Raw genomic sequence first — 461,373 nt, 5'->3', positions numbered from 1 at the left:
GCCGATGGCTTCGGGATTTTCCCTAGGCCCGTTCGTTTTTCGGCGCGCGTTGTTTAGTACTCGAGTTAACGGTGACCTTGCAGGAAACTTTAATCAGGGTCAGCCCGGTCAATACCGGCGCGGCTCACGGCGTGGGATGGGGTCAGAATGACGAAACGCCAGTTGTGGAATGACGGGGCTGACGGACCCGATTGGCGCGGTCCGGAGCGCCTCCCGGCGTTCCGGAGTTCGCTAAACGTTGACGACGATCTTGCCGAACTGGCCGTTCTGCTCGAGGTATCGATGAACCTCGACCATGTCATCAAATTGAAACTCCCGGTCGATGATCGGCTTGAGCTTGCCCTGTTCGAGCCCCTTGAGCACGTACTCGACCGCCGCCTTGCGACGGGCCGGATCGCCGCTGGTCAGCCAGATATTGTGGGCTTTGACGGTCTGCATCTTGGCGATCATCTTCAGCACCGGGATCTCGGTCGGCCCCTGAGCCAGTGCGCCGTAAATAAATGCGATGCCCTGGAACGACATCACCGAGATCAGTTTGGCGAAGTTCGGGCCACCGACCGGATCGAAAACTACGCGCGCACCCTGGCCGCCCGTTATCCGCTCGATTTCGCCGACGAAGTCCGTTTCGTCCGTCACGATCACGTGCGTTGCGCCGGTGCCCAGCAGCGTCTGGCGCTTGTCCGCGGTTCGCGTCAGCGCGATGGTCGTCGCACCCGCGAAGTTCGCAAGCTGGATTGCAGCCAAACCAACGCTGCTCGACGCGGCCGGAATCACCACAAAGTCACCTGCCCCGACTTTGGCGTCTTCGATCAGGGCGCCGTAAGCGGTCACAAACATCATCCAGATCGACGCCGCCTGCGCATACGACAGCGATTTCGGATGCGGAACGATTGCGTGCTCGGGCACGACGATGATTTCGCCGTAGGTGCCGTAGTCGTTCATTGAAAACGACGGCATCACATTGACGTCGTCGCCGACGGCAATGCCTTCGACATCGGAACCAACAGCGTCGACCACACCCGCCGCTTCGTAGCCAAGGCCAGCCGGAAATTTCACAGGTTCAATATAGTCATCGAGCCGCCACATCGACTCTGCCCGATTGATGCCGATCGCCTTGACGCGCACGCGGACCTCGGTGGGACCGGGTGCACGCACTGCGGTGTCGATGAAACTAAGAACTTCCGGCCCGCCGGCCTTGGAGAACTGAACAATGCGCGACATTTGAACCTCGTAAGTGGGTGAAGCAATGGCCGGTCGCGAATCGCGACGCCGCCATCGTCGTCAATCGGGGAATCGGGTCATGGCATGTGTCGTCGCTGAAGCCATGGTCCGTGCTCTCTGATCGCTGTTCGATCGAGACATGGAACGCGTGATCCGCGTCCTTATGTTGGTTCAAACTCTATTGATGTCCAGATCGCCAGAGAAGGGGCGCAATGGGATATCGCTTATTCCGGTTTGGGATAAGTCACCCCGCGCGCTCGCCCAGTGTCGTCCAAAGCGGATTCATGCGCTCATAGACCACCGTGTCGGAGGGGTGACTATTCGACGGCGGCAGAACCGACGCAGGAATAGCGCGCTCTCCGTGCTCGATCAACAATGTGCAGTGATTGCTTCATTCGCTATCCCATGGCATTCGCACCAAGTCGCCTTGCTCTACAAAGTCGCGATGAGGCATTGAGGAAGACAGTCCTACAGTCTCCTCTGCCCTTGAGGTCGCCTTGCTCATGACCTTGTAGCCTGCGATCACCGCGCCGATCAGCGCGATCGTCAAAATATTGACGACGAGATTCCCGCCTATGTCCGCAATCCACCCTTTCAACGTGCGCTTCCTGGCTAGCGTGTCCTCAATTCGCACCACGCCACTTCGGACGGATTCGATTTGCTCCGATAGAACGGAGGCGTTAACGCGTGCTTCGATTTCAGGGATGCAAGCGGCCAGCCCGTCGGTAAGAAACTGGTCGGCCAGTAGAACCCCCCTCTCCCTGAGACCGTCGACCTGCTGGGGTAAAGAGTTCTGCGCCCGAAACGACTCCAACTCCTGCCGTGTCGGCGGGCGTTTCATTTGCGCGCGGATGTGCTTCACGTATTCGACCTTCTGCTCTTTGTAGAGCACGTAGGCAAAGGCCCCCACAGCATCGGTGGGGCCGTCTACCAGTAACTCGAATACCTGATTGTAGGAAGGCTGCTGGCGCGCGTTCATATGCCCGTCTTCCTGCGAGCCTCAGCCCATATCCGATTGATCTCTTCCTCCGAAAAACGAACCCCACGCAGGATCTCCTGACAGACCGGAGACAGAGTCTTGAATTCGCTCGAGACAGGAACGGGTCGAACTTCAGACGTGCTCTGCTCATTGCGGTGATAAACGGACATGGACCCTCCCATTGGTCACTGGCGCACCGGCGCATTAGTGCCCGGGCTGACTTGATCCGCACGATAGCAGTGTGGTTGTATTGAATTACGGCCTGCGGCGCTATGTCGCAGCCTTAATTGGGCATGCAGGGATTTGTGATACTCGCTGTCACAGATCGCTTGTTATCGCTGATTCGCTTTGACGAAGAACGACCCGACTCATCCTCACATTCGACCCGTCAACGGGCATGGAACGCGCGCGCGGCAAGGCATCGCACCGACGCCCTTCTGAGGCCCATTCAACCGAATGGCGGCATAGAACGAAAGGACGGCGAGCGACCCCGCCGGATGTCGGACTAAAATACCGCCATCGATGTCGCGCCGGCGGGCCTGCACGTCCCAGCCGGCGGCCAGATCAAGTCATTTCACGCAAACGGAGGATACGACTGTGGCCCATGAAGAAATGCTCGCCCGAATGGCCAAAGACCCGGGATTCATCGCAGCACTTGATCAGAGCGGGGGATCGACACCGGGCGCACTGCGTCAATACGGCATCCCCGACGATGCCTACAGCAACGAAGCCGAGATGTTCCGGCTGATGCATGAAATGCGCGTGCGCATCATCACGTCCAACGCATTCGCCCAGCACAAAGTGATCGGCGCGATCCTCTTCGAAGCCACGATGGACGGGCAGGCAAACGGGAAGTCGGTGCCCGCCTTCCTCTGGCAAGACCGGAAAATCGTTCCGTTCCTGAAGGTCGACAAGGGTCTGGTCGACGAGAAAGACGGCGTTCGCCTCATGAAGCCGATTCCGGGCCTCGAAGCCTTGCTCGAACGCGCGAAAAGCCTTGGCGTATTCGGCACCAAGATGCGATCGGTGATCGGGCACAATTCGCCGACCGGGATCGCCGCCATCGTCGAACAACAGTTCGAGTACGGTGCGACGATCGACGCGAGCGGGCTGATGCCGATTCTCGAGCCGGAAGTGCTGATCACGACGCAGGACAAGGCAGGCGCCGAAGCTACGCTGCGCACCGAGATCGCCAAGCGGCTCGATGCACTGCCCGCCGGTCGGCAAGTCATGCTGAAGCTGACGATCCCCGAAGTGCCCGACTTCTACCGCCCCTTGATCGAGCACCCGCGAGTCGTTCGGGTGGTGGCACTGTCGGGTGGCTACTCGCGCACCGAAGCCTGCCAGAAACTGACTGAGAATCACGGCATGATCGCGAGCTTCTCGCGCGCGCTCATCAATGATCTCAAGCAGCAAATGAGCGACGCCGAGTTCGATGCGACGCTCGGAGCGGCCATCGACGAAATCTACGCGGCTTCGACTCAGAAGAAGTAAAGCTTGTCCGATCAGTCCGCCGCACTCACCGATGCGGCGGCCGTTCGGGCAGACGTCCCTTCAGGTGCCGTCCGTTCAAGCGGACGGCTCTTCAGTCAAATGCTGTGCGTCCTGGTGACCGTGCGGGTCCTGGTCACCGTGGGCGTCCCGGTGACCGGTAGCGCCCGCTGCCATTCTGCTAGACGGCGTCGATCGCATCGACGACATCCCCCGCGTTCACCTCTTCCTGCTCGAGCGCCAACCTTCCCCTCGGCGTCGCGACAGCGTGGGAACCGCGGCTTGCCGGAGCCCGGTCAAACAGCACCGACCTTCGCCCAGCCAGCGCCGGCCAACCCTCAAACAGCTCGGCAACCCACTCCACAAACAGGCGAACCTGCGGCGACAAATGACGGTTGTGCGGATACACCGCCGAAATGGGCATCGCAGTCGGCCGCCACTGAGGCAAGAGTTCAACCAGTTCGCCGGACTGAAGATACGGCTCGGCGAGCATGCGCATCGGTTGCGTGATCCCGGCGCCCTTAAGCGCGCCTGCAAGGTACGCGTCGGCATCGTTGACGGCGACCTTGCCGTTCATCTTGACCTGCACCACTTCATCGCCGACATCGAACGACAGATCCATCGTTCGCCCCGACTTGGTCCAGAAATAGTGAATCGCCGTGTGCGACTGAAGCTCTTCGATCGATCGCGGCATGCCGTGACGCGCGATGTAGTCGGGACTCGCGACCGTCACGCTCTCGTAGAGCCCCACGCGACGCGCGACCAGCGACGAGTCCTGCAACTCGCCGACGCGGATCACGCAGTCAACGCCCTCCTGAATAAGATCGACCGGCCGGTCGCTGAACCCGATCATCAGTTCGATGTCGGGATACCGCTCGTGAAACTCAAAAAGCTTCGGCAACAGAATCGATCGCCCGAGACCGCTGGGCACATCGACACGAAGCTTCCCGCGGGGTCCGCGAAGCGCATCGGTCAGCGCACTCTCCGTGGCCTCGACGTCGGCGAGGATGCGCACACAGCTCTCGTAGTAGGCCGCGCCATCCGCGGTCAGATTCAGGCGCCGCGTGGTGCGTTGAAGCAAACGCACCTTCAACAGCGCCTCGAGCTGCTGGATCACGACGCTGACCGAGGGCCGGGGCATATCGAGCACACTCGCCGCGCGCGAGAAGCTTCCGGTCTCCACCACGCGTGTGAAGACCTTCATGGCGTGAAAGCGATCCATTGCCGGTTCCTCGTCAGACAGTCGTGGCCCGGCGGCTCATCGCGCACCGTGCACGATGGAACCGAACAGGTCCGCGTGACCGTGCGGAGGCGCACGCCAGTACTGCGGAGCCGCTTCGACCCTGGCGCCCAGCTTCGCTGCAGCGTGCCAGCCCCAACGCGGGTCGTACAGCATGCCCCGCGCGATGGCCACCGCGTCCGCCTGCCCGCTCGAGACGATGTCTTCCGCTTGCTGAGCATCCGTGATCAGACCGACCGAGAAAATCGTCACGCCCGTCGCTTCCTTGATGTCCTTCGCGAATGGCACCTGATAGCCCGGACCGACGGTGATTTTCTGAAGCGGCGAGATACCGCCCGACGACACATCGACCCAGTCGACGCCACGCGCCTTGAGCGCTTTCGCGAATTCGATGGTCTGCGCGACATCCCAGCCACCGTCCACCCAATCGGTCGCCGATACCTTGATGCCGAGTGGCTTGTGCTTCGGCCACACTGCGCGCACGGCGTCGTAGACCTCCAGCGGGAAGCGCATGCGATTCTCGAGCGAGCCACCATATTCGTCGGTGCGCTGATTCGAAATCGGCGACAGGAACTGGTGGAGCAAATAGCCGTGGGCGCCATGCAGTTCGATGGCATCGATGCCAAGCCGATCAGCACGGCGCGCAGCGGAAACGAACGCATCGCGGATACGGATCAAGCCCGCGCGATCCAGTGCATGCGGTACTTCTTCACCGTCCTTCTGCGGCACGGCCGACGGTGCATCCGTCACCCAGCCACCGTCAGCGAGCGCGATCTGGTGGCCGCCCTTCCAGGGCACTTCGCTCGATGCCTTGCGCCCTGCGTGTCCAAGCTGAATACCCAGGCGGACGTTCGAATGCGCGCGCACTGCATCGACGACGGGCTTGAGTGCGGCTTCCGTGACGTCATCCCACAGCCCGAGATCGCCGGGGGTAATGCGGCCGACGGCCTCGACGGCGGTGGCCTCGATCACCAGCAGGCCTGCACCCGATGACGCCAGACCGCCCAGATGAATCAGATGCCAGGACGTGGCCTTACCGTCCTCAGCGACGTACTGACACATCGGCGCCACCACCACACGGTTCGGCACCTGCAATTCACCCAGCTTGATCGGAGAAAACAGATTGCTCATTTTGATCACACCTCATTGAATTCGATACATCGACGAATCGTCGTCGGCCATGACTCGAAAATACGGCGATTTCGCTCAAACAAAAATCCACCAAGGCAACATCACTTGTAGTGAATCGAATATCAATCCGCCGCATCGGTCGGTGTTTCGTACGGCGCTTCGTACGGATCGCCGCCGATGTCGACCGGATCGGCGATCAGTTGCTCGCGACCGCCGGTGCACCCGATCGCGTTGCGCCCGCATCGCCCACATCGCTCGTGTCGCCCCATCCGCCACCCAGGGCCCGGATCAGATGAACCGTCGATACAGCCTGCGTCCCCGTCAACTGGGCTGCAGCGAGTTGCGACTGAAGCACGGTGCGCTCGGCATCGATCACGTCCAGATAATTGACCGCACCCTCGGTGTACTGCGTCCGCGAGATCTGCGCGGCGCGTGCCGAAGCGACCACCGCTTCGTCCTGCACACGCGTCTGGTCCTTGAGAATCCGGAGATCCGACAGACCGTCTTCGACTTCCTGGAAGGCCACGAGCACCTGCTCGCGGTATTTCGCGGCGTCTTCTTCATAGACGGCCCGCGCATCGGCAAGATTGCCCTTGCGGCGGCCACCATCGAAGATCGGCACTGTCAACGCCGTACCCGCGAGCGGACCCATCAGGAAAGCGCGGCTCGACCACTTGAACAGATCGCCCAACGTGGCCGATTCGAAACCGCCGGTGCCCGTCAGCGACAGCGACGGAAAATACGCGGCCTTCGCCACACCAATCCGCGAATTCGCGGCAGCCATCGCGCGCTCCGCCGCAGCAATGTCCGGGCGCCGCTCAAGCAACGCCGAGGGCAAGCCCGGCGGGATATCGACGCCGACTGGCTTGATCGGATTGGCGGCGAGTGAGAACTGCGCAGGGGCCTTGCCGAGCAGAACCGCGAGCGAATGCTCCGACGCCGCACGCAGACGTTCGACGCCCATCTGGTCCGACTGTGCCGTCGCAAGCTCTGCCTTGGCACGCGCCAGATCGAGTTCGCTCGTGTCACCCTCGTCGAACTTGTGCTGCACGATCTTCACGGCCTCCTGGCGCAGATCGACGCCGCGCTTGTAGACATCGATCTGCGCGTCGTACTCACGCAGATTGAAGTAGTTCTGTGCGACATCGGCCTGCAGGGCGAGCTGCACCGAGCGGAACAGCGCCTCGCTTTGCTGTGCGTCGGCCTGAGATGCCTTGACGGTATCCGAGACGCGTCCGAACAGATCGACCTCATACGATGCGCTGGCCTGTGCCCGCCACATCGTCTGCTGCGGAATATTCGTGCCATCGGGCTGCAGCTGCGATGCCGCGGAGACCTTTTCACGCGTCGGACCGAACCCGGCATCGACGGTCGGGAACAGGGCCGAGCGCGCGGTTTCGTTGATGGCGCGTGCTTCCTTCACGCGTGCCGCGGCTGCCTTGAGGTTCTGGTTGGCCTGCGAAGCCTGCCGCTCGAGGTCGTTGAGCGTCGCGTCGTCGAACACCGTCCACCATTCACCGCGGGGGATCTGATCCGACGGCTGTGCCGTCTTCCACGTTCCTGCGTCGGCGGCGCTTGATACAGCATTCGTTTCTGCATTCGTCGACGATGCCGCCGTCGCAGCCGTAGCTTCCTTATAAGCCGCAGGCGCATCGACATCGGGCTTTACGTACGTCGGAGCCAGCGAGCATCCTGCGACGATCAGCAGCGAGGCCAGCAGGGACGAAAAGCCCAACCACTTTCCGAGTTTCAGCGTATTCGTATTCATTTGCGTACCCTCACGCTTCAAGCGAAGCATTGACACCGCGCATCTGCGGATGCGTGCCGTGCGTGTCGACAATATGTTCGGCACCCGACAGCTTGCGCAGCAGCACATAGAACACCGGGATCAGCATCAGGCCGAAGAAGGTCACGCCGAGCATGCCGAAGAACACGGCGACACCCATCGCATGACGCATTTCGGAACCCGCGCCGGACGACAGCACCAGCGGTACGACACCCATGATGAAAGCGATGGACGTCATCAGAATCGGGCGCAACCGCATACGGCTCGCTTCAATTGCTGCCTGCACGATCGAGCGCCCTTGCATTTCCAGTTCACGCGCAAATTCGACGATCAGGATCGCGTTCTTTGCCGACAGGCCCACCAGCACCATCAACCCGATCTGCGTGAAGATGTTGTTGTCACCGCCTGTGAGCCAGACACCGAGCAGTGCGGACAGAATGCTCATCGGCACGATCAGGATCACGGCAAGCGGCAAGGTCAGGCTTTCGTACTGCGCTGCAAGCTACAGGAACACGAGCAGCACGCTGATCGGGAACACCCAGACTGCGGCGTGTCCGGCGAGCTTTTGCTGATACGTCAGGTCAGTCCATTCGAACTTGATGCCACGCGGCAGGACTTCAGCCGCAACGCGCTCGGCAGCCGCCTGCGCTTCATCCGTCGAGTAGCCGGGCGCCGGGCCGCTGTTGATATCGGCGGCCGTGTAGCCGTTGTAGCGAACCACCATTTCCGGACCATATGAAGGCGTGACCTTCACGAGCGAGGACAGCGGCACCATGTCGCCATTCGCGCTGCGTGTTTTGAGCAGGCCGATGTCTTCAGGATGCGAGCGGAACGGTGCATCGGCCTGAACACGAACCTGGAATACGCGGCCGAACTTGTTGAAGTCGTTCACGTACAGCGAACCCAGGTAGACCTGCATCGTGTTGAACACTTCGTCCACGGGCACGCCCAGCTGCTTCGCCTTGACGCGGTCGAGATCGACATTGATCTGCGGCACGTTGATCTGGTAGCTCGAAAACGTGGGTCCCAGCTCAGGCGTCTGAGCCGCCTTCTTGATAAACGCCTGCGTCGCGTCGTTCAGTGCCTCGTATCCCAATGCCCCGCGATCCTCGAGCTGCATCTTGAAGCCGCCGAGCGTGCCCAGACCCAGCACCGGAGGCGGCGGAAACACCCCGATGTACGAGCCCTTGATCGTCGAGTACTTCTTGGCGATATTGGCCGCAATGACTTGTGCCGTCAGACCCTGGCGCTTGCGTTCTTCGAAGCTCTTGAACGTGATGAAGACGATGCCGGCACTCGACGAGTTCGTGAACCCGTTCACCGAGAGACCGGGGAACTGCACGGCCGCCTCGACACCGGGTTCCTTGTCGGCGATGTCGGCCATCTGACGCAGCACCTGCTCCGTACGGTCGAGCGACGCGCCGTTCGGCAGCTGTGCAAACGTGATCAGATACTCCTTATCCTGCAACGGCACGAATCCGCCCGGCACCACCTTGCCCATGAACACCGCGCCGGCAGCGAGGAAGGCGAACAGCACCATCATCACGGCCTTGTGGCTGACCGCCTTCTTCACACCGCTGCCATAGCGTTCGGAACCCCGATGGAACACCGAGTTGAACGCTGCGAAGAAGCGACCAAAGACAGCATCCATCCCGCGCGTGAGCCAGTCTTTCGGCTCATCGTGGCCCTTGAGCAGCAGGGCCGACAGCGCAGGAGACAAGGTCAGCGAGTTGAAGGCCGAGATCACCGTGGAGATCGCAATGGTCATCGCGAACTGCTTGTAGAACTGGCCCGTCAGACCCGACATGAACGCGAGCGGCACGAACACAGCGACCAGCGTCAGCGCGATCGCGACAATCGGACCACTCACTTCGCGCATCGCCTGATACGTCGCCTCTCTTGCGCTCAGGCCCGAGGCAATATTGCGCTCCACGTTCTCGACCACCACGATCGCATCGTCAACGACGATCCCGATCGCAAGCACCATCCCGAACAGCGACAGCGCGTTCACCGAAAAACCAAAGGCAAGCAGCAGCGAGAACGTCCCAATGATCGACACGGGCACAGCGAGCAACGGGATGATCGACGCACGCCACGTCTGCAGAAACACGATTACCACGATCACCACGAGCGCAATCGCCTCGAGCAGCGTGTGCAGCACGGCGTGGATACTTGAGCGGACGAACTGCGTCGGGTCGTAGACGATCCGGTACTCGACGCCGTTCGGCATGTCGGGCTTCATATCGGCCATTTCCTTGCGCACGGCATCGGAGATCTGCAGGGAATTGGCACCGGGCTGCTGGAAGATCCAGAGCGCGACCGCCTGGTGGTTGTCGATCAGCGAACGCAGACCATACTCCGACGCGGCAAGCTCGACGCGCGCCACATCGCCGAGGTGCGTCACGGCACCGTCGGCGCCTGTCTTGAGCACGATGTCGCGGAACTGGTCTTCCGACTGGAGCCGGCCCTGTGCATTCACGCTGAGTTGCAGCGCCGTGCCCGGGCTCGGCGAACCGCCGATCACACCCGCGGCCACCTGGATGTTCTGCTCCTTGATCGCGTTCACGACATCCGTCGCGGTCAGATCGTGCTGAGCGACCTTCTGCGGATCGAGCCAGACACGCATCGCATAGTCGCCCGAGCCGACGAGCTGAACTTCGCCCACGCCAGGAATCCGCTCGAGACGATCACGAACATTGATCAACGCATAGTTGCGAAGATAGTTCATGTTGTAGCGGCCGCTCGGCGAGTTCAGGTGAACGACCATCGTCAACGTCGGCGACGACTTGATGGTCGTTACGCCCAGGCGCTGCACGTCTTCGGGGAGGCGGGGCAGTGCCTGGTTCACGCGGTTCTCGACGAGTTGCTGCGCAAGATCGGGGTTCGTGCCGAGCTTGAACGTGACAGTCGTCGTCAGATTGCCGTCGCTGTTCGCCTGGGACTGCATGTAAAGCATGTTTTCGACGCCGTTGATCTGCTCTTCGAGCGGCGAGGCGACGGTTTCAGCGATGACCTTCGGATTGGCGCCCGGGTATTGCGCACGCACGATCACCGAAGGAGGAATCACTTCCGGATATTCGGAAATCGGCAGCTTGAAAATCGACAGCACACCGCCGAGTACGATCAGCACCGACAACACACCGGCGAAAATCGGGCGGTCGATAAAAAACTTTGAGATGTTCATGGCATGGACCTGTGCGAGAGGCGCGCGGTTAGGAAGCGCGCTTGGCAGCAGGCGTGCCCGACTGAGCCCGGGCCTGCGATGAAGGCGTCTTGTGGTCGGGATCGCCGGCCATCGACACGGAGTTGACCGACACCACGTCGTCGGGCCGTACGCGTTGCAGGCCGTTGACGACAATGCGTTCGCCGGGCTGCAGGCCGCGCGTGATCACACGCAGGCTGTCGTGCATCGTGCCGAGCTCGACTTCGCGGTACTGGACGCGATTGTCTTTATCGACGACGAACACATACTTCTTGTCCTGATCGGTTCCGACGGCAGCGTCGTCGATCATCAGCGCTGGATGGGGTGTGCCGCCGCCGACCTTCACGCGCGCATACATGCCGGGAACCAGCGAGGCATCGGCGTTGGCGAAACGTGCTCGCACGCGGATCGTGCCGGAGCTCGTGTCGAGCCGGTTGTCGACAGAGTCGACGACACCCTTGCGCGAGAAGCCCGACTCGTTGGCCAGACCCAGGTCGACCGGCACGCTGGCGTCGCTGTCGTGACTCAGATACTTGAGGTAGGTCTGTTCGTCGACATCAAACTCAGCGTAGATCGGCGACACCGAGACCAGCGTCGTCAGCAGCGGTGCGCTCGAACCGATCGACACGATATTGCCGACGGTCAGTTCGGCGCGCGACACGCGTCCGCTGACCGGTGCCGTGATGGTCGTGTACCCGAGATTGATCCGTGCTGCTTCAAGTGCGGCTTGCGCCGCCTTGACGCCCGCAGCGGCTTCATGTGCCGCGTTCTGCGCCTGGTCGTAGTCGCGCTTCGCAATCGCGTTGTCAGCAAGCAGCCGGTCGGCGCGCGCCGCATCGCTCGCCGCATAGCCGTTGCGCGCCTGCGCCGATGCGAGCTGAGCTTCGGTCCGATCGACTTCCGCCTGGTAGGGGCGCGGGTCGATCGTGAACAGCGGGTCGCCCTTCTTGACGAGTGCGCCGTCCTTGAAGTGCACAGCGACGATCGTGCCCGATACGAGCGGGCGAATGTCGACGTGGTCGATTGCCGCGAGGCGGCCCGAATAGTCCTGGTAGTCGGTGATCGTCGCGGAGATCACGGTTGCGACGTCGACTTCGGGAGCGTTAGGCGTCGGCTTGGCAGCGGCTTGCGCGGCACTCAGCGGAAAGCCGTGCACGATCTCGTGATGAGCCACACCGGTGCCGATTCCCGCTACGACCAGCGTCGCGGCGATGGCAATTGAAATGCGCTTGCGAGTGGAAGACATGGAAAACTCCTGGTTTCAAGAAGAATTGGGCTTGTTCACATGGCGAGCAGCGAGGGCACCTTGCTCAGCCGTCGCTGAAGAAAATTGACGACATCCGCAATGGCTTTCGGATGGGTCGCGATGTCGTCGTGCGTCGTGTCGGGGTGGCGGGTGACTTCGGTCGGCACACCCGCAGCGATCAGCGATGCCGCATAGGTCTCGGCCTCGACGTGCAGGATGTCGGGATGCGCCGTGGCGATCAGGGCCGGGGGCAAACCCCTCAGGCGCGACGACTCGAGCGGCGCAGCGTACGGATGCAGGCGATGCAGGGCACCCGGCAGATACGCGCGATAACAGCGCGAGCACGCTTTGAACTGTTGATCCTGCGACCGGAGCGTCGAATCGGTCGGGATCCTCGTCATGCTCGGGTCGAGCAACGGCGCCAGCATGATTTGAGCGACGAGATGGACGTTGCCCCGATCGCGCGCCATGGCCGCGACGACCGTCGCGAGATTTCCACCGGCATCGTGACCGGCGACGGCGATGCGCTTGGCATCGCCGCGGTTATCGCGTGCATTGGCAAATGCCCACGTGAGTGCCAGGTATGCATCTTCCGGCGCAGCCGGAAACGGAAAGGCAGGCGCCAGCGAATAGTCGACCGAGACGACCCACGCCGGCGTATGCAGCGCCAGTGCGCGTGCCGTGGCATCGGCGTCTTCAACGGAACCTTGTGTGAAGCTCCCCCCGTGGAAGTACACAACGATGGGCAGCGAAGTGCGCGCCCGTGACAGCCTGTAGGTCCGCAGCAGAATGTTCTGCGCATACCCTTCGATGCTGACGTCGCGCACCGTGATGTCTGTATCTGACGTGCGTTCCATTTTCGATCGCGCTGCTTGCGCGCTCCAATGCCTGTTTCGATGGAGCGGATTCTGGCGATGCGATCGCAATCGAAAAATGCGCGAACGACTCCAAGAGTAGTCAGCTAAAACAAACAATCGGGTTCGACATGCGCGGCGGGAACGACGATTTCGAGTGGATCCGTCAGCAGGGCGAAGCGACCAAACCCATATGCAGCAAGGCATTGGGCGGATTCAGGGGTGTCGTGGGGACGCGTACGGTACCGCCTCGCGCGGCGCGGGAAGGCGCCTGTCCCGTCAGCCAAATTGACTAGTAGCGATTTGTGACTAATCGCCGGACGGGGCGCGCATCGAATCGGGAAATCTCCCAGAAAGCCTTGCCAGGCGGACGCCACGCCGTTTTTCGTTCCTCTTCAAACAGCAGCAAGAGGCATGTCCGCAGCACCCAACCCGTCGATTGTTCTCCCAAACCAACAAGTCCTGGAGCGCGGCGACGCTTTATCCACCTCGTGGTGATTCACATAATTCGATCCAACCCGTGACGCCGTGCAGCACCTTCCCGGCAACAACGCAGCAGATGCAGCCGGCGCGGACACCAGACAGCACCACTCTCTTTTCGAGGATCATCATGAGCACACTCTTCTCGCCCGTTAAAGTCGGTCCCTTCGAGTTCGCACACCGCGTCGTTCTCGCGCCGCTGACCCGTATGCGCGCCGAAGCTGGCGCACGTCCGGGCCCGCTGATGGCCGAGTACTATTCGCAACGCACGTCGGAAGGCGGCTTCCTGATCGGTGAAGCGACCATCGCCGCCGAAAACGGCAACGGCTATCTTGGCGCCCCCGGACTGTATGAAGACAGCCAGATCGCCGGCTGGAAGCAAGTGACGGACGCCGTGCACGCCAAGGGCGGCACAATCTTCCTGCAGCTCTATCACGCAGGCCGTCAGTCCAATGCACAGCTTCAGCCCGGCGGTGACCGCCCGGTCGGCCCGTCGGAAATTCCGCACGGCGGTGTGGCCTATACCGAGGCAGGATGGGTGCCGAACACGCCGAATCGCGAGATCACCGTTGAAGAAATCCAGGGTCTCGTCGAGAGCTTCCGTACCGCAGCTCAACGCGGCATCGCAGCCGGTTTCGACGGCGTCGAACTGCATGCAGCCAACGGCTACATCTTCGATCAGTTCCTTCAGGACGGCAGCAACAAACGCACGGATAGCTACGGTGGATCGATCGAGAACCGCGCGCGCTTCCTGCTCGAAGCAACGAAGGCCGTGATTTCTGTCTGGGGCAATCGCAAGGTCGCGGTCCGCATCGGACCGAGCGGCGAGTTCGGCGACATGCACGACAGCAACCCGGAAGCACTGTTCACGTATGTGGCCGCCGAGTTGAACAAGCTGGATATCGCCTACGTGCACGTCATCGAACCGCGCGTCGTCGGCAACGTCGATGATGAAACGAAGGATCAGAGCCCGGTCGCCGCACAGACGATTCGCAAGTTCTTCCACGGTACGCTGATTGCAGCAGGCGGCTTCAAGCGCGATACGGCTCAGGCGATCATCGCTGCCGGAACTGCCGACCTGGTGGCCTTCGGCCGCGACTTTATCGCCAATCCGGACCTGCCGGAGCGTCTGCGCCGTGACCTGCCGCTGAACGCCTATGACCGCCCGACGTTCTTCGGCGGCACGGAAGTCGGCTACACGGACTACCCGTTCTACTCGGACTCGAGCGCTCAAGTCGAGGAAACGGTTGAGTAAGTAGCGGGGCGACGAGGCAAGATGCGGCGAGGTACGCCGCACTCATGCGAAACGCGGCCACGATGTGCTGAACATCGTGGCCGCATTGCGTTTCGCGACGCATCGCGACGTGTCACACAACATTGCATCGTCGACACCAACATGGCCAAGTCGTCGTCGCAAACGATCACGCCTCCCGCACGTTGTCCTGCACATCGTTCCGGTTGGCGCCCTTACGACGCGAGCCCGATCACACTTGGACGACCCCGTTGTCGTTGCGACTACGAGGTCACGACGTCAGCCTCGCCATCGGCAATCTCGCCGTCGCCACTGCCAAACTCTCCGACGCTGACTGGCAGGCATCGCGCGTCGGCCTCGCCATTCGTCGAAAGAAGCGGACTGGTCTGAAACAAGTCCGCGATCCAGTCAACGAACGCGCGCACGGTCGATGACAGGTGGCGATTATGCGGATACACGATGGATATCGGCATCGGCAGCGGTTTCCACTGCGAGAGAATCTCGACCAGGGCGCCCGACTCGAGGTGAGGAATGGCCAGGAATTTTGAGCCCTGAACAATGCCGAGTCCTGCCAGAGCGCTGTTGAAGTAAGCCTCAGCGTCGTTGACCATCATCGTTCCACGCATCTTGACCTCGACCATCTTTCCGTCGACATCGAACGTCAAAGGCATCACGCGGCCGGTGCGTCCCCAGCAGTAGTTGATGGTGGTGTGGTCCTGCAGATCATCGATGGTTTGCGGTGTGCCCGCCCTCCGCAAATACTCGGGACTGGCAATCGTCACGCCCTGGTAAATACCGATGCGCCTCGCAACCAGCGACGAATCCTGAAGTGTGCCAATCCGGATTACACAGTCGATCCCTTCCTGAACCAGATCGACCGTCTTGTCTCCGAGCCCGAGCATGAGGTCGATCTCGGGGAATTTCTGGTTGAAATCATTGAGCGCGGGCACCACGATGTTTCGACCCAACGCACCCGGCATATCTACGCGCAGCTTGCCACGCGCGGTCCGTACCTGATGCGAGAACGAACTTTCGATTTCGTCGATGTCGGCCAGCACCCGCACGCACTGTTCGTAATACGCTGCACCGTCGGGTGTGAGATTCAGGCTTCGGGTCGTACGCTGCAACAAGCGGACTTTGAGGTGCGCTTCAAGCCCCTGAACGATCACCGTTACCCGGGGCCGCGGGATATCGAGCGTTTCAGCCGTCCGCGTAAAGCTTTTGGTCTCGACCACGCGCGCAAACACCTTCATTGCATGGAGCACATCCATCACAGCCCTCGCCCGAATCGTAGTGAAAGTCACACCGCAAGCGCAGAGGCAACGGTTCGTTTTGCTCGGACTCCTGCGTCCCTGGCCGATGACTTGCGTGACAAGCGCCGTCAAGCCGCCCTGCCAGCCCGCCCTTAGCGCGATGTCGCGAGTGTAATAGTTGTGCCCGGGATCGGCTCACCGAACCCGGGGGCAACGACATACGATGGCGTACTGAAGACGGCGTAGGGAAGCTACGAACGCAGGCGGGCTTCGCGCCCGGCGAATGCCCGCATGGAGATGAACGGCTGGAGGTGAACGACCGGAAGTTACAAATCGCCAGTCAGAAACTGGGCGCGGCCGTGACCGAAACTCCAGTCGGCGTCCGAGTTGATCGTGAAGGAGACGATCACGTCGGACGGCGCAATGCCGCAGTTCGACGAAAGCTCTTCGACAAGGTCCTGATAAAACCTGATTTTTGCTTCTTCGGAGCGCGGCCTGCTCACGACGTTCACCACCACGACGTCATCCGTGCGTTGAATGCCAAGACCCGTGTCTTCAAGGCGCACATGCGACTTTTCGTGCTCCTGCACGATCTGATAGCGATCGCGTTCGGGGACATCAAATGAACGAACAATCGCCCGATGCGCCGCATCGAGCATGGACGCGATTTGCGATTCCGACTTTCCCTTCAATACATCAAAGCGAACCAGTGGCATGACGTTCTCCTTAAGGCCGATGTTGTTCCGTGTTCCTTCTGGGTCAACTGTATGGCCCGTCGGTACGCGCGTCGATGCGCAGGCCCAACGTGTCTTGTCTTCTATACCGAATAATCGGTGCGTCGCCACCTCGGTATGCGAACGAAAACGAGATGCCGTACGCTACTGCGGCACGACTGACCACACGAACCCGTGCGCCGCGACGCGCAACATCGGAGACCTCGCATGAAACTGATTGGCCCCTGGCTGTCCGGTTATACGCGACGCGTTGGCGTCACCTTGAATCTGCTCGATATCAAATACGAGCATCTGAACTATCACGCCTACAAGCAGCGCGATCTCGTGAGGCAGTTCAGTCCGATGGTCCGCGTGCCGGCGCTCCAGCTGAATGACGGCGAAGTCCTCATCGACAGCAATTCGATCGTCGACTATCTCGACAGCCTCGTCGAACCCGAGCAACGCCTGATTCCCGCAGGCGGCCATGACCGTCGGCGCGTGATGCAATGGGTTGGATACGCCACCGCGTGCTACGACAAGCTGGCGCGATACTGCGACGAATCGATGTTGCGCCCGAAGGAACATCAGCTTGCGCCGCTTCAAGCCGAATATGAACGTCAGCTCGTGGCCGGACTCGACGTGTTGAACAAGGAACGGCCTTCTCCGTGGTTGCTCGGCTCACGGATCACACAGGGCGACGTGATGGCCGTGATCGCGTATCAGGGTGCCTCGCTCGTGATTCCCGCCAGCGCCAACGCGGAGCGTTTTCCGAATCTGGCCGCGTTGAGCGACAGGGCCATGCAGATGCCCGCCTTCAACACTACGTTGCCGTCGCTCGCCGAGCTTGCCGAGTCCGGACTGGCGCCGGCGGCGGAGAACGCCTGATTCATCGATCTACCTATCGGGCGTGATCAGGCGGCACAAATCGTACTGCCGCGCTCACACCCAGTAGGTGATTCAACGATTGTCGCTTCACGACGAGATCGGCGATCGTCAAACGACTCAACGTGTCCAGGTACGACTTGAGCGCCGCACTCAGCGCAGCGCGCAAGCCACACGCAGCCGTTATCACGCATTCGTTGTGCTCCGTATCGAAGCACTCGACCATATGGAAGTCAGGCTCCATCGTACGCACGACGTCACCGACATTGATCCTGGACGCGGGCCGGCTCAGGCGAATACCCCCCATCCGGCCCCGGATGGTCGTCAGGTATCCCGCCTTACCCAACGAATGAACAATCTTGACCAAGTGGTTGCGCGGGATCCCGAACGCGGACGAAATCTCTTGAATTGTCACGAGACGTTCCTCGGCCAACGCAGCGAACATCAGCGTGCGCAAACTGTAGTCCGTATAGTCAGTCAGTTTCATCCGTTGCTCTCCGACGCCCCAAAAGCGCCGCTATGTGTCGAAAGCGCGTTCGTATGGCAACGCGCACGTTTGCCACTATGCCGGGCGCGACCGCGAAGAAAACGGGATCGTAGCACCTGACTTTCAACGGGGCTTAGCCACAACCCCATGAATGGCCGATCATTGCGTCGCCCCCCGCCGTATCAACGTCCGTGCAGAAGTCCGCGCAGAAGTCCGTGCAGAAGTCCGCTCGACGACGGCCGCTCCTCCTGGCGAAAGTTCAATCCCGCTTCTTCACGTCGTACTTGCCAAGTCACCCGCGCGAATTTAAGCTGTATACGCAATACATCTTATTACGCCAATGCGGCCGATCTTGCAATGGACAATGACATTTATGAAGACCCACGCCCCGCGTCAGACATACGTTGATCTTCCCGGGCCGTATGGCCCTCGCCGTTCATTCGCCTTGTTCGATTTGGGCTTTCGACCCCTGTATCTGGCCGGTGCCGCGTTCGGCGTCGTGGCAATCGCTCTCTGGCTCGCAGTGCTTCGAGGCGCGCTGAGCCCGGGAGACTATCTTCCGGCGATCGCACCTGTCGCATGGCATGCGCACGAGATGATCTTCGGCTTTGCCGCAGCCGTCGTCGTCGGATTCCTTTTGACTGCCGTACGCGCATGGACCGGACTCCAGACGATAAAGGGCGGTAAGCTGGCCGCACTCGTTGCGCTCTGGGTCGTTGCTCGAGTTCTTGTGTGGACCGGCCCTGTTGTGCCGGCGGTGATCGCAGACCTGGCCTTTCTACCCTGCGCCGCGTTCGCGGTGCTTCACACATTGCGCAAGGCCGGCAACAAGCGAAACGAATTCCTCGCGTTCCTGTTGCTCGCCTTTGGTTCTCTCAATGCGTTGTTCCACTTCTACATCTGGGAGAGCAGCGTTGATCACGCACTACGCTGTATCTACGCGGCGATCGGCATCGTGACGCTGTTCGTCTCGGTGATCGGAGGCCGAGTGATCCCGATGTTCACGGCCAATGCCATTCCCGGGTTTGTGGCACGCCGGTGGCGTCCCGTCGAATTCGCGGTACCCGTCTTTACCCTTCTTGCTTCGTTCTCCGATGCGCTGCACCTTCACCCTCTGCTGGTGTTTGCCTTGGCGCTCGCCGCGTTCCTGGTGCATCTCGTACGGATGATCGGCTGGCGGTCCTGGCGCGCGCAACGACCGCCAATTCTGGGTGTGCTGCATCAGGCCTATGCGTGGATTCCCATTGCCTATCTGCTTCTGGCGCTCTGTCAGCTGGGCATCGTCAGCCATACTCTCGCCATCCATGCGTTCACGTTTGGAGCCATCGGCGGCGCAATCATTGCCATGATCACGCGCACAGCGCGCGGGCACACCGGCCTCCCCCTGATTGCGAGCCGCAAGGACATGGGCTCGTACCAATTGGTGATGATGGGTGCGGTCGCCCGAGTTTTTGGGCCGATTCTTGTGCCGAGTCTCTACCTTGCGTGGATCGACATAGCGGGAGCGTGCTGGATCCTGGCGTTCGCGATCTATGTCTTCGGCTATGCGCGCGCGCTCTGCCGCCCACGTGCCGACGGAAAGCCCGGCTAACTGGCCGATGCCACCGATCCCGCTGCTTTTTCAGCGGCGAGCGAACGCCGACAACACTGCGTTTGTCGCGCTCCGTACGCAGAGATATCCGATGAGTACGTTCGCGCCGACAAACAAGGGAAATGCCAGGGTCTTCGACACCGGCTCCCCATTGATCGCGAGCTTGATGCTGACGAGCGTGGCCGAGGTCGTACCGAAAGCGTAAGCCCACCACGAAAGCGCAAAGGCTTGTTTTCCGAGCCAGCGGCGAAGACGCAACGCCACCGCCATCTGGAACAGTGCGTAGCCCAGCAACATCACGGGCCACGGTGCAACGCAGTGGGGCTGAATCACCATCAACGCCGATGCACAGACCGCGGGCGGCGCAAACTGGATACCGATCATCGGTCGTTGCGCAACCGGGACAGGCTCGCTATGCCATAGCCGCTTGATCACGAGTGGCTCCAGAGCGAGCCAAGAAAACACACCCGCACCAAAGAGCAACCACGCCCATTGCTCGCAACCGAGCGCGGCCAGCGCCGCGGCCCCGGTGAAATTCCCCGCAACCGTGGGGAGATATACGGTGGGCGCAGTGTCCGTAGTCTGGCGTCCGCCTTGCCATAGCGCACCCGTGTGCCAGATTGAGAATGCGAGGTGCATGACCAGTCCGCCAACCGTCAAGACAATGGCGAAGGTGCGCGAAAGCGGGAGAACTGCTTGCGCCACCAAAAAGGTCGAAATTCCCAGCAGTGCGGGCGTGCCTCCTGCAATGGGGTGACGGCACTCCTGTGCCGCCCTCGAGGGGAATCGGGTGGCGTGCGCCAGATACGCGAGCACGAGTGCGACCCATAACAGCACGGTGCAAGCCAGTACGACCGTGCCGACGGAGGGCGGAATCTGCCAAAGGCGACTCCCGAAGCGCCATGCCTGACCGACATTGGCAAGGCCAAGCACCATACTCAGCAACGCGGCCGGCACGCCGGCGTCGGTGACGCTCCGGGTTGCCCGGGTTCTGCTGGAATGATCTCGAGTGATCGGCGAAGGGGAAACGAGAGACTTTGACTGACCGCGATCGTTGGCGTGAGCTTCCATAAGCTAAGACGGTGTCGCGCGATGCGTCGTCTCGGTTCCTGTCATCGCTCCGCGCGTTGGAGCTTGGCGTTGAGGGATCGCGCGCGTCGGTATGCGACGTCGCTCGCGCGCCATTTAAGGTGTATACGTTATACACCTTTAAAGCGTATCGATATAGCCAATCCACGCGAAAACGAGGAAGCCGGCGGCATGAGCCGCACACAGCCCCCTCCCCGCAATCCCCCCACCCCGAATGCGGTCAAACTTCCATATCGTCTTTTTCCGATATAAGATTCGAACTTAGACGATATACGTTGGCGCTCGCGTCGGCGGATCGGGTGAAGTAAGGTGTCGGTCACCGCAGTTCAGTCCAGACGGCTGGCCCTGCGGTTGGGCCTCCTTACCTACCCCGATCTACCTCAGCTTGCGCTTTGGCCCCACGACCGATGGACATCGACGCGATTCACAAGGCACTGGCGAACCCGGTGCGCCGCGAAATCCTGCAATGGCTCAAAGAGCCCGAGCGGTATTTCCCGGAACAGGCGCAACAGCCCCATTCGTTCACGCACGGCGTCTGCGCCGGGCAGTTCGATTGCCGCTGCAGCCTGTCGCAATCGACGGTGTCGGCACACCTCGCGACGCTGCAGCGCGCGGGCCTTGTGACGACACAACGCATCGGACAGTGGGTGTACTTCAAGCGAAACGAAGAAACGATTCAGGCCTTTCTTGCCACGTTGGGCAACGAACTCTGACTCGGCTCTTCGAGCCCTCCGCGCCCCAGCTGCTTACATAGGTAGATCTCATGCCCAATCTTTTCGATCCGATCCAGATCGGCGACCTCACGCTCAAGAACCGCATCTTCATGGCGCCGCTGACGCGCACCCGCGCTGTCGACGCACGCGTTCCCAACGCGCTGATGGCGCAGTACTACCGCGAACGTGCATCGGCCGGCCTGATCCTGTCGGAAGCCACGTCGGTCACTCCGCAAGGCGTCGGCTACCCCGATACGCCGGGAATCTGGAACGACGAACAAGTCGAAGGGTGGAAGCTCACGACGCAAGCCGTGCATGAAGCCGGCGGCAAGATCTTCCTGCAACTGTGGCACGTGGGCCGCATCTCGGACCCCGTCTACCTCGACGGCGAACTGCCGGTTGCGCCGAGCGCGATCGCTGCTCAGGGCCATGTCAGCCTCGTGCGTCCGGAAAAGGCGTTCGTGACGCCGCGCGCCCTCGACCTCACCGAGATCCCGGGCATCGTCGCGGCCTATCGCAAGGGCGCGGAAAACGCCAAGAAGGCCGGCTTTGACGGCGTCGAAATCCACGGCGCAAACGGCTATCTGCTCGACCAGTTCCTGCAGGACAGCACGAACCAGCGCACCGACGCGTACGGCGGCTCGATCGAGAACCGTGCACGTCTGCTGCTCGAAGTCACGGACGCGGCCATCGAAGTCTGGGGCGCCGATCGTGTCGGTATGCACCTTGCACCGCGCCGCGATGCTCACTCGATGGGTGATTCGGACCCGATCGGCACGTTCGGCTACGTCGCAAAGGAACTCGGCAAGCGCAAGATCGCCTTTATCTGCGCTCGTGAAGCGATCGGCGAAGACAGCCTCGGACCGCAGCTCAAGAAGCTGTTCGGCGGCGTGTATGTCGCGAACGAATCGCTGACGAAGGCCACTGCGCAGCAACTGCTCGATAGCGGCGACGCGGATGCCGTGGCATTCGGCAAGCTGTTCATTTCGAATCCGGATCTGCCGGTACGCCTCGAGCGCGACGCCCCCCTGAACAAGTGGGTTGCCGAAACGTTCTACGCCAAGGGCACGCTGGGCTATACGGACTACCCGGCGCTCGAAACGGCTTAAGAGATCGGACGGGCACAACGACCCGGCTGCGATGTTGCGCCGCCGCGGTCGGCCTTCGTAGGTCCTCTCCGTCTTGACGGAGACCTGTAACAAGTACGTGGTGAGTCCGTGGTGCGCAAACGTTGAAGAACGTCTTGCACAGCACGTTAAAACAGCTGTTGCGCGCGCGGAGCGGCCCTCGAGGTCGCCGCGCGCGTTTTTCATTTTGTGGGTTAGCATGACCGGGATCGGACTGTAGACGGCCCGGGAGGCGGCCCGCCCATGAACGAAGGTGACGAAGCCATCGCTCGCGATGTCGCGGCAGTGAATCGCATCAGCGTGGTGCCGGCGATGCTTCGAGTCATCTGCAAGCACACGGGACTGGGTTTTGCCGCCGTGGCGCGCGTCACCGATAGCTCATGGACGGCCTGCGCCGTTCAGGACAACATCAACTTCGGCCTCCGGCCAGGCGGCAAGCTCGATATTTCGACCACGCTGTGCCTGGAGTCTCGCGCCGCCCGGCGCCCCGTGGTCATCGACCACGCGACCAACGATCCGATCTACCGCGACCACCCCACGCCGCGCATTTATCACATCGAAAGCTATATCTCGGTGCCGATCATCCTGCCGAGCGGCGAATACTTCGGCAATCTCTGCGCGGTCGACCCGCGCCCCGCGGTCGTCTCCGACACCCGGACCGTTGCCATGTTCACGCTGTTCGCAGAACTGATCGCCCTGCAGCTCGACAGCGAAGCACGCGAACCGGCGGCCGAAACCGGGCGACCGGTTCAGCGTGCCAATTCGGCGCTCCGCGACGAGTACCTCGCGCTGCTCGGGCAGGATCTGCGCGGACAGGCCGAGTCGGTCGACAGCATCGCGCGCAGCCTCGCCGCGCACACTTCGGACCCCGAAGTCCAATCGATCAACGATCGGCTCACCGCGGGTACACAGCGCATGCGGCGGCGCATCGACGAAGTGATCGATTTCACCTGGGCGCGGCTCGGCTCAGGTATCGAAGTCGTCAAGCTGCCGGTCGAGGGCATGGAACAGGCGCTCGATGCCGTCGTGGCGGACCATCGGCTGCGCCACCCTCAGCGCGTCATCGACAGCTCGATTGCCGTTGACGGGCGAGTGGTCTGCGACCGCACGCGCGTCCAGCAGCTGGTCTCCAACCTGGTCGAAAACGCGCTTGTCTATAGTGCGGCCGATTCGCGAGTCACGGTCGAAGCCCATCTCGAGCGCGGCATGCTCGTGATCCGCGTCGCCAATCGCGGTGCGCCGATCTCGCAAGATGAACTCGTGCGCATTTTCGAGCCCCGCGCTCGCGAGAAAACGGACTCAGGCGAGGCCGGTTTAGGACTCGGCCTGTATCTCTGCGCGCAGATCGTCAACGCTCATGCAGGGTCTTTGCAGGTCAGTTCGTCGGCCCGCGACGGCACTTGCTTCGTTGCCATGCTGCCAACGGGCAAATAAAGCCCAAAAAAATTCTTTTTACTCCCCCGTAGAAACACTGAATCCTGCCCGCCGCCCCTTACGAAGGGCACGTTTCGGCGTCCAATTGGGGACGGCGTGTAAGCAAAACGTCGCGCGAAGCCTTACAGCACGGCATTCGCGACAAACGCCAATCTATCGCCCCTTTCCGCCAATCGCAAACTGCTTCTCTGCGTTTAGTTAATTGTATAACTATTCAAGAATCGTTCCTCCTGCTTTTTTAAAGTAAATCAGACCATTTACACCCGGCAAATAGAAAAACAATTTCGTTTCAGACGTCCGTTCAAATCTCCGCTTTAGGGTTCGAGCAGATACTCCTGTGGCGAACCGCACAGACCGTGTTTCCCATCGTGCCATTGTTAGGACGCTCTCAAATTCATTAGCAGAGCAAAGGAATGGGGCGTCATTTACTTACGCGCTTCACGCCTAAGTATTGATTACTTAATGCGGGGTGGACGATGCGAGTCACTGGTAAAACTTTCGTGAATATTAGTTTCCGAATTGCGGGCGTGTTTCTTATTGCCACGATTCCGGTTTTCTCTTACGCACAAGCCGATTCGGAAGCCGATGTTTCCGATACGGTAACCACGCCGACAGGCAGCCAGTCGAATGGCATCAATTGCTATCACTCGACCAACAAGTATTGCAATAACGGGCGCGACGGCGACCCGGCGATCGGCGGGCTGGCTCAGAACGCCGGGCCCGGCGGAGCGGCTGGCTCGGGCACAGGATCCGGCGCGGGATCGGCCGGCACCGACGGGCCCGCTGTAGGCGGCGCAGGCGGCGGCGGTGCCGGGAAGGGCACTAGCACGGGTGGCTCAGCCGGTTCCGGATCCGGTACAGGTGGCGGCGCAGGCGGCGGTTCGGGCGGCAGCGGCGGCGGGACAGGTGGATCTGGCGGCAGCGGTGGCGGCTCTGGCGGCGGTACGGGCGGCGGCGGTTCGGGTGGTTCGGGCGGCACAGGCGGTGGTTCCGGTGGAGGAACCGGCGGAAGCAGCTCAGGTGGCTCGGGCGGACATGGTGGTGGCTCGGGTGGCGGATCGGGAGGCAGCGGCTCGGGTGGCGCCGGTGGCAGCGGCGGTGGATCCGGCGGCGGAACGGGAGGCAGTGGTTCCGGCGGCTCGGGTGGACACGGCGGCGGCTCCGGAGGCGGGTCGGGAGGAAGCGGTTCAGGTGGCTCCGGCGGCAGCGGCGGTGGTTCGGGTGGCGGCTCCGGCGGCGGCGGCTCAGGAGGTGCCGGCGGTAGCGGTAGCGGTGGCGGCGCCGGTGGCGGTGCCGGCGGCGGCGCAGGTGGTGGTGCAGGCGGCGGCGCCGGTGGAAATGGCGGCAGTTCCGGTGGATCGTCCGGCGGCACGGGCGGCAGTGGCGCCGGCGGTTCGGGCGGCCACGGCGGTAGCTCCGGCGGCGGAAGTGGCGGCCCTGGAGGCAGCGGCTCGGGTGGCGGTTCGGGCAGCGGCTCCGGCGGTAACGGCGGCAACGGTGGATCGAGCGGCGGCGGAAGCGGTCACGGCAGCGGCGGCGGCAGCTCGGGCGGCGGAACTGGCGGTAACGGTGGCGCGGGCGGATCGAGCGGTGGCCACGGATCGGGTGGCCACGGCGCCGGTTGCGGCGGTGGCGGTCACGGCCACTAAGGCTAGTGCGGGTGCGGGTGCTGGTGCTGGTGCTGGTGCTGGTGCTGGTGCTGGTGCTGGTGCTGGTGCTGAAGCCAAGGCTAAGGTCGAAGCCTAAGCCGACTCAGACTGAGGCTCCGACGGCGAATAACGCACCACAGCGTCGCGACAACAAGCGCGACACTGTGCGTCAGACGTATTCCGCTCAGCGGCGTGGAGTGGTAGAAACAAAGCCACCTCCATCGCCGAACGGGCCATGTCCTCTGCTACTTCGCTGTCTGCCGACACGCAGCCTCGCTGGCTCAAAGCCGCGCCCGCCCTGTTCCTGCTTCTTTGGTCGAGCGGCTTTGTCTTTCTCAAGCTCGGACTTCAATACGCGGACCCGCTGACATTTCTGGCGCTGCGGTACGCGTGTGTCGTCGGCATCCTGATCGTGCCGGCGGTGTGGCTGCGGCCCGCACTCCCCGCTTCGCCTCGCGCATGGCTTCACCTCGCGACGGTCGGGCTGCTGATTCAGGCAGCCTATTTTTCGTTTATCTATCTGAGCCTGAAACTGGGCGTGTCCGCCGGCGCCGCTGCCTTGATCACCTCTCAGCAGCCGATTCTGGTCGGCCTGCTCGCACCGGCGATCGCAAAGGAACGTGTCGACCTCGCACGCTGGACCGGTCTTGCACTCGGCGTCACGGGCGCTGCGTGGGTGATCGTAGCGCGCTCATCGATTGAAGTCACATCAGCGCTCGGGCTGACGTTTGCCGTCCTTGCACTCGCAGCCATGACGGCCGGCACGCTCTGGGAAAAGCGCTTTGGCACGCAGACCCATCCCGTCACGAGCAATCTCGTTCAGTACTCGGTTGGCCTTGCAGTGGCTGCACCGCTCGCATGGGTGCTCGAGCCGATGCATATCGACTGGACCGCAGGCCTGATCGGATCACTCTCTTATCTCGTGCTCTTCAATTCGATCATCGCGATCACGCTGCTGCTCACGATGCTTCGATATGGCGAAGCGTCACGCGTGTCCGCATTGTTCTTTCTCGTGCCGCCCGTGACTGCGCTGATTGCGCGTGTCGTGCTCGGCGAGCCCATCCCTTTAATGGTGTGGCCCGGCATGGCGCTCGCCGCGGCAGGTCTCTATCTTGTGATGCGGGACGCGCGCCCCGCATCCTGCCGCCGCTGACCCCTACGTCAGGACGGCTGTGACATCTTGCGCATCGCGTCCTGCATTTCTTCGGCAGTCACATCGCGCTGGTGCGTCGCGACCGACCACTTGTGGCCAAACGGATCCTGCACCTGACCATAGCGATCGCCCCAGAACATATCGGCGGCCGGCATGGTGACCGTCGCGCCGGCCGCTTCAGCCGTGGCGATCGTGGCGTCCGCATCGGGCACGTAGAGATGGATGGTCACGGGCGAGCCCTTGAGCGCGATCGGCCCGAGCGCTTTCCATTCAGGCATTTCGTCGACGAGCATCACGACCGAATCGCCAATGCGAAGGGCGGCGTGCATCAGCTTGCCTGCCTGCCCGGGCAGACGCGTAATCTCGGTCGCGCCAAAGGCCTGCTTGTAAAAGTCGATGGCTTTGGCTGCACCCGCCACAACGAGATGCGGTGTGACCGAGTGCATGCCTTCGGGCATCCATTTGACTGCGTTCGTCATGATCAAAGCTCCGGAGTAGATTGCCGCGATAGTGTCTGCAGACGACGCAGCGCCTGCGCGGGAACAGACCGTCATTGTTTTCGTTCGCCCCCGCTGCAATGACGATCGGCGAAGGGCCGTTTCGACGCAAGCGCAAACGTTATTTCGACGGCCACAAAAAAAGCCCCTGCCGATGCTACTCGGTCAGGGGCTCGATGTCGTCGTGTCGAACGATCGATTCGATTCAACGCGATTCAATCGTCACGCAACGGTCACGTGGTCACGCAACGGCACGACTCAGGTCACGAATCAGTTGTGATGGTCGTGATCGTCGTGATGATCGTCGTGGCGGTACGGGTCGTGGTCATGCGGGTGATGACGCATCCAGTCGTCGTGGGCCCAATAACGGTGGCCGTCCCAATAGCGGTCGCCGTGCCAGCCGATATTGATCGAGACGTCAACCGGCATCATGTGCGGTTGCACGTAAGCGGGCGCTGCGTCGTCACGCACGATCACGCGATCCGACTGGGCGAATGCGCTACCGGTTGCGACGAGTGCCGCGCTCGCGGCGAGCGTTGCAATAAGCACGCGCGGGATCTTGTTCAAGGTCTTCATGGCCGATCTCCTTAAGAGGTTTCGCTGCAGATGACGGGGCGTGGTGCAAGTCGTCCGGTATTGCCCGCTGTCGCCGCGAAGACTTCGCGATGTAGCGGGCTGCGCGATCAAAAGCGATGACGCGGGTCGAATCGACCGGCACCTGACGCGTTCAAGAGTCATTCGCGTCATTGCCCTGCTGCTGGTACCCAATGTATCGATCGCCCCGTGTCATAGAAGTGAGGCCTTGTAAGAGATCTTTTCCGAGCCACGGGTTAACCACGAAGCCCGTCATATCGAAAAAAACCTTGCGTGGGCAACGTATTACGCTGCCCTGACGGCGTCTTTCGAATCGGAACGTTGAAAAGCGTTGTAATAAAAAGCGGCCGAATTTCGCGGGTCTGCGGGCCGATCGCCGGCCCGGAAGACCTGCTCACTGCATCCATCAGTCATTTCGACCGGGTAACGGACAAATCGGACAGAGCTACCGGCACCGACGCAGAGCGCGCCCGCCGCCTGCTTCGCCAAGCGCGCGCTCTTCGGCCCTCGCTCGTGGCAAGCGGAACCCTTAAACGTTGCCCTTGGGCTGCAGGCCATCGCCGTCACCTTCTGCCGGGCCGTCCCAGCCACGTTTCCCCGCCCGCCGCCCTTCGGGCGCTTTACGCCCCGGCGTGCGCCTTTTCGAGCGTCGGCAGATCGAGCTTGACCATCTGGAACATCGCCTCCATCACGCGCTTGCTCTTCACCGGGTCGGGATCGTTGATCAGGTCGAATATCTTGCGCGGCGTGACTTGCCATGCCACCCCGTATTTGTCCTTGAGCCAGCCGCACTGCATGGTCTGCCCGCCGCCCGATAGCAATTTGTCCCAGAGATCATCGAGCTCGGCCTGAGATTCGCAATTGATCATGAATGAGATCGCGGGCGTGAAACTGAATGCCGAGCCGCCGTTCAGTGCGACGAAGCGCTGGCCGAAGGCTTCGAACTCAACCGTCATGACCGCGCCCTTCGGGCCAGGGCCCGCGTCGCCGTATCGCATGACGCTTTTGATCTGCGAGCCGGGAAAGACGCTCGTATAGAAATTCGCGGCCTCTTCAGCCTGGCCCTGAAACCAGAGGAAAGTCGACAACTTATGCATACATGCTCCCGTTGGTTGAACAATGCCGGTCCGGGTCCACGCGGCGCATGGCCACTCGATTAAACCGTCCCGCTTCTACGACGAATGCACCCCGCCGAACAAGACAGGGCGAAACGCATTCCACTCAAAGACTTTGTTCCAGCACGCGAACGCTTTGCGTCGGCGACACGCACGCGCCGCTACCCTTCGTCCCGCCCCTGGCGTCGATACCGCTCCGGCGAGAACCCGGTCTGCTTGCGAAACATCGCGATAAAGGCCGACGGCGTCGAATAGTTCAGGCGCGCCGCGATCTCATGCACCGCCACCTCTTCGCGCAGCCACGCGAGCGCGCGCAACAAGCGCACGCGATTTCGCCATTGCACGAAACTCACGCCAAGCTCGGCCTGAAACCGGCGCGCCAGCGTACGTTCAGTGCTGTGCACACGCGATGCCCACTCGGCGAGCGACGTCGAATCAGCCGGATCGAGCCGGATGGCACGCAGGATGGGTTCGAGCTGGCGGTCGGCGCTGTCGGGCAGATAACTGTCTTCCCGGCCCGCCCTCGCGAGGTGTTCGACCAACAGCTCGGCCTGACGCGCATCCCACGGATCGCTCATCGCCGACACACGACGCGTGCAAAAGTCATCGAACAGCGCGCGCACGAGCGGTGTTTGCGCGATCAGACACCCATCCTCCGGTAAACGTTTCGCGAGCGCGTCGCTCACGTAGACCGAAATATAGTCGGCTGCCTGTCTGATAAAAGCCGCGTGAGGGACTCGTCCCGGGACCCAGATCACGTATTCCGACGGCGCAGTGAGCTTGCGATCCTCGAACTCGATTTCCATCAGTCCGAGGTTGATCCGGCTCAATTGTCCCCACGGATGAATGTGAAATTCGAAATCGGTGTCGGGCTCAAAGTGGTCGTAACGAATGTGCACCGGCTGAGGTTCCGGCACCTGCAAATCGCTCTCGAAGTAGTGGAACTTCACGTTGTCGCCTTCGACTCATCGGGTTGTCCGGTTTGCATTATATAAATCAGATCGGACAGCACTACACTACGTCCAACTTTTCATGCAGGACGCATCAACATGGCTGTGCTCTTTCCTTTGCTCGCAGTGCTGATCTGGGCCGCGAACACCATCGTCTCGAAGGCGGCTGCCGGCGTGCTCGACCCGGCGGCGATTTCGTTCTATCGCTGGGCGCTCGCTGCCCTGGTGCTGACACCGATGTGCGCGCGCCCGTTGTGGCGCCGGCGCAGCGAAGTGCGCCCGTGGCTCGGCCGCTTTGCCGCCCTGTCGCTGATGGGCATGGTCATGTATCAGTGCCTCGCGTATTACGCGGCTCACAGCACGAGCGCGACCAATATGGGCGTAATCTGCGCGCTGATTCCGATGCTGGTGCTCGTGATCAATGGCGTGGTGTTCCGGCAGCGCGTCAGCGGTGCGGCCATGATCGGCGTGGCGATTTCGTTTGCGGGCGTCATCTGGCTGCTGAGCCGCGGCAACCCCGCCAGCCTGCTGGCTTCAGGGGTCAATCGCGGCGACGCGCTGATGCTCGTCGGCGCGGCGGCATATGCGCTCTACGGCGTGCTGTATCGCCGTTGGGCGCCGCCTTTCGGGCTCTGGATCAACCTCTATGTGCAGGTGCTGATCGCCGTCGTGATGCTGATCCCGCTCGCGCTGAGCGCACATAGCCTTGCTGTTCCGCTGGCAGGCGTCGGACTCATCGTGTTTGCCGGGATCGCGTCGTCCGTCATCGCTTCGTATTTCTGGATGCTCGGCATCGAGCGCATTGGCAGCGAGCGTACGGCGGTTCTGATGAACATGCTGCCGCTGTTCACGGCCATGTTCGCGAGCGTGCTGCTCGGCGAAACGATCCAGCGTCACCACTGGATCGGCGGTGGCCTGATCCTGATCGGCGTGAGCCTCACACAGGGGACGTTCGGCCTGCTGTTCGGACGCAGGACACTGGCCGCAGCGCGTTAAGCTAAATCCGCGCGACGATCCAGGCGATCAGCGCATCAATGACTCGGTCGCGCTCGATGTCGTTCATCGTCTCGTGATAACCACCTTCATACATCGTCACGGTACGGTCGGGTGACCCGACCTGCGCGCCAAATTCCCGGCTGCCTTCTGGCTCGGTCAGCTTGTCCGCGGTGCCGTGGAAAACCAGGACCGGCAAACGTAGCGCCGCCCGTCCTCGTGCGATGCGCGCCATGCCGTCGAGAATCTCGGCGCCGGTGCGTGCCGGCACTGCGCCGTGGTGAACGAGTGGGTCGTTGCGACTTTCTTCGACGATGACCGGATCGCGCGACAACGGCGAGGCATCGATCTTCATCGCCGGGAAATTCGGCATCCAGCGACTGATGAGGCGACTCAGCGGGATCATCCACTTGGGAACATCGCGTCCCGGCGCGAGCGCAGCGCTCGACAGAATGAGTCCGACGCACGGCGCCCCGCTCGGATCGAGGCGCTCGACGGCATAGAGCGCCGCAATCGCCCCGCCCATGCTGTGCCCCATCAGGAACAATGGCGTTCCGCGGCGGGACGCGACGCTGAGCAGTGCCTGCGTATCGTCGAGATACTGATCGAACCGGTCGACCCACACGCGCTTGCCGGGCGAATGCCCATGTCCGCGCAGATCGACACTCAGCAATTCGATGCCGGCCGCATTGAGCCGCTCGGCCAGCGCCGCGTAACGCCCCGCGTGTTCGGCCAGACCGTGCACGAGAGCAACGGTAGCCCGCGCCACGCCGGCCACGGGCCAGTGGTAAATCGCGAGTTCGATGCCGTCGCGTGTCCGGACCGTGGAGACCCGGGCCGCCGTAGGGGCGCTGCGCATATCCTGCGTCATGTCCATCGTGGCGATCCTGACGTGAAGTGAACCGTCGGATCATAAAACACACGCATCGATGCGCGGATAGGGAGACGCCCGAAGTCGCTTGGCGCTGCCTCTTACCGCGTGTGCGTCGGATCCTTGTCCCGAAGCGCTGCCGGCATGGCGAACGCGACGATCAACGCGCAGACAACTGTCATCGCGCCGATCACATAAAGCGCAGGCGTCGTGCTGCCCGTCAGGTCATGAATGCGTCCAACCATAATCGGGCTTACGATCCCGCCAAGCTGGCCGAGCGTATTGATCAGCGCGATACCGCCTGCCGCCCCTGCACCGCTCAGCAACTTCGGTGGCAGCGCCCAGAATGCGGGAATCGAAGCTACAACGCCGGCGCCCATGACGCCCAGCGCCACGATCAGCCACGTGGTCTGTGTATCGAAGACCCCCGCCGCGACAAAACCTGCTGCCGCCAGAACCAGCAATGCGCACACATACTTGCGGCGTTCGCCGCTTGCATCCGACATCCGGCCGACCACCACCATGCAGATCGCACCGCAGATATACGGCACGGCCGTCAGGAACCCGATCATTGCCGGGTTGTGCGTGCCGGCCGCCCGAATCAAATGAGGCGCCCAGAAGTTCAGTCCGTACGAAGCGACCTGAATCAGGAAATAGACCAGCCCCAGCGTGAGGAAACCCGGCGTGCGAATCGCGCCGATCAGGGAATGTGCGCGCGTCGAATGCTTTTGCGGCGCAGTCACGTGTTGTGACAGCTGCGCTTTCTCGCCCGTGCTCAGCCATGTCGCATCCTCGATGCGATCGTCGAGAAAGCGCAACACGAGCAGGCCAAGCGCCACGCAAGGCACACCACCCAGCAAAAACAGCCAGTGCCAGCCCGGTACGCCGAGCACGCCGTCGAGATGACCCAGCACAAGACCCGAGACGGGCGCACCCAGCAAACCCGAAAACGCGGATGCAAGGAACAGCAGCGAGGTATTGCGTCCACGATGGCTCGCCGGGAACCAGAGCGTCAGGTAATAGAGCACGCCCGGCGCAAAGCCGGCTTCCATCGCGCCGATCGTGAATCGCAGCGCGTAGAACTGCCACTCGTTCGACACGAACATCATGAGCGCTGTGGCAATGCCCCATGAAATCATGATGCGGGCAATCCACCGCCGCGCACCGACCTTGTAGAGAAAGAGGTTGCTCGGTACCTCGAACAGCACGTAGCCGATCACGAACAGGCTCGCTCCGAGGCCGTACGCCGTGTCGCTCAGGCCGAGCTGACTTTGCAACTGGAACTTCGCGAAGCTGATATTGATGCGATCGAAGAACGCGAAGAGGTAGCACGTCATGATCACGGGCATGAGGCGCCACGTGACTTTGCGCACGATCGCCGAGAGCGTGAGGTTCTCTGACGTGGCGTTCAGACCCGTGTGCGAGCGTTCTTTACCTGTGCCCTCGGGGTGCGCAGTGTCGGCGCCATCACGCGCCCCGGCACCCTGTGGTTCGAGCGACGGTTCGAGCGCGTCGTCGACCGTCGATACGGAAGAAGCGCGGCGTGCTGCCGCGAAATCGATTTGGCTCATGGCCTGTCTCCTTGTCGGGATCGCGCTGCGATCCCGTTTTTTTCGAGTGCTTGCGTCTTTTTTTAAGTGCTGGATAAAACGTGTGCTGCTAGTGGGCCGAGTTCGCTGGCCCGTGATTCAAACGGTCCCCATGTGGCCTGCTGCAATCTCAGGCAGCGACCGCATACTCGGGCGCCGGATGCAGATCGCGATTGCGTCCTGCCTTCGCGACCTGCCCGGGCACGTCATGCCCGAGCAACGCGGGCAATCCGCGTGACAGCGCGATCAGCCCATCGAGATCGATCCCGTGCGGGATGCCCATCTCTTCGCACATGTTTGCGAGGTCTTCGGTGCAGATATTTCCCGACGCGCCTGGTGCGAACGGACAACCGCCAAGCCCGCCGAGCGAAGCGTCAAAGCGCCGCGCGCCTGCTTCATACGCTGCGAGCACATTGGCGAGCCCCAGTCCGCGCGTGTTGTGAAAGTGAAGCGTCAGCGCCTCCGGTCCGACACGCCCGAGCGCGCGCTTGACGATGCGCGACACCTGGCGCGGGTTGGCCATGCCGGTCGTATCGGCGAGCGTGATGCCGGTCATGCCGAGCGCGAGGTAGGCATCGATGATCGAGACCACGCGATCCTCATCGATGTGACCTTCGAACGGGCAACCGAACGCCGTGGCAACGGTGCCGTTGAGCAAGACTCGCGTGTGACGCGTCAGCTCGACGATGCCGCCGAACCCGGCAAGCGATGCGTCGCAGCTCATGCGCATGTTCGCGCGATTGTGGGTTTCGCTCGCCGACATCACGAGGTTGAGCTCATCGGCGAATGCTTCGAGCGCGCGCTCGGCACCGCGTGCGTTCGGCACCAGCCCGACGTAGATCACGCCGGGCTTGCGTGTGATCCGCAGGAACACTTCTTCGCCATCGCGCAGGGCCGGAATCGCCTTGGGCGACACGAATGACCCTGCTTCGATACGCGTGAACCCTATGTTCGACAGCGAATCGATCAGCGCGACCTTGTCGTCGGTTTCAACCCACGTTGGCTCGATCTGCAGACCATCGCGTGGCGCCACTTCCTGAATGATCATGCGGTCCGCGGCATGCGCGCGATGTGTGGCTTCGTTCAACGTGTCGATCTCCGTTCGCGCGATGGTGTCCCTGCGTTTGACCCGGGGGCGCACAACGGGCGATGGTGTGCTCCGTTTGAAGGGCGCGGTCATTGGATGGCTCCAGCCTGACGCAGCGCATCGATCTGATCGGCGGCAAAACCCAGGTCCGCGAGCACAGACGAAGTGTGCTCGCCCAGCGACGGGCCGCTCCAGTTGACGCTGCCGGGGGTCTCGGACAGTGCCGGCACGATGCCGGGCATCTTGACGCGCGCGCCGTCGGGCAATGTGGTGTCGAGCAACATGCCACGCGCCTGATAGTGCGGATCGGCAACGATATCGGCCACCGAATAGATCCGGCCGGCCGGTACGCCGGCCTGTTCGAGGGCGGCAAGAACGTCGGCCGCGTCGTGCTGCGACGTCCATGCGGCGATGGCCGCATCGAGCATCTCGCACTGAGCGGCGCGACCGTCGTTGCGCTCGAGCGCAGGGTCGTCGCGCAGGTCCGGGCGCCCGATCACCTCCATCAGGCGCCGGAAGATCGGATCGCTGTTGCCCGCAATGACGATATAGCTGTCGTCGCGAGTCGGGTAGGTATTCGAAGGTGCAATGCCGGGCAGCGCACCACCGCTGCGTTCGCGGACATGGCCCAGCATGTCGTATTCGGGTACGAGGCTTTCCATCAGGTTGAACACGCTTTCGACGAGCGACACGTCGACCACCTGACCGTCGCCCTTGCCCGTCTTCACGCGGAGCAACGACATCAACGCGCCCATCACGCCATGCATCGAGGCAAGCGAGTCGCCGAGGCTGATGCCCACGCGGGCCGGTGCACCGTCGACTTCGCCCGTGGTGTAACGGATTCCGCCCATGGCCTCGCCTATCGCACCGAAGCCGGGACGATCGCGATACGGGCCGGTCTGGCCGTAGCCCGAAATCCGTACCATCGTCAGTTTCGGATTCAGTGCATGCAGCGTGTCCCAGCCGAGACCGAGCCGCTCAAGTGCACCGGGGCGCATGTTCTCGATCAGGACGTCGGCTTGCCCGGCAAGCTGACGCACGATCGCAATGCCCTCTTCCGACTTGAGGTTCACGCAAATCGACTTCTTGTTGCGTGATTGCAGATACCACCAGAGCGATGTGCCGTCGTGGAGCTTTCGCCATTTGCGAAGCGGGTCGCCTGACTCGGGTGCTTCGATCTTGATGACCTCGGCGCCAAATTCGGCCATCAGACGAGCGGCGAAGGGGGCGGCGATCAGCGTCCCGATTTCAATGACGCGAATGCCTTCAAGCGGTCCAGCCATGATGCGTGTCTCCGGATTTCTATTTGATGGAGACAGGCTACGACCGCGGGATGGCGCGGGTCCAACCGTAATTCGGCAATGACCGTTCGCGAACGGCGAACGCTCGGGCCGATCAATCGCTCAGGCGTTCTGCCGAAACAATTCAATGATATAAATCCCCGGGCCAGCCGCAGAGCGGGTGGCGCCCGGTCCGCTGTCCCCCTTCGAACGGTGAAACAGGAGTCACAGATGAACGCCTTGGCCCGTCTTGTAGTCGTGCTGCTCGTGCTGTGCTCGTCGAACGTGGTCGAAGCGCGTTCGCACCACCATCACGGGTCACAGTCCGACTCGCAGTCACAGGGCAATACGCCCGGACAGTTCGACTACTACCTGCTGTCTCTGAGCTGGTCGCCCGACTATTGCAGCGGCCATCCCAACGACACCCAGCAATGCGGCGCACAGCGCTACGGCTTTGTCCTGCACGGGTTGTGGCCGCAGTTCAACAGCGGGTATCCGCAGAACTGCTCCAATGACGCCATGCCGGCGGCAGTCAGGCAGCAGTACGCGGGCCTCTATCCGAGCGACAAGCTCATGGATCACGAATGGCCCAAACACGGCACGTGCTCCGGCCTCTCGGCCGCCGACTATCTGGCGCTGTCGAAGAAGCTCAAGGACAGCGTCAACATCCCGCAGCGCTATCAGTCGCCGGCCCAACCGTTCAGAACGACGATCAGTACCCTTCAGGGCGACTTCTCGCAGGCCAATCCCGGCATGTCGCCCGACTCGGTCACGATGATCTGTTCGGGCTCGGGCCGCTTCCTCGAGGAAATCCACATCTGCTATGAAAAGGACGGCCACCCGCGCAGCTGCGGTGACGACGTGCAGAAGCAGATGCAGAAGTCATGTGGCCAGCCGGACTTTCTTGTGAAGAGCCTTCGATAGCGACACGGATTTACCGTTACGCCGCCCGGCCGGCTTCGACCGATGCGAGATGATCGAATAGCAGACGGCTCACCGGGGAAAGCGATTCGACTTCGCGCGTCACGATGATCAGTTGCCGGCGCGCCCATTCATCTTCGAGCTTGACGGCGCGGAGATCGAGCGCGCGACCGATAAAGTTGAACACGTCGAGCGGCAACACACCGAGCCCCATGCCCGCCTGAACCATCCGGCACACCGCATCGAAACCCGGCACATGGATGCGCAGGCGCATGGGTCGTCCCGCCTGTTGCGCGGCGAGGTGCGTGCGCATATTGATCGAGCTCGCCGAGTGCAGCCCGACATGATCGCTGTCAAGCGTATCGGCGAACAGCACGGACTTGCGTCGCGCAAGACGATGATCGGGCCGCATGACGACCACGAGTTGGTCATGCCGGTAGTGCGTTGCGGTCAGCCCCCGTGTATCGGACTCTCCGGAGCAGATGCCGAGATCGGCAAGGCTGTCCGCTACGGCTTCAACGACCCCGCCGCTTGGGCGCTCTTCGAGATCGACCTTGACGCGCGCATGCGCATCGAGGAAAGCGCGCAGATCCTCGGGCAGGAACTCGACGATCGCCGACAGGTTCGCCATCATCCGGACGTAGCCCCGTACACCGCTCGCATGTTCCGCGAGTTCGACGCCGATATTTTCAACGTCGCGCAGCACGCGCCGGGCGTGATAAAGCAACGTCTCGCCGGCCGCGGTCAGCGTCATCCCGCGCGCCTGGCGCACGAATAGCGACGCTCCGACGGCCTGCTCGAGTTCGAGCAGGCGCTTGCTTGCCGCCGATACCGCGATCGTTTCACGCTCCGCCGCACGCGTGAGGGTGCCTTCCTCGTGCACGGCCAGGAACAGCTGAAGCGTCGTGAGATCGAGGCGGCGTGCGAGGTTATGAATGGTCACGTCAGACCGCAGCGCCAAGCACGGTGGTGTCGTTGTCCACAAAGGCCTTGAGCAGATGATGGGCGATCGCGAACGGCTTGGGTGCGGAAAGCCCCGTAGCGTGGGTGCCTTCCAGCATGTCGCGCACCTCGTCGCGCGAGAACCAGCGTGCATCCTCGAGTTCGGTCGTGTCGACGACAATCTCGGTGCTGCTCGCGCGCGCAAAGCAGCCGATCATCAGCGACGACGGGAACGGCCAGGGTTGTGAGGCGAAATACGTGACGTGCGCGCAGTCAATGCCCGCCTCTTCATGCACTTCCCGCCGCACGGCGTCTTCGATGGTTTCACCGGGTTCGAGAAACCCCGCCAGCGCCGAATACATGCCTGGGGCGAACCGTGCCTGCCGTCCGAGCAGACAACGGTCGCCATCGATCGCGAGCATGATCACGACCGGGTCGACCCGCGGGAAATGCTGCGCTCCGCAGTTGTCACATTCACGACGCCAGCCCGCCGCAGACACCCGGCTGGGCGCACCGCAATTCGCGCAGAATCGATGCCGCGCATGCCAGTCGAGCATGGCCTTGGCCCCGCCGAGCTCACCGAGCACGTCCGCCGACACGAGTCCTCGCATCGCGATCGCGCGCAGGTCGACGAGTTCGATATTCGGCTGCTGTGCGACACGCTCGGCCATGTCCTTATCGAGCGACACCGCAAAAAAGGCCACGCCTTCCGCGTCGACGCCCAGAAAGATATCGCGCACCGGGGTGCCGAGCGACGCGAGCGCCGTCCGCGAAAACAGGACGCTGTACTGCTCACCGTGCCGTGCGAGTACCGGGACATCACCGACCAGCACCATATAGCGCGTCGAGGCGTGCTGCCGTTTTTCGTCGACAAACGCATCGTCGTCGCGAAACGGCGACAGGCGATCGAGCGGATTCAGGCTGAATCCGACGGCCGCCGAGCGGTCGAACACGCTCGGAACGGCGGCTAGAGTGGTCTCGGTGGGGTCCAAGGTCAGGGCTCGTTCGTGAAAAACCCGGCGCAGGGCCGCCGGGCAGCGCCATACCTTAGCACCGTTGCGAAACGCTTGCCGAGAGCGCCGCGCAACAATGACCGGCCCGACCGGGGGTCGATACGGATGACCGGCATTTCATACGGTATATACTGTTTCGGTATTTAACATCCGGAGAACCGCATTGACTACCGCGAAGACCAAGGCCCCGACCAACAAAGTGTTCCATTTTCCCAAGGGCGACACCATGCAAGCTGACGAAACCCAGCAAGACGCCGCCAAGCCGGCGACGCGCAGCAAAGCCAAGTCCGCTGCCCCGAAAGCTGCGGCCGCCGCGAAGAAGCCCGCCGCGACCAAGAAGACTGCCGCTGTGAAACCCGCGGCCAAGGCCGAGGCCAAGACCGCGAAACCCGCCAAGGCGGCCAAGCCTGCCAAGCCCGCCAAACCTGTGAAGGCGACGGCCAAGGCGGAAAAGCCGGCCGCCGACAAGAAGGCAGCGGCACCCAAGGCGCCCAAGACGACCAGCAGCAAGAAGGCTGCAGCCGCGCCCGCTGCGGACAAGGCCGTTCAGGACAAGAAGCCGAAGGCACCGAAGGTTGAAAAGGTCGTACGCGACAGCTTCACGATGCCGAAGTCCGATTACGCCAAGATCGCTGCACTCAAGCAAAAGTGCCTCGACGAAGGCGTGCACGTGAAGAAGAGCGAACTCCTGCGTGCCGGCCTCCTGCTGCTCGAAGCCGCGCCGATCAAACGCCTGGTTGCCGCCATCGGCGAACTCGAGACGGTCAAGACGGGTCGCCCCGCCAATTCGTGATCACACCGTGATCAAAAAAAGCCCTCGCAACCTTGAACGGGTTGCGAGGGCTTTTTGCTTTCTACCCTTTGCCGACAGACACTCACATCGGCTTGTGCGCTTCGTTCCCGGCTCCCGGGAAAAACGCGTTCCAGACCGCACGCACGCCCTCTGCCGCCGCGACATCGGCGCCGAACGTCTCCGCATCGCGCACCTTCGACGGATCTTTGGAAAGGCCGCGCCAGTGTGTAAAAACGAGCGGCGGCTTCTCGGTCCACTTGCCGTCGCTGTACTTTGCAAACGCCGTTTCACCGCTCACGAGCTGAACTTCGTACCAGCCCTCGCGCACCGGTGAGTACTGTTCGAGCGGATACCAGCCGGTCGGGTCGATGTGCATGCTGTCGCCTCCAGGATCGGAATGTTGTGAGCGACAGCGCCGCAGGCTTCGTGCCAATTGCGGGCAAAGGGTGAACAAAGCGGCCAGAACCGGGGCGCAATCGGCCGATCCGCCGCGATCACGGCAGCCCGGCCATCGGCACGTTACAGCGCAAAGGTGTAAAAAATCGGGCCGCGCCGGGAAAAAACTACGCGACCAGGCAGACACCCCACGCCGGAATCACGCACTCCGGCGCACGACTTTGTCAGAGACAGGCAGAGGCAGACTATTCCGTGGCGGCCGCCGTTTGTGGCAACAACGCGAAGCGCCGGTCGACGAGCCGGACCGGCGGAGCGCCGCACTCGACGAGCAAGGCGCGCAGATCGTTGATCACCGGAAAGACTTCGTGATTCCAGTCCGCGCCCTGACGATCGTGAGCGAGCTGCTCGCGCTCGACGATCTCGCGATCCTCCTTGAAGATCCGTTCCGTGAACCAGACCAGCGCGGGCCATGCAAGATCGAGCAGCACCGGCCAGCCGGGCTTGCGGATCGACAGCAGGCCGAAGGTCCGGTTGGTCCGTTGTTCCTTGTCGAGCGGGATATAGCAGATCCACAGTTCCATCACGAGCGTGCCGCTGCCGCTGACGATCTTCAGGTTCTGATACGGATACTGCGTCCGGATCGTCATGACGTCCTTGGCCTGCTCGGTAGACGCCGTACGACGTTGCTTGAACACCAGCGCCTCGCCGATCGGCTGGCGCCCCGCCTCGCGGGCAAAGGTGTAGTCGACTTCGACCCAGTCGTCGCCCTTGCGGCGTCCGAGCGAGCGCGCGCGCATCTGCCCCATTTGACGGCGATGCAGGAACTGATGGTTCATATCCATCAGGTTTTCGTGCATGAAGCTGTAGTGGCACGCGACTTCGCGCCCGAAACGTCGTGTCTTGTACTTCGGATCGGCCACCGAGCCGAGTCGCGGGAACGGCACGTCGGCGGCCTTGGCGGCGTCACCCGGGAAAATAAAGATCAGGCCCTGCTCTTCGCGGCACGGGTAGGAACGCACGCCGTTGGGCAAACGCTCCTTGCCGAGGTACGGCACATCGGTGCATTTGCCCGAGCAATCGTATGTCCAGCCATGGTATCCGCAGCGAATCCCATCCCCTTCCACGACCCCCATATGCAGCGGCACCTGGCGATGCGCGCAACGGTCTTCAAGCGCGTGCACGACGCCGGCTTCGGTGCGAAACAGCACGATGGGGTCGCCACCAAAGGTGGTGCCGTGCGTCTTGCCTCGCTTGACCTCGGGCGACCACGCGATCGGGTACCAGAAATCGGGGTGAATATCGACGCGTCGCAAATCACGCTTGCGCGGGGTCGGCGTGGTACTGCCCGACGATGCGTCTTCGGATTCCAACGGGGGGGCTGCGTGCATGCTCGACGACTCCGCTAACGCTCTGTGCGTTGTTCTGTTGCGTTTCAGATGCCCGGATGGCGGCCCAATCCTTGCCGCAGCGGATCGCGCCACGGCCCGCCAGCAGCGAACGAACGGCGACAAGTCTAACCCGAATAAACAGCGAGGGGAGTCAGGCGTGCCCCGGACGCGCGTCAGGCGCAAACCGTGTGCCTGACCTGTGCAGAGCCGGGCGCAACGCCGGCGGAGGGTCGCCGCCGGACGATTGCACCCGGGCGGACGACACTCCGGACGACGCATCGCCGGCAAGCAGGCCGCCCGAAAACGCAAACGGCACGCTCGCTGGCGTGCCGTTTGTGTCCACTCACATCCGTTCAGGTCAAGCCATCAGAAAGGCTAAGTCAGCCCCTCGAAAACCGTATTGACCGATATCAATCGTGAACGATCGGTGACCGATCAGCGGCGATTCGACCCCGACACCACGTCGATCCAGACCGCGAGCACGAGAATCGTGCCTTTGACGATCATCTGCCAGTACGCATCGACGTCGAGCATCGACATGCCGTTATCGAGGCTCGCCATCACGAGCGCGCCGATCAACGCACCGTAGACCGTGCCCGAGCCGCCACGCATCGACGTGCCGCCGATAAAGCACGCGGCGATCGCGTCGAGTTCGCCCATATTCCCGGCCGAAGGCGACCCCGCTGCGAGACGTGCGGTGTTGACCAGCCCCGCGAACGCCGCCATCAGGCCCATCAGCGAGAAGATCGTGAGCTTGACGCGGTTCACATTGACGCCTGACAGACGCGTGGCTTCCATATTCGAACCTACCGCATAGATACGGCGTCCGAACACGGTCTGCGTCGCGATATACGTGAACACGCCCAGCACGACCAGCAGCAACAGCACCGGCACCGGAATGCCGCCGTAGTTGTCGAGCGTGGCGATAAACGCGAACAGGATCAGACCCGCGGCGATGACCTTCACGACGTCCTGCCAGAACGGCACGACGGCGAGCTGGTACTTCATGCGGCTTTGACGCTGCCGGAACGTCAGGAAAGCGAGCAGCAGGAAGAGCACGACGCACAGTGCATCGCCGACGATGCGCGGCAGATAGCCCTGGCCGATGACCACGAACGAATCGGACACCGGCGCAATCGTCGAGCCGCCGGTCAGCCCGAGCAGCACGCCCCGGTAGGCCAGCATGCCGCCCAAGCCGACGATAAACGACGGAATCCGGCGATACGTCGACAGGTAACCGTTGAACGCGCCAAGCGCCAGGCCCGCGACGAGCACGACAGCGACGGTCGGCGCGATCGGCCAGTTGTGCGTGACGTTCAGGATCGCGCCGATGCCGCCGAGCAAGCCGAGCAACGAGCCGACCGACAGATCGATTTCACCTGAAATGATGATGAACACCATGCCGCTCGCGAGCATGCCCGTGATCGACATTTGGCGCAGCAGGTTCGAGACATTGCGCGGCGTCAGAAACGCGCCCTGCGTCAGCGATGCGAAGAACGCCCAGATGATGGCGATCGCGATCAGCAGCGCAAGGATCTTGTAGCGCGAGAAGAACTGTTGGAATTTTTGTGAATGCATGGATCCGGTCCTTCGAAATAAGTGCTAGCCGGGTATGGGAGGATCAGGCCGCCTGGGCGCCGATCGCCGCGGCCATGATGCGTTCCTGGGTCAGGCCCTCGTTGACGAAATCGCCGCGCAATTTGCCCTCGCCGATCACCAACACGCGATCGCTGACGCCGAGCACCTCAGGCAACTCCGACGAGACCATCACGATGGCCATGCCGCGGCGCGCGAGTTCGAACATAAGCTTGTAGATCTCGTACTTCGCGCCGACGTCGACACCGCGCGTGGGCTCGTCAAAAATCACGACCTTCGGATGCGGCAGCAGCATCTTGGTCAGCACGGCCTTTTGCTGGTTGCCGCCGGACAGGTCGGCAATCGACAGCATCGGGCTAGCAGCCTTGATCGCGAGCCGCTTCATCTCGGTGCGAATCGTGTCGAGTTCCGCCGCCGAATCGATGCGTCCGAACTTCGAGAACTTGTCGAGCACGGCGAGCGTGATGTTGTGGCCGACCGAGAGCGCCGGCACGATGCCGTGACGCTTGCGGTCTTCCGGCACCATCGCGATACCCGCAGCCAGCGCGTCGAGCGGAGACGTGATCTTGACGGGCTTGCCTTCGATCAGGACCTCGGCTTCATAGAGGCCCGGATAGGCGCCGAACACGGCTTGCATCAGCTCGGTACGGCCGGCTCCGACCAGCCCCGCGACGCCGAGAATCTCGCCGGCGCGCACGGAGAACGACACGTCGTCGACGCGCTTGCGCAGCGGATTCGTCGTGTCCTGGCAGGTCACATGGCGGACCTCCATCAGCACGTCGCCGATATCGTGCGGCTCTTTCGGGAACAGCTGCGTGATCTCGCGTCCGACCATCAGTGAAATGATCTTGCCACGATCGAGCTCAGCCATCGGCACGGTCGCGACATGGCGTCCGTCGCGGATCACGGCGACCGTGTCGCAGACTGCTTCGACTTCGTCGAGCTTGTGCGAGATATAGACGCACGCGACACCTTTTTTCTTGAGGTCGCGCACGATGCGCAGCAGCGTTTCCGTTTCGCTCGACGTCAGTGACGACGACGGCTCATCGAGAATCAGCAGGCGCGTCTTCTTGTTGAGCGCCTTGGCGATTTCGATCAACTGCTGATGACCGCCGCCATAGTTCATGACGGGCTGCGCGACGTTGATGTCCTTCAGATTCAGTTCGGCGAGCAGCTTCTCGGCGCCCTGATACATCGCGCCGTAGTTCATGCGTCCGCCGGGCAACGTGATCTCGTTACCCAGATAAATGTTTTCGGCAACCGACAGCTGCGGCACGAGCATCAGTTCCTGATGGATGATGACGATGCCGGCATGTTCGGTGTCGCGCACGTTCTGCGCCTTGAGTTCCTGGCCGTCCCAGAAAATCTGGCCGTCCCAGGTCCCGTGCGGATACACCGCCGAGAGCACTTTCATCAGCGTCGATTTGCCCGCGCCATTTTCGCCGCACAGGCCGACGCATTCGCCGGCCGACACTTTGAGGTCGATACCGTCGAGTGCCTTCGCGCCACCAAACGACTTCTTGATGTCGCGCATTTCCAGCAGAGGCGTTCCCATCTGTTCTCCTTCGCGTAACGGACTTGCTACCCGTCGATGCGAGAACGCGGCGCGCCGATCGCTCGGGCACGCCGCGCCTTGTATAGGTCGTGCATGGGCCGCCCGTGGGCGGCCGCAGACCGGTCTTGCGCCGATCAGTTACCCGACAGCTGGGCTTGCGTGTAGAAGCCGTCCTTGACGACCGTGTCGACGTTCTGCTTCGTCAGCAGGATCGGGTTCAGCAGGATCGTGTCGACTTGCTTCTTGCCGTTGTCGAGCTTGGTCGTGTACGACGGCGTTTCGCCCTTCGCGAGTTCGACCGACAGCTTCGCTGCTTCGCTGGCGATCAGCTTCAGCGGCTTGTAGACCGTCATCGTCTGCGTGCCGGCGACCACACGCTTCACAGCCGCGAGGTCGGCATCCTGACCCGAGACCGGCACCTTGCCTGCGAGCTTCTGCGCAGCCAGCGCCTGGATCGCGCCGCCTGCCGTGCCGTCGTTCGAAGCGACGACTGCGTCGATCTTGTTGTTGTTCGCCGTCAGCGCGTCTTCCATGATGCGCAGGGCCGTTGCAGCACTCCACTCCGGCACCCATTGCTGGCCGACAACCTTGATGTCACCCTTGTCGATGGCCGGCTTCAGGATCTTCATCTGGCCTTCGCGCAGGATCTTCGCGTTGTTGTCCGTCGGCGCGCCGCCGAGCAGGAAGTAGTTGCCCTTCGGTTGTGCGTTGTAGACGCCTTGCGCCTGCATCTCGCCAACCTTCTCGTTGTCGAACGTGATGTACGCATCGACGTCCGAATCGAGGATCAGGCGGTCATACGACACGACCTTGATGCCAGCCTGGTGCGCTTCGTTGATCACGTTGCCGAGTGCCTTCGAGTTGAACGGCACGATCACGATCACGTCGACCTTGCGCGAGATCAGGTTTTCGATTTGCGAGATCTGGCGTTCTTCGCTTGCGTCAGCCGACTGCACCGACACCTTCGCGCCGAGCTTTTCAGCTGCAGCGATGAAGTAGTCGCGGTCGCGCGACCAGCGTTCGACGCGCAGGTCGTCGATCGAGAAGCCGATTTCCGGGTGATCCTTGCTTGCGTGAGCCAGCGGGGCGGCGAGCGTGAGGCCGGCCACGACGGCGCCGTAAACCAGGCTTTGCAGTTTGTTCAGTTTCATTGTCTCCACTCCAGACGGAAAGGGTGATTGCTGCTCTTATGCTTGTTATCGCACGGGCTCTTCATTTTTCTGTTGCCAACTACACCTGCGTACAGCTTGATGCCGCTTGGTATCGCGGCTTGGTTGCGGCTTGGTACTGCATGTTGCTTCCCCTGCTTGTTGCATTCCTTGCTTGTTACTGCCGGTAGCGCGCATGGCGGCGCGCGCTACGTGACACCGCCTTGCGGCGGTGTCGTTCCTTCGCGTGAAACCCGGGCTCAGAACACCGGCTTGAGCGCCTCGTAGAGCTTTGCGAACGTCGGGCGACGTTCGTCGCGGTAGTACGCGTGACGCTTCATGTCCGGTTCGCGAACCGCGACCACCGGCGGCTGCGGGCACACGGCGTCGAGCGTCGCGCTCGGATCGACCGCGAGATGCGCCAGACGTGCGGCGCCCAGTGCCGGACCGACTTCGCCACCGGCGCGCAGCGTGAGCGGCATGCCCGAAATATCGGCCAGCATCTGCGTCCAGTACTGGCTGCGCGAGCCGCCGCCAATGACGGCGATCTCGTTCGGCTGCAGCACTTCATGAAGCACATCGATCCCGTCCTGCAGCGCGAAGCTCACGCCTTCGAGCGTCGCGATCGCGAGATCCGTGCGTTGCGTATCGGGCGTCAGACCGAAGAACACGCCCTTGGCGCGCGTATTGTTGTGCGGCGTACGTTCACCACTCAGATACGGCAGGAACCAGACCGGCGGCGCGCCGCTGCCTGCGCCATTGGCCTCGACATCCGCGAATAACGCACCGACATCGGGATATCCCGCAACGCGCGCCGTGAAGTCGGCACAGCCTGCTGCGTTGAGCATCACCGACATCAGATGCCACGTCTTCGGCAGCGCATGGCAGAAACTGTGCACGGCCTTGAGCGGATTCGAAACAAACCCATCCGACACCGCGAAATACACACCCGACGTGCCGAGCGAGAGCATCGCCTGGCCTGCCTTCGCAATACCGACGCCGATCGCGCCGGCCGCGTTGTCGCCGCCACCGGCCGCGACAGGAATCTCATTGAGGCCGAAGCGCTTCGCGACTTCCGGCGTCAGCACGCCTGCCGCCTGATTGCCTTCGTACAGCGCGGGCATATGGTCGACCGTCAGTCCACACGCGGCCAGCAGCTTCGGGCTCCACTCGCGCTTGGCAACATCGAGCCACAACGTGCCGGCCGAGTCAGACATATCGCTCGCGAAGATGCCGGTCATGCGGTAGCGCAGATAATCCTTGGGCAGCAGCACCTTGGCAATCCGGGCGAACACCTCCGGCTCGTGCTTGCGGACCCAGGCGAGCTTCGGCGCCGTGAAGCCCGGCAGCGCGAGGTTGCCCGTAACAGCGCGCAGGCTCGGTTCGGCGGCTTCGAGTTCGGTGCACTCGAGGTCGCAACGGCCGTCGTTCCAGAGAATTGCCGGACGCAGCACATCGCCCTTCGCATCGAGCAAGGTCGCACCGTGCATCTGGCCAGCAAGGCCGATGGCTTCGATCGATTTCGGATCGATCCCTGCGTTGCGTCCCGCTGCGAGCGTCGCATCGAGCGCGATCGCGAACGCGTCCCACCAGGCCTGCGGCGACTGTTCCGACCACCGGTCGTGCGGACGCTGTACAGTCAGGGGTGCAGTGCCGGTCGCGCGAACCTGACCGTCGCGGTCGAGCAGGACGGCTTTGATACCGGAAGTGCCCAGATCGATACCGATAAACATATGACGCAATATCCCTTGATAAATGGCGGTTCATGCTGCCAAAACGAGCCGATTCGGGCAATTACGAAATCGGCCATCCCGGGTGGCGTTTTATCATTTCGCAACGCGCCATTGGGCATGACCTTTTACAATGGGTTTCATTAAAAAGGCAGACAGGCAAAACCTTCGGGCAAACCCTGATTTACTGCACTGAATGGAGACAACGGCGAGCCCCGTCCCGCGAGGCTTCCCGTGATAATCGATGAAGAAAGCGCAAACGACACACCGTATCGCATTGCTCTTCAACGCGAACAAGATTTATGACCGCGAGATCATCACAGGTATTGGTAATTACCTGTTGTCGACACGCGTAGCCTGGGACCTCTTCCTCGAGGAAGATTTCCGGGCGCGCCTCAATGGCATCGAACACTGGGACGGCGACGGCATCATTGCCGATTTTGACGATCCCGCCGTGGCGGAAACGTTATCGAATTGCGATTTACCCGTGGTGGCGGTCGGTTCGTCCTATGAGGACACCACCTTCTATCCCGAGAAAGTACCGTATATCGCGACGGACAATGCCAAGGTCGTCCAGCTCGCCTACGACCATCTGATCGGTGCGGGCCTGCCGCGCTTCGCGATGTACAGCCTGCCGGAGAACCCGAACAATCGCTGGGCGCAGGAGCGTGAACACGCGTTCCGCAAGCTGCTCGCCGCCGACGGACTCGAAGGCGAAATCTATCGCGGCCTGTCGACATCGGCCTTGGGCTGGCACGAAGCGATCGAGCGCCTGCAGGCGTGGCTTGCGAGCCTGCCCAAGCCCGTCGGCGTGATTGCCGTGACCGATGCGCGCGCGCGTCAATTGCTCCAGGCCTGCATGCAGGCCAATATCCCTGTGCCCGAGCAGGTGGCGATTGTCGGCGTCGACAACGATCCGCTGACGCGCACGCTCACGCGCATTCCGATTACGTCGGTGATCCAGGGCGCCGAAGAAATGGGTCGCACCGCGGCCCACTTGCTGCATCGCATGCTGCTGGGTGCGCGCTTCCCCGGCACCGTCATTCGCGTGCCGCCGGTCGGCATCAACGTGCTCGAATCGACCGACCACCAGCCGCTCGCGAGCCCGTACGTCATGCGTGCGCGACATTTTATTCGGCAGTACGCTTGTCAGGGCATCAAGACCGAGCAGGTCGCCGACTACGTGGGCGTCTCGCGGTCATCGCTCGAAGAGCACTTCCGGCGCGAGCTTGGGCGCACGGTGCACCAGGAGATCCTGCGTCACAAGCTCGAGCACGCACAGGCATTGCTTGCGAAGAACGAAGTCTCGAATGCTGAAGTCGCGATCCGTTGCGGTTTCACTTCGGTGCAGTACATGTATGCGGTGTTCCGGCGCGAGCTTGACTGCACGCCGAAGGAATTCCAGGAGCGCCTGCGCGCCCAGGCGGACAGCGGCGAAGTGCCGGAAGACAACACACAAGGCAACACACACGGTGCGACGGTGCACCGTTCATCGCAAGCTGCGTCTACACTTGCGGACTTGGTCAAGACAGCCCAATCCCGGGCGTGATTTATCCACTATTTGAGCATGCGCACGAACACCATTGCTTCCGAAGTCTGGGGCGCCCTGCCGTCCGGCGATACGGTACGCCGCTTCACCCTGCGTAACGCGCAGGACATGAAGATCACCGTGTCCGATTTCGGCGGCGCGTTGCTGAGCTGGCACACGCCGGATCGATCGGGACGGCTTGACGACATCCTGCTCGGCCACGACACGCCTTCGGACTACTGGAACATCCGTGCGTTCATGGGCGCGCTGATCGGCCGCTGGGCAAACCGCATCGGCGGTGCCCGCTTCAAGCTCGACGGCATCGAATACACGCTCGATCGCAATGAAGGCAATAACCTGCTTCACGGCGGCACGACCGGTTTTGATCGTGGCCTCTGGGAAGTCGAGCCCGACAACGGCGGATTGCGGCTGCGATATGAGTCGCCCGAAGGCGATGCAGGCTTTCCGGGTGCGGTCGAAGTTGAAGTGCTGTACCAGCTTGACGACGACGGCACGCTCACGATCGATTACACCGGTGTGGCCGATGCGCCGACACCGCTGAATCTGACCAACCATGCGTACTTCAACCTAAGCGGCCGCGACCTCGATATTCGCGGACACATGTTGTCGATCGCAGCGGATCACTTCCTCGAAGTCGATGACGAACTGATACCGACGGGTGTCGCCGAAGTGACGGGCAGCGCATTCGACTTCCGGACATCGGCACCGATCGGCGCGCGGCTTGACTGGCCCCATACGCAATTGGCGCGGGCCGGCGGCTTCGATCATTGCTACATGCTGTCCGGAGACGTCGGTACGTTGCGTCACGTCGCAAACGTTTATGACCCGGCAAGCGGCCGCGAGATGGACGTAGTAACGACCGAACGCGGCATGCAGTTCTACTCCGGTAATCACCTTGAAGGTGTGCGCGGCAAGGACGGCGTGACGTATCGCAAGCATGCGGCGTTCTGCCTCGAAACGGGCGGGTATCCGAACGAGGTCAATAGCGCGAATCCGGCGCCTGCGATTATTCGTCCGGGCCAGACATATCGGCAAACGACGCAATATCGCGTGGGGTTGCGTAGCGAGGGTTAAGTTACGACGCGCGCGTCGCGTCGCGGGTCTCGCATTATCAGGTGGTCACGAAGGGCTGAGTTCTGTGTTGCACGGAACTCAGCCCTTTTGCATTGGTGATGGGTGATGTTCAGTGATGGGTAGTTAGTGTTGCTGGTGCTGGTGCTGGTGCTGGTGCTGGTGCTGGTGCTGGCGGAGCCGGTGGTCGCGGTTTTTGCCGGTTCATACGTCGGGTTGGGCCAACCGCCAAACATGCCCGTCGATGACGTTTTTGTCATAGTCATGTCAGCAGACAGTTGGAGCCCGGGTCGCATCATGCATCCCATGGTCAGACACAACGGTGAACGAAGCAAAACCCACGTGACGGACCTTCATCCAACTTTGCTCAGGAGTGCCACATCATGAAGAAGATCGCTATCGCCGCTTTCGCCGCCGTCGCTCTTTCCGCTGTCGCCGGCTCCGCTTTCGCTCAATCGACCTCGGGCCTGACCCGCGAACAAGTCCGCGCTGAACTCGTGAGCGCTCAACGCGCCGGCGTGATCCCGACCTCGGATACGCAATACCCGCCTACCGCCGACGAAGTCGCGCAGAACAAGGCGATGTATCAAGTGCAATTCGGCAAGTCGAGCGAACCGCAACGTTGGGTCGCAGGCACGTCGAGCCACGGCAATCAAGGCTGATTGAAGAGCGCGACTTCGACTTCGTCACGCAATGTCGTCGGGCGCTCGCTAAAAGCCAAGCGCCTGCGCAAAAGCCCGGCCCATCCTTGCGATGGCCGGGCTTTTGCGCAATTGGCGCCAGGCTACTGGCCCGAATGCTGACTCACCGTCGATTCACTCGCTGCTGCTCAATCGGTGACTCAATCGCTGGCAAGTTCGGTACGTGGACCTACCCGGCGATTGCCGGGCTTTTGCACACGAGGGCGGCAACGTCACGAACGTCGTCTATCGCGCAAGATGACTGGGCAGCGATCCGTTCTCGGATCGCGTGCCCGATCGCTTACGCAACAAATGCCGAGCGGTTGGCTTCAATGAACGCTTCTACGGTCTGTGGCGCCTTGCCGGTGATTTCGGCGATGACATTGTTCTCGCCTGAGAAGATGCCGTTCTGATAGTCCACGGCCACCTCCTCAAAGTGTTGAATCATGAATTCAGGCAGACGATACGACTCGAGCCGTTCGCGATACTCCTTCAGCGATGAAGGGCTGTAGACGATCTTGCGGCCGAGCAGCGTGCTCATCTTTTCTGCGATTTCGTCGTGATTCAGTTGAACCGGCCCGAACAACGGATAGGTCTTGCCGATATGCTTTGCCGGGTCAGTGAGCAGCGCCGCGATCACGCGTGCCTGGTCTTCTGCGGAGATGGGTGCATGACGTCCTTGACCGTAAGGCAGCGTGATCTTCCCTTCCTTGACGATCGAGTCCCGAACCCAAGGGAACACGAACCATTCGGAAAAGAAAGTGGGACGGATGTGAACAGTCGGGACACCCGACCAGTCCAGCACGCGCTCGGCGATCCAATGGTCGCGCGCGGCGTGACTCTTCGCGTCCTCGCGTGCCGAGATTTGCGACATATTGACGACGACCGAGAGATTCGCGCGGCGCGCCGCATCCGCGAAATACGCGGTTGCCTGGATGAATCCCGGGCGAACCGGATAGCACAGGTATGCGCCGTCGACACCTTGCGTGGCGCGGATGGCGTCGTCATGTTCGAGAAGATCGCCCACGATCACCTCGGCACCCAGCTTGCGCAACGATTCCGCGCGTTCGTCTTCGCTGTGAACGAGGGCGCGAACCGCGTGACCCGAGTCAAGAAGATATTGGACCGTATAGACGCCCGTCTTGCCGGTGGCTGCCGTGACCAGATACTTGCGTTGTTTCATTTCAAACTCCGTTTAAGGTTAGGTGCACTCGTCCTGAGTGCGGGGATTGCTGATACCGACGATGGCGAGTCACAGCCACAGCGTGTGATGCCATACTCAAATCGTGCATATGCACATGTAGATCTAAAAAAAAGCCACGGCATGCCCAACCCGCGGCCCTGACTCAATCAGCACCGAGATGCTGCTTCACCGTTTGCAAGACCGACGCAGACGCTTCCGGGTCGGCGATGATGCGTGACAGCGTCACTGCACCGATCATCGCCGCCATGGCGAACACGGCGTCGCTGTGTGATGCATCAGCGTTTCTCCGCCGGATCCGCTTGGCAAGTACGTCCACCATGTCGTTGAATCCTTTGGCCGCCGCTGCGCGCGTTGCCTCATCGCCGTGTGCCAGTTCGCTACCCATGCCCGCAATCGGACATCCGCCCGTCGTGCTGTCGCGGTGCGAAGTCGAGACGTAGCTCCCCACAATCGACTTGAATGCCTCCCCCTCGGCGGCCTTGCTTGCCGCGTCTTCGAAGGCCTCGATAACCGACTCGAATCCGACCCCGCATGCTTCTGCGACAAGCTGATCCTTTGATTCGAAGTGGCGGTAAAACCCGCCGTGTGTGAGCCCCGCCTCTGACATCAGATCGGACAACCCTGTTGCATGGATGCCCTGACTCCGAAACCGGCGAGCGGCAACCTCGACGATGCGGCGGCGTGTCTCTGCCGTTTCGAGTTTCGACTTCCTCATCACCTGTGCTCCTGAGCGACATCATGATTTAGATGATATGTATCATCTAAATGTGAGTCAACCCATTTTCTGGCGTAGCTTGCGCAGCGGTGTGAAAAACACTGTTCACGCCATCGAGGGGAATGCCTGCGATGTTCAACGGGTGCTCGCGTGTCCTGCCTGAGCGAGTGCCGCCGCGCTTAACGCCTAGCCCGTGCTTCGGCTTCAGCTTCGGCTTCGGGGTGTGCGTGTGCGTGTGCGTGTGCGTGTGCGTGACGAGAGGATTGCCCGGCAGGCGATCCCCATGACGTTTTTGTCATAGTCATGTCAGCAGACAGTCGGAGCCCGGGTCGCATCATGCATCCCATGGTCAGACACAACGGTGAACGAAGCAAACCAGCGTGACGGACCTTCATCCAACTTTGCTCAGGAGTGCCACATCATGAAGAAGCTCGCTATCGCCGCTTTCGCCGCCGTCGCTCTTTCCGCTGTCGTCGGCTCCGCTTTCGCCCAATCGACCTCGGGCCTGACCCGCGAACAAGTGCGTGCTCAGCTCGTCGATGCAGAACGTGCTGGCGTGATCCCGACCACAGATACGCAGTACCCGCCCACGGCTGATGAAGTCGCGCAGAACAAGGCGATGTATCAAGTGCAATTCGGCAAGTCGAGCGAACCGCAACGCTGGGTTGCAGGTGCTTCGAGCCGCGGCAATCAAGGCTGATTGACGAGACCGACTTCGACATCGATCCCGTCTCGCCAACGCATCGGGTGCCCGCTAAAAGCAAGCGCCAGTACAAAAGCCCGGCTCATCCCTGTGATGGCCGGGCTTTTGCGCAGTTGGCGACAGGTTACTGACCCGAACGCTGACTCAATCGCTGACAAAGTCAGCATGACGTCCCTTATGCTGGCGTGCTCGATAGCGAAGTGCATGCCTTGCCGCCTCGATGAGCAAGGTACCGCCGCGACAGAATCAGCATCCCTAGTCCTGCAAATGACAGCGCCGCAGAAACGAGCGCCAGCCACGCCACCCCGAAGTGATCGGCGACATGTCCGCCGAGACTCGAGCCCAACGCCACGCCGGCGAAGATCCCCGACGAATTCAGCGCGAGCACCATCCCTCGATACGGTGGTTCGAGTGATACCGCGCGCCGCATTTGCGACGGATAGAACAGATCCTGCGCAAGCGCCCACACGATCAACAGCGCGACCGCGGAATATTGAAAGACCGCGCCGTGTCCCCCGACAATCGACAGAGCGCCAAGCACGACAAACATCGAGGCCATCGCGCCGATCGAGACGAGCAACAATCGGTCCGCTGACCAGTGCTGCGAGGCCCGCTGTGCGATCAAGTTACCGACAATCCCCGTCACACCGAACACAAACAGCGCCGCCGCTCCCTGAGTCAGACTCGCACCGAAACACGCATGCAGCAGCGGCAGGATCAGCGTGTAGGTCGCGAAGAACGCGCCCGTCTGCAACAGCACCACGCTGAGCCCCGATGCCGTCGCCGGACGCGTCAGCAATTGAATCAGGCCCTTGGGCTCCATGCGAATCCCGTAGGTGGCATCGTCGACGACGGACACGATCCACCCTGCGCTTGCGATCGCAAGCGTCGCCAGCAACGCAAAGACGGCCCGCCAGCCCAATACGTGGGCGACCCATGCCGATACAGGCGCGCTGATCACGCTCGACAAAGTCACGCCCACAAATACGATGGCAAGCGCGCGTCCCTGCCGCTCGCCCGGCACCAGCCCCGCGCCGATCGCCGAGGCAAGCGGACTCACAGCACCGGCACCGATGCCCGCGAGCACGCGAAACACTAGCAACCACGCAAAATTCGGTGCCAACGCACACCCGATCGAGCCGATCGCCATGCCGGCCAGGCCCGCCAGCAGCAACGTACGCCGCCGCATATGCCCAAATAGCATCTGAAGCACTGGCGCGCCGACCGCAAACGTGATCGAAAATGCCGCGACAAGCAGCGCCACGTGTCCGGGCGTGACAGCCCAGTCGTGAGCCAATGCCGGCAAGGCACCGACCACGCCATACGACATGCTCCCTAGCGCGAAATTGGCGCTGGCCAGCGCCTGTAGCGGACGCCGCTCATGATGTGGAATCGACATGACCTATCCCTTTACAAAGCTGCCGCGCTTGCCGGGGTTCCAAATCAGGGGCTCGACCGACATCCCGATTGCCGGCCGCGAACCAGCCCGTTCGCCCCCGTTCCGCGCGCGAAAGCCACAGTGTCGGCTCAGGCTTGCTATATTTGAAATCGATCATCTGTATAGGAGCTATCCAAATGACGGATATGCCCAAGGGATTGCGCGGCGCCGACCTCGCACTGCTGGCCGCGCTCGATATGCTGCTCGAGGAATGCAACGTCACGCGCGCGGCCGCGCGGTTGCATATCAGCCAGCCCGCGCTCTCGGCCCAACTCGCGCGCTTGCGCCAACTCGTCGGGGATCCGTTGCTGATTCCTGCGGAAAGCGGCCGGGGCATGACGGCCACGGCGCGAGGACTCGCGATTCGCGCGCCCTTGAGATCGGCGCTACGGGAACTCAATGCCGTGCTGCAGAATGGCGCGCACTTCGACCCGGCGACGGATCGACGAACGTTCCAGATCGTCGCCAGTGACAACGGCTTCGTGATGGTCGGGCTCGACCTGATGCGACGCGTGACCGATCAGGCGCCCGGCATACGCCTCGGTTTTCGGAGTGCACCGATCGAGGTCGCGGCGCCGCTGCTGGAGCGTGGAGAAATCGACCTGATCGTCGCGGCCGCTTTTACGGTGCCGCGCGCGATGAAGCAGCGTCCACTGCTCAAGGACGGATACGTGATGGCACAGCGCAAGGGGCACCCTCGCGGACTCACGCCGCCGGATCTGGACAGCTACTGCGCACTCAGGCACGTGATCGTGTCAGGCGATGGTGGACATTTTCACGGCTTTATGGACGATCATTTGCGCGAGCGCGGACTCACGCGTGAGGTATCGATTTCGGTTCAGCAGTATCACCTCGTGCCACTCGTGCTCGAAGCGACGGATCTCGTCTGCACGTTACCCGAGCGCTTTTTGCGGCGCTTCGCGGACAAACTCGATTTGCTGCCGTTGCCGATCGAAGTTCAGGGATTCGAGCTCGCCGCAGCGTGGCACCCCCGGATGCAGGCTGACCCGGCTCATCAATGGCTGAGGGAGCAATTGACGGCGATTGCCGGAGCCGCGATGCAAACGAAAAATCCGGAGTACGTGGACTGAGCGTGTGAGGCGCTACGCCTTGTCGGGTGACTGAACAGGTTCGGTCGCAGCCGGTGCGGCCCACGCGTTTTCAAACACGCAAACATCGAGCTTGCGCCGCGTGTCCCAGCCTTCCGCCTCGAGCATCGGTTTGTCGTAAAACGCTTCGACGTGCCCCAGGCACAGGATCGCCAACGGCCTGGCACCCGCAGGCATGCCCAGCAATTGGCGCACGGCGTCTTCATCGAACAACGAAACCCATCCCATGCCCAGACCTTCCGCACGCGCCGCCAGCCACATGTTCTGAATGGCGCAGGCCACGGATGCGATATCCATCTCGGGCAATGTGCGCCGGCCAAACACGTATTTCTCGCGCCCGTCCATCAGCGCGACGACCAGCACCTCGCCGCACTCGCGAATCCCCTCGACCTTGAGCTTCATAAACGCATCTTCACGCTCACCGAGCGCCTGAGCAGTCGCCTGACGCTCCGCTTCAACGATTGCGTGCAACGCAGTCCGAATCTCGGGGCGCGTGATGCGGATGATCCGCCAGGGCTGCATATACCCGACGCTCGGCGCATGGTGCGCCGCACGAATCAGGCGATCGAGGGTCTGCGCATCCACCGGCCCGGGCACAAAGTGACGCATGTCGCGTCGCTCGTAGATCGCGCGATAGACGGCATCAATTTCGGGCTCGGTGAAGCGATTCATCTTTCAGGCTCTCGGTTGGGCGCGAGACCTGTGACTCAGCGCCGGATCGTTCGACATGGTACAGCGTCGGCAGCGATGTTCGATCGTCGGCCACATGAGGCAAAGCACTTCGACAATCAAATTCGGAAAACGCTGACAGCGAATGCGCCTTTCTCCGCTCTGCGTCGATAGTAAATTAATACCGGTCACTGCGAAGTCCATGCAATGCAGACAAGCGCGCATGCACGCGGACTTTACCTACTTCCACCCGCGTTTTTTCGTACGGGTACGAGGCGTCGCACGACTGCACTCGCCGCGGACCAGAGGAGAATCCATGCCCGAATCAACCGATCACGATGCGACCGATATGTACGGGGCGACGAGCGCGCACCGCCCTCACGCCGGCGCTCCCGCGCACTTGACCGGCTCTCCGCCTGCAGATGACGTGTCCGACTGGACTAGCCTGATCGACCGTTGGAAAGCAGCAGGAATCTATCCGTTCGACGGGGAGCCGAGTACTGCTGCCGAAACCGTCGAGCGAGAGATCTTTTCGAAAGTGGCGAGCGTCATCGCCACCCATCTCCCTGGGTTTGGTGCGGCTCCCGCAATGGACCGTGCCTTTCAGCTACGAATGCTGCGGCATGCAATCGAAACGCAGCCCAAGGCGCTCGCGCGCATTCTCGACGAGGTCCTGCATCTGCCTCGTGAGCAACAGGAATCGATCTCGGCGGTGCTGGCCGATACGTCTCTTCCAGCCGTTTGCAGCACCGCGAGCCTCGTTACGGAGCGATTGCGCTTTCTCTCGGGCCTCGAAGCCATTCTGTTCGACGACACGCCGCGAAAGCGAATCAAAGAGCGTTCTCAACTGCACCGGATTATTGCCGAGAACTGCTGGCTCTTCGGTGAGGACTTCACCCTGTCAGTCGATGATCGATCGTTGACTGAAGTGTTGCGCGCGCACAAGAGATTGCTCGGCGAGCATGTGGCGATCGATGAGCCGGTGCGCCACCCCACGCTGGGTGGCGGCATCGTCGATCTCATGTTGTCGAAGGCCACGCGGCTTCATCGACCGAGAACGTTGACGCACCTTGTCGTCGAGCTTAAGGCGCCGGGTGTCAAGATCGATGTTGCGGAAGTCGGTCAGATCGAGAAGTACGCCCGTACCGTGATGGACGATCCGCGGTTCAGGGAAGCGGGCGTGACATGGCAATTCTGCGTGATCAGCGATGAACTCGGCGAATACGTACCGTTTCGCTCATCGCTTGATGCGCCGGGCCTGATTTACCAACGACACGACGTCACCATTTACGCAAAGACATGGGCGCAGGTGATTGACGAAAACCGGTCGAGACTCAAGTTTCTCGAAGAAAAACTTGAGCTTCAGATCGACAAAGCGTCTGCACTCAAGCTAATGCACACGCGTTATGCCCGTTTCCTGAAAGAGGCGATTCCTGCGAACGCCTGGGGTGATCCAGCGACATCGCTCACGGCGTAATGACGATTGCCCCGGTTGTTGCACGGGACTCCGCGGCCCGATGCGCATCGGCGATATTCGCGAGCTCGAAGCGCGCGCCGATATGGGCGCGGATGATCCCCTGGGCGTATGCGTCGAACACGTCCGCTGCGTTCGCACGCAATGCCTGCACGTCGGCGTTATGGGGAAAGACCGACGGCCGTGTGAGGTAGAGGCACCCTTTGCGATTCAGCAGCTCGGTCTCGAACGGCGGGATCGGGCCCGACGCCGCCCCATACACGACGACATAGCCAAACGGCGCGGCAATATCGAGCGAACCCATAAACGTGTGTTGGCCCACCGAGTCATAGACGACACGCGCCTTCTTGCCCTGCGTCGCTTCGATGATCCGCTCCACCCAGTCACTCGCGGAATAGTCGATCGCGACATCGCAGCCAGCGTTGCGAGCCACTTCGCATTTCGCCGCAGAGCCCGCGGTACCGATCACCGTCGCGCCCAGCCCCTTGGCCCACGCACTCAGGATCTGGCCGACCCCACCCGCGGCCGCATGCACGACCACGATGTCGCCTTTCTGGATCGGATAGGTCTTCCTGACCAGATACTGCGCGGTCATCGCCTTGAAGAACAGGGCCGCCGCAACGTCATCGTCGACACCCGCCGGCACCTTGACGACCTTGTTCGCAGCGACGTTGCGCCGATCCGCATACGCACCGATGCCGGCATTCATATAGACGACGTGATCGCCCACGCGCACACCGTCGACGCCCGGACCCACCACCTCGACCACACCGGCCGCCTCGTGTCCGAGCCCCGTCGGCGTCGGCAGCGGATACTTGCCGGTCCGCTGATACACGTCGAGATAGTTGAACCCCAGTGCCGTCTGCCTGAGCTGAACCTCACCCGCAGCGGGCGCGGGCAGATCGAGCGTCACCAGCTTCATGACTTCCGGCCCGCCAAACGCCGTCAGTTGTACCGCACGTGCCTGCGTCATACCCCTCTCCTTTCGAGTTCCCGTTTCGATCGATGCTGCAAACGATCATAAGGGGATACGCATAACCGCTACGCCTCAGGGGTCATTGGTTTCGGGTCATTGACTCATTGCCCGCTGACTCGGTGGTCGTTGATTCATTGAGCGTTGATTCATTGGCCGTTGACTCATTAGCCGTTTATTCAGGCGTCATTGATCCGACAGCGCACGCAACAGATCCTCGATGTTGTACGGCTTGCGCAGATAGATGGCGTCGGCCACAGTGGCCCGCGCGCCCCCAATCGCCTCCTGCTCGTGTCCTGATGCGAAGATCACCCGAAGCCCCGGCTTATGCCGCCGTGCATTGATCGCGAGATCGATCCCCGAGATATCGGGCAAACCCACATCGACGATCAGCACGTCGACGGGCCGGTTCATCAATGCCTCCATCGCCGAAGCGCCATCCTGCGCCTCGGTGATATCGGCCTCGACGAGCCGAAGCATTTCGGCTGTCCCGGCACGCACCAGTTCATCGTCTTCGACGAGCAGGATCCTCAGGTTCTGGAACCGTCGATAGGGCTCGCCCGAACCGGGACCGGTGCTTGTGAGTACGGCATCTGCAACGTCTCGCTGCTGCTGGTTGCGCAACACATGCCGGATCTTGCGCGCCATCGCTTCGCGCGAATAAGGCTTGCTCAGAAGTTCGATCCCTTCATCGAGCCGTCCTGCGTGCACGATGGCGTTGTCGGTATAGCCCGAGGTAAACAGCACGGCAATATTGGGCAGACGCTCACGTGCCTTGCGTGCGAGCTCGGTACTTCGCATGGGCCCTGGCATCACAACGTCAGTGAACAGCACATCGATCGGCACGCCGCTTTCGATGATCGCAAGCGCACTTTGCGCGTCCTTCGACTTCAGCACGCGATAGCCGAGCTCCGACAGCAGATCGACAACCGTCGCGCGCACGTCCTCATCATCCTCGGCAACCAGCACGGTCTCCGTGCCGCCGCTGACGGGGCCGGTGTCGATGTCGGTGACCAAATCCTCTTCCTGTCGCACACGCGGCAGATAGAGCCGCACGGTGGTGCCGTGGCCGACTTCGCTATACAGCTTGACGTGACCACCTGACTGCCTGACAAAGCCATAGACCATGCTCAGGCCCAGGCCCGTGCCTTGCCCTTCGGGTTTGGTCGTAAAGAAGGGTTCGAACACACGCTCGACCAGATCCGCGGCAATACCGCTGCCCGTATCTGTGACAGCCATCATCACATATTGGCCCGGCGCGGCTTCGGGATTGATGCTCGCATAAGCATCGTCGAGCACGGCATTGCCGGCCTCGATGGTCAGGCGCCCATGCCCCTGCATCGCGTCGCGCGCGTTGATGGCGAGGTTAAGTAGCGCGTTTTCCACCTGGAACGGGTCCACGAGCGTGTTCCAGAGACCGCCCGAGACGATCGTTTCGATTTCAACGCCATCCCCCAGTGCGCGCCGGAGCATATCGTCGAGCCCCCGGATAAAGCGGCCGAGATTGACCACCTTCGGTGCGAGCGGCTGCCGACGCCCGAATGCGAGCAGTTGCGAGGCGAGCTTCGCGCCTCTGGACACGCCTGCAAGCGCATTGCGTACACGCTGCTCGGGCTTGTCCATGCCCGCGACGTCCTTGATCAACAATTGCAGATTGCCGCCGATCACCTGAAGCAGATTGTTGAAGTCGTGGGCGACACCGCCCGTGAGCTTGCCGATCGCCTCCATCTTCTGCGCGACGCGCAAGGCTTCCTCCGCGTGCCGCAGCGCGTCGCGCGCTTCGCGGTCGGCGGTGACATCACGCCCGACGCCGTGCAGGCGGGTGCGGTCCTGATCGACGGACAACGTCCATGCGATCCATCGCCAGGTCCCGTCCGTGACCTGCATGCGCCCTTCGAATCGCACAGGCTGGCCACGCTCACGCAGCTCCTCGAGCTTCGACGTCACCAGCGCGACATCCTCGGGATGCGAGAACACAAGGTAGTGGGTGTTGAGCAAGACCTTGTCTTCGTGCCCAAGCGTGCGTATCCACGACGGGCTCACACGAATCAGGTGGCCGTCAAAGTCGGCAATTGCAAGCAAGTCCTCGCTCGTTTCCCACAAGCGATCGCGTTCGGCGAGCGCTTCGGCAATACGCTGCTCAAGCGTCTCGTTGAGCGTGCGAAGCGCGACCTCTGCCTTGGCGCGTTTGCCGATTTCGTTCTGGGCGTTGCCAAACAGGCGCGCGTTATCGATCGCCGCGGCCGCTTGGGCGGCAATGCCGACGACAAGGCGCTCGGCGCGCGCATCGAATACGCCAACGTTCGGATGACCGAAAAAGAGCCCTCCGACAACTTCACCCGTACGCGAGATCACCGGCGCCGCGAGGTAACTTCTCACCGGAAGGTGGCCTGCGGGCATGCCCTTGTGAGGATGGTTCTTGCCGTAGCGCTCGTCACGTGTGATGTCGTCGGAACGTACGATCGACTCGCCCGTGAAAGTCGGCGCAAACACCGCTGTGTTGCGTGGCATCGGGAATCGCTCGAAGGCCTCCCTTGGCACACCGGAAAGCGTATAGAGCGTATAACTTTCGCCGTTCTGATCGAGCACGTTATAGAAGAACGCGCCGAACGCCGCGCCGGTCAGCTCGGTCGCCGCATCCGTCACGACCTGAACGGCGCGACCGAGATCGAGCTCCGCGGCGACGGCCGTGCCGACGCGATTCAACATCTCGAGCGTATGCGCGTCTTCTCGCAAGTTGCGTTCGGTCTCCCGCCGCAATCTTGCAAGTTGCAAGTTACTGGCGACACGCGCGAGCATTTCGCGCGCCGAAAAAGGCTTCACGAGATAGTCGTCCGCGCCTGCCTCAAGTCCACCGACTTTCGCTTCCTCGCCCGCACGCGCGGAAAGCAGCAACACAGGCGTATCGGCGAGCTGAGGATGCGCACGGAGCGCGCGCAACAGGCCAAAACCGTCGAGCCTGGGCATCATCACGTCGGAGAGCACGATATCGGGTTCGAACTGCGTCATGAGTTCGAGCGCCGCCTGGCCATCGGACGCAATGGCCACCGTGTAGCCCGCCGCAGTCAGAATACGGCGCATGTAGTCGCGAAGATCCGCGTTGTCGTCGGCGACCAGAATCCTGGCGCGCGCTTGATCGCGATCGGTCGCAGAGACGGCGGCATGCATGCGGTCGCTGCGGGCCGCCACGATGTCGCTGGCAGTCTCACCGACGCTATGCGCGTCGAGGCTCCCGAAAACGTCCTCGCCGGCAGGCGCGTTTGCAGCCAGCCATCGCTGGGCTGCCACCACGAACTCGTGGGCGTCGACGCTGGCGCCTGCGAGCGTCGCTGGCGTCAGCCCTTCGTGTTCAGTCGACGCGGCCACCGGCATCGACACCACGAATGTCGTACCGGCACCGGGCTCGCTCGTCGCGCGAATGGTGCCCCCGTGCAGCCGGATCAGCTCGTGAACGAGCGCAAGGCCGATCCCGCTTCCCTCGATCGAGCGACCCGCGGCGCCGGCGACGCGATGGAATCGTTCGAAGACACGCGGCAACTCGTCCGCCGGGATGCCGATTCCGGTGTCGGACACGCTGACGTCGACGGTGTCCGCCGCGTCACCTGGCGCGACGCGCACCTCGATGCGGCCCGAGAGCGTGAATTTGAACGCGTTGGAAATCAGGTTCAGAACGACCTGTTCCCACATTTCCGTGTCGACCATCACGACACGGGTGCCGGGAGGGCAGTCGACGACAAGCTCAAGCCCGGCTCGTTCGATCGTCGACCGAAACAGCGAAGCGAGTTCGGCCGTGAAGAGTCCGATGTCGGTCGGGACCCGATGCATATCGATGCGGCCCGACTCGATGCGCGAGAAATCGAGCAGCGCGTTGACGAGCTTCAACAGCCGCAGACCGTTGCGATGCGTGACTTCGACGAGTGCCCGCGTTTGTGCAGGATCGGACCCTTGCGTCTCGGGCTCGTTCAGCAGTTCTTCGAGCGGCCCGAGCATCAGGGTCAGTGGTGTGCGGAATTCGTGGCTGATGTTCGAGAAAAACGTCGTCTTCGCGCGATCGAGTTCGGCGAGCGCTTCGGCGCGCTGACGCTCCTGATCGTAGGCTTCGGCGTAGCCGATTGCACTCGCGACCTGTCCCGCGACAAGCGAGAGAAAGCGCTGATACCCATCGTCGACGAGGCGCCACGGATTGAGCGCGAGGACCAACACGATCTGTCTAGCCGTCTCTCCGGGCGGCGAAATCGACAGCAGCACGGCCTGCGTCGGCGGCCGCGACCACGGCCCACTCGGCAGCGCCATCTTGAATCGCTGCGAGAGATCGGTCACGAGCACCATGTCGCGGCCTCCGCCCAACAACGCTTCATAAGGCCAGACGCGGTTATGAGGCCCTTCAAGCCGTGCGGGCGCGGCCGGATGATCGCGCTCGATCCCGCACGTCGCCACGAGTTCGAGCTCTTGACCCGTGTCGCCTGCGTAGAGCAGCGCAAATGGAATATCGCTCGGATTGGTGCGCAACGCACTGACGCTCGTCTCGCAGGCCTGCAGCCAGGTCCGTGCGTCGGCTGCACCGGTCGCGAGCTCGCGCAGCAGCGTCAACTGGCGCTCGCCAAGTACGCGCTGCGTATCGTCCGTGTTCGCGCAGATCATGCCGCCGGTCGAACCATCGTCGTCCGGCACCGGGCTATAGGAAAACGTGTAATACGTTTCTTCCGGATAGCCGTTGCGCTCCATGATCAGGAGCTTCGCTTCCGCATAGGTGCCCTCGATCCCTTCGAGCGCCGTCGCCAGCATCGGCCCGATGTCGTCCCAGATCTCGCTCCAGACCTGACGCGTCGGACGGCCCAGCGCCCACGGATGCTTGCCGCCGATGATCGATTTGTACGGATCGTTGTAAAAGAAGGTCAGTTCCGGACCCCAACCGATCCAGATCGGCTGGCGCGACGTCAACATGATACGTAACGCCGTCTTCAGGCTCTGAGGCCACGTCTCGGGCAGCCCGAGCGGTGAAGTCGACCAATCATGCTCGCGCAGCAGACGCCCCATCTCGCCGCCGCCCGCGAGAAAAGCTCGCAAGTCTCCGCTTTCCGCAGTCTCGGAATGGTCCAGCATGCTTCTTGGATCCTTATCGTCTAACGTTGTGCAGCGCTCAGTCGCAGCATGCCCCCGGCACGCCGCGACGCCAGACACCTGATTGTTCTAATACTTGGCTGTGCGCGTCGAATAAACCCGATACTTCAGAGGCGTCGCATCCGCTCGCAATGCGCAGATACCGTGCCGGAGGTCGGCAGGCTGCATCGCGCGCGATGACGAAAAGGCGATTTATTGTGGAGGTCGTTATGGTCGATCATGATACCCGACGACCGTTGGCGCAGTACGCGCGGCAGCACGCATGGCTTCGGTCCACAACGGGCATATTTACCGCGTGCACAAGCGCCGCGCCATCGATCGGCACAGTTGACAGGACGAAGCGCAACGCCGCTTCGATCGCCCTATATCGATGGCCAGTCGCCGATCGTCAACCGTCATTCATCCATCGATTCCGAGCGTGCGGAAGCACAGGCGCTCGACCCGCTCGATCAGGCGTGTGCGATTCAAGCGCTTCTCCGTCGAGTACGCGAGGTCGACGACACTGTGAATGCCCGTAAAGAGAAAGACCGCGGTCAGGTGCGCATCGTCGACAGTCCAGGCGTGCACGGCAACGCCCGCTTCGATCAATGCGGTCAGGTGATCGATCACGACGTTTTCCACGAAACCTTCGCGCGCGGGAGGCCGTGACTCGTAAAAGACGACGTCGTGAAGGCGAATCGAATCGAGATATCCAGCGACGAAGGTGCCCCCCCAGCAAGCCAGGCGAGCCCGCACGTCAGCTTCGGATACAGCGGACAACGCATCGGTCAAACGCGCGACCAACTGCTGTCCGAACCGCTCGCCGAGTGCGGCCAGCAAATCGTCCTTCGACGAAAAGTGCAGATAGAACGTCCCTTTGGCGACATCAGCGCCTGAAGTGATCTGCTCGATCGTGGTGGCCGCAACACCCTGCTCCAGGAAAATGCGCTGCGCGGCGTTCATCAGGTCATCGCGGCGGGCTTCCGGCGATTTGGTGCGGGGGCGCTGCGGATTCGTGGCTCGCATCAGGATGAGAAGGATCGACGTCGCGGTAGGACATGGTGCGTAGCATACGCCGACTCCCTCATCCGCCTTCGTCAAGGCGATCGGCGTTTCGAAGTTCGGGATAGCGCCATGCCCATACGCCGGTCACCGCGAGAGAACCCAGGCCGCCCAGAACCGCGGCTCCGACCGGGCCGAGAATTCTGGCCGTCACACCCGTCTCGAACTCACCGAGTTCGGCCGACGCCCCGATAAACAAGCCGGCAACGGCGGACACCCGTCCGCGCATGGCGTCCGGCGTCATGACCTGCACCAGCGATTGCCTCACGTACACGGACACCATATCCGCAGCGCCGAGCACAACGAGCGAACCCAGGGAGATCCAGATCGATCGCGAAGCGGCAAAGACAAGTGTCGCGGCGCCGAAGACGGCGACACCCGCGAACATCCAGCGACCGGCGTGTCGATGCACCGGTGCGCGCACAAGAATCACTGCCATCACCGCCGCGCCGATCGCGGGTCCCGAACGCAACACGCCAAACCCATGCGCGCCGATGCGAAGAATATCGCTCGCAAATACGGGAAGCAGCGCTGTCGCACCACCAAGCAGCACCGCAAACAGGTCGAGCGAGAGCGCGCCGGCAATCACGCGATGCGTGCGGATGTAGACGAGCCCCTCGCGGATGAGCTCAAGGTGAGAGCGCGAGGAGGCAGGCGGCCGCGTCGAGGTCCGCACGGCGACGATCGACAGCGTGGCGAACGCGTACAGGAGTGCGGCACCCGCATACGCATAGCTGACCGCGATCGCACACAGCGCACCGCCGATCCATGGGCCGACAATCGAACTCATCTGGTCGCCGAGCGAGCTCCACGAGACCGCCTGGGGTATCCGGTGACGAGGTACCAGCATCGGCGCCATGGCACCCATCGCCGGAGACAAGAACGCGCGCGAGGCGCCAAACACCGCGGCCACGCCATACAGGGCCGCCCATTCGACAACGGGCCGCATCGCGAGCCACATCAACAGACACGCACAGACGACTTCGACCGACAGCGTCACGACGACGATGCGTCGACGCTCGGCGCGATCCGCGAGCGCGCCCGCGAACAAAGCAAGCACGAACAACGGTACAAACTGCACGAGTCCGATCATGCCGACCAGAAATGTGCTTTGTTCGACACCGTGCGAACGGCGCGCGACCGTATAGACCTGCCAGCCGATCGCAACGCTTTCTGCCTTGACGGCCAGCTCCGAAGCGACGCGCGCAACCCAGAACAGCGAAAAGTCACGTCCGAGCCACGCGGTCGGCACGGGTGGCACGGGTGGCGCAGTCTGAGCGACCGTGTCGGCCCGCGAAGCGGCCGGTGCGGGTGAGTTCGACGGGTCCATCGGCCACCTCCATCCTCGTTGCCGTGCGCGACGCGAGCGGCATGTCCGTCTGATGGTAGGTCACTGACTGGCGGTCAGTCAACTACGAGTTTGTGCGTCCGCCCTCACGCGCGTTCAGCTCGGCCCTGCGATCTAGGCAGGCACGCGCGACGCTGTCGCGGGCTGGTGAGGCGCCTCACCAAGCCGGCGGCGCACGAAGTTCACATGTTCACGAAGGACATAGAACGCATCGGCGTGCGCGAGCGGCATTTTCATGCGGTTGATCGAGCCTTCGATATGGTCGAGCTGATGCAGAAGCTTCGCTCTTTGCTCTTCCGTCGCGTTGTCGTACGCGCTGCGTTCGATGGAAATCAGCGCGCCGTACCAGCGATAAATGCGCGAACGCACACGCCACGTATAAACCGCTGGCACAAGCCGCAACGCGGGGAACAACAAGACGAGCACCGGCACGAGAAACACCAGTGTCCGGTCGACGACGCTGGCCAGCCAGAACGGCAGTTCCCGATACAGAAAGCCCTTGCCTGACTTGTAGTAGCGAACAGCGTCATCGCTGATCCGGAACTCACGGACCGTCGGGTTCGGAAACTCACCGGCATGCTGCAGCAGGTCGGACTTGCCGTGCACCTCCTGCGCCGCTTCGATCAGCAGGTCGGACAGCGCCGGATGCAGGCTTTCACGTGCAACAAGTTCGACGGTCGGACTGATCAGGCGCACCGTATGGTCAGGCTCGTTGCGCCCCAGGTCCAGCACCCCGGGCGTGATGTCAATTTCGTTCAGATAGGGAAACCGTCGCGTGTAGGCGTCGGCCTGAACGAAATCCAGGACCGAAATACCCGGCTGCTCAAAAACCCTCAGCATCATGCCTCGCGTGGCTGAATCGCCATTGAGCATGGCGACATCGACGGTTCCGTCGGTCAACGCCTTGGCCGCCGCATCGCCGTCCAGCGGCAACAGTGCGGTCGCGCCGCCCGGTTCGATGCCATTGGCCTTGAGCAGGCTCAACGACATCACCCGTGTGCCGCTGCCCTCACGTCCCACCGCGATACGCCGGCCGGCAAGTTCCGAAAGACGCGTAACACCTTGCCCCCGATACAGCACGATGATCGGCGCATAGAACATGTTGCCGAGCGACATCAGCGACGTCGTGTCGAGCCCGGCGCCCACGCCACCTTGCACGAGGGCGAGATCGACCTTCTGCTTCTTGTCGAGCAGCTTGTGCAGGTTGTCGAGCGAGCCCTCCGAAGGCAGCACGACGAGATTGATGTGATTGCGCGCCAGGATCTGGCGATAGCGCTTGGCCACCACCATGAACGAGCTGTCGCGCGGCCCGGCGCTGATCGTCAGCGTCGACGGGGGCGCAGGGTCGACGAACCAGACAAACAAGCCGACCGCGAGAATGACCAGCGCGATCAATGGTCCCAGCGAAAACGCATAGTCTCGCCAGTGGTGCGAGGAGGACTCGTGTGCGTCGTTCCGTTTCATGATCGGTCTCGTTGTCAGTGGGCGCCATTGCAGTGCAGCACAACGATGCGAGAGATGCGTCGAAGCGTGAGCGAGCAAGGCTCCGTCCGGGTGAGGGATGCAGAACGCACACTAGCAGATCGAGGTCGCGGCGGGCAGAACGGCAGCCGTCGCGATGCCGCCGATGCCTCGGCGGCGCAATCTCACTCGGGCATGTTGCCTTCGGCCTGACGATGCGCGGGCATCGGACGCTCGGCCGACGCTTCGTGAATCGCATGCCCCTGACCGGGCACAGGACCGTGATGCGGATCAGCATGCGGCTGCCCGCCATTTCCGGCAACGTGCGCATTCGGCACGCTGCCGGGATGCGCGCCATGTGCACGTGCATCCGCATGCGCACGCTCGACGGCGCGATTCGCCGCGTCGTTCTGTGCACGATTTGCGGCCTGGGCGCGCGCGATGTGCGCCTGCTGCTCACGGCGCAACTGGTCGTGCCGGATCGCTTCGAGACGCGCCGTTTGCTCGCGCGCGCTGTAGTGCGCGGGCGGCGGACCACCGCGGTGCGCCATGACCGAATGCAGATTGTCGCGGCGATGGAAGATCTCCTGACGGCGATCTCCGTGTGCATAAAAGTGCCGATGACGGTGTCCGTCCGACCCCGTCACCCAGATATAGGTGCTCCCGCCCACGAACACGATATCGCTATCGAGCGCGGCTGAGATATAGACGTCGTTCGGCTCGGCGACGACCTGCTCCTGTATCGCGGGCCTCACGACCACCGGCGGCGGCGGTGCCGGCTGCGCGGCGACGACGACCGTCGGTCGCGCGGCAGGCGGCGCAGGTTGACTGACGACGCGTGGCGGTGTGCTCACGCAACCTGCGAGCACGACTGCGCCCGCGACACCTGTGACTAGAGACGCCCATCCCGTAGATTTCAAACGATGCCCCCGCAGGCGAATTGAATGATTTTCGGGATTAACGGCGCAGGAAGTTGATTCTTGAGAACCCGGAGGAAAAGTTTTCCGGTGGTGTGCACGAATGCAATACGCCCCGCATGTTTCGTTGAATAAAACTAAACACCCAATCGTCACGCGTGGTCGATGCCACCCGACGCCAGGCCCGGCGCCCCTTCGAGCGCGGGTCGCGTTCACCTGCGGTTCGCTTCGCGTTTGCTATCCGATTGCCCTTCGTCGGCCTTCCCCTGCCCGCCTGGCACAACACATGCTCGATTGGCCGCATGTTGATCACTCGGATAACACCATGACGCTGCTCGTCTATCTCGTAGGCTGGCTGATCTTTACCGCGGGCGTATGTTGGGCGTTGGTCTCAATGCACGTCGCACATCATGCTGTGGCCGTCACAGCAGTCATCATGGTCGGCCTCGGCGTGTTGACCGGTGCGACACGCGCCCGTACGCGTGATCGGTAGCGGGTCGCGAAGGTTTCGGAGAGGCGGCCCGAGCGCCAGCGGCCGCCGTTTACAGCTTCGCGCTCGTCGCCGAGGCGCGGCGGCCCGTGCTGGCCAACGGCCTCCCCGAGACGCTGCCTGATCACGCCGCCATTGTTTCCCGCTTTACCCGCGTTTTTCGATCATCCCGGCTTTTCACTGACTCCCCGTCGTCTCGCCTATCGGGGGCTTCACCGCACCCCATGCGTGCGTTACGGTGCTTCCCGACCGAACCTGCCGCTCAGGGTATCGCTCGCCGCGTCTTCTATCCGTCGCTCGGGCGCGACAGGCCGATACACCCCTATTACGTCACATCGTGATACATATCAAACTGTGGCCTCGACGCACACAGATCCGTGCTTGCCTCCGCCGATCCCTGCATGCGGCCGACCGATGAAGACGATACGGCGCAAGCCGGCCACTGTTTACTAAACAAGCTTAATGCCTCAAGAAAACAGCTGACCCGCCGTAATTATCGTAAGCCCTTTAACGGAGACTCCTTACTGCCATGAGCAGCACTACACAGACAAACACTGTCTCAACGCCGTTTTTCTCCAAGGCCGCTACCGTCGCTCAGCCGGGTTTTTCGCGCTGGATGGTGCCGCCTGCCGCGCTGGCGGTCCATTTGTGTATCGGCCAGGCCTACGCGTTTTCGGTGTTTAACGGTCCTTTGACCAAGCTGATCGGCGTCACGCAGTCGGCGCCCGATGACTGGTCGCTGACCACACTCGGCTGGATCTTCTCGCTCGCGATCGTATTTCTCGGCCTGTCGGCAGCTTTTGCCGGCAAGTGGCTCGAAAAGGTCGGACCGCGCCGTACGATGTTCACGGCGGCCTGCTGCTTTGGCGGCGGCTTCCTGATTTCGGCGCTTGGCGTCCACCTGCACCAGATCGTCCTGCTCTATCTGGGCTATGGCGTGGTCGGCGGCATTGGCCTGGGTCTCGGCTATGTGTCACCGGTATCGACACTGATTCGCTGGTTCCCCGATCGCCGCGGCATGGCAACAGGTATGGCGATCATGGGCTTCGGCGGCGGCGCGATGATCGCGGCCCCGTTGTCGGTGATCCTGATGAACCACTTCAAGACCGACACGAGCGTCGGCGTCGCCGAGACGTTCGTCGTGCTGGGTGTTGCGTACTTCATTTCGATGTCGATCGGCGCGTTCGCCATTCGCGTGCCGCCGGCGGACTGGAAGCCTGAAGGCTGGACGCCGCCGGAAACGTCGAACAAGATGATCACGCGCAATCACGTGCATATCGATCAGGCACTCAAGACGCCTCAGTTCTACCTGATCTGGCTCGTGCTGTTCCTCAACGTGACGGCCGGCATCGGCATTCTGGGCCAGGCATCGGTCATGATCCAGGAAAGCTTCAAGAGCACGGTCACCCCCGCTGCCGCAGCAGGCTTTGTCGGCCTGCTGTCGCTGTTCAACATGGGCGGCCGCTTCGTGTGGGCATCGGCTTCGGACTATATCGGCCGCAAGAACACGTATTACGCGTTCTTCGCGATCGGCGCCGTGCTGTACTACCTGGTGCCGACGTTCGCGACGACCGGCAATATCGTGCTGTTCGTGCTTGCCTACTGCCTGATCCTGTCGATGTATGGCGGCGGCTTCTCGACGGTGCCGGCCTACCTTGCCGACATGTTCGGCACCGCATTCGTCGGTGGCATTCACGGCCGTCTGTTGACGGCATGGGCAGCAGCCGGCGTCGCAGGTCCGATGCTTGTGAACTACATCCGCGCGTATGAAGTGGCCAATGGCGTGGCGAAAGCGGATGCGTACACGATGACGGTACACATCATGGCCGTGCTGCTGGTGATCGGCTTCTTCTGCAACCTGCTCGTCAAGCGCGTCGACGCGAAGCATCACGCGACGCAAGCGCAACTGTCGGGCAACTGATCACGGGACACGAACATGACAACGCAAACCGCCGTTTCGAAGACAAACCCCGCCAAGCTCGCGATCTTCTGGATCTACGTGCTCGTGCCGCTTGCATGGGGCGTCGTGAACACGCTGATGCAGGCGATGAAGCTGTTCAAGTAAGCCGGATGGGCCCGAAGCGGCGATGAGGCCGCTTCGAGTGATTCAGTACCGAGGGGCTGAGTTCTGTCACGAACAGGACTCAGCCCTTTTCTGTTTACGACGGCGCGCCGAGCCGGGCGCTCGCCGAACGTCCGAATGCCGAGAGCGCGGTTGCGATCGGACCTTCCGGACTCACGTCGAAGACGGCTTCCGGCCCCATCGTCGTAACGACTCCGGCGACTTCCATGCGTGCGTCGAAGATTGGCACGGCCATCGCGCCAACACCCGGAACCATCAGGCCTTGAATCGCCGAACGCCGCTCGCGCCGGATCTGCTCGAGCCGTGCCGACAAGGGTGAGTTCGGGTCATGCAGCGCATCCTGCAGCGCCTGCGGCTCGGTTTTGGCAATGGGATCGCGCTCACTCGGCGGCATAAAGGCCGCGAAGAGCAGACCCGTTGCCGATGTCAGCAACGGCATGACGGCACCGACGCGCGTAAGAATGGTGACCTGGCCGACGTTTTCGACCACCCGCACGACGGTCGGGCCGTGATTGCCCCAGACCGCCAGAAAGCACGTGTGATGAATCTCGTCGCGCAGCGCGGGCAGCATGTCGGAGATATTGCCGACTACATCGATATTCGCAAGCGCCGCGAGGCCGATCGTGACCGCTTCCGGGCCGAGCTGATAGCGCCCTGTCTGTTTGTCCTGCGCGGCGAGTCCGCTCGCGATCATCGCCTGCAGGTAGCGGTGGACCTTGGCCGCAGCCATGTCCGTGAATTCGCTGATGCTCGACAGCGAGGCAGACGGCCCGAGCCGAGCGAGGGCCTTGAGGACCTCCGCGCCAGTCTCGGCAGACTGCACGCGCTGTCGCGTATTGGTTCGTGTGCTGCTTGTCATGGTTGCGCCGTGCGCCTTGCCTTCTTTGGCCAGACCAGAAGGTACGCGATGCACGGGCGGTTCGGCAAGATCGGCCATCTTCTGCGCCTCGCAAATAGCAGATGCAGTCAGCGACGCACCGAAGCAGGGTCGGCCCGGGGCCGGGCCCTTGCCGGGCTCGATGACGGGGACGCGGCCAGACCGGAGTCCCCGGCTGGCGCGGTGAGATAGGGCGCGTGCCGCTGGACTAAGCCGTGACGGGATGTTCGGTCCGGACCATCGAGTCGCGCTCGCTGAAGCGCTCATAGAACGCGGCCAGGCCCGGACGGCTGCGCCAGGGCTCCTCGGGAAACCGCAGATCCAGATAGCCGAGCGCACACGCGATCGAAATCGTGCCGATATCGACGCGATCGCCGAACGACGGCGACCACGCTTCAAGGCGATCGAGCACATCGACGACTTTCTCGTGCTGACCCCGCTGCCACGGCTCGAAACGCAGGCCATCGGGACGAATCACCTGCTCGTAGCGCATCAGAAGCGCAGCATTGAGCAAGCCGTCGGCGAGAGACTGCTCCATCAGCCGTTGCCAGCGTGCTTCGCCGCTCGCCGGAATCAGCTTGTTGCCGCCCGCGAGTGCGTCGAGATATTCGCAAATCACGCGGCTGTCGTAGAGCTCCGCGCCGTCATCGGTGAACAGCGTCGGCACTTGTCCGAGCGGATTGCTTTCGATGATGTTCTTGTCTCGCGCGACGGGATGCGCCGCGCAGTCGAGCTTTTCGATGTCCAGACCCAGTTCGGCAGCGCTGACCAGCACCTTGCGCACAAACGGGGAAAAGGGCGAAAAGAATACTTTCATGTCGAATCCTTGGTTTTCAATGCGTATTCGTTGTGACGCTGTGTCGATGGGCTTTGGGTCCCTGCGGGGTTGCACCCTTGTACCGACCCGAACGGTTACGGCGTCTATCCGCTCCCGTTTCGTCGTCGAAGCGTATCAGGAGCGACCATGCAACGCGTAGTCCGTGCCGTGACGGTGCGTGAGAAACCCGCTTGTCAGCCCGCCGTCGACTTCGAGAATGCTGCCGGTCACATACGACGCCGCGTCGGACAGCAAAAAGCCGATGGTCTGCGCAATTTCTTCGGGCCGTGCGAAACGGCCGAGGGGCGTGCGGTCGAGCATCACATCGTCGCGGAAGTGCTCGGGCACGCCCACGTTGAGCATCGGTGTGTCGACGCCATTCGGCGCAACCGCATTGACTCGGATGCCGCGATTGCCCCATTCGCTCGCAAGGCTCTTGACCAGACCGACGAGCCCCCACTTCGAGGCCGCGTAGTTCGCGCGTCCGGGTTGCCCGCCCTTAGCGGTAATCGAAGCGATGCACACGATGCTGCCGCGACGGCGCGGCAGCATCACATTCGCCGCCGCCTTGCACGTCAGGAATGTGCCGCGCAAATTGATATCGAGCACGAGGTCCCATTGCTCGGCGGTCATGTCCTCGGCCGGCGCGCTTCGGGCGAGACCGGCGCACGGCACGACGTCCGTGATTGCACCGAGCGATTTCTCGACGCGTGCAACGAACTCCTGCTGGGCGGCTTCATCGCGCACATCGATAACGGCGCCCAGAAATTGCACGTCCGGATTCAATTGCGCGCGCAGCGCTTCAAGCCCTTCCGCGTTCTGATCGGCTGCGGCGATATGCACGCCGATCGACGCGAGGTAACGGCACACCGACGCGCCGATCCCGCTCGCCGCGCCTGTGACAAGCGCGACACGACGTTCCTGCAGTGCATTGGAAGACGCATTCATATTCATGCCTGTGCCTCCAGCTCGACGGACTTCGCACGCACGATGGTCGGATCGGCGATCGTACGGCCTGCGATGTAACCAAAGGTGAGCGCCGGTCCGAGCGTGATCCCCGCGGCCGGATAGGTGCCGCCCATGACGGAGTTCATATCGTTGCCGCACGCAAAGAGTCCTTCGATCGGACAATCCTGCGCATCGAGCACACGTGCATGCGAGTCAACACGCAGGCCAGTCGCGCTGCCGATATCGCCGGGCCACACTTGCACGGCGTAGAACGGTCCCGTCTCGATCGCGCCGATACACGGATTCGGCGTATGCGATGCGTCGCCCAGATATCGGTCGTACGCCGACTCGCCACGCCTGAATTCAGCATCGTGACCGTCGGCCGCCGCACGATTGATCTTGATCACCGACTGCTTGAGCGCGGCCGCGGGCACGCCGATCGCACCGGCCAGCGCCTCGATCGAGTCGCCGCGATACAAATACTTGCTGTCGATAAAGCGCTGAACGTTACCGGTGCGCGGCCTGACGAGACCCAGGCCGTAGCGCTTCAGGAACGTGCTGTCGCAGATCAGCCAGGCCGGGATGCACGGCGTCTTCTCATGCTCACGATGCATCGAATCGACAAAGTCGTGATACGACGATGCCTCGTTCGCGAAGCGCTGCCCTGCCGAGTTGACCGCAATCAGGCCGGGCTTCTGACGATCGGTAATCAGATGCGGGAACACGGTCTCTTTGCCATCGGCGCCACGCAGGATCGACACCGGCGCCCAGAACGCCGCACCCGCGTTGCCCTGTTCAAGACGGCCGCCGATCTGGCGGGCGAGCGTCATACCGTCGCCCGTATTGCCGGACGGCGACATCGACCGGTGCACTGCCGCATGCGGAATCAACGCCGCGCGCAGTGCGCTGTTCTGAGGGAAACCACCCGTCGCGAGCACCACGGCACGACGTGCCTTGATCACACGATCTTGCGCACCTTGCCGGATGCGCACACCCGACACGCGCCCGGCATTGAGCCCGGCTTCCGTGATCAGTTCGGCAATCTCGATGTTGCGATGCATGTCGATGCGCTTGTCGAGCGCGGACTTGAGCAGTCGAGCAGCGAGCGCATTGCCGAGCAACAGGCGCGTGCCACGCCGCCATTTCAGGCGGTCGCGCAGATAGCGGGCAACGAGCGACGTCGCGTGTGAGAAGTTCGACCAGCTGCGGTGCAGGTTCAACAGCGCGTCGATGTCCTTGCGGTTGACCATCATGCCGCCGAGCGCGAGGAAACTGGGTAACGGTGGCCGTAACAGATTGAAGGCCTCGCCGAGTTCGCGTCCGTCGAACGGCGCCGGATCGATCGTGCGACCGCCCGTCGATGCACCTTCGAGCTCGGGCTTGTAGTCGGGCGATACCGCGCGCGGAATGAATTTCAGGCTCGTATGGGCGTCGAAGAATCGGACCATTGCCGGGCCGTACGACAGATAGGCGTCCATCATCTCGGGACGCAGTGCACTGCCCACGGTCTGGCGCAGATACGTGATCGCCCGTTCGCGTGAGTCCGTATGCCCGACCGACGCCATCAAGGGATTCTCGGGGATCCAGACCGCGCCACCCGACACCGCAGTCGATCCGCCGAAGTATTCGGTCTTTTCCAGCACGACCACTGAAAGTCCCGCGATCTTGCACGTCAGCGCGGCGCTCAACCCTGCGGCGCCCGAGCCGACGACGATGACGTCGTATTCGTTTTCCATCTGTGTTGCCACCCTATCTATTGAAACTGATTGCGCGGGTTCTGCGACTGACGGCGTGCCGTGCCCGCAGGTCACCGTCGTCGATATGGAACCCTTCGCCTTATTGCATGCGATAGCCGCCGTTGACGTCGATCGTCGTACCCGTTTGATACCCCGCGCCGCGCGATACCAGATACGCCACAGCGTCGGCCACGTCTTCAGGCAGGCCAATACGGCCCAATGGAATCGCACTGGCGGCTTGTGCGTCCTTCTCGGGCGAGAGCGACTGGCGCAGCATCGGCGCATCGATCAGCCCCGGCGCGACCGCATTGACGGTGACGCCGCGCGGCGCGAGCTCACGCGCGAGTGCCTTGGTGAAACCCAGAATGGCCGCTTTGCTGGCGATATAAGCCGCGTTCGAGCGATAGCCTCCAATTTGCGCCGTCACCGACGAGATGGTCACGATGCGGCCGAACGTGGGTTCGTCGGGCAGGCGACGCGCGAACTCGCGGCAAGTCAAAAAGCAGCCGGTCTGATTGATCGTGACCGTGCGTTGCCAATCCGACAGCTCCGTCTCGATCACAAGCGGCCGGTCGCCATTGGGCTTGAAATGCAGAATGCCCGCTGCGGCGACCAGCACGCTCGGACGACCCAGTCGTTGTGTGACCGCATCGAAAGCGCTGGCTACGGAGACTTCATCGGCCACATTGAGGCCGACACCGATATGACCTTCTCCGGGCAGCGAAGCCGCGACACGCTCCGCGGCCGCGCCGTCGAGGTCCGTGACGGCGACGATGTGCCCCGCGTCCGCCAGGTAACGGCAGATGGCCGCGCCAATACCGCCGGCTCCACCCGTGACGATCGCGATTTCGCTGTGCTGCTTCATGCTCGTAATCCTTTGCTAGACGAAATGAAACTGAATGCCCGACGTATCTGAATCACGCGAGTACCGATGCCCGCGCCGCGGCGGCCTTGCGATGTGCATACGCCGGCGACAGCGCAAGCAATGCGACCAGACCGATAAACACGAACACACCGAGCGTCGCGACGGCGATCTTGAAACTGCCGGTGCTTTGCGTGAGGAAGCCAATGATTGCCGGGCCGAAGAACCCACCGAGGTTCGATACAGCGTTGACGAAGGCAAGCGCGGCAGCCGCGGCCGTCCCGCTGAAGAACATCGTCGGCAACGTCCAGTACGGAGGCATCGATGCATAGAGACCGATCATCGCGACGCAGAACGCCGTCATGGCCACGACCGGCTGGCTCAGCGTGAATCCGGCCACGACGAACGCGATGGCGGCGACGAGCTGCGGAATGATCACGTCGCTCAGACGCATCGTGCGGCGACGGCAACGACGGGCCCAGACGAGCATCGCGATCGCACCCAGTGCGTTAGGCAGTGCGCTCAGCAGACCGACTTGCAGCGTCGACACATGGAACGTCTTGATGATCTGGGGCAACCAGAAGCCTGCACCGTAGAAACCGATGACGAAGCAGATGCCTGTGAACGTGATCACCAGCGTGCGCCAGTCAAACAGCGTGGCAAACACACCCGACGCGCTGTGCGCCTGGTCTTCGCCGAGTTCCTTGTCGATCTTTTCCTGAAGCCAGGTGCGCTCTTCGGGCTTGAGCCACTTCGCCTGCACCGGACGATCGAGCAGCACGCGGTACGTGAAGATGCCGAACAGCACCGCCGGAATGCCCTCGACGATAAAGATCCAGCGCCAGCCCGGCAGGCCCATCACACCGTCGAATGCCTGCAGGATGAATGACGAGATCGGTCCACCGATCGCCGCTGCGATCGGCAGCGAGATCATGAAGCGCGCGACGATCCGCGTGCGCTGTTCACGCGGGAACCAGAAGGTCAGATAGAACAGCACGCCGGGGAAGAAGCCCGCTTCGCTGATGCCGAGCAGAAAGCGCATCGCGTAGAAGCTGTACGGACCGGAGATCATCGAGGTCGCGAGCGTCACGAGCCCCCAGACGATCATGATCCGCGTGAGCCATACCCGAGCGCCGAAGCGCACCATCATCAGGTTGCTGGGCACTTCGAACGGGCACATGCCGATAAAGAAAATGCCGGCGCCCAGGCCATACATCGCGGGTGTCAGGCCGATGGCCTTGTTCATCGTGAGCGCCGCAAAACCGACATTGGTGCGGTCGATAAAACTCACGATATACAACACGAACATCAGCGGAATGATCCGCCACGCGGTCTTGCGCAATACGGCCGCTTCGTCAAACGCCTGCATGATGGTGTCTCCTTGGGTAATCGGCCTGCGTGTTCGCTGTGTACGCCTCTGGTGGGCGGGCCGTGTCAAATTTGATTGCGTCGCTGTGCCGTGCCCGGGCTAGATGCCCGTCGCGCCGCCAAGCGACTTGCCGCCGTCGACCATCATGATCTGGCCGGTGACGAAGTCCATTTGGGGTGAAGCAAAAAACGCAACCGCGTTGGCAATGTCCTCCGGGCGCGCGGCGCGGCCCGTGGGTTGCAGTGCCAGTTGTGCCGCGCGACGCTCGGGCGTCAGCGCCTTGAGCATCGGGGTGTCGACGAGACCCGGCGCGATGGCGTTGACGAGAATGCCCTGCGGCATCAATTCGAGCGCCATCGCTCGCGTCAGGCCGACGACAGCGGCTTTGGCGGCGACGTAATGCGCGTGGTTCTTCGCGCCGAGGTACGCGCGCGACGCGATGTTCACGATCTTTCCGCCCTTGGGCAGACGCGTCGACGCGTGGCGCGACAGCCGGAAGACGGCGATCAGGTTCAGTTCGTAGTGCCGGCGGAAATCCTCGGCCGTGAGATCGATAAACGAGCGTTCGTCAAAGATTCCGGCGTTGTTGACGACCGCGTCGAGGCGCGGCAATTCAGCCACCAGCCGCGCCACGGCGTCTTCGTCGCGCAAGTCGACGACCGCGCTTTGCGCCGACCCGCCGCTTGCGCGAATCCCTTCAGCCACCGCCTCGGCGGCCTCGTGCGCGATGTCGATCACGCAGACGTGAAACCCGTCAGCCGCCAGTTTCCGCGCGATCGCCGCCCCGATTCCACCGCCTGCACCCGTCACCGCCGCCACCGGCTTCGACCCGTTTTGTGCTGTCTCCTGCACGCCCTGCTCCTGCGGATTGCTCATTTCGACGTCACCGACTCATTTAACGTAATTCATTACGCATAGCGTAAATCAGTGCCAAAGTGAGTCAATGCTCCGAAACCCTAGGGTGGGGTTTGCGGATATCTCGAATCCAGCTATATCCTCCCGCGCTAGCAAGCGGTTGTGATTGCCGGATGACCGCGCAGTCGCAGATGTTTCGCCAGCAACTGATTTAACTTCGGTCGGAGAATCTCAATGTGTTTTGGGCAGTACACCGTGATAGGTCGGCAGCTTCGCAAGTACGGAGCGGTGTGGGTCGCCCTCTTCACCTTAGCGGCATCCAGCGCAATCGCCTCGGCACAAACCACCACCATCACGGTGTGGGATTTCAAATCGGGAGACCCCACGCTCGCGGCGTACTTCCAGCAGACAGTCAAAGATTTTGAAGCTGCGCATCCGGGTGTCGTCGTCAAGCATGTCGCGCAACCCCACGACCAGTATTACTCGTTGCTGGGTGCTGCAATCGGTGCGAATCAAGGACCGGACATCGTTATGCTGCACGGAGGCTCCCCGACCCGCGAGCGGGCCGGAGCGCTGGTAGCGCTGAATCCGGAACTCGGCGGGCTTCGAGATCGCCTCGTCGGATGGGAGGCGTTTTCGGGTGTGAACGAGACCATCTACGCAGTCCCACTCACGTTGCAAGGCCAGGTCGTTTACTACAACAAGGATATATATCGCAGAGCCGGACTCGATCCTGACAAGCCTCCGGTCACGTGGGCGGAACTCGACGCCGACTGCACTCGGATCATCGCAAGATTGCATATCGCATGCTTCGCGATGGGCAACAAGGATGGCTATGGCTCGATGTTCTTCTTCAATTCAATCGCGGCGAATTCATGGAGCAACGCTCAGCGAGCCGCTTGGGCGGACAGAAAGCTCGCGTGGAGCGACCCTGCTGTGAGCAACATCCTGCGTGTGTGGGTTGAGAAGTCGAAAGCAGGCTGGTACACGAAAGGGGTCAACTCGACTGCGACATTCCCCGACGAGTACGATCGATTCATGCGCGGAGAAGCCGCGAATGTTATCGGCCTCGTCTCGGACACCGCGCACTGGAAGCAATTCGAAGCGGTCCTCGGTCCCGACAAGGTCGGAAGCTATTTGCCCGTCGCGCTGCCGGGCTCAGCCGGTGCCAATGCAACGGGTGCGAAACTCTCGCTGCCCATTGCCGGAGGCATCGGGTGGGCGATCACGCGATGGTCTCCCCATAAAGACCTTGCACTCGAATACGTGAAATCGATGGTCTCGAGCGCGCACCTCAGGACGCTGTTCGAGGCAGGCGGAGCGATGGTGTCCGATGGTCAATTCTCGCGCGATGGAATCGACAGCCCGAATGGAAAGAAAATCCTTGAATGGATTGCTTGCTGTCGCGCTCCGATGCCACAGAATTCTATCGGGTTGTCCGAAGTTGAAGTCTTGCGTCGAGATACGCAGCGTATGTTTGACGGATCGATGTCTGTGGACGCCGCGATGTCTGAACTCGATCAGACTCGCACATCATCCAAGTAGCTTGCTGACACTGCACGAAGCTCCTCGAGATACCAAAGGTTGCCCGACAGTTCGCACTCGCCAATGACTTCGGACAGGAAATCAATTGCGCCGGAGGATCGGCCAGCCGTGTGCAACGCGCGCGCGTACTCAATGGCAACCAGCGGATAGACCGCCAGATAGTGTGTCTGCCTGAGTCGTGCGATGGCCGTCTCGAAGCTACGGAGCTCGCTCGAATCGAGGTGCGAGTTCATCGCGCGCGCGACCCACATAAACGCATCACAGCACTGAAGCCAGATATGGAGTGCGGCTTTTTTGCACTCACGAGCCAGCTCCTCGACCGCATCCACCAGCGCGACGGAATCTCGCGTAAAGATGGCGATGGATACACTCGCTTCAAGCAGGATATAGGCTAAGGTCAATTCGTGACCGAATGTCCTGCCGTCGTCCTCGGCCTCGCGCGCCATGGCAAGGGCGCCCTCGCGATCGCCCTGAAACCACAACACTCTGGCAAGCGTCGCCTTAGTGACCGCAGCCTGACCGGTGCGTATCCCGGTGATCACCCACTTCTTCGTGTCAAGCTCGTCAGAACTGAGCGCCGTTTCAAGCTCGACCGCAGCCTCCTGGTGACGTCCGAGGTAGTGCAACGCAATGCCATACAGTCGGTGACTCAGGGTTGCCTGGAAAGTGCTTCCGCGCGTTGAAGCGAGTTTGTCAAACTCCTTGACGCGGTTGAGCGCCGTATAGGCGAATCCGCCGTACTGGCTCGCGTTCCAAAGACCCCACATCGCACGTAGCTGGTGACTAAACGCGTCGTGCGCCAAGGCGACAGCCAGTGTTTGTTCCCACAGCGTGTACACAAGCGGGCTTGGACCTTCAATGTAAACAAGCGCAGCGGCATACGCGCACAGCAGATTCAAGTGAACCGTCGGCAATTGCTCTTCAAGCGAGGCATCGCGCAGCGCCTGCAGCGCCTTTGAAGACCAATAGGTGCACTCGTCCAGGGCAGACAGCTCGAAGAAGTGCGATGCAGACTGCGATGCGAGTTCAATGCCGAATCGCACGTCACCGAGCGGGCTGAACGCCCACGTCATCGCGGAACGCAAATTACCGCGTTCAGCCTCAAACTCGGGCCACGTTTGAATTCCCGCCGCTTCGCGGACCGCGATGCGCACATCGGCCACAAGGCTCTTGAAAAACTCTGCGTGCGCTCGATCGGCGGCGGCCTTTTCGCCGTTGGCCTCCATACAATCGATGGCATAGGCTCGCGCGCTGTCGAGGAGCTGGTATCGCGTTGCGCGCGTGCGATCCATCGAGATCAGCGATTTAGACGCCAAGCTTGCGAGTGCCTCCGTCGTGTCTTGCGACGTCAGGCCAAAGCCCGTTGCGAGCGACCACGCCCCTTCCAGAGAAAAACCGTCGACAAACACGCCGACGAGCCGGAACACTAACTGCTCCTTCGCAGAGAGCAATCGGTAGCTCCAGTCAAAGACAGCCCTGAGCGTCTGATGCCTCGGCAACGCGTCGCGCGAACCGCCGGTCAGAATGGCAAACCTTCGGTCGAGATTGGCCCTTATCGCTTCCAGTCCAAGACTGGCGGTACGAGACGCGGCGAGTTCGATCGCGAGGGGAATTCCGTCCAGCCGTCGACAAATATCGGCGACCATCGACAGCGTGGCCTCGTCGTTGACCAAAGGCATCGAGAATCGCTGCGAGCGGTAAGTAAACAGGCGCACCGAGTCAGCGGTCTCGAGTTGCTCGAGCGTGGCGCCCTCCGGCGGACACGCCAACGTCGGCACCCAGTAGAGGGCCTCGCCGCTAATGGCAAGTGGCTCACGACTTGTCGCAACGACGCGGATATCGGAATGGGCGGCGGTCAAGTCAACGGCGATCGCGGCCGCTACGTCGATGAGATGCTCACAGTTGTCCAGCACGAGCAGGCAGCGCGTCCCCTTCAGCGCGCCGACCAGTTGATCGACCGAAACCGCGGTACCACGGGCTGTGTCGGAAAACGCGGAAAGCAGCGCTTCCCTCGCCTGTCTCTCGGTCGAAATCGACGACAGCGAGATGAAGCGGACGACCTCGAAGCGATCGCCAAGGCTTCGACAAAGTTCGACAGCGAGACTGGTCTTTCCGATTCCGCCTGCCCCTACCAGCGTCACAACTTGCCGAGAGGTCATCAGATCGACAACGTCCGCAATCGCCGTCTCGCGCCCAAACAACGTGTCGACGTATGGCAATTCCTGATGCGTGGCGCGTCGGGTTCTTCCAGGAGCGTGGATGGGTTGAGCGAGCAGGATATAGCCGCGTCCGGGAATCGTCTGTATCAGCGACCGCTCCGTGCCGAGCGCGCGACGCAACGACATCACGTGCACCTGCAGCGTGTTCTCTTCCACATCGCGATCTCGCCAGACCAGCTTGGCAAGATCCTGCTTGGTCACCAACGACCCTCGGTGCTCGATCAGTACAGCGAGAATCGCATACGCGCGACTGCTCAGCGACACGCGCCCGTTATCGCGTGTGACCGTCCTTTGTTCGAGATCGACTTCCAATGGACCGACTTGCTCGACGGCCGGTCGTCGTGCCGGCGGGCGATGCGACGCGTCAATATCACTACCTGGAACTACGTTCAATCGTCAATGCTCCCACGTCCTCGATAACGTCGAGGTGAGGGACTCTTGCGGTAAGTCCCCAACGTGCCGGACGATATCCTCGACGCGAGGAATTATATCGTCATCAGTATGGCTTAACGGTCTAACCGAGGAGCGCGCGCCAGGAACATGTCAACGGCCGTAGTCCAGTGAAGGGATGAAACGCCTTACCGTGTACAACATTCGCTAAACCGTTTCATTGCCTTCAAATGACCTCACTCGTTCGGATGCTTGGGGTCCCACAGCTTGACGCTCTTCGACTTCTCATACGCTTTACCCTTCGGGTAACCGACGAGTTCCATTTCCGAGCCCCAAGGCGAGCGGAAATGCACCCATGTCTCGCCGGCAGTGTCGCCGCTCTCCATTTTCATGGGTTCGCCAAAGACCGTAATGCCTTGAGACTTGAGGTAGGCGGCACCGGCTTGCACATCGTCGGTGTAGAACGCGATGTGAGACGCACCCAGATCTTCGTTGTTCGGGATCACTGTGCTTCCTGTCGAGTTCTTGTATTCGAACAACTCAATGTTTGAACCCGTCCCGCAACGCAACATGGCGATCGAAACGCTATCGGCGCGCGCGGCGACCTGGTGCGTGCGATCCTCGGACAGCGAACTGGTCAGCTTGAAGGGACCGATAAACGTGACAGGCTTGCATCCGAATGTCGTCGAGAGGAAGGCCTCTGCAGCTGCGAGATTGGGAACATTGATGCCGACGTGGTCAACGCCAGCGGTATGGATCGCAGGGGTTTGAGCCGAGGCGGTTGCACTCAATACGAGTGCCGAGAGCAATGCAGCGATGAATTTCATGATGATTCGGGCAGGTGTGGAAAGTTAGTTTTTGTTAAGGAATACGCGCAGGCTGGCGAGCTTGCCGTCCTGAATGGAGAAAATGTCTTCGCCGCGAACGAGATTCGGATTGTCTTTAGGGCCGTAGCCCCACGTGACGCGGCCGAGCCCGTGATTCCACGAGACGGGGTCCGGCGTGAACGCGAAATCCGCGTGTTCGGTTTGAACACGCTCGATGAGTCGGTTGACGTTCGCATAGCCCGAAGCGATCTCGGCGTAGTCGGCCACAAAGATGTCGGGCGTGTAGACCGTCGGGAATTTGTCCGCACGCATCGCCTTGTCGCGCTCGTTCCAGATCTCGAAGTGGCGGTCGATCAGATGTTGAGAGACAACGATGTCTTGAGCGTCGTTGTTCATGGTGCGTACGTCCTGTGAATGAACCGTGGGCGCAGTGAGCAATGCGATCAGCCATGCGCCCGCAAAGGCTAGTTTTTTCATGGAGCTGCGGTCGAAAGAGGTCGACAACGGCCTCGATATCGAATCGGAGGCCGTCGTGCGTGTTGATCAGACTTGTGCCATGCCGCCGTCGACGAACAGCTCGATGCCGTTGATGAAACTCGACGCGTCGGATGCGAGGAAGGCGACGGCCTTGCCGATTTCTTCGGGCTCCCCGATGCGGCCTGCGGGCACTTGCGAGGCAAGTGCGTCGAACAGTCCTTGGCGAGCCTCTTCAGGCACCAGGCCACCCAGACCCGGCGTGCGGATCGGGCCGGGGCTGACGACGTTGACGCGAATGCCGCGATCCTTGAGGTCCAGTGTCCACGACCGTGCAAAGTTGCGAACCGCCGCCTTGCTCGCGCTGTACACGCTGAAGTTCGCCGTGCCCTTTACCGACGTCGTCGACGAGGTCAGGATGATCGATGCGCCGTCGACAAGCAGCGGGAGCGCCTTCTGAACAGTGAACAGGACGCCGCGCACGTTGGTGCCGAAGATGCGATCGAAATGTTCCTCTGTGATTGCACCCAGCGGAAGCATGTCGCCGCCACCGGCGTTGGCGAACAAGATGTCGAGCTTGCCGGCTTCCTTGGCGATCTGCGCATAGACCGCATCGAGGTCGGCCATCACCGATGCGTCGGCGCGGATACCCGTGGCCGCGGTCCCGATCGCAGCCACGGCTGCATCCAGTTCACCTTGGCGACGACCCGTGATGAAGACGCGTGCGCCCTGCGCGGCGAGTTCCTGCGCGGCGCCAAGGCCGATGCCTGTCGTACCGCCGGTGACGAGGGCAATCTTTCCGTTCAGTGGCTTGTTCATGAGCTGCTCCGTTTCGTAAATTGAGGGTTGGTTTTCTGCCCGACATCGCTTCGTCGTTGCGGGTGTCGTCCATCGCGACACTCCGTTCGCCGCCGCGTTTCGCTTCAGGCATGGCGTCAATGTACCGGGCGGACATTCTTCGATAAATGGAAGATAATGAAAATACTATGCACAATGGTGCACAATCAGAGGCGTCACTACGGAGTCACTTCGAATGGATCAGTTATTGGCGATGCGTGCCTTTGCGCGTGTCGTCGAGGCGGGTAGCTTCACGCGTGCAGCAGACTCGCTCGATCTGCCCAATGCGACCATGAGCAAGCTGGTCCGCGAGCTCGAGGCACATCTGGGCGTGCGGCTGCTACAGAGGACGACGCGACGCGTGACCGTAACGCCCGAGGGGCAGGACTATTACGCGAAGGCGACGCGCGTCCTTCGTGACCTCGAAGACATGGATTCGTCGTTCAGCTCGGCGAAATCACACCCGCGCGGCCACTTGCGCATCGACGTCGGCGGATCGACTGCGCGAGACGTGCTGATTCCACTGCTTCCCGACTTCATCGCGCGCTATCCCGACATCCGCATCGATCTCGGTGTATCGGATCGGTCGGTCGACCTCATCGAAGACAATGTCGACTGTGTGATTCGTGGCGGCCCGCTCGATAACTCATCGTTGATTGCGCGGCATATCGGCGACGCCGCGATGGTCACGTGCGCGACCCCCGAATACCTGAAGCTCTATGGCGTGCCTGCCTATCCCGACGAATTAAAGAACGGACACCGCTTGATTGCTTACGTCTCGGCGCAGAACGGCCGGGCGCTTCCGTTCCGCTTCGCGCGAAGCGGCGAAAAGAGCGAGATCAAGGTTGACCATCGGATTGGCATCAACGAGAGCAACGCTCACCTTGCTGCGGCTGTTGCAGGCATGGGCATCATTCAGACTTTTGCTTATTCAGCCAGGGCCGCGCTCGACGAAGGCACACTCGTGGAAATCCTGCGCAAGTGGCGCCCCCCGCCGTACCCGTTTCATATCGTGTATCCGCAGAATCGACACGTGACGCATCGACTCCGCGTGTTCATCGATTGGTTGCTGGAATGCTTTCCCGCGCGTGTGAAGGGCAATTAGCGACGTCCGCTGCAACTGGACAGGAGAACCCGGCCTTTCCGTCGATGACAGGCGCGATGACCCAATAGCGACTGACGAGGACGCAAGCAGGCGCGCCGCAGACATCAGGACGCGTTCACATTCGAGGCCGACACGAACCCCGCTTCGGACTTTCGTGAACTGGGTCTTCGCCGTGAGAGACCGCGCCTGTCAGCGCGCTCGCCAGAATCATTGCCCGAGCGTTGAGCGGAGGGGGCGTAATCGGAATGGGCCGATAGATGGCCTCTCCGACGCCAACTGACTCGCCCGTCAGCGCGCATTCCCCTTGGCGTCGAGCGACGCCAAGGCGCCAGATCTGATCGTTGTAGTGGCACATCGTCGCGTCGCGCCACGAAATCGTCACGGTACGATCGCTCAGGCGATCGAGCACATTGACGATTCGCGCGGCGCGCCTCTCGTCTTGAATCCGGGTCTCATACACGCCCCCCCGTGCGCGGAAATCAATACGAATGCCGCGCTCGGCGCAGGTCGCCGGAAGGATGGTCGCCGCGGCAGTCACTGATTTTGTCGGCAACAAATTGCGGACAATGCCCAGCCAGGGATCCGTTCCTCTGGTATCGCGCATCACGCGGGTTCCTCGTCGTGTCTTGCAGGTCAGGTTGAATTGCGCTCGGAGCCGCGTTCGGGACGTCGCAATGAGCGAACGCGAGTCGGCTTCGAAAATGTCATGCGCATCGACAACGAGACGATCAGCGCCTCGTCGATCACTACGGTCTCCAGATGCTCGATTCCCGTGCCCATATATTGGGTCGTTGTCGTCGGCGGAACCTGACGAAGGGGACTTCGGCGAAGCGCATTGTTCTCCGGATCCGGCCCATCAGTCCTTGATTAACTATTAAAGAATCTGAAATCTGTCTTTGAATTGGCTGCGGCGGCAACGAATCGTTTTTTGGGCCGGTACGATTCGCCGGGAAGAAACAGTGACAAGCAACGGTTCAGCCACGCGTACACATGACCGGGTCAATTCCTCGCGGTTGGGATCGGGGCGGGTGCACAGCGCGTTGCGTGTCGCGGTCCTGGGGCATGGCGGATGCGCTTTCCTGCAAAGGAAGGGGTCCAGCGAGGGTGAGATGAAATTCGGCGATATTGAGGTGCTGCGTGAGTCCCGCGAGGTCTTACGCTCGGGCGCACCCGTGAAAATCAGCAGTCGTGCCTTTGACTTGCTCGAGATGCTGATCGACGCCGACGGCGCGCTCGTTTCGACCGACGCAATCATGGCGAAGGTCTGGCCAACGACGATCGTCGAAGAAAGCAACATTCAGGTTCAGATCTGCTCGCTCCGAAAGCTGTTCGGTAGCCGCAAGGGCCTCATTAAGAATGTCTTTGGCCGTGGCTATCGCCTGGAGCGGTCGGGCGACGCCTCGCCAATGATTGCGCCCGTGCCCCCTTTAGTGATCACCGCGTCGATTGATTTGGCGATGTACAAGCCACCGCTATATCGCGATGCATTCTTTGGACGCGAAGCTCTCCTGAATCAATTGACGACTCGGGTGCAGGAGCGCCGGCCGTTACTCACTGTTGTCGGTCCGGCCGGATGCGGCAAGTCGCGGCTAGCCCTGGAAGCCGCAAGACGACTCGAGCAACATGGCGCGGTTCGCACCCTCTACCTTTCGATGGCAAGCGATGCCGTCGCCACCGATGCTTTCGATCACTTTGAACAACTGTTGATTCAGACGGCCGGATCGACGGCCGGCCCATCCCCCGTGCAGCACACGCTCGTTCTTGTCGACAATTGCGACCTCGTCGCAGAGCGCGTCGCGGAGTTTGTCCGTGCAATGTACGCCGCCCGGCACGCGCTTACTGTGATCGCAACCTCCCGAGCGCCATTGAGACTGTCCATGGAGGACGTTGTCTTCGTAGAACCGTTTCGAGTCGACTGTGACGAGCGTGACCTCAGTACCGCCATCGACATGTTTGTGGCGCGAGCGTCTGATGTGCGTGCCTCAACCTATACCGACGATGGATTCACTCCATATCTCAGAGAGATTGTGCAAGAGGTCGACGGTCTCCCGCTAGGCATTGAGTTCGTCGCCCATCAAACTGCGTTGCTGGGTGTCGATTCTGTACGGGCTTTGTTCGAGCGCGATATAGAGTTGCCCAAACGAGTCGTCAGGCACACGGGGGATACCCGACACGAGTCGCTTACCTCAGCGCTATCGTGGACTTGGAACCATCTGCCGAGTGACCAACAGAAGATTCTTACGCATTTCGCCAGCAGTCGACAGCATGCATCGCTAAAGGACCTGAGCACAATGGCTCGCAGGGTTGGACTCTCTGACGAGGCCTCCTTCGAGGCACTGAGCGGCGTGATTGATAGTGCGTTCGTTCTTCGAAACTTCGAAGGCTCGCGCGCCGCCTACCGAATGCCCAACACGGTTCGCCGCTTTCTGCGAGCACTCGATTCAAGCGACAAAACGCAGGCCGCGCCTCGTCGCCGATGCGCAGGGTTCGGTCAGAGAGGCTGAAGGAATCCAGACCTTGCCGGACTTTGGAGCGGAGCGGAGCCACCTGCGTTAGGCAAGCTTCAATGCTGCGACGCATTCGAATGGATCGCGTCCAGAGTCTTAAATTCTATGAAATCCGTGCGTGCGACGGTCTTCATCGGATCGCTCATGCACGAGGTCCTTTAAGACTTAGCCTGGCGACAGCAGAAGATTTAATAAGTCGAATATATATTCGCGCCGAAGAAATGATTACCGTCTCGCCTGTCGATTTTTTCTAAGGGAGCGAAGCATGAGCAATCGATTGGCGGGAAAAGTGGCACTCGTGACAGGCGGAACCAGCGGCATCGGTTTGGCCACAGCAAAAGAACTCGCCCTCGAGGGAGCAAAGGTTTACATCACAGGGCGCCGCCAAGCAGAGTTGGACGCTGCCTGCGCCCAAATCGGACACGGCGTTCGCGGGATACAGGGTGACGTCACATCAAACAGCGACCTCGACGCGTTGATCGAAACCCTTCGATCGGCCGAAGGCCGGATCGACGTCCTCTTCGCCAACGCGGGCGGTGGAACGATGGCTCCGCTCGGACAGATCACGGAGCAGCACTTCGACGACACGTTCAATCGCAACGTGCGCGCGTTGGTGTTCACCGTTCAGAAGTCATTGCCGCTGATGAGCGCAGGGGCCTCCATCATCTTGGCAGGCTCGACGGCAGGCTCCTCCGGCACGCAGGCGTTCAGCATTTATAGCGCATCGAAAGCCGCGGTACGCAACCTCGCGCGCAGTTGGGTGCTTGATCTGAAGGAACGTGGAATTCGCGTGAACGTGGTAAGCCCCGGCGCGACGAAGACCATCGGACTCGCCGAGCTGGCTGGCGACTCAAAGGAAGCCCAGGAAGGCTTGCTGACTTACCTCGCCTCGCTGATTCCGATGGGTCGCCTTGCGGATCCGTCGGAGATCGCCAGGGTCGTTGTTTTTCTCGCATCCGATGATTCGAGCTTCGTCAACGGTGCTGAGATTTTTGCTGACGGTGGTCAAGCGCAGGTGTGATCTGAGCGTCGGCAATGGCATACGGCGCGAGTCGCTGTATCTCAAGCCGCTGAATGACCTTGTCGGCATCCAGATCACTCACCGCCTCACAAAAACACAACTATCACCGGGAAAAGTAGATGAACGATCAGTTCGACCAGCCATCGTTGTCGCGCCGCAAGGCGTTGCTGGCAGGCGCGGGCGCAGCCGTCGCAGCGGTTGGCGTGCCGTCGCTCGCTTCGGCGGAAGTGCATCAAGCCAGCGCACACATTGCGGCACCTCATCAACACGGAATCGCTGACATGAACTACGTCACAACAAAGGACGGCACTCAGATCTTCTACAAGGACTGGGGCCCGAAGGATGCGCAACCCATCGTGTTCCATCACGGCTGGCCGCTGTCGTCCGACGATTGGGATACGCAGATGCTGTTCTTCGTGCAGCACGGCTATCGCGTCGTCGCGCATGATCGTCGTGGTCACGGCCGTTCGTCACAAGTATCCGAAGGCCACGACATGGACCACTATGCCGCGGACGCCTTTGCAGTTGTCGAAGCGCTCAATCTTCGCAACGCGGTGCATATCGGACATTCGACCGGCGGCGGCGAAGTCGCACGTTACGTCGCAAAGCACGGACAGCCTTCGGGACGCGTGGCCAAGGCAGTGCTGGTCAGCGCCGTGACGCCGCTGATGGTCAAGACCGACTCGAACCCCGAAGGCCTGCCGCTGAGCGTGTTCGACGGCTTTCGCCAGGCGCTTGCGTCCAACCGCGCGCAATTTTTCCTCGATGTGCCGACAGGGCCTTTCTACGGCTTTAACCGTCCGGGCGCGACCGTACATCCGGGCGTGATTCAGAACTGGTGGCGTCAAGGCATGACGGGCAGCGCCAAGGCTCACTATGAGGGCATCAAGGCCTTCTCTGAAACCGACCAGACCGACGACCTCCGGGCGATCACGGTGCCGACCTTGGTCCTGCACGGTGAAGACGACCAAATCGTTCCGATCGCAGACTCCGCACGCAAGTCGATCAAGCTGCTCAAGAACGGGACGCTCAAGACCTATCCGGGCTTTTCGCACGGCATGTTGACTGTCAATGCGGAAACGCTCAATGCGGATCTGCTGGCGTTTGTACGTGCCTGATTTGGCCGCGACCCGCTGATCGATCTCTGATCAAACATTGCCGGCGGTGTTGGCGAACACCGCCGGCCGACAGCGACGAAGAACACACGATTCAGTTCCGGCTCGGCGCGCTGCGGTTTGCGCTTGCCGCCGTGCCGGCGGTCTTCTTCGTCAAGCGCCCGCGTGTGCCGCTGCGCTGGCTCTTTGCCTACGCGTTGACGATTTCATTCGGACAATTCGCCTTCCTGTTCTCGGCGATGTACGTCGGCATGCCTGCGAGCCTCGATAGATCGTCGCGTTGCTGTCGGTAATCACATCACCCGAAGCGGCAAGCGTCGTTGCCACAACGAGCGGCGAATCGCCACTCGTCTCAGTTATCCCGTTAACCGTCGTCGTCGCTTGGAACATGCCGGAGCCAATGGATATAACTTGGCCGTTCGATGATGTGTCTGCGGCGCTGTCATTGGTTACCTGGAAGCTCCCTCCCTCCGCAGTGAGGGCATTAATCATCCCGCGAGATAAGGTGACGTTTACGCAGCGGACAAGAGGCCACTCAAATAGGTCGGATATTTCCCGAAGGCCGGCGTGAGCTGATTGATAGACTGGGTCGTAAGCGGTACCGAAGTCGTCATGTGTTATTTCTCTTTTGAACGTTGCAGTTTAAAAGATGCACTGGAAAGACGGCCAGCTCGATCGAATTTAAACAGCCCGTGAACGATCTCTGATCCGTCTTGATAGGCATACAACCACCCTTCATTTCCGTGAGCTGCCGTCGCGGGCGGTGGCGGCTCGTGCATACGACTCCTGTCCATGCTTAAACTATCCGCGAACAGGTGTTGAATTTCGTCGAATGAGGGTCCACCATCGCCTAAGGTCAGAGTCAAAAAGGCATTTTCGCTATCTGTTGCCTCTGGCGTTACTCCCACGGACAATTCAGACGTCGATTCAAGCCCAGCGCCCAGATTTTCGCTGTCGACCGTGAAATCAACAGTGAAATCCGTTATCACCGCCCAAATTTCACCTTGTTGGCTTGACGATGCAGCCCCTTGCTCTAATTTTATGGTATTAGCCGGAAACAGCTTTTGCAGATTCTGCGTCACATAAAAATCACGATTGAAAAGCAATCCCGCTTCAATCACATGCCGAATATTTTTAAAAAAGTCACGACCTGTTTTGGGCGGCAAGACCATGCCACCAAGCTGCACAGAATGCATTGTGATTCCTGCTTGGTTAGTCGATTGTGCGGTTAATGGCGCTTCGGCGACCAGCACAACGTCAGAACCATTGGCGGCAAGCGCACCGGACGCGCCAGTGCTCACGATGAATGCGACGGCAACAACTGAACACATCGAATACGGCGCGAGCTTCGTCATTTTTGAAATTTGCAATGAAAAACACGAAGCACTTGTCAAGACCAAGCGACAACGAAGGTACCGTCGATGCCAATATCTCAGCAATTCTTTAATTTTCATAAAAATATTGCTTCGCATAAAATCTAGTGAAAGAAGTTAGTGCGGCTGTCACAACGTCATTTTTTCTCGTCTTTAACGTGAATGTCAAAAGCACACTAGTGCCTAGTCCCTGCACAGAAGTGGCGAAGAAAAATGCAATGCCAAAAGATACAACGCGACCACCACCAACAGATACCTCCCCGTGTTACCGGGTACCTGTCGAACTCGGCCACGCGGATACTCTCCGAACGCCCGGACATACTCAAAAATCATCCATAAAAGAGCAAACGCAAGAATAAATACATAGGCAACAACGATCAACCCACCAAATGGAGGTCGCACACGCTGAATGCTCCAGGCATTGCTTCGACAACCAAGCAACTGCGTACCGGCAAGTAATATCGCAGTCAATCCCGCTGACATCGAGAATTTTGCTTTTTTCATGTTTCAGATCGACATTAATCGACTGCGATACCAATACTGTAATTCAACATCGATTTCACATCGATAAGATAGTAATCATGAGTTCGAATAGCATTTAGTTCGAACCACAAAAGCGACACATCGCCACGCCCCGACGTCCCCATTCAATCGAACAAGACGCTAAATTTCGAATTTAGCCATCTTTACGGCTACGAGCAAAATAACCTAGACGCGGTTCAGGCGCGACATCGCAGGACCTGCCGTTCGCATCTTTCGCGTCGCGCCCGACCTATAGCCCAAACACTGTTTTAATTCTGCGAAATATTATCTGAGTAATAACGCCAACCCAGCCTTCGAACCATCAAGGTATTGGACTATCAATTACCGAGTATTACTTACATATATACTGCACACTCTTTCATATGAATTACCATTTGCCATTGTATGCATGGATTTGAAAGTCTTCGCAAACTACAATTCGCTATACTTCGCATTTATACGAACAGAGCTTAAGTGTGATTCGAATCACTCCGTGTTGCCGTGAGCATTTCAGGCCGGAACAAATAAACCTCGATTTAGCGCGTAGCGTTAATTTCGACGTCGTAGGCCCTTCTCTCCAAACCACGAGCGCGTGGTCACCGACGATCCATCGCCAGAGAATGAGGTCCCAACGAGCACCAAAGCAATACGTGCTTTGAAAAACCACGGTCACCCGCCCTCAAGGCCAGTCGACAGCAAGGACGCTCGCTATCGTAATCAGAAACCGGTGATCGTCTACGCTCAGGTGTGCAACTCAAACAAGCGGAATTCGTAGACACCCGTCAATCGCGCAGGCCGAAAAACCTGAATCTAGACTAGTCAGCGTCAAACGACACCGAATCCCAGGAAGGCGCGGCTATGTACCTCGCAAAGAAAAGCGAGTGACACCGCTCTCGCATCGTTTATTCTGGTTCTCTATATCAATGTTCGATGCCGTGTCCACGGCATGAATTGAGTGATCGGAGAATCGATGTCGCCGAAGGACTATTTGCTCGCGTTGGTGGTCGTTGTCGCGTGGGGTGTGAATTTCGTCGTCATCAAGGTGGGGCTGCACGGTGTGCCGCCGATGTTGCTCGGCGCGCTGCGGTTTGCGCTTGCCGCCGTGCCGGCGGTCTTCTTCGTGAAGCGGCCGCGTGTGCCGCTCCGCTGGCTCTTTGCCTACGCGCTGACGATTTCGTTCGGACAGTTCGCCTTCCTGTTCTCGGCGATGTACGTAGGCATGCCCGCAGGCCTCGCCTCTCTGGTGCTGCAGGCACAGGCATTCTTCACCCTCGCATTTGCGTGGCTGTTCCTGCGTGAACCCTTGCGCCCGCGCACGATCCTCGGGCTGGTGGTCGCGGCGGCCGGACTTGCGCTGATCGGCGCGCAAGGCGGGCATTCGATGACGCTCGCAGGCTTCGTCATGACACTATGCGCGGCCGCATCGTGGGCCTTGGGCAATATCGTTACGAAGAAGATCGGCAGAGTGGATCTTGTGGGTCTTGTCGTCTGGGCGAGCCTGATTCCGCCGCTGCCTTTTCTCGCACTGTCGTATGCGCTCGAAGGTCCGCAACGAATTGCGACGGCGTTGGCAGGCATCGGCCTGACGTCGATCGGCGCGATCCTGTACCTCGCATTCATTGCGACACTGATCGGATACAGCCTGTGGAGCCGACTCCTGTCGCGCTACTCCGCGGGCCAGGTCGCGCCGTTCTCGCTGCTCGTACCCGTCGTAGGTCTCGCATCAGCATTGCTGCTGCTGGGCGAGCAGCTCAGCGCCATTCAATACGGCGGCGCTGCGCTCGTTATGCTGGGCCTGATCATCAATGTATCGGGGGCGTGGTTTGCGCAGCGCGTCAGCCGGCTGCGTAGCTAGAATCCAGAGTCAGTCGTACGGCCGCATTCTGGACAGCTGATGCGAATTCGAAAGATAAGACAGCGCGCTGACGGCGACTGCCGCGAGCGCGAGCGACGCGCCGACCGCCGCAAGGCCGATCCAGCCTGCCGCATGTGCGCCATAGCCACCCAGTGCGGCGCCGGCTGATCCGCCAGCGAAGTACGACACCATATACACCGTGCTCAAGCGGCTGCGCGCTTCCGGGCGCAATGCCTGGATGCGCGCCATGTTGGCCACGAATCCCGCACGGTTGCCGAGGTCGAGGATCACCATGCCGACGATGAGCACAGGCAGATGCCTCGCGCCTGTCGCGACGATCGCAAACGCGAGGGCAACCATCGCTGCGCCTGCGGAAGCGACGTCACGCGCGCCGATCCTGTCGACGAGCGAGCCGATATGCGGCGAGGCGAGCAACCCCACCAGCGAGATTAGCCCGAACGCGCCGACGGATGCCGGTCCGAAACCATACGGTGGCTGCGCGAGCAGCGCTGCGAGCGTCGCCCAAAACGCGCTGAAGGCGCCAAACGTCAGCAGCCGCATTGCCGCGCAGATCCGCAACACCGGCTCCTGCCTGACCAGCGTGATGAGCGAACGCATGAGTTCGGCGTAGTGGATCGGCTTGAGTGAGTTCGATGGGGGCAACTTGCTGATGACAACAAGCAGTACAAGATCGACGATCGACGCTAGGGCGAACATCGAGCGCCACCCGAAATAGGCACCGACAAGGCCGCTCAGGGTTCGCGCGATCAGAATGCCCGACGACAGCCCTCCGAGCATCGTGCCGACGATGCGCCCCTGATTCGCGGGCGCCGCGCCGCGCGACGCGGCGGGAATGATGATCTGCGCCGTGATCGCTGTAACACCGACTACAACACTCAATGCTGCCAATGCATGGAACGTCGGCGCAGCGGCGCAGGCGAGCAAGCCCACGGCGTTGACCACGACCACGTACGACGCAAGTTTGCGAGGCTGCACGCCGTCAGCAAGGGGCACAAAAAGCAGCAAACCAAGCGCATAGCCGAGTTGCGTGAGCGTCGCGATCAGGTTGCCTTGTGTCGGCGTGACGCCAAATGTCGACGCGATCTGCGGCAACAGCGGCTGATGATAATAAATGGCCGAAACAGCGAGCGCACACCCCACGGCCATCAGGAACACGTCGCGCCGGGTCAGTTCGCGAGTTGTCTCCACGGACGATTGACTGAGCGTCATGATGTGTTGTGCCAGACCCGGGAGCCGATCGTTATGCGATGCCTGCCAGCTTCAACGCATCGGCGACCATATGCACGCCAAGCGCGGTCAGTACGATACCCATCGCCCAGCGTTGCGCGAGCAGCAGTGTCGGGCGCGTCGACAGGAACCGGGCAAGGCTTCCCGAACAGATCGCCACGAACGCATTGACCGATGCGAAGGCCACGATCAGGCTCGCACCGAGCACCAGCGACTGTTCGAGCACGCTGCCGTTCTGGTGATCGATGAACTGGGGCAGCAGCGACAGGAAGATCATCGCAAGTTTGGGGTTCAGCAAGCTCGTCGTGGCGCCCATCACAAAGAGGCGCCGCGGCTGCTCACGAGGCAAATTGCGTACTTCGAGCGGGGAGCGTCCGCCAGGCTTCACGGCTTGCCACGACAGATAAAACAGATATGCCGCACCGACGAATCCCAGCGCGCTGCCCGCATACGGCACGCTCAGGAACAGCGCGGTGATGCCGAACGCTGCACCGAACATGTAGAACAGGTAACCGAGCATCACACCCGCGAGTGAAATGAGCCCGGCCTGGCGACCTTGGGTGATGGAGCGCGACATCACGTAGACCATGTTCGGTCCAGGTGTCACGGCAAGCATGCCGCCAACGACCAGAAAGCCGTATATCGAGGTTGTACCGTGCATGCTTTCCGTGCTCCGCCTTGCTTGCCACTGTCCTGGTTTGTCGGTCCTGGTCCGTCCATGCCGCGGTGGCAGTCCCGATTGTTCAGCGCCAGTATCCGTTCACGACCGTCAGAAGTAAAACGCAATAAACTGAGGTCATTGCTCAGCGTTTCTGACGAATATGAAAAAGCTCGATCTGGACGTACTCGAAATGGTCGTCGCCGTTGCCGATACGGGATCCTTCGTTCGCGGCGCCGAGCTTGTGCATCGCTCGCCATCCGCCGTGAGCATGCAGGTCAAGACACTGGAAGACGCGCTCGGGAAACCACTCTTTGTGCGCAGCACCCGGAATGTCGCGATCACTGCCGAGGGCAAGACGCTCGCGGACTACGGACGCCGGATGCTGGCGATGCGCGAGGAAGCATGGGCGTCCATCGTTCGCCCTGAAATGAAGGGCCGCGTCACGATCGGTGTCCCCGACGACTATGCATCGTCGCTGCTGCCGCAAGTCCTCGGCAAATTCGCGCTTGCCCATCCGCGCGTTGAGTTGCGCGTGATCGGACTCCCCAGCAGCGCGCTCGCGCCGCTACTCAAGGACAACACGCTCGATCTCGCCTGCATGACCAAAACCCGAGGCATTTCGGGCGAATTCATTCGCTTCGAACCGATGGTGTGGGTCGGCTCCCCGGTTCGCCGAATCTGGACCGAACGACCGCTGCCCCTCGCCGTGTTTGCGGACGGAAGTACGGCCCGCGCGCATGCGCTGCGCGCGCTACAACGCGAAGGCATCAAGTTTCGGATGTCCTATGAAAGCCCGAGCCTGCTGGGCTTGATCAGCATGGTCCAGGCCGGGCTGGCAGTTGCGCCGCTGGCCCGCTGCAGCGTTCCCGAGCATCTGGTGCAGCTCACCCAAAGCGACGGATTGCCGGAGCTCGATGATCTGGAAGTCGTACTCGCGCGGAGCGCCCGGTCATCACGCCCGCCGTGCGAGTTTCTCGCGGATCAGATTCTTAATGAGTTAAGAACCTGATCGAATCTCCGCCCGGGCGCTGCCCTTGTCGACGTGACAACCCGCAGACCCCGCCCAGGTAAGCGACGGTAAGGCGGCGCGGCAAACCCGTTCCGCCACCGGCGTAATCCGGCTGCACACCCTTCTCTCCCGTCCGCACACCCTTGCTGCGCAAGGGCTTCTGCCATCCGTCGGCTCTCGAACGTGACCTGCGGCAGGCTTCTTCAGGCGTGCAACGTCGAACCGCGATACGCCCCCTCCGCCGTTCGAGTGGGATTTTTCCCACACAAACACAAGGACCTTTCAAATTTCTTATTGAGAAAGATTCTTATTTCAAATATAAATGCAAACCATTCTCATTGGCATACCAACCGCCCAGTTCACTGACTAGCAGCGACCCACAGCGAGCAGGGGCGACCGGGGATGCGCGCTTCGAGAAGACCGTATTTAAAAACCACACGCCAACGCACACACAGGAGAACCTATGTCCGACCGCCGCCACCGCAACCTGACGGCTCCTTCGAACGGCAAGCTGGCCGATCGATTCAAATCGCTGCGTCCGACGGCCATTACGCTTGCGCTACGCAGCGTGCCCGTCGGGCTTGCGTTGACGGGCTTCGCGGTCGCCCCGGCATCGCACGCCGAAGACACGTTGCCGACCGTCAACGTGACCGCGCAAAGCGAGACCACGTCGGGTTACGTCGCGAAGAACAACAGATCGGCGACCAAGACGGACACATCGGTTCTTGAAACGCCTCAATCGGTCTCGACTGTCACGCGCGATCAGATGACCCAGCAGGACGCGCAGACCTTGAACGCAGCCGTGCGCTATGTGGCAGGGGTCACGCCGGAAACCCGCGGTGGCATCGCAACACGCTACGACCTGCTCATGGTGCGCGGCTTCAATGCGGATACCTACCTCAACGGCCTCAAGCTGCTGACGAACAATCAATACGCCGTGCCGCAGTTCGACCCGTACCTGATGGAGAACATCGACGTGCTCAAGGGGCCGGTGTCGGTGCTCTATGGGTCGGCGCAAGCGGGCGGCCTGCTCGATATGCAAAGCAAGCTGCCGACCGTGCAGCCGTTGCACGAGATCGGCATCGAGTTCGGCAACTACGCACACAAGCAAGCGACGATTGATCTGTCGGGGCCGATCGCGGGCGATGACCACTACCTGTATCGCTTCACCGGCCTCGTGCGCAAAGAGGATGGCCAGATCGAATCCACCGAAAACGAACGCATCGCAATCGCGCCTGCGTTCACGTGGAAGCCCGACGATCGCACGACACTGACGCTGCTCGCGCAATATCAGCACGATCCGCGCAGCACGTCGTACGGCAGCGTGCCGCCGCAAGGCACGACGTTGGCCAATCCCCTGGGCAAGATCCCGTACGACTTCTACGACGGCGATCCGAACTTCGAAAGCTTTAATCGCTCCGAAGAATCGATCGGCTATCAGTTCCAGCGCCTGCTCAATGACACATGGACCGTTCGCATGAACGGCCGCTACCTGCATTTGAGCCAGGACTACAAGAGCGTCTATGCGAGCGCGCTCGAAGACGATAACCGTACGCTCGATCGCGGCACGGCCGCCTCGTCCGACACGCTCAATACGGTGTCGCTCGACAATCAGCTCGAAGGCAACTTCGCGACCGGTCCGCTGACTCATACGGTGCTCGCCGGATTCGACTACCAGCATCTGGCGTCGGGCTACCTCTGGGGCTTCGGCAGTGCGCCGTCGCTCGACCTCTTCGCGCCGGTCTACGGTCAAACCATCGATCCGCCGGCGTTGTCGATGAACCGGGTATCGTCGACTCAATACGGCGTCTACCTGCAAGACCAGGCGCGCTGGAACAACTGGTTGCTGACGTTGAGCGGCCGCGAAGACTGGTCGCATACCGATACGCGGAACGACACCTTCGGCACGCAGCAGAACCAGTCCGATCGCGCGTTCACCAAACGTGCGGGCCTCACGTACTTATTCGCTAACGGCATTGCGCCCTACGCAAGCTACACCGAGTCGTTCACGCCACAGGCAGGTACCGACAGATCGGGCAAGGCGTTTGATCCGGAACGTGCGCACCAATACGAAATCGGTATCAAGTTCGAGCCGCCGAAGTACAACATGCTGTTCACTGCAGCCTTGTTCGATCTGACGCGCAACAACTTGCTGACGACCGACCTCGTGAACCCGAACTTCCAGACTCAGTCGGGTCAGGCACGTTCGCGCGGCGTCGAGCTCGAAGCGAAGATGAGCCTCACGAATGCGCTCAACGTGACGGCGAGCTACACGTACCTCGATACGAAATACACGAAGGACAACGGCGGGCTTCAGGGCAAGTACGTTGCGGCCGTGCCGCAAAACCAGGCGTCAGCCTGGGCGTTCTACACGCTCAACAAAGGCCCGCTCTCGGGATTGTCGTTCGGTGCCGGCGGCCGGTACACAGGCACGACCTACAGCTCGGACAACACGTTCAAGGTGCAGAGCTTCTTCCTCGTCGACGCGACGCTGCGCTATGACCTGGGCCGTGCCTCGTCGCGCCTCAAGGGATCGGAGCTCTATGTCAACGCGCAGAACCTGTTCAATAAGCAATACGTCGCGTCGTGCTACTACGGTGAGTGGTGTGCGTATGGCTATGGACGGCAGGTGTTTGCCGGCATGAACTACAAGTGGTAAGCGACGGGGAAAATCTTCAAGGGTTGGGGTATCTCAGCCCGCGCTCAACTTAACGGCGATTTGCCGCGACCTTTTTGTGTTGCCACGTTCCTCGGCCGTCGAGTTGCTAAGCTGCGGTGTTGCCAGCTCGCCAAGCCGCCTGATTGATCAGGCGCTTGGCGCGCTGGCCATCGCAGCCTGAGTTGACGCATTGTCCCCCTCCACTTCCTGCTGCCCTGGCGCATCGCAATCGAGCCGAGCCAAGCTGAGCCGCCGGGCTAGTGAGTAAAGCGTTCCGCGTGATACCGCTCGGTCGCTTCGTCGGCGGGGAACATGCTTTCGACACGCAGCTCCTGCGCCGACACGGTTTGAGGCGTGCCGACCGTCGTGATCATCGAGAAGTAGTTCAGGCGCTTTCCGTCTTTGATAAAGCCCAATGGCACGATCGGAATCGCAGGGTTGACCGACAGCGCGCTCATCGCGACGGGCGAGGTCCATTCGCTTTGTGTGTCCGGATACGCAAGCAGCGACGCCAGTAACGCCTGCGTCTTGTCGTCGATCACGCGCCCGATCGACTCGCGATGGACTCGCTGAATCAGGCTCTTCGCGACCTCCTCCCAGTTGGCGACGAACGGTCGCATGCCGTCGGGATCGAACATCAGCTCGAGCAGGTTGCGAGGCTGTCCGCGAGCATCGAGGTCGACGAAGCTCCCGAAAAACCGTGGCGCGGAGTCATTGGTCATCAGCACGTTCCAATAGCGGTCCATCAGCACCGCCGGATACGGGTCATGCTGGCGCAGCATGCGTGCAATCGCATCGGTTACAGTTTTCATTTCCACCGCATTCCACGCGTCTTCGGAATAGACGGGCGCGTAGCCCGCAGCGAGCAGCAAGGAATTCCGATCGCGAAACGGGATATCGAGGGCTTGCGCGATATTGAGCAACATCTGCCGGCTCGGCGCGCTGCGGCCGACTTCGATAAAGCTGATATGGCGTTGCGATACGCCGGAATCGAGCGCAAGGTCCATCTGACTCTTGTGGCGCAAGCCACGCCAATGACGCAGTAGCGCACCCAGGTCCGCGCCAGGCTGAGCGGTGCTGCTTTGCAAAGTATTCAAGAGCGCTCTCCCACGTGATTGGCAACCCATACGACCGCTGATCTTACGCTGCGCTTTGGCAAGCGCGACAGCCAGACTGTAGTGATCGCAGGTCATCGCGGCAACTACGTCCGAGGTAGCTGGAATGAGGTCAAGAACGCCGCGATAGTCCTTACCGATGTGCGACTGAGCAACGACAAACGGGCGACGTACGAGCGACTTCCGAGCGACCTCTGAGTGCCTTCCGAACGACTGTCGAGCAAGGCTTCACACAGTCAAGCCCTGTCGGAAACGCGACACAGACGACGTGGTGCGCATCTGCAACACCACGCGTATATTTTTGACTTCATATGATGGCCGTGCCCGGCGGTGACCGTACAATCCGCCGCCTCTTTTGTTCACGGAGCCGACAACATGAAGAAATATTTAAGTGCCGCAGCGATGCTGGGTGTCGTATCGCTTACAGCGCATGCACAGAGCAGCGTCACGCTCTACGGCCTGATCGACACGGGCATCGTGTACACGAACAACCAGCAAGGCCATTCGAACTGGCAAATGCTGAGCAGCGAAACGCAGAACACCATCTTTGGTTTCAAAGGCGATGAAGACCTTGGCGGCGGACTGCACGCGATCTTCAAGCTCGAAGACGGCTTCCTGCTGCAAAACGGTACCGAAGCGTTCACCAACGGCATCTTCGGGTCGCAGGCATGGGTCGGACTCCAGAGCGAACAGTACGGCACGGTCACGCTCGGCCGCCAGTTCGACGTGATGAACGACCTCGTGGGACCGATCTCGGCAGAGCTCAATACGTGGGGCGGAAGCATCGCCGCGCATCCGTTCGAGAACGACAACCTCGCGGCGGACTCGGTGATCATCAACAACACCGTCAAATACGCGAGCCCGACCATTGCGGGCTTCACGTTCGAGACGATGTATTCGTTCAGCAATCAGACCCAGTTTGCAAACAACCGCGTATACGGCTTTGCCGCGTCGTACACGACGGGACCGATCAACGTGGCTGCGGGCTACTTGCAGTTCAATAACGCGGGCACCGGATCGGGCGCGATCACCTCGAGCGACTTCAGCGCGAATTTCGTCGCCCAGCGCCAGCGCATCTGGTCGCTCGGTGGCAACTACACGATCGGGCCGGCTCAGGTCGGCTTGCTCTGGAGCCATACACAGATCGATGACGCAGCGGGCGTGTTCTCATTCGGCACGGGTACGTATCTCGGCGCGAATGACCCCTCGGCCGGATCGCTTGCCGGATCGCTCCGATTCGACAACTTCGAAGTCAACGGGAAATATGCGTTGACGCCTGCGCTGACACTCTCGGGCTCCTATACGTATACGCGTGGCGCGTACAACGGCTCGTCGCCAGGCTGGAACTCGGCGATGCTGATGAGCGACTACACGGTCAGCAAGCGCACGGATTTCTACCTCGAGGCTGTGTATCAGAACGTGCACGGCGCGCCGGCGGATTCCGTGCTGTCGCACGCGATGATCAATACGCTGTCGCCGTCCTCGACAGACACGCAGGTCGCCGTGACAGCAGGCATCCGTCACTCGTTCTGATACCGTCTATCGCATCACAGCGATTCATCGAACGGATTGATTGACGTTCGGCGGGGCAAAGTGCTGACACGCTTACGCCCCGCTTTCATTGACTGCTTCTTCGCGCCCAAAAAACGCTCCGCCTGCCCTGAGGCATTTCGGACCTCATTCGTTTCCGTCCCGCGGCTCGCGCCTCGCCCGCTTCATTCGCTTCATTCGCTTCATTCGCTTCGTTCGCTCTTCGCAAAAGCGAGCACCTATTCCAATCCCGGCAAACACCTGCACTGCGGGCTTCGACGCCACGTCCTACCATGGCTCATCCGGAAAACGACTGGCAATGCCGCCCATACGGCATACAGTGTCTGGTAGGGCTCAGGCTTCGGCAAACGCCGTTCCACCCAGGCCCGTCAGCGCGACAACGCCCGCTTGCCCAAGCCGGGTCAGTCCAGCGTGGTGTTTTGGTCGCCCATTTCAAGCGCGTGTAGCACAACACTAAGAGGACACGACATGCGTCGCTTTTTGCTCGCTGTAGCGGCCGGTACGGCCTGCCTGGCTGCGTCGGGATGTGCGGTACTGGACCAGACCAGTGACAACGTCGAGAAAGACTTCAGCGGGACCTACGCGGTCACCGGCGCATCGCGCGCCGACTCGCATCAGATGACGTCGGCCGACATTTCGTTCGATCGCAACGGCACGCAGCTCTCGTCAGCGACGGTCAAGCTGACCGGCTCCGGCGTGCCGGCGGGCTGGAAGCTGACGAAATGCGGCGATCCCGGTCCCTTTGCGACGCAAAACTTCGCGATTTCCGATGATCCGACGAAGCTCGAGATGATCGTGTGCAGCAATCAGCAGCCCGTCGAGGACTTTCCGGTCGTCTATATGATCCGCAGCAAGGATGGCAGCCCGATCGACGTGGCATTTCCGACGCTCGACTTCGCGAACCACCGCATTCATGCCGACAGCGGGCGCGTGATGGTCATCAAGTGGAACCCGGTGAGCCGCTCCGGCTACGCTTTGCAACCGGGTTGAAATAACGGCGCACGCCGCGTGCGGCGCCGGGCGCCCTCCGAATGTTCCGGGCGCCCGGGTTGCCGCACGGCCCGTTCGCCCTCTTTTGGGCCCGCAGTGCCTGGGTTTCATCGAGGCACGCGGCTTGCGCGCCTCGAGCGCTACACAACCATAACGGAGCTGAACATGCCGATCGAATTCTCCGGCCGCCGCGAAGTCATCGCTGCGGCGCGCGTCGCTTTCGAAGCCAACGTCAATGGCCGCGATGTCTGGTGCAGTGTGTCGCTGGACGCGCTCAACGAACGCTTCGGGAACGCAGGCACGGCGGCGCACGATCTCGTGGGCACCTTCGAAGCCAATCGGACCCAGATCGAACGCGCCGCAGCGCGCGTGCTCGAGCGCAACGGCGGCGCGTCGTTCGAGCTCGAGCCCGGAGATTTCAATTAGCCGTATCGGCGTTTGTGCCAGCGTGAGTGTCCGGACCCGACTCGGGGTTGAACTCCGGGCGGGTTCCCGAGCGGCCCGGCGTCGGACAGCCAATACGGTCCACGCCCGGCGCACACGCATCGCGAGGCATCACCGGCGCGTCGTCGTTGTCGACATCCTCGCGCGCAGCGTCCTGACGCGGTGTCATCCCGGGTATCAGTCGCTGAATCGTGCCTTCTTGCGAAGGACCGGTCAGCGCGCGGTCGCGCGCGCCGCCGAACTGTGGCGTGTTGCTGCCGTCAATGCTGTGACCCGCGCGCAGCGCTTCCAGCGCACTTTCCGTCCGGTTTCCTGTACCGCTTTCCGTGCGTGAAGAACTGACCATCGCTCGCAGGCCCGGCCCACGGCCCGACGGTACATAACGCCATAACAGAATCAGCACCATCGCCGCCACGATGACCCAGCCGAAGCGCGCAGCGCTTGTCGCGTTGGACGTAGATGCCTGGCGCGGCGTGCCGAAGGGCATCCCGAGGGCGGCGCGCGGTCCCTGGCTGCTGCCCGAACTGCTACGTTGCTGACCGCTTTGACGTTGGCCGGCTGAACCGGACGTGCGTGATGCAGTAGATGCACCTGATGCGCCTGATGCAGCGGAGGCCCCCGATGCACCGCGCGAAGCGTTACGCGCCGACTCTCGCGCACCTTGACCGGAATTCGCGTGGGCGCGAGACGCAGTATCCGAGTACGGACCGTGACCGGTCGCGGATTGCCCCTGCCCTGCGGTTCTCGCATAGGCATGCGCGCCGGTATGGCCATCCGTGCTTGTGTTCGCGGTTCTTTCGCTACCGGCCTGAAATTGCGCCGTCGCGTTTTTAAGCTGCTCGTATTCGCGCGCCACATCGCGCGCCAGCGGGGACGCCAGGCTTGGCAGACATCCCTCGGATCGAAGCGCGCGTGCCAACGCATCGACGCCCGGGGCACGCTGCACCAGATCCCATGCGCGCGCATGCCAGTCGGTAGGCTGCGGCTTCGACTGCGGATCATTCGCGCCGCCCGACGCCGCACGCTGCGCGCGCGGATCCGGATAAAGACCGCTGGCGTCCGTATGGGAAGCACCACGTTGCGCATTCGCGTAGGCATTGCGCCGGCGGGCAAGCTCCGCCTGGAACGTCGCATGACGTGCGAGTTCGTCATCGTGCTGGCGCCGAAGCGCCGGCGACATCAACGTGTCGTACGCCTGACGCACACGCGTGAACATCTCCGCGCTACGAGCGGGATCGTCGCGATTCTTGTCGGGGTGATGCTTTTGCGCAAGGCGCCGATAGGCCGCCTTGATGTCATCGGCCGAAGCCGATGCCGCGAGGCCGAGTGTGTCGTAGTGCGATTCCATTGCCGGAGAGTCCGGCACGCAGCCCGAGTGTCGTGCCAGGCACACACCGACCGCATTGGACCGCTCGAGTCGTCAAGTCTGCTTTTAACGGCAAACAGATCGAAAACTTGAGGGTTTACGCGATCTCACCACGGCCTGGGCGCCTCATCGTTCGAAGGCACGCATCGGGCAGCGCGAGTGATGACCGGCCCCCGATGCGCCGGGCGGCCGGGCCAGATTCGGGTCACGTGATCCGATCGGGTCCCGTCTGGCCCGGCCGAGCCCGGCTTTGCCCAAACCTCAGAACGTTTCGCCGACCATCGCTTCGCTCTTCTTCCAGAGCGCCTCGGCGTTGGCCGGATCGAGCGCATAGGCGCGCACACCTTCACTGACCGGCGTGATCACGACGTCGTCGCCCACCGTCTCGCTCACGTGGCAGTTTTCGCAGTAGCGCGCGCCGACGTGATCGGCGGGTGCGACGACGGCGGTCCACACCGAGGTGGCCGCGCCTTGCGGGACGGTCTTGAACTCGAACGGTGGCTTCCCTTCCGCGGCGAGCTGGCCGTTGATGCGGTCGAGCAGCCCCTGCATCTGGCCCTCATCCATGTGCCGGCCGAGTTCCGTGTAGATCCCGCCCGGGTGCACGGCTGCGGCGCGCACGCCACGGGCACGATGACGCTGGTCGAACGCCACCGCGAACAGAATATTGGCCGTCTTCGAACGCCCATACGCGACGAACGGTTCGTACGGCGTGCTTTCGAAGCCCGGATCGTCGAGGTCCACGTTCGAGAAACGATGTCCCGACGACGCGAGCATGACCACTCGTCCGCCTGAACGCAGCAGCGATGCAATCCGGTTCACAAACACGAAATGTCCGAGATGGTTCGTGCCGAATTGCGTTTCGAAGCCATCCGCAGTTTTCCCGAACGGCGTCGCCATGACACCGGCGTTGGCGATCACGACGTCGAGCGGTTCACCCTGCGCGACAAGCTTGTCGGCGCACGCGCGCACGCTGGCCAGGCTTGCGAGGTCGAGTTCGATCAGTTCGATACGCCCGCCTGCGGCCTCCGCTTCACGCACGGCTTCAGCCGTCGCGGATTTCGCCTTGCTTAGGTCACGCGCGGCCCCGATCACGTGAGCCCCTTTCACGGCAAGCGCACGCGCCGTTTCCACACCCAGCCCGGCCGACACGCCGGTGACCAGAATCCGCTTGCCGCGCAGGTCCGCACCCGCCAGGACTTCATCGGTCGTTGTTTTCGCACCCAAAATATCTGCCATTTCCGCCTCGCCCTCTGCGATAGGGTTGACGATTCACCCCTACCTCGATAAAACGGAGCCAACCTCCGTTTTCATAGAATAAACGGAGGAAGCCTCCGTTTGCAAGCAGCAGGAATCATGAATCCTTCAACCCCCAACGAACGAAAGCCGCGAGCCGATGCGCTGCGCAACCGCGAACGCATCCTCGAAGTGGCGAAAGACGCCTTCACGCACGCCGAAGGCGAAATCAGCCTCGAAGATGTGGCCCGCAAGGCCGGCGTCGGCGCCGGCACGCTATACCGGCACTTCCCGACGCGCGACGCCCTGCTCGAAAGCGTCTACCGCGCCGAGGTCGAAAAACTCGCCGAGGAAGAAAAGCGGCTGTCGGAGTCGATGCCCGCCCTCGATGCCCTGCGTGCCTGGATGATGCTCTTCGTCGACTACATCGCGACGAAGAAAATCATCGCGCCCGCGTTGAATTCCATGGTCGGAGGGCCTTCGAAGCTGTTCGAAGCGTCGGGCGCCATGATCATGGGCGCGATTCAGTCGCTCGTGCAGCGCGCGGTGGAAAGCGGCGATATCCGAGCGGACATCGATCCGCTCGACCTGCTTCGCGCGCTCGTCGGTGTGTCGAATGTGGCATCGGCGCCGGACTGGCAAGTCAGTGCAAAGCGGCTCGTCGATATATTGTTGCTGGGATCGCGGCCTACGACGCCGTGACGCGATGTCGTCATGCGACTTCGTCGTTCGGCGATCGTGGTTCACGCGAACGCGCAGCAAGCGAATGCCGTGCATCGATGCAAACGCGCACGCGAATGCCCCTCCGACGAATCAAAACCGCGTACGCAGTCCGACCGTGCCCACAACCTGATTTCCCGTCGACGAAGCACCCCCGGCCGTGTTCACAAAAGCGACGAAGTGATTGCCGCTGACGTGCTGATACATCGCTTCGGCATACACATCGGTGCGCTTCGAGAAGTGATACACGGTCTGCAGATTGATCTGGTTCCACTTGGGATCGGACCCATACACCGTCGCGCCATCAAGATGCCCGTCGGTAAATGTATCGGCGGCACCGACCGTCACAGCCGGCGTCACTTCATATTTGGCGCTGAGTTCGTAGTTGTCGAAGTGCATCGAACCGTTCGACATGCCAAATGAATTCGTGCCTTCATATTGGCTGTGCGTGTAGGCGAAACCCAGCAACGCCGGGCCCAACGCATAATTGACCGCGGCGCCGATGATGCGCTCTACGTCCGCGCCCAACTGAAATCCACCCGTCCCGTTCGACGACGATTCATTGATATCAATTGCACCCGCGCTGCTTGAGCTCGTGCCTGCGGATCCGTTGATCTGCAAATAGGCCAGACCTGCGCCCAATGGGCCCTGGTGGTAACTCACACCCGCGCTATACGCGCGATTAATAGCGAAGTCGGTGCTATTGGAAAACCCATACGACGCGCCGAACTTGAAGCCTGAATAGGCCACGCTCGTGTACTTGACCGCATTGTTCATCCGCACCGAGTGATCAAGATTGTCGTTGTCGAACGGGTGAATAAACCCGGTATCGCCGAACGTACCCGCAATACTGGTCAATGGCTCGATAAAGTCAGTCAGGAAGTCGTATTGGCGACCTAGCGTAATTGCACCGAATTCGGTGCTCGAAATCCCGACCCACGATTGCCGGCCGAATAACCGTCCATCCTGAGCCTGCTTGCCGTTCTGGATATTGAAGCCGTTTTCCAGCACGAAAATCGCGCTTAAGCCACCGCCCAGATCTTCAGTGCCACGCAGGCCAAAGCGCGTGCCATTGATATTGCCGCTCGTCGCTTGCCATAGATGGCCAGACGATCCGTTCTTCGACACGTTATTCGTGTACATGATGCCGGCATCGAGAATGCCGTATAGCGTGACCGAGCTTTGCGCTTGCGCGACCGATGCAACCAACGCCGCAGATCCTGCGGCAGCGAGACGAATAGTCTTCACGGCATGTCTCCATGCGAGTCCCGAAGAGGGACGTCGGCGGCGCGCGCATCCGCATGCAATCGTGCACGTGCTTCATTGCACACTGCACGCACATGGCAACTGCGCCGCATTGAACCCGGTGGTGCCGAGCGTCGTTGATTCGCTCGATCGACGTTTTGGAGGATTCTGCCACTCAGCTTTCAAAGCGACAGTGCGGCGCTTGCAGATACCCGTTCAGATCACGCCATTGGCCGCGCGGATGCCCCAGTACGAGGCCTCTTCGAACAGCGACATACCCGACAGGTCCGAGTGCGCAAAACGCAACGGACCGTCCGCATCACGCAGCGCCTGAATGCCGGGCCGGTTGAGAAAACCCACGTCGGGCGTTGCCATCGCATGGCCACGTACGGTGATCTCCAATGCGCTCGCGTGGCGCCATAAATCACGCCCGTACGCGGGAAACAAGTCGATCGCAGCCTGTTCGCGAAGCGCGTCGGGCTGCGCGGCCACGAGCCATCTGCGCGTCTCCTCGGGCGAGCGTGTACTCAGCGCCTGATACGCGGAAAACACCGAACGCTGCGGCGGCGCAACGCGGATCACTTGATGCGTCGAGACGACGTAGCCGAGTCCCGGGCCCCGATACACGACGTTGTCCCATGCAAGCGCAACGCCCTGAGCTTCGCGCGGCATGCCATCCATCAGAAAGTTCGAGACGAGCCACGGCGCGCGCGGCGCCAGATCGCGCGCGGGATCAAAGCCCGCGGCTGTCAGCCCCGTGACGACACGAGAAGCCACGAATAACGGCATTGCGCAGACCATGCGCCGCGCTTTAAGCACAAACGTCGTCATCTGCCCCGTGGCATCCATCCGCGCACACAGCGCCTCGACGCCGCCGGCGCGCTCGTCGACACGTACCGCAAAGCCAGGCACCGACCAGCCTTGTGTTGCGCGTCGCGCATCGATCGACTTACAGAGCTTGTCGACCATGCGATGCAGGCCATCGGGCCAGGTCAGTGTGGCGCCGTCTTCTGCATTGGCCGCGTGTCCGTTTCGTGCCGCGAAATAGTGAAGTCCGGCCCAGGCCGACACACGGTCATAGCCCGCGCCGAAATCGTCACGGCAGCAATAGTCGAGATACCAATGGAGCGTCGGCGCCGTGTAGCGCTCCGATACGAGCCACTGTTTGAACGACAGCCGGTCAAGCGAAGTCCAGCGCGGATCACGTGAGGATTCGGCGACTGGAATGCAGAACACCTTGCGATTGTCGCTGCCGTGTAGCGTGCGCAAGGAATCGGTGTAGGCAAAAAAGCGCGCCTGCTCGGCGAGCTCGTCATGCCCGACGCCGATCGTCGGCAACAGGCCGTCTTGCCACTGGCCGCCGATCATCAGGCGCTCGTCCAGCGCGTGCACCACGACACGCTCGTCAAAGAGAGGTCTTTCCGCGAATGCCCCCGACTCGATTACGCCGAGGTCGGCCAGCATGTCGCGCAAGTGCGTCGACTCCATCGAAGGCAGCGGCAGATAGTGCGCACCCTTCGGGTAGCCAAGATCGCCGAACTGTCCTCCCGCAGCATTGCCACCGAACTCGGGACCGCTGAGCACGATGAAATCCCGATGCCCCGCACGCGCAAGTTGCCACGCACACGACAGCCCGGCCGCACCGGCGCCGAGAATGGCAACGTCCGTGGACATCGTTCCCGAAGGCGGTGGCAATGCACGTGCATCACGCAAGGCGTGACCCTCGCGCATGCCGGGGCTGTCGATCACAGGCGTCGTCTCGACCCAGCCGCTGCGTCCGCAACTCGCCACCGATGCAGCCACGCCCGCCATCAGGAACGTGCGGCGGTTCATCAGCGCAGCACGTGCTTCCAGTCGTCGTCGAACAATCGGACGAGCGGCTGATCGTTGAGATGGTTGGGCGGCATGGGCAACGCCGGCATATCCGCCGGGAAATGGAACATGTCGACTGTTGTTTCCGGGTCGAGCCAGCGCGTGGGCACCGAGTAGTGCGTCGGCGGCGTGTAGTCGGCGCGCTTGCCGGCGATCACGAAACCCCAGTCTCCGAACGACGGCACGTAACAGTGATACGGCCAGGTATGCAGGCCTGCATCACGCAGCGTATCGACGATCGTCCAGAACGCATGAGGCGCGAAGTAAGGCGACGTCGACTGAATGACCGCATAGCCGTTTTCAGATAAATGACGCGCGAGCATGCGATAGACGGGCACTGAATAGAGGCGCCCAAGGCCGAAATTCGTCGGGTCCGGAAAGTCGACGACAATCGCGTCAAACACATCCGTATTCGATTCGAGCCAGCGCACGGCATCATCGTTGATCACGTGCACGCGCGCATCCTTGAGCGAGCCTCCATTGAGCGCGACGAGCGGCGCCGACGTCGAAAACAGATGCGTCATGGCCGGATCGAGATCGACGAGCGTGACCTGCTCGATGTTGCGATGCTTGAGAATCTCGCGCACGGCCAGCCCGTCACCGCCGCCGAGCACGAGAACCCGACGCGCCCAGGGCAGCGTTTCAAGCACCGGATGGATCAACGCTTCGTGGTACCGGTGTTCGTCGCGGGAAGAGAACTGCAAGTTGCCGTTCAGATACAGGCGCATGTCGTCACGCCATTGCGTCAGCACAATGCGTTGATAGGGCGTGGTCTGCGCGTAGATGGTTTCGTCACCATAAACGCCGTGCTCGGCCCAGTGCGTCAATCGCTCGGACAACACAAAGCCCGCGGCCAGCACACCGATCACGAGCGCCGCACGCGCCACCTTCGCCGGCACCGCCGTGACTTCCCGGCGAAATGCATGCGTGGTCCACAGCGCGACAAGCGCATTGGCGATACCGAAGAGAAAGCTCGTGCGCAGCAAGCCCAGGCGCGGCGCCAGCACGATCGGGAACAGCAACGAGACAGCGAGCGAACCCAGATAGTCGAAGGTCAGGACATCGCTGACCATATGCCGGAACGCATGACGCCGCTGCTGGAAGGCCCGCATCACGAGCGGAATTTCCATGCCGACCAACACGCCAAGGACGAGCACCATCGCATAGAGCGCCGCCCTGAACGGCGCCGACAACCACGCGAACACGCCAAAGAGAACCGCGGCAGACACGCCGCCAAGCAGGCCGATCAACAACTCGATATCGACAAAGCGATCGAGCACGTCGTCATCGTCGATAAAGCGCGCGAGCCATGAGCCGACGCCCATCGCAAACAGATAGCAGCCGATCACCGATGAAAACTGAAGCACCGAATCGCCGAGCAAATAGCTCGACAGCGTGCTGCTGATCAGCTCATAGCCCAGCCCGCATGATGCGACGATCAACACCGAGAGAATCAGCGTGCGACTTTGTGCGCGCATGTCACTGTCCCCTCAAATCGGATATGGATATACTGGCGGCAATATTCGGGCACATGCCGCTCATGCATGTCATTGCGTCAAACACGCTGCTCAAGCTGTTCAAGCCGTTTAAGCCGTTCACTAAAGCGATTCGCTAAAGCCATCGATGCATTCATTAGCTTGAATTTATCGTCGAACAACAAATGCGGGGCGACACATGGGTGATGTCTATTCTTATGGCGTGCATTTGCTGTCGGCATTTGTGCTGATCTGCGTCTTTGCGGCAGTGTACCTGAAGGTCACACCATTCGATGAGCTCGTATTGATTCGCGCCGGCAACGTCGCAGCCGTGCTGTCGTTTGCGGGCGCGCTGATCGGATTTACGATGACGCTGGCCTCGAGCATCGCCCACAACTCGACGCTGCCTGCCGTCGTCGTCTGGGCGATCGGTGCGATGGCCGTTCAACTCGTGACCTATGCCGCGCTCACACGCCTGATGCCCGGTATGAATCACGCGATCGAGACCGATAACCGGGCCATGGGCGGACTCATGGGCAGTGCCTCACTGGTCGTCGGCTTGATCAATGCAGCGTGTCTGACCTAGGTTTTTCCTTACCTTTCACGGCGGCGGGAGATCACGATGAGTCTCGGTTCTTTCATTCGCAAGCAGTTTGTCGACGTCCTTCAATGGACGGAAGACACGGATGGCGTGCTTGCCTGGCGATATCCGATGCAGGATCAGGAGATCCAGTACGGCGCCCAGTTGACCGTGCGCGAGTCGCAGGCGGCGCTCTTCGTCAACGAAGGCCGCATTGCCGATGCGTTCGGGCCGGGGTTACATACCCTCACGACGCGTACTCTGCCCGTGCTGACGAGCCTGAGCAACTGGGACAAACTGTTCGAGTCCCCCTTCAAATCCGATGTGTACTTCTTCAGCACACGCTTGCAGCTCGGGCGTCGCTGGGGCACACCACAGCCGGTGACGATCCGCGATCGTGAATTTGGCTTCGTGCAGATCCGCGCGTTCGGCATCTACTCGTACCGGATCGCCGACATCGTCAAATTCCACCGCGAAATCAGTGGCACCCGCGCGACCTATACGGTCGATGACGTCGAACAACAATTGCGCAACGTGGTCGTCACGTCGATGAGCACGGCCTTCGGCGCCTCGGACATCCCGTTTGTCGATATGGCGGCCAGTCAGGAATTGCTGTCGCAGCGTGTCGGCGAAACGCTTGCACCGGCCTTCGCGCGCTACGGCATTACGCTCGACGCGTTCGTCGTTCAAAGTGTGTCGCTTCCTGATGCGCTTCAAAAGGCACTCGACACCCGGATCGGCGTCGGCATGAGCGGCGATCTGGCGAAGCTCGCCCAGTTTCAGACGGCTCAGGCGATTCCGCTCGCTGCGCAAAATACGGGCGGCGGTACGGCGGGACTTGGGGCTGGCCTCGCTGTAGGCAATGCGATCGGGCAAACCATGGCGGCGGGCCTGGGAGGTGGGACTCAAGGACAGTCGCAACCGGAAGCCACCACCGGCAAGGGCGACGACTATGTCGAGCGGCTGCAGCAACTCAAGACCTTGCTCGACAAAGGTTTGATCACCGACGACGACTATGCGAAAGCCAAGGCTGAAGTCCTCGCGAAACTCACTCGATAAATAACGACAACCCGACCGATCGATGTTCAGTACTTCGTGCCCGCAATGTGGCGCACCTGTCGAATTCCGATCCGCGGCTTCCGTCACGGCGGTCTGCGCTTCGTGCCGCAGCATGCTGCTCAAGCAAGGCGAGACTGTCGAGCGCACGGGCACGATGGCGACGGTGTTCGAAGACTATTCTCGCCTGCAGATCGGCGCCACGGGGCACGACCGCCAGCGTACGTTCACCGTGCTCGGGCGCATCCAGCTGACCTATGACGCCGGGTATTGGTCGGAGTGGTACATCGCGTTTGACGACGGGAACTTTGGCTGGCTCTCCGATGCGTCCGGGCAATTCGCCATCACGACGCGCGTCGACAGCACGGCGCCTTTGCCCGCTTTCGGCAGCGTCTACCCGGGCTACACACTCGACTTCGACGGCCAGCGCTACGTCTTGTCCGACACGCGAACCGCTCATTGTTCGGGCGGCGAAGGCGAACTGCCGTTTCGGATCGGCGACGGATGGACGGCGCGCGTCGCGGATTTTCGGCGCCTCGATCGCTTCATCACGCTCGACTGGTCGGAAGTGCAGGACGACGATCCGGCGTCAAGGCCCGTCGTCTATCTCGGGCAGTCCGTCGAACTCGATGCACTCGGCTGCGTAGGGCTGCGCGAGACGGAAGCCATTCGCGAAACAGCCGGTCAATATCGCGGCGAGCTCAAGGCCTTCAGTTGCCCATCGTGCGGCGCACCGCTCGCTGCGCCGGCGGGTGTCGCGGAATATGTGGTCTGCGGCTCGTGTCATGCGGGCGTCGACTGCACACGCGAACAAGCCGTCGTATTCGCGGTCGAGCAAAAGATGGCCACCGTATCGACCGCCCTGGCGCCGGGAGCGTCGGCCACGTTCGATGGACGCCCCTACACCGTGCTCGGCGTCATGCGCTGCCGCACGAGCACGCACAGCGCGACCTGGGACGAATACCTGCTGCACAACATCGAGCGCGGTCTGATGTGGCTCGTGCAAAGCGAAGGGAGCTGGGAGCGCGTCGACGTGCTCAATGCATGGCCGGACATCACCAGCGAGCAGCGCGTGGTCTTCGAAGGCAAGCCCTTCCTCGAGAAGGGGCGCTACGACGCTGTCGTCACGTATGTCGCCGGGGCATTCAACTGGCGCGTGAGCGTGGGCGACACCACGTCGATCACCGACTTTATGTACCGAACGCACAAACTCACACGCGAAACGACCCAGCACGAAATCGTGTGGTCACGTGCGCGCCCGGTCCCGAACATCAGGATGGCCGAACGCTTCGGCGACCCCAAGCTCGCGGGCTCGAACGAGGCGTCGTCGGCGACTAGCCGGCGCGGCTTTTTCCCGCTTCCGTGGATCGCCAGCGCCATCCTGGTGGTCGTCAATTTCGGTGACCTCGCGGGTTCGCTACCGAGCGTCCTCTTATTGCTGCTCGGCATCGCCGCACTCTGGATTCCGGAGTGGATCTGGCTCGCCACGGTCCATCACGAACCGGAGGACGACGACGCATGAAGCTGCGCCACTGGTGTTACCTGCTCTACGCGATCGTCGTGATCATCATGTTCACGGGCCTCAGCTCACAGGGCGTCCGGAGCTACGGCGGCACATCCGCGCGCAGCGGTTACTCGTCGTATGGGACGCACAAATGACCTGGCGTGACTCGAACACGACGGCATCGCCGCGCGGAAGCGATCGAGCGAGCGATACGGTTGACGAAGCTGCGGGAGGCAAGCAGGAGGAAACGTCGATGAAGCATTTCGTCGACCCCATCCAGGCGTGTGGCCTGCATGTGATCGCGGATCTCGACGAGATTGACGCTGAGGTGCTACGCGATGCGTCGTGGCTCGAAAGCGTGCTGCTCGACGCTGCGCGTGCCGCGGGTGCGCACGTGCTGTCGTCGCATTTTCATCACTTCGGCGGTGAACATGGTGTGACCGGCGTCGTGATGCTCGCCGAATCGCATATCAGCCTGCACACATGGCCCGAGCGTCGCTTCGCGGCCCTCGATGTCTTTATGTGCGGCCGCGCCGACGCGCGCGAGGCTGCAGCCTATGTGAGCCGCAAACTCGGTGTTGCCGAACCGCGTTGGCGCGTCTGCGAACGGGGCGCGAAGCCCCGCTGAGACAATCCTTCTAGCTGCCAACGCCCGCCGATAGCCGGGATGCGCTACCGCTACGGGCGTCAGCCGCTACCGGACCCTGTCGAATTCACGACCATCGACAGGAGTCCGGTCGTCGTCACGCTAGCCTGACGACTTAGTCGTTGTGCCAGCCATGCTCGTCGATTTGCGAACCCGTCGTCGGGTCCAGGAACACGCGGCGAAGATCCGGGCCGTTGCGGAAGTCGAACATGCTCATGATGCTGCCCGCGTCGGCATCGAATGCACCGCCACCAAGGCGCTCGCCGTCGAGCCAGTTGTCTTCGATGAAGCGTGCCACCGACGACTGGTCGATCAGGTTGTGGTCGACATAGTTATGCTTCGACCACGGCGAGATCACGAGGAACGGAATACGCGTGCCCGGACCGCAACGGCCGTTGGCCGGTGCACCCTTCACGCCATCCGGCGCCGTACCCGTGCCGCACTTGCCCGAACCGTTGAGCTGATCGGCTTGCGAGTCGAACGACGCATGCTTCGGCTTTTCGTACTGATGGTCGTACCAGCCGTCCGAGTCGTCCCACGCGATGATGACGGCCGTGCTTTCCCACTCAGGCTGCTGCTGCAGGAAGTTGATGACCGTCGCTGCGAACGCTTGCTCATCGAGCGGATCCGAATAGCCTGCATGACCGTCCTGGTAGGCCGGTGCCTTCAGGAAGCTCACAGCCGGGAAGTTATGAGCCTTGACCGCCGCATAGAAATCGTCGGTGTCGTACTCATGATTCGCAGGCTCAGCCGTCTTGCCGTTCGCTTCGAAGCTGTGACCGATCGCTTCGATCGAGCTCGGACGGGCGTGCGTCGGATTCGACGTCGACTGGAAATACTGGAACCAGTTGTGGTGCGGGATGTAGTCAGCCGTCGCTGCGCCGACCACGTTCGAGAACGTGCTGCGCTTGCAACCCGTCGTCTGGTTCGCGTTCGTCTTCGTCAGATTGAAGCCGCCCATGAAGCCGCCCCACGTGATGCCCTTGGCGTTCAGCAGATCGCCGATGTTCTTGCCCGACATCTGACCCTGATCCGTCTGCGACGAGCACACGTCGTTGGCCGGGTCCACGTCGTTGATCATCGTGAAGCCGCCGACGCCGTCAGCGATGTAGTACGACGACTTCGCGAGCGTCGACGGCTGTGCCGTCGTCTTCACGAGGACCAGGCCGTTCGTGTTGCCCGAGATAACGTTGAGCGCACCCGGCGTCGAAGGACCGTAGTCCGTCGTATAGGCGTTGTCGCTCAGCGCAAAGTGCTGTGCGTAGTTCCACAGCGCCGTGACTGTGTTGCCGTCGTAGTAACCCATGACCTGGCCGGTCGTGCCGAACGCGCCTGCGCCGCCCGTCGTGCCGTCACCCGTGTACTTCGGGAACAGGTCCATCTTGCCGTTGTCGTAGGCCTGCTCTTCGGCCGTGTAGGCGTGGTTCTGGTCGGCCGTCGCGGCTTGCGAACGGTCGAGACGGAACGGGTTGGCCGCGCCGGCACCGTTGGCCGTGTTCAGGTTCGGGTTTTTGTTCAGCAGCGTGCGGTCGAGACCGTTCACGTTCGGCGTATCGCGCTTCGCTTCGAAGCGCGGCTCGCCGCGCGGATTCGTCGCCGTCGGGTACGTGCCGAAGTAGTGGTCGAACGACACGTTTTCGTTATAAATGACGACAACGTGCTTGATCGGCGTGGCGGTGTGTACACCGCCACGATCGTGGTCGCGGCCGTCAGAGTGGCCGTCGAAATCGTTTGCCTGGGCATACAGCGCTGCGGCAAGTCCTGTGCACGACAATGCAACGAGTGTGGCTAATGCTCGACTACGCATGAGGGGGCTCCATGTTGTTCTCAACGGGAAGCAAGACCCGAGGCAGTCGACGCCTTCTATAGTTCTGGTACTGCAGGGCGTCAGAGAGTCGGGGGCCTCGAATAAAACGCTCGCAGAAGCCAAACGAGTAGACCACCCGAACATGACAGCTCATCCTCTCGAATCTTTCGCTGCCCTTACGAATGAAACTGAGTGTGACTGAGGAGGTTTTCTTTGCCGCACGCGCACCGATGTGAAGCGACTTCTGTGCGGTCGAGCACAGACCGCGCGACCCTATCCTTTGCGCGCAAATTAAATGGAGTGGACACGAGTTCAACCGACTCACGCTCTGGCTGACGTCGTGGGCAGGCGCATGAAGAACACTGAAGAGAAGCGCAGATATGTACGCCGTATGCGGACAGATGGGGCGCCCTGGATCAAGGTTCGGCGAGTCGATTAGGGTGAATCCCTAGCGCCTCCGCCATGCGAACCAGATCGGGCAGCGAGCGCGAGGCCATTTTCTTCATGACCTGGCCGCGGTAAATCTTGACGGTGATTTCGCTGAGACTCAATTCGAACGCGATCTGCTTGTTCAGCAGTCCTGCAACCACGAATTTGAGCACTTCGCGCTCGCGTGGCGTCAGCGTTTCGTAGGACGCCCGAATGGTGGAAAGCGCCTTTTCGGAGGCAAGGCGCTCGGCGTCGCGTCGCAACGCGTCGGAGATGGCGTCGAGCATGTCCTGGTCACGAAACGGTTTGGGAAAGAAGTCGAGCGCGCCCGCCTTCATCGCCTTGACCGTCATTTCGATGTCGCCGTGCGCTGTCATAAACAGAATCGGCATGCGTACACCGCTGCGTAACGCTTCCTCCTGAAACGCCAGGCCGCTTTCACCTCGCAGACGAACGTCAAGAATCAGACAGCTTGGCGCATCGTATTTGGGAAAAGCCAGAAACTCTCTTGGCGATTCGAACGTTTCGACATGTAGACCCACTGAACGCACCAGTCCGTCGAACACGTGACGAATCGATTCATCGTCGTCGATGACATACACCACAGGGTCCTTGCTCTCGCTGGCGGACGCCGTCGAAGCCGAACGCGGTCCTGAGACCATTTCGCCCCCTTACCGGTGAACAGCACATCATGATTATGTTCCGACCCTGCGACAGCGAACCGATCGATACGCCTTGCGCGAACACGTCGCGATACGCGTGTCAGGGCCGATTTATTGCTTCGAATCCATGCCGGCGAATACTCAGACCTATGCGTGGTCTGATGCGGACAGACATTGTTGTACGAATCACGGAAACGCGCAAAGCGAGGTCTGAAGTTCGGCCTCAGCGCTACATCGACGGCGGGACTTCCGGACCAGGCTCTTCGGGGACCACCACCGGCAGCGTGAAATAAAACCGAGCGCCGCCGTTCACCGACGCGTTGTCCCCCGCGATATGACCTCCGTGCGCATCAATGATGGAGCGGCAGATGGGCAGGCCCATTCCCATGCCCTCTTCCTTCGTCGTATAGAAGCTCTGAAAGAGCCGATGCGCATCTGCTGGCGCCAGACCAGGCCCGCTGTCCTCGATCGAACAGAACACCGTATCCACACTCGATGCATCGGTACGGATCGAGATCTTGCGATCGGGGCTTCTTGCGTGCTCGATCGCCTGCATCGCATTGACGACAAGATTCACAACGACTTGCTGGAGCTGGACACGATCGGCGAGCACCCAGTGCCCGAGTGCCGAACGCCGGCGCACGATCACCACGCCACGCGACTGGATCTCCTGTCGCAGAAAGGTCAGGCCTTCGTCGATCAAGGCGTCGAATGGCGTGGGCGAGCGTTTGGGCACCCGACGCACAGCCATGGCGCGGATACGCTCGACGATACCGACGGCCCGCCTGGCATCGTCGGCAATTCGCTGATTGATCTGACGCACCTCCGCAATGTCGGGAATCGGGCGATCGAGCCAACGATTACCCACGGCCGTATTCATTGCAATCGCGGCAAGCGGCTGCTTGAGCTCGTGTGCAATCGATGCGCTGAGCTCGCCCAGCATGGAAATCCGTGCAGCATGGGCGAAATCCGCCTGCAGCCGCTGAAGCATATCCTGCGCGCGGATTCGCTCCGTCAGGTCGACAAGGCTGATCAGCGCGATGCCGAGGTCTTCAGCCCTGCCGGGCCGCGCCACCGTGAGCAGGACATCAATGACGCGCCCATCGAGCGTCGGAAGGCGTGTCGTCTCCTGAAACAACGCCTCACCGCTGTAACGGCTTTCGAGCGCGCGTCGAAACGTACCCGGACTTTCGTGCCAGACCCATTGCATGGGTCCGACCAGGGCCGCGCGATCTTTTGCACCGAACATGTGCGCCGCATGCTGGTTGACCTCTTCGATCGCAAGCATATCCATCGCGCGATTGAGCCACCCCGGATGCGCGTCGATATAGGACGAGAGATCTCGCACACCCTGCGCACGCAATTGCGTGAGCAGCACGATCAGCGGCTGCGCCTCGAGTTGCCAGAGACCGACCGGCATGTCGAAAAACAGGCTCCGGTATCGATGCTCGCTTCGCTCGAGTTGCGCGTGCGACTGCTTGCGCACCGTGATGTCCTTGACCGCCCCGACGACTCTCAACGGGCTTTTCGCTTCGCCTACGACACGGGCGACCACCTGCAAGAACCGTATCGATCCGTCTGGCATCAGGAGCCGATGTTCGATGTCAAATGCTTGCCAGTCTCGCGTTGCGCGATCGAGCGTGAGTCGCACGAACACGACATCGTCGGGGTGAACGCGCGCGAGCATCCGGTCCATGGTCGGCGTGCACCCTGCGTCATAGCCATAAATTCGAAAGCTCTCGTTCGACCAGAACAGCTCGCCGCTGATCACGTGCCAGTCGAAGCTACCCGTCTGACTCAATATCTGGGCATCGGTGAGCAACGATTCCGACTGCCGCAGGTCCGAGAATCGCCGCGCTATCTCGAGCGCCATCGCCGCCTGTGACGCAAGTAGCCTGAGTAACGCAACGCGGAAGGGCGTGAATACGCCGGAGGTCAGATTGTTTTCGAGGTACAGCACCCCGATGAGCGTCACATCCCTGATGAGCGGCAGGCACAGGATCGATCGGCAGCCATGGCGACGCACATAGGGATCCGGCGAGAACGCTGGCTGCGCCGACGCGTCGACAAGCAGCAACATATCGCGCGAACCCACGACATACCGCAGTACGGATTCCGGCAGATCGGCGTCTTCCGCACGCTCGCCGGGCAAGCGGACCTCGACACCACTGTGAGTCGTCATCGCCTCAGCCTCGACGCGCAGCACATTGGCACGTTCGAGAACAAGCACGCCCCGTTGGGCGCCTGCGTGTTCGAGCGCCAGCACGATCACCGTCCGAATCAGCTCGACGAGATCGACGCTGCTGAATATTGCGTGCGAAAGCTGAGCCGCCGTCGCCAAGTCGAGCTGCTCGTTCGTCGCCGGCGGCAGGTCATCGGGATTCGAACCGTCGTGACACGAGCTCATTGTGCGAAGGATTCAGAGGCGATCTGCGGTATCACGTTCCGATGTCACCATCCGTGCTCATCGGGGCCCCACCCGTTCGGATGCCAAATCAATTGAAGCGCCTTAAAACGACGCTCCTCAAAAGCGGATCAAGCCTACCATGCCAGACGATAAAGGGTCCGTCCGGCTTAACGCCGAAGGGACCCTTTAATCACGCGAAAAACCCGTTGCTCCGTCTGAAATGTGACGGGCAAAGTCAGAACCGGAGTTAGTGCGACAGCGTGCCCGTGTAGTAACCCAGCCGCGCTTCCACATCGTGGTTCTTCTGCAGCCCCATTTGCATGAGCTGAGCGATCTTCTCCTGCGCCTGGGGCCGACCGACCGAAGCAATGAAGGCGTCCCATTCCGGCGCGACGTCCGCATCGCGCGGCAGTGTCGCCGCATTGACCTGATGCTTGATCGCCGCCAGTGCCTCCTTGTCGAAGGTAGAGATTCTCAACGCGAGTGTGTCGACGAAGGCATCCAGCTCGGCGTCAGGGAACGCGCGATTCACGTAGCCGTAACGCTCGGCAAGCTCGCCACCGATGTCGTTTCCGCTCGTGAGCACTTCCAGCGCGCGCCCGCGACCGATCAGGCGTGACAGGCGATACATCGGGCCGCCGCCTGGGACCAGCGCCGCCCCCACCTCCCATTGCGAGAGCAAGGCCTTTTCGCGGCTTGCGAACCGCATATCGCTTGCCAGCGCGAGCTCGCTGCCGACTCCCGTCGCGCGCCCCTGGATCATGGCGATCGACACGACCGGCGCACGCCCGATACGCGCGAGCATGTCGGGTAGCGGAGGCATGCCCGTCGGCCCCGGCGGCATGCTCGTCGTCGCTTCGAGCGGCGGAACGAAGTCGTAGTGCGTCAGGAAGAAATCGGGCACTGCGCTCTCGAAGACGACGACCTTCAGTTTCGAGTCGGTTTCGAGCGCATTGACGACCAGGTTCAGCTGCGGCATCGACTCCGGCCCGAAGATATTGAAGGGCGGGTTGTCAAAGATGACGCGCCAGTAGGCAGGGTTACGTTGCTCGATCCGGATCAGCTGCTTCGGGGTTCCACTATTCATACAATGCTCCGTCAAGAGAAGACGTGAATCAGGCCGGCACCTTCAGTTCCTTCAGAACCTTGAGCAAGTCCACGGCAACGGCATGGGACGACGCGGGATTCTGTCCAGTGATCAGACGCCCGTCGATGATCGAAAACGGCTGCCAGTCGTCGACTTTTTCGAATCGGCCACCCAGACGCTTGAGCTCGTCTTCGACAAGAAACGGCACGACCTGGGTTAACTGCACCGCTTCTTCCTCGGTATTCGTAAAGCCCGAGACGCGCTTTCCTTTGACAAGCGGCTCACCGTTGACCTTGACGTGGCGCAGCACGCCGGGTGCGTGACAGACGAATGACACGGGCTTACCCGTGTTATAGAAACTTTCGATCAGCGCGATCGAAACGGGATCTTCCGCGAGGTCCCACATCGGGCCGTGTCCGCCGGGATAGAACACCGCGTCGTAGTCGCCCGATTTGACGCTGGCGAGCTTGATGGTGTTCGCCAGAACCTTCTGCGCCGCGGGGTCGCCCTTGAAACGCTCCGTCAGCGCTGTCTTCCCCTCCGGCGTATCGCTTTTCGGATCAAGCGGGGGTTGGCCCCCTTTAGGAGAAGCCACCGTGATATCCACGCCCGCATCGAGGAACGTGTAATACGGAGCACAAAACTCTTCCAACCAGAAGCCGGTTTTCTTTCCTGTATTACCGAGCTGGTCGTGAGACGTCATCACCATCAGGATCTTCATCGTCGCACTCTCGTCATCGAAGGATTCGCCAGATGCCAAGTGGCGCTGGCGGCCCACAGCAACGTGGCCAATGCACTATAGACACTGGAAATGGCGGTGACAGAGGGAGAAAAACGGTCGCGGCGCGATATTCAGCGAACGAATGATCGACGCATCGTCGGCCGCGGATCAAGACGCGCGGCCGGAAACGTTGACGGGCGGGGTTCGGCGCACCCGGGCGCCGACCGGTTCAAATGGCTGATGGCTTCGAAGCCGCTCACAGCGCCACAAACCAAAGTATGGTCGCGGCTACGATTGTGCTAGGCCATGACGTGACTTCTTACGGACATCGTGGGCCGCTGGCGCGTATGCGACAATGAGCCGCCTGTTCGCAGCGAAGTGAATCCAGCGACGTGGAGCATGGGGTACCGAACCGCGCCGCGCGCCGGTTTCGCCCCAAAGCCATTGCGGTTGCCAGCGTTCGGCCAGGCGTTTCCTTGCTCGTCACCTTTTTGAGCCGATGCTGATCCGAAGCCTGCCGCGACTGGCCCGCCGCGCTGTTCGTCGCCTTGTTCGCCGTCTTGCCGCTGTCGCGATGCTCGCCGTCGGCGCCGCCGTAAGCTCCGGCGCCCATGCCCATCCCCATGTCTGGATCGCGTATTCGGCGCAATTACAGATGGACGGCCATGCGGTCGTCGCCGTCTCGCAGACGTGGCGATTTACCAAAGGCTTCCCCGCGCAACTCACGGGTATCGACGCCTTGCCTCAAAACGGCGATCTCGACGCCAAACAGACGGCCATCTTCCGGCAACAGGCTTTTGCGTCGCTCGCGTCCGTCAGTTATTTCAATCACCTGTTTGTCGACGGCAAGACTCAGCGCTTTAGCGATCCTGACGATTTCCACGTCTCGATCGACCATGGGCGCATTGTTTATTCGTTCACGCTAAAACTCGCCTCGCCTGTCAACGTCGATGGGCACGATGTCGCGCTGGGCATCTGGGATGACTCCTTTTTTGTCGCCTATTCGCCCGACAAGCAGGGCGCGGTCAGTCTCGGCCCCCAGGCGGCATCGACATGCGCGGCCAAGTCGTTTATGGACCACGCGCATCCCATCTTCAATGGAATCGTCGTGCCGCTCGCGTTCGGGATCACATGTTGAACATACCGATGTCCGCCACTGCGATTCGTCGCCTTCGTTCCCGCTCTGTCATGCGTAGCCTTACGATCCTGCTCATGCTCGTAAGCGGAGTACTGATGGCAAGCGCCGCGACATCGAGCTTCGCCGCTCCGGCGATCGATGTGTTCGGCCGTCCGGTTGTTGCGGCTTCATCGGCTTCATCGGCGTCATCGGCGTCTTCTGACTCGCAGGCTGAGGCAACAACAACACCAGCCGCCACGACACAGCCTGACTCAACGACCCAGCCGAACGCTAAAGCGACCGCCGGTGCGACGACGAACCCGACCGCCGGTGTGGCGGACACATCGTCTGCCGCCCCGCATGCGTTTCATTGGCCCGAACCCGTGCGCGTCGTGCTTGCCACAGGCCTGATCTGGCAAGGCGAGCTGAACGCGGAGATCGAAGATGCCGCGAGTGAACTCCAGCACGCCTCGTCACCGCGTATCTGGCTGACGCTGCTGTTGATGTCATTCGTATACGGCGTGCTGCACGCAGTCGGCCCCGGACACGGGAAGTTCGTCGTCGGCACATGGCTCGGGTCCCGCCGCGCTCGCGTCACTCAAGCCTTGCTATTGAGCGGATGGACCGCATGCGTGCAAGCCCTGAGCGCTATCGTGCTGGTGATCGGTGCGGCATGGCTGTCCGCGGAGGGACTGTCGAACGTCTTGTCGCAAGCCGAGTCGCTTGAAATCATCAGTTACGCGCTGTTGTGCGTCGCCGGTCTCTGGGCACTCTGGGGTGCCGTGACGAATGCCGACTGCTGCTTCGATCCCGCTGCTGTGCGCTTCGCGACGACCCGGCAGCGCGGCCGCGACGAAGACAATGCCGATGCGGGCGCCGACGCAATCGGCGAGGAAGGCAGCGCCTACCTGGGTGCCAAGCTCGCCTTTATGCGGCGCGACACGAGCCCGCGTACATCACTGCGCAGCTCGGCAGGAACGTGGAGAGACATGCCCACGGGCATTTCGCAGCGCGCCGGATCCAACCTGTGGACGCGGGTCCGGTCATCGACGCTGGGTCAGATTCTCGCCACCGGCATCGCAGCCGGCGTACGGCCGTGTGTCGGTGCGATTTTTGTTCTCGTCGCATCTGTCTCGGCGCATGTGCCCTGGGTCGGCATCGCCTCGACCTTCGCGATGGCCGCCGGCGTTGCGATTACGGTCACGCTCGTCGGGCTGTTCGGCGTCAGTGCCAACCGCCTGATCGCCAGAGCGCAGCGTCGACGCACCCTGCAACGCGTGCAACGGGTGCTCTCGATCACGGGCGCGGTCGTCATCATCACGTTCGCGGGCGTGCAGATCGCCCTCCTGCTCTCGGGCACGATGGCCGCGTCGCTGACCTAGCGCGCGCATGAAAGGTCACCGCCTCGCCAGGCGCGAGGTCGGTGTGCAAGCCCCACCAACGTCCCCCATACTCGCTGCGCAATACACGGAGACCAACACGGTGCCGACGCGCAGCGATACGCGTCGCCGCCAGATCTCTTAACGTTCATTCCAAGTTAGCGCGTCAGGAGCCGAAGGTGATTTCGAACCCGTTACCGCGACGCATGCCTGCGATGCGCCTTACGTGCGCCGGCATCGTGTTGATCGCCATGGCCGCTCCGGCATGGGCCGATTCGTCCGCGCCCGATCCACAGGAAAAAGCCTTTCTCGCTGATAACGACCACGCCATGGCCACCATGATGAGCGGCATGGCGGCCAAACCCACCGGCGATATCGACAAAGATTTCGTGGCCATGATGCAACCGCACCATCAAGGCGCGATCGACATGGCCATCGCCGAGTTGCGGTACGGACATAACGAGCAGCTGCGCAGAATCGCGCAGGAGATCATCGTCGATCAGCAGCAGGAAATCACCGCCATGCGTGTCGCGCTCAATTTGCCATTGCCCTCGCCGGGTCCGGCACCGACGCTGCCGGGCGTGACGACGCCTTCGGCATCAGACTCACAAACCACAACGCCGCACAGCGGCCAATAGACATCCGCGTGTCTCAATCGGAGAGTTCGTATGCACGGCATCTTGCGTTCAAATTGGCGTTCCATCGGTATTGCAGCAGCGCTCGCGAGTAGCGTGTCATTCGCACATGCCGGGCAAGCCCCTGGGAAAATCACCGATGCGGATATTCCGCTTTCGCATCACGATCGCGTCTATGCGTCCGAGCAATTCTCCAACACGGTGTCGGTCATCGATCCCGTCGACAACACACTACTCGGAGAGATCCATCTCGGCGATCCGACACCGGGCAACTTCAGTCCTTTATACAAGGGGCAATTGCTCGTGCACGGCATGGGTTTTTCACCCGATCACAAGACGCTCGCAATCGTTGCGATCGGCTCAAACTCGGTGACATTTATCGACACGACCACCAACGCGGTGCTGCACACGACCTACGTCGGCCGTTCTCCGCATGAGGCGTTTTACACGCCTGACGGGCGCGAAGTCTGGGTCACGGTGCGCGGCGAAAACTACGTGTCCGTGCTCGATGCGAAAACGTACGATGAAAAGACACGCATCGTCACGCCGCCGGGTCCGGGCATGACGATCTTCTCGCCCGACGGCAAGTACGGGTACGTCTGCTCGTCGTTCAATCCCGAGCTCGACGTGATCACCGTGGCAGATCACCAGATTGTCGGACGTGTCACACAGGGCAGCCCGTTCTGCCCGAATCTCGCGGCCACACCGGATGGACAGCAAGTGTGGTTCACGCTCAAGGACACGGGCAAGACCCAGGTGTTCGACGCGCATCCGCCGTTCAATCTGATCAAGACGATCGATACCGGTCCGATCACGAACCACGTCAATTTCGCGGTCACACGTAAGGGCACGTTTGCATACGTGACCGTCGGCGGAGAAAACGCGATCAAGGTTTTCCGCACCGACAACTTTACGCAGGTGGCCACCGTTCCGGTCGGCGATATGCCGCATGGTGTATGGCCCTCGGGCGATGGCTCGCGCATTTATGTCGGTCTCGAGAACTCGGATACGATGAGCGTCATCGACACAGCGAAGAACAAGGTCATCGCGAATGTCCCGATCGGGCAGGCGCCGCAAGCGATCGCCTATGTCCCCAATGCCGTGCCCGAAGGCGATGGCACGCAGAATCTTCAGCCGCTCGGACTCTCGGGTCAGGCCGCCCATCTGAAGCTCAAGCCGGTCGGCGACGCCAAAGACGGCGCGACGCCCACCAGCGTCGTGCTGTTCGATCAGGGTGTCGTTCAGGTGCTGCAAGCGGCTGTGACGGGCCTTGAGCCCAAGCACCCCTACATCCTGGGCCTGAGCAACCAGCCTGATGGCAGCGGTCCGATCGAGCCGCTTGCGCGCTTTATGACCAATCCGGCCGGCTCCGCCATTGTCGATACCATCGGCCAGATCCGGCAGGTCGTCGCGCCCGCGGCGAGTGATGCCACGGCGTCTGCGCCCGACACGCGCCGCTATCTCGTGATTGCGCCCGTCGTCGACGGCGCGCCCAAGGCGGTGGTTCAGGTTCAGGCGATGTAGAACGCGAGCACCAGAAGCAAGCGTATGAGCGCAGGCGACGTGCAACGGGCATCGTGCATCAGGTGTCTTACAACAGGCGTCATGCAACGCGCGTCATGTCGCAACGCCTGCACCCGCCATCAACACAGCCGTCCGCCTGCGAATGATCGCCGGCGGACGGCCCATGCTCAAAGCTTGACGACTTGCAGCACCGCATCCGCGAAGGCTTTGGGCGCCTCTTGCGGCAGGTTGTGACCAATGCCGCCGCCGATGTTCCGGTGTTCGTATTTGCCCGTGAATTTCTTCGCATAAGCCGAAGGATCCGGGTGCGGCGCGCCATTGGAGTCGCCTTCCATGGTGATGGTCGGCACTTCGATCGACGGGAACGTCGCAAGCTGTGCTTCGAGCTTGTCGTATTGCGGCTCGCCGCGCGACAGCCCCATCCGCCAGCGATAGTTGTCGATCACGATCGCCACATGGTCGGGGTTATGGAACGACGCGGCCGTGCGAGCGAACGTCGCATCGTCGAAGTTCCATTTCGGCGACGCCAGTTGCCAGATCAGCTTGTTGAACGCATCGGTGTTCGCGGCATAGCCTTGTGCGCCACGCTCCGTTGCGAAATAGAACTGATACCACCACGCGAGCTCAGCCTTCGGCGGCAACGGCTTGGCGCCCGCTGCCTGGCTCCCGATCAGGTAGCCGCTGACCGACACGAGCGCCTTGCAGCGTTCCGGCCACAGCGCCGCGATAATGCAGCACGTACGTGCACCCCAATCGAAGCCGCCAAAGATCGCCTGCTTGATCTTCAGTGCATCCATCAACGCAATGATGTCCGACGCCACCACCGACTGCTGACCATTGCGCGGCGTATCGGCCGACAGAATGCGCGTCGTACCGTAACCGCGCAGATACGGGACGATCACGCGATAGCCAGCAGCCGTCAGCATCGGCACGACGTCGTAGAACGCATAAATGTCGTACGGCCAGCCGTGCAGCAGAAAGATGGCCTGCCCGTTCCTGGGGCCGGCGTCGACATAGCCGACGTTCAGGGTGCCCGCGTTGATCTGCTTGATCGACTCAAATGTTGCTGCGCCCGTTGCACTTGAGCCTTGCGACTTCTGCGCATCGGTCTCGGTGTCGGCATGCGCGAGTCCGATCAATCCAAAGTCCACCAGACTCAGTCCGGCCAGCGTGCCTCCCAGCAGGCGACGACGTTTTGTGTTCACGGGGCTCGACATGATCAACGCTCCAGGTTTGTCGCACAGACGCATCGCTTGAACGGGTACGCCTGCAATTAGAAATAATGCTCGCCCATCCGATCCGAAAGCATGCGAATCGGTGCACAAGCAAGGGACAGCCGATTTATAGCCCAAGGGGTGTCGGACTTTGTGTCCCAATGTATCCGCGGGCGCGATCGATACAAATCGATTCAAACTGCCCACAGACAGATACGGGGGAGGGGGTTATGCGGACTTCTTGTCAGGCGCGTCGGCCATGTGAACGACATCGTGTGCGACGTCGTAGTCCACCCCGTTTGCGGCTTCGTATACCGCGTCGTGCGTCGCCTCATGGGCCGATGCATATGCAGCATCATGCCCTGCATCCGGCCCTGATTGCAGACCGGCTTTTGTTGTGGTTTCCATCGGGGGCGCATCGTTGGCAAGCAAGGCCGTCGAGAAGAAGCAACCCATCACGGCCGAAAGAATAATGAAAATCGAGGCCGCGTCGACCAGCAAGCCGAAGTACCTGAACAGCAGGATGCAGCTATAGAGCGTCAGAAGATTAAGCGAGATCCCCATGATCGCCGAGGCCTTCGGGACCGCTCGCGCAAACCTTGCAAGCCGCGAGTCCGTGCGCGGCAGATACCAGATGATGAGCAAGCCGAACGCCATGATGAATGCACACTCGGCCGATTTGAGCCAGGCCGGACGCCTGAGATATCGGCCTTCGAAAATCGATTCGATCACCTGCGCCTGGATCTCGATGCCGGGCACCAGTTCGCCGAGCACCGTCGTACGCATGTCCGTGAGTCCGGAACCTGTGAGGCCAACGAGTACGAGCTTGTTGTGAAGACGATCCGCGTCGACTCTGCCCAGTAACACATCGCGCGCCGAGACATAACGGTTCGCGGTCAGTCCGATCGACGCGAAGTGCAGCCAGTAATCGCCATTGGCCTGCGTCGGAACCCGCACATCCGCCACGCCGACTGCCGTGACGCCCGACTTGTTCGCATAGACATCGAGCGCAGGTGATCCCGTCGCGATGCGCAACATCTCGAGCGGCAGGCTCGGCACGAGTTTGTCGCCGAGGCCCATGACCAGCGGGATCTTGCGCACGGTGCCCTGCTCGAGTGCCACGTTGAGCATCGCCTGACCATGCGCGGCGGCCTGTAGCTCGGGCAGGCTCGCAATCACGAAATTGAATCGCTGCACCTTGTCGAGCGGATCGACCCCGTGCACGAGCACCGGCGCGCTGCGCATATCGGTGCTCGTGCCGAACGCTGCATGATCGAACGCCGCCGCACCGAGGATCGAGGGCGACGCACGTAGTGACTGCGCGAGCACGGCTTCGTGACTCGGCAACGCGCGGAGTCGATCGGCAAGGTCAGACGCCGACGCGGGCAGATTGTCGGCGACCTTGTCGGGCGATGTCTGATCGGGCTCGGGCATATAAATGTCGAGCCCGATCGCGACCGGCTTCATTGCCGCGATCGCATCGATGAGTGTGGCGAGGCGATTGCGTGGCCACGGCCATTGCCCGAGTTCGGCAAGTGTTCTGTCATCGATCTCGACGATCGTGACAGGCTGCGAAGCCGGTATGCGCGGGAAGCGTCGCTGATAGTGGTCGAACAGTAACTGGCGAGGCGCACCGAAGGAATCGATCAGCAGATTGTCGAGCGTGCCGAGAAACGCCAGGTGCGACGTGCTACGCGACACGTCCACACGCGGCAGCTCGCTGCATACGTTAAGAAGACTCAAGCCGAACAAAATGACAAGTGCAACCGGACGCCCGCGCCCCGCCCGAAGCATGTACTTGAGCATGGCGAGACACGATGCGCAGTAGCGTTTCATGTTGTCGACGACCACCGAGGGCCAGTCACCCGCCCGGGAGCGATCCGCGCCGCTCATTGAATCGTGATGACGACACGGCGATTGGCCTGATTAGGCACACCGTCAGCGGTGTGCACGACCGGTTCACGCTTGCCGCGCGCAGCGGTCTCGATCTGCTGGGCGGGAATGCCCGCTTTGACGAGGAACGAGGCGACTGTCTTCGCGCGGCGCAGCGCAAGCTGGTCATTGAAATCGTTGGAGCCGGCAAGATCGGTATGGCCAACGACCGTCAAATGCGGTGCCGGCCACGTCGCAAGCACCTCCTTGAGCTGGCGCACCGTCGCAGCCGACTCCGGCGCCAGCTCCGTCGCCGAGTCGAACACGAAGTTGATCGTAAAGGTCGTCGGGCGCGGCGGTTGTGCGGCAAGCAGCGGCGCATAGTGTGCCTGTACGTCGGCCTGCGTACCGGCCGTCGCTTCGATATCACCGCCCTTGTCGACGCTTGCCACCGTGTACGCCTTGTCGAGCACTTGCGTCTTGTTGGCGCTCTTGACGACCACGCTACCGACCGAGCCATCCGGGTTCGGCAGCAGCGTAACTTTGTCAGGGACAGATTTACATCCGGCGAAGATAGTTAGCGCGACAACCAACGTGATGGTGCCGGCGCGATTCAGAACGTCATTTGGCGGAGGATTGAAGCTCAACGCGCCCCCTCCCCATCGCCACCGACCTCGATGATGAATTCGGTTCCGCGCACGCCCAGCGTGGTGGTCGGCGTGCTGTAGTGCACCGAGTCCGGATTGGCTTTGGCAAGCTTGCCGTCGACGACCGCAAGCGATCCATGCCGGATGGTTGCGTCGAGCGTGCCGTCGTACGTCGTCGTATTGAACGCGAAACGATTGAGTTCGAGAACGGAATTGGCACCCTCGGTGAGCAGCGTATCGTCACGTAGCGTGATCCCAACCGATGATTCAGGTCCGGTGACGACGCGATCGCTGCTGAAGACCTCGCTGCCGACGTTCACATCGACATTCTGTCCCGCTCGTTCGATGTGCACCGCGCCCTTGCTCGTCTTGACGACACCGATATGGTCGGAGGCGATTGCGCTGGCAGCCGTGAGAAGGCCGCTCGCCACCATCAATGCGGATCGGAACAACGCAGTCCTGAAGGCTTCGCTACGCATAGGTGACAACCCTGAAAGCGCGCCGGAATGGACCGCACGATCACTTCGCCAGGTGCAATGCAGGGCTTCTGTGCGCGCCCTTACGACCGGTTGCGAACTGATGCGACCTCGACACGCGGTTGCGGGCGATCAAGCGCCGCCCCTGACGCGACAGAGTCTTGCCAAACGAACTTCGAAACCGATCCGTCGGAAAACCGAACGGCCGTATCGGTGATCGACGTGAGAATAGGGTGTCAAACCTTATCACTCCGTGCGCTTCCGCGCATACCGGTTCGCGCTCTCCTCATGGGCGAGTGCGATCAATGCGCTCGCAGCCGCGCTGCGGTAAGCCCCTTTTCTAAGCAGCAGCGACGCGGTCCGCGAAGGCAGGGCCGGTCGGATGTCGATGAGCTGAAGGTCGGGATGCTCACGCGTGACGGCGGAGGGCAGCAACGTCGCAAGCTTGCTCCGTCGAACGATTTCGATGACGGCGCTAATCGAATTGACCTGCATGGCAATGCGCGGCGCGATGTTGTGCTGCCTGCAATAGCGGTCGACGTAGTGACGCGTGGCGAATTCCTCGTTGAGCAGGACCAGAGTCTCGCTCTCGAGATCGCGAATGGTCAGCGCGCCAGCTTTTTTAGCGCGCGGATGCGATTTGCCGACAACCAGTCCCAATGACTCGACAAAGAGCTTCTGAACTTCGATATCGGGCGAACGCACATCGTCGAACGCAATGCCGAGATCAAGCGCATCTTCTGCGAGCAACACTTCCATGCGCTCCTGCGGCATTTCGACGATATCGACGACGATGTTCGGGTAGCGCGAGTGGTAGTGCTCGAGCAACGGCCCGATCAGATAGGCCGTGAACGTCGGCGTCATCGCAAAGCGCAGCGTGCCGCGGCTCAGATCGTGGACATCGTGAATTGCACGCTGGCCTTCGTCGAGATCCCTCAGCGCTTTGCTCGCATAGCGTGCGTAGGCCTCGCCGGCATCGGTCAGATGAATGGTGCGGCCGGAACGGTCCAATAGGTGGACACCCAAAGTGTCCTCGAGCTGCCTGATCTGTTGCGACAACGTAGGCTGCGACACATGCAGCGCCTCGGCGGCACGCGTGAAATTACGGTGTTCCGCGACGGCAAGGAAGTAGCGGATGTGACGGAGCAGCATGCGACGCCTCGTTTGAACTATTGGTCCGACCTATAACAAGCATAGCAAACCGGTCTTTGACACTATAGTTCACGCAGCGCATTCTTCGCTCAACGGTTCCCGACCTACACACCGATGGAGCAAGCGATGCGAGACATCATCGACGGTTTTCTGAAGTTCCAGCGCGAAGCCTTTCCGCAGCGCACGGAGCTCTTCAAGCAACTGGCTACGAGCCAGCATCCCCGAACGCTGTTTATCTCGTGCTCGGACAGCCGGCTCGTGCCGGAACTTGTCACGCAGCGCGAACCCGGCGATCTGTTCGTGATCCGCAATGCCGGCAACATCGTGCCGTCCTACGGCCCCGAGCCGGGCGGTGTGTCCGCGACGGTCGAATACGCGATCGCAGCGCTCGAAGTGACCGATGTCGTGATCTGCGGCCATTCGGATTGCGGTGCCATGACAGCCATTGCGACGTGCAAGTGCCTGGATCACATGCCCGCCGTGCGCAACTGGCTGCGCTATGCCGACTCGGCAAAGGTCGTCAACGAAGCGCGCGAGCATCAAAACGAACGCGCTCGCGTCGATTCGATGGTCCGCGAAAACGTGATCGCACAGCTCGCCAACATCAAGACACATCCGTCGGTACGGCTCGCACTCGAACAAGGCCGCCTCGCCTTGCATGGTTGGGTCTACGACATCGAGACCGGTTCGATCGACGCCTTCGACGGCGCGCACAACCGATACGTCTCGCTCGCCGAGCATCCGGACACGTGCGCTGTTCCGGCTCGCCTCGGTCTCGCTGCCTGAACGTTTGTTTTTGAGCCCTTCTTTTTTGAACGCTTATCTTCGAAGGCCTGCCTTCGAACCCTCGCCCAACGGAGCTTTACCATGACGCAAACGCAAGTTACCCAAGCCCCTCGTCAGTCGCTGACCGACGTCATCATGGACGCCAAGATTCGCAAGAACCTGACGTTCGAAGAAATCAACGAAGGAACGGGACTGAGCCTCGCGTTCGTGACGGCGGCATTGCTGGGACAGCATCCACTGCCGGAAAGCGCCGCCAAAAAGGTCGCTGAAAAACTGGGGCTCGACGACGACGCCGTGCGTCTGCTGCAAACGATCCCGCTGCGCGGCAGCATCCCCGGAGGCGTGCCGACGGATCCGACGATCTACCGCTTCTATGAAATCGTGCAGATTTACGGCACGACCCTCAAGGCACTCGTGCATGAGAAGCTCGGCGACGGCATCATCAGCGCGATCAATTTCAAGCTCGATTTCCAGACCGTCGACGATCCCGAAGGCGGCAAGCGCGCGATCATCACACTCAATGGCAAGTATTTGCCGACCAAGCCCTTCTAAGGCGCATACGCCAGCGAGTCGCTCCTCGCCGCTGCGATACGCAGAGGATGCGGCTGGCCGATCCAGAGGCGCCGAATGCACGATGTATCCGGCGCCTTCGGCTTATTCCTCGATCGCTTCCCACGACCGCGCGCCGAGAATCTTCTCGCCAAGCGGTGTCAGCACCGAGTGCGGATAGCGCGTCTTTTCCCAATTCCGCGGATCGCCGGGGAATGCAATCCCCGAAGGCGGCTCGATCTTGCGCCACGACTCGACGCGCCAGTCGCGCATCTGCGGCAACGATTCGTTGGCCGGCCCGAACGAAATGTACTGGGCGAGACGAACCTTGTCGGTCGACGTGTTCGGACGAATGCCGTGCGCCAGTAAGCTATTGAAAATCAGCAGATCGCCGGCCTTCATCGGCACGAAGCGCACCGGATAGGGAACGGTGTTGAGATCGGGCTGCCACGGGTTGCGATCTTTCGGCGCGGAGGCACGCCAGGCGTTCATGTTCTCGAACAACTCCGGGATGCACTGAAACCCGCCGCTCTCTTCGCTCGTATCCGACAAAGCAAGCACACCCTGACAATTGACCGGTAACGGATCGAGCGTCGTATCCGAATCCCAGTGGATAAATCCGCCGAATTTGCGTTTACCCGCGTTAGGCGGATTGAGGTTCGCACGATCGATCGTCACCCAGAGCCGTTCGTCGTCCCAGACGTCGACGAACGCGTCGTAGACACGCGGATACATGCGGTTATCCCAGAGCGTCTGGTGATGGTAGACCTCGACCATGCCGGCGCCGCCAATCTCTTTCATTTCGTGCGGGCGCAGCTCGGTCTTGTCCCAGGTCGAGCGATCGTCGGGATCCATTTCCTGGAATTCCCAGAGAAATCGCACGGTCCGCTCGACGTTTTCGCGCGGGACTGCGTTGTGCACGATCACATAGCCATAGCGCTGCCAGTGCGCAAAGTCCTCCGCGGACAGCACACGCAATGGCAGCTTCTTGCGAATGTCGCGAAGCTGTTCCCATCCGTCCGAGAACACCGAGTAGTTGCCGGGCTGGCGATCCTTTTTCCAATCCGTGACGGTCGACGCGTCGCTCATGGCTGTCTCCTATGTCGTTATCGTGCTAAATGACAATAGGCCTACAACGCCTCACCGCGATAATTTGTTTTATTTATTTCGGATCCCGGCATAAATACCGTGTCTATGCTGCATGTGCGTCAGTTACTTCCGCATCGCCAGGGCTCGACTCGCCACGCCGTGTAACGCCGAACACAACACGAGGTAGATCGCCCCGACGAAAAGGAATATCTGTGCGGGATACACGAGCAGCCGGTTGTTAACCTGATTCGCAAGGAAAGTGAATTCAGGCACTCCGACGATATAGGCCAGCGACGTGTCCTTGATCAGCGTCACCCATTGATTGACGAACGATGGCGCCATGATGCGAAGGGCCTGCGGCATCAGCACGTGGCGCATCGCCTGCCAGCGCGTCATGCCAAGCGACAGTGCCGCCTGCCGCTGCCCTTCGCCGACAGCCTCGATACCCGCGAGCACCGCGTGCGAAAGATACGCGCCGCCGATCAGCGCGAGTGCAATGACGACCGTCGCCAGTCCGGGCACATCGACATGCAGCAGGATCGGCATCAGGAAGAAGGTCCAGAAAATCAGCATGAGCACCGGGATCGCCCTGAAAAATCCGATCACGGCCACCAGCAGTGCATGAACCACGCCACGCGTCATCGCCAGTGCGATGCCGCCCGCGAGCCCGAGTGCAGCTGACAGCGCGGCGGACAGGCCCGACATGACGATCGTCAATGCGACGCCGCCCAGCGGTCCGTGCGGGAACGTGCCGAGCAGGAGGTAACGGAGTGTCGGAAACCATTCGGCGGTGCTCATGCCCGGCCCCCTTGCGCCGACGTCGCGCCGTAGCGTTGCCACAGCACGAGCATGACCTCGATGACCGCAATGGTGGCAATATAGAGCACCGTCGCCACGCCGAACGCCTGAAAGGTCTTGAACGTCTCGGTGTCGACCTGACGCGACATATACGACAGTTCGGCAAGCCCGACCGCCATCGTCAGCGACGAATTCTTGATCGCATTCATATACTGCCCGGCCAGCGAAGGCGTCGCGATGCGAATCGCCTGCGGAAGGATCACGTACCGGAACGCCGCGAGCGGCGTCAAACCGAGTGCCGCCGCCGCGTGATATTGCCCTGCGCGGACACCACGAATGCCTGCGCGGAATTCTTCGCTGATGAAGGCCGTTGTATAGCACGTGAGCCCGATCCATCCCGCAACGAATTCGAACGGCGGCCAGACGAGATCGAGCAGGCCCAGATGCAGGATGTGGCGTGTATTGAGCCACGTCATCCAGTCTTGCGGCAGGAGGGCAGCCGCGCCGAAGTACCAGAACAGCAGTTGGACGAGTAACGGCGAATTACGGAACACAAGGACGTAGGCTGCTGCGAGTCGTGCCACCGCAGTCCGCCGGGCATTGCGCATCATGGCGAGCCCGAATCCAGACAACGTCGCCGCGACACAGGCGGTGAACGACAACACGAGCGTCATCAGAAACCCGTGCCACAACCACGCCATGTACTTCGGCTCAAGCCACGCTTCCATACTGTCCTTCACTGCTTTGGATATTCAATAGCAAAAGCAGCCTGCCATCGATAGACGGCAGGCTGCATCGACAACGATATACGTTTAACTCTTTTGCGGATCGCCGATCTTGAACAGACGCGGCAGCGGGGCCTTACTCGTGGGCCCGAACCACTGGTCGTAGATCTTTGCGGCCGACCCGTTCGATTCGAGACCCGTCAGCGTCTCGTTGACGGTGTTCAGCAGACGCGTTTCGCCCTTGGGTACTCCAACGCCTTCATAGTCGTTCGAGATCGTGAACGGCGAGATCTCATAGTTCCCCTTGTCGGGTGCATTGGCGAGCAGTGCGACGAGCTTTGGACCGTCTTGCGTGATCGCCTGTACATTGCCCGTGCGAAGTGCCGCGAACGCGAACGGTGTGTCGTCATAGGCCACGATCGTCGCGCCCGGGAATTGCGCTCGGACTTGCTGCTCGTTGGTCGTGCCTTTGTCGGCACCGATGCGCAGGCTATTGAGCTGATCCGCCGTCTTGAGCACGCCCTTCTTTGAAATGAATTGCGTGCCCGATGCGAAGTAGGGGGTACTGAAATCGACTTCCTTCTTGCGTTCGTCCGTGATCGTGAAGTTCGCAAACACGAGATCGACCTTGCCCGATTTCAGGAACGCGATCCGGTTAGCCGGATTCGTCGGCTGGATTTCGAGCTTGACGCCCAGCTTGCTCGCTACCGCGCGTGCATAGTCGACATCGAGCCCGACGATCTCATTGCTCTTCGGATCGACGAAGCCAAACGGCGGATTACTGTCGAACGTGGCAACGCGCAACACGCCAGCCTTCTTGATGTCGTCGATGCGATCAGCATGAGCAAGGCTTGAGGCAGCGAGCAGCAGTGTGGCGGCGATGGCGCCGAGTTTTGTGATTTTCATTTTGGAAGCCCGTAGTGCGTGTGTTGGTGCGAACATCGACTCTAGCAACGGGGCATTCCTCGTCGAACCATTTAATTGTCAATTGTTAATACGGCGGTTTCATATAGGCAACGCTATTTCGCCGCCTAAAACGGCGTGTCGCCTTCCACCGTGGTCCGGTAGAGCTTGCGCCGCAAGTGGTCGGGGCAACCCGCCGCGAGGTGCTGCACGGAACGGTTATCCCAGAAGACAAGATCATGGTCCCGCCATTGATGGCGATAGACGTATTCGGATCGAGGGATGTAGGTGAACAATTCGCGCAACAGGTCGGCGCTCTCGTCCTCGGGCAGATCCACAATGCGAGTGGTGAAATGCTCGCTCACAAAGAGCGCCTTGCGCCCCGTCTCCGGATGCGTGCGTACAACAGGCTGCACGACCGGCTTGACCTCGGCGACCTGCTCGGCGGTCAGGTTCGGCCGCCACGGATTGCGCTGCTGCAGCTCAGCGTAACGCGCCAGATACGTATGTTCGGCACGAAGACCTTCGATGCGCTTGCGCAGGGTTGCCGGCAATTCTTCCCAAACCCGATGGACGTTGGAAAACAACGTGTCGCCGCCTTCCGCAGGCAATTCCTGGGCATGGAGCAACGAGCCAAGGCTCGGCTGTTCCTTATAGGACAGGTCCGAGTGCCAGAAATGGCCGGCATCTCCGAGCCCGATCGGCTGGCCGTTTTCCTTGATGTTCGAGACGATCAGCATCTCCGGATAGCCCGCCAGCTGAAACTGCCGAAGCACGTGAATCTGTAGCGGGCCAAAGCGCCGGCTGAACGCGATGTGTTGTTCGGGGGTAATACGCTGATCGCGAAACACGAGCACATGGTGGTCGAGGTGCGCGCGGTGAATACGCGCAAACGCCTCGTCGCTGAGCGGAACGCCCAGATCCAGACCAATGACCTCGGCGCCCAAGGGGGCGTCGAACGCGCGAATCTCGATGTCAGTGCTGACAGCCATGTCCATTCTTTTGTCAGGGGGATAAGGCAGGGCTAAAAGCCCAACGCAACGTATCAATGTAGTCGTGCGGTCCGCTCATCTCAACCAAGGAAATGGAATATCCATATGTAAGAAAGCGCGACACCATGTTGCCCCCTATGACACGCAATACCCTGGCACGTGGGCAAGATCATTACATCGGCAGCCGGACGCCGGCCTCACGCCTGGCGCCGGAATTCAACCGCAAGCACCGGAGTTTGCCCAATCCCGCTCGTCAATAGACTGTCATCACGGTTCTTCTTTCGGGTGACACATCATGACAACGCGTGCATTCCAGGCGGCTCAATCCGCCGCTCGTCCGGCAACTCCACCGGCGGCCCAATCCACAGCCCGACCCGTGCCCTGTCCTGCGGCCCGGGTCGAATCTGCTACTGTGATCGAACACTTCGGGATCTCCACCATGGCTTCGACCCTTCGGCCTGATTCGCCTTACGCAAGCGACGACGCGCGCTGGGAGGCTATCGCCGCACGCGATGCGCGGGCCGACGGGCATTTCGTCTATGCGGTACGCACGACGGGTGTGTATTGCCGTCCGAGTTCGTCCGCGCGCTTGCCCAAGCGCGAGAATGTCGAATTCTTTCCTTCAGCCGAGGCCGCCGAAGCGGCAGGCTATCGCGCGAGCCGGCGCGCCCATGGCGACCAGACCAGTGCCGCGGCGGAACGCGTGGAGCTTGTCGCTCAGGCATGTCGCATCATCGAATCATCGGAAACACCGCCGAATCTTGATGCGCTCGCGCATCACGCAGGCATGAGCCCGTTTCATTTCCATCGGGTATTCAAGGCGGAAACAGGTCTCACGCCCAAGGCCTACGCGTCGGCGTATCGCGCACGCAAGGTCCGTGAGGAACTCAGTGCGCCCGATGCGTCCGTCACGGATGCCATCTATGGCGCGGGGTTCAATTCGAACAGCCGGTTCTACGAGACGTCCGACCAAATGCTCGGCATGCGGCCGCGCGACTACCGGGCAGGCGGTACCGGCGCGACGATTCACTTTGCGGCTGCCCAATGCTCACTCGGTGCCATCGTCGTCGCACAGAGCCAACGCGGGATTTGCTCGATTCTGCTTGGCGACGATCCGGATGCACTCGTGCGCGAGTTGCAGGATCAGTTTCCAAAGGCCAACCTGATTGGCGGCGACACGGGCTTCGAACAGCTCGTCGCTCAAGTCATCGGCTTTATCGAGGCGCCGCAAATCGGCCTGAATTTGCCGCTCGATGTGCGAGGCACGGCGTTTCAGGAACGCGTGTGGCAAGCGTTGAGAGAGATCCCGCCAGGCACGACGGTCAGTTACACCGATATCGCCGAGCGCATCGGCTCGCCCAAGGCCGTGCGCGCCGTTGCACAGGCCTGCGGTGCCAACCCTATTGCCGTGGCGATCCCATGCCATCGCGTCGTGCGACAAGACGGCGACCTCGCAGGCTATCGCTGGGGTGTGGACCGCAAACGCGAGTTGTTACGGCGCGAAGGCAAGGATTGAGTCGCATATCGCGTGCATCGATGCCCGCAGGGTGTCGATGCACGGACATACGCGCACATACGCGCGTCAATTCACGTGGCTTGCACTGGGTACTTATTCATCCTGTCCCGCTGAGTGCCGGTCAGTCGTATCAACGAGATCAATATTTCCCGATTCATCCGAAGCGAAGACTGAATTTCTGCGTTAGGCCCGCGCGACTCTCGTCAATCTCCGCCCTTTTCTCCTCAGTGCCATCGTTCGTTGCCTTGGAACGGCCCTTGCGCGCAAGAAAGGTACGACCACTTGGAGATCATCATGACTACCTCTTCTAACGTGACATCGCGGACCCCGCAGACCCCGGATTCGAAGCCGGCACAACGCACTGACAACGGCCCAGCGAAATCGCGAAGCGAGCGCACTTATCATCCCGATCCCACTGCGCGCCCGATCCCGTCAGGCGCCGATCCAATGGACTACAAGCGCCCTCATCCGGCAAATAAGCCGGTTCGCGACGATCAGAGCGCCGACCCGCCACATGGCGATCAGATCCGGCACGTCAGCGACGATGCCTTTGACTAACAACCCGCTCGACGATCCTCGATCGAAGTCTGGCAACGCCTTGCAGCGCGAACCCAAACCTGACTCGAACTCATTCCTGATACGCTGTGCGCTTCGCACAACCCTATCGCAATGAGTTCGACGTGATCACCCTTCGGCCCATGACTCTCGGCGACTATGACGCCGTCATCGCTCTCATGCAGCAAACTCCGGGTGTCTCGATCCGGGACGCCGATTCGCGCGAGGCCGTGGGCCGATACCTGTTACGCAATCCCGATCTGAGCTTTGTCGCCCTGTCCGGTGATGATTTCATCGGTTGCATCATGTCCGGACATGACGGGAAACGAGGCTATCTACAGCATCTCGTCGTGCTTCCCGCCTATCGTCGACAGGGCATTGCGAGTTCGCTCGTTCAGCGCTGCACTGAGGCGCTTCGCGCTCACGGCATTGAGAAGTTTCATGTCGACGTGCTCAAGACCAACGGCCCGGCAGCGGACTATTGGGTCGCGCAGGGGTGGAAACTGCGCACGGACATCGACCGCTATTCGTTCATCCCAAGCGGCAACGCTAACGCGTAACGAACGCCGGCTCAATCGGTCAGGCGCGAAGCGAAGCGTGGGTATCGCTTCGCGGAGCCGAGTATCGAATGTGAACCGTATGCGACGACTCGCGTTCGGCACTGACATCGCGCCTACATCATTACTTGAGATTCATCTCCGCGCACGCCGCTGTTTTCTGCGTTTCGTACTCTTTCGGATCACGATTCTTCATCTCGACGTAGCCGGTCACGGTCTTTTGCGCTTTCTGCCAGCCGAGCTGCCAGTCAGCTTCGAAATTCGTGTCCTGCGCAAACTTCTTCTTCGACGAGTCCTTGTACTTCGATACGGTGCCCGCATCCACGCCGCACACATCCGTCGCGACACGCGCATTCGAGCCCGCGAACTGAACGCCGGTCGCGGCGAGCTTCTGCATTGCGTCCTGATTCTGTGCGAACGCCGGTTGCACACTGAGCATCAGCGAAGCACCAGCTATCGCCGCAGCACATGCCGTCGAAAATACGGTTCGTTGTGTCGACATCGAGATCGTCCCGGTGAAGTTGAAATTAGTGCAGTGTGCTGACCACCAACGCAGTCGGCCGACCATTGAGCGTCATGTCTTCCCGCAGCACCAATCCGGCCGCCGGGCAGAAATGATCGACAACATGTGTGACCGTCGTGAGATTGGTCGTGCGGCTCATCATTTGCACGTTGTTCGCTTCGATCTTGCGATCGTACGAAACGGGCCAGCAAGCAAACTTACCCATGGCGGTGTCGAGCTGCTCCTGCTTGCCGACCTGCTTGTCGGTCGTGGTTGTCACGATCCTGGCCGCCGACATCGTGCCGATTTGCGCACCGGATTCCGTCAAGTTACCTGACATCGATCCCTCGCTGTGCATGCCGGGAAGACGTTGCCCCTCCCCCGTGATTTCGCCGACGTAACTCAGCATACTGGCCGTTGTCTGGCCCGTGACCGAAGCGGTGAGTGCACCCATACCCGCCTGTCCTTTCATGCCGCCCGCTGTGTTCTCCACCTCGGTGTGCGCCTTGCTGCTCGCGATCTCGAACTTGACGTCGCTTTCGCTCTGCATCGACTGACCACCCACCGACATCTGCGTCTTCGCGTGCATGACCCCACTGCAATTATCCGCATCACGTTTGGTGAATTGCGTGACGGAGAAGTCCGTTGAACGATGCCCGGGCGATGTCGTCAATGTGAAACCTCCGCCCGTGTGCATCCATGGCGCGTCGCAGGTCGCCGCCGCATGCGCGTGAGACACCGCGAGCGCGCAGGCCGCTGCGACGAGCATGGCCCATGTCGGGTTCGCACGTCGTGCAACCCGGTGCCCGGTACGTGACGCCGTCGTGCGAGCCGCGTGGTTGCGAAATGTCTTAGCGCTGATGTCCATGAGATGTTCTCTTTCGATGCGGGTATTCATTGCGCGCGCTCGTCACGGGCACTCCGGAACCGCGCGTATTGCGACAACACTTGCGGCACGTAGGCACGCGTCTCGGCAAAGGGTGGTATGCCACCGTATGCGCGCACATTCGCTTCGCCTGCGTTATACGCTGCCAAAGCATACGACACATTACCGGCGAAGCGGTGTATCAGTGCCCCGAGATAAAACGTGCCTGCGGCAATGTTCTGCACCGGATCCGCGACATTCGACACGCCCAGGCGGCTCGCCGTGGCCGGCATCAGTTGCATCAATCCGCGCGCACCGCGCGGCGACGTCGCATCCCGATTGAAGCCCGATTCGACCTTGATGACCGCCGCCACCAGCGACGGGTCGACATTCGCCATCGATGATGCGGCGTCAATGATCGGCGCCACGGATGCGTACCCGCATTGCGCACAGATGGAATCGCGATGGAGCGGGACCGAAAGCGTCGCACGCGCGGCGTCCGGCGCATGCCCGGCAATGACCGTCACGCCCGTGTTCAAACGCGTCGGATTCGACCCGCCAACGATATAGCTGATCCCGCCCGCGTACGCCGGCATGCCGCTTAACGAAAGCGCCGATATCAGCGCAAACGGAGCGACATGCCGGCAATTCACGTCGGCCTCACTGCTTGACGAGTTCGACGCGGCGGTTCTGCGCGCGCAACGCGTCGGTCGTGTTCGGCACCAGCGGCTGAGTCGAACCATATCCCTTGGCCGTCAACGTACTGCTCACGCCGGCTTGCTTCAGGTAAGCGACAACAGCCTCGGCCCGTGCCTGCGACAACGCCACATTGTGCGCATCGCTTCCGGTCGTATCCGTGTGTCCCGCGACCTCGATCTTCCAGTCGCCGTGCGATTTGAGCAGCGCGGCCATCCGGTCGAGCACAGGCTTCGCATCGGCGCGCAGCGTGCTCTGATCGAGATCGAAGTTGACGCCGTAGAGCTGCACATGCCCGGTCTGCTCAAGCTGCGATGCGACCGGATCTTCCGCCTTGCCTGATGCATTGCAACTCAGCTTGGTCGGCCCCACCGACGTGCCCGCGCCTTCATCGACATTCGAGAACGCATGAGCATCGCCATGGAACAGCGCCGAAAACACCTTTTTCCCGTCGGGACTGAACACCATGATGCCCGGTGTGCTGGCATTCGCTTGCTGGTCGTTGCGCATAAAGCGCAGATAGCCGCCCTGCTCGATGCCACCGACGATCGTACCGAGCACCTGTCCGACGTGCACGGCGTTGCCACCGTCCTGCGCGGACTCGAAATAGCAGCCTTCGACGCCGGCCCCGTTCTGCTCCAGCAACACATAGCCGCTCGAGCCGAAATTCAACGGGAAGTGATAGAGACCCGCCACGTGACGAACATCGGGTGCTGCACCCGGTGTGCCCAAGGCGGAGAAACGACTGAGCCCGACGCCGTACGGCGCATCTTGCGGTGATGAAGACAGCGTCAGCCGCAGGAAGCCCGCCGTCACCGGCTCCTTGAGCGTTGCGCGCACGGTCACACCCTGCCGGACAGTCGCCGCATCGGGGAAGTCCGCGTCGTAGGCCACGCTCCACGGTCCACTCGCCGCCTGCGTCGAATATTCGACCTTGATGTGGTGCGGCGTGACTTGAATCTGAGGGCTGCTCGTAAAAGCAAACGACGTGATGCGGGCCTGCCCCGGCAATGCGAGCACCAATGCGTAGGGGTTCTGGTTCACCTGAATACCGGGCGAGTCCGGCACGCCGTCCACGAGGCGGAACCAGTCGTCGCTAGTCTGACCCACGGCGAATGCACCCGCCGTCAGGCTCGCAACGTCGACCTCGGGCGTTTTCCCGGTGGTGTCCGCATCGGCCGCGGACGAACCCGAGGCCGTCGCGCCATTGGGTGCTTCATTTGATGCGCCATTCGCCGGGTCAGCCGCTGAGCCGGGCGTTGCGCCGGCTGCGCCGGTACTCGCCATCGGCGTGGGTGCCGCTGCGGATGCTGCCGCACCCGCCGTCGCGCCCGATGCATCGCTTGCTTGGGTGGGCGCGCTCGCGGAACTGGACGCCGCGTCATCGTGCTTGTGATGGCAACCGGATAACAGCAACGCCGTCATCGCCGCCGCGACCGTGAACCGGGTCGCACACCCTCTTTGTTGTTGGAATCGGACCGTGAAACTCAATTCATTGGGCTCCTGATTGCTGGCTGCGCGTAAGCATATCTATTTCATCGAGGTCTGTGCGTATCCGAGCCTGCAACTGATTCAATTGGTTACGATTTGCTCCGTTTCGCTTGCCGTCGTCGAACGACTTGAGCGCGTCCTTGAGATCGGCCTGAATATGAGCCCGGCGCGCGTTGATCATCCGATGCGCGCTGTTATCCGCCTCTTCGTTGGGTGTGCCATCGGCGTTCAGCAGATTGGCACGCAGACGATGGTCTCCCCGCAGATCATCATCCAGGGGCCCTGCGTAAGGCGTTGGCAAGCTTGCGTTCATGGTCGACGCGGCCTTTGCTGCGAGGCCCTGGGTCGGCGCGACGACCTTCATTCCTGAAGGATCCATCTGGGTACGGCTCGCCTCTCCTGCTTCGGCCGCGGCTGCAACGTCGGAAGTCGTGGGCGGAGCGACGGCGGCCACTGTCGCGGTCGCTGGGTTGGCGACCGGCGTCGGCTTGACTGTCCTGGCCGTGATGATTTCCACACCCTCCTCATGCAGCACAGTCACCGACGTGAGGCCACTTGGCGGGATCGACGGCGTAGCACCATGCACCGAAGGCGAAGGTACGTTGGCATTTGCAGCCGAGGCCGCGGGCTCCCTGCGCACCGAAGTACGAGGAGACGGTTGCGCTGGCGTCTGGGCTGGCGCCTGGCCCGCTGATTGAGCCGCTGATTGAGCAGCAGCTTGAGCCACTGACGGGCGCGCTGATTGGACCGCAGATGGGCCCACCGTTTGAACAGACGCCTGAGCGAACGCACAGGGCAACCCGACCATGAAGCAAGCCGCGGCTATCAGGCAGCGACCGAGCCAACGGGTTCGGACAACCCTCGCATACCGTACCGACGCGCTCAATTGTCACCCTCCCTGATACGGTGACTGCATGCGCACGATGGCCTCCGATTCGAGCGGAATTCGAAAGTCACCCGAAGCCGTCGAATACGCATAACACCCATTGGCCTTGACCGGTAAATTCAATCCGTTCGTTTGCCCGGTCGAGTAGATATTACTGATGCCATTCACCAGCGAGAAAATGACCCGATTGATAAACGGCACGTACAGGTCATAACAGTAGGTGACGCTGATCTTGAGCAGATTGGCATCCTGGATCGACATCCCCGAACTCGAACCTGCCGAGGTGTTGCGATACATCAGCGTGTCGTTCGGGATTTCGCGAACGGTCTTGCCAGCGTAGTACTGCGTGCGGCCGAAGTCGGACATCGCGGCCGGCGTCGGGTTGATGACCGTAAGCTGCGTGACGCCCGGATTGCGCGCCTCGACGATGGCTTTGAGCACGGCGGCCTGCTGGGTCGTCAGTCCGGTCGAATGCGCGAACAGCGGAGCGATGCCTCGCCCGAAGCCGTTAAGCATGGTCGACTTCTGGCCGTTGCCCACGGCACCCGCGCGAGCGGCCATCAACGTGGCGTAGTTGACCGTGCTGCGCGCCTGGTACAGCAAACCAAACTGAATCAGCCCGAGACACAGAAGCAAGAGCACCGGCATCGCGATGAGAAACTCCACGGCCGACTGTCCGCGTTGTCGCGAGGCGGGCTTGCGTCGGAGAACCCGTGCAAAGACATCAGGCATGAACGCGCTCCTCGCTATCGATGCTGAGCTGATCTCCACGGCGCAGCCCGAGCGACGCGCTACGCCCGGCGCGCAATTCCAGGGCGGCACTTGCACGCCAGTGCCCTCGCAGGCGTCCCGGCCGCACGCCCGCATGAATGGCGAGCACGCGATCCGAACGATCGAGAAAAACCACGTCAATGGGCTCACGCATAAAGTACGTGTGGACGGAGTTGCACGGCCGGATCAGCAACGCATCGCGCTCCGCGATCGGCGTTCTGCCCATCCAGCCCTTGAGACGATCGAGCATCGAGGCGGTGACCTCGAGGTCGAGCGCAAGCGGTTCACCTTGCGCACGAACGCGGCCCGCAATCACAGCAACCCCTGCTGAACGAATTTCATGACGATCGGAAAGCCGAGCACGATAAAGGTCACAGGAAAGATGAACACCACGAGCGGAAAGATCAGCTTCACAGGCGCTTCCATGGCTTGTTTTTCGGCGCGCTGAAAGCGTTCGGTACGGCGTTGCTCCGACTGGAAACGCAAGGTCATCGCGAGCCCCCCGCCCATGCGCTCCGCTTGCACCACCGAACTCACGAAGTTCGTGACTTCCTTAACCTGGAGCCGCTCGTCCATGCGTCGCAGTGCATCGGCCCGCGGCAGACCCGATTTGAGATCGCGCAGCACGTGCTCGAACTCGCGCTTGAGCGGCCCTGCGGGGCCCTTGGCCACCGCCTGCATCAGTGCGCCATTGATATTGAGCCCCGCCTCCATGCTCAGCGTCAGGAAGTCGAGATACACCGGCAAGTGTTTTGTGACCTGCCTGACCATGCGCGCCCGGATATCGCGCAGCCACAGCCGCGGCAGGAAAAAGCCCAGCGCACCTGCAACCAGCGGGAACAGCAGGCTGTCCATCTGAAGCCAGTGTGTGACAAGCACCGCCATCGCGACGGCGATGCTCATCGCCACCAGCGACAAAGAAATGAATTGATTCGCCGACAGCAGATAGCTACGCCCCGTAAGCTGAAGCTGAATTTCCACGCGACGCACGATCGCGGGCGGGTATATCCGCCCGAAATGGAAATCGACAAAGCGCACCAGCGGCCAGAGAATGCGCAGCGGCGTTGACAAAGGATCGAGAAACTCACGGTTCTCGCCGGGTACGCGCGAACCCAGCGTCGACAGCGAGCGCAGGATCACCACCACAAAAAGGATGATCCCGAGCGAGAGCGCAAAAGCGATGGCGAGGAACATGGCGTTCATACGTCGATATGCGTGATCTTGCGGATCGCCTTGTAGCCGAGAAACTCCATGACGAAGATCACGGAGAGCGTGGCCCAGCCAACGGGCTGATTGAAGAGCGGCTCCATGGCCACCGGCTCCATATGACTCAATACAACCATCAGGAACACGGGGAGCAGCGTCATGACCCAGCCTTGTGCCTTGCCCTGCGCAGTCAGCGATCGGATCTTGCCTTCCATTTGCTGCTTCTCGCGCAAGGTGCGTGCGACCGTCTCGAGCGTTTCAGCCAGATTGCCGCCGACCTCGCGCGAGATCGAAATTGCGGCCGTCGCCATCAGGAAGTCCTGCATCGGAATACGCTTTTCCATATGGGAAAGCGCATCGCCCATGTCGACACCGAGGCGGACTTCGCGGATCAGCAGCGCGAGTTCCTGCGAGATGGGCGGGCGTGTTTCCTGTGCCGCGCTTTCGAGTGCAACCGGAAAGCTCGCGCCGGCGCGCAGCGCACTCGCGACCATCAACAGCGCATCGGGCAACTGCTTCTCGATCTGTAGCAGACGGCGCGTCTGAATGCGTTTGACGAGAAAACGTGGCGCAAGCAGGCTCAACGGCACTGCCGCGGCCGTGAACACAACGTTCTGGCTCACGACATAGACCACGAGCGGAATCGCGACAACCGCGAGCGCGCTCATCGCGGCAACCTGCTGCGTGTTGATAAAGATAAACAGGTCGGCGAGGTTCGAGCCGACTTCATTGCCGACGCGCGCGGACCGCCGCACGAACCATGTCTTGCCCTGGGACACCACCGCCCACGACACGAGCGTCAACACCAGAAAGGTCATGCCCATCATCAGTGCGGTATTCATCGTGTCGCCCTCGTTAGCCCGCGAAGATCGATGTATCGACGGTAATGCCACGCCGAATCAGGTCTTGATAGAAGTCCGGCACATAGCCGGTCGAGTGGAATGTGCCTTGCACGCGTCCGTCGTCGCCGTATCCGGTTTGCTTGAAGACAAACACGTCCTGCAATTGCACCGTGCCCGACTCGATGCCGCTGACTTCGGTGATATGCGTAACGCGCCGCGTTCCGCACGAGAAGCGGGTCTGCTGGACGATCAGGTCGACCGCCGACACCACCTGTTCGCGAATCGCGTTGACCGGCAAATCGAGCCCGGCCATCAGCGTCATCACTTCGAGACGTGACAGACAGTCACGCGGCGAATTCGCGTGAGCCGTTGTCAGCGAGCCGTCGTGACCCGTGTTCATTGCCTGCAACATGTCAAGTGCCTCACCGCCACGGCACTCGCCGACGACGATGCGGTCCGGGCGCATCCGCAATGTGTTCTTGACGAGGTCACGGATCGACACGGCACCCTTGCCCTCCATGTTTGGCGGGCGCGCCTCGAGCGACACGAGATTGCTTTGCGTCAGCTGCAATTCGGCCGCGTCTTCGACCGTGACGATCCGTTCAGAATCGGGGATGAAGTTCGACAACACATTGAGCAGGGTGGTCTTGCCTGAGCCCGTGCCACCCGAGATCACGATATTCGCGCGGCGCTCGACGGCGACGCGCAGGAACGCCACCATCTGCGGAGACAGCGATCCGAAGCGAACCAGGTCTTCACCCTGAAGCTTGCGCTTGGAGAACTTCCGGATCGTGATGTTCGGGCCCTTGAGCGCCAGCGGCGGAATCACGGCATTCACACGCGATCCGTCCTTGAGCCGCGCGTCGACCATGGGCGAGCTTTCGTCGATACGACGCCCAAGTGGCGCGACGATGCGCTCGATGGCGCCGAGCACGGCCTGATCGTCGGTGAAGATCGTGGCCGACGCGCTCAACTGCCCTGCGCGTTCGATAAAGATCTCGTTGTACCGGTTGACCATGATTTCCGTGATCGTCTCGTCCGCGAGCAATGATTCGAGCGGGCCGAGTCCGATCACTTCGTCGAAGATGCTCTTGAAGAGCACCTCAGTCGGAATATCGGGCGATTCGAAGACCGGGTCCGATGCAAGCACGGAACGCAGCAGCGATCCGATCGTGCTCGACAGTTCGTGCTCGCTCATGCGCGCGACGTTGAGTCGTCGAAGATCGATCGCGGAGATCAGGCGTGAATGACCCGTCTTGCGCAGTTCGATGCCCTCGGGTGTGTTGAGCCATACGACGTCGGGTTGAACGTCGGATGGGGCGGCGGCCTGTGGCCGCGGCGCGGCCGAAGGCGGCGAGGCAGTCACGGGTGGTGCAGGCGGACTGGTCGATGCAGTTGATCCGGGTTGCGCACGCTGTGAGTATTCCGATGACGATGCAGGCCGTGCAGGTGACGACGCAGCACGTTGCGACGGCGGAGCCGATGGCGCCGCGCGCGCTGTCACCGGGGCGCTCGACGTACCGTCACCCGCAACGGCCCGATGCTCGACACCGAGTTCGACCACCGAGCCTCGCGCACCCGCGACAACCGACATGTCATCCGTGCCGGTACGCAACGTTGCACTCGCAACACTCGGGGCCTCTCGCGTCGCAACCGGACGCCATTCCTGAGAGCGATCGCGCAGCGCATCGTGCGGCGCCGATCGTTGTGTCGCTGCTTGCGGATGGGCTCCGGTCACCGGCTTCGTCAGCGAGGCCGCCTGAGCACTCACGGGCATTTCACCGGGCTGCGTGCCGACGAGATGCAGACGATGTGCGTCATGTGCCGAGCGATCCTGCGATGGATGCGCGGGGGCGGCCGCCGAGGTCGAGGTTGCTGCCGAACCCGACGCCGTCGTTGAGCTTGCGTGTGCGGCAACGCCCGAAACGGCGGCGCTTGCAGGCGCGTTGCGCACGACCATCTTGAAGGCTGCGATCTCGATCTGGTCCGTCTCGGTGAGCGGTCCATACGAGGTGATCGGGTTCCCGTTAACGAGCGTCGACGCGATGCCGCCGCGATCTTCGATATACCAATGTCCGTGACGCGATTCGATACTTGCCTGCACCTTGCCGATCAGCAAGCCCTTGAGCACGATATCGCACGACGGGTCCTTACCCAGCGTCGCTCGCGTGCCGAGCGCATAGGCTTGAGTTTTTCCGTCGCGCCCCGTGACTTCGATCTGCACCTGCTGATTCGTTTCCATCGCCTGCCCCACCTTTACGAATTACCGGCTCACAACAAGCCGTGTCAATGCGCCGCACCCCGATCGTCCGAGCCTGGCGTGGCCGCCGGGTTCGAGCGACTGCGCTCGTTCTCTTCCTCTCGGATCGCGTCGCTGCGTCGCTGATTGGCATCGGGCAGCGGGCTCGGATCGCCATATTCCTGCCGGTAATCCGCTCCGATATCCGAGCCGCGCGTCAGCAGGTTCTGATTCGTTTCACTGTCCGTATCGACGACGTAAGGCGTGACGAGCACGACAAGGTCGCTCTTGTTGTTGCGGAAGTCCGTGGACTTGAACAGATGACCCAGCACCGGGATGTCGCCGAGCGCGGGCAGCTTGTCGATCGCCGTGGACGCGTCTGCGCTGATCAGTCCCGCCAACGCAAGCGTTTCGCCCGGCTTGATCGAGAGTTGCGACGTCGTGCGTCGCGTCAGAAACGCCGGGTAGCCCTGAACCTGAACGGTCGGATCGATCTGGCTGATCTCGGTCAGCAGGTCCGTCGAAATCACGTTGTGCGCATCGACCGTCGGTGCGATCTCCAGCTTAATCCCGTATTCCTTGTAGATCACGTCCTGAGCACCAAACCCCGCGGACACCGGAATCGGCACTTCGCCGCCCGACAGGAAGGTCGCCTTGCCGCCGCTGCGTGAATTGAGTTCAGGCGAGGCAAGGATGTAGGCATCACCGTCGTCGACGAGCAGATTGATCTTCGAGAAGATCGACGTCGCGATGCCGAGAAACACGCCACCCGCTGCGCCTGCAGCCTGGCTCGGCGCATTGTCGAACGAGGCCGTACCCGTATCGGGAAACGGCTTGTAGCGACCGGTGCGAATCGCATTGCCTGCGACCGATGCCTGCGGGCCATTGATCTGCTGATCCCACGCGATCCCGAGATTGCGCTCTGCCGTCTTCGAGATTTCGAGGATGTCCATCTTGAAGTGCACGGTCTTCTTGAGCGACGCACCGTCGTCGTCTTCAATCAGGTTCACGACATCAGGCAGCCCTTCGAGCGCATTCTTGACGAGGTCTTTCTGCTCGGGATGCACCTTCCCGCGCACAACGAAACGATTGCCGTCCGCGTCGATATGCAAGTCTTCAACAAAGCCGAGCGAATGCTGAAGTCGCGCAAGCGTCGTCATGCGGTCCTGCGCCGACACGGAAATCTTGGTGCGATAGGCGATACCCGACTCGTTCCAGACGACGAGCGATGTATCACCGGGCGCCTGCGCGAGCAGCAGCAATTGATGGTCGACGACCGACGCATTGATCAGATCGCCATTGCCGACAGCAACGCGCTTGACCTTGCCTTCGACGGGAATCACCCTGACCTCACCCTTGTACAGATAGAGCGTCGAAGGCAGCGCTGTCTGCTGCGACTCGACGACTGGCTCGTCGCCGTCACGTGCGACAGCGGGGCGGTAGACATGTCGTCGCGGAGCCGGTGCGCTGACGATCGGGGCAGACGCTGCGGCAGAGGACGAAGAAGCCAACGCGGTCGAAGCCGTTGCCGCAGCTGATGCGGGCACTGCCGCTTGTGTGGGCGGCGTCGACGACGTTGGGGCTTGCGCAAGCAACATCGGCGAAGCCGAAGACTGCGCCGGCGTCGCATGCGGCGCAGTTGCGCTATCCGCGGTCACCGCGGCCTTCTGCGACTTCGCTACCGGAGTGGCCGCTGCGGGCGCCGATGCCTGAATCGCCCCGCTCACCGCCGGCTCGGATTCCGCATGACCGTGAATGGATGGAATGACGAGACTCATCGCAAATGCGAGTCGGACTCCCCGGATAAGCTGCCCCGCTTTGAAGGGTGGTTCGTTTTTCATTGTTCGACGATGTGTTTTTAATTCTGGTTCGACGCAATCGGCGCAAACGGCTTCGGCTCCCGCGTCATGGCTAGTGCATGTGACCGTTGACCGCGTTCTGGATCTGTTGCATTGCACGCTGCTGCGCATCCGTGAGTGCCGCCATGCGTTGTGCCGTCGTTGGGGCCGGCGCCGCGCTGGCCGTTACGGGCTTGTTCAAGTGCAAATCCAGCTCAGGGCGTGTCGACACGCTGCTATTGCCCGAGCCGCCGACGATGTACTGAATGCCCCCTGCATCCGTATCGCCGAACAACGATGCCTGGACCACGTCGACCGGTGGCGTCGCCGCCTTGTCGGCGCGATTGCGCAGCACCGCACGCAGGGTGCCGACCTTCTGTGCAAGCGCAATGCGGCCAGCCTGATCAGGCGTGACTTCGAGCGTCACACTGTCGTAGCCGCGGCGTTGCTGACCGTCGTCCTGCTGCGCGACGTTTTCGCCGTAGTCACGCGGCCGGATGTCCTGCCCGGTCGCAAGCACGTTGAGGTCCGAAAGCAGCAAATGCGCAGACTGCCCCTCGTTCTGGCTTGACTTGTTGTCGCCATCGGCGGGCTCGGCAATCAGGAACAGATCGATGTGATTGCCCGGCTTGAGCATGTTGTCGGCCGAATTCGTCGTATCGATATCGATGGTCAGCGCACGTGTGCCCGTCTTGAGCATGTCGCTGAAATCGCGCGCCTGGAACGCGGAGATATCGGCGCGCCGAATGGGAGCGCCGCGCTTGACTGGCCTCACAAGCGTCAGGTTCGACAGCGAGTCGAATTCCTCGGCGCGCACCGTGTCTTCGTAGACAAAGTCGGCGGGGACTTCACGCGCCGCGAAGTTTTCGGAGCTGATCGGCACGCCCGGCTTCAGGTCGTTGACGGGCACGAGCACGGACACCTGGTTATGCGCATTCATCGACTCGAGCAGCGACTCGCGCATCGCGGCCTCGCGACCCGACATATAGCGAAACATCCACCAGGTCAGAATGGTCGCAGCGATCACGGCCATGCCCAGCAGCACCCAGGGGTTGTTGATCAGCGTCTGCGTCTTGATTCTCTTTAACATCATGATGAATCACGTTCGGTAAGGGTCAGGGCATGGATAACGAATACGAATACGCGGCGTAAAACGATTTGAATGCGTTGAGCAACTGCGTCATCACCGATCCGTTACCGGCGATCAGCACGATGACCACGAGCAAGACGATGACGACGTACTCGGCATAGGCCTGGCCTCGCTGCGCACGCAGGTCTCGGGCACGGCGGCGCGGCGTCAGCGACATAAGAGTCACCAGAGGCTTATTCTTCGAACGCGACATTGATCACCACCGTTGTTGAGCCTGAGGCCGGAGTGAAAGCGGCATCGAGCCGGTATCCGTTTTTCTGCATGGCCAGCGCATAACCGAATGGCGCGGTGCGCGGACTCGACAGCGCGGGTCCGCCGGATACGGCGTGCCAGCCGTCTCGCGCCAGACGCTCGGCGTATGTCGAAGACGCGTCCGCAGCCGACGCTTCGGGCAGCGTCATCTGCACCGTGCGTGCGACGGTGCCGTTGTCCTGGCTCGTCATGTCGAGCGTCACCTTGCCGAGCGGCAACGGATAGTTTGCGGGCCGCAAGGTACGCGGCAAGGCATTGACCTGACCGAGTGTCATCGCACTGAACAGGCCCTTGACCGGTGAACCCTGATTCGCCGGGATTTGCAGCGTGTAGCTGCATGTGCTCGAAATCGCACTGAGCAGCAGCGTGTGGCCATCGCTCATCACATGCGTCGGCACATGGTGCGCAACCCAATAGTCGCGATACGCGTTCTGTATCTGCTTCGACGACGCATCGATCGTCAACATGGCAGCCTGCGCGGGCACACCGTTAATCGACAGGTCGTGACCCAGCCATTCGACCTTTGCAGCGGTGACCGGCATGGCATCGCATGCACCATCCGCGAAGGCGGGCGTGGACGTGACAGCCGCGCAGACCACGCATGCGAGCATCCCACGCATCGCGAGTCGCACGGCGCCCTGTGCGCCAAGCCCTTTTTCGCACCATGCCTTGAACCGCAACCCATCATGCTGCACGCGTTGCCGGATCACGGTCGTCGGGAGGATCGATTGCGATCGGGTCATCATTTGTTCCCCAGCCGGTCCTGCGGCACGACGTCCGGCTGGATCCGCCCGAGATCGAGCGACGTGATATCGGTGCCGACCGCGGCGAGCGCGTCCAATCCATACTCGATCAACGATCCCTTGGCCGTGGGCACGGCATCGGCAATCATGGCCTTCGCCTTATCGCTGCCATCGGGGGTCCACGAATTCGTGAGCACCACGCTGTGATCGCTGAACGTCACGCCCTTCCACGAAGGCCAGAGCGTCGACAGCGTCGGGTTGTCGTAGGCCATGCGAAGAGACACATTGGCCGACTGCTGATTCTTCACGGGCAGATCAAAACCCGCGCCGATGCCGCTCAGCGTGTCGAGCAAGGCGACGGACTTGTCGGCAACCGTGCCCGTGGTCGATGTCGTGTGACTGACCTGCAGATCGTTGTAGTTGCGCAGCATGTCCTGACCCGCCACATCGCGCCACATGGGCTCGGGCGTCGCGCTCAGTGCATTGCTTGCGCTGTCGTTCGACGAGACTTTCGTATCGTGGCCGAGCACGCGCTGCGCGATCTCGCTGCGAATTTGCGAATCACTCTTCGTATTGGCGCTGCCATAAGTGGGCGACCAGCTCGTGTCGTCGAAGTAAACAGTGCGCTCCCATGCGGCGTAGCGTGACGCCATCAGCGAACGATCGCGCGCATCGCTGAGGTGGCCGATCATGTTCAGTGCGAGGTACGCGACAACGAGCGCGCCACCAGCGATGACGAGGACCTCGACCAGCGCCTGGCCCGACGCATGACGCCCGGAAGCCCGGCCTGGCGATGCGGCGCGAACTTGACTCGGTCGTACCCGCAGTCGGTGGACGAGATCTGCGTGCCGCTCGAAGCGCGCTTGCGTAGGCATGGAAGCCACGGTCCTTGAGGTCTTCATGGCGCCCCCGCCGACTGGGCGAGATCTGCGGCCTCGACCGCGGCCGTGTCGGTCGTGACAAGCGACGACTGCCAGTAGGGATTGAACAGGCTCGGGTACTCCCACTTACCGTCACTGCGCGCCCAGTGCGACGCGTTGTTCAGCGCGCCGGCCAGTCCGCTCGAAGGCTCGTTGGGACGAATGAAATACGCGCTCGCACTCGCGACCGACCGCATTTGATGACCCGCGGTCGCGTCGGACACCGCGAGGTCCCCCGTTGCGACATGGATCTGATCGGTCGTGTTGACCGTCGACGACACGCGCTGGACTTCGACCGTGATCGACGGAGCGCGATTGAAGGTCGCACCCTGCGAAGGTGTGGGTTGCGACGCAAGGTCAAGATACGGCTGCAATCCACCATTGGTCGACGAGAGCGACGAGCCAGGCCCCTCCGAGTACTGCTCGCGCGCAGCGATCTCAGTCAGCCCGCTGGTCAACGCGCCGCCGTAATTGCGGTAGCCACCGTAACCATTCTTGCCCGAGTAGCTGCCGCCGGGACCGTTGGCCGCACCGCCCGATCCGGCCGCACTGATGATCGGCCCGCCGACCGCACCGATTTCGAAGTAACAGATCCACGCACCGTTGACGTCGGTGGCGTCGAGGCCTTCCCATCCGCGCTTGTCAGGCCGCAGCTGGGTGCCCCCGAGGTGGTTGTTGTCCGCCGCGATCAGGCTGAAGCCCGGGCATTCCTCGATATTGCTCAACACAAGGGGATCGCGAATATTGGCGCCGCGCTGCTGGACAAATCCGTCAAGCGTGGTCTTGTTGGTCACGACATCGGCAAATCGATCGGTGCCGGTGTTGCCCGCTGGCGTGTTCTTCTTCGTGAAGTTCAGCGTCGACATGATCGACAGTGCGCCGCGCGTCGCGAAGTACGTCTTGGTGACGTGAGAGTTCGGTTCGTTGGCCTGCGCGACTTCTTCCGCGACGACGGGGATCTGCAAGGCCATCGATGCGTGATACGCGGCCTGTTCAGTGCTCAGGACCTTGTCGAGCCCGTCGAGCCCCGCCGTCGCGATGCGCGTGGCGGCATCGAGGGCGCTTTTGGCGCCTTCGGTGACCGGGCCACCGAGTTCCTTGGGGCCTATCCAGGGCTCGGAAACCATTGCGGTGTCTTCGATAAACGAGTCGAACCAGTGATCGTTCTTGTAGGTGCCTGCAAGCTCGTCGATCCACGACTTGATGCTGATCATCTGCGCAGTGGCGACCTGGTTGGCGACCATCGCACGGTTCGTATAGGCCGCGAAATTCAGGTCACGCGCCTGGAGCACGCCGACGCTATAAGCGGCCGCGTCGGCTGTGTCCTGCTCCTTGGTCTTCGCATGAGCGAGCTGGGCCGCGTTGAAAGCCAGATACAACGCGGCCGCACCGACCACGAGAAAGATCAGGGCGAACGGCATCGCCTGCCCGCTTTGGGCGTGGAGGCCGTGACGCCGTTCGATGTGAGCTTTCATCGTGAGTGTCCGATTACGCTCAGTTGCCCGTGTTGCCGTCGTTATAGTTATTAAGCGTCTTGGCGGTGTTCGCCTTCGAGCTTGCAGTGCCGGCCGCCTTGTCGGCGTTCTGAATTGCGTTGTTCGATTTCGAATCACCGGCCATTTCAAGCGCGAGGCCTGCTGTCTGATTCCGGATCGTCTGGCCGAATGCGGCATACACACCAATCGCAGCCACCGAGATCAGCGCGACGATGATGATGTATTCGGTCATTCCCTGACCACGCTGGCGTTGGCGCTTATTGAGCAGCGGGAGGGTGGGCTTGCGATAAAACATGGTGCGCTCCTTTTCGAAAACGGCATTTGCATCAAAAGAGACGGAGCGCACCCAGAAGGCGGACTCCGAACACGACGAACGACAATCCAATTCGAGAACGGCAATTTCGAACAACGCGAATCACAGGCACAAATCACAGGCACAGCACGACCCGGTTCGAACGCATCGAACGCAATGGCCAAACGCAGGGCGAAACGTCCCCGGCCGTTCCGGGGCGGGCCTCGGACAGCACTGAAACAGCAGAACGGGTCTTCGAGAACTTCGAAAAGCGATCAAACAGAGAGACGACCAATCCGCCCGAAAGCACGGATTTGAAGAGGCTGGCGATGTCGGTGATATTTACCGCCGGATGCCGATTAACCTCTTATATGCTGCAAATCTTTCTTGCATTTACTGCAATTGATTTGCAGTTGGCGAGATTATCGACGGATATTTTGGCGTGTCAATTGACGTAGTTGTAACAAAGTTTGCACGCCATGCAACGCGCGTTTTAATCGATTTGGCGGATCCTCACGTCTGGTGCAACTTGTTGCATCCTGTGGCGGATGCTAGGCTCGCGCATCGACTTATTTCCCCCATCCCATTCCCACGGAAATACAACGCATGCACAGCTCGCAGGAGAATCTGCTGGTTGCGAATCGGGTCGCGGAAATGATGGAACGCCATAGCGTGCCGCGGCAAAAACACACGGCCACGCTTGCCAAGACCCTGTCACTCAGCTTCGCCCAGGCGCATCGCAAGATGCGAGGCCAGAGCAACTGGACCTTCGTCGAGATCAAGGACATTGCCGACGCGTTCAGCGAGCCCGTCTCCATGCTGGTTGAAACGGCGCGCAACACCGGGCAGCCGAACACGCCCGCGCTACTCGACGTCGGCTCGAAACTGTTGCCCTGCAAGGTCGCGATCGGCGGCGAGGTCGCGCCCGGACGCAACCCCGAATACGTTGCGCTGCATGTATCGGGCGTCTGGCGCATCTATTCGCCCGAGAGCGCGCCGCAAGGCACGCGCTTTACAGTCGAGATCATCGAGATCCGTCCGCGTCAGCACGATGCAAGCAAGCCCACGGTGGCGGTCGTCGACGACGATGGCGGCATGGGCAACGACGGTCTGCGTACCGCCGATACGATCTGCCTCTATCTGAATGACAAAGGGTTCGCGGCAACGCCCTATTACGCCGCGACGTCGTTTCGCGAAGCGATCCGTCACACGGGCTTCGATGCGTTCGTCGTGGACTGGCTGCTCGGCGCCGAAACCGCCGAAGCCGCGATCGGCGAGATCCGTCAGCGCGGCAATTCGAGTGCGCCGATCTTTATCCTGACCGGGCAGATTGAAGCGGGCAATGTCGACGAGTCGGATCTCGCACGTGTGATCACGGACTTCGACGTCAACGTGCTCGAGAAGCCTGCGCGCCTGCCTTTGCTGTTTGCGGAAATCAGCAAGAAGCTCGGGTCGCGTCAGAGTTAAGCGCGCCCACAGCTAAATCCAGGCACGCTCACAGGGGTACGTCGCTCTCGGACCACGCCGCATCGAGCGCGACCTTCAGGATATCGGCGCGGATCGGCTTCATCAGATAGTGCTTGAAGCGCTTGCGATCCTCGGCATTCACCAGCTCGGGCGCAAGCGCGCTACACGCAATGATCGGCGTGCGGCTCGCCACGCCACCCGAGGCCTGGATCTGCTTCGCGAGCGTGACCCCGTCGACATCAGGCATATTGATGTCGAGCAGGATCGCATCGAACTGTTGCGTCGCAAGCGCGGCAAGCGCCTGCTTGGCGCCACCGGCCAGCACCGACTCCACGTCGCGCGACGCGAGCATCGCCTTGAGCGACTGCAGCACCGACTCCTGATCGTCGACGACCAGCACCGTGCGCTGCTGAGCGGGAGGCCGTACACGTGGCGAGCGTGCGCTTTTTTTCGCGGCGCCCTGTGCCGAAGCATCCACCTTCTCGAGCGGAAAGATCACGACGAACGTCGAACCCCGGCCCGGCGTGCTCTCGACGTGGATCGTCCCGCCGAGCAGATCGACGAGACCCTTGACGATCGTCAGGCCCATGCCGATGCCTTCGTAGCGACGCGCGGGCGTGTTGTGCAGCTGCGTGAACGGCATGAAGATCTGTTGCGTGTTGCCGCTTTCAATGCCCGGACCGGTGTCTTCGACCGTGACACTGAGCTCGTCGACGCTTGTGCCGTGCAGCGTCGTCACATGCAGCGCGACGCTGCCGCGTTCGGTGTACTTGATCGCGTTGCTGAGCAGGTTGGTCACGATCTGCTGGATCCGGTACGGGTCCGACAGATAGAGCGTGCCTTCGTCGACCGTCGACACCTCGAAGTGCAGCTGCTTTCGGCGTGCGCGTTCCTCGACCGATTCGACGGCTGCGGAAATCACGTCATACGGATTGCACACGCGCTTGCGCAGCACGAGCTGGCCGGCTTCCATGCGCGAGAAGTCGGTCAGGTCCTTCATTTGCGCATCGAGCACGTCGGCCGCGCGCGAAAGCTGATCGACGAGCAACTTGTCGGTGCCTTCGAGCTCACGCTCGATCAGCACATCGATGGCCGCCGTGATGCTCTGCAAGGGCGTACGCAGTTCGTGGCCAATCATGCCGAGGAAGGTATTGCGCGCGTTGACCGCGTTTGCAGCGGCCAGTGCCGCCTCGGTCTCACGCTGAAGCGCCGCGCGTTGCTGCTCGCCAAGCAGGCGCACACGCCGTGCGTTGGTCACGAACACCCACGCGAGCACGAGCAACACGAACGTCGCGCCGACGCTCGACTGCATCAACATTTCGCGTCGCCGCGCGTAGTCCGAGTTGAGTTCGTCGCGTCGCCGCCCCTCGGCATCGCCGACGATCATCTGGAGATCGTTGAGCGGCGCGCGCATCGCCTCGAACTGATTGGCAATCTCGGCGAGTTTCGACGTGTCGCGTGTCGGGTCGGCGAGTTTGGGTGCAATCCCGTCGACGATGTCGTGGATCTGCTCCACGTTCTCGCGGTAGCGCGGCATGATCTCGAGCATCAGCGTCGCATCGGTCGGCGTCGACAGCAGCGCAAGCTTCGACTGCAGGACTTCGAAACGCTGATTGACCTCGCCTGCGTCCTTGAGCCCTGCGCCGTACTGAAGCAGCGCGATCTCGGCCTTCGACACAGAGTCGCTGAACTGCGCGATGAAATAGTAGTAGTTCTGCGACGACAGGCGCGCCGATGCGCTGTTATCCGCGCGCGAGAGGATAAACAGATAGCCCGAATACGCCCACAAAATCGTAAGCAGCGCCAGCAGGATCAAATAGATCGAGCGCCGGAAGGTGTTGGTCGTCGAGTTGAGCCACTTCATTTGACTTCGATGCTGCGCACCTGGAAAACAAACCGTCGCGTATTGCGGATCGTGCCTAGTATGTCGGGATAACGATCGCGCGGAAAGATGATAAACAGCGGGCCGAAATCATCCAGCCGGAGTTCGCGGCCGTTCTCGCGATACGCGAGAATGGGCTGATATTGCCGGATAAACGACACCGGTATTTCCTGACTGAAATCGTCGTACGCCACCACGCGGATCGTCGCGCCCCGCATGCCTGCTTTTTCGAGCACATCCATCAGGCGCGGACCTTCCCACAATTCGGTACTCGTCCAGTTCGTCGACGTTTGAATCGAATACACAGGCAAGCCAAGCAGATCCGCGCGCGAAAAATGGTAAATCTTATCCGGGCCGGCTATATCGGGGGAAATATTGCCGCTGATATCCAGCTTGAGCAGATCGCCGGCATGGGCCGAAGCCGCCGCGCAAACGATTGACGCAACGAGCAGCTTTCGCAAGGCAGTGCTCACCCACTCTCTCCTCGTGCTGGCGTCGATACGACTGGATGGGTCCGTCGCCGTGCAGATGGGTCACGGGCCACGGCCGGCTTGGATGGATAGCACGCGGTGCGTGCAGTTCTGCGGGCTCCTCGGGGCCACGCCTCAGGACGGATTGTTCCGACGCGCAGATCATAGCTGCGATCAAACGACGCGGGCAATCAGCCGAAGTGTAAGTGCGTGCTAAACAGTTGCTTGATACGCGGGTGCTGTCTTCGTCAGCTTACGAAAATCATGCAGTCGAGTGCGTTCCCGCGTCAATCAACATGGCAAAGGTGGCGGCAAGTATGGCGGAAAAAGCCAGAGGGTTGTGTTTAAAACCCCAAACCGTGCTTTAAAGTCACCACACAGGCCGCAACTTGCCTCAAGCATTGCGGAGGATTTTGAAAAATCGATGACGCCTTGCAAATCGGACGCACGCGATTCAACATGCGTCCGGGATTGAGCGCTGAAATCGTCGCCTTATATGTTCACTTCAGAGCGCGAGCGATTTCAGGCCTGCAGGCTGGAGAGGGTTTCTGCGAAACGATGTCGACCGGGGATCGTTGTTTCGCAGTGCATCAGATCGACACAAACGTCATTGCGTATAGACGTCATCCGGTCGCAAGCATCAGGCAGCCGTTGATGCCTCAATGGCGACACTACCCAACATATCCGCCGTAATCGTGACCGTTTCGCCACTTCGTGCGGAACGCGTCGCCGCCTCCGCGCAAGCGAGTGCCGCTACGCCATCCGACAACGTGACCGGCATCGGCGTGTTCGACTTCACCGCTTCGATAAACGCAGCCCATTCGGCTTCATACGCGCGCATATAGCGCTCAAGAAAGAAGTACACCGGCGTGGCACTCACTGCGCCCTCGCTCGTGATCTTCTCGACCGTATGCTCGAGCAGGTTCTTCGCCGACAACAGACCTTGGGACCCGAGTAGTTCGACGCGTTGGTCGTAGCCGTATCCTGCACGCCGCGAGTTCTTGATCACCGCAATGCGGCCATCGGCCCAGCTTAGCGTCACCACTGCGGTATCGATATCGCCGGCCGCGCCGATCTCCGCTGAAACCAGCGAAGCACCGGTCGCGGTGACTTTGGCGGGCGCACCGCCCATGATCCAGCAGGCCATGTCGAAGTCGTGAATCATCATGTCGCGAAACAAGCCGCCCGACACCTTGATATACGAAGTCGGCGGAGGCGCCGGATCGAACGATGTGATCGCGAGCAATTCCGCCTTGCCGATCTCACCTGCGTCGTATGCACGCTTGAGCGTTGCGAATTGCGGATCGAAGCGCCGGTTAAAGCCGATCATGACCGGCTTGCCGCTCGCCATGACCGTCGCCTCACATTCGAGCGCGCGCTCGAGCGACAGATCCACGGGCTTTTCGCAGAGCACCGCTTTACCCGCAGCCGTGGCGCGTTCGATCAGATCCGAATGCGTATCCGTCGACGTCGCAATGAGCACGGCGTCGATGGTGGCATCCGAAAGGATGTCGTTCACCGGCCGAGCCTTGGCGCCATATCTGGCCGCGAGCTTTTGCGCAGCAGCTTCGACGACATCGGCGATCGCGACAAGCCGGCATTCGGCATGTGAGGTAATCGATTTCGCGTGGACCTCGCCAATACGACCGGCGCCCAGCAGAGCAATATTCAACATGGTTGCGTCGTTCCAGAGTCAGGTTGAGTCGGGTTGAGTCGGGTTGAGTCGGGTTGAGTCGGGTTGAGTCAGTTTGAGTCGGCTGGTCATGCGGACTGAGAGGCATCGGCAATCCGGCGGTCTTGCTCGAGTCCGTGTCCTCGCTCCTTCGATTCGAGCGATTCCAGAGGCTGCGCGGCGTGCACCGTAAAGGCCTCACGGAAGCGTCTCAGCGCCGCTTCGTCATCACCACTTGCCCAGGCCTCCATGGCGACCACGCCGCGATACCCGAGCTGATTGAGCGCGCTCGCGACAGCCGGGTAATAAATCTCTCCGGTACCCGGCTCACATCGACCGGGCACGTCGGCAACCTGGATCTCGCCGATATAGGGCAACGCCTTTCGGACCAGTTCGATGAGGTTCCCTTCACCGATCTGTGCGTGATACAGGTCCAGATTCAGGCGCAGATGCGGGCTGTCGACCGCCTTGATCAGCGCGAGCGTATCGGCCGCTTTCGCGAACGGCACGCCGGGATGGTCCACTTCGGTATTGAGGTTCTCAAGACAGAACACCACGTCGAAGCGGCGACCGAGTTCGGCGATGCGAGTCAAGGTGCGCTGCGCGCTGAGCCACATCTCGCCCGTCACGACCGTCGTCGGATTGACCGGCAGTCCGCCCGGGCCAAGACCCGTGCCATGCAGATTCAGACGTGGACAGCTCAACTGCTTTGCAGCCTTGATCGACTGCTCCGCTGTCTTGAGCAAAGCCTGTGCACCGGCCTCGGTAATCAGATCGCCTTCGATATAACCCGTCATCGACGAGAACGATGCGCCAGTGGCGACAAGCGCTGCGATGTCGTGCTTCGTCCAGTCCCAGATCTCCACCTGAAATCCAAGCTCGGAAATTCTCCGCACGCGCTCGGTAAAAGGGAGATCACGAAACGTCATTTCGGCGCACACGGCAAGTTCAAGCATGAGTAACCTCCTGATTTATCGTTGAAGACATGCGTGATGTCTTTGACCACATCGCACCGCCATCCGTCGCTCAGCGGTACTGACCCGCGTACTTCTCGACAAGGCCGACGTTGTCACGCGTCACAAATCCCGGCCCCGTGTCCACACCGGTCGCTTCGAAACGCGGTTCAAGCCCGTAGGTTTTGACGCGCTGCTGGAACTGCGGATTGGCCTGCAGCGTCGCGATTGCCTTATGGATATCGTGGGACTTGTCGCGACTCATGATCGCGAGCAAGGCGACGGGGATATATCCCTGCAGATACGGTTGCTGATCGATCTCGAACGCGACGGTGCCTGCCGCGATCTGCTTGTTGACCTCGGGAGTCAGATCGAACGTCGCGAAGTAGATCTTCCCGAGCAGGCCAAGCTTTTCGACCGCGCGCAGCGCCGGTACCGCGGATGTCGGCCCAAGGGCAAGGACAGCCTGGGTGTCGGGATGCTCATGCAGTGCGCCGAAAACCTTGTTCTCGACGACCGTCGGATCGTTGCCCACGTCGAGTGTCGACTTTTTGAAGTCGGCGCCAATCGCATCAGCGAAACCGCGGCAGCGGTCGAACGACGTCGGATTGGTGGCGTTGTTGTTCACGCACAGGAATCGTTTGATGCCTGCGGCTTTGGCCCGCTCGCCCGCTTCCTTGCCTGCGACGTATTCGGGCTGTCCGACATGAAGCAGGCCGCCCAGCGTGTCGTTCTCCTTCGTCGTGCCGGAGTTGAATGTGATCACCGGAATGCCCTTGGCCACGATGGTCTTGACCGGACCGTTCACCACATCGAAGTCCGCGATGGTCGTTGCGATGCCGTCGTAGTTGCGCGCCGAGGCTTGCTGAAGCAGATGGACCATGTCGGCGAGGTCGCCGTTCGGCGGGTTCCGGTAGTCGACGGACACACCAAAGTCTTTTTCCGCATCACCAATGCCGTTCTTGACCACGTTCCAGAACGGATCGCCGTCGGGCGCATGCGATATGACCGCAAACCGCGCGCCGGCGGCACCCGCGCTGAGACTCAGCGCCGCTGTCGCCACAGCGACGATAAGGCGAGCTACTCGTTTCATGGTTGTCTCCTGATCCGTTTTGTCTTTGCCCGGTTGAGCACCGGTGCTGGAATGCATCCTAAGACCCGCCTTCCGGCACGCTCGACAAAATGATGTCCATTATGGTTATTTAACTTAAAATCAGTCACTTACCGATCATCCATCTTGACCCGGAGAGTGCAGGACATGCATGCACGCGACCGCCTCGCCACCATCGCCGTCGTCGACCGCATCGCGGACATCCTGCGTATGGAATTCGGCAGCGACGCGCAGACGATCTGGCCTGTGCTGGCGGCCCTGCTCAAGGATCACCTGCGGGATCGGCCGGTCACGATCACGGCGCTTGCGGATTTGTCCGGCTTGCCGCGTACGACTGCACGACGCGTGGTATTCGCGTTGAAGGCACAAGGCTGGCTCGAGTTTCGTGCGGTGTCGGGATCGGGCAGCCGCGCCGTGATCGTTCCGTCGGCTTCACTGCTTGATCGTCTGGATGCGATCACCGAGCAGACTGTCCGCATGATCGTGGGCGCGAGCGGCGCGGATTCGTTCGACCGCTTCGACGCGGCAAGCCTCGCGCGCGATACGGGCGTGCCATGGCCGCACCCTGCTACGGCGGGATTCGATGACTCGGTCGAGTTGACGCTCGTCGCGTACGAAGATCCTGTGTTCGACATTCTCAAGCGCAACCGCACGGATATCGAACGCTTCGTCGGGCACCGGGTCCACATCCTGACCTTCCCGCAGGACGCGTTCCGATCTGCACTCGATCGGGCATTGACCGATGCGGCCGCACTGGGCGGAGACGCTCCGTTGCTGGTTGCCGTTCCCTTTCCCTGGCTCGCAGCGTTGTGTGAGGACGGACATGTGCTCGAGTTACAGGCGTTGCAGGCTGCGGGCAACTTTTCGGGCGCGGACTTCTATGACGCGGTGTGGGACGCCGGATGGTTCGACAAGCAACTGTATGCGATCCCGATACAGCCCACCGTCGAGTTCCTCTGGTACCGCCAGGATCTGTTCGAACAAGAAGGGCTCAACCCGCCGCAGACATTCGACGACGTGCTCCGGTGTGCGGCGCTACTGCAGCGCCTGACGAAGGATCGGGCCGGAATCACATGGAGCGCGGCGCCGGGGCTGCCTATCGCCGAAACCTTTCTGCAGATCCTCGGTGCGCAAGGCGGTGTCGCGTTCGACGATGGCGTGTTGCAGGTCGACACGGATGCAGGCCGATGTGTGATCGACTATCTCCGCGCGATGATCCCGTGGTCGCCGCCGCATGTGCGCGGATTCGATTGGCAACGCAACGCGCAGACCTTCGGGTCGGGCAAAGCGGCGATGTGCTATCACTGGTCCAATCGCTACGGCATGCTCGATAGTCACGCGCTGCTTCAAAAGGGCGGTCGCATCGGCATTCAACTGCATCCCACCTTCGCTCCAGAGATTGCCCCTTTGTCCCCGCTCGGGGGCGCACTACTCGCGATTCCCTCGAGAAACGATCCACGTGCGGCACGTCGCGCATGGCACGCGATCGAAACGCTGACTTCGCCGGAACTGATGAAGTACTTCGTGCTCCATGGTGCAGCCGGAAGCGCGCGCCACTCGGTGGCCGAGGACTCGTATGTGGTGCAACGCAATCGCGTGATCGCCGAGATCGACCGGCTCGCCAAAGGCGGTCGGATCCGAGCGTTCCCCTCGCCTGCCGTGCCGGACTATCACGGTCTCGTTCAGACGCTGAGCGATCATCTCCATCCGTTGTTGTTCGACGAAAGCGGCGACGCACGAAGCGCGCTCGGAAAGCTTCAGGCTGCGCTGGCACGCGAACGTCGCAAGCATTGAGGGCTGCGACACGCGGCGGCCGTAAGCCGCCGCTTGACGTCTCTACTGCTTGCCGCACGAATCCGCCATGGCCGGCGTGCATTTGACGAAACCCGTGACGATCGACGGCGGCACCTGTTGCCCCTTACTCAAGGCATCGAGCGACTTGATCGCCTGATAACCCATCTGATACGGGTTCTGCCCCACCTGGTAGTCGCTCAGGCCATCCTTGAGCAAAGGCATCTGCGGCGGAAACGCGTCGCCCATCGAGATCACGAGGTCCTTTGAGTCGACCCGGCTCTTCACTCGCATCACGGCCGCACGATAGGCCGCCGGTGCGTATTGCGCCCAACCACCCACGGCCACGAACGCATCGAGCTTCGGATTGGCCGTCAGCACGTCGTTGAGCTGTTGCGCGGCCGTGCTGATGTTGTCGTTGTTGTACACGGGGCAACCGGCCGGCTCGGTCCAGCCGTTCTGCCCGCTCAGACGCGAAATCGGCTTGGATTGGCTACCGCCGCCCAGCGTGTCGCGAATGCCCTGCACGCGCGCATCGAGATTCAGCGAGCCCGCCGTGCCGCTCTGAATGCAGACAGTGCCGCCATGCGGCTTCATCTCGACGACCTTCTTCGCAAGCTCCACACCAAACTGATAGTTGTCGGTGCCGATAAAGGTCGAGCGCAGCTTTTGGTCTTCCGTCAGCAGGTCGCTATCAAACGTCACGACCGGAATGCCGCGGTCCTTGAGCCGCTCGAGCGTTCTCGCCATCGACTTCGGATTGGTCGCCGATACTGCAATGCCGTCAACGCCTCGACTGATCACGTCGTTAAGCACCTGGATCTGTTGCCCTTCGTCGACCACCGACGGGCCAACGTAATAGCAGGTGTCGCCGAGTTGCTTCGCGGCGGCTTCACAGCCTTCCTTGATCGGCGCGCTGAACACGTCGTTCACGGTCTTGACGACCACCGCGAATGTTTTGGCCGAGGCGTCGACGCTATGCATCATCGCGATCGAGCCGCAGAGTGCAGCAACCGCGATGCCCAAGGCAGATCGTTGGATAGAGCGATGCGTGCTTCGACGAGTGGACCGACGCGTGGTCCCGTGAGTAAGGTTGTTCATACACTGTCTCCAGCCATGTGAGTTATATAAGCGGGCGGCCTGCCGTGGCGCCGCCCGAGATTGGCAACGCTCAGGAGCGCAACGCGCGGAAGCGCTCGAGCAGCACGGCAAAAAGAATGAAGGCGCCGACAAACAAGCCCTGCCAGAACGGGTTCACGCCGGCAAGCAGCAAGGCATTGCGGATGACTTCGAGCAACAGCGAACCGATGACCGCACCGATGGCCGAGCCATAGCCGCCCAACAGATTCGCGCCACCGATCACGGTGCCGGCGATAACCTGAAGCTCGGTGCCTTGCCCCAGTGCATTGGTTGCCGCACCGAGCCAGCCCACGAGAAAGACGGCCGTCATGCCTGTGATCGCGCCGACGAGCACATAGACAGAGACCTTGATCGCGTCGACGGGAATACCGGTCATGCGCGCGGCCTTCTCATTGCCGCCGATCGCGCGCACATACCGCCCCCAGCGCGTCATATGCAACGCAAACTGCATGAAGGCCGCAAGCGCGATGACGGCCCACAACACGTTCGGCAGCCCGGCGAATCGGCCACTTCCCAATCCGAGCAGCAGATGGCTCGCCTGACCGAATTCGTAGACGACCTGGTTGTTCGTCACCACGAGCGTGAGCGCGCGCGCCATGCTCATCATCGCCAGCGTGACGATAAAGGGCGGTAGCTTCAGGTACGCGATAAACAGTCCGTTGACGAGTCCGACCAGCGCGCCGACGCCCACGGCTGTCGCTACACCGACCGCGAAGGGCTGGTCGGCACTGAACACGAGGCCGAGCATCACGCCTGTCAGCCCGAGGATCGAACCGACAGAGATATCGATGCCGCCCGTCATGATCACGGGTGTCATGCCGATCGCAATCAATGCAGTGAAGCAGAAGTTGTTCGCGATGTTCGATACATTGTTCTTCGTCAGGAAGTTCGGCGCGATACTGCCGACAACCAGAGCGATCACAACGACGCCGATCAGGATCCAGAACTCCTGACTGCGCAGGGCTGCGCCAAGGCTCGTGCGCTCGCGAACGTCGAGGATCGATTCGATCGCCGCGAGCGGCGCTTCGGTTTGAGGCTGTCTCATGTTTGTCTCCTGCTTCACGCCGAAGCCTTCGCGCCGATGATCAGCGCCGTGACTTCCTCGGGCGAGGTATCGGCAATCCGTTTGTCCGCGACTTTCTTGCCTCGCCGCATCACGACAACGCGGTCGCAGACGTCGAATACGTCGGTCATGCGGTGAGAGATCAGCACGATCGACGTGCCCTGATCGCGCAGGCGCCGGATCAATGCGAGGACCTCCGTGATCTGCCGCACCGAAATGGCTGCGGTTGGCTCGTCCATCAGCACGAGCTTCGACTTCGAGAGACGCGTCCGTGCGATGGCGACAGCCTGGCGCTGACCACCGGACATCTTGACGACGAGATCGCGCGAGCGCGTCTCGCTTTTGAGCTCCTGAAACAGCTCGCCCGCGCGCTTGCGCATGGCGGCATGGTCAAGCACGCGAAACGGCCAGATGCCTTTCATGAGTTCGCGTCCGAGAAACACATTGGCCGACGAACTCAGGTTGTCGCAGAGCGCGAGGTCCTGGTAGACGACCTCGACACCTTCGTCGCGCGCTTGCGCCGGGTCGGACAGATGTACGGGCTTGCCGTTAAGCAGATAGTCGCCGGCGCTCGGCGGATGATTGCCCGCAATGATCTTGACGAGCGTCGACTTACCCGCGCCGTTGTCGCCCATCAGACCCACGATCTCTCCTGCTTCGAGACTCAACGACACGTCGTCGAGTGCTCGTATCGCGCCGAAATGGCGCGAGATATTGCGAAGCTCCAGCAATGGCATGGCCTTGTCTCCTGATCTTTATATGTCGTTCCGATGCGCTAGCGCGCCGCGACGATGTCCGGCCTCGGTACGGCCGCGCGTGCGACTTCGCGCTGCTCCTCGACCACCGCAGGTGCGCCATGAAGCACGGCGACCCAGCCGTGATCGCACCATCGCAAATCAAGCTCGCGTCGCGTCTCCGATACCGGCGCGTACTGGTCAATCAGTGCCCGAAGCGTGTCGCGCGGGTAGCCCGGCATGTCGAGCACGCCACCGCCCAGCACGATCGTCGAGGGGGACATCATCGCGAAGCCGACGCCGACGGCCAGTGCCTGAAACAAGACAAAGCGATCGAGCTCCGCAGCCAGATCCGCGTGATTCGCGCCCGCACGAAACACCTCTCCGATCGGCACCTCGTAACGGTCGGCGATGATCTGCAGCGCACGGCCCGATGCATACGCTTCGAGGCAATCGTCACGCAGACCTTCGAGCTTCCGGCCCTCGGCCATGAACGGCATCAGACCGATCTCGAGCGACCAGCCACCGCCCCGAAAAGGCTTGCCGTCCTGCACATAGGCCCCGCCTACGCCCGTGCCGAAATAGACACCGAGCACGTCGTCGCACCCACGTGCCGAGCCCGCATGCATCTCGCCCATCAAGGCCAGAATGGAGTCGCGCTCGAGGTACACGGGGCATCCGATCCGCGCAGCGAGATCGGTCGCGACACGACGACCTTCGAGTCCCGCGACATTGGCGGCGGTCAGCACGTGATCGAAATCCGTGTCGATATAACCGGGGATCGCGGCGACCACCGATGCGGGGACGAGGCCGAACTCAGCGACGACGATCTCGATCATTCCGGCGAGCGCGCCAACGGCGTCGCCTGCACGCAGGCTTTCACTCGAGATCAGCTTGCGATAGTCGGCGGGCCGATTGCCCACCGTGTAGCCGAACTTGACGTTCGTGCCGCCGATATCGATCACCAGGATCGCGTCGTGGTGGCCACCCGGTTGAGGTCGATGCGTGGTGTTCATACAGGATTCCTCACCGATGAAGCAGAAGAAAACTCCGGCGGCGAAACCGAAGTTCGCTCCTGCGCTTCATTCGACTGCGTCTTCCGCATCGCGCCGAAGAAATCCTGCAATGCCTGCCTGAACTCCTGCACATAGCGCGTGCGATCGACCGTCTTTGATGTGATCACGCGCAGTGCGCCGTGAGGGATCCAATCGGCGAGCGTGTTCGCCGTCTCGATCGAATGGACATAGTCTTCCCCGTTGGCGATCACAAGTGCGGCGACATCGAGTTGCCGGATCGTTGCTTCCGCGATGCCGGGTCCCTGCGCAGGAATCCGGTTCAGCAACGCGATCGTGGATTCGGGTGTGACTCGCGTAAAGAACCCGCGCATTGAAGCCGCGTTATCGGGCGACACGCGCTCAACTGCACGAAGGCGTGCAGAGCGTTCGAATACAGACGCACCCTTCGCGGGACCGTATTCGTCCAGCAAGCTCGCGACTTCCCGATAGATCTGCAGAGACTCTGGCGCATCCTTCTCGGTCCACGCCGGGCGAGCCAGCACGAGCGCCACTACGCGTTCTGCATGCAGGGCGGCGAGTCGCAACGCAATCGCTGCGCCGAGTGAAATCCCTCCGATCACGGCACGCGAGATCTTCAGATGGTCGAGCAGCTCGAGCGCATCATCGGCAAACTGCGCGATCGACAACGCGTTGACGTCGCCCAGTTCCGACACGCCATGACCGCGGCATTCGAGCGTGATGCGCCGGATGCCATCGGCTTCGGGAAAGACTTCGGCAGGCTGCTGACGATCGGCACCGAGCCCGTGCTGCCAGAGCACCGGCATGCCCTCGCCCTCGTCGACATAGGCGAGCCGGCAGCCATCGCGCGTCGTGAAGGTACGCTCGCTCATGATGCGTACTCCGCGATCAGCGACGTGAGATAGGACGCCACATACGGCGCATCGGCTTCGTCGAAGTTGTGACCGACAAGCGGACCGTCGTAGCCCACGTCTCTCACGCGCGAGACAAACGAGGGAAGATCGACGGCACCTTTGCCGGCGGGTACGTTCGCCCCGGTGTGATCGACATCTTTTGCGTGGACGAGCAACAGGTCATCAGCAAGCAAAGCCGTCGCCTCGGCGACGACTTCGTTCTGACGCGCATGCAGTTCCGGCGGCAGCAGGTTCGCTGCGTCGAGGACAATACCGATCGTCTTCGATCCGACCTCGTCGAGCACCTTGCGCGCAAGCACCGCGTTGGCAATCACGTTGCCCGGTTCGGGTTCGATGCCAAGACGGATGCCCAATGCGTGCGCCGCAGGCACCGCAAAATCGAGTTCTTCACGCAGCGCCGACCATGCCGCCGGTGAGGCGTTGTCGGCATGCGCGCGCCACATGTTCGCCGCATCGCGCGAGCCCGTGCACAGCGTGACGAGTTTTACGTTCATCGCATGCGCGGCGCGCAGCACGTTGGCAAAGCCGCGCCGGTCGCTGCGGCGTTGCGCTGCGTCGGGGTGTGCCATGTTGTACGTGCCCGACAGCGCGCAGATCGTCAGACCCGCCGCTGCGGCGCCCTGTGCGATGGATTCGCCGATACCGTCAGGCAACTCGGCAGGCAGCGGGGCAAGCCCCGCGGAAGACAGGTTGAATTGCACGGACGAAAATCCATCGTCGCGTATCCGCGCAAACAATTCGCCCGGGAAACGGGCTGCATACGTGCGTGCAAAGATGCCGGGCATCATCACAGCGGCCCTCCGACGTCGGCCAGCGCAACCGCCTTGCCCGTGCGCACCGACTCGGCAATGGCCACCATCGCGCGCATCGATGCGACGCCATCCTCGATATCCGCACCACGAAGGGGTACGCCAGTCAGTACCGTATCCGCAAAGCCCTCGACTTGCCGGCGATAGAAGTGGCCATCGGCGCCGAGCACGCGTGACGTCGTCGCGTTCGATTCGTGGAAGATCTCGACGTCGCTCGACTTGTAATACCAGGGGTTGTAGGTCTTCGCGTTGACGCTGCCGTGCTGACCGTAGATCTGGAAACCCTCGCTCCAGTCCATGCGCACGGCGATCGTGAGATCGAGGTGCCCCAGCGCGCCGCTTTCAAAGTCGACGTCGACAAACCAGCAATACGCACCGAAACGTTGTTTCAGGCGCGCCTCGACGGCGCGCACGGGTCCGCCCAGATAGCGCGCGAGATCGACGAGGTGGCTTCCGTGCGCGAGCATGAAGTAACGCTGCTTGTCCGCCTTGGGGTCGCCGCCCGGACGCAGCACCTTGCTGCCGTGGCGTGCCAGGGGCTGGACTGCATCGGTCACGGTGTAGCGATGCGTCGAATCGCAATACCAGGCCTTCAGCGCAAGCATTTCGCCCATCTCTGTATCGACGAACGCTTTCGCCGATTCGATGCCCGGATCGAAGCGCAACATATGGCCGATCTGCAGCACCTTGCCGCTGCGCCTGACCTCGGTGGCCAGCGCCTCGACTTCTTCGACCGAAACGCCGATCGGCTTCTCGCAGAGCACGTGCTTGCCGGCCGCAAGCGCCTTGAGTGCGGCCGGAACGTGGAACGCATCCGATGTGCCGATGACCACGGCTTCGACCTCCGGGTCGGCGAGCATCTGGTCATAGTCGAGATAAATCTGTTGCGCGTCGTAGAACTGCCCGAAATGCCGGGCCAGCCCTTCATCAACGTCACAGACGGCGCGCAAGACCGTATTGCGCCCCTTCTGCACCGACTCGAAATGCGCAAACTGCGAGATCGGTCCGCACCCCAGAATGCCGACCTTCAACTGCCGTTCGTCCTTCTTCACGCCAACTCTCCGTAGGTTGTGGGTAGCCGCTGCCACTTCTTGATCACCCGAAATGCATCCTGTTTGTTTGCATTCTATACAATCAAAACGCGCGATCAAGCGGGGTTAACGCTTCCAATTTGATAAAAAGAATGCACAATGGCGTCTTTATGGATGCACTTTGGATGCACGAGTTCGCGCGCAGAAATCCGGCGCGAACGGGCACGGAGGCCGGATGGCAAATTCGAGGACGCTTCGCCGCGCGGTTGAAGAAACCGAAGCGGGGACCAAGTCGGCGCGCTTGCGCCAGGTGATGCCCGAGATCGAGCAGCGGCTCGCGGCCGGCGCTCGCATTTCCGATGTCGTGGAAACGCTGAATCGCAACGGCCTGCCGATCACGATTGCGACGCTCAAGAGCTACCTGTATCGGTTTCGCAAGGCGGCGCGCAGTGCCGAATCCGTAACGGGCGACACCCATGATCGGTTCGCTCGTTATGAGGAGGCGGACGACGAAGCCTACGGGTCCGATCTTTCTGCAATAGAGAGTGCGGGGCAGACAGCGGGTTCGGCTGGCGTGGCGAGTTTGACGGGTACAGCAGGCGCGATCGGTGGCACAGGCGGCACGGGTGCGAGTACGACGGTATTGCTGCGCCATATCAACACGGCCAAGTGCCTGCGTCTGCTCAGGCGCGGCGCGTCGTACAGCCGGGCCGATCTTGCACGCGAGTTAGGCCTGACTCGCGCGACGATCGGGCATGCGGTTCGGGAACTGATTCAGTCCGGCCTCGTTGTCGAGACCTCTGACCGGCTTGAAGGCGGACGGCCGGGTCGCCCGGGCTCGGGCGTGCGACTGAACGCAAGCGGCGCGTATGCCATCGGCATTGAAATCGGCACGGCGTCGATGACCGCGGTGCTCGTCGACCTGGGTATGCGTGTCATTCGACGGATCACACAGCCTGCCGAATATGGCGAGAACGATGTCGAACGCGCGATCGGGCAGCTGGCGCACTTACCGAGCCGCCTGCTCGCCGCGACCGATATCGATCCTGCGCGTGTCCACGGTGTCGGCGTGTCGGTGCCTGGCCTCGTCGATCACAGTGGCGGCGTCGTTGTCGCACCGTTTCTCGGCTGGTATGACGTGCCGCTCAAGCAGATCCTGTCCGAACGCGCCGAGACACGATGGCCGGTCACCGTCTGCAATGATGCGGTGGCTTTCGCACACGCGGAACGCACCGTGTCGAGCGAGCGAGATGCTCACAACATGCTGCTCATGCTGCTCGCCGAAGGCCTCGGTGGAGCGATCGTCCAGCGCGGACAGATCTTCGAAGGCGCGCACGGATTCGCCGGCGAGCTTGGCCATATGGTCATGGGCCGGTCGCCCGGTGCGATTGCCACGGAAAACTTTGAAGCCCTCGGTGGTTATCATCGCTTTCGTCCGTTCTTTCCCGAAGGTCTTGTGCTCGCGGAAGCGTTGCAGTGGCTCGCCGAAAATGCGGACCGTATTGCAACGCCTGCGCTTCAAGCGGCTTTTGACGAATGGGCCGATGTGCTGACGACCGGCATTCTGAATCTGATCTATTTATTCGACCCGGAAAAGATCGTGCTTGGCGGACCGCTGAGCGCGTTGTTTCCGCGTGTGGAGGCGAAAGTCAAAAAATCGCTCGCCGCCAATTTATTGCGCGGATATAAGCCGCCGCCGATCTATGTGACGCGCTTTGGCGCAGACGGCGCATCGATTGGCGCTGCGGCCGTCGTGCGCGATCAACTGTTTTCCTTGCCACGGCTCGAGCATGCGATGGCATGACGCGGGCCGGAGGTGCCTGGGAAATCGAGATTTTCGAACTCATGCGCCGCTCGTTATTTCTTTGCGCGCGTCGCTCGAACTGAACAGCAAACAAATCGACGAACGATGATTGCAGGCTGAATTGGATTCCTACTGTGTATCACCCGCTTTGGCCTTAGCGCGTGTACCCTCCTTTGCGTTCTTTTTCAGATTCTGCTGGTTGTATTCGATCGCCGCACGCACCAGGTTTTTGAGCGCCCGCTCTTTGACTTTATCGCCTTCCAGATAATCGATCGCACGTCGTGCATTGCCTTCGAGGCCGGCGTTGAACAGCTTGTCGGGATCGGCGAGTTGAGCGCCATGGGCGAAGGTCAGCTTGACCTTGCCTTTGTGCGCGTTCGCCACGGCGATCATGCCGTCGCGTGACCAGACCGGGCTTCCCATCCATTTCCACTCTTCAATAATCTCCGGATCGGACGCGAGGATGCATTTGCGAATCGTCGCGAATATCGCGCCGCGCCAGTCTTCGATGCCGGCGATGAGTTCGTCGATCTGTTCTGCTGCAGTCATGGGCGTGGTTCCTCAAAGGCACCCGTGCATTGTGCCGGGGTCGATCTTTTGACGCCACAACGATTCTTCGTCGAGATCGAGTTGGCTCTTGCTTCTGTCGGTCTCTCCGCCGGGCTCACGATTCGGTCAAGCGCCCGATTCTGGCGGCTTCGGATTGACGGTGAACTTGATTCCGGGCGGCCTCACGTATCGGTACAAACTGCCGTTAACCCGTACGTTATGCATGCCTTCGAATCGGGGGCGGCGCGCGCTTGTCAGGCCGCATGCAGCAGGACAACGGACTGCCTGACCGCGCGGTTCGAAATGACATCGATGTCCGATTTGAAGCACATTCGACAGAGGGATGATTTTGAAGAACTTGTCCATTCGGTGGCGCCTGCGCGCTGCCGTCGGCGTACTCGCACTGCTCGTGTTCGTACTGGGTGCCGTATCGCTCCTCGGTATGCACGGGGCCGTCTCGAGCCTCAAGGTGGTGCACGGCGACTCGCTGGTTGGAGTGCGCTTGCTCGGCGACGCCGAAATCCAGATCGGGCGCGCCCGGGCCGTTGTGCTTCGTGCTCCGCTCGCCACGTCACCGGACGTCGCGGCTGAGGACCTCAAAAAAGGACTCCAATATTGGGCCGCCTCCGACGAGGCATGGGATCGGTATCGGCAGATGCACGCCGACGACCAGGAACGTCAGCTTGCCGATACGGCATCGACGAAGCGCACCGCGCTCAAAGACGCTTTTGTGGCGTTCTCCAACGTCGTGCGCGATACGAAGACGGCCGAGTACTATGATGCGGCGACACGCGTCGGCAAGGCCTATACGCAGTTCGTCAACGCCAACGACGCGCTCAAGAGCCTGATCGACTCACGCGGCAACGCCGCCTATGAAGCCGCGGAAACCGACTATCAGCGGATGACAGCACTGACCTGCGTGCTGATCGCATTTGCATTGGGCATGGCCCTGCTGACCGCGAGAAGTCTCACGAACGCGATCAACACGCCTGTCACGCAGGCGCTCGATCACTTCAAGGAAATGGCGACTGGCGATCTGAGACGCGAAGTCGAGACGGATTCGACCAATGAACTCGGTCAACTGCTCCGCTCGCTCGGCGACACCAAATCTCAGCTTCAGCAGACCGTCGCGGCGGTTCGCACGAGCGGTGAAGCCATCACCTCCGCAGCAACGCAGATTGCAGCGGGCAATCAGGACTTGTCGGCGCGGACCGAGCGGCAAGCTGCATCGCTCGAGCAGACGGCCGCAAGCATGGAGGAACTCACGTCAACAGTCCGCCAGAACTCCGAGAACGCGCGTCAGGCCAACGACCTCGCATCCGTCGCACGAGACGACGCGGGCGCGGGCGACGAAGCCGTGTCACGCATGGTTGCGACGATGAGCGAGATCGAACAAAGCTCAGTCAAGATGGCCGACATCGTGTCTGTGATCGATTCGATTGCATTTCAGACCAATATCCTTGCACTCAATGCGGCGGTCGAAGCGGCCCGCGCAGGCGAACAAGGTCGGGGCTTCGCAGTGGTTGCGACGGAAGTCCGCACGCTCGCGCAACGCTCGTCAACCGCTGCGAAAGACATCAAGAAACTCATCGAAGCATCCGTCGCGCGCATCCGGACCGGCAATGAAATCGCTGTTGATGCGGGTGCCAAAATGAAGGGCATCTCGACGAGCATTGCGCGCGTCAGCGCGATCATGAGCGAAATCAACACCGCATCCGCTGAACAAACGACCGGCATCGATCAAGTCGCCCTCGCCGTCTCTGAAATGGACGAAGTGACACAACAAAACGCCGCCCTCGTCGAACAAGCCGCAGCGGCAGCACAGGCGCTCGCGGAACATGCGCAAGTGCTGCACAGTGCGGTGGCCGCCTTTAAGGTGCATTGAACAACGTACATCGCCTCCCGGCGGCTCAGTGAGCGATGCAATCCGTTCGCGAGGTGGTCAGTGCTTGGCCGAGCGCTCAAAGTTATCGGTCGTCGGATCGCGGTCGGTCAACAGAGCGCCGCGGTCGCGTGCTGGGTGGTGATCTAACGTGCGATGCCGGAACCGGGGCATCACGATCTCGATCGCCGGCGCTAAAGGGCCCGACCTCCGCTCTACTTGTCGTTTCAGGTGCAACGCAATGCGCTTCGCTAATTCGACCCCACAACTCAGTAAGGTGGCCATACACTTCCTCCGGCGAGAATGCCGGCGGCACACTTCGCCGCGGATTTCTGTGCGCTATCCAGTCACGATATCGTTTGATTTCCTTGATTCGAGCTATCTGATGAGTATCGATTTCCCCCTTGAATAAATCGAGGATATCGCCGACTCGCCAGAACTCGGCCTCACATTCAACTTTGTCCACCAGATTCCGCGCGTAGCTTTCTGGACGGCCGTTAGATAGCCACTTCACGGTCGACCGTACATATTCGATAAGATCGCGCTCGAAAACCGCCCAGAGCGCAACAACGGTCAACTCCTCAGTTTGTTTCAGCGCCTCGTCTAAAACCTCCTCAGGGCTGCGCCCTTTGACGCCGTCAATCGAATCCGACGAGTCGGCGGAACGTTCCGTAGCGAGTGTGGCACTCGCCACGCAGAAACAATCTTGAGCGACCTCAAATGCTTCGTATACGGGCGCGAGCTGGCTATTCGATTTCATAGCGAGCTCCGTCCGACAACAATTCAAAGAATAGAGCTTCGGTGACGGGCTTAAGCTTGAGTGCCCGGTTTTCAAGCCAGTACCAGCCGTCCCCATTGACGCCTCGCCTTACCTTTCGCTCATACGATCCGTCCAGGATAAGAGGCTCGCGCTTGCCGTCTACGATAGGCCGAGGGTCCGTTTGAAAGCTAAGACGATGATTTACGATACTCACCTTTATACAGATCTGGCCTGCGCCTGTTAGCGTAAGTGCTCCCGTCGGCAAAACCTCACCAAGCTTCTTTCCAGTCAAGGTCGCAATGCGCAGGGCCGGCACAACGTAGTCGGGCATCGCCAGTTCGCCTTTCCCGATCAAGAACTCCGTCAGCACCAGCGGCCTCGTGCTGCACCACTCGCGAACTTGCGCAAGAAACGCATCTACGCGCTTGAGGTAGAGTTCCAGCCGTTGTTCCTTGTCTTCCTTCGTCAGCTCATCCCACATTTGACTTCCTCAATCGTGTGAATATCGTCGGGTCCAGACGAATTCATAGACGTACGTCGTCGCTCAAATGGCGAGACGTAGAAACGAATTCGCGTGGAATTTCTCGTACGCCCTTGTATTCGTCACCTCGACGAAGCAGGACGATTTCGCAGGTAGGCTGCGTTGACGCAGATCGATGCCGGACGGGCCGAATCATCGGAGATCGCGATCAGCGTGTGCTGAGGTCTCGTGCGTAGGGAAGTAAGTGTCTGCCTTGAGATAGCGAACGCGCTTGCATATATCGCTCACATCAAGGCATCACATCGACGGCGACGGATATCAAAGCCCCGCCACCCTCATATCGATAGCGGAAATGATCGTTTCCGTTGCGTGACTGCGCTGTGTAGTCTCGAATCCGGACGTGGCTCAGTCGCAGGGATTCTTATGATCGAAGTTCGCTCGCAGGCGCTTTCTTACAAGGGGTATCACGTGGCCGTCGAAGCGCGACCCGTGTTCAACGGGCTGTTCGCGGCCAGTCTGACGCTCGACCCGACCGATGCACCGGGCCAGGACCCGGTGCATTTCGATGCGGTCGACTATTTCTTCGAGCCCGATCACGCGCTCGCTTACGGCGCACGATGGGGCCGTATGTGGATCGACGCGCGCGCCTGATCAGGCAGGCGGCGCAACCACCACGACCTCGACCGAACCGGGCACGATCGTCGGATGCGGATTCGGCTTCTGAGTCGTCGCCTTCGGTGCAGGACCGAACCTGGCCGACACCAGATACACGCGATGATGGGTCTCGTCGAGCGCCATGGTCTTCGCGCCCGATCGAGTCCTGACGTTCTGCGAGACCGAGAAATGATCCGGATCATCCTCGTGAATCACCGTCAACGTGCTGCTATCGCCGTTGGAACTCAGCGCCACCTTGAGCACCGGATCGAATGCCGCAGCATCAGGATGGTCACCGATCGGCAGCTGTGCGACGACATGCCCCGTCGTTGCATCGACCACGGCCATCCGTTGATTCGAGCACGTCGCAAACAAGCGCTTGCTGTCGGCATCGATCGCAAGCCCTGAGGGCTCTTCGCACGGCGCCAGCGTCCAGTGCGCCATCACAGTCGAATGCTTCGCATCAATTTCAACGATCTCGTTCTTGTCCTCGATGTTCACGAACACATGCCCGTCGCGATCGGCGGCGATCGTTTCGGGTTTGCCACCGACATCGATCGTCGCTTCAATATGCCGGCTAACCGGATCCACAACGCTGACACTGTGAGCATGGCCGTTGCTCACCCAGATACGGTCCGAATCCGGGACATACAAGATGCCGTCGGGATCAGCGCCGCCTGCCTGAATCGTGTCGACCGTCTTCAACGTATCGAGATCGACGACAGCAATCGTGTTGCCGCGGCCGTTCGTCACGAAGCCCAGCTTGTGATTCTGCGCGAACGCGAAGCCATGCACGCCGGACATGTTTGCGATCTGTCCGACCCGATGCCCGGATTCGGTATCGACGACCTGCACGTAGGTATCGCGACTGACGAACAGATGGTGACGCACCGCATCGAAACCCACGTAGTCCCAACGCTCGGTACCGGGCAACTGGAAATGGGCTTCGACAGCAAACGTGGAAGCATGTGAATCAGCGGCTTGGGCCATCGCTGTGGCACCCAGCCAGATGCAGCTCGCCAGAGCGAGCGACTTGCGAATAGTCATAAATGTGTTCAAAGAAGTTTCACTCGGCGCGATCGTCGAGATCGAACGTCACCCAGATTTGCTCTGACAATGCCTTACCAGCCCATTCCGCCGCAGGCTTCGGAAACGCAGCATCGTGAACCGCTGCCACCGCAGCGCGATCCAGCAGGCCGACCCCGCTCGATACGACGACGCTGATATCGGACGCTACACCGTCCTGATACCGGAAGGCTACGCGCGTGCGGCCCGACATGCCGGCCATCCGCGCCGACTCAGGATAGTGCAACGCAGCCTGAATCGCGGCGCGCAGCGCGCCTTCGAAGCTCTTGTCGGGCCCGGCCGACTGCGCAGCCTTGGGAGGCGTGGCTGGCTGTGCCGGCGCAGGTGGTGCAGCCGGAGCGACAGGTTGCGCCACCGCGGACGGTGTGACAGCGGGCGTTTGCGGTGCGGCCACCACGGGGGGCACTGGCACGGGCGGTGGTACCTGACGCTTCGGCGGCGTATGCACGACCGGATGAGCGACAGCTTCGTGCTTCACAGGCGGAGGCGCAGCAGGTTTCGGCACGTCTGGCGCGGGTGCGGGCTTGGGCGGCGCAGCGAGCGACAACGTCACCACCGTCGGCGGACGCGCGACATGCGAATGGACCCTGTCCTGCAGCACGCGACAGGCTCCGGCGATCAGCAGCGCTTCGATCACGAGTGCGAGCGCGACGGCCGGATAGATCCGGTTCCGCTCGCGTCGTGTCTCGCTCAACGTCTCGTGCATCGTCATCGGGAACAGTTCGGTAGCCATGTCACTGAGGTGCGGCAGCTTGTGTGCCGGATTGCGGGGCAGGTTGCGCGCCGGGCTGTGCGACAGGCGTCGCAGTCGGCTGTGCAGCCAGCGCGACTTGCGACACGCCCGCCGTGCGGCACGCGTCCATCACGGCGACGAGCCGTTGAATATGCGCCTGCGCCGCTCCGGCCACGGTCACCACGGTGTGACCCGGATCGGGTCGCGCCGCGAGCATCGCCGTCAACGCTTCAGGCGTCATCGACTTCCCGTCGACCGACACACCCCCGTCGTCCGCAATCGACACCGTCACATTCGGCGGCACGAGCGATTGCGCACTACTGCTCGACGGCAATTGCGTACGCAGCCCGGCATTCGGAATCATGTGCAGCGTGATCATGATGAAAAACACCAGCAGGAAAAACATGATGTCGATCATCGGGATGATCTCGATGCGGGCCTTACGCACCTCCAGATACTTCATGCTGACGCTCCGTGCGTTGCGATCGATCCGGCCATCGCGGGCGACACCTCGCGCAGCGTCGCCGCGTGGGCATTCGGAGCGTGCACGATACGGTTCACGAGTGCCACTTTCATGACTTCAAGCTGATGAATCACCACACGCACCCGGTTATGCAGCCCGTTGAAGAACACAAGGCCCACCATCGCGACGAACAGGCCCGATGCCGTCGCGACGAGTGCCTGGGCGACGCCACCGGTGACCTGGGTCGGCGCGTTCGCCGTATTCGACAACACCTGGAACGCGTTGAACATCCCCACAATCGTGCCGAACAGGCCGAGCAACGGCGCCAGCGTCACGATGGTGTCGAGCACCCAGAGAAAGCGATCGACACGCGGCGCTTCGCGCATGATCGTCTCCTCGAGATGCGCACTGAGATCGTCGCGTGACGTGTGCCGCGCGAATCGGGAGGCGGTCCGGATCAGACTCGCGATCGGAGTGCCGCGGAATTCCTCGGCACAGGCCGACAGCGAGGCCGGCGTGATCGATTCGATCCGGTCGATCTGAATCAGGGCAACGTCAACACGGCGCGTAACCCGATACAGATAGTTGAGGCGCTCGATGATCACGGTCAACGCAATCAGCAACATCGCGGCGATCACATAGAGCACGCCCCCCGAGTCGTTGGCGAGACGAAAAACTGCATCGACGGTCATGGATGTGCTCCGCGTTAGAAGTCGGTGGAAAGGGTGCCGATAAAGGCACGACCCGGGATGGTCCAGTAAAGCGGTGTGCTGTCAGCAGCCGTGTAACCCGCGAGCCCGTCGATGCTCGTGCGATTGAACAGGTTGTCGATCTGGAAGCCGAAGCGCGTGTTATGCGTCCACGGCAGCAGATTCTTGATCGTGTACGTCGCCGCAAGGTTCGTCACCGCATAGCCGCCGATCGGCTGCGTATCGCCCGTGTCGCCAAACTGATGGCCCACGAATTTGGTGATGACCGAGCCCGTCAGCGGACCATGGTCGTAGAGCACACCCAGTGCAGCCGTTTCCTGCGGCGCATTCGGCATCCATGTGTCGGTCGTCTTTTGCTTGGCCGAATTGAACGTCAGGTTTCCATACAGGCTGAAGCCATAGCCGACCGACAGCGTCGCTTCAGTTTCAAAGCCCTTGTACGTCGCGCCGCCCGCGTTCTGGAACACCGTGTTCCCAGCGACCGTGCGGCTCGTCACAGCGTTGTGGAAGTTGATGTAATAGAGATCGGCCGATACCGTCAGGCGATCCGTCTTGTACGTCGTGCCGATCTGGTAGTTGTCCGTCTGTTCCGGGTCAGGCTGGCCCGACACGCTCGGGTCGGACACGTAGAACACATTCAGGTTCGGTGCGAGGAAGCCCTGCGCGTACTGGATATAGGCACTCCAGTTCGAATTGATCTGCTCATGCAGCGTGAACGACGGCAGGACCTTGGTCCACGTATGGCCGTAGTCGACCGGCACGCCCGACTTCTGGTCGATCGGCGCATCGATCTGGCGATTGAACGAGACATACTTGACGCCCGGCGTGAAGGTCAGACCGTAGGGCAGCTTCCACTCGTACTGCACATACGGCTCGAACGTCAGGAACGTGTCGTTCATCGTGAAGTTCTGCGACAGGAACGCATAGTTCAACGAGTCGTCGACGTTGAAGTTGTCACGGAAGTTCGACTGGTGCGTGAGCCACCCGCCAAGCTCGAGCGTGCCCGGCCCGAGGTCGCGCTGTGCGCTGATGACATCGCCGAATGCGCGGTAGTTGTTGTTCATCTCCTGCCCCGGCACATTGTTCGCGCCAAGCGGCGTGCCGTTCGGCGTCTCGCCATTCGGATCGAGACCGTTGAAGCCGTTGTGGTAGTACCCGTAGGTGTAGAGCTTGTTGTCGATCTTCCAGCCGGCGATCTGGGTCTGAATGCCCAGGTATTCGAAGTCGGTGTTGATCAGGTCCTTGTTGTAGTTGTAAAAGGACTGGCTCGTCGGGTCGCTGCTCAAACCGAAGTTGGGACCGTACTGCTTGATCTGCGCCGCCGTTGCGCCGAACGGAACGTTCTGGTGCAGATTGTTGTACGTCGCGAACAGGGTGATCAGCGTGTTGTCGCCGATCGGCTTTTCGAGCTTGAAATACGCGTCCTGGCGACGCAGCGACGAGTTCGTCAGGTAGCCGTCGGTGCTCAGCTGGTTATAGCCGACCATCGCACGGGCATCGCCCCACTGCTGCATATTCCCCGTGTTGAATTCCGCACCTGCATCCCACGTGTTGAAGCTGCCATACGAGCCGAGCACCGAGAACGACGGCGTCATCGACGGTTCCTTCGACGTCAGGCCGATCGTGCCGCCGAATGTTGCGAAGCCGATCTGCGATGCGTCGCCGGGACCGCGATCGATCGTGATGTTGCCCAGAAGCTGGTTCGAGAAGAACGACGTCGAGTGGTGCGTGAAGTCATTCGAATCGCCAAACGGGATGCCGTCGAACGTCACGTTGTACTGACCGTCCTGAAAGCCGCGGATCGACAGCGTCTGCGATTCCATCAGCCCCGATCCGTTCGGGTCGATACCGGCGACGCTCGGCGCGATCTGCACGATATCGGTGTAGTTCGACGTCGGTGCAGTGTTCTCTTCGATATAGCGCTGGCTGATCGTCGACTGCGGCTCGCTCGCCTTGAGCGAGCCTTGCGACGGTGCCTGTGCCGGCGCCGTCTCTGCCTTGCTCACGGGTGTCCCGGCCGACGACGACACTGCCGTGCTTTGCACCGAACCCAGATCTCCGCTCGCCTGTGCGAGCGCCGTCTGTGCGCCCGTCGCGCACAGTGAGGCGATAACCAGTTGTGTCAGGGGCTTCTTGCGAAACTGCGTCCGTACCCGTTGCATGATCCAAGCGTCCTTGTTTTAGTGTGCGCCGTGTGGCGTTGTGCGATTCGAACGGATGGTAGAGACGTCGCGTTAATTGCAGGTGATGGGTCCCTTACGAAGTTAAGGAGCGCGACACTTTAAGCCTGGATCCGCAAATTCAGGTTCCCTTAAGCTGACCGGTGGTATTAAAGATTTAACTTTGTAAGCGTCTCGACTTTCGATTTGCATCATGGATCGATACGATTTCGGGTTCCAATGACTCCTCGCACCGTCCCGTGAATTCACGTCGTCCTTACGCTTTCGTTCAGATTGCATGGCTTGTTTCGGCGAGCGTCTTCAGCGGTCTCGCCAACGCTGACACTGCGCACTATCTCGATCCCCATCAAGTCGACCTCGCTGCGCTGCTGGCGCCACCTCCCGCCGCAACATCCGCGCTTCAGCAGGCCGATCTCAAGGACGTGCTCGAGATTCAGCGTTCACGTACACCCGAACAAGTCCAGCGCGCGCAAGGCGACACCGAGAAGTCCGTGTTTCGCTTTGCCGATGTGCTCGGACCTCAGTTCACCGAGGCCAATCTTCCGAAGACTGCGGCGCTCTTCAAGCGCGCGGCGTCGGATGCGGCGATGATTGCAAAGGAAGGCAAGGACCATTTCCATCGCCTGCGTCCTTATCTGGCGAGCAACGAGGTTCATCCCAGCGTTGCACTGGATCCGAAGGACATCGACAACTCCTATCCGAGCGGTCATGCGACGTTCGGTTATATGAGCGCGATCCTGCTGGCGCAAATGGTCCCCGAGCAGAGCGCGGCGCTCTTCGCGCGCGGCCGTGAATACGGCGACAATCGCGTCATCGACGGCGTTCACTATCCGAGCGACGTCGAGGCCGGACGCATCGACGGCACGCTCGTCGCGGCCGCGTTGATGAACAACGCCGAGTTTCAGCAGGCGTTTGCCGATGCCCGGGCGGAAGTGCGTCACGCGTTGAGCTTGCCCTGATCGTCCAACCATTTTGTAAGCGCCGACCACTCACCGGATACATCGCTTTGGAAAGTCAGCTTCCGGCACCCAGCGTCGCGGGCCGCAAACCCCGCATTCTCATTGTTGAAGACGACGACCGGGTCAGGGTCGAAATCGCCGCCGCGCTCGAGGATCACGGGTTTATCGTCGAGTGCACGGCAGATGGACATACGGGCCTGATTCAGGCACTCGGCGAACAGCACGACGCCATCGTGCTCGATCGCATGCTGCCCGATATCGACGGCCTGTCGATCCTTGCGACCTTGCGTAACGTCGGCAAGCAAACGCCCGTGTTGATCCTGAGCGCGCTCTCGGCTGTCGACGAACGCATCCGCGGTCTGCGCGCCGGAGGCGACGACTATGTCGTCAAGCCCGTCGACAGCCTTGAATTGAGCGCACGGCTCAATGCGTTGCTGCGGCGCCGCCTGACCTCGCATACGGCGACAATCTGTGTCGGTGACCTCGTGCTCGATACCGAACAACGCGACGTCAGGCGCGGTGGCGAGGTCATCGATCTCAAGCCGCGCGAATACAGCCTGCTCGAATTTCTCGCACGTCATGCCGGACAGGTCGTGACGCGCGCCATGCTGCTCGAGTCTGTCTGGAATTACCACTTCGATTCGCGTTCCAATGTCATCGACATGCATATCGGCCAGCTGCGCCGCAAGATCAGCTTCAACGGACGCTTGTCCGTCATGATCCAGACCGTTCGGAACGTCGGCTATGTCCTCCATGCCACCGAGTAACGCGAAGCTGTTCCGCATGGGCAGCATCGGATGGCTGCTGGCCGTCTACATCGTCTCATCCGTGCTGCTGTTTGCCATGCTGTACTGGGCCACGCACAGCTATCTTGTCCACGAAGTCGACGAGCGGCTGATCGGCGAAATCGCGGAGTTCAGCCCGATCGGCAAGGCACAGGCCATCGCCGACATTACGGCGCTCAGTCATCGCGATGTTGCCAGCAGCCGGCCGTACGGTGTGTTTGACAATCAATACCGATGGCTCGCGGGCAATATCCGAACATTGCCTCGTGCCGCGGACAAAACGCCCTTCGACTATGTGCAGTCGGTCGACAGCGGCAGGGATGCGGATCCCGGCCACTTCCGGGGCATCATCGTTCCGACGACGAGTGGGTTGCGTATTGTCGTCGGCCACTCGATGGACGAAATTCTCGGGTTCGACCGTACGCTCGTGAAGATGCTGTGCGTCGGGCTGGCTCTGACGATCCTGCTGTCGATCAGTTGCGGTATTGCGCTGACCCGCATGTCCAACCGTCGCATTCGTGCGGTCAGCGCGACGGCACGCGACATCATGTCGGGTCAATTGAATCGCAGACTGTCCGTGCACAACACGCACAACGATCTCGACAGGCTTGCCGAGATCGTCAATCGCATGCTCGATGAAATCGAGCGGCTGGTCGCCGAGGTACGCAGCGTGTGCGCCGGCATTGCACACGATCTGCGTACGCCGATGACACACCTGCGTAGCGGACTCGAGCGTGCCTATCGGCGCGCCGACAACGTCGACGACTATCGTGCCGCGGTCGATGAAGCGATCGCTCAGTCCGACGTCGTGCTCGGCCGCTTTACGGCACTGCTGCGCATTGCCGAGGTGGAAGCAGCGAACCGGCAGGCGCGCTTCGTCGATATTCACCTCGACGAAGTGATTCGTGATGTTGTCGAACTGTACGAACCGGTCGGCGAAGCACGCGGACTATCGGTGCATGTGCAGGCGCCCGTGCCTGTGCGAATGTTCGGCGATATCGATCTGCTGTTTGGTGCCGTCGAGAATCTCCTGGATAACGCCCTCAAATTCACCCCCGAAGGCGGCACCATCACGATCGGCGCACGTATCGAGGACGGCAGCGCCGTGCTCTTCGCGGCAGATTCGGGTCCTGGCATTCGTCCCAGCGAGCGTCAGGCCGTGCTGCGGCCTTTTTACCGAAGTTCTGATCGGCCAAGCAATACGACCTCGGGACATGGCCTTGGTCTGAGTCTCGTCGCGGCGATCGCTCGCGTCCATCACGCCAGCGTCGAAATCCTCGACAACGAGCCCGGGTGCCGGATCGAGCTTCGATTCGCGCACCGCTAATCGCGGCCAGTCATCACGACTGGCCATCGCCAAAGCAAATAATCCAGTATTTAAAATCACTGCGTTTCGAATACGAGGCGCCTGCCGATTCGCAATTAAGATAATTTCCTTACGATTAAAGGCTTGGCGATAAATAGCCAAACGAGGGGCTGACATTGCGAGAATCCCCCTTCAGTTCAGGCACGGAACAAGTCCACACGGTATTGATAAATCGATGTTTTCGTGCACCTGTTGAATACCCTCGCCTGGGCCTTATGTGCACCTTAAAGCGAGCGAATTAAATAGCAAATAAATCTCTCAAGTGGATCGACCCCACGTCGATAAATCAGCTGCCGTCACCCGGCAAATCCATTTGGAGAAATATTCATGTCTATCCAGGCAACAAGCGGTTCGACCGCGAACCTCACTTCATCGGTGACCAGCGCACCGTCGCCGCAGACGGCGTCGACAGCGAAATCCTCGTCAACGACGAAGACCACGTCGGCATCGTCAAGCAGCACGACGACAACGTCGCCGTCCAAAGCACCGGCTTCGACAACGGTGTCAATCAGCGATGCCGCGAAAGCGCTCCTCGCTGAAGCAACCGAAACGTCGGTGCAAACCGCACAGGAAGCCAGCCATGGCGACCGCCAGGCGCAGAACCTGCTGGCCAGGGAGCAAGCCGCGAAAGCGGGCTAAGGCCCGGATCTGAACGCCTCGCCCCATGCTCCATGATGCCGGCGAGGCATTTCACACGTCGCGCTGCACGCATTCTCATCCCCTGCAATAATCGATTCGCCCGCGGTATTTGAAGTGCTGCGGGCTCTCTTTAGTGCGAGAGTCGTTGTTGCAGGTCTGCATGCGACGAAGGCACGCCGGGACACCTGACGGGTGGCTCTGCACCCAGCCGATACCCCATCGGCTGGCACGTCGCATCGACGGCCGATCAACACGCTCCTGCCTCGACATATGGGAGCCGGTTCGATGTCCTACGTTGATGCACTCGAACAGATCGTTCAAACGGTCGTTGTCCCCGCCGTTCACGATACCGATCAAAACGCGCAATTTCCGCGCACCTCCGTCGACGCACTGGGCAAGGCCGGCCTCCTCGGGCTGTTGAGCTCGGCCGATGTCGGCGGCATGGGCCTTGGGCTCGCCGATGCGTGTCGGGTCGTCGAACGCATTGCGCAAGACTGTCCGTCGACCGCGATGATCGTGACGATGCACTACGCGGCCACGGCGCTCATCGAAAAGCATGGCCCATCCGACATCAGGCGCGCGATCGCCGAGGGGCGTCACCTGACGACGCTCGCGTGGTCGGAAACCGGAACACGTAGCCACTTCTGGGCTCCCGTCGGTACCGCACAGGCCGATGGTGCCGAGATCGTGCTCAATGGCAGCAAGAGCATGGTCACCTCGGCGCAGGAGGCCGATTCATACATCTGGTCGTCGCTACCCGCCGCCGCGCAAGGCGCCAGCACCCTCTGGCTTATCGACAGCCGCTTGCCGGGTCTCCATTGCCCGAAGCCTTTCGATGGGCTGGGGCTGCGAGGCAACGCCTCTGCCCCGATTCGCGCGGACAGCGTGCGAATTCCGGCGGGCACGATGCTCGGCGGCGACGGTTCGGGCTTCGACATCATGATTGCCGACGCATTGCCCGTCTTTTCGGCGCTGGTCGCGTCGAGTTCCATCGGCATGATGGACAGCGCGCTGCAACGCGCGACGACGCATATCACCGGCAATCGCTTTGCGGAAAGCGGCAGCTCGCTCGCCGACCTCCCGACAATCCGTGCCTACCTTGCTCGTGCACGTCTGCGCGCCGACCAGGCCCGTACCTTGCGCGACGACACGTTGGCCGCGATGTCCGAAGGACGTGCAGACACCATGTTGCGCGTGCTCGAGGTCAAGGCCGCCGCAGCCGAGGCCGCGCTCGAAGTGACGGATACGGCCATGCGTATCTGCGGAGGTGCGGCATTCCGCAAGGACGTCGGCATCGAGCGCCTGTTTCGCGATGCGCGCGCGGCATCGGTCATGGCGCCGACCTCCGACGTGCTCTACGAGTTCATCGGTCGCGCGCTCTGCGATATGCCGCTCGCGTGACCCGATACGCCGATAGCCCGACTTGTCGACGCACTAACGCATCGACGCCCTGATACATCGACGACCGGACACACGTGTGAGCCACCGAACTGACGACTTGATCGCTTCATAACCCGACAACCCGACGACCGACCCCTGAACCTTATGTCCGCAAACGCACCCCTTATGCTCGGCGCCGTGGCCTACGCGCCCAAAGTCGTGACGATCTGGGAAGGCTTTAAAGCGTGGTTCGCCGAGCGCGGTGTCGCGTTCGACTATCTGCTGTATTCGAACTACGAACGGCAGGTCGAGGCACAGTTTGCGGGGGATATCGCTTTCGCGTGGAACTCCCCGCTTGCCTGGATTCGCGCCGATCGGATCGCGCGAGCCAAGGGTCAGCGCGTATGGCCGCTCGCGATGCGCGACAGCGATATCGATCTGCGCTCGGTGCTGGTCGTCGCGACGACGAGTGCAATCCAGGAGCTTGGCGATCTTCGCGGCAAGACGATCGGCTTCGGCGCGATCGATTCTCCGCAAGCGACGCTGATTCCACTCGACCACTTGCGACATCAGGGCGGTCTCGTCGCGGGACGCGACTACGAGGCGCGACGCTTCGACGTGCTCGGCGGCAAACATGGAGACCACATCGGAGGTGAACGCGATGCCGCGAGCGCGTTGCTGCGCGGCGAAATCGATGCGAGCTGGATGATCGCCGGCAATTACCACGCGTTCGCCAACGAAGGCACGCTGCCCGCCGGCGCCACGCGCATCCTCGCGACAACCGGCGCGTTCGACCATTGCAACATGACCGTGAGCCCCGGCGTGACGGAAGACGAGGCGCAGCGCTTCGGGCAGATCCTGCTCGCGATGGACTGGAACGATGCGCGCGTACGCCCCTTGCTCGAACTGGAAGGTCTCAAGGCGTGGCAACCCGGCCGCTCGAGCGGCTATGCGTTGCTCGACCGCGCGGTCACGGAGGAAGGCTTCTATGACGACGAAGGTCGTATCGCCGAGCCCGCTTATCGATATTGAGGCCGTCGGCTTCGACGCAGGCGCGCACGTCCTGGTGCGGCACGCGCTCGCCGCGCTTGCGCCCGGCGACGCGTTGCGTGTCGTCGGAAGCGCTGCGGGCTGGGATGTGCAGCTCGAAGACTGGTGCCGCCGCCAGGGCCATACGGTCCAATGGGAGACGCGCGACGATACCGGGCGCGTGGGCATCGTCACGCGCAATGCGCACTATGGCCGCTGGCGCGATGCCCTGCGTGCCGGACACAGCGATCCGCATGCGGCCGACGCCGTCGCCGAACGTGCACTATCGGGTTGGGGTCTGGCCGCACGAGGCGCATCCGTCGAAGCGGGTTCACCTGCTTACACCTTCAGACTCAACACCAAGCGAGACCTCTGGGCAGACAACGTCACCGAGCTGTACGCGCAGGCCGTTGCGGCACAGTGGAACCCCGATGAGGCGATCGACTGGAAGGTCCAGTTCGACAATCCGCCACCGGTCGAACTCGCTGTCGTGCAGATCATGACGTACATGATCGAGAACGAGAACGCAGCGCTTGTCATCCCGGCACGCTTTCTCGGGCAGATACATCCGCACTATCGTGAACTGCAAGCCGCGCTGGCAATGCAGATCGCCGACGAAGCGCGCCACGTCGAAGTGTTTACACGCCGAGTCCGATGCAAGGGCCATGAGCCGTTACTGTCGACAGCCGGTGGTCAGGCGTCGCTCAAGAGCCTCGTCGACGAGCCCGATTTTTCCGTCGCCAGTTTTCTGCTGTCTGTGCTTGGAGAGGGCACATTTGTCACGCTGCTTCACTTTCTGCAGGTTCACGGACCGGATCCTTTAACGCGCCAGATCGCGCGCCTCACAGGTCGCGATGAAGCGCGCCATGTTGCGCTTGGCATGTCGCATCTGCTTTACCGGCTCGAGCGCGAACCCGATCTTCGAATTCGGCTCGCTCGCGCGGTGGAGCACCGCCACGAGACACTCGCCGCGACTGCGGGGCTTAACGAAGAAGTGTTCGATGCACTGATACTGATCGCGGCAGGCGAACTGACGCCGACTGGCGTAGCGCGTGGCTATGCTCAGGTGCAGCAGTTGATGTCGGACATGGCCGATGGCCGTTACGCAAGGCTCGTCCGACTCGGCTTCGACCGCACGCAAGCGCGGGAACTGGCGTTGCTGCATACGCGAAACTTCATGTGATGCGCGTCACTCGATCGGCGGTACGGCACCTTCCGACAACGTCCTGATAAGTCGCTCGCGACGCCTTTCAAGGTCTGCACTCTGGCGTTCAATCTCGACCAGATCTCGTCGATGCACATCCGTGATGTGACTGCAGCTTCCCGACAAGCAAGCACTCACTGAGTTCCAGGTTCGAGGCCGGGAACGGCCGATGCTACATGAGCACAACGAAAAGTTTTTCGACGAGGCTCATATGGCAGACGTTCAAGCACGCCGGCGTTCGGCGGCGGCGGATTGGGTGGCTGATCCGGTTAGCGCGCAAATGGCCAGCGCGGTCAGTCCGGTGTCGTGGAGTGCTGTATTCGCGGGCGCGGCAGCAGCCGCTTCATTTGGACTGATCCTGCTCGTGCTCGGCACGGGCCTGGGCCTCGCGACGCTGTCGCCATGGATGTCGGCCGAACACAACGCGCATGTGTTCGGCTTCGCAGCAATCATCTGGATCTGCGTCACGCAAATTCTCACCTGCGGCATCGGCGGCTACATGGCCGGACGTCTTCGCGGGCGGTGGTTTGCCATCCATAGCGACGAGACGCACTTTCGCGATACAGCGCACGGTTTCCTGGTCTGGGCGATCTCGACACTGGTGACGGCCGGGCTGTTAGCCGGTGCGGCGAGCGGGTTTCTCCGCGAGAGCACGCAAGCCGCAGCGAGCGCCGCCAGTGCAGCGGCGCCGGTCGTCGCGTCACTTGATCCAGGACGCGGCAACGCCTATGCGGCCGAAAACACCTGGCCTGTGGGTTATCTCATCGACGGACTGTTCCGTTTGCCGGCCGATGCCGCATCGCAGCCGGCGGCACCCGGGTTTGCGATGTCGGAGAAAGCCGAGGTTGCTCGCATCTTCCTCAACAGCCTCGGCGCGGGAGCCGCGCTCTCGAATGAAGATGCAACCTATGTGAGCCAACTCGTCGCGCGGCGAACGGGCGTCAGTGTCGAAACAGCGCGCGCACGCGTCGACACGACGTACACCCGGCTTCAGCAAAAGACGCAGCAAATCAAGGATGCTGCCGCTCAGAAGGCGCGCGACGTCGCCGAGGAAGCCCGCAAGGCCACTGTTCATGCCTCGCTATGGCTTTTCGTGTCCATGCTGATGGGTGCTTTTTCTGCGAGCCTCGCAGCGACATGGGGCGGCCGCGAGCGCGATGCTTAGGCTGCGGTCGTGTGCGCTCTGACAGCCACCCTTAATACGTCACACAAGATAACGCTCGACGCGGCGCACGTTCAGTAACGAATCGCCGCGACGATCCAAGACCTCTCTTCGACAAGGAGCTATCCATGCGTTCGATCCTGCTTTATATGCTCGGTGTGCCGATCCCGATCATTATCCTGATCGCTTTGCTATCGCATTGACGAAGTGCCGGGCCCCTCTTGCGCCGCATCTTTCGAGGTATTCAGCAGATCGAGCCGGATGAGGCTCTCTGCAGTCGCAACAATCGCATCCTCGCGACTGCGTGGCGTCCATCCGAGCAGACGTCTGGCTTTGTCGCCCGATGAATTCATATTCACGCTGAGCAGCGGCACCAGACCTCGCATTGCCGGGTTCTTTCGCGCGATCCAGCGAATCACCCAGTTCGGCAGAACGCGTGTGGACACCTTATGAGCCGCGGTGCCTATACGTTCGCGCAGCAAACGCGCGACATCGACCATCCACATGCTCTCACCCGTCGTTGCGAGAAAGCGCTCTCCCTTGGCGGCCGAATGCGTCATCGCCTTCACGTGCAGGTCGGCAACGTCACGTACATCGACAAAGCATGAATTGATCTTCGGGCAACCCGGTTGCCCATCCATCATTTGCTTGATCAGCCTGATCGAGTGCGAGTAGTCGGCACCGAGCACGGGCCCCATCACGGCGACCGGATTGATCGCGCAGAGCTCGAGGCCACGCCCCTCCCTTGCGACGAACTCCCACGCTGCCCGTTCAGACAGCGTCTTCGACCGTTGATACGGCGCGACATTGCCGGTCAGGTCACTCCAGTCACTCTCGTTGAATGGCCTGCCGAGCGATCGATGTCCGGCTCCCACCGCGCCGAACGCAGATGTCAGAACGACGCGCTTGACGCCGGCCTCCCTCGCCGCACGCAACACCCGCAGATTGCCGTCCACCGCCGGCCGAATCCAGTCCTCCTCGCGCACCTGGTCGCCCGACGGTGTCGGCGATGCGCCATGCAGGACGTAGGTGCATCCGGCAGTCGCCTCCGCCCAGCCGCGGTCATCCTGAAGATCTGCCACGACGAACGACAGGCGATCGCCGGGTACGGCTCCGCCCTCTTTCAGGTTCGCGCGCACTTCGGCTTCACGCGCGAGCGAACGAACCGTCGTCCTCACGTTATAACCGCTCTTCAAAAGCGCGAGGATGCAGTGCTGCGCGATAAATCCCGTGCCGCCTGTTACGAGTACCCAAGTGTCATTCATGCGTGTGGTCCGGTTGCGCACGAGCGAGAGCGTCGGGAAGGCAGCCGCACCCCCGATCGCGCGCGATGTCATCGCTGTCTCTCACGGCGTGTTTCAAAGAGCCACGAGATTAAGGTCGATCCACCGGACTTTGAATACTTGAAAGTACGATTTATTTGCGTGATAGTACGGATATGCGCACCGACCCCTTCTCCGACATTCTTAAATTCACGCGCGCCGAGTCGCTCGTGACGGGTGGCTTCACGGCGGGCGGCTCATGGGCCATTCGATTTCCCGCGCCTACCTCGATCAAGTTCTTTGCTGTCGTGAAGGGCGGTTGCTGGGTAAAGATCGAAGGTGAATCCGAGCCGATTCGTTTCGATACCGGCGACGTCGGGCTTCTCGCTGCGCGGCGGGCGTTTGTGCTGTCCAGTGACCCGGACCTCACGCCGGTCGACGCGATGTCGCTGTTTTCAGGCGCAGGAAAGTCGACCACGCAGATCGGCGACGGTCGCGACTTTGCGCATATCGGCGGCCACGTATTGCTCGATCCGACAAGCGGCCGGCTGCTCGCCGACGTGCTGCCGCCGTGGATCCACGTGCAGGCAGCGTCCCGGCAGGCGACAGCGTTCCGCTCGCTACTCGATCAACTCATCGAAGAACGCGCGAGCGACTTGCCCGGCACACAGCTCGCGACGGCACAACTCGCGCAGCTTCTCTTCATTCAGATCCTGCGTGCGCATCTGAAAACAGCCGAGCACATGCCATCCGGATGGCTACGCGCGATGGGCGATCCACGGATCGGACCGGCGCTTCGCCTCATGCACGGCGACCCCGCCCGCGCATGGCATCTCGAAGAACTCGCGAAAGCGTGCGCGATGTCGCGAACGACGTTCGCTTTTCACTTCAAGGCCGTTGCAGGCATTGCGCCACTCAGCTATCTCGCTGAATGGCGCATGCGCCTTGCCGAACGCGCACTGAAAGACGAATCCACATCGGTGTCCGTCATCGCGCGTTCACTCGGCTACACATCGGAGAGTGCATTCAGCAACGCATTCAAGCGCGCAACCGGCCATTCGCCGAGGGCGTACCGAACCGTTGTGCGAGACACGGAACCCGACGTTGCCGGGATCGAAGCCTAGGTCGTCGGCCGGTCGATACGACCGTACGTCGGCTTGCCGTTGCGCTCGAGTCGATGAAACGTCGCGCCCTTGGTGCTTGTGATCGACTCGACCTGCTTGAGCGCAGCCGGCATCGTGCCGCTGCCGAACAAGCGCTTTCCGGAGCCGAGCAGGACCGGAAAGATGATGATGCGGTACTCGTCGACGAGGTCATGCTCGAGTAGCGTTTGCATCGCATCGCTGCTGCCCCACGTGTGCAGGGTTCGGCCGGGTTGCTCTCTGAGCTTGCGAAGCTCCGCGACGACATCACCCTTGATCAGCCTCGAGTTGTTCCAGCTCACCTGTTCAAGGCTGCGCGACATCACATACTTCGGACGCGAATTCAGCGTTGTCGCGATGGGATTGTCGGGGTCGGTGATCTTGGGCCAATAGTTCGAAAAGATGTCGTAGGTCTTGCGGCCCAGCAGAAAGCCGTCGGCGTCCGCCATGCCTTCGACGATCACCTTTCCCATGACCTCGTCGGTATAGGGCCCCTGCCAGCCTCCATGCAGGAAGCCACCTTCTTCATCCTCATCCGGGCCGCCGGGAGCCTGCATGACGCCGTCGAGCGTCAGAAATGCATTAACGATGATTTTGGGCATTGTGTTGTCCTCCGCCATGACGACGAACCACATCGGGAAAAATCGACACGCCGCGTTAAAGCAAACCGCTCCGGGGATCGGATCCGATCCGACGGCTTTGACCGTGCTGCCTTCCCCGCCGAGCTGGATCGGGCCGTACTTCAGTTTTCCAAAGACAAGCTTCGATGAATAGCGAGGCGCCTGCCTGATTTCACCGCTTCGACGTCTGCTCAAGCAAATCAAAAGCCTCGTCGATATAACGCGTCAGCGGATGCGCGGCCTCTTCTTGCCGCCAGTGCTCCTTGGCGATTCGCAGCGCGCCGATGGCCAGCATGGCGTCCATACGTAAAGCGCTTCGCCGAGCGGGGTCGGGCCACATCTCATACATCGCCTCGGCGAGCACGTCCTCCATCTGTACCAGCAACGCTTCCTTACGCAGCCGAAGCGTCTCGATCGATCGCAGAATCCGGTCCGCGAGGATGGATTCTTTGGTCTCGTACATCGATGCGAGCGTGACAAACGTCTTTCGCGCCGCGGCGATCGGCGATAGCTCAGGCGACTGCTTCAGGAAAGTGGGCCGGAGTGCTTGAGGAAACTTGCCGCTCTCATGCGCCAGAAGGACGTCTTCCTTCGACTTCAGATAGTAGAAAAACGTACGGCGCGAGATGCCCGAAGCGGCGGTGATCGCGTCGAGCGTCGTCGCTTCGTAGCCGTTCTCGATGAAGAGCTTCAGGCCCGCATCGGCGATGCGATCAAGCGTCACCTGGCGCTTGCGGTCGCGCAGGTCGTTTGGAGTGTGTTCGATTTCAACCATGTCGCAAGTCTGACGGTCGGCACGCTTCTTGACAAATTTACACTGAGTGCGATAGTTTGCACTCAGTGTAAATTTACATCAGGAGGTGCTGCCATGTCGTCAAAGGTCTGGTTTATCACGGGTGCATCACGGGGATTGGGTCGCGTCTGGGCGGAAGCCGCGCTCGGGCGCGGCGACAAGGTTGCGGCGACAGCGCGGGGCGTGACAGCGCTCAATGATCTCGTTGAAACATATGGCGATGCGGTGCTGGCGTTACCGCTCGACGTGACGGATCGCACGGCCGTATTCGACGCCGTCGATCACGCGCATCGACACTTCAACGGTCTCGATGTCGTCCTATGCAACGCGGGCTACGGCTATATGGGGGCGATCGAAGAGCTGGAGCACGATCAAGTCAGGGCCAACTTCGATACCAACGTCTTCGGCACGCTCTCGGTCATTCAGGCCGCGCTGCCCATCCTGCGCCAACGGGGCGGCGGCCATATCCTGACGGTGTCGAGCATCGGCGGCATCATTGGCTTTCCGACCGGGGGCAGTTACACCGCCAGCAAATTCGCCATCGAAGCGATGTCGGAAGCACTCTCGGGCGAAGTCGCGCCGTTTGGTATCAAAGTCACCATCATCGAACCGGGGCATTTCGCGACCGAGTTTCGCTTGTCGGTGGAATCCCCGCCAGCGATTGCAGCCTATGATCCGATACGTCAGGCGATCCGGTCGTCGTTCAAACCCGAAGATTTCGGCGATCCCGCCGCGACCGCTGCCGCGATCTTCGAAGCCGTCGATGCCACGGAGCCACCGCTTCGCCTCGTACTCGGCGCTTCGACCATTCCGAAGTTCCGCGCCGTCTATGCAGCACGGCTGAGTAACTGGGCGGAGTGGGAGACCGTTTCAAACGCCGCCCACGGTCAGAGGCTTTAAGCCAAGGGTGCGTTGAAGCTGCCATCTGCGCACATGACGACGCGCTAAGCCATCCGAGCGCGACAGCCTGAAAAACTAAAACCGGGCACGCCTGATCGCTCAGGCGCCCGACACGGAGAAGCCGAACATGAGACTACTGTTGTTGGGTGCTACAGGGCTCGCAGGAAGCCGAACGTTAGCGCTTGCGCTGTCCAGTGACGCCGTTTCGGCAGTGATTGCACCGACGAGAACGCCGCTCACACCGCACCCGAAACTGGTCAATCCTGTCGAGTCCCGTCTCGTTGACCTATTACCCGCTGTAGCGGCGTCGTACGAGCTCGATGCAGTGATATGCGCACTCGGAACAACGCAGGCCATTGCCGGCACGAAAGAAGCCTTCCTGCATGTCGACTACGAACTGCCCGTTGCATTCGGCAAGGCGGCGCACGCGGCGGGCGTAGAGACCTATGCCATCGTGACTGCCATGGGGTCGTCAGCAAACTCCCGCTTCTTCTACCCCAGAACGAAAGGCGAAGTCGAACGAGACATCAGGGCCATCGGATTTCAATCCCTGACGATTTGCCGGCCCAGTTTGATTGGCGGCGAGAGAAAAGAGACCCGGCGAGCAGAGGGCGCGGCACTGAAGCTCGCGCGGCTGCTGACGCCGATATTGCCGAAAAAATATCGCATCAATCCGGCGAGCTCGATCGCCCATGCGCTGCTTAACGCAGCCCTCGCTTCAAAGCCGGGCTGTCATTGGATCGGTTCGGAAGCCATGAACTAGGGTTCGGGAGGATCGCTGCGCTCCGGATGGACACCGCGACAAAAACCAGAGAAGAACAAGAAAAGCGCTGCAGCGCACGGCTGCCAGCAAAAGAAGCGCATCGGCAAAAACCCGCCACCGTCCAGCAAATGTCCACTGCTGCTATGCTCCGGCAGCGAAAAATTGACTCCTTTGGCGCTAAAGTCGATCCGATCGCGGTCGATATGACGTACATGGAAAATGTTTGTCCGACGCCATTCGCGCACGACATCTTCACAATCTCGGCCCTTTGACGGCCAGATTCGTCACTCTCAGGATAGCCAAGCATGCTGGTGGGTAGCTACGACTCCTCGTTAGTCGTCTTTTCATTTCTTGTCGCCGTGCTGGCCTCATATACAGCACTGGATCTGACTGGCCGGATTGCCACGGCCTCAGGTCGAGCGGTTCACTGGTGGCTCGTCGGCGGCGCAGGCGCCATGGGTACGGGCATCTGGTCGATGCACTTTATCGGCATGCTCGCGTTCAGCCTTCCGATTCCGCTTGGATACGATCCGCTGATTACGGGGCTGTCGCTGCTGATCGCCATCGCGCTTTCAGCGTTCGCGCTATGGACCGTCTGCCAGAAGACCTTGCCCTGGGACCGCCTTGTACTAGGCGCCCTCGTAATGGGCGCCGGCGTTGCCTGCATGCACTACTCGGGCATGGCGGCGATGCGGATGACCCCGGGCATTACTTACGACCCCGCCTTGTTCGGCGCGTCGGTGCTGATCGCCGTCATCGCGTCGGGCGCGGCGCTGTGGATCGCGTTCCAGTTGCGCCGCGACGGCGAACACACGCGCAAGCTCCGCATGGGCGCCGCCGTCGTGATGGGCGCCGCCATCGTCGGCATGCACTACACGGGCATGTTCGCCGCACAGTTTCCTGCAGGCAGCTTCTGCGGTGCGGCGCTCCATGGCGTCAGCAACGTATGGCTCGCGTTCGTGATCATCGTCGCGACGATCGCGGTACTGTCGATTGCACTGATCGTCTCGATCCTCGATCTGCGATTTGAATCGCGTACCTCCGTGCTTGCCGTCTCGCTCGCGCAAGCCAATCAGGAACTCACGCATCTCGCCCTGCACGACAACCTGACCAAGCTGCCGAACCGTGTACTCCTCGAGGATCGGCTGAGTCAGGCCATCAAGACGATCGACCGCGAGGGCGGCACGTTCGCTTTGATGTTTATCGATCTCGATGGCTTCAAGGCTGTGAACGATGCCTACGGGCACCGCATCGGCGACCTCTTGCTCGTTGACGTCGCTCAACGTATCCGGGGTTCCGTGCGCGGTCAGGACACGGTGGCGCGCGTCGGAGGCGACGAGTTCGTGTTGATCGCTCAGATACGCAGCCCTTCCGATGCTGCGGGCCTTGCCGAACAGATGCTTCACGAAATCGAAAAGCCCGTTCAGGTCGGCGGCCACGATGTGCGGGTATCGGCCAGCATCGGGATTTCCGTGTACCCGGGCGATGGTGCGAATGAGCATGAGCTGCTGTCGAATGCCGACGCCGCGATGTACTACGCCAAAGCTTCGGGGCGCAACACGTTCTGCTATTTCGAAACCTCGATGCATCAGAACGTGCACAACCAGTTGCAGCTCCAGCAGGATCTGCGCAAGGCACTGGTACGCAGAGAGTTCGTGCTGCACTACCAACCCAAATTCCGCGCGCCCGATGGTCCCGTGCTCGGTGCTGAAGCCTTGTTGCGCTGGCAGCATCCGTCGCGAGGCCTCGTCCCGCCCAACGACTTCATTCCGCTGGCCGAGAAGACTGGCCTGATCGTTCCGATCGGAGAATGGGTGCTCAACGAAGCGTGCCGCCAGATGAAGAAATGGCTCGACGAAGGTCATGCCGACTGGACCGTGGCGGTCAATCTGTCGCCGGCACAGTTCGCGCACAGCGGACTCGTCGACACGGTGGGCACCACGCTGATGCGGCACGATCTGAAGCCGCACCATCTGACGCTGGAAATTACGGAATCGACCGCCATGCGCGACGTCGAGACCAGCCTGGCCACACTGGGCGAACTCAGCGCGATGGGCGTCAACATCTCGATCGACGACTTCGGCACGGGTTACTCGAGCTTGCTCTACCTGAAGCGTCTGCCCGCGACGGAGTTGAAGATCGATCGTGGCTTCGTCAGCGAACTCGCGCACGATTCGGAAGATGCCGCAATTGTTTCGGCCATTGTCGGGCTTGGCCAGACGCTCAATCTGAAGATCGTCGCAGAGGGTGTAGAAACGCAGGAGCAGCAAGAATTCCTGACGGCGCTTGGTTGCGATTCGCTGCAGGGCTTCCTGCTCGGGAAACCGGTAAGCGCCGAGCGATTTGTCTCGATGGCGGGTGCTGCGGAATCTGAGAAGGCCCGTACTGCTGGAGACGTAACTCAATCGTCGTGAACGAAGCGCCGTGTCGGATGACGGATGAACACGACAGGGCTCCGGATCGACACGTTCGAACGGTCATCCGTCGTCCCGTAGCGACTCGGCACTTGAAACAGGGGGCACTTGCGTCATCCGCAAGTGCCCCCTTTTCTTATTTGCCTTCGCGCCTCACGCTACGTGATGCACCGCCTGTAGTCCGTACACCGGCGTCGGAATACCCTCCTGTCGCGCCTTGATCTGCAAAGACAAGTACTGCGAGTAGTGCCGCGACTGGTGTAGATTGCCGCCATGGAACCACAACGCGTCCTGCTGCGTCGGCTTCCACATATTGCGTTGCTCGCCTTCCCACGGCCCCGGGTCTTTCGTTGTCGCTGACCCCAGTCCCCAGACCTTGCCGACCTTGTCCGCCACTTCGCGCGAGATCAGGTCGGCCGCCCAGCCGTTCATCGATCCGTATCCGGTTGCATAGACAACGAGATCCGCGGGCAACTCGGTGCCGTCCGAGAGCAAGACCGAATTCGCCTTGAGCTCCGCCACATCGACGTTGCTCTTCAGCTTGATCTTGCCGTCCGCCACGAGATCCGAGGCACCCACATCGATGTAGTAACCCGAGCCACGCCGCAGATACTTCATAAACAGGCCGGATTCATCGTCACCGAAATCGAGCATGAAGCCCGCACGTTCGAGCCGCTTGTAGAACTCCGCATCGCGCTCCCGGATCTTGTTGTAAATCGGGATCTGGAACTCGTGAAGGATCTTGTACGGCAGCGACGCAAAGATCATGTCGGCCTTCCACGTCGTCATGCCGGATGCGACGGCGCGCTCGGAATAGAGATCGCCAAGCCCGAGATCCATCAGCGAGTCCGACTTCACGATATGGGTGGACGAACGTTGAACCATCGTCACGTCGACGCCCGCTTCCCACAGGGCCGCGCAGATGTCATGCGACGAGTTGTTCGCGCCGATCACGACGACCTTTTTACCGCGATACGCATCGGGTCCGGGATGCTGCGACGAATGGTGTTGCTCGCCCTTAAAGACGTCCATGCCCTTGAACTTGGGGATGTTCGGCTTGCCGGACATCCCGGTGGCGAGCACAAGCTGCTTGGGACGCAGCGTGATGGTCTCTCCTCCGCGCTCAACCTCAACGATCCATTCACCCGCCGCTTCGTCATAGCGAGCCGATTTGCACAGCGTGGAGCCCCAGTAGTTCAGCTCCATGACCTTCGTGTACATCTCGAGCCAGTCGCCGATCTTGTCCTTCGGCGAGAACACCGGCCAGTTATCCGGAAACGGCAAATACGGCAGATGGTCGTACCAGACCGGGTCGTGCAGGCACAGCGTCTTATAACGTTTGCGCCACGCGTCACCGGGCTTGTCGTTTTTGTCGATGATGACGGTCGGAACATTCAGTTGCCGCAGCCTGGCCCCAAGCGCAATGCCACCCTGTCCGCCGCCAACGATCAGGCAATACGGTTGCTCGCTCAGACCCAGCGATTCGCTTTCCTGCTCGCGACGCTCCTTCCAGCTCGTACGGTCCGTGCGCGCACCATGCTCGGCACCCATCGGACGTCTGAGATTCTTCGGCTCCTCATGACCTTTAAGCTCGCTCATCACGGTGAGCAGTGTCCAGATACGCCCGTTCTTCAAACGGATAAAGCCGTTGCCACGCGCGACTCGGGTTTCGAACGTGATCCAGGCCTGCGCGATGCCATCTGCTTCAGTTTCGGGCTCACCCGGCGCCAGGCGGAAGTTCGATGGCCCGACGGCTTTGAGTTGCGATTCGAGCATCGACGTGATCTGGTCACGGCCCTCCATGGTCTTGATGTTCCAGGTGAAGCTCACCAGATCGCGCCAATAGCAGTCCGGCTGAAACTGTTCGACGATGCCGGGGATGTCGCCACTGGCAAGCGCGGTGTTCAAACGTTCGAGAACGCCGCTGACAAGATTGAGGGAATTACCTTCAGGCATGGTTGCTCCTCCATGAACTTGGATGACGCGTTGATAGGTCATAAGTCGACTGAACACGGGTCTGTGCCCGCTGGGAAATCGAACTGCACATCGCAAACCGAACTGCATTTCGCAAACCGAACTGCGCACCGCATTGCAAACGTGTCGATAATCAGCGCCGGTGCGGCGGCACGATGTTGTGCTTGGCGATGCGTCGATAGAGCGTCGCGCGCGAGACACCCAGAAGTCGAGCCGCCTCTTCGGGGTGCCACTTCGCTTCGGTCATCGCGTCGACAATGCGATCGCGCTCGATCGCATCGACTTCAGGCAGTGGAGCTTGTGGCTTGACGGCCGCAGGCTGAGGCGCGGGCGCGCGACGAACCGTTCGCAAGTTGGGCTGACGGACCCGCGCAAAAAGAGGCGCACCGCTGCCCGCGAGCCGCAGCGCGATCAGATCCCGGCCCGGGCGAGCATCAAGAAGCCGTTCGGCACGCGTGTCGAACAGAGTCGACACCTCGCATGGCATGCGCTCGAGTCCGGGTATGCACTCCATTGCACGACGATTCGCGGCCACTGCGCGACCGCGTTCGTCGAACGCGATCAGGATCTCGGGCTGCGCCTCGACGTAATGGCGATTGCGGTGCGCGAGCAGCACCCATCGATGCGTGGTCGCGTTAAGAAAATAGCTGTCCTCGATGAGCACCGCACTCTGCCGCACGATGTGATTGACGATGCGCTGGCTCTCGCGCTCGTCGGGCGAACGCACCGCAGAGGCATCCAGCACCCCGATCAGTTCACCCGCCAGGCCGAATATCGGCGACGCGCTGCAGGTGAGCGCCGTGAATGCCGCGCGAAAATGGTCGGTCTTGTGAACCGTGATCGGTTCCTGGTCGAGCAGGACCGACGCCACGCCGCACGTACCCTCCTCGCGCTCCGACCAGCACGAACCCATATACAGACCGGCGCGTCGAAACACATGGCGTCGATCAGGGTCGACCCGATAGTCGATCGTGACGCCCGCGGCGTCCGTCAGCATCACGCAGTAGTCGGCTTCGCGTACCGTCTCGTGCAGACGCGACAGACATTGGCCGGATGCCAGCAGTACGGATTCCTCACGATGACGCACATCACGCAATTCGGTGCCGGTGAGAATCCGGGGCCCGGCTGTGGCGCCGGGGTCGAGATGATAGTCCTCGAGAGAACGCCGGTACGACGACACAAGACGTTCCGATGCGTCACCGCCCGGCCGGGGCGCACGGCCCTCGATGGCGTTGCGCACCCGCTCCAGATGCCTTGCCTGTGGAACGTACGGCATGACGAGTCTCCCGTGGACCGGTTATGACGCACTCAAAACAGCCCTGGCGCGACACACCGACACTTCGTTGATGCATGCGTTGTATCACGCGCAATCGTCAAGATCACACTGCAGTGCACCATCGACGGGATTGAGACTTTTGTCTCAGGGGGTTTGGGCGGACTCGTATCGGCCCTATCTATTGCCGTTCACCCGGCTTCGGCTTCAGGTCAGTGTCTTTTCAAACCAGTGATGGGCATAGGGTTCGGCGTTAAAAGCGGGTACTTCAATGTATCCGGATTGCCGATACAGTCGGATCGCCTCCGATAGCGCCCGATTCGTTTCGAGGCGAATCACGTGAACGCCGGCCTGTCGCGCGTGTTTTTCCGCTTCTTCGATGAGCCGTCGGCCAAGACCCAGGCCGCGAGCAGACTGATCGACCCACATGCGCTTCAGTTCAGCGGGAGACGCGTTGTGAAACTTCAGTGCAACACAGCCGATGGGTTTCGCGTGAAGCCTCGCGATGATCAGCGCCCCTTCCGGTGCGGAGAGTTCGCTGGCATCCGCCGACAAGCTCAGTGACGGATTGAATCCCGAGTCAAACCTTGCGTTCAATTCCGCGAAGTATTGCTGGAAGCACCATTGCGCGTCTTCACTAGCGGGGTCTTCGATCGCGAAACGCACCATGGAGGCCCGCAGCAAGCGTTCAACGTCGGACATCGCTGCGAGCCCTCCTGATTACGAGGCCGTTTCGACGACGAACATCCGCGCTTCCTGCGCTTCGTGACGCTCAGCCTTGATCGGTGCGTACTGTTCAGAATGGTAGAAAGCGAGCGCTTGCGCAAGCGTCGGAAACTCGAACACGCCCGCCAACGGCAGCGGTGTGTCGTCTCCCTCCAGAATCTGCGCGACAGGACCGAAGTGCAGGATTTTTCCACCTGCCTCGATGAGTGCCGCCTGAAAGCGCGGCGCGAGCGCAGCTTGCTTGGCGGAGTCGATCACGCGTAGGTTGACATGTACGTAGGCCGGCATTGTTTCTCCATTGGATGAGTCATTCAGTCACGAAGTCCCTGACCGCGTGCGCTCCGAAGGCCTTAGGCGAACGCCCTACGACTCGCCTGAAGGCGTTGCTGAACGCACTGTCGGAAGGGTACCCCAGTGAACGACAGCGCGCGGACGCGGTTCCACTACCAAAGCGCGAGGATCTCGCTAATGCACGACGCCTACGATGCATCACCGGCACGCATGGCGCACCGGTTGATCCATAAGGACGGCGGCAGAATCCCGCTGTGCGGCGCGCTTAGGATTCGACGACGGAGGTCTGCCGTTTTCCCCGATCGGAGAAGTGCGGCTCGAGGTCGACACACTCCGCCACGAAATTCATCACGGCCTTGATCGCCGGGGTACGGCGCAAGTCAGGATAGGTCACAAGCCAAAGCGGTGTTTCTGGCGGCGCCGACCGCTCATCGAGCCTGACCAACGCAGTATCGCCATCTCCGATCATCGTTGGCAGAAGCGCCACGCCGACGCCGTTGCGCGCCGCCGCTTGCTGGCCGATCACGTCGCCCGTTTCAAATATGATCGGACGACCGTCGAGATAGGTACGCAACCACCTCTGATGAGTCACGTGATCCAGCGACAGGTCGTAAGCGATGAATTCCCATTCCTTCTGTGGTCGAGTCGCGTAGTCACGGTGCGCATAAAGTCCAAACCGGATCGCGCCGATGCGCCGCGCGACCAAGCTGTCCTGCTGCGGCCTGACCATCCGGATCGCAACATCCGCAACACCTCGCTCCATAGGCGCAATTCCCGCTGAACCGTCCATCACGATCTTCACAGTCGGATTAGCCTCACGGAATGCGCGCATGTGCGGTGCAATGCAATGACTGCCGAGCGTTGGCGGCACACTGATCCGTACCGTTCCCGACAATGAGGACGCGGCGCGCAACGCATAGGCCTCGATCGCTTGCGCGCCATCGACGACGGATTCGGCCAGTGCTGCGACCGCTTTGCCATCGTCAGTGAGACGAACGCGACGCGGCATGCGATAGACGAGTTTCAACCCGAGCGCCGACTCCAGCGATGCCACCCGCCGGCCGATCGTCGCATGCTCGACTCCCAGCGCGGCCGCTGCACCCGAAAGTGTCTCCACGCGCGCAAGCACGCAGAAATAGCGTAAATCCTGCCAGTCGAACATAGCGATTTCCAAACAGACTCTGTGAGCAAAGCGGGAATTCCCCGCGGTGCGCGATCAGTCTAATCTCGTTCGTCAAAGGGCGTCTGAGACGACGCCTTCAGACTTGGGAGATTTGACATGTTTTACGAACTGACGACGCTGTCGTCGCATATTCTTAAGTTGCCTGAGGTTCTCGGAAATCTCGAGGCGTGGCTCGATCAACCGGCGACAGTCGGACAGAAGCTTGGAGTCTGGACCTCGGAGAATGCACGGCTCGGGAGCGTGCGCATTCTGCGGGGCTTCTCGGACGAAGAAGCATTGACGCGGGAACGATATCGCGAGTTGCACCATCCCGATCCGTTCGGGGCCGCCGGCAGCCACTGCACGTTCGAGAGCGAGAGCTACGCAGCCTTTCCGTTCCTTCCCGCCGTCGAACCCGGAGCCTTTGGCAAGTACTATGAGTTTCGCACTTACTGGCTAAAGCCAGGCGGACTGACACCGACCATAGAAGCGTGGGAAGCGGCGATGCCCGAGCGCTCGAAACTTTCTCCGTTGACAGTCAATATGTATGCGCTCGACGGCGCGCCCCGCATCACCCACATCTGGCCTTGGAACAGCCTCGACGAACGCATTGCGATTCGCGCGCAGTCGTACGCGGAAGGAATATGGCCTCCAAAGGGCGGCCCCGAACATTTTCATGAAGCTGCGTCTACGATCTGGATTCCGGCCGCCGACTCGCCCCTGCGTTGATTTACCGTTGGCAAATTGCGTTTGAGCGCAGCGTCGCGGGTGCTGCATCGATACGTGTGGCGAGCTCATTCACAGCCGTCTCCCGCTCATTGCGCGGTATATCGATCAACCGATGAACTTCATCAGCGCCTGCGAAAGCGCAAGCGGCTGTTCCTCGGGAATGAAATGTCCGCTGTGTGCAATCGTCGCCCCCGTCACGTCGTCGGCGAACGCGCGCAGCGGGCTAGCCATATCGGCAACCGAACCCTGATCGGCACTCACGCCGAGCACGGGCATCGCGAGCCTGGCGCGTTCGATCAAGGCGCGATTCTGTTGAGCTGAACGCCCTGCGGCACGATAGAAGGCGAGGCCCGCACGCAGTCCACCGTCCTTGACGAACACGCGCTCGTACTCATCGATGTCCGCTTCGGAAAACGCTTCAGGATTGGCTGCCTTGCGCCGCAGGAACCAGTCGAGATAAGCGCGCTCCTTGCCGCCGATCAGCATTTCAGGCAGATCGGCAACCATATGAAACGGGAAGTGCCATGTCCGCCAGGCTTTGTCGACCGTGACCGGCAGCGCGTCGGGCAGCGTAACGCCCGGAATGCCGGCGTCGAGCAACGCGAGACTTTTGACGGTATTGGAGAACAGCGCAGCCAACGGAAATGCGACCCATGCGCCAACATCGTGCGCAACGAGATGAAACCGGTCGACCTTGATTTGCTCTAGCAGATGACTGACCACGGTCGCGACGGTCTGCGTATCGTAGCCGTCCAAAGGCCGGTCTGAGTCGCCTTGCCCGGGAAGATCTGGCACGACGATCCGGTAGCGCTCGCCGAGAACTGGCATCACCTTGCGCCATGCGTAGCCACTTTGCGGATAGCCCGCGAGCAACACAACAGATTCGCCGTCCGTACGGCCGCCTTCGACGTAGTGAAGCCGGATGCCGTCGACGGTCGCGAAGCGATGTTCGAAGCCCTTGAGGTTTGCATCCTCACGTGAGTAAGCGCCGAGATCAAAGCGCATCGATGTCGAAGTCTTTTCCGGCGTTGTAAACGTAGGCATAAGCGTGGCTCCAAAAGATCACATTGGAAATATCAATTTCCTAATTGGACAAAAAAAATCAATCGAGCAACCGCATGGCTTCGTCGACGGACGATTCCATGTCAGCTCGGCTCTGGCCGAGCTTTCCGATCACGCGAAAACCCTCAGCCATCGCAAACAAACAGCGAGCCGTGGTCTCGACATTGAGTTCGGCACGAACCGAGCCGTCGGTCTGTGCTTGTTTGAGCAGAGTCCGTAGCAACGTTTCGACTCGTTGCATCGATTTCTTCACGGTGCCGGCTATATCCTCGTCCAAGGTGCTCAGCGTGAGCGCGCTGCTAATCACAAGGCATCCTCGTTTGCCTTCGGCACCATGCGACACATCGGCATAGAAGCTCAGCACTGTCCGCACCTTGTCCCGCCCGCTCGTCTTCGACGCGAGTTGCGTATCGAGCCCCGTCACGCGTTGTGCGATGTAGCGATCGAGCGCCGCGACGAAGATCCCGCGCTTGTCGGCAAACGCCTTGTAGAGACTGCCAGCCGTCAATCCGGTTTCAGTCGACAGGTCGCCAATCGACGTCGCGTGAAAACCGCGTTCACGGAACACCCGAACAAAGCCGTCGAGCGCGTTGTCCATATCGAACTCGCGCGGGCGGCCCACGCCGGGCGAAACTTTCAGAGGAGCGCTTTTCGTAGCCATGGGCGGATTATAGGAAATTTAAATTTCCAAATCAACGCCCGACTGTCTTCTTCCTTCATGCGAGCTTCCGCTTTATATTCAGCTCTCCCCGTGCAAGCGACCTACTGAAGCGCTCAAGGAGTCTGAATGCCGAATCCGAACTACGCTGCCTACGCGGCCGCCGACCCGTACTTCAATCTGGTTCGAGGGGCGCTGGGCGACCTCGTCGATGGCGAGCACTTCTTCGACATCGTCGCCGATGACGTCATCTATGAGGTGCTCTACGACCTGGGATGGCCTCGCGTCATCGAAGGGCGAACCGATCTTATGGCTGGGTTCAGGGGCTATGTCGACAACATCACACTTCACGCTGCCGACAGGTTAATTACCCACAAAACGGAAAACGGCTGCGTCATTGAATATGAGGTCCACGGAACCATCCTTGCGACGGGCGCGGACTATAACAATCGGTTCTGCTCGATCATCAAGATTGAAAACCGGAAGATTGCGCACTGGAGAGACTATATGGACTCCCTTGCGGCCTGGAAAGCGCTGACCGGAAGGCAAAGCGCGTAGATAGGGTTATCCGTTTGCCGGCGCCAATCGAAGATCTTTCTGGCCCGCTACGCGAACCGCAGCCGTACACCGTGTTGATTGGTGTCAAGGACCGCACGACCTTGCGCTTTCAACGCATTGAACTTCGCGAGTAGCTTGTCCAGCGGCTCACTCGCCCGCCGGGCTAACATTTGCCGTGCGGTCGGAGACACCGTCGGTGAGTTGATATTGATGGAATCAATGAAATTCGCGTAGAGCGGGTTGTCCGGTGCGCTTCCCTCAAACGACCAGGCCAGCTGGTTAGTCTGTTGTTGCGCGACAAGGTTGTAGAACCAATAAGCGCAAGCATTCTTCCCGACGCCTTCGTCTCTTGCGCAGAAATGACAGGCGTCTGCCCACTGGCTGGTTGGGTCGAGTTTGAAGCTCAGGTGGAAGTCGTATTTGTAGCCGTAAAGCTGTGCCAGGTTGAATACTCGCATCGTGCCCGAGTAGTTACTTGTTAAGCCAAGCGCGCCACGCGCGACCTCTTTAAGAAGTGCCTCCTGAATCTTTATCGATGGCCTGACTATTTTCGTGGTCGAAAAAGTGCCGAATATGGTTGTCGTCGGCGTGGGCATTTTGTTTCTCCAACGGTCGAATGGGTGATGCCTCCAGAACACCCACGTGCGTCGATCTATTCCGGCAGATCGCACCTGTCGTTTGAATGCGATGTAGCAATACGCGTTGCACACACGAGTCTGTCGAGACACCACGTAACGTTCGCGTCAGAAATCAGACGAAGACCTTCCAAGCTTTGCGACCGCGGAGAGGCAAGATGCGCAAACGAAAACGGCCGGATTGCACCACGCAATCCGACCGTCTCTCATTTGGTGATCTCAGCAGATCAATGCTTGTGATGCACCTTCTCCAATCCATCCGCACGGTGCACCGCGTGTTGACCGCTCTTTTCGCTTTCGACCTCGTAGTGAGGGTCATCCTTCGACGCATTGACATGCATACCGTCCAGATCGCCCTCCAGGTCGGTATCTCTGACGATTCTGCGGACGACCGTCCCTGTCGTCATGCCTTGCGGGGTGTTCCACGTGACGCGATCGCCTGTTTTGAGTCGATGGGACATGATGAAGCGCTCCAGTAGTTGGATACCTATCGAGGGCGCATTCTTTGTTCCCGAAGCGGTCGCGGCCGTCAGCAGGTGCCCCTTTCTACTCGTCTCTATGGGCCTTGCCGGTCGCGTCGAACGCCACCAGCGCTGCTACGGGGCCAGGACCGAACTGAATGGACGGGAAATTCCTGCACGGGCAGCGCGAGTGAAATCCACACGAGCACGTCGCGAGAGCGAGAAGAAACTCGGTCGTATTGAAGAAAATCACCCACTCGTCGGGTAAAAAATCACAACAACCGACCGATGCAGTAAGAATGACTGAACGCACCGTCCCGATGATCCTTTTGCGTCCTTCGGATGCCGATTTTCTTCAATACAGCCCTTTTAAGTACTGAGATAGTCGATGAGCACCATCCACATGACTTACTCAGATCACTACGAGGCTCAATATGCTCAAGAATCATCTGCTCGCCGCATGCTGCGCAGCGACGCTCGCGCTCACGGTCAATACGTCTTTCGCACAGTCGAACGACGGAAAGATGGAGATGGACAGCACGACGGCAGTCGAGCAACCCTTGACGATCAAGCAAGAAAAGAAGGCGCAACGCGCAGCCAATCATGCGCTGGCCAAGCGTGTGCGCGTCGCGCTCGACAAGACCAAGGGTCTTGATTCGTCGGACATCACGGTCCTGGCTAAAGGCGGCGTAGTCAGCCTTGAAGGCACCGTTCCCGACGACAAGCAAATCCCGCTCGCCGAATCGACCACGAAATCGGTCAGCGGCGTCGACTCGGTCACGAACTACGTGCGTCTCGCGATCAAGAACTAAGCGCGGCACTGAAGTATTCAGACGTTGCACTCCAACGCGTGCGGCCGGTGACGGCCGCACGCGTTTTGCTTTTCCTCCACGTCCCGCTGTTCATCCACCCAGGCACTTCCCAGTCGGAACACAACGCCCAGTCATCGGCAACGGGCGCTTGGTCAGGCGCTACGTCGTCGCGCTGAACGCGCCGGAGCACGCACTGAAGCTGCTTGCACGGTCGAATCCGACACAAGCAGATCCACTAACGCCTGCACACGCGCGGGACGCCCACGTGCGCTCGACATCACCAGGCTCACGGGCAACGGCGCGGGTCTGCATGGACGCAAGACTTCAACGAGCGCACCACTTTCCAGATAGTGGCGCGCCATGAACATCGGCACCTGCGCCAGTCCGACGCCGAGCAGCACCGCTTCCACAAGCGCTTCGCCATGACTGATGCGAAAGCGCGTCGAAGGCGCGAGCGAAGTCGCCTTGCCGCCCTCCAGGAATTCAAGCGGGCGATCACGTCCTGTCGTCGGCAAACGAAACGCCACCAGAACATGGTGCTGCAGGTCCGCTACGCGACGGATCCGCGCGTGCGATGCGAGGTAGCTCGGTGTCGCGCAGAGCACGAGATCCTGCAAGTCGAACTGCCGGGCAATCATGTTCGAATCGCGCAGCGTGCCGAATCGCACGACGACGTCGAGTTGCTCCGAGACCATGTTGACCTGTTCGTCGGACAACCGTAAATCGATGTCGAGCTCAGGGTAACGACGCTGCATATCGGCCAACATCGGCAGCATGACCCGCGTGCCATAGCCGATCGGTGCACCGATGCGCAAGGTGCCAGAGGGTTCCTCTTCGTCGCTGATGCTACGTAAATCCAGCGCGTCGATTTCAGCGAGCAGTTTCGAGCACTTTGCATGGAGCCGCTGTCCCTCGGCGGTCAGCTTGACTGAACGCGTCGTACGGCTGAAGAGCCGAATGCCGAGATCCTCTTCGAGCCGAGCGACGCTATTGGAGACCGACGAAGGCGCCAGACTCAGTTCGCGAGCGGCCTGCGTAAAGCTCCCGTGCCTTGCGACCGCGGTGAAGTTGACGAACTGACTCAGGTTCTTCATTCGAGAGATTCCCTACATTCAGACACAAGTGAATGAGTTCGCTAGCGATTAATCGCTGCCACGTTACGGTTTAGATTGCATGCCACTACGACACAATCGGAAGGAACAGCCATGTTCGTCAAGACAACCCAGCCTACTGAATACGATTTCGGCGGCTCGCGCACGCGCATGCTGATCTCAGGCGCGCAATCGGGCGGCGCCTATTGCATGCTCGAGATCTTCTCACCAGCAGGCCGAGCCACACCTCGACACCGGCATCAGAACGAAGACGAAACGATTCACATGATCGACGGCGTACTCGGTGTCGAAATCGAAGGCACGCTTCACACATTGGTCGCCGGCGACACCGTGCTGCTTAAGCGAGGCACCGCACATCAGCTGATCAATCGCGGCGACAGCACCGCCCACTATCTGGTGGTCTGCACGCCCGGCGGTTTCGATGGATTCGTCGAAGCAGTCTCCGACACCATGACGCAGCCGATCGAGCCTGAGCCGCCAACACAGGCGGCGAAGCAGCGAATGATCGAAGCGGCACCACGCTTCGGATTGACGCTGCTGCCGCCTGCTGCGGTAGTTGCAGAGTAAACCGTTGCGGGGATCTCTTCAGGGCTCGATATGCGCCCTCGGGTTGACGCTCCCGTGCCCGCTCGCATAGCATCCCGTTAGCGGTGCAGGCCGCTTCCGGGTCCGCGGACAGGGTTGAACCCACCTGCTGTAGCGAATCAGAGCGCCTTCCATCCTTTGTGCTGGCAGTGTTGCGGACCTTCGGCCATTCAATGCACGAGGATCCGCATGAAACAGCTGCCTGCCCAAGCCCATCTCGATCACCTGAAGAAACAAGCGAAAGAGCTACTCCGGCTTTATCGCTCCGGCGACGTGACGTCGATCGCACGCTTCGCCCAACATCTCCCCGCAGCCGCGAATCGTACCCATTACGAAATCCAGGCGCTCGCGCTGCGCTTGCACGATGCGCAGTCCTGCATCGCACGTGAATATGGCTTTGCTTCCTGGGCGGACCTCAGCGCCTATGTCGACGCCAACGCATTGGCGCAGCGCGAACGACACACCTTAGTTCAACGCTGGCTCGGGCTGGTCTATGGCGCGGATGTCACCGGCACCTACGCCACCTCCCGGCCACGCGTTGCGATGACGCTGTTGCTTGAGCATCCGGACATGGTCGAATCCGACCCCTACGCCGCGTGCGCCGCAGGTCATTGGAAAACGATCGCTCGCGCGATGGCTGACGATCACAACTGGATCCATCGCGCCGGCGGGCCGCTGAAGTTGCCACCGCTCGTGGCGGTGACTCACTCGAGTCTCATGCAGGTACCCGAGATCGCGCAGCGACTTCGTCAATGTGCCCGTGCACTCCTTGACGCAGGCGCCGATCCGAACCAGCACATCGGAAATCGCCTTCCTCCCGCCTCGTTGTCAACGCCTGACGAGTCAGAGCCGCTGTCGGCACTCTACGGAGCGGCAGGCGTGGTTCGCGATCCGGCTCTCACCGAGATGCTGCTCGATGCAGGTGCGAATCCCAATGACGGCGAATCGCTCTATCACTCGCTTGAAAACGTCGACTGCACGCGCCTGCTCTTGCTGCGAGGCGCCCGTGTCACCGGAAGCAACGCATTGTGGCGTGCCCTCGATATGCCGGATGCCGCGGCACTCGAACTGTTGCTCGCTCACGGCGGAAATGCCAATGAGTCCGCCCCCGATGGCCTGAAGGTCTGGGGAACGCCGCTATTGCGTGCGATCGCGCTACGCAGATCGCCACGCCATATCGCAGCGCTACTCGCGGCCGGAGCGAATGCACAGGCCAGGACCGAAGCGGGCGTAAGCGCTTATCGGCTCGCCGCGCAGGTGGGTCTCATGGACGTCGCAGCATTGTTGCGCGACGCGGGAGCCAGTGAGCCGCTCACAGCGGAAGAGGACTTTGTTTCAGCATGCGCACGCGGCGACATGACTCAGGCGCGCGACATTCAGATGCAACGTCCCGATCTGCCCGGATCGCTATCGCAAGATCAGCTTCGCTTACTACCCGATGCCGCCGCGTGGGGATCGAGTGCCGCAGTCAGGACCATGGTCGAACTCGGCTGGCCTCTCGACGCACGTGGTGGGGATTGGCAAGCAACCGCCCTCAATCACGCGGTCTTTCGCGGCGACGTCGAGCTGACAACATTCTTGCTAGCCCACGGAGCAAGCTGGCGCGACACACACGGCTATGGCTCCGATGTGCTCGGCACCTTGGGATGGGCCTCCGAGAACGAGCCGGCAGTCGAAGGTCACGCCGACTGGGTGGGTTGCGCCCGCGTGCTGATGCAACACGGTGTGCCACGTGCAGAGCATGATCCCGAGCGCGACGATCGGGTGTTAATCGATGGTCGACACATGGTCTTCTCGGAGGACGTGAGCGAGGTACTGCTCGGTAGAAGTTCTGAATAAAGCAGGTTGCCTGGCGCGAATATTCCCTAAACGAGATTGTCGCCGCCGGGCCCAGCCTGCGTGCATATTTAGCTGCTTACGCAGTCATTCGCTAAGCATCTAAAAGAAAGCCGCTTGGCCAGGCCATTCACTTTTGCAATGGAATTGAACGTGATCGTCAGGTGTTGTTCCGATCAGTACAGTTCAAAGGATGCGAAAGTGAGCGACATCGCCTATTGCCTCGCGGCCGTCATCGGCCTGTGTGTTTTTATTTTTATCCTCTTTGCCTGCTGGCCTTTCGATCTGCGCCATCTGGCCCTCGGCAGTTGCGCAGGGTACCTGACTGCCGAGGCTTACCTCGTGCTGATGGGCGACGCTTTATATGAGAGCCTCGATGACGATCCGCAGTCCGAATCTGAGCAGGAAGTCATTCCGGACGGCGACACGTACGCACATGCGGAGAGCAACGTCGTACAGCTCAATCCCGCAGTCAGCGCGACATCCACGCAAGCTGACGACGATATCCGCAGGCGAATCGAATTCCTCAAGCGTCAAGGCTACTGGGTGCCGCTCGTAGGACACGATAGTCCCTCGCAGGCAACCTTATCCGACCCGGACTATCGAGCACAGGTCGACTCGCGCTCAAGTCGCGGGGACGCTCAGGAATGAAGCGAACAGGCGCTGATTGCCACCCATTTGATGGGGCTTATCGGATCCGTACAGGCGCAACATTCCCGGCGCGCGCAAGCTCCACAAACGACGTCAAATAGTCGATCGGCGCGTCGGCCTCACGCGTACCCAGGAAAATCTGCTTGGCGATGCCTTCACGCCCAAGCTTGACGCTGACCACGGGCAAGTGATCCGCATATTCGTCAGCGAGCCAACGCGGAAGCGCCGCGACACCGCGGTCACTCGCGACCATCTGCAACATGATGTCCGTCGTCTCGATCATCTTGTGACGGCGAGGCGCCACATTGGCGGGCCCGAGAAACTGGTTGTAGATATCGAGTCGACCCGTCTCGACCGGATACGTAATCAGCGTTTCGTCCGTGAGCTCTTCAGGCTTGATGTATTTCGCATTGGCAAGCCGATGCCGTTCGGACACCACGAGCACCTGCTCATAGTCAAAGACAGGCTCGAACCGAAGGCCGGGTCGCTTGAGCGGATCAGGCGTCACCAGGACATCGATGTCGTATCCGAACAGTGCGCCGATCCCGCCGAACTGGAAGTTTTGCTTAACGTCGATATCGACATCGGGCCACTCGGACAGATAGGGCGAGACGATCTTGAGCAGCCACTGATAACACGGGTGACATTCCATGCCGATGCGCAACGTGCCTCGTTCGCCCGCAGCGTATTGCTTCATCCGCGTCTCCGCGTGCTCGAACTGCGGCAGCAGCCGGTTCGCAAGCGACAGCAAATATCGCCCGGCCTGCGTGAGCCGCAGGCTCCGACCTTCGCGGTCCCAGACGGCCGTGCCCAATTGCTGCTCCATCTTTTTGACCGTGTGACTCAGCGCGGATTGCGTCACGTGTAGCACGTCGGCTGCGGCGGTCAACGAGCCCTGCTGCTCGACTTCCCGGATGATCAGAAGGTGAATGCGCTCAAGCATGGCGACTCGTCCACATGATGAAATCTAATGGTTAGATGAAGTAACGCCATTTTATTTCATTGGGCGATCATCGCCTGGTGCGCAGGCACGTCGAGCAGTCTGATCAGGAATTCAACATCAGGCCGACGGGTTCAAGCTCAGCGACGTCTCGTTCGAGCGCTGCGTCCGGCGGCGCTTGATCGCATACATCGACGCGTCCGCCATGCGGAGCAAGGCATCGATATTGGCTTCGTCGCCGGTGACGCGCGTAATGCCCACGCTCACCCCCACATGCATCGAGGCGCCGGTGCTTGACCAGAAAGGGTCCTCGATCAGTCGCGTAACGACTTTCTCCAGCTCATCGGGCCCAGCGTAGTCGCTGAAATCATCGATGACGACGAACTCGTCGCCGCCCATCCGGGCGATCAGACCTTCAGTGCTCACAATCGAGCGCAATCGATTGGCCACTTGCGTCAGCAAGGTGTCGCCCGCCTCGTGTCCATGTACATCGTTGACGACCTTGAAGCCATCGAGGTCGAGGTACATCAGCGTCATGCCAGGCTGAATGCGACTGCCACTGCCCGACATCGCGGCATGGAAAAGCCCGGCGCGATTGAGCACGCCCGTCAGCATGTCGTGGCGAGCGCGATGGCTGTTCTCGCGCTCGGCGATCATCGTCGCGATCAACAACGAATTCAAACGCCGCGCAGCGACGCTCATGGCGAACAGATAGAACGGAATCTGAAGAAGGGTCAGGAGCAGCACTTTTTGCTCCGACACCAGTGCGCCAAGGCAGCAAGGTCCCAGCGAAAGGAAAATCATCACGGCTACCAGCCGAGGCGCAGCAAAGTTTCTGAAACAGATACCGCCGACCATCGCAGCCGCTGAGAGAAACGACAGTGTCGTTGCAACCCAGTCTCCGCTGAGCGCGCAGACAAACGCGCCGTAGCCGACGGTGGCTCCCCAGAGCGGTGCCAGCCACAGATACAGATCCGTCGGCGTGGCTTTACCCTCTTGCGCGTTCTTGCGCGCTATGACGAGCACGCCAAACCGGATCAGACAAACGGCGATCTCCGCCGCCAGCCAGAATTGGAACCAGGCGGTCGGATGCCGAAGCTCGAGCACCCACGCGACGGCAACGGTGTTGAACACCCCGCCAAAGAAAATGGGCAGCGTGCCGAAGAGCGTACCGACAAGCGACACACGGATTTCGTGAGGCGTTTCCTTGCCCGGTTCGGCCAGCCAACTCGCTACTCGCCCCCGCGGTAGCGTGAAAACTTGATCACCGCTCTGCAATTGATACCCCATATCGATAATCGCAGGCCTGTGACTTCGCTTTATTGGACGCCTGCCATGCTTGAAATTCATTCACTTCACAGGAAGCAATCGTACACGACGCGGGGCGGGGGACCCTAATTCGTCTGAAATTAGCGTTTCTCTGTTGTACACAGCCACCGAAGCTGAATTTGAATACGGGTCGATACTCGACACGATCCTGTGTAACAACGACTCGAAAGACTGTTCTTCGCCTGACGTTGAACGCACCGAAACGACGATGCATCCCGTCACCCATACAGGTTCGACGACATACTGCCCAACCCGCCGGCACACTGGAAATTAAAGTGACTCGGTTCCCGGCAGCGGGGCACGATGCGTCGGAGTCGTCGGCGCGGCCACCGCATCATCCGGCGCCGGCGAGTGGTCGGGCGTCAGTACATGATCTTGTTGCAATCGATCATTGATCGCCGCGGCCATCTCTTGCGCGTTCTTATCCATACCGTCGGTCATCGAATCAAGGACGTTCTGATGAATGGGTGCTTCGACCGTCGTGCGATAAAAGAGGTGTTCTGTTACGCGAGTGCCGTGTTTCAAAGGATCGTTGGGATCCGGAATCGGTATCGCATGTACATCGGCGACCGTCAATCGCCAGATCGCGTTCGCTTCGCCTCGGTTGTTTGTATGCACGCGAACGGCCGTGACCGTCATCATCTGTGTCGCGTGCGATGACAATAACGCGCCCGGCAACTGACGGGCTTCAAGGGCGTTGTTGATCGGTAACCAGGTGACGGGAATGTCGGTTCCGGCGTCATCCCGCAAGGCGGTTCCAAGCGCACGTGTGAACTCCCGGCCGTCGCTGAAATACCTGGCTTGGCCGAGCAATCTGTCGTCAACGACGACAAGCAGCGCGCGCACAGGAGTGGGTATACCTCGCTGCAGGTCTGCCTCATGCGCGATGGGAGCAGCACATCCGGCAACACCGAGCGTCGCGATGATAGTGAGTACGTTTTTTAAGGCCCGCATTCGCGCACCATTTCTTGGGTTGAATTTAAAGTGCTAGTGTCTCGGTACGAATAACGGCCAGGTATTGTGAAACTTAAATCGCCACATCGACAAGAAGAACCCATGTCTCCCGATGAAATAAATGCAGGTTGCTTGGAACTGTTTGATGGCTGGTGTGAACGTCGTGCCGTCAGACCACTGCGTGATCTGCTTCGCGCCTGGCCGCTCGCAAATGGCCTGACCGATGATTGGGGTAATCGGCACGACGCGCTGCGGACCTTGCGAGCCAACTGTCGCCCAGATATTTCTGAGGCCGAACTCGCAATCGTTGATAGCTTGATACGCGCGATAGCCCATATTGTCTTTCAACGATGATCGACTACATACTCAAATGCCGTGCGATTGCCGGGTATTGTTTCGTTCATCTGTACGTCACCGGCGCGCAGACCTAGCCTGTTTGCCTATCTCTCACGCTGGCTGTGCACCCAGTGATCACGCAAAAGCGAAAAGGCTCGAAATGCCTTTTCAGACTCAGATTGGTCCGCTGACACTTCGCCATCTTCAATGGGCTTCAGTCCCAGTTCGAGCAGCGTCTTTATGCTTCGGAGATTCCAGGGGGCTGCTCCAGCCCAGACTTCTTCGACGGTCATAGCAGTGAATGCATGCTGGACAGCTGCTCTTGCACTTTCCAGTGCCAAGCCGCCGCCCCAATGGGAAGGGTGCAGCCAGAACGCCAAATTCCAGCTCCCGGACTCGCCTTTCTGGACGAGAGACACCTGGCCGACGCACTTCTCACCAGTTCGAAGGTCGACCGAAAGCAAACAAGCTCTGCCACGTGCCGACGTCTCAATCATAGAACTCAGCCATGCTTTCAATCGGCCTTGCCGATGCAAGCCGGCGAGCGGAAGTTCGCTGGGAAACTCCGACGTGCCTATAGCGGTAGCCAATGCTTCGTAGTCGGATGGCGTTGCATTTCTGAGCAAGCAGCGGCGAGTCGAGACAATATGGGTTAACTCGTTCATTCCCTGTGACGATCCAGAATGGCCTATGGCAACGCGCCCACAATTCGAGCGCTTGTACCGACCGGCCGATAGCAGCATAGTAATCGTCGGACTGACCACACCATTGATACTCGGTTTCGTCCGTTTGTGAACGTCGACTCGCGAGAGCCGGCACTCCAACGCGGTGTTTTGCGTTCTCATGCATTCGCTGCTGGTCCATGCGATGACTGCCAAGCGCTCTAGAATAAAAAAAACGAACGCAGCGTCAAAGCCTTACAAGAGGGCATCATGACCGAACACGAAAAACTGTTTGCGGGCTCGATCCCCAAGTTCTACGACTCGTTGATGGTCCCGTTGATCTTCGAGGTCTATGCCACCGATCTGGCGGAACTCGTAGCGAGCACGTCACCTGGCACGGTGCTCGAAACGGCGGCGGGAAGTGGAGTTCTGACCCGAGCCCTCGCGCCGAGACTCTGCGCTGATGCGCGCTACGTCGTGACCGATCTGAGTCAACCCATGCTCGACTTCGCTGCCGCCAGACAAGGGTCCGACGGCCGTATAACGTGGAAGCAGGCAGACGCGCTCAATCTGCCGTTCGAAGACGCCACATTCGACGTTGTCTGCTGCCAGTTCGGCGCGATGTTCTTTCCCGATCGGGTAGCCGGCTACGCCGAGGCGCGTCGCACGCTGAAGCCGTCAGGACGCTTCATATTCAACGTCTGGGATCGCATCGAAGACAACGCTTTTGCCGACGACGTGACTCGTGCGGTCGCCACCTTGTTTCCAGATGATCCTCCTGACTTCCTCCCTCGCACGCCGCACGGATATCACAACGTTGAATTGATCAGAACGGAACTGAGCCAAGCCGGTTTCGCCAACATCGAAATAGAGACTCGCGCAAAGACGAGTTATGCAGCATCAGCCCGGGACGCTGCCACGGCGTACTGCCTTGGGACACCGTTGCGCGGTGAAATCGAGGCGCGGGATTCCAGCCTGCTTCAGCAGGCCATCGATCGGGCGACCGACGCGATTGCGCTTCGCCATGGCGACGGATCAGTGGTCGGCAAATTACAAGCGCACATCGTCGTAGCCGCAGGGTAATCGAGCGAAGAGCGACAACCCGACGTCCTCGGTCCCACATTCTTTTAGACATTTCGTCACACTGACAGCGCCGCCCTATAGCAAACCCTATAGGTCATCAAATGTCCTTGCGTGGGCATGGACCGGTTTCTATATTGAGCGCAGCCGAAAGACTGACTACCGCGTCAGCTCATATATCGGAGCCACGTTGTGGGCACGCGATCGCTCTCGTCGCATCGCAGCGTATCCCGCATGCTCTTCGTCACCAAATGACGTGGCCTCCCACCGCTTTCCATCGCACCTTTCAAGGAGTTCTGCATGTCCCTTCGGATCGAAGACACCTTTCAGATTTCACAACTGATCAGCGGTTGGATTCACCGTGATCTCGGCGAATGGACTCGGCTTCGAGAACTGTTCCATTCGGATGGGGTCATCGAAGTGACGTGGTTTGAAGGCCTGTTTTCGGACTTCGTCGAAGGCTCGATCAGGATGGGTGCCTCCAGGATCAAAACGAAACATCTGATCGGCACTCCCGTTGTGACCTTCAACGGCGACCGCGCGTTTGTCGAGACCAATGCAGTCATCGTCGGGCAGAACCTCGAACTCGGCCTGGGATGCGAAACGCACAATCGCTTTATCGATACCGCGGAGAAACGCAACGGCGTGTGGAAGCTCGTCAAACGCCAGAGCGTCTACGACATGGGCTCGTTCACCTTTCCGCTAGGCCTTGTCGAAGTCGATCGAAGCATCGTCGCCAAATACCCGGCGGAATATGCGGCGCTCGCCTACTTGCTTGAGAAGAGCGGATTTCCCGTCAAACGTGTTTTTGCCACACGCGGTAGCGACCTCGAGAAATCAATGAAGGCCGAGGTCAATCTTTGGCTTAACGCGGCTTAGCCGCGCGTACGTTCAGACTGCCTGTGATCGGGGTTCATGCATACCCCGCTCAGTCATATCCGACACACGCATCGCATCCATGCAAAGGCACATCAACGTGCCTTGCCCGGAATGCGGTGCTCGAGAAACGCGCGTCCTTCCTTCGAATTCATATTGAACGCCCAGACAGGCTTGCTGATGCCAAGCTCTCCTGACGCCCAGCGCTGCAGATAGTCGAGCGAAAACACGACCGCCTTTTCGACGATGATCTTGTCGCAGCCCAGCACCGTCATCGCGAGGCGCGTGTAAATGTCCATATACGTATTCGGATCGTCCATCCCTTTGCAGATGAGTTCGATCGCCTGCATCGACGCGCCCATCAGAAAATCGCTCGTCGCATCGACGGTGTCGAAGTGAAACTGGCCGATCTGTTTGCCCCTGTCGAGATCGGCGGCCATATAACGCGCAACAAGCGCGTGATGCGGCCACGCATCCGGACGCGTCACGAACCCCGCCCACTTGCGATCAAGCAATGCACGAATCAGGAACACCCGAAAGCCAACGCACGCTCGCTCCCACGGTTCATTGAGCACGTCGTACGCGGGCAGGATGTCCGTCGTCATTTGATTGCTGAGTTCCTGCCCGATGATCGCGAGCACTTCGTCTAGCGAATCGAAGTAGTTGTAGAACGTGCCGCGAGAGACTTTGGCTTCGCGGATCACGTCATCGATCACAGGGGGCGGTCCCGAACGCTCCGCAAAAACTCGCGTCGCCGCGTCGATCAGCTTCGCGCGCATGATCACGCGCTTCTTCTCTGCGACCTTGATCCGATGGTCCATCCGATGTCTCCCTTGCTCACGCAAACGGTTGCATTCCCATCATTTTGTGACTGATTGTCAGAGTGACAAAGCCATCCTATAGCAAACCCTATGGATAGCCAAATATCCTTGCACCACCGCCTGCAGGTTCCTATATTGAGCCCATACATAGCAATGACACCAGTGTCATTCATACAACGGAGACAAGGCATGAACCCACGCTTCCTTCCGTCGCAAAGCGGCGCTCCATGACGATGCGGGCCACTGCGCCCGCACACCCCAGGTTTCGTATCTGTTGACACCCACGACGCTTCCGAGCGCCGAGGCTGCCCCCCTTTTGCCTGCCCTGCCGCAGCATGTTTTATTGAGGAACCCTAACGTGAACATGATGAAAGTAGACGACATCGAAATCCGCGACGACATCGCGACGAGTGACTGGCTTGGACAAGCCGCGAACACGCAGGGCCCGACGGCCCGCGAACTGGTCAAGCGTGCCGAGGCGCTGCAGCCCCTGCTCGCCCGACATGCCGCTGAATCAGACCGTAATCGCCGCGCCCACGAGGAAAGCATCCAGGCCATCGATGAAGCCGGACTCTTCCAGCTCATGGTGCCCAAGCGCTTCGGCGGCTTTGAAGGTTCGCTACGCTCACACCTGGAAGTCTCAGCCGCGTTAGGTGAGGCATGCGGTGGCACGGCATGGGTTGTCGCACTGATCAACGTGTGTGCATGGTTCACTGGCCTCTATTCGAAGCAAGCTCAGGAGGACGTGTGGGGTGCGAATCCGAAGGCCCGCGTATCGGGTGTCTTCACGCCATCGACGCAATCTCGCCGGGTCGACGGTGGGCTGATTATCTCGGGCAAATGGTATTTCTCCTCGGGCTCGCTCCATGCCGATTGGGCGCTGGTGGGCGTGATCGAGCACGACGAAAACGGCGCATTCAAGCATCAGTATCTCGCGCTGGTACCGATGAGCGACGTATCGATCGAAGACACGTGGTACACGGCAGGCATGCGTGCATCGGGCAGCAACTGCATTGTCGGTAACGAGGTCTTCGTTCCCGAACATCGTCTGCTCGACATGCAAGGGGCGATCGCCGGCAACTACCCGACGGAATTCAAGGACGAGGCGGCCTATCGTGCGGCGTTCATTCCGTTCGCGGCGCTCATTCTGACCGGGCCACAGCTTGGCATGGGCCGCGCGGCACTCAAATACGTGATCGACAAGGCTCCGGTGCGTGCGATCACCTATACCTCATTCGAAAAGCAGTGCGACTCGACCGTGTTTCAGACGCAGATCGCCGATGCCGCAATCAAGATCGACACAGCACATCTGCGCGCGTTTCGCGCCGCGGACGAGATCGACAATGCAGCGCGTCTGGGAGAACAACTCGACTACACGACGCGTGCACGCGTGCGCGCCGACACCGGCGTCATCACTTCACACGTCACCGATGCGATCAATACCCTGCTCTCGGCCCATGGTGCGGGAAGCTTCGCGGAGTCGAGTCCGATGCAACGCTGGTGGCGTGATTCGAACACGGCCGCGCGTCACGCAGTGGGCCTGCCTGCCATCGGGATCGAACTCTACGGAAAGGCTCTGCTGAACGTTGAAAACAACGTGACGCCGCTGGTGTAGCCATGAGTTCCGTCTGCCCGACACACGACGCCGAGTGCGATGCGATGACGTGGGACCCCAAGGTCCTGCGCAACGCCATGGGCCTGTTTGCCACAGGTGTGACCGTCATTACCTATGCGTTCGAGGATCAGCCCACGGGCATGACCGCAAACGCATTTATGTCGGTGTCGCTCGATCCCGCACTGGTGCTCGTGTCCGTGCGTGCGGTATCCCGCTTCAACAATGCGGTGCACAAAGGCACGCGCTACGGCATCAACGTGCTCGCGGAAGATCAGCGTGCACTAAGCATGCATTTCGGCGGACGTCCCAACGCCGACCTCGACATTCCGTTTGTCGAAGCGCGCGGTGCGCCATTGCTCGACAACAGCCTTGTGCAACTCGTTGCACGGGCCGTCGACATACACCGCGCAGGCGACCATCTGCTTTATCTCGGCGAGATCGAATACATCCGGTACGGACCGTCGCGACAACCGCTGATCTTCTATAGCGGCCAATACCAGCAGGTGCACGCGCACCGACCGATGATCACGGCAAACGGGTGCGTCGAGGGGTGGTGACGTCGGGTTTCGATGATCGCGCCGCCCCGGTACGCCGAGCTCGACAGCCGGACAACTCAACCGTTTCGAGCATTTCGAACGCTTTGAACACTTCGAACTGAGCAATCCGATATGAAGTCTGAATCGCATGACGTGCTTGCCGGCGCACTCGATGTGCACAACACGCACGATGCCGACAAACAAGAAACCAGCGAGTGGCTCGATGCGCTTGAGGGCGTCGCGCACTTTGCAGGCCTTGATCGCGTGACGTTCCTGCTTCAACGCCTTGCCGAACACGCACGTCATCTCGGCCTGTCGCCAGCCGAGCATCCGTACTCGCTGTACCAGAACACGATTCCGGTCGAAGCGCAGGTTCCGTACCCTGGCAATCTTGCGCTCGAAGAACGGATCACATCCTTTATCCGGTGGAACGCGCTTGCCATGGTTGCGCGAGCGAACAAGGCCTATGGAGAACTCGGTGGACACATTGCGAGCTATGCGTCGGCCGCGGAAATCTTCGAGATCGGCTTTAACCACTTTTTCCGCGCGGACAACCAAACTTCCAAGGGCGATCTCGTTTATTTCCAGCCCCATTCGGCCCCAGGCGTCTATGCACGTGCGTTTCTGGAGGGACGTCTCGAGCAGACGCAACTTGAACGCTATCGGCAGGAGGTCGACGGCAACGGATTGTGCTCGTATCCGCACCCGTGGCTGATGCCTGACTTCTGGCAGTTTCCCACCGGATCGATGGGCATCGGCCCCATCAGTTCGATCTATCAGGCGCGGTTCCTTCGCTACCTCGACAACCGGAAGATCGGCGACACGCGTGAGCGGCATGTCTGGGGCGTGTTCGGCGACGGCGAGATGGACGAACCCGAATCGATTGCCGCTCTGTCGCTCGCCGCGCGCGAGAAGCTCGACAACGTGACGTTCGTCATCAATTGCAATTTGCAGCGTCTCGACGGACCTGTACGCGGCAATGGACAGGTGATTCAAGAGCTGGAGTCGATCTTCGCAGGCGCCGGCTGGAACGTGATCAAGGTGATCTGGGGCTCCGACTGGGATCCGCTCTTTGCACGCGACCGGCACCACACGCTGCTGCGCCGCTTTGCCAATACGGTCGATGGCCAATACCAGACGCTCGGCGCCAACGACGGCGCCTATAACCGAGCGCACTTCTTCGATCTCGATCCTGAACTGCAAGCGCTGGTGTCACATATGACGCCTGAGGAGATCGACGGCCTGCGACGTGGCGGCCACGATTTCCGCAAGCTGCACGCGGCGTTTGCAGCCGCGCGTGCGCGCAAGGGTCAACCCACTGTCATCCTTGCCAAAACCAAGAAGGGCTACGGTATGGGCCATGCCGGCGAGTCGCGCAATACGGCACATCAGCAAAAGAAGCTCGACGTCGACGCGCTCAAAGCCTTTCGCGACCGCTTCGCGCTGCCACTCAACGACGAACAGGTCGAGTCGATGGCGTTCTGCCGGCCCGAGCCGGGCAGCGTCGAAGCGCGCTATCTCCACGAGCGGCGCGCCGCGCTCGGTGGCTTCCTGCCCCGTCGCTCGACCCGGGCCGAAACCGTGCCCGTACCGCCGATCGCCGACTATGCGCAATTCGCGCTGACACCCGACGATCGTGAGAATTCGACGACGACAGCGCTGGTCCGTATGTTCAGCAATCTTCTGAAGGACAAAGCGCTGGGGCCGCGGATCGTGCCGATCGTGGCCGATGAAGCGCGGACGTTTGGCATGGCCAGCCTGTTTCGGCAAGTCGGTATCTATTCGCCCGTCGGCCAGCTGTACGAGCCCGAAGATGCGGGCTCGATGCTGTACTACCGCGAATCGACCGACGGGCAGCTCCTTGAGGAAGGCATTACGGAAGCCGGCGCGATTTCATCGTGGGTTGCCGCTGCGACGTCGTATAGCGTCAGCGGCATCGCGATGCTGCCCTTCTACATCTATTACTCGATGTTCGGTTTTCAGCGCGTCGGCGATCTCATCTGGGCCGCCGCCGATCAGCGTCCACGCGGCTTTCTGATCGGTGCGACTGCGGGGCGTACCACCCTGTCGGGTGAAGGTCTCCAGCATCAGGACGGCACCAGTCAGCTCATCGCATCGACCGTACCCAATTGCCGCGCTTACGACCCCGCCTTCGCCAGCGAGATCGCAGTCATTGTCGACCACGGCAGCCGCCGCATGCTCGAACAGCAACGCGATGAGTTCTATTACCTGACGGTGACCAACGAGAACTACGTTCATGCGCCTGTCGACGAGTCGCAGTACGACGACGTGATCAAGGGCATGCGCTTGTTCGGAAGACGGGGGCCAGACGATCGGCCCGCGATTCGCCTTCTGGGATCGGGCGCGATCTTGCGGGAGGTGATCGCAGCGGCCGAACTGCTCGCCGACGACTGGGGTATCGCTTCGGAAATCTGGAGCGTCACCAGTTTTTCGGAACTCGCGCGTGATGCACGGGAAGTCGAACGGCAGTCGATCTTCGGTGCCGGTGGTCGGGGTCCTTCGCATGTCGAGCAATGCCTGAAAGGCGAGATGCCCGTCGTTGCCGCCACCGACTACGTGCGCGCTTATGCGCAGCTGATTGCGTCGTATGTGAGGGCTCCGTATATCGCGCTGGGGACGGACGGTTTCGGGCGAAGCGATACGCGCACCGCGCTTCGACGGTTCTTTGAGATCGACCGGTTCCATATCGTGCTGGCCGCGCTGTCTGCGCTCGATGATGAGAAGCACGCGCTCGCGCGCGAGCGGTACCCGTTCACGTCCACTGCTGCACCGTGGACGTGCTAGTCGGGCCCCATCCATTCAACACGCACGCGAACGTTGAACCTGCTTGACCCGGCGCTGCCTCGATGCCGTGCCGATCCACACCACTCTTGGATATAGGAGACGCAATATGGTGACCGTCGCAACCCAGCCTGATACCTTAACGTCGACCACGACTCGCACGGTCGATTTCTCCGGCCGCATCGTTCCGAGCCGCATGGCACATCTGGTCTATCGATGCGCCCGTCGCGCGGAAACGGTCGACTGGTATCTGAAGCTATTCCAGGCACATATCGTCTTCGAAGACAACGTACTGACCTTCATCACGTTCGACGAGGAACATCATCGTCTCGCGTTCTTCAACATGCCGGACATCCCCGCCAAGGGCGAGGACCGTGCGGGCGTGCATCACGTCGCCTATTCGTACGACTCGCTCGGCGATCTGCTCAAGACGTATGCCCGACTCAAGCTCGTCGGCATCTTGCCGTATTGGTGCATCAATCATGGGCCGACCACGTCAATGTACTTCCGCGATCCGGAGGGCAATGACGTCGAGCTTCAGTCGGACAACGGCGATGATCCGGGCGCTTACTTCCATTCCAATGCATTCGCGAGTAACCCCATCGGCGTCGAATTCGACGCTGACGAAATGGTCCGGCTCTGGCAAGCAGGTGCCACCGAAGCCGAGCTCTCTGCTGTTGGAACGGCCGCCACGGGCAAGTCGTCGTTTGCGATCTGACGGGGGAGATATCGCATGAAGCTCATTACCTACCGTATCGGCGATGGCACGCCCAGGACGGGCATTGTTGGCGATCGTGGCGTAATCGATATCGGCCGACATCTGCCTGCCGCACCCGTCGACATGATTGGCTTGATCGCGAACTGGGCGACTTGGAAGCATGATGTCGAGCAGCTTGCGTCGACGCACGCCGCCGATCACGCGCTCGATGCAGTCACGCTTAGCGCGCCGGTGCCACGCCCGGGAAAGATCCTCGCGATCGGGCTGAACTATGCGGACCACGTGGCCGAGTCGGGCATGGCGAAACCCACCGATCAGCTTTGGTTCGCAAAGATGCCGACATCGGCAAACGGTCCGTTTGATCCGATCGATCTGCCGCGAGTCTCCTCGCAACTCGACTACGAAGCCGAACTCGCCTTCGTGATCGGTCAGCGCTGCCGGCATGTGTCTCGCGATCGGGCCCATGAGGTCATCTTCGGATATTGCGCGGCCAACGATGTCAGCGTGCGTGATTGGCAACTGCGCACCTCGCAGTTCACGATCGGGAAATCGTTCGATACGCATGCGCCGTTTGGGCCATGCATCGTGACCAGCGACGAGATCGGCGATCCGCATGCCCTGGGAATTCGGTGTTTCGTCAATGACGAGCTTCGGCAGAATTCCAACACGGCGCAGCTGATCTTCAATTGCTACGAGCAGGTCGAGCATCTGTCTCAGGTCATGACGCTCGAACCCGGCGACGTGATCCTGACCGGCACGCCCGGCGGAGTAGGGATTGGCCATAAGCCGCCACAGTGGTTGCACGCCGGTGATCGAATTCGAATCGAGATCGACAAGATCGGCGCGATCGAGAACAGCGTGCGTCATGAGCTTGCCGATACCGCGAGTCAAGACACCCGTCAACCTACAGCGATCGAATCATGACCGATACCTCGATTGAAAACGAAATCGTGGCGCTGGAAAACGAACGTTGCCGGGCACTGGTTGACGGTGACATCGATACGCTCGAACGGCTTGTCGCCGACGACGTCGTGCACGTGCATGCGAATGGCAAGGCCGACGACAAGCGAGCTTATCTGCAGATGATCCAGTCGCAGTTACGGTTCATCGAAGCGGCGCGATCGGCGCTCAGCGTGCGCGTTTATCACGATGTGGCCGTCGCAACGGGCCCGTTGCGACAGACCATCGAAATGAACGCGACAGGCCATCGTCTCGACATGTACATCATGACGACCCAGGTCTGGCGCCAGCAGGACGGCAAGTGGCGGCAGGTGAGTTTTCAGGCGACGAATCTTTAGCGGTCCGCTTGCGATCGAAGGGGAGCCGCTATTCCTGATCGTCAGCCACCCTGCCCCGCCGCCTCGAGAATAAGCCCGGAAATCTCCTCAGGATGCGAGATCAGCGCAAGATGGCTCGCCTTCACCTCGATCGTCTTGGCACCCATGCGCTTCGCCATGAACCGTTCGAGATCGGGATTGATCGTCCGGTCCTCTGTCGATACCGCATAGAAGCTCGGCTTCGACCGCCACGCCGCTTGCGTCGTCTTGCCGGTAAGCAGCGCTTTGTGGAAGGGCTCCTGTACGGCATAAAGGACCTTGGCTTTCGCTTCAGGGATGTCGCCGGCGAAGTCACGCAGGAATGCTTCCTCGGTGAGACGTCCCTCGTCGCCGTCAAAGACGATTCCGGCGGACGCAGGCGGTGTCGGATAGGTTTTAGCCAACGCCGTGTAGTCCTCACCCGCATCCGGCGCGCGTGCAGCGACATACACGAGCGCGGACACATTCGGATGCACTCCGGCTTCCGTCACGATCATCCCCGAGAACGAATGCCCGACAAGCACCGTCGGACCATCTTGCCGATCCAGCACACGCTGAGCCGACGCGACAGCGTCAGGAAGTGTCGTTAAAGGGTTCTGCACCGACGTCACATTGAGTCCGGCCGCCTGAAGCCGCGGAATCACTTCCGACCAACAGGACCCATCAGCAAAAAGCCCATGCACGAGAACGACATTGCGCGCCTTTGCCGGAGCGGCGATGGCTGCCACGCTACGAGTGGAGACAAGCGAAACAGCGGCACCGGCCATGAGTGCGGCCGAGAATTGACGTCGGGTCATCGTCACGATCGAAATTCCTTCTTGGTTGGTTTGTTTGCCTGCATGTATGAGGCACACGTACTTGACACGCTGCGTTGCTTCGTTGGCTGGCAAATATCAGCGTGCGTTGCTAACGCCAGCCGCCTTCATCGAAGCGTTTGTGACGTTCACGTGTCAGAACTCAAACAGGTTGCAGCCGTCGCCCACAAGGACTCAGTGATCCTAGCGCCCCTTGAACTCGACGACAGGCCGAGGCGTTCCCGCCTTGGCCGCGTTGATGGCCGATGTCAGACCCGCTTTAGCGTCTTGCGTCTCAAAGAGCGGCATCGCAATGTCGAACATCGCGTGGTCCGCCGCATCCACGCCGCCTGAAGCCCATGTACGGAGAAGCGCCTTGTGCGCAGCGTGCGCACGCGTCGGGCCTCTTGCGAGTCTCACCGCGAACGCATGGGCTTCCTCGAGCAACTTCACGTCCGGCACGACACGATTCACCAAGCCGAATCGTTCCATCGTTGCTGCTGGCACCTGCTGCGACGTAAATGCCCATTCAGCCGCAAGGAATCGACCCGCACTTTGTGCGACCCGATAGATGCCTCCGAGCATCGTGGCAATGCCCAGTGTCTGTTCGGGATGGCCGAACCGGGCGGATTCGCCCGCGAACACGATGTCAGCGCGAAGCGCGAGCTCCAGGCCCCCGCCAAAACACAATCCCTGCACCGCCGCGACAACAGGACACGGCATCCGCTCGAAGCGATTGAATGCGTTCATGTAGCGCTCGAACAGGGACCGGAGCGCCTCGCTGGACATGCCGTCCCACGGGACGATATCGCCACCAAAACTGAAGTCATCCCCATCGGCGCGAAGCAGTACGGCGCGCGCATTGCCTTTGGCCAATGTCGTCAACGCATCTTCCAGTTCGTCGATCATTTGCTCGGCGAGACGGTTCTGCGGTCCGTTGTTAAGGCAAATCGTCGCTACGTGATCGGCGATGTCGAGAGAAAGATGAGGCATGTCCGGCACCCGTAGTCATGAAAGTTGTTCACGGAACCACTCGACTGCAGCGCTGCTCGATTCCCGGAAGTACCGGGTATATCCATCGAAGTGCCCGCCCGAAAACATCACAAGTCGCTTGGGCTGTAACGCCTTCTCATACGCGCCTAGCGCCAGATCGGTCACGGTAATGGTGTCGTGCGAGGCCACGACCATGAGCAGTGGTGTTGGCGAGACTCGAGATATCCAGGCACCCGGCTCGTACATCCGGGCCGCCCGTGTGGAACGCAGGGTGACCGTGTTGTCCCAAAGGCCTGATGTGATCGGTTGGAGATAAAAGTCCAGCGCGTCTGCTGCACGATACGCAGCAGGCACATTCGGATCGGCACTGACGATCGCCTGCCGCATCGGTGGCTCTCCTCGGGCCTGGCCACGTTCGTCATTTGCGAACGCTTGCTCCAGCGCTTCAACAGATTCAGGTGCGATTCGCCGTAGTCCCTGCTCGTAGCCACTGATGGTGGGGACTTGCGCTACGACGCAACGCAGACGGCGATCCGTCGCACCGAGCACGATCGCGTGTCCGCCTGCATAGCTGGTGCCCCACAGCCCCAACCGTGCCGGATCGACGCCTTCGTACGACTCCAGAAACGACAACGCACGACGCCAGTCGGCGATTTGCCGCCACGGATCGATGTCCTGTCTGGGCTCGCCCTCGCTTGCGCCAAAACCTCGATGCTCGTGAAGCAAGACGATGAAACCCGCGTCGGCGAAGGCCTGCGCAAAGCGCTCGATGCCGTGCTCCCGAGTGCCTGCGTATCCGTGCGCCATGGAAATCGCCGGCAGAAGTTCTCCTTTCCCTGGCGGGACGAACACCCAGGCCCGAAGCATGACGCCGCCATCTGCTTCAAATTCGACGTTGAGTCGCTGAATCATGGACGCCTCTCTCGTTGTCCTGCCGCACTCTCCGAGTTTCCGCGGCGTGCAGCCTTGAATTACTGGCGTGGCACCGGAAAAATCGCCGAAATACGCCAGCCGTCCGGTGTACGGATCGCGATTTCGTTCACGAGAAATTGGAAGACGGACTCGGGCAAACCTGCGGCGCCGGCAGTAATGCGCGTGGGCGCGTAAATATGTGCGACATCCGGGCCGAGGGGGATCACACGGATCGCTTCCTCGTCGGGCTCGAATCGCCACGTGCCCGTAAACACCCCTCGAAAATGGGCCAGCACCGCGTCGCGGCCCCAAAACGTATAGGCACGTGCCACGAAATTCACGGGGTCCGGTTGCCCTGCAGGCGCACGCGCCAGGATGGATTCCATTCCCTCGATGTCGTGTGCCGTCTCAGCGGCCGCCTGTCGCAAGAAGAGCGATCGGATTTCTTGCAGGTCACTGGCGCTGACCGTTGTCGACGCCGATGCCGATGCTGAGGCCGACGGACTCGTCATGTGAAGTCCGCCCAACGGCACGCCTGCCAGGACAATTTTCTTTAGGCTGAATGTCATGACCAAAGCCTCATGGAATGGCTGCAGTTACTTCTTTCCGGCAGGCGCCGGCGGCACGGGCAAAATGATCTCCGATGCGACCTTCCAGTCCTCGCTCACGCGAATCCAGTTGATCAGGATCAGAAATGGCTTAGGCGTTCCGTCCTGACCGGCATAGGACACCGTGATCGTGACCGGTGCGTAGGATTGCGCCACGTCCTTCGTCAACCCCACGACCTTGAGCTTTGAATAGTCCGGCTCAAGCACGACCGGACCCGAAGTTCCAATGTCGTGCAGCTTCTGATCGATCGCATCGTTGCCCCAGAAGCCGGCCCAATTTCCCTCCGCCGGGTTTGCACTTTTGGCGACAAGTAACGCCGAGGGGGACTGCCAGAACATTTCATGCAGCGCCTTGAAATCGTGTCGGTTAGCGAGCTGCATGAGGTCGCCAAACTTTGATCGAATCAGATTCAGCGTCGTCGCGTTCAGCGGCTCGTCGTCAGCGGTACTGGCCGCGAAAGATGCCGTGGAGAAGGTCAGCGCGACAACAACAGCCCATAACACTCTGTGCATGGTCAAACCCCTGCAAGAAGAGACACTTTGTTGTGATGTGAACAATTCACGACTGCCCTCTGCGCAACGTTTGCAGTGCCTCAGGGCGAAGATGCTTTGAGGACTTCCAGAAACAGGCCATTGAGTTCCTGGACGGTACGGCCCTGGTGTCCCCGGCCGGCGTCCGAATGCGCATGGATCGATGCGTATCGTATCGGTTGAGAACGCGATAAAGAACAGGGTTTCCGTCGTGTTTGGTACGGCAATGATGCTATCTGCCGGTGTTGACGCCAGCCGGCGAGGAGCCGCTACCCAAGTACCGGCGCTGCCACGCCTTCGGACTCATGCCAGTGATTCGCTTGAACCATCGCCCTAAATGCGATTGATCCACGAAGCCGCACGCGAACGCGATGGCCGACAACGAATGGCCGCTATGCAGGAGCATGTCCTTGGCCTGCACGATCTTGTTTTTGAGCGCCCACCGATGCGGCGGCAAACCCGTCGATTGCTTGAACTCCCGCGCGAAATGACTCGGAGACAGTCCGCACGCCTGCCCCAACGCAACAAGCGTGACGGTGTCGTGATCGCGAATCGACAACATCGACTTTGCGAGTTGCAGATGTGTCGGGGACAGGCCACCTTTGACCCGCCGCAATATCCCCGTGGCATAGGTCTGCCCGCTACCGTCGAGCACATAGGTGTGAATGGTGCGCGTCGCGACGTCGAAGAACGGCGAGATCGACACGCCCCGGTCGTTTTCGCCCACTGTACGAGCCTTACCCTCGGGCACCTGAACGGTCACGAATGGAGGTTGAGGAACGTCGGCAGCGGATTGCTCGATCACGACCCCGCCCGCCGCTTCAGCAGGGGTTGAATCTCAGCGACCGGGGCTTCGGCAAGCAACCGGTCCAGCGCAGCCGTCATGTGCTCCATCGGGGCAACGCCGCGCACCGCTAGTGGAGGTTGCGCTCCCGGTGCATCACCGAGGCGCGACAACATCACAAAGGGAAGCCCCGTGACACCGAGGCGACCGGCCGTGGCCTCGTCATCTTCAATAGCCGGCTTGAATCGCTGCTCGGTGACGGAAGCAGAAAGCGCCTTGCGATCGACCCCACATTCGCTCGCGATATCAAGCAGAACATCGACGTTGCCGATGTCTCGTCCGTCTTCGAAAAAGGCCTTGAAAATAGCGTGATGCACGGCATCAAAGCGACCGACGGTGCGGCTAAAGAAAGCCGTTTCAAAGGCAAGACGGCTACGTGGTGCAAACGGAGGCCGCTTCATCTTTGGGTTACGCTCAGCGGCAAGCGGGTAGACCCCGTCGAGCCAGATGCCTTTGATGTAGTCGCCTTCCGGATCGATGAGCGCAACGGGATCCGGACGTAGTTCAAATGCGTGCCATTCGACCTCAACCGGCACGCGAGAGGCCTCGATGAACCGATCGAGGATATCCAATTGCAAATAACAGAAAGGGCAAACGTAGTCTGTCCAGCAATCCATGCGAACGGTCGGCAACGGAGTCATGCAGGGGCACCTGGGTATTGCGTGAATGCAGGGTGTACGTCGGACGTAAGGGTTGCGGAGACGATGGTACGTACCTTCCGGTTTCATTGCATAGCGTGCTCATCGCCGCTTCTGGTATGAGAATGCTATTCGTTCTGCAATGCACCTCGTTGCACGCGTGCTTCTTGCTATCACGAGGCTTTCTGAGCTGAAAAGACCTTCGACCTTCGAAAACGCGGATATCCGTTCCGTCCGGAACTCAGGATGAGGCTTCAGTCTTCTTTCGTACCCTGGCGTGCTTCGCAGCCGGCTGTGCCCGTGCCTTGCCATCGCCTGCGTTGCGGCTCTTCACGTGATCGATGAAGGCTCGCAGCTTAGGCATGATGTGCCGGCGACCCGGATAGCAGAGGAAGACCCCCGGCATCACGGACGCGTACTTCTCCAGCACGCGCGTGAGTTTCCCCGCTTTCAACCCTTCCATCGCCATCGGCTCCGGCACCTGGGCGAGGCCAATCCCCTCTAACGCCGCGTCAAGCGTGGTCTGAAAGTCACCGGCGATCAGTGGACCCGACACGGCGATCTCGATCTTCTTGTCGCTATCTTTGTCATTGAACGACCACAGCGCGAGCGAACCATTGGATAGCCGCCACCGCAGGCAGGCGTGCTGCCGCAGGTCATTGGGGTGCCGGGGTTTGCTCCGCTCAGCGAAATACGCGGGGCTGCCGACGACGATCAGACGGAAGGGTGGCGTCAACGGCACGGCGATCATGTCGGGGCCCACGAGATGTCCCTGCCGGATGCCGGCATCGAATCCCTCCGCTGCAAGGTCGATGACCTCCTTGCTCGCGGCAAGCTCGACCTCGACGTCGGGATAGGCGCGGCAGAACGATGCAATCAGTTCCTGCAGCGCGGGGATCACTGCGCGCGGCACCGACAGACGCAGCAATCCCGATGGCCGCTGACCGAGCTCGCGCGCGACTTCGCTCGCGGCGACCAATTCCTCGAAAGCGGGCTTCGCACGCTCGAGGAACCGCTCGCCGGCTTCGGTCAGGCCAACACTGCGCGTGGTTCGAATGAAAAGCGCAGCGCCGATTCTCGATTCGAGCACACGTATGGTCTGGCTGATCGCCGAGGGCGTCACGCCAAGTTCTGCGGCGGCCTTGCGGAAATTTCGATGCTGGGCAACGCTCAGGAATGCCTCTACGCCATCGAGCGCGCCCTGCCTGACTGTGAAGTTCTGCTTCATAGCCCGTCAACATTGTGATGAATAGTCACACACGAACCCCGATGTTACCTTGGCGCCAGCGGTTCGCGAGAGCGGTTCTTGCATCGACACCTGCAGTGCTTAGTGGCGTATGCGCTGACCATCGCATCCAACTTCTTGACTGTTCTGACTGCTGAGTTCGAGGCCACACGATGAAACGCTTTCTTCTCAGTCTGGCGACCGCCTCGGTGGTCGCCGCTTCTCCCGGAGTTTCCATGGCACAAACCAATGCACTACCCAATACGCCCACAACAAAGATATTAGCGGTCGGCACCTTTCCCGCGGGCACAGACATGCAGCTTGTCCAACGCACGCTTCCCACCGAGGTTCGCGAGACGGCACAGCTTTATCTCGAGGGCAAGATCGATCAATGGTATTCGCTGCAGGACCGGCCAGGCGTGGCGTTCATTTTGAATGTGACGGATATCGGTAAAGCGCATGAAATGCTTGAAGCACTTCCGCTCGGGAAAGCCCACTTGATGACGTTTTCGCTGTTCCCGATTGGGCCGTTGAAGCCGATGGGGATTTTGGTGAATGCGCCGGTGACTCAGTAGGAAAGGCAAGAGAGTGGAACCGCCGGCGTACGTCGCGATTCGTTAGTCGTTAGCCGATTCGGGCGATGCCGACTGGAGAGTCTCAGAGTTTTCTCTCGGTGAGTCGGGATCGTCAGTTAACTGAGCGAGGCGATCATCAGTTCCTCGTCAATGAACTGACCGTCGACCAACATCGCGTTCGGCTCGATGCCGTATGACTTGAAGCCCAGCGATTCATACAGCGCTCTGGCTCGCGGATTGTTGGCGCCCACCGCAAGATGCACTTGCCGAATGTCGCTCGCGCGCGCTTGTACGATCAACGCGCTGAGCAAACGTCGTGCGATTCCACTGCGCCGATACGATGGCTCCACGAATACGCCCCAAAGCGTGGCTTTGTGTTCAACTTTTTTGAGCGGCACTCGACGCAATCCAGCAATCGCAACGAGCTCTTGGTCGTCGAACGCGCCGTAGACAAACTGATGCGACGTGAAGCGCATGCTCGCCTCTACTTCTTGCCGCGTCCGCGCGGCCTCTTCTTCATATGTCGGCCATATCGCAAACGGGGCATCGACGGTCGCTTTGAGACGAAGTGCCTGGAAGGCCTCTGCATCACTCTCGGCAAGGGGACGTACTACAAGGCGGTCGTTGGTTGCGCTCATATAAGGCTAGATTGATTGTCGAGCCACGACTCGAATTCGGCACACATCGCGGCTATCGACGTGTCATTGCTTGCTATGTGCTCACGACCATGGACAAGCGAGATGGAGGCCTGAAGACCATCCGGCTCAATAGTCAGGTCAGTCGGTCCGCCTCGTTGCATAGCGTTTTGCGCCAATCTCCACGCCTCTTCAGGCGAACGATTGCATTCGTCCGACAGGTACTCGGAACGAAGCGGCTCGCCGGCGAGTGAAAGCAGAGTCTGGTCGAGACTCGCGCTGTTCCCCGGCGCCCAGCAATGCGTGGCAAGCAGACGACCGACCTCCGGGTTATCGACGATGTAACCCTGCGTGCGGAGAAAATACGCTCGCATTTGAGCCACCGCCATTTTGGCCAGCAAATAGCCGTGGTAATAGACGGCCATGTCGTGAAACACCGGATGCGGCGTTGCAAACACATAGCCTGTGTGCCCGGAAATTCCCAGAACGCGTTCGGTGACTGATTGCGCGACAGCCAATATCGAATCGGGTGTCCGTTCGTCATCGTCCATCGAATAGATCGCCCACTCGACGTAGGTCGGGATCAGATCAACCCGCTCCGCGTGCACCAGGCTGTTCTGGCGTGCCTCGACGTGCGCTTTGATCATTTCATCGGGTATCAGATTTCCCTCAAGATCTCTCGCGTAGCGTCTCATCCACGCCGGATCCGAGGGAAGGGCCTCGAAGAACTTGGCCTGGGTTTCAAGCAATGCGGGTGAACTCGGCGGAAACTCCTGCGAGAAACACGGAGAATTCATCGTGACGTTCGAGAAGTGCGCGGCATGCCCTGCTTCGTGAAACAAGACATTCAACCCTCGCAGGCCCGCGCCTGGTTGACGAGGGCGTGCCGTCGACGTGAAACGGACATCCGCGGGTATTCGCCCATTCAGGTCGTCGCGATACCCTGGTGTCGGAGCAATACAAAAACCCGTCGGAAACTTCCCGTCGCGGTCCAATAAGTCGATCTGAAGTCGCGCGCCGCGAAACGACACCCCCATTCTCTGGTACGACGCTATCCAGCGCCCGATCGCCTTGCGAAAAGGGAAATAGCGGTCGCGCTCTCGTTCCGCATCACCCCGCATGTAGTACGCAAGGTTGTGTGGCAAAACCGCGTCATTCCCGAATCTCCGTGCGAGCCGGTCTAGCGCTTCGCGGTGTGATGCCCGCGTACTTTGTTCAAAGCGATCGAATACGGCCAACAACTGCTCCGGGGTCATGCCTGTGCTTATTTTGAGTCGATATTCAAAAAAGTTTGTGTAACCCAACTCGCGAGCCCAAGCATTACGTCTCGCGACAATGTCTGCAAAGCCGTTGTCAACGATCCACCGCTCGATTCGGTACAGCGCCTCACTCGAACTTCTCCGCGCGGACTCATCAGCGTTCGAGGCCATATTGGTTCGGAGAGCCGCCGGTGTCGCCTTCGAGAGACGGCCGCTCGCGTCGATGTGGGCCAGTTCGAGCTCTTGTCGACGCCGGAACAGTTCGGCGTCAAGGTTCAACAACTCTGACAGCATGCTCCCGGCGGCGTCCGTACCCGTCGCATTGGCCTCAAGCACAGCCGCCCACCCCTCCAAGCCATTGAGAAGCACATCGCGTTCGGTCGACGAGGGCATATGCTTCAGTCGAGACACGTGGGCTTTAACGAGTGCGAGGCGGTGTGCGTCGCCCACAAACAACTTCCTGGCCAATGTGGCCGAGGTCAGCTTTTCGTGATCGTGGCTCTGCCCGGTGTAGATGGACCAATACAACTCTCCCTCTTCGCGGAGGTACTGCAAGAACTGCGCATTGAGTTCATCGAAGAAGCGACGACCGGATTCCATACAGAAAGAAGGTGATGACCGAGTTTGAAAGCGTAGCAGCAACGGACGCAGATATTGAACCTACAGAATATTGCTTACACCCAGGGTCTAAAAACGACCCGTGACGCGTTGCGACTCGCACTGCTTGGTTCCGACTGTTTCCAGAGGCAAGCATCAATACGCCCGCAAGGCTGAGAGAAATGCGTTGATCTCTAATGCCAGCGCTGCCGGTTCTTCGAGGAGCATCATGTGGCTGGTCTCCCTCGGCAAGACGGTGGCCCGCTCGCTCTCCTCCAGCACAGCGATACGCGAGTCAAGACCGCGGATGTACGCGTTGTCCAATGCGCGTTGCCAGTCGGGCATCTTGGCTGGTGGAGTGCCTGTTTTCGAGCGGAAGAACAGACTCGGGCATGTGCTGCCTTTCACTAACTCGAAGAAACTGCGGTCAAGCAAAAACGAACGGTAAAGATCTCTGACGCCATCGCGCGTGATAGTGTCATTGCGATAGCCATACGTGTCCTGATTCAAGGCTGCCAGTCTTCGGAAAACGACGGCTGTCGCCACATCCGCTTCCAGGCCATAGTGTCGCGCGGTTTCGAGGACCGCTGCATGCACCTTCTTTCGTGTCAACACGGGTGAAGACCAATCCCACTTGAGATCGGCGCGCTCTCGAAATTCAATCGCTTCGGCGGCAGAGATCCCCACGTATTCGTCGGCATGCAGTGCGAATCCGTCGAGATTGATTAACGCTCGCACGGCATTCAGCTTCAGTGCAAAAACGGTCGCCAGCACCCCACCCAACGAATGACCGATAAGGATTGGTCGCCTGGCTTCATAGCGCCCAATCACCTCGTCAATGTCCGCAAGAGCATGATCGAGGGTCCATGGACCGCAACTCGATTGGCCGTGACCGCGGAGGTCCATCGCCACCACACGACCGTGCGGAGTCAGATGCGGAGCCATGCTCAGCCAGTCGGCCGCCGAACGTCCCGCTCCGTGGAGCAGTAGAACCAGGTCGCCCTCGCCGCCAAAATCCAGCGCGGCAAGTTGCAAACCGGTCGTGGTCGTTATCGTCTTTGCTTGCGGCATGTTCGATCTAGCAACGAATAGACGTGGCGTTCCGTTATCGACTTGCCGCGAGTTCGTCATGCTCCGTGGTCGGTCGCATCATCGCACCCGCTTCAATAGTCATAGACATGCTCGACTGCCACACCATGCGCTCCGGCAGTGACAAGAAAATCGGAGAGTTCTCGTACCGGTATCAGCAGAGCCACGCGTTGTGTATTCGCCGGTACTGTCAGCCGTTGTTCGAACAACACTCGACCGTCTCCAATCGGCAGTGACGTTTCATCCTTCTTCCACACGGTGACCAAGATGTCAGAGGTATTCCCCGCGATATCCGTGAGACGTATCCCTTGTTGTGAAAGCGAGGTCGCCGCGATTCTGAAATCGAAATAGCGCGGCAATTCGAGCAGTGCACGATTATCCGGGAGTCGCGACAGGACTCTGACACGATCAGGCGGTGACCAGTTCTCAGGTAAGTGATCGACGACGACGTCGGTCGTCATCAAAGCCGGTGTGTAAGTCGCCCGAGTTGCCTTTTCGATGAGTTTTCCATACGCCGCCTTGATGGCATATTCCGTCGTCAATGCGTACCTGCGCTCCCATTTCCGTATCAAGCCCGGGCCATGCATCGGTACATCGGTCCAAAGGTGGTGAAGCCTCGAGCCAAAATCGAATAAATACCAAGGCTCCTGGCGAATGAAGTCGACGTACTCTTGCGCTGCCTGAGCGCCGTACCGATCTTCGTCAGTCAGGCGTTCTCCACCAAGCAGCCAGCTCGCGCGGCCCACTGTGTTTTCGTAAATCGAACGCAGCGCGTATTCAACAGTCGTGCTCGAAGCGATGACCCAAATCATCACGTGATACGCCGGATTCAACGAATAGCCGCCACGCAGCTGCTCACGCGTCACCACCGCATAGCCAGACCAAAGTTGCCCGATCTGCTGGAGAAACGGAAAGTCGTGAGACGGCATGGTTTTGACCATGCGCGCATATTCCGCCGGACTATGTACGAGATACCACTCCGGGAACGTGAGCAATGTCTGCTCGGGTCCGCGCCGATCCGCGACGGGTACCGGGCTTGAATACGCCGCCCCGGTGGCGCTCGCACTTTGCGTTGCGGCCGGCTCTGAAAGCTCTGCAGACGATACGGTCGCGATCATGACACCGGCCATCAACAATGCTGCGCGTAGCCATTGCTTCATGCCGGGACTCCCTCGCGAACAAACGCCATCAGAACGTTGTCCGAAGGGTCGCCGTTTTGAGTCAGTTTCTCGCCCGTGTGACGAAACCCTGCGGCCTCGACGCGCTTGATCCAGTCGTCGACACTCGCGAAATGCCGAAGCTCGGCGCGATTCGTTTCCCATGGCTCGCCGAGCACTGCATTGAAAACGGTATGCGCAAGCGAGACAAACGCATCCATGCTTGGCGTCGTGACGTCGTGATCTCGAACCACAAAATAGCCACCCGGCCGCGTAATCCTGGCGATCGATTCGAGAAACGGGTTGAGCTTTTCCGGCGCCATATGATGCAGGCCGACAAAGCAGCTGACCAGGTCTGCACTTGCAGCGGGAAGTTCGATGGGTGCGTAATTATTTAAAGGCTGGAATTCGCCGATCGATCCAATTTGTCCTCGTTCAACGATATCGACGGGACTCATTCCCGCTTCAACATCGTGAACCAGCGTGACTCGCCCCTTTAATCGCAAATGCTTTTGCATCGCGCGAACGTATCGTCCCGTTGTTCCAATCTCGACGTAATCTCGCAACTCGGCATCACGAAGAAGCACTGCGGCTTGTCGACCCATTTCCGTCTTTTGAACGGACAGTGACGGCAGAGCATGCGTCAACATAGCAAGCGGAGGTGTATTCGATTTCAGTCCGCCCTGTACCGCACGATAAATCTGTTCGTCGCCGACATGCTCGGCGATCGACGTCTTGATCAACGTATGCAGGCGGTCTTCCGGCATCACATTGAATATGTTCTGCAGGAAGTTATAGAAACGATCGGCCTGTCGATCGTCGCGATAGATCGTGGCGAACAGAGTCGCTGTGTCCTCGATTTTCTCGGACACAGCAGCCGGTTCTGCAGACGCGGCTTCAGACGTCGAATCGGCAACGTTGAGCTCGGGCGCATAGTATCGATCCCAAAGCGCGCCCCGCAGACGATAGTCCGGATCGAATTGTCGCTTGAGCGCGAACATCTCCCGTGCACGCGGATAAGCACGGTGAAATTGATCATGGGTAGCATGCAACTGATACGGTAGGTAGTACGTGCCGCCAGCGTCGAGCACCGCGTCAATCAGTTGCCGTGTCCATACGGCGACCCGTTCCTTCGCGTTCGAGCGCGTGCGCTGCTTGTGATAAAGCACAAACGCAAATGTCTCGCCGCGCGCCCATGCCATGACCGTGCGATTGTCTCCAATCGCATGACGCACGGAGATATTGACCGCGTTCACGCGATGGCGCGACAGAATCGCAGACATCGCCGCAGCGAATTGCGTGACGGCATGCGCGGGAACGAAATACTCCTGAAGCACGTAGGTCCGATCGCGACGCCCGACGGGTTCCAGCTCAGCAACATCGTAGCCGGCCTCGTAATTGCGCCAATGAACCTTCTTGCCGAAATTCAGAAGCGGGTCGTACAGATACTCACGACGAAACTTTCCGAAGGGCGTTTCAGTGATCGCCCAAAGAAAGTACTTTGCCGCGAGAAAGCCGCGATTGAGCGGCTGCAAACGTGCTGACGTAGCCGGCTCATCCGTGATCGTCCAGCTCGTTGCTCTGCCGCGCGTGTAGTGCGGCGGATACAGATCGAAGTTATGGAAAATGACGTCCTGGTGGCCACGGATGTTTTTATCGAACCATGACGCGTAGTCAGCAACGCTCATTTTCTCGTCGGTGCGCTTGACCCGCGTATTGATCGCCAGTTCAAGTTCAACCTCGGTAATGATGCCGACGCCGCCATATCCACCGATCGCTGCGCTAAACAAAGCGCCGTTCTCGGTCAGGGAGCATTCAACGACTTCTCCGCTTGCGAGCACAAGCGTAATCGAGCGGACCGACAATACAACCGGCCCCAAGCCGACATATCGACCGTGCGCATTGACTGACAGCGCCCCACCGACCGTGAAGTTGGCATAGGTCTGCATGATCTTGACGGACAAGCCATGCGGATCGATAAATCGTTGAATATCGCACCACCGAATGCCGGCTTGAACGCGAATCAGCTTCGCATCGGGCTCGAACCGGAGCACGCGATTCATCTTGCGCATATCCAGATGCAATGTGCCGGGGCTCGCAGTGTGTCCGCCCATGCTGAAGTGACCACCGCCGACTGACACCGGGAGACGGGTCTGCAACAGCGCGTCGACAACGTCCTGCGTCGAGGTCGGCGTTGCCACAGAAAATACGGGAATGCGATTCAGTTGAGTCACATCGTTGACTGTTGTCATGGCTGTCTCACTTCCCGATGTCGACTTGGAGATAGTCCGAGCGCGTTGCCGGATCCGGACCAAAGCGATTCTCGTGATTCACCCCTCGGCGCAGCCAATAGATCAGCACCCAGATCGGACCAAGGACCGGGATCACGACCTTGATAAGCGTCCATCCGCTGTGACCGATGTCGTGTAAGCGCTGAGTGCCAACAGCGATTGCACTCCAGAGAAAGACGATCGCGAAAGCCGAAGAGCCTGTCTCACCGAACCACGAATCCGAGAGACTTCCGAAAGCTGCGCATACCAGCGCAATGACACACATCCGGCTCAACCACTGGCTGCGAGTGGCGCGACCGCGAGTGGAGAAGAAAGCGGAGACGAACTTGCCTAAAAGCATTTCGAGTTTTTCCTTGTTGTCAGGCTTGATTGACGACGTCTCATCACCGGATTACACGACTGAAGGCTTGTCCTTCATTGGCTCCGTGGCAACGAGTTGCGCGGCGGAAGCCATCTTGCTCTGAGGGTCCGAAAAACGCTCCTTGAAACTGCCGTGGTAGCATCGCCTTGTCCTCAAGGTATTATTTTTTGCGACCTATGGCTCTCGCCGATCTTCTCGTTCCGACTATCAAGCGCTTATTGCGCGGCCGACAACTGACCTATCGACATGTCGCCGACGCACTCGATCTTTCGGAACCCAGCGTCAAACGCCTATTCGCCAGCAAACGCCTGAGCCTCGCCCATGTCGATCAGCTCGCAGAGCTTCTGGGAATGACCGTTGTTGAACTCGTCTCCGAATCGGAAGCGGTCGCGCCACGCCTGCAAGTACTCACACACGCTCAGGAGGCCACACTCGTCGCCGACGAAAAGCAGCTCCTGGTTGCGGTGTGCGTGATCAATCAATGGACCGTGGACGACATCGTATCGACATATTCGCTTTCTGAAGCGGAATGCATCAAGTACGTGCTCGGACTCGAGAAGATGGGAATCGTGCATTTATACCCCGGCAATCGCATTCGCCTTCTGATCGCTCGGGATTTTGACTGGCTCAGCAAGGGGCCGATCCGTCAGTTTCTCCGCGCGAACACCATTCCGGATTTTCTGGCGGACGACTTTGATGGGGCCGATACCGATAGCCTGAGTTTCGGCCATGGCATGTTGACCCACGCCGCGTGCGCGCAGCTTCGCGGCGATATCGAAAGACTGAGAGCCAAGCTCGCGGCGCTGCACGAAGCGTCATCGGACGCTCCGCTTTCGGACAGACAAGGGACCGCGCTTCTGGTCGCGATGCGCTCTTGGGAACCTGCGGGATTCACGAAGTTGCGGCGGGACAAGAAGATTCGATAGCGAGGACTACCGTTAAGTCTCCTGATGGCAGAGCCGAGCCAAACTCCACAGGAAGATGCCACCCCGGTACGTCATTCCAGATTCGCTCTTCAGAACGCCCACAAAACTGGCTCCGAGGATTTGCCGTACGATGCCCGCATCGCTCAGTCTCGCGAGCGAATCAATCGAACAGAACCACGGGTCCGCAGCGAGGTATTGGCGATGTTCGCCAATACGAAACAGACACGAGAAGGAGCGAAATGACATCCCCATTTACGGGCGGTTGCGCGTGCAGATCGATTCGCTACGTCTGTTCAAGCGCGCCTGTTGCGACATTGAATTGCCACTGTCTCGACTGCCAGCGCTCGAGCGGTGCTCCCTTCGCGTCCGGCTTCATCGTGCGTGTGTCGGACATGACGATCGCCGGTACGCCGAAGACACACTCGGTTCGCGCAAGCAGTGGCAGGCTCGCAGTTCGCAGCTTTTGTCCGGATTGCGGCTCTCCTTTGTTCACGAGTGGCGAGACGGCTCCAGAAGTGATGTCTGTCCGGTTCGCTACGCTGGACAATCCATCAGAGTTTCGGCCGATGCTGGATATCTGGACGTCTAGCGCACAACCCTGGGTTTGCCTTAGCGACTCGATTCCGCACTTTCCCACGTCACCTTAAATTACTGGTCGCCGGTCGCGCGATTTGTCGTTTTGGAGGGAAAGCAGCGTGCGAGATAACTTTTTTGCTGATTCCTTACTAACGCCGATTGAGTTCAAGGTCGTGGGATTGTCGCCTTTGTTGAAAATCACACGATTTCGCTTCGGATGACGGCCGTGTGCTCCGTTTCCTGTTAGCGAGAGCAGTGCTTGACGGGCTCTATTTCCCGACGTTCCATCCTCCGCCCAACACCCCCACACCCAATATGACAAGCGTCGCTTGTCAATTGACGTTCTGCCAATTGCCCGATATCTTCTCGGTCATGGCGAATCCTGAATTCATTCATCCTGGCGTGGTCGTTCGGCAGAACTGCCTGGAACGCTTCAACCTGTCTGTTACCGAGGCAGCGTCGGCGCTCGGGGTGAGCCGTCAGGCTTTGACTAACTTGTTGAGCGGCAAGGCTTCCATCTCTCCGGAGATGGCGCTGCGGCTCGATATGGCGTTCGGTGGCGGCGCGGAAACGTGGCTTCAGCGTCAGCTGCTTCACGATCTCGCCAAAGCTCGTCTGCGCATGAATGAACTCAACGGTGTTCGCATGGTGACCGAGCAACAACCGGGACTGTTCTAGTCTGGCTGGAGTTGTGTCTGGTTGCCGACGCGTCACGGCTTTCCCGTTTGTCGGTTGCAACGTCCTAAGGTAGTTCGCCAGTTCCGGTGCTTGATTGACTGCCGAACTGGCTGGTCGGATCGAATGGTCTCCCGGTAGTCGCTGGCCCTCGTGGCCGTGTCATCTGTACTCGCTACGTCGTCCGTACTCGCTACGTCGTCCGTACTCGCTGCGTCGTTTGTTTGCTTGCTCCGTATTGCTCCGATCAGAGTGCCCGCCCTTGCGCCGAGCATTCGGCCGGTGTTCGTCTTCGCGTTTTGCTTTAGTCGTTTGATTGGCTTTTCGGATATTTCCGTTTTAGCCGCCCATTCAGCAAAACATTCGAGTTGCGTCGAAGGCCCGCGCTCGTCCTGACGTATTGTCATTGAATAAGAACGCAAATAAATATGCCTTATAACCGCTCGTTTCTGGCTTTTGTTACTGGTGGCTTTTTTGCAAGCTTTGGCGGATGGATTAATTTTCTCGCCATTTTGAATATCGCAACCTGGCGCTTTAGCGCGCGTCCGGTTGACCTCGTTTTGCTCAGCGCAGCGCTGCTGCTGCCATCGGTTGCGCTTACGCGGCCGGTCGCGCGCATCTGTCACCGCGGCAGAAGCACTTACGTCACGCTCGCTGCGCTGGCCGTCACGTTGGGAACCACTACCGCGCTCCTCTTTGTCGATAGTTTCTTTGTGTTTCTCGCCGTCGTTGCGGTCAAGTCGGCCGCGCTCGGCTTTATTGATCCTGCGGAAATGCGTTATGTGACGACGACGCTAAGCGCGGATGAGCAAGGTCCCGCTTTTCGGTTGATCTCGCTGCTGCAAAGTGCCGCCAAGATTTGCGCGCCGGCGACGGGTGCGGTAATCGGCTCTTGGCTTGGCGACTCCCATACGATGCTGGCTTCGCTGGCCTTGATCGCCGTCGCCATGGTGTGTTTGCTTGTGTCAGCCGCAACCGAGCGCGTCCACGCCGTCGAAAACCCAGAAACAGGTGCAGGTGCAGGTGCAGGTGCAGGTGCAGGTGCAGGCACCAATGAAAATCCAAACACCAACGCCGACGCAATCGCTGACGCACACACAAACACACACGCAAAAACAAACGCTACGGCCGACGCGCAAACGACCGCTCCGACGACCAAAAGCCCCCGCCCTTCCTTACGCGAATTTCTCAACAACCCGATCGCCCCACTCCTCCTGTGCTTCGCGATCACCACAGCCCTTGCCTCAGCCGTCAACAACCAGTTCCCGCTGATGCTCCGGAGTCAGGGCTTCCATTCATCCGTGCTCGGGATCGTCGTCTCGTGCGCTGCATGCGGAAGCTTGCTCGGCGGCATGATGTTCAAGGCGCGCGACGATGGGACTGTTCAACTGAGCGCACTGATTGCGCCGTCGTTGGCAACCTGCGTCGCATTCGTAGTCATGGGCCTTATCTTTCGCTTGCCGTTACCCATCGCGTCTTTAGCGCTCGCGCTCGCTTTCTTTGGCACCGGCATCGCCGGCGCCCGGTTTCGCATCGCTAGCCGCGTCTTTATCGCCACGCATGCGAACGACCGCGCAGCGCAGGCCAGTGCGTCACTTCAATCGTCTGGCCTTGCGCTGCAGTTCCTCGCCCCGTTTCTCGGCGCCATCATGACGGCGCATCTGACCAACAGCGAAGTGTTTCTGACCATCGGAACCTGCGCGACCGCCGGCATCGCATGCGTGGCGATCTGTTACCGATCCGAATACTTAAAGCGCGCTCACTCCGCCGGTGCGTGACACACGGCCTCGACATTATGTCCGTCGGGGTCCAGCGCGAAAGCGCCGTAGTAATTCGGATGGTAGTGAGGGCGTACTCCGGGCACGCCGTTATCACGAGCGCCCGCGTTGATCGCGGCGCGATGGAATGCGTCCACGGCGGCGCGCTTTTCCACGCGAAACGCAACGTGTATGGGTGGATCGTTGGGCTTGCCGCGATAAATCCAAAAATCCGCTTTGCCGCCCTCGCCGAATCCGGCGACGTCGGTATGGCCCGTCACCGATGCCGGAAATTCGGCAATCAACGCATAGCCGATCGCGCCCAACGCGACGCTATAGAACTGCTTGCTCCGCTCAAAGTCGCTAACAACAACACCAGTGTGGTCGATCATTCACGGCTCCTTGTGTAGAGCGGGTCTCCGGTGATGGACCCGAACGCGCATGACGCGGGTCGCTCTCGCGCCACGCAAGCCTAACCCGAGCACAGGCGATCGCGCGACAACATTGTCCGGTCGCTTCGTCAGTCGCAGACTTTTCCTAACGCCTTCGCGAAACGCGATGTCAACAATCGAGACATCGCCTCCTCCTTTCGTCGCCGACATCGATGCCAACATGCTTTCCGAGATACATCGCGGAGCGTGATCCATGTGCGACACCGGCTGGCCCCAACCGAATCGGTCCCTTCGATATTGCAAAGGCGAACATCGACGCAAACATCGCGGCACGCACGAGCGCGCGACGATGGTGCTTCAAAAAGGTGACTTCTGGGTTGGCAAATGCCCGCGACACTTCTGCGAGTCGCGCGCAACGATGCTGCTGCAACGCGCCATTCCGGAATACCGGCAAACCACGGGTTCAGCGCCGTATCGCCTTTGGGCGTACTACGACGGCGCGATCTACGCGGCTTCTTCGACTGACGGCGGTCTCACGTGGCACGGCTTTCCGAACGGACCGCCCATGGCGCCGCCACCAAGATCCATCCTTCGCGAACTCTGGCGCCGCGCTCAGGCGCTGGGCGAAGAAGGCAAACTCATCGCTTGGCTATGCAGACAATGGAAGACGAAACGCTGACTTTTGGGCAGCGCGATGCGCTGCACGGTGGACTGCTATGGCGCCACGGCTACGGCACGCATGGACCTGTCGGCAGGACATGGGGCGATCTCTGGATGTCGATCGGCCCGTCGGTCGTATGGGGCCGGCTCGATGAATTCGGCTCGGTCGAACGGATGACCTGGTGTTGGATCGATTTGCTGGAGTTTCTGTCGCGCGCCTGGCCGCATTTGATCGCCGATCAACAATGTCCGGTCTTTGCGGCCGGTAGTGGTTCGGGTTCGGGCTTGCCTTCGCTGACCGATCTGCGCACGCGAACAGTACGGCGATGGCTATTTTGCAATACGCAACCCGTTTGCTTGCCCACCATCGATGGATGCGCAGCGGCGTCTAGGGTCTGTGATGGCCTTGGTGTCCGCGATATTCGTGATGCCCGTGATGCCCGTGATGCCCGTGATGCCCGTGATGCCCGTGATGCCCGTGATGCAGCGACAGTCGATTCCGATCCCGCGAAGTTCCCATCGATCGATATAGCTGCCACCGGTGCGCCGACCATGACTATGCCGTGCGCATCATTGCCAGCCATTGACCCTCAAACCGCTGAAATTCAGGCAGATCGCGACGACGACATACTTCGGGACTTTTTAGCAGTTCACGATTTCAGGGAAGCACTTCCTGGTGCTTATCCTGCTCAGTTGATCCTGCTGCGTCAGGGCGACGCAATGGGTGCGGTGAACGCGCGCGAAGCCTGGCGACTGCCGTTTCAGGAAACGATGAACGCGCTTGCCGAACTCGGCGATGCGATCGTTGGACGGATTGCAGACTTGAACGACGCGCGCTCGATACAGGCGTGTCGAAGATGGGTGTTGCGAGAGAGCGTGTTGATGGCCGAGACTTCGGCCGCGTCGTCAGTGTTCGCCGTCGCCGCCAAGCCAGACTTCAGGTAGATAGACGAAGGTGTCGGCGAGAAAGCCGGAATTGAAGTAGCCGCCCATCGCGTAGGTGGCGGCTCGATCGGCCTTGCCGTCGTCGGCGCGCGCTACGCGCATCGACTCGGTCTTTGCGGCAATCGCTTCGCGCGCCGCGGCGATGGAACACACGCCAGTGGATTGAGCTTCGAGCGACTTGCCCGCCAGCTTGCGCTGCACGGCGGTCTCTTTGTCGGAAAGCCGTTTTGCACGGGCTTCAGCGGCCGCACGTTCGATCCGTGCCGCGACAGCACACGGGCATTCGGACGCGTCATCGGCATCGTCAAGACCTAACCAGCGCTGAACGCGCGCAAACAGCGAATTCGACTGGCTCGAGGCGGGTGTTGGCATAGCTCATGCCCTCTCCACTACAGATATGCCTAATCTAGCTGCGTTAGTGCGAAATCACAAACGATCAATTTGGGATTCCTTTTCTAAAACCCCTCAAATCGGGTAAATCCTGGCGCGGCGCAGGGCTGTTTAGTTCGCCTTGGCGCTTGTGAGGCGGCCAGCGCCTTGATATTCCTCACTTTTTCGATGGGATACCAAATCGCCGGCCGAATGCCCGATCCTGCGAGGTTTTAAGCCCTGTGGTACGGGGCTGGGCGTGACACAGCTCGGTCACGCCGGGCTTGATCGGGTTCGGCCCGGTGCTGCCACGCGCTTACGCGATCGCGCCGCCGCCATCCACGAGCACGGTCGAACCCGTGGCAAAGGGTGTCGAGGCCAGGTAGACCACCGCGTTGGCGACGTCCTCGGGCTGGCCGACGCGCTGGGCCGGCAGCTTCGCCGCGGCGCCCTCGAACAGGTTGTTGCGCGCGTCGTCGCTGAGCCTGGACCAAAGCGGCGTGGCAATCAGGCCCGGTGACACGGTGTTCACCCGCACGGGCGACAGCTCGAGGGCCAGGCCGCGCGCCAGCGCTTCAACCGCCGCGTTGATCGCGCCTTGCAGCACGGAGCTCTTGCTCGGTCGCACGCTCAGGAAGCCGGAGACGAACGTCAGCGACGCGCCTGCGTTGAACTTCGCGGCCCGGGCAACCCGGTACGCTCCCCAGAATTTGCTCTCCATGGCGACACGCGCATCGTCGAGCGACAGCTGGCGGATGGCGCCCGTCGGCGTTTGAGCGGCCGAGATCACGATATGGTCATACGCACCCTCGCTTTCAAAAAACGCTTCGACCGCACGTTCATCCGCCGTGTCGAGGACCGCCGTACGGACATTCGCGCCGATTTGCGCGGCTGCCGCTTTGAGCTTCGCTTCATTGCGCGACGCGATCGTCACCGCTGCGCCTTGCGACGCGAATGCCTTGGCCGTTGCCTCGCCGATGCCCGAGCTGCCGCCCACGACGAGCACTTTCTTGCCTTCAAACGTATTCATGTTCAATTCCTTGGAGGTTGAGTCTGGCTTCGATCGAGGCTTGAGTTCGATCGAATGCTGAGTTCGACTGCGTCTTGTGTTCGATGAGTCTTCGATTCTCGGGGGCTACCAAAACGTCAGCACCCGGCGTCTTGCTTTTATCGGGTCGGGCTCGCCAGCTTGCATGGCGGCGCCCGTCGCCGAGGGCGCAAAGCCCACGGCCAATCCTGACGTGAGCGTGCACTTACTTGCTCACCACACCAATCTGCTGCAGGAACGTCAGGTTGTCTTCAAGGTGCCAGTTCTCGGCGATCTGCCCATCAGCCACGCGGTAGATGTCAGTTGCGATGAAGTCGATCGTCTGACCCTTGCCTTGAATGCCTTTGAACTGGCCGGTGAAATGGCCGTGGAAGTGCAGATGGGTCACCACGCGATCGCCGCTGACGATCATCTGCTCGATGTCAGCCTGCATGTCGGGCACGGCGCCTCGCACGAATTTCGAAGCGGCGAGCGGGCCTTCGACGCCCTGAACGCGACCCGGCGGCAGCGTGCGGTCGGTGAAGTTCGGAGCAAGTGCGGCGCGTGCGAGCGACTCGTCACCCGTGTTCCAGAACGAGTCGTAGCGGCGTGCTGCAAGGATCTGCGCATCGGCCTGAGCCTTGGGCAAGCTCGGATCGACGATCAGGGTCTGCGGCTTCACGAGCGTCGGCTCGGTCGCGGCGGCGGCAGGTGCGGCGATTCCGGCGGAAAGCGATGCAGCCAGGGCAATCGCAGCGACACGGGCTTGGAAGGCGGACAGGGTAGACATGACATCGTTCTCCGAGGAGTTGATTGAGTAGGTTCAAGGACCTTCGAATTCGTCGCCTGCGCGTGAATTCGAGGTCGATGAAGTCATGCTACTCTTCGCAAATCGGGTTAAATAGACGAAAATCACCGATTAATTCTTTCCACTTCACGAAGAATGGAGGCCCGCCATGATCGATGACTTGCCTGCGCTGGTCGCTTTCGCTCAAGTGGTTTCAGCCGGGAGCCTGTCCGCCGCGGCCCGTGAATTGGACGTGCCATTATCTGTGGTCAGCAAACGGCTCGCACACCTCGAGAAAAGTCTTGGCGTTCGGTTGATTCAGCGCACGACGCGCCGTCAGTCGCTTACCGAAGAAGGCGCGCTGTTTCACGCGCGCGTGGTGCGGATTCTCGATGAGGTCGAGCAGGCTGAAGCCCTTGTGACCTCGCGTCGTGCTGAAGTCAGCGGCTTGTTGCGGGTGACCGCGCCCGGGCAGATCGGACGTCAGCGGCTCGCACCGATCATCGTCGACTTTCAGCAGCAGCACCCCGAACTCGTCGTGCAGCTGGATTTGAGCGACGCGGTCGTCGATCTCTATGAAAGCGGTCACGATGTGGCGATCCGCTTCGGAAGCCTGCCGGATTCGTCGCTCGTCGCGCGGTCGCTCGCACCGAGCTTCCGGGTGCTGTGCGCCTCGCCGGCCTATCTCGCGCGCCAGGGGGTGCCCGCCCACCCGTCGGACCTCTCGCGACATCGATGCGTTCTGATCGGCAACCAGCGGCGAGCCGACTGGCGATTCGACGATGAGGAGCAGACAACCGTGCGCGTCACGGGTTCGCTGATCACCAACGACGGCGAGGCAGCACATCGGCTCGTTCTGGCGGGGGCGGGCATCGCGCTCAAATCAATCTGGGACGTCGGCGACGATATTGTCGAAGGGCGTCTGTGCCGGGTACTCCCTTCGCATTCGATTTCCGCGGCGCCGCTTCACGCGATCTATCCGCATGCCCAGCATCTGGCGCCGCGCGTCAGGGTGTTCGTCGACTATCTGAAGCAACGGCTCGTCGAGTCCTGGCGTTGGGGTCCGCTCGCGGAACAGTAACCCCTCCCTTTATTGTGAGGACTCACTCACCCTTTGATCCAGCACGCGCCTTGCCGTCGTGCGGGCCGATCGGCCGCTCGGGCCAGTCGGTCCAACGGTCTTCACGCGTCGCCTCATGAACCTCGTTCAGCGGATAGCGGATGCGGTTCTCGGCCTTCGTCTTCTCTCCGATCACAAGCAGACGCACTTCCGAATCGGTGTTGTTGAGGAAGGTGTGGCACACACCCGTGCCCGCGGGAAACGCCACTGAGTCGCCCGGCGACAGCGGATGAAGATGGCCGTCGATCCAGACGTCCGGGTGCCCTTCAAGCACGTAGACGAATTCTTCCTCGGCGCTCTCGGCATGCGGGTACGACGTGCGGCGGCCCGGCAGCAGCCGATTGTGGTGAATCCCGATACGCGTGAGGCCAAGATCGCTTCCAACGGAAGCACCGATCGCCATCAACTCCGTGTCGTTGCGATAGTGCGAGTCATCGGGGCCTTCAAGCTCGGTCCAATGGCGAATAAAGTCCGGTCGTTCCATCCGGGATCCCTGTCGTTGTCGGTGTTGTGGGGACAGGCAGTATTGCCCAAAGGATGACCCTGCGCCAGCAGTCACTTTCAGCGCGGAAAGCGAAACGGAACACGGACTTAGCGTGGCGGCTGGTGAGAACCCAACGGGCTTCGAAGCGGGAGGGAACACGCGCAACGAGACCCCGGGCAATACGCGCATCGATACGCCCGACGCCGTCGAGCCACGTGCCGCAAACCAATGCGTGAGGAGTCCCCAAACGTGCGACGCACTCGTGGAGGCTGGTGCCTAACGCGCTATCTGTACTTCGCCGTCGAACGCAGCCGTCAGCCACTGCTGCCACAGCAATTGCGCGGCCGTCTCGAGCACCGGTGCGAACGCATGCGTCTGATCGCGCAAGGCATGGACGTCGACACGGGCCAGCGCGAGTTCGCTCGCATGCCCGACGAGCCAGCGCTCGAGTCGCTGCGCCGTCACCTCGGGGTGGAATTGCAGGCCCAATGCGTAGTCGCCGATCGCAAAGGCCTGATTCCGATACTGCTCGGTGGACGCGAGCAAGGTCGCGCCATCGGGCAGATCGAAGGTATCGCCGTGCCAATGCAGCACGCGCAAGCCCGGCTCGAGCACGGACTCGAACCACGGCGGTGCGGTGACGCCCGGCACCGCTTTCACCGGCGCCCAGCCGATCTCCTTGCCTGCCCCGCCCGAATAGACTCGCGCGCCGAGCGCGGCCGCGAGCATCTGCGCACCCAGGCAGATGCCGAGGGTCGGACGCCGGACCGCAAGCCGCTCGGCGATCAACGCAAGCTCGGGCCCGATAAACGGGTAAGTCTCCCGTTCATACACGCCGATCGGGCCGCCGAGCACGACCAGCAGATCGGCTTCCTGCGGATCGATCGCGCGCAGGTCCGCCGTGCAGGCGTCGACGACTTCAATTTCAAAGCCGGCATCGATCAGCTCGGGTTCCAGCGACCCCAGGTCCTCGAACGCGACGTGGGTCAAAGCAAGAGCTCTACGCATGATATGAAAAACGTGAACGGGTTCGATCCAGTGTAGGAGCTATATGCCGGCATATATATCGGAATCCGCGTTTTGTCCGGATTGAACGCATATTCGTGTTCAAAAGGCGTAAAGATGCCGACATTTATTACATTTCTCTTTCATACAAAATCCTGTCGCGCCTTACGGACATCCGCCGGATCCGCGGAGCGGGCGTTAGCATAGGTCGCGAACCGGGACCGGCTTGTACGCAAACCAACTGCGTGCCATTCGCCTGGTGACCCCAGCGAACAACAAAAGGACATGCCATGAAGATCGCGGTGATGGGCGCGGGTGCAGTCGGCTGCTATTACGGAGGCATGCTCGCGCGTGCCGGTCACGAAGTCGTGCTGATCGGCCGCCTTCAACACGTGATGGCCATTTCGAAAGAAGGCCTGCGACTACAGACACTCACCTTCGACGAGCACATTCGTCTCGCCGCGAGCACGCATGCGAGCGCGGTCGAAGGCGCGCAACTCGTGCTGTTCTGCGTGAAGTCGACCGACACCGAATCGGCCGCCAACGAAATCAAGCCGCACCTCGACGCGGGCACCCTGGTCCTCACGCTGCAAAACGGTGTCGAAAACGCAGAGCGCCTGCGTACGATCCTGGCCCACGAAGTGGCTGCGGCGGTCGTTTATGTCGCGACCGAAATGGCGGGCCCCGGTCATGTCCGTCACCACGGCCGCGGTGAACTCGTCATCGAGCCCTCGAGCCAGAGCGAAGCCGTCGCGAAGGTGCTGATCGACGCACATATCCCGACCACCATCTCGACGAACGTGCGCGGCGAATTGTGGGCGAAGCTGATCCTCAATTGTGCGTACAACGCGTTGTCGGCCATTACGCAGATGCCGTATGGGCAGCTTGCGCATTCGCCCGGCGTGACTGCGGCCATGCACGATGTTGTTGCCGAATGCCTGACCGTCGCGCATGCCGACGGCGTGGTGATACCCGGCGACGTCGACGCGGCTGTGCGGGGCATCGCCGAGTCGATGCCGGCGCAATACTCTTCAACCGCACAGGATGTCGCGCGCGGCAAACATAGCGAGATCGATCACCTGAACGGACTGATCGTCAGGCGTGGCGAAGCGCTGGGCATTGCTGTGCCCGCTAATCGTCTGCTTCATACGCTCGTCAAAACCATCGAACGCAAGCATGATCGCGACATGCGTTCCTGACGCCGCGCTGCGCCGCGGGATATTCCGCTCTATGCTTTCTGCGAAAGGCAGATATCCATAAACCCTTTCGCCGGGGACACGCTGTGCGCTTGAACTGGAAGCCGGAAGGTCCGGCAGATCGATCATGGCATCGCGGGGTGCCTGAGGACCTGGGGTCCTGGCCGCGCACACTTGCCGTCTTCTGGGCCGGCGGTGTGCTCGCGCTGGCGCTCACGACCATCGCCTGCATCGAACTGAGTTTTGATCAGTCCGCGGCAGGCTTCATCTATCTGATCGTCATCGTTCTGCTTTCGCTCGTCGAGAGCCTCGTGTCGTCGATCATTTTTTCGCTGATCGCGGCCGTCTGTCTTAACTTTTTCTTCGTTCCCCCGTTATTCACGCTCCAGATCGACAGTCCGAGCGACCTTGTTGCAGTGGTCGCTTTCCTGTTTACGACGCTCGCCATCACGGCGCTGCTTCGACATTCGCGCAGGCTCGCACAAGCGAGACGCGAGCAGGCGACGCTGATCGATCTGACCCATGACACCGTCGTGGTACGCGATGCGAGCGACCGCATCGTCTTCTGGAATCGCGCGGCCGAGCAGATGTATGGCTGGCCCAGTGCGCTCGCGATTGGACAGAACGTGAACATGCTGCTCAAGACACAGTTCCCTGTGCCGTTCGCGACCATTGCCGATGCGATCGCGCACAACGATCGGTGGGAAGGCGAAGTACTCCACACGACACGTGAAGGAAAGACGCTTGCTGTCGCGAGCCGCTGGTCGGTGCTGCGCGACGAGCGACGCCAGGTCTTGTCGACGCTGGAGACGAACAACGACATCACGGAGCGCAAGCAGGCTGAGGCCGCGTTGAAGCAAAGTCAGGCGGTCTTTCTCGCGGAAGCTCAAAAACTCAGCCGCACGGGGAGCTTCGGCTGGAATGCGACCACGCGCGAGCTCACGTGGTCGGAACAGATCTTCGGCATCTTCGGCTACCCCGAGGCAACCGCCCCGACGATGGAGCGCATGCTTGAGCGTGTGCATCCGGACGACCTGGCCCAGGTCACGCAACTCATCGACAACGCCGTGGCTGCCCGGCGCGACCTCGATCTCGAAGCAAGATTGTGCATGCCCGATGAGTCGACCCGGCATGTCCGCGTGGTCGCGCGCGTCGTGGCGGACGATACGACTTCGCTCCGCTATATCGGTGCGGTGATGGATGTGAGCACCGCGAAGCGCTCTGAAGAGCAACTGCACGACATGCAAAGCAAGCTCGCGTATGTCACGCGTGCGGCAAGCCTCGGTGAGTTGAGCGCGTCGATGGCGCATGAGGTCCGCCAGCCCCTTGCGGCAATCGTCGCCGACGGCGAAGCCTGTTTGCGGTGGCTGCGGCACGAGGTGCCCCAGCTCGACGAGGCGCTCGGATGCGCCGGCAGAATGGTTTCCAACGCGGCGCGAGCCGGCGAAATCGTGCATCGGATCCGCTCGCTCACGCGTCGCGCGGTACCGCGCAAGGTGCCACTTGCGGTCAATGACGTGATCGCCGACGTCGCGGCGTTCGCGCAGCGCGATCTCGCGAGCCATCGCGTCACCCTCAAGCTCGACCTCGCTCGCGCGCTACCGTCGCTGTCGTTTGACCGCGTCGAGCTTCAGCAAGTGGTGATCAATCTCGTCACGAACGCGATCGATGCGATGTCGCACATCGACGATCGTGCGCGCGAACTTGAAATCACATCCCGGCTCGATGACGACGGCAAGATCGTGATCGCGGTGCGCGACAACGGCACGGGTATCGCTTCTGACCATACGAACCGCATTTTCGAGGCGTTTTTCAGCACGCGTGCTGATTCGATGGGCATGGGGCTGTCGATTTGCCGGTCCATCGTCGAGGCGCACGGCGGGCGAATCTGGGCCGTCAACAACCCGAGATACGGTGCAACGGTGCAGTGCTGTTTCTTGCCCGTCGCCGATTCATATCAGCGCGACGGCAGATCATCCGCGTGACGCACCCAACTCAGACGCCGGTTCGTAAAGATCTGTTCGGTGGGCGGAACGGCCTCGGGATCGTCGAGCGTACAGGTCGACACGTCGATCTCGTCTGGCGTGGAGTTGTTCTGATACGTTAATCCGGTGCCGCAATCCGGGCAGAACGCACGGTGCGCCTTCTCGCTCGACGCAAACACCTTTGGCGCGCCCTTCACGTATTGCAGCTCAGACGCGAGCACGCTGAACCACGCCATCATCGGGGCACCCGACACGCGTCTGCAATCGACGCAGTGACAGATGTTCGGATGAAACGGCACACCCTCGATTTCGTAGCGGACGTTTCCGCAGTGGCAACCGCCTGTGAGCATGGCATCCCTCGGCAATCGAACGCAACTCTCAAGAATGTTAGGAAATGAGGCTTCGAACGCAAGGGCAATAAGCGGGTCGATGCACCGTTCGACGCGCAACTGAATGCGCCGCTGGTTGCGCCCCTTGCCTCCCCTTGCTTCACCTCTTCTTGCCCCGCTCCACGCGCAGCAACGCGGCGCGTCTGCAATAATCTGTCGCTCTACCCTCTTGTCCGGAGCGATCCGCATGTCCGCCAAAGCCCCCCTCGTGCCACGCGTATTGCTGACCAACGACGATGGGATCGATGCGCCCGGCCTTGCCGCGCTCGAGGCCGTTGCGGCCGAGATTGCCGAGGAAGTCTGGGTCGTCGCGCCCGAGCACGATCAAAGCGGTACGTCGCATTCGATCAGCCTGCATTCGCCGCTGCGCGTGAGTCAGCAGGGTGAACGACGCTTTGGCGTCGCCGGCACCCCCGGAGACTGCGTGGTGATGGCAGTGCGCCATCTGATGCTCGATGCGCCACCAACGCTGGTCCTGTCAGGCATCAATCGCGGCGGCAATCTCGGTGTCGAAACGATGTTCTCGGGAACGGTCGGTGCTGCGATGACCGGCTTGCTGCTCGGTCTTCCGTCGATCGCAATGAGCCAGACGTACCGCGATCCGAATCGTGTGCGTTGGGATACGTCGCGGGCTCTTGCACCGGATGTCATCCGCACGCTGCTCGCGATCTCGCACGACGCGCCCACGTGTCTCAACGTGAATTTTCCGGACATCGATGCGGCCGATGCGGGCCCGCTTACGCCGACCCGTCAGGGCGTGGGGCTGATCAAGAGCGTCAATGTTCTGCGCGAAGTCGACCCGCGTGGACTGCCCTATCACTGGCTGCAGTTCGAGCGCGAAAAGCGTGAGAACGCGCCGGATAGCGAAACCACTGTGGTCGCGTCGGGACGCATCTCTGTCACGCCGCTGCACTTCGATCGCACCGCCGAGGGGACGTTCGATACGCTCGCCGCGGCGTTGAAGTGAAGGCGCGACGAGCGTAGAGATGGTGGGACGCCGCGCGCGAAAGTAGGGCCTCGTGTCCGGCGTACCCCCCCGCCCACGACACCCTTCCCTATTCGCGTGCTCCTCGCCGTCGCGATCAACGGCGCGTGGCCATCGCGCGCTCGATCTTCTGGTCCGTCTTGTATTGGCTCAACGCATAGACGGACCAGATGGCGGCGGGAATCCAGCCGATCACCGTCAGCTGAAGCACGAGACAGATGATCCCCGAAATCGGCCGACCAATCGTGAAGAACTGAACCCACGGCAAAATCAAAGCGAGCAAGAGGCGCATAATTTTCCTTGTGCGAGATACGACGTTGTAATTGTATTTTCAGCGGTAACAGTCATCTTACTTGAGCGCGTCAACCGTCGACCTCGATATCCGAGAAGCCGACACCGGCCCGCTTGCGCACCTTGATCTGAACGGGGATTCGTTCCTTCAGCGCTTCGACGTGGCTGATCACCCCGATCATCTTGCCGCTCGCATTGAGCGCGTCCAGCGCATCGAGTGCAATCTCGAGCGTTTCACCGTCAAGCGTACCGAAACCTTCATCAAGAAACAGCGAATCAATCGACGTCTTGTGGCTCACAAGATCCGACAGTGCCAACGCAAGTGCGAGGCTGACGAGGAAGCTCTCGCCACCGGACAAGGTCCGCGTGTCTCGCGCGCTGTCACCTTGCCATGTATCGACGACTTCCAGCTCAAGCTCTCCGCTTGTCTTGCGGCTCAATGCATAGCGGCCGTGCAATTTCGCGAGCTGACGGTTGGCGAGGTGAATCAAGTGATCAAGCGTGAGGCCCTGCGCGAACTTGCGATATTTCGCCCCATCCGCGGAGCCGATCAGGCTATTGAGTCGCTGCCAGCCGTCAAAGAAGGCCTGCTTGGTCGTAATCTGCTCAAACAAGGTCCGTTTCGCCTCGCGCTGACGGTCGTCGTTCTGCACTTGCGCCTTGATTTCGCCCTGTCGCTCGGTCATCTTGCGCACCGTGGCTTGCAGGGCATCACGCTCTGCCGACAAGGCTTCGTGCGTCGCTTCGGTCTTCGCCTGCGTGCTGAGCTCGGTCCAGCGCTGTTGAGCCGTCTTCAGGACGGTTTGCGCGCTGAGCAACGCATCGTCGCGTTCCTTGCGCAAGCGCACGAGTCGCGCGCGCTCCTCAGGAGCGAGAAGTGCTTGCGTGAACGACAGTTCATCGGCAAACGGGCTCGCTTGCAACGCCTGACGCCAGCGGCGATCGGCCTCGACGTGCTCGTTTTTCGTTTCAAGCACGCGCGCATCGAGGCCCTGCTCGCTACCCGCGAGTTCGCTCTCGCGACGCTGCGCCAGTTCCAGAGTGCGCTCGGTCTCGGCGAAGGCGGTCGTCGCATTGGCCACAGGACTCAAGGGTTCGAGTGCCAGATCGAGCTTCGGCGCCTGCTTATCTTCCGTATCGTCCGCGTCGTCATCCGGCTCCACCCCATGCCGACCCTGTGATGGATGCAGTGCGCGCGAAACATCAGCATCAGCTTCAGCGGCGCCGCGCACTCCGTCACGCGCGTCGCCAGGCAGACCGTCCCCGGATTCATCGAGCAGCAGTGAGCCTTGTCCATGCTCGTCAACGACCAGCTCGCGCGATTCGGCCGCAAGGGAGCGCACGGGTTCGCGTTCGCGCGTTCTTTGGTCGACCCATGCATCCCACCGCAGAAGCCACTTGTCGACTTCCTGTCGCGCGAGCGCGCTCTGCTGTCCCAGCGCATCGCTTTCTCGAACATGCTTTGCACGCTGTTCGACCGCGCGCTGCCAGGTTTGCCATTCGCGATCACGCTCCTCGAGCCATGCACGCGGATCGGCCCATCCGGCGGGATCAGCGGGCGGTGTATAGCCCCACTCCTGCACGGATGCGCTCAGCACGCGCAGGTGTTCAGCGAGTTCATCGCGCAGCTTCGCAACCTGCTCGACCGCCTGAGCATGCTGTGCCACGGCCTGTGCCCTGGCCTGATCCACAAGCTGCGTCGCATGACGCGCATCGCCAACCGATTTGTCCGCCGCAATGCGCGCCTTCACGGTACGTTCAAGCCCTTCGCGCAATGCATCGACGGCCTGCAACGTCGCATAAGCATCCCGCACCGCCTGCGCGTTCGCCTCACTCACGGCGCCGAGACTCGTGGCATCGGCCTCGGCGATCTGTGCGGCTTCAAGCAGCGATGCCCACGTTGTCGCGCGTTCGACGTCCTCCTTTTCGATCATCGCCCGGCGCTGCTTGAGCTGCTCGATCTCGCCCGCGAGCGCGGCCAGCGCTTGCTTGAGCTTGAGCCCTTGCGTTTCGAGTTCGCCAAGCTTCGACTTTCTTTCGTCGAGCGCGCGCTGCGTCTGAGAGACATCGAGCGCCTGATAGTCTGTGATCGCGGGATGTTCGGTCGAACCGCACAGCTCGCACGGTTCACCCGGGCGTAGCGCGGCACGGTAACCCGATAGCTCGAGAATGCGGCGCTCTTGCTCGATGAGCTTTTCCTTGTCGCGAATCTGCTCGCGTACGGCGCGGTACTGCACCTCGACCTGCTCGCGTGCCTGCGTCTGCTCGGCATGCCCGCGTTCGCGCTGTCCGATCGCCTCGACGGTCTGCGAGAGGAGCGTCGCCGCATCACGACGTATCGTCGCCAATTGAATCAGCTTGTCGAGCACACCCTGCCGCGTCTGCAATGACTGCCACGCACGGCGAATATCGCCTTCCTCTTTACCCTTGAGGACTTCGGCAAGTCGCGTTTGCTGCGTCGCTTCGTCGCGCTGCGCGGCTTCGAACGCCGTCACCGCTTTAGCCAGTGTCTCGCTGCCCTGCTTGCTCTTTTGCTCGTGTTCCGAGATCTGGGCGACGAGCGTGCGCACGCGTGCGTCACCCGCCTCGGTGTCCGCAGCGCGTTGTCGGCGGATGTCGAGTTGCGCACGCCATTGCGCGAGCGCTTCGCCGAGCTTGGCGCGCAAGGGTTGCGCTTCAAGTTGCGCATCGAGCGCCTTGATCTCGGCCGTTGCCTGTTGTGCGGTCCGCTCGGCTTCGCCGGCAATCTGCCGGCGCAACTCGAACGCGCGCCACAGCTCGTCGGTGACCGACTGGATCGCGTCATGCCGGTCACGTCGCGCCTGGCGGCGAGCGTCAACAGCCGTCGTTTGCGCACGTTCGGACACACGCCACGCCTCATGCACACTGCGCAACGCTTCGGCGGGCTCACCCGCCGCAAGGCGATCAAGATCGGGCTTGGCCTGCACGAGCGCGGCCACCGCTTGTTGCTCGACTTCGCCCGCACGCTTGTGCTCGATCTCAGCCTTCGACAGATCGTCGCGCCACTGAATCAGCGACACCACCGATTGCAGTTGCTTCGACTGCTGCCCCTCGGCCGTATTGAGTTCGGAAGCCTCCTGCGCGAGTGCGGTGCGTTGTTCGTCGCTGAGCAGCACCACGCCTTCAGCACGTGCCTGCAGTGTCTCGAGCGCGGTCTTTTCCTCACGTGTCCGCTCGAACACACGCTGCGAAATCTGCCCGTAGATATCGGTGCCGGTGAGTTCCTCGAGCAATTCAGCGCGCTCGTTCGCCCTCGCCTCGAGAAAAGCCGCGAAGCCGCCTTGGGCGAGCATCATCGACTTCGTGAAGCGGCCAAAGTCGAGACCTGTGATCGATTCGGTCGTACGCAGCTTGTCCTGAATCTTCTCGGTGATGATCGTGCCGTCGAGATAGGCGAGTTCGACTTTCGGGGCCTGCAGATTGCCGTCGGCCTTGTCGCGCGCACGTCGCTGGCTCCAGAACGCGCGATACCCCTTGCCCTTGACCTCGAATTCGACTTCGGCAAGACACTCGAATGTATGCCGCGTCATGAGTTCGTTGCCACCGGCCGACACCGTCTCCATGCGAGGCGTGCGGTGATAGAGCGCCAGGCAAATGGCGTCGAGCAGCGTGGTCTTGCCCGCGCCCGTCGATCCGGTGATCGCGAACAGCCCGTTGTCCTCGAACGGCTCACGCGTGAAGTCGATTTTCCACTCGCCCTTGAGCGAGTTCAGATTGCGCAGTCGCAGCGTCAGAATCTTCATGCGTGTGAAGCTCCGGCGGCGGTTTCCGTATCGGTCTTCTCGATTGCGTCGCCGCCTCGGATCTCTGCGACGACGGCACGATAGAGCGAGGTCACTTGTTCGCGCACCGGAACGTCGAGGGTCTCGGCATCGAGACGTCGGGCAAACACGTCGTCAGGCGACAATTCATCGAGCGTCTCTTTCGCTTCGCCGCGCATCGACGCGGAGACCGTGCCTCGGTCACGGCGAATCCGCAGCACTTCGACAGGGAGGCCGTCGGTCAGGGCGTCGATGCGTGTCTGCAGATCGCTCAGATAGTCGTCCTGCGCCACGACGACTTCGAGCCAGACGGATTGGCCGTCGCGCGCTTCAGCTGCCACTGCGACGAACTGCGGGGCCAGCGCCTCCAGCGTCCCGCGAATCGAGACGAGCGGCTGGAAGCTGGGAACCGGTAGCGGCGTGACGGACTTCAGTGCGCCGTCGGCCAACTCGACGACGAGCATTTCCTTCTGCTGTCGCGCCTCATCGAATCCGAGGACAATCGGCGAACCGCAGTAACGGATATGGTCGAAGCCGCCGACCTTCTGCGGTCGATGAATATGTCCGAGCGCGATGTAGTCGGCCGGCGGAAACGCCGCGGTCGGAAACGCCTCGAGCGAGCCGACGTAGATCTCGCGAACCGACTCGCTTGCGCTCGCACCCACGGTGGTCAGGTGCCCCGTCGCTACGATGGGAAGCGGCAAGCCGAGTGCCTCGCGCTTTTGCAATGCAAGCGCAAAGACGCTGTCGTAGTGCGCGCGAATCGCGTCTTGCAACGACAACTGCTTGTCCTGCGCTGACTGGCCCGCGACGCTTTGCACAACATCTCTTGGCCGGATAAAAGGAATGGCGCACACGATGGCGCCCGGCACGCCGTTGCGATCCGCCAGCACATGAACCTGACGCGACAGATCGTCCTCGACCGATGGAATCACGATCGTGTTCAGACACGCGAGCAAATCTCGCGATTCCTGCATCGTGGCGACGGAGTCGTGGTTGCCTGCGAGAATGATCAGGCTCACGCCGGCGTCGCGCAATGCGACGATCAGGCGGTTATAGAGTTCGCGCGCATAGCTCGGCGGCGCGCCCGTGTCGAACACATCGCCGGCAAGCAGCACGGCATCGATTTCGAGCGTGCGCGTCTGGTCGACGAGCCACGCGATCAGCGCCTCGTGTTCGGACTGCCGGGACTTGCCCATGAAGTACTGACCCAGGTGCCAGTCAGACGTGTGCAGGATACGCATCGATCAAGCAATAACGGAAAGGAGACGGAACGCATCAGTGTCTCATTTCCGCGCGCACTGCACGAGCGAAAGGCCGAGCAAAGCGTCAAAGCAAAACGCGGCCGCGGGTGCGCCGTCGGGCGCGCACCCTGCGTCCAGCTGCCGCTTAGACGCGCTTTACGACTCGATATCGCCGAGGATCCGGTGCGCAAGCGCCTTGGCTTCTTCGAGCGCCTCGTTTTCCGAAGCCGAGGTGCCCTCGACTTCGTAGACGGTGTCGTCCGGATCTTCGCCGTCATCGCGGCTCAATTGAACCCAGCCCTGAAAGAGGCCGTGGTCGAGGGATCGTACGTCGGCCTGTGCTTTGAACAAGCCCTTGATGTAGGTAACCGATGACATGGCGCCTCCTTGAGGGATCGTAATGATCGCCCGTTCGACGCTTCGATCCGGACCGTGCGGGCGAGTTCATCGGCCTGAAAAAAATAGATCACTCCGCGACGCGGAACAGTTCGACGCGGTTGCGGCCGCCCGCCTTGGCGCTGAGCAAGCCGACGTCGGCGTCGTCGAGCAGACCGATCAGTCCGTTGGCCGAGTCGCGCATCTCCGCGACGCCCACGCTGATCGTCAATTGACCGGCCGGCGAGTCGAGTCCGGCAACGGCGGCGCGCAAACGCTGCGCGACTTGCATCGCCGTGTGCGCGCGGCAATTCGGCAGCACGACGGCAAACTCGTCGCCGCCGAGTCGTCCAAATACATCGACCGGACGCAGCCGGTCCTGCAACGCCGTCGCAACCAGCACCAGCGCGGCATCGCCGACCGAATGTCCGTACTCGTCGTTGATGCTCTTGAAACGGTCGACGTCGATAAAGAGCGCCGATACCGGCTCGTCGCGATGCTGTGCCCGACGCACGGCCAGATCGGCGAGCTCATGGAATCGCTGGCGAACGAAAATGCCGGTCAGATCGTCGGTGTGCGCCTGTTCGCGCAGTTTGCGTTCGAGGTGGAAATGCGAGTGCTGCAGGCGTGAGAAAAAGACGTGAATCACCGTCGCGGTAATCGTCGCCGTGAACATATACGTCAGGAGTTCGTACTGATCGATCTTCGACGCATGCAGTAACGCGAATGTCACGAACGGCGTGACGACCGTGACGATCGAGGCCAGCGCGAAATGCCGGTGCGACATCCAGGCCGGACTGGTCACGACCGGCATCATCGCAAATGCCGGCAAGACCCAGGCAACGCCCAGCGAATTGACGGAAGCGAAAACGCCGATGCCGATTTCGTAAAAGCAGAGGAAGGCAAAACCGAGGAGCACCCAGCCGCGTTGCGCGCTGTCGCGCTCGAGCGCGAGCATGACCAGGCCAAGCGCGATGGCGACCGCGATCACGCGCCAGAGCAACGACATCGTAATGACATCGGCAGCCAGACCGATGGCGATGGCCGCGATATAGGCGGCCACGCCCGCCCGTGTAATTCCGCGCACGAGCGGCAGGAGATGGCGTGTCTGGTAATCGACGAACGACCGGTCCGCCGCGGCAGCGCTGCTGCTCGCGGCCGCGAGCGCGGCACCCGCCTGTACGGGCGCCCGGTCGTCGTTGACGGTCGTGCTCATGAGAACAACCCCGTGATCTCTTTGTACGAGCCGCCATTGTAGGTGGATTTCGGCGCCGGAATCTGTTTGGTATTCCACACGCCGGACACCCATCAGCAGCCGCCCGCTACATCAGCTCGGAAAGAAAACATATCGCGTCACGAACAGTGCCGCGACAACCCACGCCGCCGGATGCACCTCCTTGGCGCGTCCGGTGAACAATTTAAGCACCGCATATGAAATAAACCCGAAAGCAAGGCCGGTTGCAATCGAGTAAGTGAACGGCATCGCCAGCGCCGTGAGCGCTGCCGGCGTGGCTTCGGTCACGTCGTTCCAGTCGACGTCGAGCAGTTCACGCAGCATCAGACCTGCTACGTACAGCAATGCGGGTGCCACGGCAAAGGCTGGCACGGCGCCTGCAAACGGGCTCACAAGCAGGGCCAGAAGGAACAGCACACCGACCGTCAGCGCCGTCAGGCCCGTACGGCCGCCGGCCTGCACACCCGAGGCGCTCTCGACATACGCCGTCGTGCTGCTCGTGCCCAGCAGCGAGCCGCAGAAAATGGCGATCGAGTCAGCAAACAGCGCCCGTCCCAGGCCCTTGTAACGATCGCCTTCGAGCAGACCCGCGCGACGCGCAACGCCCATCAACGTTCCCGTCGCGTCGAATACCTCGACGAGCACGAAAACGAGGATGACATGCGCAAATCCGCCGTGCAATGCGCCGGGGATATCCAGCTTGAGCAGCGTCGGCGCGATCGACGGCGGCGCCGAGACAATGCCGTGAAACGGTGTCAGACCCAGTGCGATGGATATGACTGTCACTGCGAGAATGCCGATCAGGATGGCGCCACGCACACGCAGCGAGTCAAGCACCGCGATCAGCAGGAAACCCAGCACTGCCAGCAGCGCGTGCGGCGCATGCAGATTGCCGAGCGTGACCTTCGTCGCCGGGCTCGCCACCACGATTTCCGCATTGCTCAGCGCAATAATCGCGAGAAACAGGCCAATACCCGCGCCGATCGCGCAACGCAGCGATTTCGGCACGCCGGCGATCAGCCAGCTGCGAATCCCGGTAACGGTCAGCAGGATAAAAATGCAGCCCGAAATAAAGACGGCACCCAGCGCTGCTTGCCACGTGTAACCCATCGCACCGACGACGGTGAACGCGAAGAACGCGTTCAGGCCCATGCCGGGCGCCATGCCGATCGGATAGTTCGCGACAAAGGCCATCACGAGCGATCCGATCGCGGCGGCAAGGCAAGTCGCGACGAATACCGCGCCGCGGTCCATGCCGGTCGTCGACAGAATCGCCGGGTTGACGAAAATGATGTACGACATCGTCAGAAATGTCGTGAAGCCTGCAATGATCTCTGTGCGGACATTGCTGCCGTTTTCGTTCAGACGAAACAGCGTACTGAGCATCGAAGTGTCTCCTGCCGGGTTCGGCGGTTCAGAACATCGGCCCCCGAGGGTCGGCCATGCTTGTTGTGTGTGAGAAGAACATGGAGCGCGGCATCATCTCGACCTCCAGGGCGTGCAGCCTGGAGCGAACCGTCCAGGCTGCAATAGAATCGTTGTGATGACACCCCTCTCCCCTGCGCGCCCCGTGCCGTCAGCCACCGATCTGTTCGACCAGCGTAACGACGACTGGGCCCGCGACCCACGCCGCGCCTTTGACGCATGGCTCGTCAAGCAGGCATTCCGGCGTTCGTCGGCCGAAGTCTATCAGGCGCAGTGGAACCACTTCGTCGACTGGCTCGATTTGCAGCGCCGCACCCTCGGCAATACGGATTCCGGGCTCGTCGGTCAGTTTCTCGACAGCCTGTCCACACGCAAGCAGCAACGCACGCGGTATTTACGGCTGATCGAGCGTGTTTACGATCACCTCGCTAAACAACAACCCGAACTCCCCAACCCTGCACGCGGTGCGGCCGTCAAACCTGCGCCGGACACCGGTTGGCAGATGGCCCATGCCAACGAGCCGACCGGATTTCTGGCGCCGGACGAACGCAACGCGCTCGAGGCGCGCATGCGGGCGCCCTTGCCGCGCAGCCCCGGTGCGCGCTGGCGCGAGCTGCGTGACCGGGCGCTCGTCGGCGTCTTTCTCGGTGCGGGGCTGAAGACGGGTGAGGCGCAAACGCTGCCCGAGCGCTACCTTTCCCGCGCAGACGGGTGGCTGCTCGTCGACAACGTCGACCCGAGGCTCACACGGCGCACGCGCCCCGAGCCGTTCGCAAAAGCCGCGTTCGATGCCTGGTTGCGCGTGCGCGCCGAGATGGCTACGCGCGGCGCGCTGGCGTTTCCGTCGGGTGTCGACGGGCGGCCCATGCACAAGGCCACGGTGTTGCGGGCCATCGACGCCCAGGTCGAGGAGGCGGGCCTGACGGGGTCGAGAACGAAACGTGCTAGCCCTCAGACGCTACGCAACTCGTTCGCCGCCCGGCTGTTCGAGGTCGGCGAATCGCCCGAACTGGTCGCGGAATGGCTGGGTATGGAACAGCTCGAGTCCGCCGTGCGTTTACAGACTCAATGGCGCGCATGGCAGCGCAACGAGGCCAACGAATGAATGTCTTCCGACCGACTTTTCTCCGACCCGCCCGGACCTTTTTGACGCTGGCAACGCTGATTGTCGCGCTCGGCGGATGCACCGCCGCGCGTGTCGTCACGCATACCGTCGATACGCAATTTGCCCAGGCGCCCGCAGGCACCTATCAGATGGATGCGGACCACTGGAGCATCGTGTTCGACGTCGAGCACCTCAAGTACTCGCGCTTCGTCATGCGATTTGACCGGGCCAAGGCGACGCTTCAGCTCGATCCGAATGCGCCGGATCACAGCTCGGTCAAGGCGACCATCGATGCGACGAGTCTCGATACCAACGTCAAGGCGCTCGACAAGATCGTCTCGGGTTCGAGCATGCTCGATGTGACGACGTGGCCGACGATTACGTTCGAGTCGACGGGTTTTCAGCTGACGGGGCCGGGTGCCGGCAAGCTAACGGGCAACCTGACGATTCGTGGCAAGTCGGCGCCGGTCACGCTCGATGTCGTGTTCCATGGCGCGGCGCCGAACCCCCTGACGCATGCGCCGACGGTCGGCTTTGCCGCGACAGGCACCTTCAGCCGCTCGGCGTTCGGCCTGTCGACGTGGTATCCGGCCGTGGGTGACGATATCCACGTGCAGATCCAGGCCGAATTCGAACAGCCGGCACCGGGCCAGGCCACGCCTGCCAGTGCGCCGGCAGGCAGTTAGCCCGCGGAGTAGCACGCCTGCCAGCCACTCAGGCAGGCGGCCAAGTTCAGGACAGCGCTTGGGCTCGGGCCTGGGTTGAGGCTCACGCCCGAGCCGGGTTCAAGCCTTACTGAGCCGGCGTTTTTGGCGCCTTGCAGGCGACGAGCAAGCCGCGGCCGCTGCTGTCGTCGCGTCGGTCGATCACGTCGAACGTGCCCGACGGGCAGAGCGCCTGCGCGCGCTGCTGACACAGATTCCAGTCGGCGCCCGTGCAATCGACCATCGTCGTCTGGCGCCCATCCGAGGTAAAGAGCGGATAAGGCGAACTGCATGCCGCGAGCGTGCTCAACGCCGCGACCGTTGCGAGCCACTGGGTGACCTTCATTGTTGTGTGAATCCGAGGTGAGTTGGCACGCATGGTAGCGTGAGAGCGCATCGTGCAATAGTCGAATGAAATGAACGAGTTTTGCGCGCGACAGTGAACGACAATCGTCCGCCTGCGGTCGACCCCTACGAGATGCGTCGTGCGGGATGCGGGATGCAAGCGCCGGGAGGCAAGCTTCACCGGGTCTTGATCGTCGCTCCGTCCGGGGCGATCCGATCGCTTAAAAAGTCGAGAAACGCGCGGATCCGCGCGGCGATCTGGGTGTTGCGATAGTAGACCGCGTGAATCGACTGCCGCACCTCGACGGTGTCGCGCGCAAGTACCTGTACAAGCTCACCTGCGCGGCGGTCGGCATGCGTCATGAAGTCCGACAAACACACGACGCCCGCATCGGCGAGCGCGAGTTGCCGCAATGTCTCCCCGCTCGATGCCGTGATGTCGGGCTCGATGTCGAGATGTTCGCCGCGCGGGTGCCTCAAGGGCCACTGATTCAGAATGGCCGGCTGTGTAAAACCCAGTAATGTGTGGCGCGACAAATCGGTGACGCTTTTCACACGGCCGTGCGCTGCGAGATACGCCGGACTCGCGAGCACGCGCAAGCGGCTCGTTGCAATCGGCCGTGCGTGGAGCGTCGAATCGCGCAGTGCGCCGATCCGAATCGCGACATCGGTGCGATGTTCGATGAGATCGATGATCTCGTCGCTCGTATTGAGTTCGAGGGCAATGTCGGGATACTGTTCGCGAAACGCGGCAACGAGCGGCACGATCACATGCAGCATGAACGGCGACGCAGCGTTCACACGCAGCGGGCCCGCCGGTGTCTGACGGCGGGCCGCCATCTGGTCTTCGGCGTCTTCGACCGACTCGAGAATGGCGCGCGCCCTGACGAGGAACAGACGCCCCTCGTCAGTGAGCTCGAGCCGGCGCGTCGTGCGACGCAACAGCGTCGTGTCGAGCTTTTCCTCGAGCCGCGCAAGCGCGCGGCTGACGCCCGACGCGGTTTGCGCGAGTGCGTTGGCCGCCGCCGTCACGGAGCCCGTATCGACGACAGTGACAAAAGCGAGCAATTCGTCAAGCGTGGTCTTCATGGCGCGCATGGTATCCAATGTTGGGCCCCTGCGCGCAGGGCGCCTTGCATACGCAAAGTTGTCACCGCCCGCGCTTTCATGGCATGCTCGCGGGATGAATCTGACGCCCGATACCCCGAATCCCTATTGGTGGCGCTCCTGACGGAGCGGCGCGTCGTTACATCTGAATCACGACTCTGTCCGCTGCATTCCGGCTGACAGGGTGCGCGCGGAGCGCCCGGGCCAAGCGAAGTGCAGCGGTTTTCAAAGGAAAATCGCGTATGTCTCAAGCTTCGCAACCGGCACAACAACCCGTGATCCTGACGGGCGATCGCCCGACCGGTCCGCTTCACCTGGGTCACTACGTCGGCTCGCTTCGCAGCCGCGTCGAACTCCAGCACACGCACCGCCAGCACGTCCTGCTTGCCGACACGCAAGCGATGACCGACAACGCGCATGACCCGGACAAGGTTCGCCGCAATGTGCTCGAAGTCGCGCTCGACTATCTCGCCGTCGGAATTGATCCTGCGCTGACGACGATTGCGGTGCAATCGCATCTGCCCGCGCTGGCCGAGCTCACGCTGCTGTACCTGAACTTCGTCACGGTCGCGCGCCTCGAGCGCAATCCGACGATCAAGGAAGAGATCCATGCGCGCGGCTTTGGCCGCGATATTCCCGCGGGCTTTCTGTGCTACCCCGTCGCGCAGGCCGCCGATATCACTGGCTTCAAGGCTCACGTCGTTCCGGTCGGGGAAGACCAGGCTCCGCTGATCGAGCAGACCAACGAAATCGTGCGTCGGATCAATCGCCAGGTCGGCGCCGAGTTGCTGCCCGAAGCGCAAGCGCTGATTCCGGAGATGGGCCGGCTGCCCGGCATCGACGGCAAGGCGAAGATGAGCAAGTCGCTCGGCAATTCGATACCGCTGGGATCGAGCGCGGATGACATTCGCAATGCCGTCAAGATGATGTACACGGACCCCAACCATCTGAAGGTATCGGATCCGGGCACCGTCGAAGGCAACGTCGTGTTCACCTATCTCGACGTGTTCGATCCGCGCAAGGAAGAAGTCGAAGCGCTGAAGGATCACTATCGTCGCGGTGGCCTCGGCGACATGGTGATCAAGCGCCGTCTCGAAGAAGTGCTGCAAAACCTGCTTGCGCCGATCCGCGAACGCCGTGCTGAACTCGCTGCGCAGCCCGACTATGTGTTCGGCATTCTGCGAGAAGGCACACGCAAATCGGCGGACATTACGCAAGCGACGCTCGACGAAGTGCGTCGCGCGTTGGGCACGTTCTCGTTCGACAAGGCCTGAACATCGAATGGCGAGGCGGTCACGCCTTGCCGCCTTCGCGGCATATCACGCCCGCCATATCACGCCTGAGATATGGCTGCGCGATGTTGCGAAACATGCGAAGGCCCCGGGCACCGCTCAAACAGGGTGCTCGGACTCGAGGAAACGCCAGGGAAGATCAGTCCGACCGAATTCGCTAAACAGTCATCGAATTCGGGAAACGTCGCGACACCACACTGATACCGCACACCTTCGGCGCTATCCGCATCAACCGCCTGACTCGCGGGCTAAAGCCGCCACGCACCCAGGCAAGTACACATCAGCGCAACCCGGCGTTTTTTACTAACGCTTGAAAAAGTCGGGTGACTGCCCTGCACGCACCGCGCGCAACAGCCATTCAGGCATCGGGCCCGCACCGTCCCACGAATTACCCGACGCATCCGCATATTGCACGACACCCGGTGTCGGCTTGGGCATCGCCTGCGCCAACACGGATTTCGGCAAAGCGGGGTCGACTTCGGGCTCGGCTTCTTCTTCAGCGGGCATCAGATGTTCGGCGGTGACGCCGTATTCATCCATTCGCCGCAGGATGTACTTGATAATGCGCTCGCGCACCAGTTCGTCCATGATGCTCCTTCATTCATGCCATGCTTCACTGGATGGCTTCATTGTATCGAGTCACTCGAACTCGACAAAGTTCTGGACAACCGCAAGAAGCGGTTCACTTACTTCCAATCACACAGCGATACGTTTTGTCTGACACGAATCGCTCAATCATTTCGCTGAACTTGACGTTGGACGCGACGCGCCGCGCGTGCGATTCCGCGCGCTCGCTTCGGTGCGGTCAATTCGTCGCGGTTGCAATAGACAGCCCTTTCAATCGCATCCGGCGCTAGCGCTCAGACGCGCGTTTGCACGATCGGTTCGCAAGGCACGGAAATGCCGGCTCACGGATTGTTGGTCGCCGCATGGCCAGATGGCCGGCGTCCTCAATCGCCTCTGAATTCGAAGGTCCCAAAAAACACCCGGAAATGGCGCCGCGCCGATTAAGCGAGTTGTCCAATTGGACAGCTCTTTCATGATGGATCATGCGGCGTTTGCACGAGTTATCCAAAACCCCGTATTTCAAATTATTTGAACCTTGTGCCCCGTACGTCAGTCAATCTTTCAACTTGTTTACAATACGCCATGTTTCAAGCGGCGCTCATTGTGTTCAAAGAATCGCCGCCTATGCTGACGACTCTTGTGTCCGAAACGTCCTGCACGCGGTATCCGCTTTGACGCCAGCGCGCTGAACCTTTCGTCTGAATATCCCACTTCACTACTTATGTCCGCCATCGCCCCGAAACCGAGATCGCAAGGCCACCGTGCATTGCCCACGATCATCTTCATGTCGCGCTGGCTGCAGGTCCCGCTCTATCTGGGCCTGATCGTCGCGCAGGCGCTTTATGTTTTCCTGTTTCTGAAGGAAGTCTGGCACCTGACCGTGACAATCGGCACGTTGAACGAAACGACGATCATGCTCGCCGTACTCGGACTCATCGACGTCGTGATGATTTCGAACTTGCTGATCATGGTAATCATCGGCGGATACGAGACGTTCGTCTCGCGACTCGGCATCGAAGGCCATCCCGATGAACCCGAGTGGCTCGATCACGTCAACGCCGGGGTGCTCAAGGTCAAGCTGTCGATGGCGCTGATCAGCATTTCATCGATTCACCTGCTCAAGACCTTTATCGATGCCGACAATCGTAGCAGCACGTCGATCATGTGGCAGGTCGCAATTCACCTCGCCTTTCTCATCTCGGCCGTCGCGATGGCCTGGGTCGACCGGATCACTTCTCACGGACCGACGGGGCCGCAACACGACACTGACCATTCGAACTGACCAGTTATTGTCGCGCATCATAAATCGTTATGCAGCCCCTTTGTGCATTTTCGGGGCTGCAGACGTCACCGACTCACGCCGCCGATCGTGAGTCCCCACGTCGTCAGCACACACACAAAATATCGCTTGCTATTACATCGTGTGCGATCTAATATCCTTTCCATGAAACAGCAAGCCAGCACCCCGACGATCGATCCGAAGTCATCTCTGCTGCTCGATCAGCAGATTTGCTTCGCGCTGTACTCGACATCGCTCGCGATGACGAAGATCTATCGCAAGGTGTTGACTGAGCTCGGTCTGACGTACCCCCAGTATCTCGTTATGATGGTGCTGTGGGAAAAGGACGAGGTCACGGTTTCGGAAATCGGCGAACGCCTGTTTCTCGATTCCGCCACGCTGACGCCGTTGCTCAAACGCATCGAGGCACTCGACTTGATTGCACGTACGCGTGCCGTCAAAGACGAACGCCAGGTGATCGTGACGTTGACGAGCGCGGGCAAGAAGTTGCGCAAGCAGGCCGAGAGCATTCCCGTCTCGATTCTGTGCGCAACGGGTTGTGAGCCGGCTGAACTGATGGAAATCAAGAACAGCCTCGCCAAGCTTCGAAGCAAGCTCATCGATGCAAGTTGATGGGCGTATGCGCCGGGCGGTCTGATGTCGGCGAGCAGGTCGAAACACGCTGCAACGCATTCGCTGCATAACGTGTATGGAGTCTGCGCACGATGCAACGCTGTCCGAAGCAAGCAGGACTGCAGGAACGGCTGGATGATGACCCGACGGCGATGTCGTTGGTGAAACGGTAGAAATATCGCTCGCGATTTAATCGCTTGCGTTGTTAGTTGGATGCACGGGCGCGTACTGTGCTCGCTCGTAGACGCGTTACCCCTAACCTGACCACTGGAGTTTAAGAAAATGGCACTCGAACAAGTTCTCTATACCGCTCATGCAAAGTCGACCGGCGGCCGTGACGGCCGTTCGGTTTCGTCGGATGGCATCCTCGACCTGAAGCTCGAAACGCCGAAGGAACTCGGCGGCGCCGGCAAGGAAGGCACGAACCCTGAGCAACTGTTCGCTGCCGGCTACTCGGCTTGCTTCATCGGTGCCATCAAGTTTGTCGGCGCACGCGACAAGATTGCGGTCCCTGCTGACGCATCGATCGATGCAAGCGTGGGCATCGGCCCGATCCCCAATGGCTTCGGCATTCAGGTCGAACTCAAGGTGTCGCTGCCGGGCGTCGATCGCGCTGTCGCTGAAGACCTCGTGAAGAAGGCACATATCGTGTGCCCGTATTCGAACGCGACGCGTGGCAACATCGACGTGAACCTGGTCGTAGTCTAAGCGCCTCAAACACAGAGGGCCGATACCCAGCGTTGGGGTATCGGCCCTTTTGTCTTTGCGTCTTTCTGTCTTTGCGTCGTTCCGTCTTAACGACTCAACACGCGTTGGCAGAATCCACCGAACTCCGCGCCGCATTGCGCTGCGCATCGTAGATGAAGTGTCCGATCACTGCGCCGATGATCAGCGTACCGCCGATGATGGCCGCCGTCGCCGGGGCCTCTCCGTACGCAACCCAGATCCACATCGGCCCGAGCGCAGTCTCGAGCAAGAGAAACAATCCCACGGCTGAAGCCGGCACGAAGCGCGTGCTCAACGACAGCAAGCCCATGGCGATCGGCATCACGATCGCCCCTTCGGTCACGAGCCACAACCAACCGTAACCGGTGATCGCGTGCACTTCGGCAAACAACGACGGCTGCATCACGCTGACGACGATCGAGGCGACCGCACCACCGAGCGATGGCAAGCCCAGCGTGCCGCCTTTGACACGCCCCGAGAATACGAGCGCCAGCCCCATCGACACCGCGGTGCCAAGCGCATAGGCATCGGCGGTCCATGAGTTGCCTGCACCGCCGTTCACCACGACGATCACGACACCCAGCATGCCCACCGCAGCCGCCGTTAATAGTGGCCACTCCGCCCGCTCGCCATGCAGCACCCACGCGAACAAGGCCGCCATAAAGGGCGTCGACGCGATGATGACAAGCACCATCGCAACCGGTCCGAGCAGCAAAGCCTGAACAAACGTGATCGCCGAGGCCGCGTACCACAGCACCGCCATCGAATTGTCACGCGTGAGCCATGGCCGCCCGAGCATCGCGCGCAGTCGCGGCACAGCGACATACAGCACCGCCAGCACAAGCCACATCAACGCGCCGCGCAGCGCCACCAGCAACCACCCGTCATCAATTCGCATCGAGCGGATCAGCAGCGCATCGCTGCTGATCAACAACCCTGCCGCGATACCGATCAGGTTGCCTTTTGCGTGCTCATTTTTCATTGCTTCGACGCAGGCGGCGTCGCGTGCGTGGCGTAGTCTTCCCAGCGACCCTTGCAGAGCGCAAAACCGACCTGCCACCCTTGCAGATAGTCCGAGTCGGGGCGTTGTGGCGAATCCTTGTAGAACGCGTAGTCCATATTGCCGGCCGACTTGTAGCCCGTCGCGCAACCGTCGACGTGGCCATCGATATAGCCTGCGGAAAAACCCTTGTTCTGCAGCGAAGCACGGTCCGCCTTGAGTTCAGGCGGGTCGACGTCGTTGGTCCACTTGGCAAACTGGGACGGAACGGTGCACGCGGCGAGGCCGCTCAGAAGCGAGACAACGAGAACACGACGAAGAGCAGTAGCAGTGCGCATACGGAACGGCATGGTGAGCAGGATCCCTGTGTGTATTCCGTGACATGGATCGCACATTGTATTCGTTCCGCGCAACGGAACCCGAACCGTCGTTTTCCGCCGTGCGACCGCCTCTTCCGCCTCGCGACTTTCTGACCCTACCACCCGTGTCCCAAACGCTACGAAAGCACGACGTAAGCACACCTACACACACGCGACACGCCTGGCACATTTTGCTGACCACCACGCGCACCGCAACGCCGCCTGCGTAGCTTCTACCGCGGCCGTGCTCAATAAATGCAACCTGCAAACACCGACGACACAAATCGATAGTGTGTACGCGCGACTCGAACACTTGTTATTCATGACAACTGTCCAACCGTCTATGCGTATATCCGGTTTCATCAAATTGACTCGCCTGCTCTCCATGATGTCGGCACACAAAGCAGCAGGGGACAACAATGAAAATGTCTATACCGCTGTGTGCCGCGATCATCGTATCCGGCGCACTCGCGGGCTGTGGCGATGGTGCGTCCAATTCCGCGACGGTGTCGAGCACACAAGGTGACACCGCGGCGCAATTGCCCGCACAGCCGGCCGCGAACACTACGGGCGTGAACACGCCGCGCATCTCGCTTGATGTCACTCCGGCACCGTCGTCCGTGCCACCCGTTTCCGATCCGCGTTCCGCCCTGGCGACCAACGCACCGATCGATCCGCCGTCGCCCCCGACGGCCATGTCTCCGGGCGTTGTCGCGAGCGTCGATCCATCGCCGCTCGTGTCGCGCCCGGCGAACTACACCGTGTTTGCCGCGCAGTCCGCGGACGACCCGGAAGTGCAGGTCCAACCCGTCGTTCACTACGCCCCGGAATCATCGGATAGCCAGTGATCGCCGGGCTGTTGCGCAGCCCTTGCAATCCCCCACACATCCAATCGATCTCTCACGAGAGGGTTACTCATGTCTTCAAAATTTGACCGTCGTCGCTTCCTCAAGACGACAGCCTCGTCCGCCGGCGCCGCTGCAGCGCTGACGGTGATGCCGGAATCGATCCGTCGCGCGCTCGCCATCCCCGCGAACAACAAGACGGGCACGATTCGCGACGTCGAGCACATCGTCGTGTTCATGCAGGAAAACCGCTCGTTCGACCACTACTACGGTCACCTGCGCGGCGTTCGCGGCTACAACGATCGCCTCCCGATCACGCTGCCGAACGGCAACCCGGTGTGGTTCCAGCCGTCGAAGGAAAGCGCCACGACGCCGGTGCTGCCGTTCCGTCTCAACACGCAGACGACGAGCGCCATGTGCGTGGGCGATCTCGACCACAACTGGTACCCGACGCACTACGCGATCAACGGCGGCAAGTACGATTCGTGGCCCGCGAACAAGACGGACATGACCATGGGCTACTACGTCCGTGACGACATTCCGTTCCACTACGCATTGGCCGATGCGTTCACGATCTGCGACAACTACTTCTGCTCGCTGCCGGGCCCGACACACCCGAACCGTATGTACCTGATGACGGGTTGGGTCGACTCGACGGGTCAATACGGCGGCCCGCTGCTCGACAACAACGATCCGGTCGACGGCGACAATCCGCCGAACTGGGGCGCGCTGACGTGGGAAACGTATCCGGAACGCCTGCAAAAGGCCGGCATTTCGTGGCAGGTCTATCAGCAAGGCGTGAACGGCAACGACGCGACGAACGGCAACTACGGCACGAACATGCTGCCGAACTTCACGCAGTTCATCAACGCCGCTGCTGATTCGCCGCTCACGCTGCGTGGCAATTCGGTTCGCACGCTGGTGCAGCTCAAGCAAGACGTGATGGACAACAAGCTGCCGCAAGTGTCGTGGATCTGCCCGCCGGCCATCTACTCGGAACACCCGAAGTACACGCCGGCCTACGGTGCAGAGTGGACGTCGCAGATTCTCGACGCGCTGACGTCGAACCCGGAAGTCTGGAGCAAGACGGTTCTGTTCATCATGTATGACGAGAACGACGGCTTCTTCGACCACGTCGTGCCGCCGCAACCGCCGCTGTCGTCGACGCAAGGCGCATCGACGGTCGCTTACCAGGACGAAATCCACACGGTCGTCAACCCGCTTCGTCAAGGCAAGTACACGGACGACGGCCTGCCGTACGGCCTTGGCCCGCGCGTTCCGATGACGGTCGTCTCGCCGTGGAGCAAGGGCGGTTTCGTGAACTCGCAAGTGTTCGACCACACGTCGGTGATCCGCTTCATCGAAGCGCGTTTCGGCGTCAATGAGCCGAACATCTCGAACTGGCGTCGTACGGTGACGGGCGACCTGCTGTCGACGTTCGACTTCCGCACGCCGGACGTGAGCTTCCCGACGCTGCCGGATACGAGCGGCTATATCGCTGCATCCCAGGCATCGTGCCTGCTGCCCGCACCGACGGTCCCGGCTACGCCGAGCACGTCGACCATCGAAGCCCAGGAAGCCGGTATCCGTCGCGCGCGTCCGATTCCGTATGAACTCCATGCGAACGGCCACGAAAACGACAACAAGCAAGAGTTCGTGATCCACCTCGCCAACACGGGTGATCAGGGCGCGCACTTCTACATCTACTCGACCAACCGCACCGACGGTCCGTGGAGCTACACGGTCGGCGCCGGCAAGAGCCTCAAGGCCGAGTTCGATGTGTCGAGCACGAACGGCACGTACAACTTCACGGTCCATGGCCCGAACGGCTTCTTCCGTGAATTCAACGGCACGATCGACGCGAACACGGACAAGCGCCAGAAGACGGCACAACCTGAACTGAAGGTCGGCTACGACGTTGCCAACGGCAACCTGTACCTGACGCTGACGAACAAGGGTCGCGCTTCGGTCAAGCTCTCGGTGGTCGACAACGCGTACGGCGCTGCCGCACGTCACTTCAGCCTGCCGTCGGAAGGCTACCTCGAAGCCCCGTGGCAGCTGCAGACCAGCTACCACTGGTACGACCTCACGGTCACGGACGGCAACGGCTTCTCGCGCCGCGTCGCCGGCCACGTCGAGAACGGCAAGGCCAGCTACTCGGATCCGGCCGCTACGGCACCGGTGACGACGGCGGTCGCGTCGGCTGAAGTCGCGCCGCAAGCCACGCAGCTCGTCTAAAGCTTCAAAAAGAAAAACGGGGCCATCGCAGGTCGATGGCCCCGCTCGAAAGGTTTTGTCGGCCGGCGCAAGCCGGCCTTTTTGTTGCTGCTACGAAGTGAGTGCGACGGCGCTTGTGTCACGACCCTTGTACTACGGCGCTTGTGTCTCGACGTTATCGCCGCAACGTCGATACGTCATTGCCTCGGTGACACTACCGCCGTGTCACAACCACCGTATCGCTGCAACTTCGTTACTCTGTCACTGCGTCATTGTTGCGCCGGCTCGACGTCCATTTCCTTGAGCAGGTTGTCGGCGTGGTCGAGGTGATGCATGACCCACAGCATGTACCGCACATCGACGCTGATCGTACGCGTCGTATCCGGGTCGAACAGCCAGCCCGAACTCACGCCTTCCCACACGCCATCGAATGCCAGCCCAACCAGATGACCATCCTTGTCGAGCGTCGGCGAACCCGAATTACCGCCCGTGATGTCCAGATTCGAGAGGAAGTTGACCGGCAGCGTACCGAGCTTCGGTGACGCGTAACCGTCGTACGCCTTGTCGTGGATTGCCTTCATTTCGGCCGGCGGCACATTGAACGGCTCCGTGCCCGTGTTCTTCTGTGCAACGCCTTCTGCCGTCGTGAACGGCGTATACGTCACGCCGTCGCGCGGCTGATAGCCTTCGACCGTACCGAACGTCACGCGCAGCGAGCTGTTCGCATCCGGATAGACGGGCTTGCCCTTCGCCCCATAGAACGCGGTCATCGCCGCCATATAACGCGGACGCAAGGCCGCGAAGTCACCCGCGATGCCTTTGTTGCGGTGTTCATCGGCGAGCAGGTCCGGCATCACGGCAACCATGAACTTGAGCCAGCTGTCGTTGCTCGCGCGAATTTCATCGGGCGTCGCGCTGAGCCATTTGACGCGCGTCGCCGTGTCGGTAAGCTTCGAGTCGAGATACAACTCCGCGACGCGATCCTGCAGCGTCTTGCGATCGTTCGCGCCCGCGAGCCACTTGTCGAGCGACGGCATGCGCTGGTCGGCCGGCAGCTTCACATAGCGTTGAAGCACATAAACCATCAGCTGCTGGTCGAGCGCCGGATCCATCTGGCGTTCGAGGCGTTGTTCGGCGTTGAGCACACGGACTTCGTCGCGCTGCTGGTAACCATCCTCGCGATCGATGTCGGCCTTCTGCTTCTCGTCGGCGAGCCGCACGATCTGATAGGTCGCATGGAACATGCCGCCGCGGCCAAGCAGGTTGTAGACGAGATCGTGCTCACGCTGCTTGACCTGGTCGTCGACCAGCGCACGCAGGCGCTTGACGTCGGTTTCGAGCGCAGGACCGTTGACCTTGCTGCCTTCGCCGACAGACTGGTGCGAGAGCCATTGATCGAGCGATGCCTCCTGAGCGCGCTTGGTCTCGAGCGCGTGACTGCGCGCAAGGCCATCGAGGTTGCCCTGGAAGTTCTTCATCGCGTTGTTGATGCCCGCGACGCTCGCTGCGTATTTGACCGCGACATCGGGGTTGGCCTTGCCCGCCGCGTCGATCATCGCGAGTTCATCGGTGAAGATCGCGATCAGCGTCGGGTAGTACCAGTCGATCGAGCTTTGCAGCTCATCGGCGAGACGGTAGCGGTCCGTATGGCCCGGGTAGCCTGCGACCATAACGAAGTCACCCGCTTCCACACCCTTCGGATTGAGCGTCAGGATGTGCTTCGGGTGATAAGGAACGTTGTCCTTCGAGAAGGTCGCCGACGTGCCGTCCTTTGCGACGTAGGCGCGCAGATAGCTGAAGTCGCCGGTATGGCGCGGCCACATCCAGTTGTCGACATCGCCGCCGAACTTGCCGATCGCGAGCGGCGGCGCGTAGACGAGGCGCACGTCCTTGATTTCGCGCTGTTTGATCAGCTGATAGCTGAAGCCGCCGCTGAACGTGTATACGTCGCAGCGATAGCCTGGCTGCTCACACCCCTGCACGAGCTGCTTCTTTGCGTGATCGATGGCCATATAGCGTGCGTAGCCATCCATGCCGGGCTTCACCGCTTCATTGACGCGCGCCGTCACGTCGCTGATCTGCTCGGTCACATAGACGCGCTGCGTCGGATCGGCCGGTAGTTCTTCCTGCTGCGTATGCGCAAGAAAACCCTCGTTGATCAGATTCTTTTGCGCCGTCGAGTTGTACTGCAGCGCACCGTAGCCACAGTGGTGGTTCGTGACGATCAGCCCGTCGGGCGACACGAACGATGCCGTGCAGAAGCCCAGGCTCACGATCGCATCCATCGGATACGACGTCAGGTTGGACAGCGTGTTCGGATCGAGTGCGAGACCCCGTGCCTTGAGCGTCGAGGTCAGTGCGGGAAGCTGGGAAGGTTGCCACATGCCTTCGTCGGCATGGGCAAGACCGGCTGAGACAGCGGCGAAGGCCACGATCCCGGTGGTCGCGAGAGCAGGTCGAAAACGGCGCATCAGGTCCTCTTCTTATACAAGCTTCGACGAACTGGCGGGTCGCCAGACGCCCCTTTTGCGGGCCCGGTCAGGCCGCGGCAAGGCTTGTACTATACCTGCGCACATTTGCTCGTCTGAAAAAACGGGCGTTTTAAGTGTGCTCGCCGTGGTTACGCAGTCGAAGGCTTAAGCCGGCTGCCCAATCGCTGCATCAACGACGCTAGGCGCAAACAGCGCATCGCTGACAAGATGCGCCGCCCCGAGCAAACCTGCATCCGCGCCCAGCACGCTGTTGACGATCTGCACGTGCCGCGTGGCTAGCGGCAGCGAACGCCGATAAACCGTCTCGCGCACGGCCGCGAGCATATCGCTCTGGCGCGTGCCGAGCTCGCCACCCAGGACGACGAGCGACGGGTTGAGCAGACTCACGGCCATTGCGATCGTCTCGCCCAGCAAGCGCCCGGCATTCTGCATCTGCTCGACTGCTTCGCGTACGCCGCGCTGCGCGAGGTCCGCCGCATCGCGAGCGGTCTGCGCCGCATGGCCTGATTCGTTGAGATGCCTGCAGATCGCCCATCCCGCGGCATAGGCCTCAAGACATCCATAGTTGCCGCATCGGCACAACTTCGGCTCGCCGGGCACCAGATGCCCGACATACAAGTGACCGAGGTCGCCCGCGCCGCCGTGCGCACCGCGCTGCAACGCGTGGTTCATGATCATGCCCGCGCCGATCCCGGTGCTGACTTTGACGAACAGCATGTGCGACGTGTCGCTCCAGCCAGCGCGATGCTCGCCGAGTGCCATCAGGTTCACATCCTTGTCGACGAGCACCGGGCACGTATAGCAGCGCGACGCAAAGAAGTCGGCGACGCGATAACCGTCCCATCCCGTCATGATCGGCGGACGCACGACACGCCCTTCGGCGAATTCCACAGGCCCCGGCACGCCGATGCCGATGCCCTTGACGCGAGCGGCCGACTGGCCGGCTTTCTTGAGCAATGTCTCGAACAACGACGCGACGCGCCCGAGCACACGCTCAGGGCCGAGCGCGACATCGATCGCATCGTGCTCTCGCACAAGCACCGTGCCGTGCATATCTGCCACGGCGAGATGCATGTTCGCCGCCCCGATTGCGGCGAGCAACATCACGCCAGCGTAAGGATTGATCTGAAACGAGCCTGGCGGCCTGCCGCCGGTCGACGATTCGGCCGCCGCAGGCGCGATATAACCCGCGGCGAGCAGCGCATCGAGCCGCAGTGCAACCGTGGAGCGCGAAAGACCCGTGACCTGCATGATCTGCGTACGTGTCACTGCGCTGCCCGAACGGATCAGCCCGAGCACGGCACCCGCGCCGTTCGGATTCGGCACGGCTTGCTGGGCACGCGCGATCTGCGCGCTCGCGTCACTCTTCGCGAACGCGTCCGGGGCAGCGGCTAACGACGCTGAAGATGACGCTACGGATGCCGAAACCGCACTCGACGCGTCGACGCCGCGTTCCCCATTGGCATTCCGCGTCGTCCGGCTCGTGCGCGTGCGCACTTCGTCGTCGCGCGCTGATTCCGCCTGCTCGTCCATCCGTTCTCCGTCCGTCCCGATCGTCTGCGCATCGTGCGCCGCCCGATTGTATCGAAAGCTGTCCCACATATGCGTTATTTTCGTTGACTTTTGCGTAGTGACTACGCAATACTCGCTTCCAACAACCCGAAGGGCGCCGATGAGGTGTCGAATCGGGCACGCACGAACACAGACGCTTCTGAGCCGGATCCACCGGCCCAGGCGCATCACGAGGCAAACACCGGGCAACGACAGGCCGATCCACGGCCTGCGGCACCCGATCCGGAGGAGACATCGATGAATCCGTTGGGCATTCACGCACTGGTCTGGGCGGGCGATCTCGCGCCCGAGTCGGCACGCAAGGTCGTCGAGAGCAGCAAAGCCGCAGGCTTCGACCTCGTCGAACTGTCGCTGCATGACCCCAAGACGCTCGAAGTCGCGCAAACGCGCAAGCTGCTCGAAGCCAATCAGCTTCAGGTCGGCTGCTCCCGCGGCCTCGCCTTCAGTGCGGATGTATCGAGTGAAGACCCCGCCTGCGTATCGCGCGGCGTCGCGTTGCTCGAAGAAGCCGTCTCGTTGACACAGGCGCTCGGCGGCACGTATTTCGGCGGCGTGCCGTATAGCGCGCTTGGCAAATACAATCATCCGCTGACCGAAGGCGGACGACGCAACGTCGTTGCCTCGCTCAAGCGCCTGGCGACGTTTGCCAAGCTGCGCGGCGTGACGGTGGGCATTGAAGTCGTCAACCGCTACGAAAGCAACGTCATCAATACGGCGCGTCAGGCGCTGAAGCTGATCGACGATGTGGGCGCGGACAATATGGTCGTCCACCTCGACACGTATCACATGAATATCGAAGAGGTCGACTTCGTCAAACCGGTACTCGAATGCGGCGACCGGCTCGGCTATGTGCACATCGGTGAAAGCCACCGCGGCTACCTCGGCTCGGGCACCATCGATTTCACGAGCTTCTTTCATGCGCTCGCGCAGATCGACTATCGCGGCCCGATCACGTTCGAGAGCTTCTCGTCGGCCGTCGTCGCACAGGGCTTGTCGAACGATCTCGCGGTCTGGCGCAACCTCTGGCAAGACGGCATGGATCTCGCAACGCATGCGCTCGGATTTATTCGCGCGCAAGCCAAGGGCGCGGGCCTGGGCGTGACCGATCGCGCGTATTGATGCGCATTGCGGCCGTCGCTGAACAGCCGTGATCAGCGACATCCGTCCGATCGCAAAACCGGCGACACGCACCTTGCCCGGGATCGCGCCAAGCGTACTAGTGCGCGTTGCTACGCCCCGGTGATAGCATCACATCCGTGCCTAATCGTTTCCGCCATGATTGCTGATTCTTATATCGAGCGCGTCGAGAACCTGATCGCGAGCGGAGGCCGCCGCATTCTCGGCATCACCGGCGCCCCGGGCGCCGGCAAGTCGACGCTCGCAGAAGAACTTGCCAAGGCCTTGCCGGGCCGGGCTGTCGTCGTTCCGATGGATGGCTATCACCTCGCCAACATCGAACTCGAGCGCCTGGGCCGCGCCTCGCGCAAGGGTGCGGAAGATACGTTCGACAGCGCGGGCTATGCAGCCCTGTTGCGCCGCCTGCGCGAGCAACGCCCTGACGAGACCGTCTATGCGCCGGTGTTCCGCCGCGAAATCGAAGAGCCGATCGCGAACGCAATTCCGGTCTTGCCCGACGTGCCGCTCGTGATCACAGAAGGCAACTATCTGCTGCTTGATCGAGGTCATTGGGCGAAGGTCCGCGGATTGCTCGACGAGGCGTGGTACGTCGATGTCGATCCGACGTTGCGGCAAACGCGCCTCGTTGCGCGCCATATTGCATTCGGGCGCGACGAACAGGCCGCCCGCAACTGGGTCGCCAGCACCGACGAGCCGAACGCCGTGCTGATCGATTCGACGCGCGCGCGCGCGAATGTGCTGTTTCAGTGGGCGTAAGCGGCGCCTGACGTCAGGCACGCGCATGGCTACCTCTGCAGGTGTCACACGTCGCGCGTAGGCTAAGCACGTTTGCGTTTCCGCCTTGCTGAACGACAGCGGCACGGACCGCATACGTGCATCCACCGCGCCCGCGCGCGTTGACCTCAACCTCAAGGAGAGTTCGGATGAAAAAGACGGCATCGGCAGTCTGGCATGGCGGCTTCAAGGACGGCAAAGGCGCGATCTCGACACAAACAGGCGTGCTGAAGGACGCGCCCTACGGCGTCGCAGCACGATTTGAAAACGGCCCGGGGACCAACCCGGAAGAACTGGTCGGCGCCGCACATGCAGGCTGCTTCACGATGGCCCTGTCGCTCGTGCTCGGCGAAGCGGGCATGGTGGCCGAATCGATTGAAACGCGTGCCGACGTCACGCTCGAAAAAGTCGGCGAAGGTTTCTCGATCACCGGCATCCACCTCGACGTGACCGCCAAGATCCCCGGTGCCGACGCCGCAAAGTTCGAGACCGCAGCCAATGCGGCCAAGGCCAATTGCCCGGTATCGAAGGCACTGGCCGGCACGAAGATCACGATGGATGCGCGGTTGGGTTAACGCGCCGCCTGATCGGCAAGCAAGCGGGCTCCAGCTTTCCACCCGCTTGGCTTGCCAACCAAGCTCACGCCTCAAACGAACGCAACGCCCGTCATCGCCTCACTCGCCAACCAGAGCCTGCGTGCGTCATCGGGATCGATTGCCCATGGAAGCACGCCATTGAGTGGCTTATAGTCGGCAGGCACGGCTTGCGCGACGTTGATGTCCTCGCAATACACGCCGCCCTTCCCTTCCAGCAATGGACTCGTTGCGCACCAAACAGTGGTCGCAGCGCCTTGGCCGATCGATTTATAGAACTTGCGCTGGTCCTCGGGTATCTGCCCATTCGTGTCACGAAAACCTTGCTTTTGAAGCTCTTCCAGCGTGATGTGGCGCTGCAAATCAGTTTCGATGCGCCCAGGATGGACCGCGAAGGCTCGCACACCATGGGGTTTGCCGAACGCGTCGAGTGCGACCGTAAACAACACGCCCGCGGTCTTCGACTGTCCATAGGCTCCCCACTTGTCATAGTCGCGTCGCTCATAGTGGAGATCGTCGAAGTCGATCGCCGCGCGACGATGGGCTCCCGACGATAGCGTGACAACGCGAGCGGTCCGGGCCCGCGTCAGTGCAGGCCATAGCCGAGCGGTCAACTCGAACGGTCCCAAGTGGTTCGCCGAGAGATGCATTTCGTAACCGCGAGCGTCGCGCGTCAGCGGGAGCGCCATCACGCCCGCGTTGTTGATCAGCAAATCGAGCGGTCGATGGGTCGCGAGAAATTGGTTGGCGAAGGCCTCGATGGATGCAGGGTCAATCAGATCGAGTGGCGCGAGTTCGACTCGGTCTATGCCATCCAGCGCCATGCGCGCCTTGTCGAGCGAACGCGCTGGAACGATGACCGACGCACCCGCGCCCGCCAGCGCGCGTGTCGTCTCAAGACCGATACCCGAATATCCGCCGCTCACGATGGCGATCTTTCCGCGCAGATCGATCCCCTTGATCACATCTGCGGCGCTGTGGCTTAAGTCGAAACCCGAGTCGATCGGGGTTTGCGGTGTCAACATGCATGCTTCTCCAGAATTCCAGCGTACCGGCGCGGCGGTCAGTACGAGTGACTCGTTTAAAAGTTGCAGCTCCGGCGAATCACGGCCTGACGACCACGTATTCGAGGTTGCCCGCGTCGCTCGCTGCATGCATTGCCTGATCCAGTGCAGCCAGAGCGAATTCGCGCGGCGTCAATGCGTGGATGTCGAGCAAGCCAGAACGAACGAGCGCGAGCAGACGCTGATACGCGTTTGCCGGATACATGAACTGCCCAAGAATCTCGAGACTGTTGAGCATGACTGTCGTGTAAGGAATCGGCAGGTCCGTCGCCATGCTGCCCATGAGCACGAGGCGTCCGCCTCTGCGAAGGCTATGCAGCGCGGCGAGCGTCGCGTTCGGATCGTTTGCCTGCCCGACCATATCGAACGCCACCGGCACGCCGCCCCCCGCGGCCGTGCGCAATGCTTCGGCGTCCCGCTGAACATCGCCGCTGAGTGCGACAGTGGATACGCGAGGTCCTGCCACGCGAGCCAGCGCATCGAGCGATGACTGGTTGCGCCCGGTCGCGACGACTCGCGCCGCACCCATGGCGATCGCGACGAGCACGGCCGCGCTGCCGTAGGCCCCTGTTGCGCCGGTCACAACAATCGTTTCTCCCGCCGTGAGACGCGCACGGAGCAGACCGCCGAACGGGATGACAAAGCGAGTGATGGCTGCGAGCTGCGCCGCATTGATATCTTCAAGACCATCAAGCGGCGTCACGACCTCGGCTGGCGCCAACGCGTATTCGCCGAGCGTGCCGTCGGGCCAATCGTGAAGCATCGGCGCTGCCCCCTCACTCCCCGTGAGCCCGATCAGGATCTGCGCTGGATCGTCGATCTGTTCACGCGCGACGAAATGCGACGACAACACGACACGTTGCCCCGGCTTGAGATGCCAGATATCCGGACCGATGGCGTCGATCACGCCGATGCCATTCGTCCCCGGTGTGAACGGAGCGGGAGGTGGGCGGTAGAACGGCAGTTTGCCCTCAACGTACGGCTTCAGATAAGACATCAGTACAGAAGCCTCGATTCGGACTCGCACACTACCCGCGCGCGGCACCGGCTTCGGCACGGTTTCGAACGCGAGGCAGCCTCCCATGCCGTCCAGGCGCCAGGCTTTCATTGTGGATTCGCTCATCGGGAAGCGTGAACCTCGCTGAATGTGGATCTTCCGTGCATTCTTGCGTTCGGAGGCCGTTGAGTCCATATTGACTCGTCCGCTTTTCCTATTCGCTCGTACGGAATCACCGATGGATCCGCTTTCCGATGTGTTCTCGCTCCTCAACGTGCGGGCCGTACTTTCCGCGCGACTCGAAGCCGCTGGCCCATGGGCCATGTGGTTTCCGCCGTATCAGCACATCAAGTTCGGCGGCGTCATCGAGGGTCCACGATGGGTCTGGATTGATGGCGTCACCGAGCCGATACAACTCGAGGAAGGTGACTTCTATCTGCTGACTGACGGGCAGCCGTATTGCTTCGCAAGCGATCTGGGTGCTGAACTGCTCGATGGCCACACCGTGTTCGCCAAGCACCAATGCGATGATGGCGTCGTGCGGTATGGTCGCGGGTCGCCCCGTACCGTTGGGACGGGTGGGCGCTTTGTCTTCGAAAGCGATCAACACAATTTGCTGCTTGATCTGTTACCACCAATCGTACATATAAAAGGCAATTCGCCGGTCGCGCATCCATTGCGCGCTGCGCTCGATCTCATCAGCTTTGAAACGGCAGCCAGGCGGCCGGGCACCAGTGCCATGGCGGGAAGCCTCGCGAATATCGTGCTGATTAATATCTTGCGCGCGTATTCCTCATCGGAAGCCCGTCCTGACGGGTGGCTCGGCGCGCTCAGCGATCCAAAGATCGGTCGGGCGCTTGAAGCCATACACAGCGACATCGCTCGCAGGTGGCGCGTCGAAGACCTGGCTTCATATGTCGGCATGTCGCGAACAACGTTCGCTGAACGATTCCGCGAGCGGGTCGGCACTCCGCCTCTCGAATACGTGACGAACTGGAGAATGGCCGTCGCCCGCAATGCCCTCGCGTCGGAGCAATGCCCACTAGCCACAATTGCCTCACGAATCGGCTACGAGTCCGAAACCGCGTTCGGACTCGCATTCAAGAAACGCTTCGGTGAAAGCCCGGGAAGGTATCGCGCGTCTCAGCGGCATGAGTTCAGGCACCGTCAAGGCGACGTGCCCGAGGTCACGATGCGCGAAGCGCAGTCAGAGATGTAAGCGTTCTTCGCACCTGGCAGTCGACGTTCCTCGTCATGCTCTGCCCGGGACCGCTGAGAGAACATCGAACACATCGCGCGAAAGTCACTCACAACACCGTCAAAAGAGATCGAATCGTGCAATCGACGGACAGTCGCGTTCAATATCTTCGCGATATGTTTAGCCGATCAAGACATCGACCCGGGAGAATCAAATGAATGATATTGAGAAGGCACGATTCTTGGCCCAATTCGAATTAGCAAAAGAAGACGTTGCAAAATGGCCGACGTGGATGAAAGAAGCCTCGAATTTAGTCTCGGCTTCGCTTCCGCAACGAGGGGTATCGGAAAACAATGGCGTCACCGCGGAAAGGCGAAAGCGAGATTCGAAGCAGTGAGTCGAAAGTCGTAGAGACTGAAGTGACGCCCAACTAGCGGGGCGTCACTTAAGAAAAGAGTCAGATGGTTGCTATATCGTTCTCAACCAAACGCACCTTCACGAAGCGCGTGGCTCTGCATGCGTGCTTTGGAATTTACCGCGTCACCTGCCCATCCTTCATCAGCCACGTCACCGCTTCCTCCACGGCTTGCAGCGATGTGTAACGGGGCGAGTAACCGATAACGCGGCGCGCCTTGTCGATCGAGCAGTTCGGGCTGCGTGCGATATGTTCCCAGGTCGCCTCCGCGTCTTTCGGATCCTGGCCCTTGGCCCATTCATCGAACGGCAGGAATTCAAGCTTCGGTTCGTGACCGAACCAGCGTGACATCGATTCGGCGTAGCCGCGCAGGGTCACTGCGCCAGCGGACACCGAGTGGAAGGCCTCACCGACCGATGCGCTCCAGTTCGCGATCGCGCCCATGAACATCTGTGCGACGTCGTCGGCGTGCACGTGGTGCACGGTCTCGAGCCCGAAGTTCGGCAATTGAAGCGTGTCGCCGCGCGCGAGTGTGGAATACACGGCCGGATTGAAGTTGCCCGCCGGATTCAGCGGGATCCAGCCCGGACCGACGATATGACCCGGGTGAATCAGTGTCGAAGGAAATCCCTGTGTGCGGGCTTGTTCCAGCAGATAGGCTTCGATCGCTGCTTTCTGCGTGCCGTATTCGCCGAAGGGCCGCTTCGGTGCTTCCTCGGGTGTCGGGACGACGGTCGGGTAGCCATGCGTCCAGATCGTGCCCGTATGGAGAAAGTGTCCGACATGCCCCTTCAAGGCTTCGACCAGCTGTTTCGCGCTGTCGAGCGTGAAGCAGATCTTGTCGATCACGATGTCGGCCTTGATCTCGCGGATCGCCTCGCCAAAGCGCCCGTCGCGCTCCATCGCCTCACGATCCATCTGCCGCTGATCGACGTCGGCCCAGGCCCGATTCTCGGTATAAGGCTTGGCCTTGCCGCGGCTCACCGTAATCACTTGATGTCCTGCTTCGACCAGTCTCGGCACAAGGTATGTGCCAACGTGTCCCGTCGCTCCAATCACCAATACGCGCGCCATATCACTCTCGCTGTCTCTCGTTGTGTGTCGTTGTCGTGTTTCGCTGTCTTGCGGAATTCATGGGTCCGGTCTGCGCCGGAGCCCCTCAGCCTGCGCGCCCTCGAAGGGAAACGCACCGGCAGCGGGCCGTGCTCCCGATCGGGAAGCGCGGCGAGGGCATGCTTAGCTAACGTATCCGCCCTATTCGAGCCGCATCACGTCAGGCTGTGGAGGCGACAGGAGGCTACGTCGTCCTCTTGAGCCTACCCTTATATATCAGAATAGCCCGGCGAAATCGTGACGCACGTCACAGATTGCAGGGTGTTCATGCGTGCTCATATCGGACGTGGGTGCCACAAACGAAAAGGGCGGATCGTCTGGATCCGCCCGTGGATGGCCTTTTGATGACCCTGGAGTCGCGCTTCGACGCACTCCTGGGGTCGCAGCGAGAAAAATCGAAGGCTAAATTCCGACTCGGTGCGCCGTCACGATGAGACGCAGTCCAAGCGCGGCAATCGCCCCCGCTGCGATCCGGTCGATCCACGCCTTGGCTCGCAGGTACAGCGCACGCGGCTTGCTGGTTGAGAAACCCAATGCGACAACCGTGTACCAGCCTGCCTCGATCGTGAAGATGGCGGGCGGCAACACGAAGTACGACCAGGTCGGCGGGTGCTGAGGCAGCAACGCCGCGAAGATACTGCCGTAGAACACGGCGGTCTTGGGGTTGCTGAGCTGCGTGGAAAGACCGATCCAGAACGACTTGCGCACGTTGCCAGACCCGTGCTCCATATCGCCGACGCTCAGCGGCTGCTTGGCGCCACGCCAGATCCGGTAGGCGATGTAGATCAGATACACGCCGCCCGCGACCTTCAGTGAGACGTACAGCCAGCTGACCGCGGCGAGGAGTGAATAGAGACCGACGAGCGCCACGCCGCTGAAGAACACGCCGCCTACGCCCATGCCGAGCGCGGTGGCCAGACCGTCGCGCCGCGACAGTCCGATCGAGTGGCGCGCCACGATCAGGAAGCTCGGTCCCGGGCTCATGGCCCCGACGAGCAACGTCGCAAGGATGGTGAAAATGGCAGTCGATGCATTCATGGTGGCCTCGATCAAGGATTCACGAGGCGTCACCTTAACACCGATCAAAACCGAGTTTCCGTACGCGCCGTCAGCAGCGCTCTGGAGGTCGCAGTGCACGAAGGCCTCAACAAGCCCTTTGGGGGCCACGTTGAGGCCTTCGAACCGAAACCCCAAACCCTGGGGTGCCTGAGCCTGAGCCTGAGCCTGAGCCCTAGCCCTTAGCCCGGCTTATTAGAACGTCTGCCAGTTGTCGTCGCCACCGCCTTCAACGGCGAGTGCAGGTGCGCGATCGACTGCAGCTGCACGCGGTGCGGCAGCCGGGCGGCGCGGTGCTTCGCTGCGGGCCGGCGTCTTGCGGGCGGCAGGCGCGGGTTTCGATACAACCGGCTTCGCTGCGACAGGCTTCGCCATCGTCGGCATCGCCGTACGCGGTGCATCGCCACCGTCCTTGACCCGGAATACGGACACGGCCGTCTTCAGGTTATTGGCCTGTTCTTCGAGCGACTGCGCTGCAGCAGCAGCCTGCTCGACCAGCGCTGCGTTCTGCTGGGTGACGTTGTCCATCTGATTGATGGCCTGATTCACCTGCTCGATGCCCTTGCTTTGCTCATCGGACGCCGACGAGATTTCGCCCACGATATCGGCCACACGCTGAATCGCCTGCTTGACCTGATCCATCGTCGCACCGACTTCACCGGCTTGCTGCGAACCGTCGTGAATCATCGTGACGGATGTACCGATCAGGTCCTTGATTTCCTTGGCCGCCGAGGCCGAACGTTGTGCAAGGCTGCGCACTTCGCTCGCGACCACGGCGAAGCCGCGGCCCTGTTCGCCCGCACGGGCTGCTTCGACCGCCGCGTTCAGCGCCAGGATGTTGGTCTGGAACGCGATGCCTTCGATCAGGCCCGTGATGTCGGAGATCTTCGACGAGCTGTCGCTGATCTTGCCGATCGTATCGACCATCGCGCGAACCGCTTCGTTGCCGGTGGTCGCCATGTCCGTGGCATTCGCTGCCATCGAGTTCGCCTGACGCGCGTTCTCGGCGTTCTGGCGCACGGTTTCCGTGAGCTCGGTCATGCTCGACGCGGTCTCCTCGAGCGATGCGGCCTGCTCTTCCGTACGCGAGGAGAGATCGAGGTTGCCTGCCGCGATTTCACGCGAAGCATGCGTGACCGACTCCGTCGAACGCTTGATGCCGCGCACAGTGTCGCTCAACTGGCGATCCATTTTCTGCAGCGCGCCAAGCAGCACCGCGAATTCGTCACGTGAGGTGATTTCGATCTGATTGTCGAGGCGACCGTCAGCGATTTCGTTTGCGACTTCCAACGCCTTGTTCAGCGGCTGCGTGATCGCACGCATCAGGAACATCGCTGCGCCGGCGAGAATTGCACCACCGAGCACGACTAGCCCGATCGCAATCAGACGCAGCGTTCCGTACATCGATTCGCTGTCGGCGACATACTGCTTCGCTTCCTGAACGTTGATGGCTTCATCGTCCTGGAGACTCTTGATGACCACGTCGACGCTTTGCGAAGACTTGTCGACCGCTTCCGAGCCCTTGTCGAAGTTGCCTGCTTCGAACAGCGCGATCTGATCGTTCGTGTCTTTCGCGAATTGCGTCAGTCCCCCATCCGCGGCATCGGCAATGCGACGCTCGTCCGGATTCGACACCGACGCCGGATAGTACGTGTGCCACGTCTTGTCGATATGCGCGAGCGCGGTCTTGATGGCCGGTGCGAGTTGCGCGACCGCATCGGGCGTATGCGTGGCCTGTACGCGGCGCAGATCGAGGCGGACCATCAGCACGTCGGCGCGCACGTCGGAGATATTCGACAGCGGGAGAATGACTTCGCTATAAACGTTGGCGACGTTGTCGTTGACGCGCGACAAACCAAAGATGCCAAACACACCGATTGCGAGCGTGATCGCACCGCAGGCTGCCAACACGGCAATGATCTTGAACCGGATGGTCGAGAGAGAGTTCATGCGCAATTTCCTAAGGACATCTGAATCAACGCGCGGGACAAGCGGGCCTCGCGAATCACATAAGAGGCAACGGACGCGTGGAACTTCACCTCGTACTCAGGACTACGACCGCGAGTGGGGGTACTGAAGGGCCAAATCGAATTTTTTTGTGCTTGATTTGGCGAATTCCGTAAATGATCGTTTGCGGATTGCCATCACCTTACAGAAGCTTCTTTTTCCTTTCGATTCTTTCGGAGATTTTTGCTCTTAGGAACAGAAGTGAAACCTGCCCGACTTTGACGAATCTCGTTCGTCAGCGTGGACGAGTGCGCAAGCCGACCCGTTGAAAAAGGAGTGAATGGCCGTACAGGATGAACCCGCATTAAATGCGCCAACGGTAGTTACATATACCTGCTTCCATTCAATCTTCCGACGCACTACTTTCAATCACACAGCGTTACATTTTTCGGTTTTGCGGGCGTCGGCGAACCTGCGATCGTGCGCGTTCTCTTTCGCACTCATTCCAATAAAAGGGGAAAAGCTCAATGCAAAGAATCGTGTTCGCGCGCATCGCCGGTGGTGCCGCCCTCGCGTTCTCCATGGCGGCCTGTGTCGTCCAACCGCCCGCGCAGCGCGTCGAAGTCGTACGCGAAGCGCCGCCGCCCCCGCCGCCTCCCATGCCCGATCCGCACGAGGCTGCGATTCATCGCTTTGAGCAGGTTCAAGGTCGCGTCGGCGAGCTTTCGCACCGCATCGACAACCATGTGAATCAAGGTTTCTATCCGCCGCCGGTTGGTAACGACCTGCACCACCGTGTCGACGTGATCTGGCAAGAAGCCCGCGACATGGCTTCCCAGCACGGCGGTGGCTTGTCAGGTGAAGAGCAACGAACGCTGAACCAGGAACTCGACGGCGCGGCCCACGCGATCCGTTAAGCAACAGGCACGGGGTACGGTTCGCGCCGTCGCACGCCCTGCGTCGGCGCACCCGCCTTTCTGCGCCCCACGCTTTCCTTTCCCCCGGTCATTTCTTCAGACGCCGCCGATTGCAGCGGCACTTGTCACACTCCCGCCCGTTCGATCCCTTACACTTAGCTTGGCCGGAATTCTCGCCCTATGAGAGAATTTTCGGCACGCGCCTGCGCGACGCGCCGGCAGTGCCAACGCGCGGTATCGGAGAGATCGAATGCAAGTGGCAGAACTGGATGGCGCGGCCCTCGACTACTGGGTCGCGAAAGCGGAAGGGTTCGAATTCGCGAAGATCGAAGACGACCTCTGCTGGGTAACCTGGGTCGATTGCCCGGACCACCCGTCGGAAACCGGCGCCGTCGACGAAGCCTATTCGGCGTCGACGGACTGGATGATCGCCGGCCCGATCATCGAGCGCGAACTCATCAATGTGACGAACGACGGCAGCGCCAACGACGGCCTCGGCCAATGGACGGCCTACGTCGGCACCCATCGCGACGCCAGCGCCGATGGTCCCACGCTGTTGACGGCGGCCATGCGCGCCTTTGTCGCGGACAAGATCGGTCAGCAAGTCCCTGAAGTTCCGAACGAGACGACCACGTTCTGAGTCACTCCGGCGGCGCGGACCGTCGAACCTTCTGCCGCAGCGTGGATCATCGAATCCTCTGCGGCGGCGACCGTGGCGCTTCTCGTGCCGCGCCGCCGTCTCTTCCTACTTGGTCTCGAGAACAGGCGTTTCGGGGAGGCTCGCCCCATTCGACTGCACAAGGCCGCCTGAAATGTACGGCTGTCCATAACGACACGTTGTCGCCCCTGGGCCTGACAAATCCGCGCGCTGCCGTGCACCGCACGGCATCGGTGCAACCGCGCAGCCCGCCTTGCGACACACCAATGCTCCCACATGGTGTGACATTCGCATCGTGCTGGTATGCCGAGCCGCAACATCCAATTCCTTGTATTACCATTTCGGCACATCGCCGCATGCGACTGCCGGACCGTTGCCGCATGCTCATGCGATGTGCATCAGACACACCGTACGCCAATAGAAAAACACACGAACGAGGACGTCGGAATGCGGCGCGCCTCAGTGCCGTCTTCCTCACGGAGCAAGCTGATGGTCCAGATCGAAGAGAACGCGTGGCGCCATATCGTGCGGTATGGTGCGCTCTCAAGGGCCCACTACCTCGTCCTGTCCTGGGTATTCGGATTCGTTTCGCTGTCGTTCATCACATGGGTCACGTGGAAGCTCGGGCTGAGCCACGCCTCCGCAGGCTTTGTGTTCCTGATAGCGCTGGTCTTGCTGTCGTTGATGGACAGCTACCTCGCGTCCGGCATCTTTTCGCTGTTCGCTGCAGCGGCGCTCAATTATTTTTTCGTCCCGCCTCTTTACAGTTTTGAAATCGCTGATCTGAAGGATTGCTGGGCACTGCTGGCCTTTCTGACCACGTCGCTGATCATCACTTCACTGATCCGTCATACGCGGCGTCTCGGCGATGCGCATCGCGAGCAGGCGAAGCTGATCGACCTGACCCACGACTCGATGTTCGTGCGTGGCATCGACGATGTGATCACGTTCTGGAACCGTGGCGCGGAGGCGCTCTACGGCTGGAACCGCGACGCCGCCGTCGGCAAGGTCTCGCATCGCTTGCTCAAGACACGCTTTCCCGTTCCTCCCGAAGACATCACACAGACGCTCGATAAAGACGGCTTCTGGGAAGGCGAGTTACTTCACATCAAGCAAGACGGCGAAGAGGTCGCCGTCGCAAGTCGCTGGTCCTTGCTGCGCGATGCGCGCGGCCAAAAACTCGCCACGCTTGAAACGAACAACGACATCACGAAGCGCAAGCTCGCCGAAGACACATTGCGGCGAACGCAAGCCGCCTATCTCGCTGAAGCCCAGAAGCTAAGCGGTACAGGCAGCTTCGGATGGAATCCGAACAAGAAGACCTTGTTCTGGTCCGAGCAGACCTTCGACATTCTCGACTACGATCTCAGCGTACAGCCATCGATCGAGTTGATGCTGGCGCGCGTGCACCCCGACGACACACGACGCTTTCGCGACGTCGTGATCGGCGACGGGCAGCTGCGCGACAACGTCGACCTGCGTTACCGGTTGATGATGACGGACCGCTCGATCAAGTACGTGCACCTTGTGGCGCGCACCATCAGCGAGCTTGCGCCCGAAGTCGAATATGTCGGTGCGCTCATGGATGTGACGGCTTCCGAACGCACACAGCAAGCGCTTCACGAAGCTCATGCCGAGCTCGCTCATGTCAGCCGGCTCACAACCATGGGCGAGTTGAGTGCGTCGATTGCTCACGAAGTGGGCCAGCCGCTGTCGGGCATCGTGACCGACGCAGACGCGTGCTTGCGCTGGCTGATGCGCGACACGCCTTCGATCGACGAGGCGCGGGCGTGTCTTGCCCGGATCCTGGCCGACGGCAAGCGCGCGGGAGAAATCGTTCAGCGCATCCGGCAGCTCACCCGCCGCGCCGAACCGCAGAAAATCGAACTGGATGTCAACGAGACGATTCGCGAGTCCGCTTCGCTCGTGCATCGAGAGATCAGGAATCAGGGTGTTGTCGTGCAATACGATCTTGCGACAGGGCTCGAGCCAACGTTTGCCGACAAGATCCAACTTCAGCAAGTGTTGATCAACCTGATCCTCAACGGCATCCAGGCCATGGTCGCGACGGTGGGGCACACAAAGGAACTGCACTTTGTCTCACGCAGCGACGGCAACGGCCAGATCAACGTAACGGTGCGCGACTCGGGCAAGGGCATCGATCCTTCGGAAACGGATCGTCTGTTCAAGGCGTTCTTTACGACACGCGATCAGGGCATGGGGATGGGACTGTCAATCTGCCGCTCGATCATCGAGGCACACGGCGGATCGATGACGGCCGAGAACAACACAGGGCCGGGGGCGAGTTTTGGCTTTAGCTTGCCCGTGCTGAGGAAAACGGCATCCGCCGCGTCGGCGTAGGTTCAACTTCAAGCAGGCTTGCCCGACGCCTCCTGGGCTTGCTACTTGACGCACACAAAGCCCTCATTGCGTCAGTGAAACATCGGACGCACTGTGACTGGGGCGATGTGTACGCACGCTAGTTTCCCGCGAGCTCAAACATAATTACACGCGCGAACGGCGCGCGACCGCTTTGGTCGACGAAATGCGTCTGCGCTTCGACGCGGAGATGATGGTTCGGCGCGGGATACATCGTGAGCACGGTCTGGCGGATATTGTTTTTGAATTCCGCTGTGACAACGCGTGCGCCGGTGCCGGGCGCAGAGCCGACATTGCTTCCCATGGCTTCGGCCTGGACCTCGCCCCAGTCACAGTCGGTCGGACGGCATTTGGCCCATGCACGAACGTAAAGCGTCGAATCGGTATTCCGGATATTGATCTTGAGAATCCAATCCGCGTTGGGGTTGATGTTTTGCCAGCTGCCCGCAAAACCCGCCATGTCGGATCCGACGTTGCCCTTTGCAAGAGCGGGCGCAGATGGCACCGGTGCTGCCGCGGCCGAGGCCGAAGCCGCAACATCGGCCGTCGGCTTTGACTGAGCAGAATTGGCATTCGCGCTCGAGTTGGTCGCCGTCGAACCCGTTCCGCCGTTAGCAGACGAGGTGCCGGTCGTCGTCGCAGCGTTGGTCATCGCTGCATCCGCCGGCTTGGAAGTCTCCGCGGGCGCGGATACCACCGTCGGTGCCGCCGCAGGAGACGCCCCGTGAAGAAGACCCGCCTGGACAAGCACCGTGACCAGACCGCCGATCGCCGTGATCGCGGTCGCCGATGCGGTCAGCATCCCCGGTAACGTGCTCCACCAATTCTGTGACGCTTGCTCGTCAGCCATGAATCGCCTCCGCACCCGTGCTCGTTCGGTCTCGTTGATTATTGTCGTGCGGCCGCAGATTTGCGAGTGATCGTTAGTGAGTGGATGAATTGCAGCGTAACGAATCGTGCGATCCGAAATGAGCAGGCAAGGCCGTCGGAGCCGCGTGGGGGTTCCGCGTCAGACCCCTGCGGCGGGGTTCAGCATCATGGCCCTTCATCGGAGTTCAGCGTCGGAGTTCGGCTTCGTGCTCGAGGCGCGCACAGATGCGCTCGTAGTCTTCAGGGGTGTCCATATCCACAATGAACCCGTCATGCCTTGCTTCGTAGATCGAGACTTCGCCGGCGTGTTCGGCGATAAGCTTGCGGCATCCCGGATTCACGTGCCCGTTGACCACTTCCGGCGCATAGCTCGCGGCAAACACGACGGGGTTGCCCCGCGCACCTTCAAAGAACGGCACCAGAATCGAGCCCTGCGTCATCGATGCATAGGCGTCGATCAGCGCCCGGTAATCTGCCGCGTCGAGCAACACCTGATCGGCAAGACACACCATCACCGCATCGCATGGCGCATTGAGCGCCGCGACGCCTGCCGCGACCGACGTCATCTGTCCTTCCCGATAGCGCGGATTGCTCTGGAAGCGTACGTCGAGGCCTTCCAGCGCTTCGAAGACGGCGCGCCCGTTGAACCCCGTCACAACAATCACTTCCTGCGGTTTCGCCGCAAGCACGGCACGTGCGACGCGCTGGACCGCTGGCTCCCCTTCGACAGGCAACAACAGCTTGTGCCGCCCATTCATTCGAGAAGACAGACCGGCCGCCAGAATCACCGCCGAAAATGTTATCGCGCTCATTGCTTTTCCATGTGGCGATGAACCTCACCTGTCGTCTGGTTCGCCATGACGGCCACATAGCGTTCCGGGGCGCGCTCGAACTCGACCTTGCATCCGTCGCAGCAGAAATACACGGTCTGTCCGCCGTGTTCGACGACATGTCGAGCCGTCGCGATATCGACCCGCATCCCGCACACTGGATTGATCTGATATGCGCTCTCAGCGGGTGACGCGTCCATCGCTTCGCACGGCGCAAGCGGAGACACCGGCTCGACCGCGACATGCGGCTGCGGCCTCGCCGTTTGCGCACGGCCGACAAACTCTTCCCATTCATGCCGTAGCGCAACGACGCCGGCAACTGCACCCAGCGCGATCTCCTGAGGCGTATGCGCACGAATCGACGGCCCCGCTGGCGCATACAGCGCCTCGAAACGTGCCGCATCCACGCCACGCAGACGTACCGTCTCGCGGAGCCGCTCGGCCTTGCGATGGCTCGCGATCAACAGCACCGCAACGGCCTTGCTGCGCAGCGCTGCTTCGAGCGCGTCTTCGTCGCCGTCACCCTGCGTTGCGATCAGCGCGAACGATGCGCCCGCCTGGTCCAGCGCGCCGGCATCGAAACGGGGTCCGCCCATGCGGCTTGCGTCGCTGGCGATACACGCGCGCAAGCCGACACGCCGCGCGAGCACACAGGCCTCATGAGCAGTCGGCGTCGCACCGAAAACCACCAGCAGTGGCGCAGGCACAGTCGGCTGAATAAAGACTTCGAGCGCACCGTTGCTCGCACACGGCATGGCGTGCGCCTCAACGTCCGCGTCAGGCGCCGACGCCTCGTTGCTGATGCGCACACGCCTCGGCTGACCGGAGCGTATGCACTGACGCGACGCCTCGATCACGATCGACTGCGCGCACCCTCCGCCGATCCAGCCATGCATCCTGCCGTTCTCTTCGACGATGGCCTGCGCACCGACCCGTGTCGACGTCGGCGGTGCGGCCCGAATCACGGTGACCGCGGCGAAAAGCGCGCCCTCGGCAATCAATTGCTGCTCGAGTTGCAACAGATCCTCTGCACCGGACACTTCGATCGTCTGAGCGTTCATTGCAGCGCCTCAAGAATGAAGGGGAAGATGCGTTCGAGACTCGCGAGGTCGCGCGCCCCGGCAAACAGATCGAGATACGGCAACGCAGTGCGCATTCCGGCGCTGACCGGCTCGAAACCCGGGCGATCGGCAAGCGGGTTGAGCCACACCAGCGACCGGCAACGCGGCCGCATTGCGGCGAGCGCCTCATCGAGTTGCGACGAATCGCCAGCGTCATAGCCATCGCTGACAATGACAACGGCCGTACGCGAATGCAGCAGACGCCTTGCATGGTTCGCGTTGAACTCGGCCAGGCTCTCGCCGATCCGTGTGCCGCCCGCCCAGCCCTCGGAAATCAGGCGCAACCGCTCCTGCGCGCGCCGCGGATCGGGGTCACGTAGCGCTTCATCGGCCGAGACGAGCCGGGTATGGAACATAAAGCTGTGCACGTCCGGCAATCGGCCAGCGAGCACGCGTGCGAGCCGCAGAAAGAAGAAGCTGTAAAGACTCATCGAGCGGCTCACATCGAGCAGCAGCACGATACGGGGCCGTTGCCGGCGTTTGCGTCGCCACGCAAGGTCGATCGGTAAACCGCCGCGCGAAACGCTGCGACGGATCGTCGAACGAAGATCGATGGCGCGCCCATGCGCGGTGCGCTGCTCTCTGCGAAGTTCAATGCCGCGCAGACGCTGTGCGAAACGTCGAAGTGCAACATCCATCTCGAAGAGCGCGTCGCGGTCGTTCAAATGCCGAAAGTCCGCATGGGCAAGCGATTCGCTTCGCGTCGCCCCTTCATCGGCCGCGGCACCCTCCTGCGGTACGCCCGCCCCCTGCCCGGCGAGTGACACCGGGGTAGCGTCGCTCGCGTCCTGTGGCAGCGTATCGGCGTCGGATGCCTCGTTGAGTTCGAGCGGCCCCGCACCGCTGGTGCGACTCTCAACGTATTGGCGCGCATTCGGGGCAAGGAAATAGGCCTCGAAGAGTTCATCGAAACGGCGCCATTCCTGCGCACGCGAACACAGCAGCGCACGCAGACTCCACCTCAGCACGTCGCGATTGAGCTGTCCCATGCGCTGTGCCACCTCCATCGACGCCGCCACATCGGCGCTCGTCACGCAAAAGGCGTTCGCACGAAGCCAGCCGCCAAAGCCTGCATAGCGCGCCACGAGCGAAGCGGCGAGATCGCTACGCGAGCGCATGCCTTCGGTCTGATCGACGCCCGTCAACATGACGCCACCATTTTCTCGACGACCGGCCGCGTGAGTCCCGCCTGGTCTTCGCGCGTCTTCATCAGCGCGGTCAGCGATGCCATAACAGCATCGATGCTGTCGTCATCAAGCGCCCGCACGCCCAGGCGCAAGAGTGCGGCCACCCAGTCGAGCGTCTCGGCAAGACCGGGCTTGCGGCGCAGCGGCATCTCGCGCACGGCGTGCACGAATTCGACGACCTGGCGCGCGAGCACCTCGGGCGCCTCCGGCGCCAGGGTCTGCACGATCATCAGCTCGCGCTCGTAGCTCGGGTAGTCGACGTATTGATACAGGCAGCGACGCCGCAGCGCGTCCGATATCTCGCGCGTGCCGTTCGACGTGAGGATCACGTACGGTCGCTCGACAGCGCGAATCACACCAAGCTCAGGAATCGAGATCTGGAAATCCGACAGCAATTCGAGCAGATAGGCCTCGAACGCTTCGTCGGTCCGGTCGATTTCATCGATCAGCAACACGGGCGCGGGGCTCGTCGTGATCGCTTCAAGCAACGGTCGCTTGAGCAGGAAGCGCTCCGCGAAGATGTCTTGTTCCTTGTCTCGCGTCGAACGTGAGTCTTGCTCGAAGAGCTTGATCGTCAGCAACTGGTGTGCGTAATTCCAGTCGTATAGCGCGGCATGCGCATCGAGGCCTTCATAACATTGCAGGCGGATGAGCGGCACATCGAGCAGACGTGCGAGTGCCTTCGCGACCTCGGTCTTGCCGACGCCGGCTTCGCCTTCCAGCAGCAACGGGCGCCGCATTTCCATCGTGAGAAGCAGCGCCGCCGTAAAGCTGCGTTCGGCGATAAAGCCGTGGCCTGCGAGCCGCGCCTGCAACGCGACGACGTCGGGCATGCGATCGGGCGACGTCATGGCAAGCCTCAGTGCCCCTGCGCCTTACGCGAAAAGCGGTCACGCAGCCAGTCGCGGAAGATCGCCCAAAGAAAGGCAAAGCCGTTCAGCTCGGCCGCGGGTGCCGGCGGAACAGTCGTTGTGCGTGCCACCGGAGTCGATGCGCTCGCGCCGGAGGAACCTTGGGTCGCAGCGGCGTATGTTTGGGAAGCGCTTGCTTGAGAGGCGGTCGCTGCAGAGGCTCCTGTCGGACTCACCTGTGATGCATCACCTGCGGCCTCGCTCGACGGCCCCATTGCCAAGTCGGGTGACGCTGCCATCGGGGACCCCGCCAACGACTCGGCCGCCGCGCTATCCGGCGCCGCCGCCAACCCCTGACTCGACGCCTCGGCGTCGGCTGCCGCCATCGCATCCAGACGCACCGAAAAGTTCGCGACGAATTGCTTGAGCAATTGCTCCGACGCCGGAACCATCAGGCGTCCGCCGATCGCGGCGGCTTTGCCGTTCATCTCGACTTCACTCTTGCCTTTCAACGTACACGCTGAGCCTTCACCGGCCTGTACGCTGGCAGTGAGATCCATCGACGCAGCAGAGCCGCCCGTCGAGTCCGTGCCTTTGCCAAGCAGATGCAGCGTACGCGTCGCGGCATCAAGCGCAATGACTTCGATGTCGCCCTTGAACGACATCGTCGCCGGCCCGAGACGCACGGTGATCGTGCCTTTGTAGTGTGTGTCGTCGATGCGCTCAGTGATCTTCGCGCCCGGCATGCAGCCCGCGACCGCTTCAATATCCTGCATCAGCCGCCACGCATTGTCGGCCGACGCCGCAAGCGGATAGGCCTTATCCAGTACGACTTTCATTCGTGTCCCCTCGTTCGCGCGTCACGTGACTTCGACCTTGCGACATCCATCAAACGAAGTCAGCAAGGCGACGTCAGTCAGCCGCGTCAAATCGTGTCGCGTTCGGACAGCGGTGATGGTGTCGGTCCGCGACGCTTCGCGCTACACCGCGCGTGTGAGCCCCAGTTCCCGGCATTGCTGCCAGACGCGATACGCGTTGTGCGGCATGTTCATATGCGTCACGCCGAGGTGCGCGAAGGCATCGACGACTGCAGACGTGAAACACGGAATCGAGCCCACATGCGGAGACTCGGCCACCCCCTTGGCGCCAATCGGATGGTGCGGTGAAGGCGTCACCGTGAAGTCCGTTTCCCAGTGCGGTGTCTCGACAGCAGTCGGCACGAAGTAGTCGAGCAACGTCGCACCGAGCAGGTTGCCCGACTCGTCATAGGGCAACTCCTGACCCAGCGCGACGGCAAAGCCTTCGGTCAGCCCGCCATGAATCTGCCCTTCGATGATCATTGGATTGATGCGTGTGCCGCAGTCGTCCAGCGCGTAGAAACGCCGCACGTGGATTTCGCCGGTGTAGCGGTTCACATCGAGCACACAGACGTAAGCGCCGAACGGAAACGTGAAGTTCGGCGGGTCGTAGTAGTCCACGGCCTCGAGCCCCATTTCGAGCCCTTCGGGCACGTTGTGATACGCGGCCCACGCGACTTCCTTGACGGTCTTGAATTGTTCCGGCGAGCCCTTGAGAACGAAGCGGTCGATGTCGAATTCGACATCGTCGGGACTGGCCTCAAGCAGATGCGCTGCGATCTTGCGAGCCTTTTCGCGGATCTTGCGTGATGCACGTGCGATGGCCGCACCCGCAACAGGTGTCGAACGCGAGCCGTAGGTCCCGAGGCCGTACGGCGCAGTGGACGTATCGCCCTCTTCGACGGCGATCTGTGAAGCGGGAATCCCCGCTTCCGATGCAATGATCTGCGCGTACGTGGTCTGGTGCCCCTGCCCTTGCGTGATCGTGCCCATGCGCGCGATCGCCGATCCATCGGGATGCACGCGGATCTCACACGAGTCGAACATGCCGACACCGAGGATGTCGCACATCTTCGACGGACCCGCGCCGACGATCTCCGTGAAGTTCACCACGCCGATACCCATCAGCCACTCGGCGTCCGGATCGGCGCGGCGCAGCGCCTGCTCCTCGCGCATCGCCTCGTAGTCGACAGCGGCGAGCACCTTGCGCATGGCAGGTTCGTAGTCACCGGAGTCGTATTCGAGGCCCAGCGGAGTCGCGTACGGAAACTGGTCCTTGCGGATGAAATTGCGCAGCCGGATCTCGGCCTTGTCGATGCCAAGTTTCTGCGCGAGCACATCGACCATGCGTTCAATCAGATACACCGCCTCGGTCACCCGGAACGAGCATCGATAGGCGACACCCCCGGGAAACTTGTTCGTGTAGACACCGTCGACCGAAACAAACGCGTTCGGAATCGCATATGAGCCGGTACACACGTGAAACATGCCCGCAGGCCATTTCGTCGGGTCCGCACAGGCATCGAAGGCGCCGTGGTCGGCAACCACGTTCACGCGCAGCGCCTTGATATGCCCATCCTTGTCGGCCGCGAGCTCACCGGTCATGTGATAGTCGCGAGCGAATGCCGTGCTCGACAGATTCTCATTGCGCGATTCAATCCATTTGACCGGCCGGCCGAGCACGATCGACGCCACAATCGACGTGACGTAACCCGGATACACGCCGACCTTATTGCCAAAGCCCCCACCGATATCGGGCGAGATGATGCGAATCTTCGATTCCGGGATCGACGAAAGCAGGCCGACTACCGTCCGCACGACGTGAGGCGCCTGCGAGGTGATGTAGACCGTGAGATCGCCACGCACCTTGTCGAACGAAGCGACACAGCCGCAGGTTTCGAGCGGGCACGGATGCACGCGCGGATACAGCATGTCTTGCTTCACCGTCACTTCCGCGTTGTCGAACATGCGGTCCGTCTTGTCACGATCGCCCATCGTCCACGTGAAGATGTGGTTCGGGTGGCGACGCGGGCCGTGCGCCCCCGTATCTTTGTCGCGGATGTCCTCGCGAATCACCGGCGCGTCGGGAAGCAACGCCTGATGTGGATCGATCAGGGCCGGGAGTTCTTCGTATTCCACTTCGACAAGCTCGGCCGCGTCCGCTGCGACATAGCGATCATCGGCAACGACAAAGGCGACTTCCTGATTCTGGAAGCACACCTTCTCGTCGGCGAGCACGGCTTGCACGTCACCCGCCAGCGTCGGCATCCAGTGAAGCTTGAGCGGCTTGAGATCGTCCGCGGTCAGCACCGCGTGCACACCCGGGTGCGCGAGCGCACGCGACTTGTCGATGCGCTTGATGCGCGCGTGCGCAAACGGACTGCGCACCATGATGCCGAACAGCATGCCCGGCATCTTGATGTCGTCGACGTAAGAGCCTTTGCCCTGAATGAATCGTGGATCTTCGCGGCGTTTGCGCGAGCAGCCCATGCCTTCGAGGGCCGCCAGGCGTTCGATATTGGCGTCGAGGTTACCCATGATGGTGGCCTCCGGCGTCAATGCGCGACATCCGCTTCGATCAGCGGATGCGAGGTTTCTACCGCTTCGCCGCGCAGCTTGCGGGCGGCGTACTGAACGGCCTTGATGATGTTCTGATAGCCGGTGCAGCGGCAGAGATTGCCCGCCATCCAGTAACGGATCTCTGCTTCGGTCGGATCCGGGTTTTCCTGGAGCAGGCGATAGGCGCGCATCAGCATGCCCGGCGTACAGAAGCCGCATTGAAGACCGTGTTCCTGCATAAAGGCTTCTTGCAGCGCGTGCAGCGTTCCGCCTTGCGCAAGGCCTTCCACTGTTTTGACTTCAGCGCCCTGGGCTTGCACCGTCAACACGGTGCACGACTTGACCGACATGCCGTTGAAGTCGACCGTGCACGCGCCGCAATGCGACGTCTCACAGCCGATATGGGGGCCGGTGTGCTGGCATTTCTCGCGTAGCGTGTGAATCAGCAGTTCTCTCGGCTCGACGACGACGTCCACCTCAGAGTCGTTGAGCTTGAATGACACCATGGTCTTGCTGCTCATCTCGCTGTCTCCGTTCTATGGATGGGGCTGCGTGCTTTCGTTGTCCTGGTCGCGCCGACTACTTTCGCCGATGCTGCTCGTGGGTGCCCACGCCCGGCATTGTCAGAAGCCGTGTCGAGCGGCGCATCGGGTGCGGCCTCGAATGGTTGGCCTGGCGCGTGGCCAGCCTTGTCTACTTCACCGTCCGGTCGTGCGCCGTATTCAGTGCCCTGCGGGTCATTTCACCCGCCATTGCGCGCTTGTAGTCGGCGTCGCCGCGTAGGTCGGGGGCAGGGTTGCACGCCGCCATGGCGAGCCGCGTCGCAGTATCGACCGCACGGGCGTCAAGCGGCTTGCCAAGCAGTGCCTGCTCCGCATCGACCGCGTGAACCACGGTGTCGCCGACATTCGTCAGGGCGATGCGCACGTATTCGACTGTGCCGCCGCTCATGCGCAATACGACGGCCGCAGCGGCCGTCGCGAAGTCGCCCGTCTTGCGCTTGAGCTTCGCGTAGCAATAGCCCGTGCCTGCGGCGGGAACCGGAATGCGGATGCCCGTCATGATTTCGCCCGGCTCGAGCAGCGTCATGTAAGTGCCGACAAAGAAGTCAGCCGCCGCCACTTCACGCTCGCCGCCGGCGCCACGCAGGACGAACGACGCGTCAAGCGCGATCATCAGCGCCGGATGGTCGTTGCCGGGATCGCCGTGCGACAGGTCGCCGCCGAGCGTGCCGCGATACCGGACCTGCGGATCGGCGATCTGGCGTGCGCCCTCGACGAGCAGCGGGCAGCGCTGCTGCAGGCGGTCCGACCAGATCAGCTGGTTTTCCGTGGTCATCGCGCCGATCCACAGCATGCCGTTGTCTTCACGAATGCCGCGAAGCTCGGCGATGCCATTGAGATCGATCAGATGCTCAGGCTGCGCAAAGCGCAGCTTCATCATGGGCAACAGGCTGTGGCCACCCGCGAGCAGCTTCGCCGTGTCGCCGTATTCGCCAAGCAACGCAAGCGCCTCCGGCAGCGTCGGAGGCGCGTGGTATTCGAACGGTTGGGGAATCACCCTGGTCTCCTCGTTGAAATACGCCTGAAACTCAGGATTTCACAATGCAATGCAGCAATTCAATGTGATTTCCCGAACGGCATTCCTGCAGCGTCGGCTGCGGGAAAACTTGCACGAGGAGAGGAAACGAATTAAAACGAAGTGCCTGTCGCGGCAGTGGAGACGGCGCGCGCACAAAGTGCGAATCAGTTACGGGGAGACGTGAGGATGAAACCGATCGAACATGCCGTACCGACGAACGATTCTCGCCGCGCCGAGACTTTTCAGCATCGGCTCGAGCAATTCAATCCCGGGGTCGTCTGGCTCGACGCGCAGGGACGCGTCATGGCGTTCAACGATGTCGCGCTGCAAATACTCGGGCCTGCGGGTGAGCAATCACTTGGCGTCGCCCAGGACAAATTGCTGGGCATCGACGTCGTCGAACTCCACCCTGCAAAAAGCCGCGACAAGTTGCGATTTTTATTGCAGTCGCGCGACGTCGAAGGGTGTCCGGTGAAGTCACCGCCGCCGCTCGCGATGATGATCAATATCCCCGACCGGATTCTGATGATCAAGGTGTCGCGCATGTCGGATACGCGTGAGACCGTCGGCACCTGCATGATCTTTTACGACGTGACCGATTTGACGACGGCGCCCTCCGTCGAGGCACCGTCCGGTACCGCCGCGCCTCCGCGGAAGCTGCTCAAGATTCCGGTGTATCGGAAGAACCGGGTGATATTGATCGATCTCAAAGATATCGTTCGCTTCCAGGGCGATGGCCATTACACGACCATCGTCACGAAAGACGACCGGTTTCTCTCCAATTTGTCGCTCGCGGATCTCGAGCTGCGGCTCGATAGTAATTTTTTTGTACGGGTCCATCGGAGTCATATCGTCAGTCTTGCGCACGCGGTCGAGCTGGTGCGCGCGGACGAGAACATGACACTCGTGATGGCGGATGCGGAACGCACCGCGGTGCCGGTGAGTCGTGCGAAGGCAGGACAGTTGAAGGAGCAGTTGGGGGTGATTTAGTTGGTAGTTCGCAGCGCCTAGCGCCTATCGTCGAACACGAGGCCACACTGAAGAGCCCAACTTGTACCCCGTCACTCCTGATCAACTTAAAGTCCGTCCTGATAATCAATAACTATCTTTACCGCAGCGGGATGCAAAAATGCTGCCCCCTGAGCAAGCCTGGGAACATGAATTTCCGTCAAATACGGCATATTCATCAAGCTTTTGCTTTGACCGATATGATTCGGATCAATACCAAGCTTTTCGATGTGCAAAATTTCCAAAACATCGAAATTTTCGCCGTCAACGCCAAAAATATTTAATTCTCTGAGGTTAAACAAGTTCCTCAAGCTACTTAGCTCCGTCACATGCATTCTGCCAAGGTCCAGCTTTTGCAATTGCGTGAGTCCAGACAAGGGTTCAATATCGTCGACATTAGTATCCGCGAGAACTAGTGTTCGCAGTTGATGCAATCCACGCAAAGCACCGATATCTTGCACTCGCGTCCCATCCATAACAAGCGTTTTCAAGTTATTCAACAACGCCAACGGTCGAATATCTTTAACAGCATCATTTGCCAAGTAAAGATTTTCAAGCGCCGTCAAGTCGTGAAGAAAACCAATGTCCGTCAAAACAACCGCATTCAAATCGAGTGTCCTCAGATTTTTCAACGATCCGATGCTATTCAAACCAACAAGTGTTCGTAACGAGCCTACTCCGGCAAGCTTTAGAGACTCCAGCTTTTGAAGATTACTTAGCTTTGTGACATCCGAAAATTTATTCCATCGAAGATCAAGATCACGCAAATCAACGAGAGATGTCAGTGCGTCGAAATTTCGTATTTCGATGTTCCCCCATAGATTCAGGGACTGCAAGTGACGAAGCGACGCAAGAGGGCTAACGTCTGAAATTTGTGTGGCGGAAATATCCAGCGCCTTTAAGTCCGGCAATTCCTTCAACGGCGAAATATCTGTTATTTTTGTTTCCGATAGACTTATGCTTGTTATTAGCTTAAGCCGCTTGAAGTGTAAGACTGCCTTTTTAAGCTCACCATCCCCCACCTCTCCGCTAGCGGCCCAAGCTTCGCACCTTTCCTTAGCCAGTTCTTCCGGGCATGGCCCGTTGCTGAAGCCAAGCGCGATGAGTTCAGATCGCTGCTGCTCTTCGTTGAAATTCGTCCACAACCACACAGTCATAAAGAGCCACAAGCACGCTGCTCCGCACACAAGCCAAGATCGATGGCGACGCGTGAATGATATTTTCCAAGCGTCAACAATTGGTCGAAAAAGAAATGCAATGAAATCATGCGAGATCTCCCAAACCCCACTCTCCCGGTCGAGCTCTCTGACGATTCCCTCATTGGCGAGCGCGACAAGACAACCGCGGACTTGAGGCGCCTCAATATGTACCTCTTCCGCAATATCGGCATAGCGCACCGCCGGCCGCTTACTATTGCCAATGATCATACTTCGCAGAATCGGGACCGCGATATCTCGAATCTCCTGTCGCCGAATGACGTCGTGTAAGTAGCTGCGCAGTAGCGCGCCCTTCCGATAGTCTTTTGGAAGCGAGTGGAATCGCCGCAACACTAGGCCAAACAAATTAATCGTAATTGGTCGTATGAGTCCCTTTGCCTGTTCGACTTCGCGCGCTTCCTCAAGGATTTCGCTTTCCAGTGCATCACTTACTGGTAACCCCGAAGCCTTGAGGAAGTTCATCGCATCTCTCTCGAAGAACTTCGGTACCGTCATCGTGTCTCGGGCGGCCACCGGTAATCTTAACGTCTCCAACTGGCCGCGATAGTCCTCACGCAAAATCATTAATAACTGCAAACCATTTATGGGCGAAGTACTTAATGAGACCAGAACTCTGGTAAATTCATCGCGTTGTTCCTGGCTCGCGAGAATAAGAAACTCTTCGAATTGGTCGAGTATCAAAAGCAATCTTTTCGGTGCGACCCGTTTTGCTGCCTTCTCGAGTAGTTCGCGGAGCCCAGCCTTCTCATCGATCGATGGACGCTCCCAGATTTCGCCGCAACGTAACAACGCTTGACGAATAACTTGCGTAGGATTGCCTACGACTCGCGCGGCAACCACTTTAATCCGAACATCCTCCCTAACGAGTTTGGGCATCACCCACCCAGACACAATGGAGCTCTTCCCCGATCCAGATGCCCCCATTAGGTACAACAGAGGCACACGACTATTCACGAGCCATTCGTAAATTTTTTCGTGAACATTGTCAACACGTCGAAACTCCGAATTCTCATCGTACGGACTGAGCCTGAAGTAATCCGGGCTCTTTATTTCGCCTTTACCGATTGCGATCGCCCTTTCCTTACGCCTTTGTTCGCTTCTGACGACGATCCACCAGGCCAGCAAAAGTCCGAAGGGAACCACCATGATTGCCGTTGCATAAGGCATTGGCACGTGGTAGCGATCGGAAATAACCGACGCCGATGTTGGCAAGCCCGCGATTATTCCAAGCAAAAGCGTATATCGCTTACTAAATTCGAGCGTCGATTTCATAACTTGCTGAAGCGAGTCACGATGCGCGCCGCTCCGCCGGTCGTCAGTTGCAACCCTTGAGCCGCTGGATTGAGCCTTTGTCACGTTCATTCTCCTCTCGCGCCACTTACGCTCATGAAAAAGCTGCCCGACAGACATGCATCATCAAATCGAATCGACCTACTTTCGCTAGTTAGCTATGGTGAATTTGAAATGTCTGTTCGAAGCACACTTGACAGAGACCTGCATTTAAATAAGAAAAGCGGTGCGTACCACATTAGTAGCGCGCGCAAATCATGAGGACACAAATGGCTCACGCAGCATAGAAACACTCAAACCTAAAAAATCAAGGATGCAACAGCGTAATTTAGACGAATGGTGGACCCCTGAGGTGGGCCTCTGATGATTGAGGATTTTATCGAACTCGTTCAGGCAATCACGAGAATGCGTTTCTAATTCCTAGATTTTCGGATTCCGATATTTTCAACTCTTAGCTAATATGAGGATGTTTTTTGTACCGCTCGAAGCTCTGCCGGCTCGACGTCTCGTTTTTTCTGTGATTTGTAATATGTTCAACGGGAAATGAAGTGCGCTATGTCTGACAGCACACACAGCTTCACTGCCTTTGCTTTTAGTATGTAACGAAGTTGTAGGGGCCGAGCGTCCCCGTTCGAAAGCCCGCGATAGGACAGCGCTGATCTCTTCCCCCCAATCCCCCGAGGAGGGTCTATGAGAACGTCTGCAGGTCAGTCGTCGACGACTGAGTCATCCAGTACGCGCGTCGCGAAGGTAAAGCCTTCGAACCGATGGCGCAATTGGATACGATGGCTCGTCTACACCGATCACGCGTCCCTCGGAGACAACCCTGAAACCACTCGCAACGGCTTGAAAGTTATTTGCACGACGCTCGTCTGCCTTGCATTTCTTGTCCTAGCTTCTTTTGAGTGCTGGAAGCTGGTGAGTGCGCAGATACGACACCCTTCCGAGTGTGGGCCCATACCACTCGCATGCGCTACTGACTTTTGGACAATCGTCAACTCTCCAGCTCTGGAAGACGAAGGCTCGCCTTTCCGAAGCATCGTGCTGGCTGCTGTGGTTGTTCTACTGACATTGATCGCGTTCTACGTGCATATCGTTCGTGGTGACACGCTGCTGAAACTCGATGTAGCCGCGCAAAAGCGAGAAGAACGCGCGCGCGCACTGCGCCTGAAGCTCGAACCCGACACTACTGACATCGAACCGGTCAAGGACTTTCCGGGCGAACGCCCATATGTCCAAAAACTTCGTCGTGCATTTATTACCAAGCGCGGATTGATTGTCTTTTGGTTTGGACCCGCAATCGCCTTCTTTTTGATGATGGTGGCCGACGGCCAAAAAGACGCGGCTGTATTCGCGATGGCCCTGGCCGCGATTTATGTCGCAGGTGAACACTTCTCAACTCTAGAGGGACAAAAAGCGGCAGCGGAAAGGCAGCGGGAAGCGCTCGATGCTGTTTCTCGCCGATTGACGGAAGACGTCGAGAGTATCGCTAGTGCGCTTGGCAAAACCCACGCACTCCAGGCGATGTACAAGGTCTACGCACAACTTCCTCCCGACGACCGACGAAATGATGTGCCTAGAGACGGGGCACCACAGCGAAAACGTGACCGTTGCATTTATGCAATCTATCGTGAGTTTGACATCGACGGAAACTGGTGGGACGCGTCGTGGAAAGAATACTGCGAAGGTAAGGGGGAAGAGAATCATGGCCCTTCGCTCTATAGCGCTCTCATCACAGGAAGGCGGAATTCCATGGTGATCGTGGTCCCGTTTTCTTTTCGGGCACGCATGCGATTAAACGAAAAGGAATCCCGCGTCAGAGAGTTTAGGGATCTCGTCGGACTGATGTGGTTTTGCCTCGTTCTGTGGCATGTGCGTCGTGATTTGCCGGACACGGAATCCGCGCCCTTGAGCGACTCGTCCGAGGCCGTCGCATCTTTTTCACCTGAAACTACAACAGCCCTTCTTGAGATTGACCATCGGATTGTGATGGCCGAAACCGGCCTCTGGGTACATGTCGTTGACGGCGAAGTGCATCAGATCGTCGATCAGCCTAGCAACGAACTTGCAGTGCGCAACCTGAGCCTGAATGTCGGACCACGCAGCGTGCCTCTTGCAGAATGGGCACAACGGGAGGTAACCGATCTCGCCGCGCGGGGCCCTTCTGCGCACGAATACCTTTGCAGCCGCCTGTGTCGCGCGCACGCAAATCTCCTACTCGACGTGGACGTCAATGAGTCATTGTGCAATGGTCTCCTCGAAGCAATCCACATGAAGGATTGGTTGGAGTTATTTCCAGAGCCGAAGCGCGATGCGCGAAGGCAGCGTTGCGTCGAATTGCTTTGCGACTTTGTCCAAGTATTAATGCTTACCCAATTCGGTGAGAATCGCGCACGAGGCGAACCCCGACGTAACAGGATCGAACTTAAAGGCAATTACAGGGGCCCCGCAAAGCACATCACGGTTGAGGTCCAATGATGCTAACCGGTGACGGCTTTTGTGATGAAGCGACGAGGCTGGCGAACGTCGCACTGGCTCTAAGCAAGCGACACCCCGAATTTGCCTTGGGCGAAAAGACTTCGGAGAATGATCCGACGATGTCTATCGCCTCATGCGTTCGCAATAGGCTGGGGCGAGACGCCCAGCGACTCGTTCACGAGATCGGTGAATATGCAGATGCGCTCGTCGGTGCGAAGAACGGCCCAGCCTTCATGGCAACCGACAGTGGTCGGCTCGTCCCTCATGCACTTCGCCGAAGCAAAGATGCCAATGTCCTCTACGTGGAAATTCTGACGGCGGCCTCGCTGGCCCTGTACTACCTCGGCGTTCCCGATGGACGACCGTGGGATATCGTTCTGCAATGGACTGAGGTACACGGAGGAGGTCTTCCAAACGGAATATGTGTGGGCAAGGCCATCGGCGATCTTGTACGCGCATCACGACGCGCGCATATGGCTTGCCGTCGCGGGGATGATTGCAAGCGAGCTGGCGACTTGCTGGTGCATTCTTATCTGCCAATGATTATCTTTCCACATCTGATAGACAAGGCCGTGCCTCACGACGACCGCGGTGCCAATCCGGCCCTTCCTCATCATCTGCACGCGCTTGGTCGGGGCTATGAGTACATGCAACTTCGGCTCTATGCCACTGAAGGGTTCCCCTTTCTGTATACCGTGCCGAGGAGTTTCGTCGAGGAATGCATCCTCCATGAGTGGCGCGAGAGGAGTGTCTCCGATGCGCGCGTCACGAAGCACGACGTTTTCGTCGATATGTGCAGTCGGCTTCGGGCTCGTCTTAGAGGTGATCGAACACTAAGCAGCGAAGTCGCATCGCGACAACGAGTTGTGGTAGTACCTTACGATCGTCCGCCGGCGTGCTTTGTCAACGATACGAGTGGGCTTTTCACATTCGAAGGTATCGATCCACAGGACAGAACACAGGATCTCCCTTTGCCTGCGAGCTACATGCGAGCAGACAGGCGAGACCGTTATCAGGAGCGGCTACTCAAAGGCGAACCGGCGCGCGGCGAAGGAAATCTACTTTCCGGGGACGAAGGCGTCTTGGATCGAGTATTTGATTTAATTTTCCCATCTGAAACAGACAACCAGACGCAAAGCAAAATCGGATAAGCCTCGCGCGACGAGTGGCGGCCGCGCACCGCTATCTCCCGTTGGCGGTCCTGCGTGCAACGAGCATCGGGTTCATCGTCGCTGCACGCAGGGTGGCGTCTCAATCTCGGGAACGCTATACAACTGAGTCTGCGGTCGCGTTCATCTCGACAAGAATTTCCACGGCGCCCGGTGCCAGCTGGATGGCGCCCGCCGGCAGGCGTCGATCTGAGAGCGCACTCACGTATTCCCCAACAGGTAGCGACACCTCCTTCGACTCCTTCGAAAGGTTCAGCACAAACACGATCCGTCGTTCATCCGAGCTCCGTACCGCGATTTCCACGCCGTCGGGCAGGTCTAGCTCGCATTCAATACCCGCATCGCTGGCGATACGACGCATCAAGACCCGGGTCGCGCGTTCATCGAGCACAGTGCCGATGTAGTACACGACGCCTGCCGCGTTCGCATTTCGCGTAATCGCGGCTTCACCCGCGAAGTACTCGCTCGAATACGTGGCGACGGCTTCGGCCGTCACCGGCGTCAGGATGTCGCACCACTGACTGCTCGACAGCGTCTCGCCTGAATCGAGGCTCAAAGTCTGCACATCCTTGCCCACAGGATCGTATTCGTCGACATAGACGCCGGCAAGCTCGGTCAGCAGATTCGGCAGACGATCGGGCAGGCACACGTTATTCATATTCTTGACGCCCGAACGCGTGGTCAACACAAGCGTTCCGCCGTTGTCGACATACCGTTTGAGCTTCGCGGCCATCGCTTCGTCAATCAGGTACAGCATCGGTGCGACGACAAGCTTGTAGCCCCCGAAATCGTCGCGCCAATTTATTACGTCCGCGCCAACGCCCATCTTCAGCAAAGCAGCATGGAAGCGCTTGAAGTTGCCCAGATAGTCAAACCCATCGGCTTGCGGCTGAATCTGCAGAGCATTGAGCTGTTCGTGCGAAAACAACATTGCCACGTCGTGCCGAAGGGTTGTGCCTTCGAGCAGCGGCGCGAGCTTGTGCGCCTCCTGACTGAACTGAACGAACTCTTCGAAGCGACGACCAGGTTGCCCGTGATGATCGAGCAGCCCGTGCCAGAACTGCTCGGCACCGACACGCGCAGAACGCCAACGGAACTGCACAATCGTGTCGGCCCCACGCGACACGCTTTGCCACGCGTAGGCACGAATCATCCCGGGGAACGGCGTGCGTGACATCGGGTACCAGCATCCGGGCGTTCCGCTGAGCTGTTCCATGACCCAGAAATTCTTGCGCTTCACACCGCGTGTGAGATCGAGCGTCAACGCGCCGTGATACATCCTCGACTTCGAATCATCGAGAAAGTCGGTTGCCGGGTAATAGTCGACCGACGCGAAGTCCATGCTGTCGAACATGTCGTAGTAGTCAGCGACGACGGGATAGCCCCACAGATTGTGCGTCACGAACTTGCCGGGACTGTTCGCTCTGATCAGCGCCGCCTGGAAGCGGTTAAAGTCGGCAACTGCATCGGACGAGAAACGCCTGAAGTCGAGCAGGAACGAAGGATTCAGGTACGGCGAACCGCCCAGAGGCGTGTTGACCTGATCCCAGTCACTGTATTCCCCGCTCCAGACAACCGTGCCCCACTCGCGATTGAGCGTCTCGACCGACCCGTATTTCTTCTGCAGCCAGCCGCGGAAAGACCGTGTGCAATTGACGCAGTGGCAATCGTTCGCCGCCAGCTCGTTGTCCGTCTGCCATCCGACGACCGCCGGGTGTGACGCGTATCGCTTCGTGATCTGCTCGATGATGCGCTGGCCATACTTGCGCAACGACGGGCTGTTGTAGCACCGGTGCAGGCGAACCCCGGCAAAGATCGCATTGCCTTTGTTGTCGACCGGAAGAACATCCGGATAGTGATGGGTGAGCCATACCGGCGGCGTTGCAGTCGGGGTTCCGATCACGACATCGATATTGTGCCGCGCGAGAACGGCAATCGCGTCGTCGAGCCATTCGAATTCGAACTGGCCTTCGGTGGGCTCCAGTCGCGACCATGCGAACTCGGCGAGCCGGACCACGGTGATGCCCGCTTCCTGCATGCGTCGTGCATCCTGCTCCCACAACGAGACGTCCCAGTGCTCGGGATAGTAGTCGACACCGACCTTCATGGAGATTCCTCTTTGAAATGTTTGGGACGCAAAGCGCCGCGCGGGATACGTGCCCGCATTGAATGGACAGAACGTCGCGAAAGCGCGATGTGTGCCGGGTGTGGTCGCTCAGCCCTTTGTGGCGCCAAACGTCAGCCCGGCGATGAAGTGCTTCTGCATCGCGAAGAAAATGACGACGGACGGCAACGCAGCGAGCAAGGAGCCTGCGGACACAAGGTTCCATGCCGTGGTCCACTGTCCTTTGAGCGCAGCGACACCCACGGTGATGGGCGCAGCGTCGTCACCCTGCGTCAGGCACAGCGCCCAGAAGTAGTCGTTCCAGACGAAGGTGAAGACGAGAATGGCCAGTGCAGCCAGAGCCGGCGCGATCAGCGGCAGGATGATTCGATAGAACAGCTGCCATTCGTTCGCGCCTTCGATGCGCGCCGCTTCGACAAGCTCGTAGGGCAGCTCCTTGATGAAGTTCCGCAGAAACAGCGTGCAGAAGCCCGTCTGAAACGACACGTGAAAAAGAATCAGCCCTTCAAGCGTGTTGAACAGTCCAAGGTGCAACGTGAGTTGCCGCACCGGAATCATCAGCACCTGGATCGGCACGAAATTACCGGCGACGAACACGCCGAGCACGCTGTTGTTGCCTTTGAACGGATACGTAGCAAGCGCGAACCCCGCCATGGCTGCCAGTGCGATCGAACCGATCACTGAAGGCACCGTAATCAGGCAGCTGTTCAGGAAGTAGTGAAGCATCGGCGAGCTGAACAGCACCGTCCGGTAGTTCTCGACGAGCGCAAATTTCTCCGGCCAGCCCCAATAGTTGCCATTGTTCAGGTCATCCGTCGAACGCATCGACGTCACGAACACCGCGATCAAAGGAAGCAACCAGATCAGCAAGGCGATGGGCAGCGAGGTTTTGTAGACCTTGCGCCCCAGCGGGCTCCAACGGCTTACAGGAGTGGGATACATGGACGATTTCCCTGTTATCGGTCGTTGTGAAGAAGCCGGCGCAGCTGATACACGATGAAGACCAGCATGATCAGGAACAGCACGACTGCAATGGCAGCGGAATAGCCGAATCGGAAGTACTTGATCGCCTGGTCGTACATGAAGTACGCGAGCACGGTCGAACTGTCGAACGGACCGCCACCCGTCATCACCGCGATCAGGTCAAAGCTTCGGAGCGCACCGATGATCGTCAACACGACCGAGAGGAACGTGGCAGGTCGCAGCTGGGGCAGCACGACGTGCCAGAGCAATGCCCAGCCCGATGCGCCCTCCATCCGTCCTGCCTCGATGATTTCCGGATTGATGCTCGTGAGGTTCGTCAGGTAGAGCAACATGCAAAACGGGATCTGCGGCCAGAGGGCGGCAGCGATCACGCCGAACGTCGCGTAGTGCTCATCGCCGAGTACCGGAATGCCGTGGCCGATGATGAGCTTCAGCAGCCCGAAGGCCGGGTCGTAAAACCAGCTGAACACAAGCCCGACCACGACGCCCGATAACACGAACGGTGAGAAGAACAGCGACTTGATCAGCCGCATGCCCATCACGCTCTGGTTCAGATAGAGCGCAAACGCAAGGCCGATCGGAGGGGCAAGCAGAAACAACACCAGCCATAAGACGTTGTTCTTCAGCGCGACGTAGAACGTATCGGTGTGAAAGAGCTCGTTATAGTTCGCAAGCCCGACAAACACCTTGTCGCTCATGCCGTCCCAGTTGTACAGACTCAGCACGATGCTGCTCAGGATCGGGTAGATCACATAGATGCAGAACATCGTGCATGCAGGCAACAGGAACAGCACAGCGGCTCGCCTGCGTTTTCTCGCAAGCGGTGCCGACAGCCGTGCCCCTGACGAGCGGCTGAGGTGGCGGGGCTGATCGGTGGGCGAGCCTGCGCTCACCGACTTTCTCGTTTCGGCTGTGGCCATCTGGACTCTCGCGTGATCAGGACTTGCTATAGACGCGCTTGCGCGTCTTCTCGAGGTCGGCAAGGATGTCGTCGAGCTTCGACGGATCGCTGATGAAGCGCTGCATGCCCTTCATCCCTTCGTCCGCCATTTCCTTGGTCATGTCGCGGTCGTAGAACTGAGCCACACCACCCTTGGTCTCGGAAAGAATCTGGAAGCCGATCTTCGCGATCGGGTCATCGGGCATCGCTGCCTTGTTGTTGGCGGGCAGCGTCCCCACGCCCTTGGCCAGCGTGGCGTCGTTATCCGGCTGGCCCATGAATGCGAGGAACTTGCGGGCATCCGCCTTGTTGGCCGCGCGCATCGGAATGTTCAGGCACTCGGCGGAGCCGTCTTCGGCCGGCGTAACCTTCGGATCAACCGTAGGGAACTTGAAGAAGCCCGTTTGCGCCTTGGTTGCCGGCGGCAGGCCCGGAGACAGGAAGGTGCCCATCAGCATCATCGCGGCCTGCCCCTGGATATAGAGCGGCTGCACCGAGTCGAGGCTGTACGACAGCGGGTTGTCGATGAAGTACTTGTTGTCGATCAGTGTCTTCCACGCGAGATACACGTTCTTCACGCGCGTATCGGTGTACGGGACTTCGCCGTTCATCAGCTTCATGTGGAAGTCATAGCCGTTCATGCGCAGGTCGAGATAGTCGAACCATGCGGCAAGCGTCCAGGAATCGCGGCCACCGACGGCGATCGGCGCGATACCGGCGGCCTTGAGCTTCTTGCAGTCGTCGAGAAACTCTTGCCAGGTGGTGGGCTCGCTTTTAATGCCCGCCTTCTCGAACAGGTCCTTCCGGTAGTACAAGCCCCATGCGAAGTACTGCGTCGGCATCGCATACTGCTTGCCGTTGTACGACGAAGCGGTCTTCAAGGAAGCGAACTGCGTGTTCCAGTCGTTCTTCTGCCAGTCCGCCGACAGATCCTCGAGCAAGCCGCGCTGCGCGTAGTACGCCATGCGCTCACCCTCGTGCCAGTTGATCACGTCGGGCGCGACCGACGTCAGCCACGCGGGGAGCTGCACCTTGTAGGTCTCCTCTTCGACGAACGCCACCTTCGTCGTCACGCCGGGGTTCGCCTGCTCGAACTGCTTGATCAGGCCTTCCCAGACTGCCCGAGTCTCCGCGCCCTTGAACGCGATGTTCAATTGAAGCGTGCCGGCGCTCGCGGCCGTGGCAACAGAAAGGGCCGCACTCAGCACACTGAGTGCAAGGATTCGTTTCATGAATGTCTCCGGATATTGTTTTATTGAAGCTTGGGTAGGGCGCTGCCGTCGGCGGCGAAGAGGTGACAAGCGTTGGAACGGAAGCGGATCGTGACCCGCGTGCCGGGTTGATGGGTCGCATCACCGGGCTGTTTTACGACGATCGTCGTTCCGGCCGGATCGTCGAGATGCAGATAGCTGTGTTCGCCAAGCCGTTCGACAAGCGTGACTTCGCGCTGAAGCGTCTGAATCGCGTCGCGGGCATCGGTGGCCATCACTTTGCCTTCGATGATGTCGTCGAAGTGTTCGGGGCGAATACCCAGCTGTACGGCCTGCCCGGCGCGCAGTGACGAGCCATCGACGTTCACGAGGATATCGTCGTTCGATGTGTCCAGACGCACGATGACGCCCTCATGGCTCAACGCGTGGATCGTCGCGCCCAGGAAATTCATCTTCGGGCTGCCGATGAACTCCGCGACGAATCGACTGTTCGGGCGGTGATACAGATCGAGCGGCGAGCCAATCTGCGCAATGCTGCCGAGCCGTTCGGCCTCGGCGCCCGCGCGCAGCAGGACGATCTTGTCGCCCAGCGTCATCGCTTCCACCTGGTCGTGAGTGACGTACACGGTGCTGGCCTGTGCGAACTGTCGATGGAGCTTCGCGATCTCGACGCGCGTCTGGCTGCGCAACATCGCGTCGAGATTCGACAGCGGTTCGTCGAACAGGAACACCCCGGGCTCACGCACGATGGCGCGGCCGATTGCGACGCGCTGCCGTTGCCCTCCAGACAACGCTGCGGGCTTGCGCTTGAGGAACGCATCGAGCTGTAGCGTCTTCGCCGCTTTCTGGACCTTGGCATTGACCTGATCGGTGGGCACGCCTGACAGCTTGAGCCCGAACCCCATGTTTTCTTCGACCGTCATATGGGGAAACAGGGCGTAGCTCTGGAAGACCATCGCCACCCCTCGTTTGGCAGGGGGTATTGCATTCACGAGCTGGCCACCGATGTGCACATCGCCCGATGTCGCGTCCTCGAGGCCCGCGATGATGCGAAGCAGCGTGGATTTGCCACAACCCGACGGTCCGAGGAAGACGCAAAACTCGTTCTCTCCGATGTCCAGATCGATACCGCGTAGTACGGGCGCGTGCTCTCCGTACGCCTTCGTCACGCCTTTCAGTGTGATGGCTGCCATGTCTCCGTCCAGCTTGGTTTAACGTTACATCATCGGATTCTAAAAAAAGGCCGAATGGCCTGTCCGAGGTAACTGCGTTTCTGGTTTGAGCGGACTCTACGCTGGATTTTTTCGGCGCGCAATAGGTCTTCGACCCGGGTACGAGTTGACAAGTACGCGTTGCGTCGATTGAATGTGGCGACACCCATCCCCTGCCGCCCGATACACACGCATCCGCCATGAGCAGCAAACCCATCACCCCGGCCGTGACGATCCGAGAGGTCGCAGAAGACGCCGGCGTCTCAGTCATGACCGTATCGAATGTGCTGCGGGGCCGCGGACGGGTCGGAGAAGAAACGCGACAACGTGTGCTCGAAGCAGTCGAGCGACAAGGCTACCGTCCGAATCTGACGGCACGCGCTCTTGTCGAACGCAAGGCACCGACGCTCGCGTTGATGCTCAGCTGCATCACGAACCCCTTCTATCCGGAGTTCGCGCTTGCGGCCAACCTCTCCGCGCTCAAGCATGAACGCCATCTGCTCGTGTGCAACACGGACCATGAATCGGATCGCGGTGCGAGCTTCCTTCAACAGGTTGCTGGCTCGCTGTCGGACGGCGTGCTGGTTGCGAACCATGGCGACTTGCCCGTCGAGGAATTGCGCGGACTTCAGGCGCGGGGAATCCCGGTGGTCATTTCGGTATGGGAAGTCGCCGATGACCCGCCGGGTATACCTTGCGTGACGTTCGACTCCAAAGGCGCTGCGCGGATCGCGGTCGAGCACCTTGTCGAGTTGGGGCATCGGCGTATCGGCGCGATCATCGGCAGCCCCAAAGGCGGCATTCACCGGGCTCGCTATGCGGGCTATCAGGAGGTGATGCGCGAGGCCAAGATTCGCCGCGTCGCCGCCGACGAGCGCTTCACCGAAGACTCGTTCGATGACGGCTATCAGGCCGCGAAGGACTTGCTGTCTGCTCGTCCGGATTTGACCGCGATATTCGTGTCCAACGACCTTCCCGCACTCGGTGTGCTGAACGCGGCCTCGGATCTCGGCTATTCCGTTCCCGAGGACCTCTCGGTCGTCAGCATCACCGACATTGTTCCGGCCAGGCAATCGCGCCCCGGATTGACGACGGTCGCCATCCCGACCGCTGAACTCGCAGAGAAAGGTATCGGGCTGCTTGTCGATCTCATGAATGGACGTGCTTCTCAAAGCACTGTGGTCCGCACGTCTGCCCCCAAGCTCATCGTTCGGAATTCGACGGCGGCGCCTGCGGACAAGTAGCCGATGCGGAAGGGGTGCACTGGGCTCGCATCGAACGACGAAGCAAGGCTCCGGCTAAAGCACCTCCCCGATGCTGACGCTGTGCGCTGTCGAAGGATCCTTTGCAGAATCATTCTGCGCACCCTGTGAATTTGCCGCAGTCACGCTGGCCGATTGATGCGCTTGCTGCACACCGATTTGTGCATGAAGCTGTTTCAGATCGATCTGCGCCTGTTGCGCCTGTCTCTGCGCATTCACCTCTCTCCTCATCAAGTGCCTGACCTTCTGCATCAATTTCGCTCGGTCTTCGGGAGACATGTTTTTCAACTGAGTCGGCGAAATGCCGAGTTGCGCGAGGATCCTGTCCTGCATCTGTTGGGTCGGTGTGCCGCTCGCGAAGTCGTTCAGCTCCGAGAGCAAGTCCTGAAATGATGGCGTGCCGTCGCTGCTCGCGGAATTTGACGCGTTTGCGCGTGATGCGTCTGCGCTATCGAGTTGGGTGCTGTGGTGGATTTTCATGGGTAACGATCTCTCCATTCCGTCCGATCTCCGTGTCGGCGGATATCTCATTCTGTCTTCGTTGAAACGACGCGATTGGACGAGCAGCACAGATCATTTCGCGCGATTCCCAGGACTGCCGCCCGACGTTAAAAGGAAAGCGCATAACCAAAGCCGCATCGATTAAACATGTTATGAGATCGATTGTTTTCAAATGGTCAACACTCTGCGTGTCGGAGTGGGGCTACGTGAACGACGGGCCCACACCTACAATCCGGTCATACGCTACGCTTTCGGGTGTACGAGAAGGAGCACAAACATGGCTTCGCACGAGCTGATCCAGAAATACGGTGTGTTGATTGTGTTTTTCAACACGTTCTGCGCCTCATTGGGCTTGCCCCTCCCCGCCGTCCCCACTCTGCTCGCGGTCGGTTCGGGACTCGCACTGGCAAGCGACGACCCGTATGCGACATTGCTGGGACTGACGACGATGGTCGCTGCAGCGAGCATCGGTGCGGTGCTCGGTGACATGGTCTGGTTTCACGTCGGAAGGCGATACGGCGAGAACACGCTTCGCGGAGTGCTTCGACTCTTTGTGTCCGGTGAATCGCATCTGCCGAGAACCCAGCGCCTTCTGGAACGTTGGGGCGGGCGCATCCTGATTGTTGCGAGATGGATCCCCGGCCTGTCTCTTTTCGTCGTACCTCTGTGCGGTGCCACGGCGGTCAAGCTGCGCGCGTTTCTGATTTACGACTGCATTGGCGTGATTCTTTGGGCCGCGATTGGCGTCGGCACCGGGGAATTATTTGCTTCGCGCATTGATGTCATCTGGTCCGTCGCGCCGCGATTGATATGAATAATCTGTTTCACATTGAATTCGATAAGACGATAAACCGCGGATGAACTAATATTCTTCGGTGTACCAATCGATAGCGCGCATTTCATATACTTGCCGTTTTAATAGGGACAATCCAGAGCCATTCCACGCCAATTCGGCGCTCCGCGGGGGAGGCGATGTGAACGCGATGTCGCGTACGAGTCTTGCGAGAAGTGAAGATAACGAGCCGGTCGTCTATGTCGTTGATGACGATCCCTCCGTGCGATTTGCGTTGAGCGAACTGCTCATGTCCACAGGCCTGCGCGTTCACACATTCGCGTCATCGCAAGAGTTTCTCGCTCATCCCAGGCACACAGGGCCGAGCTGCCTGATTCTCGATGTCCGGCTGCGCGGAGAAAGCGGCCTCACGTTTCAGCAGGAACTGATCAAGAACAACGTTCCGATACCCGTGCTATTCATGACTGGCCACGGCGATATTGAAATGTCCGTCAAAGCGATGAAGGCGGGCGCCATCGATTTTCTTCCCAAGCCGTTTCGCGACCAGGACATGCTGGATGCAGTCGAACAAGCCATTCGGCGTGATCGCGAGCGTCTTGAGGCAGAGGAATGCACGGCGGCGCTGCGTGCGGCGTACAAATCGCTGACCGTGCGTGAAAAAGAGGTCATGGCCCTCGTGGTGACCGGTTTGTTGAACAAGCAAATTGCGTGGACGATGAATCTCAGCGAAATCACGGTGAAGACGCATCGCGGCCAGGCGATGAAGAAAATGTCGGCTGTATCCGTCGCAGATCTTGTCCGGAAGGCTGAAGCGCTCGGACTCGCGAAAGGCGTGCCGCAACCGCAGCGCGGTTGATACGGCGTCGTTCAACACCATGCCGCTCCGAAAGGTGACGCATCCAGTCAATGTCACCAGGACGTGAGACGCCAACATCCTTCGCATCCGGGAAGCCACCGCGTTATTGCTCCGCGTCCGCGCGTAGCACGAGTGATAGGAGTGATCGGTGATGTCGACATTACCTGCGCGTCTCCGCCTGAGTCAGGCGCTTCCCTTTTCAGTCCGTCGCGTTCCGCACGTTGATACCGGCCACCGAAGCGACCTCGCTGCATTCGACGCGGATGCCCGCCGGATCAACCTCATCGAGTTCACGTCGACGGCCCCGAAACTGCAATGGCACGCAGCACGTCCGCGAACAGATCGGAACAAGCGGCCAAAAGTGATTGACGCCATTCCTACCTATATCTGGAGTCTGGAGGCCGACGGCCGGCCCGCGTTCTTCAACAAGAGACTCATCGACTATCTCGGTTTCGACGCGCAAAGCGCGCGGTCGGACAGCGAAAGCGGACTCTCTGATTTTCTCGAGCGTGCGGTCCACCCCGATGATGTGTCCACGGTCAAAGGCGCACTGAACAGGCATCTCGTCACGCGAGAACACTTCGCCATGAAGTATCGGTTGCGCCGCACGGACGGCGTTTATCGCTGGATGGAAAACGTGGCCGAGCCCGCCTACGACGATGACGGAAATCTGACCGGGTGGTATGGGGTGAGCCGCGACATCGAAGATCGCCTCGAGGAAGAGAAGACACTCAGGGAGCACGACCAGCAACTGTCGCTCTTGGTGGATATGGTGCCCAGTAATCTTTGGCGACTGACGCCGGAAGGCGAAACCACGCTGGCGAACAAGCACATGTCGGACTATCTCGGCATGGACCTTGAAGACAAGAGCTGCCTGGAAACCGTGTTCGATTCGATCTTCCACCCCGACGACGTCGACGAGGTCCAGGACGTGCTCACGCGCTGCCTCGAGACGGGTGAGCGCTTCTCGATGAAGTATCGCCTGCGCCGCGCCGACGGAGCGTACAGATGGATGTCCGGACGTGCCGACCCGGTGCGCGATGAAACCGGACGCATTACACAGTGGTTTGGCCTTTGCCACGACATTGACGACCAGGTGCGCGGACAAGAGGCGCTTCGGAACGCCCACGATCGACTTGCGCGCGCAACACAGGCCGCCAGCCTCGCTGAGCTGTCTGCGTCCATTGCGCATGAAGTGAATCAGCCGCTCGCGGCGATCGGCGCCAACTCGCGCGCTTGCCATCGCTGGCTGTCTGCCGACCCGCCGAATATCGAGCGTGCCAAAATCATTGCGGAACGCATCAGCGAAGACGCAACGGCAGCTGCGGAGATAATCAGTCGTATCCGCGCCTTGTTCCGCCGCTCGCCGCGCATCCGATCGAGCGAAGACCTCAATGCTCTGATCGTCGAGGTATGTCGGATCATGGCCGATGAATCTCACGCGAAGGGCATCCGTATCAAGCTGAATCTCGAGCCGGGCCTGCCGGTCGTATCGCTCGATCGCGTGCAGATCCAGCAAGTCCTCGTGAATTTGATCAAGAACGCCATGGATGCGATGGCGCCGCTGGCACCGGGTCGAGGCGTACTGCGACTGCGCTCGTGGCAGGACGGCGAGACCATACAGGTCGAAGTGGAGGACGCAGGCCCCGGGTTTAGTGATCTCGAGCGCGTCTTTGAGCCGTTCTTTACGACCAAGCAATGCGGAATGGGGATGGGCCTTGCGATCTGCCGCTCCATCGTGGAATCACATGGGGGCACTCTCTCGGCAATCAATAACGCGACGGGCGGCGCGACGGTGGCCTTTTCACTGAGCGTATCCACGCCACCGACGCTCTGATTCCTGTATCGCGATCGGCAATCAGCACGGTTCAGCCGCCAGCCTGCTCGCGCCCAACAAGAGAACCCACGCCACGACAGAGATCACGACACATACTGCGGCGAACGCGACATAGCCTGCCGCCGAAATCACAATGCCCGCGAACAGGGGACCAACTGCGAATCCAATGAGAAACGCCGAGCCTGCCGCGGCCGCCCAACGTCCGCTTCGGTCCAGTGCTGCGGCAAGACCGAACACATACGGCAGGGAAAAGTAGTAGATGACGGCCGACGCGATGAGCGCGATGACATACAGCGTCGGATTTCTTGAGCAACACAACGCAATCACCGTCAGCACGAAACAAATCATGAATCCGGAAATGGGAAGCGCCCGACCCCGTCGGATGTTGAGCGCGGTCGCGCCACCCGCCCCCGCCAGGCCGGCGATCGTCGCAGCAGTGAGTGCATAACCTACCGCGCGGGTGCCGATACCGGCGCGCTCGCCTAACGGCGCACTGAACGCATAGATCGCCGCCGAGGCGGTCAGATACAGCGCGATGCCGAGCATGGTCATGACGCCTGCGATCGACGCATTCCGCGATCCCGCGTCGACTTCGGTAGGGCCGCTTCGGGTTCTGTCGCCGGGGACCCGACACAGCAAGGGCGTCAGCATCGCCGAGACGGCCACCATCAACGCGAAAACGCCACGATGTGCGTAAGCGGACGTGAGCTCGCCTCCGCCGGAAAACAGCGCCACGCTGCCCAGTGCCCACACCAGCTGGAAGTATCCGTAGACCTTATCGGGGTTTGCGCAATGCGAGGCGACAACAGCAAGCGAAACGGCATACAGGGCGCCTTCGCCTACCCCCGCGACAACACGCAACACGACGAGATGCGCGAGTGAAGTGGTCACCACGGAAAGGCTCTGCGCGACAAGCGTCACGGCCAGAGCAGCAAAGCTCACGCGACGTGCAGAATATTTTGGAAGAACAGGAGCAAAAGCGATGGCAGTTGCAGCGAGTGCAACGAGTTCCGCCGACGCAATCAGTCCCGCATCGCGTTCCGACAATGCAAATCCATCGATCAGACCCGCAACCGTAAAGGGCGACATCTGCGCGGAAAGTCCGCCCACGATTTGCGCCGCAATCGCCCCGGCTACAAGCGAGCCGGAACCACGGATGAGCGTGGGAGCGTTAGACATCGTCCGACTGCACTCCGGTTCAATGCGGCGGGTGATGAATGCGACAGAACGCCCGAAGAAAGCGAGCAGTGCGACCGCTCGCAGGCCATTCGCGGATCCGTTCCGGCGGCCATCAGGCTAGCGGCAAGATATCACCGAAAGCCGCGAGCCGCCGACCGGCCTGAGCCCCTCTACATGTTCAACAACGTCTGGTCGACCGTGTTTTGCGTTTTGATCGACTGTGCATTCGCCTGATAAAAGCGCTGCGTCGTGATGAGATCGACGAGATTGCTCGTCAAGTTCACGTTCGAGTTTTCGAGCTGCTCGCTCAGCAGCGAGCCCATGGGGCCGGTCCCGGGTGTACCGAGGTCCGCCGGACCCGAGTCATTGGTCGCGACCCACTCGTTGTCCCCGACGGGTTTCAACCCGTTCGGGTTGATGAAATTCGCCAGCACGATTTTTCCGAACACCTTGTTCGAACCGTTGTCGTAGACCCCTTCGACCGTCCCGTCGTCGAGGATTTTCACGCCAGCGTAGTTGCCTGCTTTATTGCCATCGGCGTTCAACGCGGCCGAGTTGCCGATGCCCGCATAGGCCGTCGCACCTTGAAGATCGAGGGTGACAGGAAACGGCGTATTCGAACCCGTCGCGGAACTCAGCGACATCGATACGGAATACGCTGCGGATCCGGTTCCCACATTTCCGTTGGCGTCGACAAAGCTCGTGAGCGACCCGGCCGAATTGAATTGCAAATCGCCCACCAGCCCGGCCGTCGTCGCCGGTGGTGTCGGCGGGACCAGCGTGCCGTCTTCGGCCGCGTAGACAGAGAAGTTGACAGTTGCCGGGGTCACCGGAGGAGTCGGCTGCGGATCCCTGACGAAATACATCGTCATCTGGTGCGCATTGCCGAGCGAGTCATAGGCGGTCGCCTGTGTGGTGTACGAATACGAAGTCGAGTCGGTCGGATCGAATGGCGTGGTCTTAGGATAGGCCTGCGACGAATCCAGGTTGACGCCGTTGGATGAAATCGTCGTCGATTGCACAGGTGCAATGCCGCTGACATCGATTCGCAGCGGGACGGGCGTGGTGGTCGACACAGCGCCGTTTCCATTGGCTGGATAGCCGGTGAGATTTGCGCCCTCGGCATTCACGATATAGCCGTTCGGGTCGGAGTGAAACTGACCGTTTCGCGAATACTCGATCACGCCATTCACGGACATGCGAAAAAAGCCATTGCCGTTGATCGCGACGTCGTACGGATTTGCGGTCGTCGTAAATGTGCCTTGTCCGAAATTCTGCTGAACGCCCGCGTTTCGCACACCAATGCCGGCGTTCGGTGTGACTGCGTTCGCGACAGAGTTTGCGTACATATCCGCAAACATGACCGAACCTGACTTGAAGCCATACGTCGACGAATTCGCAATATTGTTGCCGACCGTATCGAGTTCATCGGACGCGGCGCCCAATCCGCTCAGTGCTTGAGAGTATCCCATCGGTGTCCCGTTTTCGAATTGACGTGAAGGCGCATCAGCGTGATGCGGCTTTAAGCATTGTTTTCGATCGGGGCTGTGTCTGGCGTGTCGATCAAGCGTCCGGGTCACCGCGTACTTAGCGTCGATTTCTTCATTTCCATAACGATTCGTTATAGCGACTCAGCGTCATAACCCGATCTAACCGAAATCGATAACTCCATACCGTTTCGGCATTACGCATCACTTCTACCCATCGGCGTGTGAATTAAAACCAGCACTGTTAGGCTTGCTTGAGATTTGCGAAAAGCGCGCTCTCGATCTCAATCGAAATCACGATCGCGCGTGCGAATCCGGACTCTGTCTTTTAATTGAGTTGAAACACTTTATGGTCGGATGCGAAGAATTCTTCGAGATGCTCCATCTCGTTTATAACGCTGACCCCGTGACTCCAACGACGGTGAGCTTTGGTATTGGATTTGTCGCGCGACACGGCGAAATCGTGGGGACATGCGTCAAATTCCTGCTTTCCAATGGTCAGGCGAAGCTGGTGCACCTGGACACGAAAACGACCGCCAGTCTGATTCGTGCGTTGACCCCTCTCTGCGCGAAGCCGGAATATCCTGCAGAAGCGCTCACGGACGACACCATCGCGTCGCCCACGCTTTCCGATGCCGAGATTGGCACGGTGACGACAGAGACGGCGGTGCTCAGCTATCAATTGCTCAGCTTCGACGAGAGCGTGACGATTCGCTTTTCGCTAAGAAATCAGAGGGAAGTCACCGTGCCCTTGTCGCATGCTTGCGCAAGGACATGGCTTGAGCAAATGGATGCGCACATCACAACGCTATCGGCGATCGCGACTTCGCGCGGAAGTCTTCATTGAGCGGTGCAACAGGGCACGATGCGCATGCGTGCCTGCCGATTCAAAGCGTACACAGTGAACTACGCCTCGAGGTGCGCCTGCGCGCCTAACCAGACGCGATCCATGATTTCGCCCTTCGTCATCACATCCCGATAAAGCCTGACGAGCAGCGGCACCCTCCACGGCTGTCCGCCGGCGACAACGAGCAGGCCCTGATCAAGCTCACGCTCAATGGCGCTTCTGCTCAACCAACCCATCGCGCGACCGTTGAGCACCACCTGCTTGATGACATCGTCGCGCTCCGACTCGTAGATCACCTGAAATCGGCTGGTGCATTGCCGCTGTGACAAGAGCTCAGTCACGGTTCGACCGAACAGCGTCGCCGGTGAATAACACGCAAACGGCACAACCCCACCGTCGCTATCAAGTGCGCCGTATAACGGTCCTCCGTCGGCGTCGGGCCGACTCACCGGAATGAGTTCATCCGAAGCAACAAGGACACTCGGATATCGAGCCGGATCCAGTCGCGCAGGTTCGTCCGGTCGCTCATGAGCGACCATCAGATCGCAGTTGCCATCCGCGAGCAGCATGGCACCGTCGTTGAGCGATACCGACGAGATCCGTGCACGAAACCCCTTTGCCTGAGCTTGAATCGAATCGAGCCAACGCGGCACAAACCCTGCAGCAAGCGCATGGGTCGCCGCAATTCTCAAGCCAGGTGTGGTCATTCTTTGCTGGCTTCGCACCTCCATGCGTGTGTCGAACAAGGTGTTCAGGGTGTCATACGCAGTGGCGGCAAAGACTTTTCCGGCCGGTGTCAGAGCGGGTGGGAACGTACTTCTGTCGAAAAGCTCGGCACCTAGCCAGAGTTCAAGCGAGCGGATGCGACGACTCAGGCCGGGCTGCGTCACCGAGCGAGCCTGCGCCGCGCGCGAGAAGGTCTTGTGCTGCGTGAGCGCAATGAAATCCTCGATCCACTTCACTTCCATATTGGTCTCTAGTTTCGAACGAACGGCGTTCGGTCTCACGATTCGCTCTGACCGGCTGATTGCCTTGATGGCTTGTCGTGCCCGAAGCGCGCGCACGGCTTTAGGCAACGCCATCGAAGTCTCACTGCTTTCGTATTGCGGTGTCGGAACTGGCGTGAACGTGGACGCTGGCCGTGTAGTGAGTCCAGCCGGCTTCGACCAAAGTCACGGCGAACAAACCCGCCGCAACGAGCAATGCTTTGTGCTTGCGCCAGCGGCTTCGAAATCCGGTCGTGCTCTTTGGCTCGCACAGCAGCGCATTCGTTGCTGTGCGAACCACCGGCTTGGATTCGTATGTTTTTCTCATGTCGTTCACTGTCGAGCGCCTTGTGCGTTCGTCAACACCTGGATTTGAGTTGGATGGGGTGCAATCGTCGAAATGATCTGCTGTCGTCGGCCCATGCGGACAATTTGATTGGCGCCTGCGTGGAAACAGTCTGCTTCCAGAGATGGCCGTATCGCGAGGCCTGTCACTTCAATACTATGAAAGCGACCCCACAAACCGAGACCGACATTCCATCGGAGACTCGCTCCCGCAGACACTCATTGATTGGCAAAGGCTTCCAAATGGACAACGAAGAGTTAAAGCCACCGCCGATGTCGCTGCTAGATCGATATCGTGGCCAGCGTTTCCTTCCGCTCTATACGACCACGGTCACCATTTCAGGCGGCGAGGCCGGTCATGGACGCGCCTCTGGTATCGCGTGCTCGAATGACGGGAATCTCTCGGTCAATTTGCGGCTGCCCAAAGAATTCGGAGGCCCCGGCGACGGCACGAACCCCGAGCAGCTATTCGCTGCAGGGTTCGGAGCCTGCTTTCACGGTGTACTGAGCCTGATTGCCAAACGCGAATCGATTGACGCCAGCGCAGCCACCGTCGAAACCGAGATCTCGTTTGGCCGTGATCCTGCCGATGGTGGCTATGCATTGGTCATCGAGGTCCGCGTACGGATGCCAGGGGTCGAACGCCGCATTGCAGAGGAACTCGTCCGCACAGCGGAACGGTTTTGTCCCTACACCAAGATGGCCCAGCAAGGCAGTGTGAATATCGTGACCGTGGTCGACTGAGCCGTGAATTCTTCAGGTCGAAACGAAACGCGGAGATCGAAGCGCAGTATCGCAAAGCGACTGCCGCTTCGACAGGACCAGTTTCCTGATTTCTGATTGGGCCAAGCCGCCCCCGGGATTTCGCGCCCCATCGTCAGACGAGGCGCGGGGCTCACACGCGCGGTCAGAGTTGGCTCGATCTCGCCCGAGCGGGGCATTCGGGCCGCTATGCAGTCGTTATTGCGCAGGCACGAGCACCGGCGCGCCTTTGTCCTTCAGCATGACAACGATGAACTTGGCAGGCTGTGTCTGGCTCGCGTTGCGCCCCACCGTATGCACGTCGTTCGGCCCTTCATAGAACGTTTGCCCGGCGGTCAGCGTCACTTCCTTGCCGCCTCTGACCTGCATGACAATCGAGCCTTCGACGACATAGATAAACGCGTTCGCGTTATGACGATGGACCGGATCGACCGAGCCAGGGGGATAGGTCACCGAGATCATCAGTGCCTCCTTGCCCGGATAGTCGTCCAGTGACTTCTCCATGAGCGGCGTGACCACGGCTTCGGGTCCTGCGGCGTGGGCTGCCTGACCTACGAGGCCGGCGCCAAGGAATGCTGCAATAAGGGCAGTTTTTGAACGAAACATAATCGGCTCCGACTTCGAAATCCCCGGAGGGGGGTTTTAACTTCAGGTGATCGTAGCCGCGCTCGTCACCCGCAGGAAGACACGCTCAGGGCATCGCAACGTTGCCTTTTTCGCACCAATACCCATGGTCAATGCGTCGTGCGGAACGTGATTGCCATACCGCAATGCGTGCGCGCAGAACCATTGCGCAACGCTAAGATCGTGTCGCCCATGTTCAGCGTCTTTCCAGCCAGTCCGCTCCGCCACTGCCGGGCAGTCCGCTAGGGTCCGCGCAACACATTGGAAACGCGCTGGGCCGCCTGATCGATTTCCTCTTCGCTCATCGCAGCAAATCCCATGAGCAACCCGGCGCGATGATCATATTGCTGCGCGTATTTCGCCAACGGCGCCGCGTCGATGCCCACCGACGAAAGTTTGTGCACCGCTGTGCGTTCGTCGATCTCGGCAAGTCGACATACCGCATCGAGCCCCGAGTATGTCGCCGGCGTCTCAATCAATCCCTTCCAGTAGCGTTGGCTGGACCGTTCAAAGGCCTCAGCGCGCGCCGCATAAATTCTTCGCGTGCGACGAATGTGGCGATCCAAATGCCCTTCGTTGAGAAAGTCGGCGAGCACGGCTTGCGTCAACCCGTTCGCACTTCGACTCGTCACTGAAATGCTCCGCACAAAGGCGCTGACAAGATGCGGAGGCAGGACCGCGTACGCGATCCTCAGCGAAGGGAACATCAGCTTGCTGAACGTGCCGACCATCACCACATGGTCTTCCGCGCCGCTCAAGCTTCGCAACGCGGGTTGTCCCCCTGCGCGAAAGTGATATTCACTGTCGTAGTCGTCTTCGAAAATCACCGCGTTACGCTCGATCGCCCATTGCAGAATCGCATGGCGTCGCGCCGCGGAAAGCGGAACGCCAAGCGGGCATTGGCGTGAAGGCGTGACGTACGCAAGCGGCGCTGTCGGCGCCTGACGAATCGCGTCTTCCACACGCATTCCCGACTCGTCGACAGGAACGTTGATGATCGAGGCGCCGCTCGCATGGATGATCTGGCGAGCCGCGACGTAGCCCGGGTCCTCCATCCAGACCGCGTCGCCTGGATGCGTCAGCAGCCGCAGGCAGAGATCCAGCGCCTGCTGAGCGCTGCCGACAATGGCGATCTGGTCCGGCGAGACGTCGACCCCGCGCGCAATGGCCAGATGCCGGGCGATCGCGTATCGCAGCTCGTAAAGACCTGCCGGGCTGGTGTCGTTCAACGCCAGCAGGCGCGACTGTCTGAGTTGACGAACATGCAGACGCCGCCACAGATCGACGGGGAACAGTCGAATATCGCCGCGGTGAGGATGAAAGGCCTGCGGCGGCCTGGTAACGGAAGTCACCGGAAAGGGCGACTCGTGTTCGAAGAGCCGCTCGACCCACGGCGTGTCCGGCTGCCGCGGTGTGTCGCGCGAGACCGCCGCACGGAAGTCCATGGCGGGTGTTTCTGGCAGGACACGGCCAAGGCCCCGACGCGAAAACGTATCGCACACACGTGTCCCGCTGCGCGCGTGGCTGACGACGTAGCCTTCGGCATGGAGCTGTTCGTACGCGCTCGACACCGTGCCCCTCGACACGCCGTATCGTTGAGCGAGCGTTCGGCTCCCGGGCAGAAGGCTGCCGCCCGGCAGACGCCCCGATACGATCGCTTGCCGCAGCGCGTCGTACAGCCATCTTTGCAGTGTTTTACCGGCATCAGGCACGCCCAGCGGAAGGTCCCACACGATGGCCGTCGGTTGGCGCATCAAGTCACGCGACGGACTCGCAGATTCTTTACTCATACAGGCAGTTCATGAAAGGGAGGCCGCAGGATCCGTGAGACTGCTGCATGACGAGACTGCCTGGCTTCATGCCCTTTATAGGCGTCCAGCTCGACATGCGGCGCGGGCCCGGATCCGACCCTGTGAGATCGAACCCTGTCGATCTCACGGGCCAACCGCTACAAGACGGATTGGCCCGGCGCGTTGTGACAGTTCAGCGACTGGACTATTCACCCAACAGAAAACTGGCCCATTACTCGGGCGTGCTTTGCCCGCAATATCGGGGTATCTACCCGCTCGCGAACCTATACCTTCGGATGAGGCGTTGAGTCCTTTTGACGAGATGGCCGAGCCGATCGAGGCATTTACCTTCGTCCGCGAACGGCCTAGCTTTTGAATCAGGTGGATCAGGTTGACCGCCAGCCGGAATGCCGCAGGCGCCGCATCGCTCGAGTGAGGATCTGGAAATGGATCAGTTGGACGCTTCTCAGCGCAATTTTCGTTTGAGCCTGCCGAATCGCGCTGATGCGCTGTCCTCGAGCGTCGCCGGTTGCTATGCGGGCATCATCGCTTTTATGGCCGTCGCGAGCGAGGGCAGTTTCGCCAAGGCTGCCGAGAGATTGGGCGTCGGACGCTCGGCGGTATGCAGAAACGTACAGAAACTGGAAACGCAGATCAGCACGCGCCTCTTCCTCCGCACGACCCGCTCGACCAGCCTGACGTCCGAAGGGGAGCGATTCTTCGAGAATTGCAGGCAAGGCGTGACACAAATCGTCGACGCGATGAACGACATGCTGGAGCTTCGCAACGGGCCGCCTCGCGGCCTGATACGGATCAGCTCGACAGTGAGTTTCGGACGAACGATCGTTGCACCGCTTCTACAGGGGTTCTCCGAAGCCTTTCCGGACGTCGCGATCGACCTGCTCCTTGACGATCGACCGACCGATTTTGCCGCAGAGCAAATCGATGTCGCTTTCCGCAATGGCCGCATTGAAGACTCGAGCATCATTGCCAAACAACTGGTGCCCATGCAGATGGCGGTGTGTGCCGCGCCTTCTTATGTGGACAAATACGGGCTCCCCCTCACGCCCGATGAGTTGTGCCATCACGAATGCATCAACCTCCGATCTTCAAGCGGGCGCCTGCACGACTGGGAGTTCAAGATCGACGGGCACCTCCGGAAGATCCTTCCCACAGCGCGCCTGACTTTCAACGATGCGGAACTCGTATCGGATGCTGTGCTACGCGGGCGAGGCATTGCGCAAATGGCGGGCTACCAGATCGGTGACCTGATTTCATCCAGACAACTGGTCGTCGCTTTGGCGGGGTATGCGCCCGACGACCGGGGACACTACATCTGCTACCTGAGCCGGCAGCATTTGCCGACGCGAATTCGCGTGTTCATCGACTTTATGACCGAGAAAATTCGCGCGCTGAATCTGAATCACTTGACGGGGTTTAACGACGACGAGCCGGAGCACGCCTTGCATCAGCTCGTGGCTTGAACGTTTGCGCATGTCGGTGGTGGCGTGATGTCGCAAGAGGAAATAGCGTCGGGCCCATTCAGCAGCATTGGTGCGAATTCGACAACGTAGATGTCCGCGCACAACCTCTCCCTGAAGCCTTCAATCAGACTACTATTTTCACAAGGCAGCGACGACGCACGATAGCCGCCGGTAGTAGCCCATCACGTAGGTATCCTCATTGAATTGAACCACGAGCCTTCGCAGTTTTTGGAGGTCCGTCCATTGTTCACATGTGTGGGCAACGCGCGCACATAGGAACGCATTTGCCAGGAGATTGAGATTATGAAAATACTGATCGTCGGAGGCACGGGCCTGATCGGCACGAAGACGGGTGACATTCTTCGCCGGCAAGGACATGAGGTCATTGCGGCCTCGCCGAGAAGCGGTGTCAACACCATCACCGGAGAGGGTCTCAAAGAGGCCATGTCAGGTGTGCATACCGTCATCGACCTCGCCAATTCGCCGTCGTTCGAGGACAACGCGGTGCTCGAGTTCTTCGAGACGTCCGGCCGCAATATCCATGCAACTGAAGCCGCGGCTGGAGTCAGCCATCACGTCGCGCTTTCGATCGTGGGAATCGAGCGCACGCCCGCCAATGGCTATTTCCGCGCGAAGCTGGCTCAGGAACGGCTGATCAAGGCTGCGGGCATTCCGTACACCATCATCCGGTCCACGCAATTCATGGAGTTTCTGCCCGGCATCGCGGATTCGAGTTTTGACGGGACATCAATCAGGCTGTCGCCCGGATTGTTCCAGCCGATCGCCGCGGACGATGTGGCCGCATTCGTTGCCGATATCGCGCTTGAGCCGCCGCGAAATGGCGCGATTGAGATCGCAGGACCTGAGCGCGCCCCGTTCAATGAAATTGTCGACCGCTTTCTCAAGGCAGTCGGTGACGGACGTCACGTCGTCTGCGATCCGGAGGCTGCGTATTTCGGTGGCAAGGTGGAATCGCATTCGCTCGTGCCTTTGGGTGAAGCGCGCAACGGGCACATTGGCATGAATGAATGGCTCAGCCGCCGTTGATGCGCAGCGCGCCGGACCAACGCATGAATTCGCATTTCAACATGCAGCAAGACATGATTTTTGATGCCAGGCGAGGTGGACTGAGTTGGGCGCGCATCGTCGAGTGGCTAGGAGGACGCGCTCCGCGTCCGCCTGGCGGCTCCGGGTCATACGTCCCCTCGGATGCCTGCCAGGTCGCATGCATTGAACAGGAGTCGGCCATTACCGTGACCATGCGCTGGGTCGACTCGACGGGTTGCTCCTACCAGGCGCAGATCTGGCGCAAAGGGACAGCGCGTATCCACGCCCTGTGCGCGCTATCAGGCTTGCCTATCGCTCCCGGCGATGCGGTGTTTCGTCCGGACGCCGGTAAGCAAGGTGTGAAAAACCGTCGCGAGATGGTGCACGCTCATGCGGTCGACGCGTGCTTTGGTGCCATCGTCACGTAGCTGTCAAACCGGGCTGTCGTCACCAGACCGGACAGCCTGGAGAAAAGGGACATCGCCGGAACGGTCGCCTCTCACGCGCGATCCCAGTACGGCGGTGACCCGATTGCCTCCGCTAGAAAAGCCGAAACTTCCCGTACCTTCTGCGACCGCAAGCGGTTCTCTGGCGAGAGGATCTGGATCTGCCTGTCCTCGGGTGACGCGGACTTGTCCCAGTCTGTCAGCAAACTCGTCAACTTTCCGTCGTTGAACCATGCCGGGTCGAACAGCCAGCTCGGAAACAGCACGATCCCGCGTCCTGCCATTGCAGCGGCAACCAGCGTTTCAGCGTTGTTGCTTCGCAAGGAGCCGCTGACGTCGATGGATATGAATTTGTCTTTGGTCGCCCGTCTGAAGTACCACCGTTGCGCACCTTGATGCCCCTTGTACAAGAGGCAGCTGTGCGTCCGAAGATCTTCCGGTGCTTGCGGCATACCGTGCAAGGCGAGGTATTCAGGGCTTGCGACAAGCCGATAACGTTGGACGCCGAGCACTTTGCCGATCAGCCCTGAGTCGGTCAGCGGGCCCACGCGAATCGCAATGTCGGCGCCTTCCAGCACCGGATCGATCAACGCATCGGTCAGCGTCAGTTCGATCGACAGCTCCGGGTATTTCGCTTGAAGCTGATTGATCAGGTGCGCGATATGAAGCCTGCCCAGCGCCTCAGGCGCGTTGATCCTGACGAGTCCGCGAATACTGGCATCGCGATGCGCGAGCTGGTCTGCAGCGTCATCGAGAAGTTCGATCGCCTCGCGCACCTGCGTGTAGTAGCGCTGTCCTTGTTCCGTGAGCCTGACCGCACGCGTGCTCCGATAGAACAGTTGTTGCCCGAGTTCCTTCTCCAGTGCGGCAACAAAACGCGACACCGATGAAGCGGGAACGTCGAAGTGCCGCGCCGTGGCGAGAAAACTCCCGGTCGTCGAGACCATCAGGAAATATCGAAGGGCCTGGATATTCATGGCTGCGTCTTATGGCGTTGCGGGGTGTCCTGCAAGTGGGCGCCGTGTGCGTCGAATCGAAGGTGACGATGGCGCTAAGTGCTCAGGGCTATAGGGGCAAGCAGCGCTTCGCCAAGTGCCGCCTGCACCCTTGTACGTCGACAAAACCTCGAATGCTGTTTTAGCAATAAAGATTTGCCGAGTTGGGTAATTGTTGCAGATATCGCATCCGCATACCATGAAGTCACGCTGATTATTTGGAGTGAAAACATGAGCACGTCGCAAAAGGTTGCAGTCGTCACCGGTGCATCGCAAGGCATTGGAGCCGCCGTCGTACAAGCATTCAGAAACCTCGACTATCGCGTGGTCGCCACGTCGCGGTCGATCAAGCCGTCGGACGATCCGGACATTCTGACGATTGCCGGCGATATCGGCGATCCGGCAACGGCCCAGCGCGTCATTTCCGAAGGCGTGGCCCGCTTCGGAAGGATCGATACCCTTGTTAACAATGCCGGCATTTACATCGGCAAGCCCTTCACGGAGCACACGCAAGAAGAGTTCGAAGCCGTCACGAACGTCAATCTCGCAGGCTTCTACTACATCACGCAGCTCGCAATCGCGGAAATGGAAAAGCGTTCGAGCGGTCACGTGGTGAGCGTGACCGCCAGCGTCGTCGATCAGGCGATCAGCGGGATCTATTCCGTCATGGCAGCGCTGACGAAAGGCGGGCTCAATGCCGCGACGAGGTCGCTCGCCATCGAGTACGCAAAAAAAGGCATCCGCGTAAACGCCGTTGCGCCCGGTGTCATCAATACGCCGATGCACTCACCGGAAACGCACGCCGCGCTCGGGACATTCCACCCGCTGGGCCGCATCGGTGAGACAAGCGATATCGTCAACGCGATTCTTTACCTTGAATCGACGACGTTCGTAACAGGAGACATCCTGCATGTCGACGGCGGCCAGAGCGCCGGTCGTTAAGAAGGAAAAGGGGCTTCTTGCGTACGCGCAAGAAGCCCCGTTCGATGTCGGGCAAAACCTTAACGATGCCTTAGTGGTGTCTTAGCAATGTCTTGGCGAACGCATCGCTTCGCATGCGGCTGGCAAATCAGGCCAGACGGCTCCCCTCACTCCTGAGCCACGCACAGAACACCTCGACCCGTTCATCGCCGACCTTTTCCTGCGGCACATACGTGCAATAGCTCCGCGACGGCAGACGTGGCCCTGCAAACGGTGCAACGAGCCGGCCAGCAGCAAGATCGTCGGATACGAGCGCAGTGGGGCCCATCGCGATACCGATGCCGTCAATCGCGGCCTGCAACGTCAGATAGAAATGATCGAAGGTCAGCGCCGCGGCCGGCGTCAGCGAAGGTATCTGCGCACTCGAGAGCCAGTCTCCCCAAAGGCGCGGAAGACTCGACGTATGCAGCAAGGTGTGATGTCTGAGGTCTGCGGGATAGCGCAACGGAAACCGTTCCAGTAACGCAGGACTGCAGACCGGAACGCGCTCTTCGCTCAGGAACGGCTGCATCACATAGCCGTAAAACGTATCCGGGCCGCCGCGAATGATGACGTCGTAGCTCTCCTTGAGACTCTCCAATGGCCCGCTCGACGTTTCGACTCTGACTTCCAGATCGGGGTGCTCCGCCCGGAACGTCGCGAGCCTGGGTACGAGCCAGCGTAACGTGAACGTCGCGAGCGAGCTCACGGTCAGCGTCCGTGAGACGGTTCCAGGTATGCCGTATCTCGCCGTGGCTTGCTCGAGCTGCTCGAACAGCGGCCCGACTTCCTCAAGATAAGCCGTCGCGGCCGCCGTCAGCTTCACGCGCCGGTTATGCCGCTCAAACAACGGCGCGCCCAGCCACTCCTCGAGCAACCGAACCTGCTGGCTCACAGCACCGTGCGTCACATGCAACTCCGCGGCCGCGTCCTTGAAGCTGCCGAGCCGACCCGCAGCCTCGAAAGCCCGTAAAGCATTGAGAGGGGGTAAGGCTCGCTTCATTTAAGAGAGATTTTCTAACGCGAAATGCCAATTTAACTCGTTTGAATGGGCATCTCAAGATAGATATTCTTCTTACCAGGCCGCTTACCCGACTAATTACGAGGCTGCGGTCGCGATCTGTCGTGGTCTTACGTGGTCTTTCGTGTTCTTCACCCCCTTCTGACCGAACCTCACATGCTCAGTCTTACCGGCGGCTTCGTGCTGTTTGCCGCGATGCTTCACGCAAGCTGGAACGCGATATTGCATGGCAACCGCGACCGCTTTTTGTCGATGACCTGGATCGGCATCGCCATTGGCGCTGTAGCTACGATCGTCATCGTGTTCGCTCCGATACCCGCCAGCGCGTCGTGGCCTTATCTGATCGCGTCGGGACTCGTTCATAACGTCTACAACGTGAGCCTCATACGCTCATACCGTCGCAACGATCTCGCGATGGCGTACCCGATCGCTCGCGGTTCGTCGCCGTTGCTTGTGACGCTCGGCGCAGCATGCTTCGCGCATGAGTCCATCGGGCCCTTGCATGCGCTGGGCGTCGTGATGATCTCGGGCGGCATCATCGCGATCGCACTGCAGGGACGCCGCATGTCGCGCTCGGGTGCCTTCGCCGCGTTGACGACAGGCGCGATGATTGCGCTTTACACCGTGATCGACGGCATCGGCGTACGGTTGTCGAACAATCAGGCCACCGCCTACACCGCCTGGATGTTCGTGTTCTATTGGCTGATGCCGGTGCTGTTTGTCGCAAAACGCGGGTTTGTTGCGCTGTGGGCACCCGTACGCACGGCACCGCTGTCGGTCGTCTCGTCGGTCATTGGCGGCCTCGTGTCGGTCGCAGCGTATGGAATCGTGATCTGGGCACTGCAATCGGGTGCGATGGGCGCGGTATCGGCGTTGCGCGAAACCAGCGTGGTGTTCGCAGTCTTGATTGGACGCGTGTTTCTGCGGCAAGCCGTCAGCCCGGCGCGCTGGCTCGCGTGCATCGTCGTCGCGGCTGGAGCGGCTTGTCTGGGGCTTTGACATGACGAAAGGTGCGCCACCCATTCGCCTACGCCACGGCCCCGTCTTCGCCCACAAATTCCTCGCTCACAGGAAGTTGTCGCACATATTCGCTGCCCATCGTCCCTTAAAGCTCCGCGACACCACAACGAGGTTTGCTCAATGAATGCCGCCTCTCAGGCACCCGTCATTCTCATCACAGGCGGCGGTCGCGGTGTAGGCGCCGCAACGGCCCGTCTCGCTGCCGCACAAGGCTACGATGTCGCGATCAGCTACGTCGCCAACGAATCCGCTGCATTGGCAGTAGCGGCAGACATTGAGGCGACCGGGCGTCGAGCTTTGGCGATGCGTGCAGATAGCGCAGACCCGGAGCAGGTCGCCAGGCTCTTCGGCGCCATCGATCGCGAATTCGGCCGCATTGATGTACTCGTCAACAACGCCGCCATGCTCGCGCGGCAGTCGAGGCTGGAGGATCTGGGATTCGAGCGGATGCAACGCATCTTCGCCGTCAATGCGATCGGCCCCATCCTCTGCGCGCAGCAAGCAGCGAAGCGGATGTCCTATCGCCATAACGGACGCGGCGGTTCCGTGATCAATATCTCATCGGCATCGGCCCGCCTCGGTAGTCCAAACGAATATGTCGACTACGCCGCGTCAAAAGGCGCTGTCGAGACGTTCACGACCGGCTTTGCGAAAGAGGTTGCCCGAGAAGGAATCCGCGTCAACTGCATTCGGCCTGGGCACATCTACACCGAGATGCATGCGAGCGGTGGCGAGCCGGGACGGGTGGATCGCGTCAAGGATTCGATCCCAATGGGGCGAGGTGGTCAACCCGAAGAGGTTGCGCGAGCGATCCTGTGGCTCGCCAGCGCCGAGGCCTCCTTTATCACCGGCACCTTCCTCGATGTGACGGGCGGCAAGTGAGCATTGGCAGGCACCGATTGGATATACGCGGACACTGGGTATTCGGCTTTGCGGCCGTGTCAGTCATGGCGATCGTGTTTGCCAGGATCAAAAAACGTGCACCCTATTAATTTCACATAAATCGCAACTAGACAGGCTCGTTAACATCCATTCACACACGTAGCCAATAATCTCAACATATCGTCTTTGAAATGACGTGCACGGCAAGCATTTGTGTCTGGACAGACGTCATCTACCGGCCAATTTGAATGTTGACGTGCCTCGCCGGCGATCGGAGAGTACAAATGGTTCGATTCAAAGGGCTCATTGTCGTGTTCTTGTGCGCACTGCTTTCGAGCCGCAGCGCTTCAGCCCAGACGGCGCCGAGCTCCCTTGACGTCGGTTATTCGAACGGCATGGATAACTCCCTCGTTGAAGCCGTCGATAGCCTTTTCGAGTTGCTCGCCGATCTCCACAGTCAACCGCAGTGGACGAATGCCGGAGCCAATTTGGTTTTGCTTTATCACGTAGGTGCTTTCGCAAAAAATCTTGAGGAGGTCTACCTACAAAAACGAGACGAGAAGCGCTCCAACGTCGATTACAAGGCGATGAGCAGCACCTACTTCTCAATCCTCGCCTCGCATGCCGATACTCACGATGCAAACGTAGCGCAATTCTTGAAGTTAGCCTGCGATCCCTCCGTCGCGCTAACCACAGAGGCCATAAAATCGATGTCGGCCGAGGAGACCGTACGGGAACAAACCAAGAACGACGCCTCTGCGTTAAGCGACGGAATTTTCTCGGGCAGACACTTATTACTCGCGTCCCACTCACAGGGAAATTTATATACCAACCTCGCGATCGCCGAACTCCAAAATAGGAAAATTCCGAAAGAGCATTTACCGGTTCTTCACGTAGTTGGGCTCGCTGTCCCGGCGTCGTATGTTGCGAGGCTAAATGAACCCAGCGTGCACGCGAATTACATCACTTGGTCAAACGACTATGTCATTAACGGACTCAGGCTGCTCGTCGATTTAATGGGCGTGCTGCACGTGAAGACTTTGGATCCACCGCTGCCATCCGACGTGTCCGAGCCGGCTACATCCGGGGATTGGCGTAACCACGCCTTTATCGAGGCCTATATCAAGCAAGGCCCACTCAATCGCCAGTTCCTGCAACTGGCCGACTGCGTCGTACGATCTTCTGGCGCATCATGCAGCCCCACCTCGACACCTGCGACTGTCGACGACAGCCAGGTCAGAATAACGAGCCGCTACGCTTGTGCCGCTCCCGCGACCGGCTCAGTCAACACCACTGCGACTTTTCCAGGGCCTGACCTGGCGCGTTTGACAAACAAGTACCCCCCCGAAGTGCAGGCATCAGCGGATCGATTTGCACGAAATTTATGGGATTTTTGGGTTAAAGGCAGCAGCACGAATACATACCAAAGCGTCGCGGGGCTGGAGTATGCCGTCATAGAGTCGGAAGCGCACCTTGTCACTTTGATGCAGGCGAATCACATTGAAAACCGGAGTGGCCTGCTTGCCGGCATTGAAGCCACACTCGCGCAGACACCCGATATATTCGCCGCCTACGTACACACTGACGGTCTTGTTAGCGGGCATCCGTGGCCACTCCAAGTAGCGAAGCTAGGTATTTCCTTCCCGACGTCCGTGAGCGAAGCGACCAGGAAAGAATAGCGCGCCGGAAATAAGACGCCGCGCTACGACTTCCTGGCCCATGGTCCCGGATACCTAAGCCCGGGCGGCGCAACGAGACGTTTGAGCGATCGCCCGAGCAGCGGTCACTGCCTGGCCTCTTTGCGCGCCTGCTTCTCCTCGATCCTGCGAAGACGTTCCGCAAACCGCGCTTCCATCTTCGCTTGCGATGCGGGCGTGCCGTCAAAGAACGTCCCAAACCATTTGTCGAACGGAAACACGCCGTCGGCATAGTTGCATTCGAAATGCTTGTGATGCAGGTAGTGGTCGTGTCCCGGCAGCTCGACGAGCGTGCCTTTGTCGAACACGATCTGATCAAAGCCCGTATGCCCCGGTGCCGGCGACATTCCCGCGTGCACGAGGTTGTACATCGCATTCAGCGGATGCGAAGCGACGACCCAGTGAAGTACCACGCACGAGAAATACAGCAGGTGCTCGATCGGGTGCATCGACAGACCCGAGTACGGGCCGATGTTCACATTGCGGTGATGCACGTGGTGCGCCAGCTTGTAAAGTGGCGGCCAATGAATCAGGCGATGCACTGCGTAAAAGTGGATGTCGCGCCAGAGCACGACGACAAAGAACATCAGGCTGCAGTAAACCGGGTGCTCGCTGAAACTGACTTCCGGAATGTAGTGATTCGCGTAGAGCCAAAGCGTGACCGCTTCCCATGCCGTCCAGAACGAAACACCGCTGACGTAGGTGTGAAACAGATTGTCGCGGATCTGGCTCTTGAGGAAGTAATGCGGGCTATCCGTCGCAAGCCACTTCGCGTTGTACTTGAATGCATTGTCCTGCGTGCGGCGCATATAGAGCCGCCAATGAAAGAAGCCAAAGAAGCCCGTCACAAGAACGAGGTTGATGGCCCAGATATAGGCGATCCACGACACCCGGAAGGTCTCGAACGTTTCGATCGGCGGCAACATCCACCACACGCCGACGGCCACCAGGGCATAGAAGATATTCCACGGCATGATGAAGCCGGGAAAGCCCAACAGCCACTTGGCGAACTTAACGGGCCTCGGCGGCCACGTGATGACGGGCGGATACTCGATGACCTTAAACGGCTTCCAGTTGCCACGCTTGTCCCGAGTTCCGTATTGCTCGTCCAACATGACTGTCTCCTCAGGCGACGCATCGCGATTGCTCAGCTTGGGGCCGCCGCGCGAATGCTCGCGGGCCATATCTGTTCGACGTGAACATAGCCGAAGGCGACGTGCATTGCCTCGCCTATCTTGATGGATTTCCATCAACGCTTTTGCGGAAGCGGCGTTCAGCCGATTCGATGAACAAGGGAGGCGTTGCCCGCTGACGAACCGATCGAGAACGGCCGGGTCAGTCGGCCTAGTTGCTGTTGACGATCTCCGTCGGCGTGACGCCGAGCACGCGCTTCATCCAATGCGCCAGATGGCTGGCATGTGCGAAGCCGCAGTCCAGCGCGATCTGGCTGACGGGGAAACGGTTTTGCATCAGGAGCAACTTCGCGCGTTCGATGCGCTTCTCTACGACATAGCGGTGCACCGGCACATGAAAGGTCGCGCGAAACAGGACCTTGAAATGCGGGACGCTGAGAGCTGCAACATCAGCAAGCTCGGCAAGCGTGAGGCGTGCGTCAAGATGGGCGTCGATATAGTCGACCACGCGCATTGCGATGCGACGGTTCAGAGTCGGCTTGGTCGACTTGGTATCGAATGCACCGTCTCCTTCCGCGATACGCACGATCATCGCGACGCACAGGCTTTCTGCATACAGTGCATCGGAAGCCTGCGCGGCCTCGAGTTCCGAGCGCAAGGCCCACGCAAGATGCTGGAATCGGGAATCACGCCATTGAAACCGCGGCATGATCCGGGCGTTCGTCCCGCGCCGGCCGAGTTCCGACAACGTGCGTTGCGCAAACTCATCGGTAAAGCCGACTCGCAGGATCGTGCAGTCCGCGTCGTCGGACCATTGGCCATCGAGCCCGGCGGGGATCACGTCGACGTCGCCCTCGGTTTGCACGCGCGACATGCGCTGTCCATCGCAACGACAGTGCGCCGTCACGGGGGCACCGAAATGCATGCCGATGCGATGCGCGCTCATCGCTGGAATCCGATGCACGCCCGCGCCAACGTTCACCAACTCCGCATCGAAGCCGGACCATCCCAGGCGCTCACTGGAGAATACGCGCTCACGCGCGCCGACATGGAGTCTCACAGCGGGTTCGATCGCATTCACGGTTCGCACCTTCGGAGAAGCGGTTTTATGCATTATGCCCCCGCGGTCACCGAGCTGCCGTCGCCTGCCCGCGGACCGTCTCACGACCTGCGATCGCCATCATCCATTCCTGCTAACGCCAATCCGATCCTGCGCTTGCCGCTGCGCCATCGCTATACGCTCCCTCTAAGAGAAACGAATCGGGAGCCAGACGATGTACGTGATTTTCGGTGCGGCAGGAAAGGTCGGGCAAACAGCCGCCATGCAATTGCGCAAGGCGTCACTACCTGTGCGTGCGGTCGTGCGGGACGCGAAGCACGCGGCGGCGCTTGAGGCGATCGGGTGCGACGTTTTCGTCGCCGATTTGCATGACATTGAAGCGCTTGATCGCGCACTCGACGGCGCACAGGGTGTACAGATGCTGATTCCCTTGCCGCGAGGCGACGCACGTCCGGCCGATACGATGCGCAAGACGATCGAGGTCACGGCGCGCGCGCTTGCCACGCATCGTGACGCCCATGTCGTTGCGCTATCCGACTACGGTGCCGAACTCGACGCCGGTACCGGCATCACGGTGCTGTTCCATGAGTTCGAAGCCGCATTGCGCGACGTATCGCCGAAGCTCACCGTGCTGCGTTCCGCCGAGCATATGCAGAACTGGTCGCGCGTATTGCCGGTCGCGTTGTCGAATGGGGTGCTGCCCAGCTTTCATGACCCCGTCGAGAAGCGTTTTCCAACGGTATCGGCGCACGATGTCGGCGTGGTGTCGGCGCGACTCCTTCGCGAAGGGTTCGACGCGGGCGGCCGGCCCGGAGTTAGCCCTGGCTCAAGCACCCGCACTACACGCATTGTCAGCGTCGAAGGTCCGACACGCATCTGCGCGAGCGACGTCGCTCAAGCTATCGAAAACGCAAGCGGACGCCCCGTCAAAGCCATCGCGCTGCCTCGAGACCAATGGGCACCCACGCTCGCGCGAGCAGGCCTGAGCGATCAGCATGCGCAACTCATCGTCGAACTATTCGATGCCCATAACGCCGGGCGCATCGACATAGAAGCGGGTGCGGGCGACCGCGCTAACGGCGCGACGTCTCTGGACAGCGCGATTGGCGCAATGGTCACCTCTAACACCGACCATACGAGCCGCGCGCTCGATTGACGAACGTCGTGCAAATCTGCGAGTCGCTGCCTTGGAGAAACAGAGGTGATATCGCATGTCGCGATCGTCTGATGCCGCCGAATATTCCGGTTCGGAATAAAACATTTACATGTTCCAAACGGCTGAGTGATCCGCCCTGCTTCTGTTGGACATTTTTGCTACGGAATGTACTGACAAAGCAGGTGCTCACCCACTGAATGACTATTAAACGACCCATGCTTTGTCGTTGATTTTACAGAACAATATTCTTGATCCATGTGTTTACTCTTTAACGAGCCGGTCTATATAAAACCAAGGTATGCCTCTAAAGAATCGGATTACGCGGACGATAAAACATATAGAGCGCCAATCCGTTAAGCCAGTCCCCGCGCGCTTACAGAAAATAACAACGCACTGAGCCATGACTACGATTTCCTCTCTGAATACTGCGAAGACGCTTGAGCTCGCTTCGCTGACGAATGCCGCCAACGTGAATGAAGAGGCGAAAGCGGTCAGCCTGCAAGCTGCCTTGCTGGCTTCGCAGTCGAGCATCGTCACGATCCCGTCGGCGGCTGGCGCTATCAATCTGCAGGTCTACAACGCCGACGGCACCCTGGCCATCGCCGCGCCCTCGGCGACGGCAACCTGGGCCACCGATAGCACCGATGCGGTGACGCTCCGAATGAAGAGCGACTACACGGCGTCAACCTTCGGGGGCCAATTCTCGGACCTCGGCAGCGTGCTGCTCGATCGGTTCAAGTCGACAGGCAGCGACTTCACGCAATCGGTCACAACCGGCACGGGGCTCTCCGGGCCATCCGCCAAGGTCGACCTGACGGTCAAGACGGCGAGCGGCATCACGGTCGATATCGAACTCGACAGCACGGCCAACGGCCTTTCGGTCAGCATCAAGAGCAACGGCAACCTCAGCGACAAGGAACGCGATGCACTCTCGCAACTCGCAGGCGGGTTTCAACAAGCCATTGATGGACTGAGCGGCCAGCCTCCGCAGCTCAATCTGAGCGGGCTGACGGGGTTCGATACGTCGGTGCTGTCGTCCGTGAATTTCACGTACAACATCACCGGCGACGACGACAAGAACATCTCGGCGAGCTACTCGCAGGACAGCGCATCGCGAAGCCTGAGCGTCACCGACTCATCGGGCACCGTCAACGTCAAGGTCGACACGAGCAATCCTGCGCTCTGGGGCACAAGCCAGCAGCGGGCAGAGTCGGTGGCGAGTCTGCTGAAGCAGTTTGACGCGGCCAATGAGCGCGGACACGGCAACAAGGACCTGATGTCGATGTTCGAGGACGGGTTTTCGGAAATGAATGGTGTGTACGGCACGCCGACGCCGCAGAGCTTGCCGGGCGCAGAAAACACGACATGGATGCAGCAATCAGATCAGGCGATGCTGACGGGGCTTGGCGACTACAGCGCGTCGATCACGGACGCAAAAATCAAACCCAATCCGTTGCGGCAAGACGAAGCCGATACTTTCGACTACTCGGTCTCGCAGGACACTCAGCTTGATGGCACCGCGCTCAATGGCACCATCACGCAGCATCAGCATTCGCAGCTGGATGCGAGCTATCACGAGGCGCTCGACGGCAGTGGGCCGCCGAAGCTGACGACGGACTTGTCGACGCAGGGCTACGACTACATCCGGATCAACGACACTGCCGACAGCACCGTCAAGATCGTGACCGCGAAGGGCGTGCTGGTGGCCGCAACGCTGAATCAATCCTCGGACCAGCGCACTCGCGACATGAAGTACGAACGGGGTCAGCTGGTGTCTGATGTGACGACACCGGTGGAGAAGTCTTCTTCACAGGATCTGCTCGCATTGCTGCAGCCGCTGATCAGCAACAACGATGCGAAGCACGACACGACGGATTGGCAACAGGAACTGGCACAGATCCACGGGATGATTCAGTTGAAGGCGTACTGAACTCACCTGATCGAACAGCAACCGCTCGACCGGCGAGACGCGAAGGCTTGCGCCGCCGCCCTTTAGTCATTCGAAAGAGGCGCCTCCCGGCACCTCTCTCGGCAATGACGCTGCCGCATCACAGAGGCATCAAGGAATAGCCCTGCTGTTCCAGCGTGGTAATCGTCGTCAAGGCCGATAGCGCCAGCGTGACACTGTTGTCGATCGAGCCATAGGAATAGCCGTGCTCAGCGACGGCTTGTCCGCACACGGCCACATCGACACCGGCTTTTTTTTAGCGCGGCAATCTCTGGCAGATTCGGGTTGGGCACACCGAACTCTTCGCGATAGTGCGCGTCGTCGAGCACCAGCGGCGTCGCCGGCCCCGACACGACGGCGACGAACTTCAGATCCTTAAGCGGCACGCCGGCTGCAGCATACAAATTGACTGTGCGCGCGACACGGTCCAGTGCGGCATTGATCTGGTCCGACTGCTTCGCTCCGGAAGTAACCGAAAACACAACCTTGTAGATATGCCCCGGCTTCGGCTGATAGGCCGAATCAGGCAGGTTATGCACCCGTCCGTAGCCTTGAACCGCCGGCGTCTGCCAGAACCCCGGCGCGTCTGATGCCGCCGCATGTGCCGACAAAGAGAAGGCTGCAACCATCGCTGCCGCAACAAAGCGGCCATCAAGCATCTTGATCATGGACTGAACTCGGTTGAATTGGAATGGGCCACAACAAACGGCACGGGTTATCTGCCGCGGTAATGTAAACGGCGAGCCTTACAACGACGTTTGCCACTCTAAGGAAGCTTCGCCGTCGGAGGGAATGCTCGTCGTTCGCATCTTCATGCGCATTCGTCTCAAGCGAATAGGAGCGTAGAGCCCGCTAGCCAATGAAGTTCAGTTTTCCCGTCTGGAGTTCGTACATCGAGCCGACGATTTTGATTTGGCCTTTCTTCTCGAGGTCGGCGAGCGTCGGGCTGTTGTTTCGGATGTTATCCATCGTGAGCCGCACGTTCGTTTGCGCGACGGCGTCGACAAACTCGGCATTCTTGCTGGATCGTTCACCCTTGTAGTCGGTCGCCTGAACAGCGGGCTTGATGCTGTTGAGCAACCCCGTCAGGTTTCCGAGCTCGACGTTGTCGATCGCCCCCTTGATGGCACCGCAGGCGGTGTGGCCATGACGAGGATGACCTTCGCACCGGCGGCCGCGCACGCAAACTCCATACTGCCGAGCATGTCGGAGTTCGAGATGTTCCCGGCTACCCGCGCATTGAAGGTGTCGCCGATCCCGGCATCGAGAACGATCTCTGCCGGAACGCGAGAGTCGATGCAGCCGAGAATAATGGCCGCAGGATATTGACCCGTCGCGCTCGAGCGCTTCTGCGCCAGATAGTTCTGCTCCTTCATCTTGCCCGAGCGAAACCGCTCGTTGCCTTTTTTCATCAACTCGATGATCTGATCGGGCGTCAGGGAATCCCGTTGCTCTTTGGTCAGCGCGGCGGCCTCGGCGGCGACGGGTGCAAATCCGAGTCCGCCGAGCAATGCGACCGAGCCCGCACAACCACACGTTCGCAGCCACGCGCGACGCCCGGTGTCAGTTGAACGATCCGTCGTTCGAGGATCTTGAGTCGATTCCATAGGGACCTCGGCGTGGGTGGGGATGGGTAGCGCTATCGCTTGCCGAACTGCGCCAGGACAGTCGATTGCCGCAATGAGGATGGACGCCCCTGATCTGTTGATCTCGTCGAGCGCCAGCAATGGAGTGTAGGAACCTGGCGCGACGATTCAAAGCGGCAAGGACCTCCATAAAAGCCATTCGACCGCTTCGCTAATGCATCGCGCCGTCAGATATTGCGGACAAGACGAATACGGTGGCTGCCCCACCCTGCACAGCGAAGACAACTTCGCCGTGATCTCACCTGTCTCGCACGTTCCGCGAAATCCGCTTCGCATCGAGGCCTGAGGCTTCAGACAGGTCTTGGCGGGCGTCCCGCGCCACGCAAGCGATCCGGCCGGAACACGCTGCATTGGCACGTGCTGTGCAAAGGGTGCCCATGCGAGACCCGGCGCTCGCCAACCTGAGTCAAGGAGAGACACATGCACGATATCGGCACGTCCAGGCCCGGCGGTTGGGGTCCTGGCTACAGCGAGTTTGAACAGGAACTCTCCCCGGAACTTGCGGGCGAAATGGGCGGAGAGTTGGGCAACGAATTCGAATCGGAATTTGAATCCGAGTTTGAAGTCGGCGAAGGCGAGTTCGAGAACGAGTTCGAAAACGAGGTGTCCGGCGAAATGCAGGAAATGGAACTCGCTGCCGAACTCCTCGCGGTCAACAACGAACAGGAGATGGAGCAGTTCCTCGGCGGCCTCGTCAAGTCGATCGGACGCGCTGCGACGAACTTCGCCAAGTCGTCTGCAGGCAAGGCACTGGGTGGCATTCTGCGGTCCGCAGCCAAATCGGCGTTGCCCATCGTCGGCGGCGCACTCGGCAATTTCATCGTGCCCGGAGCCGGCGGTCTGATCGGCGGCAAGCTCGCAAGCATGGCCGGCAGTGCGCTCGGGCTCGAGCTTGAAGGCCTGAGCAATGAAGACCGCGAGTTCGAGGTGGCTCGCAGGCTTGTGCGCATCGGCCAACACGCCGCGCACCATCTGACGACAATGCCGGCTCACGTCCCACCCGCGCGGGCCGCACGCATTGCGTTCCTGCGCGCCGCACGTCAGATTGCCCCGGGTCTGCTGCCGACCATGCGCACGATCGCCCAGAACGGTGTCGCCGCCGCACGCCAGACGAGTCGCCCGATCTTCGGTCCTCCAGGACCCATGCCCGCACCGGCTCCCGGCCTCACAACCGGTCGCTCGGTCGCGCCGCATCACTTGAACGGGCACCCTGCGACGCAAGGCTTCGGATATGGGCCCACCGGGCAGGCCATCGCGGACCCCGCTAGTGTTCCCGCCAACTGTCCGTCCTGCGGAAGCGCGTTGCAACACCTCACTCACGTGCCGCGCCATGGGTACTGGCGTCGCTCGCGCACGGGCCGCTCGATCGTTCTGTATCTCGCCCCGCCCCGGCCCACCTATTGAACCGAGGCGACATCACCGTGAAAAGCGCCTGCATTCAAGCCCTGCGCCTGCTCGAACAGGAGGTGCTCGGCATCCGCACACGCCTCGACGCGCAGTTGCCCTACGCACTGCAAATGCCGATGGTGCCTGCCGCGAATATCAGCGACGAAGCCATGTCGGCGATCGAGCGGCATATGCAGGTTGCGCGCGCGCAACTGCGCTTGCGCATCGATCAGTATCTGCAGGCGTTACGCAAGCTATCCGCCACGCCGCAGAACGTCGCGCTCGCGCAGCGCCGCTATGCCTTGCTCAAGCTCTATTTCCACGCGGCGCTCACGCATTTCGAGATCTTCGCGGAGGTCCTGACCCAACGCAGCCAGCACGGCACAGGCATCTGGCTCTCGGGCCTCGATGTCGCCGCACAGGATGGCCTCAAGCATCTCGACCGGGCGCTCTCCGTGCCACCGGTGATCTGCTACGTCGATCGCGGTCACGGCGGTGCCATCCGGCGCGCACGCACGCGGCTGCCCGGAGGTGGTGTCAACCCTGTCGCGGTGATTCGCATTCCGCGCGAGCGGATGATCGGCACCGGCATCGCGGCATCGCTGTTCCATGAAGTGGGCCATCAGGCAGCGGCGCTGCTTGACCTCGCCAATGCCTATCGTCGCGCGACGGCGTCGAACGTCGCGCACGGGGCGCCACCGTGGCGTGCCTGGCATCGCTGGATCAGCGAAATACTGGCCGATCTGTGGGCTGTCTCGCGTGTGGGTGTCACTGCCACCTGCGGGCTGATGAGTGTCGTGAGCCTGCCAAGGGCTTTCGTGCTGCGCATCAATCTCGACGATCCTCATCCCGCGCCGTGGATTCGCGTGAAGCTCTCGGTCGCCATGGGCCGGGCGCTCTATCCGCACCCGCAGTGGGACGAACTCGAGCATGTATGGGAAAGCCTGTACCCGCGCTCGCTGATGAGCGCGACGCAACGCCCGACGTTCGACATGCTCGATCGGGCGATTCCCGAATTCGTTGCGACGCTGCTGTCGCTGCGCCCGCCTTCGTTGCACGGGGGTGAGTTGAAGACTTTGCTTCGCTTGCCCGATCGCGCCCCGCTGCATCTCATCGACACCTGGGAGCGAGTCAGGTCGAGACCTCAGCAATATCTCGCAGACACGCCGACGCTCGCGTTTGCCGTACTCGGTCAAGCGCGCTATAGCGGCCTGCTGCAAGCGAACGACGAGCTGAAAGTCATTGCATCACTGTTGGAACGCTGGGCGCTCGCCGGCTATCTGCCGTGGCGTGCGGGCAGCGCGCAGTTGAGCGTGGTCCTGAACCAACGCCGGCCGGCGTCCGAACCTCTCGCCGCTTACGCATGATTCGCAAGGAGAGACACAATGACTTCCAGGAAATTTGACGTCACGTTCGCGCTGACCCCGTCACAGCTGCCGAGCGGCTCGTACACGCTGCCCGATCCGGCGAAGTTTGCCACCGGCACGTCGCTCAACGTCCACGGCTATTTCAATGGCGGCAAGCCAACCGTCGACGGGGCACCGGTGCCGTTCAAGCCCGGAGACGAAGTGCATATCAAAGTCTCGCTCAAGCTGACTGAACCGCACGACGTACACAAGATCGACGCCCACGCGAAAGCAATCGATGAGGTCCTGACGGACCTGGTCGACTTTGCCAATTCGAAGCCGGCCAACTTGCGTACGCAAGTCACGGCCGTCGTGTGCCTCGGTGCCCCGATCGACCTCGAGGGCGTGGTAATCATTCCGTCTGCCGCTTCGGCGGGCAACACCGATGCAAGCAGCAGCACCGGGGACACAAAATCAATCGTCCAGGCGGTCGCCGAGGGTCGCGTCGAGAGTGGAGACGCCCCAAGAGAATTGGTCGCACACGCGAATCCGCTTGCACCAGCGGTGACCGCAGATGTGACAACGGTGTCGACCGCATCGGCTACACCCGGTGTGACGAAGGTCATGTCGGCAACGGCCGCGCCTGCCGCACCAAGCACCGCCGCGGCGGCGATGGCGCTGACCACCGGTCCGGCCCCCGCTGCTTCAAGCGCCCCAGGCGGAGGCGGAAGCGGAAGCGGCGGAGGGAGCGGAAGCGGCGGAGGAAGCGGTGGCGGGAGTACGACTCCCGCGCCTCCCACCTACGACCTTGATTCCAGTTCGGCTCCAGTCCTGGCTGCGTACAACGTTCCCAATCAGATCAACCTTCAGCGAACGATCCGTCCGCTGACCGGCGACATCGCGTTGTGGCTGTTGATCAAGCTCAATGCAGATACGCTGAGCTGGCAAAACTACAGCGAGCAAATTGCCCTGCTGTTCGGGCCAGGCAGCATCGCCGGTGGTTCATCGGGCACTGGCTCGACGACCCCATCCCCGATGCATGAAAGCGCGCAGCAACTCAGCTTGCGGCGCTTCCTGCCGTTCACCGACACCGACGCTTATCGCGCACTCAAGGTGGCGACCGAAGCGTTTGTTGTGACGTGGGGTGGTGTCGTGCCCCCCGGCGGAAAGGCGACGATGGACATCGCGGCCCTGCTGGCGAACGACCCGACTGCGATTGCCATCGCGACCGAGCGGCTCGGCATCGATCTTACGCAAAGCCAAGGCAGCCTGATCAACGCGATCAGCCAACAATACTTCGGCGGCACCGAGCCACCCACACTCCCTTATCTGCGACGCGTGGTGGACGGCCTTCATGGACTGGACTCAAAGTCCCGCGCTGAGAGGATGCTCGAAGAACAGCAGGGAACAGCACCGGGCCAAGGTACCGCTGGCTCTCACGGTACCTCGACGAATCAAACCAACCGGTCGGGCTCCTCTCAATTCCCGAACGGCCATTGGCCGGGCCTTTGGCTGGCGCACCTGAACCGCGACTTCTCGGCCAAGCTCACGCATCCACCGCTCATCGAACTGATCTGGAGCTACTGGATGGAAGAGCTACAGCTCGTGCAGACGATGAATGCGATCTCACGGCGATTCCAGAACGTCTCGACCGGGCCGCACGACCCGCTCATGCAGCTCGAGCTCGATTCGGTACGGCCCCTCAACAACCTCATCTGGGGCTGGGTGCAGGACGAGCAGCATCGTCTGCCAATCGAACGACGTGCGGCCGAGTACCAGCACGAATATGGGTTCCGGCTCTACGGCCGCGCCGTGCCGACAACGCACACAGCGGACGTACGCAGCAAATTCCTCGCGGCATTTCACACGCTGCTCAACCTCTGCGTGCCGTTCTTCCGTCAAGCCGACGACACGACGGTCGTGCCCGATGGCTTTCCGATCCTCAATGCATTGCGAGAAGTGCACCTGATCCTGTCAGAAGGCGCAAATAACCAGTTCCGGGACATGCCGACGACATCGCGCGTCGAGATGCTGATGCAGCAATGGATTCTCGCGCGTTCCGAATGGCGCGAATTCCTGCCGCGGCGCGCGATGATCGCGTATCCCGAGCCCTGGATGCATTCGGTCGAAAGCATGCGCAAGCTTCAGGGTTGGGGCGACACGAACACGTACCAGTTCTGGCAACTCGCAACAACGGGCGAGCAGATCGTCTCGTCGATCCGTTGGGGTAACTGGAATTCAGTCATGGATCCCAACAACGCCGCGAACTGGGCCGCGTTTTTCCGCCCCGAAATCCAGACGTACATCCATTCGTACCGCGCGGTGACCGGTGTCGATGTGAGTGCGGAACCGGTCGACGTTCAGGTCCCCGGCATGCATCTGATACGCCGTCTCCAGGAACAGCAACGAACCAAGGCGGCCTGACGGAGCGTGCTGTCATGTTCGATTTCGCCTCGGCGCTCTACCTCGGGCTGCGGCATCCGTCGACACAGACGGGCCGCTACGATGCATTGACCACCGGCACACCCGCGGCGCTCGCGGTCGCGCCGCTCGCGAACGCGCTCACACCTCGCGTCGCGCGGCTGCAAGGGTGTGAAGCCGCCATGCTTGCACCGTCGACCCTGCACCTCGCAATCGATACGTTCGATCGACTCGCACGCACGCACGCGTTGATCGCCGATGAGGCGCTCTATCCCGTCATGCGCTGGGGACTCGAACGTGCGATGGGCATGGGCGTGCCCGTCGCCTGGTTCCATCACGGCGACGCGTTCGACGTCGCACGCCGCATCCGCCGGCGACAACGCCGCAAGCCTCCCGCGATCATCGCCGACGCGACATGCATCGAAGGCACGCCCACTCCGGTCACCGCGTACCTCGAGCTCGCACGCACACAGGGTGGCCTGATCGTCCTCGATCAGAGTCAGGTCCTCGGACTGCTTGGCGAACACCCGTCGACCACCTGTCCATGGGGTCATGGCGGCGGCGGCGTGCTGCCATATATGGGGATCGCGCCCCGGGAGCCCGTGCTGCTGCTTTCGTCCTGGGCCAAGGCGTTCGGCGCCCCGCTCGCGACGCTTGGCGGGCCCGCCGAACTGGTGAACGCTGTGGCACGCGACGGTCCGACGCAGACCCATTGCAGCGCCGCGAGCCAGAGTGCTATGCAGGCCGCGATGAACGCGCTCGCCATCAACGAACGCGCCGGTGAACGCTTGCGTGCGACGCTCCATCAGCGCCTGACCCGGCTCGAGCAAGGCCTGAGATGGCTCGCTCGCACGAGCTTGCCCGACTTGCACACGCTGCGCCGTCACCATCCGCTACAGCAGATTCGCCTCGGCTCGGGCGAGCGAACCATGGCGTTGTATACGGGCCTTCGCTTGCGTGGCTTCCGGACCGCACTGCTTCACCCCGCCGGAAACGGCTATGCCGTCGCCGTGGTCGTGCGCGCCGATCACGGCGCGTCGGCCATCGACGCGCTGGTCGGCGCGATGGCCGCCGTCGCACCACGCTTGCCCCCCGCTGCGTTCACCGTGCTGAACGCACCCACTGCGATCGAGGAGGACGAACATGTTCATGACCTCTGAGGGTGACAAGCTCGAACTCGCGCCGTGGCGGATGCGCCGCTTCGTGCGGTTGCTTGCCGAAGCGAACCGGTATCCGCCGGACACACCGCCTCACGTGCTGATGCAGGACCTCAGGGCGCTGATCGCTCGCGCGAGACGTGTCCCGACCGAACCGCGTCTGGGCACAGCCCGCTTCACGAGTACGGGTCCCTGCTGCAATGCGTGCCTGCTCGCCAGTCTTCGCAGGGGTGTGCTGGAGCTGCTCGGGCTGAGCATCGACGCGTCGCGCAAGCGCTCGCCGTCGACCGGGTTCGCCGGGCCGCACAGACAGCTGCCTTCGCCCATCGCGCCCCGCCACGCATATCACGGCGCGCCGGGGTTCACGTCGCAACCCGGATCGTCGCAGCAGCCGGCGGTCGTCGAACTGCGCTGGCGCCGCTGGCCCACGCTGGCGGTTGCCGCAGCCTATGCCCGCGGCCCGGGCGTGTATATCCTCGTGCGCAACGGCCACCCCGTCTATGTCGGGAAATCGGCAAGCCTGCGGCATCGGCTTGCACAGCATCAACGGAACGCGCAGATCCGTCGCGACAACGGGCTGACGGCATGGGTCGCAAGTGCTCCAGCGTCCCTGCTCGAGACCATCCAGAACGCTGCGATCGGCGCGCTGCGCGGGCACATATCGAATGACCCGCGACGGGCTACGCTCGTGACTGACGCGGGCGGCCCCGCGATGACACAGCTCTTGCCGAGTGCCCTCAGCGCACGCACGGGCCCGATCCCGCGGCGGCGAGCGGCCGCGACCGGGCGGTCGCGATGATTCTCGACTTTCACGTGCACGCCGGCCATGGCGACGGCATGACCGGCCCGTGGGATACGATCGCACCGCTCGACGCCTATGCCAGGCGCGCCGACGAGGCCGGTATCGCACGATCCGTGCTGTTGCCCGTGTTCCAGTCTGACTATGAGCAAGGCAATCGCGAAGTCGCGGCAATCGTGCACAGCAACCCGCGACGTTGGCTGGGCTTTGCAATGGTGCACCCCGAACGCGACCGTGAACGCGTGCACCGGATGATCGAACAGGCCGTGCTCGAGTTTGGTTTGCGCGGCATCAAGGTGCATCGCCATGACGCAAGAATTCACCGGCAGGTCTGCGATGCCGCACGGCAGTGGCGGCTTCCTGTGCTTTACGACCCCGGTGGTGACACGGGGGCACTCAGCCTGCTTGCGCAGACCCATCCGGATGTCGCCTTCGTTTTTGCGCATCTCGGCAGCTTTGCCGACGACTGGGCCGCACAGCGCCATGTCATCGACCTGATTGCACGCTATCCGAATCTCTTCGCCGACACGGCGGGCGTGCGGCGCTTCGACGTGCTCGAAGAGGCGCTCGCGCGTGCGGGGCCGGAGAAACTGCTGTTTGGCTCCGACGGTCCCTGGCTGCACCCTGGGCTCGAACTCGCGAAGATCCGAGCCCTAAAGCTGGCGCCCTATGCGTTCGGGCGCATTGCCGGCGCCAACGCGATTGCACTGTTGCAGCGCGCACGCATTCCGTCGTCGTCACGCACTTCGCGCGTCCCGTACCCCGCTCACCGGCCGCTTTCCGTTCCTCGCCCCTGACGGCGCAACTGCAATGCACGCGGCGTCACCTGAAGGAGCTCGGCCGCGCGTCCCGTCGAGCCCGCACGCCGCTCGGCGATTTGCACGGCAAGCATCTCGGCAATCTGACCGATGTGTTTGAGTCCAAGCCCTGCATCGAGCGCATTCTCGACGACAGCGGCGAATGCACGCTCCCAATCGCGACTGCCGCCCGGTGCCTCGTTGTGTGGAATCAGGCCGTCGAGCGCCCCCGTGCTCAATACGTGGAACCCTCGCTGCCGGTCGACCATGCGCCGCACGACATTGCGCAGCTCCCGAACGTTGCCGTGGTAATCCGCGCCAACGAGCTGGCGCATCACCTCGGGCATCACTTCCGGGATGCTCTCGCTGAATTCCGTGAGGAAGTGCCCCACGAGCAGCGGGATATCGTCGCGGCGCTCCGCGAGACTGGGCGCGCGCACCGTCCATTGCGTAATTCGGAAGTAGAGGTCGCTACGAAAGCGGCCTGCGTCGACGTCATCCTGCAGATTCCGGTTCGTCGCACAGACAAGCCGGAAATCCGACTGCCGCCACTGGTCCTCACCAACGCGCTTGTAGCTACGCTCCTGGATGACGCGCAGCAAGCGCGCCTGCAACTGCAATTCAAGCTCGCCGACTTCATCAAGAAACAACGTACCGTGATCGGCGAGCGCAACGGCGCCATCACGCGCGGTCACTGCATGCGTAAACGCCCCTCTTGCATGACCGAACAACTCGCTACCCGAGAGTTCCGGGCTCAGCGTCGTACAGTCGACGATCACAAACGACGCGCGCCGACGCTCGGGATCGAGATCGTGGATGAGTCGCGCAAGCAGCTCCTTGCCGGATCCGCTTTCGCCGAGAAGCAGGCACGAGCCTTGTCCGAAGCGACCCACCTGCGCAATCGCGCGCAAGGTGCTCCGCCATGCCGGTGATTCGCCGACGGCTCGCTCCCTGAGCCATTCTGAAGTCAGAACAGCCTCGATCTCCGCGAGACGGTCGAGGCGAAGCGCGACCTCCGTCAGCAGCGTGTCGTCATCGGGGGCCGTCACGAGATCGCAGACCGACGCGGGCCACCAGGGCTCCGGGTGACAATGGCAACGCGTTGCCGAAGTGCATCCGACCAGGAAAGCATCGGGCAGACAGGTGCCATGCAGCCACTTGTTCGCTGCGCCCGCCACGCGATCGTCGCCGGCCAACACCACGACCACGACCATGCCCTCGCCTGTTCCGGACACATCGAGATGCTCGGGCAGACCATGCTCACGTAGTGACGCAGCCAACCGCGACGAATTCTCTTCGGACAGAACGACGCGCACCCTGCACCTCGCGATCCCACGCTCCATGCGGAGTGCCATCTTCGAAATCCAGGCGACACAATAGTCTTCCGGACTCGACTCAGCGAACAATGGATTGACAGGCGGGAGTTGAAACAGACAGGTACAGGGACAAACCTAGCTCATCAAATCAATTTCCAGAAATGAATTAACGGTGCCATATCGATAAAAAAGCCGTACGCCATTCAATAGGCATCGAGTGAATTCCCGGCAACTCGGGCTTATCAACCTTTCTTCGTCATGCCAGCGTCTCCGGTAACTGCATTGCGTCACACACGAATTCGCGGAATCGATTCAGGTCGACGACATTCGCTTGCAATACTGTGGGCCGCAACACATCGTTCACGCCGCCGCACCACCCTCCTGCTCACACCCTTCAATGATGTCGAGCAGACTGTCGAGGTCGGCGGGTTTGACCATGTAGTGATCGATCCCCGCCTCGAGCGCGGCGCGCCGGTGCTCTTCCTGGCTATAGCCACTCACGGCAATGATCAGGCACCTCGGCAACGCTTTATCGGCGCGAATCTGTTGCGCGACTTCGAAGCCCGTCATGCCGGGCAGCCCGATATCGAGCAGGACCACATCAGGCACGAAGCTCCGGACCTGTTCGAGCGCCTCGTGTCCGTCAGCTGCGTGTTGAACCTGATGTCCGTGCACGCGCAGCAAGGCCTCAAGGCTTTCGGCGGCGGCGACCATGTCGTCGACGATCAGGATGCGTACGCCACGCGCGCGCCTGATGCGCACGACGCTTGCCTTAGCCTCTTCTTCGCTTGCAACACGTGCCGGCAATTGCACGGTGAAGCTGCTACCCTTGCCCAGGCCTTCGCTTTCGCACAGCACGGCGCCGCCATGCATCTCGGTCAGATGCCGCACCAGTGTGAGCCCGATTCCGAGGCCACCTTGCGCGCGATCGAGCGACGTCTCCCCTTGTGCAAACAATTCGAACACGTGAGGAAGAAAGCCCGGGTCGATGCCATCGCCTTCGTCGGCAACGATGATCGATGCCCGTTCACCGTCAAACTCGGTCGCGATGCGCACACGCCCTTCGAGCGGCGTGAATTTCGACGCGTTGTTCAACAAGTTCGCGACGACCTGCGACAAACGCACGACGTCACCGTCGATCACTGCGTCGCTATCCGATGCGTCATGCAACAAGGTTTGCGAACGCCGTGTGAAGTTCGGCGCGCTCGTCGCTATCGCGCGCTCGATGACAGTCGACAACAGAACGGGCTCGGTGCGCAGCACCACCACACCGCGCGCGATGCGCGACACGTCGAGTAAGTCATCAACGATACGCACGAGATGCTCCGCCTGCGTGCCGATGATGTCGCTGGCCCAGCGCATCGTATGCGTATCGATCGAGCGCGCGCCACGCATCACGGCGACGGCGTTCACAATCGGGGCCAACGGGTTGCGCAACTCGTGCGCAAGCATGGCGAGAAATTCGTTCTTGCGTCGATCGCCATCGCGAATCGTCGAGAACAGAATCGCGTTCTCGAGCGCGATTGCAGCGCGCCCCACAAACTCGCGCGTGGTGACCGCATCGTCGATGCGTTCGCTATCGCGACGGATACCCAGCACGATCACCGAAGGCTGCGGCGCATCGACGAGCAACGGGTAGGCGACGATCTCGTCGAGGCTCAGTGGCAAATCCGTGCGAGTGCCATCTTTATTGCTCAATGCGAGGATCGGCTTGCCGCTGACCGTCAATGCAGCCGGCCGCCCGGTCGTCAGCGCATCCTGAATCAGCGCTTCGAGCCCCGGGAGCGGGACTGCGTCGCTATGCAGCCCGCCGACCGTCCGATCGAGAAGATTCGACCGTGCCGCATCCGAAATCCACGCCACGGTCTTGGCTGGCAATCCGTCTCCCGCCGCGAACGTCAGCACGGCAAGGTCCGCGAGTGCCGGCACCGGCAACTCGACAATCCGCTCTGCGGTCACGTCAACCTCGAGTGAACGCGTCAGCGCCTGACTCGCTCTCGCAAGAAAATCCGCGCGATGGCGTGCCTGATCGGCCGCCACGCGCTCGGCTTCGGCCTTGGCCAGTTCCTCACGCTCGGCGGCACGCGCTACCAACTGAATCCGCATCCGGTACATATCGACGAAGACCCGAACCTTGGCGCGCAGGATCTCGGGCACGACAGGCGAGGAAATATAGTCGACGGCGCCAAGCGAATATCCGCGCGCCATCTCCTTCTCGTCGACATAGGCCGTGATGAAGATGATCGGCGTGCTGCTCGTGCGGCGATACGAGCGCATCAGCGACGCGGTCTCGAAGCCGTCCATGCCGGGCATGTTGACGTCGAGCAGGATCACCACGAATTCCTGCTCGAGCACGGCCGCCAGTGCCTCTCGTCCAGACGAAACGGTGACGATGTTCTCTCCGAGTTCGTCGAGCACGCTGCGAAGCACGACGTGCTGCTTGGGAACGTCGTCGACGATCAGGATATTGACCTTGTCGCCCTCATACTGCGGATGCGTTTGCATGAGCGTTCCTAGACGTGAAGCCACGCATGCAAGACGGCCAGCAAATCGGCGCGATCCACAGGCTTCGACAGGTAGTCCCACGCTCCCGCCGCGATACACCGCTCGCGATCGCCCTTCATCGCCTTGGCCGTCACTGCGACGATCGGCAGCGTACGCCCGGCCGGCAGCTTGCGCAGCTCGCGGATCGTCATCAGGCCATCCATCTCCGGCATCATGATGTCCATCAGCACGGCGTCGATCTCGGGGTCGGCGGCGACGAGGCGAATCGCGTCGCGCCCGTTGTCGGCCCACACATGCCGCATACCGTAGTCCTCGACGACCGTCGCCAGCGCAAAGATATTGCGCATGTCGTCGTCGACGATCAGGACTTTCTTGCCGTGCAACGCAAGCTCGGACTCGCGAAGACTATTGAGCTCGTCCTGAGCCGGCTTGCCGAGACGTGCCGCTCCGACGTGCAAGGCAGCCACTGTCATGTCGAGCAGGCGCCCAGGACTCGGCACAGGGACGATCACATAGCGCTCTGCAGGGCGCAGCCAGCGGGCCGGCAGCGCTTCCCGATCCGCCGTCACCACGATCGGCAGCGGTGCGAAGGCCGTGTGCCGCGATAGCGCCTCGTGCAGCGCTTCGGGCGACAAGCCGGACAGCATACTGGCATCCACCACGAGCGCGTCCGCGGCGTGCATCGCGAGATGGCTCGTCAGGTCGCCATCTTTTGCGACCGAATCGATCTCGATCTGATCGCTCGCCAACCGATCGAGCAGCTGCGCGCGCTCGGGTGTTGATGCCATCGACACCAGCAAGCGCCGCGCATCGGCTTCGACGTAGGTCATCAGGCTCATCAACGCGGTATCGAGATCCTCGCGCGCCTGAATCGGCTTGGGCAGGAAACCCAACGCGCCCGAATTGAACGCGCGGTCGCGCGACTCATCCGTCGAAATCACGCAAACGGGCATGTGCCGCGTCGAGAGATCGTGCTTGAGCCGGGACAGTACGCGCCACCCATCCATATCGGGCAGGAACAGATCAAGCGTCACGGCGTCGGGTTTGAACTGATCGGCGAGAGTCAATGCCGTCGAGCCGAGCGGCGTCACGAGGCCCTTGAAGCCTTGGTCTCGCGCCGCATCGAGCAGGAAGTCGGCGAACGCGCGGTCGTTCTCGACAATCAGCAGCACGCGGTCACCCAGCGCGATATTGGCGCGATCGTCCTGTGCGTCATCGGCAAGCGATGCGGCCTCTTCGACAGCGGCGGTGACGAGATCGTGCACCGCTGCCATGTCGGTGACCGGCGGGGGCACACGGGTGGCCTGATCGGCGGTGCGCGCGGCATTGCGCAGGTCATCGCGGCTCACGGACCGGCGCGCGGCCTTGCTGGAGTCGCTGCCCGTGGGCAGATACAAGGTGAATGTACTGCCCTTGTTGGGCGTGCTGACCAGGCGAATCTCGCCGCCGAGCAGGCGCGACAGCTCGCGGCTGATGGCGAGGCCCAGGCCCGTGCCGCCGTATTTGCGACTCGTACTCCCGTCGGCCTGCTGGAACGCTTCGAAAATGATCTGCTGTTTCTCGGCGGAGATCCCGATGCCGGTGTCTGACACCGAGAATGCGATCACCTGATGCGCGCGATTCAGGCCTTCATTGTCGGGAGACCATCCGTCGAACGCTTCGTCGATCGACAAGGTCACATGTCCCTCATGTGTGAACTTGAACGCGTTCGACAGCAGGTTCTTCAGAATCTGTTGCAGACGCTTCGGATCGGTATAGACCGAACCCGGCAACTGCGCGCCCGAGTGGATCATGAAGTCGACCTTGCGTGCTTCAGCGACGTGGCGGAACGTACGCTCGACGTAGATCGACAGGTCTTCGATCCGGTGCTCGGCAATATCGACGACCACTGTCCCCGATTCGATCTTCGACAGGTCGAGAATGTCGTTGATCAGCATCAGCAGGTCGTTGCCGGATGAATGAATCGTCTTCGAGAAATCGACCTGCTTGGCCGACAGATTCCCATCCGGGTTCTTGCACAACTGATCCGACAGGATCAGCAGACTGTTGAGCGGCGTACGCAGCTCGTGCGACATATTGGCCAGAAACTCGGACTTGTATTTCGATGTCAGTGCAAGCTGCTTGGCCTTTTCTTCGAGTGCCTGCCGCGCCTGTTCGACTTCGGCGTTCTTGCGTTCGACTTCCTCGTTCTGGTGCGCAAGCAGGTGGGCTTTTTCCTGCAGCTGCTGGTTCGTCTGCTGCAGTTCCTCTTGCCGGCTCTGCAGCTCGTTGGCCAGCGTCTGCGACTGTCTGAGCAAGTCTTCGGTCCGCGTATTGGCCTCGATCGTGTTGATCACGATGCCGATACTTTCCGTCAGCTGATCGAGGAATGCCTGGTGTGTCGGGTTGAGCCGCTCGACCGACGCCAGTTCGATCACGCCCTTGACCTTCGCTTCGAACACGACGGGCAGCACGAGCACGTTGTGAGGCGAGACGCTGAGCAGCCCCGACATGATCCGGAAATCCTCGGTGGCCGGCGGCTCGAGCAGGATCTTGCGTCGCTCGACAGCACACTGACCGATCAGCCCTTCGCCGAGGCGCACCTGCTTTCCGTGCGCGGCATGACCGCTCGACGCATAGCTCGCCGTCAATCGCAGCGATGCCGAGTCGGAGGCCGTATCGAGCACGTAGAACTCGGCCTGATGCACGCCGACTACCGGGGCCAGTTCAGACAGGATCAGTTCACCGACGGCCACCAGATCTTTTTGCCCTTGCAGCATCCGGCTGAACTTGGCGAGGTTGGTCTTGAGCCAGTCCTGCTCCGTGTTGACCTGCGTCGTGTCCTTGAGGTTACGGATCATCTCGTTGATCGTATCCTTCAGCGCGGCCACTTCGCCCTGGGCTTCGACGGTGATGGAACGCGTCAGGTCGCCCTGCGTCACAGCCGTCGCGACTTCCGCAATCGCGCGCACCTGGGTCGTCAGGTTCGCGGCGAGCTGGTTGACGTTCTCCGTCAGCCCCTTCCATGTTCCTGATGCGCCCGGCACCTTTGCCTGGCCGCCGAGCTTGCCCTCGACCCCCACTTCGCGCGCCACCGTCGTCACCTGGTCGGCAAACGTGGCGAGCGTGTCCGTCATGCTGTTGATCGTGTCGGCGAGTGCGGCAATTTCGCCCTTCGCTTCAACGGTCAGTTTCAGATCAAGGTCGCCGTTGGCAACGGCCGTCACGACCTTCGCGATCCCGCGGACCTGGCTCGTGAGGTTGCCGGCCATGAAGTTCACGTTGTCGGTCAGGTCCTTCCATGTACCGGCGACACCCTGCACATCGGCCTGACCGCCGAGCTTGCCTTCGGTACCGACCTCGCGTGCCACGCGCGTGACTTCCGACGCGAATGAACGCAGCTGGTCCACCATCGTATTGATGGTGTTCTTGAGCTCGAGAATCTCGCCCTTCACGTCGACGGTGATCTTCTTGGACAGATCGCCCGCAGCTACGGCCTTCGTCACGTCCGCGATATTGCGGACCTGGCTCGTGAGGTTGCCGGCCATGAAGTTCACGTTGTCGGTCAGGTCCTTCCACGTGCCCGCCACGCCCTGCACGTCGGCCTGGCCGCCGAGTTTCCCGAGCGTGCCCACTTCACGCGCCACACGCGTGACTTCCGACGCAAACGAGCCAAGCTGATCGACCATCGTGTTGATGGTGTTCTTGAGTTCGAGGATTTCGCCCTTCACGTCCACTGTGATCTTCTTGGACAGATCGCCCGCGGCCACGGCCTTCGTCACGTCCGCAATATTGCGGACCTGGCTCGTGAGGTTGCCGGCCATGAAGTTCACGTTGTCGGTCAGGTCCTTCCACGTGCCGGCCACACCCTGCACGTCGGCCTGGCCGCCGAGCTTGCCTTCGGTGCCCACTTCGCGCGCCACACGCGTGACTTCCGAAGCGAATGAACGCAGCTGGTCCACCATCGTATTGATGGTGTTCTTGAGTTCGAGGATTTCGCCCTTCACGTCCACCGTGATCTTTCTCGACAGGTCGCCTGCCGCCACGGCCGTGGTTACGTCCGCGATATTGCGGACCTGTGCGGTCAGGTTGCTCCCCATCGAATTCACGGAGTCGGTCAGGTCCTTCCATGTGCCTGCCACGCCCTGCACGTTTGCCTGTCCGCCGAGCTTGCCGTCCGTGCCGACTTCACGCGCCACGCGTGTGACTTCCGAAGCGAACGATCGCAGCTGGTCCACCATCGTATTGATGGTGTTCTTGAGTTCGAGAATTTCGCCCTTCACGTCCACCGTGATCTTCTTCGACAGGTCGCCTGCGGCCACTGCAGTCGTCACATCCGCGATATTGCGGACCTGTGCAGTCAGGTTGCTACCCATCGAATTCACGGAGTCGGTCAGGTCTTTCCACGTACCAGCCACACCCTGCACATCGGCTTGGCCGCCGAGCTTGCCCTCGGTACCCACTTCGCGCGCCACGCGCGTGACTTCCGACGCGAACGAACGCAGCTGGTCCACCATCGTGTTGATGGTGTTCTTGAGTTCGAGAATTTCGCCCTTCACGTCGACCGTGATCTTCTTCGAGAGGTCGCCCGCCGCCACCGCAGTCGTCACATCCGCGATATTGCGGACCTGTGCGGTCAGGTTGCTCCCCATCGAATTCACGGAGTCGGTCAGGTCCTTCCACGTACCGGCCACGCCCTGCACATCGGCCTGGCCGCCGAGCTTGCCTTCCGTGCCCACTTCGCGTGCCACGCGCGTCACTTCCGAAGCGAACGATCCGAGCTGATCGACCATCGTATTGATGGTGTTCTTCAGCTCGAGAATTTCGCCTTTCACGTCGACCGTGATCTTCTTCGAGAGGTCACCCGCCGCCACGGCTTTAGTCACTTCCGCGATATTGCGAACCTGGCTCGTCAAATTGCCGGCCATGAAGTTCACGTTGTCGGTCAGGTCCTTCCATGTCCCTGCCACACCCTGCACGTCGGCCTGCCCGCCCAGCCGTCCCTCGGTACCGACTTCGCGCGCCACACGCGTGACTTCCGATGCAAACGAACGCAGCTGATCCACCATCGTATTGATCGTGTTCTTCAGCTCGAGAATTTCGCCCTTCACGTCGACCGTGATTTTCTTGGACAGGTCACCGGCCGCCACCGCCTTGGTCACTTCCGCGATATTGCGGACCTGGCTCGTCAGGTTGCCGGCCATGAAGTTGACCGAGTCGGTCAGGTCCTTCCATGTGCCGGCGACGCCTTGCACGTCCGCCTGACCGCCGAGCTTGCCTTCGGTACCCACTTCGCGCGCCACGCGCGTGACTTCGGCCGCGAACGTGCCGAGCTGGTCGACCATCGTGTTGATCGTGCGCGCCGTGCGCAGGAACTCGCCCTGCAACGCGCGGCCATCGGCTTCGAGCGCCATGCTCTTGGAAAGATCGCCCTGCGCGACTGCGCCGATCACGCGCGCCACTTCGCTGGTCGGGTGAACCAGATCGCCGATCAACGAGTTCACTGCGTCGACGGAGTCGCGCCAGAATCCGCGTGCAGCGGGCAACGCCGCCCGTTCGTTCAGGCGCCCTTCCTTGCCCACCACGCGGCTCAGGCGCGCAAGCTCTTCCGACATGCGTACGTTCTGATCGACAAGCTCGTTGAAGACCTGCGCGAGCCGGCCATGCACACCGAGCCATTCGACCGGAAGCGAAGCCGTCTCGCCGTTCTTGAGCGCGGTCAACGCAAGCAGGATGGCCTTCGCGCTGTCGGTCGCTGGTTCGCCGCGCTGAATGATCGCGTTGATATTGGCCGTGTGGTCGAGCCAGAAACCGCCGAGCGCCTCCGCTGACAGTCGCTGCCCGGCCTGTCCGGAGACCGGCGTGGAGGCATCGCTCGCGATATCACGCAGCTGAATCGACATCCGGCCGCTTTGTGCCGCGAGCTGATTGAATTCACTGGCGACCTCACCCGCCTGGCCGTCCCAATCGTCGGGCAGACGCACGGAAGCGTCTCCGCGCCGATAAGCGCCAAGCGTTCGGGAAATGCGTTCAAGGCGGGTCTCTTCCGCCGTTTCGGGGGCCATTGCAAACGTGTCCATCTCTACCCCTCATGGCCCGAAGGCGCTTAGCGAGTTGTGTGGCACGCCTTGTGTGTGCGTGCGGCTCTCTTGATTCTTTTTTCTTTCGCCGCGCTTGCGTCGTTCGACTCCCGTTGGCTAAGCGCAAAGGGTTGAGAAAGCAAAGGGCATGCCCAGAATATTCTCAGGCCGATTCTTATTGCGTTAAGCGTGCACGGGATTTTTTCATCAGTGCGGTTGAGGCGACCTCGCAAGGCAAACTACGCGTGCTGTAATTTCTACTAAAGGCGTTGTATTTTTTGCGTTGGCGCGTCTTTGGAAATGCTCACGTCTATTGAAAAGCGCACTCGCGTCGGCTTGATTAAGGCAGTAAATGCTTAAGATATGAATGCTTCCGTTCGCGAAAGGTAATTGTTAATTTCCGCAGCCTGTAACATCGGTTTCGAGGGGTTACGCTAAGCTCGGCCATCGCGATTCATCACTCAGGCATTTCGTGGAACCCTCAGTGTCAATGCCCGTTCTTCCCGACATTCTCGAGCCGGGCCTGTCGGTGATCTTTTGTGGAATCAATCCCGGGATGATGGCCGCGTCGTCCGGGCGTCACTTCGCTGGGCGCGGCAATCGATTCTGGCGCGTGCTGCACGGCGCGGGTTTTACGCCGGAGTTGTTGAGCCCTGAACAAGACCGTGTGCTTCTGAAATACGGCTGCGGCCTGACGACTGCTGTGTCGCGACCCACCGCACGAGCCAATCAGTTGACGCCGGAAGAAATCAAAGCCGCCGCTGCGGAATTCGAGCGAAAAATCGAATGTTATCGCCCGTGCTATGTCGCGTTTCTCGGCAAAGCCGCGTTGGCCGCGATGACGGGGGTGCGCGAGATCGATTGGGGCTTGCAGCCGCGACGGTTCGGCAATGCACACGCGTGGGTATTGCCGAACCCGAGTGGGTTGAATCGGGGTTTCAGTCTTGATGCGCTCGTAAGCGCTTATCGTGAGTTGCGCACGGCGGTCGCGAATTCGAACGAGCCGGCGCATTCCGCTGCTAAGTGATCGATTGCACCCACTGCTTTCGCCATTCCGGCGCCTCGAATGCCTCCGAGAAATATTGCGTCTCGTGAACGACCTTCGCGTCGCGGAATTCCATGATGCTCACGACGAACGCCGTCGTGGCGCTATATCGGATCGTGTATTCGGTGATCCAGAGGTCACCGCTGCCTTCAATACGCCTGACTGCAAAACCCGATGGCTTGCCGGGATGATGACCCCGCAAGGCCTGAATGTTTTTTCGCCCGACGATGCGCTCTCCCGATTGCGGATAATCGCAGATGGCATCGTCGGCGTAGATCTGATGCTCCGCATCGAGATCGCCGGCGGCGGATGCTTCCCAATGCTGATTCAATACTTCACGCATGGATATTCTCCCGCACGGCTGGCTCGACGCGAATGCATTCGACCCGACGCCTGGCATGCCTACCCTTCGAGGATGCTGACCTCATAGTCTTCATCGACGAATGCAACGAAGAACTCTTCGGGCATCAGCCACGAATCGACACTGACCGTATTGGCGTCGACATCAACCTTTGTTTTAGCGTCAGAGTCGACCGTCCATATGGCGTGTTCAATAGTCGCCACGTCGTCGGCGCGAATTTCGTTTTTCACCAGGAACTTCACTTTGGGTACCTCCCGTAGACTGCTCGTTTCCGTGGCGCCTCGAACATCGACGTGACCGCGGCGACCGTTGAGAACAGTCTACGTTTCAGGGGCTTTCCGTGCAGTGCTGGGAACGGTGATCAAGGGCCATTTCGCGTGCATTTCTGGCCATGGCGTTCGGGAGCGCGCGCGCCTCAGTCTCCAACGTGTCGGGCTGCACTCATGGCGACGGCGCGAGACGGTCTTCCTACAAAGGCGAGCAGCGCGAGACCGATTGTGATCACGCCCTGGAAGATCCATGCGGAATCGAAACCCCACGTGGTGGCGATAGAAGTGAAGGCGGGCGCAATCGTCGCCCCGCCGATGGCTGCAATGCTCAACATGAGGCCCACCGCTGTGGGCACATCGGAAATCAGGAATCCACTGTCGCGTTCGCCCGGGATCGATACCCACGGCACAAATGCCGCGACTTCCGTTGCACCGATGACGGCTGCGGCGATCTCCACACCTGCAAGGCCGAGATGCGGCATCGCAAAGAACGCAACGGATTCGATCGCGCAGGCTGCGAAGAAGGTCGGAAGCAAACCGAACACGCGATCCGATAGCCATCCGCCGACGAAACCGCCGACCATGCCGCTCAGCAGCAGAATCACGCTGATCGTCTCCGCCGACGCGCTGTCCGTGTCCAGCGCCGTTTGTGCGTAGTGCGGCAACAGTTGAGCCGCGCTGAAGAAGCTGCCGTAGGCGCCCGCTAATGCGAAGCCCATGATCCAGAGCGAGGCACTGCCGAACACGCGACGCAAGGAGTTCTTGTCGAGATGATGTCCTTCGAGCACATCGTCGGTGCCGCTTGGCGGTGCCGGAAAGAAAACTGCCGTAAAGATCAGTGTCGCGAGGCCGACACCTGCGCCAATCAGCAGTCCGTGACGCCAGCCGAAGGAGCCGATGACCGGTCCCCATCCGTAAAGCCCGATTGCGGCGCCGAGCGTAAACGCCGCGCCCTGAATCACGCCGTTCGCGATACCGAGATCCTTCCCGCGAAACCACGCGGCGGTGAGGCCCACTGAACTCCCCAGATACACGGAGCCGCCGATCCCGCACAAGAAGCGTCCGATAAGCAGTACCTCGTACGACGGCGCCCAGGCTGTCGCCGCCGCGCCGATCGTTTCAAGCGCAATGCCGAAAAGCACCGCGAATCGCATGCCGAACCGCTCCGCGATCCAGCCGCCAGGAATATGCGCGAGACCGTAACCGGCGATAAACGTGCCGACGATCACACCCACGTTCGCGAACGTGATGTGCATGTCGTTCACGATGCCGCCAAATGCAGGCACGACGCAAAACCAGTTCAGCGTGAATTGCAGATACGAGATGAAGATGATGGCCAAAGCCGTCCAGCGATTTTTCATGATGCCCTCGCAAGATCCTTCGACTTCCTGAGTGTGTGGGAGCGAGCGAGATCGTCGACGTCGATCGGCTCTACGACCGGCCTCGCTCATGTTTCGCTACGACGGTTCGCGCTCTTACTCGTCACGTCGCCTTTCTCGAAATCGATTTCGAATTCAAGATAGCAATGGTCCCGTAGAAATACAAGCAATCGAAATTCATTTTCGAAATCGATTTCTGTCCGCCGACGATGGGCCAAACAAGACGAAAGGCCGTGTCCCGCAAGCGTTCAGGGCTGGCCGAGTCGCTCGTTTTCACGTGTTTTCGGAGGGGTGGAACGGGGGGTAAACACCGACACAAAAAAAGCCCGCCAATTGGCGGGCTCGTCGATGCGCCGCTGTTTCGCGGCTTCGTGAGGTCTCTTCGTCGCTACCCGTGGATCGGGTCTTCAGGTACCGATTGCACTTTTCGAATTTAAGCTCGGTGTGTCGCGAGTATGGATCACGCCCAGTGCGCGGGCACCCACAGACCCCCTACCCAATGTCCGGGCACCCAGACTGCCGGGCGCGGGGCCGGAGCGACGTACACGGCACGCGGGGCCGGTGCAACGTAGACAACGGCGGCGCGCGGCTGCGGCACATAGACCACGGGCGGCGGGACGTAAGCGGGCTTCACGACGACAGTCGCATGCACATACGGAGCCGGCTTGACCACGACGACCGGGGGCGGCACGTACGCGACCGGCTTCGCCACCACGACCGGAGGCGGAACGTAGGCCACCGGCTTCGCCACGACTACGGCTGCGGTCGGCGCAGGAGCCGGCGCGACCACGACGGCCTTCGTGCTTGTCGGTGCAGGGGCCGGAGCCGCCGCAGCGCTCGACGACGCCGGCGTGGCCGGAGCAGCGGTCGCAACAGGCACGACCGTCGTCGTCGGAGCGGGCGTAGCCACCACCACCGCCTGAGGCGCAGGTGCCGTCGCAACGACGACGGGCGGCGGAACATACGTCGGAGTCGTTGCGACGACTACAGGTGCAGGGGCCACTGCGACAGTCGTCACGCTCGAACCTGTCGTGACCACGCCGCCCGTCGTCACCACACCGCTCGACGTCACCGTATTGCCGTGCGTACCGGTGACCGAGCTCGATGTCGTGACCACACCCGGCGCGACACGTGTCGCGGTGCCGTCATGCGAGACCGTCCCGCCGTTCGAACCCGTCGCCGTACCGGAGCGTGAGCAGGTGTTGCCGGCGCAGTTTGTCGAAGCCGAATGCGCGACGGAGTTGCCGTTCGAACCATTGACCGTGCCCGACGAGGTGTACTGCCCCGGCGCCGTGCGCGTCACGCTGCCCGAGGTCGTGGCCGAATTGCCGTTCGAACCCGTCATGGAGCCCGTGTGCGAGCACGTGCCGCTTGCGCAGCTCGTGTCGCCCGAGTGATCGACGGTGCGGCCATTGGGGCCGGTTGCCGTGCCCGAGTTCGAGAACTGACCCGGCGACGTGCGCGTGACGGTGCCCGTGTTCGACGCAACGCGTCCGTCGGGGCCGACATAGCCGCCCGCGTGCGAGCAGCTGCCACCGCCGCAGCTACCGACGTGACCACTGTTGAATTCACCGCGCGACGTGTAGGCGGAACCGCCTCGAGCCCAACCCGCCGAAGCAGGCATGCTCACCAGGGCCAGCGCTGCCGTCGTGGCGGCAATGGCCATGGCGTGGGCAATCGTGCGGGCGGTGCGCGTCGTGCTCGCAGGAGCTACGCAGTTCGTTGCGGCCGAAGCAGAATCAGCGTCGGCGGAGAGGGAGAAAAACGAGCGGATGTTCACGGGCGTGTCCTTCATCAGAGATCGGGGCCGCGTGACAAACTGCTGAGGGGGCGCGGCGACGAAGCGAACTATAGAAGGACGGCCCTCGGAAGGCTGTTAGAAACTTATGTCGCGGGATGTCGTAGATTACGTCCTACGCATCGACACCCATTCGAACGCCCATCTTACCGACTCATCGTATGAATACGACCTCCGAAGCCACTTCCCGCCCTCCGCTTCGTACCCTGACGCCGCTCGAGGCACGCGTGCTCGGCGTGCTCCTGGAAAAGGAGCGCACGGTACCCGACACGTATCCGCTGTCGCTTAACGCGCTCACTTCGGGGTGCAATCAGAAGACTGCCCGCGTGCCGGTCATGAATGTCTCGGAGGCAGAGGTCCAGGAAACCCTCGATAACCTGAAGTTCCTGAGCCTCGTATTCGATGCGAGCAGCAGTCGTGTGCCGCGATACGAGCACAACATGGTTCGCGCGCTAGCGATCCCGAGCCAGGCCGCCGCGCTGTTGACCACCCTGATTCTGCGCGGACCACAAACCGCTGCGGAACTGCGTTTGAATTCGGCGCGCCTGCACGGCTTTGCCGACGTGTCGTCGGTCGAGGCATTTCTCGACGAACTCGCATCGAGCACCCCTGCGCGAGTCGTGAAGCTCGCACGCGCGCCGGGCGAACGTGAAAGCCGCTGGGCGCATTTACTGTGCGGAGAAGTCTCCGCCGTTGACGTTGCCCGGAGCTCGAGCGCTGGCAGCGAAGCCACTGACACCGGCTCGTTGACGGCCGACATCGAATCGCTGAAGGCAGAACAACAACGCCTCAACGACGACGTCGCCCGCCTCAAGGCCATCGTCGAACACCTTGCCGCACAGCTCGGGGTGTCGATCGATGATTTCGGCAATCCGGTCTAGCGATCCGAAAGCGGCTTCGATGCGCGTTTGCGTTAGAGTCATGCCCTGAAGAGGACATCTTTCCTCAATTCCGGAGACCTTCGATGAAAACCAGCGCGCGTAACTTTCTGACCGGCAAGATCACTGCGATCAAGCCGGGTGCGGTCAACGATGAAGTGACCCTGCAAGTCGGCAGCACCGAGATCGTCGCAGTCGTCACGTCGGAAAGCACCAAGGTGCTGGGCCTCAGCAAGGGCACGACGGCCTATGCGTTGATCAAGGCCTCCTCGGTCATCCTGATGACGGATACCGACCCCGACAAGGTGTCGGCGCGCAATGTATTGACCGGCACGGTCAAGGCGGTCACGGCAGGCGCCGTGAACTCGGAAGTCGTGCTGACCGCGGCCGGCATTGACATCACGTCGATCATCACCAACGACAGCGCGACGCGCCTGGGTCTCGCACCCGGCAAGGCCGCCAGTGCCGTGATCAAGGCTTCGAACGTGATTCTTGCGGTCGATTGACCCCTGCTGCACGCCCTCATTCAGCGCTCATTCTTGAAGATCAATCTGTGTGCACGCGATACGGCGCGCACCGGTCGCCAAGTCGATCCGATCAAGAATGCGCTGAACCGGAGTGGCACAGATGGACACGCAATCACCGACACTAAGTAACACGACGAACGTCCCGACCCGAGATAACGTCAGCAATGATCCCCTTGCGCCGGAGAACCTCAAGGATCCGCTGAGCTACGAGGACTTGCTCCCGTACTTGCTGCTTCCGATTGCCGGGTGCTGGTAGTCCCGGAGCGCCGGACATAGCGCGCCAGCAAAGCGGCGCGGTCTCGTGGTGCGCGCCGGCATCGAGGGCGATGCCGGCAATGACCTCACTTCAACGGCCCGCTGAACCCGCTCGTCAGGTTGCGCCGCTCGCGCGGAAACGTGACGCGCGCAATCAGGCCCGTGCTGCCATCCGTGCGGTTTTCGAGGATGGCTCGACCCTGATAGCGCGTCATCGTGGCGCGTACGATCGCCAGGCCCAGACCCGTGCCTTCGGTTTTTGAAGGCTCTGCGCGAACGAAGCGCTCGAATACGCACTCGAGCATGTCGGGTGCGATGCCTGGGCCTTCATCGACGACCTCGATACACACACTTTCTCGCCGCCTGACGACCCGCACGTCGATCACACTGTGATCGGGGCTGTAACGTATCGCGTTCTCGACGAGATTCTTGACGACGACGGTGACATCCGTGCTCAACGCACGCACCTTCACGTCGTCGTCCATTCGCGCCACGCCGAGATCGATGTTTCGCTGCATGGCGACGGGAAGCGAGTCGGCGATCACCTGCGCGACGATCTGCTTGACGTCGATATCGACAAACGTGGTTTCCTGTACGCGTGCGTCGGCACGCGCGAGACTCAACAGCTGCTTCACCAGGTTGCCGCCACGCATGATGCCCTGGCGCAACTCCTCAAACCGTTCCTGATTCTCGGGATAGATCGTGTGACGCAGATTGTCGGCCTGGATCTGCAGCGCCGTGATCGGCGAACGCAATTCGTGCGCCGCGTCGGAAATGAATTTCTTCTCCGACTCGATCATCAGCGCGAGCCGATCGATCAGCTTGTTCGTCGACTCGACAAAGGGCAACAGATCGAGAGCCACGCCCTTGTCGTCGATCGGCGCAAGCCGGCTCAGGTTGATCGCCTGCACCTCCTCGGCGAGCGTACCGACTTGCTTCATGGTGCGACGGACAACGAGAATCACAGCACCCCAGAGCATCGGCATCAACAGGACCGTCGGCCATAGCGTCGACAGCGCGTTTTCGCGCGCGACCGTCTCCCGGATCCGTTCGCGCTGGCCGACCTCGACCCGGTGATGCGGCGTTTGCACAACAAATATCCGCCAGCGTTCGCCGGCAACGAACTGATCGGAAAACCCAAGTGGAATGGCACGCGGAAAATGGATCTCCGAATTCGTGACTTGTGACGGATACGGTTCATCGCCGCTCCAGACCTGGATCTCGAGGTCCTGCGGGCGCTGGAACGCCGGTTCCGACGACGGCAGGATCAGGTTGGCCATGCCCGCCGACATACGGATGGCCACGTCGCGCAGGCGCGTATCGAGAATCGCATTGGTCGAACTGCGTGCAAGCGCATAGGAGCCGAGCGCATGCATCAGCGATGCGATGACCACCACCGCGCTGAGCGCGAGAATCAGCTGAGTACTCAGTGAGCGTGGCTTCGGCATGTCGGGTCGATGTTTTCGTGTGTACGGCCAATGCTTACGTTTGCATGAGCCGGTAACACAGGGAACGCGGTCGTTTATCATTCTAGCGTTTAGCATGCGAAGTGAACTCAGCCCGCGCGCTGCGAGCCACGATGCGATCCGCGCTCCCCGAATCGTTTGCGCGCGAATCAACCTGGCATGGGCAGTGGCTGTTCCGCAGCGCTTTGTTTCGACGAGGGATCATGCGAGTCCTATTGGTGGAAGATGACCTGCAAATCGGGCAAAGCCTGCTGCGTGCGTTGCAGGATGCCGACTACAGCGTCGACTGGGTGCGTGACGGCATCGCAGGAAGCGCCGCGCTCTCGGCTGCCGACTACACAGTCGTACTGCTCGATCTCGGTTTGCCCGGCATGGGCGGCATTGAGCTGCTGAAGCGCGCACGTGATCGCGGCAACGCAGTGCCAGTCGTGATTCTCACCGCACGCGACGACCTCGACACACGCGTCCAGGGGCTCGATGTGGGCGCCGACGACTACGTGCTCAAGCCGTTTCTCGTTCCCGAACTGCTGGCCCGGATCCGTGCCGTGCTTCGCCGCAAGGCGGGATATGCGGTGTCGCGCCTCGGCGACGAAAACCTGTGCCTCGATCTCGACAAGCGCACGCTGACGTGCAACGGCAATACGGGTGCGTTGTCCGCGCGCGAATTTGCACTGATGCTCGCGCTGCTCGAACGGCCGGGAACGATCCTCTCGCGCGACCAGCTCGAAGACAAGCTCTGTGGCTGGGGCAAGGAAGTCGAGAGTAACGCCGTCGACGTGCTGATTCACTCGGTACGCAAGAAATTCGGCAACTCGGTGATCCGCAACGTGCGCGGACTGGGATGGACCATCATGCTCGGCAATCAGGCAGCGGGCTGATCCGCGCTGAAACGACCGAGCCGACGCAAGCGCACGGCTTGCGTCGGGGATGGGTCGCATGGTGACAGGTGCTTCGAGATTCGGGGTATGGCCATGACGGCTATGGCTATGGCGATCGCCAACGCCGGGCCTGCGTGAGCCCTGCGCCACTAGCGAGTGGCCGACTCGGCCGCCATGTTCATTTCAATGCGAGCCTGCTGCATCAGATCGATGGCGCGCGCTGCGTGACCTTGCATATCGTAGTGGTTGATCTCCTGCGCGACGCGCATGCGATCGATCGCTCGCGCAGCAAACGAATCGGCCGCTTCGATATTGCCGTGGCGATACATGAAATAGCCGTCGTCGGCGACAGCGCATCCCGAGACAAGCGCGCCGGCGAGCGTGACCCCTGCGAGCGACAACATCAGACGTTGCTTCATGGTGTTCTCCTTAAGTGAAATCGTGTTGCCTGCAAACGTTGGGATGCGGATGGCTCAGCGGATCGATTCGTCCATCGACTCGCCGCGCGGCACATGCGTGTAGGCATGCGTGTGCGCGTAGCGGTCATCGAGCGGAACGTGCATCGTGCCGAACAGAACCGTCAGACGGCTAAATAACGAGCGAATCGGATTCATGGTGAGCTCCTACAGGTAATTGCATCGCGACGATCCAGTCCGCGCCTCCGCGTAACCGTGCCTCGATGCCGTCGGGGTCATCACCCATGCGATGACTGCCCTTCCATGCTTTGCATCGTACGCAGCCACTCTGAGCAAAGAATTAGCTAAGCGGGCTTACGGAATGGCGCGGGAAAGCGGAACCCTGCGCCTCAAGGACGGACGCGACAGGCGTCCATCATCCTTGCCCCCGATCGCGGGGCAGGGAGCCCGCATACGGCCCGTACGCATGCTCTTGCGCACACGACGCCCCCTCGCATTCGAGTACGCGCATCCGGCGATCGAGGTCCGCGAGATCCGTCGCCGAGGCAAGATACGTATCGCGTTGATCGTTCGACGCGCGCTCAAAGACTTTGCCGAGTTTTTCGAAAAGATGGTCCAGCATGACGTGCTCCTTCGATGCATTGCATGACGCCGGCAGCACGACTAGCGCTCGCACTACCCGCAGGCATCGACGAGCCGTTGCACATGTTCATCTTCGCTTTGAGAGCGAACCCGGCTCGTCGATGAAACGCATCGTAGAGACGCAGAATGAGCGCTAAATGAGGGAAGATCGATCGTGGGGACGCGCACGACGGAGCGTGGCGACGAGGAAAATGGCGAATCAGGTTGAGCACATGCCGACTGCGTCTGAGACCTCAAACGCGACGTTCAATAAAGTAAGCGCAGAATTATTTCAAACCGTCATGACGCGTCATATGTTCCTGATGCAGATACTTTTCGATCACACTGGCGAGCGTATCGAAGTTTGGCTCGATCGCATCGTCGGGCACACATGCATATCCCAACAGCAGCCCTCTCGGCGCGCGCGAAGGATCGCTGAAATACGTCGACAGCGACCGTGTCGCAATGCCCGCCGCCATCGCATCGCGCACGACCTGGCGGTCGTCTGTTTGCTCGGGAAGACTTGCCACGAGATGCAGACCGGCCTGATCACCGAGCACGGGCAACGGATCACCGAAGCGCTTCGCAATGGCATCCATCATCAATTGCCGCCGCGCGCCGTAAGCGTTGCGCATGCGCCGGATATGCGAGGTGAAGTGCCCTTCGGCGATAAAGTCGGCGAGCACGGCCTGCTGGACAAGATTGCCTTCGCGGTAGAGCTCGGCCAGCCCGATCTGAAAGTGATCGACAAGGGCTTCGGGCACGACGAGATAGCCGACACGCAAGCCCGGATACAGGATCTTGCCCAGACTCCCGACGTAGATGACCTGACCTGCCGTATCGAGTCCCTGCAATGAAGCAAGCGGTCGATTGCCGTAGCGAAACTCGCTGTCGTAGTCGTCTTCGATGATCCAGCACTGCGTCCGACGCGCATATTCGAGCAGCATGCGGCGCCGCGCGAGGCTCATGACGATGCCGAGCGGATATTGATGCGACGGTGTCACGAGCATCAGCTTCGGCGGATCGGCGAGGTCGGCCGCGCTCGGGTTCAACCCTTCCGCGTCGACGGGGATCGATCGCAGATGCAGCCCCGACGATTGCAGCACCGTGCGCACACCCCAGTAACACGGATCCTCGGTCCAGCAGACATCGCCGGCATCCGATAGCAAACGCACGGCCAGATCGACGGACTGGTGGATGCCCGTCGTCACAATGACCTGCTCGGGCGCGCAACGTACCGAACGGGCCGTACGCAAGTAGTCCGCCAGCGCCTGTCGCAGCGGCAAATATCCGCCGCCCGTCGAATACGTCATCAGCTCGGGATGGGGCCGGCGCCAATACTTGTTGTGAAGCCGACTCCATACGCGTGTCGGGAATGCCGTCACATCGGGCACGCCTGGCACGAATGCGCCCCACTGCCGGTTCGATGCGCCCGCCCCTGCCACAAGCCGCTGCCCACGCGCCGACAGCGCGCCACTGCGCGACTCGGCATCGGGCAACGCCGCCCACTCGGCGTGAACGTCGATCTCCTCGGGTGCGTTGTCCGTCACGTAGGTGCCACTGCCGCGCGTGGTCTGCACATACCCTTCGAGCGACAACTGTTCGTACACGTTGGTCACCGTATTGCGCGCAATCGCCAGCTCGTCGGCGAGCAAACGGGACGACGGCAGCTTGGCGCCGGCCGCCAGCATATGCGACAGGATGGCCTGCTGGAGCAGCTGGTGCAGCTGCCGGTACAGCGGCACATCGCCCTCCCGCACCAGGCGCTGGGCAAGCCAGTCGGACAACACGCTCGACGTCAAAAGTGGCTCCTAAAGATTTCCTGAACTGGATCTGATGACCAGAGCCAATCGTGATTATATTTTTGGTCACCGGTACCGTCCATCACGGCACCCGGGCGCGGCTGCGCGCCCGAACACCGAACACCATCGAGACCCGCTCAGGAGACGCCATGTCAAACGCCGAACTTCAAGCCCGCAAGAATGCCGCGACCCCGCGTGGGGTTGGCGTAATGTGCGACTTCTACGCCGACCGTGCCGAAAACGCCGAACTGTGGGACGTCGAGGGCCGGCGCTTTATCGACTTCGCGGCGGGTATTGCGGTCCTCAACACGGGTCACCGCCACCCGAAGATCCTGGATGCCGTGCGCGCGCAGCTGGATCGCTTTACGCACACCGCCTATCAGATCGTGCCGTACGAGTCGTACGTGTCGCTCGCCGAGAAGATCAACCGCCTGTCGCCGGGCACCCATGCGAAAAAGACCGCCTTCTTCACGACCGGCGCGGAAGCCGTCGAAAACGCGATCAAGATCGCGCGCGCGGCCACCGGCCGGCCGGGCGTCATCGCATTCGGCGGCGGTTTCCACGGGCGCACGATGATGGGCATGGCGCTCACCGGCAAGGTCGCACCCTACAAGCTGGGTTTCGGTCCGTTCCCGGGTGAAGTGTTCCATGCACCGTTCCCGAACCCGCTGCATGGCGTGAGCACGGCGGACTCGATCAAGGCCGTCCAGGGTCTCTTCAAGGCGGATATCGATCCGAAGCGCGTGGCCGCGATCATCTTCGAACCGGTTCAGGGCGAAGGCGGCTTCTATCAGGCGCCGGCCGACTTCGTTCGTGCGATCCGCGCGATCTGCGACGAGCACGGCATTCTCATGATCGCCGACGAAATCCAGACCGGCTTTGCGCGCACCGGCAAGCTGTTTGCGATGCAGCACTACGACGTGGTGCCCGACCTGATGACAATCGCCAAGAGCCTGGCCGGCGGCCTGCCGCTGTCCGGTGTGGTCGGCCGCGCGGACATCATGGACGCGGCACAGCCCGGCGGTCTCGGCGGCACGTACGCAGGGAATCCGCTCGCCACGGCGGCTGCGCATGCGGTCCTCGAGATCATCGAGGAAGAGCAACTGTCGCAACGCGCGGAAGTGCTCGGCCAGAAACTCAAGGCACGCCTCGAGACGCTCAAGGCTGCTGTGCCACAGATCGCCGATGTCCGCGGTCCCGGCAGCATGGTCGCGGCGGAATTCAACGACCCGGCAACCGGCGCGCCTTCGCCCGAGTTCACGAAACAGGTCCAGACGCGTGCGCTGGAACGCGGTCTGCTACTCCTGAGCTGCGGCGTCTACGGCAATGTCATTCGGTTCCTGTTCCCTCTCACCATTCCGATGAACGTTTTTGACGAGGCGCTCGATATTCTCGAAGAAGCGTTGACGGCGAAAGCGACGGCAACGGTGTAAATTCGCGACGCGACGCCGTGACATGACGCGATGTGACGTGACCTGTGCGCGCCAACGCAATGCGCGCAACTCACGACATCGCGGCTTCACGGCTTCAAACACAGACCTCTCCTGGAAGGCAATCGACATCATGGATAGAGCCGCCCCTACTCTTGCGCTCAAGGATCCGGGCCTGCTTCGATCGCAGGCTTACGTCAACGGTCAATGGATCGACTCGAACGATGGCAAGGTCATCGAAGTCGTGAATCCGGCCAATGGCCAGCTCGTCGGCACGGTACCGCTGATGGGCGCCGCTGAAACGCGTGCCGCGGTCGACGCCGCGCGCGATGCATGGCCCGCATGGCGCGCCAAAACCGCAAAGGAACGCGCGGCCGTCCTGCGCCGCTGGTTCGAGGCGATGACCGAGCATGCCGACGATCTCGCGCTGATCATGACCAGCGAACAAGGCAAGCCGCTTGCCGAAGCCAAAGGTGAAATCGGCTACGCCGCCTCGTTTATCGAATGGTTCGCCGAGGAAGGCAAGCGCACGTATGGCGACACCATCCCGAGCCCGGCCAACGACCGGCGGATCGTGGTCGTCAAGGAGCCGATCGGCGTCTGTGCAGCGATCACGCCGTGGAATTTTCCTGCGGCGATGATCACGCGCAAGGTCGGACCGGCACTCGCAGCAGGTTGCACGATCGTCGTGAAGCCCGCTGAGTCGACTCCGCTGACCGCGCTCGCTCTCGCCGTGCTCGCCGAACGCGTCGGGCTGCCCGCCGGCGTATTGAACCTCGTGACGGGCGACCCGCGTGCGATCGGCGGCGAACTCACATCGAACCCCGATGTGCGCAAGCTCTCGTTCACGGGTTCAACGCAGACCGGCCGCCTGCTGATGGAACAATGCGCGCCGACGATCAAGAAGCTCTCGCTCGAACTCGGCGGCAACGCGCCGTTCATCGTGTTCGACGATGCCGATCTCGATGCGGCAGTCGAAGGCGCGATCGCATCGAAATTCCGCAATGTCGGTCAAACGTGTGTCTGCGCGAACCGGATCTATGTCCATGACAAGGTCTATGACGCGTTCGCCGAGAAACTGGCGCGCGCAGTCGCTGCGCTCAAGGTCGGCGTGGGCACCGAGCCCGGCGTGCTGCAAGGTCCCATGATCAACGAGGCTGCCGTACGCAAGGTCGAATCGCATATCGAAGATGCGGTGTCGAAGGGCGCACGCGTGATCACCGGTGGCCACCGTCACGCACTCGGTCACACGTTTTTCGAGCCGACCGTGCTCGTCGACGTCACGCAATCGATGCGTGTCGCAAAGGAAGAAACGTTCGGGCCGATGGCGCCGCTCGTGCGCTTCCACTCGGATGCCGAAGTCATTGCGATGGCCAACGACACCGAGTTCGGCCTGGCGTCGTATTTCTACAGCCGCGATATCGGCCGCATCTGGCGCGTCGCAGAAGCACTCGAATACGGTATGGTCGGCATCAACACGGGCCTGATTTCGAATGAAGTCGCACCGTTCGGCGGCGTCAAGCAGTCCGGCTTTGGCCGCGAGGGATCGCACTACGGCATCGATGAATATCTTGCCGTGAAGTATCTGTGCATGGGCGGGCTCGATCGCTAGTCAAATGCATCACATTCAGTCCGGCAACGGAGGTTGAGTCGGTGACCCGGCAAAAAAGGAGCGACATCTGTCGCTCCTTTTTTTTATCGGTTGTGCAGGGAATCAGCCAAACGTGAACGAATACGCTTCGACACCCGGATCGAGGAATTCGATCGCGAACGTGTGATCGCGCACGTCACCAGGCTGGCGCACGAGTTGATACAGGCGATGTTCGGTCACGACGCCCGTAACGTCAGGCGCGACGTCCACGCCGTGTGCATCGCCAGGCGCCTGGCCATCGATCGTCACGCGGAACCGCACGGGTTGATTGCCCGATGACGACCCGAGCACCAGGTGCAGATCCCGTGCGTGGAAACGATAGACGATGCGTCCCGACGCTTTCTCGAGCGTCGCACGATCCTTCGACACCTGCCATACGCCGCCCAGACCCCAGTGATTGAGAGCGAGATGGTCGGGCGCGGCGTACGTGCCCGGGATGTCGTACTGCTCACCGCCGCCCGATGCAAAGTTCTCGGCCTGCGCATAACCCACATACGTTTCCGGCGAGCGCAAGTCGGCTTCGTCGGGTGCGGCTTCGACACCGGGCACCGGCGTATCGCCCAGGCCCACCGGAATCTTCGCGACATCGGGATGGCCGGATTGCGCGAGCAGTTGGCGAATCACTTGCTCCGACTGCGCGTAGTCACCCTCACCGAAACTGTGGTGGCGAATGCGGCCATCCGCATCGACAAAGTACAGCGCCGGCCAATATTCATTGCCCAGTCCGCGCCAGATCGAATAGTCGTTGTCGAGCGCGTTCGGATACGCGATGCCGAGATCCTTCAACGCCTGCTTGACGTTGTCGCCGCTGTGCTCGAACTGAAACTCGGGCGCATGCACACCGATCACGACCAGGCCGTCGTCCTTATACTTGCGTGCCCATGCGTTCACATACGGCAGCGCACGCAGACTGTTGATGCATGAGTACGTCCAGACATTGAGCACGACGACCTTGCCGCGCAGGCTTTGCGGCGTCAGCGGCGCCGAATTGAGCCACTGCGTCGCGCCGCTCAGCGGCGGCAGGATGCCTTCGACAGGCAGATCGGAGTGCGTCAGCTCAGTGGCTGGATTGGCGGCGGTTGCCGCACTGCCCTGCGCCACACCCGCGTTCGACGCGTGCACATGCGCATAGGCGGAAAACAAGCCCAGCGCGAGCGCCGTAGCCCACACCCAACCCCGCTTCATTTGCCTTTCCATGATGTTCACCTCGCTAAGCAGATGAACGCACTTTGCGCGCGCGAGGTATCCGGTGTTTGTGCAAGATCGGGCTGGGTGTATCGGTTTGTATCCGGCTTGTACGGCGCGCCGCGTGAGCACGGCACCCGCTTTTCCACGACTTTCGGGAATCTCGGCGAGGACAGCGGTGCGAGCGTCACGGACATACATACGGATACAAACGCATGCATTCGCGATGCATCGGGACACTCGCGATATACGTCGCGGCCGTCAAATGTCGTCATGCGACAGCCGTCGCCGACACTCACAGGAGTTGATCATGTCCCGTATTGACCAAGTGCTTTACACCGGCAAGACCCACACGACCGGAGGCCGCGAAGGCGCGGCTCGCAGCGACGACGGACGTCTGGACATCACGCTGTCGACGCCGGGCACCGCCGGCGGCGGCACGAACCCGGAGCAGCTGTTTGCCGCAGGCTGGTCGGCCTGCTTTATTGGTGCGATGGGCCTGGCAGCACGCAAGCTCGACGTGCGTCTGCCGGCAGACCTCGCAGTCGACACGGAAGTCGATCTGGGCAAATCCGAAGAAGGCTTTGCGCTGCGCGCACGCCTGAACGTGAGCCTGCCCGGCGTCGCCAGGGAAGTCGCACAGTCGATCGTCAATGCCGCGCACCAGACCTGCCCGTATTCGAAGGCAACGCGCGGCAATATCGACGTCGAGATCAACCTCGTCTAAGACGTCGATGCGCTTCCCGTAGCGGGGTTACGCATCGCGTTCCCGTCGTAACGACCACTGGGGCGGATACCCCGCCAGGCTCGCGGCGCAGGGCAGACTTTACCCTGCCCTGCACCGCGGGCCGCGCCAGTGCTGCCCGCCGCTTCTCAATCGATGATGCCGTGGGCCTTGACGTCCTGCGGCGTCAGTCGGGCAATCTCCCGTTCGCTTTGCGCGATCGCGGCACTCTCGCTGCGCGGATTGAACGACCGCGTCAGCAACACATAGATCAGCGACGACACCACGAGCCCGACTGCCCAGGCGACATCCACGCCGCCCAGAGACTGCGCCAGCGGACCCGTATAGACGCCCGGCAACACAAAGAACGGGATCGTCGCGACAAACCCCACGACATACGCGGTCAGACCGCGCGAGCCCCATGCCCCGTAGATGCCCGACGGCGTGAAGAGCTGCGTGATCGCATACGCGCCACGGCGCACAAAGAAGTAGTCGACGAGATTGACCGCCGTCCAGGGTACGAGCAGATACAGCATGATCGTCAACGCGGCGAACAGAATGTCGATCGCATTGCCGTGCAGCGACAGCGAGATCACTACCCAGAGCGCCGTCAGTGCAATCAGCGTGACGACACGCACGGTACGCGTCGGCTTGACCGGCTTGAACGAGTCGACCGCGGTGACCACCGTCAGCATCGCGCTATAAGCGTTGAGACCCATCGTCGCCGCCATGGCGCCCACCGAAGCCAGCGAGATCAACACGCCCAGACCGTGGAACACCGCATTGCCCGAGTCATGCAAAGCGACGAGCCCGTCCGATGCGCCGAGACGCGTCGCGAGCCACGCGCCGAGCGCGATCAGCCAGATTGCCGAAGCCGATGCGCCGACAAACACGGCGGCAATGATCGAACGCGGACGCGTATCGCGCGGCAGATAGCGCGAGTAGTCGGAGACGTATGGCGCATACGTGATGTTGTAGCTCGCGCTGGCGGCGAATTGCGCAGCGAAGGCCACGAGGCTGAATGTGCCGGCGTGAACGACCTTGCCACCTGCCGCACCGAAGAAAATCGCGCCTGTCAGGATCACATAGAGCGGCAAGCTGGCGATCAGCAGCCACTTGAACACGCGATGCAGCCAGTCGTGTCCATACACGGCAAGTGCAAGGGCGAGCACCGCAGTTGCGATGGTCACCACCGTAGGCGACCATCCGAAGATACCGTTGAGCCCGCTGGCCATCAGTACTGTATCGACGACGTTGAAGCCGATAAACGTGAAGGCTGTCGCGATCAACACGACGACCACGCCGCGATAGCCAAACTGTGCGCGCGACTGGATCATTTGCGGCAGACCGAGATGCGCGCCTTGCGAGGCATGGAAGGCCATGAACAGCGTGCCGAACAGGATACCCAGCACGCCCGCCAGGATCGTGTAGCCGAGCGACAGTCCCATGCTCGGACCGACGAAGCCGATCGCGATCGTAAAGAACTGGAAATTACCCAGGAACCAGAACGGTCCCTGATCGGCGACGCGCCCGTGGCGCTCACTGGCCGGCACATAGTCGATCGAACGCTTTTCGATGCCGCGCCGGCGCGCCGGTTCGGCGACCGGCGGTTCGGCAATCAGTGGGGCGTCCCACGTGTTGGCGTTGTCCGTATCCATCTTGTCTCTCTCCTGATTTGAGTGGCATTTGATCCGGCACTCAGGCCGGTCGAATGACGTGCTTGAGTTCCTGAAACGCACGAACGCCCCATGGGCCGAGTTCGCGGCCAAGACCGCTACGCTTGACACCGCCCCAGCCCGCTTGCGGAAACACAAGCTGAGGGGTGTTGATCCAGACCAGGCCGACTTCACACGCCGCGGCAACGCGTTCGCCGCGCGCGGCGTCTGCGGTGACCACGGTCGCGACCAGCCCGTAGTCGCTGTCGTTTGCGAGGTCGATTGCCTCGCTTTCCGAATCGAATGGATGAACGCTGACGACGGGACCGAAGATTTCCTCGCGCCAGAGCACGTTGTTCATGTCGACGCCGACGCACACGGTGGGTCGGAAGAAATAGCCTCCGCCGTCGGCAACGGCATCCGCGCCTGCCGTCGCGAGACCTTCACCGCACAGCGATCGCGCACCGTCATCGATTCCGCGCACCAGCAAGGCACGCACACGTTCGCGCTGGGTTTCGCTGATCAGCGGTCCGATCGTCGCGTCGTCATCCGGTGCACCGGCCGTCGCCGCGTTGGCACGTGCGACAAGCCGCTCGACGAACGCGTCGTGAATCGGCCTGGCGACGAGCACGCGCGACGTCGCGGAGCACATCTGGCCGGCATTGAAGAACGCACCGTTGAATGCGAGTTCGACCGCGTCGTCGAGCGGCGCATCGTCGAAGACGATCAACGCCGACTTGCCGCCAAGCTCGAGCGACACGCGTTGCATACGGTCGGCGGCCGAGCGCATCACCGCTTGTCCTGCGGCAGTGCTGCCCGTGAAAGAGACCTTGGCAACACGCCGATGCGATGCAAGTGCGGCGCCCGTGTCGCGACCGCCGACTACCAGATTGACGACGCCTGCAGGCACACCGGCCGCGGCAACGATGCGCATCAACTCGATTTCCGCGAGCGGCGTGAGCTCAGAGGGTTTGATCACGACCGCACATCCGGCCGCGAGCGCAGGCGCAAGCTTCCACGCGGTCGTCACCATGGGGAAATTCCACGGCACGATCAGCGCGCACACGCCGACGGGTTCATGACGGACTTGCCCGGTCAACGCCGGATCAGGGAGGCTCACCGTCTCGATGCCTTCGACCAGACCGTTCACACAGCATTGCGCGTAGTAACGGAATGTCGCGGCGGCATCGCCGACGTCGAGCTCGGCTTCAAAGCGGGGCTTGCCGTTGCACCGCATCTGCAACGCAATCAGTTCGTCCTTGCGTGCATCGATCGCGTCGGCGATAGCGGCAAGCCGGGCGCCGCGTTCATGCAGAGTCGTTGCTCGCCAGACGCGAAGCCCTTTCACAGCTGCTCCGACCGCCGCATCCACGTCGTCGGCTGTGGCTGTCGACACACGCGCGATCGGCAATGCCGTCGACGGGTCGATCACGGTCAGGGGCGCGCCTGCGCCATGACGCCATTCACCCTCGATAAAGAGCCCTGCGTGAGCGGTCTCGAGTGATGCGTTGATCATGACTGCGCTCCGGCCACGTCGACGACGACCGAACTCAGTGCGGCACCGACTGCGGCATGGGACGCACCCGACGCGGCATGGCCTGTAGAAAGACCCGAACCTTGTGTCTCAGCGGAGCCCAGCTCGGAGACCGACTCCGATGCGAGCTTCGGAATTTGCGCCGGCGTGGGCGACAGATGCTCGTGGACGGCAAGCCAACGATGCCCGGCTCGCGCAAACACGATCGTCTCGCGTTCATTGAGCGTGTCCGTGCCCGCCACCGTGCGCAGCTGCGTGCGCACCGAGTGCGTAAAGATCGCGGTGTCGCCGAAGAGCTGAACGTCGCGGTCGCGCGACTCGCAACCGAGCACGGCAAAGGCTTGATCGCGCTCCCACTCTCGCCACAGCGCCTCGTACTCGGCACGTGTGCGCAGCGGCGTGTCGACGTGATGAAACACGAAGCTCGCGTTCGGCGCGAACGCGGCGAAGTACGCATCGCGGTCGTGGCGTGCAAACGCTTCGATCAGCGCGTCGGCGGCGGCCAGCACTTCGCGTTCAGTGTTGTTCATGGGGATCTCCGTATTCGTGTTGTTCGGGTGTGAAGGCAAAACACTCAGGTCCGGTACGCCACACCCGGCAACACGCAGAGCATTTCAAACGCAAGGTTCGCGGCAAGCAGTGCCGTCGTACCGGCCGGATCGTACGGAGGCGACACCTCGACCAGATCCGCACCGACGATATCGAGGCCTCGGAGGCCGCGAATGATTTCGAGTCCTTGCGGCACCGTCAGGCCACCGATCTCGGGCGTGCCCGTGCCGGGCGCGAAGGCCGGATCGAGGCCGTCGATATCGAAGCTCAGGTAGACGGGTCCACCACCCACGCGCTCGCGCACTTCTTCCATCAAAGGCGCCAGCGACTTGTGCCAGCACTCTTCGGCCTGCACGACGCGAAAGCCCTGCTGACGGCACCAGTCGAAGTCGTCGGCGTGATAGCCCGTGCCGCGCAGGCCGATCTGGACGACGCGGTCGCAATCGAGCAGCCCCTCTTCGACCGCGCGGCGAAACGGCGTGCCGTGAGCGATTTTCTCGCCATACATCGTGTCGTTGACGTCGGCATGCGCATCGACGTGCACGACACCGACCTTGCCGTAGCGGTGATGCATCGCACGCAGGATCGGCAACGCGATCGTGTGATCGCCGCCGAGCGAAATCGGCCGGCAACCCGTCGCAATGATCTCGTCGTAGGCGAGTGCGATGTCCTCGATCGCCTTGACGATGTTGAACGGATTGACCGCGACATCGCCGATATCGGCGACCTGCAGCGAGTCGAACGGTGCCGCGCGTGTCGCCATGTTGTATGGACGCAGCAGCACCGACTCGGTACGGATCTGGCGCGGCCCCAGGCGCGCGCCATTGCGGTTCGACGTGCCGAGATCGAATGGCACGCCCACAAAGCAGGCATCGAGACCGACCGTGGTGTCGACGTGCGGCAGTCTCATCATCGTGGCGATCCCGCCGAAGCGGGGCATCGTATTGCCGGAAAGCGGCTGGAACAGCGGTTCGTTCATGATTGCTGGTTAACCCTATAACATCGATCGGACCGATCGTCCGAAGTCCAGTGATACCGATGCTAGGGCGTAAAAATCCTATATAAAATGCTGATTTCGCCATGTTTACATTGATTGCACTCAATGTATTGACGCCATGCTCGCCAATCTCACGGATTTCGACCTGCGCCTGATTCGCGTATTCCTCGCGGTGGCCGATGCACGCGGCGTGACCGCCGCACAGGCCACACTCAATGTGAGTCAGTCGACCATCAGCTCACAACTCGCCGCGCTGGAAACGCGTGTTGGTTTTCGGCTCTGCGAACGCGGCCGCGGCGGCTTTCGGTTGACCGCCAAGGGCGATCGCTTCGCGATGTCGGCGCGCAGGCTGATCGTCGCGACGCATGCGTTTTGCGCGGAGGCGAGCAATATGGACCGGCAGCTCGTCGGCGAACTCAATCTCGGGCTGATCGGTCACACGCCGTTCAGCCAGAACGCGCGGATCAGCGATGCGATCGCGCGGTTTCGCCAGCGTGATCAGGCTGTGCGATTCAATATCCAGATTCGTCCGCCGGGCGAGCTCGAGGAACATGTGCTCAACGGGTCGGTGGATATCGCGATCGGCTACTTCTGGCATCGCGTACCGAGCCTCGACTACACGGCGTTGTTCGTCGAACGGCAATATGCCTACTGCGGCGCGCGGCATCCATTGTTTGGCGCAGCGGGTGATATCGAACCTGACGAGGCTGCGCAATACGAGTGGGCATGGCGCAGCTATCCGCTGCCCGAGGCACGGCACTCGACGACGGAACGCAACGTCACCGCGATTGCCGACAATATGGAAGCGGTGGCACTGCTGATCTTGTCCGGCCACCATCTCGGCTACTTGCCCGTGCATTTCGCGAAGCCCTATGTCGAAAGCGGCTTGCTAAAACAAGTGAATCCGGGCTCGTTACGCTACGACGTGACCTTCCACATGGTGACCCGAAAGGCACCACGCGCAGGCGATATCCAACGCGCGTTCGTCGAAGACCTGCGTGCCGTGCATTTGAACGGGCCGGGAGACGACATCAGCAACAACGAAGCAAGTGGATCTTCACGACGACACGTCTCCGATCACGACGCTTGACCTGATTTTGAGACAAAGTTAGCATCCGGTCTTGAAAGACTACGTACGAGTGGGTGAGAAAAACGTAGAGCCGCCCGGGCAACTGGGTCCCACCTGGAGTGGGAATTTCGCCGACAGGCGAATAGAGAATCCCGCATGCAACGGCTGCCGCTCGGCAGCCGTTGGTCTTTCAAACTAGCCTCTTATCTTTCTTCCGGTGTACGCGGCTCGCAGAAGCGTTCCGAATCCGACCTTGCCTGCGTGTTTGATTGGTCGATGTGATGTACTACACGGTACGTAGGCCGACTGAATTTGAAGAATCAACCGACGTTTTCTGGTTTGATCCCGCCTCACATCAAAGAACACTGCGTACATCGAGCTGATCCCGAGGTGGTCGATGTTTTCAAGCGTGACGAAATTGCGTCGCGTCCGATCCGCGACAAAGATTCGTCGCTCCGCTAGCGTGCGGACGATACTCCGTAAGTACTGCTTCGAAACAAAGTAGCGATCAGGGTCGAGAACTCTACGTTCGCGCCCGTCGTCATAGATCTCACGCTCTGGTATCGCCTCGGGATCGCGTTCATCGCGTCGAAAACCATGGGTGAAGCAATGGCACGAAAAAAAGGCGACGATACTCACATCAAACCCTAGCTTGAGGTCAACCGAAAGCGTGAGTGGCTCCAAGTGCTCGAAGTCCCACAACTGGCCTTCGAAATGCAATTGCTGGAAGCGATGCCGGGCCGCAACTGAACTGCTGACGTCTTCAAGGCGTGTTAGTGACATACGATGCAGCCGGAAAAGGCGGGCTTGCATCCTATTGCGCGCGGCGCACCGCACTTTGCGTGAACCCAAAAAACAGTACATTCTGCCGCGTAGACCTCCAACCGCTGACGCCGTATCAGAATTTACGTACGCCGCATGTTCAACCGGCGTAGAAATGACAATCCCTGTCTCGCAAAAGACCACCAGGAACGACTTCGACGAGCACCGAGTTTGCAGAAACCCTGCTAGTTCGCAGATGAAGCCAGCCGATGTGCACCCGCAGCACAGCAGGACCATGAATTGCGAGAGTCCGGGTAGCAGTACTTTTACAACTACCAGGACTACCGCCATGAAGACGATCCAGCTTCTGAAGACCGCCGGCAGTATCGCGTGCGTTGCGTTTGCCTTGCACGTGAATGCCCAGACCAGTTCGGCGGCACCCTCCTCCGCATCGGAAACGGTGGGTCAACACATCGACGACGGCACGGTGACCACGAAGGTCAAGGCCGAGCTGCTCCAGGCCAAAGACGTGAAGTCGACGCATATCCACGTGAAGACACGCAAGGGCGTGGTCTGGCTCACGGGTACGGTCCCGTCGGCCGATGACAAGGCCGCTGCCGAGAAGGTCGTAGCGGGTGTGTCAGGTGTCGACTCGGTCAAGAACCGCCTGAAGGTCGTCGCAGAGTAATTCTTTCGTGCACTTCGGTGCACCGGAAGTTTTGACGAAGCCTGCATGCGCATCCGTGCGTGTGCAGGCTATTCGCGCATGCTGCGCATCCTGCATATCCCGGACATCGCGCGCATTCGTGCGCATGTGCGCGCCCGTTGGTGATCACAGCTGAGCCTGCGCAGGTCGTTCGTCGTCCTGTGCTTCCGCCTTCACGTCTCTATACTGAAGGTCATGAGCTGCACTGCAGCGACTCGCCGAAATGACGCACGAAAATGACACGCGGAAATGGCACGCTGCCCATTCGTGCCTGTCGCTTGCATTCGATTCGACGTTCTACATGGAGAACACCATGACGACATCTCGCCAGCCTTCCAAAGACACCTCCGCCGAGGCGGAAGACAAACTGCTCGACGAAGCCCTCGACGAAACGTTTCCGGCGAGCGACCCGGTTGCGGTAAAGCCCGATGAGAGCGAGGCCGATCATCTCAAGACGCAGCAGCCCCGCTCCGCGAGCGGATCAGGCGGTGGCCCCACGTCGCAACCGCGCCGATAAGCGCCATCGCTAACGCAAGCCCGGCCACGAGGTAGCCCGTCGACGCCCGATTCGTACAGAGGCCGACAAGCAGGCCCGCAAGTGGCTGGGTCGCGTTGTTGAGCAGGATCACGACGCCCGTCGTTTTCCCATAGTCTTTCGCAGGAATGACCTTCTGCCTCACGCTGCGGATATACACGCTGAACATCTTGTCGAAGCCGGTGATCAGCACGAATCCGACGGCGTAGCCCCATACATTGCCGCTGAGTCCCGCAAGCAGGCCGCCGGAAACGATCAGCACGAATGCGGTCAGACCGAACGTTCGCGCCCGCCACGTCGTGTGCGCGATCGACAACAGCACGGCGACGGTGGCAATCGCGCCGGCCGTTTGCAGCCACGCGTAATGCTGCGCCGATTGGTGATGCACGCCGGTGAACATGACGGCCGACGTGGCCAGCGTCACGCCGATCACGAGGTTCTCGCCCGACGCGAGCAACACCACCTTGCGAAGCTCGGGCAGGCGAATCACATGAAGCAATGCCGTACGAAACGGCGCGCTCCAATGTGCATGTGTGTGTGCGTTTTCGTGCGCGGCGTCACGTTGCGGCACCTCGAACACGAACCCCGTTGCACGACGCCAGAGTGCGAGTGACAGGTCCGCGCCGACGAACACGACGGCGGTCGCGACGACGACCCACTCCCATCGCATCACGACAAGCAACGCGGCCGCGACCATCGGGCCCTGCACGGTGCCGAGCTGATCCGCAAGTTGCGACAACGCGAGCACGCGCTCGAAGCGTATGAGCTTGAAGACCTGCGGCAACATGACTTCGCGCGCGACGACGCCCTGGCTCGTCAACACGCCACAGACCGCAGAGATCGCGATCAGCCAGCCGATGCCACCCCACATCGCATAGCCCGCGACGCCCGCAACGCACGTCACGCCGCGCAGCACCTGACTGATGCGCATCAGACGAAACGGCGAAAACCGGTCGCACATCACACCAAACAACGGAAAGCACGCGAATCGCGGCAGCGTTTCGATAAAAAACGCGAGGCCCGACATCGACACGCTATGCGTGGTCTGGAAAACAACGAGGGGAACGAGAAACAGCAGGATCTGGTCGGCGAGCCGCGCGAGGAACAGTGAAACGAAAAACGCGGATTGGGCGGCTCGCACGATCAGTTACCGCCTTCCTACGCAAATACCAATCGACCACCGACCAGCAGCAACGTCGCCGCGAGAATCTTGCGCAGCAAGCCCTCGGGCGCGCGCGACGACAAGTAGCTGCCGACTGCAATACCGGGAATCGATCCGATCAGCAGCGACACGAGCATCGCGCCGTCAACTGATCCGAGAATCCAGTGACCGACTCCGGCAACAAAGGTCAGCGGCACCGCGTGCGCAATATCCGACCCGACGATGCGAGCAACTGGCAGCTTCGGGTAGAGCAATAGCAACGCCGTGACGCCGATTGCGCCCGCGCCGACGGAGGTCAGCGAGACAAGCACGCCGAGGATCAGCCCGACCAGCACGGTAAGCCACATCGCGCTCGAATCGCTGAGCTCGCCCGCGTGCCGTGCCGCGAACTTCGTGAGTTGGGGACGGAAGATCAGCGAGACTGCGGTGATCAGCAGGGCCACACCCAGCACGGCCTGAATCACGCCGCCGCTGCCGCGCTGATGCACGCCATAGTGATGGAGCGCGATCAGCGTTGCGACGGTGGCAGGCAGGCTGCCCGCGGCAAGCCGGCCCGTGACCTTCCAGTCGACCGAGCCCTGAATACCGTGAGCAAAGGTGCCGGCTGTCTTGGTCACCGCCGCGTAAAGCAGATCGGTACCGACAGCGGTTGCCGGATGCACGCCGAACAGCAACACGAGCAGGGGTGTCATCAGCGAGCCGCCGCCCACGCCCGTCAGACCGACGAGCACGCCGACACAAAGCCCGGACACCGAATACAACCAATCTATGTGTGGAAAAACCATCTTGGCCTGGATGCGAATGACGGAACACGCATGCTGAGCGATGCGCGTGCGTTTATCGTACAGAAACCGCGCATGCGCGGCGCATACGACGATGCAGCCCGGCATTGTCGCAAATCTTCGGAAAAGGCGTATCGGAACGGCAGAATTGAGGCGAGGACGCTGATAAAAAAAATCCCGCTGCGAGATCAATCGCCGCGGGATTTCGTGTTTTTGGCTTGCGAGGTCAGCTTAGGACGCCAGCTCAGGACGTCAGCTTAGGACATCAGCCTGGGGGAGCGGGGCGATCAAGACTTCGAGGCGCTTCCCTCAACTCCCCGCCACGCCGTTCTGCTTGAACCACGCGAGCATGTGCTGCCAGCCGTCCTTGGCGTCCTTCTCGTTGTAGCTCGGCCGATAGTCGGCGTTGAAACCATGACCCGCATCCTGGTACACGATGATTTGCGACTTCGAATGCACTTTCGCCAGCGCGTCGCGCATCTGCGCGACATGCTCCTGCTTGATGTTCGGGTCTTGTCCGCCGTAAAGGCCGAGCACTGGCACCTTGAGTTCACCCGCGATATCGACCGGGAAACGCGGCGTGTTGTCGGTCGGCTGCCCGACGAGCGGGCCGTACCAGGCGGTCGCGGCCTTCAGGTGCGGATTGTGGGCTGCGTAAAGCCACGTGATGCGTCCGCCCCAGCAGAAGCCGGTAATGGCCATGTGGTTCGCATCGCCGCCGTGTTGCGTCGTCCATGCGGCGGTCGCATCGAGGTCGGACAGCACCTGCGCATCGGGGACCTTGCTGACGACCTTGTCGACCAGCTCCGGAATCGATGTGTATTGACGCGGATCGCCCTGACGGAAATAAAGCTCAGGCGCAACGGCGAAGTACCCGGCCTTTGCCAGGCGGCGGCACAAGTCCTGGATGTGTTCATGCACGCCAAAGATTTCCTGCACGACGAGCACCACCGGCAACGGCTTCGACGCACCCATCGGCTTCGCGTAGTACGCGGGCAGGGCCTGGGTCTTGTTGTCGGGCAGATCGATGCTCGTGGGGCCCGCTTCGAGCCCGGCGTCGCTCGTGTGGATCATGTCGGCCATCACGGGCTGCACGGCAAGCGCAAATCCCGAGGCCATCATCTTTGCGATAAACGAGCGGCGCGAGTCGACGCTACTCGTGCCCGCCGGCGTATCTGCGGCGGATACAGATGTCTGGAGGGAGTCGGACGCCGAATCGGCATCCATCGAGGTAGAACGATCATCAGTGGGCATCGGACACTCCTGAAGGGAATCGTGCCCGCGAGCATAGCGCAAGCGGCGCAACGTTTGATTACGCTCCATAACGAACGACGGGCGGGGTTATTCCAGTTGCTCAGTACGCTGACCGCAACACCCGCCACAAAAGCGCCCTATGCGCCTGCGTGCTTTTGCGCCGATCGCGATGTCGGCGTGCACATCGTCGATCTATGGCGTCGCCCGCCCAGACGCCACTGACGACGCTCCGTCGGCAACAGGATGCGTGCCGCTAACTACGCGGTGCAAGCCGGCGAACGATGTCGGAATGGCCCGGGTATTCGGCAAGCAGAGCATCGACATTCGCGAGTTCGAATTCGCTAAACTCGAACCCCGGCGCCACGGTGCAGCCGACGAACGCGTAGCTCGCCGGGTCGACGCGCTCGGCGGCGAACCACTGTCCCGCTTCGACCACGGCCTGAAAAACCGCATCGTCACGCTCGAGCGCGTTGCCCAGACGATGCGTGACCAGCGAGCCGTCGCGCGTCAGCACGTGCACATCGAGCGCGCCGCCTGCGTAGAAATGCCAGACCTCGTCGGAACGAATGCGATGCCATGCGGAATAGGCGTCGTCGCTGAGCAGGTAGTAGATCGCAGTGGATGCTGAACGCACATCGCCGGTCGCCGCGCGCGACACGCGGTCGCCGGCGCGATAGGTCTCACGGAAATAACCGCCTTCGGGATGCGGTATGAGTTCGAACTGCCCGACCAGGCGATCCCGCATCGTCTGCGGCGACGATGCCTGTGATTGCGCTCGTGACAGGGGCTGCGATGGCGGCTGTGACTGCGGCCCGGAAGCCGGTTGCGAGGATGGCTGTGCTGAGGTGGTGTCTGTCATCGATGTCGGATCCTGTCCCGGTCTGCTACCTTCGTCGCGCGCCGTTCCGATCCGATCAACGTGTCAACCTGGTCACCCCCCGGTCAACCCGCTAACTGCCTTCGATCCAGCGCTCTTCCGAAGCCTTGAGATGCATGCGGATGGCCGATTGTGCGGCAAGCGGATCGCGCTCTTCAAGCGCGCGGTATATCGCCTCGTGCTCCTCGAGTGCGACACCCCAGGTCTGAATCGTCTCCGAATGCCCGCTGAGCGCGGACGAAATCGGACTGTGCCGCTCGTCGAACAATTCGCCCACGAGCCGCGCAAGCACGGAGTTTCCACTCATCTCCGCGATACACAGATGGAAGGCGCGATCGTAATCGAGCGGCGACCGCCCTGCCTTCACCTGCGCGCGCATGGCATCGATCGTCTCGCGGAGCTGCGCGAGCTGCACAGGCGTCGCATGCGCGGCGGCGAGCACGATCACCGAGCCTTCGAGCGCGGCGCGCGCCTGCATGAGTTCTGTCGGACTTTCGCCCATCGCCGCGATCGCCCCTGACGGCCGCTCCGGCACCTTGCACACATACACACCCGATCCCTTGCGGATCTCCACCGCCCCCGCGATCTCGAGCGCGATCAGCGCCTCGCGCAACGACGGCCGCGATACGCCGAGCTGCTGAGCCAGATCACGCTCCGGCGGCAGACGCCCACCCGCCGGAAAGCCACCGGTCTGGATCAGCGAACGGATCTGATCGGCGATGTGCTGGTACAGGCGCTTGGTTTCGACCTGCCTCAGTTGTGTGCTTGCCAAAGGCCTCTCCTCGAATGTGCCTGAGTGTGTACGGGTCGCGCGACGGTCAGGCCAGCGATCTGGTCAGATCACTTTACCCGATTTGGTCGGACCACTTTGTTATCTTTTAGCGGCCTCAGATTATAGACGAGGCGATTTATATTTAAACAAAACCCCGCTTTCATCCTTGTAAACCAAGGGAATACCCGATATTGGCTGTTCATATTCACCCACAACCCACAATCGAATTGCTGATACTGGTCAAATCAATTGGAAAGGTGGCTTGACCAATTTGAAGCTCGCTCCTATGATCGATTCCGTCGGTGCCCTGGCATGCCACGCAACCCGCGTCGCGGGATGTGCCGCAGCAGGAACACCGTGAAGTCCGCATAGAACGGAACGCCGTGTCCGCCGATCAACGATCGGCGGCATCACAGAAGGAGACAGTCTTGCTGGATTCCCCACGCCAGCCCGCGACAGATTCGTCCGAGCTGCTGCGATTGAGCCGTGTGACCAAACGCTTTCCCGGCGTGCTCGCACTCGACGGCGTGAGCTTCGACCTCAGGCGCGGCGAAGTCCATGCCGTCTGCGGCGAAAACGGCGCGGGCAAGTCGACGCTCATGAAAGTCATCAGCGGGCAATACCACCCCGACGAAGGTCAGATCGTCTACAAGGGCCAGGTCCGCGAATTCGCCTCATCCCTCGAAGCGCAAGCCCAGGGGATCGCGATCATTCACCAGGAACTCAACCTGGTGCCGCATCTCTCGGTCGCCGAAAACATCTATCTCGCACGCGAGCCGCGACGCGGGCTGTTCGTCGACCGAGCAAAACTGCGCGCCGACGCACAGCGCTGCCTCGACCGGCTTGGCGTCGATATCCGCCCGGGCACGCTCGTGCGCACCTTGTCGGTCGCACAGCAGCAAATGGTCGAGATCGCGAAGGCACTGTCGCTCGACGCCGAAGTGCTGATCATGGATGAGCCGACCTCGTCGCTTACGGAGTCGGAGACGACGCAGCTCTTCAAGATCATTCACGAACTCAAGCGCGCGGGCGTCGGCATCGTCTATATCTCGCACCGTCTCGACGAAATGGCCGAGATCGTCGATCGCGTGACGGTGATGCGCGATGGCCGCTACATCTCGACCGATGTGTTCCGCGAAACCACCGTCGATGCGGTTGTCGCGCGCATGGTCGGCCGCTCGCTCGAAGACAAGTTTCCGCCCCGCGCATCCACGCCGACTCAAGACGTGCTGCTCAAAGTCGAGAACCTGGCCCGCACCAATGTGTTCGGTCCGGTCAGCTTCGAGCTGCGGCGCGGCGAGATTCTCGGCTTTGCCGGCCTGATGGGCGCGGGCCGCACAGAAGTGGCACGTGCGATCTTCGGCGCCGATCCGCTCGATGACGGCACGGTGACGCTGGGCACCGAACGCCTGTCGATCCGCTCGCCGATCGATGCGATCCGTCACGGCATCGCGTATCTGTCCGAAGACCGCAAGGCGAATGGCCTGTCGGTGAATATGCCGGTCGCAAGCAATGTCACGCTGGCGAATATGGCCGCCGTGTCGAACCGCTTCGGCTTTATTCGTTTCAACGAAGAAGTCACGGTCGCGCAGCGCTATATCGATCGCCTTGGCATTCGCACGCCGAGCACGAAGCAGATCGCACGCAATCTCTCGGGCGGCAATCAGCAGAAGGTCGTCATCAGCAAGTGGCTGTTTCGCGATTCGCGCGTGCTGTTCTTCGACGAGCCCACTCGCGGCATCGACGTCGGCGCGAAATACGCGATCTACGAACTGCTCGATGAACTCGCTTCGCAAGGCATCGGCGTGGTCATGATCAGCTCGGAACTTCCCGAGATTCTCGGCATGACCGATCGCGTCGCCGTATTCCACGAAGGCGAACTCGCCACCATCCTCGATACACGCAAGACGACCCAGGAAGAAATCATGCATTACGCCTCGGGCCGCATAGGAGCCTCGCAATGAATACCGTCGCCCGCGCCCTGCCTTCCGCGGCCAATGAACGCCGCAAGGACCTGATTCAGAAGTTCGCCGCGTTCGGCAGTCTCATCATCCTGACGATCGTCTTTTCGCTGACGAGTGACGCGTTCGCAACCGTTGGCAACGGCATGACCGTTGCATTGCAGGTCACGTCGATCGCCTATCTCGGCGTCGCCGCCACCTGCGTGATCATCACGGGCGGCATCGACTTGTCGGTCGGCTCCGTGCTCGCGCTTGCCGGTGTCTGCGCGGCCCTGGCCGTCAAGGCGGGCATGCCTGTCGCGGTCGGCATGCTGCTCGGTGTGCTGGTTGGCGCGCTCTGCGGCTTCGTCAACGGCCTGTGCGTGACGCGCATGCGCCTGCCCCCTTTTATCGCGACGCTCGGCATGATGCTCGTCGCGCGCGGTCTTGCGCTGCAGATCACGGGTGCACGCCCCGTCTCCGGCCTTGGCGATGCGTTCGGCGTGCTCGGCAACGGCTCGCTGTTCCGCATCGAGAAGATCGGCGCCGACGGCTTTCCCGACGTGACGTTTCCGGGCATCCCGTACCCCGTCGTGCTGATGGTCATCATTGCGATCGCCGTATCGATCATGCTGAGCCGCACGACGCTGGGCCGTCACATCTACGCAGTCGGTTCGAATGCAGAGGCGGCCCGCCTGTCCGGCGTCAACGTCACACGCGTGACGATGTTCACGTACGTGCTGTCGGGCGCGCTCGCCGGCGTCACGGGCTGCGTGCTGATGTCGCGCCTGCTGACCGCACAACCGAATGAAGGCGTCATGTATGAGCTCGATGCCATTGCGAGTGCCGTCATCGGCGGCACGTCGCTGATGGGCGGCGTGGGTTCGATCTCGGGCACGGCCATCGGCGCGTTCGTGATCGGGATCCTGCGCAACGGTCTCAACATGAACGGCGTCTCCGCCTTCATTCAGCAAATCATCATCGGGCTGGTCATTCTGGGCACTGTCTGGATCGATCAGATGCGTAATCGCCGGTGAAAACCATCGGTTTGGCGACATGCGTATCGAACTCACCTACCGATGTATCGCGTGAATTCGACAACGCGAACGTTGCGCCAGCGCGTGTTCCTGCACCCAGGAGTGCGCGCCGGTGACACGTGTTTGTCCAAACCGAGAAGTCCATGCAAGACCACATCCACCCGGAGGAGTAGAGACAATGCGTAAATTCAATCTGACTGTTCTCGCTGCATCGCTCGCGCTGGCTGCAGGCGCCGCACACGCAGCAGGCGGCGAAATCGCCGTGATCGTCAAGACCTCGAGCTCGAACTACTGGCAAAACGTCCAGAAGGGCGCGACCGCCGAAATCGGCGAACTCAAGGGCTACACGATGACGTTCCAGGGACCGGCCACGGAATCGGCAATCGCCGACGAAGTGAACATGGTCGAAAACGCGGTCAATCGCCACGTCGCCGGCATCGTGCTCGCGCCGTCGGACCCCGACGCGCTCGTGCCGGCCGTCAAGAAGGCCTGGGAAGCGCATATCCCCGTTGTGATCGTCGACTCGGCGCTCGCCGACTCGGGCAAGCAGTACTACCAGTCGTTCCTGTCGACGGACAACAAGAAGGCCGGTGAGCTTTGCGCGCAGGCGCTGATCGCCAAGGTCGGCACGACGGGCAAGGTCGCCGTGATGTCGTACGTCGCGGGCGCAGGCTCGGAAGTCGGTCGTGTCGGCGGCTTCAAGGACTACCTCGCTGCGCACTCGAAGCTGCAGATCGTCGGCCCGTTCTACTCGAACTCGCAGATGGCCACGGCGTTGAACCAGACGACGGACGTGCTCACGTCGAACCCGGACCTCAAGGGCATCTTTGGCGCGAACGAGCCGACCGCTGTCGGCATGGGCCGTGCGCTCGCGCAATCGGGCAAGGCAGGCAAGGTGATCGCAGTCGGCTTTGACGGCAACGCCGACCTTCAGGGCTTCGTCAAGGACGGCACGCTCGATGCGACCGCTGTGCAAGGTTCGTATCAGATGGGCTACCTCGGCGTGAAGACCGTGGCGAGCATCATCGAGAAGAAGCCGGTGCAGAAGAACCTCGACACCGGTGTCGTGCTCGTGACGAAGGACAACATCGACAAGCCCGAAGCGAAGAACGTGCTGTACTGATCTTTGGACAAGGCTGAAGCGAAGTTGCGGTATTGCAGTTGCTGTACCGAAGTTGCTGTACCGACGTTGCCGGATTGAAGCCGCAGTATGGAAGCGGCTTCATGCAGGATCACGCAGCCCGCCGTAACGTGGCGGGCTGCGGTGAACAATCGCTGGTGGTCATACCTCGATTTACGAACTATTCTTGATCCGTTGCGCGACACTGCGCGGCGACAACCGCAGGAACTCCCATGCTGACGGTCATTTGCGAAACCCCGGGCACGCTGCTCGCGCTCGAACGAAGCCGCCCTGTGCGCGGCGACAATGAAGTGCTGCTGCGCGTAAGGCGTGTCGGTGTCTGTGGGACCGATCTCCATATCTTTACCGGCAATCAGCCGTTTCTCGCCTACCCGCGCGTGATGGGTCACGAGTTGTCGGGTGTGATCGAAGAAGCGCCGGAAGGCAGCCATCTGAAAGCTGGCGACAATGTCTACGTGATGCCTTACCTGTCATGCGGCAAATGTATTGCGTGCCGGCGCGGCAAGACCAATTGCTGCGTGAATATCCAGGTGCTCGGCGTTCATCGCGACGGCGCATTTACCGAATACCTGACGCTCCCCGAGCAGTTCGTTCACAAGGCCGACGGCATTACGCTCGATCAGGCCGCGATGGTCGAATTCCTCGCGATTGGCGCACATGCCGTGCGACGTAGCGAAATCGGCGGGGGAGAACGCGTGCTGGTCGTCGGCACGGGCCCGATCGGCATGGCCGCCATTACGTTTGCCAAGCTGCGCGGTGCAAATGTGACAGCGCTCGATACACGCGCGGACCGGCTCGCATTCTGCCGCGAGCATCTCAATGTCGACGCCGCGGTGCAGATCGGCGAAAACGACAAGGCGCAGTTGTCGGCGCTGACCGACGGCGAATTCTTCGATGTCGTGTTCGATGCGACGGGCAATCCGAAAGCCATGGAACGCGGCTTCGAGTTCATCGCGCATGGCGGCAAATACGTACTCGTGTCGGTCGTGCGCGATACGATCACGTTTTCCGACCCGGAATTCCACAAGCGCGAAGCCACGCTGCTCGGTAGCCGCAATGCGACCGCCGAGGACTTCGACACGGTCGTCAAAGCCATGCGCGCGGGCCAGATCCCGGACAAGGCACTCAATACGCACCGTCTTGCGCTCGCTGACGTGCCGAACGGATTCTCGACGTTGCTCGATCCGTCGGCCGGCGTGGTCAAGGCGATTGTCGAGTGCTAAGCGCGTCTTAAGACAGAGCGATGACTTCATGACTTCAGTGAACCCCCACGCGGCAACCGCGCTGACGCAACCGATCCTTCAATTCGGCACGAGCCGCTTTCTGCAGGCGCACGTCGACCTCTTCGTGTCGGAAGCCCTCGAGCGCGGCGACGCGGACGCGATCGGCGGCATCGCCGTCGTGCAGACCACCGACAATCCGGATAGCGCGGCGCGCGTCGCGGCGCTGTCGGGTGGTGACGGCTATCCGGTGCGGATTCGCGGCATCCAGGGCGGGGCAGTCATCGATACGACGCTGCAGTGCCGCGCCATTCGCGAAGCCGCTCAAGCGACGCGTGACTGGCCACGCGTGCGCGATGCAATGTGCGGCCCGGTACGTATCGTCGTATCGAACACCGCGGATCGCGGCTATCTGCTCGATGAGCGTGATGACGCCAGCGTTGTCGAATCGCAGGACAAGGTGCCGCACAGTTTTCCGGCGAAGCTGCTCGTATTGCTTCACGCGCGGTGGCAACGGATTCCCGATGTGCCGCTGTCGATTTTTCCGTGCGAGCTCGTTGAAAAGAACGGCGACACGTTGCGTGCCATCGTGGCCGATCTCGCGCGTCAGTGGCAGCTGCCCGACGCGTTCGTCGACTACGTGAATACGCATTGCGTGTGGGTCAACTCGCTAGTCGACCGGATCGTTCCCGAACCGCTGCACCCCGCAGGCGCGATTGCCGAGCCTTACGCGTTGTGGGCCGTCGAGCGCAAGCCGGGTATGTTGATGCCGTGCTCGCACGAGTCGATTGTTTTGACCGATGACGCAGATCACTACGAACGGCTCAAGCTGTTCCTGCTCAACCTCGGACATACGTACCTCGCCGAGCGCTGGCTGCGCGATGCTCGCGCACCTGAAGAGACGGTGCTCGATGCGATGAACGACAAGGACTTGCGCGCGGAACTCGAGGCACTCTGGCGCGATGAAGTCATTCCGGTCTTCGACGCGCTCGGCAAGCACGACGATGCGCTTGCGTACCTTGCAACGCTGCGCGAACGGTTTATGAACCCGCTGCTGGTGCATCGTCTCTCGGATATCGCACGCAACCATGAGGCGAAGAAGACGCGGCGATTTGCACCTGTCGTCGAGCTTGCAGCATCGCTTGGGCTCGCGATCGGGCAATCGCGACTCAAAGCAGCGCTGGCTGGAAGCACAGTCGCTCCATGAGTTCCGCACTGGATGTCGTGACCTGCGGCGAAGCCATGGCGCTGTTCGCCGCGCGCGAGACGGGTACGCTTGAAGCCTGCTCCCAATACGAGCGCATGACCGCCGGTGCGGAACTCAACGTCGCCATCGGGCTCGCGCGACTTGGACATCGCGTTGGTTATCTGAGCCGCGTGGGCAACGACGCACTCGGTCGCTTTCTGCTCGATGCACTCGATCGCGAATCGATCGACCGCTCACACGTCACGGTCGATGCGGCGTTTCCGACCGGGCTGATGTTCAAGACGCGCAACGACGACGGCAGCGATCCGCAGATCGAATACTTCCGCCGAGGTTCGGCGGCCAGCCGTCTGAGCGTGGTGGATTTCGATGCGGCGTGGTGCCTGGGCGCCAGGCATCTGCATCTGACGGGCATCAGCCCGGCGATTTCCGACAGTGCGCGCGAACTCACGATGCGGCTCGCCCGCGAGGCTCGAGCAGCAGGCAAGACGGTGTCGTTCGATCCGAACCTGCGATTGCGCCTCTGGCCCTCAAAGGCCGAGATGATCGACACACTGCATGCGATTGCTGCGTCGAGCGATATCGTGTTGCCAGGGCTCAGCGAGGGGCAGTTGCTGACGGGACGATCGACACCCGAAGACATCGCGGCGTTCTATCTCGATCTCGGGGCGAAGATCGTCGTCGTCAAACTGGGGGCAACGGGTGCGTACTACGCGACGAGATGGGAAAGCGGGCTCGTGGAAGCTATCCCCGTCGCACAGGTCGTCGATACGGTCGGCGCGGGTGACGGCTTTGCGGTCGGCATCATCAGCGGGCTGCTGGACGGGCTGCCGATTGCGCTCGCCGTCGAGAGAGCGTGTGCGATCGGCGCGCGCGTCGTGCAGTATGTCGGCGACTGTGAGGGCTTACCCACACGCGAACAACTCGAGACGATGCTATTGCGACACGTGTGAGGGTTTCGGTGCGGCGAAACAGGGGGTGTTTTTCGGCGCACTTCCCTGTTCCATCTCACCTTCGACCCACCTTGCGCCTGGCCGCCCGAATCAGCGCCTTTTCACTGCCGTTTCAGCGCCTTTTCAGTGCCTTTTCAGTGCCTTTTCAGCGCCGTTTCAGTGCCGTGTCAGTGACGTCTCAGTGCCTGTTCCGCACTGCCTATTCGACCCACTCGTTGATCAAATACTCGACGCTCTGCTCCGCCTTCAGGCGGGCGAGCGGCGCATGGGTTTCGACCTCGAAATAGGGCAGGGTTGGCGCGTTGAACACTTCAATCGCGGTGCCGTGCGCGTACTCCGCACCCGCTGTGACAGCCGATTCGCGCCGATACCGGCGAGCCTTGCCACTCGCACCTGAAGCTGAATCATTGCCCGCGCCTGGTGATGCCGGCCACGTTACGCACACCTCGCCGGTCGCATGCGCGATACCCAGTTTGAATTCCACCGCACGATCGCATTCGACCCGAAGCGCTGCGCCGTGCAGCTGCACGATATCGGTGTCACACAGGTCCGCGATGGGACCTTTGCCGGCAATCTGCGCAACGACATCATGTAAGGCGTACCCCGTTGAATCGACCGCTACATCCACGCGTGCAGGTCGATTGAGCATCAAAACCTCCCAGATCCCGCACTCGCGCGCGATCGATCCGCGATTGGTGAGCCGATGCAGGGTACTCCAGCGAGAAGTGCCCGCATCGAGCGTAATGCGCCTGAAGATCTGCAGGCCGCTTTGTTCGCAAATGGGGCTCTCGAGTTCGATGCCCATCGAACGTTCATCGCTCCATGTCTTGAGCACTTTGTACGCGCCGCTATCCAGATCGCGATGCGGCACGCCGTCGGGCCAGCGCGATTCCGGCGCGACCCACGTCTTGCCGCCGCCCCATAGCGGGAACGCCCATTCGCCACAGAGGTCGGCCCATGCATCCGGATCGTCGCCTGGCATCCGCCCGGCCAGCGATGCATTGACAAAACTCAGTTCCTCACCGCGATACCGGATGCCCATCAGGCGACCACCGATCGCCGGCACCACAAACAACTCGAGATCCCCATCGCGCAGCGACACGGCCGGCCAGTCGAGGTAATGCGTCCATTCGAGCGCGCGTGTCACAGGCGACTCCGGTTCGATCTGAGACGGTACATCCGAGAAGTGCGCAATATCTTCGAGCATGCTCGACGCCCCTAGCTCTTGGAGACGGGCTTGCTGCGAAAGCGCGCCACGGTCTCGGGTTGCGCGACCTTGCACATGGCGGGCGGCAATCCTCTCGCAATGAGTTCGGCATCGGCCACCGTGCGTTTGCCGATCTCCCGCAACGCGCGCTCGAGCGCACCCGCCTGATGCGGCGAGAGCAACATGCCGTCGATATCGCGCGCACGGAAATCGGCCGGCACGGGCTCATCGGGAAACACATCCGTTGCAACTCGAATGCGACCCTTTGCGGCGAAATCCATCATTGCTTCGAAGTCGACTACCCCGGCGCGGCTCACCAATACGAGTGCGGCGCCCTCACGCATCATCGAGAACTCGTCGGCGCCCAGAAAGCCCTGATTCTCCGAGGTCACGCCGGCCACGACGAACACGACCTGCGACTCTCGCAACACCGTCTCGAGCGACGCCGGCTCGCACCCGATCGACTCGAGCCACATCGGTGGCAGCCACGGATCGTAAGCGCGCACTCGCATGCCGAACGGCGCGAGCAAGGGCACGATGGCGCGACCAAGGTCACCCATGCCGATAAAACCAACGTTCTGCCGATACAGCGTGAAGGCGTCGTGATTCGCGTCGAGACCGTATTTCTCGGTGCGCTGACGGAAGTAGCGGTCCGAGCGGCTGATGCCGCGTGCGAGATCGATTGCCATGCCGAGCGCCACTTCAGCGACGGGCTCGGCAAACACCGGACTCACATTGAGCACGCGCACGCCGTTGCGAAAGCACACCGGGTAGTCGATGTTCGGCAGGAAATTGCCCTCGACATTGATGATCGCGCGCAGATGCGTTGCGCGCTCGAGGCGCTCGGCCGGCATATCGAACTGGCCGATCATGATGTCGGCGTGAGCATTCGCTTCGAATATCGCGTCGGTCACCGGCCCGCCTTCATGGATCGTCAGCGTGCCGAGCGCACGAAGCCGTGCCAGATCGCTGTCATCGAAGATGTCGGCGACCGCGCGTGGCGCAGGTGCGAGAAAGATATGGCGCGGCGGTTGAGCGGATGCGGTCATGAATGCTCCAGTTATTTGTTGTCGTGTGTGTTGTAGGGTCGACGGCGACACGCGAGCAAGCGCGCTATCGCCTGCCGACGCGCCTCGGCGCCGGCATCCGGCGACACCAGGCGATGGCAGGCGCCACCGCTTGATGCCGCGTGGCGCTGTCCGTCCGACCGTCGCCTTAGCGCGTCTTTCGCGTGAACAGCTTGTCGATCGTCACCGCGATGATGATCAGCGCGCCCATGACAATCTGCTGGTAGTACGACTGAACATTCATGATGTTCAGGATATTGCTGATGACGCCGATGATGAGGCCACCGATCACGACGCCCGTGACGCGGCCGCGGCCGCCGAAGAAACTGGTGCCGCCGATAATGGCCGAGGCGATTGCAAACGTTTCGAAGCCCACGCCGGCGTTCGGCTCTGCTGCGGCCGTGCGTGCCGTCGTCACAACACCGGCGATGCCTGCGCATGCACCGGAAATAATGAACACGACGAGCGTGTGCAGCTTGACGCTGATGCCCGAATAGAACGCGGCCTGAGCGTTGCCGCCAAGCGCGTAGATATTGCGGCCGAGCTTCGTGTATTGGGTGAGGAAATACAGGATTCCCGCGACGACGACCGCTATCAGGATCGGGATCGGAATACCGACGATGCGTCCGGCGATGACGTCGGTGAACGCGCGATCGAAACCAAACACGGACCGCGCGTCGGAAATGATCAGCGTCACGCCGCGATAAATCGCCGCCATACCGAGCGTGATGATGAACGGGTGCAGTTGCGTCAGGTTGACCAGCATGCCGTTGATCGCTCCGAGCACGATGCCGCACAGCAAGCCACCGATCAGGATCGCGACCCAGAACGGGACGCCCGCCATCATCATCTTGGCGGTGATCATGCCCGTGAGTGCAAGCATGGAGCCGACCGAGAGATCGATACCCGCGATCAGGATCGTAAAAAACTCACCGCACGCGAGCAGCACCATCACCGAGCTTTGCAGCAGCACCTGGAGCAGGTTTTCGCGGGTCAGGAAGTATTCGGGCGATACCGCGCTCGAGATCGCGAACAGCAGGATCAGGATCCCGAACGTTCCATAGGTTTGCCAGAGGGCGCTGAAGTCCCGGCCGCGCGTCGCGCCACGAGGACCGGGCGCAGGGCTTTGCGAATTCGACTGGGTCATGGTCTTTCCTTTGACTTCACTCATGATGTGGCCACCTGCATGATGTTTTCCTCTGTCGCATCGCGATTGTCGAGAATGGACGCGATGCTGCCTTCCTTGTAGACGACGATCCGGTCGCACACGCCAAGCAGTTCAGGCAATTCCGAAGACACCATCAGAATGCCTCTGCCCGCGGAAGCGAGTTCACGCATGATTTGATAGATCTCCGCCTTCGCACCGATGTCGATGCCGCGCGTCGGTTCGTCGAAGATCAGCAAGTCACAACCCGCCGCGAGCCATTTGGCGATGATCGCCTTCTGCTGATTGCCGCCCGACAGCTCGGTGATGTTCTGCGTTGTCGATGCGCACCGGATGCGCAACCGCTCGCGGTATTCGCTGCCAAAGCGCTTTTCCTTCACGCGGTCGATCAGGCCGAGCGAGAGGGCGCGACGTGTGTCGCGCAGAAACGGCACGATCGAAATGTTTTCTTCGATCGAGAAGTTGTGGAAAAAGCCCGTGTTGCGGCGATCCTCGGTCACAAAGGCCAGGCCGCGTTTGACGGCCTGATACGGTGATTCGATTTCGATGGGCTTGCCGTTCAGAAAGAGCTCGCCCGCGGCGCGCGGACGCACGCCGAAGATCGTCTCCATCAATTCGCTGCGCCCCGAGCCGATCAGTCCTGCGAAGCCCAGGATCTCGCCGCGATGCAGATCGAACGAGACGTCGTTCACGAGACCGTCTTTCGACGACAGGTTGCGCACAGAGAAGACAATCTGCGCGCGCTCGACTTCCGCGCTGTCCGGGCGGCCATGCACGATCTCGCGGCCGACCATATACGACACGAGCTTGTCGGTCGGTGTGGTCTTGGCGTCGTAGGTGCCGACGTATTTGCCGTCTTTCAGCACGGAAACGCGGTCGCCGACGATCGGAATCTCCTTGAGCTTGTGCGAGATATAGACAATGCCGACGCCGTTGCGCTTGAGTTCGCCGATGACCTTGAACAGATGGCCGACTTCCTCGTCTGTCAGCGATGAGGTGGGCTCGTCCATGATGATCAACCGCGCGTCGCTTGCGAGCGCCTTGGCGATCTCGACCTGTTGCTTCTCGGAGATGCTGAGGTCACCGACCAGCGTGCGCGGAGAACGACGCAGGCCGACGCGCTCGATCGCTTCGCGTGCCTTGGCGTTCATCAAGGCTCGATCGACGACCGACACGCCGAAGCGGCGCGTGGTCGGAATCTTGCCAACGAACAGGTTCTCTTCAATGCTCAGGTAATCGATGACGCTGAGTTCCTGGAAGATCACGCGAATGCCGTGATCGGCCGAGAGCGTCGGGGTGAGCTTTTCGTATTCGGTGCCATCGAGCGTGATCGAGCCGGATGTCGGCTCGTAGATGCCGCCAAGGATCTTCATCAACGTCGACTTGCCCGCGCCGTTCTCGCCGAGCAGCACGTGGACTTCGCCCGCCTTGACGTCGAAACTCACATCCTGCAGCGCGACCGTGCCGGGAAAGCGCTTGACGATGTCCCGTACTGACACAAGTGTTTGCATGGTCTTGCCTGATTCGTTGCGGATCGACGGAGCGTCAGCGCCAGTCGATCGGATTCAAACTGCATGTCCGGCGAGCGTGAAAAAGACCGGTTCGATGCCGCCGCATGCGAACCGGTTCACGACGGCTGACTGCTTTCCTGCGGAGTGGCTGTTGCCTGATACGTGCTTCGTGTTGCGGGCTGCCTGTCGCACGATACGTGTCGCGCGACAGGCATCGCGTGACGCTTATTGCGTGACGAGATTCGAGTCGATCGCGATGAACGTCGGCGTGTTGTCCGGCGAAATCGCAGGTTTGGTCTTGAGCGCATCAAGCAGCACGTCGACCGACTTCGCGCCGATCGCGGCCGAATCCTGCGCGGCGGTTGCCGTGAGCTCGTGATGCTTGACCGAGTCGATCGCTTCCGGCGCGCCGTCCGTGCCGACGACGATGATCTTGCCGAGCTTGTCCGCGTTCTTGACCGCTTGCAGCGCGCCGAGCGCCATCGTGTCATTGGCCGCGTAGATCGCCTTGAGGTCCGGGTTGCGCTGGAGAATGTTCGTCGTCACGTCGAGCGCTTTCGAGCGATCCCAGTCAGCAGGCTGGCTTGCCACGAGTTGCACGCCCTTCGCAGCCTTGAATGCCGCCGTTGCGCCATCGCGGCGCGCATCGCCACTGGCGTTGCCGGCCTTGCCTTCGATGATCGCGACCTTGCCGCCCGATGCGCCGAGCTTGCTCACGATATAGCCGCCGGCCTTCTTGCCGAGCGCGAGATTGTCGGTGGCGATAAACGCCACGACCGAACCGCCGGCCGCCTTGAGCTGGCTTTGGTCGATCTTCTCGTCGACGTTCACGACGTAGATGCCTTTCTTGTTCGCGTTCGCGACGGCCTGCACAAGACTCACCGGCGAGATCGGCGCAATGCCGATGGCCTTGTAGTTCTTGTTGATCATGTCTTCGGCCAGGCGCTGCTGGCCTTGAATGTCGTCTTCGCTATTGCCGGCCACGACATCCACCGTGACGCCGCGCTTCTTGGCCTCGGAGAGAATGCCGTCCTTCATCGACACCCAATACGGGTTCGACAGGGTTTTAAGGACGATGGCGATGTCCGCATCCGCGGCGTTCGCAGGCATCGCGGCACCCAGCGTCAACGCAAGGGTTGCCGAGCCGATCATCGCGAGGGTGAGTTTTCTGACGTTCATTCGTGTCTCCTGAGGGGCCCGTTTCTTGGGGGCCGACTGTTGTTCACATGACGCACCGGTGTATCCCGGCGTTGGCGATGCACACCACGCAAGCACATCGGCCCCGGAAGGCGGTGGTGTTGCGAGGCGGTAAACCAATCAGGCACTGCCCGCGATAAGACCGTGGCCCACGCGGGTTTGCGAAGGACAGACAGCTTTTCGTCGGATGTGTAACGGACAGAGACACGCGGGCGCCATGCAGGCGCCGCACAGACAGAGCCGCGCCGGTGTCGGCGGGTCGCTCGGTTTGTCTCCTTCGTTATTTGCGTTCCAGTATATGAGCCCGTCGAAATGCGGCCATTTTGTATTTTTTAATTCGAATTCCGACATAAATACGGGCGCTATCGGACGATTGCTAAGCAGGTTGTCGCAACATCCGCCGAAAAGGTATGCTGATATGGAGGTCGGTCACGACGTTCGATACTTTCATCGGAGTATGAATCGGGTCGCCGACCGGATCGCCCTCGACTGAACGGGTCGCTGATCGTGCCGATGCATGTGACCCGGGAGTCACGCTCCGTCGCTATTCGTTGTTGGCTGAGGCCGTTGTTGAATCCTCGTGCGAGCGAGACGTTGAGAGTTCGCTCGTGCAGCACTGCTTGCGGGATCGTTGATGAGTGATCGTGTGCCCGTTTCCCCTCCGTCGCGTCTCGGACCGTCCGAAGCGTCGTTTCGGCTGGATCCGTTCGAGACGCATAGCAAGATCGCGCGTTTGATCGCGTCGTCCGCAGGCGTGAGCCGTGCGGATCTCGCTCGCATCACCGGACTGGCGCGCTCAACGGTGTCGCAGCACGTGCAGCCGCTGCTCGATGTCGGGCTGATCAAGGAGCAGGAGACGAGTCCTGCGGCGCGCGGACGTCCTGCGACGGGGCTCGCGCTGAACGCGCGCGCTGGCGTCGTGTTGATCGCGGACCTCGGCGCAACGCATGCGAGGCTGGTTGTCGCGGATCTCGCGCAGCGACGCCTCGCCGAGCATGTGTTCGGGCTCAATCTTGTCGATAGTCCCGAGAACGTGCTGAATCTGATCATCGAGGAGCTGGCCAATCTGCTGACCAAGCATCGATTGACCGATCGCAAGGTGCGTTCGGTCGTCGTGGGTCTGCCGGCGCCGGTCGACTTCAATCGCGGCGTGCCGATCCGCCCGCCGATCATGCCTGGCTGGGACGGTTTTCCTGTTGCGCAGTATGTGCAGGAGCGTATCGACGCGTCCGTGCTCGTCGACAACGACGTGAACCTGATGGCGCTTGGCGAAGCACGCACGCGACCGCCATCGCAATCGCCCTTGATGTTCGTCAAGGTGTCGACCGGGATCGGCTGCGGCGTCGTGACGGGCGAAGGCATCCTGCATCGGGGCGCCGATGGCGCGGCGGGCGACATCGGACATATTCGCGTGGCCGGACGCGAGAACGTGATTTGCCGGTGCGGAAATATCGGCTGTGTCGAGGCGGTCGCGTCAGCCTCCGCGCTGGTGCGCACGCTCCAGCAAGAGGGGAGAACCGACGCGCAGAACGCCGACGATCTCGCGCGGCTGGTCAAGGCCGGCGATCCCGAAACGGTGCGGCTCGTTCGAACCGCTGCAGCTGAGATCGGCGATGTGATTGCGACGGCCGTACATTTCTACAATCCCGCGTCAATCGTACTCGGCGGACGCATGGCACGGATCAGCGACGATTTGCTCGCGGGCGTGCGCGCGGTCGTCTATAGCCGGGCGCTCCCCCTGGCGACGCGCAGTCTCTCGATCGAGAACTCCCAACTCGGAGAGTTGGCCGGTGCGATTGGGGGCGTCGTGCTCGGGATCGAGCGCGCGCTCGCGCCGGATAGTCTTGCGGAGATGTTGCAGTAGGCGGGTGCGTGAAATTGCGGCTGTGAGCTCGAGGGCCGGAAGGACTTTCTCGCGCTTCAAGCCACTTATTTGCCGTGGTAATTCACCTCGACGTCGCGGTTGCCCATCACGGAATCAAAGAGCTTGAACCGTGTGATCCGTTCGGCTTTCAGGTCGAGCGAGACACGTTCGATCGCCGCTTTCCCTTCCAGCGTGTAGTGCTCGGTCTCGACACGGATCTTCCGGCCCATGTCGATCTGCGAGCGCAAGCTCGTCAGGTAGTGCAGCAGGTGCCCCGCGGACGACAGCAAATGTTGCATGTCTAGCTCCTTGCCTGCGCTTCAATCATTGGCGTCGATCCCCATCCCGGTCCGAACGAGATACCCGCGGCGCGCCTGGCGCGAGCGCAGATCGGGAAACGGCGACCCATCCGAGGTTTCATAAAGCAACAAGCGAGCACGGCGTTTTAATCAGTCACTAAACAGGCCGTGCATTATACGCGTCAGATAATTTTCATTTATTTTGTATTTTTTATTTTCACACCGAATCGAGGTGGCCACCAGTTTGAAACGCTCGTGCAAGCGTCCGGTTCACTACAGACCGTCGGTGCTCGCGATCAGTTCACATCCGCGAAGGCTTCAAAGTGACCGGCCGCCGTGCCCTTATACTCCGGGTCGCAGGCCGAAACGCTTCCATCCGGTATCCGCACGTAATTGTCGCCCAGAGCGCTGCCGTGGCATTACGGCTCATTGCGGGGCATTTCCGTTCGTTACCGGATCACCCTCCGAGACAGGTTGAACGGGGCAGACCCCTTCTCAAGATTGCGAGTCACCAGTCAAGCTCGCACACGGGCTTCGCAATCCGTCGCTAGTAGTCCGTCGCTAGTAGTCCGTCACTGGTAGTCCGTCGCCGCAAATCTATCGACTCCCGGAATAGGTATTGCATTAGGTCGGCGGCGCCCCGATGCCACAAAATCGATTAAATATCTTTATACGTGCGCGTTGTGGTCAGGTTGAAAGCAAAGCGTTCGTCACAGGTTGGTTTCCAAGCACGTGGCCCTTGGTTACCACCAACGTTTAGAGATTTGGTCTGGAGAACCATTGCCACGCACCCTCACGTACGAAATCAATAAATAGGTGCCAAACCTCCACCGACTCATCTAGCTCGGGAGCCTTTGAAACAATCAACCTAGAGCACGGGCTACGGCGGCGGTGCGAAGAGCAGATAGCATTCGCGCTCACGCACTCATAGATACTTCGCGGGTACCAATGAGCAGCGAGCACATTGGCTACATTCAAACTCGCGCTACGTCGCTGCGGACGCGAGGAACTCACGCACTTTCAGCGCTGAAAGTGCGCTAGCTTCGAGTCGGTGTCCCGCATCAATGCAATGCGAGCAGGGGGGCAACACCCAGCCGACACTCGCGTTGCGTCCTGATTTGCAGCGCTCGGCTGTGCCTCCCCGTGGCTTCGATTGGGGGGAGTGCTTTCCCCGCCATTCGCCATTCGCCATTCGCCATTCGCCATTCGCCATTCGCCATTCGCCATTCGTCCTGAGTCCTGAGTCCTGAGTCCTGAGTCCTGAGTCCTGAGTCCTGAGTCCTGAGTCCTGAGTCCTGAGTCCTGAGTCCTGAGTCCTGAGTCCTGAGTCCTGAGTCCTGAGTCCTGAGTCCTGAGTCCTGAGTCCTGAGTCCTGAGCACTGAGCACTGAGCACTGAGCACTGAGCACTGAGCACTGAGCACTGAGCACTGAGCACTGCGCACTGAGCACTGAGCACTGAGCACGTATTTCACCGGCGGGTGAACGAGAAACCTGGAGCGTAGTTACACCAACCGGAAATCGACTCCGTTGCGCGAACCCCATCAGGCGTCCACGTCGGCCACCTAAAAACCGGTCGAAGTGCCCAAAAAAGCGGCGCGCCAGAATTGTCCGTGCCGGCCTCGTGCACACACATCCGGGCAATTGGTACTCCCGGGTGCGAAAGCCGCTCCTGCGGCCGTTTAACGCGTTTTCCCTCTTTTGGCCGAATTGCTCGCCCAAATCACCCCCGCACAATGGCCATCTCGGACAATGAAGGACAGAATAAATAGGTCCAAAGTTATATAACTTTGACTTTTCATCATCGACCTCATACAGTACTAGCCACGTAATAGGTCGCACTTTCAGCGCTGAAAGTGGATAAGGGGAAAACGCATGGTCGCAAAGGTGATTGCTGTCTTTAATCAGAAGGGTGGGTGCGGCAAGACCACCGTTTCGATGCAAGTCGCGGGGACGTTGGGTTTGCGTGGAAATCGCGTCCTGGTTATCGATATGGACGAACAGGGCACTGCGACACGCTGGGCATCGCAAGCCGCAGACGAAGCGCCATTCCCTGCCACGCTGTCGAATCTCGCGATGATGGGCGGCAAGATGCATCGCGAAGTGCGTAACCAAATCGAGAACTACGACTACATCGTGATCGATTGCCCGCCTGCAGTGCACTCGCCTTCACCCTCGAGCGCCATGCTCGTCGCAGACCTCGCACTGATTCCGGTTGTTCCCGCACCTGCTGATATGTGGGCCGTCGTCGCGGCCAAGCAACTCGCAGCGCAAGCGCAAGTCACGAACGAACTGTTGAAGACGCGCCTTGTGCCGAACATGGTTCAAAAGAACACCACGCTGGCCCGCGACACGATCGACGTGCTGGCCGAGGACGACGAAGTTCCTCTTCTTCAAGCCTGGCTCGGTTCGCGTTCCGCGTACCGCGAATGCCAACTGCTTGGCGGCACCGTTCACCGCGTGCCGCGTGCAAAAGACGCAATCAATGAGGTCGACGCACTCGTCGACGAAGTCCTTGAACTTGTCACCCAATAAGGACCGGACATGACAGCGAAAACTCAAAATCGGCGGGATCTCCTCCGGGCATCCCTCAAGGCGGAAACCGCATCGGTAGAGAAGCGATTTGCCGCGGCGGAAGCTGCCATGGAGCGCGCTCCGTCCGGCCTCGCCGGCGCTTTCGCGGGTTCGGGGCGCGGTGCGTCGACTACTTTCAGCGCTGAAAGTGAAGCGCCGGTCACCGCAGAACCGGTCGCAACCAAGCACGACGGACGTCCCCTGATTAAGTTGCCGCTCGATCGTGTCGTCGACAACCCGTTCAACGCGCGCCAGATCTACAACCACGACGTCATCAAAGAGCGCGCGGCGTCGATCGCAACGCATGGCCAACGCGTTCCCGCGCTTGCTTGCGAAGATTGGCGTCGACCAGGGTTTTACATCCTGATCGATGGTCACTATAGAAAACGCGCAATTCAAGCCGCTGGAAAAAATGAAATCGAATGCCTGATCGAGCCGATCACATCCGATATCGAGCTCTACCGCATGAGCTTTTTGCTCAACGCAGAGCGCAATGCCCAGTCGTCGCTCGACAATGCGCTCGCATGGCAACGCCTGCTGACCGAACAAAAAGTCGATTCGGAAGAGGCACTCGTCGAGCTGACCGGACTCTCGTGGGGCACCGTCAACAAGACCCTCTCGTTGCTCAAGTTGCCACCGACTGCGCTCGACAAGCTTCGCGAACACCCGGCGAAGTTCGGTGTCGCGGTCGGTTACGAGGTCTTTCTGTACGCCAAGGCTGCTCCTGAGGACGAGGTGGTCACGCTGATGCAGCGTATCGTCGATGAAGACCTCAGCAGCCGCGAGCTCGAAAGCCTGCGGAAGAAACGCCAGGCGAAGCCGGCCCGCAAACCGAAGGAAGTCAGCCGGCAATACAAGATTCGATCGGGCAACGCTCAGGTTGGCTTTATTAAGGAATGGGATTCGGGCAAGGTCGCATTCGAAGTGCATTTGCCCGATTCGAAAGAGCGCGACGCGCTCGTCGAAGAACTCAAGCGTCGATTCACGCTGTCGGAAGTCGATCCTGTGTAGTCATGGCGGTCAGGTTGGCAAAACCAGTCAGGGTCCCAAAACCCGCTTTTGCTTCCCCGACCGACCCGTTCTCCTGAGTTGATCGGATCTGGTCGCCGCATACCGCCGCGACCAGATTCCCAGCCGGTTCAATGAGGGTTCACCGAGCGACCGCTCGAAAGATCCCTGAAAATCCTCACCAATAGCGAATCGGCGAGTCAGCAGCGCTTCGCTCGCCGGAAACGTCGGTATCGCGATCCCCAATCGCAGCCCCTGGTCCCCATTCGTCTCCCTGTTCCTTGTGCCTACCGTGATGCGGCACCGTCTCGGGCGACATTCGCCATCGCTCCGAAGACACGGTCCGCCGGACGAATTCCGCAGCTCGTCAAAGAAGTCTCACTAGCGTCTGTGCGCCTCATTGAGAACGCCATAGTGACCACACCTCATCCCGGCGCGCGACATAGGCTCGCGGAGGGTGCAGATCACGAGTCGCTGCGAGCGGGGGAGGGCACCTCGTCCTCGGCGCCTCAACTCCACGGGAACGGCATCGACCGGTAGTCAGCACAAGAAGTTGAGCTCATCGCTCATCGCTCATCGCTTGGCGCTTGCCGGTTGCCGGTTGGTGGTTGGTGGTTGGTGGTTGGTGGTTGATAGTCGCTGGCCAGCAGTCGGTTGTCCGCACCCAGCGCTCAAGAGTCCATCGAGCGCATTCACTTCTCGAACTTCCGAACAAAAAAACTCGCCGCGCTTCGAGGATCGCGACTCGCCGGAAAACGTCCCCGCACCACGAAGATTTGAACGTAGGTGAGATCGATCAGGGATCTGCGCGTCCATTCGGCGAAGTACCCTGTAGCACCTCACCAAGCAATGTTTGTGCGGCTCAGCGACGCAGTGAGCGCCTACAAGGGGAGACCTGAAGCACCTTGGGTGAGGGAATGCAGGGAGCTTTTGAGCCGATGGTGAGCTTGATCGGGGACCACCATCCTCACGGTCGATCACCGTCCCTTTACCGGACCGCTTCACTGCCCCGTGCGCACGCGAATAGCCCTGTCCGGCTGCCGATATGCCGCCCCGCCGCGCATTCCGCCGCCGAAAACGCCGCCGGCGCCTCACGCCGCGGCGTCGTGCGCGGTGATCTACGCAGGTTGGCCAGGAAATCGGCCGTCTGCTAAGTCTTTGAAAACACAGGGACTCACGCAATTGGGTGAGTGGCAACGGGGACCCAAAAACCTCATCTTGCCCTCGGACGGGTGCCTTCGGCTTGCGAAAGGCCTCTCCATGCCCCTCGCAGCACGTAACGGGACTTTTGAGTCATCCCGGGCGCGGGGAAAGGCGTATAGCGCCGCAAATTCGGCCCTTTGGTGAGCCGATTCAGGGAACTGCAGCAGTCTCGCATTACCGATTCGCGGGTCCCTGAAGAGCGAATGCGTCCTCGAACCGGCTTGGTCGTCGAATCAGGCCTGCGTGCTCACAGCCACGTTTGTCAAAGGTGAGGCTCCACAGGGACCACAACTTCTTGCAAAACGCTTTTCAATCATGCATTTACATACTGAAGCAAATGCAATTTCGAGCATGGTGAGATGTTTCAGGAAACTCGCTGCATCGCTTGAGAGAATTAAAAGTAAACACTTGTAAACCTTTAAAAACGTTAACGACCTCTGAAACCCAATACTGGCGGGGGTTTCCGGCCGCTAAGGTGAGACGCAGCGGGTAGGGTGGTGAGCCCCGGCGGGGTATACGGTGAGCCGCCACAGGATGGTTTGCGCAGGTCGGTGAGATCGGCCGGGGAGCTCAGTGTGTGGATACAGGGACCTTTTCACCGCCACGTGAGCTTGTCCGGGGACCCCCACTTTTGACCCACTTTGGCCCAAAACCGAGTCGATTTTCTGCGACGCACCCTAAAAAAATTATTTGGGTGAGAGTTTCCGGGGTACTTTCCCTCACCTTCGCCGTAAACCCCTGTCGCAACGAACTTCTTTGGGTGAGTGTTTTCAGGGAACTCCGAGCGCAAATAAGAACGGCATGAAATCAACAGCTTATGGGTGATTGTCAGGCGTTCACCTTTCGGTCATGATTGGTGAAACTCACGATTCACTTTAAGGCAATGGCCCGGGCCAAACCAAAACAAGCCTCCGATCTCGCCACAGGCGGCTCGGCGCTGGAATTCAGAAAAACCAACGAAGCCATTGGCCTGCGTGTGTCGGAAGGGCGCCTGTCACTCCTTTCGCGCAAGACGTTCAACCTGATGGTCTTTCACGCGCAGAAGCTCGGCGTGCCGGGGCAGAACGCGCCGATCGACACGCCTGTCGCGCAAAAATACTTCTGGATCCCGCTGACTGATCTGGCGCGAGACGCCGCCTACGACAGCAAGGATACCGAGCTTCTCAAAAAAAGCGTGCAGGAGCTTCAGGACATCCGGATCTACATGGAAGACGAGAAGCAATGGACGAGCGAACGTCTCGTGTCGTCCGTGAAGATCGTCAATTCCGCGGGGCTTAAGCGTCGCGGGGGCAGGGTCTGGTTCGGCTTTGCGTTCCCGCCTGAAGTGGCGAACCTCGTGATGAGTCCGGGCGCTTACACGAAGCTCTCGATTTACTACCAGACGATGCTCCGTAGCGGCGCGAGCCTGGCGCTGTACGAGATCTGCCGTCGCTTCGCGACCAATCCTTCCCACCTGAGCTCGCGCGAAAAGTGGGAGTGGTGGTACGGCGCGTTGTCGGGCAACCCCGTCACGGAAGGGCTGCCGCAGTACAAGTATTTCAAGCGCGACGTGCTCAAAACGTCGATCGCGGAAATCAATGCGGTGACGGATATCGAGGTCGAGCTGATCGAGCACAAGCAGGGGCGCAAGGTCGTCGACCTGCAATTCCGCATTCGGCTCAACGAGCAGCCTGCGCTGGATCTGCCGGCCCCGCCGCTGATCGACGCGGCCGTGATCGAGCGTCTGATGCACCTCGGTATCGCGCAAGAGGAAGCCACGGCGATTTTTGTGTCGCACGACGACGCGACGCTGCGCGCGACCCTGGAGCTGGTCGAGGAACGTGTGCGCAGCGTCAAGGCGCCTCCGCTCGACTCGCCCGCGGCGTATTTCAAGTCAGCACTGCGCAATCGTTACGCCACGCCGCGTGATGTTGCGCGCAAGACGCTGGCCGGTGCGGCCGCCGGCGCTCAGGCAGGTGCAGCCGCCTCGACCGGCGCCGCCGACGAGATCGTACCGGCCGCCGAGCGCGGCCCGACGCTGCGCGAGCGCTTCGCAGCCAAGCGTGCACGCGAAGCGTCGGACTATTTCAACGAAGTCGACCCGCAGCAGCGCGATCAACTGATGCTCGAGTACGAACCCGAAGCACCGCGTGTGATCGCCACAGCGCTGCGCCGCAACGGACTGCATTCGAAGGTCGCGCAGACCGGCTTCTTTGCCTGGCTCGCGACGCGCCTGTGGGGCGACGTCAGCGACAAGGATCTGCTTGCGTTTGCTGAAAGCGAACTCTGATTGACGGGGGCGCGAGGAGCCGAAGAGGGGACCAGAAAGAGAGAACAAAAGGCCGCCGTGAAACATTGGGAAAAAATCCGGTTTTCGCAGGCGGCCTTTTTATACAAAGACTTAGCCAACTTTCTTGCAGTTGTTTCACGGCAAAATGAGCGTCAGAATGCCCAAACGGGTCAGCGCTTCTCAAAATCTGTACAAAGTCGCCCATTGCGGCGCAAAGCACGGATAACGTATCTTTCGCTACGTAATATGTATCAGGCGAAATGACAAAAGAGGACCGCGTATGAATGCGGACGCGAAAGAAGCAATACGTCGTGAGATTGCCGACCTCAAGCGGGCCGGCGGGCGTCGACGTGAGCTTTCGTTGCATGCGTGCCAGCGTTTGTTTTTTGATCACGCAATACGGCCGTCGGTTGCCGCGGTGCGCGAGCTCACGGGCGTGGGCAGTGCCGGCGACATCCCGAAAGATATCGACGCGTTCTGGGAGCAGACGCGCCAGAGCGCGACGGCGCGCGCTGGCGTAGGCGCGATCCCGCCCGAGCTCGAACATACCGCCGGCGCGTTGCTCGGCGAGTTGTACCGAAAAGCGATTGACGCGGCGGCGACCCAGCTCGACACCGACCGGCGCGCGTTGGCCGCGGCGCGGACCACGTCGGATGACGCGGTGCGCCGCGCGGAAGTCGAGCGCGATCTCGCCCTCGATGCCGCCCGAGAAGCGCGCGCCGCACTGACGGCAGCCGAAGCGGAGCGCCGCGCTCTCGCGATCCGGCTCGATTTCGAACATCAGGCCGCAGCGACGAGTCGCACCGATTCACAATCGCTTCAATCCCTGCTCGACCGCGACAACGATACGCTGCGCCAGGAAGTCGCGCGTCTACGCGCTGAAACGCAGGCTGCCCAGTCCGAACTCAGTACCGTACGCGGCAAGCTTCAGGACAACGCGGAAGCGTATGCCGAACAGATCAAGGACGCTGTCGCGAACGCGGAGCGACGGGTCAAGCCGCTTCTGCTCGAGCTCGACACCTTGCGCGGGCTCGCATCGACTTACGAATCGGGTAGCCGGGATCTCGCCAAGCGCGAGTACGACTTTATCCAGCAACTCAGCATCGCCAAGGGCCGTATCGATACGCTTGAAGCACTGTCGAGCCGACAGTCCGACGAGATTGCGACACTGAATCGCGAGCTTGCGTTAGCCGATCGGCAAAACGGCTTTCCTCCGGCGGTCGGCGCGCTGCTCGCGTCGCTCGCGAGCAGCGGTCGCCTGAACCCCGACGAGGTCGAAGTGCTCGGCACGCTTGTTGACGGATTTGCGCCGATCGTTCGCGCATGCCCGGCTTGCGGGGATGGGGAACCCGAATTGTCGAATGATGGTGGCGTATTCGAATTGAGGTGTCCTGATTGCGACCACGCGTCGGGTCCGGCGCCATCACGCATCGCTGCCACCGCGCAGTTTGCGCGAGGGGCAAGGCAATCGGCGAAGTCGACTTAGCCGCTGCGCAACAGGCGCGAGTTTTTCAGGGTCGCGGCCACGGCCGGCCGCGTCACAAGGCAGACAAGCCAAACGCATCACGCCTCCCCTGCTGAGTGAAAGCAGCGGGTTGGACGTTTCAGACCGATTCAGAACAAGGAGTGGAACAAAACCCGGCAGCTTCGGGCGCACTACACGGACAGCGTCGATTTCTATCGATCCCCTTCACACACCAGTCGTTCGAGCGTTGAGTTCGCGGCGTCCTTGCCTGAACTCGCCCCGACACGCATGCGAGTGAGCGCGTTCGGAATTTGAACCGAGCGCGTTCACTGGTATTCGTTTGTCTTGTGCGAGTCGTTAAGGTGAGACGATTCGGGGATCTTTTGTCCTCCGATTTTGGGTGAGGCTGAACAGGTAACTTTCGGCATTCCTACAGTGAGTCGTAAGGCGGTAACCCACGACCCTGTATCGTCTGCGTCACATCGGCCACCACTGCCATTACCGCGCGTGACACGTGAGCGGACAGCCACCAGCCGTCGCCTTGCGCTCTCGCCGCGTCGCAGCACGCTTCTGACTTGCACGCCCCTTTCCCTGACCTTGCAGCGCGCTTGTGCAGACGTGTCATGACGTCATTCTTTCCGACGCGCTAAGCAAAGCAGAATTCATTGGCTTGTTTCGTTCCGTTATTCTCTATAGTCGGGCTCGTCGCCGGTCGAGCCGGCCTGCTCGTGGAGAATTCGGATGAACGTGTTTCGTAAATTTCTGGCTGTCGTACTGCCCGCTATCACAGCAGGCACGTTCGGCGCCGCGGGCGGCATCGCTGCGCTTGCGCCGGTGTCGGCTCAGGCCGCGGACCACGAAGTTGTAATCGGCTATCAGGACATGGTGGTGCCCTGGCGCTACGCGCAGGCAACCGGCGAAGTCGAAAAAGCGACGGGCTATAAAGTCGTCTATCGCCAGCTGGGCAGTGGCGCTGAAGTCATCCGCGCCCTCGCGTCGGGTTCGATTCAACTGGGCGAAGCGGGCTCGAGCCCGGTCGCGGCCGGACTGTCGCAGGGTGTGAATCTGTCGCTGTTCTGGATTCTCGACAACATCAACGATGCCGAGGCGCTCGTTGCGCGCGATGGTTCGGGCATCAACACGATCGCTGATCTCAAGGGCAAGAAGCTCGGCGTCCCGTTCGTATCGACTTCCCATTTTCATACGCTTGTTGCGCTCAAGGCCGCTGGGGTCGATCCGTCGACGGTGAAGATTCTCAATCTGCGTCCGCCTGAAATCGCGGCCGCGTGGGATCGCGGCGATATCGACGCGACCTACGTCTGGGATCCGGTGCTCGCGAAGGTCAAGCACAATGGCAAGGTGCTGACGACATCGGGGCAGGTCGCGGCGCAAACCGGGCAATCGACATTCGACGGCTTTGTCGTCGACAAGAAGTTCGCTCAGAGCAACCCCGAGTTCGTGGTCAAATTCGTCGAGGTGCTGGCCAAGAGCGACGCGAACTACCGCGACCAGAAGGCGAAGTGGGCGGTGGGTTCGCCCGAAGTCGCCGGCGTGGCGAAGGAGTCCGGCGCGAAGGAATCCGACGTTCCGGCAAGCCTTGCGCTGTATGCGTTCCCGACACTCGCGCAACAGGCGTCGTCGACTTGGCTGGGCGGTGGTACGAGCGGCGGCGCCGCCAAATCGCTCGAGGCGACGGCCCAGTTCCTCAAAAGCCAGGGAACGATTCAGACCGTGTTGCCCGATTATTCCGCGGGTGTCGATCCGAGCTGGGTCGAGAAAGCCGCCGCACAGTCAAAGACCGCGGCCAATTGAGCGTGTTGAATTGAGCGTGTTGTCACGACCGCATCGTAGTGAGGTTGCATGAGTCTGCTTGATATCCGCGGACTGGGCGTCGAATTCGAGGCGCCCCGCGGTGGATCCGTCAAAGCGTTGTCGCAGATCGACCTGCGCGTCGAGTCGGGCGAGTTTGTGGTGGCGCTCGGCGCATCGGGCTGCGGCAAGTCGACTCTGCTCAATTGCATCGCTGGATTTATCGAACCGAGTGCCGGGTCGATCGAGATCGACGGGCATCCGGTCATCGGGCCTGGCGCCGACCGTGGCGTTGTATTTCAGCGGCACGCGCTGATGCCGTGGCTCGATGCACGCGATAACGTCGCGCTCGGCCTGCGTTTCCGGGGTGTGTCGAAGCAGGAGCGCACACAAGTGGCGGAACGATGGCTCGGCGAAGTCGGGCTGTCGAAACACGCCAAGGCACCGGTCTACACGTTGTCGGGCGGCATGCAGCAGCGCGTGGGCATTGCGCGCGCACTCGCGGGAGATCCGCGTATGCTCCTCATGGATGAACCCCTTGGCGCGCTCGATGCGTTGACGCGTGAATCCATGCAGGAACTGCTGCTCGATATCTGGCAAAAGACACACAAAACGGTGTTCTTTATTACGCATGGTGTCGAAGAGGCGGTGTTTCTCGCTACCCGTCTGATTGTGATGACCCCTTCGCCTGGACGCATTGCCCATACGTTCGACCTTCCCTTTGCGGCACGATTCGCGCGCACACACGATGCGCGCGCGATCCGGTCCGATCCTGAATTCATCGAATGGCGTGACCGTATCGCCGATCTCGTCCGTGAACGGAGTCCTGCATGAACGCGCGTCGTGAGGAATGGCGCGCGGCGGATCCGCGCGTCGAGCAATCCGGTGCGACACGTGAAGAACGGCCGCGCTTCGCGCGTATCCGCGCGATGCCGGGCGAAGGTCCCACTGCGTTGATCAGCGCGGTTACGGTCGCATTGGTCATCGCGATCTGGTGGCTGGCGTCAGGGCGCGCGTGGGTGCCGCCGTTATTTCTACCTTCGCCCGCCGCGGTACTCGGTGCGTTCAACGATGCATGGCACGGCCGGATTCAGGGCGGCTTGCCGCTCGTCGATCATCTGATCGCGAGCACGACGCGTGTGCTCGGCGCATTCGCGCTCGCCGTGATCATCGGCATTCCGGCGGGCATCCTGATGGGCGTCTCGCGCATCGCGCGAGCGGTGCTCGATCCGCTCGTCGAGTTCTATCGGCCGTTGCCTCCGCTGGCCTATCTGCCGCTGGTGGTGATCTGGTTCGGGATCGACGAGACCGCCAAGATCATCGTGATCTTTCTCGCCTGCTTCGCACCGATCGCGATGTCGGCGCGCGCGGGCACACGCGGTGCGACCGTCGAGCAGATTCATGCGGCGCAGTCGATGGGCGCCACGCGCTGGCAGCTTGTCTGGCACGTCATCGTGCCGGCAGCATTGCCCGATATCCTCGTGGGGCTGCGTATTGCAGTGGGCTTCGGATGGACGACACTCGTCGCGGCCGAGATGGTCGCCGCGACCAGCGGCCTCGGCCAGATGGTGCTCAATGCGTCGAGCTTTCTGCGTACCGACGTCGTCATCATGGGCATCGTGTCGATCGGCGCCATTGCCTGGATCTTCGACTTTGCCATGCGCCTGCTCGAGCGCAAGCTCGTACCGTGGAAAGGAAAATAGCCGTACCGTTTAACGGATTCGCGCTTCGCGCGGAACCTCTTTGGCCGGGTGGTACTCTCTAGACCGTATCCGCGCGCAGTTGCGCGCTTGCTGTCCTGGAGAGTACATGAAAGAGTCGCAGTCACGAGGCCGCCGCGCATTTCTGGGCACCGCGTTGAAGACTACCGGTGCGCTGGCTGTTGCCTCGTCCACCACTACCCTGCTTTCGGGTTGCGTGCCTCCTGATGAGGGGCCGAACTCGGGCAATACGGGTCCTTCCGGTTTTACGCGTCGCACCGCGGGTTCGGGCCGCGAAGCGGACCTCAGCGCGACCGAAGCGCTCGCGCAAATGCAGTCGGGCCGCCTGAGCGCGGAGCGTTATATCAGCGCACTGATCGACCGTACGCAGGAACATCGTTCGCTGAACACCCTGATCACGCTCAACGAAACGGGCGCAATCGAAACGGCCAAGCGTATCGATGCCGCGCGCGCCGGTAACAAGCCGCTCGGTCCGCTTGCCGGTGTCGGTCTCATCATCAACGACAACATCAACACAGCCGGTGTCCCGACAAGTTCCGGTACGCCGGGGCTCAAGGACTTTACGCCTTCGGTCAGTGCACCCGTATTGCAGACGCTGCTCGAGAAAGGCGTGATCGTAATCGGCAAGGCCAATATGCACGAGATGGGCCTTGGCGTGACGAGTTCCAATGCCGCGTTCGGCGCGGTACAGAATCCGTACGACGTGACGAAGATTCCAGGTGGCGCGTCGGGCGGCACCGCCGCAGCGCTCGCAGCGCGTTTCGCGCCGATCGGTCTCGGCACGGATTCGGGCGGGTCCGTGCGCGTCCCCGCGGCGCTGTGTGGTGTTGCCGCGCTGCGACCCTCGGTCGGTGGCGGCGGGAAAGAACGGCGCTATCCGCTGGTGGGTGTCGCGCCGGTTTCCCATACACGCGATTCGGTCGGTTCGATGGCGCGCAGCGTGGCAGACATCGTCCTGATCGACAACGCGCTGACGGGTTCGCCGTCCGTGCAGGCGCGTCCCGCCAATCAGATTCGACTGGGCGTGCCGCGCGACTACTTCTGGAACGGTGTCGACCGGGACGTTGCGAAGCAATGTCAGACAGCGCTCGACAAGCTCAAGGCGAGCGGCGTCACGCTCATCGAAGCCGACCTTCCGGATATCGCGACGCTGACGCGCAACACATCACCGGCGCTCACCCTGTTCGAGTTGTATATGGATTTCCCGGGCTATCTCTGGGAAACCGCTGCGCCGCATTCGTTCTGGGACGTCCTTGCAGGCGTCAAGAGCCCGGACGTGCAGGCTTTGCTCAAATCCGGCAAAGGCATCACGCGCGACCAATACATCAAGGCGCTGACCGTCGGACGACCCAAGCTCGTCCAGACCTACGCGGACTACTTCGCTCAGCAAAATGTTCAGGCGATCGTGTTTCCGACGGTGCCGGTCACTGCGCCACTGATCGATCCGTCGTACTCAGGTGCACTGTCGATCGACGGCGTCGCTCAGCCTGGCGGATCGACGGCCATTCTCACAGCGATGACGCGCAACGTCGATCCGGGCTCGTGTGCCGGGCTTCCCGGACTGTCGTTGCCGGTTGGCCTGGCGTCGAACGGCATGCCGGTCGGCCTGAGTCTCGACGGACGCGTGGGCGCCGATGCCGATCTGCTCGCCATCGGCCTGACGGTCGAATCGATCGTCGGTCCGATCGCGCCTCCGCGCTTGTCGGCGTGATATCTGCCGGCGCGACGTCACGCGCCGGCAGATATCAACGAAAGATCCCTGAATCTCCTCACCTTTGCCGGTTCTCACTGGAAAACTAGGACACCAGAGTATGTCGATCACTTATGAACGCGATCGCAAGATCACACGGGAACAGTTTGTGGATCTGCTTGTTCGCTCGACGCTCGGCGAGCGCCGTCCGATTGACGATGACGCGTGCATCGACGCGATGCTGGCCAACGCGAACCTGACGATTACGGCCTGGGACGGCGACCATCTGGTTGGCGTCGCGCGGTCCGTGACTGATTTCGCGTACTGCTGCTACCTCTCGGACCTGGCGGTCGATTCGGGCTTGCAGCGCGCCGGTGTCGGGCGCGAACTGATCCGCCTCACACAAGCCGCGCTCGGGCCGAAGGCCAAGCTGATCCTGCTGTCGGCGCCCAAGGCCGTGGGTTACTACCCGCGCGTCGGCTTCACGCGGCATGAGAATGCTTACATGATCAATGCGACGGAACCGCTGCGGTAGTCAGGAAAATAAAGTTGCAAAGCTAACCATCTCGGACTAAGCTGCATTCATGTTCGATCAATGCCTGTACTTCAACACCACAGCGCTGGCGCGTGTCGTCGAGCGGGAATGGACGCGCACTTACGAGCCGTTCGGCCTGACGCCACCGCAAGCGTTCATGTTGCGCGCGATTCTCGCGCGTGAGGGTGCGCTGCATCGCGAGCTGGCCGATCTGCTTGGGATCGCGCGGCCGACGGCGACACGCGTGCTCGACAGTCTGGCCGAGAAGGGCTTGATCGAGCGTCACGCGTCGGCGGGGGACGGACGTGAGTCCTGTGTGTATCCGACAGCCGTTGCCAAAGGGATGGAGAAATCGATCACTGCGGCAAGTGCGGCGACGACGCGCCGGGTCAAGAACCTGATCGGTGCGGACGTGTTTGATGGGACGGTGGCGCAGCTTCGCGAAATCCGTACGGTGCTGGGCTGATTTTTTTTGTTCATATAGTTGCATTGCTAACTAATGTGGAGGCAGTATGCCGATTCTTAACGTGAGGATTAGCGGGGAACCCGACGCTCGAAAGACCGCAGAGATTGCCAACTTCTTGCTCGACAAGACGGTGGACATCCTGCACAAGCGCCGGGACCTGACGGCCGTGGCGATCGACTATGTGAGCCCGGAGCAATGGTTCGTCGGCGGCCGGACGCTGGCGGAACAGGGAAAGGCCAGCTTCTATTTCGACATCAAGATTGTCGATGGCACGAACACCAAGGATGAAAAGGCGCGCTACCAGCGTGAGGTGTTCGAAGGGATGCGAGAGCGGCTCGGGGACCTGCACGAAGAAAGCTATATCTATGTGCAGGAGGTCAAGGGCGATGCCTACGGGTTCGGCGGTCTGACGCAGGAGTACCGGTATATCGCGGCGAAGGTCGAGGCCGAGGCACGGATCGCCGCGCCGGCGTAGAGCGTTACGGAGCGGGGCGGCCTCACTGTATCTACGACGCAGGGGCCGCCCTCCCGCCGTCTCAGGCCATGCCAGGCTTAGGGGCTCAGGCTCAGGCTCAGGCTCAGGCTCAGGCTCAGGCTCAGGCTCAGGCTCAGGCTCAGGCTCAGGCTCAGGCTCAGGCGGTACCGGCAAGGTGCGGGGCAGCGGGGACGCTGCCCTTTGCATCGAGGTGAAGTTACCCGGAGCACCTCACCAAAGCACCGTTCACACGGTCTTTTTGCGCGAAAGAACCCCGTTTCGTCTCACCTTGATTCCCGTAGTCCCTCACCAATGGTCCCTGTTTGAGTTCACCATCGATGCAAGCGGTCCCTGTTGAACCTCACCATAACTGAGGCTCACGGTGAATGTGCACACTCGGTCCATCTCACCTTGCACAAAGGTGAGTCGCCAGAAGATGAAATCTCACCTCAAATCGAGTTCTGACGCGGGTTTCGAGCTCCCTTTGTGCTATTCAGCCCCTCAAGTTCCCTGTGAAAGCTCACCTGCACGATGGTGATTTGGGCGCTGCACCATTCATGCCGAATTCGGTTAGTTTCCTGTTTCACCTCACCTATAGATCCCCGTTTGTTCTCACCCGACGCGGGCCTGTAGTTCCCTGTTGGACCTCACTTTGGGTCTGCCCAAGGTCCCCGTAAATCCTCACTCCGAGGTGTGCGGCTACGGTCCCTGTTGAGTCTCACGTATCGAGAAATTGTCAGTCCCCGCAAAGGCTCACCTGCACAGCGATGTGGGAATCGGGGTGTTTCTAACGCGTTGATTTATAAGCGCTTAACGTTAAGAAACTATCGGCGAGAAGTGTCAGTACGCCAACGGCTCTGCATTCGGCGATGCAAGCCGGGCGCGCTTGCGTTCCGCGCGCAGGCGGTATTGAAACGCGTCGCCGCGAAAGCAGATGGTTTCGTAGTCGATCGGCCGGCCCTCAGCGGAGAAACTCAGGCGCTCGATCCGCAGAATCGGTGAGTCGAGCGCGACGTTGAGCGGTGCGCTCAGCGTGGAATCGGCCAATATCGCGTCGATCCGCACGTCGGCGTGACCGAGCGCAATACCGCAGTCGTTCTCGAGAATCAGAAAAATATCGCGTGTCGCAAGATCGGCGTTGATCACCCGGCGGCCGGGATCGAGCGGCAACCACGTGGTTTCGAGCGAGACGGGTTCGCGATTGAGCAGCCGGATGCGCTCGACACGTACGACATGGCTACCGGGATCAATAGCCAACTGCTTCGCGACATACACATCGGCTTCGACAATGGCCTTATCGATGACGCGATTGACGATCTCATGCCCCATCGAGGCCATGGCCTCGGCAAACCCCTGCAGCGAGGTGACGTTCTGATAAGCCTTGGGCTTTGCGACAAACGTTCCCTTGCCGTGAATACGGAAAATCAGCCCTTCTTTCTGCAGGTCGCCGAGCGCCTGACGCACGGTAATGCGGCTCACGTCGAACATCGCACCGAGTTCGCTTTCTGACGGCAACTGACTGTGTGCCGGATAGCTGCCGTCAAGAATCGAGCTTCGCAGCCGGTCCTTGATTTGCATATAAAGCGGAATCGGTAAAACAGTGGATGCCGCACCATTGAGTTTGGACATAATCGGGAACAGATCCGGATCGACAATCCGGCTTGTTATGATGAGCGCGAACTAGCTTAAGAAAACGCTGAACCCGAATGAACCAAGTATTTCTGCTATCGGAAGCAGAAATCAAAGAAAAGCCCGCTATTCGAACGACGGCACTGTAATAAACATCGTCACAATACGGGACATTCACGTAAGGCACGTTTTGGGGAAGTCTGGCAGGCTTGCGCGTGGCATTGGCAGACCCATGTCTGTGCGCAGGTCAGGTTCCGCACCAGGCGGAACCGCGATGGACCATGAAGTCTGAACAGGGAGCGGGGAGACGGGGTAGATGGATATCGACTATTTGCGCAAATGGGTCGGTCGCACGGAGCGGGCGTTCGATGACATCAGCCCGACGCCGCCGGCAGTATTGGCGGCGGCACTCGACCGGCAGGAGCCGCGCCTGGCCGACGGCGACCCGCTGCCCCTGCTGCGTCACTGGCTGTACTTCCCTGCCGTGACCCGGCGCTCGGAACTCGATCCGGACGGCCATCCGCGCCGCGGCGGGTTTCTGCCGCCCGTTCCGCTTCAACGCCGCCTGTTCGCCGGCGCGAAGCTCACGTTCAATCTGCCGATCCGCGTGGGTGATAACGTCGAGCGCACCTCGCGTGTCGTCGGTATCGACCAGAAGACGGGCCGCGCGGGCGATCCGTTGTTATTCGTGCGCGTGCAGCGCGAATATCGCAACCAGAGCGGCATGACGGTGCTCGAAGACCACGACATCGTCTACCGCGACCGTCCGAAGCCCGGCGACGCCGTGCCGCCGACGCGGCTTGCGCCCGAGGAGCACGACTGGGCCGACGAGATGAAGGTCGACGAAGTGCTGCTGTTCCAGTACTCGGCGCTGACGTTCAATCAGCACCGGATTCACTACGACCGCACATACGCGACGACGGAAGAAGGCTATCCGGGCCTGATGGTCCATGCGCCGCTTGTGGCCACGCTGCTCGTCGATTCGCTGCGCGATCACCTGCCGGCTCGCCGGCTGCAGACGCTCGAGTTTCGTGCTGTAGGTCCGCTGTTCGACAACGAGCCTTTTCTCGTATGCGGACAGCGCCGTTCGGTTGGCGAAGCACGACTCTGGGCGCAGAAGATGGACGGCTCGCTGGCAATGGACGCGCTCGCGGTCTTCGGATAACACGCCATCGGATTGGCGTTGGACCGTGCTGGAGGTGGAAGGGTCAGGGCAATCGAGGGCGCGGTGCGAAGGCGCCGCGCATGAAGGACCCTGCGCAGGCGCATAACTTCCGCGGGCCCTGCGCATTTCTGCCCTCGACACGCTGCGTGACGAGGGCATGTCCCTGCGCTGACGTCAGCTCGACGTCTTCTCCGCGAACCACGACGCGGCCGCGAGGCCGATGTGGGAGATCAGATACGGCGTCAGTTCGGGCAGACGCGTGCAAGCGCTTTCTATTTTGGCCGTATCGCCGAGTTCGGCGGCTTCGGCTGCATCGAGCAGACGCCCGAGATCGCCGTCGCGATGGCGAATCGCCGCTTCGATCGGCCCGGCGAGACGCAGCTTGTCGAGCAGCTCGTTCATCGGCGCATCGAACACCGCATCGACCAGCGAAAACACACCCGTCATGAATGCGGCGTCGAGTCTCGCCTCGTCACCCGGCCAGAGCAGGCCTGCCGCGAGCTCCATAAACCGCGCACGCGTGCCGGCCAGCAGCACCAGCGGGTCAGACGCGATTGGCAGGTTGCGGCCGTCCGCGTACAAGAGCAATTGCGCCCATCGGGAGATCTGACGCGTGCCGAGCACCATGATCGCTTCGCGTAGCGATGCGATCGGCCGGGACAGTCCGAAAGCCGTCGCATTGACGAGCCGCAGCAGTTGCATGACCAGCCCGGGACTGGTCTTGAGCTCGGATTCGAGATCGTCGAGCTGGGCATCGCCGCTCAGCAGTCCGAGCACGCGGAGCAAAGCGTGACGCGACGAATTGGCGCGCCGTGACACGAGCACCTGCGGCCTGGCGAAGTAATACCCCTGGAACAGATCGAAGCCGAGCTGCATCGCCCGATCGTGGTCCGCGCGGGTTTCGACCTTCTCGGCAAGCAGTGTCTTGTTGTGTGCCTTGAGCTTTTGCACCAGCGGCTCAAGATGATCGGGCTGGCAATACAGCAAATCGACCTTGACCACGTCGACATGCGGCAGGATGGCTTCAAGCGACTCCGACCAGCGCGTGACATCGTCGAGCGCGAAACGGAAACCGGCGCGCCGCAATTGTGCGCATCGCGTGAACAGTGCGGAGTCGAAGGTCACGCCTTCGAGCACTTCGAGAATGAATCGATCGGGCGGAATCAGACTGACAACATCGTCATTGAGCAGATCGCGGCTGACATTCACATAACCGGGATGCCCGCCGAGTGCAGCGACGATGCCGACGTCAACGAACGTGCGTGCAAGTACGTGAGCGGTCGCTTCCATGTCGTCGACAATCGACGCCCGATTGATCGCATCGCTGCGAAACAACAGTTCGAATGCATGAAGGGCGCCGTTGCGGTCGACGATAGGCTGACGCCCGAGATAAACCCGATCGTCGGTGGCCGCGTTCGTCACGACCGATGCCGTAGAAGAATCATGCATATATGAATAAGCAATGCGATGCGTTGCCGCGCTGGAATCACGAACCGAAGCTTGCCAGCACATGGACAAACTGTCGACAAGCGCAGTGACTTATCGCGCATTATGAGCGATCGCCGAAACGAAACCTATAAGCAGGGAGAATACGAAAATTCGGCGTCTGCACCGAAATGACGTGTTGCTGATGGACTGTCGGTCGGATTTGCGCAACACATTTCACCGAATTTTCTTTTTCGATTATGGCGCAGGCCGAAACCGTGTACTCCTTCTACTGCGAATGACCGGTAGCCCGAAATGTGTGCGGCGCGGTGGCACATGAGCAGCCACCGCGCGCCTCGCGTGCTTTAAGTTACTGTGCCGCGGTCTGACTTTCGGGCACCGGCGTCCAGTCCGCCGAAGGGTCGAACGCCTTGATCGTCGAGACCCGGCCTGAGGTCTGCGGTCCGAAGTTGCGCTGGTAGACCTTGCCATCGCTGCCTGCGATAAACGTCATGATCCCCGTGTCGTCATACGTCACCGGCCATGCGATCACGGCGTACCCGCCGCTCATTACACCGTTCTGCACGTAGCTGCGCGCGCCGCCGGGTGCGTCCGCACCCTGCGCCGTCAGTATGCGGAAGTGATATCCGTGATATCCGCCGCCCTGTCGCGCTTTCGGATCCATGACCGCGGCAAGCGCACCGAGCGGGCTTTCGGGTTCGCCTTCATTGACCGGCCAGTAGAGCCCGTCGTGCTTGCCGGGATGACTGACGAATCGGTCGGCGTAGACCGTCTTGCCCTGCGATGTGGCGAAGTCGCGCTGCGCGTCGCCGATTGCCAGCACGGTCTGGATCGCCGCCAGTTCGTTGCGTCCGATGCGCCGCACCGCCATCTCCTCGTGGGCCGCGCGCACGTTGAAGTGCCATCCTTTCGCGGTCTTTTCGATCGGCACCGGCAGTGTCCAGCCGGAGTCGCCTGCTTGCAGATGAGCCACCCCGTTGCCGTTGTCGACGATCTCGTGATGCTTCGCGTACGAGGACAGGAACGCGTAGATATCGTCATCCGAGGCTTGCGGGACGAAGCGTGCGTAGTCCGAGCCGAGGATCTTCTTCAAGGCCTCATCGTCCTGCGTGGCCAGCGCTTGCTGGAGTGCAGTGGCCGCCGCGTCGGGCGTGGAATAGCTCGCCTGCGCCGATGCGGCCGAAGGGTAGATCGCAAGCGCCGCCGCGCACGCGGCGCCTGCGAGTGAAAGAGCGTGTCGTAACCGGGTCATGGGACGTTCCTTACATCAAGTCATTCGAATGCCATTCGAGGCACAGTGAGCAGCCGGCGTTGTTCCAGGCCTGCCGATCGGCGCGTGCTCGAAAGAAAGCACCGATCGGCCAAGCGACAGCCCGACGTCTACCGTCGCGCACGCACGCCGCCGCCGCCATGCGCACCGCCGACGCGGCCGCCACCGCCGCCACCGAAGCCGCCACCCCCTGCGCCGCCGCCGGGGGTGCCACCGCCGCCGAGTCCGCCGCCGCCCGCACGTGCACCGCCGTTCGATGCAACCGACCGGCTTTGCTGGCCTCGATCCATGCTTTGCCGGCTGGCGTTGCCGTTGCCGGCATCGCGCAGCGCGCTGTCGCGGTTCACGTTCTGTGCGCGGTTGCCAAGGTCGTTGTTGCCTCCGCCTGGCCGATTCCCGCCACCAGCGGCAACGCCGCCTCCGTTTGCACCGGGTCGATTGTTGTCGCCTCCGATGCCGCCGCGGCCGTTGTTGCCGCCCAGACCGCCGGCCTGGCCGTTGCCGGGCCCGCCGCCCTGACGGATGTTCTGTACACGGTCGCTCGCTGAGCCGTTCATGTTCTGGCCGGTGCGCTGGTTTAGTGTCTGCCGCGCCTGATCGCGCTGACCGCCGTCTCGTCCGCGATAGGCATCGCGGTTGGCGCCCAGGTTGTTGTTCGCGCCATTGAGATTGTTCGGCCGGTTGAAGCCACCGTTGGCGGCCGCCCGATTGCGCGCGTTGATTGCATTGGTGCGGTCCCAGTTCGACGTTGAGCGGTTTGCATCGATGCGATGGTTCACATTGATGTTGTTGTACCGGTTTACATTGACGTTGACGTCGTTGTGACCCCAGTCGCATCCACCCCACAACGCATTGGTGATGGCGATGCCGGTGCCGAATGCCAGGCCGCTGATGAGCGCCGTGCCGAACACGTAGCCCGGGGGCGGCGGCATATAGACCGGCGGATAGGACGGGTACGGCCACGTGCCATACACCGTCGTCGGGTTATAGCTCGGCACGTAGACGACTTGCGGGCTGGGTTGCTCGATCACGATCGTCTGCGGCGCCGATCCACCCGATGCCGGCTGGACAACCACCTTCTGCTGCTGCGACGTTTGCAGATTGCCGGCCTTGTAAGCGGCGTTGCGCAACCGCTGTACCGAGTCCATCACGTCGTTAGGTTGAGCGAGGAACGCTTGTCCGATGTTCTGCACCCAGTCGGGCTTTTGCGACATCGTCGCGAGCACCTGCGGAAATGCAACCAGCGACTGCACACTTGGATCCCATGCGGTCGCCGAGACGGCCTTGACCGCGTCGTCGCCCTGCAGCTTCGGATTCTGTTTGGACCAGGCGGCTGCGGCCATCACGTCGTCGGGAAACGTCGTGGCCATCAGGACCTGAGCCAGCAGTGCATCGGGATACAGCGCGACGGGCGCCGTCAGCGAATCGATCTGCTGTGCGCTGAGCTTTGGTGCTGCAGGCGCCGCTGCCGGTGCGGGCGTTGCGGCTTGTGCGTACGTCGCGGGCCCGTCGGCAGGGCTGGGCGATTGAGCATAAGACGGTGTGCTTGCACCGGTGATCGCGTTGATCGCGACCACGGTGCCGGCGGTGACGAGGCCGCTGACCACCGCGCCACCGATCCATTTGACATAGAGCTTGACGGAATCCGCCATTGTGGGCTCCCAGAAGCGTGAACAAGGCGACGATGTCGCCACATGACTGCATGTTCCGCGCAGGTGCGCCGGACCAGACGAGATGCAATATAAGTCGCAGCCCTTAAAAAGCAACGCGGTGTCCACGTCTGTGGGGGGCGTTCCGTCTATTCGCTCATCAACAGCGCGCTAACCATTCGGGTCGCACGCAATGCGACGCGGCATGGCTTCACTGGCGACACGGCCGAAGGCTCAAAATCAGGCTGAAATGGATATGAGAAGCCCGCATGACGGGGCCTTGGCCGTTGATCGGCCTGGCGGTGCGTGTCGCAAATAATGCGTCGCCTTGATCGGCGAGCAGGGGGGCGCTCGATGCAGTCTGTGTCGTCGAGCAGAAATGTATCTGCGGAAATTTCAGATCGAGGTGTAGGAAGAGTCTTATTCGATATCAGACATCTGCCCGTGATAAGCCAAGACGATTCCGATATCCGAATCAAACTGCGCCGCAGTCCTACACGCGGCACAGTCGTTTCCTGCAAGTCAATTCAGGCTCGCGGTGCGCGGCGGGCCTTCAACCACGCCGTGAATCGGCGCGGAAATTCCGGTACGGCGTAAAACAGGGCGCCGGTCACGACGATGTTGAGCACGGCAGTCGTCAGATAGATGCCCGGAATCGACACGTGAAGCGCGGTCAGGCCGAGCGCCATCAACGACGACACGATCATGAACAGCGAATTGAGAATATTGTTCGCCGCGATCATGCGTGCGCGATGCGTGGTCTGACTGCGGCTCTGGATCATCGCGTAAAGCGGCACGCTGTAGATCCCGCCCGACACCGACAACAGCAACAGATCGATCAGCACCCGCCAGTGCGCGCCGCTCGAGAGAAACGCCCCGATCCCGGCCAGCGCCTCCACATGCGGCGCGCGATGAGAAGCGAAGAACAGGTCCGCCGCGAAGATCGTCATGCCGATCGCGCCCAGCGGCACGAGCCCCGGCTCGACCTGCTTTCCGGACAGACGTTCGCAGAGCAGCGACCCGACGCCGATCCCGATCGAAAACGTCGCGAGCAACATCGTCACGACGTCGGCGTTGGCGCCGAGAATGTCCTTGGCGAAACTGAAAAACGAGGTGAGCAGTGTCGCGCCGACAAACCAGAGCCACGAAATGCCGAGCAGGCTCACGAACAGGGTGCGGTCGGTGGCGGCGAGCCTGAGGTTGCGGGCGGTTTCGGTCAGCGGGTTCCAGTTGATCGCCAGGTTCTCCGCCGGGGCGGGCGATGGCGGCACGAAGCCTGCGAAAACGCGACCCGCGATGGCCACGCCGATACAGAACAGCGAGAGCACGAGCGCGCCGTGTTCTCCCGCACTGGCCGCCTCGCCGCCCGCGATCGTGCCCACGAGAATCGCGATAAAGGTGCCTGACTCGACAATGCCGTTGCCGCCGACCAGTTCGTCCGACTTCAGATGTTGCGGCAGGTACGCGTATTTGACGGGGCCGAACAACGTCGAATGCATGCCCATCATGAACGTGCACGCGTAAAGAATGCCCACGTTATGCGTGAGATAGCCGACGGTGCCGAGCGCCATGATGCCGATCTCGAACAGCTTGACGAGACGGGTCAGGCGCGCCTTGTCGTATTTGTCCGCGATCTGACCCGAGGTCGCCGAGAACAGCACGAACGGAAGGATGAAGATCGCCGAAATGATGAAGGCGGCCGACTGGGCGTTGACGTTCCCGAATGCGACCGCATCGAACGTCAGCAGCGACGTGAAGCCGACCTTGAAGATATTGTCGTTGGTCGCACCGAGGAACAGCGTCCAGAAGAACGGCGCAAAACGCCGCTCTCGCATCAGCTGGTACTGGTTGTGATGCGTGTTTGATGCGTCGCGCAAAATCTCGCTCATGGGGTGTGAGAGGTTCGCCTGAGAGGTTCGACAGGCCGGTACCGGCCGATATGCGCGGGATTCTAGCCCACGCCGATGCGTGATCCGTGACGGTGCCTTCGGCGGCTGTATTGCCGCGGTAGTGCCGTTGTACCGCCGCCGCCCTATCCCATCTGCCCCTCGTGCGCCTATGCTGAATACAATTCGGCGCGGATTCGAAACCCGGCGCGATACCATTCGAGCCGTCCGCCCATCCCACGACCTCGCCTGGAGCCCTGAATGATGTCTGCCGCGCCGCTTGCGTTCTGGCTCACGAACAGCCTGACGGCGCTTGCCTCCGGACTGCTGTTGTTCATGCTGTCTGCCGGGCTGACCCTGGTGTTCAGCCTGATGGGCGTGATGAACTTTGCGCACGCGAGCTTCTATATGCTCGGCGCCTATTTCGCCTTCGCCCTGGCCCGGCACATCGGGTTCTGGCCGGCCCTGATCATCGCGCCGATCGCGGTGGCGCTCGCGGGCGCCGCGATCGAGCGGGCCGGCCTGCGGCGCTTGCGCACGCACGGGCAAGGCGCCGAGCTGCTGTTCACGTTTGGACTGGCGTACCTGATCGACGAGATCGTCAAGCTGGCCTGGGGCTTGTCGCCGCAGACGGCCGATCTGCCCGCGATCCTCGACGGCCCGCTGTTCACGTGGTTCGACGTGCCGTTTCCTCGCTATCGGGCATTCATGATGGCGGTCTCGGCGGCCATGCTGGTCTTGCTGACCGTTGCGTTGCGGCGCAGCCGCACGGGGCTCGTGATCGAGGCCGCGCGCACGCACCCCGATGCGGTCGCCGCGCTCGGGCACGATGTGGACGCGGTGTTCACGCTGGTCTTCGCGCTCGGTGCCGGACTGGCGGGGCTCGCCGGCGTGGTTGGCGGCTACGCCTTTGTCGTCGAGCCGACGATGGCGCAGTCGATCGGGCCGATCGTATTCGTCGTCGCGGTGGTCGGCGGTCTGGGTTCGCTGCGCGGCGCGTTTATCGCTTCGCTTTCGATCGGCTTTATCCAGACGTTCGCCGTGGCGCTCGACTGGCCGCTGATGCCGCCTGTGGAGAGCGGCCCGAGCCTGACGCTCGGACGGATCGCACCGATGCTGCCCTACGTGCTGTTGATCGCGACGCTGCTATTCAGGCCGAATGGCTGGCTGGGCGCGCGTCTGGCCGGAGGAGACAATTGAACCCGCTCGATCGCCTGCGTCCCGCGGACCGGATGCTCGATGCATCGGTGCCGGTGCGCGATATCGCGGACATGACCGAGCCGGCCTATGGGGCGCGCATGTCCGCGCGTATGCGACTGGTCTGTATCGCGCTGGTGGTGCTCGCTTGCGTACCGGTGTGGTCGGGCGGGCTGGCCTTGACTTGTGCGACGCAGTTCATGGTCATGGTGGTCTTCGCGCAGTCGTTCGAAGTGCTGCTTGGCGAAGCGGGTCTGCTGTCGTTCGGCCATGCGGCGTATTTCGGCCTGGGTGCGTTCGCGGCCGCGCTCGTGCTCAATGGCACTGGTGAGCAGGGCTGGGCCCTGCCGACACCCTTGTTGCCGCTGGTCGGTGCCTTTGCGGGTGCGGCCGGAGGCGCAACGCTCGGCTGGTTTGCAACACGTCGAGGCGGCATCGCCTTTGCAATGATCACGCTCGGCACGGGCGAGCTGCTTGCGACAGGCGCGTCGGCGTGGCCCGTTCTGTTTGGCGGCGAGGGCGGTATTGCGACGGATCGGACTTACGGCTGGTCGCCGGTCGATCTCGGGCCAACGCGGCATGTGTATGTATTGATCGCACTGTGGGCGGCGGCGAGTCTCGTTGCGATGCGGGCCTTCGCTCGCACGCCGCTTGGCCTGGCGGCGAACGCGGTGCGGGAGCAACCGATGCGCGCAGCGTTTGTCGGTTTCGATGTACGGCGCGTGCGTTACCGGACGCTGATGGTGTCGGCCGGATTCGCCGGGTTGGCCGGTTCGCTGATGACGCTGGCGAGCGAGCACGTGTCCGCAGATTCGTTCGGACTCGCGCAGTCCGGGGCGGTGCTGGTTGCTGTCGTACTCGGTGGCGCCGCGGGCTGGGGCGGTCCGGTGCTGGGGACGGCGCTCTACGTCGGCTGTTCCGTTGCGCTTGCGACCGTCACGCGCGCGTGGCCCTTCTATCTGGGCCTGATGTTTATCGGCGTGGTGTCGCTCGCGCCGCGCGGGCTGATCGGGCTGCCTAAAACGATGAACGCGACAATAAGCGCGACGATGCGCGCGCGTGGGTCCGTGCGTCAGTACGCGGGGGCGCTCGCGATCGCTGTTGCCGGGGTGCTGGCTATCGAGATGCTCTATCGGCTCACGATCGTCACGGACAGCAGCACGACGCTCGTCTGGTTCGGGCTGCCGATCGATGCGACGGCGACCTCGACGTGGTTGTGTGTGGCGTTCGTGATGGTGGCGGGTGCGGCGCTTGTTGTGGTGAGACCGAACAGGGACCGACGGAGGGGCGCCGATGTCCGCGCTGAGTCTTGAGGGGGTCGCCTACCGGGCCGGGCGTACCGACATCTTGCAGGGTGTCGATCTGCACGTGCGCGATGGTGAATGGCACGCATTGATCGGACCCAACGGCGCCGGTAAGTCGACGGTATTCGATGTGATCAGTGGCCGGTATCGGCCGATGTCCGGTCGCGTGGTTTTCGACGGTCATAACGTGAGTGGCCTGCCGCCGCATGCGATCCGCCGCCGCGGCTTGTCGCGCGCATTTCAGATGTCGTCGTTGTTCGATGGCATGAGCGTGGCCGAGAACTTGCGCATCGCGACGCTGGGCGCAGCGCAAGAGCACGGTGGAAGCGACACGCTGTGGCAACGGCTCAGCACGCGTGTCGATCTCGCGGGCGAGGCCGCGCGCCTCCTCGACGCGATCGGCCTGACGGCGCAGCGCGACAGCTGCGCCGCGGCGTTGCCGTATGCGCAGCGTCGACTGCTGGAGCTGGGTATCGCATTCGCCGGCGGCCCCTCATTCGTGCTGCTCGACGAACCGACCGCGGGCATGACGCGCGATGAAGCGCGTCACACGATCGAGATGCTTCGCGTGCTGGCCAGGGGCAAGACCTTGCTGATCGTCGAGCACGATATGAGTGTTGTGTTCGAACTCGCCCATCGCATCAGTGTGATTTCGCAGGGACTGGTCATCGCAAGCGGCACGCCGGATGAGATCCGTGGCAACGAGCACGTCCATCGTGTCTATGCGGGAGCGTTCGACGACGAGCCGGCTCGGGCGTATGCAGGTGACGCTGCGCTGCCGATGTACAAGCAGGCGAACGAAGTCGTGCGCGCGGACTTGCGTGCGTCGTCATCTGAGTCGGGCGGGTCGCAGGAGCTGCCTCGATGATGCCGCTGCTTGCCATCGACAATCTCCGTGCAGGCTATGGTGATGCCGAGGTCCTGCGCGGTGTGGGGCTCGAGGTGAATCGCGGTGAGATCGTGGCGCTGCTCGGCCGGAATGGCGCGGGCCGTTCGACGCTGGCCAAGGCGCTGATGGGCATCGTGGAGCGCACGGGCAGCGTGCGCATCGATGGTGCCGAAACGTCGCATTGGCGAACTGACGTGCTCGCACGCCATGGTCTTGCGTACGTAGCCGAAACGCGCGATGTGTTTCCGACCCTGACCGTACGACAGAACCTGTTGCTCGGACTACGCGCGGGGCGTGCGTTCGATGAAGTGTGCGCGCCGATGCTCGCGACTTTGCCGGCCCTTGCGCGGCGCCTCGATACGCGCGCCGGCGTCTTGTCGGGTGGCGAACAACAGATGCTGGCGATTGCTCGTGCGCTCGCGGGCGAGCCCGAGTTGCTGATCCTCGACGAGCCGACGGAAGGTCTTGCACCCTCTGTCGTCACGCAGATTGCCGCGTGGCTTGAAGCGCTCGCGGCTGAAGGACTGGGTGTGCTGTTGATCGAGCAAAAGCTTTCGATCGCGCTCAGGCTCGCGACGCGGGTGTATCTGATGGGGCGCGGCAAGATCGCCTTCACGGGCTCGCCCTCCGAGCTTGCCGACCGGCAGGAGACGCTGCGCCACTGGCTCGAGTGGTAACGAAGCTAACTGGCGTTGGTTGGCAAAGCGTGGCAACGTGCGCGCCGATGACCGTCTTGTGACGGTCAAAGACGGCGCGGCTCACGCGGCGAGCCATGAAGAAACCTGGCGCTTTGCGTTATAGTGCACGCGTGCCGCGCCGACGGGCGGCGGTGCACCCCTTGCGCCGTCTTGCACGGCGTCATCCCCTTTTCCTCCTGCATCGTGCGGACCCGGCGACATCACGTCTGAGCCGCGACATGCGGGAACTTGCCACGCGTTCGACTGCCATGACGATAAGCTCCACAGCATCGCTCGATCTCCCGCTGGACATGGTCATCTTCGGCGGAGGCGGCGACCTGTCCGCGAGAAAGCTCCTGCCCGCTCTTTTTATGGCCCACCTGCACGGCACCCTGCCGAAGCAGACGCGCATTCTCGCGATCGGCCGTCAGGACTGGACACGCGAGCGTTACCTTGAGTTCGTCGAAACGAAGTCGCGTCCGTTCATCGAACCCAAGGCACTGTCGCCCGAAGGCTGGCAGGCATTCCTGTCGATCTTCGAGTACGTGAAGATCGATGTCACGTCGGCCGAGGACTATCGCCGTCTCGCCGAGGTGTCGAGCGGCAACGTTCAACGCGTGTTCTATCTCGCGACATCGCCCGAGCTGTTCACGCAGATCTGCGACGGCCTCTCGAACGCGGGCCTCGTCGACGACAACGCACGCGTAGTGCTCGAAAAGCCGCTGGGTCACGACCTCGCGTCGGCACAAGCGATCAACAGCGATGTCGGCCGCTACTTCCAGGAACCGCAGATCTACCGGATCGACCACTACCTGGGCAAGGAGACGGTGCAGAACCTGATGGTGCTGCGCTTCGGCAATGCGCTGTTCGGCCCGCTGTGGCAAGCGCCGTACATCAAGAGCGTGCAGATCACGGTGGCGGAGTCGGTCGGCGTGGGTAGCCGCGCAGGCTTCTATGACCACACGGGTGCGCTGCGCGACATGGTGCAAAACCACTTGCTGCAGCTGCTGTGTATCGTGGCCATGGAACCGCCGGTCTCGCTCGATCCGGATGCCGTGCGCGACGAAAAGCTCAAGGTGCTGCGTTCGCTGCGCAAGATGTCGCCGGCCGAACTCGCACGCGACACGGTGCGCGGTCAGTATGCAGCCGGTGCCGTCGGTGGCGAACCGGTCAAGGGTTATCTGCAGGAAGAAGGCGTGCCCGCGGAAAGCAATACCGAAACCTTCGTCGCACTCAAGGTGCAGATTGACAACTGGCGCTGGGCCAACGTGCCGTTCTTCCTGCGCACGGGCAAGCGTCTCGCGAAGCGTCAATCGGAAATCGTCATCGAGTTTGCCGACCTGCCGTTCTCGATCATCCCCGATGGCCCGCGTGATCGCAGCAACCGCCTCGTGATTCGCCTCCAGCCGGAAGAGTCGATCCAGCTTCAGATGATGGCGAAGGAACCGGGCAGCGGCATGCAGATGCTGCCGGTGAGCCTGAGCCTCGATCTCGAGACGTCGTCGAACCTGCGCCGTCCGGAAGCGTATGAGCGTCTGCTGATCGACGTGGTGCGCGGCCGTCTCACCCACTTCATGCGTCGCGACGAACTCGAAGCCGCATGGACGTGGGTCGAGCCGATTCTCAACGGCTGGGCGCAATCCAACGAACGTCCGCGTCAATACACGGCGGGCACGTGGGGACCGGCGGCATCGTCGGCGCTGATGGCGCGTTACAACATGACGTGGTCGGAAGAAACCTGATCGCGTGAATTCGCTGTCATGGGGCTCGCCTCATGACAGCCGCCGCCGTGTGCCGAAGAGAACAATAAAGATGATCGAGCTCAAGCCGATGTCGGCGCAGGACTTCGAAGTGTTCGAACGGGTTTCCATCGAGCGGTATGCGGCCGATACGCTGCGCACCGACGGTGGCACCGAGGCGTCGGCATTGGAGTACGCAAAGGCATCGTTTGCCAAGCTGCTGCCCGAGCATGAAGCGACGCCCGATCACTTTCTCTACACGATTCACAGTGTCGAACGCGATGCAGACGTCGGCACGATCTGGATCGGCATCGTCACGCAAAGGCAGCGTCGCTCGGCATATGTGTTCGATATCCATGTCGAGGCGGCGTGGCGCCGCATGGGGTTCGCCACCGAGGCCTTCCGGGCCGTCGAGGCGCGGGTGCGCGAGCTGGGCCTGACGGAGATCGGGCTGCACGTATTCGGCTACAACGAGAGTGCGTACGCGCTGTATCGACACCTCGGCTATCGACCCACGCACATTTCGATGGTCAAGTCGCTGACCGCGGAGATCTAAAAGAACAACATCATGATCGCGAAGATTCTCTACCTGGTTGTCGTGCTGATTCACGTCTATATCGTGCTGCTCGAGATGGTCTTCTGGAAGAAGCGTGCGGGCCGCGTGTTCCGGATGCCGCAAGCTCTCGTCGAACAGACGGCGCCGATGGCGTCGAATCAGGGGCTCTACAACCTGTTTCTTGTGGTCGCCTTGTTGTTGGGCATCGGTCTGTCGGATCCGCGGCTTGCCACAGCGTTCGGCGCGTACGCGCTCGGATGTGTCGGTGTGGCGGGCCTCTGGGGTGCGCTGACCGTGTCGCCGCGTATCGCGCTCGTGCAGACCGCACCGGCGTTGCTTGCGCTGATCGCTTACTACTTCGGCATCTGATCCATCCGATAGGTCCGATATCGGTGATTCATCGCTTCCCGGGCATTAACCTGTATATCAATAGTTTTCTAACGGTTAATGAATGGGATACCAAAACCGTCGAATTGGATAAATGTCATTTATTGCGAATTCGCAAACTCAATAAACTGACGAATCCGTCGGTTTTCAATTACCTGCTGTAAGCAAATTGATGTTGTCTGTGTGGTGACTCACTGAAGAAGTCGCACCACGATGCAAACAGTCGACATTCGGCCGCATCGTTCCCAATCGTTCCCCAGTGAAACCCTTATCGCCAGCGCGGGTTGTTGTCACACCAACACGATAACCTTCTCGCGCTCGCGGGTTCCGAATTCAATAATCCCTACATTGCTTTCGGCATGCGCCGCATGAAACACGCGCAGGACCTCCGCCCGCAAGCCCCAGCCAGCCTGGGCGCGGCACGGTGCGCGTGGGCAAAATATTTCAGCCAGCCTTTATCCGCAGGGGAATCGCGCGATGTCTATCCGAAGACTTGAACCGGGCGTTTGGGGTTCGCATGCGCCGCGTGATTGGATCGTTTTTGCGTTCGCTGAAAGGTTTGTGAAAGTTTATCTAAATTGCTTTTAGAAAGGAAAATCGAAGACCTTATTTACTCCAATGCTAATCATTCTTATTTGCGTTGACAGTTTTATTCCCGGTCTATACCATTTTTCCCATCTTGTTCACTCGCTCGAAAAAATGGCCGACGGGAGCGCGTCATTTCCGCGGCCGCCAAGCATGTGCCACGCGTGCCTTTCGCGCACGCAGACAATAAGGAAGACGAATGATCAGCACACGCCCGCGCCACCGGCGCGACGCGGCGCTCACCCGTCAGGGTGGCGCGCCCTTTTCGCATCTGAAGCGAGGTCTTCTCGCATCGGCCGTCATTTTCGCAAGCGCGGGCGCCGCGCCGGCGTTCGCGAGTCCGATGGCGCAGGTCAATCCGGATGCGCTCGACGCGCCCGAGGCCGATGTCGCGATCAAGGGACAGCAAACGGACTTCTTTAGCGGTATCTGGACGCGTTCGACGCTGCTGGGCGACATGGGTGGCTTGCGCTCGTTTCTCGGACGCGCGGGCATTACGCTGGACATCAATGAAACAAGTGAGCTGTTCGGCAACCTGTCCGGGGGCATCGACAAGGGCCACGCCTACGACGGCCTGACCGTTGCCACCATTCAGATGGACACCAAGCAGGCGTTCGGGTGGGAAGGCGGTCTGTTCAATGTGAGCGGCGAGCAGATCCATGGCACGAACCTGAGCACGCGCTACCTCGGCACGCTGAATACGGCGAGCGGTATTGAAGCGACGCCCGAGACGCGCCTCTGGGAACTCTGGTATCAGCAGTCGTTTTTCAACAAGAAATTCGACATCAAGATCGGGCAGCAGAGTCTTGACCAGGAATTCATGGTCAGCACGTACGGCCTGACTTTCGTGAATACGATGTTCGGCTGGCCGGGCGTGCCGTCGTATGACCTGCCGTCAGGCGGCCCTGCGTATCCGCTGTCGGGTCTCGGCGTGCGCGTACGCGGGCAGATCGCTCCCGGCCTCACGGGATTGTTCGGCGTCTTCGCGGGCGACCCGTCGGGCAATCGCGACGACAACCACGGTACCAATTTCAGCCTGAACGGCAGCACGCTGTTCATCGGGGAACTGCAGTACGGGATCAATCAGCCTGTTGAAGGCGATATGGATCTCGGCGGCAACAACAACGCGCTGCCGGGCATGTACAAGCTCGGAGCGTGGTATCACAACGGCAGCTTTGCCGACCAGCGCTTCGACTCGAACGGCGTGCCGCTCGTGAGCCCGGACAGCAACGGCATTGGCGCGCAGCATCACGGCAACTACAGCATTTACGCCGTGGCGGACCAGATGATCTGGCGTCCCGACCCCGCGGAGCCGAAGTCTCTTGGCGTCTTTGCGCGCGTGATGTACGCGCCGACGGACCAGAACCTCGTGCGTGCGAGCGCGAACCTCGGGCTCTCGCTCAAGGCGCCGTTCAGCGGCCGCGACAACGACGTAGCCGGCATCGCGGTGACCTACATCAAGGTCAGCGATCAGGCACGCCAGTCCGACCAGGACTTCATCGATGAAAACCCCGGCATGTTTGCGCTGCTGCGCAGCTCGGAAACGGTGATCGAAGCGACCTACCAGTACCAGGTCGCGCCGTGGTGGATCCTCCAGGCCGATGCGCAATATGTGTTCAATCCGGGTGGCGGCATCGTGAACCCGAACGATCCGACGCAGAAGATCAAGAACGAGTTCGTGCTCGGGCTGCGGACCAACATCACCTTCTGATGACGATGACGCGCACGACTATGACAACGCCCTATTTCGACCGATATTCAGGAAGTGATGCGATGAAGCACTCCGCCCTTTCCAGCACGAGCCGGCGTGGCTCACTCGACCTGCGCAGGCGCCTTGCCACGGCTGCGCGTTCGCTGAGCGGCGCGGTGGTGGCCGCGTGCATCGCCGCCATCGTGGCGCCGTCGCTCGCATCCGCCGAGCCGCAGGGCCTGCTCGAGACGATCAAGAAGCAGCAGACCGTCACGTCGACGGTGCCCGAGAACGGCGACCAGAACCCGTACGCACTCGCGATCTCACCGATTACGTCGGGCAAGATCCAGAAAAACGACGTGCTGATCGACAACTTCAACGACTCGGCGAACCTTCAGGGTGTAGGCACGACGATCGTCGATTACAACCCGTCGACCGACAAGCTGTCGCTGTTCGCGAAGGTGCCGCACGATCTCAAGGAGTGCCCGGGCGGCGTCGGCCTGTCGACCGCGATGACGGTGCTCAAGAGCGGTTGGGTGGTCGTCGGCAGCACGCCGAGCAACGACGGCACGACCGATACCAAGGGCGCGGGCTGCCTGCTGGTGTTCGACACACAAGGTAATCTCGCGACGGTGTTCTCGGGTGAGAACATCAACGACCCGTGGGGCAATATGGCGGTCGTCGACAATGGCGACACCGCGACGCTGTTCATCAGCATGTCGGGCTACGGTGTCGGCAAGGTGTCCGGCTTTATCGACCCGCCCGTGTTCAAGCAGGCGACCGTGCTGCGGCTCGATCTCGCGATCGAGCAGGGCAAGCCGCCGGTCATCAAGAACCAGACCGTGGTCGCGAGCGGCTTTTCCGAGCGCGCGGACCGGGGCGTGTTCCTGATCGGACCGACCGGGCTCGTCATCAAGGACGATCTGCTCTACATCTCGGATGCGATCGGTAACCGGATCAGCGTGATCGAAGACGCGACAAAGCGCGATACGAGCGCGGGCGTCGGCCGTACGCTGACGGCCGATGGGCTGTTGCAGCGTCCGCTGGCGATGTGCCTGACGCCGGCCGGCCACCTGCTCGTGACGAACGGTCTGAACGGGAAGGTCGTCGAGATCGATCCGGCGACGGGCCGCCAGATTTATGCACGCTGGATCGATGCCGACAAGGCACAGTCGCCGCCGGGCAACGGCGATCTGTTCGGCATTGTGATGACGCCCGAAGGCGACGGCTTCTACTACGTGGAAGACGACGTGAACACGCTGGTACTGGCAAGATGAACACGACGAATCGACCGTCCGATCCGCAGCAGCAGACGCAGTCAGCGGACGACGGGCAGGATGTATCGAACGCGACGGGCCCGATTCAGTCGGGCTGTCCGTTCTCGGGCTTTTCGCAGCCGCCTGCGCCGCGCGTCGAAGCGGCGCAGAGCCAGGATGCGCGAAGCGTTGGGGCGCCGTCGCATGCAACTGATCAGGGCGCGCCGGCGCAACCGTCGCGTCGCGGCTTCCTGAAGGCGGGCGGCCTGGCCGCTGCGGCAGGTGCCGGGCTTGGCGCGGCCGGCCTCGCCCAGGCTGCGCTCGACAAGCCGGCCGGCGGCGCCGCCGCATCGGCACTGTCGGCCAAGGCGCGCATGGGCGCGCAGGTCGAACCGTTTTACGGCGAGCATCAGTCGGGCGTCGTTACGCCGCAGCAGACGTACACCTACTTCGCTGCACTCGACGTCACGACGAATCACCGCGACGAACTCATCGAGCTGCTGAAGACCTGGACTGAAGCGTCCGCACGCCTGACGCGGGGCGATACGGCGAAGACCATCGATCCGGACGACACGGCCGCGGCCTCGGCCAAGGGTGCGCAATCCGGCGCGCAGCCGGCAGCGAAGGACGATGCCGAGCTCGGCGCGATGTCGACGTTGCCCGATGCGCCTGCCGGCGCAAGCGCTGCGGCGACGACCGACGTGTCGGGTGCACCGGCCGATGACGGCTATGCGGCCGGCGGTGCGACGCCCACGTACAGCGCGGCCGTGTATGAAGACTCCGCTGAGGCGCTCGGCCTCGGCGCGTCGCGCCTGACGCTGACGTTCGGCTTCGGCCCGACGCTGTTCACGCGCGACGGCGCCGACCGGTTCGGTATCGCAAAGCGCCGTCCCGATGCGCTCGTCGATCTGCCGCGCTTCAATGGCGATCAGATCGTCAAGGAAAAGAGCGGCGGCGATCTTTGCATTCAGGCCTGCGCGATGGATGCGCAAGTCGCCTTCCATGCCGTGCGTCAGCTCGCGCGGCTCGCCAACGGCAAGGCACAGATCAAGTGGGTGCAGTCGGGCTTTCTGTCCCAGCCCGGCGACGGCACGACCGCGCGCAACCTCATGGGTTTCCGCGACGGCACGAACAACCCGCCGACGCGCGATCCCGCACTGATGGACAAATTCATCTGGGCCGGCGACGAAGGCCCCGCATGGATGCGTGGCGGCACGTACACCGTGTTTCGCCGGATCCGGATCACGCTCGAACACTGGGACAACACCGAAGTCAGCTTCCAGGAAGCCGTGTTCGGCCGGCACAAATACTCGGGCGCACCGCTGGGCAAACAGAAGGAGTTCGACGCGCTCGACTTCGATGCGAAGGATGCGCGCGGCAACCCGGTGGTCCCCGAAAACTCGCATGTGCGCTTGTCCAACCGGGCGCAGAACAATGGCATGCAGCTGCTGCGCCGTTCGTACTCGTACAACGACGGTGCGAATTTCTATATCGAGCGCTGGCCGCCATGGCGCCAGGAGCTCGAGTACGACGCGGGTCTGCTGTTCGTTGCGCATCAGCGCGACCCGCGTTCGGCGTTTATTCCGATCAACGCCCGGCTCGCGGCGACCGATCTGATGAACCAGTTCACGACACACGTCGGCAGCGCGATCTTTGCGTTGCCGCCGGGCGCGAAGCAGGGTTCGTATATCGGCGCGGGGTTGTTCGAGGCATAACACTGCGTCGACGTCCGTGGTCAAGCAGTGTGTATCCGTCATACCAACATAGATAACTTCAGGATATCGACATGTCGTTTTCGTGGGTAACTCAAACCGGCCGCAAGACGTTGCGGCTCGCGCTGGCCGGGGCTGTCGCAGCGTGTTTCGCGGCTCATGCAGGCGCGGCGTCGCTGACGCTCTATAGCGCGCAACACGAGCAGCTGACCGAGCTGCTCGCCAAGGACTTCGAAAAGGCGTCGGGCATTTCGGTGCGCGTGCGCGACGGCGAAGGCCCTGCGCTGGCCGCACAGCTCGTGGCCGAAGGTGCGGCGACGCCCGCCGATGTCTATTTCACCGAAAACTCGCCCGAGCTGATGTTGCTCGAGGAGAAGGGTCTGCTTGCGCCGGTGAATGCCGATACGCTCAAGACCGTGCCGGCGCGCTATGACTCGCCGACCGGTGCATGGCTCGGTGTCGTTGCCCGCGAGAACGTGCTCGCGTACAACACGAACAAACTTCAGCCGGCGCAGCTGCCGCAGTCGCTGTTCGACCTCGCCCAACCGCAATGGAAAGGCAAGATCGGTATTGCGCCAAGCGATGCCGACTTCCTCCCGCTCGTGAGCGCGGTGCTTGCTGCGAAGGGTCATGATGCAACGGTCGCCTGGCTCAAGGGCCTCAAGACCAATGCGCAGATCTTCGACGACGACGAAGGTGTGGTCGCGGCGGTCAACCGTGGTGGCGTGGCGACGGGCATCATCAACAACTACTACTGGGCACGCCTTCACGTGGGCCTCGGCGATGCCGCCACGAAGAGCGCGATCTACCACTTCCCGAATGCGGACGTCGGCGCATTGGTCGTGGTGTCGGGTGCCGCTGTGCTCAAGGCGTCGAAGAACAGCGATGCCGCACAGCAGTTCCTTGCTTACCTCGTGAGCGAACGTGGCCAGAAGCTGATGGCCGAGAGCCATATCGACTTCGAATATCCGTTGCGCGCGGGTGTGACAGCCGATCCGATTCTGAAGCCGTTCGATCAGCTGAGCCCGCCCCCGATCGATGTGCAGAAGCTCGGTGACGACAGCCAGGCCGCGAAGCTGCTGCGCGAGGCCGGCCTGCTGTGATGGACGCGGGCGCAACGACCCGGGCGCCGGTCGATCAGGCCGGCTCGGACGCAAGGCAGCGAGCCAGTGATCTCGCTGCGGATAGCGTCGCGATCGGTCCGGGGACGCTTGCGCCCTCAGAACGCGGCCCGCGGCGCGCCCGACGCGCGCCCTGGGCCTTGTTTTGTCTTTGCGCCTTGCTTGCGCTCTGGGTGCTCTCGCCGATCGTCTACACGGCGATGCGTGCGACGGAGTTCACCGCGCAGGAAGTCGGCGAATTGCTGTTTCGCCCGCTTGTCGGCGAACTTCTTTCGAATACCGTGCTCATCGTGGTGAGCGCGACCCTTGCGAGCGCGATCATCGGCACGGCCGCGGCGTGGTTCGTCGAGCGCACGAGACTGCCGGGCCGCCGGATGTGGGCCGTGCTCGCCGCCATTCCGCTCGCGGTGCCCGCGTTTATCTCGAGCTACGCGTGGGTATCGCTGAGTCTGGACCTGCAGGATTTTGCGGGCGCGCTGCTCGTGATCACCTGCTCGTACTACCCCCTGGTCTTTCTGCCCGTATCGGCTGCACTGCGCGGCATGGACCCCTCGCTCGAAGAGTCGGCCCGCTCGCTCGGCTGCGGCTCGTGGGCCGTTTTCTTCCGGGTGATCGTGCCGCAGCTTCGTCCCGCGTTGCTCGGCGGCATGCTGCTCGTTGCGCTCGGCGTGCTGTCGGAGTTCGGCGCATTCACGCTGTTGCGCTTCCGTACGTTTACGACCGAGATTTACGCCGAATACCGGACGACCTTCGATGGGGCGGGTGCGTCACTGTTCGCCTGCGTGCTGATCGCGATCTGCCTGGTGCTGATCGCACTCGAATTCCGCGTGCGGGGTGCCGCGCGCTATGACACGACGGGCAAGGGCACGCGTCGCGCGCCGGTCGTCTATGAACTCGGATGGCGCCGATACCCGGTGCTTGCCGGGTTTGCGTCGCTTGCGGTGGCGACCCTCGGTGTGCCGCTGGGCATGATCTTCTTCTGGCTCACGCAGCGCGGCGCCGCCGCACTGACGCCGGCCGAGGTATCGTTCGACCGGGTGTTCGATGCGACGCTCGCATCGCTCGGGCTCGGCGTGGCCGCGGCTGTGGTGGCCACGGTGTTTGCATTGCCGCTCGCCGTGTTGCTCGTACGATACCCCGGCCGCTTTGCGACGTTCTTCGAACGCGTCGTCTACCTCGCGCAGGGCGTGCCCGGCATGGTCGTCGCGCTCGCGGTTGTGTCGCTTGCCGTGCGTGCGTTGCGCCCGCTGTACCAGAGTTGGGAATTGCTGGTGCTGACGTATGCGTTGCTGTTTCTGCCGTTCGCGCTCGTCAATGTGCGCGCGGCGCTCGTGCAGGCGCAGCCGCGGCTCGAAGAGACCGCACGCTCGCTCGGGCTGGGCTGGTTCGCGATGGTGTGGCGCGTGATGTTGCCGCTTGCCGGGCCGGGGCTCGGCGCGGCGGCGGCTATGGTGTTCATCTCGGTGATCACCGAACTCACCACGACGCTGCTGCTCGTGCCGATCGGCACGCATACGCTGGCGACCGAAGTGTGGGCCGATACGTCGACGCTCGCGTTTGCCGCGGCGGCCCCGTACGCGGCCTTGCTGGTCGGCGTATCGCTCGCGGCGACTTGGTTGCTGATCGTGCTGTTCGGGCGATCGGCGGTACTCGGAAAAGAGGCTTGAGCGCACACGCGCGGAATTTTCATGGCAGCTGTCAGCATTGCAGGATTAACCCAGTCGTTTGACGGCGTGCCCGTGCTGCGCGGTGTCGACCTCGAGGTCGCATCGGGGAGCCTGGTCGCGATTCTCGGCCCCTCGGGCAGCGGCAAGACGACCTTGCTGCGCCTGATTTGCGGGTTCGATCGCGCCGAACAGGGCACGATCCGTGTCGGCTCGAATGTGGTGTCGGGTCCTGGTGCGCACATGCCGCCGGACCGGCGTCACATTGGTTATGTGCCGCAGGAAGGCGGGCTGTTTCCGCATTTGTCGGTGGCCGACAATATCGTGTTCGGCCTGCCGCGTGCGCAGCGCAAGGCACGCCACCGCGTCGGCGAGCTGCTCGAAATGGTCGGCTTGCCCGCCGCGTTCGCGCAGCGCGCGCCGCAACAGCTGTCAGGCGGCCAGCAGCAGCGCGTGGCGCTGGCCCGGGCGCTTGCGCCGTCGCCTGCACTCGTGTTGCTCGACGAGCCGTTTTCCGCGCTCGATACGGCGCTGCGTCAGGAAACGCGTCAGGCCGTGGCCGATGCCCTGGTGGCATCCGGCTCGACCGCACTGCTTGTGACCCACGATCAGTCCGAGGCGTTGTCGATGGGCTCGCAAGTGGCGGTGCTCTGGGAAGGCCGGCTGATTCAGGTCGATACGCCAGCGGGGCTCTACCGTACGCCCGCGACGCCCGCGCTCGCACGCTTTGTCGGTGAGGCGGTCGTGCTCGAAGGTCGTGTCGACGCCGGCATGGTCGACTGCGCGCTTGGGCGCATCCCGGTGCAGGCCGATCTGCGTCAGGACCGGACGACGAGCGTCGATGTGATGATCCGCCCTGAACAGATCCGCATCGGGCCGACGCGTATGGCTTCGTCGAACGGTGCGGACCCGGAAATATCGGGGCAGTCGAGCCACTCAAGCCACGCAGGCGATCCGGATCAGGTGAACCCTGCGAGCCGTGCGGTGCAACCCGTCGGCGCCCGGGTCGCTGAAATCGCTTACTTCGGGCATGACGCAAGTGTCCGCCTGCAACTCGACCGGGACCCGTCGCGCTACGTGTCGGCACGGGTATCGGGGCAGGTGCCGCTCGTGTCCGGGCAGGCCGTCGAATTGTCCTTGCAGGGCGGCGCCGTGATTTACTCAAAGAACGGCAGCATTGGATAAAACGTCTCATCCGATGGTCGGCGTGAGAAATCTGTTCGCCTTGCCTTTTCGATCAGAGCAAAACCGGGGTCCTTCAAAGACTCGCGTGCGTCAGCCGGCTTGACAGTGTGTGTACGCACAGATATCCTCGACACCACCATGAAAGATTCACCCACCATCGATGAATGCAACTGCTTCGCGCTGCGTCAGGCCGCGCGATATGTGACGCAGTTGTACGAACGTCATCTCGCGCCGGTCGGCCTGACTGCGGCGCAATTCTCGTTGCTGGCCAAGCTGGCCCGGCGCGGCGACTGGACCATGGCCGACCTCGCCGAATCGATGGTGATGGACCGCACGACGCTCGTGCGTGCGATGAAGCCGCTGCAGCGCGACAGCCTGATCGTGACGAGTTCGGCGGAACACGATTCGCGCACTCACGTATTCAACCTCTCGGAAACCGGCCGCAAGAAATTTGCCGAGGCGCGCGAGCTCTGGCGCGTCGCTCAGGACGAATTCGAAGGCACGTTCGGCGCGACCCGCGCCAAGGCGCTGCGCAAGGAATTGTTCGCCGTCCCGACGAGCTGATCCGCGAACGCATACGGCGAAGCCCGCCAACACTGCAACACTGAACTGCACCCCGCAAGCTGGAGAGAGATCCAGTCTCCGGGGTGTTTTTCCTTGCGGCGCGTTTCGTGGGTCTTCGTTCTTCGTCCTTCGTGTTTCGCGCTGAGTGGCCTCGTCGGTCGAAGTCTCGCCGTATTGAATATGTATTAAATACGAATACATATTGACTTGCGTGTCTGCTGTGCTTCGTCCACTCCCCGTTCCCTGCTTCCCTGCATCTGTGTTTCCGTGATTCCCCTGCACCCTGAGCGCTGGCTTCGCGACGCCACATGCCGCGCCTGCTTTCCTTAGCGTCATCGCTAAGTGATGTTGCGCTGGCTTGTTATTTGAAAACCCGATTGCTAGCCTTGAACGGCTCCAGACAGTTTTCGCATTCAACGCAATACCTCATGCGCGAGCAGTTCGTTCGCCATTCACGTGTTCGCTAACGGGCTCGGTGTGGAGGCGTCAATGGATGTCAGGTCGAAGCCGCGGACAAGCCGCGCTCTCCCCTGGGGTCTTCTTCAGGGGTTCGCCAACGGAGCATGTTCCGGGGCGCGTTCTTCGGGATGGTCGACCTTCAGTCGCGCGGTAGTGTCACGCCATGCCGCAACGGGTGTGATGGCCGCATGGATCGCTGTCGCGTCCATGGGTCTCGCCGGTTGCAACAAGAAACCGCCCGCGCAGGCCGCGCCGCCGGTGCCGGTCACCGTGATGACGGTCACGCAGAAGGAAACGCCCGTCGACTTTGAGTTCACTGCGCAGACGCAGAGTTCGCGCGAAGTCGAAATCCGCGCGCGCGTGGATGGCTTCCTCGACAAGCGCGTCTATACGGAAGGCTCGCTGGTGCAGGCCGGGCAGATCATGTTCGAGATGGACCGCAAGCCGTTTGATGCCGCGTTGCAAACGGCCAAAGGCTCGCTCGCGCAACAGCAAGCGCGTCTCACTGTCTCGAAGGCCAATCTCGCGCGCGTGCTGCCGCTGGCTGCGCAGAACGCCTTGAGCCAGAAAGACCGGGACGATGCGATCGGCGACGAGAAGCAAGCCGAAGCCGCCGTGATCTCCGCGCAAGGCCAGGTCCAGTCGGCCGAGCTCAACCTTAGCTACACGATCATTCGTTCGCCGCTCAGAGGCTTGTCGAGTTTCGCGCGAGAGCAGGAGGGCAGCTACGTCACACCAACGCAGGGCGGACTGCTGACCTACGTGTATCAGCTGGACCCGATGTGGGTCAACTTCAGTATTTCGGAAAACGAACTGCTTCGCTACCGTGAGCAGGTATCGAAGGGCGTACTGCGCTTTCCGCCGGACAATCAATTCGACGTCACGGTGATCCTCGCCGATGGCTCGGTGTTTCCGCAGAAAGGCCGTATCGACTTCACGAACCCGGCGTTCAGCTCGGAGACGGGCACCTTCCAGGTCCGCGCGGTATTCGCCAACCCCAAGGGCACCTTGCGGCCCAATCAGTTCGTGCGCGCACGCGTGTCCGGCGCGGTGAGGCCGAATGCACTGCTGGTCCCTCAGCGCGCCGTCCTTCAGGGTTCGAAAAGCCATTTCCTGTGGGTCGTCGATAGCGACAACAAGCCGCATCAACGCGTGGTCGAAGTCGGGGAATGGCACGGTGACGACTGGTTCGTCACCGACGGGCTCCATTCGGGAGAACGCGTCATCGTCGATGGCGCGATACGTGTCGCGGCCGACTCGCAGCTGAAGATCACGGGTGAACCGGCTCCCGCGTCGCAGGCGAGCGAGGGCGCGTCGCCAGCCGCTGCAAACGATGAGCAGGCTTCGGCGGCACAGACCGCGGCTACTGCGCAGCCCGGCGCATCGGCGAGCGCTTCCGCTGCGGCTTCGCAAGGGGCCGCTCAATGAATATTTCGCACTTCTGCATCGACCGGCCGATCTTCGCGTCGGTGATCTCGATCGTGATCACGCTGGGCGGCGCGATCGCCATGTTTTCATTGCCGATCGCGCAATACCCCGACATCACGCCGCCGCAAATCACGATTTCCGCGAACTACCCGGGTGCAAGCGCCGATGTGGTCGCCGACAACGTCGCGGCGCCGATTGAGCAGCAGGTCAACGGCGCGGACAACATGATCTATATGAGTTCGTCGAGTTCGTCGACGGGCAATCTGACGATCAATGCGTACTTCGAGATCGGCACGAATCCGGAACTCGCGCAGGTCGACGTTCAGAACCGCGTGAACCTCGCTTTGCCGCAACTTCCGCAGTCTGTGCAGGCGCAGGGTGTTCAGGTGCAGAAGAAATCGTCGGCGTTCATGATGGTCATTGCGATCTACTCGCCGGACGATCGATACGACGCAACCTATATCGCGAACTTCGCCAATATCTATGTGCTCGATGCGCTCAAGCGCATCCCGGGCGCGAACCAGGCGAGCATCTTTGGCACGCCCGACTATGCGATGCGGATCTGGCTGCGTCCGGACCGGATGGCGCAGCTCGGCATCACGGCATCCGATGTGCAAAGCGCCGTCGCGAATCAAAACCAGCAGTTCGCGGTCGGTCGGTTGGGCCAATCGCCGACCGGCTCACCCGTCGAGCAGTCGTTTGCTGTGACGACGACAGGACGCCTGACGGAGCCGTCCCAATTCGAAAAGATCATTATTCGGGCGCAAAGCGGCGCGGCAGCCATCGTGCGTCTCAAGGATATCGGTCGCGCCGAGCTCGGTCAGAAGGATTACTCGATCCGCAGCCGCTTTCACGGCAAGCCGGCGACGGTGATCGCGGTCTATCAACAGCCGGGCGCGAATGCACTCGATGTATCGAATCAGGTCCGCAAGACGCTCGCGGAGATGAAGAAGTCGTTTCCGCAAGGCATCGAGTACCGCATCGCGATGGACACCACCGAGTTCACGCGCGCGTCGATCTCCGACGTCGTCAAGACGTTCTTTGAGGCCGTCGTGCTGGTCGTGATCGTGGTCTTCGTGTTCCTGCAGAGCATCCGCGCGACTGTGATTCCGGTGCTCGCCGTGCCGGTATCGATCGTCGGTACGTTTATGGGCATGTCGGCGCTCGGTTTTTCGGTCAACATGCTGACGCTGTTCGGCATGGTGCTGGCGATCGGGATCGTGGTCGACGATGCGATCGTCGTGATCGAAAACGTCGAACGCAATATGACCGAGCGCAAGCTCAGTCCCAAAGACGCGGCCAAGCTCGCGATGGACGAGGTGTCGGGCCCGGTCGTCGCGATCGTGCTCGTGATGTGCGCGGTGTTCGTCCCTGTCGCGTTTCTCGGCGGCATCACCGGGCAACTGTACAAACAGTTCGCGATCACGATCGCCATCTCGGTCGTGCTGTCAGGGGTCGTCGCACTGACCCTGTCGCCTGCTCTTGCGGGCGTGTTGCTCAAGTCCACGCATACCGAGAAGCGCGGCTTCTTCAAATGGTTCGAGAACGCGTTCACGCGCATGACGAACGGTTATGGGAACCTCGTCACCTTTTTTATACGGCGCTATGTCGTGGGGCTACTGGTCTTTGCGGCCGTCATCGGGTTAGCCGTGCTGATGATGCGTTCGATACCCGGCGCGTTTCTTCCGCCCGAGGATCAGGGTTATTTGCTCGGCGCCGTTCTCATGCCAGACGCAGCGAGTCTCGACCGGACAGAGGCGGTGTCGAACGACGTGACGGAATACTTCGACAAACAGCCGGGTGTCGACAGCGTGACCACGATTGCGGGTTATAGCTTGCTCGACAGTCAGATCAAGAACAACGCGGGCACATTCTTTATCGGGCTCAAGGGCTTCGATGAGCGGTATTCGTCGGACAACATCCGCACGCAAAATGTGCGGGCGCTGCTTGTCGGCGCGTACAAGAAGCTGTCGGCGGTTCAGGAGGGGATCATCATTCCGATCAATCCGCCGGCGATTCCGGGGCTGGGCACGACCGGCGGCACCGAGATGTGGATTCAAAGCACGGGTGACGGCACGATCGCACAGCTCGCGCAGGTCGTGCAGGACTTTGTCGCACGCGCGAAGAAGCGGCCCGAACTCACGGGCGTGACATCGACGTTCAACGCAGCGTCGCAACAACTGCGCGCCGATGTCGATCGCGACAAGGCGTCGACGCTCGGCGTGCCGATCGACGACGCCTACAGCGCATTGCAGACCATGTTCGGCTCGCTCTATGTGTCGCAATTCAATCGGTCGAGCCGGCTGTGGCAAGTGATTCTGCAGGCCGAACCCTCGTATCGGCTCAGGCCGACTGATCTCGATCAGGTCTTTGTGCGCAACGTGAAGGGCGATATGGTCCCGCTCAAGTCGTTCGTGAGCTACAAGTATGTGACGGGACCCGACCTGATCACGCGCTTCAACAATTTTCCGGCCGTCAAGATCACCGTGAACGCTGCGCCGGGTTACAGCTCGGGTCAGGTCATCTCGACGCTCGAAGAACTGGCCGCCGAGATGCCTTCCGGCTATGACATCGGATGGAGCGGCGAGGCGTATGAATCGGTGAAATCGGGGGGCACCTCGGGGCTTGTTTTTGTCTTCGGCCTCATCATGGTGTTCCTGATTCTCGCGGCGCAGTACGAGAAATGGAGCCTGCCATTCGGCGTGCTGATGGCGGTGCCCTTTGCATTGTTCGGGGCGCTGCTTGCCATCCTGCTGCGCGGGCTCGACAACGACATTTACTTTCAGATCGGCCTCACGATGCTGATCGCGCTCGCGGCCAAGAACGCCATCCTGATCTTCGAGTTCGCCGTACTCAATCGTGAACAGGGGAAAACGGTGTACGACTCCGCGCTGGGCGCAGCGAAGGAGCGCCTGCGGCCGATCGTGATGACGTCGCTCGCGTTCATTCTGGGTTGCGTGCCGCTCGCCATTGCCACGGGCGCGTCGCAGAACAGCCGTCATTCGATCGGCACGGGTGTGATCGGCGGCATGCTCGGCGCGACGTGTATTGCGGTCTTCTTTATCCCGATGTTCTTCTATGTGCTCGAGACGTTGTCCGAACGAAAAGGCGGGTCGAAGGGTGGGCCCGCACCCGCGTCGGGCGGCGGGTCCGCAACGCATGAGCCGGTGCTGACACCGCCATCGCACGGATCGCAAGGCCCGTCGACGGCGGCATCGACCGCCGGACAGGACGACTGAGATGAGCGCGCGCGACGCCAGCTCGTTACTGCGTGCATGGCTCGGCGTCGTCGTGTTGGGGAGCTGCGCCCTGACCGCCTGCACGCTGGGCCCAGACTATGCACGCCCCAAGGTCGATGTGCCCGCGAACTTTCGCTTTGCTGATACCGAGGTGTCGCAAACGGCCAGTCCGGCGTGGTGGCAACAGTTCAATGATCCGGTGCTCAACGACCTGATTGCGACAGCGTTGGCCAACAACAAGGACGTCAAGGTGGCAGCGGCGCGCATCGACCAGTTCCGCGCGCAGTTTGTCGAGACCCGGTCGCAACTGTTCCCGCAAGTCAGTGCGGGTTTTGACGCGCAGCGTCAGCGCTTGCCGCAGTCTCAGGCCTCACTGCTGCCGCGCGGGGTCAGTCCGGTATCGAACTCATTCGACGCGACGCTCGGCGTGTCATGGGAGATCGATCTGTTCGGG

406 protein-coding genes and 6 pseudogenes (1 of these 412 running past the window's edge) are annotated in these 461,373 nt (G+C 61.1%); 178 read left to right on the top strand and 234 right to left on the bottom strand.

What is annotated here, in order from left to right; translation table 11 throughout:
* Positions 1 to 231: 231 nt before the first annotated feature.
* The gene (locus tag ACMFWR_RS28620) at positions 232 to 1,221 is read right to left on the bottom strand and encodes a zinc-dependent alcohol dehydrogenase family protein (RefSeq protein ID WP_413195751.1); all 990 of its coding nucleotides are present in this window, start codon (positions 1,219 to 1,221) and stop codon (positions 232 to 234) included.
* Between the two features lie 391 nt (positions 1,222 to 1,612).
* A complete protein-coding gene (locus tag ACMFWR_RS28615; protein WP_413195750.1) occupies positions 1,613 to 2,200 on the bottom strand; it encodes a hypothetical protein in 588 nt (195 codons plus the stop codon).
* A 612-nt stretch (positions 2,201 to 2,812) separates the two neighbouring features.
* Here ACMFWR_RS28615 and ACMFWR_RS28610 point away from each other — a divergent pair.
* Positions 2,813 to 3,694 (top strand): fructose bisphosphate aldolase, encoded by an 882-nt coding sequence (locus ACMFWR_RS28610; RefSeq protein ID WP_413197375.1) that lies wholly within the window; start codon positions 2,813 to 2,815, stop codon positions 3,692 to 3,694.
* Positions 3,695 to 3,872: 178 nt separating this feature from the next.
* Here ACMFWR_RS28610 and ACMFWR_RS28605 read toward each other — a convergent pair whose 3' ends face one another.
* The 6 genes and pseudogenes from ACMFWR_RS28605 to ACMFWR_RS28580 all read right to left on the bottom strand — a co-directional run bounded on the left by ACMFWR_RS28605 (position 3,873) and on the right by ACMFWR_RS28580 (position 13,153).
* The gene (locus ACMFWR_RS28605; protein WP_413195749.1) at positions 3,873 to 4,913 is read right to left on the bottom strand and encodes a LysR family transcriptional regulator; all 1,041 of its coding nucleotides are present in this window, start codon (positions 4,911 to 4,913) and stop codon (positions 3,873 to 3,875) included.
* A 36-nt stretch (positions 4,914 to 4,949) separates the two neighbouring features.
* Positions 4,950 to 6,062 carry an NADH:flavin oxidoreductase/NADH oxidase gene (locus ACMFWR_RS28600; protein WP_413195748.1) on the bottom strand — a complete coding sequence of 371 codons (1,113 nt, stop codon included), beginning with the start codon at positions 6,060 to 6,062 and terminating at the stop codon, positions 4,950 to 4,952.
* Between the two features lie 196 nt (positions 6,063 to 6,258).
* Positions 6,259 to 7,830 (bottom strand): efflux transporter outer membrane subunit, encoded by a 1,572-nt coding sequence (locus ACMFWR_RS28595; RefSeq protein WP_413195747.1) that lies wholly within the window; start codon positions 7,828 to 7,830, stop codon positions 6,259 to 6,261.
* Positions 7,831 to 7,840: 10 nt separating this feature from the next.
* Positions 7,841 to 11,032 (bottom strand): annotated as a pseudogene (locus tag ACMFWR_RS28590) (efflux RND transporter permease subunit).
* Positions 11,033 to 11,060: 28 nt separating this feature from the next.
* Positions 11,061 to 12,296: an efflux RND transporter periplasmic adaptor subunit gene (locus ACMFWR_RS28585; RefSeq protein WP_413195746.1), complete on the bottom strand. Its 1,236-nt coding sequence runs from the start codon at positions 12,294 to 12,296 to the stop codon at positions 11,061 to 11,063.
* Positions 12,297 to 12,331: 35 nt separating this feature from the next.
* The gene (locus ACMFWR_RS28580) at positions 12,332 to 13,153 is read right to left on the bottom strand and encodes an alpha/beta hydrolase (protein WP_413195745.1); all 822 of its coding nucleotides are present in this window, start codon (positions 13,151 to 13,153) and stop codon (positions 12,332 to 12,334) included.
* A gap of 607 nt (positions 13,154 to 13,760) precedes the next feature.
* On the opposite strand from ACMFWR_RS28580, the gene ACMFWR_RS28575 reads away from it, so the two are divergent.
* Positions 13,761 to 14,885: an alkene reductase gene (locus ACMFWR_RS28575; protein WP_413195744.1), complete on the top strand. Its 1,125-nt coding sequence runs from the start codon at positions 13,761 to 13,763 to the stop codon at positions 14,883 to 14,885.
* A 260-nt stretch (positions 14,886 to 15,145) separates the two neighbouring features.
* Here ACMFWR_RS28575 and ACMFWR_RS28570 read toward each other — a convergent pair whose 3' ends face one another.
* Complete coding sequence (locus ACMFWR_RS28570; protein WP_413195743.1) at positions 15,146 to 16,153, bottom strand: LysR family transcriptional regulator; 1,008 nt, start codon at positions 16,151 to 16,153, stop codon at positions 15,146 to 15,148.
* Between the two features lie 308 nt (positions 16,154 to 16,461).
* Positions 16,462 to 16,851 carry a tautomerase family protein gene (locus tag ACMFWR_RS28565; RefSeq protein WP_413195742.1) on the bottom strand — a complete coding sequence of 130 codons (390 nt, stop codon included), beginning with the start codon at positions 16,849 to 16,851 and terminating at the stop codon, positions 16,462 to 16,464.
* 225 nt (positions 16,852 to 17,076) lie between these two features.
* Between ACMFWR_RS28565 and ACMFWR_RS28560 the strand changes: the two genes are divergently transcribed.
* Positions 17,077 to 17,733 carry a glutathione S-transferase family protein gene (locus ACMFWR_RS28560; protein WP_413195741.1) on the top strand — a complete coding sequence of 219 codons (657 nt, stop codon included), beginning with the start codon at positions 17,077 to 17,079 and terminating at the stop codon, positions 17,731 to 17,733.
* Between the two features lie 13 nt (positions 17,734 to 17,746).
* Here the strand turns inward: ACMFWR_RS28560 and ACMFWR_RS28555 are convergent, their stop codons facing one another.
* Positions 17,747 to 18,217, bottom strand: coding sequence for an Rrf2 family transcriptional regulator (locus ACMFWR_RS28555; protein WP_413195740.1), 471 nt, complete (start codon positions 18,215 to 18,217; stop codon positions 17,747 to 17,749).
* 373 nt (positions 18,218 to 18,590) lie between these two features.
* Here ACMFWR_RS28555 and ACMFWR_RS28550 point away from each other — a divergent pair, with 373 nt between their 5' ends.
* A complete protein-coding gene (locus tag ACMFWR_RS28550; protein ID WP_413195739.1) occupies positions 18,591 to 19,808 on the top strand; it encodes an NnrS family protein in 1,218 nt (405 codons plus the stop codon).
* Positions 19,809 to 19,838: 30 nt separating this feature from the next.
* Here the strand turns inward: ACMFWR_RS28550 and ACMFWR_RS28545 are convergent, their stop codons facing one another.
* Positions 19,839 to 20,765, bottom strand: a complete 927-nt coding sequence (locus ACMFWR_RS28545; protein ID WP_413195738.1) for a dicarboxylate transporter/tellurite-resistance protein TehA — start codon at positions 20,763 to 20,765, stop codon at positions 19,839 to 19,841.
* Between the two features lie 539 nt (positions 20,766 to 21,304).
* Between ACMFWR_RS28545 and ACMFWR_RS28540 the strand changes: the two genes are divergently transcribed.
* From ACMFWR_RS28540 to ACMFWR_RS28520, 5 genes are all read left to right on the top strand, one after another.
* The gene (locus ACMFWR_RS28540) at positions 21,305 to 21,610 is read left to right on the top strand and encodes an ArsR/SmtB family transcription factor (protein WP_413195737.1); all 306 of its coding nucleotides are present in this window, start codon (positions 21,305 to 21,307) and stop codon (positions 21,608 to 21,610) included.
* Between the two features lie 50 nt (positions 21,611 to 21,660).
* On the top strand, positions 21,661 to 22,719 hold the full coding sequence (locus ACMFWR_RS28535; protein ID WP_413195736.1) for an alkene reductase: 1,059 nt from the start codon (positions 21,661 to 21,663) through the stop codon (positions 22,717 to 22,719).
* Positions 22,720 to 22,980: 261 nt separating this feature from the next.
* On the top strand, positions 22,981 to 24,171 hold the full coding sequence (locus ACMFWR_RS28530) for an ATP-binding protein (protein WP_413195735.1): 1,191 nt from the start codon (positions 22,981 to 22,983) through the stop codon (positions 24,169 to 24,171).
* Positions 24,172 to 24,671: 500 nt separating this feature from the next.
* Complete coding sequence (locus ACMFWR_RS28525; protein WP_413195734.1) at positions 24,672 to 25,820, top strand: hypothetical protein; 1,149 nt, start codon at positions 24,672 to 24,674, stop codon at positions 25,818 to 25,820.
* A 235-nt stretch (positions 25,821 to 26,055) separates the two neighbouring features.
* Positions 26,056 to 26,973, top strand: a complete 918-nt coding sequence (locus ACMFWR_RS28520) for a DMT family transporter (RefSeq protein WP_413195733.1) — start codon at positions 26,056 to 26,058, stop codon at positions 26,971 to 26,973.
* A gap of 8 nt (positions 26,974 to 26,981) precedes the next feature.
* On the opposite strand, the gene ACMFWR_RS28515 is transcribed toward ACMFWR_RS28520, so the two are convergent.
* From ACMFWR_RS28515 to ACMFWR_RS28500, 4 genes are all read right to left on the bottom strand, one after another.
* Positions 26,982 to 27,455, bottom strand: a complete 474-nt coding sequence (locus tag ACMFWR_RS28515) for a VOC family protein (RefSeq protein WP_413197374.1) — start codon at positions 27,453 to 27,455, stop codon at positions 26,982 to 26,984.
* A gap of 285 nt (positions 27,456 to 27,740) precedes the next feature.
* Positions 27,741 to 28,046: a hypothetical protein gene (locus ACMFWR_RS28510; RefSeq protein WP_413195732.1), complete on the bottom strand. Its 306-nt coding sequence runs from the start codon at positions 28,044 to 28,046 to the stop codon at positions 27,741 to 27,743.
* 638 nt (positions 28,047 to 28,684) lie between these two features.
* Complete coding sequence (locus ACMFWR_RS28505; RefSeq protein ID WP_413195731.1) at positions 28,685 to 29,161, bottom strand: VOC family protein; 477 nt, start codon at positions 29,159 to 29,161, stop codon at positions 28,685 to 28,687.
* Between the two features lie 179 nt (positions 29,162 to 29,340).
* Positions 29,341 to 30,129, bottom strand: a complete 789-nt coding sequence (locus ACMFWR_RS28500; protein WP_413195730.1) for an AraC family transcriptional regulator — start codon at positions 30,127 to 30,129, stop codon at positions 29,341 to 29,343.
* A 99-nt stretch (positions 30,130 to 30,228) separates the two neighbouring features.
* Here ACMFWR_RS28500 and ACMFWR_RS28495 point away from each other — a divergent pair, with 99 nt between their 5' ends.
* The gene (locus ACMFWR_RS28495) at positions 30,229 to 31,125 is read left to right on the top strand and encodes a DMT family transporter (RefSeq protein WP_413195729.1); all 897 of its coding nucleotides are present in this window, start codon (positions 30,229 to 30,231) and stop codon (positions 31,123 to 31,125) included.
* Position 31,126: 1 nt separating this feature from the next.
* Here the strand turns inward: ACMFWR_RS28495 and ACMFWR_RS28490 are convergent, their stop codons facing one another.
* The 4 genes from ACMFWR_RS28490 to ACMFWR_RS28475 all read right to left on the bottom strand — a co-directional run bounded on the left by ACMFWR_RS28490 (position 31,127) and on the right by ACMFWR_RS28475 (position 35,952).
* Entirely contained in the window at positions 31,127 to 31,999 is an 873-nt protein-coding gene (locus tag ACMFWR_RS28490; RefSeq protein WP_413195728.1) for an alpha/beta hydrolase, read from the bottom strand.
* 95 nt (positions 32,000 to 32,094) lie between these two features.
* The gene (locus tag ACMFWR_RS28485) at positions 32,095 to 33,564 is read right to left on the bottom strand and encodes an MFS transporter (protein ID WP_413195727.1); all 1,470 of its coding nucleotides are present in this window, start codon (positions 33,562 to 33,564) and stop codon (positions 32,095 to 32,097) included.
* A 148-nt stretch (positions 33,565 to 33,712) separates the two neighbouring features.
* Positions 33,713 to 34,630: a hydroxymethylglutaryl-CoA lyase gene (locus ACMFWR_RS28480; protein ID WP_413197373.1), complete on the bottom strand. Its 918-nt coding sequence runs from the start codon at positions 34,628 to 34,630 to the stop codon at positions 33,713 to 33,715.
* Positions 34,631 to 34,758: 128 nt separating this feature from the next.
* Complete coding sequence (locus ACMFWR_RS28475; RefSeq protein WP_413195726.1) at positions 34,759 to 35,952, bottom strand: CaiB/BaiF CoA transferase family protein; 1,194 nt, start codon at positions 35,950 to 35,952, stop codon at positions 34,759 to 34,761.
* A gap of 228 nt (positions 35,953 to 36,180) precedes the next feature.
* Here ACMFWR_RS28475 and ACMFWR_RS28470 point away from each other — a divergent pair, with 228 nt between their 5' ends.
* Positions 36,181 to 36,873 (top strand): ribonuclease T2 family protein, encoded by a 693-nt coding sequence (locus ACMFWR_RS28470; RefSeq protein ID WP_413195725.1) that lies wholly within the window; start codon positions 36,181 to 36,183, stop codon positions 36,871 to 36,873.
* Positions 36,874 to 36,889: 16 nt separating this feature from the next.
* Here ACMFWR_RS28470 and ACMFWR_RS28465 read toward each other — a convergent pair whose 3' ends face one another.
* Complete coding sequence (locus ACMFWR_RS28465) at positions 36,890 to 37,813, bottom strand: LysR family transcriptional regulator (protein ID WP_413195724.1); 924 nt, start codon at positions 37,811 to 37,813, stop codon at positions 36,890 to 36,892.
* 1 nt (position 37,814) lies between these two features.
* A complete protein-coding gene (gene nudC / locus ACMFWR_RS28460; protein WP_413195723.1) occupies positions 37,815 to 38,804 on the bottom strand; it encodes an NAD(+) diphosphatase in 990 nt (329 codons plus the stop codon).
* Between the two features lie 184 nt (positions 38,805 to 38,988).
* Here nudC and ACMFWR_RS28455 point away from each other — a divergent pair, with 184 nt between their 5' ends.
* The gene (locus ACMFWR_RS28455) at positions 38,989 to 39,618 is read left to right on the top strand and encodes a hypothetical protein (protein ID WP_413195722.1); all 630 of its coding nucleotides are present in this window, start codon (positions 38,989 to 38,991) and stop codon (positions 39,616 to 39,618) included.
* An 82-nt stretch (positions 39,619 to 39,700) separates the two neighbouring features.
* Here ACMFWR_RS28455 and ACMFWR_RS28450 read toward each other — a convergent pair whose 3' ends face one another.
* From ACMFWR_RS28450 to xylB, 6 genes are all read right to left on the bottom strand, one after another.
* Positions 39,701 to 39,994, bottom strand: coding sequence for a hypothetical protein (locus tag ACMFWR_RS28450; protein ID WP_413195721.1), 294 nt, complete (start codon positions 39,992 to 39,994; stop codon positions 39,701 to 39,703).
* A 265-nt stretch (positions 39,995 to 40,259) separates the two neighbouring features.
* Positions 40,260 to 41,402, bottom strand: coding sequence for a Rieske 2Fe-2S domain-containing protein (locus ACMFWR_RS28445; protein WP_413195720.1), 1,143 nt, complete (start codon positions 41,400 to 41,402; stop codon positions 40,260 to 40,262).
* A 435-nt stretch (positions 41,403 to 41,837) separates the two neighbouring features.
* Entirely contained in the window at positions 41,838 to 42,980 is a 1,143-nt protein-coding gene (locus ACMFWR_RS28440) for a sugar ABC transporter permease (RefSeq protein WP_413195719.1), read from the bottom strand.
* Positions 42,981 to 43,023: 43 nt separating this feature from the next.
* A complete protein-coding gene (gene xylG / locus ACMFWR_RS28435) occupies positions 43,024 to 44,553 on the bottom strand; it encodes a D-xylose ABC transporter ATP-binding protein (protein ID WP_413195718.1) in 1,530 nt (509 codons plus the stop codon).
* A gap of 134 nt (positions 44,554 to 44,687) precedes the next feature.
* On the bottom strand, positions 44,688 to 45,704 hold the full coding sequence (gene xylF, locus ACMFWR_RS28430; RefSeq protein ID WP_413195717.1) for a D-xylose ABC transporter substrate-binding protein: 1,017 nt from the start codon (positions 45,702 to 45,704) through the stop codon (positions 44,688 to 44,690).
* 257 nt (positions 45,705 to 45,961) lie between these two features.
* Entirely contained in the window at positions 45,962 to 47,434 is a 1,473-nt protein-coding gene (gene xylB / locus ACMFWR_RS28425) for a xylulokinase (RefSeq protein WP_413195716.1), read from the bottom strand.
* A gap of 241 nt (positions 47,435 to 47,675) precedes the next feature.
* Here xylB and ACMFWR_RS28420 point away from each other — a divergent pair, with 241 nt between their 5' ends.
* The 4 genes from ACMFWR_RS28420 to ACMFWR_RS28405 all read left to right on the top strand — a co-directional run bounded on the left by ACMFWR_RS28420 (position 47,676) and on the right by ACMFWR_RS28405 (position 50,713).
* Complete coding sequence (locus ACMFWR_RS28420) at positions 47,676 to 48,980, top strand: XylR family transcriptional regulator (protein WP_413195715.1); 1,305 nt, start codon at positions 47,676 to 47,678, stop codon at positions 48,978 to 48,980.
* Between the two features lie 18 nt (positions 48,981 to 48,998).
* Positions 48,999 to 50,054: an aldose epimerase family protein gene (locus ACMFWR_RS28415; protein ID WP_413195714.1), complete on the top strand. Its 1,056-nt coding sequence runs from the start codon at positions 48,999 to 49,001 to the stop codon at positions 50,052 to 50,054.
* A 126-nt stretch (positions 50,055 to 50,180) separates the two neighbouring features.
* A complete protein-coding gene (locus ACMFWR_RS28410) occupies positions 50,181 to 50,438 on the top strand; it encodes a hypothetical protein (RefSeq protein ID WP_413195713.1) in 258 nt (85 codons plus the stop codon).
* Positions 50,435 to 50,713, top strand: coding sequence for a DUF4148 domain-containing protein (locus ACMFWR_RS28405; protein WP_413195712.1), 279 nt, complete (start codon positions 50,435 to 50,437; stop codon positions 50,711 to 50,713). The genes ACMFWR_RS28410 and ACMFWR_RS28405 overlap by 4 nt, the downstream gene beginning before the upstream one ends.
* Before the next feature lie 319 nt (positions 50,714 to 51,032).
* On the opposite strand, the gene ACMFWR_RS28400 is transcribed toward ACMFWR_RS28405, so the two are convergent.
* Entirely contained in the window at positions 51,033 to 51,914 is an 882-nt protein-coding gene (locus ACMFWR_RS28400) for an NmrA family NAD(P)-binding protein (RefSeq protein WP_413195711.1), read from the bottom strand.
* A gap of 163 nt (positions 51,915 to 52,077) precedes the next feature.
* Entirely contained in the window at positions 52,078 to 52,650 is a 573-nt protein-coding gene (locus ACMFWR_RS28395) for a TetR/AcrR family transcriptional regulator (protein WP_413195710.1), read from the bottom strand.
* 421 nt (positions 52,651 to 53,071) lie between these two features.
* Here ACMFWR_RS28395 and ACMFWR_RS28390 point away from each other — a divergent pair, with 421 nt between their 5' ends.
* Positions 53,072 to 53,350 carry a DUF4148 domain-containing protein gene (locus ACMFWR_RS28390; RefSeq protein WP_413195709.1) on the top strand — a complete coding sequence of 93 codons (279 nt, stop codon included), beginning with the start codon at positions 53,072 to 53,074 and terminating at the stop codon, positions 53,348 to 53,350.
* Positions 53,351 to 53,528: 178 nt separating this feature from the next.
* On the opposite strand, the gene ACMFWR_RS28385 is transcribed toward ACMFWR_RS28390, so the two are convergent.
* The gene (locus ACMFWR_RS28385; RefSeq protein ID WP_413195708.1) at positions 53,529 to 54,752 is read right to left on the bottom strand and encodes an MFS transporter; all 1,224 of its coding nucleotides are present in this window, start codon (positions 54,750 to 54,752) and stop codon (positions 53,529 to 53,531) included.
* Between the two features lie 176 nt (positions 54,753 to 54,928).
* Between ACMFWR_RS28385 and ACMFWR_RS28380 the strand changes: the two genes are divergently transcribed.
* The gene (locus tag ACMFWR_RS28380) at positions 54,929 to 55,882 is read left to right on the top strand and encodes a LysR family transcriptional regulator (protein ID WP_413195707.1); all 954 of its coding nucleotides are present in this window, start codon (positions 54,929 to 54,931) and stop codon (positions 55,880 to 55,882) included.
* A 12-nt stretch (positions 55,883 to 55,894) separates the two neighbouring features.
* Here ACMFWR_RS28380 and bluB read toward each other — a convergent pair whose 3' ends face one another.
* Positions 55,895 to 56,572, bottom strand: a complete 678-nt coding sequence (gene bluB, locus ACMFWR_RS28375) for a 5,6-dimethylbenzimidazole synthase (protein WP_413195706.1) — start codon at positions 56,570 to 56,572, stop codon at positions 55,895 to 55,897.
* 313 nt (positions 56,573 to 56,885) lie between these two features.
* On the opposite strand from bluB, the gene ACMFWR_RS28370 reads away from it, so the two are divergent.
* Positions 56,886 to 58,046 (top strand): histidine kinase, encoded by a 1,161-nt coding sequence (locus ACMFWR_RS28370; RefSeq protein ID WP_413195705.1) that lies wholly within the window; start codon positions 56,886 to 56,888, stop codon positions 58,044 to 58,046.
* Here ACMFWR_RS28370 and ACMFWR_RS28365 read toward each other — a convergent pair.
* The 6 genes from ACMFWR_RS28365 to ACMFWR_RS28340 form a co-directional block, all read right to left on the bottom strand.
* The gene (locus ACMFWR_RS28365; RefSeq protein ID WP_413195704.1) at positions 58,036 to 59,016 is read right to left on the bottom strand and encodes a quinone oxidoreductase family protein; all 981 of its coding nucleotides are present in this window, start codon (positions 59,014 to 59,016) and stop codon (positions 58,036 to 58,038) included. The two genes, ACMFWR_RS28370 and ACMFWR_RS28365, sit on opposite strands and share 11 nt — an antisense overlap.
* 186 nt (positions 59,017 to 59,202) lie before the next feature.
* Positions 59,203 to 64,119: a response regulator gene (locus tag ACMFWR_RS28360; protein WP_413195703.1), complete on the bottom strand. Its 4,917-nt coding sequence runs from the start codon at positions 64,117 to 64,119 to the stop codon at positions 59,203 to 59,205.
* A 417-nt stretch (positions 64,120 to 64,536) separates the two neighbouring features.
* The gene (locus tag ACMFWR_RS28355) at positions 64,537 to 65,079 is read right to left on the bottom strand and encodes a TetR/AcrR family transcriptional regulator (RefSeq protein ID WP_413195702.1); all 543 of its coding nucleotides are present in this window, start codon (positions 65,077 to 65,079) and stop codon (positions 64,537 to 64,539) included.
* A 121-nt stretch (positions 65,080 to 65,200) separates the two neighbouring features.
* Positions 65,201 to 66,508, bottom strand: a complete 1,308-nt coding sequence (locus tag ACMFWR_RS28350; protein WP_413195701.1) for an MFS transporter — start codon at positions 66,506 to 66,508, stop codon at positions 65,201 to 65,203.
* 132 nt (positions 66,509 to 66,640) lie between these two features.
* Entirely contained in the window at positions 66,641 to 67,990 is a 1,350-nt protein-coding gene (locus ACMFWR_RS28345) for a TAXI family TRAP transporter solute-binding subunit (protein ID WP_413195700.1), read from the bottom strand.
* Between the two features lie 182 nt (positions 67,991 to 68,172).
* Complete coding sequence (locus tag ACMFWR_RS28340) at positions 68,173 to 68,841, bottom strand: hypothetical protein (protein ID WP_413195699.1); 669 nt, start codon at positions 68,839 to 68,841, stop codon at positions 68,173 to 68,175.
* A 388-nt stretch (positions 68,842 to 69,229) separates the two neighbouring features.
* On the opposite strand from ACMFWR_RS28340, the gene ACMFWR_RS28335 reads away from it, so the two are divergent.
* The 3 genes from ACMFWR_RS28335 (at position 69,230) to ACMFWR_RS28325 (ending at position 71,459) form a co-directional block, all read left to right on the top strand.
* Positions 69,230 to 69,397 (top strand): hypothetical protein, encoded by a 168-nt coding sequence (locus ACMFWR_RS28335; RefSeq protein ID WP_413195698.1) that lies wholly within the window; start codon positions 69,230 to 69,232, stop codon positions 69,395 to 69,397.
* Between the two features lie 526 nt (positions 69,398 to 69,923).
* Positions 69,924 to 71,315, top strand: a complete 1,392-nt coding sequence (locus ACMFWR_RS28330) for an OFA family MFS transporter (protein ID WP_413195697.1) — start codon at positions 69,924 to 69,926, stop codon at positions 71,313 to 71,315.
* A 15-nt stretch (positions 71,316 to 71,330) separates the two neighbouring features.
* Positions 71,331 to 71,459 (top strand): MFS transporter small subunit, encoded by a 129-nt coding sequence (locus ACMFWR_RS28325; RefSeq protein ID WP_413195696.1) that lies wholly within the window; start codon positions 71,331 to 71,333, stop codon positions 71,457 to 71,459.
* 94 nt (positions 71,460 to 71,553) lie between these two features.
* Here ACMFWR_RS28325 and ACMFWR_RS28320 read toward each other — a convergent pair whose 3' ends face one another.
* From ACMFWR_RS28320 to ACMFWR_RS28290, 7 genes are all read right to left on the bottom strand, one after another.
* A complete protein-coding gene (locus ACMFWR_RS28320; RefSeq protein WP_413195695.1) occupies positions 71,554 to 72,414 on the bottom strand; it encodes an IclR family transcriptional regulator in 861 nt (286 codons plus the stop codon).
* A 148-nt stretch (positions 72,415 to 72,562) separates the two neighbouring features.
* On the bottom strand, positions 72,563 to 73,171 hold the full coding sequence (locus tag ACMFWR_RS28315) for a glutathione S-transferase N-terminal domain-containing protein (RefSeq protein ID WP_413195694.1): 609 nt from the start codon (positions 73,169 to 73,171) through the stop codon (positions 72,563 to 72,565).
* Between the two features lie 135 nt (positions 73,172 to 73,306).
* A complete protein-coding gene (locus ACMFWR_RS28310) occupies positions 73,307 to 74,125 on the bottom strand; it encodes an SDR family NAD(P)-dependent oxidoreductase (RefSeq protein WP_413195693.1) in 819 nt (272 codons plus the stop codon).
* Positions 74,122 to 75,855, bottom strand: coding sequence for an FAD-dependent oxidoreductase (locus ACMFWR_RS28305; protein ID WP_413195692.1), 1,734 nt, complete (start codon positions 75,853 to 75,855; stop codon positions 74,122 to 74,124). Before ACMFWR_RS28305 ends, ACMFWR_RS28310 begins: the two co-directional genes overlap by 4 nt.
* A gap of 100 nt (positions 75,856 to 75,955) precedes the next feature.
* Positions 75,956 to 76,720 carry an SDR family NAD(P)-dependent oxidoreductase gene (locus tag ACMFWR_RS28300; protein ID WP_413195691.1) on the bottom strand — a complete coding sequence of 255 codons (765 nt, stop codon included), beginning with the start codon at positions 76,718 to 76,720 and terminating at the stop codon, positions 75,956 to 75,958.
* Between the two features lie 52 nt (positions 76,721 to 76,772).
* Entirely contained in the window at positions 76,773 to 78,086 is a 1,314-nt protein-coding gene (locus ACMFWR_RS28295; protein WP_413195690.1) for an MFS transporter, read from the bottom strand.
* A gap of 99 nt (positions 78,087 to 78,185) precedes the next feature.
* Entirely contained in the window at positions 78,186 to 78,962 is a 777-nt protein-coding gene (locus ACMFWR_RS28290; RefSeq protein ID WP_413195689.1) for an SDR family NAD(P)-dependent oxidoreductase, read from the bottom strand.
* Between the two features lie 213 nt (positions 78,963 to 79,175).
* Here ACMFWR_RS28290 and ACMFWR_RS28285 point away from each other — a divergent pair, with 213 nt between their 5' ends.
* On the top strand, positions 79,176 to 80,486 hold the full coding sequence (locus tag ACMFWR_RS28285; RefSeq protein WP_413195688.1) for an ABC transporter substrate-binding protein: 1,311 nt from the start codon (positions 79,176 to 79,178) through the stop codon (positions 80,484 to 80,486).
* Here the strand turns inward: ACMFWR_RS28285 and ACMFWR_RS28280 are convergent.
* From ACMFWR_RS28280 to ACMFWR_RS28265, 4 genes are all read right to left on the bottom strand, one after another.
* Positions 80,462 to 83,098 carry an ATP-binding protein gene (locus ACMFWR_RS28280; protein WP_413195687.1) on the bottom strand — a complete coding sequence of 879 codons (2,637 nt, stop codon included), beginning with the start codon at positions 83,096 to 83,098 and terminating at the stop codon, positions 80,462 to 80,464. The genes ACMFWR_RS28285 and ACMFWR_RS28280 overlap by 25 nt on opposite strands.
* A 233-nt stretch (positions 83,099 to 83,331) precedes the next feature.
* A complete protein-coding gene (locus ACMFWR_RS28275; RefSeq protein ID WP_413195686.1) occupies positions 83,332 to 83,922 on the bottom strand; it encodes a VOC family protein in 591 nt (196 codons plus the stop codon).
* 24 nt (positions 83,923 to 83,946) lie between these two features.
* Positions 83,947 to 84,399 (bottom strand): nuclear transport factor 2 family protein, encoded by a 453-nt coding sequence (locus ACMFWR_RS28270; protein ID WP_413195685.1) that lies wholly within the window; start codon positions 84,397 to 84,399, stop codon positions 83,947 to 83,949.
* Between the two features lie 66 nt (positions 84,400 to 84,465).
* The gene (locus ACMFWR_RS28265) at positions 84,466 to 85,215 is read right to left on the bottom strand and encodes an SDR family oxidoreductase (protein ID WP_413195684.1); all 750 of its coding nucleotides are present in this window, start codon (positions 85,213 to 85,215) and stop codon (positions 84,466 to 84,468) included.
* A 214-nt stretch (positions 85,216 to 85,429) separates the two neighbouring features.
* Between ACMFWR_RS28265 and ACMFWR_RS28260 the strand changes: the two genes are divergently transcribed.
* Positions 85,430 to 86,338 (top strand): LysR family transcriptional regulator, encoded by a 909-nt coding sequence (locus tag ACMFWR_RS28260; protein ID WP_413195683.1) that lies wholly within the window; start codon positions 85,430 to 85,432, stop codon positions 86,336 to 86,338.
* A 115-nt stretch (positions 86,339 to 86,453) separates the two neighbouring features.
* Here ACMFWR_RS28260 and ACMFWR_RS28255 read toward each other — a convergent pair whose 3' ends face one another.
* Positions 86,454 to 86,942: a DUF3331 domain-containing protein gene (locus ACMFWR_RS28255; protein ID WP_413195682.1), complete on the bottom strand. Its 489-nt coding sequence runs from the start codon at positions 86,940 to 86,942 to the stop codon at positions 86,454 to 86,456.
* A gap of 505 nt (positions 86,943 to 87,447) precedes the next feature.
* On the opposite strand from ACMFWR_RS28255, the gene ACMFWR_RS28250 reads away from it, so the two are divergent.
* From ACMFWR_RS28250 to ACMFWR_RS28235, 4 genes and pseudogenes are all read left to right on the top strand, one after another.
* Entirely contained in the window at positions 87,448 to 88,842 is a 1,395-nt protein-coding gene (locus ACMFWR_RS28250) for a winged helix-turn-helix domain-containing protein (RefSeq protein ID WP_413195681.1), read from the top strand.
* 268 nt (positions 88,843 to 89,110) lie between these two features.
* Entirely contained in the window at positions 89,111 to 89,866 is a 756-nt protein-coding gene (locus ACMFWR_RS28245) for an SDR family NAD(P)-dependent oxidoreductase (RefSeq protein ID WP_413195680.1), read from the top strand.
* A 281-nt stretch (positions 89,867 to 90,147) separates the two neighbouring features.
* Complete coding sequence (locus tag ACMFWR_RS28240; protein WP_413197372.1) at positions 90,148 to 90,984, top strand: alpha/beta fold hydrolase; 837 nt, start codon at positions 90,148 to 90,150, stop codon at positions 90,982 to 90,984.
* 101 nt (positions 90,985 to 91,085) lie between these two features.
* Positions 91,086 to 91,247, top strand: a pseudogene (locus tag ACMFWR_RS28235) (O-acetylserine/cysteine exporter); the annotation flags it as partial.
* 351 nt (positions 91,248 to 91,598) lie between these two features.
* On the opposite strand, the gene ACMFWR_RS28230 reads toward ACMFWR_RS28235, so the two are convergent.
* Positions 91,599 to 92,435, bottom strand: a complete 837-nt coding sequence (locus tag ACMFWR_RS28230) for a hypothetical protein (RefSeq protein WP_413195679.1) — start codon at positions 92,433 to 92,435, stop codon at positions 91,599 to 91,601.
* 102 nt (positions 92,436 to 92,537) lie between these two features.
* Positions 92,538 to 92,858 carry a hypothetical protein gene (locus tag ACMFWR_RS28225; RefSeq protein WP_413195678.1) on the bottom strand — a complete coding sequence of 107 codons (321 nt, stop codon included), beginning with the start codon at positions 92,856 to 92,858 and terminating at the stop codon, positions 92,538 to 92,540.
* A 988-nt stretch (positions 92,859 to 93,846) separates the two neighbouring features.
* On the opposite strand from ACMFWR_RS28225, the gene ACMFWR_RS28220 reads away from it, so the two are divergent.
* Complete coding sequence (locus ACMFWR_RS28220; RefSeq protein WP_413195677.1) at positions 93,847 to 94,731, top strand: EamA family transporter; 885 nt, start codon at positions 93,847 to 93,849, stop codon at positions 94,729 to 94,731.
* Positions 94,732 to 94,740: 9 nt separating this feature from the next.
* On the opposite strand, the gene ACMFWR_RS28215 is transcribed toward ACMFWR_RS28220, so the two are convergent.
* Both ACMFWR_RS28215 and ACMFWR_RS28210 read right to left on the bottom strand, forming a co-directional pair.
* Positions 94,741 to 95,961, bottom strand: a complete 1,221-nt coding sequence (locus tag ACMFWR_RS28215) for an MFS transporter (protein ID WP_413195676.1) — start codon at positions 95,959 to 95,961, stop codon at positions 94,741 to 94,743.
* 31 nt (positions 95,962 to 95,992) lie between these two features.
* Positions 95,993 to 96,640, bottom strand: a complete 648-nt coding sequence (locus ACMFWR_RS28210) for a LysE family translocator (protein ID WP_413195675.1) — start codon at positions 96,638 to 96,640, stop codon at positions 95,993 to 95,995.
* Positions 96,641 to 96,800: 160 nt separating this feature from the next.
* Between ACMFWR_RS28210 and ACMFWR_RS28205 the strand changes: the two genes are divergently transcribed.
* On the top strand, positions 96,801 to 97,649 hold the full coding sequence (locus ACMFWR_RS28205; protein WP_413195674.1) for a LysR substrate-binding domain-containing protein: 849 nt from the start codon (positions 96,801 to 96,803) through the stop codon (positions 97,647 to 97,649).
* Positions 97,650 to 98,112: 463 nt separating this feature from the next.
* Positions 98,113 to 100,308 carry a TonB-dependent siderophore receptor gene (locus ACMFWR_RS28200; RefSeq protein ID WP_413195673.1) on the top strand — a complete coding sequence of 732 codons (2,196 nt, stop codon included), beginning with the start codon at positions 98,113 to 98,115 and terminating at the stop codon, positions 100,306 to 100,308.
* 257 nt (positions 100,309 to 100,565) lie between these two features.
* Here ACMFWR_RS28200 and ACMFWR_RS28195 read toward each other — a convergent pair whose 3' ends face one another.
* A complete protein-coding gene (locus tag ACMFWR_RS28195; protein ID WP_413195672.1) occupies positions 100,566 to 101,405 on the bottom strand; it encodes a helix-turn-helix domain-containing protein in 840 nt (279 codons plus the stop codon).
* Positions 101,406 to 101,798: 393 nt separating this feature from the next.
* On the opposite strand from ACMFWR_RS28195, the gene ACMFWR_RS28190 reads away from it, so the two are divergent.
* The 3 genes from ACMFWR_RS28190 to ACMFWR_RS28180 all read left to right on the top strand — a co-directional run bounded on the left by ACMFWR_RS28190 (position 101,799) and on the right by ACMFWR_RS28180 (position 104,390).
* Entirely contained in the window at positions 101,799 to 102,956 is a 1,158-nt protein-coding gene (locus ACMFWR_RS28190; RefSeq protein ID WP_413195671.1) for a porin, read from the top strand.
* Positions 102,957 to 103,442: 486 nt separating this feature from the next.
* Entirely contained in the window at positions 103,443 to 103,964 is a 522-nt protein-coding gene (locus ACMFWR_RS28185) for a hypothetical protein (protein ID WP_413195670.1), read from the top strand.
* Between the two features lie 165 nt (positions 103,965 to 104,129).
* On the top strand, positions 104,130 to 104,390 hold the full coding sequence (locus tag ACMFWR_RS28180) for a DUF1488 domain-containing protein (protein WP_413195669.1): 261 nt from the start codon (positions 104,130 to 104,132) through the stop codon (positions 104,388 to 104,390).
* Here the strand turns inward: ACMFWR_RS28180 and ACMFWR_RS28175 are convergent.
* Both ACMFWR_RS28175 and ACMFWR_RS28170 read right to left on the bottom strand, forming a co-directional pair.
* Positions 104,383 to 105,756 (bottom strand): DnaJ domain-containing protein, encoded by a 1,374-nt coding sequence (locus ACMFWR_RS28175; protein WP_413195668.1) that lies wholly within the window; start codon positions 105,754 to 105,756, stop codon positions 104,383 to 104,385. The two genes, ACMFWR_RS28180 and ACMFWR_RS28175, sit on opposite strands and share 8 nt — an antisense overlap.
* 279 nt (positions 105,757 to 106,035) lie before the next feature.
* Complete coding sequence (locus tag ACMFWR_RS28170) at positions 106,036 to 107,013, bottom strand: SDR family NAD(P)-dependent oxidoreductase (protein ID WP_413195667.1); 978 nt, start codon at positions 107,011 to 107,013, stop codon at positions 106,036 to 106,038.
* Positions 107,014 to 107,130: 117 nt separating this feature from the next.
* Here ACMFWR_RS28170 and ACMFWR_RS28165 point away from each other — a divergent pair, with 117 nt between their 5' ends.
* Positions 107,131 to 107,712 (top strand): TetR/AcrR family transcriptional regulator, encoded by a 582-nt coding sequence (locus ACMFWR_RS28165; protein WP_413195666.1) that lies wholly within the window; start codon positions 107,131 to 107,133, stop codon positions 107,710 to 107,712.
* A gap of 111 nt (positions 107,713 to 107,823) precedes the next feature.
* Here the strand turns inward: ACMFWR_RS28165 and ACMFWR_RS28160 are convergent, their stop codons facing one another.
* From ACMFWR_RS28160 to ACMFWR_RS28150, 3 genes are all read right to left on the bottom strand, one after another.
* The gene (locus ACMFWR_RS28160) at positions 107,824 to 108,978 is read right to left on the bottom strand and encodes a porin (RefSeq protein ID WP_413195665.1); all 1,155 of its coding nucleotides are present in this window, start codon (positions 108,976 to 108,978) and stop codon (positions 107,824 to 107,826) included.
* A gap of 213 nt (positions 108,979 to 109,191) precedes the next feature.
* Positions 109,192 to 110,808: an NAD(P)-binding protein gene (locus ACMFWR_RS28155; RefSeq protein WP_413195664.1), complete on the bottom strand. Its 1,617-nt coding sequence runs from the start codon at positions 110,806 to 110,808 to the stop codon at positions 109,192 to 109,194.
* Entirely contained in the window at positions 110,808 to 112,325 is a 1,518-nt protein-coding gene (locus ACMFWR_RS28150) for a polyamine aminopropyltransferase (protein WP_413195663.1), read from the bottom strand. Before ACMFWR_RS28150 ends, ACMFWR_RS28155 begins: the two co-directional genes overlap by 1 nt.
* A gap of 196 nt (positions 112,326 to 112,521) precedes the next feature.
* On the opposite strand from ACMFWR_RS28150, the gene ACMFWR_RS28145 reads away from it, so the two are divergent.
* The 5 genes from ACMFWR_RS28145 (at position 112,522) to speD (ending at position 116,090) form a co-directional block, all read left to right on the top strand.
* The gene (locus ACMFWR_RS28145) at positions 112,522 to 112,908 is read left to right on the top strand and encodes a DUF350 domain-containing protein (protein WP_413195662.1); all 387 of its coding nucleotides are present in this window, start codon (positions 112,522 to 112,524) and stop codon (positions 112,906 to 112,908) included.
* 36 nt (positions 112,909 to 112,944) lie between these two features.
* The gene (locus ACMFWR_RS28140; protein WP_413195661.1) at positions 112,945 to 113,961 is read left to right on the top strand and encodes an SPFH domain-containing protein; all 1,017 of its coding nucleotides are present in this window, start codon (positions 112,945 to 112,947) and stop codon (positions 113,959 to 113,961) included.
* 112 nt (positions 113,962 to 114,073) lie between these two features.
* On the top strand, positions 114,074 to 115,480 hold the full coding sequence (locus ACMFWR_RS28135; RefSeq protein ID WP_413195660.1) for a DUF4178 domain-containing protein: 1,407 nt from the start codon (positions 114,074 to 114,076) through the stop codon (positions 115,478 to 115,480).
* Positions 115,477 to 115,617, top strand: a complete 141-nt coding sequence (locus tag ACMFWR_RS28130) for a hypothetical protein (protein ID WP_413195659.1) — start codon at positions 115,477 to 115,479, stop codon at positions 115,615 to 115,617. The genes ACMFWR_RS28135 and ACMFWR_RS28130 overlap by 4 nt, the downstream gene beginning before the upstream one ends.
* 98 nt (positions 115,618 to 115,715) lie before the next feature.
* On the top strand, positions 115,716 to 116,090 hold the full coding sequence (gene speD / locus ACMFWR_RS28125; protein WP_413197371.1) for an adenosylmethionine decarboxylase: 375 nt from the start codon (positions 115,716 to 115,718) through the stop codon (positions 116,088 to 116,090).
* A 133-nt stretch (positions 116,091 to 116,223) separates the two neighbouring features.
* Here the strand turns inward: speD and ACMFWR_RS28120 are convergent, their stop codons facing one another.
* The 5 genes from ACMFWR_RS28120 to ACMFWR_RS28100 all read right to left on the bottom strand — a co-directional run bounded on the left by ACMFWR_RS28120 (position 116,224) and on the right by ACMFWR_RS28100 (position 123,221).
* Entirely contained in the window at positions 116,224 to 117,915 is a 1,692-nt protein-coding gene (locus tag ACMFWR_RS28120) for a phospholipase C (RefSeq protein WP_413195658.1), read from the bottom strand.
* A 416-nt stretch (positions 117,916 to 118,331) separates the two neighbouring features.
* Positions 118,332 to 119,006 (bottom strand): response regulator transcription factor, encoded by a 675-nt coding sequence (locus tag ACMFWR_RS28115; RefSeq protein ID WP_413195657.1) that lies wholly within the window; start codon positions 119,004 to 119,006, stop codon positions 118,332 to 118,334.
* Between the two features lie 229 nt (positions 119,007 to 119,235).
* Complete coding sequence (locus ACMFWR_RS28110; protein WP_413195656.1) at positions 119,236 to 121,413, bottom strand: ATP-binding protein; 2,178 nt, start codon at positions 121,411 to 121,413, stop codon at positions 119,236 to 119,238.
* Between the two features lie 247 nt (positions 121,414 to 121,660).
* Positions 121,661 to 122,500, bottom strand: coding sequence for an enoyl-CoA hydratase/isomerase family protein (locus ACMFWR_RS28105; protein ID WP_413195655.1), 840 nt, complete (start codon positions 122,498 to 122,500; stop codon positions 121,661 to 121,663).
* Between the two features lie 28 nt (positions 122,501 to 122,528).
* Positions 122,529 to 123,221: a type 1 glutamine amidotransferase domain-containing protein gene (locus ACMFWR_RS28100; RefSeq protein ID WP_413195654.1), complete on the bottom strand. Its 693-nt coding sequence runs from the start codon at positions 123,219 to 123,221 to the stop codon at positions 122,529 to 122,531.
* A gap of 499 nt (positions 123,222 to 123,720) precedes the next feature.
* On the opposite strand from ACMFWR_RS28100, the gene ACMFWR_RS28095 reads away from it, so the two are divergent.
* From ACMFWR_RS28095 to ACMFWR_RS28080, 4 genes are all read left to right on the top strand, one after another.
* Positions 123,721 to 124,359, top strand: coding sequence for a DUF1007 family protein (locus ACMFWR_RS28095; protein ID WP_413195653.1), 639 nt, complete (start codon positions 123,721 to 123,723; stop codon positions 124,357 to 124,359).
* Positions 124,360 to 124,409: 50 nt separating this feature from the next.
* Complete coding sequence (locus ACMFWR_RS28090) at positions 124,410 to 125,720, top strand: nickel/cobalt transporter (RefSeq protein WP_413195652.1); 1,311 nt, start codon at positions 124,410 to 124,412, stop codon at positions 125,718 to 125,720.
* Positions 125,721 to 125,968: 248 nt separating this feature from the next.
* A complete protein-coding gene (locus tag ACMFWR_RS28085; RefSeq protein ID WP_413197370.1) occupies positions 125,969 to 126,355 on the top strand; it encodes a DUF305 domain-containing protein in 387 nt (128 codons plus the stop codon).
* 30 nt (positions 126,356 to 126,385) lie between these two features.
* A complete protein-coding gene (locus ACMFWR_RS28080) occupies positions 126,386 to 127,876 on the top strand; it encodes a YncE family protein (protein WP_413195651.1) in 1,491 nt (496 codons plus the stop codon).
* 167 nt (positions 127,877 to 128,043) lie between these two features.
* Here ACMFWR_RS28080 and ACMFWR_RS28075 read toward each other — a convergent pair whose 3' ends face one another.
* The 5 genes from ACMFWR_RS28075 to cynR all read right to left on the bottom strand — a co-directional run bounded on the left by ACMFWR_RS28075 (position 128,044) and on the right by cynR (position 133,237).
* Positions 128,044 to 129,093: an alpha/beta fold hydrolase gene (locus tag ACMFWR_RS28075; protein WP_413195650.1), complete on the bottom strand. Its 1,050-nt coding sequence runs from the start codon at positions 129,091 to 129,093 to the stop codon at positions 128,044 to 128,046.
* Positions 129,094 to 129,318: 225 nt separating this feature from the next.
* Positions 129,319 to 130,983 (bottom strand): CHASE2 domain-containing protein, encoded by a 1,665-nt coding sequence (locus tag ACMFWR_RS28070; protein WP_413195649.1) that lies wholly within the window; start codon positions 130,981 to 130,983, stop codon positions 129,319 to 129,321.
* The gene (locus tag ACMFWR_RS28065) at positions 130,980 to 131,609 is read right to left on the bottom strand and encodes an OmpA family protein (RefSeq protein WP_413195648.1); all 630 of its coding nucleotides are present in this window, start codon (positions 131,607 to 131,609) and stop codon (positions 130,980 to 130,982) included. The genes ACMFWR_RS28070 and ACMFWR_RS28065 overlap by 4 nt, the downstream gene beginning before the upstream one ends.
* Positions 131,606 to 132,088: a FecR domain-containing protein gene (locus ACMFWR_RS28060; protein ID WP_413195647.1), complete on the bottom strand. Its 483-nt coding sequence runs from the start codon at positions 132,086 to 132,088 to the stop codon at positions 131,606 to 131,608. The genes ACMFWR_RS28065 and ACMFWR_RS28060 overlap by 4 nt, the downstream gene beginning before the upstream one ends.
* Before the next feature lie 243 nt (positions 132,089 to 132,331).
* Positions 132,332 to 133,237: a transcriptional regulator CynR gene (gene cynR, locus ACMFWR_RS28055; RefSeq protein WP_413195646.1), complete on the bottom strand. Its 906-nt coding sequence runs from the start codon at positions 133,235 to 133,237 to the stop codon at positions 132,332 to 132,334.
* Between the two features lie 126 nt (positions 133,238 to 133,363).
* Here cynR and ACMFWR_RS28050 point away from each other — a divergent pair, with 126 nt between their 5' ends.
* Together ACMFWR_RS28050 and cynS are read left to right on the top strand one after the other, a co-directional pair.
* Complete coding sequence (locus tag ACMFWR_RS28050; protein WP_413195645.1) at positions 133,364 to 134,023, top strand: carbonic anhydrase; 660 nt, start codon at positions 133,364 to 133,366, stop codon at positions 134,021 to 134,023.
* Positions 134,024 to 134,104: 81 nt separating this feature from the next.
* Complete coding sequence (cynS, locus tag ACMFWR_RS28045; protein ID WP_413195644.1) at positions 134,105 to 134,575, top strand: cyanase; 471 nt, start codon at positions 134,105 to 134,107, stop codon at positions 134,573 to 134,575.
* Between the two features lie 102 nt (positions 134,576 to 134,677).
* Here the strand turns inward: cynS and ACMFWR_RS28040 are convergent, their stop codons facing one another.
* From ACMFWR_RS28040 to ACMFWR_RS28020, 5 genes are all read right to left on the bottom strand, one after another.
* On the bottom strand, positions 134,678 to 135,661 hold the full coding sequence (locus tag ACMFWR_RS28040; protein WP_413195643.1) for a phytanoyl-CoA dioxygenase family protein: 984 nt from the start codon (positions 135,659 to 135,661) through the stop codon (positions 134,678 to 134,680).
* A 123-nt stretch (positions 135,662 to 135,784) separates the two neighbouring features.
* Complete coding sequence (locus ACMFWR_RS28035; protein ID WP_413195642.1) at positions 135,785 to 136,459, bottom strand: amino acid ABC transporter permease; 675 nt, start codon at positions 136,457 to 136,459, stop codon at positions 135,785 to 135,787.
* Positions 136,456 to 137,187, bottom strand: coding sequence for an amino acid ABC transporter permease (locus ACMFWR_RS28030; RefSeq protein ID WP_413195641.1), 732 nt, complete (start codon positions 137,185 to 137,187; stop codon positions 136,456 to 136,458). The genes ACMFWR_RS28035 and ACMFWR_RS28030 overlap by 4 nt, the downstream gene beginning before the upstream one ends.
* Positions 137,188 to 137,271: 84 nt before the next feature.
* Positions 137,272 to 138,090 (bottom strand): ABC transporter substrate-binding protein, encoded by an 819-nt coding sequence (locus tag ACMFWR_RS28025; protein WP_413195640.1) that lies wholly within the window; start codon positions 138,088 to 138,090, stop codon positions 137,272 to 137,274.
* 125 nt (positions 138,091 to 138,215) lie between these two features.
* On the bottom strand, positions 138,216 to 139,079 hold the full coding sequence (locus ACMFWR_RS28020) for a TauD/TfdA dioxygenase family protein (RefSeq protein WP_413195639.1): 864 nt from the start codon (positions 139,077 to 139,079) through the stop codon (positions 138,216 to 138,218).
* A 439-nt stretch (positions 139,080 to 139,518) separates the two neighbouring features.
* On the opposite strand from ACMFWR_RS28020, the gene ada reads away from it, so the two are divergent.
* The 3 genes from ada (at position 139,519) to ACMFWR_RS28005 (ending at position 141,710) form a co-directional block, all read left to right on the top strand.
* Positions 139,519 to 140,595: a bifunctional DNA-binding transcriptional regulator/O6-methylguanine-DNA methyltransferase Ada gene (ada, locus tag ACMFWR_RS28015; RefSeq protein WP_413195638.1), complete on the top strand. Its 1,077-nt coding sequence runs from the start codon at positions 139,519 to 139,521 to the stop codon at positions 140,593 to 140,595.
* 294 nt (positions 140,596 to 140,889) lie between these two features.
* Positions 140,890 to 141,153: a hypothetical protein gene (locus ACMFWR_RS28010; protein WP_413195637.1), complete on the top strand. Its 264-nt coding sequence runs from the start codon at positions 140,890 to 140,892 to the stop codon at positions 141,151 to 141,153.
* Between the two features lie 122 nt (positions 141,154 to 141,275).
* Positions 141,276 to 141,710, top strand: a complete 435-nt coding sequence (locus tag ACMFWR_RS28005; protein WP_413195636.1) for a GNAT family N-acetyltransferase — start codon at positions 141,276 to 141,278, stop codon at positions 141,708 to 141,710.
* A gap of 121 nt (positions 141,711 to 141,831) precedes the next feature.
* On the opposite strand, the gene ACMFWR_RS28000 is transcribed toward ACMFWR_RS28005, so the two are convergent.
* From ACMFWR_RS28000 to ACMFWR_RS27920, 17 genes are all read right to left on the bottom strand, one after another.
* The gene (locus ACMFWR_RS28000) at positions 141,832 to 142,146 is read right to left on the bottom strand and encodes a hypothetical protein (protein ID WP_413195635.1); all 315 of its coding nucleotides are present in this window, start codon (positions 142,144 to 142,146) and stop codon (positions 141,832 to 141,834) included.
* Positions 142,147 to 142,234: 88 nt separating this feature from the next.
* Entirely contained in the window at positions 142,235 to 143,077 is an 843-nt protein-coding gene (locus tag ACMFWR_RS27995) for a hypothetical protein (protein ID WP_413195634.1), read from the bottom strand.
* Between the two features lie 26 nt (positions 143,078 to 143,103).
* Entirely contained in the window at positions 143,104 to 143,727 is a 624-nt protein-coding gene (locus ACMFWR_RS27990) for a lytic transglycosylase domain-containing protein (protein ID WP_413195633.1), read from the bottom strand.
* Positions 143,728 to 143,734: 7 nt separating this feature from the next.
* Entirely contained in the window at positions 143,735 to 145,261 is a 1,527-nt protein-coding gene (locus tag ACMFWR_RS27985; RefSeq protein WP_413195632.1) for an OmpA family protein, read from the bottom strand.
* A 1-nt stretch (position 145,262) separates the two neighbouring features.
* On the bottom strand, positions 145,263 to 145,778 hold the full coding sequence (locus ACMFWR_RS27980; protein ID WP_413195631.1) for a hypothetical protein: 516 nt from the start codon (positions 145,776 to 145,778) through the stop codon (positions 145,263 to 145,265).
* Positions 145,779 to 146,150: 372 nt separating this feature from the next.
* Positions 146,151 to 146,879, bottom strand: a complete 729-nt coding sequence (locus ACMFWR_RS27975) for a TadE/TadG family type IV pilus assembly protein (protein WP_413195630.1) — start codon at positions 146,877 to 146,879, stop codon at positions 146,151 to 146,153.
* A complete protein-coding gene (locus ACMFWR_RS27970; protein ID WP_413195629.1) occupies positions 146,872 to 147,234 on the bottom strand; it encodes a DUF192 domain-containing protein in 363 nt (120 codons plus the stop codon). Before ACMFWR_RS27970 ends, ACMFWR_RS27975 begins: the two co-directional genes overlap by 8 nt.
* Positions 147,231 to 148,112 carry a type II secretion system F family protein gene (locus ACMFWR_RS27965; protein ID WP_413197369.1) on the bottom strand — a complete coding sequence of 294 codons (882 nt, stop codon included), beginning with the start codon at positions 148,110 to 148,112 and terminating at the stop codon, positions 147,231 to 147,233. The genes ACMFWR_RS27970 and ACMFWR_RS27965 overlap by 4 nt, the downstream gene beginning before the upstream one ends.
* A 5-nt stretch (positions 148,113 to 148,117) precedes the next feature.
* Entirely contained in the window at positions 148,118 to 148,966 is an 849-nt protein-coding gene (locus ACMFWR_RS27960) for a type II secretion system F family protein (RefSeq protein ID WP_413195628.1), read from the bottom strand.
* A gap of 13 nt (positions 148,967 to 148,979) precedes the next feature.
* Positions 148,980 to 151,208 (bottom strand): ATPase, T2SS/T4P/T4SS family, encoded by a 2,229-nt coding sequence (locus tag ACMFWR_RS27955; RefSeq protein ID WP_413195627.1) that lies wholly within the window; start codon positions 151,206 to 151,208, stop codon positions 148,980 to 148,982.
* 44 nt (positions 151,209 to 151,252) lie between these two features.
* Positions 151,253 to 152,983 (bottom strand): type II and III secretion system protein family protein, encoded by a 1,731-nt coding sequence (locus ACMFWR_RS27950; RefSeq protein ID WP_413195626.1) that lies wholly within the window; start codon positions 152,981 to 152,983, stop codon positions 151,253 to 151,255.
* Between the two features lie 133 nt (positions 152,984 to 153,116).
* Positions 153,117 to 154,136, bottom strand: a complete 1,020-nt coding sequence (cpaB, locus tag ACMFWR_RS27945) for a Flp pilus assembly protein CpaB (RefSeq protein ID WP_413195625.1) — start codon at positions 154,134 to 154,136, stop codon at positions 153,117 to 153,119.
* A 22-nt stretch (positions 154,137 to 154,158) separates the two neighbouring features.
* Entirely contained in the window at positions 154,159 to 154,350 is a 192-nt protein-coding gene (locus ACMFWR_RS27940; RefSeq protein WP_413195624.1) for a hypothetical protein, read from the bottom strand.
* Between the two features lie 16 nt (positions 154,351 to 154,366).
* Complete coding sequence (locus ACMFWR_RS27935; RefSeq protein ID WP_413195623.1) at positions 154,367 to 155,191, bottom strand: hypothetical protein; 825 nt, start codon at positions 155,189 to 155,191, stop codon at positions 154,367 to 154,369.
* Entirely contained in the window at positions 155,188 to 156,063 is an 876-nt protein-coding gene (locus ACMFWR_RS27930) for a hypothetical protein (RefSeq protein WP_413195622.1), read from the bottom strand. The genes ACMFWR_RS27935 and ACMFWR_RS27930 overlap by 4 nt, the downstream gene beginning before the upstream one ends.
* 23 nt (positions 156,064 to 156,086) lie before the next feature.
* Positions 156,087 to 157,583, bottom strand: a complete 1,497-nt coding sequence (locus tag ACMFWR_RS27925) for a hypothetical protein (protein WP_413195621.1) — start codon at positions 157,581 to 157,583, stop codon at positions 156,087 to 156,089.
* A 19-nt stretch (positions 157,584 to 157,602) separates the two neighbouring features.
* Positions 157,603 to 157,899 carry a Flp family type IVb pilin gene (locus ACMFWR_RS27920; protein ID WP_413197368.1) on the bottom strand — a complete coding sequence of 99 codons (297 nt, stop codon included), beginning with the start codon at positions 157,897 to 157,899 and terminating at the stop codon, positions 157,603 to 157,605.
* 603 nt (positions 157,900 to 158,502) lie between these two features.
* Here ACMFWR_RS27920 and ACMFWR_RS27915 point away from each other — a divergent pair.
* Positions 158,503 to 159,363: a helix-turn-helix domain-containing protein gene (locus ACMFWR_RS27915; protein ID WP_413195620.1), complete on the top strand. Its 861-nt coding sequence runs from the start codon at positions 158,503 to 158,505 to the stop codon at positions 159,361 to 159,363.
* A gap of 28 nt (positions 159,364 to 159,391) precedes the next feature.
* On the opposite strand, the gene ACMFWR_RS27910 is transcribed toward ACMFWR_RS27915, so the two are convergent.
* From ACMFWR_RS27910 to ACMFWR_RS27890, 5 genes are all read right to left on the bottom strand, one after another.
* Positions 159,392 to 161,227: an ATP-binding protein gene (locus ACMFWR_RS27910; protein ID WP_413195619.1), complete on the bottom strand. Its 1,836-nt coding sequence runs from the start codon at positions 161,225 to 161,227 to the stop codon at positions 159,392 to 159,394.
* On the bottom strand, positions 161,224 to 161,718 hold the full coding sequence (locus ACMFWR_RS27905; RefSeq protein WP_413195618.1) for a molybdopterin-dependent oxidoreductase: 495 nt from the start codon (positions 161,716 to 161,718) through the stop codon (positions 161,224 to 161,226). The genes ACMFWR_RS27910 and ACMFWR_RS27905 overlap by 4 nt, the downstream gene beginning before the upstream one ends.
* Before the next feature lie 637 nt (positions 161,719 to 162,355).
* Positions 162,356 to 163,390 (bottom strand): inositol 2-dehydrogenase, encoded by a 1,035-nt coding sequence (iolG, locus tag ACMFWR_RS27900; protein WP_413195617.1) that lies wholly within the window; start codon positions 163,388 to 163,390, stop codon positions 162,356 to 162,358.
* A gap of 86 nt (positions 163,391 to 163,476) precedes the next feature.
* Positions 163,477 to 164,343, bottom strand: coding sequence for a TIM barrel protein (locus tag ACMFWR_RS27895; protein WP_413195616.1), 867 nt, complete (start codon positions 164,341 to 164,343; stop codon positions 163,477 to 163,479).
* A 70-nt stretch (positions 164,344 to 164,413) separates the two neighbouring features.
* Entirely contained in the window at positions 164,414 to 165,433 is a 1,020-nt protein-coding gene (locus ACMFWR_RS27890; protein WP_413195615.1) for a sugar ABC transporter substrate-binding protein, read from the bottom strand.
* A 165-nt stretch (positions 165,434 to 165,598) separates the two neighbouring features.
* Here ACMFWR_RS27890 and ACMFWR_RS27885 point away from each other — a divergent pair, with 165 nt between their 5' ends.
* On the top strand, positions 165,599 to 167,245 hold the full coding sequence (locus tag ACMFWR_RS27885; RefSeq protein WP_413195614.1) for an extracellular solute-binding protein: 1,647 nt from the start codon (positions 165,599 to 165,601) through the stop codon (positions 167,243 to 167,245).
* 42 nt (positions 167,246 to 167,287) lie between these two features.
* Here the strand turns inward: ACMFWR_RS27885 and ACMFWR_RS27880 are convergent, their stop codons facing one another.
* The 7 genes from ACMFWR_RS27880 to ACMFWR_RS27850 form a co-directional block, all read right to left on the bottom strand.
* Positions 167,288 to 168,268 (bottom strand): sugar-binding protein, encoded by a 981-nt coding sequence (locus tag ACMFWR_RS27880; protein WP_413195613.1) that lies wholly within the window; start codon positions 168,266 to 168,268, stop codon positions 167,288 to 167,290.
* A gap of 145 nt (positions 168,269 to 168,413) precedes the next feature.
* Positions 168,414 to 169,427, bottom strand: coding sequence for an ABC transporter permease (locus tag ACMFWR_RS27875; protein WP_413195612.1), 1,014 nt, complete (start codon positions 169,425 to 169,427; stop codon positions 168,414 to 168,416).
* A gap of 14 nt (positions 169,428 to 169,441) precedes the next feature.
* The gene (locus ACMFWR_RS27870; protein ID WP_413195611.1) at positions 169,442 to 170,182 is read right to left on the bottom strand and encodes an ATP-binding cassette domain-containing protein; all 741 of its coding nucleotides are present in this window, start codon (positions 170,180 to 170,182) and stop codon (positions 169,442 to 169,444) included.
* A 38-nt stretch (positions 170,183 to 170,220) separates the two neighbouring features.
* Complete coding sequence (locus ACMFWR_RS27865; protein WP_413195610.1) at positions 170,221 to 171,195, bottom strand: ROK family protein; 975 nt, start codon at positions 171,193 to 171,195, stop codon at positions 170,221 to 170,223.
* Positions 171,192 to 172,085 (bottom strand): alpha/beta fold hydrolase, encoded by an 894-nt coding sequence (locus ACMFWR_RS27860; protein ID WP_413195609.1) that lies wholly within the window; start codon positions 172,083 to 172,085, stop codon positions 171,192 to 171,194. The genes ACMFWR_RS27865 and ACMFWR_RS27860 overlap by 4 nt, the downstream gene beginning before the upstream one ends.
* On the bottom strand, positions 172,082 to 172,915 hold the full coding sequence (locus tag ACMFWR_RS27855) for a sugar phosphate isomerase/epimerase family protein (RefSeq protein ID WP_413195608.1): 834 nt from the start codon (positions 172,913 to 172,915) through the stop codon (positions 172,082 to 172,084). Before ACMFWR_RS27855 ends, ACMFWR_RS27860 begins: the two co-directional genes overlap by 4 nt.
* Entirely contained in the window at positions 172,915 to 173,988 is a 1,074-nt protein-coding gene (locus ACMFWR_RS27850; protein WP_413195607.1) for a Gfo/Idh/MocA family protein, read from the bottom strand. The genes ACMFWR_RS27855 and ACMFWR_RS27850 overlap by 1 nt, the downstream gene beginning before the upstream one ends.
* A gap of 214 nt (positions 173,989 to 174,202) precedes the next feature.
* Here ACMFWR_RS27850 and ACMFWR_RS27845 point away from each other — a divergent pair, with 214 nt between their 5' ends.
* The gene (locus ACMFWR_RS27845; RefSeq protein ID WP_413195606.1) at positions 174,203 to 175,771 is read left to right on the top strand and encodes an ROK family protein; all 1,569 of its coding nucleotides are present in this window, start codon (positions 174,203 to 174,205) and stop codon (positions 175,769 to 175,771) included.
* A gap of 129 nt (positions 175,772 to 175,900) precedes the next feature.
* Here ACMFWR_RS27845 and ACMFWR_RS27840 read toward each other — a convergent pair whose 3' ends face one another.
* A complete protein-coding gene (locus ACMFWR_RS27840; protein ID WP_413195605.1) occupies positions 175,901 to 176,320 on the bottom strand; it encodes a DUF1801 domain-containing protein in 420 nt (139 codons plus the stop codon).
* Between the two features lie 343 nt (positions 176,321 to 176,663).
* On the opposite strand from ACMFWR_RS27840, the gene ACMFWR_RS27835 reads away from it, so the two are divergent.
* Positions 176,664 to 178,205 carry a methyl-accepting chemotaxis protein gene (locus ACMFWR_RS27835; protein WP_413195604.1) on the top strand — a complete coding sequence of 514 codons (1,542 nt, stop codon included), beginning with the start codon at positions 176,664 to 176,666 and terminating at the stop codon, positions 178,203 to 178,205.
* 82 nt (positions 178,206 to 178,287) lie between these two features.
* On the opposite strand, the gene ACMFWR_RS27830 is transcribed toward ACMFWR_RS27835, so the two are convergent.
* A complete protein-coding gene (locus tag ACMFWR_RS27830) occupies positions 178,288 to 178,962 on the bottom strand; it encodes a hypothetical protein (RefSeq protein ID WP_413195603.1) in 675 nt (224 codons plus the stop codon).
* Entirely contained in the window at positions 178,949 to 179,443 is a 495-nt protein-coding gene (locus ACMFWR_RS27825; RefSeq protein WP_413195602.1) for a hypothetical protein, read from the bottom strand. The genes ACMFWR_RS27830 and ACMFWR_RS27825 overlap by 14 nt, the downstream gene beginning before the upstream one ends.
* A 423-nt stretch (positions 179,444 to 179,866) precedes the next feature.
* On the opposite strand from ACMFWR_RS27825, the gene ACMFWR_RS27820 reads away from it, so the two are divergent.
* A complete protein-coding gene (locus ACMFWR_RS27820) occupies positions 179,867 to 180,094 on the top strand; it encodes a transcriptional regulator (protein ID WP_413195601.1) in 228 nt (75 codons plus the stop codon).
* Here ACMFWR_RS27820 and ACMFWR_RS27815 read toward each other — a convergent pair whose 3' ends face one another.
* The 5 genes from ACMFWR_RS27815 to ACMFWR_RS27795 are packed head-to-tail and all read right to left on the bottom strand — an operon-like array spanning position 180,095 to position 185,251.
* Positions 180,095 to 181,144: a YncE family protein gene (locus ACMFWR_RS27815; protein ID WP_413195600.1), complete on the bottom strand. Its 1,050-nt coding sequence runs from the start codon at positions 181,142 to 181,144 to the stop codon at positions 180,095 to 180,097.
* A 19-nt stretch (positions 181,145 to 181,163) separates the two neighbouring features.
* A complete protein-coding gene (locus tag ACMFWR_RS27810) occupies positions 181,164 to 181,916 on the bottom strand; it encodes a TonB family protein (RefSeq protein WP_413195599.1) in 753 nt (250 codons plus the stop codon).
* Between the two features lies 1 nt (position 181,917).
* The gene (locus ACMFWR_RS27805) at positions 181,918 to 182,379 is read right to left on the bottom strand and encodes an ExbD/TolR family protein (protein ID WP_413195598.1); all 462 of its coding nucleotides are present in this window, start codon (positions 182,377 to 182,379) and stop codon (positions 181,918 to 181,920) included.
* Positions 182,376 to 183,071 carry a MotA/TolQ/ExbB proton channel family protein gene (locus ACMFWR_RS27800; protein WP_413195597.1) on the bottom strand — a complete coding sequence of 232 codons (696 nt, stop codon included), beginning with the start codon at positions 183,069 to 183,071 and terminating at the stop codon, positions 182,376 to 182,378. Before ACMFWR_RS27800 ends, ACMFWR_RS27805 begins: the two co-directional genes overlap by 4 nt.
* Before the next feature lie 14 nt (positions 183,072 to 183,085).
* Positions 183,086 to 185,251 (bottom strand): TonB-dependent receptor, encoded by a 2,166-nt coding sequence (locus ACMFWR_RS27795; protein WP_413195596.1) that lies wholly within the window; start codon positions 185,249 to 185,251, stop codon positions 183,086 to 183,088.
* 257 nt (positions 185,252 to 185,508) lie between these two features.
* Between ACMFWR_RS27795 and ACMFWR_RS27790 the strand changes: the two genes are divergently transcribed.
* The 7 genes from ACMFWR_RS27790 to ACMFWR_RS27760 all read left to right on the top strand — a co-directional run bounded on the left by ACMFWR_RS27790 (position 185,509) and on the right by ACMFWR_RS27760 (position 192,610).
* Positions 185,509 to 186,228, top strand: a complete 720-nt coding sequence (locus ACMFWR_RS27790) for an acid phosphatase (protein WP_413195595.1) — start codon at positions 185,509 to 185,511, stop codon at positions 186,226 to 186,228.
* A 47-nt stretch (positions 186,229 to 186,275) separates the two neighbouring features.
* Complete coding sequence (locus ACMFWR_RS27785) at positions 186,276 to 186,995, top strand: response regulator transcription factor (protein ID WP_413195594.1); 720 nt, start codon at positions 186,276 to 186,278, stop codon at positions 186,993 to 186,995.
* On the top strand, positions 186,973 to 188,340 hold the full coding sequence (locus tag ACMFWR_RS27780) for an ATP-binding protein (RefSeq protein WP_413195593.1): 1,368 nt from the start codon (positions 186,973 to 186,975) through the stop codon (positions 188,338 to 188,340). The genes ACMFWR_RS27785 and ACMFWR_RS27780 overlap by 23 nt, the downstream gene beginning before the upstream one ends.
* A 366-nt stretch (positions 188,341 to 188,706) precedes the next feature.
* Positions 188,707 to 189,018: a hypothetical protein gene (locus tag ACMFWR_RS27775; protein ID WP_413195592.1), complete on the top strand. Its 312-nt coding sequence runs from the start codon at positions 188,707 to 188,709 to the stop codon at positions 189,016 to 189,018.
* A gap of 285 nt (positions 189,019 to 189,303) precedes the next feature.
* A complete protein-coding gene (locus ACMFWR_RS27770) occupies positions 189,304 to 190,419 on the top strand; it encodes an acyl-CoA dehydrogenase family protein (RefSeq protein WP_413195591.1) in 1,116 nt (371 codons plus the stop codon).
* A 144-nt stretch (positions 190,420 to 190,563) separates the two neighbouring features.
* Entirely contained in the window at positions 190,564 to 191,430 is an 867-nt protein-coding gene (locus tag ACMFWR_RS27765; RefSeq protein WP_413195590.1) for a phosphate/phosphite/phosphonate ABC transporter substrate-binding protein, read from the top strand.
* Positions 191,387 to 192,610 (top strand): ferritin-like domain-containing protein, encoded by a 1,224-nt coding sequence (locus ACMFWR_RS27760; protein ID WP_413195589.1) that lies wholly within the window; start codon positions 191,387 to 191,389, stop codon positions 192,608 to 192,610. Before ACMFWR_RS27765 ends, ACMFWR_RS27760 begins: the two co-directional genes overlap by 44 nt.
* 6 nt (positions 192,611 to 192,616) lie before the next feature.
* Here ACMFWR_RS27760 and ACMFWR_RS27755 read toward each other — a convergent pair.
* Positions 192,617 to 192,748 (bottom strand): annotated as a pseudogene (locus tag ACMFWR_RS27755) (MerR family transcriptional regulator); the annotation flags it as partial.
* A gap of 94 nt (positions 192,749 to 192,842) precedes the next feature.
* Here ACMFWR_RS27755 and ACMFWR_RS27750 point away from each other — a divergent pair.
* A complete protein-coding gene (locus ACMFWR_RS27750; RefSeq protein WP_413195588.1) occupies positions 192,843 to 193,796 on the top strand; it encodes a hypothetical protein in 954 nt (317 codons plus the stop codon).
* A 188-nt stretch (positions 193,797 to 193,984) separates the two neighbouring features.
* Here the strand turns inward: ACMFWR_RS27750 and ACMFWR_RS27745 are convergent, their stop codons facing one another.
* Positions 193,985 to 195,058, bottom strand: a complete 1,074-nt coding sequence (locus ACMFWR_RS27745; protein WP_413195587.1) for an SDR family oxidoreductase — start codon at positions 195,056 to 195,058, stop codon at positions 193,985 to 193,987.
* Positions 195,059 to 195,192: 134 nt separating this feature from the next.
* On the opposite strand from ACMFWR_RS27745, the gene ACMFWR_RS27740 reads away from it, so the two are divergent.
* Complete coding sequence (locus tag ACMFWR_RS27740) at positions 195,193 to 196,179, top strand: AraC family transcriptional regulator (RefSeq protein WP_413197367.1); 987 nt, start codon at positions 195,193 to 195,195, stop codon at positions 196,177 to 196,179.
* On the opposite strand, the gene ACMFWR_RS27735 is transcribed toward ACMFWR_RS27740, so the two are convergent.
* Positions 196,176 to 196,799 carry a dihydrofolate reductase family protein gene (locus tag ACMFWR_RS27735; RefSeq protein WP_413195586.1) on the bottom strand — a complete coding sequence of 208 codons (624 nt, stop codon included), beginning with the start codon at positions 196,797 to 196,799 and terminating at the stop codon, positions 196,176 to 196,178. The genes ACMFWR_RS27740 and ACMFWR_RS27735 overlap by 4 nt on opposite strands.
* Positions 196,800 to 196,989: 190 nt before the next feature.
* Entirely contained in the window at positions 196,990 to 197,592 is a 603-nt protein-coding gene (locus tag ACMFWR_RS27730) for a TetR/AcrR family transcriptional regulator (protein WP_413195585.1), read from the bottom strand.
* 93 nt (positions 197,593 to 197,685) lie between these two features.
* Here ACMFWR_RS27730 and ACMFWR_RS27725 point away from each other — a divergent pair, with 93 nt between their 5' ends.
* The 4 genes from ACMFWR_RS27725 (at position 197,686) to ACMFWR_RS27710 (ending at position 201,687) form a co-directional block, all read left to right on the top strand.
* A complete protein-coding gene (locus ACMFWR_RS27725) occupies positions 197,686 to 198,510 on the top strand; it encodes an SDR family NAD(P)-dependent oxidoreductase (protein ID WP_413195584.1) in 825 nt (274 codons plus the stop codon).
* A gap of 127 nt (positions 198,511 to 198,637) precedes the next feature.
* Entirely contained in the window at positions 198,638 to 199,273 is a 636-nt protein-coding gene (locus tag ACMFWR_RS27720) for an NAD(P)H-binding protein (RefSeq protein ID WP_413195583.1), read from the top strand.
* Between the two features lie 26 nt (positions 199,274 to 199,299).
* Entirely contained in the window at positions 199,300 to 199,545 is a 246-nt protein-coding gene (locus tag ACMFWR_RS27715; RefSeq protein WP_413195582.1) for a hypothetical protein, read from the top strand.
* Between the two features lie 33 nt (positions 199,546 to 199,578).
* A complete protein-coding gene (locus tag ACMFWR_RS27710) occupies positions 199,579 to 201,687 on the top strand; it encodes a putative bifunctional diguanylate cyclase/phosphodiesterase (RefSeq protein ID WP_413195581.1) in 2,109 nt (702 codons plus the stop codon).
* A gap of 153 nt (positions 201,688 to 201,840) precedes the next feature.
* Here ACMFWR_RS27710 and ACMFWR_RS27705 read toward each other — a convergent pair whose 3' ends face one another.
* From ACMFWR_RS27705 to ACMFWR_RS27685, 5 genes are all read right to left on the bottom strand, one after another.
* The gene (locus ACMFWR_RS27705) at positions 201,841 to 203,643 is read right to left on the bottom strand and encodes an NAD(P)/FAD-dependent oxidoreductase (RefSeq protein WP_413195580.1); all 1,803 of its coding nucleotides are present in this window, start codon (positions 203,641 to 203,643) and stop codon (positions 201,841 to 201,843) included.
* Positions 203,644 to 203,794: 151 nt separating this feature from the next.
* Positions 203,795 to 204,937: a helix-turn-helix domain-containing protein gene (locus ACMFWR_RS27700; RefSeq protein ID WP_413195579.1), complete on the bottom strand. Its 1,143-nt coding sequence runs from the start codon at positions 204,935 to 204,937 to the stop codon at positions 203,795 to 203,797.
* 204 nt (positions 204,938 to 205,141) lie between these two features.
* A complete protein-coding gene (locus ACMFWR_RS27695) occupies positions 205,142 to 205,636 on the bottom strand; it encodes a GNAT family N-acetyltransferase (RefSeq protein WP_413195578.1) in 495 nt (164 codons plus the stop codon).
* An 18-nt stretch (positions 205,637 to 205,654) separates the two neighbouring features.
* Entirely contained in the window at positions 205,655 to 205,948 is a 294-nt protein-coding gene (locus ACMFWR_RS27690; RefSeq protein WP_413195577.1) for a DUF1330 domain-containing protein, read from the bottom strand.
* Positions 205,949 to 206,216: 268 nt separating this feature from the next.
* Entirely contained in the window at positions 206,217 to 207,113 is an 897-nt protein-coding gene (locus ACMFWR_RS27685; RefSeq protein ID WP_413195576.1) for a LysR family transcriptional regulator, read from the bottom strand.
* A 117-nt stretch (positions 207,114 to 207,230) separates the two neighbouring features.
* Between ACMFWR_RS27685 and ACMFWR_RS27680 the strand changes: the two genes are divergently transcribed.
* Positions 207,231 to 207,842, top strand: a complete 612-nt coding sequence (locus tag ACMFWR_RS27680) for an NIPSNAP family protein (RefSeq protein ID WP_413195575.1) — start codon at positions 207,231 to 207,233, stop codon at positions 207,840 to 207,842.
* A gap of 105 nt (positions 207,843 to 207,947) precedes the next feature.
* On the opposite strand, the gene ACMFWR_RS27675 is transcribed toward ACMFWR_RS27680, so the two are convergent.
* Complete coding sequence (locus ACMFWR_RS27675) at positions 207,948 to 208,886, bottom strand: alpha/beta fold hydrolase (protein ID WP_413195574.1); 939 nt, start codon at positions 208,884 to 208,886, stop codon at positions 207,948 to 207,950.
* Positions 208,887 to 208,944: 58 nt separating this feature from the next.
* Positions 208,945 to 209,565: a TetR/AcrR family transcriptional regulator gene (locus ACMFWR_RS27670; RefSeq protein WP_413195573.1), complete on the bottom strand. Its 621-nt coding sequence runs from the start codon at positions 209,563 to 209,565 to the stop codon at positions 208,945 to 208,947.
* A 126-nt stretch (positions 209,566 to 209,691) separates the two neighbouring features.
* Here ACMFWR_RS27670 and ACMFWR_RS27665 point away from each other — a divergent pair, with 126 nt between their 5' ends.
* A complete protein-coding gene (locus tag ACMFWR_RS27665; protein WP_413195572.1) occupies positions 209,692 to 210,120 on the top strand; it encodes a nuclear transport factor 2 family protein in 429 nt (142 codons plus the stop codon).
* A gap of 47 nt (positions 210,121 to 210,167) precedes the next feature.
* Here the strand turns inward: ACMFWR_RS27665 and ACMFWR_RS27660 are convergent, their stop codons facing one another.
* Together ACMFWR_RS27660 and ACMFWR_RS27655 are read right to left on the bottom strand one after the other, a co-directional pair.
* Positions 210,168 to 210,716 (bottom strand): hypothetical protein, encoded by a 549-nt coding sequence (locus tag ACMFWR_RS27660; protein ID WP_413195571.1) that lies wholly within the window; start codon positions 210,714 to 210,716, stop codon positions 210,168 to 210,170.
* Between the two features lie 266 nt (positions 210,717 to 210,982).
* The gene (locus tag ACMFWR_RS27655; RefSeq protein ID WP_413195570.1) at positions 210,983 to 211,216 is read right to left on the bottom strand and encodes a DUF2945 domain-containing protein; all 234 of its coding nucleotides are present in this window, start codon (positions 211,214 to 211,216) and stop codon (positions 210,983 to 210,985) included.
* Between the two features lie 434 nt (positions 211,217 to 211,650).
* Here ACMFWR_RS27655 and ACMFWR_RS27650 point away from each other — a divergent pair, with 434 nt between their 5' ends.
* Positions 211,651 to 212,028: a BON domain-containing protein gene (locus tag ACMFWR_RS27650; protein ID WP_413195569.1), complete on the top strand. Its 378-nt coding sequence runs from the start codon at positions 211,651 to 211,653 to the stop codon at positions 212,026 to 212,028.
* 152 nt (positions 212,029 to 212,180) lie between these two features.
* On the opposite strand, the gene ACMFWR_RS27645 is transcribed toward ACMFWR_RS27650, so the two are convergent.
* Positions 212,181 to 213,122, bottom strand: a complete 942-nt coding sequence (locus ACMFWR_RS27645; protein ID WP_413195568.1) for a LysR family transcriptional regulator — start codon at positions 213,120 to 213,122, stop codon at positions 212,181 to 212,183.
* Positions 213,123 to 213,233: 111 nt separating this feature from the next.
* Here ACMFWR_RS27645 and ACMFWR_RS27640 point away from each other — a divergent pair, with 111 nt between their 5' ends.
* The 3 genes from ACMFWR_RS27640 (at position 213,234) to ACMFWR_RS27630 (ending at position 216,212) form a co-directional block, all read left to right on the top strand.
* A complete protein-coding gene (locus tag ACMFWR_RS27640) occupies positions 213,234 to 213,707 on the top strand; it encodes a cupin domain-containing protein (protein ID WP_413195567.1) in 474 nt (157 codons plus the stop codon).
* Between the two features lie 207 nt (positions 213,708 to 213,914).
* Entirely contained in the window at positions 213,915 to 215,564 is a 1,650-nt protein-coding gene (locus ACMFWR_RS27635) for an ankyrin repeat domain-containing protein (RefSeq protein WP_413195566.1), read from the top strand.
* A gap of 198 nt (positions 215,565 to 215,762) precedes the next feature.
* Positions 215,763 to 216,212, top strand: coding sequence for a hypothetical protein (locus ACMFWR_RS27630; RefSeq protein ID WP_413195565.1), 450 nt, complete (start codon positions 215,763 to 215,765; stop codon positions 216,210 to 216,212).
* A 37-nt stretch (positions 216,213 to 216,249) separates the two neighbouring features.
* Here the strand turns inward: ACMFWR_RS27630 and ACMFWR_RS27625 are convergent, their stop codons facing one another.
* The 5 genes from ACMFWR_RS27625 to ACMFWR_RS27605 all read right to left on the bottom strand — a co-directional run bounded on the left by ACMFWR_RS27625 (position 216,250) and on the right by ACMFWR_RS27605 (position 220,436).
* Positions 216,250 to 217,155 carry a LysR family transcriptional regulator gene (locus ACMFWR_RS27625; protein ID WP_413195564.1) on the bottom strand — a complete coding sequence of 302 codons (906 nt, stop codon included), beginning with the start codon at positions 217,153 to 217,155 and terminating at the stop codon, positions 216,250 to 216,252.
* Between the two features lie 117 nt (positions 217,156 to 217,272).
* Complete coding sequence (locus ACMFWR_RS27620; RefSeq protein WP_413197366.1) at positions 217,273 to 218,430, bottom strand: diguanylate cyclase domain-containing protein; 1,158 nt, start codon at positions 218,428 to 218,430, stop codon at positions 217,273 to 217,275.
* A gap of 321 nt (positions 218,431 to 218,751) precedes the next feature.
* Positions 218,752 to 219,435 (bottom strand): hypothetical protein, encoded by a 684-nt coding sequence (locus tag ACMFWR_RS27615; protein ID WP_413195563.1) that lies wholly within the window; start codon positions 219,433 to 219,435, stop codon positions 218,752 to 218,754.
* A 33-nt stretch (positions 219,436 to 219,468) separates the two neighbouring features.
* Positions 219,469 to 219,783: a hypothetical protein gene (locus ACMFWR_RS27610; protein ID WP_413195562.1), complete on the bottom strand. Its 315-nt coding sequence runs from the start codon at positions 219,781 to 219,783 to the stop codon at positions 219,469 to 219,471.
* A 92-nt stretch (positions 219,784 to 219,875) separates the two neighbouring features.
* Positions 219,876 to 220,436: a GNAT family N-acetyltransferase gene (locus ACMFWR_RS27605; protein WP_413195561.1), complete on the bottom strand. Its 561-nt coding sequence runs from the start codon at positions 220,434 to 220,436 to the stop codon at positions 219,876 to 219,878.
* Positions 220,437 to 220,703: 267 nt separating this feature from the next.
* Here ACMFWR_RS27605 and ACMFWR_RS27600 point away from each other — a divergent pair, with 267 nt between their 5' ends.
* Together ACMFWR_RS27600 and ACMFWR_RS27595 are read left to right on the top strand one after the other, a co-directional pair.
* On the top strand, positions 220,704 to 221,516 hold the full coding sequence (locus tag ACMFWR_RS27600) for a class I SAM-dependent methyltransferase (RefSeq protein WP_413195560.1): 813 nt from the start codon (positions 220,704 to 220,706) through the stop codon (positions 221,514 to 221,516).
* Positions 221,517 to 221,813: 297 nt separating this feature from the next.
* Positions 221,814 to 222,392, top strand: coding sequence for a nuclear transport factor 2 family protein (locus tag ACMFWR_RS27595; protein WP_413195559.1), 579 nt, complete (start codon positions 221,814 to 221,816; stop codon positions 222,390 to 222,392).
* A gap of 92 nt (positions 222,393 to 222,484) precedes the next feature.
* Here ACMFWR_RS27595 and ACMFWR_RS27590 read toward each other — a convergent pair whose 3' ends face one another.
* Positions 222,485 to 223,210, bottom strand: a complete 726-nt coding sequence (locus ACMFWR_RS27590; RefSeq protein WP_413195558.1) for a TetR/AcrR family transcriptional regulator — start codon at positions 223,208 to 223,210, stop codon at positions 222,485 to 222,487.
* 364 nt (positions 223,211 to 223,574) lie between these two features.
* Here ACMFWR_RS27590 and ACMFWR_RS27585 point away from each other — a divergent pair, with 364 nt between their 5' ends.
* From ACMFWR_RS27585 to ACMFWR_RS27560, 6 genes are all read left to right on the top strand, one after another.
* A complete protein-coding gene (locus tag ACMFWR_RS27585; protein ID WP_413195557.1) occupies positions 223,575 to 224,825 on the top strand; it encodes an acyl-CoA dehydrogenase family protein in 1,251 nt (416 codons plus the stop codon).
* A 2-nt stretch (positions 224,826 to 224,827) separates the two neighbouring features.
* Complete coding sequence (locus ACMFWR_RS27580; RefSeq protein ID WP_413195556.1) at positions 224,828 to 225,382, top strand: flavin reductase family protein; 555 nt, start codon at positions 224,828 to 224,830, stop codon at positions 225,380 to 225,382.
* A 111-nt stretch (positions 225,383 to 225,493) separates the two neighbouring features.
* Positions 225,494 to 228,166 carry an alpha-ketoglutarate dehydrogenase gene (mdeB, locus tag ACMFWR_RS27575; RefSeq protein ID WP_413195555.1) on the top strand — a complete coding sequence of 891 codons (2,673 nt, stop codon included), beginning with the start codon at positions 225,494 to 225,496 and terminating at the stop codon, positions 228,164 to 228,166.
* Positions 228,167 to 228,272: 106 nt separating this feature from the next.
* Positions 228,273 to 228,881 (top strand): VOC family protein, encoded by a 609-nt coding sequence (locus ACMFWR_RS27570; RefSeq protein WP_413195554.1) that lies wholly within the window; start codon positions 228,273 to 228,275, stop codon positions 228,879 to 228,881.
* A 15-nt stretch (positions 228,882 to 228,896) separates the two neighbouring features.
* Complete coding sequence (locus tag ACMFWR_RS27565; RefSeq protein WP_413195553.1) at positions 228,897 to 229,805, top strand: fumarylacetoacetate hydrolase family protein; 909 nt, start codon at positions 228,897 to 228,899, stop codon at positions 229,803 to 229,805.
* Entirely contained in the window at positions 229,802 to 230,179 is a 378-nt protein-coding gene (locus tag ACMFWR_RS27560) for a nuclear transport factor 2 family protein (RefSeq protein ID WP_413195552.1), read from the top strand. Before ACMFWR_RS27565 ends, ACMFWR_RS27560 begins: the two co-directional genes overlap by 4 nt.
* A gap of 41 nt (positions 230,180 to 230,220) precedes the next feature.
* Here the strand turns inward: ACMFWR_RS27560 and ACMFWR_RS27555 are convergent, their stop codons facing one another.
* The 8 genes from ACMFWR_RS27555 to ACMFWR_RS27520 all read right to left on the bottom strand — a co-directional run bounded on the left by ACMFWR_RS27555 (position 230,221) and on the right by ACMFWR_RS27520 (position 236,745).
* Positions 230,221 to 231,000, bottom strand: a complete 780-nt coding sequence (locus ACMFWR_RS27555; protein ID WP_413195551.1) for an alpha/beta fold hydrolase — start codon at positions 230,998 to 231,000, stop codon at positions 230,221 to 230,223.
* Between the two features lie 195 nt (positions 231,001 to 231,195).
* Positions 231,196 to 231,984, bottom strand: a complete 789-nt coding sequence (locus ACMFWR_RS27550; protein ID WP_413195550.1) for an enoyl-CoA hydratase/isomerase family protein — start codon at positions 231,982 to 231,984, stop codon at positions 231,196 to 231,198.
* Between the two features lie 15 nt (positions 231,985 to 231,999).
* Entirely contained in the window at positions 232,000 to 232,896 is an 897-nt protein-coding gene (locus tag ACMFWR_RS27545) for an alpha/beta hydrolase (protein ID WP_413195549.1), read from the bottom strand.
* 59 nt (positions 232,897 to 232,955) lie between these two features.
* Positions 232,956 to 233,282, bottom strand: a complete 327-nt coding sequence (locus ACMFWR_RS27540; protein WP_413195548.1) for a nuclear transport factor 2 family protein — start codon at positions 233,280 to 233,282, stop codon at positions 232,956 to 232,958.
* A 210-nt stretch (positions 233,283 to 233,492) separates the two neighbouring features.
* Entirely contained in the window at positions 233,493 to 234,062 is a 570-nt protein-coding gene (locus ACMFWR_RS27535; RefSeq protein WP_413195547.1) for a hypothetical protein, read from the bottom strand.
* Between the two features lie 205 nt (positions 234,063 to 234,267).
* Positions 234,268 to 234,840 carry a helix-turn-helix domain-containing protein gene (locus ACMFWR_RS27530; RefSeq protein ID WP_413195546.1) on the bottom strand — a complete coding sequence of 191 codons (573 nt, stop codon included), beginning with the start codon at positions 234,838 to 234,840 and terminating at the stop codon, positions 234,268 to 234,270.
* The gene (locus tag ACMFWR_RS27525) at positions 234,837 to 235,520 is read right to left on the bottom strand and encodes a DsbA family protein (RefSeq protein WP_413195545.1); all 684 of its coding nucleotides are present in this window, start codon (positions 235,518 to 235,520) and stop codon (positions 234,837 to 234,839) included. The genes ACMFWR_RS27530 and ACMFWR_RS27525 overlap by 4 nt, the downstream gene beginning before the upstream one ends.
* Before the next feature lie 238 nt (positions 235,521 to 235,758).
* On the bottom strand, positions 235,759 to 236,745 hold the full coding sequence (locus tag ACMFWR_RS27520) for a LysR substrate-binding domain-containing protein (protein ID WP_413195544.1): 987 nt from the start codon (positions 236,743 to 236,745) through the stop codon (positions 235,759 to 235,761).
* Positions 236,746 to 236,915: 170 nt separating this feature from the next.
* Here ACMFWR_RS27520 and ACMFWR_RS27515 point away from each other — a divergent pair, with 170 nt between their 5' ends.
* The gene (locus tag ACMFWR_RS27515) at positions 236,916 to 237,317 is read left to right on the top strand and encodes a hypothetical protein (RefSeq protein ID WP_413195543.1); all 402 of its coding nucleotides are present in this window, start codon (positions 236,916 to 236,918) and stop codon (positions 237,315 to 237,317) included.
* A gap of 116 nt (positions 237,318 to 237,433) precedes the next feature.
* Here ACMFWR_RS27515 and ACMFWR_RS27510 read toward each other — a convergent pair whose 3' ends face one another.
* From ACMFWR_RS27510 to ACMFWR_RS27485, 6 genes are all read right to left on the bottom strand, one after another.
* Positions 237,434 to 237,955, bottom strand: coding sequence for an N-acetyltransferase family protein (locus ACMFWR_RS27510; RefSeq protein ID WP_413195542.1), 522 nt, complete (start codon positions 237,953 to 237,955; stop codon positions 237,434 to 237,436).
* Positions 237,952 to 239,811 (bottom strand): M3 family metallopeptidase, encoded by a 1,860-nt coding sequence (locus tag ACMFWR_RS27505; protein WP_413195541.1) that lies wholly within the window; start codon positions 239,809 to 239,811, stop codon positions 237,952 to 237,954. The genes ACMFWR_RS27510 and ACMFWR_RS27505 overlap by 4 nt, the downstream gene beginning before the upstream one ends.
* 153 nt (positions 239,812 to 239,964) lie before the next feature.
* A complete protein-coding gene (locus ACMFWR_RS27500; protein ID WP_413195540.1) occupies positions 239,965 to 240,879 on the bottom strand; it encodes an alpha/beta fold hydrolase in 915 nt (304 codons plus the stop codon).
* A gap of 92 nt (positions 240,880 to 240,971) precedes the next feature.
* The gene (locus ACMFWR_RS27495; protein WP_413195539.1) at positions 240,972 to 242,057 is read right to left on the bottom strand and encodes a hypothetical protein; all 1,086 of its coding nucleotides are present in this window, start codon (positions 242,055 to 242,057) and stop codon (positions 240,972 to 240,974) included.
* Entirely contained in the window at positions 242,054 to 244,306 is a 2,253-nt protein-coding gene (locus tag ACMFWR_RS27490) for an FAD-binding protein (protein WP_413195538.1), read from the bottom strand. The genes ACMFWR_RS27495 and ACMFWR_RS27490 overlap by 4 nt, the downstream gene beginning before the upstream one ends.
* Before the next feature lie 7 nt (positions 244,307 to 244,313).
* Positions 244,314 to 244,685 carry a DUF805 domain-containing protein gene (locus ACMFWR_RS27485; protein ID WP_413195537.1) on the bottom strand — a complete coding sequence of 124 codons (372 nt, stop codon included), beginning with the start codon at positions 244,683 to 244,685 and terminating at the stop codon, positions 244,314 to 244,316.
* 197 nt (positions 244,686 to 244,882) lie between these two features.
* Here ACMFWR_RS27485 and ACMFWR_RS27480 point away from each other — a divergent pair, with 197 nt between their 5' ends.
* From ACMFWR_RS27480 to ACMFWR_RS27465, 4 genes are all read left to right on the top strand, one after another.
* Positions 244,883 to 245,632, top strand: coding sequence for a helix-turn-helix domain-containing protein (locus tag ACMFWR_RS27480; RefSeq protein WP_413197365.1), 750 nt, complete (start codon positions 244,883 to 244,885; stop codon positions 245,630 to 245,632).
* A gap of 377 nt (positions 245,633 to 246,009) precedes the next feature.
* Positions 246,010 to 246,279 carry a GFA family protein gene (locus tag ACMFWR_RS27475; RefSeq protein ID WP_413197364.1) on the top strand — a complete coding sequence of 90 codons (270 nt, stop codon included), beginning with the start codon at positions 246,010 to 246,012 and terminating at the stop codon, positions 246,277 to 246,279.
* Between the two features lie 184 nt (positions 246,280 to 246,463).
* A complete protein-coding gene (locus ACMFWR_RS27470; protein WP_413195536.1) occupies positions 246,464 to 246,886 on the top strand; it encodes a HigA family addiction module antitoxin in 423 nt (140 codons plus the stop codon).
* A 425-nt stretch (positions 246,887 to 247,311) separates the two neighbouring features.
* Entirely contained in the window at positions 247,312 to 248,661 is a 1,350-nt protein-coding gene (locus tag ACMFWR_RS27465; protein WP_413195535.1) for an MFS transporter, read from the top strand.
* Here the strand turns inward: ACMFWR_RS27465 and ACMFWR_RS27460 are convergent.
* Positions 248,643 to 249,032 carry a VOC family protein gene (locus ACMFWR_RS27460; protein WP_413195534.1) on the bottom strand — a complete coding sequence of 130 codons (390 nt, stop codon included), beginning with the start codon at positions 249,030 to 249,032 and terminating at the stop codon, positions 248,643 to 248,645. The genes ACMFWR_RS27465 and ACMFWR_RS27460 overlap by 19 nt on opposite strands.
* Before the next feature lie 349 nt (positions 249,033 to 249,381).
* Between ACMFWR_RS27460 and ACMFWR_RS27455 the strand changes: the two genes are divergently transcribed.
* Positions 249,382 to 249,711 carry a hypothetical protein gene (locus tag ACMFWR_RS27455; RefSeq protein ID WP_413195533.1) on the top strand — a complete coding sequence of 110 codons (330 nt, stop codon included), beginning with the start codon at positions 249,382 to 249,384 and terminating at the stop codon, positions 249,709 to 249,711.
* On the top strand, positions 249,693 to 250,637 hold the full coding sequence (locus ACMFWR_RS27450; RefSeq protein WP_413195532.1) for a hypothetical protein: 945 nt from the start codon (positions 249,693 to 249,695) through the stop codon (positions 250,635 to 250,637). Before ACMFWR_RS27455 ends, ACMFWR_RS27450 begins: the two co-directional genes overlap by 19 nt.
* Here ACMFWR_RS27450 and ACMFWR_RS27445 read toward each other — a convergent pair.
* The 3 genes from ACMFWR_RS27445 to ACMFWR_RS27435 form a co-directional block, all read right to left on the bottom strand.
* Positions 250,599 to 251,009 (bottom strand): hypothetical protein, encoded by a 411-nt coding sequence (locus ACMFWR_RS27445; RefSeq protein WP_413195531.1) that lies wholly within the window; start codon positions 251,007 to 251,009, stop codon positions 250,599 to 250,601. The genes ACMFWR_RS27450 and ACMFWR_RS27445 overlap by 39 nt on opposite strands.
* Positions 251,010 to 251,322: 313 nt before the next feature.
* The gene (locus ACMFWR_RS27440) at positions 251,323 to 252,036 is read right to left on the bottom strand and encodes an SDR family oxidoreductase (protein WP_413195530.1); all 714 of its coding nucleotides are present in this window, start codon (positions 252,034 to 252,036) and stop codon (positions 251,323 to 251,325) included.
* Positions 252,037 to 252,259: 223 nt separating this feature from the next.
* Complete coding sequence (locus tag ACMFWR_RS27435; RefSeq protein WP_413195529.1) at positions 252,260 to 252,823, bottom strand: ester cyclase; 564 nt, start codon at positions 252,821 to 252,823, stop codon at positions 252,260 to 252,262.
* 166 nt (positions 252,824 to 252,989) lie between these two features.
* Between ACMFWR_RS27435 and ACMFWR_RS27430 the strand changes: the two genes are divergently transcribed.
* Positions 252,990 to 253,901, top strand: coding sequence for a LysR family transcriptional regulator (locus tag ACMFWR_RS27430; RefSeq protein WP_413195528.1), 912 nt, complete (start codon positions 252,990 to 252,992; stop codon positions 253,899 to 253,901).
* Positions 253,902 to 253,923: 22 nt separating this feature from the next.
* On the opposite strand, the gene ACMFWR_RS27425 is transcribed toward ACMFWR_RS27430, so the two are convergent.
* Together ACMFWR_RS27425 and ACMFWR_RS27420 are read right to left on the bottom strand one after the other, a co-directional pair.
* Positions 253,924 to 254,424, bottom strand: a complete 501-nt coding sequence (locus tag ACMFWR_RS27425) for a cupin domain-containing protein (RefSeq protein WP_413195527.1) — start codon at positions 254,422 to 254,424, stop codon at positions 253,924 to 253,926.
* A gap of 276 nt (positions 254,425 to 254,700) precedes the next feature.
* Complete coding sequence (locus tag ACMFWR_RS27420) at positions 254,701 to 255,432, bottom strand: glutamine amidotransferase (RefSeq protein ID WP_413195526.1); 732 nt, start codon at positions 255,430 to 255,432, stop codon at positions 254,701 to 254,703.
* Between the two features lie 287 nt (positions 255,433 to 255,719).
* Here ACMFWR_RS27420 and ACMFWR_RS27415 point away from each other — a divergent pair, with 287 nt between their 5' ends.
* Both ACMFWR_RS27415 and ACMFWR_RS27410 read left to right on the top strand, forming a co-directional pair.
* On the top strand, positions 255,720 to 256,628 hold the full coding sequence (locus tag ACMFWR_RS27415; RefSeq protein ID WP_413195525.1) for a ketopantoate reductase family protein: 909 nt from the start codon (positions 255,720 to 255,722) through the stop codon (positions 256,626 to 256,628).
* Positions 256,629 to 256,765: 137 nt separating this feature from the next.
* Positions 256,766 to 258,610 carry an ATP-binding protein gene (locus ACMFWR_RS27410; protein WP_413195524.1) on the top strand — a complete coding sequence of 615 codons (1,845 nt, stop codon included), beginning with the start codon at positions 256,766 to 256,768 and terminating at the stop codon, positions 258,608 to 258,610.
* Here ACMFWR_RS27410 and ACMFWR_RS27405 read toward each other — a convergent pair.
* Entirely contained in the window at positions 258,583 to 258,960 is a 378-nt protein-coding gene (locus tag ACMFWR_RS27405; protein ID WP_413195523.1) for a GFA family protein, read from the bottom strand. The two genes, ACMFWR_RS27410 and ACMFWR_RS27405, sit on opposite strands and share 28 nt — an antisense overlap.
* Positions 258,961 to 259,186: 226 nt before the next feature.
* On the opposite strand from ACMFWR_RS27405, the gene surE reads away from it, so the two are divergent.
* On the top strand, positions 259,187 to 259,966 hold the full coding sequence (gene surE, locus ACMFWR_RS27400) for a 5'/3'-nucleotidase SurE (RefSeq protein WP_413195522.1): 780 nt from the start codon (positions 259,187 to 259,189) through the stop codon (positions 259,964 to 259,966).
* A 115-nt stretch (positions 259,967 to 260,081) separates the two neighbouring features.
* On the opposite strand, the gene ACMFWR_RS27395 is transcribed toward surE, so the two are convergent.
* The 6 genes from ACMFWR_RS27395 to ACMFWR_RS27370 form a co-directional block, all read right to left on the bottom strand.
* Positions 260,082 to 260,276, bottom strand: coding sequence for a YqaE/Pmp3 family membrane protein (locus ACMFWR_RS27395; RefSeq protein WP_413195521.1), 195 nt, complete (start codon positions 260,274 to 260,276; stop codon positions 260,082 to 260,084).
* A 70-nt stretch (positions 260,277 to 260,346) separates the two neighbouring features.
* The gene (locus ACMFWR_RS27390) at positions 260,347 to 264,039 is read right to left on the bottom strand and encodes an AAA family ATPase (protein ID WP_413195520.1); all 3,693 of its coding nucleotides are present in this window, start codon (positions 264,037 to 264,039) and stop codon (positions 260,347 to 260,349) included.
* Complete coding sequence (gene sbcD, locus ACMFWR_RS27385) at positions 264,036 to 265,301, bottom strand: exonuclease subunit SbcD (protein WP_413195519.1); 1,266 nt, start codon at positions 265,299 to 265,301, stop codon at positions 264,036 to 264,038. Before sbcD ends, ACMFWR_RS27390 begins: the two co-directional genes overlap by 4 nt.
* 156 nt (positions 265,302 to 265,457) lie before the next feature.
* Positions 265,458 to 265,679, bottom strand: a complete 222-nt coding sequence (locus ACMFWR_RS27380) for a hypothetical protein (protein ID WP_413195518.1) — start codon at positions 265,677 to 265,679, stop codon at positions 265,458 to 265,460.
* Between the two features lie 88 nt (positions 265,680 to 265,767).
* Complete coding sequence (locus tag ACMFWR_RS27375) at positions 265,768 to 266,892, bottom strand: GGDEF domain-containing protein (RefSeq protein WP_413195517.1); 1,125 nt, start codon at positions 266,890 to 266,892, stop codon at positions 265,768 to 265,770.
* 111 nt (positions 266,893 to 267,003) lie between these two features.
* On the bottom strand, positions 267,004 to 268,296 hold the full coding sequence (locus tag ACMFWR_RS27370; RefSeq protein ID WP_413195516.1) for an NCS2 family permease: 1,293 nt from the start codon (positions 268,294 to 268,296) through the stop codon (positions 267,004 to 267,006).
* A 157-nt stretch (positions 268,297 to 268,453) separates the two neighbouring features.
* Between ACMFWR_RS27370 and xerC the strand changes: the two genes are divergently transcribed.
* Together xerC and ACMFWR_RS27360 are read left to right on the top strand one after the other, a co-directional pair.
* Positions 268,454 to 269,440: a tyrosine recombinase XerC gene (gene xerC, locus ACMFWR_RS27365; RefSeq protein WP_413195515.1), complete on the top strand. Its 987-nt coding sequence runs from the start codon at positions 268,454 to 268,456 to the stop codon at positions 269,438 to 269,440.
* The gene (locus tag ACMFWR_RS27360) at positions 269,437 to 270,126 is read left to right on the top strand and encodes a YceI family protein (RefSeq protein ID WP_413195514.1); all 690 of its coding nucleotides are present in this window, start codon (positions 269,437 to 269,439) and stop codon (positions 270,124 to 270,126) included. Before xerC ends, ACMFWR_RS27360 begins: the two co-directional genes overlap by 4 nt.
* A 106-nt stretch (positions 270,127 to 270,232) precedes the next feature.
* On the opposite strand, the gene ACMFWR_RS27355 is transcribed toward ACMFWR_RS27360, so the two are convergent.
* Both ACMFWR_RS27355 and ACMFWR_RS27350 read right to left on the bottom strand, forming a co-directional pair.
* Entirely contained in the window at positions 270,233 to 270,490 is a 258-nt protein-coding gene (locus ACMFWR_RS27355; protein WP_413195513.1) for a hypothetical protein, read from the bottom strand.
* Between the two features lie 176 nt (positions 270,491 to 270,666).
* Positions 270,667 to 271,578, bottom strand: a complete 912-nt coding sequence (locus ACMFWR_RS27350; protein WP_413195512.1) for a LysR substrate-binding domain-containing protein — start codon at positions 271,576 to 271,578, stop codon at positions 270,667 to 270,669.
* A gap of 260 nt (positions 271,579 to 271,838) precedes the next feature.
* Here ACMFWR_RS27350 and trpS point away from each other — a divergent pair, with 260 nt between their 5' ends.
* Positions 271,839 to 272,870: a tryptophan--tRNA ligase gene (trpS, locus tag ACMFWR_RS27345; RefSeq protein WP_413195511.1), complete on the top strand. Its 1,032-nt coding sequence runs from the start codon at positions 271,839 to 271,841 to the stop codon at positions 272,868 to 272,870.
* A 321-nt stretch (positions 272,871 to 273,191) separates the two neighbouring features.
* Here the strand turns inward: trpS and ACMFWR_RS27340 are convergent, their stop codons facing one another.
* Complete coding sequence (locus tag ACMFWR_RS27340; protein WP_413195510.1) at positions 273,192 to 273,476, bottom strand: DNA-binding protein; 285 nt, start codon at positions 273,474 to 273,476, stop codon at positions 273,192 to 273,194.
* Between the two features lie 700 nt (positions 273,477 to 274,176).
* Here ACMFWR_RS27340 and ACMFWR_RS27335 point away from each other — a divergent pair.
* From ACMFWR_RS27335 to ACMFWR_RS27325, 3 genes are all read left to right on the top strand, one after another.
* Positions 274,177 to 274,737 (top strand): TIGR00645 family protein, encoded by a 561-nt coding sequence (locus ACMFWR_RS27335; RefSeq protein ID WP_413195509.1) that lies wholly within the window; start codon positions 274,177 to 274,179, stop codon positions 274,735 to 274,737.
* 162 nt (positions 274,738 to 274,899) lie between these two features.
* Positions 274,900 to 275,367, top strand: coding sequence for a MarR family winged helix-turn-helix transcriptional regulator (locus ACMFWR_RS27330; protein WP_413195508.1), 468 nt, complete (start codon positions 274,900 to 274,902; stop codon positions 275,365 to 275,367).
* A gap of 282 nt (positions 275,368 to 275,649) precedes the next feature.
* The gene (locus tag ACMFWR_RS27325) at positions 275,650 to 276,075 is read left to right on the top strand and encodes an organic hydroperoxide resistance protein (protein WP_413195507.1); all 426 of its coding nucleotides are present in this window, start codon (positions 275,650 to 275,652) and stop codon (positions 276,073 to 276,075) included.
* Between the two features lie 94 nt (positions 276,076 to 276,169).
* Here the strand turns inward: ACMFWR_RS27325 and ACMFWR_RS27320 are convergent, their stop codons facing one another.
* The gene (locus ACMFWR_RS27320; protein WP_413195506.1) at positions 276,170 to 277,075 is read right to left on the bottom strand and encodes a DMT family transporter; all 906 of its coding nucleotides are present in this window, start codon (positions 277,073 to 277,075) and stop codon (positions 276,170 to 276,172) included.
* Positions 277,072 to 277,431: a hypothetical protein gene (locus ACMFWR_RS27315; RefSeq protein WP_413195505.1), complete on the bottom strand. Its 360-nt coding sequence runs from the start codon at positions 277,429 to 277,431 to the stop codon at positions 277,072 to 277,074. The genes ACMFWR_RS27320 and ACMFWR_RS27315 overlap by 4 nt, the downstream gene beginning before the upstream one ends.
* 440 nt (positions 277,432 to 277,871) lie before the next feature.
* On the opposite strand from ACMFWR_RS27315, the gene ACMFWR_RS27310 reads away from it, so the two are divergent.
* Entirely contained in the window at positions 277,872 to 278,300 is a 429-nt protein-coding gene (locus ACMFWR_RS27310; protein ID WP_413195504.1) for a hypothetical protein, read from the top strand.
* A gap of 69 nt (positions 278,301 to 278,369) precedes the next feature.
* Positions 278,370 to 280,535 (top strand): phosphocholine-specific phospholipase C, encoded by a 2,166-nt coding sequence (locus tag ACMFWR_RS27305; protein WP_413195503.1) that lies wholly within the window; start codon positions 278,370 to 278,372, stop codon positions 280,533 to 280,535.
* 248 nt (positions 280,536 to 280,783) lie between these two features.
* On the opposite strand, the gene ACMFWR_RS27300 is transcribed toward ACMFWR_RS27305, so the two are convergent.
* Together ACMFWR_RS27300 and ACMFWR_RS27295 are read right to left on the bottom strand one after the other, a co-directional pair.
* Positions 280,784 to 282,985, bottom strand: coding sequence for a S46 family peptidase (locus tag ACMFWR_RS27300; RefSeq protein ID WP_413195502.1), 2,202 nt, complete (start codon positions 282,983 to 282,985; stop codon positions 280,784 to 280,786).
* 165 nt (positions 282,986 to 283,150) lie between these two features.
* Positions 283,151 to 284,539 carry an ROK family protein gene (locus ACMFWR_RS27295; RefSeq protein WP_413195501.1) on the bottom strand — a complete coding sequence of 463 codons (1,389 nt, stop codon included), beginning with the start codon at positions 284,537 to 284,539 and terminating at the stop codon, positions 283,151 to 283,153.
* Between the two features lie 276 nt (positions 284,540 to 284,815).
* On the opposite strand from ACMFWR_RS27295, the gene ACMFWR_RS27290 reads away from it, so the two are divergent.
* The 3 genes from ACMFWR_RS27290 to ACMFWR_RS27280 all read left to right on the top strand — a co-directional run bounded on the left by ACMFWR_RS27290 (position 284,816) and on the right by ACMFWR_RS27280 (position 287,064).
* Positions 284,816 to 285,697, top strand: a complete 882-nt coding sequence (locus tag ACMFWR_RS27290; RefSeq protein WP_413195500.1) for a sugar phosphate isomerase/epimerase family protein — start codon at positions 284,816 to 284,818, stop codon at positions 285,695 to 285,697.
* A gap of 156 nt (positions 285,698 to 285,853) precedes the next feature.
* Positions 285,854 to 286,471, top strand: a complete 618-nt coding sequence (locus ACMFWR_RS27285; RefSeq protein WP_413195499.1) for a nucleoside/nucleotide kinase family protein — start codon at positions 285,854 to 285,856, stop codon at positions 286,469 to 286,471.
* Positions 286,472 to 286,638: 167 nt separating this feature from the next.
* A complete protein-coding gene (locus ACMFWR_RS27280; protein ID WP_413195498.1) occupies positions 286,639 to 287,064 on the top strand; it encodes an OsmC family protein in 426 nt (141 codons plus the stop codon).
* A gap of 71 nt (positions 287,065 to 287,135) precedes the next feature.
* Here the strand turns inward: ACMFWR_RS27280 and ACMFWR_RS27275 are convergent, their stop codons facing one another.
* Positions 287,136 to 288,107 (bottom strand): oxidoreductase, encoded by a 972-nt coding sequence (locus ACMFWR_RS27275; protein ID WP_413195497.1) that lies wholly within the window; start codon positions 288,105 to 288,107, stop codon positions 287,136 to 287,138.
* A gap of 79 nt (positions 288,108 to 288,186) precedes the next feature.
* Positions 288,187 to 289,254 carry a zinc-binding dehydrogenase gene (locus ACMFWR_RS27270; RefSeq protein ID WP_413195496.1) on the bottom strand — a complete coding sequence of 356 codons (1,068 nt, stop codon included), beginning with the start codon at positions 289,252 to 289,254 and terminating at the stop codon, positions 288,187 to 288,189.
* 127 nt (positions 289,255 to 289,381) lie between these two features.
* Here ACMFWR_RS27270 and ACMFWR_RS27265 point away from each other — a divergent pair, with 127 nt between their 5' ends.
* The gene (locus ACMFWR_RS27265; RefSeq protein ID WP_413195495.1) at positions 289,382 to 290,362 is read left to right on the top strand and encodes a cupin domain-containing protein; all 981 of its coding nucleotides are present in this window, start codon (positions 289,382 to 289,384) and stop codon (positions 290,360 to 290,362) included.
* Positions 290,363 to 290,555: 193 nt separating this feature from the next.
* Complete coding sequence (locus ACMFWR_RS27260) at positions 290,556 to 290,738, top strand: hypothetical protein (RefSeq protein ID WP_413195494.1); 183 nt, start codon at positions 290,556 to 290,558, stop codon at positions 290,736 to 290,738.
* A gap of 135 nt (positions 290,739 to 290,873) precedes the next feature.
* Here ACMFWR_RS27260 and ACMFWR_RS27255 read toward each other — a convergent pair whose 3' ends face one another.
* The 3 genes from ACMFWR_RS27255 to ACMFWR_RS27245 form a co-directional block, all read right to left on the bottom strand.
* A complete protein-coding gene (locus ACMFWR_RS27255) occupies positions 290,874 to 291,830 on the bottom strand; it encodes an NAD-dependent epimerase/dehydratase family protein (protein WP_413195493.1) in 957 nt (318 codons plus the stop codon).
* 441 nt (positions 291,831 to 292,271) lie between these two features.
* Positions 292,272 to 292,907 (bottom strand): LysE family translocator, encoded by a 636-nt coding sequence (locus ACMFWR_RS27250; protein WP_413195492.1) that lies wholly within the window; start codon positions 292,905 to 292,907, stop codon positions 292,272 to 292,274.
* Between the two features lie 213 nt (positions 292,908 to 293,120).
* Positions 293,121 to 294,875, bottom strand: a complete 1,755-nt coding sequence (locus ACMFWR_RS27245) for a methyl-accepting chemotaxis protein (RefSeq protein WP_413195491.1) — start codon at positions 294,873 to 294,875, stop codon at positions 293,121 to 293,123.
* Between the two features lie 524 nt (positions 294,876 to 295,399).
* Here ACMFWR_RS27245 and ACMFWR_RS27240 point away from each other — a divergent pair.
* The 3 genes from ACMFWR_RS27240 (at position 295,400) to ACMFWR_RS27230 (ending at position 298,808) form a co-directional block, all read left to right on the top strand.
* Positions 295,400 to 295,789: a hypothetical protein gene (locus ACMFWR_RS27240; RefSeq protein ID WP_413195490.1), complete on the top strand. Its 390-nt coding sequence runs from the start codon at positions 295,400 to 295,402 to the stop codon at positions 295,787 to 295,789.
* A gap of 250 nt (positions 295,790 to 296,039) precedes the next feature.
* Positions 296,040 to 296,429 (top strand): phage protein NinX family protein, encoded by a 390-nt coding sequence (locus ACMFWR_RS27235; RefSeq protein WP_413195489.1) that lies wholly within the window; start codon positions 296,040 to 296,042, stop codon positions 296,427 to 296,429.
* A gap of 507 nt (positions 296,430 to 296,936) precedes the next feature.
* Positions 296,937 to 298,808 carry an ATP-binding protein gene (locus ACMFWR_RS27230; protein ID WP_413195488.1) on the top strand — a complete coding sequence of 624 codons (1,872 nt, stop codon included), beginning with the start codon at positions 296,937 to 296,939 and terminating at the stop codon, positions 298,806 to 298,808.
* A gap of 118 nt (positions 298,809 to 298,926) precedes the next feature.
* On the opposite strand, the gene ACMFWR_RS27225 is transcribed toward ACMFWR_RS27230, so the two are convergent.
* The 9 genes from ACMFWR_RS27225 to ACMFWR_RS27185 form a co-directional block, all read right to left on the bottom strand.
* Positions 298,927 to 299,676 carry a hypothetical protein gene (locus ACMFWR_RS27225; RefSeq protein WP_413195487.1) on the bottom strand — a complete coding sequence of 250 codons (750 nt, stop codon included), beginning with the start codon at positions 299,674 to 299,676 and terminating at the stop codon, positions 298,927 to 298,929.
* Positions 299,677 to 299,881: 205 nt separating this feature from the next.
* Positions 299,882 to 300,508: a nucleotidyltransferase family protein gene (locus ACMFWR_RS27220; RefSeq protein WP_413195486.1), complete on the bottom strand. Its 627-nt coding sequence runs from the start codon at positions 300,506 to 300,508 to the stop codon at positions 299,882 to 299,884.
* Positions 300,505 to 301,587: an XdhC family protein gene (locus tag ACMFWR_RS27215; protein ID WP_413195485.1), complete on the bottom strand. Its 1,083-nt coding sequence runs from the start codon at positions 301,585 to 301,587 to the stop codon at positions 300,505 to 300,507. The genes ACMFWR_RS27220 and ACMFWR_RS27215 overlap by 4 nt, the downstream gene beginning before the upstream one ends.
* Positions 301,584 to 302,795 carry a vWA domain-containing protein gene (locus tag ACMFWR_RS27210; protein WP_413195484.1) on the bottom strand — a complete coding sequence of 404 codons (1,212 nt, stop codon included), beginning with the start codon at positions 302,793 to 302,795 and terminating at the stop codon, positions 301,584 to 301,586. The genes ACMFWR_RS27215 and ACMFWR_RS27210 overlap by 4 nt, the downstream gene beginning before the upstream one ends.
* The gene (locus ACMFWR_RS27205) at positions 302,789 to 303,685 is read right to left on the bottom strand and encodes an AAA family ATPase (protein WP_413195483.1); all 897 of its coding nucleotides are present in this window, start codon (positions 303,683 to 303,685) and stop codon (positions 302,789 to 302,791) included. Before ACMFWR_RS27205 ends, ACMFWR_RS27210 begins: the two co-directional genes overlap by 7 nt.
* Before the next feature lie 8 nt (positions 303,686 to 303,693).
* Positions 303,694 to 304,524, bottom strand: coding sequence for an SRPBCC family protein (locus ACMFWR_RS27200; RefSeq protein ID WP_413195482.1), 831 nt, complete (start codon positions 304,522 to 304,524; stop codon positions 303,694 to 303,696).
* Between the two features lie 141 nt (positions 304,525 to 304,665).
* Positions 304,666 to 307,080, bottom strand: a complete 2,415-nt coding sequence (locus tag ACMFWR_RS27195; protein ID WP_413195481.1) for an aerobic carbon-monoxide dehydrogenase large subunit — start codon at positions 307,078 to 307,080, stop codon at positions 304,666 to 304,668.
* Positions 307,081 to 307,097: 17 nt separating this feature from the next.
* Complete coding sequence (locus ACMFWR_RS27190; RefSeq protein WP_413195480.1) at positions 307,098 to 307,622, bottom strand: (2Fe-2S)-binding protein; 525 nt, start codon at positions 307,620 to 307,622, stop codon at positions 307,098 to 307,100.
* 172 nt (positions 307,623 to 307,794) lie between these two features.
* Positions 307,795 to 308,661 (bottom strand): FAD binding domain-containing protein, encoded by an 867-nt coding sequence (locus ACMFWR_RS27185; protein ID WP_413195479.1) that lies wholly within the window; start codon positions 308,659 to 308,661, stop codon positions 307,795 to 307,797.
* 207 nt (positions 308,662 to 308,868) lie between these two features.
* Here ACMFWR_RS27185 and ACMFWR_RS27180 point away from each other — a divergent pair, with 207 nt between their 5' ends.
* Positions 308,869 to 309,672, top strand: a complete 804-nt coding sequence (locus ACMFWR_RS27180; protein WP_413195478.1) for a LytTR family transcriptional regulator DNA-binding domain-containing protein — start codon at positions 308,869 to 308,871, stop codon at positions 309,670 to 309,672.
* An 86-nt stretch (positions 309,673 to 309,758) separates the two neighbouring features.
* Here ACMFWR_RS27180 and ACMFWR_RS27175 read toward each other — a convergent pair whose 3' ends face one another.
* Positions 309,759 to 312,269 carry a leucine-rich repeat domain-containing protein gene (locus ACMFWR_RS27175; RefSeq protein WP_413195477.1) on the bottom strand — a complete coding sequence of 837 codons (2,511 nt, stop codon included), beginning with the start codon at positions 312,267 to 312,269 and terminating at the stop codon, positions 309,759 to 309,761.
* A 969-nt stretch (positions 312,270 to 313,238) separates the two neighbouring features.
* Between ACMFWR_RS27175 and ACMFWR_RS27170 the strand changes: the two genes are divergently transcribed.
* Complete coding sequence (locus ACMFWR_RS27170; protein ID WP_413195476.1) at positions 313,239 to 314,675, top strand: hypothetical protein; 1,437 nt, start codon at positions 313,239 to 313,241, stop codon at positions 314,673 to 314,675.
* Positions 314,672 to 315,826: a hypothetical protein gene (locus ACMFWR_RS27165; RefSeq protein WP_413195475.1), complete on the top strand. Its 1,155-nt coding sequence runs from the start codon at positions 314,672 to 314,674 to the stop codon at positions 315,824 to 315,826. The genes ACMFWR_RS27170 and ACMFWR_RS27165 overlap by 4 nt, the downstream gene beginning before the upstream one ends.
* Positions 315,827 to 315,941: 115 nt before the next feature.
* Here ACMFWR_RS27165 and ACMFWR_RS27160 read toward each other — a convergent pair whose 3' ends face one another.
* The 5 genes from ACMFWR_RS27160 to ACMFWR_RS27140 form a co-directional block, all read right to left on the bottom strand.
* A complete protein-coding gene (locus tag ACMFWR_RS27160) occupies positions 315,942 to 317,951 on the bottom strand; it encodes a beta-galactosidase (protein ID WP_413195474.1) in 2,010 nt (669 codons plus the stop codon).
* A gap of 108 nt (positions 317,952 to 318,059) precedes the next feature.
* Positions 318,060 to 318,911: a carbohydrate ABC transporter permease gene (locus tag ACMFWR_RS27155; protein WP_413195473.1), complete on the bottom strand. Its 852-nt coding sequence runs from the start codon at positions 318,909 to 318,911 to the stop codon at positions 318,060 to 318,062.
* A 14-nt stretch (positions 318,912 to 318,925) separates the two neighbouring features.
* The gene (locus tag ACMFWR_RS27150) at positions 318,926 to 319,873 is read right to left on the bottom strand and encodes a carbohydrate ABC transporter permease (RefSeq protein ID WP_413195472.1); all 948 of its coding nucleotides are present in this window, start codon (positions 319,871 to 319,873) and stop codon (positions 318,926 to 318,928) included.
* A gap of 16 nt (positions 319,874 to 319,889) precedes the next feature.
* Positions 319,890 to 321,125, bottom strand: a complete 1,236-nt coding sequence (locus ACMFWR_RS27145) for an ABC transporter substrate-binding protein (protein WP_413195471.1) — start codon at positions 321,123 to 321,125, stop codon at positions 319,890 to 319,892.
* 20 nt (positions 321,126 to 321,145) lie between these two features.
* Positions 321,146 to 322,297: an ABC transporter ATP-binding protein gene (locus tag ACMFWR_RS27140; RefSeq protein WP_413195470.1), complete on the bottom strand. Its 1,152-nt coding sequence runs from the start codon at positions 322,295 to 322,297 to the stop codon at positions 321,146 to 321,148.
* A gap of 218 nt (positions 322,298 to 322,515) precedes the next feature.
* Between ACMFWR_RS27140 and ACMFWR_RS27135 the strand changes: the two genes are divergently transcribed.
* On the top strand, positions 322,516 to 323,559 hold the full coding sequence (locus ACMFWR_RS27135) for a LacI family DNA-binding transcriptional regulator (RefSeq protein ID WP_413195469.1): 1,044 nt from the start codon (positions 322,516 to 322,518) through the stop codon (positions 323,557 to 323,559).
* 54 nt (positions 323,560 to 323,613) lie between these two features.
* Here ACMFWR_RS27135 and ACMFWR_RS27130 read toward each other — a convergent pair whose 3' ends face one another.
* Positions 323,614 to 324,108, bottom strand: a complete 495-nt coding sequence (locus tag ACMFWR_RS27130; RefSeq protein ID WP_413195468.1) for a hypothetical protein — start codon at positions 324,106 to 324,108, stop codon at positions 323,614 to 323,616.
* A gap of 247 nt (positions 324,109 to 324,355) precedes the next feature.
* Here ACMFWR_RS27130 and ACMFWR_RS27125 point away from each other — a divergent pair, with 247 nt between their 5' ends.
* From ACMFWR_RS27125 to ACMFWR_RS27115, 3 genes are all read left to right on the top strand, one after another.
* Positions 324,356 to 324,892 carry a DedA family protein gene (locus ACMFWR_RS27125; RefSeq protein WP_413195467.1) on the top strand — a complete coding sequence of 179 codons (537 nt, stop codon included), beginning with the start codon at positions 324,356 to 324,358 and terminating at the stop codon, positions 324,890 to 324,892.
* A gap of 169 nt (positions 324,893 to 325,061) precedes the next feature.
* Positions 325,062 to 325,727, top strand: coding sequence for a response regulator transcription factor (locus ACMFWR_RS27120; RefSeq protein WP_413197363.1), 666 nt, complete (start codon positions 325,062 to 325,064; stop codon positions 325,725 to 325,727).
* 361 nt (positions 325,728 to 326,088) lie between these two features.
* Entirely contained in the window at positions 326,089 to 327,564 is a 1,476-nt protein-coding gene (locus ACMFWR_RS27115) for a PAS domain-containing protein (RefSeq protein ID WP_413195466.1), read from the top strand.
* Between the two features lie 21 nt (positions 327,565 to 327,585).
* On the opposite strand, the gene ACMFWR_RS27110 is transcribed toward ACMFWR_RS27115, so the two are convergent.
* Together ACMFWR_RS27110 and flgE are read right to left on the bottom strand one after the other, a co-directional pair.
* On the bottom strand, positions 327,586 to 328,743 hold the full coding sequence (locus ACMFWR_RS27110; protein ID WP_413195465.1) for an MFS transporter: 1,158 nt from the start codon (positions 328,741 to 328,743) through the stop codon (positions 327,586 to 327,588).
* Positions 328,744 to 328,913: 170 nt separating this feature from the next.
* A complete protein-coding gene (gene flgE, locus ACMFWR_RS27105) occupies positions 328,914 to 330,215 on the bottom strand; it encodes a flagellar hook protein FlgE (protein ID WP_413195464.1) in 1,302 nt (433 codons plus the stop codon).
* 391 nt (positions 330,216 to 330,606) lie between these two features.
* Here flgE and ACMFWR_RS27100 point away from each other — a divergent pair, with 391 nt between their 5' ends.
* A complete protein-coding gene (locus ACMFWR_RS27100) occupies positions 330,607 to 331,077 on the top strand; it encodes a hypothetical protein (RefSeq protein WP_413195463.1) in 471 nt (156 codons plus the stop codon).
* Between the two features lie 59 nt (positions 331,078 to 331,136).
* On the opposite strand, the gene ACMFWR_RS27095 is transcribed toward ACMFWR_RS27100, so the two are convergent.
* On the bottom strand, positions 331,137 to 332,045 hold the full coding sequence (locus tag ACMFWR_RS27095; protein ID WP_413195462.1) for a LysR substrate-binding domain-containing protein: 909 nt from the start codon (positions 332,043 to 332,045) through the stop codon (positions 331,137 to 331,139).
* 121 nt (positions 332,046 to 332,166) lie between these two features.
* Positions 332,167 to 332,391 (bottom strand): hypothetical protein, encoded by a 225-nt coding sequence (locus tag ACMFWR_RS27090; protein WP_413195461.1) that lies wholly within the window; start codon positions 332,389 to 332,391, stop codon positions 332,167 to 332,169.
* Positions 332,392 to 332,651: 260 nt separating this feature from the next.
* Between ACMFWR_RS27090 and ACMFWR_RS27085 the strand changes: the two genes are divergently transcribed.
* On the top strand, positions 332,652 to 333,152 hold the full coding sequence (locus tag ACMFWR_RS27085) for an Ohr family peroxiredoxin (RefSeq protein WP_413197362.1): 501 nt from the start codon (positions 332,652 to 332,654) through the stop codon (positions 333,150 to 333,152).
* A gap of 216 nt (positions 333,153 to 333,368) precedes the next feature.
* Here ACMFWR_RS27085 and ACMFWR_RS27080 read toward each other — a convergent pair whose 3' ends face one another.
* Both ACMFWR_RS27080 and ACMFWR_RS27075 read right to left on the bottom strand, forming a co-directional pair.
* Positions 333,369 to 333,776: a cupin domain-containing protein gene (locus tag ACMFWR_RS27080; RefSeq protein ID WP_413195460.1), complete on the bottom strand. Its 408-nt coding sequence runs from the start codon at positions 333,774 to 333,776 to the stop codon at positions 333,369 to 333,371.
* A gap of 260 nt (positions 333,777 to 334,036) precedes the next feature.
* Positions 334,037 to 335,584 (bottom strand): PLP-dependent aminotransferase family protein, encoded by a 1,548-nt coding sequence (locus ACMFWR_RS27075; RefSeq protein WP_413195459.1) that lies wholly within the window; start codon positions 335,582 to 335,584, stop codon positions 334,037 to 334,039.
* 446 nt (positions 335,585 to 336,030) lie between these two features.
* On the opposite strand from ACMFWR_RS27075, the gene ACMFWR_RS27070 reads away from it, so the two are divergent.
* The 3 genes from ACMFWR_RS27070 to ACMFWR_RS27060 all read left to right on the top strand — a co-directional run bounded on the left by ACMFWR_RS27070 (position 336,031) and on the right by ACMFWR_RS27060 (position 338,543).
* Positions 336,031 to 337,068: a LysR family transcriptional regulator gene (locus tag ACMFWR_RS27070; protein WP_413197361.1), complete on the top strand. Its 1,038-nt coding sequence runs from the start codon at positions 336,031 to 336,033 to the stop codon at positions 337,066 to 337,068.
* Between the two features lie 303 nt (positions 337,069 to 337,371).
* Positions 337,372 to 338,115, top strand: coding sequence for an SDR family oxidoreductase (locus ACMFWR_RS27065; protein ID WP_413195458.1), 744 nt, complete (start codon positions 337,372 to 337,374; stop codon positions 338,113 to 338,115).
* Positions 338,116 to 338,138: 23 nt separating this feature from the next.
* Positions 338,139 to 338,543, top strand: a complete 405-nt coding sequence (locus ACMFWR_RS27060; RefSeq protein WP_413195457.1) for a DUF3331 domain-containing protein — start codon at positions 338,139 to 338,141, stop codon at positions 338,541 to 338,543.
* Positions 338,544 to 338,614: 71 nt separating this feature from the next.
* On the opposite strand, the gene ACMFWR_RS27055 is transcribed toward ACMFWR_RS27060, so the two are convergent.
* Complete coding sequence (locus ACMFWR_RS27055) at positions 338,615 to 339,538, bottom strand: LysR family transcriptional regulator (protein ID WP_413195456.1); 924 nt, start codon at positions 339,536 to 339,538, stop codon at positions 338,615 to 338,617.
* 249 nt (positions 339,539 to 339,787) lie between these two features.
* Here ACMFWR_RS27055 and ACMFWR_RS27050 point away from each other — a divergent pair, with 249 nt between their 5' ends.
* Positions 339,788 to 340,498 carry an SDR family NAD(P)-dependent oxidoreductase gene (locus ACMFWR_RS27050; RefSeq protein ID WP_413195455.1) on the top strand — a complete coding sequence of 237 codons (711 nt, stop codon included), beginning with the start codon at positions 339,788 to 339,790 and terminating at the stop codon, positions 340,496 to 340,498.
* A gap of 127 nt (positions 340,499 to 340,625) precedes the next feature.
* Here the strand turns inward: ACMFWR_RS27050 and gcvA are convergent, their stop codons facing one another.
* The gene (gcvA, locus tag ACMFWR_RS27045) at positions 340,626 to 341,519 is read right to left on the bottom strand and encodes a transcriptional regulator GcvA (protein ID WP_413195454.1); all 894 of its coding nucleotides are present in this window, start codon (positions 341,517 to 341,519) and stop codon (positions 340,626 to 340,628) included.
* A 174-nt stretch (positions 341,520 to 341,693) separates the two neighbouring features.
* On the opposite strand from gcvA, the gene ACMFWR_RS27040 reads away from it, so the two are divergent.
* The 3 genes from ACMFWR_RS27040 to ACMFWR_RS27030 all read left to right on the top strand — a co-directional run bounded on the left by ACMFWR_RS27040 (position 341,694) and on the right by ACMFWR_RS27030 (position 345,118).
* Complete coding sequence (locus ACMFWR_RS27040) at positions 341,694 to 342,536, top strand: EamA family transporter (RefSeq protein WP_413195453.1); 843 nt, start codon at positions 341,694 to 341,696, stop codon at positions 342,534 to 342,536.
* 141 nt (positions 342,537 to 342,677) lie between these two features.
* Positions 342,678 to 343,439, top strand: coding sequence for an SDR family oxidoreductase (locus ACMFWR_RS27035; RefSeq protein ID WP_413195452.1), 762 nt, complete (start codon positions 342,678 to 342,680; stop codon positions 343,437 to 343,439).
* Between the two features lie 284 nt (positions 343,440 to 343,723).
* Entirely contained in the window at positions 343,724 to 345,118 is a 1,395-nt protein-coding gene (locus ACMFWR_RS27030; protein WP_413195451.1) for a hypothetical protein, read from the top strand.
* 104 nt (positions 345,119 to 345,222) lie between these two features.
* Here ACMFWR_RS27030 and ACMFWR_RS27025 read toward each other — a convergent pair whose 3' ends face one another.
* Positions 345,223 to 346,251, bottom strand: coding sequence for a sterol desaturase family protein (locus tag ACMFWR_RS27025; RefSeq protein ID WP_413195450.1), 1,029 nt, complete (start codon positions 346,249 to 346,251; stop codon positions 345,223 to 345,225).
* Positions 346,252 to 346,480: 229 nt separating this feature from the next.
* The gene (locus tag ACMFWR_RS27020) at positions 346,481 to 347,350 is read right to left on the bottom strand and encodes a helix-turn-helix domain-containing protein (RefSeq protein WP_413195449.1); all 870 of its coding nucleotides are present in this window, start codon (positions 347,348 to 347,350) and stop codon (positions 346,481 to 346,483) included.
* A 193-nt stretch (positions 347,351 to 347,543) separates the two neighbouring features.
* On the opposite strand from ACMFWR_RS27020, the gene ACMFWR_RS27015 reads away from it, so the two are divergent.
* Together ACMFWR_RS27015 and ACMFWR_RS27010 are read left to right on the top strand one after the other, a co-directional pair.
* The gene (locus ACMFWR_RS27015) at positions 347,544 to 348,485 is read left to right on the top strand and encodes an NAD(P)H-binding protein (protein ID WP_413195448.1); all 942 of its coding nucleotides are present in this window, start codon (positions 347,544 to 347,546) and stop codon (positions 348,483 to 348,485) included.
* 400 nt (positions 348,486 to 348,885) lie between these two features.
* Positions 348,886 to 350,415 (top strand): hypothetical protein, encoded by a 1,530-nt coding sequence (locus ACMFWR_RS27010; protein ID WP_413195447.1) that lies wholly within the window; start codon positions 348,886 to 348,888, stop codon positions 350,413 to 350,415.
* A gap of 118 nt (positions 350,416 to 350,533) precedes the next feature.
* Here ACMFWR_RS27010 and ACMFWR_RS27005 read toward each other — a convergent pair whose 3' ends face one another.
* The 3 genes and pseudogenes from ACMFWR_RS27005 to ACMFWR_RS26995 all read right to left on the bottom strand — a co-directional run bounded on the left by ACMFWR_RS27005 (position 350,534) and on the right by ACMFWR_RS26995 (position 351,809).
* On the bottom strand, positions 350,534 to 350,665 hold the full coding sequence (locus ACMFWR_RS27005) for a hypothetical protein (protein ID WP_413195446.1): 132 nt from the start codon (positions 350,663 to 350,665) through the stop codon (positions 350,534 to 350,536).
* Entirely contained in the window at positions 350,643 to 351,101 is a 459-nt protein-coding gene (locus tag ACMFWR_RS27000; protein WP_413195445.1) for a hypothetical protein, read from the bottom strand. The genes ACMFWR_RS27005 and ACMFWR_RS27000 overlap by 23 nt, the downstream gene beginning before the upstream one ends.
* A 184-nt stretch (positions 351,102 to 351,285) precedes the next feature.
* A pseudogene (locus ACMFWR_RS26995) lies at positions 351,286 to 351,809 on the bottom strand (carbonic anhydrase family protein).
* A 690-nt stretch (positions 351,810 to 352,499) separates the two neighbouring features.
* Between ACMFWR_RS26995 and ACMFWR_RS26990 the strand changes: the two are divergent.
* The 6 genes from ACMFWR_RS26990 to ACMFWR_RS26965 are packed head-to-tail and all read left to right on the top strand — an operon-like array spanning position 352,500 to position 359,985.
* On the top strand, positions 352,500 to 353,483 hold the full coding sequence (locus ACMFWR_RS26990; RefSeq protein ID WP_413195444.1) for a hypothetical protein: 984 nt from the start codon (positions 352,500 to 352,502) through the stop codon (positions 353,481 to 353,483).
* A gap of 17 nt (positions 353,484 to 353,500) precedes the next feature.
* The gene (locus ACMFWR_RS26985; protein ID WP_413195443.1) at positions 353,501 to 354,832 is read left to right on the top strand and encodes a hypothetical protein; all 1,332 of its coding nucleotides are present in this window, start codon (positions 353,501 to 353,503) and stop codon (positions 354,830 to 354,832) included.
* Positions 354,833 to 354,850: 18 nt separating this feature from the next.
* Complete coding sequence (locus ACMFWR_RS26980; protein WP_413195442.1) at positions 354,851 to 357,235, top strand: 8-amino-7-oxononanoate synthase; 2,385 nt, start codon at positions 354,851 to 354,853, stop codon at positions 357,233 to 357,235.
* A gap of 14 nt (positions 357,236 to 357,249) precedes the next feature.
* Positions 357,250 to 358,392, top strand: a complete 1,143-nt coding sequence (locus ACMFWR_RS26975; RefSeq protein WP_413195441.1) for an aminotransferase class I/II-fold pyridoxal phosphate-dependent enzyme — start codon at positions 357,250 to 357,252, stop codon at positions 358,390 to 358,392.
* Positions 358,376 to 359,188, top strand: coding sequence for a hypothetical protein (locus tag ACMFWR_RS26970; RefSeq protein ID WP_413195440.1), 813 nt, complete (start codon positions 358,376 to 358,378; stop codon positions 359,186 to 359,188). The genes ACMFWR_RS26975 and ACMFWR_RS26970 overlap by 17 nt, the downstream gene beginning before the upstream one ends.
* On the top strand, positions 359,185 to 359,985 hold the full coding sequence (locus ACMFWR_RS26965) for an amidohydrolase family protein (RefSeq protein ID WP_413195439.1): 801 nt from the start codon (positions 359,185 to 359,187) through the stop codon (positions 359,983 to 359,985). The genes ACMFWR_RS26970 and ACMFWR_RS26965 overlap by 4 nt, the downstream gene beginning before the upstream one ends.
* Here ACMFWR_RS26965 and ACMFWR_RS26960 read toward each other — a convergent pair.
* From ACMFWR_RS26960 to ACMFWR_RS26950, 3 genes are all read right to left on the bottom strand, one after another.
* The gene (locus ACMFWR_RS26960) at positions 359,955 to 361,301 is read right to left on the bottom strand and encodes a sigma 54-interacting transcriptional regulator (protein WP_413195438.1); all 1,347 of its coding nucleotides are present in this window, start codon (positions 361,299 to 361,301) and stop codon (positions 359,955 to 359,957) included. The two genes, ACMFWR_RS26965 and ACMFWR_RS26960, sit on opposite strands and share 31 nt — an antisense overlap.
* A 360-nt stretch (positions 361,302 to 361,661) precedes the next feature.
* Complete coding sequence (locus tag ACMFWR_RS26955; protein ID WP_413195437.1) at positions 361,662 to 363,806, bottom strand: response regulator; 2,145 nt, start codon at positions 363,804 to 363,806, stop codon at positions 361,662 to 361,664.
* Positions 363,807 to 363,814: 8 nt separating this feature from the next.
* A complete protein-coding gene (locus ACMFWR_RS26950; RefSeq protein WP_413195436.1) occupies positions 363,815 to 369,865 on the bottom strand; it encodes a HAMP domain-containing protein in 6,051 nt (2,016 codons plus the stop codon).
* 490 nt (positions 369,866 to 370,355) lie between these two features.
* Here ACMFWR_RS26950 and mug point away from each other — a divergent pair, with 490 nt between their 5' ends.
* On the top strand, positions 370,356 to 370,892 hold the full coding sequence (gene mug / locus ACMFWR_RS26945) for a G/U mismatch-specific DNA glycosylase (RefSeq protein ID WP_413195435.1): 537 nt from the start codon (positions 370,356 to 370,358) through the stop codon (positions 370,890 to 370,892).
* On the opposite strand, the gene ACMFWR_RS26940 is transcribed toward mug, so the two are convergent.
* The 4 genes from ACMFWR_RS26940 to ACMFWR_RS26925 all read right to left on the bottom strand — a co-directional run bounded on the left by ACMFWR_RS26940 (position 370,885) and on the right by ACMFWR_RS26925 (position 374,714).
* Positions 370,885 to 371,253, bottom strand: coding sequence for a nuclear transport factor 2 family protein (locus ACMFWR_RS26940; RefSeq protein WP_413195434.1), 369 nt, complete (start codon positions 371,251 to 371,253; stop codon positions 370,885 to 370,887). The genes mug and ACMFWR_RS26940 overlap by 8 nt on opposite strands.
* A 59-nt stretch (positions 371,254 to 371,312) precedes the next feature.
* Positions 371,313 to 371,513: a copper chaperone gene (locus tag ACMFWR_RS26935; RefSeq protein ID WP_413195433.1), complete on the bottom strand. Its 201-nt coding sequence runs from the start codon at positions 371,511 to 371,513 to the stop codon at positions 371,313 to 371,315.
* A 173-nt stretch (positions 371,514 to 371,686) separates the two neighbouring features.
* Positions 371,687 to 372,901, bottom strand: a complete 1,215-nt coding sequence (locus tag ACMFWR_RS26930; RefSeq protein WP_413195432.1) for an MFS transporter — start codon at positions 372,899 to 372,901, stop codon at positions 371,687 to 371,689.
* Positions 372,902 to 373,379: 478 nt separating this feature from the next.
* Entirely contained in the window at positions 373,380 to 374,714 is a 1,335-nt protein-coding gene (locus ACMFWR_RS26925; protein ID WP_413195431.1) for a hypothetical protein, read from the bottom strand.
* Positions 374,715 to 374,878: 164 nt separating this feature from the next.
* On the opposite strand from ACMFWR_RS26925, the gene ACMFWR_RS26920 reads away from it, so the two are divergent.
* From ACMFWR_RS26920 to ACMFWR_RS26910, 3 genes are all read left to right on the top strand, one after another.
* Positions 374,879 to 375,598: a YceH family protein gene (locus ACMFWR_RS26920; RefSeq protein WP_413195430.1), complete on the top strand. Its 720-nt coding sequence runs from the start codon at positions 374,879 to 374,881 to the stop codon at positions 375,596 to 375,598.
* An 83-nt stretch (positions 375,599 to 375,681) separates the two neighbouring features.
* The gene (locus tag ACMFWR_RS26915; RefSeq protein ID WP_413195429.1) at positions 375,682 to 376,101 is read left to right on the top strand and encodes a TOBE domain-containing protein; all 420 of its coding nucleotides are present in this window, start codon (positions 375,682 to 375,684) and stop codon (positions 376,099 to 376,101) included.
* A gap of 121 nt (positions 376,102 to 376,222) precedes the next feature.
* The gene (locus ACMFWR_RS26910) at positions 376,223 to 376,378 is read left to right on the top strand and encodes a hypothetical protein (RefSeq protein WP_413195428.1); all 156 of its coding nucleotides are present in this window, start codon (positions 376,223 to 376,225) and stop codon (positions 376,376 to 376,378) included.
* A gap of 85 nt (positions 376,379 to 376,463) precedes the next feature.
* On the opposite strand, the gene ACMFWR_RS26905 is transcribed toward ACMFWR_RS26910, so the two are convergent.
* Entirely contained in the window at positions 376,464 to 377,825 is a 1,362-nt protein-coding gene (locus ACMFWR_RS26905; protein ID WP_413195427.1) for an ATP-binding protein, read from the bottom strand.
* A gap of 221 nt (positions 377,826 to 378,046) precedes the next feature.
* Between ACMFWR_RS26905 and ACMFWR_RS26900 the strand changes: the two genes are divergently transcribed.
* Positions 378,047 to 378,721, top strand: a complete 675-nt coding sequence (locus ACMFWR_RS26900) for a response regulator transcription factor (protein WP_413195426.1) — start codon at positions 378,047 to 378,049, stop codon at positions 378,719 to 378,721.
* A gap of 149 nt (positions 378,722 to 378,870) precedes the next feature.
* On the opposite strand, the gene ACMFWR_RS26895 is transcribed toward ACMFWR_RS26900, so the two are convergent.
* The 4 genes from ACMFWR_RS26895 to ACMFWR_RS26880 all read right to left on the bottom strand — a co-directional run bounded on the left by ACMFWR_RS26895 (position 378,871) and on the right by ACMFWR_RS26880 (position 381,560).
* Entirely contained in the window at positions 378,871 to 379,140 is a 270-nt protein-coding gene (locus tag ACMFWR_RS26895) for a hypothetical protein (RefSeq protein ID WP_413195425.1), read from the bottom strand.
* A gap of 54 nt (positions 379,141 to 379,194) precedes the next feature.
* Positions 379,195 to 379,335 (bottom strand): hypothetical protein, encoded by a 141-nt coding sequence (locus tag ACMFWR_RS26890; protein ID WP_413195424.1) that lies wholly within the window; start codon positions 379,333 to 379,335, stop codon positions 379,195 to 379,197.
* Between the two features lie 217 nt (positions 379,336 to 379,552).
* Positions 379,553 to 379,759 carry a DUF3563 family protein gene (locus tag ACMFWR_RS26885; protein ID WP_413195423.1) on the bottom strand — a complete coding sequence of 69 codons (207 nt, stop codon included), beginning with the start codon at positions 379,757 to 379,759 and terminating at the stop codon, positions 379,553 to 379,555.
* A gap of 286 nt (positions 379,760 to 380,045) precedes the next feature.
* Positions 380,046 to 381,560, bottom strand: coding sequence for a PLP-dependent aminotransferase family protein (locus ACMFWR_RS26880; RefSeq protein WP_413195422.1), 1,515 nt, complete (start codon positions 381,558 to 381,560; stop codon positions 380,046 to 380,048).
* A 149-nt stretch (positions 381,561 to 381,709) separates the two neighbouring features.
* Between ACMFWR_RS26880 and ACMFWR_RS26875 the strand changes: the two genes are divergently transcribed.
* Together ACMFWR_RS26875 and gabD are read left to right on the top strand one after the other, a co-directional pair.
* Positions 381,710 to 382,993, top strand: a complete 1,284-nt coding sequence (locus ACMFWR_RS26875; protein ID WP_413195421.1) for a 4-aminobutyrate--2-oxoglutarate transaminase — start codon at positions 381,710 to 381,712, stop codon at positions 382,991 to 382,993.
* Between the two features lie 130 nt (positions 382,994 to 383,123).
* Entirely contained in the window at positions 383,124 to 384,602 is a 1,479-nt protein-coding gene (gabD, locus tag ACMFWR_RS26870) for an NADP-dependent succinate-semialdehyde dehydrogenase (protein WP_413195420.1), read from the top strand.
* Between the two features lie 102 nt (positions 384,603 to 384,704).
* Here the strand turns inward: gabD and ACMFWR_RS26865 are convergent.
* Positions 384,705 to 385,775: pseudogene (locus ACMFWR_RS26865) on the bottom strand (thioredoxin family protein); the annotation flags it as partial.
* A 361-nt stretch (positions 385,776 to 386,136) separates the two neighbouring features.
* On the opposite strand from ACMFWR_RS26865, the gene ACMFWR_RS26860 reads away from it, so the two are divergent.
* Positions 386,137 to 386,553 (top strand): organic hydroperoxide resistance protein, encoded by a 417-nt coding sequence (locus ACMFWR_RS26860; RefSeq protein WP_413195419.1) that lies wholly within the window; start codon positions 386,137 to 386,139, stop codon positions 386,551 to 386,553.
* 146 nt (positions 386,554 to 386,699) lie between these two features.
* On the opposite strand, the gene ACMFWR_RS26855 is transcribed toward ACMFWR_RS26860, so the two are convergent.
* The 4 genes from ACMFWR_RS26855 to speB are packed head-to-tail and all read right to left on the bottom strand — an operon-like array spanning position 386,700 to position 391,267.
* A complete protein-coding gene (locus ACMFWR_RS26855) occupies positions 386,700 to 388,208 on the bottom strand; it encodes a purine-cytosine permease family protein (RefSeq protein WP_413195418.1) in 1,509 nt (502 codons plus the stop codon).
* A 40-nt stretch (positions 388,209 to 388,248) separates the two neighbouring features.
* Positions 388,249 to 389,721, bottom strand: coding sequence for an aldehyde dehydrogenase family protein (locus ACMFWR_RS26850; RefSeq protein WP_413195417.1), 1,473 nt, complete (start codon positions 389,719 to 389,721; stop codon positions 388,249 to 388,251).
* Complete coding sequence (locus ACMFWR_RS26845) at positions 389,718 to 390,269, bottom strand: YybH family protein (protein ID WP_413195416.1); 552 nt, start codon at positions 390,267 to 390,269, stop codon at positions 389,718 to 389,720. The genes ACMFWR_RS26850 and ACMFWR_RS26845 overlap by 4 nt, the downstream gene beginning before the upstream one ends.
* Positions 390,270 to 390,313: 44 nt before the next feature.
* Complete coding sequence (gene speB / locus ACMFWR_RS26840; protein WP_413195415.1) at positions 390,314 to 391,267, bottom strand: agmatinase; 954 nt, start codon at positions 391,265 to 391,267, stop codon at positions 390,314 to 390,316.
* Positions 391,268 to 391,403: 136 nt separating this feature from the next.
* Between speB and ACMFWR_RS26835 the strand changes: the two genes are divergently transcribed.
* Positions 391,404 to 392,375, top strand: a complete 972-nt coding sequence (locus ACMFWR_RS26835) for a LysR family transcriptional regulator (protein WP_413195414.1) — start codon at positions 391,404 to 391,406, stop codon at positions 392,373 to 392,375.
* Between the two features lie 174 nt (positions 392,376 to 392,549).
* Here the strand turns inward: ACMFWR_RS26835 and ACMFWR_RS26830 are convergent, their stop codons facing one another.
* Entirely contained in the window at positions 392,550 to 393,167 is a 618-nt protein-coding gene (locus ACMFWR_RS26830; RefSeq protein ID WP_413195413.1) for a hypothetical protein, read from the bottom strand.
* A gap of 298 nt (positions 393,168 to 393,465) precedes the next feature.
* Here ACMFWR_RS26830 and ACMFWR_RS26825 point away from each other — a divergent pair, with 298 nt between their 5' ends.
* The gene (locus ACMFWR_RS26825) at positions 393,466 to 393,804 is read left to right on the top strand and encodes a BON domain-containing protein (protein WP_413195412.1); all 339 of its coding nucleotides are present in this window, start codon (positions 393,466 to 393,468) and stop codon (positions 393,802 to 393,804) included.
* 467 nt (positions 393,805 to 394,271) lie between these two features.
* Here ACMFWR_RS26825 and ACMFWR_RS26820 read toward each other — a convergent pair whose 3' ends face one another.
* The 5 genes from ACMFWR_RS26820 to ACMFWR_RS26800 form a co-directional block, all read right to left on the bottom strand.
* Positions 394,272 to 395,498 carry an MFS transporter gene (locus ACMFWR_RS26820; RefSeq protein WP_413195411.1) on the bottom strand — a complete coding sequence of 409 codons (1,227 nt, stop codon included), beginning with the start codon at positions 395,496 to 395,498 and terminating at the stop codon, positions 394,272 to 394,274.
* Between the two features lie 17 nt (positions 395,499 to 395,515).
* Complete coding sequence (locus ACMFWR_RS26815) at positions 395,516 to 396,304, bottom strand: sulfite exporter TauE/SafE family protein (protein ID WP_413195410.1); 789 nt, start codon at positions 396,302 to 396,304, stop codon at positions 395,516 to 395,518.
* A gap of 306 nt (positions 396,305 to 396,610) precedes the next feature.
* On the bottom strand, positions 396,611 to 397,555 hold the full coding sequence (locus ACMFWR_RS26810) for a dienelactone hydrolase family protein (protein WP_413195409.1): 945 nt from the start codon (positions 397,553 to 397,555) through the stop codon (positions 396,611 to 396,613).
* Positions 397,556 to 397,808: 253 nt separating this feature from the next.
* A complete protein-coding gene (locus tag ACMFWR_RS26805) occupies positions 397,809 to 398,300 on the bottom strand; it encodes a cupin domain-containing protein (RefSeq protein ID WP_413197360.1) in 492 nt (163 codons plus the stop codon).
* A 205-nt stretch (positions 398,301 to 398,505) separates the two neighbouring features.
* On the bottom strand, positions 398,506 to 399,189 hold the full coding sequence (locus ACMFWR_RS26800; protein ID WP_413197359.1) for a FadR/GntR family transcriptional regulator: 684 nt from the start codon (positions 399,187 to 399,189) through the stop codon (positions 398,506 to 398,508).
* 443 nt (positions 399,190 to 399,632) lie between these two features.
* Between ACMFWR_RS26800 and ACMFWR_RS26795 the strand changes: the two genes are divergently transcribed.
* From ACMFWR_RS26795 to ACMFWR_RS26770, 6 genes are all read left to right on the top strand, one after another.
* Complete coding sequence (locus tag ACMFWR_RS26795) at positions 399,633 to 401,168, top strand: sugar ABC transporter ATP-binding protein (protein WP_413195408.1); 1,536 nt, start codon at positions 399,633 to 399,635, stop codon at positions 401,166 to 401,168.
* The gene (locus ACMFWR_RS26790; protein WP_413195407.1) at positions 401,165 to 402,181 is read left to right on the top strand and encodes an ABC transporter permease; all 1,017 of its coding nucleotides are present in this window, start codon (positions 401,165 to 401,167) and stop codon (positions 402,179 to 402,181) included. The genes ACMFWR_RS26795 and ACMFWR_RS26790 overlap by 4 nt, the downstream gene beginning before the upstream one ends.
* Before the next feature lie 178 nt (positions 402,182 to 402,359).
* Positions 402,360 to 403,304, top strand: coding sequence for an ABC transporter substrate-binding protein (locus tag ACMFWR_RS26785; RefSeq protein WP_413195406.1), 945 nt, complete (start codon positions 402,360 to 402,362; stop codon positions 403,302 to 403,304).
* A gap of 230 nt (positions 403,305 to 403,534) precedes the next feature.
* A complete protein-coding gene (locus ACMFWR_RS26780) occupies positions 403,535 to 404,545 on the top strand; it encodes a zinc-binding alcohol dehydrogenase family protein (protein ID WP_413195405.1) in 1,011 nt (336 codons plus the stop codon).
* Positions 404,546 to 404,606: 61 nt separating this feature from the next.
* Positions 404,607 to 405,749 (top strand): mannitol dehydrogenase family protein, encoded by a 1,143-nt coding sequence (locus ACMFWR_RS26775; protein ID WP_413197358.1) that lies wholly within the window; start codon positions 404,607 to 404,609, stop codon positions 405,747 to 405,749.
* The gene (locus ACMFWR_RS26770; protein WP_413195404.1) at positions 405,746 to 406,699 is read left to right on the top strand and encodes a sugar kinase; all 954 of its coding nucleotides are present in this window, start codon (positions 405,746 to 405,748) and stop codon (positions 406,697 to 406,699) included. Before ACMFWR_RS26775 ends, ACMFWR_RS26770 begins: the two co-directional genes overlap by 4 nt.
* A 199-nt stretch (positions 406,700 to 406,898) precedes the next feature.
* Here the strand turns inward: ACMFWR_RS26770 and ACMFWR_RS26765 are convergent, their stop codons facing one another.
* The 5 genes from ACMFWR_RS26765 to alsB form a co-directional block, all read right to left on the bottom strand.
* Positions 406,899 to 407,906 carry a hypothetical protein gene (locus ACMFWR_RS26765; RefSeq protein ID WP_413195403.1) on the bottom strand — a complete coding sequence of 336 codons (1,008 nt, stop codon included), beginning with the start codon at positions 407,904 to 407,906 and terminating at the stop codon, positions 406,899 to 406,901.
* 11 nt (positions 407,907 to 407,917) lie between these two features.
* On the bottom strand, positions 407,918 to 408,955 hold the full coding sequence (locus ACMFWR_RS26760; RefSeq protein ID WP_413195402.1) for a hydroxyacid dehydrogenase: 1,038 nt from the start codon (positions 408,953 to 408,955) through the stop codon (positions 407,918 to 407,920).
* 166 nt (positions 408,956 to 409,121) lie between these two features.
* Positions 409,122 to 410,120 (bottom strand): D-allose ABC transporter permease, encoded by a 999-nt coding sequence (gene alsC / locus ACMFWR_RS26755; protein WP_413195401.1) that lies wholly within the window; start codon positions 410,118 to 410,120, stop codon positions 409,122 to 409,124.
* A 20-nt stretch (positions 410,121 to 410,140) separates the two neighbouring features.
* Entirely contained in the window at positions 410,141 to 411,649 is a 1,509-nt protein-coding gene (locus tag ACMFWR_RS26750) for a sugar ABC transporter ATP-binding protein (protein WP_413195400.1), read from the bottom strand.
* A 225-nt stretch (positions 411,650 to 411,874) separates the two neighbouring features.
* On the bottom strand, positions 411,875 to 412,828 hold the full coding sequence (alsB, locus tag ACMFWR_RS26745; RefSeq protein WP_413195399.1) for a D-allose transporter substrate-binding protein: 954 nt from the start codon (positions 412,826 to 412,828) through the stop codon (positions 411,875 to 411,877).
* Positions 412,829 to 413,480: 652 nt separating this feature from the next.
* Here alsB and ACMFWR_RS26740 point away from each other — a divergent pair.
* A complete protein-coding gene (locus ACMFWR_RS26740; protein WP_413195398.1) occupies positions 413,481 to 414,710 on the top strand; it encodes an ROK family protein in 1,230 nt (409 codons plus the stop codon).
* A gap of 65 nt (positions 414,711 to 414,775) precedes the next feature.
* On the opposite strand, the gene ACMFWR_RS26735 is transcribed toward ACMFWR_RS26740, so the two are convergent.
* The gene (locus tag ACMFWR_RS26735) at positions 414,776 to 415,009 is read right to left on the bottom strand and encodes a hypothetical protein (RefSeq protein ID WP_413195397.1); all 234 of its coding nucleotides are present in this window, start codon (positions 415,007 to 415,009) and stop codon (positions 414,776 to 414,778) included.
* A 1,873-nt stretch (positions 415,010 to 416,882) separates the two neighbouring features.
* On the opposite strand from ACMFWR_RS26735, the gene parA reads away from it, so the two are divergent.
* The 11 genes from parA (at position 416,883) to ACMFWR_RS26680 (ending at position 430,222) form a co-directional block, all read left to right on the top strand.
* Positions 416,883 to 417,542, top strand: a complete 660-nt coding sequence (parA, locus tag ACMFWR_RS26730) for a ParA family partition ATPase (RefSeq protein ID WP_413195396.1) — start codon at positions 416,883 to 416,885, stop codon at positions 417,540 to 417,542.
* Positions 417,543 to 417,551: 9 nt separating this feature from the next.
* Complete coding sequence (locus ACMFWR_RS26725) at positions 417,552 to 418,592, top strand: ParB/RepB/Spo0J family partition protein (RefSeq protein WP_413195395.1); 1,041 nt, start codon at positions 417,552 to 417,554, stop codon at positions 418,590 to 418,592.
* 2,083 nt (positions 418,593 to 420,675) lie between these two features.
* On the top strand, positions 420,676 to 422,061 hold the full coding sequence (locus ACMFWR_RS26720) for a replication initiation protein (protein ID WP_413195394.1): 1,386 nt from the start codon (positions 420,676 to 420,678) through the stop codon (positions 422,059 to 422,061).
* A 280-nt stretch (positions 422,062 to 422,341) separates the two neighbouring features.
* A complete protein-coding gene (locus ACMFWR_RS26715) occupies positions 422,342 to 423,547 on the top strand; it encodes a DNA-binding protein (RefSeq protein WP_413195393.1) in 1,206 nt (401 codons plus the stop codon).
* Positions 423,548 to 424,267: 720 nt separating this feature from the next.
* A complete protein-coding gene (tauA, locus tag ACMFWR_RS26710) occupies positions 424,268 to 425,338 on the top strand; it encodes a taurine ABC transporter substrate-binding protein (protein ID WP_413195392.1) in 1,071 nt (356 codons plus the stop codon).
* 48 nt (positions 425,339 to 425,386) lie between these two features.
* Positions 425,387 to 426,169 carry a taurine ABC transporter ATP-binding protein gene (locus ACMFWR_RS26705; RefSeq protein WP_413195391.1) on the top strand — a complete coding sequence of 261 codons (783 nt, stop codon included), beginning with the start codon at positions 425,387 to 425,389 and terminating at the stop codon, positions 426,167 to 426,169.
* Entirely contained in the window at positions 426,166 to 427,038 is an 873-nt protein-coding gene (locus tag ACMFWR_RS26700; protein WP_413195390.1) for an ABC transporter permease subunit, read from the top strand. The genes ACMFWR_RS26705 and ACMFWR_RS26700 overlap by 4 nt, the downstream gene beginning before the upstream one ends.
* Before the next feature lie 106 nt (positions 427,039 to 427,144).
* The gene (locus tag ACMFWR_RS26695) at positions 427,145 to 428,767 is read left to right on the top strand and encodes an amidase family protein (RefSeq protein WP_413195389.1); all 1,623 of its coding nucleotides are present in this window, start codon (positions 427,145 to 427,147) and stop codon (positions 428,765 to 428,767) included.
* A 100-nt stretch (positions 428,768 to 428,867) separates the two neighbouring features.
* The gene (locus ACMFWR_RS26690) at positions 428,868 to 429,281 is read left to right on the top strand and encodes a GNAT family N-acetyltransferase (protein ID WP_413195388.1); all 414 of its coding nucleotides are present in this window, start codon (positions 428,868 to 428,870) and stop codon (positions 429,279 to 429,281) included.
* Between the two features lie 49 nt (positions 429,282 to 429,330).
* Positions 429,331 to 429,747: a MarR family winged helix-turn-helix transcriptional regulator gene (locus ACMFWR_RS26685; protein ID WP_413195387.1), complete on the top strand. Its 417-nt coding sequence runs from the start codon at positions 429,331 to 429,333 to the stop codon at positions 429,745 to 429,747.
* A 46-nt stretch (positions 429,748 to 429,793) separates the two neighbouring features.
* Complete coding sequence (locus tag ACMFWR_RS26680; RefSeq protein ID WP_413195386.1) at positions 429,794 to 430,222, top strand: tautomerase family protein; 429 nt, start codon at positions 429,794 to 429,796, stop codon at positions 430,220 to 430,222.
* Between the two features lie 840 nt (positions 430,223 to 431,062).
* On the opposite strand, the gene ACMFWR_RS26675 is transcribed toward ACMFWR_RS26680, so the two are convergent.
* Positions 431,063 to 431,851 carry a GntR family transcriptional regulator gene (locus ACMFWR_RS26675; protein ID WP_413195385.1) on the bottom strand — a complete coding sequence of 263 codons (789 nt, stop codon included), beginning with the start codon at positions 431,849 to 431,851 and terminating at the stop codon, positions 431,063 to 431,065.
* Positions 431,852 to 432,167: 316 nt separating this feature from the next.
* Between ACMFWR_RS26675 and ACMFWR_RS26670 the strand changes: the two genes are divergently transcribed.
* Positions 432,168 to 433,016, top strand: coding sequence for a MaoC family dehydratase N-terminal domain-containing protein (locus ACMFWR_RS26670; protein WP_413195384.1), 849 nt, complete (start codon positions 432,168 to 432,170; stop codon positions 433,014 to 433,016).
* A gap of 174 nt (positions 433,017 to 433,190) precedes the next feature.
* On the opposite strand, the gene ACMFWR_RS26665 is transcribed toward ACMFWR_RS26670, so the two are convergent.
* From ACMFWR_RS26665 to ACMFWR_RS26650, 4 genes and pseudogenes are all read right to left on the bottom strand, one after another.
* Positions 433,191 to 434,465 carry an EAL and HDOD domain-containing protein gene (locus ACMFWR_RS26665; RefSeq protein ID WP_413195383.1) on the bottom strand — a complete coding sequence of 425 codons (1,275 nt, stop codon included), beginning with the start codon at positions 434,463 to 434,465 and terminating at the stop codon, positions 433,191 to 433,193.
* A 346-nt stretch (positions 434,466 to 434,811) separates the two neighbouring features.
* Positions 434,812 to 435,714, bottom strand: a complete 903-nt coding sequence (locus ACMFWR_RS26660) for a DUF2950 domain-containing protein (RefSeq protein ID WP_413195382.1) — start codon at positions 435,712 to 435,714, stop codon at positions 434,812 to 434,814.
* A gap of 128 nt (positions 435,715 to 435,842) precedes the next feature.
* Positions 435,843 to 437,384, bottom strand: coding sequence for a DUF3300 domain-containing protein (locus ACMFWR_RS26655; protein WP_413195381.1), 1,542 nt, complete (start codon positions 437,382 to 437,384; stop codon positions 435,843 to 435,845).
* A gap of 551 nt (positions 437,385 to 437,935) precedes the next feature.
* Positions 437,936 to 439,270 (bottom strand): annotated as a pseudogene (locus ACMFWR_RS26650) (MFS transporter); the annotation flags it as partial.
* Between the two features lie 258 nt (positions 439,271 to 439,528).
* Between ACMFWR_RS26650 and ACMFWR_RS26645 the strand changes: the two are divergent.
* The 17 genes from ACMFWR_RS26645 to ACMFWR_RS26565 form a co-directional block, all read left to right on the top strand.
* Positions 439,529 to 440,467, top strand: coding sequence for a branched-chain amino acid ABC transporter permease (locus ACMFWR_RS26645; RefSeq protein ID WP_413195380.1), 939 nt, complete (start codon positions 439,529 to 439,531; stop codon positions 440,465 to 440,467).
* On the top strand, positions 440,464 to 441,777 hold the full coding sequence (locus tag ACMFWR_RS26640; RefSeq protein WP_413195379.1) for a branched-chain amino acid ABC transporter permease: 1,314 nt from the start codon (positions 440,464 to 440,466) through the stop codon (positions 441,775 to 441,777). The genes ACMFWR_RS26645 and ACMFWR_RS26640 overlap by 4 nt, the downstream gene beginning before the upstream one ends.
* Positions 441,758 to 442,636: an ABC transporter ATP-binding protein gene (locus ACMFWR_RS26635; protein WP_413195378.1), complete on the top strand. Its 879-nt coding sequence runs from the start codon at positions 441,758 to 441,760 to the stop codon at positions 442,634 to 442,636. The genes ACMFWR_RS26640 and ACMFWR_RS26635 overlap by 20 nt, the downstream gene beginning before the upstream one ends.
* Positions 442,633 to 443,334, top strand: coding sequence for an ABC transporter ATP-binding protein (locus ACMFWR_RS26630; protein ID WP_413195377.1), 702 nt, complete (start codon positions 442,633 to 442,635; stop codon positions 443,332 to 443,334). The genes ACMFWR_RS26635 and ACMFWR_RS26630 overlap by 4 nt, the downstream gene beginning before the upstream one ends.
* Before the next feature lie 269 nt (positions 443,335 to 443,603).
* Entirely contained in the window at positions 443,604 to 445,076 is a 1,473-nt protein-coding gene (zwf, locus tag ACMFWR_RS26625; protein ID WP_413195376.1) for a glucose-6-phosphate dehydrogenase, read from the top strand.
* A 70-nt stretch (positions 445,077 to 445,146) separates the two neighbouring features.
* Positions 445,147 to 445,629 (top strand): GNAT family N-acetyltransferase, encoded by a 483-nt coding sequence (locus ACMFWR_RS26620; RefSeq protein WP_413195375.1) that lies wholly within the window; start codon positions 445,147 to 445,149, stop codon positions 445,627 to 445,629.
* Positions 445,630 to 445,641: 12 nt separating this feature from the next.
* The gene (locus tag ACMFWR_RS26615; RefSeq protein ID WP_413195374.1) at positions 445,642 to 445,998 is read left to right on the top strand and encodes a DUF1304 domain-containing protein; all 357 of its coding nucleotides are present in this window, start codon (positions 445,642 to 445,644) and stop codon (positions 445,996 to 445,998) included.
* Between the two features lie 802 nt (positions 445,999 to 446,800).
* Positions 446,801 to 448,312 carry a carbohydrate porin gene (locus ACMFWR_RS26610; protein ID WP_413195373.1) on the top strand — a complete coding sequence of 504 codons (1,512 nt, stop codon included), beginning with the start codon at positions 446,801 to 446,803 and terminating at the stop codon, positions 448,310 to 448,312.
* A gap of 62 nt (positions 448,313 to 448,374) precedes the next feature.
* A complete protein-coding gene (locus tag ACMFWR_RS26605) occupies positions 448,375 to 449,568 on the top strand; it encodes a hypothetical protein (protein ID WP_413195372.1) in 1,194 nt (397 codons plus the stop codon).
* Between the two features lie 353 nt (positions 449,569 to 449,921).
* Complete coding sequence (locus ACMFWR_RS26600; protein WP_413197357.1) at positions 449,922 to 451,262, top strand: Dyp-type peroxidase; 1,341 nt, start codon at positions 449,922 to 449,924, stop codon at positions 451,260 to 451,262.
* 71 nt (positions 451,263 to 451,333) lie between these two features.
* The gene (locus ACMFWR_RS26595) at positions 451,334 to 452,362 is read left to right on the top strand and encodes an iron ABC transporter substrate-binding protein (protein ID WP_413195371.1); all 1,029 of its coding nucleotides are present in this window, start codon (positions 451,334 to 451,336) and stop codon (positions 452,360 to 452,362) included.
* Positions 452,362 to 454,047 carry an ABC transporter permease gene (locus ACMFWR_RS26590; protein ID WP_413195370.1) on the top strand — a complete coding sequence of 562 codons (1,686 nt, stop codon included), beginning with the start codon at positions 452,362 to 452,364 and terminating at the stop codon, positions 454,045 to 454,047. The genes ACMFWR_RS26595 and ACMFWR_RS26590 overlap by 1 nt, the downstream gene beginning before the upstream one ends.
* Positions 454,048 to 454,068: 21 nt before the next feature.
* Positions 454,069 to 455,229 carry an ABC transporter ATP-binding protein gene (locus ACMFWR_RS26585; protein WP_413195369.1) on the top strand — a complete coding sequence of 387 codons (1,161 nt, stop codon included), beginning with the start codon at positions 454,069 to 454,071 and terminating at the stop codon, positions 455,227 to 455,229.
* Between the two features lie 138 nt (positions 455,230 to 455,367).
* Positions 455,368 to 455,793, top strand: coding sequence for a MarR family winged helix-turn-helix transcriptional regulator (locus tag ACMFWR_RS26580; protein WP_413195368.1), 426 nt, complete (start codon positions 455,368 to 455,370; stop codon positions 455,791 to 455,793).
* A gap of 639 nt (positions 455,794 to 456,432) precedes the next feature.
* Positions 456,433 to 457,680, top strand: a complete 1,248-nt coding sequence (locus ACMFWR_RS26575; RefSeq protein ID WP_413197356.1) for an efflux RND transporter periplasmic adaptor subunit — start codon at positions 456,433 to 456,435, stop codon at positions 457,678 to 457,680.
* Positions 457,677 to 460,919 carry an efflux RND transporter permease subunit gene (locus ACMFWR_RS26570; RefSeq protein ID WP_413195367.1) on the top strand — a complete coding sequence of 1,081 codons (3,243 nt, stop codon included), beginning with the start codon at positions 457,677 to 457,679 and terminating at the stop codon, positions 460,917 to 460,919. The genes ACMFWR_RS26575 and ACMFWR_RS26570 overlap by 4 nt, the downstream gene beginning before the upstream one ends.
* 1 nt (position 460,920) lies before the next feature.
* On the top strand, positions 460,921 to 461,373 hold the 5' portion of the coding sequence (locus tag ACMFWR_RS26565) for an efflux transporter outer membrane subunit (RefSeq protein ID WP_413195366.1). The gene runs 1,080 nt beyond the window's last position; the window shows 453 of its 1,533 coding nt (coding positions 1-453); it begins with the start codon at positions 460,921 to 460,923; its stop codon lies off the right edge, out of view.

It is taken from the genome of Pararobbsia alpina, assembly GCF_965118125.1.
GTDB classification, from domain to species: Bacteria; Pseudomonadota; Gammaproteobacteria; order Burkholderiales; family Burkholderiaceae; genus Pararobbsia; species Pararobbsia alpina_A.
Note: the sequence above shows the minus strand (reverse complement) of the source record. Positions and strands in the feature narration are given on the sequence as shown.

Bases quoted from the DNA above. Each gene is read 5' to 3' on its own strand.
- ACMFWR_RS26980 (WP_413195442.1), top strand. From the start codon at position 354,851: ATGACTTCCAGGAAATTTGACGTCACGTTCGCGCTGACCCCGTCACAG.
- ACMFWR_RS26655 (WP_413195381.1), bottom strand. From the start codon at position 437,384: ATGGCGGATTCCGTCAAGCTCTATGTCAAATGGATCGGTGGCGCGGTG.
- ACMFWR_RS28585 (WP_413195746.1), bottom strand. From the start codon at position 12,296: ATGTCTTCCACTCGCAAGCGCATTTCAATTGCCATCGCCGCGACGCTG.
- ACMFWR_RS28225 (WP_413195678.1), bottom strand. From the start codon at position 92,858: ATGAAAAAAGCAAAATTCTCGATGTCAGCGGGATTGACTGCGATATTA.
- ACMFWR_RS28480 (WP_413197373.1), bottom strand. From the start codon at position 34,630: ATGATCATTCAGGAAGTGGCGCCACGCGATGGTCTGCAGATCGAGCCA.
- ACMFWR_RS28155 (WP_413195664.1), bottom strand. From the start codon at position 110,808: ATGAACCGCCGCACGTTCCTGATGGCGGGCGTGGCTGCATCGGTGGCG.
- ACMFWR_RS28600 (WP_413195748.1), bottom strand. From the start codon at position 6,062: ATGAGCAATCTGTTTTCTCCGATCAAGCTGGGTGAATTGCAGGTGCCG.
- ACMFWR_RS27095 (WP_413195462.1), bottom strand. From the start codon at position 332,045: ATGGAAGTGAAGTGGATCGAGGATTTCATTGCGCTCACGCAGCACAAG.
- speB (WP_413195415.1), bottom strand. From the start codon at position 391,267: ATGAACGAACCGCTGTTCCAGCCGCTTTCCGGCAATACGATGCCCCGC.
- ACMFWR_RS27270 (WP_413195496.1), bottom strand. From the start codon at position 289,254: ATGAAAGCCTGGCGCCTGGACGGCATGGGAGGCTGCCTCGCGTTCGAA.
- ACMFWR_RS27660 (WP_413195571.1), bottom strand. From the start codon at position 210,716: ATGCCCACGCCGACGACAACCATATTCGGCACTTTTTCGACCACGAAA.
- ACMFWR_RS28390 (WP_413195709.1), top strand. From the start codon at position 53,072: ATGAAGAAGCTCGCTATCGCCGCTTTCGCCGCCGTCGCTCTTTCCGCT.
- ACMFWR_RS27250 (WP_413195492.1), bottom strand. From the start codon at position 292,907: ATGAATGCATCGACTGCCATTTTCACCATCCTTGCGACGTTGCTCGTC.
- ACMFWR_RS26685 (WP_413195387.1), top strand. From the start codon at position 429,331: ATGTTCGATCAATGCCTGTACTTCAACACCACAGCGCTGGCGCGTGTC.
- ACMFWR_RS26805 (WP_413197360.1), bottom strand. From the start codon at position 398,300: ATGCGGGATCGCCTGGTCGGGCAGTTCGAACTCATACCGCATCCCGAA.
- ACMFWR_RS27175 (WP_413195477.1), bottom strand. From the start codon at position 312,269: ATGAACGTGACAAAGGCTCAATCCAGCGGCTCAAGGGTTGCAACTGAC.
- ACMFWR_RS27770 (WP_413195591.1), top strand. From the start codon at position 189,304: ATGTCCTACGTTGATGCACTCGAACAGATCGTTCAAACGGTCGTTGTC.
- ACMFWR_RS27780 (WP_413195593.1), top strand. From the start codon at position 186,973: ATGTCCTCCATGCCACCGAGTAACGCGAAGCTGTTCCGCATGGGCAGC.
- ACMFWR_RS26915 (WP_413195429.1), top strand. From the start codon at position 375,682: ATGAAAACCAGCGCGCGTAACTTTCTGACCGGCAAGATCACTGCGATC.
- ACMFWR_RS27430 (WP_413195528.1), top strand. From the start codon at position 252,990: ATGATCGATGACTTGCCTGCGCTGGTCGCTTTCGCTCAAGTGGTTTCA.
- ACMFWR_RS27215 (WP_413195485.1), bottom strand. From the start codon at position 301,587: ATGAACGCTCAGACGATCGAAGTGTCCGGTGCAGAGGATCTGTTGCAA.
- ACMFWR_RS27505 (WP_413195541.1), bottom strand. From the start codon at position 239,811: ATGGAATCCGGTCGTCGCTTCTTCGATGAACTCAATGCGCAGTTCTTG.
- ACMFWR_RS27720 (WP_413195583.1), top strand. From the start codon at position 198,638: ATGAGACTACTGTTGTTGGGTGCTACAGGGCTCGCAGGAAGCCGAACG.
- ACMFWR_RS28560 (WP_413195741.1), top strand. From the start codon at position 17,077: ATGAAACTGATTGGCCCCTGGCTGTCCGGTTATACGCGACGCGTTGGC.
- ACMFWR_RS27805 (WP_413195598.1), bottom strand. From the start codon at position 182,379: ATGAAGTATCTGGAGGTGCGTAAGGCCCGCATCGAGATCATCCCGATG.
- ACMFWR_RS28580 (WP_413195745.1), bottom strand. From the start codon at position 13,153: ATGGAACGCACGTCAGATACAGACATCACGGTGCGCGACGTCAGCATC.
- ACMFWR_RS27035 (WP_413195452.1), top strand. From the start codon at position 342,678: ATGAATGCCGCCTCTCAGGCACCCGTCATTCTCATCACAGGCGGCGGT.
- ACMFWR_RS27495 (WP_413195539.1), bottom strand. From the start codon at position 242,057: ATGAAGCAATGGCTACGCGCAGCATTGTTGATGGCCGGTGTCATGATC.
- ACMFWR_RS27290 (WP_413195500.1), top strand. From the start codon at position 284,816: ATGAATCCGTTGGGCATTCACGCACTGGTCTGGGCGGGCGATCTCGCG.
- ACMFWR_RS26900 (WP_413195426.1), top strand. From the start codon at position 378,047: ATGCGAGTCCTATTGGTGGAAGATGACCTGCAAATCGGGCAAAGCCTG.
- ACMFWR_RS26845 (WP_413195416.1), bottom strand. From the start codon at position 390,269: ATGAACAACACTGAACGCGAAGTGCTGGCCGCCGCCGACGCGCTGATC.
- ACMFWR_RS27455 (WP_413195533.1), top strand. From the start codon at position 249,382: ATGGTGCTTCAAAAAGGTGACTTCTGGGTTGGCAAATGCCCGCGACAC.
- tauA (WP_413195392.1), top strand. From the start codon at position 424,268: ATGAACGTGTTTCGTAAATTTCTGGCTGTCGTACTGCCCGCTATCACA.
- ACMFWR_RS28215 (WP_413195676.1), bottom strand. From the start codon at position 95,961: ATGACGCTCAGTCAATCGTCCGTGGAGACAACTCGCGAACTGACCCGG.
- ACMFWR_RS28400 (WP_413195711.1), bottom strand. From the start codon at position 51,914: ATGAAACAACGCAAGTATCTGGTCACGGCAGCCACCGGCAAGACGGGC.
- ACMFWR_RS28105 (WP_413195655.1), bottom strand. From the start codon at position 122,500: ATGAATAGTGGAACCCCGAAGCAGCTGATCCGGATCGAGCAACGTAAC.
- ACMFWR_RS27445 (WP_413195531.1), bottom strand. From the start codon at position 251,009: ATGCCAACACCCGCCTCGAGCCAGTCGAATTCGCTGTTTGCGCGCGTT.
- ACMFWR_RS27725 (WP_413195584.1), top strand. From the start codon at position 197,686: ATGTCGTCAAAGGTCTGGTTTATCACGGGTGCATCACGGGGATTGGGT.
- ACMFWR_RS27155 (WP_413195473.1), bottom strand. From the start codon at position 318,911: ATGTATCCCACTCCTGTAAGCCGTTGGAGCCCGCTGGGGCGCAAGGTC.
- ACMFWR_RS26680 (WP_413195386.1), top strand. From the start codon at position 429,794: ATGCCGATTCTTAACGTGAGGATTAGCGGGGAACCCGACGCTCGAAAG.
- ACMFWR_RS27795 (WP_413195596.1), bottom strand. From the start codon at position 185,251: ATGCAACGGGTACGGACGCAGTTTCGCAAGAAGCCCCTGACACAACTG.
- ACMFWR_RS27765 (WP_413195590.1), top strand. From the start codon at position 190,564: ATGTCCGCAAACGCACCCCTTATGCTCGGCGCCGTGGCCTACGCGCCC.
- ACMFWR_RS28060 (WP_413195647.1), bottom strand. From the start codon at position 132,088: ATGCGTAGCGAAGCCTTCAGGACTGCGTTGTTCCGATCCGCATTGATG.
- ACMFWR_RS28440 (WP_413195719.1), bottom strand. From the start codon at position 42,980: ATGCATTCACAAAAATTCCAACAGTTCTTCTCGCGCTACAAGATCCTT.
- ACMFWR_RS27340 (WP_413195510.1), bottom strand. From the start codon at position 273,476: ATGGACGAACTGGTGCGCGAGCGCATTATCAAGTACATCCTGCGGCGA.
- ACMFWR_RS26965 (WP_413195439.1), top strand. From the start codon at position 359,185: ATGATTCTCGACTTTCACGTGCACGCCGGCCATGGCGACGGCATGACC.
- ACMFWR_RS28575 (WP_413195744.1), top strand. From the start codon at position 13,761: ATGAGCACACTCTTCTCGCCCGTTAAAGTCGGTCCCTTCGAGTTCGCA.
- ACMFWR_RS26700 (WP_413195390.1), top strand. From the start codon at position 426,166: ATGAACGCGCGTCGTGAGGAATGGCGCGCGGCGGATCCGCGCGTCGAG.
- ACMFWR_RS26895 (WP_413195425.1), bottom strand. From the start codon at position 379,140: ATGAAGCAACGTCTGATGTTGTCGCTCGCAGGGGTCACGCTCGCCGGC.
- ACMFWR_RS26750 (WP_413195400.1), bottom strand. From the start codon at position 411,649: ATGCAAACACTTGTGTCAGTACGGGACATCGTCAAGCGCTTTCCCGGC.
- ACMFWR_RS28535 (WP_413195736.1), top strand. From the start codon at position 21,661: ATGCCCAATCTTTTCGATCCGATCCAGATCGGCGACCTCACGCTCAAG.
- ACMFWR_RS28605 (WP_413195749.1), bottom strand. From the start codon at position 4,913: ATGGATCGCTTTCACGCCATGAAGGTCTTCACACGCGTGGTGGAGACC.
- ACMFWR_RS28405 (WP_413195712.1), top strand. From the start codon at position 50,435: ATGAAGAAGATCGCTATCGCCGCTTTCGCCGCCGTCGCTCTTTCCGCT.
- ACMFWR_RS27825 (WP_413195602.1), bottom strand. From the start codon at position 179,443: ATGTGGGATGAGCTGACGAAGGAAGACAAGGAACAACGGCTGGAACTC.
- ACMFWR_RS28090 (WP_413195652.1), top strand. From the start codon at position 124,410: ATGCGTAGCCTTACGATCCTGCTCATGCTCGTAAGCGGAGTACTGATG.
- ACMFWR_RS28035 (WP_413195642.1), bottom strand. From the start codon at position 136,459: ATGAGCACCGCCGAATGGTTTCCGACACTCCGTTACCTCCTGCTCGGC.
- ACMFWR_RS28130 (WP_413195659.1), top strand. From the start codon at position 115,477: ATGAAGCTGCGCCACTGGTGTTACCTGCTCTACGCGATCGTCGTGATC.
- ACMFWR_RS28595 (WP_413195747.1), bottom strand. From the start codon at position 7,830: ATGAATACGAATACGCTGAAACTCGGAAAGTGGTTGGGCTTTTCGTCC.
- ACMFWR_RS27380 (WP_413195518.1), bottom strand. From the start codon at position 265,679: ATGTCATCGGTTACCTACATCAAGGGCTTGTTCAAAGCACAGGCCGAC.
- ACMFWR_RS28320 (WP_413195695.1), bottom strand. From the start codon at position 72,414: ATGGCCGATCTTGCCGAACCGCCCGTGCATCGCGTACCTTCTGGTCTG.
- ACMFWR_RS27860 (WP_413195609.1), bottom strand. From the start codon at position 172,085: ATGAGCGAGCGTACCTTCACGACGCGCGATGGCTGCCGGCTCGCCTAT.
- ACMFWR_RS27145 (WP_413195471.1), bottom strand. From the start codon at position 321,125: ATGAAACGAATCCTTGCACTCAGTGTGCTGAGTGCGGCCCTTTCTGTT.
- ACMFWR_RS28485 (WP_413195727.1), bottom strand. From the start codon at position 33,564: ATGAGCCAAATCGATTTCGCGGCAGCACGCCGCGCTTCTTCCGTATCG.
- ACMFWR_RS26610 (WP_413195373.1), top strand. From the start codon at position 446,801: ATGATCAGCACACGCCCGCGCCACCGGCGCGACGCGGCGCTCACCCGT.
- ACMFWR_RS28555 (WP_413195740.1), bottom strand. From the start codon at position 18,217: ATGAAACTGACTGACTATACGGACTACAGTTTGCGCACGCTGATGTTC.
- ACMFWR_RS26660 (WP_413195382.1), bottom strand. From the start codon at position 435,714: ATGACCCGGTTACGACACGCTCTTTCACTCGCAGGCGCCGCGTGCGCG.
- ACMFWR_RS27695 (WP_413195578.1), bottom strand. From the start codon at position 205,636: ATGTCCGACGTTGAACGCTTGCTGCGGGCCTCCATGGTGCGTTTCGCG.
- ACMFWR_RS27085 (WP_413197362.1), top strand. From the start codon at position 332,652: ATGGACAACGAAGAGTTAAAGCCACCGCCGATGTCGCTGCTAGATCGA.
- surE (WP_413195522.1), top strand. From the start codon at position 259,187: ATGTCCGCCAAAGCCCCCCTCGTGCCACGCGTATTGCTGACCAACGAC.
- ACMFWR_RS27225 (WP_413195487.1), bottom strand. From the start codon at position 299,676: ATGGCTGACGAGCAAGCGTCACAGAATTGGTGGAGCACGTTACCGGGG.
- ACMFWR_RS27080 (WP_413195460.1), bottom strand. From the start codon at position 333,776: ATGTTTCGTTCAAAAACTGCCCTTATTGCAGCATTCCTTGGCGCCGGC.
- ACMFWR_RS28570 (WP_413195743.1), bottom strand. From the start codon at position 16,153: ATGGATGTGCTCCATGCAATGAAGGTGTTTGCGCGCGTGGTCGAGACC.
- ACMFWR_RS27375 (WP_413195517.1), bottom strand. From the start codon at position 266,892: ATGAGCACGACCGTCAACGACGACCGGGCGCCCGTACAGGCGGGTGCC.
- ACMFWR_RS26940 (WP_413195434.1), bottom strand. From the start codon at position 371,253: ATGCGTGAAGTATTGAATCAGCATTGGGAAGCATCCGCCGCCGGCGAT.
- ACMFWR_RS27065 (WP_413195458.1), top strand. From the start codon at position 337,372: ATGAAAATACTGATCGTCGGAGGCACGGGCCTGATCGGCACGAAGACG.
- ACMFWR_RS28050 (WP_413195645.1), top strand. From the start codon at position 133,364: ATGCGAGACATCATCGACGGTTTTCTGAAGTTCCAGCGCGAAGCCTTT.
- ACMFWR_RS27520 (WP_413195544.1), bottom strand. From the start codon at position 236,745: ATGAAGCAGAACTTCACAGTCAGGCAGGGCGCGCTCGATGGCGTAGAG.
- ACMFWR_RS27515 (WP_413195543.1), top strand. From the start codon at position 236,916: ATGAAACGCTTTCTTCTCAGTCTGGCGACCGCCTCGGTGGTCGCCGCT.
- ACMFWR_RS26925 (WP_413195431.1), bottom strand. From the start codon at position 374,714: ATGAAGGACACGCCCGTGAACATCCGCTCGTTTTTCTCCCTCTCCGCC.
- ACMFWR_RS28080 (WP_413195651.1), top strand. From the start codon at position 126,386: ATGCACGGCATCTTGCGTTCAAATTGGCGTTCCATCGGTATTGCAGCA.
- ACMFWR_RS28270 (WP_413195685.1), bottom strand. From the start codon at position 84,399: ATGAAAAAACTAGCCTTTGCGGGCGCATGGCTGATCGCATTGCTCACT.
- ACMFWR_RS27925 (WP_413195621.1), bottom strand. From the start codon at position 157,583: ATGAAAGCTCACATCGAACGGCGTCACGGCCTCCACGCCCAAAGCGGG.
- ACMFWR_RS28120 (WP_413195658.1), bottom strand. From the start codon at position 117,915: ATGCGTAGTCGAGCATTAGCCACACTCGTTGCATTGTCGTGCACAGGA.
- ACMFWR_RS28100 (WP_413195654.1), bottom strand. From the start codon at position 123,221: ATGAAGATCCTGATGGTGATGACGTCTCACGACCAGCTCGGTAATACA.
- ACMFWR_RS26930 (WP_413195432.1), bottom strand. From the start codon at position 372,901: ATGAAAAATCGCTGGACGGCTTTGGCCATCATCTTCATCTCGTATCTG.
- ACMFWR_RS28290 (WP_413195689.1), bottom strand. From the start codon at position 78,962: ATGAGCAATCCGCAGGAGCAGGGCGTGCAGGAGACAGCACAAAACGGG.
- ACMFWR_RS27960 (WP_413195628.1), bottom strand. From the start codon at position 148,966: ATGAATACCGCACTGATGATGGGCATGACCTTTCTGGTGTTGACGCTC.
- ACMFWR_RS28300 (WP_413195691.1), bottom strand. From the start codon at position 76,720: ATGAAGCAGCACAGCGAAATCGCGATCGTCACGGGTGGAGCCGGCGGT.
- zwf (WP_413195376.1), top strand. From the start codon at position 443,604: ATGACGATAAGCTCCACAGCATCGCTCGATCTCCCGCTGGACATGGTC.
- ACMFWR_RS27055 (WP_413195456.1), bottom strand. From the start codon at position 339,538: ATGAATATCCAGGCCCTTCGATATTTCCTGATGGTCTCGACGACCGGG.
- ACMFWR_RS27450 (WP_413195532.1), top strand. From the start codon at position 249,693: ATGGAAGACGAAACGCTGACTTTTGGGCAGCGCGATGCGCTGCACGGT.
- ACMFWR_RS26595 (WP_413195371.1), top strand. From the start codon at position 451,334: ATGTCGTTTTCGTGGGTAACTCAAACCGGCCGCAAGACGTTGCGGCTC.
- ACMFWR_RS27465 (WP_413195535.1), top strand. From the start codon at position 247,312: ATGCCTTATAACCGCTCGTTTCTGGCTTTTGTTACTGGTGGCTTTTTT.
- ACMFWR_RS28345 (WP_413195700.1), bottom strand. From the start codon at position 67,990: ATGAAACGGAACGACGCACACGAGTCCTCCTCGCACCACTGGCGAGAC.
- ACMFWR_RS27395 (WP_413195521.1), bottom strand. From the start codon at position 260,276: ATGCGCCTCTTGCTCGCTTTGATTTTGCCGTGGGTTCAGTTCTTCACG.
- ACMFWR_RS28360 (WP_413195703.1), bottom strand. From the start codon at position 64,119: ATGCTGGACCATTCCGAGACTGCGGAAAGCGGAGACTTGCGAGCTTTT.
- ACMFWR_RS26785 (WP_413195406.1), top strand. From the start codon at position 402,360: ATGCGTAAATTCAATCTGACTGTTCTCGCTGCATCGCTCGCGCTGGCT.
- ACMFWR_RS27100 (WP_413195463.1), top strand. From the start codon at position 330,607: ATGCTCCATCTCGTTTATAACGCTGACCCCGTGACTCCAACGACGGTG.
- ACMFWR_RS28365 (WP_413195704.1), bottom strand. From the start codon at position 59,016: ATGACGCAGGCACGTGCGGTACAACTGACGGCGTTTGGCGGGCCGGAA.
- ACMFWR_RS27830 (WP_413195603.1), bottom strand. From the start codon at position 178,962: ATGAAATCGAATAGCCAGCTCGCGCCCGTATACGAAGCATTTGAGGTC.
- ACMFWR_RS26910 (WP_413195428.1), top strand. From the start codon at position 376,223: ATGGACACGCAATCACCGACACTAAGTAACACGACGAACGTCCCGACC.
- ACMFWR_RS27205 (WP_413195483.1), bottom strand. From the start codon at position 303,685: ATGACGTCGCCCGATCGCATGCCCGACGTCGTCGCGTTGCAGGCGCGG.
- ACMFWR_RS26690 (WP_413195388.1), top strand. From the start codon at position 428,868: ATGTCGATCACTTATGAACGCGATCGCAAGATCACACGGGAACAGTTT.
- ACMFWR_RS27670 (WP_413195573.1), bottom strand. From the start codon at position 209,565: ATGGCTACGAAAAGCGCTCCTCTGAAAGTTTCGCCCGGCGTGGGCCGC.
- ACMFWR_RS28620 (WP_413195751.1), bottom strand. From the start codon at position 1,221: ATGTCGCGCATTGTTCAGTTCTCCAAGGCCGGCGGGCCGGAAGTTCTT.
- ACMFWR_RS26975 (WP_413195441.1), top strand. From the start codon at position 357,250: ATGTTCGATTTCGCCTCGGCGCTCTACCTCGGGCTGCGGCATCCGTCG.
- ACMFWR_RS27510 (WP_413195542.1), bottom strand. From the start codon at position 237,955: ATGAGCGCAACCAACGACCGCCTTGTAGTACGTCCCCTTGCCGAGAGT.
- ACMFWR_RS28450 (WP_413195721.1), bottom strand. From the start codon at position 39,994: ATGCACATCGACCCGACCGGCTGGTATCCGCTCGAACAGTACTCACCG.
- ACMFWR_RS27955 (WP_413195627.1), bottom strand. From the start codon at position 151,208: ATGGAAACGAATCAGCAGGTGCAGATCGAAGTCACGGGGCGCGACGGA.
- ACMFWR_RS28135 (WP_413195660.1), top strand. From the start codon at position 114,074: ATGCTGCTCAAGCAAGGCGAGACTGTCGAGCGCACGGGCACGATGGCG.
- ACMFWR_RS28020 (WP_413195639.1), bottom strand. From the start codon at position 139,079: ATGGCTGTCAGCACTGACATCGAGATTCGCGCGTTCGACGCCCCCTTG.
- ACMFWR_RS28565 (WP_413195742.1), bottom strand. From the start codon at position 16,851: ATGCCACTGGTTCGCTTTGATGTATTGAAGGGAAAGTCGGAATCGCAA.
- ACMFWR_RS27335 (WP_413195509.1), top strand. From the start codon at position 274,177: ATGTCCGCCATCGCCCCGAAACCGAGATCGCAAGGCCACCGTGCATTG.
- ACMFWR_RS26770 (WP_413195404.1), top strand. From the start codon at position 405,746: ATGAGTTCCGCACTGGATGTCGTGACCTGCGGCGAAGCCATGGCGCTG.
- ACMFWR_RS27110 (WP_413195465.1), bottom strand. From the start codon at position 328,743: ATGTCTAACGCTCCCACGCTCATCCGTGGTTCCGGCTCGCTTGTAGCC.
- ACMFWR_RS27875 (WP_413195612.1), bottom strand. From the start codon at position 169,427: ATGAGACAGCCTCAAACCGAAGCGCCGCTCGCGGCGATCGAATCGATC.
- ACMFWR_RS27920 (WP_413197368.1), bottom strand. From the start codon at position 157,899: ATGTTTTATCGCAAGCCCACCCTCCCGCTGCTCAATAAGCGCCAACGC.
- ACMFWR_RS27935 (WP_413195623.1), bottom strand. From the start codon at position 155,191: ATGATGACCCGATCGCAATCGATCCTCCCGACGACCGTGATCCGGCAA.
- ACMFWR_RS28070 (WP_413195649.1), bottom strand. From the start codon at position 130,983: ATGAGCGGCGCGGATCGCTCCCGGGCGGGTGACTGGCCCTCGGTGGTC.
- iolG (WP_413195617.1), bottom strand. From the start codon at position 163,390: ATGTTGAATATTGCTCTGCTGGGCGCCGGTCGTATTGGCGAGGTCCAC.
- ACMFWR_RS27210 (WP_413195484.1), bottom strand. From the start codon at position 302,795: ATGTTGACGGGCGTCGATCAGACCGAAGGCATGCGCTCGCGTAGCGAT.
- ACMFWR_RS27705 (WP_413195580.1), bottom strand. From the start codon at position 203,643: ATGCCTGAAGGTAATTCCCTCAATCTTGTCAGCGGCGTTCTCGAACGT.
- ACMFWR_RS27540 (WP_413195548.1), bottom strand. From the start codon at position 233,282: ATGGAATCCATCCTGGCGCGTGCGCCTGCAGGGCAACCGGACCCCGTG.
- ACMFWR_RS27360 (WP_413195514.1), top strand. From the start codon at position 269,437: ATGAATGTCTTCCGACCGACTTTTCTCCGACCCGCCCGGACCTTTTTG.
- ACMFWR_RS27800 (WP_413195597.1), bottom strand. From the start codon at position 183,071: ATGACCGTCGATGCAGTTTTTCGTCTCGCCAACGACTCGGGGGGCGTG.
- xylB (WP_413195716.1), bottom strand. From the start codon at position 47,434: ATGTTTATCGGTATCGATCTGGGCACTTCCGGTATCAAAGCCGTCCTG.
- ACMFWR_RS28330 (WP_413195697.1), top strand. From the start codon at position 69,924: ATGAGCAGCACTACACAGACAAACACTGTCTCAACGCCGTTTTTCTCC.
- ACMFWR_RS28085 (WP_413197370.1), top strand. From the start codon at position 125,969: ATGGCCGCTCCGGCATGGGCCGATTCGTCCGCGCCCGATCCACAGGAA.
- ACMFWR_RS26850 (WP_413195417.1), bottom strand. From the start codon at position 389,721: ATGATCAACGCATCACTCGAGACCGCTCACGCAGGGCTCTTTATCGAG.
- ACMFWR_RS27075 (WP_413195459.1), bottom strand. From the start codon at position 335,584: ATGAGTAAAGAATCTGCGAGTCCGTCGCGTGACTTGATGCGCCAACCG.
- ACMFWR_RS28380 (WP_413195707.1), top strand. From the start codon at position 54,929: ATGACGGATATGCCCAAGGGATTGCGCGGCGCCGACCTCGCACTGCTG.
- ACMFWR_RS28095 (WP_413195653.1), top strand. From the start codon at position 123,721: ATGCTGATCCGAAGCCTGCCGCGACTGGCCCGCCGCGCTGTTCGTCGC.
- ACMFWR_RS28255 (WP_413195682.1), bottom strand. From the start codon at position 86,942: ATGCGCGATACCAGAGGAACGGATCCCTGGCTGGGCATTGTCCGCAAT.
- ACMFWR_RS27125 (WP_413195467.1), top strand. From the start codon at position 324,356: ATGGCTTCGCACGAGCTGATCCAGAAATACGGTGTGTTGATTGTGTTT.
- ACMFWR_RS28305 (WP_413195692.1), bottom strand. From the start codon at position 75,855: ATGGAAAACGAATACGACGTCATCGTCGTCGGCTCGGGCGCCGCAGGG.
- ACMFWR_RS26720 (WP_413195394.1), top strand. From the start codon at position 420,676: ATGGCCCGGGCCAAACCAAAACAAGCCTCCGATCTCGCCACAGGCGGC.
- ACMFWR_RS27645 (WP_413195568.1), bottom strand. From the start codon at position 213,122: ATGAAGAACCTGAGTCAGTTCGTCAACTTCACCGCGGTCGCAAGGCAC.
- ACMFWR_RS26885 (WP_413195423.1), bottom strand. From the start codon at position 379,759: ATGCTGGACCATCTTTTCGAAAAACTCGGCAAAGTCTTTGAGCGCGCG.
- ACMFWR_RS27165 (WP_413195475.1), top strand. From the start codon at position 314,672: ATGATGCTAACCGGTGACGGCTTTTGTGATGAAGCGACGAGGCTGGCG.
- xylG (WP_413195718.1), bottom strand. From the start codon at position 44,553: ATGGGAACGCCTCTGCTGGAAATGCGCGACATCAAGAAGTCGTTTGGT.
- ACMFWR_RS28250 (WP_413195681.1), top strand. From the start codon at position 87,448: ATGAAATTCGGCGATATTGAGGTGCTGCGTGAGTCCCGCGAGGTCTTA.
- ACMFWR_RS27965 (WP_413197369.1), bottom strand. From the start codon at position 148,112: ATGTTCCTCGCCATCGCTTTTGCGCTCTCGCTCGGGATCATCCTTTTT.
- ACMFWR_RS28370 (WP_413195705.1), top strand. From the start codon at position 56,886: ATGCCCGAATCAACCGATCACGATGCGACCGATATGTACGGGGCGACG.
- ACMFWR_RS28490 (WP_413195728.1), bottom strand. From the start codon at position 31,999: ATGGACATGACGCAGGATATGCGCAGCGCCCCTACGGCGGCCCGGGTC.
- ACMFWR_RS28010 (WP_413195637.1), top strand. From the start codon at position 140,890: ATGACTACCTCTTCTAACGTGACATCGCGGACCCCGCAGACCCCGGAT.
- ACMFWR_RS28110 (WP_413195656.1), bottom strand. From the start codon at position 121,413: ATGAGCTCGTGTCACGACGGTTCGAATCCCGATGACCTGCCGCCGGCG.
- ACMFWR_RS27220 (WP_413195486.1), bottom strand. From the start codon at position 300,508: ATGAGCGCGATAACATTTTCGGCGGTGATTCTGGCGGCCGGTCTGTCT.
- ACMFWR_RS27950 (WP_413195626.1), bottom strand. From the start codon at position 152,983: ATGAGTCTCGTCATTCCATCCATTCACGGTCATGCGGAATCCGAGCCG.
- ACMFWR_RS26635 (WP_413195378.1), top strand. From the start codon at position 441,758: ATGTCCGCGCTGAGTCTTGAGGGGGTCGCCTACCGGGCCGGGCGTACC.
- ACMFWR_RS28115 (WP_413195657.1), bottom strand. From the start codon at position 119,006: ATGGTCTCAGGACCGCGTTCGGCTTCGACGGCGTCCGCCAGCGAGAGC.
- ACMFWR_RS28445 (WP_413195720.1), bottom strand. From the start codon at position 41,402: ATGCACGCAGCCCCCCCGTTGGAATCCGAAGACGCATCGTCGGGCAGT.
- ada (WP_413195638.1), top strand. From the start codon at position 139,519: ATGGCTTCGACCCTTCGGCCTGATTCGCCTTACGCAAGCGACGACGCG.
- ACMFWR_RS27840 (WP_413195605.1), bottom strand. From the start codon at position 176,320: ATGACTGCAGCAGAACAGATCGACGAACTCATCGCCGGCATCGAAGAC.
- trpS (WP_413195511.1), top strand. From the start codon at position 271,839: ATGTCTCAAGCTTCGCAACCGGCACAACAACCCGTGATCCTGACGGGC.
- ACMFWR_RS27525 (WP_413195545.1), bottom strand. From the start codon at position 235,520: ATGACTCCGTTGCCGACCGTTCGCATGGATTGCTGGACAGACTACGTT.
- ACMFWR_RS27580 (WP_413195556.1), top strand. From the start codon at position 224,828: ATGAGTTCCGTCTGCCCGACACACGACGCCGAGTGCGATGCGATGACG.
- ACMFWR_RS28240 (WP_413197372.1), top strand. From the start codon at position 90,148: ATGAACTACGTCACAACAAAGGACGGCACTCAGATCTTCTACAAGGAC.
- ACMFWR_RS27625 (WP_413195564.1), bottom strand. From the start codon at position 217,155: ATGCTTGAGCGCATTCACCTTCTGATCATCCGGGAAGTCGAGCAGCAG.
- ACMFWR_RS27305 (WP_413195503.1), top strand. From the start codon at position 278,370: ATGTCTTCAAAATTTGACCGTCGTCGCTTCCTCAAGACGACAGCCTCG.
- ACMFWR_RS27310 (WP_413195504.1), top strand. From the start codon at position 277,872: ATGAAAATGTCTATACCGCTGTGTGCCGCGATCATCGTATCCGGCGCA.
- ACMFWR_RS27585 (WP_413195557.1), top strand. From the start codon at position 223,575: ATGATGAAAGTAGACGACATCGAAATCCGCGACGACATCGCGACGAGT.
- ACMFWR_RS28550 (WP_413195739.1), top strand. From the start codon at position 18,591: ATGAAGACCCACGCCCCGCGTCAGACATACGTTGATCTTCCCGGGCCG.
- xerC (WP_413195515.1), top strand. From the start codon at position 268,454: ATGACACCCCTCTCCCCTGCGCGCCCCGTGCCGTCAGCCACCGATCTG.
- ACMFWR_RS28415 (WP_413195714.1), top strand. From the start codon at position 48,999: ATGCGCACGAACACCATTGCTTCCGAAGTCTGGGGCGCCCTGCCGTCC.
- cynS (WP_413195644.1), top strand. From the start codon at position 134,105: ATGACGCAAACGCAAGTTACCCAAGCCCCTCGTCAGTCGCTGACCGAC.
- ACMFWR_RS27810 (WP_413195599.1), bottom strand. From the start codon at position 181,916: ATGGCTACCGAACTGTTCCCGATGACGATGCACGAGACGTTGAGCGAG.
- ACMFWR_RS28610 (WP_413197375.1), top strand. From the start codon at position 2,813: ATGCTCGCCCGAATGGCCAAAGACCCGGGATTCATCGCAGCACTTGAT.
- ACMFWR_RS27295 (WP_413195501.1), bottom strand. From the start codon at position 284,539: ATGGACGAGCAGGCGGAATCAGCGCGCGACGACGAAGTGCGCACGCGC.
- parA (WP_413195396.1), top strand. From the start codon at position 416,883: ATGGTCGCAAAGGTGATTGCTGTCTTTAATCAGAAGGGTGGGTGCGGC.
- ACMFWR_RS26890 (WP_413195424.1), bottom strand. From the start codon at position 379,335: ATGAATCCGATTCGCTCGTTATTTAGCCGTCTGACGGTTCTGTTCGGC.
- ACMFWR_RS28245 (WP_413195680.1), top strand. From the start codon at position 89,111: ATGAGCAATCGATTGGCGGGAAAAGTGGCACTCGTGACAGGCGGAACC.
- ACMFWR_RS28420 (WP_413195715.1), top strand. From the start codon at position 47,676: ATGAAGAAAGCGCAAACGACACACCGTATCGCATTGCTCTTCAACGCG.
- ACMFWR_RS27635 (WP_413195566.1), top strand. From the start codon at position 213,915: ATGAAACAGCTGCCTGCCCAAGCCCATCTCGATCACCTGAAGAAACAA.
- ACMFWR_RS27275 (WP_413195497.1), bottom strand. From the start codon at position 288,107: ATGTTGACACCGCAAACCCCGATCGACTCGGGTTTCGACTTAAGCCAC.
- ACMFWR_RS28475 (WP_413195726.1), bottom strand. From the start codon at position 35,952: ATGGCTGGACCGCTTGAAGGCATTCGCGTCATTGAAATCGGGACGCTG.
- ACMFWR_RS26630 (WP_413195377.1), top strand. From the start codon at position 442,633: ATGATGCCGCTGCTTGCCATCGACAATCTCCGTGCAGGCTATGGTGAT.
- ACMFWR_RS27090 (WP_413195461.1), bottom strand. From the start codon at position 332,391: ATGAGAAAAACATACGAATCCAAGCCGGTGGTTCGCACAGCAACGAAT.
- ACMFWR_RS28395 (WP_413195710.1), bottom strand. From the start codon at position 52,650: ATGAGGAAGTCGAAACTCGAAACGGCAGAGACACGCCGCCGCATCGTC.
- ACMFWR_RS27420 (WP_413195526.1), bottom strand. From the start codon at position 255,432: ATGCGTAGAGCTCTTGCTTTGACCCACGTCGCGTTCGAGGACCTGGGG.
- ACMFWR_RS28505 (WP_413195731.1), bottom strand. From the start codon at position 29,161: ATGCATAAGTTGTCGACTTTCCTCTGGTTTCAGGGCCAGGCTGAAGAG.
- ACMFWR_RS26705 (WP_413195391.1), top strand. From the start codon at position 425,387: ATGAGTCTGCTTGATATCCGCGGACTGGGCGTCGAATTCGAGGCGCCC.
- ACMFWR_RS28510 (WP_413195732.1), bottom strand. From the start codon at position 28,046: ATGAAGACCTTGAACAAGATCCCGCGCGTGCTTATTGCAACGCTCGCC.
- ACMFWR_RS28170 (WP_413195667.1), bottom strand. From the start codon at position 107,013: ATGGCAGATATTTTGGGTGCGAAAACAACGACCGATGAAGTCCTGGCG.
- ACMFWR_RS27200 (WP_413195482.1), bottom strand. From the start codon at position 304,524: ATGAAAGTCGTACTGGATAAGGCCTATCCGCTTGCGGCGTCGGCCGAC.
- ACMFWR_RS27285 (WP_413195499.1), top strand. From the start codon at position 285,854: ATGATTGCTGATTCTTATATCGAGCGCGTCGAGAACCTGATCGCGAGC.
- ACMFWR_RS27040 (WP_413195453.1), top strand. From the start codon at position 341,694: ATGCTCAGTCTTACCGGCGGCTTCGTGCTGTTTGCCGCGATGCTTCAC.
- ACMFWR_RS28205 (WP_413195674.1), top strand. From the start codon at position 96,801: ATGAAAAAGCTCGATCTGGACGTACTCGAAATGGTCGTCGCCGTTGCC.
- ACMFWR_RS27435 (WP_413195529.1), bottom strand. From the start codon at position 252,823: ATGTCTACCCTGTCCGCCTTCCAAGCCCGTGTCGCTGCGATTGCCCTG.
- ACMFWR_RS27815 (WP_413195600.1), bottom strand. From the start codon at position 181,144: ATGACTATTCGCAAGTCGCTCGCTCTGGCGAGCTGCATCTGGCTGGGT.
- ACMFWR_RS27135 (WP_413195469.1), top strand. From the start codon at position 322,516: ATGAGCAGCAAACCCATCACCCCGGCCGTGACGATCCGAGAGGTCGCA.
- ACMFWR_RS27280 (WP_413195498.1), top strand. From the start codon at position 286,639: ATGAAAAAGACGGCATCGGCAGTCTGGCATGGCGGCTTCAAGGACGGC.
- ACMFWR_RS27190 (WP_413195480.1), bottom strand. From the start codon at position 307,622: ATGAGCAGCAAGACCATGGTGTCATTCAAGCTCAACGACTCTGAGGTG.
- ACMFWR_RS27735 (WP_413195586.1), bottom strand. From the start codon at position 196,799: ATGCCCAAAATCATCGTTAATGCATTTCTGACGCTCGACGGCGTCATG.
- ACMFWR_RS27265 (WP_413195495.1), top strand. From the start codon at position 289,382: ATGGATCCGCTTTCCGATGTGTTCTCGCTCCTCAACGTGCGGGCCGTA.
- ACMFWR_RS27910 (WP_413195619.1), bottom strand. From the start codon at position 161,227: ATGAAGTGGCTCAACTCGACGACCAACACCTTCCGGCGCTCGATCTAT.
- cpaB (WP_413195625.1), bottom strand. From the start codon at position 154,136: ATGATGTTAAAGAGAATCAAGACGCAGACGCTGATCAACAACCCCTGG.
- ACMFWR_RS27885 (WP_413195614.1), top strand. From the start codon at position 165,599: ATGCATGCACGCGACCGCCTCGCCACCATCGCCGTCGTCGACCGCATC.
- ACMFWR_RS26570 (WP_413195367.1), top strand. From the start codon at position 457,677: ATGAATATTTCGCACTTCTGCATCGACCGGCCGATCTTCGCGTCGGTG.
- ACMFWR_RS27255 (WP_413195493.1), bottom strand. From the start codon at position 291,830: ATGGCGCGCGTATTGGTGATTGGAGCGACGGGACACGTTGGCACATAC.
- ACMFWR_RS28295 (WP_413195690.1), bottom strand. From the start codon at position 78,086: ATGCAGGCGTTTGACGAAGCGGCCGTATTGCGCAAGACCGCGTGGCGG.
- ACMFWR_RS28210 (WP_413195675.1), bottom strand. From the start codon at position 96,640: ATGCACGGTACAACCTCGATATACGGCTTTCTGGTCGTTGGCGGCATG.
- ACMFWR_RS26855 (WP_413195418.1), bottom strand. From the start codon at position 388,208: ATGGATACGGACAACGCCAACACGTGGGACGCCCCACTGATTGCCGAA.
- ACMFWR_RS26620 (WP_413195375.1), top strand. From the start codon at position 445,147: ATGATCGAGCTCAAGCCGATGTCGGCGCAGGACTTCGAAGTGTTCGAA.
- ACMFWR_RS27320 (WP_413195506.1), bottom strand. From the start codon at position 277,075: ATGAAAAATGAGCACGCAAAAGGCAACCTGATCGGTATCGCGGCAGGG.
- ACMFWR_RS27480 (WP_413197365.1), top strand. From the start codon at position 244,883: ATGGCTCTCGCCGATCTTCTCGTTCCGACTATCAAGCGCTTATTGCGC.
- ACMFWR_RS27120 (WP_413197363.1), top strand. From the start codon at position 325,062: ATGTCGCGTACGAGTCTTGCGAGAAGTGAAGATAACGAGCCGGTCGTC.
- ACMFWR_RS27160 (WP_413195474.1), bottom strand. From the start codon at position 317,951: ATGAAGGTCGGTGTCGACTACTATCCCGAGCACTGGGACGTCTCGTTG.
- ACMFWR_RS27460 (WP_413195534.1), bottom strand. From the start codon at position 249,032: ATGATCGACCACACTGGTGTTGTTGTTAGCGACTTTGAGCGGAGCAAG.
- ACMFWR_RS28335 (WP_413195698.1), top strand. From the start codon at position 69,230: ATGACGCTGCTCGTCTATCTCGTAGGCTGGCTGATCTTTACCGCGGGC.
- ACMFWR_RS28350 (WP_413195701.1), bottom strand. From the start codon at position 66,508: ATGGACCCGTCGAACTCACCCGCACCGGCCGCTTCGCGGGCCGACACG.
- ACMFWR_RS26740 (WP_413195398.1), top strand. From the start codon at position 413,481: ATGAGTGATCGTGTGCCCGTTTCCCCTCCGTCGCGTCTCGGACCGTCC.
- ACMFWR_RS27915 (WP_413195620.1), top strand. From the start codon at position 158,503: ATGCACAGCTCGCAGGAGAATCTGCTGGTTGCGAATCGGGTCGCGGAA.
- ACMFWR_RS27390 (WP_413195520.1), bottom strand. From the start codon at position 264,039: ATGAAGATTCTGACGCTGCGACTGCGCAATCTGAACTCGCTCAAGGGC.
- ACMFWR_RS27940 (WP_413195624.1), bottom strand. From the start codon at position 154,350: ATGTCGCTGACGCCGCGCCGCCGTGCCCGAGACCTGCGTGCGCAGCGA.
- ACMFWR_RS27240 (WP_413195490.1), top strand. From the start codon at position 295,400: ATGCAAAGAATCGTGTTCGCGCGCATCGCCGGTGGTGCCGCCCTCGCG.
- ACMFWR_RS26780 (WP_413195405.1), top strand. From the start codon at position 403,535: ATGCTGACGGTCATTTGCGAAACCCCGGGCACGCTGCTCGCGCTCGAA.
- ACMFWR_RS27870 (WP_413195611.1), bottom strand. From the start codon at position 170,182: ATGCCATTGCTGGAGCTTCGCAATATCTCGCGCCATTTCGGCGCGATA.
- ACMFWR_RS26670 (WP_413195384.1), top strand. From the start codon at position 432,168: ATGGATATCGACTATTTGCGCAAATGGGTCGGTCGCACGGAGCGGGCG.
- ACMFWR_RS27500 (WP_413195540.1), bottom strand. From the start codon at position 240,879: ATGCCGCAAGCAAAGACGATAACGACCACGACCGGTTTGCAACTTGCC.
- ACMFWR_RS28025 (WP_413195640.1), bottom strand. From the start codon at position 138,090: ATGAAAATCACAAAACTCGGCGCCATCGCCGCCACACTGCTGCTCGCT.
- ACMFWR_RS27545 (WP_413195549.1), bottom strand. From the start codon at position 232,896: ATGATTCAGCGACTCAACGTCGAATTTGAAGCAGATGGCGGCGTCATG.
- ACMFWR_RS27895 (WP_413195616.1), bottom strand. From the start codon at position 164,343: ATGCTTGAACTTGCCGTGTGCGCCGAAATGACGTTTCGTGATCTCCCT.
- ACMFWR_RS27605 (WP_413195561.1), bottom strand. From the start codon at position 220,436: ATGAACGAGTTAACCCATATTGTCTCGACTCGCCGCTGCTTGCTCAGA.
- ACMFWR_RS27315 (WP_413195505.1), bottom strand. From the start codon at position 277,431: ATGCGCACTGCTACTGCTCTTCGTCGTGTTCTCGTTGTCTCGCTTCTG.
- ACMFWR_RS27685 (WP_413195576.1), bottom strand. From the start codon at position 207,113: ATGTTCGACTGGCAGGATTTACGCTATTTCTGCGTGCTTGCGCGCGTG.
- ACMFWR_RS27650 (WP_413195569.1), top strand. From the start codon at position 211,651: ATGCTCAAGAATCATCTGCTCGCCGCATGCTGCGCAGCGACGCTCGCG.
- ACMFWR_RS27750 (WP_413195588.1), top strand. From the start codon at position 192,843: ATGGCAGACGTTCAAGCACGCCGGCGTTCGGCGGCGGCGGATTGGGTG.
- ACMFWR_RS27845 (WP_413195606.1), top strand. From the start codon at position 174,203: ATGGCAAATTCGAGGACGCTTCGCCGCGCGGTTGAAGAAACCGAAGCG.
- ACMFWR_RS28285 (WP_413195688.1), top strand. From the start codon at position 79,176: ATGTGTTTTGGGCAGTACACCGTGATAGGTCGGCAGCTTCGCAAGTAC.
- ACMFWR_RS27060 (WP_413195457.1), top strand. From the start codon at position 338,139: ATGAATTCGCATTTCAACATGCAGCAAGACATGATTTTTGATGCCAGG.
- ACMFWR_RS27930 (WP_413195622.1), bottom strand. From the start codon at position 156,063: ATGCCTACGCAAGCGCGCTTCGAGCGGCACGCAGATCTCGTCCACCGA.
- ACMFWR_RS28265 (WP_413195684.1), bottom strand. From the start codon at position 85,215: ATGAACAAGCCACTGAACGGAAAGATTGCCCTCGTCACCGGCGGTACG.
- ACMFWR_RS27440 (WP_413195530.1), bottom strand. From the start codon at position 252,036: ATGAATACGTTTGAAGGCAAGAAAGTGCTCGTCGTGGGCGGCAGCTCG.
- ACMFWR_RS28325 (WP_413195696.1), top strand. From the start codon at position 71,331: ATGACAACGCAAACCGCCGTTTCGAAGACAAACCCCGCCAAGCTCGCG.
- mdeB (WP_413195555.1), top strand. From the start codon at position 225,494: ATGAAGTCTGAATCGCATGACGTGCTTGCCGGCGCACTCGATGTGCAC.
- ACMFWR_RS27245 (WP_413195491.1), bottom strand. From the start codon at position 294,875: ATGAACTCTCTCTCGACCATCCGGTTCAAGATCATTGCCGTGTTGGCA.
- ACMFWR_RS27640 (WP_413195567.1), top strand. From the start codon at position 213,234: ATGTTCGTCAAGACAACCCAGCCTACTGAATACGATTTCGGCGGCTCG.
- ACMFWR_RS26605 (WP_413195372.1), top strand. From the start codon at position 448,375: ATGAAGCACTCCGCCCTTTCCAGCACGAGCCGGCGTGGCTCACTCGAC.
- ACMFWR_RS27330 (WP_413195508.1), top strand. From the start codon at position 274,900: ATGAAACAGCAAGCCAGCACCCCGACGATCGATCCGAAGTCATCTCTG.
- ACMFWR_RS26615 (WP_413195374.1), top strand. From the start codon at position 445,642: ATGATCGCGAAGATTCTCTACCTGGTTGTCGTGCTGATTCACGTCTAT.
- ACMFWR_RS27680 (WP_413195575.1), top strand. From the start codon at position 207,231: ATGTTTTACGAACTGACGACGCTGTCGTCGCATATTCTTAAGTTGCCT.
- ACMFWR_RS26790 (WP_413195407.1), top strand. From the start codon at position 401,165: ATGAATACCGTCGCCCGCGCCCTGCCTTCCGCGGCCAATGAACGCCGC.
- cynR (WP_413195646.1), bottom strand. From the start codon at position 133,237: ATGCTGCTCCGTCACATCCGCTACTTCCTTGCCGTCGCGGAACACCGT.
- ACMFWR_RS28520 (WP_413195733.1), top strand. From the start codon at position 26,056: ATGTCCTCTGCTACTTCGCTGTCTGCCGACACGCAGCCTCGCTGGCTC.
- ACMFWR_RS26675 (WP_413195385.1), bottom strand. From the start codon at position 431,851: ATGTCCAAACTCAATGGTGCGGCATCCACTGTTTTACCGATTCCGCTT.
- ACMFWR_RS28150 (WP_413195663.1), bottom strand. From the start codon at position 112,325: ATGCGCGCACAAAGTCGCACGCTGATTCTCTCGGTGTTGATCGTCGCA.
- ACMFWR_RS26580 (WP_413195368.1), top strand. From the start codon at position 455,368: ATGAAAGATTCACCCACCATCGATGAATGCAACTGCTTCGCGCTGCGT.
- ACMFWR_RS26665 (WP_413195383.1), bottom strand. From the start codon at position 434,465: ATGCATGATTCTTCTACGGCATCGGTCGTGACGAACGCGGCCACCGAC.
- ACMFWR_RS27300 (WP_413195502.1), bottom strand. From the start codon at position 282,985: ATGCGCCGTTTTCGACCTGCTCTCGCGACCACCGGGATCGTGGCCTTC.
- ACMFWR_RS27675 (WP_413195574.1), bottom strand. From the start codon at position 208,886: ATGCCTACGTTTACAACGCCGGAAAAGACTTCGACATCGATGCGCTTT.
- ACMFWR_RS27690 (WP_413195577.1), bottom strand. From the start codon at position 205,948: ATGCCGGCCTACGTACATGTCAACCTACGCGTGATCGACTCCGCCAAG.
- ACMFWR_RS26725 (WP_413195395.1), top strand. From the start codon at position 417,552: ATGACAGCGAAAACTCAAAATCGGCGGGATCTCCTCCGGGCATCCCTC.
- ACMFWR_RS27490 (WP_413195538.1), bottom strand. From the start codon at position 244,306: ATGACAACAGTCAACGATGTGACTCAACTGAATCGCATTCCCGTATTT.
- ACMFWR_RS27070 (WP_413197361.1), top strand. From the start codon at position 336,031: ATGGATCAGTTGGACGCTTCTCAGCGCAATTTTCGTTTGAGCCTGCCG.
- ACMFWR_RS27485 (WP_413195537.1), bottom strand. From the start codon at position 244,685: ATGCTTTTAGGCAAGTTCGTCTCCGCTTTCTTCTCCACTCGCGGTCGC.
- ACMFWR_RS27140 (WP_413195470.1), bottom strand. From the start codon at position 322,297: ATGGCAGCCATCACACTGAAAGGCGTGACGAAGGCGTACGGAGAGCAC.
- ACMFWR_RS27010 (WP_413195447.1), top strand. From the start codon at position 348,886: ATGACTACGATTTCCTCTCTGAATACTGCGAAGACGCTTGAGCTCGCT.
- ACMFWR_RS28165 (WP_413195666.1), top strand. From the start codon at position 107,131: ATGAATCCTTCAACCCCCAACGAACGAAAGCCGCGAGCCGATGCGCTG.
- ACMFWR_RS27565 (WP_413195553.1), top strand. From the start codon at position 228,897: ATGAAGCTCATTACCTACCGTATCGGCGATGGCACGCCCAGGACGGGC.
- ACMFWR_RS26970 (WP_413195440.1), top strand. From the start codon at position 358,376: ATGTTCATGACCTCTGAGGGTGACAAGCTCGAACTCGCGCCGTGGCGG.
- ACMFWR_RS28030 (WP_413195641.1), bottom strand. From the start codon at position 137,187: ATGGAAGCGTGGCTTGAGCCGAAGTACATGGCGTGGTTGTGGCACGGG.
- gcvA (WP_413195454.1), bottom strand. From the start codon at position 341,519: ATGAAGCGAGCCTTACCCCCTCTCAATGCTTTACGGGCTTTCGAGGCT.
- ACMFWR_RS27130 (WP_413195468.1), bottom strand. From the start codon at position 324,108: ATGAGATATCCGCCGACACGGAGATCGGACGGAATGGAGAGATCGTTA.
- ACMFWR_RS28470 (WP_413195725.1), top strand. From the start codon at position 36,181: ATGAACGCCTTGGCCCGTCTTGTAGTCGTGCTGCTCGTGCTGTGCTCG.
- ACMFWR_RS27710 (WP_413195581.1), top strand. From the start codon at position 199,579: ATGCTGGTGGGTAGCTACGACTCCTCGTTAGTCGTCTTTTCATTTCTT.
- ACMFWR_RS26715 (WP_413195393.1), top strand. From the start codon at position 422,342: ATGAATGCGGACGCGAAAGAAGCAATACGTCGTGAGATTGCCGACCTC.
- ACMFWR_RS27180 (WP_413195478.1), top strand. From the start codon at position 308,869: ATGAAACCGATCGAACATGCCGTACCGACGAACGATTCTCGCCGCGCC.
- ACMFWR_RS28075 (WP_413195650.1), bottom strand. From the start codon at position 129,093: ATGTCGAGCCCCGTGAACACAAAACGTCGTCGCCTGCTGGGAGGCACG.
- ACMFWR_RS28200 (WP_413195673.1), top strand. From the start codon at position 98,113: ATGTCCGACCGCCGCCACCGCAACCTGACGGCTCCTTCGAACGGCAAG.
- ACMFWR_RS27890 (WP_413195615.1), bottom strand. From the start codon at position 165,433: ATGAAACGAGTAGCTCGCCTTATCGTCGCTGTGGCGACAGCGGCGCTG.
- ACMFWR_RS27000 (WP_413195445.1), bottom strand. From the start codon at position 351,101: ATGATCAAGATGCTTGATGGCCGCTTTGTTGCGGCAGCGATGGTTGCA.
- ACMFWR_RS27425 (WP_413195527.1), bottom strand. From the start codon at position 254,424: ATGGAACGACCGGACTTTATTCGCCATTGGACCGAGCTTGAAGGCCCC.
- ACMFWR_RS26760 (WP_413195402.1), bottom strand. From the start codon at position 408,955: ATGACCGCATCCGCTCAACCGCCGCGCCATATCTTTCTCGCACCTGCG.
- ACMFWR_RS27150 (WP_413195472.1), bottom strand. From the start codon at position 319,873: ATGGCCACAGCCGAAACGAGAAAGTCGGTGAGCGCAGGCTCGCCCACC.
- ACMFWR_RS27405 (WP_413195523.1), bottom strand. From the start codon at position 258,960: ATGCTCACAGGCGGTTGCCACTGCGGAAACGTCCGCTACGAAATCGAG.
- ACMFWR_RS26955 (WP_413195437.1), bottom strand. From the start codon at position 363,806: ATGCAAACGCATCCGCAGTATGAGGGCGACAAGGTCAATATCCTGATC.
- ACMFWR_RS27230 (WP_413195488.1), top strand. From the start codon at position 296,937: ATGGTCCAGATCGAAGAGAACGCGTGGCGCCATATCGTGCGGTATGGT.
- ACMFWR_RS27665 (WP_413195572.1), top strand. From the start codon at position 209,692: ATGCCGAATCCGAACTACGCTGCCTACGCGGCCGCCGACCCGTACTTC.
- ACMFWR_RS26810 (WP_413195409.1), bottom strand. From the start codon at position 397,555: ATGCCCACTGATGATCGTTCTACCTCGATGGATGCCGATTCGGCGTCC.
- ACMFWR_RS26600 (WP_413197357.1), top strand. From the start codon at position 449,922: ATGGGCGCGCAGGTCGAACCGTTTTACGGCGAGCATCAGTCGGGCGTC.
- ACMFWR_RS26695 (WP_413195389.1), top strand. From the start codon at position 427,145: ATGAAAGAGTCGCAGTCACGAGGCCGCCGCGCATTTCTGGGCACCGCG.
- ACMFWR_RS28495 (WP_413195729.1), top strand. From the start codon at position 30,229: ATGGCTGTGCTCTTTCCTTTGCTCGCAGTGCTGATCTGGGCCGCGAAC.
- speD (WP_413197371.1), top strand. From the start codon at position 115,716: ATGAAGCATTTCGTCGACCCCATCCAGGCGTGTGGCCTGCATGTGATC.
- ACMFWR_RS26815 (WP_413195410.1), bottom strand. From the start codon at position 396,304: ATGGTTTTTCCACACATAGATTGGTTGTATTCGGTGTCCGGGCTTTGT.
- ACMFWR_RS27820 (WP_413195601.1), top strand. From the start codon at position 179,867: ATGATCGAAGTTCGCTCGCAGGCGCTTTCTTACAAGGGGTATCACGTG.
- alsC (WP_413195401.1), bottom strand. From the start codon at position 410,120: ATGACCCAGTCGAATTCGCAAAGCCCTGCGCCCGGTCCTCGTGGCGCG.
- ACMFWR_RS27570 (WP_413195554.1), top strand. From the start codon at position 228,273: ATGGTGACCGTCGCAACCCAGCCTGATACCTTAACGTCGACCACGACT.
- ACMFWR_RS26875 (WP_413195421.1), top strand. From the start codon at position 381,710: ATGTCAAACGCCGAACTTCAAGCCCGCAAGAATGCCGCGACCCCGCGT.
- ACMFWR_RS27995 (WP_413195634.1), bottom strand. From the start codon at position 143,077: ATGGACATCAGCGCTAAGACATTTCGCAACCACGCGGCTCGCACGACG.
- ACMFWR_RS27615 (WP_413195563.1), bottom strand. From the start codon at position 219,435: ATGCGGGCCTTAAAAAACGTACTCACTATCATCGCGACGCTCGGTGTT.
- ACMFWR_RS26830 (WP_413195413.1), bottom strand. From the start codon at position 393,167: ATGCAAGCCCGCCTTTTCCGGCTGCATCGTATGTCACTAACACGCCTT.
- ACMFWR_RS28315 (WP_413195694.1), bottom strand. From the start codon at position 73,171: ATGAAAGTATTCTTTTCGCCCTTTTCCCCGTTTGTGCGCAAGGTGCTG.
- ACMFWR_RS27760 (WP_413195589.1), top strand. From the start codon at position 191,387: ATGACGACGAAGGTCGTATCGCCGAGCCCGCTTATCGATATTGAGGCC.
- ACMFWR_RS27415 (WP_413195525.1), top strand. From the start codon at position 255,720: ATGAAGATCGCGGTGATGGGCGCGGGTGCAGTCGGCTGCTATTACGGA.
- ACMFWR_RS27355 (WP_413195513.1), bottom strand. From the start codon at position 270,490: ATGAAGGTCACCCAGTGGCTCGCAACGGTCGCGGCGTTGAGCACGCTC.
- ACMFWR_RS27775 (WP_413195592.1), top strand. From the start codon at position 188,707: ATGTCTATCCAGGCAACAAGCGGTTCGACCGCGAACCTCACTTCATCG.
- ACMFWR_RS28530 (WP_413195735.1), top strand. From the start codon at position 22,981: ATGAACGAAGGTGACGAAGCCATCGCTCGCGATGTCGCGGCAGTGAAT.
- ACMFWR_RS28230 (WP_413195679.1), bottom strand. From the start codon at position 92,435: ATGAAAATTAAAGAATTGCTGAGATATTGGCATCGACGGTACCTTCGT.
- ACMFWR_RS27015 (WP_413195448.1), top strand. From the start codon at position 347,544: ATGTACGTGATTTTCGGTGCGGCAGGAAAGGTCGGGCAAACAGCCGCC.
- ACMFWR_RS28540 (WP_413195737.1), top strand. From the start codon at position 21,305: ATGGACATCGACGCGATTCACAAGGCACTGGCGAACCCGGTGCGCCGC.
- ACMFWR_RS28140 (WP_413195661.1), top strand. From the start codon at position 112,945: ATGAGTCTCGGTTCTTTCATTCGCAAGCAGTTTGTCGACGTCCTTCAA.
- ACMFWR_RS28040 (WP_413195643.1), bottom strand. From the start codon at position 135,661: ATGAGCGACGCGTCGACCGTCACGGATTGGAAAAAGGATCGCCAGCCC.
- ACMFWR_RS26860 (WP_413195419.1), top strand. From the start codon at position 386,137: ATGTCCCGTATTGACCAAGTGCTTTACACCGGCAAGACCCACACGACC.
- ACMFWR_RS28275 (WP_413195686.1), bottom strand. From the start codon at position 83,922: ATGAAATTCATCGCTGCATTGCTCTCGGCACTCGTATTGAGTGCAACC.
- ACMFWR_RS26950 (WP_413195436.1), bottom strand. From the start codon at position 369,865: ATGGACACGTTTGCAATGGCCCCCGAAACGGCGGAAGAGACCCGCCTT.
- ACMFWR_RS26990 (WP_413195444.1), top strand. From the start codon at position 352,500: ATGCACGATATCGGCACGTCCAGGCCCGGCGGTTGGGGTCCTGGCTAC.
- ACMFWR_RS27600 (WP_413195560.1), top strand. From the start codon at position 220,704: ATGACCGAACACGAAAAACTGTTTGCGGGCTCGATCCCCAAGTTCTAC.
- ACMFWR_RS27865 (WP_413195610.1), bottom strand. From the start codon at position 171,195: ATGAACACCACGCATCGACCTCAACCGGGTGGCCACCACGACGCGATC.
- ACMFWR_RS26905 (WP_413195427.1), bottom strand. From the start codon at position 377,825: ATGCCGAAGCCACGCTCACTGAGTACTCAGCTGATTCTCGCGCTCAGC.
- ACMFWR_RS27745 (WP_413195587.1), bottom strand. From the start codon at position 195,058: ATGAATGACACTTGGGTACTCGTAACAGGCGGCACGGGATTTATCGCG.
- ACMFWR_RS27975 (WP_413195630.1), bottom strand. From the start codon at position 146,879: ATGCCTGATGTCTTTGCACGGGTTCTCCGACGCAAGCCCGCCTCGCGA.
- ACMFWR_RS26765 (WP_413195403.1), bottom strand. From the start codon at position 407,906: ATGCTCGAAGATATTGCGCACTTCTCGGATGTACCGTCTCAGATCGAA.
- ACMFWR_RS26735 (WP_413195397.1), bottom strand. From the start codon at position 415,009: ATGCAACATTTGCTGTCGTCCGCGGGGCACCTGCTGCACTACCTGACG.
- flgE (WP_413195464.1), bottom strand. From the start codon at position 330,215: ATGGGATACTCTCAAGCACTGAGCGGATTGGGCGCCGCGTCCGATGAA.
- ACMFWR_RS28180 (WP_413195669.1), top strand. From the start codon at position 104,130: ATGCCGATCGAATTCTCCGGCCGCCGCGAAGTCATCGCTGCGGCGCGC.
- ACMFWR_RS26575 (WP_413197356.1), top strand. From the start codon at position 456,433: ATGGCCGCATGGATCGCTGTCGCGTCCATGGGTCTCGCCGGTTGCAAC.
- ACMFWR_RS28190 (WP_413195671.1), top strand. From the start codon at position 101,799: ATGAAGAAATATTTAAGTGCCGCAGCGATGCTGGGTGTCGTATCGCTT.
- ACMFWR_RS28220 (WP_413195677.1), top strand. From the start codon at position 93,847: ATGTCGCCGAAGGACTATTTGCTCGCGTTGGTGGTCGTTGTCGCGTGG.
- ACMFWR_RS28145 (WP_413195662.1), top strand. From the start codon at position 112,522: ATGGGTGATGTCTATTCTTATGGCGTGCATTTGCTGTCGGCATTTGTG.
- ACMFWR_RS27050 (WP_413195455.1), top strand. From the start codon at position 339,788: ATGAGCACGTCGCAAAAGGTTGCAGTCGTCACCGGTGCATCGCAAGGC.
- ACMFWR_RS26835 (WP_413195414.1), top strand. From the start codon at position 391,404: ATGCTCGCCAATCTCACGGATTTCGACCTGCGCCTGATTCGCGTATTC.
- ACMFWR_RS26645 (WP_413195380.1), top strand. From the start codon at position 439,529: ATGATGTCTGCCGCGCCGCTTGCGTTCTGGCTCACGAACAGCCTGACG.
- ACMFWR_RS27595 (WP_413195559.1), top strand. From the start codon at position 221,814: ATGTCCCTTCGGATCGAAGACACCTTTCAGATTTCACAACTGATCAGC.
- ACMFWR_RS28310 (WP_413195693.1), bottom strand. From the start codon at position 74,125: ATGAATATGAATGCGTCTTCCAATGCACTGCAGGAACGTCGTGTCGCG.
- ACMFWR_RS27550 (WP_413195550.1), bottom strand. From the start codon at position 231,984: ATGCCTCATCTTTCTCTCGACATCGCCGATCACGTAGCGACGATTTGC.
- ACMFWR_RS27350 (WP_413195512.1), bottom strand. From the start codon at position 271,578: ATGAAGACCACGCTTGACGAATTGCTCGCTTTTGTCACTGTCGTCGAT.
- ACMFWR_RS27370 (WP_413195516.1), bottom strand. From the start codon at position 268,296: ATGCTCAGTACGCTGTTTCGTCTGAACGAAAACGGCAGCAATGTCCGC.
- sbcD (WP_413195519.1), bottom strand. From the start codon at position 265,301: ATGCGTATCCTGCACACGTCTGACTGGCACCTGGGTCAGTACTTCATG.
- ACMFWR_RS27700 (WP_413195579.1), bottom strand. From the start codon at position 204,937: ATGCCGTACGTTCCACAGGCAAGGCATCTGGAGCGGGTGCGCAACGCC.
- bluB (WP_413195706.1), bottom strand. From the start codon at position 56,572: ATGAATCGCTTCACCGAGCCCGAAATTGATGCCGTCTATCGCGCGATC.
- ACMFWR_RS27855 (WP_413195608.1), bottom strand. From the start codon at position 172,915: ATGATGCCCGGCATCTTTGCACGCACGTATGCAGCCCGTTTCCCGGGC.
- ACMFWR_RS27195 (WP_413195481.1), bottom strand. From the start codon at position 307,080: ATGGGTAACCTCGACGCCAATATCGAACGCCTGGCGGCCCTCGAAGGC.
- ACMFWR_RS26920 (WP_413195430.1), top strand. From the start codon at position 374,879: ATGAATACGACCTCCGAAGCCACTTCCCGCCCTCCGCTTCGTACCCTG.
- ACMFWR_RS27715 (WP_413195582.1), top strand. From the start codon at position 199,300: ATGGACACCGCGACAAAAACCAGAGAAGAACAAGAAAAGCGCTGCAGC.
- ACMFWR_RS28175 (WP_413195668.1), bottom strand. From the start codon at position 105,756: ATGGAATCGCACTACGACACACTCGGCCTCGCGGCATCGGCTTCGGCC.
- ACMFWR_RS28385 (WP_413195708.1), bottom strand. From the start codon at position 54,752: ATGTCGATTCCACATCATGAGCGGCGTCCGCTACAGGCGCTGGCCAGC.
- ACMFWR_RS27260 (WP_413195494.1), top strand. From the start codon at position 290,556: ATGAATGATATTGAGAAGGCACGATTCTTGGCCCAATTCGAATTAGCA.
- ACMFWR_RS28185 (WP_413195670.1), top strand. From the start codon at position 103,443: ATGCGTCGCTTTTTGCTCGCTGTAGCGGCCGGTACGGCCTGCCTGGCT.
- ACMFWR_RS28000 (WP_413195635.1), bottom strand. From the start codon at position 142,146: ATGCTCAGTGTGCAACCGGCGTTCGCACAGAATCAGGACGCAATGCAG.
- mug (WP_413195435.1), top strand. From the start codon at position 370,356: ATGCCCGTTCTTCCCGACATTCTCGAGCCGGGCCTGTCGGTGATCTTT.
- ACMFWR_RS26590 (WP_413195370.1), top strand. From the start codon at position 452,362: ATGGACGCGGGCGCAACGACCCGGGCGCCGGTCGATCAGGCCGGCTCG.
- ACMFWR_RS27730 (WP_413195585.1), bottom strand. From the start codon at position 197,592: ATGGTTGAAATCGAACACACTCCAAACGACCTGCGCGACCGCAAGCGC.
- alsB (WP_413195399.1), bottom strand. From the start codon at position 412,828: ATGAACGTCAGAAAACTCACCCTCGCGATGATCGGCTCGGCAACCCTT.
- ACMFWR_RS28355 (WP_413195702.1), bottom strand. From the start codon at position 65,079: ATGAACGCCGCGCAGCGCATTTTCCTGGAGCAGGGTGTTGCGGCCACC.
- xylF (WP_413195717.1), bottom strand. From the start codon at position 45,704: ATGAAACTGAACAAACTGCAAAGCCTGGTTTACGGCGCCGTCGTGGCC.
- ACMFWR_RS27655 (WP_413195570.1), bottom strand. From the start codon at position 211,216: ATGTCCCATCGACTCAAAACAGGCGATCGCGTCACGTGGAACACCCCG.
- ACMFWR_RS27835 (WP_413195604.1), top strand. From the start codon at position 176,664: ATGATTTTGAAGAACTTGTCCATTCGGTGGCGCCTGCGCGCTGCCGTC.
- ACMFWR_RS27325 (WP_413195507.1), top strand. From the start codon at position 275,650: ATGGCACTCGAACAAGTTCTCTATACCGCTCATGCAAAGTCGACCGGC.
- ACMFWR_RS27560 (WP_413195552.1), top strand. From the start codon at position 229,802: ATGACCGATACCTCGATTGAAAACGAAATCGTGGCGCTGGAAAACGAA.
- ACMFWR_RS26585 (WP_413195369.1), top strand. From the start codon at position 454,069: ATGGCAGCTGTCAGCATTGCAGGATTAACCCAGTCGTTTGACGGCGTG.
- ACMFWR_RS26825 (WP_413195412.1), top strand. From the start codon at position 393,466: ATGAAGACGATCCAGCTTCTGAAGACCGCCGGCAGTATCGCGTGCGTT.
- gabD (WP_413195420.1), top strand. From the start codon at position 383,124: ATGGATAGAGCCGCCCCTACTCTTGCGCTCAAGGATCCGGGCCTGCTT.
- ACMFWR_RS27025 (WP_413195450.1), bottom strand. From the start codon at position 346,251: ATGTTGGACGAGCAATACGGAACTCGGGACAAGCGTGGCAACTGGAAG.
- ACMFWR_RS27235 (WP_413195489.1), top strand. From the start codon at position 296,040: ATGCAAGTGGCAGAACTGGATGGCGCGGCCCTCGACTACTGGGTCGCG.
- ACMFWR_RS27590 (WP_413195558.1), bottom strand. From the start codon at position 223,210: ATGGACCATCGGATCAAGGTCGCAGAGAAGAAGCGCGTGATCATGCGC.
- ACMFWR_RS28260 (WP_413195683.1), top strand. From the start codon at position 85,430: ATGGATCAGTTATTGGCGATGCGTGCCTTTGCGCGTGTCGTCGAGGCG.
- ACMFWR_RS27030 (WP_413195451.1), top strand. From the start codon at position 343,724: ATGGTTCGATTCAAAGGGCTCATTGTCGTGTTCTTGTGCGCACTGCTT.
- ACMFWR_RS28615 (WP_413195750.1), bottom strand. From the start codon at position 2,200: ATGAACGCGCGCCAGCAGCCTTCCTACAATCAGGTATTCGAGTTACTG.